Origin of the sequence: Croceitalea sp. P059, from assembly GCF_031846365.1 — a bacterium.
GTDB lineage: Bacteria > Bacteroidota > Bacteroidia > Flavobacteriales > Flavobacteriaceae > Croceitalea > Croceitalea vernalis.
In genome coordinates, this window is sequence record NZ_JAVRHW010000001.1 from 865,070 (window position 1) to 1,326,442 (window position 461,373).

412 protein-coding genes, 7 tRNA genes and 2 riboswitches (2 of these 421 only partly in view) are annotated in these 461,373 nt (G+C 34.7%); of the genes, 244 read left to right on the forward strand and 175 right to left on the reverse strand.

Annotation, left to right across the window (positions count from 1 at the left end; translation table 11 throughout):
• Positions 1-1,320 carry the 3' portion of a ribonucleoside-diphosphate reductase subunit alpha gene (locus RM542_RS03895; RefSeq protein WP_311384401.1) on the forward strand. The gene continues 471 nt to the left of window position 1, outside the view, so only the last 1,320 of its 1,791 coding nucleotides appear in the window; its start codon lies off the left edge, out of view; the stop codon is at positions 1,318-1,320.
• Positions 1,321-1,385: 65 nt separating this feature from the next.
• Here the strand turns inward: RM542_RS03895 and RM542_RS03900 are convergent, their stop codons facing one another.
• Genes RM542_RS03900 through RM542_RS03915 form a run of 4 tightly spaced genes read right to left on the reverse strand, consistent with a single transcriptional unit; the run spans position 1,386 to position 7,383 of the window.
• Positions 1,386-2,930 carry a sugar porter family MFS transporter gene (locus RM542_RS03900; protein WP_311384402.1) on the reverse strand — a complete coding sequence of 515 codons (1,545 nt, stop codon included), beginning with the start codon at positions 2,928-2,930 and terminating at the stop codon, positions 1,386-1,388.
• 10 nt (positions 2,931-2,940) lie between these two features.
• Positions 2,941-4,557, reverse strand: coding sequence for a sodium:solute symporter (locus RM542_RS03905; RefSeq protein WP_311384403.1), 1,617 nt, complete (start codon positions 4,555-4,557; stop codon positions 2,941-2,943).
• A 9-nt stretch (positions 4,558-4,566) separates the two neighbouring features.
• Entirely contained in the window at positions 4,567-5,892 is a 1,326-nt protein-coding gene (gene xylA / locus RM542_RS03910) for a xylose isomerase (protein WP_311384404.1), read from the reverse strand.
• 9 nt (positions 5,893-5,901) lie between these two features.
• Positions 5,902-7,383, reverse strand: a complete 1,482-nt coding sequence (locus tag RM542_RS03915; RefSeq protein WP_311384405.1) for an FGGY family carbohydrate kinase — start codon at positions 7,381-7,383, stop codon at positions 5,902-5,904.
• A 275-nt stretch (positions 7,384-7,658) separates the two neighbouring features.
• Here RM542_RS03915 and folE point away from each other — a divergent pair, with 275 nt between their 5' ends.
• From folE to RM542_RS03955, 8 genes are all read left to right on the forward strand, one after another.
• Positions 7,659-8,363 carry a GTP cyclohydrolase I FolE gene (gene folE, locus RM542_RS03920; RefSeq protein WP_311384406.1) on the forward strand — a complete coding sequence of 235 codons (705 nt, stop codon included), beginning with the start codon at positions 7,659-7,661 and terminating at the stop codon, positions 8,361-8,363.
• Positions 8,364-8,440: 77 nt separating this feature from the next.
• Entirely contained in the window at positions 8,441-8,905 is a 465-nt protein-coding gene (locus RM542_RS03925) for a glutathione peroxidase (protein WP_311384893.1), read from the forward strand.
• Between the two features lie 331 nt (positions 8,906-9,236).
• Positions 9,237-9,725 carry a 2Fe-2S iron-sulfur cluster-binding protein gene (locus RM542_RS03930; RefSeq protein WP_311384407.1) on the forward strand — a complete coding sequence of 163 codons (489 nt, stop codon included), beginning with the start codon at positions 9,237-9,239 and terminating at the stop codon, positions 9,723-9,725.
• 3 nt (positions 9,726-9,728) lie between these two features.
• Positions 9,729-11,879: a molybdopterin cofactor-binding domain-containing protein gene (locus RM542_RS03935; RefSeq protein WP_311384408.1), complete on the forward strand. Its 2,151-nt coding sequence runs from the start codon at positions 9,729-9,731 to the stop codon at positions 11,877-11,879.
• A gap of 14 nt (positions 11,880-11,893) precedes the next feature.
• Positions 11,894-12,526, forward strand: a complete 633-nt coding sequence (locus RM542_RS03940; protein WP_311384409.1) for a Crp/Fnr family transcriptional regulator — start codon at positions 11,894-11,896, stop codon at positions 12,524-12,526.
• A 54-nt stretch (positions 12,527-12,580) separates the two neighbouring features.
• On the forward strand, positions 12,581-14,299 hold the full coding sequence (locus RM542_RS03945) for a solute carrier family 26 protein (protein ID WP_311384410.1): 1,719 nt from the start codon (positions 12,581-12,583) through the stop codon (positions 14,297-14,299).
• A gap of 62 nt (positions 14,300-14,361) precedes the next feature.
• Positions 14,362-15,771 (forward strand): rhodanese-like domain-containing protein, encoded by a 1,410-nt coding sequence (locus tag RM542_RS03950; RefSeq protein ID WP_311384411.1) that lies wholly within the window; start codon positions 14,362-14,364, stop codon positions 15,769-15,771.
• Between the two features lie 8 nt (positions 15,772-15,779).
• On the forward strand, positions 15,780-16,160 hold the full coding sequence (locus RM542_RS03955) for a rhodanese-like domain-containing protein (protein WP_311384412.1): 381 nt from the start codon (positions 15,780-15,782) through the stop codon (positions 16,158-16,160).
• Positions 16,161-16,174: 14 nt separating this feature from the next.
• Here RM542_RS03955 and RM542_RS03960 read toward each other — a convergent pair whose 3' ends face one another.
• From RM542_RS03960 to RM542_RS03970, 3 genes are read right to left on the reverse strand one after another with little or no spacing between them, the layout of a single operon-like run.
• Entirely contained in the window at positions 16,175-17,044 is an 870-nt protein-coding gene (locus tag RM542_RS03960; RefSeq protein ID WP_311384413.1) for a sterol desaturase family protein, read from the reverse strand.
• A gap of 1 nt (position 17,045) precedes the next feature.
• Complete coding sequence (locus RM542_RS03965; RefSeq protein ID WP_311384414.1) at positions 17,046-17,504, reverse strand: monoheme cytochrome C; 459 nt, start codon at positions 17,502-17,504, stop codon at positions 17,046-17,048.
• Positions 17,505-17,507: 3 nt separating this feature from the next.
• A complete protein-coding gene (locus tag RM542_RS03970) occupies positions 17,508-18,725 on the reverse strand; it encodes a sulfite oxidase (RefSeq protein ID WP_311384415.1) in 1,218 nt (405 codons plus the stop codon).
• Positions 18,726-18,920: 195 nt separating this feature from the next.
• On the opposite strand from RM542_RS03970, the gene RM542_RS03975 reads away from it, so the two are divergent.
• The 7 genes from RM542_RS03975 (at position 18,921) to moaC (ending at position 23,920) form a co-directional block, all read left to right on the forward strand.
• The gene (locus RM542_RS03975; RefSeq protein ID WP_311384416.1) at positions 18,921-19,127 is read left to right on the forward strand and encodes a DUF2892 domain-containing protein; all 207 of its coding nucleotides are present in this window, start codon (positions 18,921-18,923) and stop codon (positions 19,125-19,127) included.
• A 65-nt stretch (positions 19,128-19,192) separates the two neighbouring features.
• Positions 19,193-19,750, forward strand: a complete 558-nt coding sequence (locus RM542_RS03980) for a YeeE/YedE thiosulfate transporter family protein (protein WP_311384417.1) — start codon at positions 19,193-19,195, stop codon at positions 19,748-19,750.
• A 4-nt stretch (positions 19,751-19,754) separates the two neighbouring features.
• Positions 19,755-20,168, forward strand: coding sequence for a DUF6691 family protein (locus RM542_RS03985; RefSeq protein ID WP_311384418.1), 414 nt, complete (start codon positions 19,755-19,757; stop codon positions 20,166-20,168).
• Positions 20,169-20,311: 143 nt separating this feature from the next.
• Entirely contained in the window at positions 20,312-20,710 is a 399-nt protein-coding gene (locus RM542_RS03990; protein WP_311384419.1) for a response regulator, read from the forward strand.
• A 156-nt stretch (positions 20,711-20,866) separates the two neighbouring features.
• Complete coding sequence (locus tag RM542_RS03995) at positions 20,867-22,909, forward strand: HAMP domain-containing sensor histidine kinase (protein ID WP_311384420.1); 2,043 nt, start codon at positions 20,867-20,869, stop codon at positions 22,907-22,909.
• 135 nt (positions 22,910-23,044) lie between these two features.
• Complete coding sequence (locus RM542_RS04000) at positions 23,045-23,485, forward strand: molybdenum cofactor biosynthesis protein MoaE (RefSeq protein WP_311384421.1); 441 nt, start codon at positions 23,045-23,047, stop codon at positions 23,483-23,485.
• A gap of 3 nt (positions 23,486-23,488) precedes the next feature.
• Positions 23,489-23,920: a cyclic pyranopterin monophosphate synthase MoaC gene (gene moaC / locus RM542_RS04005; RefSeq protein ID WP_311384422.1), complete on the forward strand. Its 432-nt coding sequence runs from the start codon at positions 23,489-23,491 to the stop codon at positions 23,918-23,920.
• Here the strand turns inward: moaC and RM542_RS04010 are convergent.
• Positions 23,910-24,851 carry an NAD-dependent epimerase/dehydratase family protein gene (locus RM542_RS04010; RefSeq protein ID WP_311384423.1) on the reverse strand — a complete coding sequence of 314 codons (942 nt, stop codon included), beginning with the start codon at positions 24,849-24,851 and terminating at the stop codon, positions 23,910-23,912. The genes moaC and RM542_RS04010 overlap by 11 nt on opposite strands.
• A gap of 65 nt (positions 24,852-24,916) precedes the next feature.
• On the opposite strand from RM542_RS04010, the gene RM542_RS04015 reads away from it, so the two are divergent.
• Complete coding sequence (locus tag RM542_RS04015) at positions 24,917-25,414, forward strand: hypothetical protein (RefSeq protein ID WP_311384424.1); 498 nt, start codon at positions 24,917-24,919, stop codon at positions 25,412-25,414.
• Positions 25,404-25,901: a nuclear transport factor 2 family protein gene (locus RM542_RS04020; protein WP_311384425.1), complete on the forward strand. Its 498-nt coding sequence runs from the start codon at positions 25,404-25,406 to the stop codon at positions 25,899-25,901. The genes RM542_RS04015 and RM542_RS04020 overlap by 11 nt, the downstream gene beginning before the upstream one ends.
• A gap of 77 nt (positions 25,902-25,978) precedes the next feature.
• Here RM542_RS04020 and RM542_RS04025 read toward each other — a convergent pair whose 3' ends face one another.
• The 4 genes from RM542_RS04025 to RM542_RS04040 all read right to left on the reverse strand — a co-directional run bounded on the left by RM542_RS04025 (position 25,979) and on the right by RM542_RS04040 (position 30,391).
• Entirely contained in the window at positions 25,979-26,677 is a 699-nt protein-coding gene (locus RM542_RS04025) for a hypothetical protein (protein ID WP_311384426.1), read from the reverse strand.
• Between the two features lie 128 nt (positions 26,678-26,805).
• Positions 26,806-27,183, reverse strand: coding sequence for a hypothetical protein (locus RM542_RS04030; protein ID WP_311384427.1), 378 nt, complete (start codon positions 27,181-27,183; stop codon positions 26,806-26,808).
• 120 nt (positions 27,184-27,303) lie between these two features.
• Complete coding sequence (locus RM542_RS04035; protein ID WP_311384428.1) at positions 27,304-28,113, reverse strand: NAD-dependent epimerase/dehydratase family protein; 810 nt, start codon at positions 28,111-28,113, stop codon at positions 27,304-27,306.
• Positions 28,106-30,391 (reverse strand): M28 family peptidase, encoded by a 2,286-nt coding sequence (locus RM542_RS04040; RefSeq protein WP_311384429.1) that lies wholly within the window; start codon positions 30,389-30,391, stop codon positions 28,106-28,108. The genes RM542_RS04035 and RM542_RS04040 overlap by 8 nt, the downstream gene beginning before the upstream one ends.
• Before the next feature lie 120 nt (positions 30,392-30,511).
• Here RM542_RS04040 and RM542_RS04045 point away from each other — a divergent pair, with 120 nt between their 5' ends.
• On the forward strand, positions 30,512-30,982 hold the full coding sequence (locus tag RM542_RS04045; protein WP_311384430.1) for a CBS domain-containing protein: 471 nt from the start codon (positions 30,512-30,514) through the stop codon (positions 30,980-30,982).
• 1 nt (position 30,983) lies between these two features.
• Here RM542_RS04045 and RM542_RS04050 read toward each other — a convergent pair whose 3' ends face one another.
• Genes RM542_RS04050 through RM542_RS04065 form a run of 4 tightly spaced genes read right to left on the reverse strand, consistent with a single transcriptional unit; the run spans position 30,984 to position 35,566 of the window.
• Entirely contained in the window at positions 30,984-31,331 is a 348-nt protein-coding gene (locus RM542_RS04050) for a hypothetical protein (RefSeq protein ID WP_311384431.1), read from the reverse strand.
• A gap of 4 nt (positions 31,332-31,335) precedes the next feature.
• Entirely contained in the window at positions 31,336-31,824 is a 489-nt protein-coding gene (locus tag RM542_RS04055; protein WP_311384432.1) for a DUF6265 family protein, read from the reverse strand.
• Between the two features lie 20 nt (positions 31,825-31,844).
• Complete coding sequence (locus RM542_RS04060) at positions 31,845-32,417, reverse strand: pentapeptide repeat-containing protein (RefSeq protein WP_311384433.1); 573 nt, start codon at positions 32,415-32,417, stop codon at positions 31,845-31,847.
• Positions 32,417-35,566: a VPS10 domain-containing protein gene (locus tag RM542_RS04065; protein WP_311384434.1), complete on the reverse strand. Its 3,150-nt coding sequence runs from the start codon at positions 35,564-35,566 to the stop codon at positions 32,417-32,419. The genes RM542_RS04060 and RM542_RS04065 overlap by 1 nt, the downstream gene beginning before the upstream one ends.
• A gap of 160 nt (positions 35,567-35,726) precedes the next feature.
• Here RM542_RS04065 and RM542_RS04070 point away from each other — a divergent pair, with 160 nt between their 5' ends.
• Together RM542_RS04070 and RM542_RS04075 are read left to right on the forward strand one after the other, a co-directional pair.
• On the forward strand, positions 35,727-36,476 hold the full coding sequence (locus RM542_RS04070; RefSeq protein WP_311384435.1) for a glucose 1-dehydrogenase: 750 nt from the start codon (positions 35,727-35,729) through the stop codon (positions 36,474-36,476).
• Positions 36,477-36,508: 32 nt separating this feature from the next.
• Positions 36,509-37,090, forward strand: coding sequence for a TetR/AcrR family transcriptional regulator (locus tag RM542_RS04075; protein WP_311384436.1), 582 nt, complete (start codon positions 36,509-36,511; stop codon positions 37,088-37,090).
• Position 37,091: 1 nt separating this feature from the next.
• On the opposite strand, the gene RM542_RS04080 is transcribed toward RM542_RS04075, so the two are convergent.
• The 7 genes from RM542_RS04080 to RM542_RS04110 all read right to left on the reverse strand — a co-directional run bounded on the left by RM542_RS04080 (position 37,092) and on the right by RM542_RS04110 (position 41,662).
• A complete protein-coding gene (locus tag RM542_RS04080; protein ID WP_311384437.1) occupies positions 37,092-37,793 on the reverse strand; it encodes an SIMPL domain-containing protein in 702 nt (233 codons plus the stop codon).
• A gap of 12 nt (positions 37,794-37,805) precedes the next feature.
• A complete protein-coding gene (locus RM542_RS04085; RefSeq protein WP_311384438.1) occupies positions 37,806-38,228 on the reverse strand; it encodes a (4Fe-4S)-binding protein in 423 nt (140 codons plus the stop codon).
• A 1-nt stretch (position 38,229) separates the two neighbouring features.
• On the reverse strand, positions 38,230-38,523 hold the full coding sequence (locus RM542_RS04090; protein WP_311384439.1) for a GNAT family N-acetyltransferase: 294 nt from the start codon (positions 38,521-38,523) through the stop codon (positions 38,230-38,232).
• 94 nt (positions 38,524-38,617) lie between these two features.
• Entirely contained in the window at positions 38,618-39,370 is a 753-nt protein-coding gene (locus RM542_RS04095) for a LytTR family DNA-binding domain-containing protein (protein ID WP_311384440.1), read from the reverse strand.
• Positions 39,351-40,433 (reverse strand): histidine kinase, encoded by a 1,083-nt coding sequence (locus RM542_RS04100; RefSeq protein WP_311384441.1) that lies wholly within the window; start codon positions 40,431-40,433, stop codon positions 39,351-39,353. The genes RM542_RS04095 and RM542_RS04100 overlap by 20 nt, the downstream gene beginning before the upstream one ends.
• A 9-nt stretch (positions 40,434-40,442) precedes the next feature.
• Positions 40,443-41,243 carry a hypothetical protein gene (locus RM542_RS04105; protein WP_311384442.1) on the reverse strand — a complete coding sequence of 267 codons (801 nt, stop codon included), beginning with the start codon at positions 41,241-41,243 and terminating at the stop codon, positions 40,443-40,445.
• Positions 41,240-41,662, reverse strand: coding sequence for an ABA4-like family protein (locus RM542_RS04110; RefSeq protein ID WP_311384443.1), 423 nt, complete (start codon positions 41,660-41,662; stop codon positions 41,240-41,242). Before RM542_RS04110 ends, RM542_RS04105 begins: the two co-directional genes overlap by 4 nt.
• Positions 41,663-41,952: 290 nt before the next feature.
• Here RM542_RS04110 and RM542_RS04115 point away from each other — a divergent pair, with 290 nt between their 5' ends.
• On the forward strand, positions 41,953-42,285 hold the full coding sequence (locus RM542_RS04115; RefSeq protein ID WP_311384444.1) for a single-stranded DNA-binding protein: 333 nt from the start codon (positions 41,953-41,955) through the stop codon (positions 42,283-42,285).
• A gap of 136 nt (positions 42,286-42,421) precedes the next feature.
• Positions 42,422-42,826, forward strand: a complete 405-nt coding sequence (locus RM542_RS04120; protein WP_311384445.1) for a hypothetical protein — start codon at positions 42,422-42,424, stop codon at positions 42,824-42,826.
• 236 nt (positions 42,827-43,062) lie between these two features.
• Here RM542_RS04120 and RM542_RS04125 read toward each other — a convergent pair whose 3' ends face one another.
• From RM542_RS04125 to RM542_RS04165, 9 genes are all read right to left on the reverse strand, one after another.
• Positions 43,063-43,584 (reverse strand): ferritin, encoded by a 522-nt coding sequence (locus RM542_RS04125; protein WP_311384446.1) that lies wholly within the window; start codon positions 43,582-43,584, stop codon positions 43,063-43,065.
• A gap of 104 nt (positions 43,585-43,688) precedes the next feature.
• A complete protein-coding gene (locus RM542_RS04130) occupies positions 43,689-44,591 on the reverse strand; it encodes a histone deacetylase (protein ID WP_311384447.1) in 903 nt (300 codons plus the stop codon).
• Positions 44,592-44,618: 27 nt separating this feature from the next.
• Entirely contained in the window at positions 44,619-45,656 is a 1,038-nt protein-coding gene (locus RM542_RS04135; protein WP_311384448.1) for a cellulase family glycosylhydrolase, read from the reverse strand.
• 37 nt (positions 45,657-45,693) lie between these two features.
• On the reverse strand, positions 45,694-47,610 hold the full coding sequence (locus RM542_RS04140; protein ID WP_311384449.1) for an ATP-binding protein: 1,917 nt from the start codon (positions 47,608-47,610) through the stop codon (positions 45,694-45,696).
• A gap of 102 nt (positions 47,611-47,712) precedes the next feature.
• Complete coding sequence (locus RM542_RS04145; RefSeq protein ID WP_311384450.1) at positions 47,713-49,866, reverse strand: Tex family protein; 2,154 nt, start codon at positions 49,864-49,866, stop codon at positions 47,713-47,715.
• A gap of 11 nt (positions 49,867-49,877) precedes the next feature.
• Entirely contained in the window at positions 49,878-51,332 is a 1,455-nt protein-coding gene (locus RM542_RS04150; protein ID WP_311384451.1) for a hypothetical protein, read from the reverse strand.
• A 3-nt stretch (positions 51,333-51,335) separates the two neighbouring features.
• Positions 51,336-53,408 carry a methionine--tRNA ligase gene (gene metG, locus RM542_RS04155; protein ID WP_311384452.1) on the reverse strand — a complete coding sequence of 691 codons (2,073 nt, stop codon included), beginning with the start codon at positions 53,406-53,408 and terminating at the stop codon, positions 51,336-51,338.
• A gap of 201 nt (positions 53,409-53,609) precedes the next feature.
• On the reverse strand, positions 53,610-55,334 hold the full coding sequence (locus RM542_RS04160) for a DUF1501 domain-containing protein (protein ID WP_311384453.1): 1,725 nt from the start codon (positions 55,332-55,334) through the stop codon (positions 53,610-53,612).
• 9 nt (positions 55,335-55,343) lie between these two features.
• A complete protein-coding gene (locus RM542_RS04165) occupies positions 55,344-56,822 on the reverse strand; it encodes a DUF1800 domain-containing protein (RefSeq protein WP_311384454.1) in 1,479 nt (492 codons plus the stop codon).
• Positions 56,823-56,987: 165 nt separating this feature from the next.
• Between RM542_RS04165 and RM542_RS04170 the strand changes: the two genes are divergently transcribed.
• The 4 genes from RM542_RS04170 (at position 56,988) to RM542_RS04185 (ending at position 61,059) form a co-directional block, all read left to right on the forward strand.
• Positions 56,988-57,347: a YraN family protein gene (locus RM542_RS04170; RefSeq protein WP_311384455.1), complete on the forward strand. Its 360-nt coding sequence runs from the start codon at positions 56,988-56,990 to the stop codon at positions 57,345-57,347.
• Positions 57,348-57,399: 52 nt separating this feature from the next.
• Positions 57,400-58,059 (forward strand): aspartate kinase, encoded by a 660-nt coding sequence (locus tag RM542_RS04175; protein WP_311384456.1) that lies wholly within the window; start codon positions 57,400-57,402, stop codon positions 58,057-58,059.
• 59 nt (positions 58,060-58,118) lie between these two features.
• Positions 58,119-60,086: a DUF3352 domain-containing protein gene (locus tag RM542_RS04180; RefSeq protein WP_311384457.1), complete on the forward strand. Its 1,968-nt coding sequence runs from the start codon at positions 58,119-58,121 to the stop codon at positions 60,084-60,086.
• A gap of 166 nt (positions 60,087-60,252) precedes the next feature.
• Positions 60,253-61,059: a helix-turn-helix transcriptional regulator gene (locus RM542_RS04185; RefSeq protein ID WP_311384458.1), complete on the forward strand. Its 807-nt coding sequence runs from the start codon at positions 60,253-60,255 to the stop codon at positions 61,057-61,059.
• Here RM542_RS04185 and RM542_RS04190 read toward each other — a convergent pair.
• A complete protein-coding gene (locus tag RM542_RS04190; protein WP_311384459.1) occupies positions 61,050-61,970 on the reverse strand; it encodes a hypothetical protein in 921 nt (306 codons plus the stop codon). The genes RM542_RS04185 and RM542_RS04190 overlap by 10 nt on opposite strands.
• Positions 61,971-62,047: 77 nt before the next feature.
• Between RM542_RS04190 and RM542_RS04195 the strand changes: the two genes are divergently transcribed.
• Positions 62,048-62,671: a flavin reductase gene (locus RM542_RS04195; RefSeq protein ID WP_311384460.1), complete on the forward strand. Its 624-nt coding sequence runs from the start codon at positions 62,048-62,050 to the stop codon at positions 62,669-62,671.
• Between the two features lie 55 nt (positions 62,672-62,726).
• Positions 62,727-63,944, forward strand: coding sequence for a serine hydrolase domain-containing protein (locus RM542_RS04200; protein WP_311384461.1), 1,218 nt, complete (start codon positions 62,727-62,729; stop codon positions 63,942-63,944).
• Here the strand turns inward: RM542_RS04200 and mfd are convergent.
• The 7 genes from mfd to RM542_RS04235 all read right to left on the reverse strand — a co-directional run bounded on the left by mfd (position 63,934) and on the right by RM542_RS04235 (position 74,509).
• Positions 63,934-67,296 carry a transcription-repair coupling factor gene (gene mfd, locus RM542_RS04205; protein WP_311384462.1) on the reverse strand — a complete coding sequence of 1,121 codons (3,363 nt, stop codon included), beginning with the start codon at positions 67,294-67,296 and terminating at the stop codon, positions 63,934-63,936. The genes RM542_RS04200 and mfd overlap by 11 nt on opposite strands.
• Before the next feature lie 55 nt (positions 67,297-67,351).
• Entirely contained in the window at positions 67,352-68,152 is an 801-nt protein-coding gene (locus RM542_RS04210) for a tryptophan-rich sensory protein (protein WP_311384463.1), read from the reverse strand.
• Positions 68,153-68,318: 166 nt separating this feature from the next.
• Positions 68,319-68,951, reverse strand: a complete 633-nt coding sequence (gene pdeM / locus RM542_RS04215) for a ligase-associated DNA damage response endonuclease PdeM (protein WP_311384464.1) — start codon at positions 68,949-68,951, stop codon at positions 68,319-68,321.
• A 9-nt stretch (positions 68,952-68,960) separates the two neighbouring features.
• Positions 68,961-69,296, reverse strand: coding sequence for a helix-turn-helix domain-containing protein (locus RM542_RS04220; RefSeq protein WP_311384465.1), 336 nt, complete (start codon positions 69,294-69,296; stop codon positions 68,961-68,963).
• Positions 69,297-69,380: 84 nt separating this feature from the next.
• A complete protein-coding gene (locus tag RM542_RS04225; protein ID WP_311384466.1) occupies positions 69,381-71,843 on the reverse strand; it encodes a ligase-associated DNA damage response DEXH box helicase in 2,463 nt (820 codons plus the stop codon).
• Positions 71,844-71,849: 6 nt separating this feature from the next.
• A complete protein-coding gene (locus RM542_RS04230; RefSeq protein ID WP_311384467.1) occupies positions 71,850-73,484 on the reverse strand; it encodes an ATP-dependent DNA ligase in 1,635 nt (544 codons plus the stop codon).
• Positions 73,481-74,509 carry a ligase-associated DNA damage response exonuclease gene (locus RM542_RS04235; RefSeq protein ID WP_311384468.1) on the reverse strand — a complete coding sequence of 343 codons (1,029 nt, stop codon included), beginning with the start codon at positions 74,507-74,509 and terminating at the stop codon, positions 73,481-73,483. Before RM542_RS04235 ends, RM542_RS04230 begins: the two co-directional genes overlap by 4 nt.
• A 66-nt stretch (positions 74,510-74,575) precedes the next feature.
• Between RM542_RS04235 and RM542_RS04240 the strand changes: the two genes are divergently transcribed.
• Positions 74,576-75,019: a TerB family tellurite resistance protein gene (locus RM542_RS04240; protein ID WP_311384469.1), complete on the forward strand. Its 444-nt coding sequence runs from the start codon at positions 74,576-74,578 to the stop codon at positions 75,017-75,019.
• Here the strand turns inward: RM542_RS04240 and fbp are convergent, their stop codons facing one another.
• Positions 75,020-76,027 carry a class 1 fructose-bisphosphatase gene (fbp, locus tag RM542_RS04245; RefSeq protein ID WP_311384470.1) on the reverse strand — a complete coding sequence of 336 codons (1,008 nt, stop codon included), beginning with the start codon at positions 76,025-76,027 and terminating at the stop codon, positions 75,020-75,022.
• Positions 76,028-76,292: 265 nt separating this feature from the next.
• Here fbp and RM542_RS04250 point away from each other — a divergent pair, with 265 nt between their 5' ends.
• The 3 genes from RM542_RS04250 (at position 76,293) to RM542_RS04260 (ending at position 79,895) form a co-directional block, all read left to right on the forward strand.
• A complete protein-coding gene (locus RM542_RS04250) occupies positions 76,293-76,781 on the forward strand; it encodes a GNAT family N-acetyltransferase (protein ID WP_311384471.1) in 489 nt (162 codons plus the stop codon).
• Complete coding sequence (locus tag RM542_RS04255) at positions 76,768-78,018, forward strand: aspartate kinase (RefSeq protein WP_311384472.1); 1,251 nt, start codon at positions 76,768-76,770, stop codon at positions 78,016-78,018. Before RM542_RS04250 ends, RM542_RS04255 begins: the two co-directional genes overlap by 14 nt.
• Before the next feature lie 62 nt (positions 78,019-78,080).
• Positions 78,081-79,895, forward strand: coding sequence for a lysophospholipid acyltransferase family protein (locus RM542_RS04260; protein ID WP_311384473.1), 1,815 nt, complete (start codon positions 78,081-78,083; stop codon positions 79,893-79,895).
• On the opposite strand, the gene RM542_RS04265 is transcribed toward RM542_RS04260, so the two are convergent.
• The 18 genes from RM542_RS04265 to RM542_RS04350 all read right to left on the reverse strand — a co-directional run bounded on the left by RM542_RS04265 (position 79,892) and on the right by RM542_RS04350 (position 93,563).
• Positions 79,892-80,503, reverse strand: a complete 612-nt coding sequence (locus RM542_RS04265) for a protein-tyrosine-phosphatase (RefSeq protein ID WP_311384474.1) — start codon at positions 80,501-80,503, stop codon at positions 79,892-79,894. The genes RM542_RS04260 and RM542_RS04265 overlap by 4 nt on opposite strands.
• Before the next feature lie 24 nt (positions 80,504-80,527).
• Positions 80,528-81,019, reverse strand: a complete 492-nt coding sequence (locus RM542_RS04270; RefSeq protein WP_311384475.1) for an N-acetyltransferase family protein — start codon at positions 81,017-81,019, stop codon at positions 80,528-80,530.
• Positions 81,020-81,026: 7 nt separating this feature from the next.
• Positions 81,027-81,599, reverse strand: coding sequence for a hypothetical protein (locus tag RM542_RS04275; RefSeq protein ID WP_311384476.1), 573 nt, complete (start codon positions 81,597-81,599; stop codon positions 81,027-81,029).
• A gap of 15 nt (positions 81,600-81,614) precedes the next feature.
• The gene (locus tag RM542_RS04280) at positions 81,615-82,103 is read right to left on the reverse strand and encodes a DUF6428 family protein (RefSeq protein ID WP_311384477.1); all 489 of its coding nucleotides are present in this window, start codon (positions 82,101-82,103) and stop codon (positions 81,615-81,617) included.
• An 11-nt stretch (positions 82,104-82,114) separates the two neighbouring features.
• Entirely contained in the window at positions 82,115-82,438 is a 324-nt protein-coding gene (locus RM542_RS04285; RefSeq protein WP_311384478.1) for a metalloregulator ArsR/SmtB family transcription factor, read from the reverse strand.
• A gap of 78 nt (positions 82,439-82,516) precedes the next feature.
• Positions 82,517-82,957, reverse strand: coding sequence for a TM2 domain-containing protein (locus RM542_RS04290; protein ID WP_311384479.1), 441 nt, complete (start codon positions 82,955-82,957; stop codon positions 82,517-82,519).
• A 52-nt stretch (positions 82,958-83,009) separates the two neighbouring features.
• The gene (locus RM542_RS04295; protein WP_311384480.1) at positions 83,010-83,396 is read right to left on the reverse strand and encodes a VOC family protein; all 387 of its coding nucleotides are present in this window, start codon (positions 83,394-83,396) and stop codon (positions 83,010-83,012) included.
• Positions 83,393-83,848 carry a DUF1801 domain-containing protein gene (locus tag RM542_RS04300; RefSeq protein WP_311384481.1) on the reverse strand — a complete coding sequence of 152 codons (456 nt, stop codon included), beginning with the start codon at positions 83,846-83,848 and terminating at the stop codon, positions 83,393-83,395. Before RM542_RS04300 ends, RM542_RS04295 begins: the two co-directional genes overlap by 4 nt.
• Positions 83,849-83,877: 29 nt before the next feature.
• Complete coding sequence (locus tag RM542_RS04305) at positions 83,878-84,816, reverse strand: 2-hydroxyacid dehydrogenase (protein WP_311384482.1); 939 nt, start codon at positions 84,814-84,816, stop codon at positions 83,878-83,880.
• A gap of 21 nt (positions 84,817-84,837) precedes the next feature.
• Complete coding sequence (locus RM542_RS04310) at positions 84,838-85,203, reverse strand: cupin domain-containing protein (protein WP_311384483.1); 366 nt, start codon at positions 85,201-85,203, stop codon at positions 84,838-84,840.
• 9 nt (positions 85,204-85,212) lie between these two features.
• Positions 85,213-86,565: a magnesium transporter gene (mgtE, locus tag RM542_RS04315; protein WP_311384484.1), complete on the reverse strand. Its 1,353-nt coding sequence runs from the start codon at positions 86,563-86,565 to the stop codon at positions 85,213-85,215.
• Complete coding sequence (gene rsmA / locus RM542_RS04320) at positions 86,552-87,424, reverse strand: 16S rRNA (adenine(1518)-N(6)/adenine(1519)-N(6))-dimethyltransferase RsmA (RefSeq protein WP_311384485.1); 873 nt, start codon at positions 87,422-87,424, stop codon at positions 86,552-86,554. The genes mgtE and rsmA overlap by 14 nt, the downstream gene beginning before the upstream one ends.
• Before the next feature lie 29 nt (positions 87,425-87,453).
• Positions 87,454-87,771: a gamma-glutamylcyclotransferase family protein gene (locus RM542_RS04325; protein ID WP_311384486.1), complete on the reverse strand. Its 318-nt coding sequence runs from the start codon at positions 87,769-87,771 to the stop codon at positions 87,454-87,456.
• Positions 87,768-88,085, reverse strand: coding sequence for a DUF4286 family protein (locus RM542_RS04330; RefSeq protein ID WP_311384487.1), 318 nt, complete (start codon positions 88,083-88,085; stop codon positions 87,768-87,770). Before RM542_RS04330 ends, RM542_RS04325 begins: the two co-directional genes overlap by 4 nt.
• Before the next feature lie 65 nt (positions 88,086-88,150).
• Positions 88,151-89,938: a tetratricopeptide repeat protein gene (locus tag RM542_RS04335; RefSeq protein WP_311384488.1), complete on the reverse strand. Its 1,788-nt coding sequence runs from the start codon at positions 89,936-89,938 to the stop codon at positions 88,151-88,153.
• Between the two features lie 56 nt (positions 89,939-89,994).
• Positions 89,995-91,266, reverse strand: a complete 1,272-nt coding sequence (gene serS / locus RM542_RS04340; RefSeq protein ID WP_311384489.1) for a serine--tRNA ligase — start codon at positions 91,264-91,266, stop codon at positions 89,995-89,997.
• Between the two features lie 60 nt (positions 91,267-91,326).
• Entirely contained in the window at positions 91,327-92,637 is a 1,311-nt protein-coding gene (locus RM542_RS04345; RefSeq protein WP_311384490.1) for an HTTM domain-containing protein, read from the reverse strand.
• A complete protein-coding gene (locus tag RM542_RS04350; protein ID WP_311384491.1) occupies positions 92,634-93,563 on the reverse strand; it encodes a bifunctional riboflavin kinase/FAD synthetase in 930 nt (309 codons plus the stop codon). The genes RM542_RS04345 and RM542_RS04350 overlap by 4 nt, the downstream gene beginning before the upstream one ends.
• Before the next feature lie 54 nt (positions 93,564-93,617).
• On the opposite strand from RM542_RS04350, the gene RM542_RS04355 reads away from it, so the two are divergent.
• Both RM542_RS04355 and RM542_RS04360 read left to right on the forward strand, forming a co-directional pair.
• Positions 93,618-97,352: a reprolysin-like metallopeptidase gene (locus RM542_RS04355; protein WP_311384492.1), complete on the forward strand. Its 3,735-nt coding sequence runs from the start codon at positions 93,618-93,620 to the stop codon at positions 97,350-97,352.
• The gene (locus RM542_RS04360) at positions 97,349-98,029 is read left to right on the forward strand and encodes a hypothetical protein (protein WP_311384493.1); all 681 of its coding nucleotides are present in this window, start codon (positions 97,349-97,351) and stop codon (positions 98,027-98,029) included. The genes RM542_RS04355 and RM542_RS04360 overlap by 4 nt, the downstream gene beginning before the upstream one ends.
• Before the next feature lie 2 nt (positions 98,030-98,031).
• On the opposite strand, the gene pth is transcribed toward RM542_RS04360, so the two are convergent.
• The 3 genes from pth to RM542_RS04375 all read right to left on the reverse strand — a co-directional run bounded on the left by pth (position 98,032) and on the right by RM542_RS04375 (position 100,406).
• Positions 98,032-98,661 (reverse strand): aminoacyl-tRNA hydrolase, encoded by a 630-nt coding sequence (gene pth / locus RM542_RS04365; RefSeq protein ID WP_311384494.1) that lies wholly within the window; start codon positions 98,659-98,661, stop codon positions 98,032-98,034.
• Between the two features lie 89 nt (positions 98,662-98,750).
• Complete coding sequence (locus RM542_RS04370) at positions 98,751-99,389, reverse strand: 50S ribosomal protein L25/general stress protein Ctc (protein WP_311384495.1); 639 nt, start codon at positions 99,387-99,389, stop codon at positions 98,751-98,753.
• 75 nt (positions 99,390-99,464) lie between these two features.
• Positions 99,465-100,406, reverse strand: a complete 942-nt coding sequence (locus tag RM542_RS04375) for a ribose-phosphate pyrophosphokinase (RefSeq protein WP_311384496.1) — start codon at positions 100,404-100,406, stop codon at positions 99,465-99,467.
• A 153-nt stretch (positions 100,407-100,559) separates the two neighbouring features.
• Between RM542_RS04375 and RM542_RS04380 the strand changes: the two genes are divergently transcribed.
• The 4 genes from RM542_RS04380 (at position 100,560) to RM542_RS04395 (ending at position 103,456) form a co-directional block, all read left to right on the forward strand.
• Positions 100,560-100,640 (forward strand) — tRNA-Leu (locus RM542_RS04380).
• Between the two features lie 210 nt (positions 100,641-100,850).
• Positions 100,851-101,042 carry a hypothetical protein gene (locus RM542_RS04385; protein WP_311384497.1) on the forward strand — a complete coding sequence of 64 codons (192 nt, stop codon included), beginning with the start codon at positions 100,851-100,853 and terminating at the stop codon, positions 101,040-101,042.
• Positions 101,043-101,045: 3 nt separating this feature from the next.
• On the forward strand, positions 101,046-102,356 hold the full coding sequence (locus tag RM542_RS04390) for an alpha/beta hydrolase (RefSeq protein WP_311384498.1): 1,311 nt from the start codon (positions 101,046-101,048) through the stop codon (positions 102,354-102,356).
• A 260-nt stretch (positions 102,357-102,616) separates the two neighbouring features.
• On the forward strand, positions 102,617-103,456 hold the full coding sequence (locus RM542_RS04395) for a hypothetical protein (protein ID WP_311384499.1): 840 nt from the start codon (positions 102,617-102,619) through the stop codon (positions 103,454-103,456).
• A gap of 248 nt (positions 103,457-103,704) precedes the next feature.
• Here RM542_RS04395 and RM542_RS04400 read toward each other — a convergent pair whose 3' ends face one another.
• From RM542_RS04400 to RM542_RS04435, 8 genes are all read right to left on the reverse strand, one after another.
• Positions 103,705-104,367: a hypothetical protein gene (locus RM542_RS04400; RefSeq protein ID WP_311384500.1), complete on the reverse strand. Its 663-nt coding sequence runs from the start codon at positions 104,365-104,367 to the stop codon at positions 103,705-103,707.
• Positions 104,368-104,420: 53 nt separating this feature from the next.
• Positions 104,421-104,957: a hypothetical protein gene (locus RM542_RS04405; protein WP_311384501.1), complete on the reverse strand. Its 537-nt coding sequence runs from the start codon at positions 104,955-104,957 to the stop codon at positions 104,421-104,423.
• A gap of 138 nt (positions 104,958-105,095) precedes the next feature.
• Positions 105,096-105,761: a hypothetical protein gene (locus RM542_RS04410; RefSeq protein WP_311384502.1), complete on the reverse strand. Its 666-nt coding sequence runs from the start codon at positions 105,759-105,761 to the stop codon at positions 105,096-105,098.
• Positions 105,762-105,922: 161 nt separating this feature from the next.
• Positions 105,923-106,399, reverse strand: coding sequence for a hypothetical protein (locus RM542_RS04415; protein WP_311384503.1), 477 nt, complete (start codon positions 106,397-106,399; stop codon positions 105,923-105,925).
• Between the two features lie 25 nt (positions 106,400-106,424).
• Positions 106,425-107,099 carry a hypothetical protein gene (locus RM542_RS04420; RefSeq protein WP_311384504.1) on the reverse strand — a complete coding sequence of 225 codons (675 nt, stop codon included), beginning with the start codon at positions 107,097-107,099 and terminating at the stop codon, positions 106,425-106,427.
• Positions 107,100-107,241: 142 nt separating this feature from the next.
• A complete protein-coding gene (locus RM542_RS04425) occupies positions 107,242-107,826 on the reverse strand; it encodes a hypothetical protein (RefSeq protein WP_311384505.1) in 585 nt (194 codons plus the stop codon).
• A gap of 140 nt (positions 107,827-107,966) precedes the next feature.
• On the reverse strand, positions 107,967-109,718 hold the full coding sequence (locus RM542_RS04430; RefSeq protein ID WP_311384506.1) for a HEPN domain-containing protein: 1,752 nt from the start codon (positions 109,716-109,718) through the stop codon (positions 107,967-107,969).
• A 354-nt stretch (positions 109,719-110,072) separates the two neighbouring features.
• Complete coding sequence (locus RM542_RS04435; protein ID WP_311384507.1) at positions 110,073-110,636, reverse strand: hypothetical protein; 564 nt, start codon at positions 110,634-110,636, stop codon at positions 110,073-110,075.
• A 333-nt stretch (positions 110,637-110,969) separates the two neighbouring features.
• On the opposite strand from RM542_RS04435, the gene RM542_RS04440 reads away from it, so the two are divergent.
• From RM542_RS04440 to RM542_RS04450, 3 genes are all read left to right on the forward strand, one after another.
• Entirely contained in the window at positions 110,970-111,137 is a 168-nt protein-coding gene (locus tag RM542_RS04440; protein ID WP_311384508.1) for a hypothetical protein, read from the forward strand.
• 65 nt (positions 111,138-111,202) lie between these two features.
• On the forward strand, positions 111,203-113,140 hold the full coding sequence (locus RM542_RS04445; RefSeq protein WP_311384509.1) for a hypothetical protein: 1,938 nt from the start codon (positions 111,203-111,205) through the stop codon (positions 113,138-113,140).
• A 10-nt stretch (positions 113,141-113,150) separates the two neighbouring features.
• A complete protein-coding gene (locus RM542_RS04450; protein ID WP_311384510.1) occupies positions 113,151-113,816 on the forward strand; it encodes a DNA-binding response regulator in 666 nt (221 codons plus the stop codon).
• A 101-nt stretch (positions 113,817-113,917) separates the two neighbouring features.
• Here RM542_RS04450 and RM542_RS04455 read toward each other — a convergent pair.
• From RM542_RS04455 to dnaE, 4 genes are all read right to left on the reverse strand, one after another.
• Positions 113,918-113,991: transfer RNA gene (locus RM542_RS04455), tRNA-Asp, on the reverse strand.
• Between the two features lie 120 nt (positions 113,992-114,111).
• The gene (locus tag RM542_RS04460) at positions 114,112-115,041 is read right to left on the reverse strand and encodes a DUF58 domain-containing protein (protein ID WP_311384511.1); all 930 of its coding nucleotides are present in this window, start codon (positions 115,039-115,041) and stop codon (positions 114,112-114,114) included.
• A 75-nt stretch (positions 115,042-115,116) separates the two neighbouring features.
• Complete coding sequence (trxA, locus tag RM542_RS04465; protein ID WP_311384512.1) at positions 115,117-115,434, reverse strand: thioredoxin; 318 nt, start codon at positions 115,432-115,434, stop codon at positions 115,117-115,119.
• 146 nt (positions 115,435-115,580) lie between these two features.
• Positions 115,581-119,966, reverse strand: coding sequence for a DNA polymerase III subunit alpha (dnaE, locus tag RM542_RS04470; protein WP_311384513.1), 4,386 nt, complete (start codon positions 119,964-119,966; stop codon positions 115,581-115,583).
• A 253-nt stretch (positions 119,967-120,219) separates the two neighbouring features.
• On the opposite strand from dnaE, the gene RM542_RS04475 reads away from it, so the two are divergent.
• The 6 genes from RM542_RS04475 (at position 120,220) to RM542_RS04500 (ending at position 126,268) form a co-directional block, all read left to right on the forward strand.
• A complete protein-coding gene (locus RM542_RS04475) occupies positions 120,220-120,870 on the forward strand; it encodes a 30S ribosomal protein S16 (protein WP_311384514.1) in 651 nt (216 codons plus the stop codon).
• Between the two features lie 11 nt (positions 120,871-120,881).
• Positions 120,882-121,409, forward strand: a complete 528-nt coding sequence (rimM, locus tag RM542_RS04480; RefSeq protein WP_311384515.1) for a ribosome maturation factor RimM — start codon at positions 120,882-120,884, stop codon at positions 121,407-121,409.
• Between the two features lie 48 nt (positions 121,410-121,457).
• The gene (locus RM542_RS04485) at positions 121,458-122,888 is read left to right on the forward strand and encodes a sulfatase (protein WP_311384516.1); all 1,431 of its coding nucleotides are present in this window, start codon (positions 121,458-121,460) and stop codon (positions 122,886-122,888) included.
• Between the two features lie 145 nt (positions 122,889-123,033).
• Complete coding sequence (locus RM542_RS04490; RefSeq protein ID WP_311384517.1) at positions 123,034-123,693, forward strand: methyltransferase; 660 nt, start codon at positions 123,034-123,036, stop codon at positions 123,691-123,693.
• Positions 123,694-123,749: 56 nt separating this feature from the next.
• Positions 123,750-124,928 (forward strand): acyl-CoA dehydrogenase family protein, encoded by a 1,179-nt coding sequence (locus tag RM542_RS04495; protein ID WP_311384518.1) that lies wholly within the window; start codon positions 123,750-123,752, stop codon positions 124,926-124,928.
• Positions 124,929-124,996: 68 nt separating this feature from the next.
• On the forward strand, positions 124,997-126,268 hold the full coding sequence (locus tag RM542_RS04500) for an aminotransferase class V-fold PLP-dependent enzyme (protein ID WP_311384519.1): 1,272 nt from the start codon (positions 124,997-124,999) through the stop codon (positions 126,266-126,268).
• 538 nt (positions 126,269-126,806) lie between these two features.
• Here RM542_RS04500 and RM542_RS04505 read toward each other — a convergent pair.
• The 3 genes from RM542_RS04505 to RM542_RS04515 all read right to left on the reverse strand — a co-directional run bounded on the left by RM542_RS04505 (position 126,807) and on the right by RM542_RS04515 (position 132,254).
• Entirely contained in the window at positions 126,807-129,836 is a 3,030-nt protein-coding gene (locus RM542_RS04505) for a DNA polymerase III subunit alpha (RefSeq protein WP_311384520.1), read from the reverse strand.
• Position 129,837: 1 nt separating this feature from the next.
• On the reverse strand, positions 129,838-131,052 hold the full coding sequence (gene dinB / locus RM542_RS04510; protein WP_311384521.1) for a DNA polymerase IV: 1,215 nt from the start codon (positions 131,050-131,052) through the stop codon (positions 129,838-129,840).
• Between the two features lie 188 nt (positions 131,053-131,240).
• The gene (locus RM542_RS04515) at positions 131,241-132,254 is read right to left on the reverse strand and encodes a formylglycine-generating enzyme family protein (RefSeq protein ID WP_311384522.1); all 1,014 of its coding nucleotides are present in this window, start codon (positions 132,252-132,254) and stop codon (positions 131,241-131,243) included.
• A 47-nt stretch (positions 132,255-132,301) separates the two neighbouring features.
• On the opposite strand from RM542_RS04515, the gene RM542_RS04520 reads away from it, so the two are divergent.
• Positions 132,302-133,636 carry a GntP family permease gene (locus RM542_RS04520; protein WP_311384523.1) on the forward strand — a complete coding sequence of 445 codons (1,335 nt, stop codon included), beginning with the start codon at positions 132,302-132,304 and terminating at the stop codon, positions 133,634-133,636.
• A gap of 92 nt (positions 133,637-133,728) precedes the next feature.
• On the forward strand, positions 133,729-134,685 hold the full coding sequence (locus RM542_RS04525; protein WP_311384524.1) for an ROK family protein: 957 nt from the start codon (positions 133,729-133,731) through the stop codon (positions 134,683-134,685).
• Between the two features lie 116 nt (positions 134,686-134,801).
• Here RM542_RS04525 and hutG read toward each other — a convergent pair whose 3' ends face one another.
• Genes hutG through hutH form a run of 4 tightly spaced genes read right to left on the reverse strand, consistent with a single transcriptional unit; the run spans position 134,802 to position 140,608 of the window.
• Positions 134,802-135,755 (reverse strand): formimidoylglutamase, encoded by a 954-nt coding sequence (gene hutG / locus RM542_RS04530; RefSeq protein ID WP_311384525.1) that lies wholly within the window; start codon positions 135,753-135,755, stop codon positions 134,802-134,804.
• A 2-nt stretch (positions 135,756-135,757) separates the two neighbouring features.
• The gene (locus tag RM542_RS04535; protein WP_311384526.1) at positions 135,758-137,776 is read right to left on the reverse strand and encodes a urocanate hydratase; all 2,019 of its coding nucleotides are present in this window, start codon (positions 137,774-137,776) and stop codon (positions 135,758-135,760) included.
• 14 nt (positions 137,777-137,790) lie between these two features.
• The gene (gene hutI, locus RM542_RS04540) at positions 137,791-139,026 is read right to left on the reverse strand and encodes an imidazolonepropionase (protein WP_311384527.1); all 1,236 of its coding nucleotides are present in this window, start codon (positions 139,024-139,026) and stop codon (positions 137,791-137,793) included.
• A gap of 1 nt (position 139,027) precedes the next feature.
• Entirely contained in the window at positions 139,028-140,608 is a 1,581-nt protein-coding gene (gene hutH, locus RM542_RS04545) for a histidine ammonia-lyase (protein WP_311384528.1), read from the reverse strand.
• Positions 140,609-140,778: 170 nt separating this feature from the next.
• On the opposite strand from hutH, the gene RM542_RS04550 reads away from it, so the two are divergent.
• Both RM542_RS04550 and RM542_RS04555 read left to right on the forward strand, forming a co-directional pair.
• Positions 140,779-141,666 carry a LysR family transcriptional regulator gene (locus RM542_RS04550; protein WP_311384529.1) on the forward strand — a complete coding sequence of 296 codons (888 nt, stop codon included), beginning with the start codon at positions 140,779-140,781 and terminating at the stop codon, positions 141,664-141,666.
• Between the two features lie 34 nt (positions 141,667-141,700).
• Positions 141,701-142,255: a nitroreductase gene (locus RM542_RS04555; protein WP_311384530.1), complete on the forward strand. Its 555-nt coding sequence runs from the start codon at positions 141,701-141,703 to the stop codon at positions 142,253-142,255.
• A gap of 52 nt (positions 142,256-142,307) precedes the next feature.
• On the opposite strand, the gene RM542_RS04560 is transcribed toward RM542_RS04555, so the two are convergent.
• Entirely contained in the window at positions 142,308-142,814 is a 507-nt protein-coding gene (locus RM542_RS04560; RefSeq protein WP_311384531.1) for a DUF456 domain-containing protein, read from the reverse strand.
• Positions 142,815-143,005: 191 nt separating this feature from the next.
• Here RM542_RS04560 and RM542_RS04565 point away from each other — a divergent pair, with 191 nt between their 5' ends.
• The 18 genes from RM542_RS04565 (at position 143,006) to RM542_RS04650 (ending at position 157,763) form a co-directional block, all read left to right on the forward strand.
• The gene (locus RM542_RS04565) at positions 143,006-143,368 is read left to right on the forward strand and encodes a BlaI/MecI/CopY family transcriptional regulator (RefSeq protein ID WP_311384532.1); all 363 of its coding nucleotides are present in this window, start codon (positions 143,006-143,008) and stop codon (positions 143,366-143,368) included.
• A complete protein-coding gene (locus RM542_RS04570) occupies positions 143,365-145,104 on the forward strand; it encodes a M56 family metallopeptidase (RefSeq protein ID WP_311384533.1) in 1,740 nt (579 codons plus the stop codon). The genes RM542_RS04565 and RM542_RS04570 overlap by 4 nt, the downstream gene beginning before the upstream one ends.
• Positions 145,104-146,261, forward strand: a complete 1,158-nt coding sequence (locus RM542_RS04575) for a tetratricopeptide repeat protein (RefSeq protein WP_311384534.1) — start codon at positions 145,104-145,106, stop codon at positions 146,259-146,261. The genes RM542_RS04570 and RM542_RS04575 overlap by 1 nt, the downstream gene beginning before the upstream one ends.
• Before the next feature lie 44 nt (positions 146,262-146,305).
• Positions 146,306-146,785, forward strand: a complete 480-nt coding sequence (locus RM542_RS04580) for a hypothetical protein (protein WP_311384535.1) — start codon at positions 146,306-146,308, stop codon at positions 146,783-146,785.
• A gap of 1 nt (position 146,786) precedes the next feature.
• Entirely contained in the window at positions 146,787-147,338 is a 552-nt protein-coding gene (gene ruvC, locus RM542_RS04585) for a crossover junction endodeoxyribonuclease RuvC (RefSeq protein ID WP_311384536.1), read from the forward strand.
• A complete protein-coding gene (gene hemW / locus RM542_RS04590; protein WP_311384537.1) occupies positions 147,338-148,471 on the forward strand; it encodes a radical SAM family heme chaperone HemW in 1,134 nt (377 codons plus the stop codon). The genes ruvC and hemW overlap by 1 nt, the downstream gene beginning before the upstream one ends.
• Entirely contained in the window at positions 148,471-149,220 is a 750-nt protein-coding gene (locus RM542_RS04595; protein ID WP_311384538.1) for a cyclase family protein, read from the forward strand. Before hemW ends, RM542_RS04595 begins: the two co-directional genes overlap by 1 nt.
• A 10-nt stretch (positions 149,221-149,230) precedes the next feature.
• Positions 149,231-149,854 (forward strand): DUF4230 domain-containing protein, encoded by a 624-nt coding sequence (locus RM542_RS04600; RefSeq protein ID WP_311384539.1) that lies wholly within the window; start codon positions 149,231-149,233, stop codon positions 149,852-149,854.
• 3 nt (positions 149,855-149,857) lie between these two features.
• Complete coding sequence (locus RM542_RS04605) at positions 149,858-150,256, forward strand: Dabb family protein (RefSeq protein ID WP_311384540.1); 399 nt, start codon at positions 149,858-149,860, stop codon at positions 150,254-150,256.
• Positions 150,257-150,625, forward strand: coding sequence for an MmcQ/YjbR family DNA-binding protein (locus RM542_RS04610; protein ID WP_311384541.1), 369 nt, complete (start codon positions 150,257-150,259; stop codon positions 150,623-150,625).
• A gap of 137 nt (positions 150,626-150,762) precedes the next feature.
• A complete protein-coding gene (locus RM542_RS04615; RefSeq protein ID WP_311384542.1) occupies positions 150,763-151,161 on the forward strand; it encodes a response regulator in 399 nt (132 codons plus the stop codon).
• A gap of 84 nt (positions 151,162-151,245) precedes the next feature.
• Positions 151,246-151,788, forward strand: coding sequence for a heme NO-binding domain-containing protein (locus tag RM542_RS04620; protein WP_311384543.1), 543 nt, complete (start codon positions 151,246-151,248; stop codon positions 151,786-151,788).
• Complete coding sequence (locus RM542_RS04625) at positions 151,742-154,141, forward strand: PAS domain S-box protein (protein ID WP_311384544.1); 2,400 nt, start codon at positions 151,742-151,744, stop codon at positions 154,139-154,141. Before RM542_RS04620 ends, RM542_RS04625 begins: the two co-directional genes overlap by 47 nt.
• 4 nt (positions 154,142-154,145) lie before the next feature.
• A complete protein-coding gene (locus tag RM542_RS04630; RefSeq protein WP_311384545.1) occupies positions 154,146-155,273 on the forward strand; it encodes an FIST N-terminal domain-containing protein in 1,128 nt (375 codons plus the stop codon).
• Positions 155,273-156,325 carry an ATP-binding protein gene (locus RM542_RS04635; protein ID WP_311384546.1) on the forward strand — a complete coding sequence of 351 codons (1,053 nt, stop codon included), beginning with the start codon at positions 155,273-155,275 and terminating at the stop codon, positions 156,323-156,325. Before RM542_RS04630 ends, RM542_RS04635 begins: the two co-directional genes overlap by 1 nt.
• The gene (locus RM542_RS04640; RefSeq protein ID WP_311384547.1) at positions 156,325-156,648 is read left to right on the forward strand and encodes an Hpt domain-containing protein; all 324 of its coding nucleotides are present in this window, start codon (positions 156,325-156,327) and stop codon (positions 156,646-156,648) included. Before RM542_RS04635 ends, RM542_RS04640 begins: the two co-directional genes overlap by 1 nt.
• Before the next feature lies 1 nt (position 156,649).
• On the forward strand, positions 156,650-157,366 hold the full coding sequence (locus RM542_RS04645; RefSeq protein WP_311384548.1) for a LytTR family DNA-binding domain-containing protein: 717 nt from the start codon (positions 156,650-156,652) through the stop codon (positions 157,364-157,366).
• A gap of 94 nt (positions 157,367-157,460) precedes the next feature.
• Positions 157,461-157,763, forward strand: coding sequence for an STAS domain-containing protein (locus RM542_RS04650; RefSeq protein ID WP_311384549.1), 303 nt, complete (start codon positions 157,461-157,463; stop codon positions 157,761-157,763).
• Positions 157,764-157,792: 29 nt separating this feature from the next.
• Here RM542_RS04650 and RM542_RS04655 read toward each other — a convergent pair whose 3' ends face one another.
• Positions 157,793-159,514 carry a T9SS type A sorting domain-containing protein gene (locus tag RM542_RS04655; protein WP_311384550.1) on the reverse strand — a complete coding sequence of 574 codons (1,722 nt, stop codon included), beginning with the start codon at positions 159,512-159,514 and terminating at the stop codon, positions 157,793-157,795.
• 438 nt (positions 159,515-159,952) lie between these two features.
• Here RM542_RS04655 and RM542_RS04660 point away from each other — a divergent pair, with 438 nt between their 5' ends.
• The 15 genes from RM542_RS04660 to RM542_RS04730 all read left to right on the forward strand — a co-directional run bounded on the left by RM542_RS04660 (position 159,953) and on the right by RM542_RS04730 (position 178,187).
• Positions 159,953-160,318, forward strand: a complete 366-nt coding sequence (locus RM542_RS04660; RefSeq protein WP_311384551.1) for a response regulator transcription factor — start codon at positions 159,953-159,955, stop codon at positions 160,316-160,318.
• A gap of 1 nt (position 160,319) precedes the next feature.
• The gene (locus RM542_RS04665) at positions 160,320-161,555 is read left to right on the forward strand and encodes a sugar transferase (protein ID WP_311384552.1); all 1,236 of its coding nucleotides are present in this window, start codon (positions 160,320-160,322) and stop codon (positions 161,553-161,555) included.
• A gap of 2 nt (positions 161,556-161,557) precedes the next feature.
• Positions 161,558-162,298, forward strand: coding sequence for a TolC family protein (locus RM542_RS04670; RefSeq protein ID WP_311384553.1), 741 nt, complete (start codon positions 161,558-161,560; stop codon positions 162,296-162,298).
• A 2-nt stretch (positions 162,299-162,300) separates the two neighbouring features.
• A complete protein-coding gene (locus RM542_RS04675) occupies positions 162,301-164,532 on the forward strand; it encodes a hypothetical protein (RefSeq protein WP_311384554.1) in 2,232 nt (743 codons plus the stop codon).
• The gene (locus RM542_RS04680; RefSeq protein WP_311384555.1) at positions 164,532-165,878 is read left to right on the forward strand and encodes an oligosaccharide flippase family protein; all 1,347 of its coding nucleotides are present in this window, start codon (positions 164,532-164,534) and stop codon (positions 165,876-165,878) included. The genes RM542_RS04675 and RM542_RS04680 overlap by 1 nt, the downstream gene beginning before the upstream one ends.
• Complete coding sequence (locus tag RM542_RS04685; protein WP_311384556.1) at positions 165,875-167,374, forward strand: O-antigen ligase family protein; 1,500 nt, start codon at positions 165,875-165,877, stop codon at positions 167,372-167,374. Before RM542_RS04680 ends, RM542_RS04685 begins: the two co-directional genes overlap by 4 nt.
• 10 nt (positions 167,375-167,384) lie before the next feature.
• Positions 167,385-168,287 (forward strand): glycosyltransferase family 2 protein, encoded by a 903-nt coding sequence (locus RM542_RS04690; RefSeq protein WP_311384557.1) that lies wholly within the window; start codon positions 167,385-167,387, stop codon positions 168,285-168,287.
• 11 nt (positions 168,288-168,298) lie between these two features.
• The gene (locus RM542_RS04695) at positions 168,299-170,266 is read left to right on the forward strand and encodes an LruC domain-containing protein (RefSeq protein ID WP_311384558.1); all 1,968 of its coding nucleotides are present in this window, start codon (positions 168,299-168,301) and stop codon (positions 170,264-170,266) included.
• A gap of 106 nt (positions 170,267-170,372) precedes the next feature.
• Positions 170,373-171,719, forward strand: coding sequence for a UDP-glucose/GDP-mannose dehydrogenase family protein (locus tag RM542_RS04700; protein WP_311384559.1), 1,347 nt, complete (start codon positions 170,373-170,375; stop codon positions 171,717-171,719).
• 21 nt (positions 171,720-171,740) lie between these two features.
• Positions 171,741-172,709 carry a UDP-glucuronic acid decarboxylase family protein gene (locus tag RM542_RS04705; protein WP_311384560.1) on the forward strand — a complete coding sequence of 323 codons (969 nt, stop codon included), beginning with the start codon at positions 171,741-171,743 and terminating at the stop codon, positions 172,707-172,709.
• 21 nt (positions 172,710-172,730) lie between these two features.
• Positions 172,731-173,939 (forward strand): glycosyltransferase family 2 protein, encoded by a 1,209-nt coding sequence (locus RM542_RS04710; protein WP_311384561.1) that lies wholly within the window; start codon positions 172,731-172,733, stop codon positions 173,937-173,939.
• Between the two features lie 10 nt (positions 173,940-173,949).
• Entirely contained in the window at positions 173,950-175,113 is a 1,164-nt protein-coding gene (locus RM542_RS04715; RefSeq protein WP_311384562.1) for a glycosyltransferase family 1 protein, read from the forward strand.
• On the forward strand, positions 175,110-176,315 hold the full coding sequence (locus tag RM542_RS04720; protein ID WP_311384563.1) for a glycosyltransferase: 1,206 nt from the start codon (positions 175,110-175,112) through the stop codon (positions 176,313-176,315). The genes RM542_RS04715 and RM542_RS04720 overlap by 4 nt, the downstream gene beginning before the upstream one ends.
• Positions 176,316-176,325: 10 nt before the next feature.
• Positions 176,326-176,964 carry an acyltransferase gene (locus RM542_RS04725; protein ID WP_311384564.1) on the forward strand — a complete coding sequence of 213 codons (639 nt, stop codon included), beginning with the start codon at positions 176,326-176,328 and terminating at the stop codon, positions 176,962-176,964.
• An 11-nt stretch (positions 176,965-176,975) separates the two neighbouring features.
• Positions 176,976-178,187 (forward strand): glycosyltransferase family 2 protein, encoded by a 1,212-nt coding sequence (locus RM542_RS04730; protein ID WP_311384565.1) that lies wholly within the window; start codon positions 176,976-176,978, stop codon positions 178,185-178,187.
• On the opposite strand, the gene RM542_RS04735 is transcribed toward RM542_RS04730, so the two are convergent.
• Positions 178,184-179,317, reverse strand: a complete 1,134-nt coding sequence (locus RM542_RS04735) for a hybrid sensor histidine kinase/response regulator (RefSeq protein ID WP_311384566.1) — start codon at positions 179,315-179,317, stop codon at positions 178,184-178,186. The genes RM542_RS04730 and RM542_RS04735 overlap by 4 nt on opposite strands.
• Before the next feature lie 210 nt (positions 179,318-179,527).
• Between RM542_RS04735 and rfbB the strand changes: the two genes are divergently transcribed.
• Genes rfbB through rfbD form a run of 4 tightly spaced genes read left to right on the forward strand, consistent with a single transcriptional unit; the run spans position 179,528 to position 182,898 of the window.
• On the forward strand, positions 179,528-180,565 hold the full coding sequence (gene rfbB / locus RM542_RS04740) for a dTDP-glucose 4,6-dehydratase (RefSeq protein WP_311384567.1): 1,038 nt from the start codon (positions 179,528-179,530) through the stop codon (positions 180,563-180,565).
• A 27-nt stretch (positions 180,566-180,592) separates the two neighbouring features.
• On the forward strand, positions 180,593-181,450 hold the full coding sequence (rfbA, locus tag RM542_RS04745; protein WP_311384568.1) for a glucose-1-phosphate thymidylyltransferase RfbA: 858 nt from the start codon (positions 180,593-180,595) through the stop codon (positions 181,448-181,450).
• 7 nt (positions 181,451-181,457) lie between these two features.
• Positions 181,458-182,006 (forward strand): dTDP-4-dehydrorhamnose 3,5-epimerase, encoded by a 549-nt coding sequence (gene rfbC / locus RM542_RS04750; protein ID WP_311384569.1) that lies wholly within the window; start codon positions 181,458-181,460, stop codon positions 182,004-182,006.
• 25 nt (positions 182,007-182,031) lie between these two features.
• On the forward strand, positions 182,032-182,898 hold the full coding sequence (gene rfbD, locus RM542_RS04755; RefSeq protein WP_311384570.1) for a dTDP-4-dehydrorhamnose reductase: 867 nt from the start codon (positions 182,032-182,034) through the stop codon (positions 182,896-182,898).
• Position 182,899: 1 nt separating this feature from the next.
• Here rfbD and RM542_RS04760 read toward each other — a convergent pair whose 3' ends face one another.
• From RM542_RS04760 to RM542_RS04770, 3 genes are all read right to left on the reverse strand, one after another.
• Entirely contained in the window at positions 182,900-184,000 is a 1,101-nt protein-coding gene (locus RM542_RS04760; protein ID WP_311384894.1) for a DUF4407 domain-containing protein, read from the reverse strand.
• Between the two features lie 182 nt (positions 184,001-184,182).
• Complete coding sequence (locus RM542_RS04765) at positions 184,183-186,438, reverse strand: M56 family metallopeptidase (RefSeq protein ID WP_311384571.1); 2,256 nt, start codon at positions 186,436-186,438, stop codon at positions 184,183-184,185.
• Between the two features lies 1 nt (position 186,439).
• The gene (locus tag RM542_RS04770; RefSeq protein WP_311384572.1) at positions 186,440-186,805 is read right to left on the reverse strand and encodes a BlaI/MecI/CopY family transcriptional regulator; all 366 of its coding nucleotides are present in this window, start codon (positions 186,803-186,805) and stop codon (positions 186,440-186,442) included.
• A 114-nt stretch (positions 186,806-186,919) separates the two neighbouring features.
• Here RM542_RS04770 and RM542_RS04775 point away from each other — a divergent pair, with 114 nt between their 5' ends.
• Positions 186,920-187,498 (forward strand): PhnA domain-containing protein, encoded by a 579-nt coding sequence (locus RM542_RS04775; protein ID WP_311384573.1) that lies wholly within the window; start codon positions 186,920-186,922, stop codon positions 187,496-187,498.
• On the opposite strand, the gene RM542_RS04780 is transcribed toward RM542_RS04775, so the two are convergent.
• Positions 187,499-188,740 (reverse strand): hypothetical protein, encoded by a 1,242-nt coding sequence (locus RM542_RS04780; protein WP_311384574.1) that lies wholly within the window; start codon positions 188,738-188,740, stop codon positions 187,499-187,501.
• 29 nt (positions 188,741-188,769) lie between these two features.
• The gene (locus RM542_RS04785) at positions 188,770-190,158 is read right to left on the reverse strand and encodes a dipeptidase (protein WP_311384575.1); all 1,389 of its coding nucleotides are present in this window, start codon (positions 190,156-190,158) and stop codon (positions 188,770-188,772) included.
• 128 nt (positions 190,159-190,286) lie between these two features.
• On the opposite strand from RM542_RS04785, the gene RM542_RS04790 reads away from it, so the two are divergent.
• Positions 190,287-190,368: transfer RNA gene (locus RM542_RS04790), tRNA-Leu, on the forward strand.
• Between the two features lie 194 nt (positions 190,369-190,562).
• On the opposite strand, the gene RM542_RS04795 is transcribed toward RM542_RS04790, so the two are convergent.
• From RM542_RS04795 to RM542_RS04805, 3 genes are all read right to left on the reverse strand, one after another.
• Positions 190,563-190,694: a hypothetical protein gene (locus tag RM542_RS04795; RefSeq protein ID WP_311384576.1), complete on the reverse strand. Its 132-nt coding sequence runs from the start codon at positions 190,692-190,694 to the stop codon at positions 190,563-190,565.
• 121 nt (positions 190,695-190,815) lie between these two features.
• The gene (locus RM542_RS04800) at positions 190,816-192,195 is read right to left on the reverse strand and encodes a sugar porter family MFS transporter (protein ID WP_311384577.1); all 1,380 of its coding nucleotides are present in this window, start codon (positions 192,193-192,195) and stop codon (positions 190,816-190,818) included.
• Between the two features lie 32 nt (positions 192,196-192,227).
• The gene (locus tag RM542_RS04805) at positions 192,228-193,418 is read right to left on the reverse strand and encodes a glycosyltransferase N-terminal domain-containing protein (protein WP_311384578.1); all 1,191 of its coding nucleotides are present in this window, start codon (positions 193,416-193,418) and stop codon (positions 192,228-192,230) included.
• Positions 193,419-193,602: 184 nt separating this feature from the next.
• Between RM542_RS04805 and RM542_RS04810 the strand changes: the two genes are divergently transcribed.
• The 4 genes from RM542_RS04810 to RM542_RS04825 all read left to right on the forward strand — a co-directional run bounded on the left by RM542_RS04810 (position 193,603) and on the right by RM542_RS04825 (position 197,554).
• Positions 193,603-194,757, forward strand: a complete 1,155-nt coding sequence (locus RM542_RS04810) for a DegT/DnrJ/EryC1/StrS family aminotransferase (protein WP_311384579.1) — start codon at positions 193,603-193,605, stop codon at positions 194,755-194,757.
• A gap of 3 nt (positions 194,758-194,760) precedes the next feature.
• On the forward strand, positions 194,761-195,801 hold the full coding sequence (gene galE, locus RM542_RS04815; RefSeq protein ID WP_311384580.1) for a UDP-glucose 4-epimerase GalE: 1,041 nt from the start codon (positions 194,761-194,763) through the stop codon (positions 195,799-195,801).
• A gap of 98 nt (positions 195,802-195,899) precedes the next feature.
• The gene (locus RM542_RS04820; protein ID WP_311384581.1) at positions 195,900-197,177 is read left to right on the forward strand and encodes an amidohydrolase family protein; all 1,278 of its coding nucleotides are present in this window, start codon (positions 195,900-195,902) and stop codon (positions 197,175-197,177) included.
• Between the two features lie 26 nt (positions 197,178-197,203).
• Positions 197,204-197,554 carry a hypothetical protein gene (locus RM542_RS04825; RefSeq protein ID WP_311384582.1) on the forward strand — a complete coding sequence of 117 codons (351 nt, stop codon included), beginning with the start codon at positions 197,204-197,206 and terminating at the stop codon, positions 197,552-197,554.
• Here RM542_RS04825 and RM542_RS04830 read toward each other — a convergent pair.
• Positions 197,551-198,078: an alpha-ketoglutarate decarboxylase gene (locus RM542_RS04830; RefSeq protein WP_311384583.1), complete on the reverse strand. Its 528-nt coding sequence runs from the start codon at positions 198,076-198,078 to the stop codon at positions 197,551-197,553. The genes RM542_RS04825 and RM542_RS04830 overlap by 4 nt on opposite strands.
• A 97-nt stretch (positions 198,079-198,175) precedes the next feature.
• Between RM542_RS04830 and RM542_RS04835 the strand changes: the two genes are divergently transcribed.
• Both RM542_RS04835 and odhB read left to right on the forward strand, forming a co-directional pair.
• Complete coding sequence (locus tag RM542_RS04835; protein WP_311384584.1) at positions 198,176-200,968, forward strand: 2-oxoglutarate dehydrogenase E1 component; 2,793 nt, start codon at positions 198,176-198,178, stop codon at positions 200,966-200,968.
• A gap of 30 nt (positions 200,969-200,998) precedes the next feature.
• Positions 200,999-202,216: a 2-oxoglutarate dehydrogenase complex dihydrolipoyllysine-residue succinyltransferase gene (odhB, locus tag RM542_RS04840; RefSeq protein ID WP_311384585.1), complete on the forward strand. Its 1,218-nt coding sequence runs from the start codon at positions 200,999-201,001 to the stop codon at positions 202,214-202,216.
• A 48-nt stretch (positions 202,217-202,264) separates the two neighbouring features.
• Here odhB and RM542_RS04845 read toward each other — a convergent pair whose 3' ends face one another.
• The gene (locus tag RM542_RS04845; protein ID WP_311384586.1) at positions 202,265-202,702 is read right to left on the reverse strand and encodes a retropepsin-like aspartic protease; all 438 of its coding nucleotides are present in this window, start codon (positions 202,700-202,702) and stop codon (positions 202,265-202,267) included.
• A 71-nt stretch (positions 202,703-202,773) separates the two neighbouring features.
• On the opposite strand from RM542_RS04845, the gene RM542_RS04850 reads away from it, so the two are divergent.
• The 10 genes from RM542_RS04850 to RM542_RS04895 all read left to right on the forward strand — a co-directional run bounded on the left by RM542_RS04850 (position 202,774) and on the right by RM542_RS04895 (position 209,277).
• Positions 202,774-203,541: a TatD family hydrolase gene (locus RM542_RS04850; protein ID WP_311384587.1), complete on the forward strand. Its 768-nt coding sequence runs from the start codon at positions 202,774-202,776 to the stop codon at positions 203,539-203,541.
• 9 nt (positions 203,542-203,550) lie between these two features.
• Complete coding sequence (locus tag RM542_RS04855) at positions 203,551-204,582, forward strand: asparaginase (RefSeq protein ID WP_311384588.1); 1,032 nt, start codon at positions 203,551-203,553, stop codon at positions 204,580-204,582.
• 67 nt (positions 204,583-204,649) lie between these two features.
• Positions 204,650-204,737 (forward strand) — tRNA-Ser (locus tag RM542_RS04860).
• Between the two features lie 78 nt (positions 204,738-204,815).
• Positions 204,816-205,544, forward strand: coding sequence for a MotA/TolQ/ExbB proton channel family protein (locus RM542_RS04865; RefSeq protein WP_311384589.1), 729 nt, complete (start codon positions 204,816-204,818; stop codon positions 205,542-205,544).
• Between the two features lie 26 nt (positions 205,545-205,570).
• Positions 205,571-206,014, forward strand: coding sequence for a hypothetical protein (locus tag RM542_RS04870; RefSeq protein ID WP_311384590.1), 444 nt, complete (start codon positions 205,571-205,573; stop codon positions 206,012-206,014).
• 11 nt (positions 206,015-206,025) lie between these two features.
• Entirely contained in the window at positions 206,026-206,631 is a 606-nt protein-coding gene (locus RM542_RS04875) for a biopolymer transporter ExbD (RefSeq protein WP_311384591.1), read from the forward strand.
• A 14-nt stretch (positions 206,632-206,645) separates the two neighbouring features.
• The gene (locus RM542_RS04880; RefSeq protein WP_311384592.1) at positions 206,646-207,128 is read left to right on the forward strand and encodes a biopolymer transporter ExbD; all 483 of its coding nucleotides are present in this window, start codon (positions 206,646-206,648) and stop codon (positions 207,126-207,128) included.
• Positions 207,129-207,413: 285 nt separating this feature from the next.
• On the forward strand, positions 207,414-208,031 hold the full coding sequence (locus RM542_RS04885) for a biopolymer transporter ExbD (protein WP_311384593.1): 618 nt from the start codon (positions 207,414-207,416) through the stop codon (positions 208,029-208,031).
• Between the two features lie 8 nt (positions 208,032-208,039).
• Positions 208,040-208,513 carry a biopolymer transporter ExbD gene (locus tag RM542_RS04890; protein ID WP_311384594.1) on the forward strand — a complete coding sequence of 158 codons (474 nt, stop codon included), beginning with the start codon at positions 208,040-208,042 and terminating at the stop codon, positions 208,511-208,513.
• Positions 208,514-208,575: 62 nt separating this feature from the next.
• Positions 208,576-209,277: a porin family protein gene (locus RM542_RS04895; RefSeq protein ID WP_311384595.1), complete on the forward strand. Its 702-nt coding sequence runs from the start codon at positions 208,576-208,578 to the stop codon at positions 209,275-209,277.
• Here RM542_RS04895 and RM542_RS04900 read toward each other — a convergent pair.
• From RM542_RS04900 to rplM, 10 genes are all read right to left on the reverse strand, one after another.
• Complete coding sequence (locus tag RM542_RS04900) at positions 209,272-209,877, reverse strand: hypothetical protein (RefSeq protein ID WP_311384596.1); 606 nt, start codon at positions 209,875-209,877, stop codon at positions 209,272-209,274. The genes RM542_RS04895 and RM542_RS04900 overlap by 6 nt on opposite strands.
• Positions 209,877-211,334, reverse strand: coding sequence for an RNA polymerase factor sigma-54 (gene rpoN, locus RM542_RS04905; protein ID WP_311384597.1), 1,458 nt, complete (start codon positions 211,332-211,334; stop codon positions 209,877-209,879). Before rpoN ends, RM542_RS04900 begins: the two co-directional genes overlap by 1 nt.
• Positions 211,335-211,373: 39 nt before the next feature.
• Positions 211,374-212,807 (reverse strand): asparagine--tRNA ligase, encoded by a 1,434-nt coding sequence (gene asnS, locus RM542_RS04910; RefSeq protein WP_311384895.1) that lies wholly within the window; start codon positions 212,805-212,807, stop codon positions 211,374-211,376.
• Between the two features lie 65 nt (positions 212,808-212,872).
• On the reverse strand, positions 212,873-215,269 hold the full coding sequence (locus tag RM542_RS04915) for an efflux RND transporter permease subunit (protein ID WP_311384598.1): 2,397 nt from the start codon (positions 215,267-215,269) through the stop codon (positions 212,873-212,875).
• Positions 215,270-215,339: 70 nt separating this feature from the next.
• Positions 215,340-215,894, reverse strand: a complete 555-nt coding sequence (frr, locus tag RM542_RS04920; protein WP_311384599.1) for a ribosome recycling factor — start codon at positions 215,892-215,894, stop codon at positions 215,340-215,342.
• Positions 215,895-215,936: 42 nt separating this feature from the next.
• On the reverse strand, positions 215,937-216,644 hold the full coding sequence (gene pyrH, locus RM542_RS04925) for a UMP kinase (protein ID WP_311384600.1): 708 nt from the start codon (positions 216,642-216,644) through the stop codon (positions 215,937-215,939).
• 126 nt (positions 216,645-216,770) lie between these two features.
• Positions 216,771-217,595, reverse strand: a complete 825-nt coding sequence (gene tsf, locus RM542_RS04930; RefSeq protein ID WP_311384601.1) for a translation elongation factor Ts — start codon at positions 217,593-217,595, stop codon at positions 216,771-216,773.
• Positions 217,596-217,665: 70 nt separating this feature from the next.
• On the reverse strand, positions 217,666-218,769 hold the full coding sequence (gene rpsB, locus RM542_RS04935; protein WP_311384602.1) for a 30S ribosomal protein S2: 1,104 nt from the start codon (positions 218,767-218,769) through the stop codon (positions 217,666-217,668).
• A gap of 245 nt (positions 218,770-219,014) precedes the next feature.
• Positions 219,015-219,401, reverse strand: a complete 387-nt coding sequence (rpsI, locus tag RM542_RS04940; RefSeq protein WP_311384603.1) for a 30S ribosomal protein S9 — start codon at positions 219,399-219,401, stop codon at positions 219,015-219,017.
• Positions 219,401-219,856, reverse strand: coding sequence for a 50S ribosomal protein L13 (gene rplM, locus RM542_RS04945; protein WP_311384604.1), 456 nt, complete (start codon positions 219,854-219,856; stop codon positions 219,401-219,403). The genes rpsI and rplM overlap by 1 nt, the downstream gene beginning before the upstream one ends.
• 226 nt (positions 219,857-220,082) lie before the next feature.
• On the opposite strand from rplM, the gene RM542_RS04950 reads away from it, so the two are divergent.
• Both RM542_RS04950 and RM542_RS04955 read left to right on the forward strand, forming a co-directional pair.
• On the forward strand, positions 220,083-222,764 hold the full coding sequence (locus RM542_RS04950; RefSeq protein WP_311384605.1) for a DUF5916 domain-containing protein: 2,682 nt from the start codon (positions 220,083-220,085) through the stop codon (positions 222,762-222,764).
• 72 nt (positions 222,765-222,836) lie between these two features.
• Positions 222,837-223,424 (forward strand): hypothetical protein, encoded by a 588-nt coding sequence (locus tag RM542_RS04955; RefSeq protein ID WP_311384606.1) that lies wholly within the window; start codon positions 222,837-222,839, stop codon positions 223,422-223,424.
• 31 nt (positions 223,425-223,455) lie between these two features.
• Here the strand turns inward: RM542_RS04955 and hisC are convergent, their stop codons facing one another.
• The 5 genes from hisC to hppD all read right to left on the reverse strand — a co-directional run bounded on the left by hisC (position 223,456) and on the right by hppD (position 229,069).
• Positions 223,456-224,553, reverse strand: a complete 1,098-nt coding sequence (hisC, locus tag RM542_RS04960; RefSeq protein WP_311384607.1) for a histidinol-phosphate transaminase — start codon at positions 224,551-224,553, stop codon at positions 223,456-223,458.
• Positions 224,553-225,455: a flavin reductase family protein gene (locus tag RM542_RS04965; RefSeq protein WP_311384608.1), complete on the reverse strand. Its 903-nt coding sequence runs from the start codon at positions 225,453-225,455 to the stop codon at positions 224,553-224,555. Before RM542_RS04965 ends, hisC begins: the two co-directional genes overlap by 1 nt.
• Positions 225,452-226,672: a fumarylacetoacetase gene (gene fahA, locus RM542_RS04970; RefSeq protein ID WP_311384609.1), complete on the reverse strand. Its 1,221-nt coding sequence runs from the start codon at positions 226,670-226,672 to the stop codon at positions 225,452-225,454. Before fahA ends, RM542_RS04965 begins: the two co-directional genes overlap by 4 nt.
• 30 nt (positions 226,673-226,702) lie before the next feature.
• A complete protein-coding gene (locus tag RM542_RS04975) occupies positions 226,703-227,860 on the reverse strand; it encodes a homogentisate 1,2-dioxygenase (protein WP_311384610.1) in 1,158 nt (385 codons plus the stop codon).
• A 75-nt stretch (positions 227,861-227,935) separates the two neighbouring features.
• Positions 227,936-229,069, reverse strand: a complete 1,134-nt coding sequence (gene hppD, locus RM542_RS04980; RefSeq protein ID WP_311384611.1) for a 4-hydroxyphenylpyruvate dioxygenase — start codon at positions 229,067-229,069, stop codon at positions 227,936-227,938.
• Between the two features lie 189 nt (positions 229,070-229,258).
• On the opposite strand from hppD, the gene RM542_RS04985 reads away from it, so the two are divergent.
• Entirely contained in the window at positions 229,259-229,714 is a 456-nt protein-coding gene (locus RM542_RS04985; RefSeq protein WP_311384612.1) for a MarR family transcriptional regulator, read from the forward strand.
• A gap of 158 nt (positions 229,715-229,872) precedes the next feature.
• Positions 229,873-230,043 (forward strand): hypothetical protein, encoded by a 171-nt coding sequence (locus RM542_RS04990; RefSeq protein WP_311384613.1) that lies wholly within the window; start codon positions 229,873-229,875, stop codon positions 230,041-230,043.
• Positions 230,044-230,078: 35 nt separating this feature from the next.
• Here RM542_RS04990 and RM542_RS04995 read toward each other — a convergent pair whose 3' ends face one another.
• The 3 genes from RM542_RS04995 to RM542_RS05005 form a co-directional block, all read right to left on the reverse strand.
• On the reverse strand, positions 230,079-230,453 hold the full coding sequence (locus RM542_RS04995; protein ID WP_311384614.1) for a hypothetical protein: 375 nt from the start codon (positions 230,451-230,453) through the stop codon (positions 230,079-230,081).
• 167 nt (positions 230,454-230,620) lie between these two features.
• Positions 230,621-233,455 carry a DNA polymerase I gene (gene polA, locus RM542_RS05000; protein WP_311384615.1) on the reverse strand — a complete coding sequence of 945 codons (2,835 nt, stop codon included), beginning with the start codon at positions 233,453-233,455 and terminating at the stop codon, positions 230,621-230,623.
• Positions 233,456-233,952: 497 nt separating this feature from the next.
• On the reverse strand, positions 233,953-234,939 hold the full coding sequence (locus RM542_RS05005) for a N(4)-(beta-N-acetylglucosaminyl)-L-asparaginase (RefSeq protein WP_311384616.1): 987 nt from the start codon (positions 234,937-234,939) through the stop codon (positions 233,953-233,955).
• Positions 234,940-235,025: 86 nt separating this feature from the next.
• Here RM542_RS05005 and RM542_RS05010 point away from each other — a divergent pair, with 86 nt between their 5' ends.
• From RM542_RS05010 to RM542_RS05020, 3 genes are all read left to right on the forward strand, one after another.
• Positions 235,026-235,748 (forward strand): copper homeostasis protein CutC, encoded by a 723-nt coding sequence (locus RM542_RS05010; protein ID WP_311384617.1) that lies wholly within the window; start codon positions 235,026-235,028, stop codon positions 235,746-235,748.
• A gap of 54 nt (positions 235,749-235,802) precedes the next feature.
• Entirely contained in the window at positions 235,803-237,038 is a 1,236-nt protein-coding gene (locus RM542_RS05015) for a metallophosphoesterase (RefSeq protein WP_311384618.1), read from the forward strand.
• 91 nt (positions 237,039-237,129) lie between these two features.
• On the forward strand, positions 237,130-237,426 hold the full coding sequence (locus RM542_RS05020; RefSeq protein WP_311384619.1) for a thioredoxin family protein: 297 nt from the start codon (positions 237,130-237,132) through the stop codon (positions 237,424-237,426).
• Between the two features lie 67 nt (positions 237,427-237,493).
• Here RM542_RS05020 and RM542_RS05025 read toward each other — a convergent pair whose 3' ends face one another.
• Complete coding sequence (locus RM542_RS05025) at positions 237,494-240,841, reverse strand: DUF2723 domain-containing protein (protein WP_311384620.1); 3,348 nt, start codon at positions 240,839-240,841, stop codon at positions 237,494-237,496.
• A 194-nt stretch (positions 240,842-241,035) separates the two neighbouring features.
• On the opposite strand from RM542_RS05025, the gene RM542_RS05030 reads away from it, so the two are divergent.
• The 4 genes from RM542_RS05030 (at position 241,036) to infB (ending at position 245,872) form a co-directional block, all read left to right on the forward strand.
• Positions 241,036-241,107: transfer RNA gene (locus tag RM542_RS05030), tRNA-Gln, on the forward strand.
• A 258-nt stretch (positions 241,108-241,365) separates the two neighbouring features.
• Positions 241,366-241,827: a ribosome assembly cofactor RimP gene (gene rimP, locus RM542_RS05035; protein ID WP_311384621.1), complete on the forward strand. Its 462-nt coding sequence runs from the start codon at positions 241,366-241,368 to the stop codon at positions 241,825-241,827.
• Positions 241,828-241,839: 12 nt separating this feature from the next.
• Positions 241,840-243,072: a transcription termination factor NusA gene (gene nusA / locus RM542_RS05040; RefSeq protein WP_311384622.1), complete on the forward strand. Its 1,233-nt coding sequence runs from the start codon at positions 241,840-241,842 to the stop codon at positions 243,070-243,072.
• A 43-nt stretch (positions 243,073-243,115) separates the two neighbouring features.
• Positions 243,116-245,872, forward strand: a complete 2,757-nt coding sequence (infB, locus tag RM542_RS05045) for a translation initiation factor IF-2 (RefSeq protein ID WP_311384623.1) — start codon at positions 243,116-243,118, stop codon at positions 245,870-245,872.
• 70 nt (positions 245,873-245,942) lie between these two features.
• On the opposite strand, the gene RM542_RS05050 is transcribed toward infB, so the two are convergent.
• The gene (locus RM542_RS05050) at positions 245,943-246,317 is read right to left on the reverse strand and encodes an SPOR domain-containing protein (protein ID WP_311384624.1); all 375 of its coding nucleotides are present in this window, start codon (positions 246,315-246,317) and stop codon (positions 245,943-245,945) included.
• Between the two features lie 324 nt (positions 246,318-246,641).
• Here RM542_RS05050 and RM542_RS05055 point away from each other — a divergent pair, with 324 nt between their 5' ends.
• The 9 genes from RM542_RS05055 to RM542_RS05095 all read left to right on the forward strand — a co-directional run bounded on the left by RM542_RS05055 (position 246,642) and on the right by RM542_RS05095 (position 259,301).
• The gene (locus tag RM542_RS05055) at positions 246,642-247,997 is read left to right on the forward strand and encodes a c-type cytochrome (protein ID WP_311384625.1); all 1,356 of its coding nucleotides are present in this window, start codon (positions 246,642-246,644) and stop codon (positions 247,995-247,997) included.
• Positions 247,998-248,026: 29 nt separating this feature from the next.
• A complete protein-coding gene (locus tag RM542_RS05060; protein ID WP_311384626.1) occupies positions 248,027-251,146 on the forward strand; it encodes a TAT-variant-translocated molybdopterin oxidoreductase in 3,120 nt (1,039 codons plus the stop codon).
• Between the two features lie 30 nt (positions 251,147-251,176).
• Positions 251,177-252,889 carry an NrfD/PsrC family molybdoenzyme membrane anchor subunit gene (gene nrfD / locus RM542_RS05065; protein ID WP_311384896.1) on the forward strand — a complete coding sequence of 571 codons (1,713 nt, stop codon included), beginning with the start codon at positions 251,177-251,179 and terminating at the stop codon, positions 252,887-252,889.
• Positions 252,890-252,891: 2 nt separating this feature from the next.
• Positions 252,892-253,419: a DUF3341 domain-containing protein gene (locus RM542_RS05070; protein WP_311384627.1), complete on the forward strand. Its 528-nt coding sequence runs from the start codon at positions 252,892-252,894 to the stop codon at positions 253,417-253,419.
• 1 nt (position 253,420) lies between these two features.
• A complete protein-coding gene (locus tag RM542_RS05075) occupies positions 253,421-253,990 on the forward strand; it encodes a cytochrome c (protein WP_311384628.1) in 570 nt (189 codons plus the stop codon).
• Positions 253,991-254,003: 13 nt separating this feature from the next.
• Positions 254,004-255,359, forward strand: a complete 1,356-nt coding sequence (locus RM542_RS05080; RefSeq protein WP_311384629.1) for a quinol:cytochrome C oxidoreductase — start codon at positions 254,004-254,006, stop codon at positions 255,357-255,359.
• Positions 255,360-255,385: 26 nt separating this feature from the next.
• Positions 255,386-256,450, forward strand: coding sequence for a cytochrome c oxidase subunit II (locus RM542_RS05085; RefSeq protein WP_311384630.1), 1,065 nt, complete (start codon positions 255,386-255,388; stop codon positions 256,448-256,450).
• A gap of 42 nt (positions 256,451-256,492) precedes the next feature.
• Positions 256,493-258,322 carry a cbb3-type cytochrome c oxidase subunit I gene (locus RM542_RS05090; RefSeq protein WP_311384631.1) on the forward strand — a complete coding sequence of 610 codons (1,830 nt, stop codon included), beginning with the start codon at positions 256,493-256,495 and terminating at the stop codon, positions 258,320-258,322.
• A 79-nt stretch (positions 258,323-258,401) separates the two neighbouring features.
• Entirely contained in the window at positions 258,402-259,301 is a 900-nt protein-coding gene (locus RM542_RS05095; protein WP_311384632.1) for a GIN domain-containing protein, read from the forward strand.
• A gap of 31 nt (positions 259,302-259,332) precedes the next feature.
• On the opposite strand, the gene RM542_RS05100 is transcribed toward RM542_RS05095, so the two are convergent.
• A complete protein-coding gene (locus tag RM542_RS05100; RefSeq protein ID WP_311384633.1) occupies positions 259,333-261,594 on the reverse strand; it encodes an acyl-CoA dehydrogenase in 2,262 nt (753 codons plus the stop codon).
• A gap of 86 nt (positions 261,595-261,680) precedes the next feature.
• On the opposite strand from RM542_RS05100, the gene ruvB reads away from it, so the two are divergent.
• Both ruvB and RM542_RS05110 read left to right on the forward strand, forming a co-directional pair.
• Positions 261,681-262,703 (forward strand): Holliday junction branch migration DNA helicase RuvB, encoded by a 1,023-nt coding sequence (gene ruvB / locus RM542_RS05105; RefSeq protein WP_311384634.1) that lies wholly within the window; start codon positions 261,681-261,683, stop codon positions 262,701-262,703.
• The gene (locus tag RM542_RS05110; protein ID WP_311384635.1) at positions 262,704-264,047 is read left to right on the forward strand and encodes a cytochrome P450; all 1,344 of its coding nucleotides are present in this window, start codon (positions 262,704-262,706) and stop codon (positions 264,045-264,047) included. It begins immediately after the preceding gene.
• Between the two features lie 26 nt (positions 264,048-264,073).
• Here the strand turns inward: RM542_RS05110 and RM542_RS05115 are convergent, their stop codons facing one another.
• Together RM542_RS05115 and RM542_RS05120 are read right to left on the reverse strand one after the other, a co-directional pair.
• Positions 264,074-265,252 (reverse strand): ABC transporter permease, encoded by a 1,179-nt coding sequence (locus RM542_RS05115; RefSeq protein ID WP_311384636.1) that lies wholly within the window; start codon positions 265,250-265,252, stop codon positions 264,074-264,076.
• A 1-nt stretch (position 265,253) separates the two neighbouring features.
• Complete coding sequence (locus RM542_RS05120; RefSeq protein WP_311384637.1) at positions 265,254-266,009, reverse strand: ATP-binding cassette domain-containing protein; 756 nt, start codon at positions 266,007-266,009, stop codon at positions 265,254-265,256.
• A 157-nt stretch (positions 266,010-266,166) separates the two neighbouring features.
• On the opposite strand from RM542_RS05120, the gene queG reads away from it, so the two are divergent.
• A complete protein-coding gene (gene queG / locus RM542_RS05125; protein ID WP_311384638.1) occupies positions 266,167-267,090 on the forward strand; it encodes a tRNA epoxyqueuosine(34) reductase QueG in 924 nt (307 codons plus the stop codon).
• On the opposite strand, the gene RM542_RS05130 is transcribed toward queG, so the two are convergent.
• Positions 267,079-268,104, reverse strand: coding sequence for a LacI family DNA-binding transcriptional regulator (locus tag RM542_RS05130; protein WP_311384639.1), 1,026 nt, complete (start codon positions 268,102-268,104; stop codon positions 267,079-267,081). The genes queG and RM542_RS05130 overlap by 12 nt on opposite strands.
• A 166-nt stretch (positions 268,105-268,270) precedes the next feature.
• Here RM542_RS05130 and gtfA point away from each other — a divergent pair, with 166 nt between their 5' ends.
• The 25 genes from gtfA (at position 268,271) to tsaB (ending at position 298,743) form a co-directional block, all read left to right on the forward strand.
• The gene (gtfA, locus tag RM542_RS05135) at positions 268,271-269,728 is read left to right on the forward strand and encodes a sucrose phosphorylase (RefSeq protein ID WP_311384640.1); all 1,458 of its coding nucleotides are present in this window, start codon (positions 268,271-268,273) and stop codon (positions 269,726-269,728) included.
• A 123-nt stretch (positions 269,729-269,851) separates the two neighbouring features.
• Entirely contained in the window at positions 269,852-271,177 is a 1,326-nt protein-coding gene (locus RM542_RS05140; RefSeq protein WP_311384641.1) for an MFS transporter, read from the forward strand.
• 88 nt (positions 271,178-271,265) lie between these two features.
• Positions 271,266-273,560 carry an NADP-dependent malic enzyme gene (locus tag RM542_RS05145; protein WP_311384642.1) on the forward strand — a complete coding sequence of 765 codons (2,295 nt, stop codon included), beginning with the start codon at positions 271,266-271,268 and terminating at the stop codon, positions 273,558-273,560.
• Positions 273,561-273,576: 16 nt separating this feature from the next.
• Positions 273,577-274,158: a Holliday junction branch migration protein RuvA gene (gene ruvA / locus RM542_RS05150; protein ID WP_311384643.1), complete on the forward strand. Its 582-nt coding sequence runs from the start codon at positions 273,577-273,579 to the stop codon at positions 274,156-274,158.
• A gap of 5 nt (positions 274,159-274,163) precedes the next feature.
• Positions 274,164-281,375 (forward strand): cell surface protein SprA, encoded by a 7,212-nt coding sequence (sprA, locus tag RM542_RS05155; protein WP_311384644.1) that lies wholly within the window; start codon positions 274,164-274,166, stop codon positions 281,373-281,375.
• Positions 281,376-281,514: 139 nt separating this feature from the next.
• Entirely contained in the window at positions 281,515-281,895 is a 381-nt protein-coding gene (gcvH, locus tag RM542_RS05160) for a glycine cleavage system protein GcvH (RefSeq protein ID WP_311384645.1), read from the forward strand.
• Positions 281,888-282,274 (forward strand): VanZ family protein, encoded by a 387-nt coding sequence (locus RM542_RS05165; protein ID WP_311384646.1) that lies wholly within the window; start codon positions 281,888-281,890, stop codon positions 282,272-282,274. Before gcvH ends, RM542_RS05165 begins: the two co-directional genes overlap by 8 nt.
• Positions 282,275-282,343: 69 nt before the next feature.
• Positions 282,344-283,048, forward strand: coding sequence for an energy transducer TonB (locus tag RM542_RS05170; protein ID WP_311384647.1), 705 nt, complete (start codon positions 282,344-282,346; stop codon positions 283,046-283,048).
• A gap of 139 nt (positions 283,049-283,187) precedes the next feature.
• The gene (cyoE, locus tag RM542_RS05175; RefSeq protein ID WP_311384648.1) at positions 283,188-284,087 is read left to right on the forward strand and encodes a heme o synthase; all 900 of its coding nucleotides are present in this window, start codon (positions 283,188-283,190) and stop codon (positions 284,085-284,087) included.
• A gap of 8 nt (positions 284,088-284,095) precedes the next feature.
• Positions 284,096-284,677: a cytochrome c oxidase subunit 3 gene (locus RM542_RS05180; RefSeq protein WP_311384649.1), complete on the forward strand. Its 582-nt coding sequence runs from the start codon at positions 284,096-284,098 to the stop codon at positions 284,675-284,677.
• A 92-nt stretch (positions 284,678-284,769) separates the two neighbouring features.
• Entirely contained in the window at positions 284,770-285,744 is a 975-nt protein-coding gene (locus tag RM542_RS05185; RefSeq protein WP_311384650.1) for a cytochrome c oxidase subunit 3, read from the forward strand.
• 51 nt (positions 285,745-285,795) lie between these two features.
• A complete protein-coding gene (locus RM542_RS05190; protein WP_311384651.1) occupies positions 285,796-286,179 on the forward strand; it encodes a cytochrome C oxidase subunit IV family protein in 384 nt (127 codons plus the stop codon).
• 96 nt (positions 286,180-286,275) lie between these two features.
• The gene (locus tag RM542_RS05195) at positions 286,276-286,908 is read left to right on the forward strand and encodes a hypothetical protein (RefSeq protein WP_311384652.1); all 633 of its coding nucleotides are present in this window, start codon (positions 286,276-286,278) and stop codon (positions 286,906-286,908) included.
• A complete protein-coding gene (locus RM542_RS05200; RefSeq protein ID WP_311384653.1) occupies positions 286,889-287,629 on the forward strand; it encodes an SCO family protein in 741 nt (246 codons plus the stop codon). Before RM542_RS05195 ends, RM542_RS05200 begins: the two co-directional genes overlap by 20 nt.
• Positions 287,630-288,160 (forward strand): DUF420 domain-containing protein, encoded by a 531-nt coding sequence (locus RM542_RS05205; RefSeq protein WP_311384654.1) that lies wholly within the window; start codon positions 287,630-287,632, stop codon positions 288,158-288,160.
• Positions 288,160-288,381 carry a hypothetical protein gene (locus RM542_RS05210; RefSeq protein WP_311384655.1) on the forward strand — a complete coding sequence of 74 codons (222 nt, stop codon included), beginning with the start codon at positions 288,160-288,162 and terminating at the stop codon, positions 288,379-288,381. The genes RM542_RS05205 and RM542_RS05210 overlap by 1 nt, the downstream gene beginning before the upstream one ends.
• A 105-nt stretch (positions 288,382-288,486) precedes the next feature.
• Positions 288,487-289,737, forward strand: a complete 1,251-nt coding sequence (locus tag RM542_RS05215) for an ABC transporter permease (RefSeq protein WP_311384656.1) — start codon at positions 288,487-288,489, stop codon at positions 289,735-289,737.
• A 17-nt stretch (positions 289,738-289,754) separates the two neighbouring features.
• Positions 289,755-291,014, forward strand: coding sequence for an ABC transporter permease (locus tag RM542_RS05220; protein ID WP_311384657.1), 1,260 nt, complete (start codon positions 289,755-289,757; stop codon positions 291,012-291,014).
• A gap of 29 nt (positions 291,015-291,043) precedes the next feature.
• Positions 291,044-292,153 carry an efflux RND transporter periplasmic adaptor subunit gene (locus RM542_RS05225; RefSeq protein WP_311384658.1) on the forward strand — a complete coding sequence of 370 codons (1,110 nt, stop codon included), beginning with the start codon at positions 291,044-291,046 and terminating at the stop codon, positions 292,151-292,153.
• Positions 292,154-292,248: 95 nt separating this feature from the next.
• Entirely contained in the window at positions 292,249-292,953 is a 705-nt protein-coding gene (locus tag RM542_RS05230; RefSeq protein WP_311384659.1) for an ABC transporter ATP-binding protein, read from the forward strand.
• Positions 292,943-294,178: an ABC transporter permease gene (locus RM542_RS05235; RefSeq protein WP_311384660.1), complete on the forward strand. Its 1,236-nt coding sequence runs from the start codon at positions 292,943-292,945 to the stop codon at positions 294,176-294,178. Before RM542_RS05230 ends, RM542_RS05235 begins: the two co-directional genes overlap by 11 nt.
• Before the next feature lies 1 nt (position 294,179).
• Positions 294,180-295,442, forward strand: coding sequence for an ABC transporter permease (locus tag RM542_RS05240; protein WP_311384661.1), 1,263 nt, complete (start codon positions 294,180-294,182; stop codon positions 295,440-295,442).
• Positions 295,443-295,485: 43 nt separating this feature from the next.
• Positions 295,486-296,628 carry an efflux RND transporter periplasmic adaptor subunit gene (locus RM542_RS05245; RefSeq protein WP_311384662.1) on the forward strand — a complete coding sequence of 381 codons (1,143 nt, stop codon included), beginning with the start codon at positions 295,486-295,488 and terminating at the stop codon, positions 296,626-296,628.
• Between the two features lie 28 nt (positions 296,629-296,656).
• Positions 296,657-297,997 (forward strand): TolC family protein, encoded by a 1,341-nt coding sequence (locus tag RM542_RS05250; protein ID WP_311384663.1) that lies wholly within the window; start codon positions 296,657-296,659, stop codon positions 297,995-297,997.
• Between the two features lie 71 nt (positions 297,998-298,068).
• Positions 298,069-298,743: a tRNA (adenosine(37)-N6)-threonylcarbamoyltransferase complex dimerization subunit type 1 TsaB gene (tsaB, locus tag RM542_RS05255; protein ID WP_311384664.1), complete on the forward strand. Its 675-nt coding sequence runs from the start codon at positions 298,069-298,071 to the stop codon at positions 298,741-298,743.
• A 2-nt stretch (positions 298,744-298,745) separates the two neighbouring features.
• Here the strand turns inward: tsaB and RM542_RS05260 are convergent, their stop codons facing one another.
• From RM542_RS05260 to RM542_RS05275, 4 genes are all read right to left on the reverse strand, one after another.
• Positions 298,746-299,570 (reverse strand): mechanosensitive ion channel domain-containing protein, encoded by an 825-nt coding sequence (locus RM542_RS05260; RefSeq protein WP_311384665.1) that lies wholly within the window; start codon positions 299,568-299,570, stop codon positions 298,746-298,748.
• An 86-nt stretch (positions 299,571-299,656) separates the two neighbouring features.
• Positions 299,657-301,684, reverse strand: coding sequence for a thioredoxin domain-containing protein (locus RM542_RS05265; RefSeq protein WP_311384666.1), 2,028 nt, complete (start codon positions 301,682-301,684; stop codon positions 299,657-299,659).
• A 138-nt stretch (positions 301,685-301,822) separates the two neighbouring features.
• A complete protein-coding gene (locus RM542_RS05270) occupies positions 301,823-302,023 on the reverse strand; it encodes a dodecin family protein (protein WP_311384667.1) in 201 nt (66 codons plus the stop codon).
• A 68-nt stretch (positions 302,024-302,091) separates the two neighbouring features.
• On the reverse strand, positions 302,092-302,988 hold the full coding sequence (locus RM542_RS05275; RefSeq protein ID WP_311384668.1) for a NifU family protein: 897 nt from the start codon (positions 302,986-302,988) through the stop codon (positions 302,092-302,094).
• Positions 302,989-303,198: 210 nt separating this feature from the next.
• Here RM542_RS05275 and RM542_RS05280 point away from each other — a divergent pair, with 210 nt between their 5' ends.
• Positions 303,199-304,194, forward strand: a complete 996-nt coding sequence (locus RM542_RS05280; protein WP_311384669.1) for a type IX secretion system membrane protein PorP/SprF — start codon at positions 303,199-303,201, stop codon at positions 304,192-304,194.
• A 47-nt stretch (positions 304,195-304,241) separates the two neighbouring features.
• Here the strand turns inward: RM542_RS05280 and RM542_RS05285 are convergent, their stop codons facing one another.
• Positions 304,242-305,420 (reverse strand): VWA domain-containing protein, encoded by a 1,179-nt coding sequence (locus tag RM542_RS05285; RefSeq protein ID WP_311384670.1) that lies wholly within the window; start codon positions 305,418-305,420, stop codon positions 304,242-304,244.
• Positions 305,421-305,626: 206 nt separating this feature from the next.
• On the opposite strand from RM542_RS05285, the gene RM542_RS05290 reads away from it, so the two are divergent.
• The 7 genes from RM542_RS05290 to RM542_RS05320 all read left to right on the forward strand — a co-directional run bounded on the left by RM542_RS05290 (position 305,627) and on the right by RM542_RS05320 (position 318,054).
• On the forward strand, positions 305,627-307,822 hold the full coding sequence (locus RM542_RS05290) for a histidine kinase (protein ID WP_311384671.1): 2,196 nt from the start codon (positions 305,627-305,629) through the stop codon (positions 307,820-307,822).
• 16 nt (positions 307,823-307,838) lie between these two features.
• Positions 307,839-308,570: a LytTR family DNA-binding domain-containing protein gene (locus RM542_RS05295; protein ID WP_311384672.1), complete on the forward strand. Its 732-nt coding sequence runs from the start codon at positions 307,839-307,841 to the stop codon at positions 308,568-308,570.
• Between the two features lie 39 nt (positions 308,571-308,609).
• Positions 308,610-309,119 carry a gamma carbonic anhydrase family protein gene (locus tag RM542_RS05300; protein ID WP_311384673.1) on the forward strand — a complete coding sequence of 170 codons (510 nt, stop codon included), beginning with the start codon at positions 308,610-308,612 and terminating at the stop codon, positions 309,117-309,119.
• Between the two features lie 80 nt (positions 309,120-309,199).
• Complete coding sequence (gene fabD / locus RM542_RS05305) at positions 309,200-310,081, forward strand: ACP S-malonyltransferase (protein ID WP_311384674.1); 882 nt, start codon at positions 309,200-309,202, stop codon at positions 310,079-310,081.
• Positions 310,082-310,200: 119 nt separating this feature from the next.
• Positions 310,201-315,108, forward strand: a complete 4,908-nt coding sequence (locus tag RM542_RS05310) for a gliding motility-associated C-terminal domain-containing protein (protein WP_311384675.1) — start codon at positions 310,201-310,203, stop codon at positions 315,106-315,108.
• A 7-nt stretch (positions 315,109-315,115) separates the two neighbouring features.
• Complete coding sequence (locus RM542_RS05315; RefSeq protein ID WP_311384676.1) at positions 315,116-316,108, forward strand: type IX secretion system membrane protein PorP/SprF; 993 nt, start codon at positions 315,116-315,118, stop codon at positions 316,106-316,108.
• An 11-nt stretch (positions 316,109-316,119) separates the two neighbouring features.
• Positions 316,120-318,054 (forward strand): OmpA family protein, encoded by a 1,935-nt coding sequence (locus RM542_RS05320; protein ID WP_311384677.1) that lies wholly within the window; start codon positions 316,120-316,122, stop codon positions 318,052-318,054.
• A gap of 4 nt (positions 318,055-318,058) precedes the next feature.
• On the opposite strand, the gene RM542_RS05325 is transcribed toward RM542_RS05320, so the two are convergent.
• Positions 318,059-319,312, reverse strand: coding sequence for a divalent metal cation transporter (locus tag RM542_RS05325; protein ID WP_311384678.1), 1,254 nt, complete (start codon positions 319,310-319,312; stop codon positions 318,059-318,061).
• A gap of 64 nt (positions 319,313-319,376) precedes the next feature.
• Between RM542_RS05325 and RM542_RS05330 the strand changes: the two genes are divergently transcribed.
• Together RM542_RS05330 and RM542_RS05335 are read left to right on the forward strand one after the other, a co-directional pair.
• Positions 319,377-320,039 carry a hypothetical protein gene (locus RM542_RS05330; protein WP_311384679.1) on the forward strand — a complete coding sequence of 221 codons (663 nt, stop codon included), beginning with the start codon at positions 319,377-319,379 and terminating at the stop codon, positions 320,037-320,039.
• Positions 320,040-320,048: 9 nt separating this feature from the next.
• Positions 320,049-321,059 carry an alpha/beta hydrolase gene (locus RM542_RS05335; RefSeq protein WP_311384680.1) on the forward strand — a complete coding sequence of 337 codons (1,011 nt, stop codon included), beginning with the start codon at positions 320,049-320,051 and terminating at the stop codon, positions 321,057-321,059.
• Between the two features lie 6 nt (positions 321,060-321,065).
• Here the strand turns inward: RM542_RS05335 and RM542_RS05340 are convergent, their stop codons facing one another.
• From RM542_RS05340 to RM542_RS05395, 12 genes are all read right to left on the reverse strand, one after another.
• Positions 321,066-322,886: a long-chain fatty acid--CoA ligase gene (locus RM542_RS05340; protein WP_311384681.1), complete on the reverse strand. Its 1,821-nt coding sequence runs from the start codon at positions 322,884-322,886 to the stop codon at positions 321,066-321,068.
• 66 nt (positions 322,887-322,952) lie between these two features.
• Positions 322,953-323,417 (reverse strand): MaoC family dehydratase, encoded by a 465-nt coding sequence (locus tag RM542_RS05345; protein WP_311384682.1) that lies wholly within the window; start codon positions 323,415-323,417, stop codon positions 322,953-322,955.
• Between the two features lie 5 nt (positions 323,418-323,422).
• The gene (gene fabG / locus RM542_RS05350; RefSeq protein WP_311384683.1) at positions 323,423-324,160 is read right to left on the reverse strand and encodes a 3-oxoacyl-ACP reductase FabG; all 738 of its coding nucleotides are present in this window, start codon (positions 324,158-324,160) and stop codon (positions 323,423-323,425) included.
• A 2-nt stretch (positions 324,161-324,162) separates the two neighbouring features.
• Positions 324,163-325,140: an NADPH:quinone oxidoreductase family protein gene (locus RM542_RS05355; RefSeq protein ID WP_311384684.1), complete on the reverse strand. Its 978-nt coding sequence runs from the start codon at positions 325,138-325,140 to the stop codon at positions 324,163-324,165.
• Positions 325,140-326,141, reverse strand: coding sequence for an NADP-dependent oxidoreductase (locus tag RM542_RS05360; RefSeq protein WP_311384685.1), 1,002 nt, complete (start codon positions 326,139-326,141; stop codon positions 325,140-325,142). The genes RM542_RS05355 and RM542_RS05360 overlap by 1 nt, the downstream gene beginning before the upstream one ends.
• A gap of 47 nt (positions 326,142-326,188) precedes the next feature.
• Entirely contained in the window at positions 326,189-326,959 is a 771-nt protein-coding gene (locus tag RM542_RS05365; protein ID WP_311384686.1) for an enoyl-CoA hydratase/isomerase family protein, read from the reverse strand.
• A 7-nt stretch (positions 326,960-326,966) separates the two neighbouring features.
• Positions 326,967-327,722 (reverse strand): SDR family NAD(P)-dependent oxidoreductase, encoded by a 756-nt coding sequence (locus tag RM542_RS05370; protein ID WP_311384687.1) that lies wholly within the window; start codon positions 327,720-327,722, stop codon positions 326,967-326,969.
• Between the two features lie 14 nt (positions 327,723-327,736).
• Complete coding sequence (locus RM542_RS05375) at positions 327,737-328,123, reverse strand: hypothetical protein (RefSeq protein ID WP_311384688.1); 387 nt, start codon at positions 328,121-328,123, stop codon at positions 327,737-327,739.
• A 5-nt stretch (positions 328,124-328,128) separates the two neighbouring features.
• On the reverse strand, positions 328,129-329,208 hold the full coding sequence (locus RM542_RS05380; RefSeq protein WP_311384689.1) for a phosphotransferase family protein: 1,080 nt from the start codon (positions 329,206-329,208) through the stop codon (positions 328,129-328,131).
• 8 nt (positions 329,209-329,216) lie between these two features.
• Positions 329,217-330,428 (reverse strand): acyl-CoA dehydrogenase family protein, encoded by a 1,212-nt coding sequence (locus RM542_RS05385; protein ID WP_311384690.1) that lies wholly within the window; start codon positions 330,426-330,428, stop codon positions 329,217-329,219.
• Positions 330,429-330,437: 9 nt separating this feature from the next.
• Positions 330,438-331,211: a glucose 1-dehydrogenase gene (locus tag RM542_RS05390; RefSeq protein ID WP_311384691.1), complete on the reverse strand. Its 774-nt coding sequence runs from the start codon at positions 331,209-331,211 to the stop codon at positions 330,438-330,440.
• An 83-nt stretch (positions 331,212-331,294) separates the two neighbouring features.
• A complete protein-coding gene (locus RM542_RS05395) occupies positions 331,295-333,106 on the reverse strand; it encodes an acyl-CoA dehydrogenase (RefSeq protein WP_311384692.1) in 1,812 nt (603 codons plus the stop codon).
• Between the two features lie 210 nt (positions 333,107-333,316).
• On the opposite strand from RM542_RS05395, the gene RM542_RS05400 reads away from it, so the two are divergent.
• Positions 333,317-334,186: a bile acid:sodium symporter family protein gene (locus RM542_RS05400; protein ID WP_311384693.1), complete on the forward strand. Its 870-nt coding sequence runs from the start codon at positions 333,317-333,319 to the stop codon at positions 334,184-334,186.
• Between the two features lie 95 nt (positions 334,187-334,281).
• Here RM542_RS05400 and RM542_RS05405 read toward each other — a convergent pair whose 3' ends face one another.
• The 4 genes from RM542_RS05405 to mutS all read right to left on the reverse strand — a co-directional run bounded on the left by RM542_RS05405 (position 334,282) and on the right by mutS (position 337,903).
• Positions 334,282-334,881, reverse strand: a complete 600-nt coding sequence (locus tag RM542_RS05405; RefSeq protein WP_311384694.1) for a Crp/Fnr family transcriptional regulator — start codon at positions 334,879-334,881, stop codon at positions 334,282-334,284.
• Positions 334,882-334,981: 100 nt separating this feature from the next.
• Positions 334,982-335,068 (reverse strand) — tRNA-Leu (locus tag RM542_RS05410).
• Between the two features lie 61 nt (positions 335,069-335,129).
• A tRNA-Gly gene (locus RM542_RS05415) sits at positions 335,130-335,202 on the reverse strand.
• A 118-nt stretch (positions 335,203-335,320) separates the two neighbouring features.
• A complete protein-coding gene (gene mutS / locus RM542_RS05420; RefSeq protein ID WP_311384897.1) occupies positions 335,321-337,903 on the reverse strand; it encodes a DNA mismatch repair protein MutS in 2,583 nt (860 codons plus the stop codon).
• Positions 337,904-338,031: 128 nt separating this feature from the next.
• Here mutS and RM542_RS05425 point away from each other — a divergent pair, with 128 nt between their 5' ends.
• Complete coding sequence (locus RM542_RS05425) at positions 338,032-338,562, forward strand: RNA methyltransferase (RefSeq protein WP_311384695.1); 531 nt, start codon at positions 338,032-338,034, stop codon at positions 338,560-338,562.
• A gap of 112 nt (positions 338,563-338,674) precedes the next feature.
• Here the strand turns inward: RM542_RS05425 and folK are convergent, their stop codons facing one another.
• Positions 338,675-339,832 (reverse strand): 2-amino-4-hydroxy-6-hydroxymethyldihydropteridine diphosphokinase, encoded by a 1,158-nt coding sequence (folK, locus tag RM542_RS05430; protein WP_311384696.1) that lies wholly within the window; start codon positions 339,830-339,832, stop codon positions 338,675-338,677.
• A 69-nt stretch (positions 339,833-339,901) separates the two neighbouring features.
• Here folK and sppA point away from each other — a divergent pair, with 69 nt between their 5' ends.
• The 5 genes from sppA (at position 339,902) to RM542_RS05455 (ending at position 346,516) form a co-directional block, all read left to right on the forward strand.
• The gene (sppA, locus tag RM542_RS05435; RefSeq protein WP_311384697.1) at positions 339,902-341,662 is read left to right on the forward strand and encodes a signal peptide peptidase SppA; all 1,761 of its coding nucleotides are present in this window, start codon (positions 339,902-339,904) and stop codon (positions 341,660-341,662) included.
• Positions 341,663-341,666: 4 nt separating this feature from the next.
• The gene (locus tag RM542_RS05440) at positions 341,667-342,374 is read left to right on the forward strand and encodes a queuosine precursor transporter (RefSeq protein ID WP_311384698.1); all 708 of its coding nucleotides are present in this window, start codon (positions 341,667-341,669) and stop codon (positions 342,372-342,374) included.
• 36 nt (positions 342,375-342,410) lie between these two features.
• Complete coding sequence (locus RM542_RS05445; RefSeq protein ID WP_311384699.1) at positions 342,411-345,101, forward strand: AsmA-like C-terminal region-containing protein; 2,691 nt, start codon at positions 342,411-342,413, stop codon at positions 345,099-345,101.
• A gap of 115 nt (positions 345,102-345,216) precedes the next feature.
• A complete protein-coding gene (locus RM542_RS05450; protein WP_311384700.1) occupies positions 345,217-345,555 on the forward strand; it encodes a metalloregulator ArsR/SmtB family transcription factor in 339 nt (112 codons plus the stop codon).
• Positions 345,556-345,637: 82 nt separating this feature from the next.
• On the forward strand, positions 345,638-346,516 hold the full coding sequence (locus tag RM542_RS05455) for a phosphatase PAP2 family protein (protein WP_311384701.1): 879 nt from the start codon (positions 345,638-345,640) through the stop codon (positions 346,514-346,516).
• Between the two features lie 29 nt (positions 346,517-346,545).
• Here RM542_RS05455 and RM542_RS05460 read toward each other — a convergent pair whose 3' ends face one another.
• A complete protein-coding gene (locus tag RM542_RS05460; protein ID WP_311384702.1) occupies positions 346,546-347,841 on the reverse strand; it encodes a serine hydrolase domain-containing protein in 1,296 nt (431 codons plus the stop codon).
• Positions 347,842-347,858: 17 nt separating this feature from the next.
• Positions 347,859-348,653, reverse strand: coding sequence for a DUF2797 domain-containing protein (locus RM542_RS05465; RefSeq protein ID WP_311384703.1), 795 nt, complete (start codon positions 348,651-348,653; stop codon positions 347,859-347,861).
• A gap of 67 nt (positions 348,654-348,720) precedes the next feature.
• On the opposite strand from RM542_RS05465, the gene RM542_RS05470 reads away from it, so the two are divergent.
• Together RM542_RS05470 and RM542_RS05475 are read left to right on the forward strand one after the other, a co-directional pair.
• Entirely contained in the window at positions 348,721-350,250 is a 1,530-nt protein-coding gene (locus RM542_RS05470; RefSeq protein ID WP_311384704.1) for a GH3 auxin-responsive promoter family protein, read from the forward strand.
• Positions 350,251-350,441: 191 nt separating this feature from the next.
• A complete protein-coding gene (locus RM542_RS05475) occupies positions 350,442-351,017 on the forward strand; it encodes a hypothetical protein (RefSeq protein WP_311384705.1) in 576 nt (191 codons plus the stop codon).
• 39 nt (positions 351,018-351,056) lie between these two features.
• Here the strand turns inward: RM542_RS05475 and clpX are convergent, their stop codons facing one another.
• From clpX to RM542_RS05510, 7 genes are all read right to left on the reverse strand, one after another.
• On the reverse strand, positions 351,057-352,292 hold the full coding sequence (clpX, locus tag RM542_RS05480) for an ATP-dependent Clp protease ATP-binding subunit ClpX (protein ID WP_311384706.1): 1,236 nt from the start codon (positions 352,290-352,292) through the stop codon (positions 351,057-351,059).
• Positions 352,293-352,394: 102 nt separating this feature from the next.
• Positions 352,395-353,072, reverse strand: coding sequence for an ATP-dependent Clp endopeptidase proteolytic subunit ClpP (gene clpP / locus RM542_RS05485; protein WP_311384707.1), 678 nt, complete (start codon positions 353,070-353,072; stop codon positions 352,395-352,397).
• An 85-nt stretch (positions 353,073-353,157) separates the two neighbouring features.
• The gene (gene tig / locus RM542_RS05490) at positions 353,158-354,480 is read right to left on the reverse strand and encodes a trigger factor (RefSeq protein ID WP_311384708.1); all 1,323 of its coding nucleotides are present in this window, start codon (positions 354,478-354,480) and stop codon (positions 353,158-353,160) included.
• A gap of 96 nt (positions 354,481-354,576) precedes the next feature.
• Positions 354,577-354,927: a phage holin family protein gene (locus RM542_RS05495; protein ID WP_311384709.1), complete on the reverse strand. Its 351-nt coding sequence runs from the start codon at positions 354,925-354,927 to the stop codon at positions 354,577-354,579.
• A 67-nt stretch (positions 354,928-354,994) separates the two neighbouring features.
• The gene (locus RM542_RS05500) at positions 354,995-356,497 is read right to left on the reverse strand and encodes an SGNH/GDSL hydrolase family protein (protein ID WP_311384710.1); all 1,503 of its coding nucleotides are present in this window, start codon (positions 356,495-356,497) and stop codon (positions 354,995-354,997) included.
• A 125-nt stretch (positions 356,498-356,622) separates the two neighbouring features.
• On the reverse strand, positions 356,623-357,390 hold the full coding sequence (locus RM542_RS05505) for an alpha/beta fold hydrolase (RefSeq protein WP_311384711.1): 768 nt from the start codon (positions 357,388-357,390) through the stop codon (positions 356,623-356,625).
• Complete coding sequence (locus RM542_RS05510; protein WP_311384712.1) at positions 357,390-358,106, reverse strand: pyridoxine 5'-phosphate synthase; 717 nt, start codon at positions 358,104-358,106, stop codon at positions 357,390-357,392. The genes RM542_RS05505 and RM542_RS05510 overlap by 1 nt, the downstream gene beginning before the upstream one ends.
• A gap of 90 nt (positions 358,107-358,196) precedes the next feature.
• Between RM542_RS05510 and RM542_RS05515 the strand changes: the two genes are divergently transcribed.
• The 8 genes from RM542_RS05515 to murI all read left to right on the forward strand — a co-directional run bounded on the left by RM542_RS05515 (position 358,197) and on the right by murI (position 366,265).
• Entirely contained in the window at positions 358,197-358,853 is a 657-nt protein-coding gene (locus RM542_RS05515) for a CBS domain-containing protein (RefSeq protein ID WP_311384713.1), read from the forward strand.
• A 2-nt stretch (positions 358,854-358,855) separates the two neighbouring features.
• On the forward strand, positions 358,856-359,737 hold the full coding sequence (locus RM542_RS05520) for an NAD kinase (RefSeq protein WP_311384714.1): 882 nt from the start codon (positions 358,856-358,858) through the stop codon (positions 359,735-359,737).
• 109 nt (positions 359,738-359,846) lie between these two features.
• Entirely contained in the window at positions 359,847-360,530 is a 684-nt protein-coding gene (locus tag RM542_RS05525) for a DUF6089 family protein (RefSeq protein WP_311384715.1), read from the forward strand.
• A 2-nt stretch (positions 360,531-360,532) separates the two neighbouring features.
• A complete protein-coding gene (locus tag RM542_RS05530) occupies positions 360,533-361,273 on the forward strand; it encodes an isoprenyl transferase (protein WP_311384716.1) in 741 nt (246 codons plus the stop codon).
• Positions 361,245-363,917, forward strand: a complete 2,673-nt coding sequence (locus RM542_RS05535; protein ID WP_311384717.1) for a POTRA domain-containing protein — start codon at positions 361,245-361,247, stop codon at positions 363,915-363,917. Before RM542_RS05530 ends, RM542_RS05535 begins: the two co-directional genes overlap by 29 nt.
• Before the next feature lie 104 nt (positions 363,918-364,021).
• The gene (locus RM542_RS05540) at positions 364,022-364,849 is read left to right on the forward strand and encodes an OmpH family outer membrane protein (protein WP_311384718.1); all 828 of its coding nucleotides are present in this window, start codon (positions 364,022-364,024) and stop codon (positions 364,847-364,849) included.
• A gap of 53 nt (positions 364,850-364,902) precedes the next feature.
• Entirely contained in the window at positions 364,903-365,412 is a 510-nt protein-coding gene (locus RM542_RS05545) for an OmpH family outer membrane protein (protein ID WP_311384719.1), read from the forward strand.
• 70 nt (positions 365,413-365,482) lie between these two features.
• Positions 365,483-366,265, forward strand: a complete 783-nt coding sequence (gene murI, locus RM542_RS05550) for a glutamate racemase (RefSeq protein WP_311384720.1) — start codon at positions 365,483-365,485, stop codon at positions 366,263-366,265.
• On the opposite strand, the gene RM542_RS05555 is transcribed toward murI, so the two are convergent.
• Both RM542_RS05555 and RM542_RS05560 read right to left on the reverse strand, forming a co-directional pair.
• Positions 366,262-366,759: a dihydrofolate reductase gene (locus RM542_RS05555; protein ID WP_311384721.1), complete on the reverse strand. Its 498-nt coding sequence runs from the start codon at positions 366,757-366,759 to the stop codon at positions 366,262-366,264. The genes murI and RM542_RS05555 overlap by 4 nt on opposite strands.
• Positions 366,756-367,142 carry a 2TM domain-containing protein gene (locus RM542_RS05560; RefSeq protein ID WP_311384722.1) on the reverse strand — a complete coding sequence of 129 codons (387 nt, stop codon included), beginning with the start codon at positions 367,140-367,142 and terminating at the stop codon, positions 366,756-366,758. Before RM542_RS05560 ends, RM542_RS05555 begins: the two co-directional genes overlap by 4 nt.
• A gap of 61 nt (positions 367,143-367,203) precedes the next feature.
• Between RM542_RS05560 and RM542_RS05565 the strand changes: the two genes are divergently transcribed.
• Positions 367,204-368,289, forward strand: coding sequence for an aminotransferase class V-fold PLP-dependent enzyme (locus RM542_RS05565; RefSeq protein WP_311384723.1), 1,086 nt, complete (start codon positions 367,204-367,206; stop codon positions 368,287-368,289).
• Between the two features lie 154 nt (positions 368,290-368,443).
• A complete protein-coding gene (locus RM542_RS05570; RefSeq protein ID WP_311384724.1) occupies positions 368,444-368,740 on the forward strand; it encodes an isoamylase early set domain-containing protein in 297 nt (98 codons plus the stop codon).
• A 25-nt stretch (positions 368,741-368,765) separates the two neighbouring features.
• Here the strand turns inward: RM542_RS05570 and RM542_RS05575 are convergent, their stop codons facing one another.
• The 5 genes from RM542_RS05575 to RM542_RS05595 all read right to left on the reverse strand — a co-directional run bounded on the left by RM542_RS05575 (position 368,766) and on the right by RM542_RS05595 (position 373,447).
• A complete protein-coding gene (locus tag RM542_RS05575; RefSeq protein ID WP_311384725.1) occupies positions 368,766-369,047 on the reverse strand; it encodes a DUF427 domain-containing protein in 282 nt (93 codons plus the stop codon).
• A 2-nt stretch (positions 369,048-369,049) separates the two neighbouring features.
• On the reverse strand, positions 369,050-370,012 hold the full coding sequence (gene egtD, locus RM542_RS05580) for an L-histidine N(alpha)-methyltransferase (RefSeq protein ID WP_311384726.1): 963 nt from the start codon (positions 370,010-370,012) through the stop codon (positions 369,050-369,052).
• A gap of 16 nt (positions 370,013-370,028) precedes the next feature.
• The gene (egtB, locus tag RM542_RS05585) at positions 370,029-371,189 is read right to left on the reverse strand and encodes an ergothioneine biosynthesis protein EgtB (RefSeq protein WP_311384727.1); all 1,161 of its coding nucleotides are present in this window, start codon (positions 371,187-371,189) and stop codon (positions 370,029-370,031) included.
• A gap of 63 nt (positions 371,190-371,252) precedes the next feature.
• Positions 371,253-372,746: a HAMP domain-containing sensor histidine kinase gene (locus tag RM542_RS05590; protein WP_311384728.1), complete on the reverse strand. Its 1,494-nt coding sequence runs from the start codon at positions 372,744-372,746 to the stop codon at positions 371,253-371,255.
• A complete protein-coding gene (locus RM542_RS05595) occupies positions 372,743-373,447 on the reverse strand; it encodes a response regulator transcription factor (protein ID WP_311384729.1) in 705 nt (234 codons plus the stop codon). The genes RM542_RS05590 and RM542_RS05595 overlap by 4 nt, the downstream gene beginning before the upstream one ends.
• Before the next feature lie 225 nt (positions 373,448-373,672).
• Between RM542_RS05595 and RM542_RS05600 the strand changes: the two genes are divergently transcribed.
• On the forward strand, positions 373,673-376,087 hold the full coding sequence (locus RM542_RS05600) for a hypothetical protein (protein ID WP_311384730.1): 2,415 nt from the start codon (positions 373,673-373,675) through the stop codon (positions 376,085-376,087).
• 70 nt (positions 376,088-376,157) lie between these two features.
• Here RM542_RS05600 and RM542_RS05605 read toward each other — a convergent pair whose 3' ends face one another.
• The 6 genes from RM542_RS05605 to RM542_RS05630 form a co-directional block, all read right to left on the reverse strand.
• The gene (locus tag RM542_RS05605; RefSeq protein WP_311384731.1) at positions 376,158-376,970 is read right to left on the reverse strand and encodes an energy transducer TonB; all 813 of its coding nucleotides are present in this window, start codon (positions 376,968-376,970) and stop codon (positions 376,158-376,160) included.
• Between the two features lie 9 nt (positions 376,971-376,979).
• Entirely contained in the window at positions 376,980-377,804 is an 825-nt protein-coding gene (locus RM542_RS05610) for a thymidylate synthase (protein WP_311384898.1), read from the reverse strand.
• Positions 377,805-377,955: 151 nt separating this feature from the next.
• Complete coding sequence (locus RM542_RS05615) at positions 377,956-379,407, reverse strand: nucleoside transporter C-terminal domain-containing protein (RefSeq protein ID WP_311384732.1); 1,452 nt, start codon at positions 379,405-379,407, stop codon at positions 377,956-377,958.
• 13 nt (positions 379,408-379,420) lie between these two features.
• Positions 379,421-380,050 (reverse strand): bifunctional nuclease domain-containing protein, encoded by a 630-nt coding sequence (locus RM542_RS05620; RefSeq protein ID WP_311384733.1) that lies wholly within the window; start codon positions 380,048-380,050, stop codon positions 379,421-379,423.
• 91 nt (positions 380,051-380,141) lie between these two features.
• Positions 380,142-381,110, reverse strand: a complete 969-nt coding sequence (locus RM542_RS05625; RefSeq protein WP_311384734.1) for an electron transfer flavoprotein subunit alpha/FixB family protein — start codon at positions 381,108-381,110, stop codon at positions 380,142-380,144.
• A gap of 4 nt (positions 381,111-381,114) precedes the next feature.
• Positions 381,115-381,861, reverse strand: a complete 747-nt coding sequence (locus RM542_RS05630; RefSeq protein WP_311384735.1) for an electron transfer flavoprotein subunit beta/FixA family protein — start codon at positions 381,859-381,861, stop codon at positions 381,115-381,117.
• Positions 381,862-382,031: 170 nt separating this feature from the next.
• Here RM542_RS05630 and RM542_RS05635 point away from each other — a divergent pair, with 170 nt between their 5' ends.
• The 4 genes from RM542_RS05635 (at position 382,032) to RM542_RS05650 (ending at position 388,773) form a co-directional block, all read left to right on the forward strand.
• The gene (locus RM542_RS05635) at positions 382,032-383,012 is read left to right on the forward strand and encodes a pyruvate dehydrogenase complex E1 component subunit beta (RefSeq protein WP_311384736.1); all 981 of its coding nucleotides are present in this window, start codon (positions 382,032-382,034) and stop codon (positions 383,010-383,012) included.
• A 155-nt stretch (positions 383,013-383,167) separates the two neighbouring features.
• Entirely contained in the window at positions 383,168-385,663 is a 2,496-nt protein-coding gene (locus RM542_RS05640) for a DUF5686 family protein (protein WP_311384737.1), read from the forward strand.
• A 70-nt stretch (positions 385,664-385,733) separates the two neighbouring features.
• Positions 385,734-386,264 carry an inorganic diphosphatase gene (locus RM542_RS05645; protein WP_311384738.1) on the forward strand — a complete coding sequence of 177 codons (531 nt, stop codon included), beginning with the start codon at positions 385,734-385,736 and terminating at the stop codon, positions 386,262-386,264.
• Between the two features lie 124 nt (positions 386,265-386,388).
• The gene (locus RM542_RS05650) at positions 386,389-388,773 is read left to right on the forward strand and encodes a sodium-translocating pyrophosphatase (protein ID WP_311384739.1); all 2,385 of its coding nucleotides are present in this window, start codon (positions 386,389-386,391) and stop codon (positions 388,771-388,773) included.
• 78 nt (positions 388,774-388,851) lie between these two features.
• On the opposite strand, the gene RM542_RS05655 is transcribed toward RM542_RS05650, so the two are convergent.
• Complete coding sequence (locus tag RM542_RS05655) at positions 388,852-389,556, reverse strand: energy transducer TonB (protein ID WP_311384740.1); 705 nt, start codon at positions 389,554-389,556, stop codon at positions 388,852-388,854.
• A gap of 148 nt (positions 389,557-389,704) precedes the next feature.
• Entirely contained in the window at positions 389,705-390,319 is a 615-nt protein-coding gene (locus RM542_RS05660) for a deoxynucleoside kinase (protein ID WP_311384741.1), read from the reverse strand.
• A 260-nt stretch (positions 390,320-390,579) separates the two neighbouring features.
• On the opposite strand from RM542_RS05660, the gene metK reads away from it, so the two are divergent.
• The 3 genes from metK (at position 390,580) to RM542_RS05675 (ending at position 394,444) form a co-directional block, all read left to right on the forward strand.
• Positions 390,580-391,833, forward strand: coding sequence for a methionine adenosyltransferase (gene metK, locus RM542_RS05665; RefSeq protein ID WP_311384742.1), 1,254 nt, complete (start codon positions 390,580-390,582; stop codon positions 391,831-391,833).
• Between the two features lie 144 nt (positions 391,834-391,977).
• Entirely contained in the window at positions 391,978-393,909 is a 1,932-nt protein-coding gene (locus RM542_RS05670) for a CocE/NonD family hydrolase (RefSeq protein ID WP_311384743.1), read from the forward strand.
• Positions 393,910-393,916: 7 nt separating this feature from the next.
• A complete protein-coding gene (locus RM542_RS05675; RefSeq protein ID WP_311384744.1) occupies positions 393,917-394,444 on the forward strand; it encodes a DUF4442 domain-containing protein in 528 nt (175 codons plus the stop codon).
• Here RM542_RS05675 and RM542_RS05680 read toward each other — a convergent pair.
• Both RM542_RS05680 and RM542_RS05685 read right to left on the reverse strand, forming a co-directional pair.
• Positions 394,441-395,907 (reverse strand): mannitol dehydrogenase family protein, encoded by a 1,467-nt coding sequence (locus RM542_RS05680; RefSeq protein ID WP_311384745.1) that lies wholly within the window; start codon positions 395,905-395,907, stop codon positions 394,441-394,443. The two genes, RM542_RS05675 and RM542_RS05680, sit on opposite strands and share 4 nt — an antisense overlap.
• A 3-nt stretch (positions 395,908-395,910) precedes the next feature.
• Positions 395,911-397,623, reverse strand: a complete 1,713-nt coding sequence (locus RM542_RS05685) for a hypothetical protein (protein ID WP_311384746.1) — start codon at positions 397,621-397,623, stop codon at positions 395,911-395,913.
• A 198-nt stretch (positions 397,624-397,821) separates the two neighbouring features.
• A riboswitch (SAM riboswitch) is annotated at positions 397,822-397,929 on the forward strand.
• 121 nt (positions 397,930-398,050) lie between these two features.
• On the opposite strand from RM542_RS05685, the gene RM542_RS05690 reads away from it, so the two are divergent.
• The 22 genes from RM542_RS05690 (at position 398,051) to RM542_RS05795 (ending at position 423,092) form a co-directional block, all read left to right on the forward strand.
• A complete protein-coding gene (locus tag RM542_RS05690) occupies positions 398,051-399,343 on the forward strand; it encodes an O-acetylhomoserine aminocarboxypropyltransferase/cysteine synthase family protein (RefSeq protein ID WP_311384747.1) in 1,293 nt (430 codons plus the stop codon).
• Between the two features lie 88 nt (positions 399,344-399,431).
• Positions 399,432-402,815 (forward strand): bifunctional aspartate kinase/homoserine dehydrogenase I, encoded by a 3,384-nt coding sequence (gene thrA, locus RM542_RS05695; RefSeq protein WP_311384748.1) that lies wholly within the window; start codon positions 399,432-399,434, stop codon positions 402,813-402,815.
• Positions 402,815-403,981 carry an aminotransferase class I/II-fold pyridoxal phosphate-dependent enzyme gene (locus tag RM542_RS05700; RefSeq protein ID WP_311384749.1) on the forward strand — a complete coding sequence of 389 codons (1,167 nt, stop codon included), beginning with the start codon at positions 402,815-402,817 and terminating at the stop codon, positions 403,979-403,981. Before thrA ends, RM542_RS05700 begins: the two co-directional genes overlap by 1 nt.
• Positions 403,982-404,003: 22 nt before the next feature.
• Positions 404,004-404,261 carry a hypothetical protein gene (locus RM542_RS05705; RefSeq protein WP_311384750.1) on the forward strand — a complete coding sequence of 86 codons (258 nt, stop codon included), beginning with the start codon at positions 404,004-404,006 and terminating at the stop codon, positions 404,259-404,261.
• 34 nt (positions 404,262-404,295) lie between these two features.
• Positions 404,296-404,706 (forward strand): Rrf2 family transcriptional regulator, encoded by a 411-nt coding sequence (locus RM542_RS05710; RefSeq protein ID WP_311384751.1) that lies wholly within the window; start codon positions 404,296-404,298, stop codon positions 404,704-404,706.
• 161 nt (positions 404,707-404,867) lie between these two features.
• On the forward strand, positions 404,868-405,134 hold the full coding sequence (locus RM542_RS05715; RefSeq protein WP_311384752.1) for a DUF2061 domain-containing protein: 267 nt from the start codon (positions 404,868-404,870) through the stop codon (positions 405,132-405,134).
• A gap of 6 nt (positions 405,135-405,140) precedes the next feature.
• Positions 405,141-405,758, forward strand: a complete 618-nt coding sequence (locus RM542_RS05720; protein WP_311384753.1) for a phosphoadenosine phosphosulfate reductase family protein — start codon at positions 405,141-405,143, stop codon at positions 405,756-405,758.
• Positions 405,759-405,854: 96 nt separating this feature from the next.
• Positions 405,855-406,793 (forward strand): sulfate adenylyltransferase subunit CysD, encoded by a 939-nt coding sequence (gene cysD / locus RM542_RS05725; protein ID WP_311384899.1) that lies wholly within the window; start codon positions 405,855-405,857, stop codon positions 406,791-406,793.
• A gap of 2 nt (positions 406,794-406,795) precedes the next feature.
• Entirely contained in the window at positions 406,796-408,043 is a 1,248-nt protein-coding gene (locus RM542_RS05730) for a GTP-binding protein (RefSeq protein WP_311384754.1), read from the forward strand.
• 119 nt (positions 408,044-408,162) lie between these two features.
• Complete coding sequence (locus RM542_RS05735; protein WP_311384755.1) at positions 408,163-410,253, forward strand: HEPN domain-containing protein; 2,091 nt, start codon at positions 408,163-408,165, stop codon at positions 410,251-410,253.
• Position 410,254: 1 nt separating this feature from the next.
• Complete coding sequence (cobA, locus tag RM542_RS05740) at positions 410,255-411,073, forward strand: uroporphyrinogen-III C-methyltransferase (RefSeq protein ID WP_311384756.1); 819 nt, start codon at positions 410,255-410,257, stop codon at positions 411,071-411,073.
• Complete coding sequence (locus RM542_RS05745) at positions 411,070-412,131, forward strand: NAD(P)/FAD-dependent oxidoreductase (protein ID WP_311384757.1); 1,062 nt, start codon at positions 411,070-411,072, stop codon at positions 412,129-412,131. The genes cobA and RM542_RS05745 overlap by 4 nt, the downstream gene beginning before the upstream one ends.
• Positions 412,132-412,276: 145 nt before the next feature.
• A riboswitch (SAM riboswitch) is annotated at positions 412,277-412,379 on the forward strand.
• 77 nt (positions 412,380-412,456) lie between these two features.
• The gene (locus tag RM542_RS05750) at positions 412,457-413,455 is read left to right on the forward strand and encodes a homocysteine S-methyltransferase family protein (RefSeq protein WP_311384758.1); all 999 of its coding nucleotides are present in this window, start codon (positions 412,457-412,459) and stop codon (positions 413,453-413,455) included.
• Complete coding sequence (locus RM542_RS05755; protein ID WP_311384759.1) at positions 413,452-413,733, forward strand: antibiotic biosynthesis monooxygenase; 282 nt, start codon at positions 413,452-413,454, stop codon at positions 413,731-413,733. Before RM542_RS05750 ends, RM542_RS05755 begins: the two co-directional genes overlap by 4 nt.
• Positions 413,733-416,483 carry a methionine synthase gene (metH, locus tag RM542_RS05760; protein ID WP_311384760.1) on the forward strand — a complete coding sequence of 917 codons (2,751 nt, stop codon included), beginning with the start codon at positions 413,733-413,735 and terminating at the stop codon, positions 416,481-416,483. The genes RM542_RS05755 and metH overlap by 1 nt, the downstream gene beginning before the upstream one ends.
• A 118-nt stretch (positions 416,484-416,601) precedes the next feature.
• Positions 416,602-417,555: a methylenetetrahydrofolate reductase [NAD(P)H] gene (gene metF, locus RM542_RS05765; RefSeq protein ID WP_311384761.1), complete on the forward strand. Its 954-nt coding sequence runs from the start codon at positions 416,602-416,604 to the stop codon at positions 417,553-417,555.
• A 71-nt stretch (positions 417,556-417,626) separates the two neighbouring features.
• Positions 417,627-417,806 (forward strand): hypothetical protein, encoded by a 180-nt coding sequence (locus tag RM542_RS05770; protein ID WP_311384762.1) that lies wholly within the window; start codon positions 417,627-417,629, stop codon positions 417,804-417,806.
• Positions 417,807-417,997: 191 nt separating this feature from the next.
• Positions 417,998-419,260: a MutS-related protein gene (locus RM542_RS05775; RefSeq protein WP_311384763.1), complete on the forward strand. Its 1,263-nt coding sequence runs from the start codon at positions 417,998-418,000 to the stop codon at positions 419,258-419,260.
• A gap of 55 nt (positions 419,261-419,315) precedes the next feature.
• Positions 419,316-420,416 carry an acyloxyacyl hydrolase gene (locus tag RM542_RS05780; protein WP_311384764.1) on the forward strand — a complete coding sequence of 367 codons (1,101 nt, stop codon included), beginning with the start codon at positions 419,316-419,318 and terminating at the stop codon, positions 420,414-420,416.
• 8 nt (positions 420,417-420,424) lie between these two features.
• Positions 420,425-421,237, forward strand: coding sequence for a head GIN domain-containing protein (locus RM542_RS05785; RefSeq protein ID WP_311384765.1), 813 nt, complete (start codon positions 420,425-420,427; stop codon positions 421,235-421,237).
• A gap of 140 nt (positions 421,238-421,377) precedes the next feature.
• A complete protein-coding gene (locus RM542_RS05790; RefSeq protein ID WP_311384766.1) occupies positions 421,378-422,415 on the forward strand; it encodes a serine hydrolase domain-containing protein in 1,038 nt (345 codons plus the stop codon).
• A gap of 17 nt (positions 422,416-422,432) precedes the next feature.
• Positions 422,433-423,092, forward strand: coding sequence for a hypothetical protein (locus RM542_RS05795; protein ID WP_311384767.1), 660 nt, complete (start codon positions 422,433-422,435; stop codon positions 423,090-423,092).
• On the opposite strand, the gene gldA is transcribed toward RM542_RS05795, so the two are convergent.
• Positions 423,089-423,982 carry a gliding motility-associated ABC transporter ATP-binding subunit GldA gene (gene gldA / locus RM542_RS05800; RefSeq protein WP_311384768.1) on the reverse strand — a complete coding sequence of 298 codons (894 nt, stop codon included), beginning with the start codon at positions 423,980-423,982 and terminating at the stop codon, positions 423,089-423,091. The genes RM542_RS05795 and gldA overlap by 4 nt on opposite strands.
• Positions 423,983-424,303: 321 nt before the next feature.
• On the opposite strand from gldA, the gene RM542_RS05805 reads away from it, so the two are divergent.
• The 4 genes from RM542_RS05805 (at position 424,304) to RM542_RS05820 (ending at position 428,311) form a co-directional block, all read left to right on the forward strand.
• Positions 424,304-425,134 (forward strand): prephenate dehydratase, encoded by an 831-nt coding sequence (locus RM542_RS05805; RefSeq protein WP_311384769.1) that lies wholly within the window; start codon positions 424,304-424,306, stop codon positions 425,132-425,134.
• Positions 425,131-426,276 (forward strand): aminotransferase class I/II-fold pyridoxal phosphate-dependent enzyme, encoded by a 1,146-nt coding sequence (locus tag RM542_RS05810; protein ID WP_311384770.1) that lies wholly within the window; start codon positions 425,131-425,133, stop codon positions 426,274-426,276. Before RM542_RS05805 ends, RM542_RS05810 begins: the two co-directional genes overlap by 4 nt.
• A 32-nt stretch (positions 426,277-426,308) precedes the next feature.
• The gene (locus tag RM542_RS05815; RefSeq protein ID WP_311384771.1) at positions 426,309-427,166 is read left to right on the forward strand and encodes a prephenate dehydrogenase; all 858 of its coding nucleotides are present in this window, start codon (positions 426,309-426,311) and stop codon (positions 427,164-427,166) included.
• A 62-nt stretch (positions 427,167-427,228) separates the two neighbouring features.
• Positions 427,229-428,311: a bifunctional 3-deoxy-7-phosphoheptulonate synthase/chorismate mutase type II gene (locus tag RM542_RS05820; RefSeq protein ID WP_311384772.1), complete on the forward strand. Its 1,083-nt coding sequence runs from the start codon at positions 427,229-427,231 to the stop codon at positions 428,309-428,311.
• A 51-nt stretch (positions 428,312-428,362) separates the two neighbouring features.
• Here the strand turns inward: RM542_RS05820 and RM542_RS05825 are convergent, their stop codons facing one another.
• On the reverse strand, positions 428,363-428,989 hold the full coding sequence (locus RM542_RS05825; protein ID WP_311384773.1) for a hypothetical protein: 627 nt from the start codon (positions 428,987-428,989) through the stop codon (positions 428,363-428,365).
• 72 nt (positions 428,990-429,061) lie between these two features.
• On the opposite strand from RM542_RS05825, the gene RM542_RS05830 reads away from it, so the two are divergent.
• Positions 429,062-429,736: a head GIN domain-containing protein gene (locus RM542_RS05830; RefSeq protein WP_311384774.1), complete on the forward strand. Its 675-nt coding sequence runs from the start codon at positions 429,062-429,064 to the stop codon at positions 429,734-429,736.
• A gap of 65 nt (positions 429,737-429,801) precedes the next feature.
• Here the strand turns inward: RM542_RS05830 and RM542_RS05835 are convergent, their stop codons facing one another.
• Positions 429,802-430,239, reverse strand: coding sequence for a hypothetical protein (locus RM542_RS05835; RefSeq protein ID WP_311384775.1), 438 nt, complete (start codon positions 430,237-430,239; stop codon positions 429,802-429,804).
• Positions 430,240-430,346: 107 nt separating this feature from the next.
• On the opposite strand from RM542_RS05835, the gene rsgA reads away from it, so the two are divergent.
• From rsgA to dnaG, 14 genes are all read left to right on the forward strand, one after another.
• Positions 430,347-431,297, forward strand: a complete 951-nt coding sequence (rsgA, locus tag RM542_RS05840; protein WP_311384776.1) for a ribosome small subunit-dependent GTPase A — start codon at positions 430,347-430,349, stop codon at positions 431,295-431,297.
• Complete coding sequence (gene dtd / locus RM542_RS05845) at positions 431,297-431,749, forward strand: D-aminoacyl-tRNA deacylase (RefSeq protein ID WP_311384777.1); 453 nt, start codon at positions 431,297-431,299, stop codon at positions 431,747-431,749. Before rsgA ends, dtd begins: the two co-directional genes overlap by 1 nt.
• Before the next feature lie 82 nt (positions 431,750-431,831).
• Positions 431,832-433,727, forward strand: coding sequence for a DUF3857 domain-containing protein (locus tag RM542_RS05850; RefSeq protein WP_311384778.1), 1,896 nt, complete (start codon positions 431,832-431,834; stop codon positions 433,725-433,727).
• Positions 433,728-433,730: 3 nt separating this feature from the next.
• Positions 433,731-435,779, forward strand: a complete 2,049-nt coding sequence (locus tag RM542_RS05855; RefSeq protein WP_311384779.1) for a DUF3857 domain-containing protein — start codon at positions 433,731-433,733, stop codon at positions 435,777-435,779.
• Positions 435,780-435,783: 4 nt separating this feature from the next.
• Positions 435,784-436,110: a nucleotide pyrophosphohydrolase gene (locus RM542_RS05860; protein ID WP_311384780.1), complete on the forward strand. Its 327-nt coding sequence runs from the start codon at positions 435,784-435,786 to the stop codon at positions 436,108-436,110.
• Positions 436,111-436,152: 42 nt separating this feature from the next.
• Positions 436,153-437,382, forward strand: a complete 1,230-nt coding sequence (locus RM542_RS05865; protein ID WP_311384781.1) for a 3-phosphoshikimate 1-carboxyvinyltransferase — start codon at positions 436,153-436,155, stop codon at positions 437,380-437,382.
• Between the two features lie 84 nt (positions 437,383-437,466).
• The gene (gene queA / locus RM542_RS05870) at positions 437,467-438,516 is read left to right on the forward strand and encodes a tRNA preQ1(34) S-adenosylmethionine ribosyltransferase-isomerase QueA (protein ID WP_311384782.1); all 1,050 of its coding nucleotides are present in this window, start codon (positions 437,467-437,469) and stop codon (positions 438,514-438,516) included.
• A gap of 125 nt (positions 438,517-438,641) precedes the next feature.
• On the forward strand, positions 438,642-439,835 hold the full coding sequence (locus tag RM542_RS05875) for a hypothetical protein (RefSeq protein WP_311384783.1): 1,194 nt from the start codon (positions 438,642-438,644) through the stop codon (positions 439,833-439,835).
• 16 nt (positions 439,836-439,851) lie between these two features.
• Entirely contained in the window at positions 439,852-440,892 is a 1,041-nt protein-coding gene (gene rlmN, locus RM542_RS05880) for a 23S rRNA (adenine(2503)-C(2))-methyltransferase RlmN (RefSeq protein WP_311384784.1), read from the forward strand.
• Positions 440,893-441,024: 132 nt separating this feature from the next.
• On the forward strand, positions 441,025-442,002 hold the full coding sequence (locus RM542_RS05885) for a polyprenyl synthetase family protein (RefSeq protein ID WP_311384785.1): 978 nt from the start codon (positions 441,025-441,027) through the stop codon (positions 442,000-442,002).
• Between the two features lie 136 nt (positions 442,003-442,138).
• Positions 442,139-442,711, forward strand: a complete 573-nt coding sequence (locus RM542_RS05890; RefSeq protein WP_311384786.1) for an RNA polymerase sigma factor — start codon at positions 442,139-442,141, stop codon at positions 442,709-442,711.
• Positions 442,712-442,721: 10 nt separating this feature from the next.
• Positions 442,722-443,459 (forward strand): hypothetical protein, encoded by a 738-nt coding sequence (locus tag RM542_RS05895; protein WP_311384787.1) that lies wholly within the window; start codon positions 442,722-442,724, stop codon positions 443,457-443,459.
• An 81-nt stretch (positions 443,460-443,540) separates the two neighbouring features.
• Positions 443,541-444,626: a hypothetical protein gene (locus RM542_RS05900; protein ID WP_311384788.1), complete on the forward strand. Its 1,086-nt coding sequence runs from the start codon at positions 443,541-443,543 to the stop codon at positions 444,624-444,626.
• Between the two features lie 391 nt (positions 444,627-445,017).
• Entirely contained in the window at positions 445,018-446,988 is a 1,971-nt protein-coding gene (gene dnaG / locus RM542_RS05910) for a DNA primase (RefSeq protein WP_311384790.1), read from the forward strand.
• Positions 446,989-447,040: 52 nt separating this feature from the next.
• On the opposite strand, the gene RM542_RS05915 is transcribed toward dnaG, so the two are convergent.
• Both RM542_RS05915 and nadE read right to left on the reverse strand, forming a co-directional pair.
• The gene (locus RM542_RS05915; RefSeq protein WP_311384791.1) at positions 447,041-447,670 is read right to left on the reverse strand and encodes a response regulator transcription factor; all 630 of its coding nucleotides are present in this window, start codon (positions 447,668-447,670) and stop codon (positions 447,041-447,043) included.
• 160 nt (positions 447,671-447,830) lie between these two features.
• Positions 447,831-448,634 (reverse strand): NAD(+) synthase, encoded by an 804-nt coding sequence (nadE, locus tag RM542_RS05920; RefSeq protein WP_311384792.1) that lies wholly within the window; start codon positions 448,632-448,634, stop codon positions 447,831-447,833.
• Positions 448,635-448,699: 65 nt separating this feature from the next.
• On the opposite strand from nadE, the gene gldB reads away from it, so the two are divergent.
• Positions 448,700-449,674 carry a gliding motility lipoprotein GldB gene (gldB, locus tag RM542_RS05925; protein ID WP_311384793.1) on the forward strand — a complete coding sequence of 325 codons (975 nt, stop codon included), beginning with the start codon at positions 448,700-448,702 and terminating at the stop codon, positions 449,672-449,674.
• Complete coding sequence (gene gldC, locus RM542_RS05930; protein WP_311384794.1) at positions 449,675-450,010, forward strand: gliding motility protein GldC; 336 nt, start codon at positions 449,675-449,677, stop codon at positions 450,008-450,010. It abuts the gene before it with no gap.
• Positions 450,011-450,039: 29 nt separating this feature from the next.
• Here gldC and RM542_RS05935 read toward each other — a convergent pair whose 3' ends face one another.
• Positions 450,040-450,459 (reverse strand): hypothetical protein, encoded by a 420-nt coding sequence (locus RM542_RS05935; protein ID WP_311384795.1) that lies wholly within the window; start codon positions 450,457-450,459, stop codon positions 450,040-450,042.
• A gap of 132 nt (positions 450,460-450,591) precedes the next feature.
• Here RM542_RS05935 and RM542_RS05940 point away from each other — a divergent pair, with 132 nt between their 5' ends.
• The gene (locus tag RM542_RS05940; protein WP_311384796.1) at positions 450,592-450,966 is read left to right on the forward strand and encodes a GTPase; all 375 of its coding nucleotides are present in this window, start codon (positions 450,592-450,594) and stop codon (positions 450,964-450,966) included.
• Here the strand turns inward: RM542_RS05940 and yihA are convergent, their stop codons facing one another.
• A complete protein-coding gene (gene yihA / locus RM542_RS05945; protein WP_311384797.1) occupies positions 450,967-451,578 on the reverse strand; it encodes a ribosome biogenesis GTP-binding protein YihA/YsxC in 612 nt (203 codons plus the stop codon). It lies immediately after the preceding gene.
• 10 nt (positions 451,579-451,588) lie between these two features.
• A complete protein-coding gene (locus RM542_RS05950) occupies positions 451,589-452,353 on the reverse strand; it encodes an alpha/beta hydrolase (RefSeq protein ID WP_311384798.1) in 765 nt (254 codons plus the stop codon).
• 273 nt (positions 452,354-452,626) lie between these two features.
• On the opposite strand from RM542_RS05950, the gene RM542_RS05955 reads away from it, so the two are divergent.
• The 8 genes in view from RM542_RS05955 to RM542_RS05990 are tightly spaced (at most 40 nt apart) and all read left to right on the forward strand, a layout consistent with a single transcriptional unit that may run on beyond the window.
• Complete coding sequence (locus RM542_RS05955; RefSeq protein ID WP_311384799.1) at positions 452,627-453,091, forward strand: division/cell wall cluster transcriptional repressor MraZ; 465 nt, start codon at positions 452,627-452,629, stop codon at positions 453,089-453,091.
• Positions 453,084-453,986, forward strand: a complete 903-nt coding sequence (gene rsmH, locus RM542_RS05960; RefSeq protein ID WP_311384800.1) for a 16S rRNA (cytosine(1402)-N(4))-methyltransferase RsmH — start codon at positions 453,084-453,086, stop codon at positions 453,984-453,986. The genes RM542_RS05955 and rsmH overlap by 8 nt, the downstream gene beginning before the upstream one ends.
• Before the next feature lie 40 nt (positions 453,987-454,026).
• On the forward strand, positions 454,027-454,344 hold the full coding sequence (locus RM542_RS05965; protein WP_311384801.1) for an FtsL-like putative cell division protein: 318 nt from the start codon (positions 454,027-454,029) through the stop codon (positions 454,342-454,344).
• A complete protein-coding gene (locus RM542_RS05970) occupies positions 454,344-456,353 on the forward strand; it encodes a penicillin-binding protein (RefSeq protein ID WP_311384802.1) in 2,010 nt (669 codons plus the stop codon). The genes RM542_RS05965 and RM542_RS05970 overlap by 1 nt, the downstream gene beginning before the upstream one ends.
• Positions 456,350-457,813: a UDP-N-acetylmuramoyl-L-alanyl-D-glutamate--2,6-diaminopimelate ligase gene (locus RM542_RS05975; RefSeq protein ID WP_311384803.1), complete on the forward strand. Its 1,464-nt coding sequence runs from the start codon at positions 456,350-456,352 to the stop codon at positions 457,811-457,813. Before RM542_RS05970 ends, RM542_RS05975 begins: the two co-directional genes overlap by 4 nt.
• Before the next feature lie 3 nt (positions 457,814-457,816).
• A complete protein-coding gene (mraY, locus tag RM542_RS05980) occupies positions 457,817-459,037 on the forward strand; it encodes a phospho-N-acetylmuramoyl-pentapeptide-transferase (RefSeq protein WP_311384804.1) in 1,221 nt (406 codons plus the stop codon).
• Between the two features lies 1 nt (position 459,038).
• Positions 459,039-460,376 carry a UDP-N-acetylmuramoyl-L-alanine--D-glutamate ligase gene (murD, locus tag RM542_RS05985; RefSeq protein WP_311384805.1) on the forward strand — a complete coding sequence of 446 codons (1,338 nt, stop codon included), beginning with the start codon at positions 459,039-459,041 and terminating at the stop codon, positions 460,374-460,376.
• Between the two features lie 4 nt (positions 460,377-460,380).
• A protein-coding gene (locus RM542_RS05990; RefSeq protein ID WP_311384806.1) for an FtsW/RodA/SpoVE family cell cycle protein crosses the window boundary here: on the forward strand, positions 460,381-461,373 show its 5' portion. It continues 210 nt past the right edge of the window; only the first 993 of its 1,203 coding nucleotides appear in the window; it begins with the start codon at positions 460,381-460,383; the stop codon falls past the right edge of the window.

Sequence of the window (461,373 nt, forward strand, 5' to 3'; positions counted from 1 at the left end):
CCAGTTAAGAATAATGGAGAAGCTTCAGGGGCTGTACATATCATGCAGCTTTTTGAATCTATGGTTGATGTGGTAAGCCAAGGTTCAGTGCGTAGAGGTCGTTTTTCACCATACTTACCTATTAGCCACCCTGATATCATGGAGTTTTTAGAAATAGGTACTGAAGGTAACCCTATTCAACAACTTACTCATGGAGTAACGGTTACCAACGATTGGATGCAAGAAATGATTGACGGTGATGTTGAAAAACGAACTGTTTGGGCTAAAGTATTGCAACGTCGAGGTGAAATGGGTTATCCATATGTTTTCTTTTCTGATAATGCTAATAATGGTGCTGCTGATGTTTATCAAGAGAAGAACCATCAAATATATGCTAGCAATTTATGTACGGAGATTATGCTGCCGTCTAATGACAATTGGTCATTTGTTTGTGTATTATCCAGTATTAATGTTTTGCATTATGACAAATGGAAGAATACCGATGCAGTAGAGACCATGGTACATTTTCTAGATGCTGTAATTACAGAATTTTTAGAAAAATTAGAAGTCTATCGTGACTCTGATAATCGTGAAGATAGACAGACCTTCTTATTTATGGAACGTGCATATAATTTTTCTAAAGCGAACCGTTCTTTAGGCTTAGGTGCCCTAGGATGGCACTCTTTATTGCAGTCTAAGATGATGGCTTTTGATAGTCAAGAAGCATTTAATTTAAACAATGAAATCTTTAAAGAAATTAAAGAACGTTCTTATAAAGCATCCGAACAATTGGCCGAACGTTTTGGAGAGCCTGAAGTACTAAAAGGTTATGGTCGTAGAAATGCTACTTTAAATGCAGTTGCGCCAACAACTTCTTCAGCATTTATTTTAGGTCAGGTTTCTCAAGGTATTGAGCCAATTTGGTCTAATGTTTATGTAAAAGATATTGCCAAGCTTAAAACAACCATCAAGAATCCATTTTTGGCTGATTTGCTAGAAGAAAAAGGCATGGATACTCCAGAAATTTGGAAGAGCATACGTGATCGCGATGGTTCTGTACAGCATCTTGAGTTTTTGACGGAAGAGGAGAAAGCTGTTTTCAAGACCTATTCCGAATTGGATCAATTAGATATTATTTATCAAGCTGCGGCAAGACAACATCATATTGATCAAGGTCAATCAGTGAATATTTTGGTGCACCCTGATACTCCTACTAAAGAAATCAATAAAATTCATGTAACTGCTTGGAAATTAGGACTTAAATCTTTGTACTATCAGCATAGTATGAATGCAGCTCAAAAATTTAAACAGAAAAAAGAATGCGCAAGTTGCGAGGCGTAATTCTTAAAAAACATAGAAGTAGAAAAAGGCATTTCAATCATTTGAAATGCCTTTTTTAATATGTTCTATTGAACAAATTCAGTTTCAAGCTGTTCTAGCGATTTTCCTTTGGTCTCAGGCAATACTTTTAGCAGTATAAAGAAACCTACGACACCAATTAATCCAAAAATTAAAAAAGTCATTGCGTTACCTAAGTTTGATAATTCCCAAGGGAATATTTGTTGAATTAACCAACTACTGATGGAGTTAACAAAGCCAATAACCCCGATAGCCAATCCTCTATACTTCGTCGGGAAAATTTCAGATAGCATCACCCACATAACGGGACCGAGTGAAAAGGCGAAGCAGGCTACGAACCCTAAAATACCAATAAGTACTAATATGGAATTCATTTCAATCGCAGCTTCCAAGATTGCTCCATCATTTTTGGCGTATACCTTAGTGCCTAGAGCTTCTTGCATTTCTCTTTTGAACTGCACATCATTATCATAAGCTTTATTCAGAAAAGGAGTTAGCTTTTCATTTATAGAAGTGTCTAAAATGTTTATCTTTTCTTCGGTTAATTTATAAGTAGCATTACTGAAGCTATAAGTACAACACAAAAGACTAATGGCAATACCTGCAATACCAACCAAAAGCAAAGGTCTGCGACCCACCTTATCGATAATTACCATAGAAATGATGGTGAAAATCACAGCGATTGTACTTAAAAGCACCCCAGAAGCGAAAGCAGCATTAGTACCAATACCTGTTTGTTTAAAGATTGAGGTTGCATAAAAGTAGATGGCGTTGATACCTGTTATTTGTTGGAGTATACCCAAAGTCAACCCTACCAAGAAAATAAACCGTAGTGCGGGCTTTAAAAGTTCTTTTAATTCAACCTTTTCTTTATTTTGATTATTCTCTATACTAGTTGCTATTGCTTTAGCTTCTTCCTCAGCTTTAGAATTACCATGCAGTTTGACTAGAATATTTTTAGCAGCGTCAACTTTGCCTTTTAAAAATAACCATCTTGGGCTATTGGGTACAAAGAACATCAATACAAAGTAGAGCAGTGCAGGTATCAACTCGAGTCCAAGCATCCAGCGCCAAACAGTTTCATCAGATAAAAAACTCTCTCCTGAAGTATTTAATTCGTTCAGGTAATAATTACATAGAAAGGCGGCAAAAAAGCCTAAAACGATATTTAGTTGTTGCATGGAAACCAATTTGCCCCGGTTTTCAGCACTTGAAATTTCAGCGATATAGGTAGGTGCTAAAATTAAGGCGGCACCAAAGGCAATTCCACCTAACATTCTTGCAATCCAAAGCATATCATAGCCCACGGCGTACGCCGATAACAACGCTGAAAGGGCATATAAAAAAGCAACCACAATTAATATTTTTTTTCTTCCAATAAAATCACTCAATCTACCAGAGATAAGCATAGCAATCATAGCGGAGAATGAAGGGGAGCTAACGACCCAACCCGTTTGAACATCATTTAAATCAAATTGCGGGCCAGCATAAGACATCACCCCTGAAATAATACCGGCATCAAATCCAAATAAAAATCCGCCTAAAGAGACGACAAAAGCTATAAACCAAGTTCTTTTTGTTGTAGTATTCATATGTTGTTTTTCATCCAGTAAAATAAATAAGTATCATTACCACTATCAAAACAAGAACAATGGAAAGAATGATATCTAAAAGTGTTAAACTGTCTTTGTTAAATTGTTTGTCTTTAGCTGTTAAAGTACCATAAGATAACCCATTAATTTTGGAATAGTCTGGTGGGTTAGTTGCAAGGCTAACCGAAATACAAATCATAACAGATAGAAGGAACATAAAAATGGCCATATGCGCAAAATTGATTGTAGCAAAAGACAAAAATATACCAGATAATTGTTCTTGATAAATTTCTGCAGTAATACGCAATGCAGCTATTACTAGACCAGAAAATAGGGTGATAATTGCGGCTTGTGAATTAACTCTTTTCCAAAGAATACCAAGTAAGAAAACAGCGGTTATTGGTGGAGCAATATATGATTGCACGCTTTGTAAGTATTGGTAAAGCACTCCGCCTCCTATTTTTTCCATAATTGGAATCCAAATTATACCAAGAACAACTACCATAGCTGTCGCTATTTTACCTACTCTTAAAAGTTTTTTTTCTTCAGTTAACGGTCGAAGTTTTTTATAAATATCAATAGTGAAAATGGTCGAGCAAGAATTAAAAACAGAGGCTAATGAACTCATTAGGGCTGCCATTAGGCCACCAGCAACTAAGCCTTTTAAACCAACTGGTAAAAGTGTTTTAACTAGAACAGGAAATACCTCATCACTTTTTTCATACGTTAAAACCCCTTGTTGCGAAAGCGCAAAAGCAATTATTCCAGGAATTAGAAAAATAAAAATAGGTAACAGCTTTAGGTACGCTCCAAAAATAGCCCCTCGGCGGCCTATTTTTATATTATTGGCAGCCAGTGTTCTTTGCACAATATATTGATCAGTACACCAATACCAAATACCTACTATGGTGCCACCAATGAGCATTCCTGTCCAAGGGAAATCAGGGTCAGTTATAGGTCTCCACATATTAAAATGTTCACTGCCGGCTACTTTTTTTAATTCTTGCCAGCCACCAACTTCCTGTAATCCCAAATAAGTTATTATTATGGAACCTGCAATTAAAATTATAGTTTGGAGGGTTTCAGTATAAATAACCGCTTTCATTCCTCCAATGATGGTATAAGCCCCTGTAAATACTACAATCCCAATAGCACCATACCAAAAGGGGATGCCTAAAAGTTCAGATACCACAATACCACCAGCGTAAATAGTAACAGATACTTTGGTAATTACATAACCTACCAATGAGAAGACAGATAAGAACCATCTAGATCGACTATCAAATCGCTTTTCAAGAAATTCCGGCATGGTAAAGGCATTGCTTCTAAAATAAAAAGGAAGAAATAACCAACCCAACAATAAGACAATCCAAGCATGTAATTCATAGTGTGCCATAGGCATGCCCGATTCTGCTCCTGTTCCTGCAAGGCCTACCACATGTTCTGAACCAATATTTGAGGCAAATATAGAAGCACCTATGACAAACCAGCCAACGTTCCTTCCTGCTAAAAAATAGTCCTCAGTATTTTTATTTTTTTGAAGTACAACCCATATGGCTACCGCTATTAAAGCTGCTAAATATGCACCTAGAACCCACCAATCTAAGCGTTCTAATATTGATTCCATTTGTTTAGCCTAGATATGTTGATTAAGAATCATTTCATACAATTCTTGTTTTCCGCTAATTTGTTCTGGCTCGCCATGAGAAGTAGCGTATGCATGTAAATCGCTGAGTGCTAGTTTCCCGTCTACAAAATCAGCGCCCTTACCAGTACTAAAGGAGCTATAACGATTATTTAGCAATTGCTCATATTTTGAATTTTTAAGAATATTGTTTGCGGCAATGAGTGCTCTTGCAAACGTATCTGCTCCGCCAATATGCGCAATAAAAATATCCTCTAAGTCAGTACTGTTACGTCTTGTTTTAGCATCAAAGTTGATACCTCCTCCTTGAAGTCCGCCTGACTTTAAAAAGACCAACATGGCCTCTGTAGTTTCCATGACATTATTAGGAAATTGGTCTGTATCCCAGCCATTTTGATAATCACCTCGATTAGCATCTATACTACCTAACATATTAGCGTTTGCAGCGACTTGTAATTCGTGCTGAAAAGTATGTTGAGCTAAGGTTGCATGATTAACCTCAATATTTAATTTAAAATCTTTTTCAAGGCCGTACTCATTTATGGTATTGATTGATGTTGCACAATCAAAATCATATTGATGTTTGGTTGGCTCCATGGGTTTTGGCTCAATAAAGAAGGTGCCTTTAAATCCCTGACTTCTAGCATAGTCCTTCGCCATATTCAAGAATCTACCAATATTATCTTGCTCCAGTTTCATATCCGTATTTAATAAAGACATGTAGCCTTCTCTACCTCCCCAGAAAACATAATTTTCGCCTCCTAATGCCATTGTGGCGTCCAAGGCAATTTTAACCTGTGCCCCAGCTCTTGCCAAAACATCAAAGTTTGGATTAGAGGCAGCTCCGTTCATATATCTCGGATTTGAAAAACAGTTTGATGTACCCCACAATAGTTTAACCCCGGAAGCTTTTTGTTTTTCTTTTAAATAGTCAACAGTTTTTAATATGCGATTTTCAGATTCGGCAAGGGAATCCGCTTCATCAACCAAGTCAAAATCATGAAAACAATAGTAATCAAACCCCATTTTTGTGATAAATTCAAAAGCAGCATCAGCTTTGTCCTTAGCTGCTTGTAAAGGGTCATTTGAAGTAGCCCAAGGAAACGACTTTGTTCCCGGTCCAAAAGGGTCGCCTCCAGTACCGCATAAGGTGTGCCAATAAGCCATGGCAAACTTAAAATGTTCACGCATGGTTTTACCAGCTATAATTTGTTCAGGATTGTAAAATTTAAATGCCATAGGATTATCGGAATCTTTACCTTCATATTTAATTCTCCCAATTCCCTTAAAGTATTCTTTTTCTCCAAGTAGTGCCATTGCTAAATATTATTTATTTAAAATTAGTTCTAGTTCTTTTTTCCAATTTTGGTAAGCCTTCTTGAACGGTTTCATATCTTGAAAAGGCATATAAGTCATGACATGGTCATTCTTCATGAAAGACGAGAATTTTTCATAACCGTCTAATGAAATCGTACATGCTCTTGCCGCACCGATTGCGCCTGTGGTATTGTAAATTTCAATCTCTTGTTGAATTAACGTTGCAATAGAATTTGCAAAAATTTTAGACCTAAATAGATTGTCATTCCCTGCTCTAATTACTTTAGCTTCAATGCCATCTGATTTCATTATTTCTATACCATAAACAAAAGAGAATGCAATCCCTTCTAAAGCCGCTCTACAAATATGTGATTTGGAATGTCGATTTAAGTTGAGGTTCAGAATTCTAGTACCGATATCTTGATTCAATAGCATACGCTCAGATCCGTTACCGAAAGGAATAACGCAAACACCATCAGATCCTATTTCTACTTCATTGGCTAATTTATTCATCTCTTCATATGAAGAGACTGAAAGATTATTGAGCAACCATCGGTATTGAATTCCTGCGCCATTAATACAAAGTAATTTGCCTATGTTTTTGAGTCTATTTTTTTTGTAATTAACATGGGCGAAATTATTTACTCGCGAACTTTCTTTAACTGAAAGATTGTTGGTTATGGCATAAACTACGCCTGAAGTTCCACCAGTAGCTGCTACTTCACCAGGTTGAAAAACATTCAACGACAAAGCATTATTAGGTTGGTCACCGGCTCTATACAATATTGGCGTCCCTTCTTTTAGACCACTAGCCAAAGCCCCTTTTTTGGATATTTCACTTTGTTTAGAGAATGTATCAACGAGATTAGGGAAAAGTTCTTTAGAAAATTGGAAGTAGTCAAGTAGCTGTTCTGAAACGGAATCTTGTTTAAAGTTCCAAAAAATTCCTTCTGATAAACCAGTAATAGTGCTATTTATAGTATCTGATAATTTAAAAGCGATATAGTCACCAGGTAACATGAACTTATAAATCTTTTCATAGTTTTCTGGTTCATGGATCTGCACCCACTTAAGTTTCGAGGCTGTAAAATTTCCAGGTGAATTAAGAAATTCATTGTCACAAATAGCAGTCCCTATTTCAGAATAAGCCTTATTGCCAATTGTAACCGCTCGGCTATCACACCAAATAATTGAATTGCGAATTGGGTTACCTAAATCATCTATTAAAACTAAACCATGCATTTGATAGGCAATACCAATACCTTTGATTTCATCTTTAGTAACCTTAAATTTCTTTTTAATTTGATGAACTCCATTACAGACATACTTCCACCAGTCCTCAGGATCTTGTTCTGCCCAGCCTTTTTTAGGAGCATGAATATCCATTTCTTTTTCAGGTTCTTGGATAACTCCTAAACATTTACCAGTTTCAATTTCAACTAGGGCAAGCTTTATTGATGAACTTCCTAAATCAATACCTAAATAATACATCGGTTGGTTTTAAAAAACATTCTTTCAAACGCCCTTTAAATTTAAGGTTATTATTATTTTAAAAAAATCATTAATATTTAATCCAACTTTTGTAGTTGGAGAAATTCCTTTTTCCTGAAAAAATTACAGATACAAGAAGTCCCTTTTTTATACATCATCAAGAAACAAAAAGTATTTAATTCTTTTTTGTTTAAACTTTAACAAAAAAGAATAAACAAAATATTTACATTTGATTACTTTAATTTAAAATCATCAAGAGGTAACAAAGCATAAAAATGGAAATAAACAATACACTGGTTAATGGAGTTTTAAAGTCAAATGATATTATTCAAGCATTGACCATAGATGAAATAGGTGATGATCATTTATATACGGGCATTGAAACACCTTTAAAAGAAGATGCCTTCAAACTTTCTAATGAGGAAAAGAAAGAACAAATAGCCAATCTCTTTGCTCAAATTATGGACGTAATGGGCTTAGACCTAACAGATGATTCTTTAAAAGGAACTCCAAAACGGGTCGCTAAAATGTATATCGATGAAATTTATTCAGGACTTAATCCTGCCAATAAACCCAAAGTGGCTCTTTTTGACAATAAATATCAATACAATCAAATGTTGGTTGAAAAGGACATCACTTTTTATTCTAATTGTGAACATCATTTTGTCCCAATCATAGGTAAAGCTCATGTCGCTTATATTTCTTCTGGTAAAGTAATTGGGTTATCCAAATTAAATCGAATGGTGCAATACTTTGCCAAAAGGCCCCAAGTCCAAGAACGACTCACAAACCAAATAGGGGTCGAATTACAAAAAGTGCTAGGCACAGAAAACGTTGCCGTCATTATCGATGCTAAACACCTTTGTGTATCTTCAAGAGGAATTAAAGATAATACCTCGGCTACTGTCACTTCTTTTTATGGAGGTGACTTCAATAATCAGGCGAAGATTCAAGAATTGTATAATTATATTAATAACTAGAATTTATTTTGAAACTTTTAGATAAGCTAAGTAATAAGGCCTTTAACAAATCCGAAGAATCAGTCGATAAATTTAAAATTTATGATGTTGATATTCTTAAATTAGATAGGACTCCTTTAGAAATAAAGAACTTAAAAGGAAAATACCTTCTTTTTGTTAATGTGGCCAGTAAATGTGGATTCACTGGTCAATACAAAGAATTAGAAAAACTATTTCGGGACAACAAGGATAACCTTATGGTAATTGGTCTACCCTGTAACCAATTTGGTGCACAAGAACCTGGAAACGAAGAGCAGATAAGTGATTTTTGCCAAAAAAACTATGGTGTTAGCTTTATAATGACCGAAAAAATTGATGTTAAAGGAATGAAAAAACATCCTTTATATCAATGGCTAACGGATAAAAAGTTGAATGGTAAAAAGAGTAGTTCTGTTAAATGGAATTTTCAAAAATATCTTGTTTCTCCCGAGGGAAGCTTAATAGATTATTACTATTCAACTACGTCTCCTCTTAGCACCAAACTAACTAAACATTTTAGATAGTACTGCGTCTTATTTGGTATAGGCCTATTATAGTTTTAAACGCACCTCCCGCTCCAATTAACTTTTTAACCTAACTGAATATTTAGTTTTCAATTTTGAGGTTTGCGAACTATTTTAAGTTAGTGTTTCAAGATTGAGATAATTTTATTGATTTGAATATTCTAGACTTGTACTATGTGAATAACCCTACGGAAAACCAAGTATACATTTTGCTAGAAGTCTTTTTAGATGAGGAATTTATAAAATCAGCACTATAAATTTTTTAAAGGTTTCTCACGAAACTCATATTTAATTAAAGTTTAAATATCTTGTAGACAATAAACATAATCTTATGAAACTCTCCTTTGTTCTAAACAATAATCCTACCACAGTAGAATTGGAAGATGAAATGACTCCTTTATTATGGGTTGTTCGGGATATCTTGAATTTGAAAGGCACAAAATTTGGATGTGGAAAAGCGGCATGTGGTGCTTGTACTTTACATCTTGGTGGAGAAGCAGTTCGTTCTTGTTCATATCCTGCAAAATTTGTGGAAGGAAAGAATGTCACTACTATTGAAGGTTTAGGTACAAAAGAAAATCCACACCCGGTACAACAAGCTTGGGTTGATGAAATTGTACCACAATGCGGGTATTGTCAATCGGGCTTTATGATGGCGACCGCAGCATTATTGAATAAAAACCCCACTCCATCTGACAAAGAAATCGACCAAAGTATTACCAATATCTGTCGCTGTGCAACCTATTATCGAATGAGAAAGGCAATTCATAAGGCTTCGGCATTAATGCCTAAAGAAGAATCAACAACGGAAAATTTGTAAGTCATGGCGAAGAAAAAAATATCAAGACGAAAGTTTTTAGTACGTGGCGGATTAGGTACAGTCGGTGTTGTTGCCGTTGGTACTTACTTGTTTAGAAACCCGATAAGAAGAAAAATATTAGAACAGGTTGATGGTGGTGAATCGCCCTATTTAGGAGCTGGAATGGAACCAATGTTATGGTTTGAGATTACATCAAATAATAAGGTCATACTTCATTCTCCTAAGGTGGAAATGGGCCAGGGCACTTTCACTGGTTTGGCTCAAATGGCTGCCGATGAACTTGAAATTCATATGGAACAGATTTCTGTTGTTCATGCAGTTTCGCTCACTGGTAATATGGACAATTTTGCAACTGGTGGTAGTAATTCTATTTCTGGTCTTTGGCTGCCATTAAGGGAGCTAGCGGCCACCATGCGAGAAATGCTCAAAACCGAAGCTTCAAAAAAATTGGGTTGGGTAAATGAAGATATGAAGGTTGAAGGAGGCGTTATTTCAGTTGGTGATAAAAAAATGACTTTTGCTGAAATTGCCAATGGAGTAACGGATTGGGAAATACCGGAAACGCCTAATTTAAAAGAATTTAAAGATTATCGGTTTATAGGTAAACCCTTACCACGTGTAGATTTAGAAGCCAAAGTTTTTGGTGATCCAATATTTGGAATGGATGCTGAAATGCCAGATATGCTATATGGCGCTGTTGTGCGACCTGATAAAATTGGGGCTGTTTTTAAAAGTGCAGATATATCAAAGGCGGAAAGTATGCCCGGTGTTATCAAAATTATTCAAGAAGATGATTTTGTGGGTGTTGTGGCAACTTCTTTTACTGCAGCTGAAAAGGCTAAAGAAGCTATTGAGGTCAATTGGGAAGTTGGCCAATCATGGCAGACCAATGATATTCGCGAAATGACCAAAGTGGGTAAGGGCGATGCTTTTTTATTGCAAAAAGAAGGAAGTGAACTCGGTGAAGAAGATGGTATTATTTCTAGAGAGTATACCAGTCCGATCGGGGCGCATGCACAACTAGAACCCAATGGTGTTTTAGCTTTTGTAGAAGATAGTAAGGCTACTTTAAAAATTTCTACTCAAGTAGTTGCTTTAACAAGAAAAGAAGTTGCCAAACGCTTAGATATTAATGAAGATGATGTTAATGTTATTCCAACATTTTTGGGTGGCGGCTTTGGTCGTAGATTACATACACCACATGCTGTTCAAGCAGCAGTGATGTCCAAAGCTGTGGGCAAACCAGTAAAATATTTCTTTTCAAGAAAAGAAGAATTTCAGCATGATTTGTTTAGACCACCTACCCATCATCAACTAAAGGCAAAACTTGATAACTCTGGCAATATTGAATATCTACAACATGACTTTTCAAGTGGTGATGTGGCCATAAATTCTGCAATGCTTCCTGGTTTTATTAGTACGGTTGTTGGTACGGATGTAGGTGCTATTCGAGGTGGTTTTTGTCACTATGGAAGTATTCCAAACCTTAGAACAGTTTCTTGGCATGTTGATTTGCCCTTTGCAACTAGTTGGTGGCGGAGTTTAGGTTTGCTTGCAAACACTTTTGCATGGGAAAGCTTTATGGATGAATTAGCCATTAAAGCAGGTAAGAACCCTATTGATTTTCGTTTGGCTCATATTCAAGATGACGATAAAGGAAAACGGTTAAAAGCCGTTATCATCGCAGCAGCTAAAAAAGCAAATTATCAAGATAAAGCATTTAACGGTAGAGCAATGGGTTTTGCTGCTTCCACTGATGCCGGTACGCCCTGTGCTCAAGTGGCAGAAGTATCTATTGAAAATGATGAGATTAAAGTTCATAAGGTCACTTGTGCTATGGACCCTGGTATTGCCGTTAATCCCGATCAAGTTCGTGCCCAATGCGAAGGAGCAATTATTATGGGAATGAGCGCTTCATTGTTTGAGAAAATGGAGGTGATTAATGGCGAATTGACACCAACTATTTATGGTCCTTACCAGATGGCTCAATTGAAACATGCGCCAAAAGAAATTGATGTTGTATTATTACAGGGTATTGAAAGGCCAGGTGCAGTTGGTGAACCACCTTTAGGCCCTATTGGGGCGGCCATTGCCAATGCTGTTTTTCGTTTGACTAATAAAAGATGCGCTAATTTACCTTTGAGTTTAACCTAAATCTTTGTAATGAAATGATGGATAAACTAATTGAAAATTTTTCAACTGTTTTTGAAAGAATACTTATTGATGAAATTGCTGAGGTTGGTACTTTAATGACCATAAAAGAAGGAGAGAAAATAATTGAAATTGGTCAATATATTAAGGGGATGCCACTTTTACTATCTGGTGCAATCAAAATTTTACGAGAAGATGAAGATGGGGATGAGTTACTTTTGTATTATTTAGAAAGAGGTGAAACCTGCAGTATGACTATGGCGTGTTGCTTGGGTGCCACTCAAAGTGAAATAAGAGCCATTGCAGAAACCGATGTAGAATTAATTATGATTCCAATTCGTAAAATGGAAGAATGGACCGCTAAATACAAAACATGGCGAAATTTTATTTTTGATAGTTACCACAATAGATTGAACGAATTGTTAGCAACAGTCGATAGTATCGCCTTCAAGAATATGGACGAACGCCTGATTGCTTTTCTAAAAGAAAAATCGAGAATAGCTAACACCAATTATATAGTGAACACACATCAAGAAATTGCGTATGATCTACATAGTTCAAGAGTAGTGATTTCGAGATTATTAAAAAAATTGGAACATTTAGGTAAAATAAAATTACATCGCAATCAAATTGAATTGCTTGATTTGTAGCTCTTGTAACAATGGATACAAAGCATCCCATAAATCAATAGTACCTTTGCTATAATGTTGAAACGGTATTTTCCAATTTTTGAGTGGTTACCCAAATACAAGAAAAAGTATTTGGCGGGTGATTTTTCGGCTGGAATTACAGTTGGAATTATGTTGATTCCTCAAGGTATGGCATATGCTTTAATTGCAGGTCTACCTCCTATTTACGGTTTATATGCTGCACTAATACCAAATCTAATTTATGTATTTACAGGTTCAAGCAGAAAATTGGCGGTTGGTCCTGTCGCCTTAGACTCATTAATTGTCGCTTCAAGTTTAGCCGCGATGAAATTGGCTAATGTTGACGAATATATTAGCATGGCCATCTTCTTGGCCCTTTTTGTTGGAGTTATTCAATTGGTCATGGGGTTTATGCGCCTAGGCTTTCTTTCTAATTTTTTATCTAGGCCAGTAGTCAGTGGATTTACAGTGGCTGCTGCTTTCGTAATAGGTATTAGCCAGTTGAAACACTTTTTTGGTTTAGAAATTAGTACAAATAAGACACTACCAACACTACAAGCTATCTTCAATAAATTAGGGCAAACAAATTTTTATGACTTAACTATAGGTATTGCCGCTATTTTAGTCATTATTGGGCTGAAGCGGGTACATAAAAAACTACCGGCTGCAATGGTTGTAGTCATACTTGGTATTATAGGTATTTATTTTTTTATGGTGAATGATACCGATGTTCATATTATAGGTCAAATACCAAAAGGACTACCAGGATTTTTACTTCCTGAATTTAATACAGAGTTATTGATAAAAGCATTTCCAACTGCAATGGCTTTAGCATTTATTGCTTTTGCAGAGGCCATGACAATAGCAAAAGCTGTTGAGGATAAAAGTCAAGAGTATCACACAAACCCTAATCAAGAATTACGGGCGCTTGGTGCATCTAATATCATAGGCTCTTTGTTTCAATCTTTTCCTTCTAATGCTGGTTTATCAAGAACTGCAGTTAATGTAGATGAGGGTGCAAAAACGGGTATAGCTTCACTAATTAGTGTAGTTGTGGTTGGTGTAACATTGCTTTATTTAACACCTTTCTTTTATTATCTACCTAAATCGGTCCTTGGTGCAATCATATTGGTAGCGGTTTATGGTCTTATTGATTTAAAGTATCCCAAACAACTATGGAACCAACGCAGAGATGAATTCTATTTATTCTTGGTTACCTTTTTAACTACGCTACTTATTGGTATTTCTCAAGGGATAATTTTCGGAGTGTTATTTTCCTTACTACTATTAGTCTATCGAATTTCAAGGCCGCATATAGCCGTATTAGGAAAAATAAAGGGAATGGAATATTTCAAAAACCTGAAGCGATTTCCAGAAGATGTTGAAATTCATGATGAGATTTTAATGATTCGTTTTGATGCGCAACTATTTTTTGCCAATGTTCATTATTTTAAAAGTCAATTAATGAAAGAAATCGGGTTAAAAAATGATCGCTTGAAATATGTGATTTTGAATGCAGAGCCAGTAAATTATATAGATAATACTGCATTAAATCAATTAGAGAAAGTAGTAGAAAGTTTGAAAGAAACAGGTATTGTATTCAAATTGGCAGGTGCTATTGGGCCTATCCGCGATATTTTACAGAGTAGTGGTTTTGTGAACGTCATAGGTAAAGATAATATGTATGTGCGCACTGCTGAAGCCTATGCTGACTGTTTAGAAAAAATGGAGCGAACAGCTTTACAAGAAAAAGTGTCTTTACAACATAGATAGTGTAACTAAAGTTGCAAGAAATTAAATCAACAATCAATAAATTTGATTTAAAATTAATGAAGATGAATATTGAACAAATATATACCGGATGCTTAGCACAAGGTGCTTACTATATAGAGAGTGAAGGTGAAGTGGCTATTATTGATCCTTTAAGAGAAGTAAAACCATATTTAGAACGAGCCGAAAGAGATAATGCCAAAATCAAGTATATTTTTGAAACCCATTTTCATGCTGATTTTGTTAGTGGTCATGTAACACTTGCCAAAAAAACTGGGGCAACCATAGTATACGGACCTAATGCAAATCCTTCTTATAAAGTTTTAGTAGCTGAAGACGAACAAGAATTTCAATTGGGTAAATTGTCTTTTAAAGTACTCCATACTCCTGGTCATACCATGGAAAGCACTACGTATTTATTGAAAGATGAATATGGTAAAGACCACGCTATTTTTAGTGGCGACACCTTGTTTTTAGGAGACGTTGGGCGACCGGATTTAGCTCAAAAAGCCGCAACGATGACTCAAGAAGATTTAGCCGGTTTGCTTTATGATAGTTTACGGACTAAAATAATGCCCTTGGCTGACGATGTTATTGTTTATCCTGCGCACGGTGCCGGTTCGGCATGTGGTAAGAATATGATGAAGGAAACCGTTGATACCCTAGGCAATCAAAAACAAATGAATTATGCCTTACGTGCAAATATGACGAAAGCTGAATTTGTTGAAGAGGTTACTGACGGACTTTTACCACCACCACAATATTTCCCGCTTAATGTAAAAATGAACAAAGAAGGATATGATGATATTCATGATGTGATTGAACGTGGTGATACCGCACTTTCGCCCAATGCTTTTGAAGCTGCAGCTAATGAAACAGGAGCAGTAATTTTAGATGTACGTCATCAAGATGATTTTGCTAAAGCACATATTCCTAGGTCAATTTTTATAGGATTAAAAGGAAGTTTTGCTCCTTGGGTTGGAGCATTGATTGCCGACGTAAAACAACCAATTTTATTAGTAGCTGAAAAGGGTAAAGAAGAAGAAGCTATTACCCGATTAAGTCGTGTTGGTTTTGATGGAACACTTGGCTTTCTTGAGGGTGGAGTTGAAGCTTGGTCGGCTACTGGTAAAGAAACAGATACCGTCAAGAGTATTTCAGCTGAGGTTTTTAAAGATACTTTAAAAAAGGAAATTCCTGTTTTTGATGTTAGAAAAGATTCAGAGTTTAGTGCTGAGCATATTGAAAATGCGAACTTGACACCTCTTGATTTTTTAAACGATCATTTAGCAGAATTCCCTGAAAAAGAAACTTTTTATGTTCATTGTGCAGGAGGGTATCGAAGTATGATAGCAGCTTCAATTTTAAAGAGTCGTGGAATTCATAATTTAGTTGATATTGCAGGTGGATTTGCAGCTATAAAAAAAGCAGGAATTCCTGTTACAGATTTTGTTTGTCCAACCACTTTAAAATAAACTTCTAAATGAAATCCTTTATTAAATTTTCATTCTTTTTTATTGTTTTCAGTTTTACATTAAGTTGCCAAACAAATTCGGAGGCCGCTGTTACCAAAGTGAACAAATCAGATATGAAAACCGATGTTATCGGAAAAAATGTTCAGTTGGTTGATGTTAGAACTAGCGAAGAATACGAAGCTGGGCATATAGATGATGCACTTAATTTTAATATTATCGATAGTAAGACTTTCGTACAGCAAATTGAAAATTTAAGTAAAGATGAACCTGTTTATTTGTACTGCAAAATGGGTGGTAGAAGCAGCAGAGCTGCGGACTTACTAAAAGAAAAAGGCTTTACTACAATCTTTGATTATTCTGGTGGCTACAATGATTGGGTAAGCGAATAATTAGTTATAAAGCTTTACTTCTTGGTGAATCCATGTAGCAATTGTCCCCAAAAACCTTGGGGCATATTTTCATCCCCATGATATCCCAGAATTATTTTTCCACTGTCTTCTGGTATATGATTTGTTTTAAAAATATAATCCCAAACACTCAGGCTTATTCCAAAATTCACTCCAAATTTACCTTTTGGCAGTAGAAATGAGTGATGGTATAAATGCATTACGGGGTTATTAAAAATATACTTTAAGGGTCCATAGGTCAGCTTAATGTTAGCATGATTTAAATGCCCAATAGCTATAGCAATAAAGTGAACGATGTAGGCTTGTTCTGGTTCAAACCCGCCTAGTAGCATTACGCCAAAAGTCTTTAGGGGTTTGTAGAGTATATTTTCCATCCAATGATAGCGCAGGTGAGCAGCAAAACCCATTTCTTTTACACTATGGTGCACTTGATGAAAACGCCACAAAAAAGAAAATTTATGCAAAGCCATATGAGTTAGCCACTGCACAAAATCTAGCAACACAAAGAAAACTACTAGTTGAGACCACAATGGCCAATCTTGAATATTAAAAAAGGCGATACTCTGTATCGTTATACCTAATTGACCAAAACTCACTTCAAGCATGTTATAGACACCTTGTATAATGATAGCGAAAACAAAGAAGTTGAAGAACATATAAAAAGCGTCTAACCAAAAATCTTTACGAAAGACAGACTGGTCTTTTCTCCAAGGGAACAGAATCTCTAAAAGCCAAACCATAAGTGAAATGGCAATGAGTCCCCAAAAATAATTGTTATACCAATTCACTTCAAAACATATTGATTTCCAGGTATAATTTAATGTACCGTTAAACCCTTTTAAAAATGCATCTAAATAAATTTCCATATCACTTTAATTCATACCATTCAGCAACTTCTATATGGGCTCTTCGGCCCTGATGTTCTGGAGCGTAATTTTTGGCTAAATAGCTTACTATTTTAGCTTCATTTTGTCCTAAATCCCATAAATTTTGCGTCTCTTGCATCCATTTAATAGTTGCTTTCCAACCTTCCTTACTCATACGGTTTTGCGTAACGAGTTTCGCCGAATGACAGCTCGTGCAATTTTGAATAACTACTTGTAAATGTTCATCATCAACAAAGCCCGTTGCAACATGAATACCATCCGTAATTAGGTCGTTATTTTCTTCAGAAATTTCAACTAAACCTTCATTTGCTTGATTTCTTAATGCTTCAGGGTTTTGCTTTAAATAAAGCAATCCACCAAAAAGGATTGCAATCAAAGCTATGAATACTCCCAAAAGAACACTCAATGATTTTATTGATCTGTCAAAGTTTTTGTTCATAAATTAAACTACTTTAACTGCAATTCGGTGGCAAGCATTGTTCAAATATCCTTTTGGATTCCAACCTGGCAGAACCATTGGCTGACTATTGTCATTTGTATCAGTGGCTTTTGCCCAAACTTCATAGTATCCTTTCTTTGGAAATGAAATTGAGGCATTAAAATGTTGCCATGCTAATCTATTGCTTGGTTGGTCAAGGGTACATAACTGCCAAGTACTGCCAAAGTCTATGGAATATTCTATTTGCTGAACTTGAAGTTCACCAGCCCAAGCATGTCCGTTTATTTTAAGTGTTTTGGAGTTCAATAAAGCCCCAGTTTTAGGGTAGGTTATCAATGATTTAACTGGCATAGACTCAATGATGCACATTGCATCGTCTTCAACTTTGCTTCCAGGGGCCACAGTTTCGCAAGGTACTCGGTACGAACTACCTCCCATTTTTGCCCCATCATGAATTTTATTACGAATACTAATCTTTTTTAACCATTTTCCTGATGCCGATGCAGGCCAGCCACCGCATACCAATCGTAAAGGAAAACCATGTGCTATAGGTATTGGTTTACCATTCATTTCAAAAGCCAATAAAGTCTCATCTTGAAGCGCTTTTGAAAGTGGCACTCCTCTTGAAATAGGTTCTTTATTGGGGTCACCACTTAAATGAGTGTCAGCAGCATGATAGCCAATATAAACCGCATCAGAATTTATACCTGTATCTTCTAAAACGTCTCGTAAGCGGACACCTGTCCAATTCGCGCAAGAAACCGCACCAATTATCCATTGATTTCCTTTTGCAGGCGGATTAAATTCGCTTCTGCCATTACCACCACATTCTAAGGTTAATTGATAGGTATAAGTTTTAAATTTTGATTTTAACTCATCAAGTGAGTAACTTTTCGCAGTTAATGCTGCTTCACCGTCTATGGTCAGTTGCCAATTGGCCTCATTAATATTCTCAGGTATTTTACCATTGTTTCTAATAAACATGAACTTGTTGGGGGTAACCTTATCATTCAAAAGATGGGCTTTCGCTTCCATATTCCAAGGCTTATCATTGAGTAATACCATTTCACTATCCTTTTGAAATAGTTTAAAAGGGTCTGGGTCTTGCAAACCTAAAGGAATATAATGTTGAGGCATTTGATGACCAAAAACAATATCTGCTCCTAAAATTCCAGAAATTGTGGCCAAAGTTAGTTTAGAAGCAAATTTTCTTCGATTCATAAATTTTAGATGAAACTTAAAATTAAGATAAAAATTACTATAGCTATGTAACTAAGGTTACAACAATTTTCTTTGAAGAACTTTAGATTTGAATATGAAATTAAAAAAGTGGCATAAACTTGTTTTGGTGTGTATTGTATGTGCGGGCCTAGTAACAGTAGTTGTGCTATTAATTGATGTTTTAAAAATTTAATTATGAAAAAAAATATGGGCGGTGTAGACCGTATTGTTCGTTTTATTGTGGCATTAGTGGTAATTACATTGTTTTATTTTAAAGTTATTGAGGGAACTTTAGCATATGTTTTACTTGCCTTGTCAGGTATTTTTGTTTTGACAAGTCTAGTCAGTTTTTGTCCTTTGTACACTATTTTCGGATTGAATACCTGTAAGGTTAAAAACTAAAAAACAAATAACATAATTCACATGAAGCGACTTACATTTGGCTTTATTTTGTAAAAATTTTAAGTATGGATAGTATTTTACAACCATGGCCATGGTATGTTTCTGGGCCATTGATTGCTCTAACAATGGCGATACTAATTTTGTTAGGCAAACGTTTTGGTATGTCTTCCAATTTAAGAACGTTATGCACAATTGCGGGTGGTGCGAAAGCAGCTGATTTTTTTAAGTTTGATTGGAAAGCCCAACGCTGGAACCTCATTGTAATGATTGGGGTTTTAATAGGGGGGTACATTGCCGCTAATTTTCTCACGATTGATGATACTGTTGCTATTAGTTCCAATACGGTAAACAAACTGAATGCACTTGGTTTCCATAGTGCCGGTAATGCCTATATGCCAACAGAGTTTTTTGCAAATGAAGCTTTTTCAAACCCAAAGACATTATTCGTTTTAATCTTGGGTGGTTTTTTAGTTGGTTTTGGTGCACGCTACGCTGGTGGTTGCACTTCTGGCCATGCTATTTCTGGTCTGAGTAATTTGCAGTTGCCATCTTTGATTGCAGTTATTGGGTTTTTTGCAGGCGGCCTTGCCATGGTTCATTTTATCTTTCCTTTAATTTTCTAGAGATATGAAGAGTTTTATTTATTTAATAGTGGGTATATTTTTTGGCATAGTCATGTTTAAATCTGAAGCCGCTTCTTGGTTCAGAATTTATGAGATGTTTCAATTTGACGCTTTTCATATGTATGGTATTATTGGTTCGGCACTCGCATTAGGCGTTCTATTTACCCAGTGGGTTAAAAGAGGAAATAAAAAATCATTCTTTGGAGAAGAAATAAAGATATCAGACAAAGAAAAATCATTTAAACGCTATGCATTTGGTGGAACCTTATTTGGTTTAGGTTGGGCTTTGGCTGGGGCATGTCCAGGACCTATGTATACCTTATTAGGTGCTGGTTTTCTTCCAATTATAGTAGTGATTATTGGTGCATTACTAGGTACTTTTGTTTACGGAGTTCTTAAGAATAAGCTCCCTCACTAGGTAATCCATCCAATATTTTAGGGGATTTTAACGTTATGCAGAGGCTTTTGACCGTAAAACGACAATTTTTGTTACGCTAATCAGAAGCTTATATTTTTGAAGTAAAGGGCTAATACCACTCAATTAGCCAAGCCAAAAAGCCTATGCAAACCACCACTTGGATAATTGATGATGACATGGTATCTCAATTTGCTACAAGGTATTGCCTACAGCAGTTTGAAACTGAACTTGCTATTGAGACTTTTTCTAATGCTGAAGATGCTCTTGACACGGCATCCTTATTGGTAAAGAATAAAGAAGCCTTACCAAGTCTTATTTTTCTTGATCTTGTTATGGATGAGATGAATGGTTGGCAATTTATAGAAGGTTTAAAAAAGATAGCTAGGTCGATTGATATTCCAGAGATATATGTGCTATCTGCTTTTGCCAATTCAAAAGATCGTGCAATTGCCAAAGAACATAAAAATGTAGCGGGTTATTTTGATAAACCGTTAAGTCGAATAAGTCTTCAAAAGGTTTTTGGGGAGAAAGCTAAGGTTTAGTTGATTCTAACACGAATTAATCAACTTAGAAATTAATTCTTGACTTTAATTTGATTAAACCCATCATTCCTTAAGGTCTGTATCCCTAGACAAAACTCTTTAAACCCTATGTGTTAAGTAAGTTTTTTCTTAATTTCATATGGATTATAAAAGGCAATGCAAAAAAGTAAAAAATATAAGAGAACTTATGGCTTTTTGGTATTTTTCTTGTTTTGCGCTTTTTTTTTCACAAATTTTCTTCTTAGTCAAAAAGGACCAATTGCAAATGATGCTTTCACCAAAATAAGTATTCAAAAAAGTCCAGAATATGTTGATTTTCTTTACAAACGAACTAGGCAGTTTGTTCGTAGTAATGCAGATAGCGCAATTCATTTAGGTAATAGAATACTAAAAATTAGCAACGAAATTGGTTATGAAATCGGCATCGCTAAAGCAAAAGAAACAATTGCCAGAACATCAATGCATAAAGCTGCTGATAGCTTGAGTTTTGCACTTGCTATAGATGCTTTCAATTATTCTAAAGAAGTTGGTGCAGATTCAGTTTTTCTTGAAACCATAAATGTTTTAGGATTTGGCAATTATAGGAACAAAAGAATTGATAAAGTTTTTGAATACAATAGCATGGGGCGCAGGTATGCTACAAAGTTTGGTAATTGGGAAAAATCATATTTGTTTACAACAAATGCTGCTTCTATCATGGCCGATTTAAATGAGTATGAGAGAGCTGTTTCTTTTTACAAATTGAGCCTTTCATTACTCAAAGAGAAACCAGATATTTTCAAATCTGCTGAGCTTAATATTGAGATAGCAAAAATGTACTATGGTAAGAATGAACTCGATAAAACAATTGAATTTCTTGAATATGCTCAAAAACAAATCAATCATATTAAAGATAAGTTTCTTCAGAATAGCGTATGGATTATTAAATCGAACGTTTTTCTTAAAAAGAACAATATTGAAGGGGCTAAAGAATTATTAGAAAAAGCTGATAATATATCTAAAGGTTCAAACGATTATCAACAATTGGTAGAGTTGAATCTGGCAGAAGCAAACCTTGAATTTAATTTAGAAAACTATGAAAATGCCTATATAATTGTAACAAATACGATACCAATAGCAGAAAGACTACATTTTTTGCGAGCACAAGAGGCCTTAATAAAATTGTCATATGACATCAAACAAAAAATGGGAGAGTTTGAGCTTGCCAATGATCTTTTAGAAACTTATCACCAATTAAGGGATTCAATTAAATATGAGAAAAATCAAAATACAACTAGAATTGCACTTGCAGAAAATAACTATCGACAACAGCAGCAGTTATTAAATCTTAAATTAGAAAAAGGGAGTGCTGTTCAGAAAGCAATTTTAATAATTGCCTTAATCGTCGTTTTATCATTACTATCAATTTTATTCTTGGTTAAGAAAAATGAAAGTAAATTGAAGCTTCTGAATCATGAATTGACAGAGACCCAAGTTCAACTTCAAAATAAAACAGAACGGTTAGATGATGCTAACACAACAAAAGTTAAACTATTTTCAATAATTGGGCATGATTTTAAAGGCCCTATTGGCGGTATAAAAAGCTTATTGGATTTATTAGTTGAGAAAGGCATCACAAAAGAGGAATTTGATAATTATTTACCATTAATGAAGACCAGAGTTGACAACGTACTTTTTTCTTTGAATAATTTATTTCTTTGGGGCGAAGCACAATTAAATGGGCGTCAAACAAAACCCATTAATTTTGATTTAATTACCAAGATTGATAATTCCATAGCCTTATTGGCATCAAGAATTGATAATAAAAAGATACAAGTCAAAAACCAAGTTGAAATAAATACCAAGGTTTGGGCTGATGAAGACCATATTGAAATTGTTCTGAGGAACCTTTTAAGCAATGCCTTAAAATTTACACCTCAAAAAGGAACTATTATTTTTGGAGCTGAAAAGACTGAGTCGAATTGGAAAATTTGGATAAAAGACAGTGGAATAGGAATGTCTAACGAAATAAAGAATAAAGTTTTTCATAGTAATGAAAGAGTAACTAATTATGGAACTGATAATGAAAAAGGCACAGGATTGGGGGTTTCTATTTGTATTGAAATGATAAAAGAAAACCAAGGGAGGATTTGGGTAGATAGTGAATTAAACAAAGGCACTACCATATATTTTACTCTGCCTCAATGTAAAGAAATATAATTTAGCTATAGGAAATTTCTTTGCTATCTTTTAAAATTCTGGACCAATTGTTAAAGCTGTTATTTTAGTATTTTTAGCGGACTAGAGAAGAAGGATGTTTTATTTCTTCATTATCTTAGTTTAAAAGAGCTATTCATGGACAAGAAAATTAAAAATGTATTTGTTGAAGGAGCCATAAGCCCCGAATTTATTGCTAATTCAATCGCTAAGCACCAATCTAAAACAACAATAGGTGCACATAATATTTTTTTGGGGCAAGTTCGTGCTGATGTCATTGATGGTAATGCAGTTGGTGCAATTGAATACACCGCTTATGAGGCTATGGCAAATCAAAAATTTCATGAAATAAGAGAAGCTACTTTTGACAAATTTGATTTAACCTGTATGCATATTTATCACAGTTTAGGGAAAGTTGCCATTGGAGAAATTTGTTTGTTTGTTTTTGTTTCCTCTCCTCATAGGAAAGAAGTTTTTGATGCTTTACACCACGTTGTAGAAGAGATTAAAAAAGAAGTCCCCGTGTTTGGTAAAGAGCTATTTGAAGATGAATCATATCAATGGAAAGTTAACTCTTAGTATATGGTAGATATCACACAAAAAAGCAACACCCATAGAACTGCCATAGCGCAGGCAATAGTTAAAGTAGGTTCGCATGAAACTATTAAGGCAATTCAAGAAAAAACCGTTCCAAAAGGGGATGTTTTTGCTATGAGCAAAGCAGCTGGTTTTTTAGGCTTAAAAAAAACTCCTGAACTTTTACCTGATTGTCATCCGCTGCCCATTGAGTATGCGGGAATTCAATATGAAATTGACGGTTTACATATTATTATCACAGTTGAAGTAAAAACATTTTATAAAACAGGGGTAGAGGTAGAGGCCATGCATGGAGCTAGTGTAGTTGCTTTAAACATGTATGATATGCTTAAACCAATTGATAAGGCTATTGAAATTCTTCAAATTAAATTGCTTAAAAAAACTGGTGGTAAGTCAGATATTGGAACTAGTTCATAAGATTTTTCAACATCTCCTTTGTAGTTTTTTCTAAATCAAATTCAGGTTTCCAATTCCAGTCTAATTTGGCTTGATTATCATCAATACTACTCGGCCAAGAATCAGCAATAGCTTGCCTAAAATCTGGGTCGTAACTCATTTCAAACTCCGGAAGATGGGCTTTGATATTAGAGGCAATTTCTTCGGGACCAAAAGTCATAGCTCCTAAATTATAAGACGAACGAATACTAAGTTCTTCTGGATTGGCCTCCATAAGAGATACCGTTGCTCTAATAGCGTCATCCATAAACATCATGGGCAGTATAGTGCCTTCAGCTAAAAAACAAGTATATTTTTTATCCTCCAACGCTTTGTGAAAGATTTCTACTGCATAATCCGTTGTTCCGCCACCAGGCAGTGTTTTCCAACTAATTAAGCCAGGATATCGTACACTACGCACATCAACATCAAATTTTTTAAAATAATACTCACACCATCTTTCTCCTGATTGTTTACTAATGCCATAGACCGTACTGGGTTCCATCAAGGTGTGTTGAGGTGTTTCTGTTTTTGGAGTATTGGGTCCAAATACTGCAATACTTGAGGGCCAAAATATTTTGTCTATCTTTTTGTCTTTAGCCAAATTGAGAACATTGAATAAAGAGTTCATATTAAGATTCCAGGCCCGCATTGGAAACTTTTCTGCTGTTGCGCTTAGCATAGCAGCCATTAAATACACCTCTTCAATTTCGTAATACATGACCACATTTTCTATGGCTTCATAGTCTGTGGCGTCTAATAATTCAAAAGGCCCCGATGCCATGAGGGCATCACTGCCTTCTCTAATATCACTAGCAATTACAGCTTCATTGCCATATTTTTCTCTAAGTGCAATGGTTAATTCGGTACCAATTTGTCCGCATGCTCCAATAATTAAAATAGACTTTTGCATTTAAAAAGAAGTTAATTTAATTGAGCCATAAAGATAGCTTATCCTAAATTGTGTAATTTCGTTTCATGCAGAAATTGTTACTTATTGGTGCTTGTTTTTTGATGCTTTATGGGTGTAAAAAGAAGGAAGGAGAACAAGATGACAATGAAGATGAACTGGTCTTTTTCTCTTTTCAAGATATGCCGAAAGAACAAGAAGTTGATCCGGACGCCAATGAAATTTTATTAAATTGGAAAGAATATCAAGATTTTCAAAGTAGCCTTAATGTCATGTATAGAGCCGCTAATAATGAAGATTTAGCCTTGGCAGTTGAAGATCTGGTAGAGAAAGAACAGGCCTTACAATCAGGAGGATATCCTGAAGTATTTCATAAGCCTCAAATAAAAAGTAGGCAACGCGTATTTAAAACTTACCTCTTAAAATTAAAAGCTAGTATTGAAGATCGTACTGATGTGAATGAACCTATGAGGCAGTTGTTAACTGCTAATAATGCCTGGAGAAATCAGTTTAATGTCATTATCAGTAATAAACTTGACACCAAATTAATATTAGATGAAAATTAGAGTAGCTTTAGTAGTCCTTATTTTTACTTCGGTTTTTGGAATGGGTCAAAAATCTGAAAAAATAAAAGTTAATGAGGTAATTGATGCATGGCATAAAGCTGCTTCCGAAGCAAATTTTGATGCTTATTTTGGATTGATGACTAAAAATGGTGCTTTTATTGGTACTGATGCTACAGAGAATTGGCAGACTCAAGAATTTAAAGACTTTTCAAAGCCCTATTTTGATAAAGGAAGTGCTTGGAGTTTTACATCCTTAGAACGAAATGTTTATCTGAATGAAAATGCAAGCTTTGCCTGGTTTGATGAGCTTTTAGATACTCAGATGAAACTATGTCGTGGTTCTGGAGTGCTTGAAAAAGTAGATGGTAATTGGAAAATTGCTCATTACGTTTTATCTATAGCAGTACCCAATAAAAATGTAAAAGAACTCATTGAAATTAAGAAAGTTTCCGATAGTCTTCTGATTGAAAAAATGAGTACAAATTAAACTGATAATATTCAGCTTTTCCAAATAAAAAAGAGGCCGTTAAGCCTCTCTTTTTTATTTTCTAAATAGTCTTCAACTTAATTTTTTGTAGCTTCTGGACTATTCTTTTTTGTTTCCAATGCTTGCTTGCTTAAACTGGCAAGATTAAAACTAGGATCTATTTTTAAAGCTTCATCCATTAATCCGATAGCTTCATCAATATTGGCTTTGTCATTATTATACACCAATAATCCTTTTAAGTGGTAAAAACCAGCTTTTAAAGATGCTTCATAAGGTTGTTGACGCTCATAAAAAGCATGTTTCATGTCCTCTTTAGCATTAGCTAGACCATATTCAATATTAGTTCCTGCACCTGTTGGGTCACCAGTTAAAATTTTAAGATCTGCTAGTTCATACGCCAAATAAGGATTTGGATTTCGTTTGAACAAAATTTCAAATTGCTCGATTGCTCTTTTTGGTTGGTTCAGGTTTTTAAGGGAAACCGCTTTTACCTGAACAGCAATATCAGAACTATTTGTATCTGTTTCGATACCAATGGTATTAAGGGCCTGCATATGTTGGCCACTATTTAAATAAACATAGGCAAGTGTATCTCTTCTTTCTTGAGAAGGTTCAATTACATTTAAATGAGTTAAAGCATTAATCACTCCATTAATATCACCTTGTAAACGCATTTCATTATAGAATGCCTTGTAATGGGTTAACATGTCACTTTTTGACTGAGCAAATAAAGAAGGTGCCGCCACCAAAATTGCTAGTAAAACTAATTTTTTCATTTTCTATTTTATTTAGAAGTGGCGCAAAACTATAAAAATTTAGCGTATCATATTGTTAAAGAAAATACTACAATACGCTAAAAAAGGTGCAAGAAGCACCTTTTTAAAGTTAAATTGTAAATGTTCGTTTAATACACTGCCACACTATGCGTACCCCTATTCGTATAATCTTGAATTAATTTTGCATAAAACGCTAAACTTTTAGTATCCGTTTCAATACAAGACTTTAAAAAATCATAGAGATTTTTAAAGAAAAGATTCATCGGTAATGTGCTTAAATTAATATTTGCTGTTCTAGGATTATAAGATGTATCATCTAAAACAATATTCATTTTTACACGATGTCTGTGATAATCAATTTTGACATCTGAAGCATTGTAATGTTTTTTAATGATAGACTCATGAAAATCTTGTGTTTTCTTAGTCATATCACCTTTAAAACTATTTCTTGAAATAATTTTTTCTATTTCCATCAAGATTCTAGTTTTTAACCTTGAATTTTCCATAACCAAACTTTTAATAGTTAGTCAAAATTATGTATTATATCGATAAGGCCTTTATTTACAGGCATTTAATTAACATAAAACTCTCTTAATTGTTGTGAAGAAACACTTTATTGTGGTGTGTTAAGAAACAATTGTTGTAAGTAATTGGTGACTTTTAACATAAAAAAGATGGCTTTTAATCGTTTTTTTGAAGATTGTCTGTTCCGTCTTAATAAATTGGGGAGCATCGAGTCCTCTTTTTTCGGCTTCCCGGGTATAATAGTCTTTTTTAGTAGGATGATAAGGATAGACGCCATTAAAAATTGAACCCCAATACGCTTCATTAAGTATAGTCTCTATCATTAAAATGCAATCATCAAGATGTATTAAATTGATAAGTTCACAACCATTTGTTAATCCAGTTCTGCCGGCCAGATGATTTATAGGATGTCTATTCGGACCAATTAAACCTCCAAAACGTATGATAGTAGTGTCAAAACGTTTGTTGGCAAGTAAAAGTTTTTCAATCTGCGCTAACTGTTTGCCTGAATTTGTAATTGGGTTTGGGTTGGTCTCTTCTGTAATGTCACCTTCTACTGCTCCATATACCGAAGTGCTGCTTACAAAAAGTACGTTATCAATCTTAGAATCTTCAACATGCCTTAAAAGCATTTCAATGCGTTTTATAAAACTCCCGTTTCCAGTTTTTCGTAACCCTGGCGGAATATTGACAATAAGCACCTCTAATTCCTGTAAAAAACTTGTGATGTTGCCTTCAACTTTTTCTTCTGTTAGTTTAATTTGATAAGGTGAGATGCCTAAATTTTCAAGCACTTTAAACTTATCCGTTGAGGTAGTTGACCCCTTTACTTGATGACCTTTTAAAACTAAACTTTGAGCCAAGGGTTGACCTAACCAACCACAACCTAAAACTCCAATTGTTTTACTCAAAAGCTATTTTTTTAATTATTAATGTTGCATCATTTAAGACAAAAGGCATCGGAATACTGCTTTTTGGACGCTGAGGTACTGAAAACTGACTATTATCCAATAAATCATTGGAAGCTTCATATAAAGTAAGTTCTAAAGCTTGGTCTTTCTGAAATTCAAGTTCGAGCTCAGTATAGTCATTATTACTGACATAATGTGTGATTAACTTACCATATCTTCGGTTTTCCAAATAAAATTCTGAAAGCTCAATACCATTAACCGATGCTTTTTCTAATTCAATGTCATTGGTAAATACTTCTAAACGATTAATGGGTCTTTTTGGAGTAATACACAACGAAATAATTCGCTTATCACCTTGAATAGTATCTGTTGTGATGATAGTTTCTGGCAGGGCCAAAGCTTTGGTTGGAGCTACGGAAGTATATGTAAAGCCGGTGCTGTATTTACTACTAATAGTTTTATTTAAAGTTTTCTCAGCTAAAGGCTCTTCATTATTTTCTAAATACTGTGAGTTCCAATCAATCAACACGTTATCGTAGGTAGCCCATTTCGCTTTATTAGTATCCGCATCATAAACATATAACAAACTACTTGGTTTTGGTCTTTCTTCATTAAATCCTGAATTGATATGAGCCCCAATACTAACCATGGCAAATAGCAAAAATGATACTACTGCAAAACGCAGTTTATGTTTGGTCAGCCCTAATAAAGGCAATAGAAAAAAGTACAAAAGGGTAACAAAAATAGTCGCTGCTACCATCATTCCTAATCCTAAACCAACCGGAAACATTTTGATAAACGGTGCAAAAATAAAAAGAGCAGGGAGGGCTAAGAACAATAATAAGAATGGATTTGGTTTCTCTTGGTTAATAGTCACCATAAATGCTGCTAAAAGACCAAATAAAGGGACAATAAAAAAGCTTGCACCTTGAATATAGACAGCTACGAGTCCACAAATTACTATCCACAATGTTATAGGAGCAACGAGCAGGTTAGGGGTGGAAGTTTTTCTAAATCTATTATAAACAAAAAAACAAACTCCAAGCGCAAATAGAGAGAAAGCTAGAATATAAGAGTGTCCATTATATGTGAATCCGTGGAGCATATCTTTAAAACCTGGATACCACCATTTTAATGCGGTCCAACTGAAATAACCAAAAGCTCCGTTAAAAGCAACCGACAAAAGCATTGGAACAAACCCTTTAAGCATAAGGTTTATTTTAAGAGATCTTTTCTTAATTCCCACTACAATTAGAGTTAGGAACAGAATAATTGTTAGGGCAAACATTGGCCATATCCAATCATATGGATAAGATACTAATTTGAAGTAAGGAAGATTGAAATACACATCATCATTCAAACTTTTCAAAGCTGTTAAATCACTTTCACTAAAATGGTTTAACAACGGAATTAAATAGCTTCCTTGATGCGCCAATGTATTACGATCAAGTCTTTCATAAGTATCAAGAGCTGTGTGGTAATCAAAATGGTCATCAATAAAAGCAAAATTAAACCCTTCAATATCGGCATCTTCTCTAAAAACAGTTAGATCCGTATCATTAGGCAGCATTTTGTAAATACTATAGGCTAAAGAATTCGCTACGGGGTAATCGGGCTTGGCCTTAGAAAATTCTTTAATTAAAGTACTATTGCCTCTATTGGTTTCAATGAGCATATAGCTCGGCCCGCCACTACCGCGAGCTTCAAAGTTTAAAACCAATCCTACATTTTTAGTCCAAGGATGTTCTTTAACGAAGAGGTCTGCACCATTCAGCCCTAACTCTTCAGAGTCAGTTATTAAAATTATTATATCATTTTTTGGAATTTTGTTCTCTGCCATAAAGGCTCTTATGCCTTCAAGAATAGTCGCTACACCACTACCAGCATCACTGGCACCAAATGACGAATGCGGACTACTATCATAATGTGATAATAAGACCAATGCTTTACCTGCTTCAGTACCCTTTATTTTAGCGATGATATTTGTCGCTTTACTTAAATTACCCCAATCTCCGGCCGTATACCCTTCTTGAGTGGTGGTTTTAAGGCCCATTTTGCTGAGCTCTCCAATGATGTAGGCTGCTGCTCTTTCATGACCTGGAAATCCAACGCCGTGTGGTTCCAGTGACAAATTTTTCACATGACTAAGTGCACGGTCCACAGAGAAGGAAGTACGTTCAATTTCTTCGCCAGCTGAATAAGTTGGCATGAGTGACTTAAAGCTCCAATACACAGCAATTATGGCAAGGAAAAGACAAACGGTTCTAGATAAGTTCATTTTTTTTGAGTTGGTACATAAATGTATAAAAATATAAGGAGTTCGCAGGTTATAGGCTCTAAAATTAAATTATTCGTAAAAATTCACTATATTAGGTAATCAACCTTCAATTTAAATACTATGGGAATCAAGAGTTTTCAAGGGGCCAGAGCAAAGGTCGATTCAAAAAAAGATTACGATGCGCCAATTTTGGTTTCTGACTATATGACTAGAAAATTGGTAAAGTTTGCACCTGACCAATCAATCCTAGAAGTTATGGAGGCCTTTGCCAAATATAAAATTTCTGGAGGACCCGTAATGGATTCCAATGGTTTTTTAGTTGGTATTATTTCTGAAGCAGATTGTATGAAGCAGATTTCCGAAAGCCGTTATTTTAATCAACCAATACTTGATAAAAGTGTGGAACGATTTATGACTAAAAACGTTGAGACCATTCCTCATGATATGAGCATATTCGATGCTGCGGGTGTTTTTGACAGACATAATCGAAGACGTTTACCCGTTATGAAAGATGATATTTTAGTTGGCCAAATAAGTAGAAAAGATATTGTCGTTGCTGCCTTAAAATTGAGTGGGCAGAATTGGAAGTAACTTATTCCCTTTTTACAATCATATAATAATCATTATCTAAAGGAAGATATCCTAAGTCATAGACAAAAAAATAGGTGCTTCCTTTTTTTGTGGTGTAGAGGTTGGTAATATATTCAAAGTCAAAACCTTTATCCATTAAACGGGTTTTGGTAGTTCTGGTTTTTCCTTCTTTGAGTTCAAAACTATCTAGAATTCTATAATTCTTACGCAGCCTATTGTTCACATTTCGAACGAGACCTTTACTGTCTTTATTCAGTTTGTTATTATGCGCGTTGCGACAATAATCTGAACAGAATTTTTTATCAGCACGTCCTTTAATTTCAGTATCACACTCCAGACATAATTTCATGGTGCTACCGTTTTTTATAATTAAAAACTACTTCATTACTAGTGCCGTCTTCATTGCCGATTAGGCCATAAATATTTATTTCGTTGGCACTTACATTTTCAAAAGTAAAGCCATCAAAATAGACTCGATTACCTTCTGCTTTAATGAATTTGAATTGCTGAACCTCATCCTTTTCTTCCCAACCATGTAAGTCCGTATCAAAATGCTTTAGCTCAAAAATTAAGCTGTTTTCTAGCTCTCTTATATGTCCTACTTCGTAAAAAGTAACTTTACCTTCAACTAAATGACGAAAAACGAACATCATGGAACCTCCAACCGCAGGACTCCAAATTTCTTCAGTTACTCCTCCGAAAGCAGTTCCATACCAGTGACCTTCCATAAAAGAAACCAAAGCAATTTTGGCTTCTGGAGATTGCTTACCATTTAATTGAAGCGTATTTTGACTTTGAGCAATAAAAAAATTAAAGAGTAAAATTGAATATAAGAGTCGCATAACTTATCCTTGGTTTAGTTCTAGACAATTACAATATCGTATTTTTTCAATAAACCAATTAATTCTTCTTTACTGAATTTGGTCTTTTTTAAAGAGTTTATTTCAGGGTTAATATTAAAATTAAAGGCATTTGAAAGATCGGCTTTATCAAGAATACTGTTTTCGAATAAGGTATTATCTAAGTTGCAATCTGTAAAATTTGATGAGGTCAAATCTGTTGAAGTAAAGTCTGCTTGACTCAAATTACAACCTGAAAAATCAGTTTTTTGTAAACTCAACTCATAGAAAATCGCTAGGGTCAAGTTACATTGCGAAAATGCTATGGTCAGAAAGGTTGTCTCAGATTTATCGAAAGATACACCAACCAATTTACAAGATTCAAACTGAACATTATTCCAAATCGTATTCGCAACATTAGTATTACTTAAGTCGCAATCTTTAAAAGTACAATCAACAAAGTTTTGATTATCTAAATAGCCATTTTGGAATTGACACCCTTCAAAAACACATTCTTCATAATCGGCTTTAGCTAATGGGTTTTGATGGAATTTTTCATTTTTAAAATGGGTGTCGGCCACAAATGGCTTATTCATTATTCTTCATTTAAAATTAAAGCTGGCAAATCTAACGATTTGAACAATTGATTATAGTCGTTCATCTCTTTGCCAACAATGGCATTTTTCTCATTCTTATAAGTTAACCAATCGGCTAATAAATCTTTAAGACGCTCTTTAGCTCCTTTGGTCACTTTCGGTTCAGCTACATCAACAAAACCTTTTAAATGTAATAAATCTGCATTCAATTGATTATTGAAATTGATGACATCCTGAAAGGTTTTTTGGTTGGGTTGGATTAGGTTCTCTTCCCACGCAGTGATTCGCTTTTCAAGCTCCTTACCTTTCTTTAGTAACTCGTCGGCGCCGTCGTTGTCATTGAGTAATTTTTGATAGTTTTTCAGTTGCATTTTTGCGGAACGCATTTGGTTAACTGCATCATGTATTTCTTTAACTGTGTTGTCAATAGTGCTTAATACCTGCTGCTGTTCTGCATAATCATCATTTGAAGCTTTGATAGATGGATTAGCCAAAACTGTTGCCGTAGTTTCAACCATCTCATCACCTAAAGTCATTCTTATGGTGTAATCACCTGGGCCGACACGTCGTCCTGCTGAATTTCCAAAAACAAAGACTTTTTCTATACTTGGTAAGGCTTCAGTTCTAAAATTCCAGGTAAATCGATTGTATCCTTTTTTGGAAGGTAACACAGATGGTTTTGAAGGTCCTCCAGGCCAAGATTTAAAACCTTTTGGTTTTTGATTGGTATAACTACGAATAACCTCTCCGTTTTGTAAAACTTCTAATTTAAGTTCTATTGAATCTAACTTTTTAGGAAGGTAGTAATCAACAGTTACACCTGATTTTGGATTTTGTCCTAAACCAGGAACGGGTTTATCTTGGCTGCCACCAAAAATTCGATAACTCGCTTTAGGTTGTACAATTTTAAGTTTTTCTGAGATATCAAAACTATTTTGAATAGCTCCTAAATCATCTAAAATCCAGAAAGAACGACCGGCAGTAGCAACCACTAAATCATTATCTTGAATAGTCAAATCATTAATAGGAACAAGAGGTAAGTTAGACTGAAATTTCTGCCAATTCTGTCCATCATTCATGGAGATATAAAGTCCAGTTTCTGTTCCAGCATATAATAAACCTTTCTTCTTTTTGTCTTCACGAACTGAACGAACAAAGGTGTGTTTGTCCGTTATGCCATTAGTTATTTTCGTCCAGGTTTCACCATAATCAGTTGTTTTAAAAACATATGGTTTTAAATCCATCGATTTATAGCGCATCACAGCAATATATGCTGTTGCTGCATCGTGTGGAGAAACTTCAATACTATTCACAATACCATTTCCAATATTTGGTGGAGTAATGTTTTGCCAATTGGCACCACCATCTTTAGTTACATGTACTAAGCCATCATCACTACCCGCATAAAGTACACCTTGCTCATGCTGAGATTCTACCAAATACATTAAAGTGTTGTAGTTTTCACCTCCGGCGGCTTCATTAGTATACGGTCCTCCGCCAGGGCCTTGTTTGTCCTTTTCATTTCTAGTCAAATCTGGACTTACAACTTCCCAGCTTTGACCACCATCTGTAGTTTTGAAAACGACATTGCCGGCATGGTATATCGTATTTCTGTCATGTGGAGAACTAATGATTGGTGCATTCCAATTATAGCGGTATTTAAAATCTTTAGGAACTTTTCCAAGTCCTAATTCAGGGTATTCCTTAATAGGCTTTCCTTCTCGTGAAGCCTTCACCCATTTTTCAATAATACCTTGATAACAACCTCCATAAACAACTGCAGGATTGTCAGGGTCAAAAGCTAAATAAGCGCTTTCGCAACCTGCAACGGAATACCAATCTTTCCAGTCAATACCGCCGTCATTAGTTCTACTCGCAATCGCAATTGCAGAATTATCTTGCTGCCCACCATACACATTATACGGAACCAGATTGTCGGTAATTACTCTGTAAAATTGAGAAGTAGCTTGGTTTTGTTGTGTACTCCAGCTTCTACCACCATTATTCGAAACATTTGCACCACCATCATTTGAATTAATCATTTTTGAATTGTCCTTGGGGTTGATCCACAAGTGATGATTGTCACCATGCGGAGTGGGTAAGGGCTTAAAAGACTTTCCTCCATCGATAGATTTAGTTACGGGGGCATTAAGTACATAAACTACATTCTCATCTTGAGGGTCGGCAAAGATTTCCATATAGTACCATGAACGTGCGATATTTATACGGTCTTTATTGACCTGCGTCCATTTTTTGCCGGCATCCATACTTTTGTATACTCCGCCTTTATCCCCTTCTGCTTCAATAACAGAAAAAACTATATTAGAATTGGCTCGAGAAACTGAAATTCCTGCCTTCCCGAATTCTTTTGGTAGTCCTTCTTTCAATTGCTTCCATGTTGTTCCTCCATCGGTCGATTTATAAATTCCCGAAGAAGCTCCTCCAGATTCCATGGTCCATGGATAACGGCGATGTTGCCACATGGCCGCATATAAAATTAATGGATTATTCATATCCATTGATAAAGAAGAAACTCCTGTAGTATCATTAACAAAAAGAACACGCTCCCAAGTAGCACCACCATTCAAAGAGCGGTAAACCCCACGTTCTTGTGAAGGACCATATTGGGCTCCTTGCGCCGAAATAAAAATGATATCGGGATTAGTAGGATGGATAATTACATCAGAAATATGTCTCGATTCGTCAAGACCTATGTGTTTCCAAGTTTTACCCGCATCTGTCGATTTGTAAACGCCATCACCCATGGAGGTCATTACACCACGAGCAGCATGTTCGCCCATACCTACAACAACAATATTCGGATTGCTTTCTGCAACGGCGATAGCACCTACAGTACCTGTATTTAGTTGTCCGTCTGAGACGTTGTTCCATGTAATGCCGTCATCCGTAGTTTTATAAATTCCACCACCAACGCTGCCCATGTAGTAGGTCATAGGTTGCCCAACTACCCCAGTAGAAGTAACGCTACGCCCGCCCCTAAAAGGGCCAATATTTCGCCATTTGAGTCCTGAATACAAAGAATCATTTAATACAATATTGGGTGTAGTGTTTTGTTTCTTTTTGCGTTGAGCAGTAGTGCTCAAAGGAATTAAAAATAAAAGCAGTAATACGAGTCGTAAAGTTTTCATGTGGTTGGAATTAGTACTTTGAAAGATACGAAAGCTGGCGGATATGATTAAAAGAATGTTAAAACTAAATTTTTATTTGGAACAATCATTCTGTTATTATTATGTTTGTATTGGAATGAACGTTCTGAAATAGAAAACTAAAAAATATAAATTTAGAATTATGAGAAGATTAGAAAACAAAGTTGCCATAATTACTGGAGCAACAAGTGGAATGGGTTTACAAACTGCTAAGCGTTATTTAAAGGAAGGTGCAAAAGTAGTTTTGACCGGTAGAAGTCAAGAAAAATTAGATGCATTAAAAGGTGAGATACAAGGTGATTATCTTTTAGTAAAGGCTGAAGCAAGCAGTGTTACCGATAGTGAAGAATTGATAAAAACTACAATTAATACTTTTGGAAAAATTGATATCCTCTTTTTAAATGCAGGGATTTTTCGAGTAGAAACTATTGACGGATTGACCGAAGAATTATTTGATGAGGTGTATAACATCAATGTTCGGGGACCTTTGTTCACCGTAAAAGCCGCATATAATGAATTAAATGAAGGTGCTAGCATTATTTTTAACACTTCGGTAACTAATGTAAAAGGTTTCGGAGGTATGTCTGCTTACGCTTCAAGTAAGGCAGCTTTACGTTCGTTGACTAGAACTTTAGCCGCAGAATTTGGCCCTAAAGGTATTCGAGTTAATGCTATTTCTCCAGGTCCAATTGATACGCCAATTTATGGTAAACATAATGTACCTCAAGAGAATATAGATGCTATGGCAGCAAGTTTTCCATCTTTAGTTAGTTTGGGTCGTTTTGGTAATGCAGATGAAGTTGCTAGTACCGCATTGTTCTTAGCATCATCAGATAGCAGTTATATTACGGGTACAGAGATTCCAGTCGATGGAGGATTTGCGCAGGTATAATTTTTACATAAATTTGGAACAAGTATTCCAGTATGCCACGTACCAAACAATTTGATGAGAAAGAAGTATTGAATAAAGCAATGGAACTCTTTTGGGAAAAAGGGTTCCATGCTACTTCAATGCAAGATTTAGTTACACAATTAGGTATTAATAGGGCGAGCCTGTATGATACATTTGGTGATAAAGAAGCTTTGTTTGAAGCTGCTTTTCAATTATACAGACAGACTAATGGTGGTGTCATTCAGGGCCTTTTTGAGACGGAGCCTTCTGTTAAAGAAGGATTTCAAAAACTATTTCAAATGGCCATTGATGAATCGGTACAGGATGGAAACAGAAAGGGTTGTTTTGTAGTGAATACCATTACGGAATTAATACCGGGGGATGAAAAAATACAAAGCCTTCTATTAGAGAATACAATAAATTACGAGAAACTATTTACGGCTTTTGTTCAAAAAGGTATTCAGAATGGAGAAATAAATGCAATTAAAAACCCAAATGAAATAGGGCTGATGCTATATGCTTTATTCAATGGTATTCGTGTATTGGCTAAGGTGGACCCAAATCCTGAAAAATTAAAAAGCATTATGAAATCAGGTCTTTCCGTGTTGGATTGAGCTAATCCATAATTTTGAATTTTACATTTACGGTACTCTCTACACGTATTTTTTCAAAACCGATATCTAAAGGTTCAGGTGAACCAGCATCTTCCATTGCCATCGCTTTCATTCGTATATTAGGTTGATTATAACGCTGGTAATAAGGTTGCGAATTATCTATAATATGAATAGCCATTCCTATTTTTTGTCCTAAAGGTTTGGTCAAGGCATCAGCTTTTAATTTTGCTTTTTTAACCGCTCTGGTTTTTAACTCTAGTTCCAATTCATTCATTTTGGAATACTCCGTTTTTTCCAAATAGGTATTTGCAATATCTAAATCTTCTAATGAGGCCATTACTTTTCCGGCAGTTAATCCATCATAAACCAACAAAGAATATTGTTTACTCTTTAGCACTTCTTTAGAACGTAAAAAGTATTTTTTATAATTGCTTGCCAGATCTTTAATCGTCAATTGTTTGTCGATATCAATTCCTAAACTCTTCAGGCTTTGCGCCATTTTGTTTTCTTGTTCTTCAACAGATTTTCTTCCTTTAGAATCTTTTTCTTGAATGGTGATGCTCAAGTATATTTTATCAGGACTAATAAGGGTATCTACTTTTGCAGATGTTTCTAAATACGGGACGTCTAAAAAGTTTTTGGATTGTGCCATAAGAGCTGAGGTAAAAACCAAGCATATAAAGATGCTATATAATTTTTTCATGGTGTTATTTTATTATCCTTTAAAATCAATTTTATTATGAGTGCCATCGCAATAGGGTTTATTTTCTGAAGCGCCACAGCGGCAAAATGCTGTTGACCGTTTTTTGTTTTCAGAGGTGCCATCGGCAAGCGTGACTTTTAGAAGTCCACTCACTAAAAGCGGACCGTTTTCGACTACGGTACATTCTGTTCCAGCTTTTTCTTCAATACTTTCTTCACCTACCATACTATATGTAAGTGCTGCTGAAGGGCATTTTTCTATTTGTGCCTTTAAGGCCTCAACAGAAGCATTTTCTGCCTTTATCCAGGGTTTGGCGTTTGGGTCATAAACTTCAGGTAATGTTTTTACACAAATTTCAGAATGGATGCATTTTTTTGGCTTCCAGATGACGGTGAGGTCACCGTTCTTGTATTCTTTTACGATTTCTTTTTCCATATTAGGCGATATTTATTCCTTTTAAGACCAATGACTTCCATTCCGGGTGCCGTTTGATGTACATGGCCACAAACGGGCACATGGGAACCAAGGTCAACTCCTTTAGTTTGATGTCTTCCAAAACTAGCTTCACCAGCTTTGAGCCGATGCCTTTTCCTTCTAATTCAATAGGGACTTCAGTATGGGTCAAATAAATTTTGTCCTGAGCTTTGATATATTCAATTCTTGGTATAAGTGAATCAATGTGCAGTTCATACTGTTTATTTGCTTGATTATCAAAAAGTGGGTGTTCCATAGACCATAATAGACTTGCCTAAAGTTAGTTTATTTTTTAAATCAATCTTTATGGTTTGAGGTGTTATCAAAGCTCCCATTGTTAATAATGGTAATTAGGTATTCAGCCATTTTTTAAAATCACTTGTTTTAGGTCTACTGACAATAAATTCTTGGTCTCGAGGATTTAAAATAGAAAGCTTGACCCGATGGTTAAAATAGGGATTTATTTTTTGAATGGCCTTTTTTGAAATTAATTGGCTGCGACTAATTTTAAAGAACTGTCTAGGATCCAATGTGCCAAATAAATGATCTAAAGATTCATCAATAATATATCTTTTGGAAGTGGTTACTCCAAAAGTGATACTCTCTTGTGAATAAAAGTATAAAAAGTCTATAATCTTAATTTGAACAAAACCATTTCCTTCTCTTACAAGTAGTCCTTCTCTTTCGGCTGACTCTTGTATACTACCGAGCAGTCGTTTCAATATGGCTGGCTCTATAGTAGTTTGTTTTTTTGACTTGTTGAACTTATATAATGCAGTTTTTAAATCGTCTTTCTGTATGGGTTTTAATAAGTAATCAACACTGTTAACCTTAAATGCCTGTATGGCATATTGGTCAAAGGCGGTAGTAAAAATAATAGGGGCATCAATATCTATTTTGTGAAAGATTTCAAAACTCAATCCATCCGCTAATTGAATATCCATAAAAATAAGTTCTGGCACTTCATATTTTTTAAACCATTCAATAGCATCTTCAACCGTGTCAATAATATGTAGTAAGGTATAGTCAAAACTACACGCCTTAAGCATGTTTTGCAATTGACTGGCTGCGCGAGGTTCATCTTCAATTATAAGTACGTTCATCATAGTTTTTTAAAACAGAAGATCTTAGTAATGGGATAGAAATACTAAAGTGGTTGTCATCATTTTTTATTTTTATCGATTTCCCGGAAATAAGATGGTACCGTTTCTCAATATTCTTTAAACCCACCTTTGTTGATGGAATCTTTGTAGATTTTGGTTGTTTCTTATTGGTTACGATTAAACGGGAGTCTTCCACTTTAACATAGATGGTTAATGGTTTTGCTTTGGAAATAACATTATGTTTTATGGCATTTTCCAATAGAAGTTGTAGACTCATAGGTACTATCATGTTGTCTAAATTGGTATCAGGAATACTCCATTCCATTTTAAGATTTTTTCCAAATCTCTCTCTTTGTATATGAATATATGATTTGGCAAATTTCAATTCTTGTGCTAATGATATAAGATTTGCGTTGCCAGATTCTAAAATAAAGCGATACACGTTTGATAGTTTGTCAACAAATTCTACAGCATCTTCCTTTGAATTTTGTTCTATTATATCACGTAAGGTATTTAAGGTATTGAACAAAAAATGGGGTTGAGCTTGATTTTTTAAAGCGTCAAGCTCGGCCTGCACAATAGCTTGCTTAGCCTGCTCTTCTTCTATAATGGTTTTTTTAAGTCGAATGTAATAGTAAATGGCCTCATAAATAGCCATTGTCATGGTGCTTATGATAATAACTGGCAAACGTACCCTATAAAAGCTCTGAGAACCGTAGTCTCTATTAAAAATGAATGATAAAATTTTATTTCCAGTAAAATCAACGAGTATTACTGTGGCAACAATAGCAAGGAATAGAAGAATAAGTCGTTTTCCTACATCTTTAAAGTGAGTGAATTGCTTTCTTAATAGAATAATCACATTTCTTATAATTAACCAATTACATATGGTGAAAAATAAAGAGATACTCCAATAGACTATTGCTTCTCCAAACGGAAAGCGTAAAAAGGACCTGTTGAAAAGATAATCGGTAATGAAACTGAGAAATATGATACCGACTACCGTAAACCAGAAATCATTAAAGCCTAAATATGTAATTCGTTTTTCCCTGTTAACGAACATTTAATTTGATTATAGTTTTAATAAAGCTATACCAATTTTTGCTTGATAGAAAGTAAATCCAATCCATCCTGCATAAATCAAACCAAAAATAGTAACGGCAATGAGTTCTTTTCGGCGGTTCAAATTCCATTTTTTTGAAACCCAAAAAGCGAATAACGGAATTATTTGTATTGCATGTATGCCAAAAAAATGTGCGATTCTCAAATCACCGCCAATAGTACTCCAATTTAACAGAGGTAAGCCGGCTCCTCCATCCGCGACACCAACATTATGAGACATTTGACTAATCATTTGACCGCCGACCCAACTACCAAATACAATGATAAGCCACCCTAATAAAATACCCCATTGAACGGTCTTGGATGTATTTAATTTTAATCGTACCGTATCGAAGATAAACAATACCATAATCAAGACATTGATTCCAATTAAAATTCCCATAGCTGAAAAAAGCATTCCATCAAATACAGAGGTAACATTATAATGGGATTGAACGCCTCGAGCAGCTTGGTAAATGATGATAGCATCCTCTAACAGAAGTGTTAGGGCGACTGTAATGGTGATGATATTTCTTTTTCGATTTGAATAGGGGTAAAGCGTGCTAAGAAAGCCTAATGTCAATATATAGATTCCACCGGATATGGAGAATTTCAAGGGTTTTATCCAGACATTAACACCCATAAGGGTTCTTTCATCAATCGCGAGGCCCAATAGACAGCCTAGCATAAATATAAAATGTAGTATTACGACCCAATAGAGTATTGGACTCGATCCTTTTACCGTTTTTAATAATTGACTTAAAGTGTTCATTTTTGATTTTGTTTGATGGTTTTGATTAGCATAAAGGCCAAAAAGCCTACTGGACCTAACATGAAAGTTCCGAATAGGCAAGGAGCCATTAATAACTGATGAATTTTTAGTTCTTTGTTTTGGTCTAACATCCACATACCAACCAATAAATCAAAAGCTAGGTAGTGTACCCATCCGGCCAATACAGCACGTTCTTCTGTAAAAAGGCCCATAACAGAAGCTAGGCTTCCAAAATCCATTCCCCCACCTATCTGCATGGCTTGAATAATATAAATGGCATATACAATTGCGAGTGCTAGCGGAATTAATTTATAATCAATTAAGAACCGTGTGACTTTCCAATTAGGAAGTAAAATCATGAGCAGCCACATGGGCATGGCGGTCATATTTGCTATCGAAAAGACTTCTGCTGTAGACATAGAGTGTTTTTTAGTGCGTTGATTAGCTGTGGTTTATTTCTATGCTCACAAATATGTGGTTGTTAAAAGGAAGATAAAACTACTTTGATCCGAACCGTCGTTAAAATGGGTTGAATTGTCTATAGTTCCCTTATACAGTTCAATCTTAATCGAACAAAAACGACTACAAACGTTTACAAACGAAAATAAATAGTTCCTAACCGAATCTTTTTTGAAGCTCGAATTAAGTTTGCCTCGTCGAATTATAGTAGTTCGGTAGTATTAACTGTTAATCCATAAAATTTAGAAAGATGAACGCATTAAAAAACAAAGTACAGTTGATTGGTAACTTAGGACAAGATCCTGAAATTGTATCCATGGAGAATGGAAACAAATTGGCAAAATTTTCAATTGCTACAAGTGAAAGTTATAAAAATGCCCAAGGTGAAAAAGTAGAGGATGTACAATGGCATAATGTAGTTGCCTGGGGTAAGACCGCTGATATTGTAGAGAATTACCTATCTAAAGGCAAGCAAGTGGCCGTCGAAGGTAAATTAACGCATCGTTCTTATGAAACCAAAGATGGGGAGAAGCGATATATTACAGAAGTTCGTTGTAATGAACTTTTAATGTTTGGTAAATAAACATTGTGTTATAGGAATAGAAAAAGAGGCTTTAAGCCTCTTTTTTTATTTCTTCTGACATATTAACAATAACTTAATATGAAAAGCGTAGCATTTAGCAACTTAATTCGTCACTTATTACGTAATTATTACAATGATGAAATATTCTTTGCATATATGTTATTTACTTGTGCTAATTCCCTTTGTAGGAACGGCACAGATAGATGATAGCCATACTACAAAACATTTTTACTCCGATTTAGCACATCGCGATGCATTGAATGAACAGCAGTTAATTTTGGTTACTGCTGATGATCATAAAGATTTTTGGAGGGATCAAAATGAATTTGAAGCTCTTTTAGCAGAAACTGACGCTGAAGGATATTTAATTTATTTGAATGCTAAAGGTTATGCTTATAGACTTCATCAAAGAGATTGTAGTTTGGCTTGTTCGCATTCTGAATATTATTTAAACAAGGCCGCTTTTTATGCCATTAATGGACAAGACGATGTAGATATGGCACTGACGGTAAAAACAAAAAAACCTCAAGTTAAAAACTGAGGCTCTGGTTAAGCAACTTTCTTTAATAAATCATAACAAGGACAACGTTTGCAGCGCTTGTTTTCTCCTTTTTTAAATTTCTTACAGCATTTAGATTTGCTTCCTTTGGGTACAAGCTCTTTAAGCTTGGCTACTTTCTTTTTTTGAATACCCTTTTTGTTTTTGCCCATTGTGAACTTTCAATGGTGCAAAAATATATTATATTTAATTAATCTAAATAAACTTAATTGTTAAAATTACTCACCCATCGTATCAGATGCGGCGCTTTCAACTGTTAACTGTTGGATGTCTCTATCAAAAAGATAAAGTCCACCTTTATCATCTCCAATCAGATTTATTTTGTCTAAAACAGTTCGAGCTAATGCCTCTTCTTCTAATTGCTCAGCAACATACCATTGTAAAAAGTTATGCGTGGCATAATCTTTTTCTTCTAAGGTTACATGAACTAACTCATTAATACTTTGCGAGACAAAAACTTCATGATCATAAAGCTTTTGAAGCATTTTTTTTAAGCTTCCAAATTCTAATGGGGGTGCATTTAGTTCTGATACTTGGGCATGTCCACCACGTTCATTAACATACTTGACTAATTTAAGCATGTGCATTCGTTCTTCATCGGAATGACCATACATAAAACCAGCCACGCCTTCTAACCCTTGAACTTCAGCCCAACAGGCCATTGATAGATAAACTTGTGATGATTCCGCCTCAATTCGAATTTGCTCATTAAGCGCTTTTTCAAGTTTTTTAGATAACATAGGTCTGGTTTTTTAACGAAGTTACAAAATCTAATAATCGCCTTTATTGGAGTTAGGCTAGGAAGTCAAATTTGGAAGTAGTTTAAATAAGTATAAGATTACTCTTAAAAGAAAATTTGTTGTGCTAAACGAAAAGTGTTGGCATGGGCTTCGACGATGGTTTTGATATCTGGAGAATACCCACCACCCATACTGCACTGCACTGGTATGTTTAAATCTTTACAGGTCTGTAAAACAAATCTATCTCGTTCAAAACAACCTTCGATAGTCATCCCTAATGTACCTAGTTTATCAGTTGCTAGAACATCTACGCCGCATAAATAGAAAATAAAATCGGGCGCTACTTTGTCCATTAACTTTGGTAAGGTTTCTTTTAGAATTTTAAGATAAGTTTCGTCATTAGTACCTTTTTCTAAAGGAATATCTAAATCAGAATTTTCTTTTTTAAAAGGATAGTTTGAAGCCCCATGCATTGAAAAAGTAAAAACTGAGGAATCATTTTGGAAAATTTCAGCGGTTCCATTGCCCTGATGTACATCTAAATCTACAATGAGAATTTTCTTAGAACGTTTTTGATTCAGTAAATATCTAGCTCCAATAGCTTGGTCGTTAAGCATGCAAAATGCCTCACCTCGGTTGGAGTAGGCATGGTGTGTTCCCCCTGCAATATTCATTGCAATTTTATTCTTTAAAGCAAATTCGCACCCTTTAATAGTGCCGTCTGCGATGATATGTTCGCGATTTACTAGCTCTTTTGAGAGTGGAAACCCAATCTTTCTTGCTGCACTGGGTTTAATTTTTAGTGCGTTAAGTTCTTCAAAATAGGAGCTATCGTGAACGGCTAGAATATGCTGTTTATTAGGAAAATCAGGTTCAAAAAAATTATCGCTTTCACAAGTGCCTTCATATATAAGCTGCTGTGGTAATAAATCATATTTAATCATCGGAAACCGATGTCCGTCAGGTAAGGGGTGTTTGTAAATGGGGTGATATGCTATTTTTAGCATGTACTTTTAGGGTAAAGTTACACCCTATTACTCGTTTAAAAAATTTTGAAAAGTACTACCCCAGTTAAAATTGTTGGTGTTATTGGGATCACCATCATCTGTTAGTAAGGCGTTTTGGTCATTAGTGTTTTTATTCCATAACCAAGCTAAAGCCCCAATATTTGTATTGTTGCAAGCGGTTAAAAAGTTTTGAGCGTAACTAAGTGGTGCCCCTTCCGTTATAACACCGACTTCACCAAAAATAATAGGTAATTGAGCGTCTTTTAAATTTTGTAAACGATTTTGTATTGAGGTAACCGTGGCGTTTTCGTGCCATTTTCCATAGGCATGTAAATCAAATAAAATAGTATCATCAAAAGCTAGAAGTTCTAGACCTTTTTCTAATAATACTTCTTCTCCTTGTCCTTGTTCATTGCCTGCTATTAAAATAATATTATCAAATTCATCAACTTGCCTCAGATTTTCAACCATGTCTTTATGGTCATTTAACCATAATTCATGTGAATAATTATTGGAATTATTAAAACTGTAAGGTTCGTTCCAAACTTGAATCCAAACATCTTCTTGTCCTTTAAAAAACTCCGCAATGAGCTGCATTTTTTCTTTATAATCATTATAAAACAATTGCTCTGAAGGATTTAAGCCTGTAAATAATTGACGTTCGCCTTGCTCGTTTACCCATCCAAAGGGGCACAGAATTACGATTCTATTTTCCAGCCTATGTTGTGCTACAATTGCTTCAAGGGAATGCAAAAAGATTCCTCGACTATCTTCAACTGCAAAGCCCGAAATGGGTTGTTCTCTTAAATTCCCAATAAATTCACGGACGATTTCAACATTCCAAGATTGCATTAAGCCACTATCGTCTACGCCAAAAGAATTAAGTGCGTTTACGCCCTTAGGCACAAAAAGAACATCGTTCTTTTTTAATAGTCCATTTTCTATTATGAAAGTTTTGGCCTGAACTATTTCTTGAGTTTCTTGATTGGTCGTTTCTTTTGAGCAAGAACTAATAATAAATAGCGTCAAAAAAATTAGCGATAAAGAGCGAAAAGTAGCTGTCATAAAAGGGGGCTATTCCCTAAATAACGAAATTTTTTTTTTAAAATTTTAATTGCGGCAGGTATTCTGAAAGTACCTTTTGAAAAGTTTGTCTTTTTATAGGTTTTGTCATTATCTCATTACAACCGGATGATAAAATATTTTCAATTTCTGATTGCATTACAAAAGCTGATTGCGCAATTATTGGTATGTTTTTGTTTTTTTTACGAATTTCTTTGGTGGCCTCAACTCCATTCATATAAGGCATTTTTATATCCATCAATACCAAATCTACTTTTTCTTTTTCAAGCAATTCTAACACTTGACTTCCGTTATAAGCATGTAACAAATTGCAGTATTCACTAAGCCACATTTCTAGTAAATAGTAATTTACTTCTTCATCCTCAGCAACGAGAATTGTAGGTTTTTCTTTAGCTTCAGAATGATGTTCACCTGGTAAATGCGGTATGTTAAAATAGAAGGTGGCACCCTCATTTAATTGAGATTCCACCCACATTTTGCCTCCAAAGAGTTTTACAAATCCATTGGCAATAGGGATGCCTAAACCAGTCCCGGTATTTATTTTATTTTTTTTGTTAGCAACTTGGCCAAATCGCTCAAAAATCAACTGCTGATCTTTTTCTGCAATTCCTCGACCGTTGTCAGTAACAAAAAACTCAATAAAATCTCCTTTTAATTCATATCCAAATGAAATTTCACCTTTATCTGTATATTTAAAAGCATTCTCTAATAAATTCGAAATAATTTGTTCTAGACGGGCAGCATCTGTCTTAATGCAACTCTCTGTGTTATCTAAAGTTTTAACGCTGGTTAACTTGATGTTCGAATCTTTTTTAATGATATCAAATTGAGCTTTCAGTGCATCAATTATTTGATTCAAACAATTGTGGCTATAGTTTAATTGTTGTTGACCAGATTCGAATTTAGAAATATCTAATATGTCTGAAATTATAGTAAGTAATCGATCACCAGAGTTTTTAATGTGTTGTAAACATTTTTGTTGATTAGATTCTGTTAAATCTTTTTCCTCAAGTAGTTCAGAACATCCTAAAATAGCATTAAGAGGGGTTCTAATTTCATGAGACATATTGGCTAAAAAGGCAGATTTTAACTGCTCACTTTTTTCCACTTTTTGATAGGCCTCTTCCAATTTAATTCTAGCCTTTTCCTTTTCCGTAATATCTCTAACAATCCAAATGAATTCGTCCTTTCTTGGAGAAAAGGAGGAGATGTCAAAAATCTTACCTGTTATTGGACAATGGTCAATAAAATTTTCAGGAACTCCAGTTACCCCAGTTCTACAAAATAGTTTTAATTTTTCACGGTCCATTTGAGGAAATGCCTCCAACATAGTTTTTCCACAAATATATTCTTTGTCAATACCCGTTTGTTCGGAATAAGCTTCGTTAATGGACAAAATTTTAAAATCACAAGGCTTGTTTTGGTCATCATAAATTATTCGACAATGCTTAAAACCATCCTGTAAGTTTTCTAATAAATCATCATTAAGCTTCGTACTTTTAGTAACCATTTCATAAGCCTTTTCCAACTCTACTTGTTGTGTGATGTCTTTGAAGAGCATCATAAACTCACCAATGGTATTAGAGTACGCGGTGGATGTATAATACCTTTTAGTTTGCTTATTATACCCAGTGGTTGTTTCGGGCTTTAAAGTTGTGGCAACTTTTCCATAAAATTCAATCCATGATTTTTCAGCATCAGGCATAATTTCCAGAATAGTTTTTCCAACGCACATTTCGGGTGTAACACCAGTATGTTTTTCAAAAGAAGGGTTAACACTCAAAAAACGATAGTCTATTGGTACACCATGATCATCATAGACAACTTGACAATGTGCCAAACCTTCCGACATCATATCGGTTAATAATTTAAAATGTTGCTGCTGACTATTTTCGGTATCTACTGCGAAATTTTCTAATTGAAATAAAGAATTCATGGGAGCCTAATTGCAATACTATTTAGTCATTCAAGGTAAGAAAAATATTTAGTTAATTTACTGTCAGAAGACTACAACTTAACATTCTAAAGTTGTATTTGATTAGTTCATCTTGCTTTTGTGTAGCTTCAATTGAATTCGTTTTCTCTTAGTGTCGATTTCAAGGACTTTGACTATCAATTGTTGATGTAAGTTGACATGGGCATTTACATCACTGACAAACCCATCTGCTAAATTAGATATGTGAATAAGACCACTTTCTTTAATTCCTAAATCAACGAAGCAACCGAAGTTGGTAATATTATTGACAATACCTGGTAAAAGTTGACCAGGTTTTAAATCTTCGATAGTGCGAATATTTTGATCAAAAGTGAACATTTTAGCTTTTTCTCGACGGTCTAGACCTGGTTTTTTAAGCTCTTCAATGATGTCATGTAAGGTTGGAAGACCAATTGTAGTATCAATATATTTTTCCAAGTTTATTTTTTGCAAAACTTCTTGATTGCCTAGTAAATCACTTGAAGAAAGTTTATGGTCTTTTGCAATTTTTTGGACAATAGAATAGCGTTCAGGGTGAACTGCTGAGTCATCAAGGGCATTATCACCATCTTTTATTCGCAAGAATCCAGCGCCTTGTTCAAAAGCTTTTCCACCTAAACGAGGTACTTTTTTTATGTTTTGTCTACTTCTAAATGCACCGTTTTCATTTCGATAAGTGACTAAATTTTCTGCTAGTTTTGGACCAATGCCTGAAACATAGCTTAGTAACGAAATACTGGCAGTATTGATATTAACTCCGACAGAATTTACACAACTTTCTACAACGGTATCTAGAGCTGTTTTTAATTGAACCTGGTCTACATCATGCTGGTATTGCCCGACACCAATAGACTTAGCATCAATTTTTACTAGTTCTGCCAATGGGTCGGCTAAACGACGCCCTATTGAAACTGCACCACGAACAGTAACATCATAGTTCGGAAATTCTTCACGCGCAATTTTTGACGCAGAATAAATTGAAGCTCCAGCCTCGCTTACCACATAAACTTCGGGTGGTTGTTTAAAGCTGATTCTTTTTATGAGACGTTCAGTTTCTCTAGATGCCGTACCATTACCAATGGCAATTGCTTCAATTTTATAAGCATCAACTAAAGAACTAATTTTTTTGATGGCACCTTTGCTATCATTTTGTGGCGCATGCGGATATATGGTTTCATTATGTTTTAAATACCCTTGAGCATCTAAACAGACTACTTTACAACCTGTTCTAAATCCAGGGTCAATTGCTAAAATTCTTTTCTCACCTAATGGAGCACCTAGCAGTAATTGCCTTAGGTTTTTAGCAAAGACCTCAATTGCGGCATTATCTGCTTTTAGCTTCGCATTTTTAAGTATTTCATTAGAAATAGAAGGGAATAAGAGTCTTTTATAAGCGTCTGCGATTGCTTGCTCAAGGTAAGGAGTTGAAGCATTATTTGATTTGATAATACGCCTTTCAATATTTTGAATTGCTCTTGCATCATCATTCTCTAATTTAACACGAATAAATCCTTCTTTTTCGCCACGTTGAATTGCCAAAAACCGATGTGATGGACAACGATTTAAGGGCTCACTAAAATCAAAATAGTCACGAAATTTTTGAGCTTTTTCATTTGCAACTTGTGGATTAGAATCTTTTTTTGATTTAATCGCCTTGGTAGCAATTAGTGCATGCCTCTCTAATTGCTTTCGAAGTTGATTTCTAATATCAGTACGTTCATTGATCCATTCCGCAATAATATGTAAGGCTCCTTCAATAGCATCTTCTTCATTTTCAACAGTGGCATTTAAATATTTTGAGGCTATAAATTCAATTTCTTCAGAACGTTGGGCCATGATGATCTTGGCGAATGGTTCTAATCCATTTTTTCGAGCAGTTTCTGCTTTTGTTTTTTTACTTTTTTTGAAGGGCAGATACAAATCTTCTAGACTTACAATATCAGAACAGTTTTCAAATTTGCTTTTAAGCTCTGTAGTTAAAACCCCTTGTTCATCAACTGCTTTTAGTATAGCTTTTTTACGTTTTTCTAGAGCCTCAAATTGTGTTTTATATTGGACTATGGCGCCTACTTGAACTTCATCTAAATTACCAGTTGCCTCCTTCCGATACCTTGAAATAAAAGGGATGGTGCAATCTTGATTTAAAAGTACAACTGTATTTTCAACGCTTTTTTGTGGGAGTTGGGTTTTTCGGTAAATAAAAGAAATCAGGTCCATATAGCTAAAATTTAAAGACCTTTAAATTTTAATAAGACATACTCTTTGGATTTTTTGTCGAGCATTCCAAAAATGAAGTAATCATCATATCTGAAAATATCTGCTGCTGAATATCTTTTAATCTCCTGCTCTTTTAGATAATCTTGAATTGTATAAAATATATTTTCTTTTTCTTTAATTGAGGTAATTTCAAAATTACTATCCAAACCGTTGTTAATATAAACAGCTTTCGTTTTAGAAGCCTTATAAAATGCAAGTGCAGCTGGATTAGCGAATAAAGTGAGAGCACCAAAACTAGCTACCACAGTAAATGGGTTTAAAAAAGCTACAGCTGCGACTACACCATCTTCTATTTCGGCAACACTACCTATTCTTACATGATAATCATCACCTTCTTTTTCGACATAAATACCTAGGTTCCCATTACCAACTTTCCTTAAAAACTGAGAAGTCTTCTCAAGTTCACGATAACTTTTAAAACGACCTCCACGTTGTCTAATAGTACCATTCGTTAAAAAAAATTCATCATCTTTCTTAACAACATACTTTTTTAATATTGATTGATTTTTGATATCAGATATTTGATAGTGTAATTCCTTCGCACTTACTTTGATTTGAAATAGTTTATCCTCATATAAAAAGGAGTTATTAAGATAATTTGGAGAACTGATAGGCTGGTTTATTTGGAATACATCAGTCTTTTCTTCTATAAAACTGTGTTTTATAATTTGTGAAAAGTCCTTATTAATATCTGATACGAGATAAAATGAATCATCATCTAGATATAATTTAATCAATGAAACCATTGAGTCTAATGAATAAGGAATCTCTTTTTTTACCAGTAAGGGCTCAGTAATTGGGTTGTTATGCATATCTAATGCCAGAGTAGACTTTAGTCTCGTCTTAAACCCTGAATTGCCATAAAAATCAGCCCCTGTTAAGTCTAAATTTTTCTTAACATATTCGCCATTGCTATTGAACTTATATAAATAAAGATAGTTTTCGCGGTAAGATGCCGAAACTAGATAAAAAGTATTATTATGAGTGAAAGAAATTATAAAAATCTCCTTTTTAAGTTTTAGGTCGATTTCAAATGAATGTTTTAGTCCTGATTCAAAATCAAATGTGATTCCTGCAAATCTACTTTTGCTATCATTCGAGAAGAAAAGGGAATATTGTTTTTGTTTAATCGTTCCTCCTAAAGGTAAACGATATTTGGTCGGAAATTTATCGTGATATAACCGACTATGGAATTCAAAGTTTTTTAAAAAAAAATATGCTGATACCTTACTATTTTTTGTAAGAAAAACTGTGAAATTTCCTGATGTATCATCGACCAATGAGAAAGAATTTTCCATAGGATATGGAGCATCTCCATAGTAGGTAGGAAATCTTACTAGCTCTTGTTGAGCATGGGAAAGAGATACTATAAAAATGACAAAAACTAGAAATACGTTGATTTTCATATTTCAACTTATTTTCTCGCCATTACTCACTGAGGTTTCATCCGGATTTACAAACACCAATTTTCCTTCGGCATTTTCAGTCATTAAAATCATACCCTCACTATCAACACCTCGCAGAGCTCTTGGCGCTAAATTGACTAAAACAGTAACCTTTTTACCAACAATTTCTTCAGGGCTAAAGCTTTCAGCAATACCTGATACAATAGTTCTAGTATCTAAACCAGTATCAACTTTTAAGACTAAAAGTTTTTTAGCTTTAGTCATTTTTTCAGCTTCTACAATTGTGCCAACACGCATATCAAGTTTTGAAAAATCATCAAATGTGATGGTGTCTTTTTGGGGTGCTACTTCCTTATTCATTTGTTCATTAGCTTTTTTGGTTGCTTCTAGTTTTGCCAGTTGCGCATCAATTTCTTTGTCTTCCACTTTACGAAATAAGAGTTCGCTTTTGTTGATTTTATGGCCTGAAGGAATCAGAATTTCTTTTTCAGAAACATTATCCCATGACATCTCGACTCCGCTCGATGTGACGGCAAGTATTAATTTTAATTTATCAGAAGTAAATGGTAAAAATGGTTCACTTAAAACTGCCAAAGCAGTGGCAATTTGAAGAGCAACATACATTACTGTTTTTGTACGGTCTTCATCAGTTTTAATAGTTTTCCAAGGTTCTTCATCGGCCAAATATTTGTTTCCTAGGCGTGCAAGATTCAACAATTCTTGGCTAGCTTCTCTAAAACGATACCGCTCTAAAGAATTCGTCAAAGTTTGAGGAAAAGCACGCATTGCCTCTAAAGTCTTCAAATCAATCTCCGAAAAATCGCTTGCAGAAGGTACCTGTCCGTCGTAATATTTATGGGTTAATACAGTGACTCGATTGATGAAGTTTCCGAAAATAGCAACGAGTTCATTATTATTTCGAGCTTGAAAATCTTTCCAGGTAAAATCGTTATCCTTAGTTTCAGGCGCATTCGCTGTTAGGGTATAACGCAATACATCTTGCATATCAGGAAAGTCTAGCAAATACTCATGTAGCCATACCGCCCAATTTTTAGAAGTGGATAATTTGTTCCCTTCTAAATTCAAAAATTCGTTAGCCGGTACATTTTCTGGTAGAATAAAATCACCATGCGCTTTTAGCATGCTTGGAAAAATAATGCAGTGAAAAACAATATTATCTTTACCAATAAAGTGAAGCATTTTGGTGCTTTCGTCTTTCCAATATGGTTCCCATTCTTTTCCTTCCCTTTTTGCCCATTCTTTGGTTGAAGATATATAACCGATGGGGGCATCAAACCAAACATAAAGTACTTTGCCTTCGCCACCTTCAACTGGAACAGGAATACCCCAATCTAAATCTCTAGTTACTGCACGCGGTTTTAAACCGTCATCAATCCATGACTTACATTGTCCATAAACATTAGGTTTCCAATCTTTTGCATGTCCTTTTATAATCCATTCTTTTAGAAAGTCTTCATACCGGTCTAATGGTAAAAACCAATGTTTGGTACTTTTTAGCGTGGGTACTGCACCTGATATAGTTGATTTTGGATTAATCAAATCTGTTGCATTAAGTGAAGAACCGCAATTTTCACATTGGTCGCCGTAGGCAGCTTCAAAACCACAATTAGGACAAGTTCCTGTTACAAAACGATCTGCTAAAAACTGATCGGCTTCAGCATCATATAATTGTTCAGTTACTTCTTCAATAAAATCATCTTGGCCATATAATTTTTTAAAAAACTCTGAAGCTGTTTCGTGATGAATTTTTGCTGATGTTCTCGAGTAATTATCAAATGAAATTCCAAAATCTTGAAAGGACTGTTTGATAATACCATGATATTTATCAATGATATCTTGAGGAGACACGCCTTCTTTTTTGGCCTTCATCGGTATGGCAAACCCGTGTTCATCGCTACCGCAAATAAAGGCAACATCTTGGCCTAATAATCTTTGATAACGAGCATAAATATCTGCAGGTACATAAACTCCGGCTAAATGTCCAATGTGAATAGGGCCATTAGTGTAGGGCAATGCAGCAGTAATAGTATATCTTGAAGGAGATACTTGAGACATGAAATCAAATTTAAGAAGCAAAAATACTGAAATACTTCAAGGCTGTGAATGTATTACGAGTATTGACACCAAATAAAGTTTAGACTATTTTAGAGAATATGGATTGTGGAAGATGGTTTAAAAAGGAAACCTCCGAATCATGCAGCCCAAATTGGGGTGGGGGGTCGCACTATCGGAGGTTCTGGAAAATAAATGTACTTTTTACATGATCATTACTGATTTACTCATTTTTTGGTCACCTACCTGTATACGGTAAATGTATTTACCTGTTGAAAGACTGCCTCTAACACGTTCTCGTATATTAATTTCGGCAGAGCCTTCTAACATCATCTCATTGAAAACAGTACCAACATTTTGTCCAAGTATATTGAACAATTGAATATCTACGTGTGCACTAAAAGGCATTTCTAAATAGATATGTGGTGCTCTTTCTGTAGGATAATAGGGTTTGTGGACCACTTCAAATGTCATTTCTTCACTGGCTACTTCACCTTCTTCTTCGCTTGGAGGAGTATCTGGTAAAGTTGGTGGCTCATCGTCGTAAGCAATATCTTCAAAATCAACACCGCTACAATTAAAGCCTAAATCTACAGGAGTATAAGGAGCACTTGAATCAAAATACAAGTGGTCTACAACCTTATCAATAGGTACACATAACCATTCGCCTAGAACGGTCGCATATAGGTTTCTAAAGTCCATGGTATACTCTAAATTACCACGACCATTTGGTGCATCAAGTGAAGGGTGATCCCCAACAAAGGCACTACCATTTAAACCTGAACCAAAGAAAAGGGTGGGGGCGGCCTTTCCATGGTCGGTTCCGTTAGAACCATTTTCAAAAATTCTTCGACCAAACTCTGAAAAGGTCATACTTAAAACCTTATCATCTTGCTCAGTAAAAGCAATATCTTCATAGAAATTATTAATAGCGATAGATAATGTTGACATCAAGCGTTCATGAGCTTGAGGTTGATTACCGTGGGTGTCAAAACCACCCATAGATATCATATACACTTTCGTTCCTAAATTTCCTTTAATCAATCGTGCTAATAAAGCCAATTGTCTAGCAAAGCCATTGTCTTGATACTCTACTTGGTTTTGACCTCGCTCATAGGCTTCATTGATTTTGCCTGCATATTCATAAGTAGTATTAGCGACACCTCTTAAAAATCTAAGTTGATCACCGTACATACAATTATCAAATGGAGCATTGGCGATATCATAAAATTGGCCTGTCTCTGCTATTTCTTCTAACTGATCAATATTATTAGTTACAAAGGCATAATTGGTTTCATCACCTTGAAAAACCAAATTTGAAATGTTACCAATTTGAACTGCAGCTGGAGCTTCCGGTGGATTAATAAGATAATCTGGATATAGGTCCTCAAAGTGTCTACCCATCCAACCAGTATTAAGGCCGGTGAATCCAGTTGAGGTTAAATCAGTATTTGCATATATATCAGAACCTGTAAAGTGGGACAAACTTTGGTTCTGATATCCCACGCCGTGAGCTGCTTTAAACTGCCCTTCACCCCAAAGAGGTTCAAGTGCATCCATATAAGTAGGGATTCCGAAGTCATCAGTCAACTTTAGAATTTTACTTTCAGGAATGTAAATATTTGGTCTTTGATTAGCATAACTGTCATACTGTTGAATAGGAATAACAGTGCTTAAACCGTCATTACCACCATTTAGACGAATCAATATCAAAATATTGTCGGTTTCGGCAGCAGCAATAGCCGAAGTTAATGGAGATGGCCCTGATGCAGATAGCATATTACTACCTAAAAACATTGATCCAGAACCAGCAATACCCAATGCTTGCAAGAAGGATCTTCTGCTCCATTGTTTGTGTTCTTGATCGTGACCTTTGTGTTCTATGCCCTTGTGAGGGTCTTTATCGTGTGTATGATGGGTGTCGCACATAGTAGTAGGTTATTTGAGTTGAAATTCTGGTTCTCTAACAAGATGTAACAATAAAAGGTAGACTTGAGATGGGGTGTCATCTAACATCATATTCCAACTACCAGTTTCATAAATATTGTTGTCTTCGTAAGGCTCTCTAAAAACAGTGATTGCCCTATCGTAATCAGGTTCAGTTAATAAACCTTTTGGCAAGAACTTATCAATAATAGCTCTTGCTACAACGTTCGGGTCGCTCTCGGAAGCTCCGGTAGCACCTGTTGCTGTAATACCAAGTTGTCTAAACTGCTCTGTATTCGCAGTAAAAAAGCGTTCTACAAAAACCTCCATAGTCAACCAACGACCAATAATATAATTGGTGTTAATCCACATTCTATCACGTTGCCATCCGGCAACATCTATCGGCGAGAATAAAGTTTGACCTATCATACCAGAGGCATCAATTGAATTGATGACTGTTCCATCGTCATAGGTGAAATTACTCTCTTTAAGAAAATTTAGATATAAGTCAAAAGGACTTTTAATAATCACTCCAATTGCCGTATCATCAAAAAAATGTTCACTTTTAAACAATTGAGCTAAGACTGGAGCTAGTTCAAAATCATTGGCAACAAATGTTGTCGCTAATCCATTTATTATAGGTTGTGCTTCATCTGCCGAAGCATCAGGATGCACAAAAAAGAAGTAGAGTTTTTGGCATATATAAAATGCAATTTCATCAGCGCGCTGTTCAAAAAGGATGTCTATTACATCATCATAACCCCAATTACCAGTTTGACCCATAATTGTTTTTGCATCAACATCATGTCGTTCTGGATCAAAAGTAATTTTAGTACAACCAACATCACCTCGATTGACATAGCCTGTAAGTGCACGGGCGGTTTCAATAATATCCTCCTCTGTATAACCATTCCCTTCTCCGAGGCTAAAAAGCTCATAAAGTTCTCGAGCATAGTTTTCGTTAGGTCGATTTCTATTGTTAAATGCACCGTCTAAATAACGTAACATTGCACTAGTTAAACCTATTTCACTAACGAAAGTTTTAAAATTACCAATTGCATTGCGCTGCAAACAATTCGCATATTCAAATAAAAAGGAATTACAATCATAAACACCATACTCCGTGACAAAATGATTGCTCCAAAAGAAGCTCATGCGGTCTCTAAGATTGTTATTTAACAAAGAGTTGCCATAAGCTGTACTTAGCTCTTCTCGTTGCGCACGACTTAATTGGCGCGCTAAATCATCATCGTCAGGGTAATTGGCATTCGTCCATTCTGACCACTCAGGTGCAGGGATAACAGGTTCGGCTATAGCTTGTGCGATTAAAGTATCAACAAGAGCGGTTGCAGATTGACCAGTAGCTTGATTAACAGTTTCTACGGAGGCACTGAAACCAAGTCTCCTATATAGATGTTCAGCTTTCGCTACATCCAAAGGAATGGTATACGGAGCCAACGTGCCCGTGTTACAATTAACAAATAATTCCATAGCAAATTTGGGATTTGAAAAGTATCATAGTTTTAAAGTTCACTATGTGCTTTTGGTAGGTGTGGTTCATTTGAGGTCGTAAATTACAATCTAAACGCGATTTAGACGGTGAACTACCAAATTTTTCGATGAAATGCATATAAATTTTTATATTTTTCATAATTAATGGGAAAACACAACGAATTTGGAAAGCTTGGCGAGCAAAAAGCAGCAGAATTTCTTACAGGCAAGGGTTATGAGATTAAGTATAAAAACTATAGATACTTAAAAGGTGAAATTGATATTATTGCCCAGAAAAAAGAAATCCTTGCTATTGTCGAAGTAAAATCTAGGAGCTCTAATTTTTTAGAAAACATTGCTGAGACTGTCAATCAAAAAAAAATCAACCTTTTGGTGGCCACGGCAGATCAATATGTAACGACTAATGACTTAAATGTGGAGGTTCGTTTTGATATCATTACAATCCTTAAAAAAAAGGGCCTATTTGAGATAGAACATTTGAAAGATGCGTTCTATTATTTTTAACTATTTGTTTTATTTATAACAATTAGTTATTTTTGTCGCAAAATAGATTAAAATGAAGACCATCTCATCTGTTGTTGAGAATTATATTAAAAAGAAGCCTTTTCTTCAAAGCGCTTTAGCTCAAGGCATTATAAATTTGACTTCACTATCTCGTATCGTTAAGCCAGAAATAGAGGAAGAATTAGGTAAAGATATCCGTAACGGAGCTATTGTGATGGCACTAAAGCGACTTTCAGATGACTTGGAGTTTCGCGCTACTCATAAAATAGTAAAGGTTCTCAAAAATATTGGTGAGATTACTGTTCGCTCTAACTTATCAGATTATACTTTTCTGTCTTCTGAAACGATTTTAGCTAATCAAGCAAAATTGCTAGAAGAGGTCAATAAAAATCAAGATATTTTCTATACTTCCAGCCGTGGGGTTAATGAAATCAATATTGTTGTAAGTAACAGTTTAGACCAAACTGTCGAAAATCTATTCGTAGGTGAGCGTTGTACTCAAAAGGCGGAGAACTTGTCTTCCGTTACAGTAAAACTTCCATCTGAGAATGTTTCAGTACCGGGTATCTATTATTTCATCTTTCAGCGTTTAGCTTGGGAGGGTATCGTATTGTACGAGGTAATTTCAACTACCAATGAGTTTACAATTTTGGTAAATGATGATCAAGTTGATGTAGCTTTTAAGACTATAAAAGATTTGAAAACACTTTAATTAAGGTTTTTTCAAACTAAAGCATCACTTTTATCGTTATTTTGATGAATGGTGCTAACATGAGGAGAAAAAAAATTCTTTTTACAGTTTTAGGTATTCTAGTCTTATACCTTTTTTACCTACTCTATATTTTTGTGCTTTCCCCAAAGACTAATTTGCAATCAATTTACTTAATTCCTGAAGACGCTGTTTTTATCATTGAATCTGAAAAGCCAGTAGAAAGTTGGAACCAGATTAGCCAAAGTGAAGCATGGAGTCATTTGCAGAACAATGGCTACTTCGCTGAGCTAACTGAAAATATTCAAAAAGTCGATACCATATTTAATGACAGACGAAAGCTTTTTGAATTTTTTGATGGACGTTCTTTATTCATATCTATTCACATGATTTCACAAAAAGATTATGGAATCTTTTATGTGCTCGATTTAAAAAGAATAGCAAAACTACGTTTGTTAAAAACCTATTTGAATACACTTTTAAACGAGGGGTATGTTTTAAGTAAACGCAACTATCACAACCAAGAAATTGTTGAGGTGTATGACCGAAGCAGTAAAGAAACCATGTATTTGGCCTTTATTAAAAACCAATTGATAGCGTCTTATACACATTCCTTGGTAGAATCTTCGATAGATCAGTATCAAGAACCTGCCTTAGGGCGAGATTTAAGTTTTCTAGAAGTCAATCAAAAAGTGGGATATGAAGATTTATTTCGCTTGTACCTGCAGTACGATTTTTTAGATGATTATTACAATCGATTTTCAAACGAACCCACAGATTGGATTAAGAATGTTAGCGAGAACTTTTTGTTTTCTGGATTTAGTTTTGATTTAGATGGTAATAGCACAATTACAGCGAATGGGTATACTAATATCAGTTTTGAAAATGAAAATTATCTTGAAGCACTTCAGAAGTCAGGTGCCTCGAAAAGAACGATTCCTCAAATAGCCCCTAAACGAACCGCGCTTTACCTTAGTTATGGTTTTGACAGTTTTGAAGAATTTTACAACAATTTTGAGGCAGTTCAAAAAGCAAATAGTTCTGAAGAGTTTGAGAGTTATCAAACGGGTATTGAAAAAGTAGAAAAATTCTTAAAAATTGATATCAAAGAAAACTTTGTAAGTTGGATAGCTGATGAGATCGCCTTACTCCAAATACAATCTGAAATTTCAAAAGGAAAAAACGACTTGGCTTTGGTTTTAAAAGCAAATGAGATTGTTGAAGCGAAGACCAATCTAGATTTTATACTGAAACAAATTAAAAAGAAAACTCCTGTCAAATTTAAAGCTGTTACCTATAAAGAACATGAGATAAATTTTTTATCCATAAAAGGTTTCTTTAAAATTTTGTTGGGTCAGCGATTCAAAGAATTTGATAAGCCTTATTTTACCATGATTGATGATTTTGTCATATTCAGCGATAATCCTAATACTTTAAAGAGTATTATCGATAGTTTCACGGATAAAGAAACCTTATCTTCTTCTGATGATTTTTTAGCCTTTGATAAAAAGTTCGAAGCAGAGAGTAGCTTATTTGCATACAGCAATATTCCTGTTCTCTATGATAATCTGTATGCGTTAGCCGATAGTAATACAAAAGGTCAATTGCGCAAAAACAAGGACTTTATTATTTGCTTTCCGCAAGTTGGGTTTCAATTAACTCCAGAAGATAATTTATTTGAAAGCACCTTAATTGTGAATTATCAAGATATAACTAAGGTAAAGGCTAATGAGCAATTTAAAGCATCAAAATCACAACCTTTAAAAACTATAGCAATTACCGATGCTATTTTTAACTTATCACCCATTTATCCTTCAGATTTAAATGCCAAGTCTTTTTCTAAATCTTATAGTTCGGGTGCATTGCGCTTTGAAGTAGAACTTAAAGATGGATTGAAACACGGACGTTATACTTCATTTTATTCCACTGGAGAAAAGAAAATCACGGGTCGTTTTCGTAAAGATAAACAAGTAGGTACCTGGCGTTACTATAATAATGAAGGTGATATGCTCTTTAAAAAACGATTTTAGATTCCTCAATTCTGTCTTTATTGGTCATCCGAAATTTAGTAGATTATCTTCTGAACCCCTAACGTTACTATAATGCCGCCTAAATGTCGGGTCAAAACCAAGCAAAATTCTTGTGCTTGTTTTATCTTGAACGTAACATTGCTTCAGAATTTAAAACTTATAAGCCATGCAACAACCACAATTAGGATTAAAGATTTCAGAATTAAGAAAACAAAAAGGGCTTACACAAGAAGAGCTTGTTGATCAATGCAATATTAATGTAAGAACACTACAGCGAATTGAAAATGGTGAGGTTTCACCTAGAAGTTATACTGTTAAGACAATTTTATCTGCCTTAGATTATGACTATGAAAGCTTACAAGAACAAAGAGAAAATAATTTAAGCCAGCTTGCCTCTATACCAGCACCTGAGGCAAAATCTATATTTACTCTTCTTACTATAGGCTGGGTGGGTGGTATTTTATTTTTTATAACTGCTATTTTTGAAGGTTTTACTGACTTTGGCCGCATTGATGATAATTTGTTCATATTTGGCCAATGGGGTCACGTAGTTATAAAGGCATTGGTAATTGTTTTTAATGGACTTGTGCTTTATGGTTTTTTAATTGCAGGTAATGTTCTAAAAAATCACTTGATGAAAATTTCTTCGATGTTAATGTTTTTAGTATTGCTAGGGTATTACGCTTTTGATATTGCATCAGTTTTTAATACCAATTTGAATATTGATATTATTTTGTTAGCGGGGGCTATTGGTTTTGGTGTTACAGGCATCATTTTTGGTATTTCTCTTTTACAATCAAGAAAGCAAGTTGGAGGTTTAGCAACTGCTTTAGGAATTCTTGAAATTATTATGGCCGGCTGTTTATTGTTAGTAATTTTAGCGCCTTTGGCCTATTTTCTTTTGATGCCGGTAATTGTCTTGGAGGTTTTGGTTTTGTATAAGATTGCCTCGCTTGTAAAAAGTCAGTTTTGATTTTTGATTTTTTCAACTTCAAAATTAAGTTCATATTTATTATGAATAGCTAAAATCGCTAAACCAAATAGTACAGCAAATACTATCAAAATTGTATTTACCAGGCCATCTACTGAAAAAGAAAGCCGTATTAGAATGGTTGAAATTACAAAACCAGAATTACGAATGACTTTATGATACTTATCTGTATAGAAAAAGGAAACCAACAAAAGCAATACATCAACTATGATTAGAACAGAGAAAAATCCGTCAAAAAAAATGTTGTTGATATTAACTAGTTCTTTTAAACTGTGACTAGTATCAGTTAATTCTAGGTAGCCCCAATTTCCAAAACTGAACAATACCATACTAAGTAATAGAGGAACCAAAATTACTGCGATAGTCTTTTTGAATTGGACAAAACGTCCAAGATGGATGTCTTTTATGTAATTGTTGGTGTTAAGTGACTTTCTGTTTCGGTTAAGTCGGTAAAACCAAAATAGTAGATAAAATAAAATCAGAGAGGCCAAAATATCATATGTAAATTGTAGGTCGCCCTTAATACTGAACCAATCACTACTCAACTTTAAGTTTGCCAAATCTTTGAACAATCGCCTAATTATTATTAAGCTTATTATTTCATACTGCTTACTAACGTATGTGGTGATAGATCTTGGTAAGTAATACACCAAAAGGTAGACTTCATATACCAAAATAAAAGAGAATGGAGTATAAACTGCGGCAATAGGACTTCCTAAAAGTGGGCTATCATGATTTAAGAATGGTACTAATTCTGCAAAAAAGATAAAAAGCAAATGCACAATAAAACTTGCAATCGCAAGAATTAAAATAATTTGCTCAATCTTTTGCTTTGCTTTTTTTGATAGAAATAATAAGTTGAGCTTTTCGAGTGTTTTTTGAAAAGTGGACATTGTTAAAGTTAGCTAATATTTGTAAGAATGCTTTATGAAGTTGATACTTTAGACAACTAAAATTTAATTAATTGAAGATGACTAAGGCTTTTACTTTTGATGAAATTATGGAACTACCGAATAGATATCGGGCCAATTTAATCAACAAAGTTTCGGGCTTTAAACCTGCAAATTTAATTGGCACGCAATCGAAAAGTGGACAGACGAATTTGGCTATTTTTAATAGTGTCATGCATATAGGTGCCAACCCGCCCTACTTGGGTTTTATTCTGCGCCCAACTACTGTTGAGCGTCATACCTATGAAAATATAAAAGAAACTGGGGTTTATACCATAAATCAAATAACTACCACTATCCACGAGAAAGCCCATCAAACCTCGGCAAAATATGAACGTGGTGTGTCGGAGTTTGATGCGGTGGGGCTAGGTGAATTTTACAATGAAGGTTTTCATGCGCCATTCGTAGCGGAAAGTCACATCAAAATCGGTCTCTCATTTCAAGAAGAACAGCTCATCAAATGCAATGATACTCGACTAATTATAGGTAAAATTGAACATTTAGTTTTACCAGAATCTGCTATTTTGGACGACGGTGATGTACAACTAGAGGATTTGGATACGGCCGCGGTTGCTGGATTATATAATTACTATAAAACTGAGCATATTGGTAAGTATGGGTATATAAAACCAAATCAATCCTAATTAATAAGTAACAAAAACCCCAAATTAGCGTCTCTTATAAAACATTACGGGTATTATGAGAATTTGTATTAGGATAGCACTTTTATTGATTACAAGCTCAACACTATTTTCTCAAGATGGAATTCAGCAAACTTTGCAGCTTTTAGATAATGATTTAGAAAAAATAAGCGAAGTAGGATTGATAAAAGGTTATGGTGTTGCTATTGTTTCTAAAGACAGTACACTCTTCGCAAAAGGATATGGTCTTTCTGATGTTGAAAGTGGTACTCCTTATACTATAAATACGCTTCAGAATATAGGTTCGGTTTCCAAAACTTTGATAGGTGTAGCGTTGCTAAAAGCCCAAGAAATGGGAAAACTTAATCTTAATGATCCTATCAATAAACACCTAGATTTTGAAGTTATAAATCCCTCTTATAAAAATGACCCAATCCTTATTTGGCACTTGGCAACTCATACGGGTACGATTAATGATACAGGTCTTTATGATAAAAAAGCGTATTACCTAATAAACAAAAATGATCTTTCTTCAGAAGCGATAAAAGGACAATCAGAAGAATTTCAAACGCTAGATAATAAAGTAACCATGAAAGAATATCTTGAAAATTTTCTTTCAACGGATGGCATCTGGTACGGTAAAAAGAATTTTGTAAAAAAGAAACCAGGCACTAAATATGAATATAGTAATGTTGGAGCTACACTCGCCGCTCAAGTATTGGAAGAAGCAACAGAAATGCCTTATGATGAGTTCACCCAACAATATATTTTAACTCCCTTACGAATGAAAAGTAGTGGCTGGTCTTTTGATACTAGAGATAAAAACCAACACTCAAAATTATATAATGACAGGAATCAAGAATTGCCAAACTATAGTCTTGTTACATACCCTGATGGAGGTTTGATAACTAATTTAATGGATTTTTCTGCCTATTTAACTGAGCTTATGAAAGGTTATTATGGCGAAGGAACCTTATTAAAAAAAGAAAGTTACACCACTATTTTTGATGAACGCTTGCCTAAAAAAACATCACCCAAAAAAGCCAATAGTTATGATGATGAGTTTAATTCCGGAATTTTTATGGGTTATACGCCAAAAGGATATCTAGGACATACAGGTTCTGATCCAGGGATGTCATCTTTTATGTTTTTTGACCCGGAACTACAAATTGGTCATATTGTAATGCTGAATACTTCATTATACGGTGATGCTGTAAATCAACAGTTGATACCTATTTTAAAAGCAGTTAGAAATTGTTTGTACTCTAAGAAATAATAGGTTCCAAAACTCCCAAAGCTTTTTCAACATTCGTAATTCCATCAAAAACCAATAACAATCGCAGTCCGTTTCTAGTTTGTTTTTCTTTTAATTGGCATTGTTTTGGGTGGCTCTGAACATACTGCAATACTTTGGTAAAAGCCGTGGTTTGATAAAAAGGAGATTGCTGGTCTGCAATGAAGTAGCCAATAAACTTATTTTTCTTTAGGATTACTTTTTCAAGACCAATACCATTGGCGGCCCATTTAATACGTACAGAGTTGAACAGATCAACAGCTTGGGTAGGAAGCTCCCCAAAACGATCTACTAGCTCTTTTTCAAATTTCTGAAGACCTTCTTCGTTTTCTACAGCATTTAGTTGGGTGTACAAGTTGAGTCTTTCTGTGATATTGTTGATATAATCATCAGGGAAAAGAAGTTCAAAATCAGTATCGAGTTGCGTTTCTTTGACAAAGATTTTTGGTTTTTCACCTTCTACTTCTTCGTAGAGTTCTTTGAACTCATTTTCTTTAAGTTCTTCAATTGCCTCTGCCAAAATCTTTTGGTAGGTTTCAAAACCAATTTCGTTGATAAATCCGCTTTGTTCACCACCCAATAAATCTCCGGCACCACGAATTTCTAGGTCTTTCATTGCGATATTAAATCCGCTACCCAGTTCGGTAAATTGTTCTAAAGCTTCAATACGTTTGCGAGCATCAGAAGTCATAACCTCGTGGGGCGGTGTAATAAAATAACAAAAGGCTTTTTTATTACTTCGACCTACACGACCACGCATTTGGTGTAAATCACTTAGGCCAAAATTATTAGCATTATGTATAAAAATAGTATTAGCATTAGTAACATCTAATCCGCTTTCTACAATGGTGGTAGAAACTAAAACGTCAAACTCTCCATTCATAAATGCGAGCATTAGGGTTTCTAGTTTTTTACCATCCATTTGGCCGTGACCAATTCCAATTTTGGCATCAGGCACCAAACGTTGAATCATACCAGCAACTTCTTTAATATTCTCTATCCTATTGTGAATAAAGAATACCTGTCCTCCCCGCTGAATCTCATATGAAACGGCATCTCGAATAGTTTCTTCATTAAAACGAATTACACGGCTTTCAATAGGATATCGGTTGGGTGGTGGTGTTGTGATGACCGATAAATCCCGTGCTGCCATCAAACTAAATTGAAGTGTTCTTGGTATAGGGGTTGCAGTTAACGTGAGCACATCAACATTCTCTTTAATAGACTTTAATTTATCTTTTACGGCTACACCAAACTTCTGTTCTTCATCAACAATGAGTAGACCTAAATCTTTAAATTTTACATTTTTATTGACCAACTGATGTGTGCCAATAATGATGTCGACCTTACCTTCGGAAAGTCTTTCTAAAGTCTCTCTTTTTTCCTTTGCAGTTCTAAAACGGTTGAGGTAATCCACTTCAACTGGCATTTCTTTTAATCGTTCTTTAAAAGTACGCGCGTGTTGAAAGGCCAATATTGTAGTAGGTACAAGTATAGCAACTTGTTTTCCATTATCAACGGCCTTAAAAGCAGCTCTTATGGCTACCTCAGTTTTTCCAAAACCTACATCACCACAAATTAACCGATCCATGGGGCGTTCACTCTCCATGTCTTTCTTTACATCAGCCGTAGATTTTTCTTGGTCTGGAGTATCTTCATAAATAAATGAAGCTTCTAATTCGTGTTGTAAGTAGCTATCCGGAGCATATTGAAAGCCTTTTTCAAGCCTTCGTTTTGCATAAATTTTGATGAGGTCAAAAGCGATTTTTTTGACTCTGCTCTTGGTTTTGTCTTTTATCTTTTTCCAAGCTCCAGATCCTAATTTGTATATTTTAGGTGGTGCTCCATCTTTACCATTAAACTTAGAAATTTTATGTAATGAATGAATACTCACATAGAGAATATCTCGTTCGCCATACATGAGTTTAATGGCTTCTTGTTTTTTGCCTTCAACATCAATTTTTTGTAATCCCCCAAACTTTCCTATACCATGGTCAATATGAGTTACATAATCTCCAATCTCAAGTTTATTGAGCTCTTTGAGTGTAATTGCTTGCTTTTTGGCATAACCATTTTTCAATTGGAATTTATGATACCGCTCAAAAATTTGGTGGTCAGTATAACAGGTTATTTTTAAATCATGGTCTAGAAAACCTTGGTATAAAGGAAATACTATGGTTTTATAGTGAACCGTAGTTTCTACTTCATCAAAAATATCATGAAAACGTTGAGCTTGTTGGTCTGTAGAACAGAAAATATAATTGGTAAAACCCGCTTTATGATTGTCATTAAGATTCTCAATAAGCAAATCAAATTTCTTATTAAAAGAAGGTTGAGGTTTTGTGTTGAAATTGAAGTTTTGAGTTGCTGTGGCATTAAATTCAATTAGAACAAATTCCTTTAATTGTTGTTTTAGTAATTCAGAATTTAAAAACAGTTCCTCTGGTTTGGCACGCTTCACCGTTTCACTTAAACTTTCGAAATTCTCATGTGCTTTTTTAAAATTGACATCTAATCGGTCATAAACCAAATCTAAATTCTTTGAAAAGATTACGGTATTAGGTGCTATATATTTTAAGAAGCTCTCGCGATTTTCGTGAATGGCTTTGTTAGCCACGTTTGGAATAACGGTTATCTTTTTTACTTTTTCTGTAGATAATTGTGTTTCAACATCAAAAGTTCGAATACTATCTACTTCATCACCAAAAAACTCAATACGGTAGGGTTCATCATGTGAAAAAGAAAAAACATCAACAATGCCACCACGCACAGAAAACTCGCCAGGCTCGGTAACAAAATCAACACGTTTAAATTGGTACTCAAAAAGCACCTCATTTAAAAAATCTAAGGATAAGGTGTCGTCTAATTTAATTTTTAGCGTGTTCTTGTCTAATTCTTTTCGAGTCACTACTTTTTCAAATAGTGCATCTGGATAAGTGACAATTACAGCTGGTTTTTTTCTTGAATTGATACGGTTTAAAACCTCTGCTCTTAATAGCACATTAGCATTATCCGTTTCCTCAATTTGGTATGGTCTACGATAACTTCCTGGGTAAAACAATACATCAGTTTCTCCTATCAGTTGCTCCAAATCATTAAGATAATAAGCAGCCTCCTCTTTGTCATTTAGTATGATTAAAAAGGGATTTTCACTAGCTTTAAATACATGAGAAACTGCAAAAGACAATGCTGACCCCGTTAATCCTTTTAAAGAGATTTTTTGGTTTGAAGACTTCTCGACTTCGCTCGAAGTGGTAGTGTTGGATATAGCATCCCGCAGTTTCCGTAGTTGTGGAGACTGTTCAAAAAGTTCTAAAATGCCGGTTTTTGTCAACCTAAAAACTTTGCTGCAAATATAAGGGCACTAAGGTTAGAGGACAACCACTTTTTTAACTTTCTGAACTTCTTTCTAATAGTTTTTGGAGTGGGTTAGTTTTTCTGTTCTTAAAAGCATGAATACATACATTGATTATGAGTATAATACTTCCAATCATAGCAGTATTGGCAATAGTTGCATAAGCGGGTTTTTGTTTAAAATAGATTGCAATTAATGCCCAAATACCAACTAATGCGAACTCCCTCATATTTCTCTTCCAAATCATAAGAAGATTGAGAATGGTTGCAGTTATAAGCATGATTATTGTCCAAGTTTCTGGAGTTAAAAAACTACCATTCCATCCAATTTTAGTTAGGTAAATAGCGACATTGGCTATTGTTGCAACTGCAATCCAACCACTATAAATACAAATGGGCCACCAAACAAAAGCTATAATTGCAATTGGTGCATCCCAGCGCTCCATATTGGTGTTCAGTATAATTTTTATTAGAGCGAATAATATTCCTAACATTAAAAGAACCGAAAGTCCTATGTAATTGTAAGAAAAAGCTACAACCCATGAAGCATTAAGAACATTAGCAAGTAAAAACCAATATCCCGTTTTTGCAATAAAATCGCTCGATTTCGCACTAAAAAAAGCCCTTCTAATTTGAAAGATTGCGTAGCATAAAAGCCCTAGATATATTAAACCCCAAATTGAGAAAGCATAGCCGGCAGGTGTAAAGAGGCTATTATATTGACCACTAACTTCACCGATTGTAGTATCATTCAATCTAAGAACCTGGGCGATGTAATTAATACCAATAACAAGAATAATTGATATTAGATTTAATAGCGCTAAACTTTTTTTCATAAAGGTGATTTTTAATGGTACTGCTATAAGTTAGTATATCCTTTGGATTTCCACGAAACTAAAATTTAATTGGCCATGAAGGCCTAATAGCTTTATCTCAAGTTAGTTGGTTAAAATAGTTATTTAAAAGCTTCAAAATATTTTTTTAGAATAAAATCCATTTAGACTATACTTTTATAATCTCATCTTCTACGATGGCATAAACTTCATCTTCTTTGGAAGGTTCCAATACATAAGTGCCCGTAAATTCACCAAAAGCTGGTAGTATTAATTGCTTTTTCTTTTTAAAAAAACAAGACAATTTTAAACGTTGTCTGCCAAAACCACGAAGTCGTACCGCAGGGTGTATGTGACCACAAAAATTGAAAAAATCATCACGTTCAGTAGGATGATGGGTTAGTAGAAATTCATCAATCTCTAATTCTTCAAAAATTTTGATTCCTATTTTTTGAAATTTTTCTGGAGCAATGATATCATGATTTCCGGCAATTAAGATGATTTCTGATGGAGTTTTCTCCACCCAATTCTCGAAAAAATGCCACTCTTTGTTTAGCGAAGAATGAAATAAATCGCCTAAAAAACAAACTTGAAAAGGTTTAAAAGCATTAATTAACTCATCAAGTAAAATAAAGTTTTTGTGTATTGCTTTTTGGGGAACAGCGGCTCCAAATTTTCTAAAATGGGCAATTTTACCAAGATGTACATCACTAATTAAAAGCATCGATTTTTCCACCCACAAAATTCCGCCTATAGGGTGCAGTATAAATTCTTGATTTCGTATTGAAATGGATTGGGTCATTTAGATGAATTAATCAGCATGATTTTCTACAACAAAATCGCCCCATTCAGCTATAGATTGTAGTAACGGAATTAAAGTTTTACCAAAATCGGTTAAGGAGTATTCGACCTTTAGTGGTGGTTTGGTTGTGTAGACTTTTCTTCTAATAACACCATCTTCTTCTAAGCTTTTCAATTGCAAACTTAGGGTGCGTTCGGTAACTGCTTTAATTTCTTTTTTAAGTTCATTATAACGTAAAGGCCCATTAATAAGATGGAATAAAATTACGGTCTTCCATTTTCCGCCAATAATACCCATTGTTATGCTAGTGCAACAGGGGTATTCTTTTCCTCTTATAACATACATAATACTTATTTTTAAACTATAGTTTATTAGGTCACTATAAAAACTATAGTGTAAAAATATATGTTTTTTGAATCTAAGACGATACTACTTGGTTAATATTTTTGTCATCCTTTTAATGCGATCTGCTAGTTTTTCGTTAGATAGTTTTTCGCGAAGCCTATCAGTAATTATTGGAAAGGAAAATGGTGTGGGATTTGTGCATTGTCGCCAAATTGTTTCTTGTTCGGCAATACGTTCTAATGCCATTCGTAAACGTCCTTCCTCTAACTGATGTTCAAAGGTTTCTGTAAATGCTTGCTGGTAGAGTAGGTTATCAGCTTCAAAATCTTTAAAAACATCAAACAGTAATTGAGAGCTACTTTGCAAATGCTTCATTTTAATGCCCTTATCAGGGTAGCCGGTAAACACCATGCCGCTAATAACCGCAATATCTCGGAATTTGCGCCGTGCCATTTCATTGCTATTCAAGCTTTTTTGTAAATCTGTAAGCATGTCTTGGGAGGTAAATAGGTTATTATCTAGTACTTCTTGAATATCAATGGGTTTATCTGATAATAGCTCAAAACCATAATCGTTATATGCCAAAGAACACGTAATAGGTGAAAGTAAACTAATGCGGTAGGCCAAAAGACTACTCATGGCCTCATGTACTCCTCGACCCTCAAAAGGATAAAAAATATGGTGATAGCCGTCTCTAGTTTTAAAAGTTTCTATCAAGAATTCATTAGGTTTTGGAACAATACTATCTTCCCGTTGTTTGGTGAACATGGGGAGTAATGATTGAATCTCTTTTGATTGTTTTGAAAATTCTAACTCCGCAGTGTAAAGTTCTTGTCTTAATAGTTCTGACATCTGAGCAGAAAAACTCAATCTTCCTCCCATCCAACTTGGTACTTTATTTGTTCGTTTGCTGGAATTCCGAACATGCGCCTGCATGCCTTTTATTCTAATAAATTCTAAATTTCTACCGGCGAATGTGAACACATCGCCGGGTGATAGCTTCGAAATGAAATACTCCTCAATTGAACCAATATATCCTCCTTTTTGATAGCGAACGGAAATGGTAGCATCACCTACGATTGTTCCTATTTGAAAACGGTGTCGCATCGCAATACCACGATTATTTACCTTAAAAAGACCATCGTCTTCCACTTCAACTTTTTGATATTCATCATAAGTTTTTAAACTTTGGCTGCCCATCACCAAAAAGTTCAATAACCATTGCCATTGTTCTCTAGAAATGCCTTGATAACAAAATGTGCTTTTGATTTCTTCATAGATTTCTTCAGAATAAAATCCATCAGAAACTGCTAAAGTGGTTAAGTATTGCAGTAGAACATCGAAACTATTGAGATAAGGAATTCTATCTTCGACAGCGGAATTTTTGACTGCTTTTTGCATTGCTGAAGCTTCAATAAGTTCCATAGCATGTGTGGGTAAAAAATGAATTACACTTTCTTTCCCTGGTTGATGACCACTGCGACCAGCGCGCTGAAGAAAACGAGCAACTCCTTTTGGCCCTCCAATTTGAATTACGGTTTCGACAGGGGCAAAATCAACTCCCAAATCTAAACTTGAAGTACAAACAACAGCTTTAAGACTTTCATTGCGAATCGCCTGTTCTACCCAGAGCCTTGTTTCTTTATTTACACTACCGTGGTGCATGGCAAACTCACCAGCATATTCTGGATGCTTTTCTAATATTTTCTGGAACCAAATTTCACATTGACTTCTGGTGTTCGTAAAAAGTAGTGTTGTCTTACTTTTATTAATGATTGGTATGACGTCTTCTAAAAGCTTTAATCCCAAATGTCCTCGCCAAGGAAAGGTTTCCATCTCTTTCGGAATAATACTCTTAACCGTGATTTTTTTGTGGAGCTTTGCTTTTATTAGTACGGAGTTTTTGTAGGCTTCTGTTTCTGGACCAAGTAATACTTGTCTTGCTTGCTCTAAATTGCCAATTGTAGCAGATATTCCCCAAATACGTAAATCTGGAGAGATAGTTTTTAGTCTTGATAAGCCAAGTTCCATTTGAACTCCACGTTTTGTTCCTAGCAGTTCATGCCATTCATCTACAACAATAGCGGAACACTCTTGAAAGACTTTATCATATCCTTTTGAGGATAATAATAATTGTAAACTTTCAGGAGTTGTAATTAATAAATCAGGCATTTTAGTTTTCTGCCTGGCTCTTTCCTTTATTGAGGTATCTCCAGTTCTAATACCCACGGTCATTTGAGTACCTAAGTCTTGAGTAATTCTCTCGGCCGATTGCTTTATTTCTTGAGACAAAGCTCGTAATGGAGTTATCCAAATAGCTTTTAATCCTTTTTTATGTTTAGTTCTATAATCAGGATTATTTTTAATGTAATTCAAAACAATAGGAAACCAAAGTGCGTAAGTTTTTCCGCTTCCGGTTGGCGCATTTAGCAAACCATGTTTGCCTTGCAAAAAAGCCGTCCAACTTTCTTTTTGAAAAGTAAAGGGTTTCCAGTCTTGTTCTAGGAACCAATTTTGGGCGATATGGAATAGCTCTTTTTTATTCACTACTTTTTATTGAGCAATCATTGCTAGAAGATCATTTAGAGTATTGGCTTCATCAATTTTTTTATCCCTTCGCCATCTCAAAATACGCGGAAAACGAGTTGCCACACCACTTTTGTGTCTTTTTGAAAGGGCGATACCTTCGAAAGCAATTTCAAAAACATGATAAGGAGTGACACTACGAACCGGACCAAAACGCTCCAATGTATTTTTCTTTATCCATGCATCAACTTCTTTAAATTCATTATCTGTTAATCCAGAATAGGCCTTTGCGAAGGTGACTAGTTCTTTTAAACCTTGTTCATTCTCTTTCCACAGGGCAAAAGTGTAATCTGTAAATAAGTTACTTCTTCGACCATGACCTCGCATGGCATATGTAAGTACAGCATCTATTGTTAAGGGTTCCACTTTCCATTTCCACCAATCTCCTTTTTTACGCCCTACTTGATATGCAGAATCTTTATGTTTTATCATCAGACCTTCACTTCGCATTTCACGAGCTTTGTTTCTTTCTTTAGCCACTTCATCCCAAGAATTGAAGTCTAACCTTGGTGATAGTAGTAATGGTATGCCATCAAAACCTTTTTTCTCGACATTATTGGAAAAGATAATTTCTGAAGCAAGCAGTTTTTCCAAAACTACTCTTCTTTGAACAAATGAATTTTGACGTATATCTTGCCCTTCCCATTCTAACAAATCATAAGCTTTTAATATCACTGGTGTTTTAGCTAGCAGTGCTTTAGATATTGTTTTGCGACCGATTCTTGTTTGGAGGTCATTAAAAGTACCTATTTGCCCATTAGAGTAGGGCAATAATTCACCATCCAATACAGTTTCGTTTGGGATAATTCCTATGAACTTTTGAAACTCTGGATATTTATCCGTCACTAATTCTTCCCCACGACTCCAAACAAAAAGCTCGTTGTTTCTTATAATAACTTGACAGCGAATACCATCCCATTTGTGCTCAACCGACCAATTTTCTATTGGACCTAAATCTTCTGGTTCTCCTTCAATAGCGTATGCTAAATAAAATGGATAAGGTTTTGATAAGTAATCACTTTCTTTTTCATTCAGTACTAAATCTTGAAATGATATTTTATCAGGATTCCAGTTACCCATCAACTTGTATGCTAATACATCTTCATCAATTTCAGTTGCTTTTGATAAAGCTCGGGTCATTAATTTTTGACTTACGCCTATTCTAAATCCACCAGTTATGAGTTTAGTAAAAACAAAACGTTCATAATAATTCAGTTGACTCCAATTTTCAAAGAGATAAGCCTTTTTTTCTATTTCAGTTTTTGGTTTTAGGGCAATCATTTCTTTTAGAAAATCTGTTAAGCTTTTTTTTGTTGACTGATTGCCAGCAGGGACAACCAAAGCAATGGTTTCAGCTAGATCACCCACTATGTGATAGCTTTCTTCAAACAACCATAGTGGAATTTTGGCTAATTCTGCTGCCCATTCTCTAAGAAAAGTAGTGTTTACAGGTCTTGGGGGTCTTCGGTGTGAAAGAATTGCAATGGTCCATACTTTATCTTGCTCATTTGATTTTGTAAAATAATCAGCTAAGGCCTTTACTTTAGTGTTGGTTTTATTCGTGCTATCTAAGGCCTTAATTAGTCGAGCAAAGTCTTTCATTCGGCTTCAATATTTGAAGATTCTGAAGTATTCATTTCAGCCAACTCACCTTCATATTGCGTTTGTTCAGTTCGTGCATCATAGCCTAATTCGCGTAGATATTTTGAAAATATTTCTGTGTAGCCATGTGTGCAGATTATTTTTTCGGCACCAGTATCTTTAATAGCTGTTAGCAAATCTGGCCAATCACAATGGTCACTCAATACAAATCCTTTATCTATTGCTCGCCTTCTACGGGCACCTCTAAAAGCCATCCAACCGCTAGCTGAAGCCGTAACAAAGGGTGTCATTTTTCGTATCCAAGTACTTCCATGGGCTGAAGGAGGTGCGATAACCATATTACCTTTGATAGCCTCTTTTTTAGTGTCTCTAGTGATCAGTTCTGTTTTAGGAAAATGAACATATTCGCGTAAAACTTCGGTCATGTTTTCAACAGCGCCGTGAGTGTAGATTTTGCCAATTGAAGGATCTAAATGTTTCAATAATCTTTGGGCCTTACCTAATGAATATCCAAAGAGAACCGAGGTTTGGCTATTTGCTCTATTTTCCGCCCACCATTCATTAATTTCATTAAATACTTCCTTTTGTGGTGTCCAAAGAAAGGCTGGTAGACCAAAAGTACATTCCGTAATAAACGTATGGCATTTAATATTTTCATACGGTGTTGAGACACTATCGTCTTCCAATTTATAGTCTCCAGTAAAAACCCAAACTTCACCTTTGTGCTCAACTCTTATTTGAGATGAGCCAATAATGTGTCCGGCAGGGTGCAGACTAAAAGTGACATTATTAATGGTAAAAGTTTCTCCCCATTCTTTACCAATAACATTGAGCTCACCAAGACGATGTTTTACAATAGGTAGGTTTCGATGATGGGTAATATACTGTTTGTGACCCCAACGACTATGGTCAGCATGACCATGAGATATAATTGCTTTATCGACCGGTTTCCAAGGGTCTAAATAAACATCTGCAGCAGCGCAATAAATGCCTTTATTCGTAAATTGAAGTAAGGGTATCTTCATAGCGAAGTGAATTTACAAATTTCTTTTGGCGATAAATGCTAAATGTTTTCTACTTAAAAATTATATTTGCGCAACAAAAGTTATCATATGCCTATTATCGATTTATACGAACACAGTGAACAACGACATAACCTTGCTCATTTTGCTACTTTGGCAAGTTTAGCAGCTGTTGATGGTGAAATTAGCCCGGAAGAGAAAGCAATTCTAGATAAGTTCGCTTTTAAATTAAATATCACTGACGAAGAGTATAAAGAGGTTATGAAAAAGGAGAATAAATATCCTATTGAAACTCCTCATAGCGGTGAGAAAAGATTAAAGAGATTGTTTGAATTTTTTCAAATGGCTTTTGCAGATCAATCTCTTGATGATGATCAAAATCGAATGATAGAGCGTTATGCTATTGGATTGGGTTATGCCCCTGAAACGGCGGAAACTCTTATCCAAAAAACTCACGATATTTTCAGAGGTAAAATTGCCTTTGAAGATTACCAGTACTTGATGGAAAAGTAATTAGTGGTACTTCTTTAAAAATTCTTGTAATTTATTCACCATATTTCTACTACCACAGAAGAAAGGAACTCTTTGGTGTAGTTCTGTGGGTTCAATATCCATAATTCTGTTTTTTCCTCCAATTGCTATGCCATTGGCTTGTTCAGCAATAAAAGCCATGGGGTTGCATTCGTAAAGTAATCGTAGTTTACCATTTTGAGCTATACTACTTTTAGGGTACATGTAAATTCCACCCTTAATCATGTTCCTATGAAAATCAGATACCAGTGAGCCAATATATCTTGACGTATATGGTCTATCACCTTCTTCTTTTTGACAATATTTTATATAGTCTTTAACACCCTGCAAAAAATGAGTGTAATTACCTTCATTAACGGAGTATATTTTACCATCTTCTGGAAATTGCATATTTGGGTGTGATAAATAAAACGTGCCAAGTGCAGGATTTAGGGTGAAGCCATTTACACCATCACCTGTAGTATACACTAACATGGTTGACGTTCCATAAACAACATACCCGGCAGCTACCTGCTGATTACCTGGTTGTAAAAAATCTTCAAGTTGCACGGGAGTACCGACCGGAGTAACACGCCTGTAGATTGAGAAGATAGTACCGACTGAGACGTTAACATCAATATTTGATGACCCATCTAATGGATCAATTAAAACAACATATTTGTTTTGATGTTTTTCATCATTACTATTGATACTAATAAAACTATCTTCTTCTTCAGAAGCTATTCCACAAACTATTTCTCTATTAGTAAGTGTTTGAATAAACTTTTCATTAGCAAAAACATCTAACTTTTGTTGGTCTTCGCCTTGAACATTAGTGTCACCAGCGGCACCAAGTACATCAACCAACCCCGCCTTATTTACTTCATGATTAACTACTTTCGCAGCTAATCTAATTGCATTGATAAGTTTGGAAAGTTCACCTGAAGAATATTGAAACGAAGATTGATTTTCAATAATAAATTCGCCAAGTGTTTGATTTCTTTTGGTCATTACAAGGGTAGTTTTATGTTGCAAATATCGTTATTAATTGAAGTACTACAACGTTTTCGTCGCCGTATTGTTGTAATAGATGTTGAAGTTATTGATTCTCAAAAAACGTTCTGTAGAAATCAATAATTCGTTAATGAACTTGGGCTAATAATGTGGTTTTAGCACCTCAATTGATGTTAAGTAACCACACAAAAATTCAATTTTTCGTTTAAAAACAAAAAAACGTATTGAAAATATATAACTAATTGTTTTATTTGTAACAGTTATGAAATATACTATTAGAGATGCCGCTAAAGGCGATATGATTAAAGTGTTCGATTTAATCAATGAATTGGCTTCATTTGAAAAAGAAAATGATGCTGTTCAAATTACTTTGGAAGAGCTGATAGCTTCCGGTTTTGGGTCGAATCCACTTTATCATTGTTTTGTTGCAGAGATTAATAAGGACATTGTTGGTATGGCTTTAGTTTATGCCCGATATTCAACATGGCAGGGCCCTGTTATTCACTTAGAAGATTTAATTGTTACCGAAAAAATGAGAGGTACCGGTTTGGGTACGGCATTATTAAAGGCCGTAGTTCAGTATGGAAGTGAAAAAGGCGTCAAGAGAATTAGTTGGGAGGTTTTAGATTGGAATGAACCAGCTATTAAATTTTACGAAAGTAAAGGGGCCAATGTTATGCGCGATTGGGATGTTGTGCAATTGAAGGAGGAAGGAATGAAAAGATTTTTAGAAACTCATGAGGATATTTAAGTTTGGAGGAGCATCAGTAAAAGATGCAAACGGAGTAAAAAATTTGGTTAAGGTTTTAAAAGAAGTTGGACATAAAGATACTCTTTTGGTAGTCTCCGCAATGGGTAAAACCACTAACGCAATGGAGAATATTGTTGATGCTTATTTTAAGGATAAACAAAATTTAGATGATGCAATTCAGGTGGTTATTGACAATCATAAAGCTATTATCAATGATTTATTTGAAGCAAGAAATCATGATATTCATAATAAGGTAAATGTTCTTATTGAAGAATTCAGAGGATTTTTAATGTGGAATAAGTCACCTAAATATGCCTTTGTATATGACCAAGTTGTTGGTTATGGTGAACTATTATCAACAACAATAGTAAGTACTTATTTGAATGAGATTGGTTTAAGTAATCATTGGCTCGATGTTCGAGAGCTTATCAAAACAGATAATAGTTATAGAGATGCTCAGGTAAATTGGGAAACTACAGCGACCAATGTTAAGCGTCATATCAACATTGGCGAACTAAATATCACTCAAGGTTTTTTAGGCAGTGACGAGAATAATTTTAGCACCACTTTAGGACGAGAGGGTTCAGATTATACAGCAGCAATATTGGCCTATTGTTTAAATGCAGATTCGGTAACAATATGGAAAGATGTTCCAGGTGTTTTAAATGCTGATCCACGCCATTTTAAAGAAACTCAATTATTACATCAAATATCATATCGCGAAGCAATAGAACTCGCTTTTTACGGTGCTTCAGTTATTCACCCTAAAACTTTACAACCATTGCAAGGGAAAGAAATTCCATTGCATGTGAAGTCATTTATTAATCCATCAGAAGATGGAACAACCGTTGGTCGCGGAACAAAAATATCTCCAGAGATTCCATGTTTTATTGTTAAGAAGGATCAGGTATTGTTAAAATTATCTTCATTGGATTTCTCTTTTATTGTTGAGGAGAATATGAGTGAAATTTTTAAACTATTTCATGATTTTCGTTTAAAAGTAGATCTGATTCAGAATTCGGCAATTAGTTTTTCCGTTTGTTTAGATAATAAGTTTGGAGGACTAAATGAACTGCTCCAAAAACTGGAACAAAAGTTTAAGGTTACATGCCATAATAATGTTTCTTTATATACTATCCGTCATTTTGATGAAAATTCAGTGGAGAAAGTATTGAATGGGTATACCGTTTTGGTGGAGCAAAGAGGAAAAGAAACAGTTCAATTGGTCGTAAAATGAAAAATTAGGTAGGTTACACTCCTTCTATTTTTCTATATTTACCCTTACCTAATAGTGTAAATATGGGGTTGGTATCGGCGAAAGAGGTTGCAAAGGTCCTAAAAGTAGAGAGGTATGGTTTTATAGGTACTTTTCTTGGATGGTTGTTGCTTAAGATTACACGTATTTCAAGCGTAAATTCTTTTTACGATTCCATCGCTCATTTACCTCCTTTAGAATATACAAATGCCATTTTAGAGCACTATGCTATCGATTTTGAGATATCTGATGAAGATTTAAAAAGATTGCCTAAAAAAGGCGCTTACGTTACCATTAGTAACCATCCGCTTGGAGCAATCGATGGTGTTATTTTGATAAAACTAATGTTAGAGAATAGGCCAGATTTTAAGATAATGGCTAATTTTCTCTTACAAAGAATGGTACCTATTGAGCCCTATATTCTACCAGTCAACCCTTTTGAAAGCCATAAAAATGTACGAAGTAGTATAGCTGCATTTAAAAAGACGTTGGCCCATTTGGCTGATGGACATCCACTAAGTGTTTTTCCGGCTGGAGAAGTTTCTACGCATAAAGAAGGAAACCTAATCGTTGATAAGCCGTGGGAAGAGGCGGCCTTAAAATTAATTCGTAAGGCTGAAGTGCCAGTAGTTCCGATTTATTTTCATGCTAAGAATAGTAGGTTGTTTTATAGATTGTCTAGATGGAACGATGTTTTTAGAACAGCTAAATTACCTTCAGAAGTTTCTACCCAAAGGCGAAGACCTATAAAAGTTAGAATAGGTCAGCCGATAAGCGTAAGCACGCAAAAAGAAGAGGAAACGTTGGTCAGCTATGGTGAACTTTTACGAAGAAAAACATACCTATTAGCAAATGCCTTCGAAAAAGAACGCTTGATTGATAAGGTACCTACCACTTTAAAAATTCCTAAACAGCCTAAGAAAATTGTCACAGCGGTTAGAACCGAAGTTATTGAAGGTGAAATTGAAAAACTTAGAGAAAAAGAGTGCCGTTTACTCCAGAGCAAAAATTATGAGGTGTTCTTAGCACAAGAAAAGGATATGCCATTTATTTTAAAAGAGATTGGGCGTCAGCGAGAAATTACCTTTAGAGCTATTGGAGAAGGAACAAATAAGTCAATCGATTTAGATGCCTTTGATTCGTATTATCATCATCTTTTTCTTTGGGATGACAAAGACAAAAAAGTAGTTGGGGCTTATCGCATGGGTCTTGGGGCTCAAATATTCAAAGACTTTGGTATTGATGGGTTTTATTTACAAGATTTATTCCGTTTTGAACCTGAACTCTATGGAATGATGTCTAGATCCATTGAAATGGGTCGTGCCTATATTACTGCAGAGTACCAACAAAAACCAATGCCTTTGTTTTTACTTTGGAAGGGTATAGTTCATACAACACTTCGTTTTCCTGAGCATAAATATTTAATAGGAGGGGTAAGTATTAGTAACCAGTTTTCAAATTTTTCTAAATCTTTGATGATTGAGTTTATGAAATCTAATTATTGGGATCCTTATGTTGCCCAGTATGTGCATCCTAAAAAAGAATTTAAGGTAAAATTGAAAGATGCTGACAAAGAGTTCATTTTTGATGAAACTCAGGCTGATTTAAATAAGTTTGATAAACTTATTGATGAAGTAGAACCTGGTAGTCTGCGATTACCTGTTTTGATAAAAAAGTACATCAAACAGAACGCTAGAATGGTAGCATTTAATGTTGACCCTCTGTTTAATAATTCGGTCGATGGTTTAATGTATATTAAAATTGCCGATTTACCGGAAAGCACTGTTAAACCTGTCATGGAAGAATTTCAAGCTGAACTAGAGCGTAAATTAGCAGAGAATACCAACAATCCGGTTTAAGACTTCAAGGCAGAAAATACGTACTTTAATTCTGTTGCAATTTGTAGGCTACGCTCCAAATATTTTTCGTCTTGTAAAGGAGTATTGTCAAACTTTTTAGGGTCTTCATAGGTAATTGGAAATCTTTCTTCGGCACCAATAACCATTGGACAAGCTTCATTTGCAGAATCACAGGTCATTATAGCTCCAAATCCATTACTTGGATTAAATGCAGCATCATATGTTTTCGAAAAACAGATTATTGGGTGGCTATTTTTGTCAAATTTAACTGCGTAAACAGGATTATCTTCTTTTGATAATTTTGTAATCTTGAAACCTTGTTTTTGGAGTGTCTCACTAACTTTAGCAAACATAGCGGTAGCTTCTGTTCCACCTGAGTAGCAGGCTACTTGGTTCACTTGATAATGTGAGGCAAGAGTTTGAGCCCAAATTTGTGATAAATGACTTCTTCTTGAGTTATGGGTGCAAATAAAATTGAGCTGAATTGCTTCTTTCTTATCTATTTTGCTTTGTAGATAGTTAATTAAAGATTGCAATAATGCTTTACGATCTATTGAAATTTTTTCAATTTGTAATGTGGTGATGGTATTTTGTATTTCTGAATACATTGTTCTATGTTGTAAAATTTTATATTAAAGCCCCACTTTTGTGCTTCTTTTTTCAAATAATAAATTGTCTTTCCAAACGCCATGTTGAGTTTTACCAACCCGTTCTCGTTTACCAATAAAACGAAAACCGACTTTTTCATGTAGTTTTATACTAGCAAGATTTTCTGGAAAAATTCCAGATTGTAAGGTCCAATACCCAGCTGCTTCGCTTTGTTCAATAAGCTGCAACATTAAAGCTTTTCCAACACCTTTGCCACGACTACCTTCTCCAATATATACACTTACTTCAGCTACTCCTCCATAAACACATCTGCTTGAAACAGGAGATAGTGCAGCCCAACCTACTACTTTATTTAGTTCTTCGGCAACAATTCTACAAGAAGCAAGATGTGATTTGTCCCAATCGCCATAATCAGGAATAGTGCTTTCAAAAGTACCAAATCCGGTGGCAATACCCTCCGCATATATCTTCGATACGGATGGCCAATCTGAAGCAAGCATAGCTCTAAATATCATTCAGGTATTAACAACAGGTTATTCTATTTCGGTAACTATCCCAAATATTTTGAGTATTCTGAAATAACAAGAAAACATGTAAAAATGCTAAAATAACGGCTCCAGGAATTGCATTTTCTGCCACAATTGTAAGTATGTTTGACGCCAAACTAGTGCTTATAGGTGCCGTAATATAATAGATAGAATTACCTTCGATACTTAATTTAATACCTATGGTCAGGGCGATAATGGCATAATGAAATCCGTTGGCGAAAAGATGAATTATATATTCCCATCTAGGTAACCCCCCCATAAAATCACGACTATCTTTTTCGGAATAGGCATCAAAGCCTAAAACAATTAAATCAACAAAGGTCAAAACCATACCAATAACAAAAAATTCTAAAGAGTTTTCTATCAATAAGGACCAAACAATTATTGGAAAGAGAATCGCTCTAACAGTATGCGTTTTATGCTCAAAATTACTTTCATTATGTTGGTAAAGTTTGTACTTCCAAAGATGGAGATAGAAACCGTCGTAAGTCGCTAGCACCATAAATAGTACTAAGAAAATACTAGTAAGAATATAAAGAATGTCCATGATAACAATTTTAAATTAACAGCATCCGCTTCCTGGTGCACATGAATTTTCTGAGTTTATTTCTGCTTCTACTGGAACACCACAGGTTTCTTTGGCCTTACAATCAGTTTTTTCAATAGCTAGTTTAAAAATTATCTTTTTGTCATTCCAAATGACATCATCAACAAAAAGCTGTGCTGTATGAAACGAAGAGTTACTATATTCCATCTTAACTTCAGCATCTCTTACCATAGGTTTAATACTATCAACTTTATTCAAAATACCTAAAGCTTTATAAGCGGTCATAAAATCGGTTTTGCCTTTCTCAGAAGGGCTTTCCCAAAGTTGAATAATAGTTTCTTTCCAAAAATCAGTATTAGCTCCACAATCAACGGCGTCAATGGTAATGTTCTTAATTTCTGTGATATGATAATTTGCAGGTACGATATGACCCGGAGCATATTCAAAAAGAAGTTCTTTGTTATTATGCTGGTTAAGTAATTCTAAAAATTCATTTGTTTTCATGTGACTATTATTTAACAACAATTACTTTTAGTTGTATTAAAAAAAATGTTCAATGTATTTTGTATGGTAGCCCAAGTTTTGAGATTAATACAGTAGCAAACCTTTTTACCTTCTATTTCACCTTTGATTAAATCAATACTCTTGAGTTCTTTTAAATGTTGTGAAATAGTGGGCTGGGCTAAACCAATTTCATCAACGATATCATTACAAATACAAGATTCTTGCTTACTGATATATTGTAAGATGGCAATGCGCGCCGGATTGGCAAGTACTTTAAAAATACTCGCCATTTGATTTTGACTATGATTAAATATTTGTGTTTTAGTAATACCCATACATATTTATATATTGCAATATTACGATGATAAAATGAAATAAAAAAGGCCAGTGATTAATTTCTGACCTTTTATTTTTTAGAACCAAGGTTTTTTGCCTACTTGGTACGTATTGTAAAACTCTTCATCTGACTTAGTTAAGTATATAATACCTTCTATTACACCTACAATCCAAGGCAGTCCAATGAACAATAATCCAATTCCAACACAAGATAAAACATAAGCCGCAATGGTCACCCCTAAAAGAATAAAGCCTTCTTTTTGATACCCTAAAATAAACTTATGTACACCAAGTGAGCCCAAAATAATAGCTAAAATACCTGCTAAAATCTTTTTATTTTCACTACCGCCTACAGCTTTGTTTAGCCCATCACTGAACTCATTTGCTGTTTTTTTAGCCTCATCAGCAAAATCACTAGCTGCTTCCTTGGCATCACCAGCTGCATCTTTGGCAGCATCTTTTGCTTTGTCAAATGCTTCTTCAGCTTTATCTCCTAAATCTTTGTTTTCTTCTGACATGATTATAATTTGTTGGTTAAATGAGCATTAAATGTAATAAATAATTCCGTTGTTACAGAAAAGCTTTATCAACAGGTTCCCAAAGCTCTAATTTGTTGCCTTCGGGATCTAAAATCCAACCAAATTTTCCATACTCATATTCTTCAACCTCACCTACAATAGTTACCCCTTCTTTTTCAAGTTCAACCAGAAGCTCTTTTAAATTTTCAACACGAAAATTCATCATAAACTGTTTTTGACTAGGCTGAAAATAGGTGGTGTCCTCATTCATTGGGCTCCATTGCGTTGAGCAATCATTTCCTTCTTTATCTTTCCACCAAAAGGTACATCCATATTGATCAGTGTTAAGGCCCAAACGTTCTTTGTACCATTGTTTAATTTGATCAGGATTTTTGGTTTTAAAGAAAAAACCACCTAAACCAGTTACTCTTTTTTTCATTTTTTAATATTTTGTTCATAGAGATTAATCCAATCAGTAGTTGTCATTTTTTGACAGAGTTCAGCAATGAGCTCATAGGGGATGTTTTCAACCTTTTTAAACCGAATACAACTTTTACCCATATCTAGTTTTGTTTTGACATACTTTGGATACTCATTAACAAACCAATCATACAGCTTTTGGTCTGCGTAAATTCCAGAATGATAAAGGGCAACAAAGTTTTTTTGAGAGGCAATATTAATAAAAGGTAAGGGCAATTTGGGGTCGCAATGGTAACCCCCAGGGTAAATAGAATGAGGTACAACGTACCCAATCATTTTATAATTAATACATTCTTTAAAGCCTTTTGGCAAATTCTTATGAACAGTTTCTCTTAATCGGGTAACTGCGAGTTTTCTTTCTTCAGGAAGTTTAGAAAGATACTCCTCAACGGAGTTAGCATCTATGGTCATAATTGCTGCTTATAGGTTACCCTATAAAGTTAGCAAAATTCAGCTTTGATTTTATCTACTATGGTTTGCGCTAGTTTTTCATGACTTTCAACAGTCCATCCCGCAACATGTGGGGTTAATAAAACGTTTTCAGCTTTCCTTAAATATTTGAATGGTTTGGGTTTGTTGATGAAAAAATCACCAAAATCAAAAGACTTTTTTTCATATTCCAACACGTCTAGCCCGGCACCCAATATTTTTTCTGATTTTAACCCCGCAACTAAATCTTTGGTGACAATACATGTGCCTCTGGCCGTATTTAATAACCAAAAAGGTTTTTGAAAAGCATCAATAAATTCAGAATTAACCATTCCAATAGTTAGTTCTGTTTGTGGAACATGCAAGCTAATGATGTCAGATTTTTGTTGTAATTCAAGAATGCCGACTTGTCTTGCATTATCATCACCGACTCCTCCAACAATGTCGTAGCAAATGATTTCAACATCAAAACCTTTTAGTTTTTGTGCAAAAGCTTTACCCATATTTCCGTAACCTATGATACCGACAGTTTTACCATCCAATTCCAAACCGCGGTTACCTTCTCTATCCCATTTACCTTTGCGAATTTCTTTATGAGCCTTATTTAAATTGTTCATTAAACTTAACAGCATTCCTAAGCTATGCTCTGCTACCGCATTTCTATTACCTTCTGGTGCTGATGCGAGAAATATATTTTTATTTCTGGCGTAGGCTAAATCTATATTTTCAAGGCCAGCCCCTACACGACCAATAAATTTTAGGTTGGTAGCCTTATCCAAGAAAGATTTATCGATAGTAAATCTGCTACGAATTATAAGTCCATCATATAAATGAATTTTGCTCTCAATATCCTCTTTTGAGGAATCAAAATCTTCATGATTTTCAAAACCAAGTTCCGTAAACTGATTTTGTAATAATTCATGATTAGGGTCAACGTGCAGTACTTTCATAAATTCAAAGATACAACACGACTATATTTTTGGATAGTGATTTTGGGTCATTTCATGTTTAACAGCACCTGTATGCGCGGTATTTTGTTTTTCAAAGAGCAAGAGATGCACTTCTTCGCCATCTTTTGTTGATGGGCAATGTTCAACACCTTTAGGAACGACGATAATTTCACCTTCTTTTACTATTTCTGTTCTATCGCGAAATTGCATATGCAAGGTGCCTTTTAAAACTTGAAAAAGCTCGTCTTCATTATCATGAGCATGCCAAACAAATTCGCCTTGGATTTTGGCTAAGATTACCTGCATATCATCTACAAGAGCTATTTGATGTGGATGCCATTGTTTTGAAAAAAGTTGGTGTTTTTCTTTAAGGTTTATCGGTTTCATACTTTTTGCTTATATCCCTAAAATCATTTTTGCAATCCAAAAGTAAATCAGAATTCCAAAAATATCATTGCTTGTTGTGATGAATGGCCCGGTCGCAATCGCTGGGTCAATACCTCTTTTATGCAGAAAGAGTGGGGTAAAGGTTCCTATAAATCCCGCAACAATGATAACCGCTATTAAAGAAACAGAAATGGCAAGGGCAGTTGTAAAACTTCCTTTCCAAATCCAAGTAAAAAGTAATAATAAGGCCGCCAAAATCACCCCGTTTAACAGTGCAAGAAGCATTTCTTTAATGAGTCGATTTCCAATACTACCTTTAATATCATCATTGGCTAAACCTTGAACAATTATAGCGCTTGATTGTACTCCAACATTACCAGCCATGGCAGCTATCAGTGGAGTAAATAAAAATAGTACAGTGTATGTACTGAACATATCTTCAAAGCCGCTCATGATAACAGCTGCAGCACCACCACCAAAAAGACCGAGAATTAACCATGGTAATCGTGCTCGAGTTAGTTCCCAAATGCTATCATCTGCTTCAACATCTTGAGAAATACCCGCGGCAAGCTGATAATCTTTATCTGCTTCTTCCTTTATAACATCAACAATATCATCAATCGTGATTCGACCAACTAAACGTCCAATTTGATCAACAACGGGTATAGCTTCTAAATCATATTTAGACATGATTTTGGCTACCTCTTCTGGTTTTTCATTCACATTTACCGAATCTACTTTAGGGATGTAAATGTCTTTTATTGGTGCTTTGGCAGAAGTAGTTAATAAGTCTTTTAAAGAAAGTCTTCCTTTTAATTTATCTTCAGTATCAACCACATAAATAGAGTGTACTCTTGTTACATTCTCCGCCTGTATCCGCATTTCTTTTACACAGGTTGTGACCGTCCAGTTCTCTTGTACTTTCACTAATTCTTTTGCCATTAATCCTCCCGCTGAATCTTCATCATATCTTAAAAGGTCAACAATATCTTTGGCGTGATCCCTATCTTCTATTTCAGAAATGACTTCTTGAACTAATTCTGTAGGAAGCTCACCAACAATATCAGCTGCATCATCAGTATCTAACTCTTCAATTTCACTAGCAATTTCTTTTGGCGAAAGATTATTAAGAATAGCTTCCCTTACATCTTCATCAAGCTCTGTAAGTATGTCAGACGTTTTTTCACTGTCGAGAAGTTTAATGAGGTAAGTAGCTTCAAGTTCATCTAACTCATTCGCAATTTCAGCAACATCGGCATAATGAAACTCTTTCATTAACAAACGCAGTTGAGCATCATTCTGATTTTCAATCAGAATTTGAATTTCACCTACAAGTTCGTTTGTGAGTTTAAACGGAGTCATTTGCAATCGTCTTAGTAATCGCTATAAAGTCATTTACAGCCATTTGTTCTGGGCGACGGTCAAATATACTGTCTTCTTTGATATTATCAGATAAATTAAAACTCTTAAGACTATTGCGAAGAGTTTTTCTTCTTTGATTGAAAGCAGTTTTTACAACTCTAGCAAATAACTTTTCATCACAATCAATTTTAAAGTCTTTTTTTCTAGTTAAGCGTAAAACTCCTGATTGTACCTTGGGAGGTGGGTCAAACACCTGCGGGTGCACTGTAAACAAATATTCCGCATTATAGAATGCTTGTACAAGTACTGATAAAATACCATAAGCCTTGCTACCTTCTTTTTCACAAATACGCTGAGCTACTTCTTTCTGAAACATGCCAGAAAACTCAGGCACTTGCTCTTTAAACTCTAACATTTTAAATACAATCTGACTTGATATATTGTAAGGAAAATTACCCGTTATGGCAAATTGTTCATTTCCATAAAGTTGTTGTAAGTCATATTTTAGAAAATCAGCTTCTAATACTTTAAACTTGTTATTTTTCTCTAAAATCTTGGGGTGTTCTAAAGGAAAGCTGTGATTTAAATAAACAATAGATTCTTCGTCGAGATCCATTGCTACCAAATCTAAATCTCGCATCAAGAGATATTTAGTTAAGACCCCTGTACCAGGACCTATTTCTATAACATTGGAATACCCATTAAGTGAAAGCGTATCAGCAATGTCTTGTGCAACTTTTTCATCTTTTAGAAAGTGTTGACCTAAGTGTTTTTTTGCTTTCACAGGAGACTCATCATGCCTTTTATTAGTTCCCTTTTGATTACGAAAATCCTTTTTGTATTTCCCTTTTTTAGGCATGAGGGTATTTTAAATTAAAGTTAATAAGATCAATCGAAGTTAGGAATGTAAACCCAGGCTTTTACTCCGGAGTTTAATACCACGGCTATTCTTGAATAGGCTAAAGATTCATAAATATCAATCTTATACAATTCTAAGTTAGAAACTTGATATAAGGTACCTTTTACAATATCATTTAGAGTGCTCGATTTCTTAATAATTGGGTATTTGCCTATGAGTTTTTTATCATATTTTTTATAGCCCTGAAGAGTATCTGAAACCCCCTTGAGTTGCCGTTCAATAATTGATAACTGAACTTCTTTTTCTTGCAAAGAACCGTATGAAAATAATTGCTGAGTTGTTTTCAAGATGTCTGTTCACTTATAATTTCTAATTCTGTTCTAAAAGCTACAAATTTATTCGGGAAACGTTGATTTCCCTTTGAACGCATCTGATTTGCGTATTCTGCGTAATAAGAATTTAAAGTTGCTTTACTGTCCGTTTGATACTGCACAGAATAGGTAGAGCCGCCCATTTCTTCTTCAATCATGACCTTGCACATTTTTGCAGTTAAAAACTTTTTGGTAGCTAACATCTCTGGGATATGCTCATTTTTCATCCAGTTTAACCAGTCATCATGTACCGAATCGTCAATATTGATGGTCACATTATATATAATCATGGGCAAAAATTCTAAACAAAACAAAGTGATTATGGGGGAGAGATAAATACCTTCAATAATACTACTTAATTTATTAAATCTCCTCGGAGTTTTCTAAAATTTTTACGCGCTTGTGGGTAAAAATAGCTGTCTTGATAATTATAAATAATTTTCTCGTAGTTTAATTGAGCTTTATCAGGCTCGTTAAAAACATTCTCATATAACTTTGCCAAGGCAAAATAAGCATCATCGGCAAGAATGTCGGTGCTATAAAATTCAATTATTTTTTGATAATTGAAACGTGCTTTTTCAAAATCGTTTTGTTCTTCAAGTAATTTTGCTTGTTTTAAGAGCGCTTCATCTTCAATTTTTTCACCTTTATGATTGCTTAAAATATCTTCTAAAGAACTAATAGCAGCTGTCGTTTTCTTTTGATATGCCAATAAATCGGCCCGGGCATATTTTTTTAACGCAGTTTGAGTAGAATCTTCTAAAGAATTATCAGAAATCAGCAGGCTTAATTGCATAGCATCATTAGCGATTAGCTGTGATGTTGAGCCTCTTAAAACTTTTAACTGGGTTAAAGCCCAATCGAAATCACCTTTATAGAAACTCGTTTGTGCAACCTTAAAACGAGCATCTTGACCTAAAACATCATTTTTAAGTTTTTTCTGAATTTGTGAAAAATAAATAAGGGCTTCATTAAAGCGCTGATCAAAAACCAAAATGTCACCTAGAGCTAATTTTATGTATGCTTCTCCAAACCGACCCAAAGGCTCTTTCAAACTTTTCTTGAGCATTTGAATAGCCGGCTCTGGGTTTTCTTTCCTAAAAGTTAAAAAGTTAGCGTAAGCAATTTGCAGTTGTAAAGTTCTGTTTTGATAGCCATACTCATCAAGTAGTTTAACAAACTGTTTTTCAATGGCAATTAATTTTTTTGGATTGGGGTTAATAAGCTCAATATCTATAAGATTTAATTGAGCGTTGAGTTTAGTTCCTGGGTTGGTCGCATTTGAAACCATAAACTCAAAAGCATCAATAGCGGTGTCAAGGTCTTTATTTTCTAATGCGATTTCACCTAAGCTTTGTAAACGATCCAAAGAGCCGTTGTTATTTCTTTTGAAAATGGCTTTTTCTTGGGCTAGAGCACTATTGAATTGATTTTGCTGCACAAATAGCCAACTCAAGAGCTCATTCCATAGTACATCAGGGTTTTTTTGTGCATTCTGAAGAAGAATTCTTCTAAGCTTAATATTGTTTTCATTGGTGGATTCTTCAGTTAAAAAGTCATCAATATTTCTAAGCACATTAGAACGAGCGGTTTTGCCCTCATAAATTAATCTGAGGTAAGACTCATACATTTTGTCAATATTACCCTGTTCGCCATAAATACGAGCTAATTGAAAATCATAATTTAATTCAGGCTTAAGGGCCATAGCTTTGGTATACGCAGCAATGGCTTCATCAAGCAAAGCATATTTTTGAAAACGATATCCTAGACCATAACCGAAATTGGGATTTTCATCAATTTTTTGAATGGCTTTTTGATAGTATTCTTGGGCTTTTTCAGGTTGTTTTTGAAGGGTGTAATTGTATCCTAGTTCAATAAAGAATGTCGGAAAAGTATAGCTTTCAGAAATTTTCTCTAGCAGAAAAATTTCAGCATCTTGATATCTTTCTAATTGCTGATAACAAGCAATTAGGCCTTCTGAATAATCGGTTCTACGGGGGTTTTTATCTACTAATTTTTCGTAATAAACAACTGCTTTTTCAAACTCACCATCGTTAAAGTATTGTTTGGCTAAAAAATCTTCTTGAGCAAAACAAGCTGTTTGTAATATGAAGTAAAAAATTAGTACTATTCGATAGCGCATTACTCAAATATAACGCAGAAAAAGGCATAAATATGTTAAGTGAATCTGAAAAAGAATTAACCAATACTATCAAACCCACAATAAGGGATCAATACTTCCGGAATTTGAATTCCTTCTTTAGTTTGATAATTCTCTAAAATTCCTGCAAGAACGCGGGGTAGTGCCAAAGAACTTCCATTTAAAGTATGTGCTAATTGGTTCTTACCATTTTCATCTTTAAATCGCAATTTTAAGCGATTGGCTTGATAAGTTTCAAAATTTGAAACTGAGCTAATTTCTAACCAACGATCTTGAGCTGTTGAGAACACTTCAAAATCATAAGTAATTGCTGCTGTGAACCCTAAATCACCGCCACATAAACGAAGAATACGATAGGGTAGTTTTAATTCTTTTAAAATAGTTTTTACATGTTCTACCATGCCATTTAGTGCTTCATATGAGTTTTTAGGGTGCTCTACACGGACAATTTCTACCTTATCAAATTGATGTAATCGATTGAGTCCACGAACATGGGCACCATAACTTCCTGCTTCACGACGAAAACAAGGCGTGTAACCAGTATACGTGATTGGAAAATCTTCCTTTTTTACAATTTCATCACGAAAAATATTGGTAACGGGCACTTCAGCTGTTGGAATAAGGTATAAATCATCTGCTTGTATATGGTACATTTGCCCTTCTTTATCGGGTAACTGCCCAGTGCCATAACCTGATGCTTCGTTGACTAAATGTGGAACTTGAATTTCTGTATAGCCGGCTTCAGTATTTTTATCTAGAAAATAGGCAATTAAAGCTCTTTGTAATCGTGCACCTTTACCCTTGTATATAGGAAAACCAGCACCTGTTACTTTAACACCCAGTTCAAAATCGATAATATCATATTTCTTCGCAAGTTCCCAGTGGGGCAGGGCACCTTCTATTAATTCTGGAATTTGACCTTCGCGGAAAACTTCTTCATTATCTTCATCAGTAGTACCAGAAGGCACAGATTCGTGCGGAATATTTGGAATTTGATAGAGCTGCTGTTGTAGTTTTTCGGCCACTTCATTAAGGTCGTCACCTAATCTTTTAGAAGCTTCTTTTAAATCCCCAGTTTTTACCTTTAATTCATTTGCTTCGGTAGCTTTACCAGATTTAAAGAGCATACCTATCTCTTTAGAAAGCTTATTTGATTCTGCAAGGGTATTGTCTAATTCGGTTTGAGTAGCTCTTCTTTTTTCATCTAAAGCAATAATCTCATCAAATAATGGCTTCGCATCAATATTTCTTTTTTTCAAAGCATTGATATAAGCATCTTTTTCTTCTCGAATCTTTTGTAACTGAAGCATAATTTCGTTTTGCTTTGGCAAATTTAATTTTTTGAAGATTAAGCAACTAAGATTTATGCTTTATTCTTGAAGTAAAATCCAATCGTTGTGCGAAAAATGTTTCCATTCGGCAGTTGCCAAGTCAACTTCTGGATCAATTAAGGGCTGTAGTTTACCTTTATTAACCTGTACTTTTGATCTTACAAAAATGCTAATGTCTTCTCCCTTTTGTTGATACTCTGTTTTTAGACGTTGAGCAAACTGCCAAGTAAAATCAGGATAACAACCGACTTTTCTTTGTTGTTTTTTTGTTAAGTAGTCTTTTAATTTAATTCTTATGGTGTCATTAGTCGTTTTATTAATAACCTGAAAGTGACTTGTCCCAGACCTACTTCTTAACATCATACGCCAACTTAGTCGATGCCCCTCTTCAGTCCAAAGAACATCACCTTTAAAAGCGTAATGCCTTAAGGGTAATAGGATTTGAATAATAAAATAGACTCCTAGAAGTATAGTTATTAGTTGTTGATGCTTTGGTGTAGTATTTTCTTCAACAGTAATTGTTGTCTTGGTTCTTAGAAAAATATTTCGAATTGTTTTTGGTTCAAAAAAGAACACGCAAAAGGCTAGAGATAAGTAAGGGAAGATTCCTATTTGGAATACAAAACTATTAAACAGATGAAAAAAGATGGATAATACAAAAGCCACTTTTCGGGTAGGTTTCCAGAGTAATGCCGGAACTACCAATAGGTCGAAGAGAATACCAAAGAAACCTACAATTTTATGAACCCATTTTTCTTGAAGTAATTCACCAATTAAAAAATAGTCTTTCTTACTTCTCATCAAAATATCGATAATGCTAAAGTCTAACCAATCACCATATAGTTTTGCAATAGATGCGTAGGTATAGACGATAAAAAGTTGAGCGATAATTATCCATCTAAAATAATTATACATGGAATTTCTTTTTAATTCCGGTTTCAAATACGCATCAACAGATAAGCTTTTATTGGCAGGAAAAAGCCCCATGATAAAAGCCAAAAGCATTAAAAGGTAGTAGTGGTTGTTGTATGAAGTCTTCTGCATGAGGTAAACACCTGACCACATGAATGCAAAAGCAAATGCACTAAAACGATATTTATAACCAATAGTAATTAGAACACCTAAAACCCCCATGACTAGAAAATAAATGTACATTCCATTACCCGGTAAGGGTTGCAGCCATTCAAAACCAATAAAATTAAAAGTGAATTTAGGTTCAACTAAAGTTCGTCTTACCCAACCTGTTGCTACAGCTCCAAAGCATTCTGCACAAACTAGGATGCCATAAAAAACTCGAAACACCAGTAACTGTGAATTATCAATTTTTTTAAATAAAAATTGTTTCATCATAGCTGCGATATGAAATCTAGTGAGGTTATTTTATCCTTTTCTAATTGCGCACTTAAGTACTCAATAGATTCAAATTTGTGTTCATCCCTTATTTTTTTGAGTAAAAAGACTTGTACTTTTTTATAGTACAAATCTTCATTTAAATCAAAAAAATGGATTTCTATACTCTTTTCTTTACCTGAAACGGTGGGGTTAAAACCAATATTCATCATCCCATAAACTGTCTTATGGTCCATAAAACTTTTAACGATATAAACCCCATTATCAGGTATTAGCTTATAGGTTTCATCTATATCTAAATTCGCAGTCGGAAAGCCAATTTGTTTTCCTAAACCTTTGCCTTTTTTAATAGCCCCTGTAAGCATATACTCATATCCTAAATAGGCATTGGCGGACTCAATATCACCTGCTAAAAGTGCTTTTCTAATCTTAGTAGAGCTTACAGAAACTTCATCAATCTCTTGAACAGGTATTTGCTCAACTTCAAAGTCAAAAGTATTACCGTAACTAATCAAATCATTGATATTGGCATTTCTGTTTCTGCCAAAACGATGGTCATACCCTATGATTACTTTTTTTACCTTGAGTTGATTCACAAGAATATCGCGTACAAATTCTAAGGCCGACAAACGAGAGAAGCTTGTTGTAAATGGATGTACTATCAAATAATCTAAGCCAATATGCTCTAATATTTGCTTTTTTTCCTCAAGGGTATTTAACAATTTGATGTCTGCATCTTTTTGTAAAACCATTCTCGGATGCGGAAAAAAGGTAAGTACCGCCGAATTCAAATCTGATTGTTTGGCATTATTTATGAGACGTTCTAATATCTTGTTATGACCAATATGAACACCATCAAAAGTGCCAATGGTGATTATGGTAGGTTTTGATGATTTGAATTCAGAAATTCCTTGGATTGTTTCCACTATGCAAAAAAATAAAAAAGGCGTACTTTTGAAAATAGGCACCCCCATTTTTGGATGAAAGCTAAATTACATCTTGTTTTATCAATAACCATATTTTTTAGCTGGTTTTACGGATTCTCGCAAAACGAATATTGGAAGCCTGTTATTTCTTCTACTCAGGCCACCGTTTCAGATACAATTAATAAAAATTTAGAATTTGAATTAAATAACACCCTTTTTAATAAAGCTCTTTTTGCGGATGCTCAAACAGTCTATTTTCCAAATATGAAAGGGAATTTAGAGTCTTTCAAGATTCAAGAAAAAGCTATTTTTCACCCTGACCTTTCCGCTAAATATCCGCATATTAAATCTTTCGTAGGGTGGAATAAGGCGCGAGATAGAAAAGTTGTATTTAGTATTTCACATCATGGCTTACAAGTCATGTTTGTCGATCATGCTAAAGGTGAATCAGTTTTTATTGAGAAAGTTTCCAAAGGAAAAAAGCCCTACAAGGTCTTTAAAAACTCCCTTCATAAATCTTCTTTTGAATGTAAAACCGAAGATTTAAGACGTGCTCAAAATAAAACTAAAAAAGGGATTTTAATTGACGATCAAACTTTAAGAACATTTAGGATTGCGGTATCAGCAACAGGTGAGTATACCGCGTATCATGGGGGCGCAACTTCAGATGCTTTAGCTGCTATTAATGCTACTTTAACAAGAATTAATGAGGTCTTTGAAACTGATTTAGGAGTACGATTAGAATTAATTGCTAATAACGATCGGGTGATTTACACCGACCCATCTACAGATCCATATACCAATAGCCTTAATGCTCAGGTTCAAAATGTTTTGACTACAAGAATCGGTGAAAATAATTATGATGTAGGTCATCTATTTCATAAAGATAATGACAATGGAAATGCCGGGTTTATTGGCTCTGTATGCGCTAATAATAGAAAAGGAAGTGCTTTTTCATCGGCCTTAGTGCCTGAAGGAGATGCTTTTGATTTAGATTATGTGGCGCATGAACTTGGGCACCAATTTGGAGCTAACCATACTTGGTCTTTTGAGTCGGAAAATACCGGGGTACAAGCTGAACCTGCTAGTGGTACAACTATTATGGGTTATGCGGGGATTGTGGATGGAAACAATGTTGCTGGCAATGGAGATGATTATTTTCATCACAACAGTATTGTACAAATAGCTAGTTTTTTGCAGACAACCTCCTGCGCAGTTACCACCTCGTTAAGCAACGAGCCACCCATAATTACACCAATTGGTAATTTTAAAATACCCAAAGGAACGCCTTTTGTACTTTCTGGTAATGCGAGTGATGCAGATAGTAATGATGTATTAACTTTTACTTGGGAGCAAGTAGATGATGGAGTTGTCACCACAACGACTTTTGGTCCTGATAATGTGGTTGGTGCAAACTTTAGATCATTACCACCATCAACAAGTTCTGATAGGTATTTTCCTCGGCTATCTCGGGTGGTCAATAACCAATTAGAGCAGTCAAATCCGGATATAAATGATGCCTGGGAAACCATATCAAATATTGAGCGCGATTTAAACTTCGCGCTTACAGTAAGAGACAATTCTTCAGAAGTTGGTCAAACAAGTTCTGACATGGTAACCGTTAGTGTTGTTAATGATGCTGGCCCTTTTGTGGTTACTTCACAAAATGCAAGTGAGGTTTATGATGCTGGTAGTATTCAAGAGGTTACATGGGAAGTAGCAAATACTAATGGTACCGAAATCAATACCACTTTGGTTGATATTTATGTATCTATAGATGGTGGATTTAATTTTCCATTCTTGGTCGCAGATGATATACCTAATAATGGTTCGGCACAAATTCAAATTCCGGGTGAAGCGACGAACAGTGCACGAATAATGGTGAAAGCTAGTGACAACGTTTTTTTTGCACTCAATACTGTTGATTTTACGATTTCTTCGTCTGCCGTAGTTTTGAATTTTGATAACTTGGTTTTTGAGGTCTGTACACCAGATAATTTACAAATTCCCTTCACCTTTGAGACTTTTAATGGCTTTGCCGAAACAGTTAGTTTTAGTGCCAATGTACCAGATGGGCTAACTTCGATTTTTTCGCCAATTCAAGCTTCAGCAAATGCCACTCCGGTAACCTTAGACATCACAAATATTGCGTCGTTAGATTCAGGCGCATACCCAATTGAAATCATTGCTACTGCACCAAGTTTTAGCAGCAGTACGAGCATTACCCTAAGTGTTTTTGAAAATAATTTTGAAACAGTGACTTTAACCTCACCCTTAAATGAAGCCACTGCAACTTTTGTAAATCCAGACTTTTCATGGATTGAAGATGAAAATGCCAAGCAATACGAAATTCAAATAGCATCTGATGATTTGTTCACAACAATTGTGGAAACTGCGGTAGTGACTTTTGCTACTTTTGAAAGTTCTAATCTAGCATCGGAAACAACTTATTTTTGGCGTGTTCGACCCATAAATGACTGTGGACAAGGAGTTTTTAGCCCGGCCTTTACTTTCACAACATCTGTTATTGATTGTAAAGCTTTTGATACTGATGAACAACCAGTTGAAATAGTAGTTGAGACTCCTTCGACCATAACTTCAAAAATTAGTTTTGTTGAAGATTTAAGGGTTTCAGACATCAATGTAAACCTTGAAGTTTCTCATACCTATTTAGAAGACCTTATCATTAGTTTAACCTCGCCATTAGGCAGTACTGTCGTATTAACTTCCAAGTCATGCGGAAGCTTAAATAATATGAATGTCATTTTTGATGATGATGGGGTACCGATTAATTGTAGCGGTAATCCTGCTTTAGAAGGGACAATAAGACCCTTGGGTTCTTTATCATCTTTTAATGGAGAGTCACTTTTAGGTGATTGGATATTAACCATTGAAGATACCGCTGCTTCTGATGGTGGTGCTCTAGAATCATTTTCACTTGATGTTTGTGTAGAAGGTTTGTTTAGACCTGATGAGGATGAAGATGGGGTATTTGATGATGGTGATGATTTATGTTTAGGTACACCAAAAGGCATAAAAGTGGACACCTCTGGTTGTCCTTTAAATGATTTCGCGCAGAACAATTTTAATATTGCGATACAGAGTGAATCATGTATTACAAATAATGATGGTAGTATTCAAATTGAAGTAGTTGACACGGCCATAAATTATACCGCAAGTTTATCAGGTAATGGGGTAGATTTAATTGTTGATTTTACAAACAATCATTCTTTTCAAGGCCTTTCTTCTGGTATTTATACCCTTTGTGTAGATGGTAGCGACGAGGCTATCACCTATAGAGCACAATGTTTTGAAGTAGTCATAGTAGAGCCTCAAATATTGGAGGTATTAACTGAAATATTACCTGATTCACAAAGTCTTCAGATTGATTTATCTGGGTCTGAGTTTTATACTGTTGAAGTCAATGGGGTAGCCGTACAGACTATTGAAAACACTATAACGGTCGATTTAATTAACGGGAATAACACCTTGAAGGTTTTTACTTCCTTGCCTTGTCAAGGCGTTTATGAAGAACAAATAATCGTTGCTGAGAAACCGATACTTTTTCCTAATCCGGTTGATGAATATGTCACCATTCAGGGTAATGGTAATGACCAAAAGGCATTCTTTGAGGTTTTTGCCCTAAACGGACAATTAATTTTTAGCAAAACTTATGAGCAAAAAGGCAAAGAATTAAACGTTAATCTCTCTTATTTGCCAAATGGACTGTATTATGCCGTATTAACTTCAAATAATGTGCGTTATACGTATAAGGTTATAAAGCGATGAAAAAGTTTTTATACTTATGGGTTTTTGTAATGGCAGTTGGCTGTAGCAATGATGACGGTCCACCTCCGCCACCAGAAGGGGCTACGCTTTTGTTTCCTTTAGAAAGTTCAGAGTGCACGACTGGAGTGAGTATAAATGAAGATTTAAGCCAGGTAACTTTTGAATGGATGCCAGCCAAAAATGTTGATTTATTTACCCTAACGGTAATTAACCTAAACACAAATACCCCACAGGCAATAACATCTGCTTCTACTTCGGTTGCCCTTTCAATTGAAAAAGGAGCTCCTTTTTCTTGGTCTGTAACCTCGTCCAATAATAAATCTGATATTTCTGCAACAAGCGATAATTGGTTGTTTTATAATGCGGGCTCGCAAACCACATATGCTCCTTTTCCAGCACAGGTGATAACGCCTAAACCTGGTTCTACCGTTTTAATGAACTCGACTAATGAAGTTGTTTTAAAATGGCTAGGAGGAGATGTTGAAGATAATATCGTACAGTATGAGGTCTTCTTTTCAGAGCAAAACCCACCAACAGAATCTTTAACCTTAACTAACGAAATAGAAGAAAGAACAGTAAGCGTTATTTCTGAGACAACGTATTATTGGAAAATTATCACGACAGATAATGAAGGCAATACCTCAGATTCTGGAGTCTTTGATTTCAAAGTATTGTAGCCCTACGTGCCATTAAATTGGTTCATGGTATTCTTAACTCCAGCAAAAATAAAGGAAAGTATAAGCGCTGTCGCTTTTTTGAGTCGCTCCGGCATTTGCTGCATTTCATCATCATTCCACTCACCTAAAACAAAATCTACCTGTCTTCCTTTTCCAAAATCTGCACCAACACCAAACCTGAAACGATTGTATGTAGCAGTTTGTAGGGTGTTTTGAATGTCTTTGAGTCCATTATGACCACCATCACTACCCTTAGTCTTTAGTCTAATTGTTCCAAAGCTGAGGTTAATATCATCGGTGATAATCAACACGTTCTCTAAAGGAATATTTTCTTTTTCCATCCAATACCGCACCGCCTTGCCACTTAAATTCATGTAGGTAGCTGGTTTTAAACATAAGATACTTTTGCCTTTATATTTAAAGCTGGCAATTGCTCCCAATTTTGCGTCTTCAAAAGTGAACTCTTGGCTTTTAGAAAGCTCATCTAACACTTTAAAGCCAATATTATGGCGTGTGTTTTCATACTTCGCTCCAATATTACCTAATCCGACGACTAAAAACTTTTTCATGATATCTGTTTCGCTCAGAATTTCACTTTTCGATTTAAAAATGGATGAGAGCCATTTTAACATGGAAGTTGAATTTCTTCAAAAATACAAAAGCATTCAAAATCAAGTCTTTCAACTTGATCATGAATGCTTCTTTTTTCAGTAAACTAAATTTATTCAGCTCCTTCTGCAGCCGGTGCTTCTGCTGGCGCATCACCACCTTCAGCTCCTTCTTCTCCTTCTTCATCTTCTTCATCTTCAATTGCATTACGAGATGCTTTAACTTGAACAACAGCTGTACTGTCTGGGTGAAGAATTGTAAAATCATCGTTTAACAAGGTTTCAACTGCAATCGTTTGACCGATTTTAAGTGTTGAAATATCAATCGTGATAAAATCAGGTAAAAGGTCTGGTAAGGCTTTAATAGAAAGTTTTCTTTTTCTAAATAATAAGCGACCACCGTTTCTTACTCCTGGTGAATTTCCTTCTAAACGAACAGGAATGTTCATTGTAACCGCTTTATCTGCAAATAATTGATAAAAATCAATATGCAAAATTTTATCAGTTACTGGGTGAAATTGAATGTCTTGTAATACAGCTTTCAATGTTTCACCACCGTCTAACTCAATTACAGCAGTATATGCGTTAGGGGTGTACACTAATTTTTTGAACGCTAGTTCATCAGCTGAAAAGTGTAATGGTTTTTCCCCTCCGTATATCACGCAAGGGACCTTTCCAGCATTACGTAGAGCTTTGGTAGAAACCTTGCCCACGCTTTCTCTTTGGGATCCTTTGATAGTAATTGACTTCATTATATAAATTAAATATTAATAATTCTTTATTTACCCGTTATTGGCGCCCCTAAATGTTAAGGGATGGGTCTGCCTTTACATTAAAAATTTTGATGATATTGAAGTATTGTGGTGCACTCGATTCATTACATCTGAAAACAAATCTGCACAGCTCAAAACTTTAACTTTATCACTCTTTACTTCACTTGGTATGGAATCGGTTATGATTAATTCTTTTAAAAGTGAGTTTTCAATTCTTTCATAAGCATTGCCAGATAACAAACCATGTGTGGTAATTGCTCTAACACTTAAAGCGCCTCTTTCCATCATTAAATCAGCCGCTCTGGTTAAGGTACCTGCGGTATCCACCATATCATCTACAAGAACTACATTTTTGCCCGTCACATCACCAATAAGCTCCATATGTGATATCACATTGGCTTTAGCACGTTGTTTGTAACAAATAACCACATCACATTCTAAGGCTTTTGAATAGGCATAGGCTCTTTTTGAACCACCCATATCAGGCGAAGCAACACATAAGTTATCTAGGCCTAATTCTTTTAAGTACGGCAAAAATAATGTGGAAGCGAATAAATGATCTACTGGTTTTTCAAAAAACCCTTGAATTTGATCTGCATGCAGATCCATGGTAATGATTCTTGTAGCCCCGGCAGCTTCTAGCATTTTTGCCACCAATTTCGCAGCAATAGGTACTCTTGGTTTATCTTTTCGGTCTTGTCTAGCCCAACCAAAGTAGGGCATAACCGCTGTTATGTGCCTTGCTGAAGCTCTTTTAGCAGCATCAATCATGAGCAACATTTCCATTAAATTTTCAGAACTCGGGTTGGTAGAACCAATAATGAAAATACGCGCACCACGAATAGACTCTTCAAATGATGGTTGAAATTCGCCATCACTATATCTTGAAAATTTTACTTTACCAAGCTCTGCACCATAAGAAGCCGCAATTTTTTCGCCCAAAGCGGTACTCTGGGTACAAGCAAAAATTTTAGGTTCTGGAACTTGATACGGCATGCTAAACTTTTATTTTTAAGCCTTTTAACTTCTTTTTGTTAAAAGAGGTGCAAATTTAAAAATTAATCTCGGTTGCTAAAGGATAATTGTATGAATTTTAGTTTTTGAAATGAAATTATTTTTTAGCTTTGCAACCCGTTCAAAATTTTTCATGCTCGAGTGGCGGAACTGGTAGACGCGCTGGATTCAAAATCCAGTTCCTTTGGAGTGTGGGTTCGATTCCCACCTCGAGTACTTTACAAATCCTCAACTATTTAAAAATAAGATAGTTGGGGATTTTTTTGGTAAAAATCTTTCCGAACTATTTAAAAATCTACAATTTTCCTTCGGGTTAAACATAAACCCAACTCGCCTAAGCTGATACCAATTAATTTAGAGCAATAGACTTGTAAGAAATAGCAAATTATTATAATAAGTGTAATTTAACCTCCCAATAAGATTACAATGAGAAAAACATTATTTATCATCGGGTTGATAATAGCCTTGATAACCATAATTTATAGTTTTTTTGGAATGGGGGACACAGGTGATTTTTTTGGTATTGAATTAAATATTTGGATATATCGCTTAATTTGGCTTGTGTTATTTGGTGTAATTCTAAAAGGATATTTGAAAGAATCTGGAAAATTGAAATAAAGGATGAAAATCAAATTTATAACATTGACCGCCATACTGGCTTTTGCATTTGGCCTGAGCGCTCAGGAAAGATTCAATAATAGCTGGACCTCAGTTTCTCAAGTTGTCAATATTGATGCCTATCTAGGTATGGAGTTTAAGTTGTCTGGTCTTCTAAAAAAGAACCCCGGTAATGAATCCGGCTTATCATCAATATGGGCAAGGGTAGATACCAAAGATGGTTCAGGTGGTTTCTTTTCGAACCCGTATAATGAATTTGAAGTGGGAAATTCTTGGAAGCATTTCAAAATTAATGGTAAAATAGACGAAACTGCCAAACATTTAGTAGTGGGAGTTTTTTGCATGAACAACGGTCTTTTTTATTTTGACGACATTCTACTAAGAATAAAAACTAAAGAAAACAAATGGAAAGAAATCCCCTTGGTAAATCCGAGTTTTGAGGAAGAAACTGATACTGGACAGGATATCTGGGGGGACTACTATAGCTCTTTGGTAAACCAGTTTTCGATTAATATCGAGAATGATAAAGAGAACCAAGAAAATAAAGTTCTTAAAATTGTCGGGACAGGCGTACCAGGTGCAAATAAAGAAATGGGCAACTATGCTGAAGTAAATGGTGTCAATATATACTATGAGATTTATGGAAAGGGAGATCCTCTTCTTCTTCTACACGGAGCGGGTCAGTCGATAGGGGATTATATCAATCAAATCGATGAATTTGCTCAAAACTTTAAGGTAATAGCAATTGATAGTAGGGGAAGGGGAAACTCATCAGACAATAAGGATACTTTAACTTATGTCAACCAAGCCAAAGATGTCAAAGGGTTGATGGATGTTTTAAAGTTGGACTCAGTAGATATAGTAGGCTGGAGTGATGGGGGAATCATCGGTATTATTCTGGCAAAAGACTATCCTGAAAGAGTTAAAAAATTGGTTGCTATGGGAGCCAATATCTTTCCTGATGGATTGCTTGATGAACGATTGGAAAGTCACAGGCAAAAACTTAAAGAAATGAAATCTAAGGGCACGGATTCCCAAAGCATCAATTATAAACTTTACAACTTGTTGTCAAACTATCCTCAAATAGATTTTCCTGATTTGAAACAAATTAAAGCACCTACTCTTGTAGTGGCGGGTGATCATGATGTTATAAAAGACGAACATACTGTCAAGATTTTCCAATCTATCCCCAATGCACATCTAGCTATACTTCCAGGGACCACACATTGGTTTCCCCAGGAAGACCCAAAATTATTTAATAAATTGGTATTGGATTTTTTGAATAAAGAATTCAGTAAACCAGACAGATATTAGTTGTCAAAAAAAGATTACATCTAAGTCTTGAAAGGCATCTTTAAATAGCTATTTTTCATTAGGCGGTATTGTTATAATATTTCTTGAATTTAACCATTATTTTAATTGGTTCTGTGAATCGATGATTCAATATTTAGTAAATTTATATTGTTATACCTAACAGTAATTCTACTGTAATCCATTCCCCCTATTTTTGACGTTATCGCGAAAATTTATCGCGCTTAATTTTATTATTAATTGAAACCTAAATTCTTATAATTATGGCAACTAACAATTTTACAAAAACGACTGCCTCAATTGCAGCATGGAATCTAGCAACATTCAACCCTCTTTCTGAGGAACGAATACAACTACAGGCAAAGGGTCTAAAATTACTTGACGCTGAGTTAATTACCCTAGTGGAAATCAAAAATGAAAATCATTTAAAAAGTCTAGCAAACCATTTGTCTGATGGCCAAGTGCATTATGATTATGTTTTTAAGGAACAAAGCCCTACCGGAGGAAACGCTAATCATGGTTCTATGCATATTGGAGTTTTATTTAAAAAAGGTGTCGAAATTAGCAATGTAGCACTATTGCAGGGCTCAGACTTAGCTAACCCAGGGTATCGGAAGGCCTTTCTTTGTGATGTAGTACTAGGTAAATTTAGCACGAAATTAATAGGAGTTCATTTAAAGTCAGGAAGAACTTTAGAGAATCAAAAAGTTAGAGATGAGCAATGTAAGGTGATAGGGGAATATATCAAAAATTTAAGGGGCGGTCCCGACCGAAATCCCGACGTTTTGTTGATGGGAGATTTCAACATGATACCTGGTCAAGACATTAGTAATTTTCATTTGCTCGGAGGAGATGATATCATGGATTTTGTTTCATCGTGGGATCTTCAAGAACGCTATTCGCATATCTTACCATCTGGTCGAGAAAACTTACTTGACGGTTTTGCAATTAGTAAAAGATATAGTACTGAATATATCAAAGGAAGTCTTCGTTTATTTCCAATGCATTGGACTATGGGAATGGGACAAGCTAAATATCGGGATGAAGTTTCTGACCACCTGCCATTTGTCGCATCATTTGATATTTCAAAAAGTAGAGACTAAAGGCTTTGGCACTATGGCTTTATTTCCGTCTTTTTGAATAGCTTCTGGCTTGTAATGAAATTTTAATCATTGACTAAAAGGTCACATCAACGATTCCATTTATGTTTTAGAATAATGATTTTTACAAGAAGTTTTGGAAGGCTTTGAACGACGGACTCCCTTTAATATTGGTTTATATTCTTGTTCCAGCATTAGTTATTATAGTATTGTATTACTTGATAAAATAAAAAATAGATAATTGGAAGAAATCAGATGAGGTTAATACCTTCTCTAAATCGATTAAATTCATCTTCTTCAACTTGATTAGCTTCTTTACAATCTACAAAATCAAAACAATAGTAGTAAGAACCGTGTTCTGCATAAACCATTTTTGTCTGTACTCTTAGTGCTTTTGATAATTCTTCATGAAGCAAGGTGTATTCCAAATCATATTCTATAATAGATACATTACCATTTGTTGACACATATTTTTTATTAATTAAATCGGAGTCTTTAATATAATTCATTCTTGCAGATGCCATTGTATCTGAATATTGTTCTAAACCCTCGAAGTTATATTCTTCATAATCCGATTTCGGTTCAGCCCAAACAGCAATACTTGGTGAATATTTGCCTATATTTTGCGGGTTATTTTGGTCATATTTAGCAATTATACATATTGGTTCGCCCGTATTTTCCCAAACATATTGCTCGATATCTTTCCATTCATCTGCTAATGATAGTTTCTTTTTTAATTCAACTAAATCTGAAACCTTAACATAGTGCCAGTTATTAGGTTTGTAAAATGCGAGACCCAAAGCACGATTAACATAGAAGTTATTATTTGTGGTTACTGCTCTTAAAGGGTCAATGGTTAATCCTGCTAAGGCTATTGATGTAACTTTTAAAAAGTTTCTTCGTCCTTGCTTCATTTAGTTTTAAAAATTTTAGTTGGTCAATTTTATTGGTTTATATCAAATTAAGCCTATTTATTATGCTGTCTTAATTTCATTAAAAAATTAGCAACTCTGCTTAGGTTGGATAGTAATAGGTAGCCTATAATTAAATTTATTCCGGCAACAAACCATCTGAAATAATCCCAATAACCAGTTAAACCAGTTGATTCTAGTGGGCTTAATCCTGTAGCAGAAACTTCTTTCTTAAAACCTAAATAACAGTAATGTAAAAACTCTGGTAAATGGTCTAACAACAAAAAACCACCAATAAAAATCAATGCTACTTTCACAATCTCTTCACTGCTCAGATTACCAAATTCTATTCTTTCGTCGTCGAAGGCTTTATCAAGTTTCAAAACATCAATAACAGTGTCTGTTTTTTTAAGTAAGAATAAAAATAACATGATCATAAAAAGAGCTGAGCCAATAATAATTAGAATGGGCCATACCGATGGTTCAAAAAATAAGTAACTGACATTGGTTGGAATAAAATTAAAAATAGTGAGAAGTAATAAGTAGAGAGAAAACAATCTAATTATAACTCTAAAAAAGTCTCTTTTTGTCATTTATATTTTATTAATAATTACTAATGAAAGTAAACTTAATTTCAATCCTAGGACTGGTGGAAGCATTGTCCTTCAAATTAAGATAATTGGTTTGTTAATCCAGGCTATTTCTTTTTACTATAAATTCTTGACAAATGGTTATTTTTCAAGTTCGTATAATTCTTTTTCGGTAAATGTTCTAAACGCAAACTTATATCCTTCATAAGCGGCAATTCCATAAAACAATAAATCCATTCCACTAAAAGTCTCAGTCATTATAGGAATTAATTGGTTGTAGTCAAACAAGGTTAAAGTTTCCAAATAACCTAAACCTTCTGAATTAGCTATAAATCCAATAATACTGAAGAAATTTCCTAAAAGACAGCTCACTAATGCAATTATACCACCTGAAATACCAAAAATTTGGTCAATTCCTTTTCCAGTAATCCTCATTGAAATGCCAACACCAGCTCCAATAGCTACTGCCATAAATCCAATTTGAAATTCAGTGATAACTGTAATAGTTCCCCATAAAAGTGCTCCAATTATTCCAACTATTATTCCGGTTATTATGGCTTTCGGAAACTCTTGTTCAGATCTAAATTTCTCTAAATTTTTATCAGATAATTTATACATTAAGTCATTATGTTCAACAGCTTCAGTATCGTCAATTTTCTCTATTACAGTTTCATCTAATTTGAAAGATTTACATTCATTTTCAAAATCGGCCATTTGTCCTGTTAAATTACATAAAAGTCCGACCTTCATATCAAGTCTTCTGTTTGTACATTTTTTGCAGAATTTTAAATGTTGCTCTCTTGTCATTTTGGTTTTTTGTTTTTAAGGTTATGCAATGGTCTCTGTTATTAATTGTTTGCATTGGTTAGCTATTAACAATACAAGTACACTTTAACTGAATATCCGCAAAGATTTTCATAAGCAGACAAGAACAAGCAATTACTAATAGCCAGTATTGTAGGTGATTTTTAAAAATTCATTGCTAATCCAATACCGTTTCCGTTAGCTATAACTTTAAATTCAGGTTTAAATTCATAGAAGGTGGTTGAATTCAGTGATGAATTATATAATTCAACAGCTTGTTTTGTTTTTTTATTTACACTTGACTGAATTGGAATTCCAATTGCTACAAGTCCGGCACCAATTCCTGCTAATGTCCAGTTTGCATCTCCACCACCAATAGCAGTTCCAATGGGCCAACCAATTAGTCCACCACCAGCAAAGCCAATAATTGAAGCTAGAGTATTGTTCGATTGTGCTTTTTTTATTAAGTCAAACGCTTGTTGATCAGATTCCATTGTTTTGACTAAACCTTTCATGGTCATCAAATTTCCATCTTGAGTGTATTTGTATCCGCCAAATACTTTTTCCATTTCAATTTTTTGGGCATTACAAAAGGTCATTGTTGCTATAGCCAAAATCAAGGTCACAATTGTTTTGTTCATTTTTTTATGGTTTAGTTGAATTAAATTAATCTACCTGCTTTATTATTTTTGTACTATCCATTAAGAACATTGCTTCGGGTATATTTTCTTGCTTAATTTCAGTGGCATAAGAAACCGACTTAAAAAGACCCTCATATTCGTGCTCATTTCTAATACATATGGACTGTGATAAATCAACAAATTGATTCCAAAAACCACTAGTATGGTTTTTATACTTTTCAGGGTTGAGTTTATATTTTGGATTAAAAAAATGCTTGCCTCGAACAACCTTGAAAAATGAGTTGGGGTCATTATTTTCGTAGTCTATAGAAACATAGTCACACATTTCACCTAAAACCTCTTTCTTTTCATTAGTAACCTTTTTTAATATTAAGAGCTTATTTTTTTCGAGGTTTAGAGGAGATTTATAAATGGTATCGGAGTTTTCATAGATTACATATGAGAAGCCCTCATCCAATCTGATGATTGTTTTCATAGCGCCAAGCTCGCCTGTTCCATTATGGACCATAATGTACTTATCTTCTTTGACGAAGGCATTAAAAGAATCTCCCATTTGGGTCTCTAGGTAGCCATCTGGTATGTTTTTATTGATTGTTTCATATTCAATAGTATAATGTATTTTTCCCTCAAAATACTCTTGCGAATAACTTAGAAATGACAATATGAAAAACGCAAGAACTAAATATTTTGTACTACTCATGAATTAAATTTTAATCTTTTATTTGAACTTATTCAACGTGTTTTTGTTTGATTAGTTGCGTGGCGCGGCCATTGGATTAGTAAAAATTTTCGCAAATAGGCGAGAACAAGCAATTACTTAAAGCCATTGTTGTAGTAAGTTTTTAGCGATCAATTTTATACTGTTTTATTTTCTTCCATGTATTTTTATTTCTTTCAAATAGTATATAAACTTTATCGAAAACATAATCTGTCGGCAATTCTTTTTCATATATGGAATAATGTACCAAAGCATAATTTTTACTAGCATTAAGGTATATGGAGAATACTAATTCAGGCCATTCGTTTGCAGTATTTATTTCTCCTATATCTTCGCCTCGTGCTTTCCGAGCTAATAATTTAAGGGATTGAAAAAATTCTTTAGAGTGTGGCTTAATATTTTCATTATCTATTTTAGAAAAATTGATTTTAATATTCTTTCTTTTTTGTCTGTAATTGTTTTGAAGAATAAGCTTAAGAATGTCATTGCCATTTTCATTAAAAATTGAATTCTCTTTAAGAAAGTAATTCGTTCCTTCTCCAGGATAAAAACCACAACAACCGAATTGATAAAAACTGTAGGTTTTTTTATCTATCGACTTCAGAAATTCATTTGCTACTTGATGGTAAAGTTCCGTATCATCAGATTGTGCATTATGAACATTGGAACATAAAACTAACAGAAAAATAGTAAGAGTATATTTATTCACAATCTGTATTAAAAATTACTAACGGTTTAATAAGAAAAGTAGCGGATTTTTAAGCACTAATTTTTCGGATTATAACTGACCATTATTTTATTATTTATCTTTTATTTAAGCCACTAAACCGCTATTTTTTATATACGTTATTAGCTACAGTACTTTTTAAACAACAGATATTTTTCAAAATTATCTTTATTGACTTTAATCGAATCATCATCCTTTAGAACTTTAATCCAGTTTTCATTGAGAGTCCTATAATGACTTACTGCCTGAGGTATGCTATCTAAAGAGCTCGAGATAATATTATCTAATATAAATTCATCCATAAAAGTATCAAAGTAGGAATGGGCATTTTCGACTAGAATATCCAAATTTCTGGTGTTTTTACCATCGTGAACTATATTGTTTCTAGTTCTATATAATCTTTTAATATGCCATTTTATTCTTTGATTATGTTTCTCTAAGAATGAAAGAATTTTTTTTGTTGAATTAAGGTTTTTATTTAAATCGTCAATTCTAAATCTTAGTAATGGAAATTCGTTTAGCTTGCTGTAAAGGGATTTTCTTTCATTCTCATAATCGCTTGAAACACAAAATGAGCAAATGGCGTTGGTGTCTGAACTCTCACCTGTAAGTTCTTTAATTTGTTCAAATTCATCTTTATTCCAGGTATAGATTGATTTAGATAATTCATTAAAAATCCTTTCAAAATATTTTAAAGAAGTGATATGTCCTAATGAATTTATAATATGTACGACAGTTGTAGTCTTTCCAGTCCCATAAAGTGTCTCATAAGTAATCCATAAATTCAGTAATCTATTTTCATTCGAGTCAGATTGAATAGCTAAACTATGTAGATTTACAGCACGATTAAATTTTAATCTTGATGCAGTTTCAACTCCGAATTTTTTAAGAAAAGATTCCAACATTTCTGCAGCAGCTTTATGTGACATGTCTTCTCCTTTTGCCATTGGTGAAGTGGTTGGTTCAATTAAGAAGTGTTTGTTATCGAAAAATATTACTGCTGTTCTATCTATAGTTGGTGGATTTTTATGATGAAAATATGAGAAGAAACTCGCTAGTACATTTAGTAATTTGATAGCCTTTAACCTTGCTGATTGAGAATCAAAAGCTATAATTTCCGTACATTTTGCAAATACTTCATTCTCATTTTTAGAAGAGATAAACTCAATAGTTTTTTGGTTACAATTTTCTAGTTCTAATTCATTTAGTATTTCAAGCTTATATTTTGAACATATTTCCTTTATTTCATTGAAGCTGTCTGATACTTTAACGTAAACAGTAAAATCCTTTTTTTCAGGTTTAAAATATTTAAAAAAATGAGTTAATCCTCTGTTCTTTTGTAAGCGACCTCCGAAAAAATAGAAATTTACTTGGTGATATATATAACTTTGATGAAAGCCAACATTTATTAATGCCGTTACAAATTGACTTGCTAAAATGTTTAAGTTGATTTTTGAACCAGAGTCGAATTCTTTTTCTATTAGTCTAAAAAGCTCAGGGATAATTTGATTCAGGGAAAGTTTGTTAGATAAAATCTCTAAATCAATCTTAAATTTAGATTTATTATTCTCAATTTTTAAAGGAAAATAGATTTGATATTTCGGTCCTAAAATGCTTTTAGTGACAATATCGGTTCTGGCTTTTAGGTTAATTTCTTCAACTATTTCTTTTAGGTTAATATCTTCGGTCAAGTCATTTTTAATCTTATTAATTCGTCTAAGTGCTTCGAATAAAAGTAAGTTAATGTTTAAAGCGTAATATTTATATGAATCTAGAGTATAATCGAATAATAATTCATTTAGTCTTTGAGCAAAAAATAATTCTAGCTCTTCTGAGCCATCGGTTTTCCAATTTTTTAAATTCCCTTTCTTCATTAAGTATTTTTAGTTCGGTATTGTAGCTAACAATGGGATATAGTTACTTGCTACTACATTGCTGCTTTTGGTGTTATTTGCCAAAACGGCAACAAATAGGTACTATTAATGCTAATTAGCAGTATACTATGCGAATACTACATGGTTGCTAGTCATTGTTTATTGTTGCTTTTTCAAGGTTTTGGCCATACCTGTTTACTTGGTTAGTTATTAAGTGCCACCAAACTGAAAAACCGCGAGGGTTTTCAGAAGTAGACGAGCACAAGCCATCGGTTCGCATGTGCTAGTTAAAAAGAATAAAGGGTTAAGGCTTACAGAAAAGCGTAATGCTAGTTAGCTAAGTTTTCTTATGTGCTACAAGAACATGAGTATACCAAAGGCCACACTTATTGAAATGGTTATTCGCCGCCGGCGAGGCTCGTTCGCTTCTAGTTTGTTTTGCTCGTTCACCAGCTTATCTCTTTTGCGTAAAAATTGCCTTAAATTGATTAACCTAACCCCACTTGGTTCATCAATATTATCAGAGGCGATTGCATCTTCTTCAACAATGGAAGCTTCTGGCCTTATATATTCTTGATAGGGCCTAGGTTTAAAATCAATTAACCAACTAATAAGCTCTATATTTTTTACATGTGTTTTTTTAACACCGCCTTTTAAAAAATTGACTACCGGTTTGAATTTGTCACCGTCAAATTTTTGAATTTCGTTAAACCTATTTTCTTCATTTTCAAATTGAAAAAAACGATGAAGAATTCGTTGGTCGTGTTTTGATTTTCTTTTTTCTAAAAGGCTTAAACAAGCTTCTCTAATTTGGCTGGGTGTTGGTTGCGCCAAATAAAAACTCATTTCTCCTCCTTGTTCGTTTTTGTACTGTTTTAAAACAGCCTCTTGATAACTTTTACTTGTCTTTAGTTCCATGGTATGGTTAGAATTTTTGGAATTGGTATGGAATTCTTAGGAACTATTAGAATTCTTGGAATCATCAAAAAAATAACAATTTACCCCGCATAAGTTTGTTCCTAAGATTGATTCACTATGCTTGGCTAACATAGTTTTTCTAGAAAAATCATTTTTACGGAAATCTGTAATGTGGCTAAATTTTGGCCAATTGGAAAGTAGCTTAAACTACCACATACGATTTTCACTTTCCAAAAAACGGAGTGCTCTAAACTCAAATTAGGATTGGTAAAAATTGAATCTGAGAGAACCTCAGACGGCCACTCCCTTGTCAAATTTTTAATAGAAAATAATATGAAAAGAATAGTTATAGCCGTAATGGCACTGGTTTTGAATACTATGTTATTCTCGTGTGATACTGATTCGGTAGCTGAATCTGATAGTCTTTATGATACTGTTGCAACGGAAGGGGATGATGGAAATACGCCTCCGCCTCCGCCACCACAAGCAGGTAGTAATTAATTGCAAAATAATTACTTACTTTAAGCTGTGCCTTTTAATGGAGGCACAGCTTTTAAACCTAACCATTGCAGAAAACTATTTTTTTCATTTTTATAGTATTTATGGTCTCTTGTAGTAATACGCAAGAGAAAGCAGTGAATGGTAATTACATTGATGATCGTTTACAACAACTGTTCGTAGCATCACAAAACTTAAAAATTACTGAAGAAGAAAGGCTTGCTGCTATAAATAAGGTCTTCTACTCTAATAAATTATCGCTTGACGAAGCCTTTTACGGCCAGGTTTTATATCAGAAAAATTGGCTTCATTTAGCCCTTGGACAATATGATAGTTTAAAACTGTGGCATCAGCACTTTATTACCAAAGTCAGCGGAAATGAAAATGACTATTATCTGGCTGAGCAATATTATTTAATGGCTTATTATTTTGATAGTTATACCAGTTATCCAGATAGTGCTTTTATAAATTATAATTTATCAAAAGGGTATTTTGAAAAATTAAGAGATAGTAATTGGATAGGTAAAAATTTACTTAATATGGCTACCATTCAAAAGGATCAAAACGATTTTTTTGGGAGTAAAGAAACCTTAACTGATGCATTGCCTTTTTTAGAAGGAACCAAAGATAGTACAGCACTTGCCGGAGCCTTTAATACTTTAGGAACCAACCATAGAAAATTATTAAATTTTAGTGATGGCATTAAGTATTATAACCAAGCCATAACAACGACTCAAAGCAAAGCGTTCAAATTAATTTATAAAAATAATCTGGGAGCGCTATATATTGATCAGCAAGAATATGACAAAGCCATTTCAATTTTAACCAGTTTAATTAAAGATTCTATTTCATTTGCAAACCAGAAAGAATACGCTCGTGTATTAGATAACTTAGCTTACGCAAAGTGGCTCAATAATAATCCTGTAAGGGTCAAAGATTTTTTAGAACCACTGCGTATTCGACAACAAAACAACTATAAACGTGGTCAAATAGCTAGCTATACACATCTAGGAGAATTTTACAGTAAAACGAATTCTAAAAAAGCGATTACTTATTTTGATTCGGTGATTCAACTTTCTAAAACTTTAAAAATACCTAGAGCCGAAAAAGATGCTTTAAAGTTTCTCATGGCTTTGCAATCTAAGAAGGTAGACCATTATGTTCGGTATCTGTTTTTACAAGATAGTTTGTATCAAAATGGTTTAAAAGTGAAGACCCAGTTTGCTAAATATAAATATGATGATAAGGTAAGTCAAGAAGAAAATTTACGTTTAGAAAAAAAGAATGCTGAAAAAGAATTGGAAGTGGTAAAACAGCGTAATCAGAAACTTGCGTTCTCAGCTATTGGTAGTTTATTGCTACTTACTATCGGATTTTTGAGTCACTACTTTGCACAACGAACAAAACGTTTAAAAGAACAAAATAAAACTGCCAAATTAGAGGCTATTTATGAAACGGAAGCTGAGCTATCTAGAAAACTTCATGACGATTTTGGGGGTAAACTAAACCACGCGATGATGTTATTGCAGAACGGTACTGATAGCGCTGATGTTCTTAATGTTGTTGATGATCTTTATAATCAAAGTAGAGATATTTCAAGAGAAATTAATGATGTTGATACTGGTCCTGCTTATAAGGATACCTTGATGGCCATGATTGGTAATTATTGCAAAAACACAAAATTAATAGCTACAGGTAGTACTGATGTTGATTGGGCTGAAATATCGCCAATAACAAAGAAAACGCTTTACAAAGTGCTTCAAGAATTAATGATTAATATGCAAAAACATAGCGAAGCTAGCTTGGTATCTTTAGCTTTTTTGCCATCTAAAAAAGTATTGAAAATCAGTTATTTAGATAATGGAATTGGAGCGTCAAAAAAGCAACTACTTTTAAAAAATGGTTTAGGCAATACAGAAAAGCGTATTCAAGCCATTGGAGGAACTATTATTTTTGATTCGAGTAGTGATAAGGGCTTTGAAGCCCTAGTAGAAATTCCGAATTAAAAGGCCTATTATGTTCAACAAAATATTGATTTCCGAAGATTTTCAAGACACTAATAAAGGCATTGTTGAAGCTTTGGAGCGCAGATTTGAGCCGGCAATTATACAAGATGAACTTTATTGTGACAAAGCTTATAACAGGTTTAAAGTCGCCTTTGAAAAAGGCGAGCCGTATTCCCTACTAATTACCGATTTAACTTTTAAAGAAAGTTATGTACCTAGAAGACTTACCTCAGGGAAAGAATTAATACAGGCTATAAGAACCATAGACCCAGAGATTAAGGTGATTGTAAATTCTATGATTGATAATCCGATAGAGATTAATTCTTTATTCTCTGAACAAAAAATAAATGGATATGTCTGTAAAGGCCGTAATAGTATTAATGATTTAATGAACGCCATACAAGAAGTTCATCAAAATAGAACCTTCGTGTCTCCGCAATTAAATTTAAATACGAATGGGAATATTTTTGAGATGGATAAATATGATATGATGATTTTAAAAGACCTTGCCGAAGGTTCGACCAAAAAAGAAATTTCTGAAAAGCTTAAAAAACAGAATATCTCGCCAAATAGTGAAAGTACCATTGATAAAAAGGTAAGTAAGCTGTTTGATGAATTTGGAGCAAAAAATACACATCACCTAATTGCAAAACTTGTGAAACAGGGTAAAATTTAAACGTTAGCATTGGTTATTTTGCCTGGCTTCTGAAATATATAAGGTATTCAACTAAAGAATATTTAAAACCAAAAAAGCTCCCAATTTCTTGAGAGCTTTTGCGGTCTGGACGGGACTCGAACCCGCGACCCCCTGCGTGACAGGCAGGTATTCTAACCAACTGAACTACCAGACCAATGATTTTATCTTAAAAGACGCTAACAACAGTCAGCTTCAAATCTTGTTCAAATTGCTTTTTGCAAAGCGAGTGCAAATATACACTCCTTTTTGGTTTCGACAAACAATTTTTTTTAATTCAAATAAATTTTTGTCGCTCGGTCATAAAAGTATTTAGTACGTTCGAAAAATTGGAACGTACATCTACTTCAACATACTTTATTTTGTATTGTGAGCATTTCAACTTTAAATCGCTTAGGTAGCTCTTCAACTTCTTTTGGTAGGCTTCTTTGATACTATCAGCATATAGGTCAATGTGCTTGCCTGTTTCCACATCAACAAATCGTTTTGGAGTATTATCATAGTCAAAAGCTAATTCATGTTTTGCATCTGTTAGATGAAAAAGAACTACCTCATGTTTGTTGTATTTTAAATGCCGTAAAGATTCAAAAAGCTCTTTTTCTTCAACTTCAGTTTGAAACATATCTGAAAACAGAAATATGAGACTTCTACGATGAATTTTTTCAGCTATCTGATGTAAATAATGATAGGTTCTAGTTTCAGTAGATGAGCTTGACGATGTCGTTACAGCATTCAATTTGCTCAATAACATTTGAAAATGGCGTTCACTACTTTTTTCATTTACGTAAAAGTCATAAGTGTCTGAGTAAATGCTTAAACCTACCGCATCGCGCTGCTTTTTAAGTAAATTCATAATAGCGCCAATGGCAAGAACGGCAAACCCTATTTTGTTCAAATTGTCTATTGCTAAATTTTTGATTTGAGGATAATACATAGACGCCGAATTATCAAGAATCATATGACAACGAAGATTGGTTTCTTCTTCGTAGCGTTTGGTGTATAATTTATCTGTACGAGCAAAAAGTTTCCAGTCTATATGTTTAGTGCTTTCACCACTATTATAAATTTTATGTTCTGCAAATTCTGAAGAAAAACCATGAAAAGGACTTTTGTGAATACCGCTAATAAAGCCTTCAACTACTTGTTTTGAAAGCAATTCAAGATCCTGAAAAAGTTGGCCCTTATTTAACTCTGATTTTATTTCCATTGCGAACCTAAGATAAAAGAAAAAGGTCTGGTTTTCACCAGACCTTTTCTAATTTTTAACTAAAATAATGATGCGCTACAATAAAGCGTCAATAGCATCAGTATAAACTTTCTTTGGCGAAACGCCAACTTGTCTATTTACGATTTCACCATTTTTGAATACTAAAACCGTAGGAATATTTCTTACGCCATATTTAGCTGCAAATTCTTGATTAGCATCTACATCAACTTTGCCGACCACAGCTTTACCATCATAGTCTGAACTTACTTCATCAATGATAGGGCCAACCATACGACAAGGACCGCACCAAGCTGCCCAAAAATCTACTACTACTGGTTTATCACTTTTTAAAACAACTTCGTCAAAAGTTGCATCTGTTATTTCTAGTGCCATGTTTATTTATATTTACTGTTATACAAAGTTAGTCAAATATCTAGCTGTTTCCTTACCATCTCAACATTCGTTTTGATTATCAGGGCATTACTAAAAACTATTATTCAAGCCTTCTTTCGGTTGCTATGGCAACTGAATTTGGTCTTTTAATTTAATTTATAATGAACCTCTTGCTCTTCAAGGGTATGCAATAACTCACTTGTAATTTGTACTTTTTGCTTTCTGCTAGATAAGTTCAATTTAATTTCTTCTTCCATTTCATAAACTATAAAATTCAATGGATGATTACCTTGATAAGACCTTAAGGTGTCTTTTAAAGTGTGTATGCGCTTTTCTTGTAAGGCTGCAATATCTAACTTGATAGTCAATTTTTTAGCATAGGCTTCCATCACTTCTTGTAGTAGCATAAAGCTATTAAACTGCATTCTAGGGTCACCTTTTTTGCCCGTTTCTCTATTAGTCCACCCTTCCTTAATGAAAATCTTTACATAAGCGAATGAATTGATCATTAAAAAATGCCTGAACTTTAAGTATTCTTCTCCAAATATTCTGAATTCAAAAGAATCGGTATAATCTTCCATGGTAAAGGCAGCCCAACCCTTTCCGTTTTTAGAAATTCGGTGCTGAACATCAGTAATAACACCGGCCACAGATAGTTCGCGATTTATGTAATTTTCTATCTCGTTTAAATGTGAAATACCAGCATTGCAAAAGGCTTTAATTTCAGTTTTAAAGTCATCCAACGGATGCCCAGAAATGTAAATACCAACAACTTCTTTTTCACGTCTGAGTTTTTCCATGGTGCCCCATTCTTCGCAGGGTGGTACGATGGGTTCAGGAATTTGTGCCTCACTAATACCACCAAACATGTCCATTTGTGACGAGTTTTTATTCTCTTGATATTTTGCGGCAGATTTAATTACTTTTTCTAAAAAAGTAACATTATCACCTTCGGTATGAAAATATTGCGCTCTATGGGTTGTTCCAAAGGAATCGAACCCTCCAGCAACGGCTAAATTTTCAAAAGCTTTTTTGTTGGCTGCCCTTAAATCTATGCGTTTGGCTAAATCAAAAACAGAATTAAAGTTGCCTTCTTCTTTTCTGTTCGCAACAATAGTCTCAACAGCTGAACGGCCTACACCTTTTATAGCACCCATACCGAAACGAACAGCACCTTCTTTATTAACGGCAAATTTGTAATATGATTCGTTGACATCTGGACCAAGAACCTCAAGTCCCATTCGTTTACATTCTTCCATAAAGAAGGTCACCTGTTTGATGTCGTTCATATTATTAGAAAGCACAGCTGCCATGTACTCCGCCGGGTAATGCGCCTTTAAATAGGCAGTTTGATACGCTATGTAAGCATAACAAGTAGAGTGACTCTTATTGAAGGCGTAAGCTGCAAAGGCTTCCCAGTCTTTCCATATTTTTTCAAGAATTTCTTCTGGATGTCCGTTGGCCATTCCACCCTCCAAAAATTGGGGTTTCATTTTTTGCAGTACGGCAAATATCTTTTTACCCATAGCCTTACGCAAGACATCAGCATCACCTTTGGAGAACCCGGCCAGTTTTTGTGATAGTAACATTACCTGCTCTTGATAAACCGTAATTCCATAGGTCTCTTTCAAATATTCTTCCATCGCTGGAAGGTCATATTTGATTTCTGCCATCCCATTTTTCCGCTGAATAAAATCGGGAATATACTCCATAGGTCCAGGCCTGTATAAGGCATTCATGGCTATAAGGTCATCAAAAACTGAAGGTTTTAAATCCTTCATGTGTTTCTGCATTCCTGGTGATTCGTATTGAAATATACCAACGGTATCTCCTCTTTGAAAAAGCTCATAGGTTTTTTCATCATCAAGCGGAAAATCATCGGGCACCAATTCAATACCATGTTTTGCCTTCACGATTTTGACAGTATCCTTTATTAGGGTTAAGGTTTTTAATCCTAAAAAATCCATCTTTAACAGGCCAGCACTCTCAACAACAGAGTTGTCAAATTGTGTGACATATAAATCGGAATCTTTCGCTGTCGCAACGGGAACAAAATTGGTGATATCATCAGGGGTGATAATTACCCCACAAGCGTGAATACCTGTATTGCGAACCGACCCTTCTAGAGTTCGGGCCATTTTTAAGGTTTGTCCTTCAAGGTCATCACCCTCAGCTATGTTTAATAACTGGTGCACTTTTTCTAAATCATCCGCACGAAATTTCTTCTTTAACTCAGCATCTGACTTTCCAAAGATTTTGCCTAGTTTAGACATGGTGGGTATCAGCTTGGCTATGCGGTCGGCATCACCCAATGGCAAATCTAGTACACGTGCGGTATCTCTAATAGATGACTTGGCTGCCATGGTGCCATAAGTGATGATTTGAGCAACTTGATTAGCACCATACTTATTGATAACATAATCCATTACACGACCACGACCTTCATCATCAAAGTCAATATCTATATCAGGCATGGAAACCCTATCAGGATTCAGAAATCGCTCAAAAAGTAAATCATATTTGAGAGGGTCAATATTCGTAATTGTTAAACAATAGGCAACTACTGATCCCGCAGCTGAACCACGACCTGGCCCCACCGAAACATCCATATTACGAGCTTCTCTGATAAAATCTTCGGTGATTAAAAAGTATCCAGGATATCCGGAATTTTTAATCGTTTCTAATTCGAAGTCAATTCTTTCTTCAATCTCTGGCGTAATCTCTTGATATCTTTTTTTGGCGCCTTCGTAGGTAATATGTCGTAGAAAGGCATTCTCTCCTCGGTTTCCTCCATCAACAGCATCTTCGGCCACTTTAAAGTCTTCAGGAATATCGAATTTTGGAAGTAGTACATCTCTTGCTAATTCAAAAGGCTCCACTTTTTTAATGAGTTCTTCAATATTTAAAATTGCTTCTGGAGCATCTTTAAATAAGGCTCTCATCTCATCTTGAGATTTGAAATAATACTCTTGATTGGGTAAACCATAACGATACCCACGTCCTCTACCTATAGGTGTGGTTTGTTTTTCACCATCCTTAACACAAAGTAAAATATCGTGAGCGTCAGCATCCTCCTTGGCACAGTAATACGTGTTATTACTGGCTATGATTTTTACTTTATGTTTTTTAGAAAATTCTAAAAGCACTTTATTTACGCGATCCTCATCTTCTTGACCATGGCGCATCAGTTCGATATATAAATCGTCACCAAACTGTTGTTTCCACCAAAGAAGTGCATCTTCGGCCTGATTCTCACCAACATTTAAAATTTTACCTGGTACTTCACCGTATAGGTTACCAGTTAGTACTATGATATCTTCTTTGTATTGTTCAATTACTTTTTTATCGATTCGCGGCACATAATAAAAACCGTCGGTATAGGCGATAGATGACATTTTAGCCAAATTGTGATAGCCGTTTTTGTTTTTGGCCAAGAGCACAATCTGATAACCGTAGTCTTTGACATTTTTATTAGTGTGGTCTTCACAAACAAAAAATTCACAACCTATAATGGGCTTTATCTCTTGCGCATTCGCTTCTTCACCTTTTTCTTTTGCTTCTTCATTTTGTGTTTGAACGGCTTTATTATGGGCTTTTACTTCTTTTACAAAGTGGAAAGCACCCATCATATTTGCATGATCGGTCAGGGCTACTGCAGGCATTTTATTTTCTGCAGCGGCTTGAACTAAAGCTTTTATATTGATAGTAGATTGTAATACCGAAAACTGAGAATGGTTGTGAAGATGTGCAAAGGGTGCGTCTTCTAGATGAGCAATATTTTCATTCAGTTCTTCTTCTGATACGCCAACTGTAGCTGTTTCCCAAAGCGCATCAGCTATTTTCTTTGAAGCTTTTTTTAGGTTGATGTGTTTTAACCCTATTAATTCAATTTCTTGAGGATTTGCTTCAGAGAAATTTTTGAAGTAATCAGGCTGAACATCAAGTTGTTCTTGGGTGTATTGTCGTTTGCGAATGAGTTCAAGAAAACAACGTGTTGTTGCCTCTACATCCGCAGTGGCATTATGTGCTTCGGCAAATGGTTTTTTAAAAAGAAACTCATGAAGCTCTGTTAGTGTAGGTAGTTTAAATTTACCCCCTCTACCACCTGGTATTTGACAAAGCTGAGCCGTGTGCTCGGTACATGTATCTATAACTGGTAACTCTTGAAGCGGATTTTCGACACCAAGCCTATAAAACTCAGCTCCCATAATATTAACGTCAAACCCCACATTCTGACCAACGGCAAATTTTGTTCGGCTCATGGCCTTATTGAATTTGTCTAAAACTTCGGCAAGTGGAATACCATTTTGTTCGGCTAAAGCGGTCGAAATACCATGAATTTGTTCGGCTTCATATGGAATATTAAATCCGTCAGGTTTTACCAAGTAATCTTGATGGTCTAACAGGTTGCCCATATCGTCATGCAATTGCCAAGCAATTTGAATACAACGTGGCCAGTTGTCTGTATCACTAATTGGTGCATTCCAACGCTTTGGAAGTCCAGTAGTTTCAGTATCAAAGATTAGGTACATATATTAAATTCTGTCAATTTGGGCTTTTACCTTGAGCAGTGTCCAAGGGCGTAAACCAATTAAAAAGTAAAGAATAAAAATACCTAAAAGAGCTATTTTGATAAAAACTAATTGTAAGTAGTTATTAACCAATAAAAAGTGCGAAATATTTATTGTAAAACTGCTATTTTAATGTATCTTTGCACCCGCTTAATAGTTAAAGCGAAAAAAAGAATTAATAACAAGGGTCGGGCACCCTACAAATTAATGTGATATGCCAGTTAAAATTAGATTACAAAGACACGGTAAAAAAGGAAAACCATTTTATTGGATTGTTGCGGCTGACGCACGTTCAAAAAGAGATGGTAAATTCTTAGAGAAATTAGGAATCTACAACCCTAATACCAACCCTGCAACGATCGAATTGAATATTGACGGTTCTGTACAATGGTTAAACAATGGTGCACAACCTACAGATACTGCGAGAGCTATACTTTCTTATAAAGGTGTTTTGTTAAAACATCATTTATTAGGTGGTGTTAGAAAAGGAGCTTTAACTGAAGAGCAAGCTGAAGAAAAATTTAACGCTTGGGTTTCTGAAAAAGAAGCTGCTGTTCAAGCCAAAAAAGATGGTTTAAGCAATGAAGAAGCTGCTGCTAAAGCTAAGGCACTAGAGGCTGAGAAAGAATTTAGTGATAAACGTGCCGCTGCTGCTTTACCAGAGGTTGAAGAGGCAGAGGAAGTTGTTGAAGAAAGCGCACCTGTAGTAGAGGAAGCTGCGGCTGAAACAACAGAAGCTGTTGAAGAGGTAAAAGAAGAAGTTGCTGAGGTTGTTGAAGAAGTTAAAGAAGAAGCACCTGCTGCTGAAGCGAAGACTGAAGAAGCTGCACCAGAGGCAACCGAAGAAGAAGCTCCAAAAGAGTAATTTTTTAAACTATGCGCAAGGAAGATTGTTTCTACCTAGGCAAAGTTGTTTCAAAATATAGTTTTAAAGGGGAGGTGTTAGCAAAAATTGATGCCGATGAACCTGATTTATACGAAAATATGGAATCAGTATTTGTTTCAATAGGAAACAATCTGGTTCCATTTTTTATTGATAGATGTCGACTTCATAAATCAGCATTACTACGTATTGATTTTGAAGAAATCAAAGACGAGGCTACTGCTAATAGAATCATAGGAGCAGAACTGTACCTTCCTCTAAGTTTACTGCCGCCGTTAACGGGTGATAAATTTTATTATCATGAAGTTATTGGTTTCACTTTACTCGATGCTGTACATGGTGATATAGGCATAATTGAAGCTATTAACGATTCTTCTTCTCAAGTGCTTTTTGAAGCAAAAAAAGGAGATAAAGAGTTGCTCATTCCCGTTACTGATGAAATTGTAACCAAGCTAGATAGAGCATCTAAAACCGTTCATGTGTCTACTCCCGAAGGTTTAGTAGATTTGTATTTATTCTAGAAATTAAAGTTTAAATACTACATTTAGGGGCAACCTTGGCCTTGATAAATGTACCGGAGTATTTTTCTTCTTGTATTTACTTTGTTGATTTCTTGCCAAAAGAGAATCAACAAAATACCGAAATCAGATAGCTTACCTAATATTGTTTTGATTTTTACTGATGACCAAGGATACCAAGATGTTGGTGTTTTCGGTTCACCAAATATTAGAACTCCACATTTAAATAAAATGGCTTCTGAGGGGCTTAAATTAACTAACTTTTATGCCGCCCAGGCAGTTTGTTCAGCCTCAAGAGCAGCAATTTTAACGGGTTGTTACCCTAATAGAATAAGTATTCATGGTGCATTGATGCCAAATGCAAAAATTGGGCTTGCCCATCAAGAAGTTACTATCGCAGAAATGCTCCAACAAAAAGGGTATGCCACCGGTATTTTTGGAAAATGGCATTTAGGCGACCATCCTGATTATATGCCTTTGAATCATGGTTTTGATGAATTTTTCGGTATTCCATATTCTAATGATATGTGGCCTAATCACCCCCAGCAGGGACCTATTTTTGATTTTGACCCGTTGCCATTATATGAAAATGAAGTCGTTATAGATACTTTGACGGATCAAAGCAATCTAACCACCCAAATAACTCAAAAGAGCGTTGAATTTATAAAGCGTAATAAGGACAAGCCATTTTTTCTGTATGTTCCGCATCCACAGCCACATGTACCCTTATTTGTTTCAGATAAATTTAAAGGTAGATCAGAACGCGGCCTTTACGGCGATGTTATAATGGAAATTGATTGGTCAGTCGGTCAAATTATGAAGACGTTAAAAGATGCTCATATCGACGATAATACCTTGGTTATTTTCACATCTGATAATGGTCCTTGGTTGGCTTATGGCAATCATTCAGGAAGTGCTAAACCATTGCGCGAAGGTAAAGGTACTGCTTGGGAAGGAGGGCAAAGAGAGCCTTTCATTGCTCATTTTCCTGGAAAAATTCCCAGCGGCACTACGCTAAAGACACCACTAATGGCTATTGATATTCTACCAACACTTGCAGAAATGGTAGGGGCTGATCTTCCGATAAACGAAATTGATGGCAAAAGTGCCTGGAGATTGTTTAAGGGTGAAACCGAAAAAAGCCCTCAAGACGTTTATTTTTTCTATTATAAAAAGAATGAACTACATGGGGTACGTTATGGAAAATGGAAACTATATTTTCCGCATAGCTATCGTACCATGAGGGGACAAGAACCGGGAAAGGACGGTCTGCCAGGGGAATATAAAATAATTGGAATAAAGGAAATTGAATTGTACGATTTAGAAAATGATATTAGTGAGACCAAAAATCTTGCATTAGAAAAACCCGAAGTAGTTGCCAAAATAAAATTATTAGCAAATGATATGCGCTCACAGCTAGGGGATGCATTATTAGAACTGGAAGGTTCAGAAACGCGGCTAGCGGGCCAGCTAAAAGAATGAAATAGTTTTAATTTAGTAACCTCAATCTGATGCGAGATTAACCTGACCATATGGTTCTAGAGACTTCGCTCTATGTAACAGTATATAAAAATTGAACAAGCCTTTTAAATTCAAACAATTTACAATCAATCAAGATAAATGTGCCATGAAAGTGGGAACCGATGGGGTCTTGCTAGGTGCTTGGGTTTCATTGGATAAGGAGCCTAACTCTATTTTAGACATAGGAGCGGGTTCTGGCCTAATTGCTTTGCAGCTTGCCCAACGTGCAATTGCGGAGACTATAGATGCGATTGAATTGGATGAAGATTCATATGAGCAATGTGTTGAAAATTTTGAAGCCTCAGCATGGGGTGACCGATTATTTTGTTACCATGCCAGTTTACACGAATTTGTTGAAGAAATGGAAGACGAATACGACTTGATTGTTTCTAATCCACCATTTTATTCAGAGGTCGTAACTAGTGGTGACATGGCAAGAGATATTGCCAGGCAAGAACTTTCATTACCATTTGATGAATTGATTAACGGGGTTTCAAAGCTGCTTTCAAAAGAAGGTGAATTTGCAACCATAATTCCTTATAAAGAAGAAGACAGATTCATAAGTTTGGCGCTAGAAATAGGTTTATTTGTCAGCCAAATAACCCGAGTAAAAGGAACGGCTACCTCGGTTATTAAAAGAAGTCTTATTCAATTTTCATTTACTCAAACCATTCCACAAGAAAAGGAATTGGTGATTGAAATAAACCGTCATGAATACACGTTGGACTATCAAGAACTTACGAAGGACTTCTACTTAAAAATGTAACATTATGCGTGTGAAATGTTACATTTGCTTAGTACCTTTGATTAAAATTATTTTGCATGAAGCCTGATTTATTTGAAGCTCCTGACTATTACAATTTAGATGATTTACTTTCTGAAGAACACTTATTGGTTCGTGATGCTGCGCGTCAATGGGTGAAGAGAGATGTTTCTCCAATTATTGAAGATTACGCCCAGCGTGCAGAATTTCCGAATCAAATTATTGGTGGCTTGGCAGAAATAGGTGCTTTCGGACCTTATATTCCCGAAGCCTATGGTGGTGCCGGTTTGGATCAAATAAGTTATGGTCTTATTATGCAAGAAATTGAACGTGGCGATAGTGGTGTTCGTTCAACAGCTTCCGTTCAGTCTTCTTTGGTGATGTATCCAATTTTCACCTATGGAACTGAAGAGCAACGAAAAAAATACTTACCCAAATTAGCATCTGGAGAATGGATGGGATGTTTTGGTTTGACGGAGCCTAACCATGGCTCTAACCCTGGTGGCATGGAAACCAAGTATAAAGATATGGGTGACCATTATTTGTTGAACGGGGCTAAGCTATGGATATCAAATTCTCCTTTTGCAGATGTTGCTGTGGTTTGGGCTAAAAATGAAGAAGGTAGAATCCATGGTCTCATTGTAGAAAGAGGAATGGAAGGTTTTTCTACTCCAGAAACACATAACAAATGGTCCTTAAGAGCTTCGGCCACAGGAGAGCTAATTTTTTCTGATGTCAAAGTTCCAAAGGAGAATTTATTACCGAACAAATCTGGTTTAGGGGCTCCATTGGGTTGTTTAGATTCTGCTCGATATGGGATTGCGTGGGGCGCAATAGGTGCTGCTATGGATTGCTATGATACTGCTTTGCGTTATGCAAAAGAGCGCATCCAATTCGGTAAGCCGATTGCGGCATTTCAATTGCAACAAAAAAAGTTAGCTGAAATGATAACCGAAATAACAAAAGCACAATTATTAGCCTTTCGTTTAGGTCAATTAAAAAATGAAGGGCGAGCAACTACTGCTCAAATTTCTATGGCAAAACGTAATAATGTTGATATGGCTATAAAAATTGCTCGTGAGGCTAGACAAATGCTTGGCGGAATGGGTATAACAGGGGAATATAGTATCATGCGCCATATGATGAATTTAGAAAGTGTTATTACCTATGAAGGAACACATGACATTCACCTCTTGATAACAGGTGCTGATATTACCGGACATCAGGCTTTTAAATAATCAATTCTTCAATTCCTCTTTTCTAATGTATTTTTATAAGGATTCAAATCCTGAAAAACCTATCGAAAATGAGTAATGATTCAAGAAGAAAGTTCTTAACCCGTTTAGGTCAAGGAAGTTTAGGTGCTATTGCCTTACCAGTCTTTGGGAGTAATTTAACTGCAGATTGGAACTCCACAGGATTAGATGCATTTGCCAACAATGAAGACTATTGGCATTTGGTTAAATCTCAATTTCAACTTCTTGAAGGATTGCATTATTTTAATAATGCTTCACTTGGAGCATCATCCACTCATATTCAACAAGCAACAAACCAGTTTAGAAATTTGCTAGATGGTTTTCCTTCGAAATATATGTGGGGCGGTTGGAGAGAAGAGAAAGAAGAAGTAAGACAAAAGGTCGCCAATCTATTTTCAGTCACTACCGAAGAGATTGCATTGATTCATAATACCACGGAAGGTATGAACCTTATTGCACGTAGTTTTGATTTACAACCCGGGGATGAAGTTATTCTAGCGAATCACGAACATTCTAGCGGTCGTATTCCGTGGGAGGTTTGGCAAGAAACTAAAGGAATTAAGATAGTACGACCAGAGTTGCCAATACTTCCTGAAAGTGTTGCCGATTTAGTTGATGTCTATGAAAAAGCTATAACATCAAAAACTAAAGTAATTTCAATGTGCCATATTGTAAATACAAATGGTATGCTACTACCTGTAAAAGAAGTTTCTAAAATGGCGCATGAAAAAGATATTTTGGTAGCTGTTGATGGAGCACAAACAGCAGGAATGTTTACCATTGATTTAAATGATTTAGGTTGTGATTATTATACGGCAAGTGCTCATAAATGGTTATTCTCACCAAAGGGTATTGGGGTGTTTTATGCAAAAAAGGATAGTCAAAAGTATTTGAAGCCTTTGATGGTAGCCAGGGGGCATACTGATAAAAGCATTCGGCGTTTAGAAAATTACAATACTAGGAACTTACCTGAAGTACTGGGGTTGGGTGCCGCTGTAGATTTTCACAATACCATTGGATCAAAGCAAATACACCAACGTACGTTTGAATTGAAACAGTACTTTCGCTCTAAAATTGAGAACGACTCAAGATTTGCAATAAAGAGTCCTGGTTTAGATGAACTTTCAGCTGCGATTCAGGTGGTTGAGATACGAGGAAAGAGTGTAAATACTGCAAAACAAGAACTTTGGGATGATTACGGTATTGACTGTAGACCTATGAGTAGCCATGGTTTAAACGCTTTAAGGCTTTCTTTCGCTATTTATATTACAAAGAGTGATATTGATTATTTAGTTAATGCACTACGTAAAATAGCCGTTTAGTTTTACTTTGATTACATAGTTCTCTTACTTCACTACATTTTAGTTGTGTTACACATCATTTCTTTTAATTGCTATTGAAGTCCTTATACATTTATCATGTAATAATTCAGAAAGTAAATTTTTTCATTTTCATATAGTGTTCTCGTAAAAGAGCCTCAGTCCTAAAAGACGAGGCTCTTTTTAGTTAAACTCATTAGGTTAAATTGTTTTTTGGATGAGATTATTTTTTGACTTTAATCTTGCAGGTAAAAGGATAGAGAGCCATTAGAATTTATGAGTGTAGTGCTTATATCATTAAAAAAACGCGCTTTACCACAAAAGCACCTTGGTTCACAACAATAATTTACAAGGCATGGGCCCTACACCTACATTTACATCATAATAATTAGCTAAATAAATTTTTTCATTTTCATATAGTGTTCTCGTAAAAGAGCTTCGGTCGAAAGACGAAGCTCTTTTTAGTTGGTAGCTATTGAACTCTTTTATACCTATTCATTTTTCTAACTTAGCTAGTTAGTGAAGGGAAGATTTGTTTAGCTTATGAATTACCTTGAATGGGAGAATCTTTTCTCGATGCTCTTGGCTTCATCAATTTTTTACTGGTTTTCATATCGGCATATCTGGGGTCTGGCACATATTTTTGTTTTTGCATTTTGATTACTTCAATACTAAGAAAACCAAATTCACTAACCACTTTGCCGTAAAATCGATAAATACCTCTTCCGTGAAAAGGATATTTAGCTGCTATTGGCGGAAAGAGTACAGTATCAAATACTTCTCCGTTTTGGTCTAAAAGTGTCGCAAAATACATGCGTTTTCCAGTATGTGTGCTTGTGTTTTTTACGGTAACTAAATACCCATAGATATCTATTTTTCTATTGAGGTATTTTGCTAGGTCTTTTTGACCATTTGTTGTTTTTGGACTTTCTTCAAGTAAATTAAAAGGACTACACAGCGGAAAACCTAAAAGTTCCCATTGTTCAAAAGCAGTCTCTAAATATGTGGTATTTAATTCAGGAATCTGGAAATTACGATGCTTAGGTGGAAATAGTTTTGGATGATCTACTCGTTTGGTTTTTGTAAGTATTAAATGTGCTTTCCAAAGTAATTTATGTTTATTAATACCTGTAAAACGAAATGCATCAATACGTATTAAAATACTTATCTGTTCTATTGAAATTAGAACGCGATCTAAAAAATCTTCTAGCGACTTAAATGTTCCGTTTTGCTTTCTTTCGTTCAAAAAACGTTCCATTACACGGTGTTCTAAATCTCGTAAATATAGCATCCCTAAATAAATGGTTGTTCCATAAATAACATTTGAAATTTGACTTTGATTAATACATGGAGGATGAATAGTTGCTCCCATCATTCGAGCGTCATGTATATAAAATTCAGGACGATAAAATCCGCCTCCATTATTAAGTACTGCAACTATATACTCTAACGGAAAATAGGCTCTGAGAAAGAGGCTTTGATAGCTTTCTACTGCATATGAAGCCGAGTGTCCTTTAGCGAAGGCATACCCAGCAAAGCTTGCTACTTGATTCCAAATTTCATCAATTAATTGTGCTGAGTATCCTTTTGTTACGCAATTACTTCTAAACTTATCTTTCACTTTTTCGAACTCGGCACGCGAACGAAATTTACCACTCATTCCACGCCGTAAAACATCTGCCTCTCCCAAATCTAATCCTGCGAAATGGTGCGCTACTTTAATTACATCTTCTTGATAGACCATGACACCATAAGTCTCAGGCATGATACTTAGCATTACTGGATGTGCTTTTTCTTCTGTTCTGCCTGGGGTTCTATGTCTAAGAATATACTCGCGCATCATACCACTTTTTGAAACACCTGGTCTAATAATAGAACTAGCAGCTACTAGGCCTAAATAATTGTCTACTTCTAATTTTTTTAGAAGCATACGCATGGCAGGTGATTCAACATAAAAACAACCCATGCATTGCGCTGTTTTAATCAGGTTATTAATTACAGGGTTTTTATAAAATTCGGAGACATTATGAATGTCAAAGTTTGCTTTTTCAGGTTGGTTTTGTTTTACAATGGCTACGGTATCTTTAATTTTTCCTAGGCCGCGTTGTGCAAGAATATCGAATTTAAAAAGCCCAACATCTTCTGCAATGACCATGTCAAAATGAACGGTAGCAAAACCTTTGGGAGGCATGAATGTTGCTGAAAAAGATTGTAAAGGCTTCTCGCTAATAAGTATTCCACTAGCATGAACGCTAACATAGTTGGGCATACCTTCAATAAGACTTCCATATTTTAGAACAAGCCTAGCCATACTATCTGCTTTTGCCGATGGAATACCTCCATCGCTCAATATATCTATCTCGTCTTTTGGTAGCCCGAACACCTTACCTAATTCACGAATAACCCCCTTTCGTTTAAAAGTTACATAAGTACCTACTAATGCCACATGATCAAATCGATTAAAAATATACTGAGTCATGTGTTCTCTATCACGCCATGAAAAATCAATATCAAAATCTGGTGGGTTGGCTCTATAAAGGTTAATAAACCGTTCAAAATATAAATCAAGATTAATCGGATCTACATCCGTTATATAAAGTATATAAGCAACAATACTATTAGCGCCACTACCTCTACCCACATAGTAGAAATCATTCTTTTTTGCATAAGAAGTAATATCCCAATTGATTAAAAAATAAGAGATAAAGCCCATTTGCTTTATAAGTGTTAGCTCCTTTTCTAGACGGTTTTTAATGACTTTTGTGATTTTTGTGTAGCGTTTAATCAAACCTTCTTTGCATAGTTTTTCAAGAAGTTTTTGATCATCTTCTTTGCTTGTAGTGTAATTTTTTAAATTTTGAGGTTTACGATTGGTTGAAAAATCAAAATGGATATTGCATTGATGAAGTAATCGTTCGGTATTTTCTAAAATGAAGGAGTATTCAGAAAAGACTTCTACAAGATTTTCAATAGGATACATTTGCTCACTTTCACTCGCTACTTCTTTTTCTTCTAGCTTGCTCAAGAGTACATTGTTATCAATTGCTCGTAGTAATCTATGGGCATTAAAATCTCGTTTATTTCTAAAAGTTACTGGTTGTTGAACAACCAGTTTATCACTGTATGTTTTTAATCTTGAAAAGGGGAGTCTACGTAAATCTTTTATAGAAATACCAATAAATTCATTGTCTAAAAATTTGTCCTTTTCATTTAAAAGGACCTTTTCAAAGGGGTATACGGTAAAAGTATTTTCAATAGTTGGTGCCTCTTGAGGTATTTTAATACCTGTATGTAGATGATGTGATAAAAATTTATTCAGCTCTTGGTATCCATCATTGTTTTTAGCAATACTTACAAAACACTGGTCAACACCATTTCTAAAATCGATACCCAAGATAGGCTTGATATTATATTTAGAGGCCTCGCGTACAAAGTTTAAACAAGCTGAGGTGTTATTTATATCGGTTAGCACCAATTGCTTTACTTGGTTTTTTTGTCCTAATTGTAATAATTCTTCTTCAGAAAATGTTCCAAAACGTAGACTGTAATATGTATGACAGTTTAGATACATATTATTGTTTTCTATGCGCCAATACTATGGGTGGTTGTCCATTAAATGGGTTCTGCATTCTGCCAATAGTTTTTGCACCAATAGCCGAAGCTCTAATAACGGCACGGTCACCAAAGCGATTACGTACTTTGTCCATAGCCATATAAAGATTAAGAGCTTCTTCAGTATCATCAAAAAGATTGATTTGATAATTGCCCGATACCAGATGGCTAAACCGAATTCCGACTAGTCGCACCAACATTCGTTTATTATAAAGTGAATCAAACAAACCCATGATTTTTGGAATTAAAATATGGTCAGCGCTTGTATAGGGAATACGCATTTGTTTTGAATAAGTATTGAAATCTGAATATCTAATTTTTACTGCAATACAGGCTGTCAATTTTTCTCCACGCCGTAACTGATACGCTAAATTTTCAGTCATTGCTATGATAATCCCTTTTAGTTTTACAACATCAATAGTATCGCGATCAAACGTACGTTCATTAGAAATAGACTTACGTTCATGAAAAGGTATTACGGGTGTATTATCTACTCCGTTTGCTCGTTTCCAAATAACCTTGCCATTAGCTCCCAGTACACGTTGCATAACATCCATCGGCATTTCTTGTATGGTTTTTACTTGACGAATACCCAGATTGCGCAAGGTTTGGTAGGTTTTATCACCTACCATAGGTATTTTTTTTACCGATAATGGTGCTAGAAAAGTCTTTTCAAAACCAAAATCTATTTTTAACTGGTTGTTGGGTTTGGCCTCATTTGTAGCCACTTTTGAAACCACCTTATTTGTTGAAAGTCCAAAAGAGATTGGAAGTCCTGTTTCTTTAGTGATTTTATGTCGAAGCTCAGAGGCGTATTTGTAGCTACCAAAAAAGCGATCCATACCTGAAAGGTCTGCGTAGAATTCATCAATACTTGATTTTTCAAAAAGAGGTACCGCTTCTTTAATGATTTCTGTAACATTATCTGAAAATTTACTGTAGGTGCCTGCGTTACCTTTAATTACTTTAGCTTCAGGGCATAGTTCTCTTGCCATTTTCATAGGCATTCCGGAATGAACACCGTACCCTCTCGTTTCGTAACTGCAAGCAGCTACAACGCCTCTGTCAGTAGTGCCACCTACCAATAACGGTACGCCTTGTAGTTCAGAGTTAATTTGTCGCTCTACGGATACAAAAAATGTATCAAGATCTAAATGTAAAATGGTCTTATTCATAGTTATCCGGATGAAACCCTGATACCTTATTCAGGGGTAGTTCAATCAACCATTTTGCCTTCAATAGGGTGTCAAAATTGGGTTTTACTAAAAAGGGATAACTAAATTATGGAATATATCCTAATAATTGGAATATATCCAATATTAGATATCAACAAAATCAAATAGTAATAGTAATAGAACTGTTTCTATTCTCTAATAACACATCGGAATCCGGTATGTTCTAGACCAGTATCAGGTGTTGAACTCATTCTAGCAGAAAGTCGATAGCCAGTACAGTAACTTTCAGCACAAAGAAAAGAACCACCACGTACTACTTTTTCTTGGCTTTTATTGAAGTATTTTTTAAAATAACCGTCTTCTCGTTTATCGCGAATTGTATAGGCGTTAGGGTAGTAAGTGTCTAGACACCATTCCCATACATTACCCGCCATATCATATAAACCATAACCGTTTTTGTGAAAAGACTTTACAGCAGCCGTTTTAGTGAAGCCATCTTCTTTACTGTTTATACTTGGAAATTCACCTTGAAAAAAATTAGCGTGTTGAATTGCTTTTGAAAATGAATTACCCCAAAAATACTTCGTGTTTTGAGTGTTACCTTTAGCCGCATATTCCCACTCGACCTCAGTAGGTAAGCTTTTTCCAGACCAATGTGCGTAAGCCATAGCGTCATACCATGAAACTTGAACGACGGGGTGGTTATCTTTACCTTTCAAAGAGCTATTTTTTCCGTATGGATTTTTCCAGTTAGCACCGAGTTCAAACTTCCACCACATAGAGGGGTTGGTTTCGTCAAATATTAGCGCCCCAGGATCATAGGTCACATCATCAATGTTAATAGGTCGTTCAGCAGTGGTAACATAACCTGTGGCATCAATAAATTCTTTAAACTCCTTATTCGTTACTTCATGAATATCCATCCAATAAACAGAAACAATTTCTTCATGAGAAGGTAACTCATCTTCACGAGCTTGATTCGTAATTCCGCCCATACTGAATTTACCACCTCTAATTTTTACCATCTGAATAGTGTCTTTTAATGGATTTTCTTTTACTGGCAGCTTTGAAATTTCTAACAAATAAGATTCATGATAGCTTAGTTTTTTTAATGGCTTAATACTATCATCGCTTTTTTCTTTTATATTACAAGAAGCTAGTAAGATGAGCATAATGCTACTATAAAATATGGTTTTTGTCATACTCAGCAGTCTAAGAATATTTAAAGAAACATAAAAGATAACTGAACATGATTATTTTTTTGCTTTTAGTTAGTGTTGCATTCATCATATTATTTACCGTAAAGTGGAAAATACATCCATTTTTAGCTTTATTGGTTGCGGCTTTGTTCTATGCTTTAGCGGCCAATATGCCCTTTGAAATGATTTTAACTTCCATTGAAGAAGGATTTGGTGGCACCTTAGGAAAAATTGGTTTAGTTATTTTACTTGGTGTAATTATAGGGGCTTTTTTAGAGAACTCGGGTGGTGCTTATAAAATGGCTGAAGTAGTACTTAAAATTATTGGTAGAAAAAGAATTCATGCCGCCATGGCGATTATTGGATACATTGTTTCAATTCCTGTTTTTTCTGATAGCGGATTTATCATCTTAAATCCATTAAATAAATCTTTATCTAAAAAGGCCGGACTTTCAATTGCTGGAACCTCAGTGGCTTTAGCCTTGGGTTTATTATTAACTCATGTTATGGTACCTCCGACACCTGGTCCAATCGCTGCTGCAGCTATATTAGAAGCTGATATTGGTTTGGTAATGTTAATAGGTATTAGCGTAAGTGCTTTGTCACTGATTATCGCAATTATTTACTCTAAAAGAATAGCAGGCAAGACATATATTGACCCTAATCCTGAATTATCTGAAGAGCAGATTACAGCAAAAATGATAGAAGCGCCTAGTGCCTTTAAATCTTTTTTACCCATTCTAATTCCTATTTTATTAATAGTGGGTAAGTCATTGTCAACTTTTTTATTGGATGATACTTACGCAGATACGTCTTGGTTCAAATTTATAGGTTTTATAGGCTCTCCTATTATTGCTTTGATTATTGGTGTACTTCTGTCATTCTTGTTGCCAAAAAAATTCGACGTTCAGTTATTATCTGATTCAGGATGGGTAGGAAAAGCGCTTTTAAGCGCCTCATCAATCATATTAATAACTGGAGCGGGAGGAATTTTCGGAAAGATCCTTCAAAACTCAGGTATTGGAGATCATCTAGCAGAAATGTTGTCCGGGGTTAGTTTGGGTATTTGGTTGCCCTTTATTCTAACTGCTGCAATTAAAACTGCACAAGGCTCTTCTACGGTAGCATTGATAACCGCTGCCTCAATAATGGCACCATTAATGGTTTCCATGGGGTTTGATACTGAAATACAAAGGGCAATGGTGGTCATTGCAATTGGTGCAGGCGCTTTGGTCGTACCTCATGCTAATGATAGCGGATTTTGGGTGGTAACACAATTAACGGGTATGGATATTAAAACAGGCTATAAACTATATACTTTAGGAGCATTAATAACAGGTCTTTTTGCAGCACTCATGGTTTTTTTAATCACTTTATTCGTTTAGAACCTGTTGAAAAATTCTCATTTTTAAGAAATGATTACTAAAAGTTTTCTTTGACAAAAACGAGCTATCTTTAAATACATAATTCTTTGTGTATGGACTTGGTAGTTGGAATCGATATTGGAGGTACCAAAACAAAAATTGGTTTGGTGGATAAACAGGGCAAGACCTATGGTAACACTTTTTTTAGAACGAAAGAGTTTCCAAATCTTGAAGCCTATTTAAGCCAAACAAAAGAAACAGTTGATGAGCTCGTTGCATCACTTGATTTTGAATCAACTATTATAGGATGTGGAATTGGTGCTCCAAATGCTTCCAGTAAAAGAGGTACTATTGAGAATGCGGCTAATCTTCTTTGGAAAGGTCAGGTTCCAATTCTTGAAAAATTTAAAGAAATAATGCCGATGCCAATGCGGATTATGAACGATGCAAGTGCAGCGGCTTTAGGAGAAATGTTATTTGGCAGTGGTCGTAATATGACAGATTTTATAGCCATAACATTGGGCACAGGTTTCGGCGCAGGCATTGTTGCGAATGGACAATTAATTGATGGTTTTGATGGATTTGCTGGAGAATTAGGTCATGTTGACATGACTATTGGTGATGGACGTTTAACAGGTTTGGGAGTACGTGGAGGTTTAGAAGCCTATGTTTCAGCAACAGGTTTAAAACGCACCATTATGTATATGTTGAGTAAGTATATGGATGATAGTCGTTTTAGAACAATAGCCTTTCGTGATTTACATGGTGAAGAAATTACTCAGGCAGCAGAAGAAGGAGATGTTATTGCCATAAGAGCATTTGATTATACTGCTAAAATGATGGCGCAAGCTTTAGCAAATTTTACTGCATTTACGCAACCAGAAGCATTTGTTTTAATGGGAGGATTGACCAATAGTGGTAAATGGATTTTAGATCCTCTGAACAAATATTTCAATGAGTTTTTATTAGACGTTTATAAAGGCAAAGTGAAAATTATAGGATCGGGAATGCCTGGAAAAACTGCTGCTATTTGTGGAGCAGCTGCATTGATTTGGGAAAAACACAAATAGCTAAATTTCTTTTATATCTTTGTATTGTTGTGTTGGGTTTCAACATTGTTGAAACCAGGTGATGCACAAATTGTGCAAACCAATGAAAGGCTTTCCTTATGGGAGGCTTTTTTTGTTTATGCAAATTCCGAATGAAGAACCTTGTGAATTAAGGATGCGGCGAGTTTTGCAGTATTATTATCAATATCATATTTCGGATTCATTTCAGCAATATCAATACTTATGAGCTTACCAGAAGCTATAATAGTTTCCAAAGATTCTAAAACAATATCAGGAGAGAAACCCATTGGAGAAGGAGCACTCACTCCAGGTGCAAATGCTGATGAAAATCCATCTAAATCAATGGTTACATATAAATAGTCCACCTTTTCCATGAAAGCGCGAATCCAGGTATTAATTTCTTTAGCGAATTGAATACGAAAGGTATTTCTATCTACATACGTAACATCTAATTCTTGTGCAGTTTCAAATAAGATTTTGTCATTAGCATCTTTGCGAATACCTAAACATAAATAGTGAAAAGGGTCATTCTCATTTGCTATTTGAAAAAATGGAGTGCCTGAATTAGCTCCTGAACTATCTTCTCTTAAGTCAAAATGAGCATCAAAATTTATGATGCCTATGTTAGGACGTTTATTTTGATTTAATAAATGTTGTTTGATACCATTAAAATGTCCGTAGGCAATATCATGCCCACCACCTATTAAAATCGGCAATACATTTTTATCTAATAATTGATTTACTGTTTTAGAGAGTTGTGATTGGGCTACCTCTAATTGGTCATCGATACAATAAATATCTCCGACATCAAATAATTTTGTTTCAATTGCCAAATGATTAGGCATTTTTGCCAAGGCTTGTCTAATTACTTTTGGACCTTCTTTAGCACCAACTCTTCCTTTATTACGATGAACGCCTTGATCACACGAATACCCAAGAATCGCAAAAGATTTTGACGAAGCAACAAATGCTGATATTGATTTGCATTCAATTTTTTCATGCAAATACAACTGGTCCTTAGATTTTCTACCAGTCCAATTTTCTTTCGATGGGGGATTATAAAGTTGCATGATTATATCAAGTTATTCAAAATATCTTCATTAACTAAATTTGGTATGGTAATTTTTAAACCAGGAGAACGTTCCATCTCTCTTTCAATGGCAAAAATGGCTTCCTCATTTCTTGCCCAACTACGTCTTGCGATACCATTATTTACGTCATAAAAAAGCATGTTCCGTAAACGTTTGTTCGCTTCGTCTGAACCATCCAGAAGTAGGCCAAAACCACCGTTGATGACTTCACCCCATCCAACACCACCGCCATTATGAATAGATACCCAAGTAGCACCTCTAAAACTATCACCAATTACATTGTGAATTGCCATATCTGCTGTGAATTTACTACCATCATATATATTACTGGTTTCTCGATATGGAGAATCCGTCCCACTAACATCATGGTGATCACGTCCAAGGACTATCGGAGCGGAAATTTCTCTACTCTGAATGGCTTTGTTAAAAGCTTCAGCAATTTTCATTCTACCTTCTGCATCAGCGTATAAAATTCGTGCTTGTGAACCTACAACTAGCTTATTGTCTTCGGCTTCTTCTATCCAAGTGATATTATCTTGCATTTGCTGTTGAATCTCTTCAGGTGAATTCTGTTTGATTTCTTTTAAAACTTTTGCTGCAATTTTATCTGATATACTGAGGTCTTCTGGTTTTCCGGATGTACAAACCCATCTAAATGGTCCAAAACCATAATCAAAACACATTGGTCCTAAAATATCTTGTACATAAGATGGATATTTAAAATCAATATTATTTTCTGCCATGACGGAGGCACCAGCTCTTGAAGCCTCAAGTAAAAATGCATTTCCGTAATCAAAGAAATATGTTCCCCTAGCTGTATGTTTATTAATTGCATTTATTTGTCTTCGAAGAGATTCTTGAACTTTTGCCTTAAATGTATCAGGTGCTATAACCATTAACTTGTTAGCCTCTTCAAATGATAAACCAACGGGGTAATATCCGCCAGCCCAAGGATTATGCAAAGAGGTTTGGTCAGAACCCAAATGAATAAAAATTTGGTTTTTATTAAACTGTTCCCATATTTCAACTACGTTGCCTATAAAGGCTATTGATACTACTTCCTTATTGGCAATGGCTTCCTTAGTTCTTTTAACCAGAATGTCTATTTGGTCAATGAGTTCGTCAACCCAACCTTGTTCGTGCCTTTTTTTTGCGGCAACCGGATTTATTTCAGCACAAATGGTGATACATTTTGCAATATTTCCTGCTTTGGGTTGTGCTCCACTCATACCGCCAAGGCCAGCGGTTAGGAAGATTTTGCCAGCGGGTGTTTCCTCTTTTTGAAGTACTTTTCTAAAAGCATTCATTACGGTGATTGTCGTCCCATGAACAATGCCTTGCGGACCAATGTACATATAAGAACCTGCCGTCATTTGGCCGTATTGTGTTACTCCTAAGGCATTAAATTTCTCCCAATCATCCGGTTTTGAATAATTAGGAATCATCATGCCATTAGTTACTACGACTCTTGGCGCTTCTTTTGAGGAAGGGAATAATCCCATGGGGTGACCTGAATAAATGTGCAGTGTTTGTTCTTCTGTCATTTCAGACAGGTATTGCATAGTTAAAAGGTACTGTGCCCAATTTTGAAATACTGCGCCATTACCACCATAAGTTATTAGCTCTTCAGGATGTTGCGCAACAGCTGGGTCTAGATTATTTTGAATCATTAACATAATACCAGCAGCCTGTTGAGATTTGGCAGGATATTCATGAATAGGTCGCGCAAACATCTGATAGTCCGGTTTAAACCGATGCATATAAATTCTACCATATGTTTTTAATTCTTTTGCAAATTCTTTCGCCAGTTCAAGATGCCATGATTTAGGAAAATAGCGCAAGGCATTTTTGATGGCTAGTTTTTTTTCTTCTGGACTTAAGATATCCTTTCTTTTTGGCGCTGGGTTCCCCCCTTTAGGGTAATCTTTACTAGTTGGTAATTCAGAAGGAATACCTTTTTTTATAAGCTCTTTAAAAGAGTTTTCTATTATTGTTTTCATTACTTTTTTAAAGTTTAACTAGGATTCACTCGAGTTCCATTCTTCCATACGCCATTTGGTTTTAATTGCCCTTGCTGATATGTGATTTCTTGATAGTTATTAGTTGGATAGCTAATAAAATCAGCTTTGTGACCTATTTCAAGTATTCCACGATCTTTTAGTTTTAAAGCTGCTGCCGCTCTAAATGTTATACCTGCTAAGACTTCAGCATTTGAAAGTTTTTGAAAGGCACCTAGGATGCAAGCTGGTGTTAGTAAATCTCCCATTGGGGCTGAACCTGGATTGTGGTCACTTGCGATAGCTACAATTGCCCCAGCATCTAATAATTTTCTAACAGGAGTAAAATCGCAACCAAGACCAATTGAAGCTCCTGGTAATGCTACTGCAATTGTTTCGCTTTGAGCAAGTAAGTCAATCTCTTTCTGAGAACTCACCTCTAAGTGGTCAGCACTAATTGCTTTGTAGTGTACAGCAATTTCACTTCCGCCAGGTGTAAATTGGTCAGCATGTACTGTGATATCAAAACCTTGTTTTTTTGCTGCTTTAAAATAAGGGGCAATTTCTAAACCTGAAAAAGCACTATCTTCAATAAAGGCATCAATTCTTTGTGTAAGATCCTCAGCTTTAAGCGCAGGAAATAGAGACTCACTGATTTCTAGAAGATATGCTTCTGCTGAATTGTTCCAATCTTTAGGCACCATATGTGCTGCCAAACAAGTGCTTATTAAATCTTGTTTTACCTGAGAATTTGCCTCTTTGATGGCACGTAGCATTTTTAACTCTTGATCTACCGATAAACCATAACCACTTTTGACTTCGAGGGTAGTTACTCCATTTTTTAAGTGACGGTTACTGCGGTGAATAATACCATCAATCAATTGTTTTTTACTAGCCATTCTTGTTTGAGTGACCGTATCCCAAATTCCACCTCCGGCTTTTGCTATTTGTAAATATGACTTTCCTGAATTGCGCATAGCATAATCATTAGCTCTAGTACCGCCGAAACAAATATGGGTATGTGCATCTATTAATCCAGGGATACATACTTGACTTTCGTTAATTACTTCTAGTTCATGATCACCTTTTTTTAATTCTTCATAAGCGCCAATAGCTATAATTTTTCCACCTGAAACAACGATTCCACCATGATTAATTACTTCAAGTTGCTCATCTTTTAGCGCTCCTCTCAAGGGTAGTTTATTAAGAGGAAGAATTTGTGTAAAAGGACCTATAAGTATCGCTTTTTTCATATTAAAAGGTTTCAAATTCTACACGATGTAGGGTTTCCCAGGTTAGGTTATTAGCATACATGGTTTTCGTTATAAGATCCGTTATCTCTCCCGATTGCAAAATTTCAATTGCTAATGCAATATCATCGGCGAAAACACGATCCTTTTCAGCAAAAGAAACCTTTGTTCGCACATGTTTGTGAATTTCATCTAATAAAACACCTGATTTTAAAGGTTTTCTGTATTCAAAGGCTTGTGCCGCTGTAAGCAGCTCAATCGCTAGAATTTTTTCAACATTGTTCAGCACTTGAAGCGCTTTACGTCCGCTAATAGATCCCATACTAACATGGTCTTCTTGACCTAAAGATGTTGGTATGCTGTCGGCGCTTGCAGGAAAGCACAGCCCTTTATTTTCGCTAGCTAAAGCCGCTGTGGTATACTGTAAAATCATGTATCCGCTATTGATGCCAGTATCATCCATTAACAATTTGGGAACGCCCTCGCTATTCCCTTCAAGAGCAAGATATATTCGTCGGTCAGATATATTGCCCAACTCAGAGGCTGCTAATGTTGCATAGTCCAATGCCATGGCTAATGGTTGACCATGAAAACTTCCACCACTAATGGTTAACTCTTCATCAATAATGACAGGATTATCCGTTACAGAATTCAATTCAATTTCTAGTAACTCTTTTAAATGTAACCAAGCATTTCGTGAAGCACCATGAACTTGCGGCATACATCTTAAAGAATATGGATCTTGAACACGCTCACAATCAATATGATCTTCTAATATTTCAGAACCTTGAAGCAATGTTCTAATTCTGCCGGCTACGTGCTGGTTTCCTTTAAAAGGTCTTAACTCATGTAATGCTGCAAAAAAGGGTTTAATAGACCCTTGTAGGCCTTCAATCATCATTGCGCCAATAATATCAGCATGTGAAAGCGCTTGTTTCAATTTTTCAACCACTTTTACAGCGTGAGCAGCAATGAATTGTGTGCCATTTATTAAGGCTAATCCTTCTTTTGGCCCTAGGGTTAATGGGGCTACATTCAATTGTTTTGATAAGTTTTTCATAGAGCATTCTTTTCCATCATACTCAACTTTTCCAAGACCAATTAATGGAAGAAATAAATGTGATAATGGCGCTAAGTCTCCCGAAGCACCGACTGAACCCTGTGAAGGAACAATAGGAATGATATCATTTTCAATATGCCATAACATACGTTCTAAGGTACTCAATGCGATGCCTGAAAAACCTTTTGCTAACGCATGTATTTTTAGAATGAGCATAAGTATTGCGACTTCTTTTTCAATAGGCTCACCCACGCCAACACTATGACTTTTCAAAATGTTAGTTTGTAAAATTTTAGTGTCTTCTCTTGAAATTTTAGTGTTGCAAAGTGGCCCAAACCCAGTATTTATTCCGTAAACGATATTGCCCTTGTCAACAATAGAGGCTACTCTTTGAGCCGATTCAAGAATCTTTAATTTAGCTTTTTTTGATATTTCACCTTTTATCTGCCCTCTAGCTAAACCTAACGCGATACTACTTGTCAGATGCTCTTCTCCATATAAAAAAGTTGTTTTAAGCTGCTCCATCTTGATGATTTGTTTAATCGATTATCGAGATTAAATATTTCGACACCCGCGTCGAATTTTTGGTTAATGTTTTTTAATATCTCCTAGGCTTAATTCAAATTGATATTCTATCAAAATTAAAACGTATTTTTAATAATTACCAATACCTATTTTATCAAGAAATAATAACCATGAGTTATCAATTAGAATTACGTCATTATAGATATTTTATGGCTGTCGCAGAGGCATTGCACTACCGAAAAGCCGCTGAAAGACTATTTATTTCTCAACCAGGTCTAAGCCGCCAAATCAAACAGATGGAAGAAATTTTAGAAACACAACTTTTTATTAGAGACAAAAAAAAGGTGCAATTAACACCCGCAGGGGATTATTTGAAAAAGGAGTTGGAAGCTGCTTTGTCGCATTTAGAGCAAACTACTAAACAAGTTAAGCTAATTGGTAAAGGTCAATTGGGTGAGATTAGAATTGGTTTTTTGGGTTCGGCAATGCAAGAAGTTATTCCCAGTATGCTTTTGCAATTGAAGGAAACATATCCTGAAATTCATACAAGTTTAGAAGAGCTATCAAATAAGGCTCAAGTGAGTGCTATTTTAAAAAATCAATTAGATATTGGTTTTGTTCGTTTATCAAGAATTCCAAGTGGATTAAGAATTAAACCAGTTTTTGAGGATACTTTTTCTTTGGTTTTACCAAAAAATCATGCTTTGAATCCATCAAATTTTAAAGGAATTGAACAGTTGTCCGAAGCTGATTTTATTCTTTTTTCTCAAGACTATAGCCCACTTTACTATGATACTGTAATCAGTATTTGTGAAGATGCTGGTTTTAAACCTCAAATATCACACAAATCAGTTCATGCTCAAACTATATTTAAATTAGTTGAAAATGGTTTAGGTATCTCTATAGTGCCAACAGCATTACAACACGGGTTTCAATTAAATGTCAAGTTTATTGAATTAGCAAAAATTAAACAAAGAGCTGTCTTATCCGTATTATGGAAAGATGACCATCATAATCTTGCCCTAAAACATTGTTTAGACTTGCTCTTTGATAGCTAATAATTTGATAATTTTGACGTCATAATCTAATGCTATGATAATTGATATAATAAAGAAAAGACGTTCTGTATTTCCAGTTCAATATAACGATAAACCTATTTCAAAAGAAATTATAGAGGCCATTCTAGAGGCGGGAAATTGGGCTCCTAATCACAAGAAAACTGAACCCTGGCGATTTAAAGTGTTGCAAGGTAATTCTAAGGACGCATTAGGTACTTTTTTAGCAAATAAATACCAAGAGGTTGTACCAAATCCTAAGAACATAAAGATTAAAAAATTACTCGATAATCCATCAAAAGCAAGTGCAATAGTGGCTATTTGTATGCAGCGTGACCCAAATGAGAGTCTCCCAGAATGGGAAGAAATAGCAGCAGTAGCTATGGCGGTTCAGAACATGTGGCTTTTGTCTACCGAATTAGGCATAGGTAGTTATTGGAGTTCTCCTGGTCTCATTAAGTACATGGATGAGTTTTTTGACTTTAAGGAGGGCGAAAAATGTTTAGGCTTCTTTTATATGGGGTATTCTAATGAAGATTTATCGGAAGGTACTCGAACTCCTATTGCAGATAAAGTGGAATGGATGGAGTAGGAGTTAATTTCAAAAATACCTTAGCTCCTAGCTTTATTTCCAAAAGAGCGACTTATTGGAATGTAAACAATGCTCCACCATGCTCAATAGCTTTCCAGATAAAAAGCCCTGCGTAAATTATTGTAATTAAGAACTTCATAAAAGTTCCAGTTAAAAAACCTAAAAAAGAACCAAAAGCAGCTTTTAGAGCTACTTTCTGATCGGTATTTTTTGACATTTCTCCAACAAAAGCACCCACAAAAGCGCCTATAATTATACCGCCCGGAATGGGTAGAAAAAGTCCTATTAATAATCCGATAATACTGCCGTACATTCCAGCTTTACTACCACCGAATTTTTTTGTTCCCATGGCAGGTATCACATAGTCCATAATAGTGATGAGTAAGGCAAAGAAAAGTGTGATTCCTAAAAACCACCAGTTTTCAGGTACAGCCTCAGTCAGATGTAATAACAATAAACCAATCCAACTAATAGGTGGGCCTGGTAATACCGGTAAAAAGCTGCCAAGTATTCCGATTAGAATGCATAAAAATCCAATAACAAGAAGTGCAATGTCCATAATTAAGTTTGACTAGATTGTTAAGATTTGATTGATGATTTTTTTTGATAGCTCAATTGAGTTCTAGTTAGTTTACTATTAGACAAATTTAGGGCGGATTTGTTACAAGGCCATATAATTTTACAACTAAAAAATTAGTTTAAACTAAAAATTTAGTTATATTTGAATCATAAAACTAAAAACTTAGTTCAATGAAACAGCTTACAAAGGCAGAAGAAGAAGTAATGCAATTACTATGGCAACTTAAAAAAGCTAATGTAGCAGCACTGATTGAAGAGCTTCCAGAACCAAAGCCAGCCTATAACACGGTTTCTACCATAATTCGTATTCTAGAGGATAAGGGTTTTGTCGGTCATGAAAAAGTTGGAAAAGGACATATTTATCACCCGATAGTACCAAAATCGGAGTATAGTAATCAGAGCATTAACAAATTAGTTGATGGTTATTTTCAAGGTTCTTTTCAAAGTATGGTATCCTTTTTTATGAAGAAAAATGATATCAATATGTCTGAGTTAGAGGCTATCATGAAACATATTAAAGAAGACGAAAAATGATAACGTATCTCCTAGAAATTTTAATTTTTCAGTTGGCCTTTCTTTTGGTTTATGACCTTTTTTTGAAAGGAGAGACTTTTTTTCAATGGAATAGGGCTTACTTACTAGTAACCTTTATCATTTCTTTGGTACTACCTTGGATCAAAATAGAAGCCCTTAAAACTACAGTGTCTTCGGAATTAGTCGCCTATCCGCAAGCCTTTTTTCAATTAGATGCTGTTACGGTAGGCCTAGGAGTTGAAAAAGCTTCTTTTTGGTCGCAATGGTTGTGGTATGAATGGATTTTTTTCGCGGGAATTGCATTGACCACCATACTTTTTGTAGTGAAATTGTATCACATAGAAGTCTTAAGACTGAAAGGCCAAAAAAAATATTACCCTCGTTTTACTAAAGTAGTAGTCACCAAGAGTAGTGTTGCCTTTTCATTTTTTAAACATGTGTTTTTAGGTGATGGAATACCTAGAGAAAAAGAACCTAATATTTTAGCACATGAACTGGTTCATATCAAACAATGGCATTCGTTGGATTTGTTGTTTTTTGAACTGTTGCGGATTGTGTTTTGGTTCAACCCCTTGGTCTATATCTATCAATCTCGAATGTCAGAACTTCACGAGTTTATTGCTGATGCTCATGTGGCCAAAACCAATAAAAAAGAACAATATCAATTATTATTAGCCGAGGTTTTTCAAACCCAGCATATCAGTTTTGTCAATCAATTTTTTAAATCATCATTAATCAAAAAACGAATTGTCATGTTAAGTAAATCAAAATCAAAAAAAGTAGTTCAGTTAAAGTACTTGTTATTGCTGCCCGCAATTATGGCAATGTTGTTGTATACTTCTTGTGAAGTGGGTGACTCCAAAGAGATTGAAGAAAATAAAATTGAAATATCCGAAGATGAATATGATGACTTTTTGAAATGGAAAAATAGTAAATCTACTAGTCATGATGCGAATCTAAATCAACGTGTAATCAGGTATAATGAATTAGTGGGAATTCGGAATAAGTTACTTAAAGATATCAATGAAAACGGCCCAGTTATCGAAAAATTAGATAAAGAGCTTGAAGCTTTGAAATTGGGAATGAGGGAATCTCTAAATTCTGCTGTGACAAATATATCAGGTATTCTTTTCTCAGAAGTTGACGAAGTGCCCATATTTCCAGGATGTGAAAATGCCACTGATAAAAGGGCATGTTTTCAAGAAAGTATGCAAAACCATATTAGAAAACACTTTAATTACCCAAAAGAAGCCCAAGAATTAGATATTCAAGGTAGGGTTAGTATTGTTTTTAAAATTACCGAGAATGGGGATGTTGATGATATCAGAATGCGGGGACCTGATAAGGTTTTAGAGGCTGAAGCTCTTCGAATCATTCAGCGATTACCTAAAATGAAGCCTGGCAAGCAAAATGGAAAAGCAGTAAGTGTGCCATTCTCTATACCCATTACTTTTAAGTTAGATAATGGACAGGATATAAATGAAAAAAAGGCCATAGCGATGGCATTGCGGACTATATTAGTAAACTCTGATGTTGACATACTTTTACCAACTCAAATTGGTCTAAATGATAATATAGAAAAGAGCATAGGTCATTATAATAAGTTGGTTAAAGAACGTGGTCGATTACTAGAATCTACCAACGAATCTAATCCAATAATTAAAAATCTTGATGAACAATTAATAGTATTAAAAATAAAAATGCAAGAACAATTAATCGGAGCTATTCAAAACTAATGAAGCACTATTTAGCCTGTTTTTTTCTACTATTTATCTTAAAAGCCGAAGCTCAGACCCCACCTGCCAACAACGTAGGTTCTGCTTCTGCTGCTGATAGTTTATACCTAATCGGCAATTATACCAAGGCTATTAATGCTTATGCAGCATTAGGCGATGAAAATTCAAGTTTGCAGATAGCTCGTTCTTATGCTGCAATGGGTAATACCCAAAAAGCCATAATGCAGTATGAAGGCTTATTGCAGAAATACCCAACTAATACCTTGGCTAAATTTGAATTGGGTAAGCTATTTGACAAGACCAAAAATTATACTGCTGCTCAAAGCGTATTTGTAGCATTAACTCAAAGTAATAGTGATAATCCTGAATTTTATTATTACTTGGGTAAATCATTACAATCAACCTCAGATTATAAGACAGGAAACAAAGCTTTAAAGAAGGCTGTACAATTAGATAGTACTCATTTAAGAAGTATTTATTTGCTGGGCAAATACTATGTTGGTGTTGAAGAACCTGCAAATGCAACACGGATTATCGAATTAGGTTTAAAAACAGCTCCGAATGACGTGGCTTTAATCAATTTAAAAGCCTTAACTAAGTTTGATATCGGTGAATATGAAAGTGCTGCTTCACTTTTTGAACGCCTGGTTGAACTTGGCGAAAAAAAGCCTTTTGTTTATAAAAAATTGGGTTACGCTCAGAGCAATATCAGAGCTTATGAAAAGGCTAAAAGTACCTATAGAAAGTTAGAAGAAATACCTAATTATGAACCTGAAGCTTATATGGGTTTGGGTCAGGTCTTTTTAATGGAACAACAATTAGATAGCGCTGAGACTTATGTTTTAAAATCAATAGAAGCCAAACAATATGTTTTTGATAATGAATATCAAAGCTTAGGGCGTATAGCTCATCTAAAGGGCGAGCTTAAAAAATCACTAGAGTACTATACCAAGGCTTGGGAAGAAAATAAGAGTAATATGTTACATTATTGGCAAGTCTCTATTATTGCGGATGAATATTACAAAGACCCCAATGTTAAAATAGGATATTATGAAAATTTAATTTCGCAATACAAAAATCTACCTCCTTTTTTAAAAGAGCGTGCTGAAAAGCGCATTCGAGAACTGAAGGAAGAAATCCATTTTGCAAAAGATTAAATTACCTCAAATGTTGTAATTTCAGCCAAATTCTTAAGGATACAATGCAAAAGTTTTTGTTCTTATTAATGGTTGTTTTTTTAACTTCTTGTGAACTTTTTCAATCGAAGGCAGTTCGTACGGAAAATAAGGTGCAAGAAGATCTTTTAGCCATAGACTGGAATGATGTAGATTCTTATCCGCTCTTTGATACTTGCGATGAGAATGCACCTAAGAGTGCTCAAAGAAGTTGCTTTCAAGAAAATATGTTTAATTATTTTTCTTCAGCTTTTAGTGATGCGCAATTTGAAGTAGATACAGATATTAACGAGACCCTTCACGTTGATTTTAAAATTGATGAGCATGGTTTTATTACCATTCTTGAGATTGAAGAAAATGTAAAAATCAATGAATTACTACCAGGGTTTAATGCAGAGATTTCAAGTCGTTTGAATGATTTAACGACTGTTGCTCCAGCATTAAAACAAGGAAACCCTGTAAGTATGAAGTTTAGACTTCCACTGGTTTTAAATACCACAAACTAAATTGGCAAACGAGAAAATCATATTAGGTATTGATCCTGGAACTACTATTATGGGTTTCGGAATAATAAAAGTGGTGAATAAAAAAATGCAGTTTGTTCAAATGAATGAATTGTTATTAAAAAAATACAATGATCCCTACACCAAATTAAAACTGATTTTTGAACGTACAATTGAACTTATAGATACCTATCATCCAGATGAAATAGCTATTGAAGCTCCTTTCTTTGGAAAGAATGTACAATCAATGCTGAAATTAGGTCGTGCTCAAGGCGTTGCTATGGCGGCTGGTTTATCAAGACAAATTCCAATAACAGAATACCTGCCTAAGAAAATTAAAATGGCTATTACTGGTAATGGAAATGCCAGTAAAGAACAAGTGGCTAAGATGCTTCAGGGTATGTTGGGATTAAAGGAATTACCAAAGAACTTGGATAGTACAGATGGTTTAGCCGCTGCCGTGTGTCATTTTTATAATGAAGGTCGGGTAGAGGTTGGTAAATCTTATTCAGGTTGGGGTGCCTTTGTAAAACAGAATCCCAAGAAGATTGGATAATGGCTGGTATTTACATTCATATTCCATTTTGCAAGCAAGCTTGCCATTATTGTGATTTTCATTTTTCAACCAATATGAAAAAGAAGTCTCAAATGGTCGAGGCGCTTTGTAATGAGATTTTCTTGCGTAAGAACGAGTTCAAAGGTGAAAATATTCGCACTATTTATTTTGGTGGTGGTACGCCCTCGGTTTTAAGTGTTTCAGAAATAGAACAATTGGTAAATTCCGTTTATGAAAATTATAGGGTTATTTCTGACCCTGAAATTACATTGGAAGCAAACCCCGATGATTTAAATAATATCGCAATATCAGAATTGAATAAAAGCCCAATTAATAGGCTAAGTATAGGAGTTCAATCTTTTTTTGAAGAAGATTTAAAACTAATGAATAGGGCTCATAACGCCCAAGAAGCTCAGAATTGTATTCTTACAGCAAGATCATATTTTGATAATATCTCTATTGATTTGATTTATGGAATTCCTGGTATGTCAGATGAACGTTGGAAAAGTAATATTGAAAAAGCCCTGTCTTTTGATGTTCCTCATATTTCAAGTTATGCGCTCACAGTAGAACCAAAAACTGCATTAAAGAAGTTTATAGAAAAAGGTATCGTTGAAGATGTCGACGATGAAGTAGCACAAAGACACTTTCAAATTTTAAATGAGACTTTAACCAATGCGGGATATTCATGTTATGAAATTTCAAATTTTGGTAAACCTGGATATTTCTCAAAAAATAATACGGCCTATTGGCAACAAAAAAGGTATATAGGTATTGGTCCATCAGCTCATTCCTATAATGGAGAACAACGTGGTTGGAATATCAATAATAATTCAAAGTATATCGAGTCTATTGAAAAAAATAAGGTTCCGATTGAGGTGGAGACCCTTTCTACTACAGACAAGTATAATGAATATGTAATGACTGGTCTTCGCACTATATGGGGAGTGTCGTTACTTAGAATAAAAGAAGATTTCGGGGTTAATTACAGGGATTACCTTATTAGCCAAGCTCAAAAGTATATAGATGAGCACTTGTTGTTTGTAGATGACGATAAACTAATGACGACCAATAAAGGGAAATTTTTAGCTGATGGAATTGCAAGTCATCTCTTTATGCTTAATTTGTCATGATGATTGCAACTATCAAATATAATTCAAGGAATTATAAAATTGATTTATCTAAACCTTTAGATATTTCAATTGCTTTGCGTGGTGATGAAACCAATGTAAATGCTTGGTATTTGGGTCACCCTAAAATAAGGCCCCATGAAGAAGATGGATTTATTGGTAAAGTTTCAGAAGGTTCGTCGGTTAACTTTAATAACATATGGTTTAACCCTCATTCACATGTGACCCATACGGAGTGTGCGGGTCATATTACTGAAGAGTTTCATTCCATAAATCAAAACTTAAAGAACTTTTTCTTTTTGGCTGAGGTCGTAACGGTAGCACCCGAAAAAAAGGATGAAGATTTAGTTATTTCAAAAAAGCAATTACAATATGCTTTAGGGAACAAAAAAAGGAAAGCTCTTGTTATAAGAACGTTGCCAAACTTGCCAAACAAAAATAGTATGCAGTATTCAAATACGAATCCGCCTTATCTTTTAGAAGATGCGATACTATTTTTAAAGACCAAAGGGATAGAACATTTGTTAATTGATTTACCTTCTGTAGATAAAGAAAGAGATGAAGGAGTACTTATTTGTCATCATACCTTTTGGAATACCAAGGGTAAAATAAGAAGTAATGCTACTATAACGGAATTTATATATGTTAATAATACTATTGAAGATGGGACTTATTTTTTAGACCTTCAGTTAGCTCCAATTGAAAACGATGCGAGCCCAAGTAGACCAGTACTTTATAAAATAATGGATTAGTTTTTACAAAATGGATAGTTTAATAGAAGCTTTTTTAGGACTCATTTTAGGAGCAATATTGATGTATTGGGTATATTCAATGTTTACTAAAAAGAAGAAGAGAGAGCTTACTGAACATCAATCTACCGTAATACTAGATAAAATCAAAAGTGTCTGCAAGTTGGTTTCAGTCGAAGGAGATTTTGCTGAAATTTATCGGTATGAAAACATCAAAGATGGTTTCATGAGCATATTAAGTAGTAAAAAGAAAGCATTAGTGGTCATTAATGCAAAAGCTCAAATAGGGTATGATTTAAAAAAGTTGCGACTAGAAGCAGATAATAATTCTAAACGAATAATATTAAAAGATTTTCCGGAACCCGAAATACTCTCAATTGAACCTGATATTCAATTTTACGATATTAAAAACGGATTGTTTAATTCTTTTTCACCTGATGATTTAACTCAACTAAATCAAAATGCAAAAGAACATATTCGAGAGAAGATTCCAGAAAGCGGATTGATAGATACGGCAAAAAAAGAAGCTCTTGAAGCGGTTTTGCTTATCGAAAAGATTGTAGAAACAATAGGCTGGAAACTTGACTATTCAGCTTTGGAAATTAGTAACAGAGAAAAACAACTCTTAGAAGAATAAATAATGAATAAATTAATTTGTACACTATTGTTTATTGGTTTGTTTTCAAACATAATTGCACAAGAAAATAAGGATATGAATAATTTTGATTCGAGCTTTGCTCATACCGTTTATTTTTGGTTTAAAGATAATACCAATGACAATGACAAAGACCACTTTGAAAAGTCTTTGAAAAAGTTTTTGTCAAATTCTGAATATGCTAAAACCAAATTTATAGGAACAGCGCCAAAAGCATCAAGAGATGTAGTTGACGGCTCATTTACATATTCATTAATTGTAACCTTTGAATCAGCAGAGGCCCAAGAAGCATATCAAAATGAGGCTGCTCATTTAGTGTTTATAGAAGAGTGCAGTCACCTCTGGGATAAAGTAATAGTTTACGATTCTAATGGTATTAACTAAATGAATGTAGAAGAGTTTCGGGACTACTGCATTGTTAAAAATGGAGTGACCGAAGAGTTCCCTTTTGATAAACATACCTTGGTATTTAAAGTTATGGGTAAAATGTTCGCACTAGTTCCTTTAGAGCGTTTGCCATCACAAGCAAATCTTAAATGTGATCCTGAAAAGTCGATTGAACTAAGAGAATCATTTGAAGGTGTCAGGCCAGGTTATCATATGAGTAAAGTACATTGGAATACACTCTATTTAGAAAGCTTAAATCCGAGCCTTATTAAAGAGTTGATAGACCACTCTTATGAATTGGTGATTTCTAAATTAACCAAAAAAGATAGGCTGCTATTGAAAAATAATCAAGAAAATAAAAACTAACCTCAATTGTAAGAATATTTTTACTAATTTCATCTATAGTTTTTTGCTATTCATCGACAGTAAATTACTTTTCATCCCCCAATACTGGTTTATTCTTACAATTTAAACCAATTTTGCAATCCTTAAAATGTGAATTTGTGAATGTACTTTTTATAGAAGATGATATGATTGAAACCATGAAAATGCAACGAGCTGTTGCTAAAATGGAATCAAAGCATGTTATTGTTGAAGCAAAAAACGGAGAAGAAGCTTTAGGCATCTTAAATGAGGGGAGTTTACCTGATATTATTCTTCTAGATTTAAATATGCCAAGGATGAGTGGCATTGAATTTTTGAATATCTTAAAAGCAGATGCACGTTTAAAATATCTACCTACAATTATTTTGACCACATCTGAAAATAGAGTTGATTTGTTAAAATGCTTTGAAATAGGGATAGCCGGTTACATCATAAAGCCCTTAAAATATGAAGATTACGAGCTTAAACTTAAGCGTGTTTTTGATTATTGGGAAATAAGTGAGTTAATCAAAGCCTAACAAAAATTGTAAATTCACAACAATATTTTTACCTGCAGTAGTCCAATTCTTACCTTTATTTTATAATGCTAGATTATTATAATTATGAAGGGAATTGTATTTACTGAATTCTTAGAAATGGTGGAATCAACTTTTGGTTTAGAAGTTGTTGATGCTATTATTGAAAGTTCGGACCTTAAATCTGAAGGTGCTTATACATCTGTTGGTACTTACGACTTTAATGAAATGGTGCAGCTATTAACTAATCTTAGTTCCATAGCTAACACATCAGCAAACGACTTGTTATTTTCATTTGGTCATTATTTATTCGGCGGTTTAATAAAAACGCATCCAGAAGTTGTAAGCAGTTATAAAAACCCAATTGGTCTTTTAAATTCTATAGAAGATCACATCCATATTCATGTAAAAAAATTATACCCCGATGCAGAATTACCTTCTTTTAAAGTTTTAGAAAGAACGGATAATTCTTTGGTTATGGTTTATAATTCTTCACGAGGATTGTATGCATTAGCACATGGATTGATGGACAAAACCTTTGAACATTTTAACAAGCAGGTACAGATTGATTTTGAATTATTAAATGAAGAAGGGACAGAAGTCAAATTTGTCATTGAACAAAATGGATAATACCGATGTTTCCATTTTACATCGCGCTTTAATTCGAGAGAAAAAAGCCCGACAAGCCGCAGAGCGACTTTTGGAAGAAAAATCAAAAGAGCTTTACGATGCTTCATTGCACCTAAAAGAGGCCAATGGTAAGCTAGAGGCAATGTTGGATAATCAAGGTTCGCGAATCGATGGAGCTTTTGTAAACATCATAGATCCTTATGTTGTAATGGACATGACTACCAAAGTCTTGAACATGAATACAAGTGCCAAGGAATTTTTAGGATATGATAATACTAAAGAAAACGTCGTTTTAGGTGATTTGGTTCATAAAGACTACTTGGAATATACTGCCGAATCTTTTAAATCTTTGTTGCATGTTGGCGTACTTAAAAATTATAATGCTAAAATAATAACTAAGAATAAAGGTGAAAAATATGTCAATATTAATGCGAGCTTAATTTACAACGAAAAAGGACAACCAATTGCTGCTCAAGGTGTAATAAGAGATATAACAAAACAAGAGGAGATTAAACAATTACTTGAAGATCAAAAAAAACAACAAGATATTATCGTTGAAAACTCTTCTTTGGGTATAGTGCTAATTGTAGACGATAAAATTGTAAAAGCGAATAAGACATTTGTTGAATTACTAGGGTATTCCACTAATGAGCTAAAAAAATTAAGTATTGATAAAATCTCCACTATTGAAGATGTGAGCCTTTATAAAGATTTACTTGAAAATACTGAACGTGGTGCATCTGATAAATTTTCAATAGTTAGAATCTTTCACAAGAAAAATGGAGAAACTATTTATGGTAAAACCTCTGTTAGCGCTGTTAGGAACGAGAATGGAGAAATCATCTATAAGGTAGCACTAATCGAAGATATTACTAATGATAAAATATCCGAAGAAAAGTTAAGAGCGTCTGAAGAGCGTTTGACTACTTTAATCAGTAACCTTCAAACTGGAATATTATTAGAAGATGAAAATCGCAAAATGGTATTGACCAATCAAATGTTTTGTAATCTTTTTAAAATACCCTTAGCACCTGAGAAACTCAAAGGTATCAACTGTGAAAAGTCATTACAGAAGTACAAACACCTTTTTGTAGATCCTGAACATACTGTAAAAAGAATAAACCATGTTTTAGAAAAGAAAGAACTAGTACTTTCTGACGAACTAGAGTTGGTAGATGGTAGAACCTTTGAACGTGATTATATTCCTTTATTTATTGATGACGTTTATAAAGGCCATTTATGGAGTTATAATGACATAACCTTCAGAAAAAACTACAGAAGAAATCTAGAAATTCAGAAAGAAAAATATGGTAGTATAATAGCTAATATGAATTTAGGATTGGTTGAGATTGATGCCGACAGTAAAATTTTATTAGTCAATAACAGGTATTCTGAGATGATTGGAATAGACATAGACCATCTAATAGGTAAAAATGTACTTGATATTATGGGCTTAGACGAACTCAATATGTCAAAGATGAAATCTCAGTTTAAAAAACGAACAAAAAATGAATCTGATTCTTATGAAGTAGAGGTAACGCTTGCAGATAATACTAAAAGGCATTGGTTGATAAGTGGTGCACCACGTTATGACGAGAATGGACAAATTTTAGGTTCAATAGGTGTTCATTTAGATATCACAAAACAAAAATTACTTGAAAATCAGAAACAAGAATTAGTAAACGAATTGGAGGCTAGTAATAAGGGCTTACAAGAATATGCGCATATTGTTTCACACGATTTAAAATCTCCTCTACGTAGTGTTAGTGCATTAGCAACATGGCTTTATGATGATTATAAAGATAAGCTTGATGAAAGTGGTAGGTATAACCTAAAAATGATGCAAGAGAAAGTAGAAGGAATGGACAATTTAATCACTGGAATTTTAAATTATTCTACGGTAAATAATGAGGCTTTAGATAATACAGAGGTTGATATTAATGAGATTATTCAAAGTATTGAAGAAATTATTTTTATACCAGATAATGTAAAAATTAAGGTTACTAATAAATTACCCATAATTCTTGCAGATAAAACCAAGATTCATCAGTTATTCCAGAACTTTTTAAGTAACGCAGTTGTCAATATTGAAAAAGAAAAGGGACTTGTTGAAATTGGTTGTAAAGAGACACCAACGCATTGGGAATTTAGCGTGAAAGATAATGGAGTTGGTATACCAAAAGAATATCACGAAAAGATTTTTCAAATATTCCAATCTATTGGAAATAATGAGCGTTCTACCGGAATTGGTCTTTCTATTGTGAAAAAGATAATCGATAGATATGAAGGTCGAGTCTGGTTAGAAAGCGAAATAGGGAAAGGAACAACATTTTACTTCACTTTAAAAAAATAAAAAGATGAAAATTAGTCAAGGAAAAAGAACAAAGAATGGAGAGTGGGTTTTAAATGATGAGATTAAACTTATAAAACCTTTAGTACTGGTTTTTGCAGACCGGTTTATTTTGGAATCGGATAAAATATATGATGAAGTTAGAGGAATATTCCCTGATGGAGAATTAGTTTTTGGTTCTACATCTGGTGAAATAATGGAAACTAGTGTTTATGAAGAGACTATAACTTTTACAGCAATTGAGTTTGAGAAAACTTCTTTTAAAATTGTAAGTGAAAATGTTTCTGATTATGTTGATATTCAGAAAATGGGTAGCGCAATTTCTGATAAGTTTGACAAAAAAGATTTAAATCATATGTTCATTGTTTCTGACGGAAGTTTTGTTAATGGAAGTGGTCTTATTGAAGGTTTAGAGTCTGACGAAAATTTTAAGGCATCTATTACAGGCGGTTTATGTGGTGATGGAGCACGATTTGAAAAAACACTCACTTCGTATAACGAGAGTCCAAAACAAGGCGAGGTAGTAGCTATTGGTTTTTATGGAGAAGCTTTAGAAGTTTCTTATGCGAATTATGGAGGTTGGACACCATTTGGACCTGAAAGAACAATTACGAAATCCGTAGGCAATGTATTATACGAGATTGACGGACAACCTGCACTTGACCTATACAAAAAATACCTAGGAGAAAAAGCCAAAGATTTACCGCAAGCAGCATTACTATATCCATTAACAGTGCAGCAAAGTGAGGATGCTGAGCCTTTAGTACGTACCATACTAAATATTGATGAAGAAGCAAATTCAATGATTTTAGCTGGTGATGTGCCTGTAAATTCCAAAGTACAATTGATGATGTCAACCATGGATGATATCGCTAATGGTGCTTCTAATGCCGCTGAACTGGCTATGAACAACCGAACTAATGAGCCAGAACTTGCTATATTAGTTAGTTGTGTTGGTAGAAAACTTGTGTTGGCACAACGTACCGAAGAAGAAATAGAAGAGGTGAAAGATGTAATTGGAAACCAAGCTATGATTACTGGCTTCTATTCATATGGTGAAATGGCTCCATTCGCAGGAAAAAACGAATGTCAGCTTCATAATCAGACGATGACCTTAACTTTAATGAGCGAATAATGCACTCACTGCTGAAACGTCAAATAAAAAAGTTTTTACCAGACGATTTAAAGAATCATCCTGGTATCGATTCATTCTTTGAATCGATTGAAAAGTCGTATTCAGATTATGACGATAAACTTAGTATGATTCAGCGCGCAACATCGTTGAGCTCAACGGAGCTTTATGAGGCCAATAAAAGATTGAATCGAGAGACGGAAAGTCAAAGAAAGGTGTTAGAGGCTTTGAGTAAGGCTGTTGCCTTTATGGAAAGTAGAACCAATGAAAGTGAAAATGGTGAATTAGGTTTTGATCCTCAAAAGTTACTAGAGAATATAGAAAATCAAACGAATAAGATTGTTGAAATGACGGCAGAAAAAGACAGCCTGCTTCGAAATCTAGAACAACAAAATGAGTCATTGAATAATTATGCTCATATGGTTTCACATGATTTAAAATCTCCAATCCGTAATATTCATTCACTAGTTAGCTGGGTTTTAGAAGATGTTGAGAAAGAACTTAAAACAGAAAATGAAGAGAGTTTTAATCTAATATTTCAAAACCTTCATAAAATGGATAGTTTAATTGATGGTATTTTAAGACACGCCACAATTGATTCTCTAGAAGAAAAGATTAAAAATGTTGATCTCAATAACTTAATACAAGAAATTGAAAGAACAATATATGTTCCGCAGAACATAAAAATTGTAATTAAAGATAAACTACCGGTATTGCAGACTGGTAAATATAGAATTGAACAGTTGTTCAAAAATCTACTAACAAATGCTGTAAATGCACTTGAATTTGAAGAAGAAGGTTTCATAGTCATTGCTGCAGAAGAAAATGAAGATAAGTGGCTTTTTAGCATTAAAGACAATGGCAAAGGAATACCAGCCCATTTACAAGCTGGAATATTTAATATGTTCAAGAAATTGGAAAATGATGCAAATGCTACCGGAATTGGATTGGCATTGGTAAAGAAAATAATCAATTATTATAAAGGAGACATTTGGCTTTCATCTGAAGAAGGCGTAGGAACAACCTTTTATTTTACTATTAAAACAAAAATATAATGGGTGAAGTACCTAATTTAAATTATATCAAAGAAATTGCCGGGGGTAATGAAGAGTTTGAAAAAAAATTCTTAGCGATAATACAGGCAGAGTTTCCTAAAGAAAAAGAAGATTATTTAAAATATCTTGCTGATAATGAGTTAGAAGAATCAGCAAAAGTTGTGCATAAGATTAAACATAAATTAGGTATTTTAGGGCTGAATAATGCATATAAACTCGCCATTAAGCATGAAGAGGGCTTAAAATATGGTGATGAAAAGTTGAATAGCGACTTTGAAGAGGTATTGAATAAGGTTGAAGAGTTTATATTAAAAATCTCATAAAGTGAATTGTATTATAATTGATGATGAATTAACTTCAAGAGCTATCGTATCAAACTTATGCGAAAATTCTACTGATTTAAATGTCCTAGCCGAATTTCCTAATGCAGTGGAAGCTTTAAAGTATTTGAATCAAAACGAAGTTGATGTGATTTTTTTGGATATTCATATGCCTTTTTTGACTGGTATTGATTTCATTCAAACCTTAAAGAATCCACCAAGAGTTGTATTTACCACATCTGATACTGATTTCGCTATTGAAGCGTACTCTTATGAGTTTATAGTTGATTATTTAGTCAAACCAATTACCGTAGATCGTTTTCAAAAGACAATTTCGAAATTAAAGAATTCCATTCCAGTAGCACCTTCCAACGATTCTGAAAATGCCGCGTCTGGAGCGTCAACCAATAATGGAGAATTATATATCAATATTGATAGACGTTTAATCAAATTAAAGTTTCAAGATATTTTAATAATTGAAGCCAAAGGTGATTATATAGAGATCAAAACAACTGATTCTTTTCATAGAGTTCATTCTACCCTTAAAAAAATTAAAGAAAAACTACCAGAATCATTGTTTATGCAAATTCATAGGTCTTACATAATCAATTTCACTAAAATAATTGATATTCAAGATAATAGCGTGTTAATTGAACGTAATGTTATTCCGATCAGTAGATCAAACAGACCAAATTTGATGAAACGCCTCAATTTATTATAATAAAAAAGTAAGATTAAGACTACAATAAAAGTAATTATATACGTTATTATTTAAGTGCTTTGCTATGGTGTAAAGCAATAAAAATTCATGACGTATGGCTTTAGAAATAAAAGAAAATAGAGGTCTTTTTGAAATTTTAGGTAGAGTAACTTCACAAAACACCAATGCCTTAAAAATATATTTTGATACGATATTAGAATCCACGGAGATTATAGTAATAAGTATTGAGAATATCACGGAGATGGACTCATCTGCAGCTCTATTTTTTGAACAACTCTATAAGGATGCAGGTAAAAATAATAAAGTAGTTTCCATAGTTGGAAAGCAAAACAATGCCATCGCAAAAGTAATGGAGATTACAAATACAGATTACATTCTAAGTTCGGATAGGACTTAAATAGTTCAGACTTTTACTAGGATATTTAATTATTGAATAATTATTTTATGAAGCTCTTGAAAGTTTTGCGCTTTTAATCTAATGATATACAAACCAGATGATAATTCTTCTACATTGAGATTGTTACCCATTGTATATTCATTCTGATAAATTATTCGCCCTTGTAAAGAAATCATTTCTAGTTGTACCTTTTCTTGTTTCTTATTAATAATCTGAAAAGAAGTTTTTACTGGGTTAGGATAAAACAGACTCGTTTCAGAAGGGGAATTATCAATTAAATTAGGTAAAACCGCACTGAGGAAATTACCGCTTGTTTGTTGAAATTCAAAAGCGCCAATATCATGACTATGACCTGAAGGCCTTGGTTGAGTAGAAATATCAAAAGTGATTCCCCAAGATGATATATCGGTACCTGAGTTCACTAGATTAGAATTTAAAGTGGCCGGACTGAAATTGTTATTTGTAACATCAACCAGTCCAAGTGTATCCATAACCCGCGTCAGTAAGTTGGTATAAATGTTAATAGCCATACTATCTCTTGTTGATTTATCATTGAAGTCAACATAGCTTTCTTGGTTTTGTTTCCAGGTATTTCCTCCTTCAAAATCGTACCCCGGGTTTACAATTAGATTATTTACAAAAAAATTGGGTACCTCGTCTTGCTTTCTGTACTTATCTTGAGGGTTAATAGGATGTATAATTTTTGAATTGTAATGTATTCCTGCATGTTCTGGTTCAATGATTGTATTATTGACTATATAATATCCTTCCATTAGGTCATCAAAATCATGTCGTTGATGAAGAAAGATGCCATGTTTTTTTGGGCCAACAAAAACATTGTTAAAGATTTTTGTGCCGCTTTGACCACTAATCAGCTGCATGCCCCAACCTTTTTCTAAATTATTGTTTTCTAAGTAATTGTTATGGACTGAGTAAATGCCTCCACCTAAACTTAAAGCAAATGATTGACCCCACCGACCATCAGTACCATAATCTTTTACGGTATTATTTCTAATTATACCATTTGCTCTTACCAGATTTAGTTGTATGGCATCCCAATCGATATCTTCAAAAATATTATTATAAACATCTACATTTTCTAACCAATGCCCATAAATAGGATCGCCACTGCAGGATCGGTTAGAGTTTAATTTATAACCGCCAGTAAAGCCTATATATAAACCTTCACCTCCTGTATTATGAACGTAATTATCATGAATATTCAAATTTTTCATTATAAAACCATTACGACGCCAAGTTTCAGGGCGACTGCATTGTGGATCTGTTTTAGCCATGATACCGGCAAAACCAGCATGTGAGACTTCAATATGATCCACTTCTATATCAGTACTTAAGTTTTGAAGATTTACACCAACGGAACCACCACCAGTATCTACAACATCAAAACCGTATTGATAAATGGAATCTCCAGTACCTGTCAAATGAATGAATTTGCTACGTTGAAAATCAATACCTGAATAATGAGATTCATCGATTATGACTTGACCACCACAGTTAATTATGGTTAGAGGAGCTGCTTCGGTTCCTTCAAAATCATAAAATCGAATACCACGGTAAGTACCACTTGGTATGCAAATTGTGTTACCAGGGGAATAAGATGTCTGGCTGGCCCAGATAATATTTAGAGAGGTTGATGATAATCCATTAAGCGTTATATCGCAATTACAGTTTTGGCTATAACTTAAATAAAATGTAATTAAAAAAATGGTGAGTAGTAGTTCCCGTTTCATAGATATGTATTTAAAACAAATGTTTAGGGAACTATGCGAATATATTAAAAAGAAAGAAAAAGACTACAATTAAAAGTATTTAATCGTATTTATTTATTTCTTAATTAGTATAAATTATTTTTTTGCTTGCTTTAATTGAGTTTATTCGTCTACAGCTTTTATCCGTTAAACTATGGTTGTTGTTATTTAAACTCTGCTTCAAAATAGTGATTTAATAAGTGTAGTTTCTTCGTTCTTTGAAATGGAAGATGAAATTGCTTTTAAATTAATACGAGTTAGAATTCTTTTAAAAGTGATTTCGTTTTTAGTCTTATATACAGGTCCAACATACGTATTCAATAAGCTTACCACGGATACTCGTGGTTTTACAACATTGAATTTATAAAAAGTAATATAAGTACTACATTTCGTTATAATAAGTACAAAAAATCTTACAAAATGAAAATCTTAGTAGTTGATGATAAACAGTCTTTAAGCGAGTTGGTAGCGCAATTTTTGGGACAATCTTACCAGGTTGATACAATGGATAACGGACTTGCAGCCATAACTTGGTTACAAGAAGGAAATATGCCTGATTTGATTATTACAGATCTAGAGATGCCAGAAATGGATGGGTTTGAATTAATTAAAAGAGTTAAAGAAACAGGGCTTTTTTCAGATATTCCAATTATCGTGCTGAGTTGCAGAGATAGTTCTGCCGATAGGGTGGAATGCTTGCGATTGGGAGCTGATGATTATATGGTAAAACCTTTTAACCCGGAAGAACTTTTAATTAGGGTTGATAAACTTTTAATTCGAAGTTAGAATGGAAGTTATAACCCAACAAAAAACACAAATACTATATATAGGTACGAATCAACGCTTAGTTGAGGAGTTTCATCGTGATTCAGATTTAGTAGAGGTATATAATGCTGAGACAGTTTCTCATGCTTTGAAATGGCTTCATAATCAAGGAGAATATCATCACGGTAAATGGCACGGTACTTCAGAAAATATAGACGCGATTTTATGCGAATTTAGTTTATCGGAAGCTGATTTACTTGAATTTAAAAGCTATGTCAATAAAACGTTTGACCCTTCTAATAAAATTCCATTCTTATTATTAGGAAATCAAATGAGTAAACAAGAAAAGCAATTGGCCATGGACAGAGGTTTTGATGACTTCTTCGTTCATCCAGTAGATTTTTCTCGTCTTCTTGAACGAGTAAATTTTCTTAAAGAGCTTAAAACGAACTTAAGAAAACAAAAAATACAAACTCATACAGAGAAAACCCAAAAATATAAAATTGGCTTTTTTAAAAGAGCCTTCGATGTATTATTAGCAGGTTCTGTTTTATTAGTAGCCGCACCATTTCTCATTTTGGTTGTTCTTGCAATTCGATTAGAATCTAAGGGTAAGGTTTATTATATCTCAAAACGTGTAGGTACGGGCTATAAAATATTCAACTTTCTCAAGCTGCGTTCAATGTACCCTGATGCTGATAAGCGTTTAAAAGAGTTTGAACATCTTAATCAATATGGTCACGAAGAGGAAACCGATGAAGTCTCGGAGACTACTTCGGCAAAAGAAGTTACGAATACAACTAATACAATGCTTATAGGTGATGATACGGAAGTTGATGAGGTATTACACAATCAAAAAAGAAAAGAAAGTGCTAAAAGTGCTTTTGTAAAATTTGATAACGATCCAAGAATCACTAAAGTAGGTCAAATTATTAGAAAGCTAAGTATTGATGAACTACCGCAGTTAATTAATGTCTTAAAAGGTGATATGTCAATTGTTGGTAATAGACCGTTACCTCTTTACGAAGCCGAAATGTTGACCACAGATGAGTGGACAGAGCGTTTTAATGGGCCTGCAGGTATTACTGGTTTATGGCAAGTTGAGGCACGTGGAAGAAGTTCAAAAATGTCAACTGAAGAAAGAAAACAACTTGATGTGAAATATGTGGAATATGCCAACAGCAAATATGCCTTCATGATAGATATGTGGATCATCTTGAGAACTTTCAAAGCTGTATTTCAAAAGGAGAATGTATAGTAATGATAAAGAAAGGAATACTAGTTTTAGCGCTTATTTTTATCGCGTTTTCTTCTCATGCCCAAACCATAAATGATTTTGTAAATCGTGGTCTTGAAGAAAATGATATATCTCAGCGACTTCCTCAGTTAGATACTTTAATAACAATTGCAAAACACAATTCTCCTAGGCTGAAATTTTTCGATTCAGATTATGAATATTGGGATGGTCAAATAGATCTAGCGAAGAAGGCTTGGTTAAATAATATTAACCTCGATGCAGGTTACAACTACGGAATTTTTGACAATCTTAGTAATGAACAAATAGCTGGTGACCCCGGTAGTCAGACGCTTTTTTCAACCGAACAAAGTAGATATGTTGTTGGTGCCTCTATCAAATTACCACTTTCTGCAGTATTTAATAGAGGGAGAGAAATTAAGAATGCCAAAGCTGAGGCTGATAAATCTAAATATCAAAAAGAATTTGCTGAATGGGAATTAGAACAACTTATTGTCCGACAGTATAATGATTTGATAAAAGCGCACCGTTTGTTCTTTATTTCAAATTCAATTGTTGAATCATACAAAGTACAATCTGTTAGAGCGGATAAAGACTTCGCAAATGGAGTGATAAATGTTACAGAATATACAAGGTTGCAGCAGATGTTGAATCAGTCCATCAGTTCTTTTGAGGCCCAACGTTCAGAATTTTTAATAGCCCTGAAATCTTTAGAAGGAACAGTGGGTATCAAAATAGAGTTTTAAGTATGAAGTTCAATCTTCTATTTTTTGTTCGATTACTATTAAGGCATATTGCCCTATTAATTTTGGTGCCAATTATTTTGGCATCATTAGTGTTTTTTCTTACCCAAGATCAGCCCAAAGTTTTCAATTCAAAGGCTCGAGTTTATACTGGTATTGCTTCTGGGTCAACAATTGAATTAGATAACACAAAACTAGACTTTAGAGCTACAAATACTGCTTACGATAACCTATTAAATCTTATTAAGGCTCGAACTACAATTGAAACGGTTGGCCTAAAATTGTTTGCACAACACATGTCATTAGATAGTGTGAACACAAAAGTAATCTCAAGAGAAAAATATGATGCCTTAATGGAAATTGTTCCGGATGAGGTTAAAAAATTAGCTGTTAAAGGTGATGTTGGTAAAACCTTCGAAAATTTTGAAAAACTAAAGAATTCTAATCATACCAATTTTATTTACGAGCTTATAAATCTGAAGCATCCAGATTATAGTATAGAAAAAATTATTGGACGTATTAGTGTTCGTAGAATATTGAGTAGTGATTTTGTGGATATTGAATTTGAATCAGAAGATCCTGCTATTTGTCAAAATACATTATTGATTTTGGCTGAAGTTTTTGTCAAATTAAATGCAGAGATAAAAGTTAACCAATCTGATGCCGTTGTAAAGTATTTTCAAGGGCAATTGAATACCTCTACCAAGCATTTACGTTCTGCTGAAGATGAGCTTCTTGATTTCAATAGAACTCATAATATCATCAACTACTATGAACAGACAAAGCATATAGCTTCAGAAAAGGAGCACTTTGAACTAGAATATCAAAAAGTTCATATCAAGCATTATGGAGCCAAAGCTGTATTAAACACTTTAGAATCTAAACTTGAGTCTCATGAAAAAAAGAGACTTTCAAGTGAGGAGATTATGACATTGAGAAATGAATTGGCCGATGTGAATTTCGAAATATCAATGAAATCTCTAGGTATTGAAACAGATTCGGTAAAGAGACTACAAAATGCTAAGGATGTCGTTGCCCTTGAAAAAAGAGGGTTAGTACTAAAGGAAAGTTTAGGAACCAGGGTGAATGATTTATACTCAACAGATTATGATGAAAAAACCTTAGCCTCAACTGATATTTTAACTGATTGGTTAGAAAACACCATACTTTTTGAAAGTACCAAAGCGCAATTAAAAGTAATGGATCAAAAGCGCCTAGAATTTGAAAAATTATATCAGGTTTTCTCCCCTTTAGGTGCTACAATGAAAAGACTTGAAAGAAAGATTGATATTGCAGAGCGCGAATATTTAAGCCTTTTACATAGTCTTGGTTTAGCCAAACTAAGACAACAAAATGTTGAATTAAAATCAAATTTAAAATTAATAGAAGTTCCTTTCTTCCCTATAAATCCAAAACCTAGTAAACGCATGATTTTGGTCATCGTAGCTGGCATGGCCGGTTTTATTCTTGTGACTTTTACTGTGCTGATTCTTGAATTTTTAGATGGTAATTTAAATACAGCTGCAAGGGCAGAAGACAAGATTGATTTGAAAGTCTCCTCCATATTTCCTGTTATCAATGAGAATAGCAAAAAAATTGATTTTGATTATTTAACCAACAAGGCAGTTAATGCGATTTCTCGAAACATTATTTTAAATCAGTTTAAGAAAGAAAAAGGCAAAATGCCTGTTGTGAACATGTTCTTTTCTACTCAAGATGAAGAGGGAAAAACATTTATATGCAAACATTTGATTACAAAACTTTGTGAGTTAGATTATAAAACACTGCATGTTACTTACGATTCTTTTGACTTAGAGTTACAAGAACCCTGTTATCAAAAACTTCAGTATCAGGTAAGTGACCAACTTTATAAAATATCTAAGGTTGAAGAGTTTGATGAAACGGGTTCTATAAAAGACTTCAGTTTTTATGACTTTATCATTCTAGAATTACCAAGTATCATTAAAAACCCGTTCCCAGTAAAATTAGCGGCAACGATGGACTTTACCTTTTTAGTTACAAGAGCAAATAGGGCGTGGGGTGAAGCAGATAAAAACGCCTTGACTTTATTTAACGAAGCGACCACTGGACCAGAACCCTCAATTATTTTGAATGGAGTTAAGGTACTCGAAATGGAAACAGTTGTGGGAGATATACCTAAGAAGCGATCAATTATTAGACGATGGATTAAGAAGGTAGTGCAATTTAGGTTCTTCACTAAAAAATCTGTTGCCTAATGATTCAAAAACTTAAAAATATTGGGAAAGAAAAGAATATCTCGTCATTATTAACGAACGTAGTTATTGCTTTTTTAGGTCTTTTGAGCTTCATGTTGTTAACTCGCCAATTGAGTAAAGAACTATTTGGAGATTGGGTTCTTTTTATAACCCTTGCAACGTTTGTTGATTTATTAAGGTTTGGTCTGACGAGAACATCAGTAGTCCGATTATTAGCAGGGGCGGATAAGAATCGTTTTAAAAACTTATTAGGATCTTCCTATAGAATAAATCTCATCCTCTTAGGATTAATTGGTTTGTTTTGTTGGACAGTTCTTGGTGTTTTGAACTTTAGTAATGTGAGCATAAACCAAGGATACCAACTATTTCTAACTTGGTATCCGGTATTAGCGTTATGCAATTTGGGCTGGAATACGGCTTCTGCTCTTTTTCAAGCGCAGCAAAATTTCAATCGTATGATGCATGTAAGGTTTGCGAACATTGGTCTTTTTGTCGTGTTTTTAATAGGTAATGGACTTTGGTTTAATCTTGGGCTTTTAGAAATTGTTTTGGTCAACCTTGCCGTTAATTTAATTTCTAGCCTTTGGTGTACTATAAAAAAGTGGGATGGTTTAGTCTTTCTAAAACATGCTGATAAAAACATAGAAAAAGAACTTATCAATTTTGGTAAATACTCTATGGGAACCTTAATAGGGTCAAGTCTTCTTAAAAGTGCCGATACGTTAATAATAGGATTAAGCCCTATTTTGGGTTCTGCCGGAATCGCAATGTACGCTATCCCTTTAAAATTAACCGATTTGTTAGGCATCCCGCTTAGAAGCTTTACAATGACTGCCTATCCCCGAATGTCTAAAAAAGCCATTGCTGGAGATTTGGATGGAGTTCGTAAAATCTTTTACGCCTATTCTGGAGCAATAACCTTATTGTTTATACCGGTGGCTATTTTTTGTTTTGTCTTTGCAGAATACTTGATATTAATTTTAGGTGGCGATGCTTATGCAGATTCTTTGCCTTTATTAACCCTCGTTTTTAGGGTGTTCACAGTATATACGTTATTACTACCTATTGACCGTTTCACGGGTGTTTTGTTGGATAGTATTAATAGGCCAAAACTGAACTTATATAAGGTCATTTTTATGACTATCGCCAATGTCTTGATAGATGTTTTAGCGGTATTTGTCTTTGAAAGCCTCGTTATGGTTGCTTTAGGTACTGTTCTTTTTACCCTTTTAGGAATTTTCTTAGGTTTTTATTTTCTACGAAAAGAGATTCAAATACAATCGAAACAAATTTTACCTGAGGGTATTTTCTTTTTCAAAAACTTAAATACTTATATCGGTCGATGAATCCATTTCATAAAACATATGGCACGGATTATTTAAAGGAACCATTGCCAATTGCAATTCTTCTTTCATTGACAATTGCCTGTGCGCATTTAACAGCAACAAAAGGATTGATTGTAGGTTTAGCTATTATCATTTTACCTATTGCTATTGTCTATTTGGGCGTATTGTTTGCAAAGCCGAAAATTGGAATAATGACCATTTTTGTACTCAATTTCACAATTTTAGGTCTTGGACGATATGTACCTATGACCTGGGGATTGCTGATTGATGGTCTTCTGTTTCTAATGTATTTAGCGCTTTTCTTTAAGGCTTTTAAAATAAAAATACCTTGGAGTAGAGCAAAATCACAACTTAGTCTTCTTGTAACTATTTGGTTTGGTTACGCTTTGTTTCAGGCTGTCAATCCGGAAGCTGCAAGTTTTGCAGCTTGGTTTTACGCTATGCGTGGCTTAGCCCTTTACCAATGGATGATTGTTCCTTTACTATTTATCATTTTTAATAAACCTAAAGACCTAAAGTTCTTTCTGATTATTTGGGGATTAATGTCCTTTTTTGGAACCTTAAAAGGTTGTCAACAGTTGTTTTTTGGTGTAGACCCTTTTGAACAAAAATGGTTGGACAATGGTGGGGCATTAACACATGTGCTTTTTGGAAAACTCCGCATATTTTCTTTTTATTCTGATGCGGGACAGTTTGGAGCCTCACAAGGTCATGCAGGAGTTGTATTCGGTGTATTGGCACTTTTTGCAAAAAGTAAGAAGTTTCGAATTTTCTGCATTGTTGTTTCGTTAGCAGGATTATATGGTATGTTAATTTCTGGAACACGAGGTGCCATTGCGGTTCCTGCTGCGGGTGGTATTATGTTTTTGATTTTAAGAAAAAACATTCCAATTCTGGTTGCCGGCGCGATTATGGGTATAGGAGTATATGTGTTTTTTGCACATACCACTATAATGAATAATAATGCACAAGTTAGAAGAATGAGAACGGCATTTGATCCTAATGATGCCTCATTACAAGTTCGTTTAGCAAATCAAAGAAAATTATCAACCTATTTAGCTTCTAGACCTTTTGGTGGTGGAATAGGCTCAACCGGTAACTGGGGACAAAGATTTACACCAAATACATTTTTAGCAAATACGGCTACTGATAGTTGGTTTGTTGCTATTTGGGCGGATACGGGTATTGTTGGTCTCTATTTACATCTCTTTATTTTATTCTTCGTATTGATAACCGGGGCTTATAATGTGATGTTTAAAATAAAGGACCCTTGGCTAAAAGGGCAAATAGCCGCATTGGTTTGCGGCATGTTCGGTATTATGGGTGCATCATATGGTAATGGTGTTTTTGGACAATTTCCTACTTGTATTTTAATGTACACAGGTATGGTATTCATGTTCATTGCTCCAAAAATGGATAAAAAAATCATTGCTGAAAAAGCTAAAAAGGTAACCGAAAGAGAATTAAAACAAATTAGAAACCTAAGTCCGGCTTAAAAACAGAATTATGAAAACAAATAACCCATTGGTTTCTATAATAACCATTAATTATAATGAGTCTAGTGTCACTTTAGATATGCTCGATTCATTAAGGAATTTGTCGTATGATAATATTGAAATTATTGTTGTTGATAATGCTTCCCCTAATGATAATCCGGATATTATAAAAGAACAGTACCCTGAGGTCAACTTAATTAAAAGTGAAGAAAATTTAGGGTTTGCAGGTGGTAATAACTTGGGAGTAAAAGTAGCTCAAGGTGAATACTTGCTTTTTATTAACAATGATACTATTGTACCAGAAAATTTCATTCAACCATTGGTTCAAACCTTGGCAAGTGATGCAACTATTGGTATGGTTAGCCCTAAAATTAAATTCCATTGGGATCCATCATTAATACAATATGCTGGCTATACTCCAATGAACCACTGGACTATCAGAAATAACAGTATTGGCTATCATCAAAAAGATAATGGTGATTACGATGAACCTACAGAGACTGAATCAATTCATGGTGCTGCAATGATGGTTCCTCGTCATGTTTTAGAAAAGGTAGGCATGATGACTGAAGTTTATTTTCTCTATTACGAAGAGCATGATTGGGCCCAAGCCATAAAACGCAAAGGTTACAAAGTATACTATCAACCAAAATCATATATTTTACATAAAGAGTCCCTTTCAACAGGAAAGTCTAGCCCTTTAAAAACGTATTACATTGCTCGTAATCGAATCGTTTATGCTAGACGTAATTTTCAGCCTGCCCATTTGTTTGTGAGTTTGTTATTTCAAACAATTATCTCCATTCCTAAGAATACAATAACCTTCATTGTAAAAAGACAGTTTAAGCATTTGAAGGCTTTTTGGCGAGCAATTTTATGGAATATAACTCATCACAAAATAGTTCATTCTTAACCACAGTCCCCATGAAAAATCAACATTTTTTTAAATTAATTTTAATATCTCTTTTCTTTTTTTCTTGTGTAAGTGAGAAAGATTTAGATCAACCTATAGTTGATGATGAGATGGTAATTACAGATGATGATGAAATTATTGATGACCCGTTATCAGTTTTAAACGTTTCAACGTCATTTGAGTATCCAACTAGTAAAAACATAAACTTGGTGTTAGATGCTCCTGAATTTTTAAAAGGAGCCACTTTTTCTATTTACTCAAAAGTTGGAACTCAAGATAGCCTATCTATTGGCAGCGGAACATTTAATGACCAAGGTCATTTTGAAAAGCAATTAACAGTGTCTTCAAGATTAGATAGTCTTTTGATATTCACAAATTATATTGGTCTTATTGATGATGTTCGTTTAAAGGTGGATTCAGAGGAAGTTGTTTTTGATTACAATCAGTTTTATGAGCGTAGTGGTACTGCCGGAAAGGGTGTTGAAAGACCGCTGCGAACTTATATTTCACAACAAGGAAAGGCCGATTATACTTTTATTGATACTTTTAATGCGCAAGGTGTACCAGATAACTTAGCATTTGCCGATGTAATTCAACAAAATTTATTAGACGATATAAATGCTTCTCTACCCGAAAATGTTCCTGGTGGAATTCCATCTTCAAATCCTGAATTTTTAGCAGGTAAAGAAACAAGTTTAATTATAACCGAAGAGGCCGATGTATGGGTAACTTTTGTTTCTGAAGGGGCAGGTTATCGCAATGTATTGGGGTATTATTCATATACTTTGGGTAATGAACCAGCAACGGTCAATGACATCGTTGAGCATCGTGTGATTTTTCCAAACGTTTCATTTTCTGGCTCAGGAGGAGGTTTGATTTCTGGTGATAGAGTTTATCTAGGAAGGTTTCCTGAAAATACGGTTATTTCATGGTTTTTAGCAGCAAATGGTTGGTTTGGTAGTGGTGTCAATGATGGTAATGGAGTTTATTACTCTAACCCAGATTTTAATCCTGAATCAACTGAAGCTACCCGTAATCATATGGTACTGCTTTATGATGAGGCACGAGAATTGACATTACTTGGATTCGAAGATTTAAGAAGAGATGTCGCAACAGATGATGATTTTAATGATGCGGTATTTTATGCTAGAGCAAATCCACCAGATGCAATTCAGGTTGGCGACTTTGCCGAAATAGAGGTAGCCAATGATGCTGATGGAGATGGCATAAACGATGAATTAGATGATTTTCCATTTGATCCAAATAAAGCATTTAATAATTTTTTACCGTCTGTGAATTCTACCGGTAAATTAGTTTATGAGGATTTATGGCCTAGTCAAGGCGATTATGATTTTAATGATTTAGCTGTCGAATATTCTTTTAATCTTATAGCTAATAGCAATAATTTGGTAACATCAATTGATGCTTCATTTACCATAGAGAATATTGGAGGGGCATTACACAATGGTTTTGCTTTCACTTTTCCAATTAACCCGAGTAATATTAGTGGTATTGAAGGTCAGGTCATTAATGGTAATTATGAAACCATTGCGGCGAATGGAACCGAGACCGGAACTAACTCTGACGAAACTGTCATAATTGTGGCAGGTGATTGTTTTGACTTATTAGGAGATACTATTAATCTCACGATAGACTTTTCAACGCCTGTAGATGCTGAAATTCTTGGTGAGGTACCTTTCAATGCTTTTTTAATTGCAAATCAAGATAGAGCTAAAGAAATACATTTACCAGATTTACCACCTACAAGTAAAGCAGATTACTTAGGGACACAAGATGATTTCAGTGACGCATCAATAGGCCGTTATTATAAGACGAGTACAAATCTGCCATGGGCTTTAAATATTTACGAAGGTTTTCAAACTCCACCAGAAAGTGTTCCTATTATTTTACAATACCCGCGGTTTGTAAACTGGGCTAATTCAGGTGGTACTCAAGATCTAGATTGGTATGCCCAATAACTCTAATTACGTATTTACAACGTTTAAATTACGTTTCACAACATAATTTTTTAATCTAGTTAATGTAAGATAATATTTACAAATAAATAACGAAAAAACTTAATAAATGAATATTGCAGTAATTGGTACAGGGTATGTTGGTTTGGTAACCGGCACTTGTTTTGCAGAAACGGGAATAAACGTTACCTGCGTTGATATTGATAAAAAGAAAGTAGATATGCTTCGTAATGGAGAAGTTCCTATTTATGAACCAGGCCTTGATGCGCTTTTAGAACGTAACATTGATAAAGGTAGAATTTCTTTCACAACAAGTTTGCAAAAGGCAATTAAAGATTGTGATGCTGTGTTTATTGCAGTTGGTACTCCTCCTGATGAAGATGGTAGTGCTGATTTAAAGTATGTACTTGGTGTTGCTCGTGAAATAGGTCAACATATGGAAGATTACAAAGTAATTATTACTAAGAGTACAGTGCCAGTTGGAACCTCTTTTAAGGTAAAAGCTGCTGTTGAAGAAGAGTTAGTAAGTAGAGGTGTACGTATACCATTTGATGTTGCATCAAATCCAGAATTTTTAAAAGAAGGAAGTGCTGTTGATGATTTCTTGAAACCAGATCGTATTGTGGTAGGTATTGAAAGTAAGCGTGCTGAGAAAGTAATGAATAGACTCTATAAGCCTTTCTTGATGAACGGTCACCCACTATTATTTATGGACATTTTCTCTTCTGAGATGACCAAATATGCAGCTAACTCTATGTTGGCTACTAAGATTAGTTTTATGAATGATATTGCCAATTTATGTGAATTAGTTGGCGCTAACGTAGACTTAGTTCGTAAGGGTATTGGTTCAGATACTAGAATTGGGAATAAGTTTATTTACCCTGGTACCGGGTATGGAGGTAGTTGTTTCCCAAAAGATGTACAAGCATTAGTTAGAACTGCAGATGAATATGGACATTCTTTAGAAGTTCTTAAAGCAGTTGAAGCTGTTAATTACAGACAAAAAACAACTTTAGTTGAAAAAATCAAAAAGCATTTTGGTGAAAATCTAAAAGGAAAACAATTTGGAATGTGGGGCTTAGCATTTAAGCCAAAAACAGATGATATGAGAGAGGCTCCTTCTTTAGTAATCATAGAACAGTTAAAAGCAATGGGCGCAAATATTCGTGCTTATGATCCTGTAGCTATGGAAGAAGCAGAACGAATATTGGGTAATTCAATTGAATATGCTAAAGATGAATATGACGTGGCTATTGACGCAGATGCACTAATTGTTGTTACGGAATGGTCTGAATTTAGAATGCCGAATTTTAGAATACTACAGAAGTTGATGAATGAGCAGACAATTTTTGATGGAAGAAACGTATACGATCCGGAAGAAATGGAAGAAATAGGTTTCAATTACTATAGCATAGGACGTGCTGCAATTAAAGCAGAAGAATCAGTAGAGGTTTAATCAATTTTTGAAAGTAAAAAGATGAAAAGAATTTTAGTTACAGGAGGTGCAGGCTTTGTTGGTTCACATTTATGTGAACGTCTTCTAAAAGAAGGAAATGAAGTTGTTTGTATGGATAATTATTTTACTGGGCGTAAGAGCAAGATTGTCCATTTAATGGATAACCCCTACTTTGAACTGATTAGGCATGATGTCACTTTGCCATATTTTATTGAAGTTGACGAGATTTATAATCTAGCTTGTCCGGCTTCACCGGTTCACTATCAACATAACCCAATAAAAACTATTAAAACTTCCGTTTTAGGTGCAATTAATATGTTAGGCCTCGCTAAACGTATTAACGCCAAGATTTTACAAGCTTCAACTAGTGAGGTTTATGGTGATCCAGAAGTACATCCACAACCAGAAAATTATTGGGGTCATGTTAATCCAATTGGTATTCGTTCTTGTTACGATGAAGGGAAAAGATGTGCCGAATCGCTCTTTGTAAATTATAATCAGTCAAATGATGTATTAGTAAAAATCATTAGAATTTTTAATACATATGGTCCAAGAATGGAGCCGGATGACGGTAGAGTAGTTTCAAATTTTATCATGCAAGCCTTACAAGGGCAAGATATTACCGTCTTTGGTGATGGTACTCAAACTAGAAGCTTTCAATATGTAAGCGATTTAGTTGATGGAATGATTAAAATGATGGATACAGAAGATGATTTCATTGGGCCAATTAATATTGGAAATCCGGGTGAATTCACTATGCTGGAATTGGCTGAAAATATTATTGATTTGACGGGTTCAAAATCAAAAATCATTCATCTGCCTTTACCTTCTGATGACCCTATGCAACGCAAGCCAGATATTACACTAGCAAAAGAAAAGCTAAGTGAATGGACGCCAAGTGTTGATTTAAGAACAGGTTTAGAAAAAACCATTAAGTACTTCGATAGTACACTTCAAGATAAATCAATTCAACAATTGGTGAACTCTTAATTTAATTTTAATCGAGTTAGAATGGATGCATTTAAGGTCATAATCAATACAATTGAAATAGTACTCATAGGTTATTTCGGATTTGCATCCATTTATATTTTTCTATTTGCTTTTGCCGGTATATTCAAGGCAAAAAAGAAAAAAGTAATTATTAATAAACAGCGAAAATTTGCTGTATTGATTCCTGGTTATAAGGAAGATAATGTTATCGTTGAGGTGGCAAGAAGAGCTTTAGAACAAAGTTATGCCGAAGAACTTTTTGATGTTGTCATTATAGCAGATTCATTTCAAGAGAACACCTTAAATAAGCTTCGTAAACTTCCCATAGAATTGGTTGAGGTATCCTTTGAAAAAAGCACTAAATCCAAGGCCTTAAATAAAGCGATGGATATAATTGGTGATCAGTACCATGTTGCTCTTGTTCTTGACGCGGATAATATTATGGAGTTTGATTTTATTGAGCGAATTAATGATGCTTTTAATAAAGGTTATAAGGTAGTTCAAGGCCACCGTATGGCGAAAAATACGAATACTGCATTCGCAATACTTGACGCTATAAGTGAAGAGGTAAATAATCATATTTTTAGAAAAGGACACAGAGTATTAGGCCTTTCATCGGCTTTAATAGGTTCAGGAATGGCTTTTGACTATCATTTTTTTAAGTCTACAATGGCTAATGTAAATGCTGTAGGAGGTTTTGATAAAGAACTGGAATTGAAACTATTAAGAGATAAAACTAAGATTGAATACTTGCATAAGGCTTTAGTTTTAGATGAAAAAGTTCAAAAATCTGAAGTGTTTTCTAACCAGCGTAAAAGATGGCTTTCAGCACAGTTTATATATTTTAGAAGATATGTACTTTCAGGTATTAAAGAGTTAATCTTTAAGGGCAATGTTGATTTTGCTGATAAAGTTTATCAAATGATTTCTCCGCCAAGAATTTTGTTATTAGGTCTTGTGTTTGTACTAACAAGTATTTACGCTTTAATAGATATCTTTTTTGAAAATGTTACAAGTTTTATTTCTTCTGAATACTGGTATATCACATTTGCAATTACTGTTTTGGCGTTCGCATTGTCGATACCAAGAAAGTTCTACAGTTTATCAACCTTGAAAGCGGTTTTGACACTACCTAAAGCATTTGTTTTGATGTTTTTATCCTTATTCAAGTTAAAAGGAGCTAATAAAAAATTCATTCATACCCAGCACGGTACCCTTAGTGGCCAGTAAAATTTATAATATGAAAATAGGAATTGAAGGACAACGGCTCTTTAGAAAAAAGAAGCACGGTATGGATATGGTAGCCTTAGAGCTCATCAAAAATCTACAAAATATTGACCAAACCAATGAATATGTCATTTTTGTAAAACCTGATGAAGACAATACTTGTATTCCGGATGCTCCAAATTTCAAGATAGTAGAATTAACTTCAAAGTTTGGTTATCCAGGTTGGGAGCAATGGGAACTTCCAAAAGCAGCATTTCGCGAAGGCTGTGATGTGTTGCATTGCACTAGTAATACAGGTCCAATATTTTGCAAAGTTCCTCTTGTAACCACACTACATGATATAATTTACTTAGAAAGCATAAGTATTTTTAAGAAAGATGGTACCTGGTATCAGAAACTTGGGAATATGTATCGTAGGTATTTTGTGCCACCTGTGATTAAAAAAAGCAAAAAAGTTATTACCGTTTCTAACTATGAAAAAAACAGAATCAATAAGTATTTTGGATTTAAAGATGATCGTTTACATGCTATATACAATGGCGTGGGTGAGCATTTTAAAAAAGTTACGGATAGCAGAGTACTTTCTTCAATAACCACCAAGTTTAACCTTCCTGAAAAGTTTTTCTTCTTTTTAGGTAATACCGACCCAAAGAAAAACACGATTGGTGCCTTGAGGGCTTTTGCAGATTTCAATTTGCAGTACCCTAATCAATACCAATTGGTGATGTTAGATTATGATGAAAACGAATTGCAAAGAATATTAGGTTCCATTGGCCATCCTGAATTAAGAAAACAAATTCATCTTTTAGGTTATGTTCCAAATGAGCAATTACCTGCGATTATAAGTCAGTGTACTATTTTCTTGTACCCTTCTTTACGTGAAAGTTTTGGAATTCCAATTTTAGAAGGCATGGCATGTGGTGTGCCAGTAATTACTTCAAATACATCATCAATGCCAGAGGTTGCGGGTGAAGGAACAGCTTTGATTATTGACCCTTTTAAACCTAAAGAAATTTCTAATGCCATGCAGACATTGGTTGAAGATCAAATGTTGGCAAAAGTTTTATCAGAAAAAGGTATTTCACGAGCGAAAGATTTTTCATGGAAGGCAATGGCAGAAAATGTTTTAGCACTTTATGAAGATGTTTATGAAGAACTAAATACGTCAATGGTATGATTAAAGGCAAAGATATTATAGTAATGGGCATTCAAGCTTGGGATATTGAAATTGGCAGTAATTGTAAGAATATTGCTGTTGAGTTTGCTAAGAATAATCGAGTACTTTACGTGAATCCACCGATGGATAGAGTCTCACAATATAGAGAACGACAAACTCAAAAAATAAAAAAACGAGTACAAATAAGAAAAGGCTTAAAAGATGATTTGATTCAATTAAATGAATCAATGTGGAATCTTTATCCAAAAACACTTACCGAGTCAGCTAACTTTTTAAACGCCAGTTGGTTGTTTGATAAATTAAATAAAATCAACGCAAAACGATTTTGTACAGATGTGGCAGATGCCATTGAAAGATTAGGTTTTAAAGACTATATCATTTTTAATGATAGCTCAATGTTTTTAGGGCAACACATTAAAGAATATCTACATCCTTCGTTTTACGTGTATTACATGCGTGATTATTTAACCAAGAATCCATATTGGCGAAAAAATGGCGTTCGTTTAGAGCCTAAGCTCATACAAAAAGCTGATTGTGTAGTTAATAACTCTACTCTCTACACCGAATATGGAAAACAATTCACAGAGCATTCTTATATGGTAGGTCAAGGTTGCGACACCTCTCTGTTTAATGATCAATTGAGGGAGATTGAGATTCCAACAGATTTAAAAGATTTTGAAGGACCAATAATCGGCTACGTAGGTTTTTTAAGTAGTAGAAGATTGAGTATTGAAATAATTGCAGATGTAGCGAAAGCTAGACCAGATTGGAATATTGTTCTTGTAGGTCCTGAAGATGATGCTTTCAACACTTCAGAATTACATGAAATTGATAATATATATTTTTTAGGAAGCAGGGATGCTTCGGAGCTGCCTAACTATATTAAAGGATTTGATATAGCTATTAATCCTCAGTTGATTAATGATGCAACTATCGGAAATTATCCTAGAAAAATAGATGAATATTTAGCCATGGGAAAACCTACAGTGGCTTCAGCAACAAAAGCAATGGAGTATTTTGCCGAGCATACCTATTTAGGTAAAACTTCGGAAGACTATGTGGAATTAATTGAAAGAGCATTAAAAGAAGATTCCTCCGAATTACAAGCTAAAAGGAAGGCTTTTGGTCTTTCGCATAGTTGGGAAAACAATGTCAACGAGATTTACAATTGTATTTTAAAAGTAACTAAACAATCTGCCTAAATTTTTAATTATGGGTATTGTCAATAAAATAAAATCGAACCCTAAGTTGAAGCAATTTGCACTGAAGTTAATTGCTCCAAAAAGAAACCCGAGACCTAGATTATGGGTAAGGTGTTTTTTAAATCCATTGAAACACAAAAAAGGTAAAGGGGCAACCATTAGAAGAAATAGTCGTATCGATGTTTTTCCGTGGAAAAGATTTGAAGTAGGAGAACTAACTACAATCGAGTCTTATTGTACCGTCAATAATGGCTCGGGTGATGTTTTATTAGGTGATAGGGTTAGAGTTGGTATTGGCAGTGTGGTTATAGGTCCTGTAAGTATGGGTCATGGTTCAGGTTTAGGTCAAAATGTTTTTGTATCTGGTTTTAATCATGGTTATGCTGACGGTTCTAAAAACTCAAGTCAACAAGCTTTAGATATTCGACCGACTATTATTGAAGATGAAGCTCATATAGGAGCTAATTCTGTTGTTTTAGCAGGGGTGACTATTGGAAGAAATTGTCAGGTTGGCGCAGGTAGTGTTGTTACAAAAGATATTCCACCATACTCAGTTGCTGTTGGTAACCCTGCTAGGGTCATCAAACAATTTAATCACAACACGGGAATATGGGAAGCTGTTAAGAAAAAAGAAGCCAGTTTGATTTAAATTATAATACTATGGAGTCGTTAAAAATCATTTTTTGGGTAGCCTTATTCATTATTTTTTATTCTTATTTAGGATATGGAATTTTATTGTTTGGTATTATCAAACTTCGACGATTATTTGGTCTAGGCAAACCATTTACTGGTAATGAAGATTATGAACCAGATGTGACACTTTTTGTAGCGGCTTATAATGAAAAAGACTATTTAGAAGAAAAAGTATCCAACTCTAAAAATTTAAACTATCCGCAAGAAAAGGTTACTCAATTATGGGTCACTGATGGTTCAGATGATGGAACTCCTGAGTTATTAAAAAAATACAAGGAGGTCTCTGTTTTGCATGAGTCAGCGCGTAATGGAAAAATTGCAGCGATGAATCGTGGAATGAAGCATGTTAAAACCCCCATTGTGATTTTTTCAGATGGTAATACAAACTTGGGTAAAGATTCTATAAAAGAAATCGTAAAACTTTTTAGGAACCCAAAGGTGGGTTGTGTTTCTGGTGAAAAACGTATTTATTCAAAAGATGCCGACAGTGCTGCTGGTGCTGGGGAAGGAATGTACTGGAAATACGAATCTCAGTTAAAAAAATGGGACGCTGAATTGTATTCCGTAGTTGGTGCGGCCGGAGAACTCTTCGCCATTAGAACTGAGTTATGGCAAGAGGTTGAAAAAGACACCTTATTAGACGATTTCATGATTTCCTTAAGAGTTGCTATGAAAGGGAATACAATTCAATATAATCCTGATGCCTATGCCATCGAAAATGCCTCTGCCAATGTTAAAGAAGAGTTGAAAAGAAAAATTAGAATATCTGCAGGAGGCATTCAATCAGTTGTTAGACTTGCTCCCTTATTGAACTTTTTTAAATATGGTACTTTATCATTTCAATACATCTCGCATCGTGTTTTACGTTGGACATTAACGCCATTATTATTGCTTTTGTTGATTCCAATAAACTTTATTTTAGCGCAAAACGAAGGTCTTTTTGAATTCGGAGTATTTAGTCTTTTGTTCTGGGCTCAAGTACTTTTTTACGCCGCTTCATTACTGGGATGGTTTTTAGAAAACAGACAGATTCGACTTAAAATTCTATTTATACCATACTATTTTTTCATTATGAACCTTTCCGTTTTCTTAGGTTTTGGTAGGTATTTAAAAGGCAATCAATCCGTTAATTGGGAAAGAGCTAAAAGAGGAGGAACTGCTTCAGAAGTGATTGCTTAAACCTCTTCTTGATATAATGGTAGGTTGAAATAGAAAACGCTTCCTTTTCCAACTTCACTCCGGATATTTAGTGAGCCTCCATTTTTTTCAATGAAATTTTGGCAGAGTATTAAACCAAGTCCTGTGCCAGGTTCTTTTTCTGTGCCAAGTTTGCTGAAATGTTCATTAGGGTTTAAAATTTTATTAATATCCTCAGGGGGTATTCCTTGACCGTTATCTTCTATTTCAATAGTTAAGTGCGAATTGTTGAATAAACCATTAACCTTGATAGTACCTTCAATAGGTGTGAATTTAATTGCATTTGAAAGTAAGTTTCTTAGAACGGTTTTAACTGTGTTCATATCAGCAAATACCCAGCTATCTTTCGGAACATTATTAATAAGTTCAATTTTCTTATGTTCACTACCTAGTTTTAACAATCTAAAAGTTTGTTCTACTAAATCTAGGACATCTAATTTTTCAGGAATGATTTGTATTTGGTCACTTTCTGATTTAGCCCAACCCAATAAGTTTTGAAGTAGGTTTAAAGCTTCATCCATTGTTTTTAAAAGTTCGTAAACTGTGCCATCTATAAAATTATCTGCTTTTGGGTCAATGATACCCCGCATTATAAAGTCCATTTTTAGCTTCGCAGCACTCAAAGGAGATCTTAAATCATGTCCGATAATAGAGAACATTCTGTCTTTTAGAATATTTGATTGTCTAAGATTTTCAGCTTGTTTTTCTATTTGGTTTTTAGCCCTAACTAATTCAACATGTGTTTGAATTCTGGCTATAAGCTCTTGCTCATTAAATGGTTTGGTTACATAATCAATACCACCAACTTCAAAACCTTTGACTTTATCTTTTATGTTTACTTTTCCTGTTAAAAAAATAACTGGAATATTACGATATTCTGAATAGGACTTTAGCTTTTGACAAAGTTCAAAACCGTCTATTCTAGGCATGATAACATCGAGTAAAATGAGATCAGGAAGTTTTTCTTCTAACAATGTGAAGAAGTAGTCGTCATCATTGGTGCCTTGATATTCAAAATCGTTACGTTCAAGTATAAACTTTAGTAGTTCAATATTTAACTGTTCGTCATCAACAGCTAGAACATAGGGTTTATCTACAGGTTGGTTGTTCATTTTAAAAGACTATGTCTTAACTAAAGTAAGAAAAACTTTTCAAGCAAAATAGGTATTGTCTTTATATTGTTTTATTCGCGTTTGGGCTTGGATTAAATGCATTAAGAATAGCATTCTACAACCTAAAACCACGCTTTCACAACAATAATTAAATCTAATTTTAAAGTAGGATTATATTTACAATATAAGTAGTAATAAACTTTATATAGTATGACACACGTTTTGGTAACCGGCGGAGCAGGTTTTATTGGTTCTAATTTTGTTCCTTATTTTTTAGAAATGAATAAAGAGGTGCATTTAGTTAATCTTGATGCTTTGACTTATGCGGGTAATTTGGAAAATTTAAAGGAATTAAAAATTGAAGAAAGATATACTTTTATTAAGGGAGATATTTGTGATAGAGGATTATTGGAAGAGCTTTTTAAAAGATTTGATTTTCAGGGAGTAATACACTTTGCAGCTGAATCTCATGTAGATAACTCAATAACCAATCCTGATGCTTTTATGCAGACCAATATCATTGGTACTTTTAACCTTATTGATATGGCAAAAAAACATTGGATGATTGGCCCTGGAATTTACAAAGAAGCCTATAAGAATTCACGTTTTCATCACGTGTCTACTGACGAAGTATATGGCACTTTAGGTGAAGAAGGGTTGTTTATGGAAACAACGCCATATGCACCTAATAGTCCTTATAGTGCTTCAAAAGCATCTTCCGATTTTATTGTCAGAAGTTACTATCATACGTTTGGTATGAATGTAGTAACAACTAACTGTTCCAACAATTATGGACCAAAACAGCATGATGAAAAGTTAATTCCGACAATCATAAGAAAGGCTTTATCTAAAGAATCTATTCCTATTTATGGTGATGGCTCTAATATTCGAGACTGGCTTTATGTGTTAGATCATTGTAAGGGGATCTTGCTAGCTTATGACAAAGGTGTATCAGGTGAAACCTATAATATAGGTGGGCGAAATGAGCGTAATAACCTATATATCGCTCAAAAGGTATGTGATTTGCTGGACCAGAAAAGTCCTCGGGAAGATAAAAAATCATATCACGATTTAATCACTTATGTTAATGATAGAGCAGGTCATGACTTCAGATATGCAATTGATGCCACAAAAATAGAAAATGATTTGGGTTGGAAAGCAGATGAAAATTTTGAAACTGGAATTGAAAAAACGATAGAATGGTATCTTAATAGATATGTTTCTAAACTCGATTCAAAATTTGTATAACAAGAAATTATAAATAAACATTATAGCATGAAAGGAATCATATTAGCAGGAGGTTCAGGAACCAGATTGCATCCTTTAACACTAGCAGTCAGTAAACAATTAATGCCTGTTTACGATAAACCTATGATTTATTATCCACTTTCTACCCTTTTAGAATCTGGAATTTGGGAAATTCTAATTATTTCTACACCACATGATTTACCTCTTTTTAAAAAATTATTAGGTGATGGAAGAAAATACGGTTGCCGTTTTGAATATGCAGTTCAAGAAGAGCCTAATGGTCTTGCTCAGGCCTTTATAATTGGAGAAAAATTTATTGGTGATGATAAAGTTGCATTAATCTTAGGTGATAATATTTTTTATGGTACTGGTTTAGAAAATCTTCTACAATCTAATAATAACCCTGAAGGTGGAATTATTTATGCTTATCATGTGAATGATCCTGAACGATATGGTGTTGTTGAGTTTGACGATAATGGCAAAGCTATTTCCATTGAAGAGAAACCACAAGATCCAAAGTCCAACTATGCAGTACCGGGTATTTATTTTTATGATAATGATGTAGTTGAAATCGCAAAAAATATGAACCCAAGTACACGTGGTGAACTTGAAATTACTGATGTGAATAAAGAGTATCTCAAAAGAGGGAACCTTCAAGTTAGTATAATGGATAGGGGAACAGCTTGGCTAGATACAGGCACCTTTGAATCTTTAATGCAAGCAGGGCAATTTGTCCAAGTAATTGAAGAACGTCAAGGTTTAAAAATTGGTGCTATTGAATCATCTGCTTATAAGATGGGTTACATAACAAAAAATCAATTTAAAAAATTAACTCAACCATTTTTAAAAAGCGGTTATAGTAAGCGTTTATTAGAAGTTATTTAATGAAATTATGAAAGTAACAGAAACTCAAATAGAGGGTTGTTTTATATTAGAACCTCAAGTTTTTGAAGATAAACGCGGGTATTTTTTTGAAAGTTTTAATCAAGAAAAATTTGAAAAAATTACTGGGGCAAAACCTTTTTTTGTTCAGGATAATCAATCATTTTCGGAAAGAGGTGTATTACGCGGTCTTCACTTTCAAAAAGGGCAATATGCACAAGCAAAATTGGTTCGCGTTTTAGAAGGTGAAGTTTTAGATGTTGCCCTAGATATTAGACCGCAATCAAAAACTTTTGGAAAAGTTGTTACAAGTCGACTTTCTGCAGCAAATAAAAAACAAATGTTTGTTCCACGAGGCTGCGCTCATGGTTTTGTAACACTAAGTGAAACAGCTACTTTTTTCTATAAATGTGATAACTTTTACAATAAAGAGTCAGAAGGTGGAGTTTTGTATAACGATCCTGATTTTAAAATTGATTGGATAATTGAAGAATCAGAACTTATTATATCTGATAAAGATAAAATACTACCTACTTTTAATGAAGTAGTTTTAGATTAATATTATAAAATACCAACTCTAAAAAATGAATATTCTTGTAACAGGGGCTTCCGGCCAATTAGGTAATACAATAAAGGCGTTATCCGAAACAACTCATGAAGAGCTTAATTTTGTTTTTAAATCTTCAAAAGAGCTTGATATTACTGATTTGGTGTCTGTGAAACAAGAACTTACTACTAACAATTATGCCTATTGTATTAATTGTGCTGCATTCACTAATGTTGACAAGGCAGAATCTGATACAGATTTAGCACGAAAAGTAAATATTTCAGGTGCCAGAAATTTAGCAATAAGCTGTAATGAAAGTACAACAGTATTAATACATATTTCGACCGACTTTGTATTTGATGGTTATTTAAATGAACCTTATAATGAAGAGGCTATTGCCAGACCAATTGGCTTTTATGGTGATACCAAATATAAAGGAGAGCGTGCTATCATTAATAATTTAAATGAACATTTTATAATAAGAACATCATGGTTGTATTCAGAATTTGGCAACAATTTTATGAAAACTATGATACGATTAGGTAATGAACGTGATGAACTTTCTGTTGTTTATGACCAGGTAGGTACGCCAACCTATGCTAAAGATTTAGCCCAAGTTATTTTGTATATCATCAAAGCCCATAGTATTGATTATGGAGTATATAATTATAGCAATGAGGGGGTTGCTAGTTGGTATGATTTTGCTAAGGCAATTTTTGACGGACAAAACATTCAAATTGAATTAAAACCAATTCGTTCGGAATCATATCCTACTCCGGCTGAAAGGCCGAAATTTAGTGTGCTTGACAAAGAAAAAATTAAGAGTACTTTTAACCTAGCAATTCCGCATTGGAAGGATAGTTTGGCAATCGCCCTTAAAGCATATTCTAAAATAGAAGCCTAGACTATAGGCCTTTTACTTGAGTTTTATGAAAAGAATCTGCTTGAAGTCTAAGTAGTTCTTCGGCTTTCTTCTTTTTATACCGGTATAGTTCTTCTTCAGATTTAATATTCTCATAAATATCTTGATTCATTACCGAATCAGTAGATAGTAATAATTTGCGTTGAGCCACTTTTTGAGTTACCCATGTTGCAACAACACTTTCACCTTCTTCAAATTTATAATCATATTCTCCTTTTGGTGCCAATAACTTAGCAATGATAGGAGCCGTTTCTATAGCTAGAAACAATAAGAAAATAAAAAATGAAGGTAACCATGGTAATTTGTTTAAAGCATTGATTCTAGCCATTAAACCATCAAAACCATCGATTATTGGTTGTGAATTAATCACAGCACCATTGTAATCTTCATTCAAGGCTACAATTTCATTTTCTAAAACGATAATTTTTGCGGCATTTGTTGCTTTTAATTTTTGTAATTCGGCTAAGTATGCATCATGTTTTTGACGCTTTTCTTCATAAACAGGACCTTTACCTAATAATCCAGTTCCAGCAGTGCCTTCTGCTTCTGTAATATAGGTATCGTATAATGCGTTAGTCTCACTTTCTTTTTGAGTAATTTCACTTTTTAAGTTGGCTATTTCTTGATTTAGTGCTTCAATGTTTGGGGTATATTGCAAAGCCAATTGCTCTTTGTTTTCTAGGGTCATTGCATTTTTTTCTTCAAGTAGCACCTGATTGATTTCTTTTTCAAAGATTTTCATTTCCAGGGGCTTAGAGATTACAATAGCAATTATAATCGCTAAAATAATTCTTGGGGCTGCTTGAAATAATTCACTTTTAATATGGTCTCTTTTTTTAATTGTAGACACAATGTACCTATCCAAATTAAAAATGAGAAGACCCCAAATGAATCCGAAAAAAATAGCGGTATATACATTATCAAAAACAGTATAAAGTGCATATCCGCTTGCTATAAAAGCCATAACGGCAGTAAAGAATACCGTTGCGCCTATACCTGCATATTTGTTGCGTTCTCCGTTGGAACAAGTTGAAAGAATATCTGTGTCAGCTCCTGAACAAAAGATAAAGAATCGTTGTAACATAATAGTGCTCGTTTTTGGTTTGATGAATTTGTTCTCAATGTCACCTTGTGGGCAGTCGAAAGGCATGTGGTTCTCGGCTTTGCTTTTAATGACAGTAGTTATTTAACGCAAGTATTTATGATTTGTTACAGAAAAAGCCTTCATTTAGAAGGCTTTAACATCAAATTATAATTTACAATAGTCTATTTGGAGTAAATTTTTACTTCAGGTGTTTTGTTTATCCAAGGTAATGTTTCTACATAATCATATTCTTTGGCAGCAATATAAACTACACCTTCTTCTGCCGAAATATGCTCATCATTATAATAAAATCGCGCTTTTTTATTTCTTAGTTCTTTAGCATAGTTTAATAAATCTTTTTGCTTATTTAAGCTACCAATTTTAATAGCTTCTTTAGAAATTCTTACCTGCGGATTCTTAGAATTACTTTTTGTGGTTGAAATATTTAGGCTTTTGTTTTTCTTTATTAGCTCAATTGCCTTATCAGAAGAAATTTTCTTTCCTTCATAATAGAAAGTAGCTCCTTTTTTAGCCATGTCGATTACAAGGTCTAATGGTGAAGGTGGTATTGGTGGAGATGGAGGAGCTGGAATAGTACTTGCTTGACCATTTATTACTCTTGGGCTTGATGGTGCAGGTGGTTTATTCATAATACTACCTCCAACAACGTCATAAGGGTCTTGCTCTTCAATCATTTCTTTTATTTTATTCGACGCTTCCTCTCTTGCATTTGGTGCATCAGGCGCAGGAGGCGGCTCTGGAAAATCTGGGAAAGGCTCTGTATCCGCCTTTTGTTTGTCAGACATTATGCTATAGATGTATTTTAATTGTTCAACATCTTTAATTAGAATTCGCATATCATTGCGATCCATCTCATTATATTTTTTAGCTAAAGCATTATATTCCTGTAGTTGTTCACGAGAAGCGCCTTTCTGCACATTAATTTTCTCTTCAGGGCCAATAACATCTACCATTGCAACACCGTATTCTTTTAAAATAGTTTCAACTTCAGCAATAATATTTTTTGGAGTATTAACCTCAACTTTGATTGAAGCACGTATCATCTCTTCTCTTTCGGTTTTTGTTAATGAAGAATTATAATCTAATAAGAACTTACCTAATTCTTGGATTGGAACAAGATATTCTTGAACTAGTAATTTCCCTTTACCATTTATGTTAATACGAATTGGATTTGCAATTTTATGAAAACCAGAAATGTTCTTTTCCGTTGAAGTGCCTTCTTTAGGGATATTAATGGTATAACCTTCAGGAAAAACTTTCATTCCTTCATTAGCCTTAGAAAAATGTGTTTTTTGAAATTCGAATTCTACTTTCTCTAAAAATACTACTGAAGTTTCACTAATGGTGGTCTGCGCAATAACGGAAGTATAATCAGTTTCTTCCCAATCTCTTGTCAACTCATCTACTTCTTGAGCAAATACAACTAATTCAACTTCTTTTCCATTTAGAAAAATTTCATCGTTTGCTATTGACAGAATAAATTCTTTGGGACTAAGGTTTTGTTGAACTATGGGAACGGAAATTTCTTTTTCGATAAACTTTGTTTCAGTAAATCCATATAGCATTAAGGCCAAAAGCGGCAGGAGTAATAAACTTCTTAATAAAATTGCTTGTTTTGATGTGTGTGTTTTCATGACTTTAAATCGTTTTTTGATTGATGAATAATTAATGGCATTTACCATATTAACTGACTGATATTTCTCTAAACTATCCTGTGATAAATAGGATAACAGCGTATTTTGATAATTACTGCGAGAAATAGTTTTCTTAATAACTGCACTATCTGCTAGAAATTCGTGATTTAGTTTAATACATTTTTTAAAGAAAAAGATTAATGGGTTGAACCATAAAATCACTTGTAAAAATTCTATAAAAATTACGTCTATACTGTGGCGTTGTTTGGCATGAATTTCTTCGTGCAGCAACACCTCTTTTGGGATAGAATTAGCTTCAAACTTTTCTTTGTTTAAAAAGATATATTTAAAAAAAGTATGCGGAGGTAGCTGCTCTAATACTAAAACTTTAATACTAAAACGTTCTTTAAGTTTGGTGTTTTTTCGAATGCGATTTAATATTTGAAAAAGATTTCTCAAAAATCGAACACCAAAAACTACAACACCTATACTATAAATAGACCAAGCGATTAAAGACCAATTTATAACGTCAATATCTCTTGCCGCAGTTTCAGTGATGATTGGATTTGAAGTTTGTACAAATGTGTTTGTATTGCTGTAAGCAGTTACTGTAGGTTCTACATACTCGATAAATACCAAACCAGGAATTACACAAGATGCAACTAATGCTAATATTAGATAGCATCTTTTGAACGTATGCATGTTTTCTTTCTCTAGAAGAAGTTTATAAAAGAGTAAAAATATGGCCATGCAAGCCGTAGATTTTAAGAGATAAATGAGCATGTTATTTTCTTTTAATTTCTTGGTCTATTAATTTTTTTAAAGCCTCCAATTCCTCCTTACTCAAGTCTGTTGATTGCGTAAAAAAGGATGCAAATTGACTTGGACTATCATTAAAAAAGTTTTTAATGAGTCCGTTTACATGATTGGAGAAATAATCTTTTTTCTTAACCAAAGGATAATATTCTCTAGAGCGTCCAAAACTTTTGTATGCAACAAAACCTTTGTCAGACATACGCTTTAATAATGTTGCCACTGTTGTTGTGGCTGGTTTAGGTTCTTCATACGCTTCTAGTAAATCTTTCATAAAAGCTTTTTTAAGCCTCCATAAAATATTCATAAGTTCTTCCTCGGTTTTAGATAACTGCATTCTCTACAAGATTAGAATTAACTCTACAAACATAGAGCAATAATTTTAATTCTACAAGTGTAGAGTAAATATTTTTCTAAATGGGTTAAGTTTGTATCCATAAAATAAGTCTAAATGGGATTGCTAGAAGACCTAATAAATAGGAGTGGTAGTAACTGTGAGTTATGTGGTGCCACTGCTAATTTTTCAACTTATGAGGTACCACCTGTATCGTCTGGTGGCTTAGATGGTAGTCTGTTGGTTTGTGATACTTGTAAAAATCAAATCGAAAATCCCGGAGCTATGGATGCCAATCATTGGCGCTGTTTAAATGATAGTATGTGGAGTGAACACAATCCAGTAAAAGTTATTGCTTGGCGAATGTTATCACGATTAAAATCAGAGGGGTGGACGCAAGATCTATTGGATATGATGTATCTAGAAGATGAAACATTAAATTGGGCTAAAGCTACCGGTGAGGGTCTTTTAGAAAGCGATAAAATTATTCATAGAGATGTGAATGGGGTGATTTTAGAAAATGGAGATAATGTGGTTTTAATCAAAGACCTCAAAGTGAAGGGTTCAAGTATGATAGCTAAACAGGGTACTCCAGTTCGCCGAATATCTTTAGACAAAGAAAATGCTGAATACATTGAAGGCAAAGTAGGGGCTCAGCAAATTGTTATCATCACTAAGTATGTAAAAAAGACTTAGCTATCGATTAAATGGGGTTTCATTAATCCAGTTAAACCTCCGTGAATAAAGTAATACGCTATCTAGATTTTTTCTTTTTAGAATAATTTCGTGCTTATTAAAGTAGATTTCACCTTTAAGCTTCAATGTTTTATCATCTAAGAAATCAAAAGTAAAATTAGGAGTTTCTTCTTCTTCTCCAGGTCCATAAAGAGCAACTTTTTTACTTATGGAATCTGGTTTAAAAGTATACCGATATGTTTTATCATCCATCATTTTTACAGTTGCCCTGTCCTTTCGGTCAATTATTAAATAACGCCAGCGGTTTTTATCTGTAGTTAATGGAGGTATAGTATCTCCTTCTTTAATGAACTCAGTAGTTTCCCAAATACCATGTAAAAATGGTTTATCTGATGTTTTACCGCGATCATTGCTCCAGCCACGAAGTAAAAAAAGCCCAATGAGGACAATAGTTAAAACCAGTTTTGTCCAAAAAATTACATTGTGATATACCTTATCTTTTATAGGATTGTAATAATCATAAGCTTCGGTTGGTTTGTTCTTAACGAAAACGTTAATGAATCTTTTACTATCTGTAAGAAAAATAAGTAAAGCTATGATTGCAAGATGGACTGAAAATATCTTTACAGGGATGTCGAACATAAAATTCATTACAGCTACATGTATCATAACTCCCATAGTAACAAAAGCTCCTAAAGTGGATGTTCTTCTTGGTATTAGAAGTAAACCGCCCGAAACTTCCATAATTCCCATAAAAAGATTGAAGCCTTTGGAATACCCCAGATAGGTCCATGCTAACCCCATTGGAGAAAAATCTCCTAAAGGTTGCATCATTCTGGTAAGCGATGGATAGGGAAATTGAAGTTGAATAATTTTTACAAAACCATAGGTAAACATGAAGAAAATGAGAAAAATTCTAAGAATTACAATAAACCAATACATAAGTTGATTGTAGCTTTTTCTCTTCCGGTCTAACAATATCCATATTAAAGAAATGAAGATTGCTAAGACTATATTTACAAAAAGCGTTATATAGGCATAAGTGTTGTCGCCACTACCAAAACCACTAACATTATAACTGTAATTAAAACCCAGAATGTTCCCAAACCATCTAAAAGGAGCCTCTAAAAAGCTACTGAAAAACATAAGAAAGATATAGAGGGTAAAGTAGGTGAAGACCAATTTAAAAATTGCTTTTCTACCTATACTCCATTCTTCTTCGTATTCTTGAGTTAGTAGCATTTTATTCTGTTCATTTTATTGGCAATACGTTAGGTTGACAATTCGGTAAAATTCTTGTAGAAATAAGGTATAGTTTCAATGCCTTTTAAGTAATTCCATATACCAAAATGCTCATTTGGTGAATGTATAGCATCACTATCTAAACCAAAGCCCATTAAAATTGTTTTACTTCCTAAAACTTGCTCAAAAAGTGCTACAATAGGAATGCTGCCTCCAGTGCGTTCTGGTATTGGAGTTTTTCCGAAAGTAGTTTCATAAGCTTTTGCTGCTGCTTTGTATCCAAGGCTGTCCATATTAGTGACATATGGTAAACCTCCGTGGTGTGGTGTAACTTTTACTTTTACTCCTTTTGGAGCTATAGATTCAAAATGTTTCGTAAAAAGCTCAGTAATTTCATCTGGGTCTTGGTGCGGTACTAAACGCATAGAAATTTTAGCGTAGGCTTTACTCGCGATAACGGTTTTAGCCCCTTCTCCAGTATACCCTCCCCAAATACCGTTAACATCAAGAGTTGGTCTTATGCTATAGCGTTCTGAAGTGGTAAATCCTTTTTCACCATAAACATCATCAATATCTAAGGCTTTTTTATACTCATCCAAATCAAATGGGGCCTTTGCCATTTCAGCCCGCTCTTCATTTGAAACTTCTTCAACTTTATCATAAAATTCAGCAACGGTAATGCGATTGTCTTCGTCGTGTAATGAAGCAATCATCTTATTCAAAACATTAATCGGGTTTGGTACGGCCCCGCCATAAATTCCTGAATGTAAATCACGATTTGGCCCTGTTACTTCAACTTCAACATAGCTTAAACCTCTTAAACCAGTGGTAATTGAAGGTACATCATTGGCAATCATTCCAGTATCAGAAATTAAAATAATGTCATTGGAAAGCTTTTCTTTATGATTCTCTAAAAAGTCAGCCAAACTATCGCTACCTACTTCCTCTTCACCTTCAATCATGACTTTAACGTTGCAGGGTAATAAGTCATTTGTTATCATAAATTCAATGGCCTTGACATGCATGTACATCTGACCTTTGTCATCACAAGATCCACGAGCAAAAATTGCTCCTTCAGGGTGTAGTTCCGTTTTTTTAATTACAGGTTCAAAAGGTGGTGATGTCCATAAATTCATTGGATCTGGTGGCTGTACATCATAATGGCCGTATACCAATATTGTTGGTAAACTAGAATCTATAATTTTCTCACCGTATACTACTGGATATCCTTTAGTCTTGCAAATTTCGGTAGTATCGCAACCAGCATCTTTTAAGGATTGCTCTACCATTTCGGCAGTTTTCAGCACGTCTTTTGAATAAGCAGGGTCTGCACTGATAGATGGTATTTTAAGTAACTCAATTAATTCATTTAGAAAACGTTCTTTATGAGTTGCGATATAATTTTTAATGGTATCCATACGGTTTTTTAAAGAGGTATAAAATTACGAAACCTCTTCCAGCAAATTCAAATTTTTGATAGGCAAATCGAAATAATCAATTTTGCTATTTCACAATACGAAAATTGAATTATATTTGCAGTCCTTTTGCGGGCGTGGTGGAATTGGTAGACACGCTAGACTTAGGATCTAGTGCCGCGAGGTGTGAGAGTTCGAGTCTCTCCGCCCGCACAAAATAAAAAGCTTCTTGGAAACAAGAAGCTTTTTTATTTAGTGGTATGTTATCCTTAATTAATGAATTTTATCAATTAGTAAATCAAATTTTAAAATTTGATTTACTAATTGATATTTGGGTAAACTTAGTTTAAAGCAATAAAAAAGCCTTTCAATTGAAAGGCTTTTTACTATTATATGCTTTGTTATTTTTATCCTATTAGTCCTATTTTGTTTAATAAGATACAAAGCGGAATTGCAATTAATATGAATATTAAAGCAAAGACCAGTACTCTTAAAAAGCCTTCTAAAAGCTTGTCTCCAAAAGATAGTTGTTCTTCCATAATTGATTAATTTGTTTCAATGTACATAAAACTGATGATAAATACCTTGAAACCTAAGTAGTTATTCGATTAAATACCTGGTTTAAGGCATGTGTGGCTGTTTTGTTTCGATGAGTGGTTGTCATTTTTTACCACTTAGTTTTTTGGCTAAATCTTCTAATGAAATACCTTTTGTTTCGGGCATTACAAACAACACCCATAACAATTGAAGTACCATCATAGCTGAAAAGAAAATAAATATGGGCCATGGATTCTCTTTGAAAATCCCGATTTCAGCATCTAGAAATGTAGGTGTTAATAAGGTGATTAAAGCAGCAAATACCCAGTGAACACCTGTGCCCCATGATTGGCCATATGCACGAACTTTATTTGGGAATATTTCAGAGATAAACACCCAAATTACTGCGCCTTGGCCAACGGCGTGAGATGCAATAAATATTAAGATAAAAATAAGTAACACAATTGAACTAGCCCCGCTATAAAAACACCAGCCAACAACAGCTAAACTAAAAATGTATCCTAATGAACCTATATACATTAACTGTTTTCGGCCTAGTTTATCAATAAGTGAAATACCAACAAATGTGAAGATGAGGTTAATCACACCGATTGAAATAGAGCTGAATAATGATTCTCCTGAACCAAGACCTGCTCGTTCTAAAATTTCAGGTGCGTAATACAGTACAAAATTAATTCCGGACAATTGATTGAATAAGGCTAAAAAGAATGCTAAGAACAAAGGTTTTTTAAATCTATTTGAAAAAAGCTTTTCTTTAGTAGTAGTTGCTGATTTTATCAAAGCATCTTTTATTTCTTTGATTCTATTTGATGCCTCTAGTCTGTCAACACCCAATAAGGATAATGCATTTAATGCTTTTTTGTCTTCGTGCCCTTTCATAAGCAACCATCTAGGGCTATTAGGTATTTTTAATACCATAAAAGTGTATATCAATGCAGGAAGCCCTTCCATGCCTAACATCCACCGCCAAGAAACATCGGCGTTAAAAAATATTCCGATAAGATAGTTTGATATGAAAGCAATTAGAATACCAAAAACAATATTAAATTGATAGGTAGCAGTCAAACGACCTCGATTACCAGCATTTGAAATTTCTGATATATATATTGGTGCAGCAACGGATGAGGCACCTACACCTAATCCTCCAATAAATCTAAATAAAGAAAAACTATAAGCTTCAGGAGCCAAAGCCGAACCTACTGCCGAAATAAAATATAATACTCCAATCCAAAATAAGGTTCTTTTTCTACCTAACTTATCTGTTGGTATACCGCCAAAGAGTGAGCCGAGAACTGTTCCCCAAAGTGCCATAGACATGATGAAGATCCCGTGAAAAGTAAAAATGGTATCGCCTAAAAACCAATTTGTGCCCCATAACTCTTTTATGGGCTGATTGGCACCACTTATGACTACGGTGTCAAAACCAAATAAGAAGCCGGCTAGAGCAGCGGTTAAAGAAATTTTTAAAATACGTTTATCCATGGAGGTTGAAATTTGCTAAAGCTAGCCAAAAATTAAAAAAGTTGAGTTATATAATTTATGACATGTTTAGTTGCTCCAATTTTATTTTTGATGTAGGAGGTATTTATTTGTCCTGTTTTTTGGCAGTATGCGGTGTCGTCAATGAGTTTAGTAATTTGCTCTCTAAATTCAATTTTGTTTGCAATACTGATAACACCTTGGAGTTTTACCAAATCTTCAGCCTCTTTAAATCCATTAAAATTTGGCCCAATGATAACAGGAATTCCAAAGACCGCTGGTTCGAGAGTATTATGAAGCCCTGTCGCAAAACCACCGCCTACATAGGCAATATCAGCATAGCTGTAAATTTTGGTTAATAGTCCAATAATGTCAATAATGATTATTTGAGCTTCTTTCAGACTAGTGGCATCCATTTCAGAATAGAGCACTATATTTTTAGTTATCGACTCTTTTAGTTTACGTATCTGGTTTGGTTTTATGTTATGAGGTGCGATAACAAACTTTATATTCTCGGTATAATTGTTAAAATAGTTAATGAGAACTTGCTCATCTTCTGGCCAAGTACTACCAGCAACGACACAGGTAGATTGACCTTTAAATTCAATCATGAAATCAAGTTGATTTTCATTTTCTGCTATATGCGAGACTCTGTCAAATCGTGTATCACCACTTAGTGTTACGTTATTAAACCCGATAGATTCGAGCAGTTTTATGGAATGGTCATCCTGCACGAAAAAATGCTGAAATTTTTTCAAAGCTTTGCGAACAAAAAAACCATAAGACTTGAAGTAAATCTGTCTATCCGAAAAAATTGCTGAAACTAAAATCGCATTTATTTTTTGATGCTCTAATTGTTTTAAATAGTTTGGCCAGATTTCATATTTAATAAAAATGGCTAGTTCAGGCTTTACTAAAGAAATAAATTTTTTAGCATTTTTTGCTGTATCCATTGGAAGATAAACGACAACATCGGCCGGAGTTTTATCCTTTTTGATTTCATACCCTGATGGAGAAAAGAAAGAAAGCACAATTTTATGGGTAGGGAAATTCTTTTTTAATTCTTCTAATAAAGGAAGTCCCTGTTCATATTCTCCCAGGGACGCAGCGTGCATCCAAATTGTTTTATTGTCTTTATCAATGTGATTTTCTAAAATCTCATAGGTTCTTTGTCTACCTTGAACAAAAAGTTTGATTTTAGGTTTAAAGCTGGCAATTAATTTCAAATGAAACCAAGCAATTTGTGTTAGTATGTTATAGATATGGTACAAAAAAAGTATTTGCGCTAAAATACATTTCTTAGTTGAAACCTGAATCAGCCCTGCTTAATTTGTTAATTTTGTAACTCTAATTTTAAGCTGAGGTATTGTGCTTTAAAGAAGTACAGAATCCAATAAAAATTCAAAATGCATGAAAAAGATTCAAATGGTTGACCTGGTTGGTCAATATGAAGAAATTAAAGGTCAAATTAATGCTTCAATGCAACAGGTTTTAGAGACTGCTGCTTTTATAAATGGACCTGAGGTACATGCTTTTCAAAAAGAGCTTGAGAATTATTTAGGAGTTAAACATGTAATTCCATGCGCTAACGGAACTGATGCCTTACAAATTTGTATGATGGGATTGGGCTTAAAGCCAGGTGACGAGGTGATTACCGCAGATTTCACTTTCGCTGCTACTGTTGAAGTAATTGCTCTTTTACAATTAACCCCTGTTTTGGTTGATGTAGAAGTTGACACTTTTAATATTGATATTAAAGCAATTGAAAAAGCCATTACCCCTAAGACCAAAGCCATAGTTCCTGTGCATTTGTTTGGACAATGTGCAAATATGGATGCAATTATGGAGATAGCTGAAAAACACAACCTATATGTAATTGAAGATAATGCCCAGGGTATTGGTGCAACACATACTTTTAAAGACGGTAAAAAGGCTAAATCTGGCACTATTGGTCATGTGGCATCTACTTCATTCTTTCCGTCAAAAAATTTAGGATGCTACGGTGATGGAGGGGCGATTTTCACCAATGATGATGATTTAGCTCATATTATTCGGGGTATTGTAAATCATGGAATGTATGAGCGCTATCACCATGATGTGGTTGGCGTTAATTCAAGACTAGATTCTTTACAGGCAACAGTATTAAGAGCTAAACTTCCTAGGCTAGATTCTTATAATGCAAAAAGAAGAGCTACGGCAAGAAAATACAATGAAGCTTTTAAAAATCAAAGGGATATAATTCTTCCTAAAACAGTGAATGGTTGTGATGGTATTTGTGAAGTATGTGATTGTCATGTATTTCACCAGTACACCTTGCGTATTTTGAGAGAAAAAAGAGACAGATTGGTACAACATTTAAATGAAAATGCCGTTCCATGTGGAGTGTATTATCCGATTCCTTTGCATTTGCAAAAGGCATATCAAGATAAGCGTTACAATGAAGCTGATTTTGAAGTCACCAATCAATTGGTAAAAGAAGTAATTTCTTTACCAATGCACACTGAACTTGATGATGAACAAATCGACTTTATTGCCAAATTAGTTATTGATTTTGTAAACCGTTAAGCAATGCGAAAAATTTTAGTTACTGGTGGTTTGGGTTTTATCGGCTCTCACACAGTAGTAGAACTTCAAAATGAAGGTTTTGAAGTAATAATTATAGATAATCTTAGTAATTCTTCAGAAAATGTAATGGATGGAATAGTTGCCATTACGGGTAAAAAGCCAATTTTTGAAAAATTTGATTTAAGAGATAAGAACAAAGTCCAAGATTTCTTTTCAAGACATTCTGATATTGAAGGAGTAATACATTTTGCCGCTTCAAAAGCTGTAGGTGAAAGTGTTGAAAATCCGCTTTTATATTATGAGAATAATATTGGAGTTTTAGTTTATATGTTGCAAGAGCTTTCTAAAAAGGGCGATGCTAATTTTATCTTTAGCTCGTCGTGCACCGTTTATGGTCAGGCAGATATTATGCCGATAACTGAAGATGCTCCTGTTAAGCCTGCGGAATCTCCGTATGGTAATACAAAACAAGTTGGAGAAGAAATTATTAAAGATACTTGTAAAGTTAATCCGCAACTAGCGGCTATTGCCTTAAGGTATTTTAACCCAATTGGAGCTCATCCAACAGTAGAAATAGGTGAATTGCCAATAGGTGTTCCTCAAAATTTACTGCCATATATTACTCAAACCGGAATCGGTTTAAGAGAGCAGTTATCCGTTTTCGGAGATGACTACCCTACAGCAGATGGTACTTGTATTAGAGATTATATTCATGTTGTTGATATTGCAAAAGCTCATGTTGCTGCACTACAAAGGCTAATAGAGGGTGAGAATCAAGAAAATTTTGAAGTCTTTAACCTTGGGACTGGAACAGGGAGTTCGGTTTTAGAGGTTATTGAGAGTTTTGAAAGAGTTACAGGTGAAAAACTAAACTATAGGATTTCTCCTCGTAGAGAAGGTGACGTTGTTCAAGCGTTTGCTGATACTACAAAAGCAAATAAAACCCTTGGATGGAAGGCCAAATCTACCTTAGATGATGCCATGAAATCTGCTTGGGACTGGGAAAAGAAGATTCGAAAATCAGAAGAAAAAGTTTCAGTTTAATTTTTTCAGATCAAATAAAATCAAAAAGGAGGGCAGTGATGTCCTCCTTTTTTTATTTATCTTTTGGTGCTTTATAATAATCACCAAATACTATTGAAATGAAAATATTAACATTATTCTCAGCCTTTTTCTTAATTACTGGACTTTTAATGGGGCAAGATACATATCTACATTGCGGAAGTGTAATGGATATAAACACTGGAAAAACAAGTGTTGAAAAAACTATTATTGTATCTGCCAATAAAATAAAGTCTATTCAATCTGGATATATAGAAGGTTCAGAGAATGATTTGATTATTGATTTGAAGAATAAGGTAGTTTTGCCAGGTTTCATTGATATGCATGTACATATGGAAGGTGAGTCTAGCCCAACTCGTTATATAGAACGCTTTACAAAAAATGATGTAGACGTTGCTTTTCAGTCAACTGTTTATGCAAAAAAAACATTGATGGCAGGATTCACTACAGTTCGTGACTTAGGTGGTTCTGGTGTTAATATTGCTTTAAGAAATGCTATAAATCGCGGTATAGTGGTAGGGCCAAGAATTTTTACAGCTGGTAAAGCAATTGGTACTACCGGTGGACATGCTGACCCAACTAATGGAATGCGAAAAGAATTAATGGGTAATCCAGGCCCGAAAGAAGGTGTTGTAAATTCACCAGAAGATGCTAAAAAAGCAGTACGCCAACGATATAAAAATGGTGCAGATGTTATTAAAATTACTGCTACTGGCGGTGTCATGAGCGTAGCAAAAAATGGGCAAAATCCTCAATTTACAGAAGAAGAAATTAAAGCAATAGTAACAACAGCTAATGATTATGGTATGCTAACAGCTGCTCATGCTCATGGTGATGAAGGTATGCAAAGAGCTATAAGAGCGGGTATAAAGACCATTGAACATGGTACCTTAATGGAAGAGCCTACAATGGATTTAATGATAAAATATAATACCTTTTTAGTACCAACTATTTCCGCGGGTAAAGCTGCCGCTGCGATGGCTGATATTCCTGGATTTCTGCCCCCTGTTGTTGCAAAAAAAGCTAAAGAAATAGGTCCGGTTAGTCAAAGAACTTTCAAAAAAGCCTATAAAAAAGGCGTGCCGATTGCCTTTGGTACTGATGCTGGAGTTTCCCCGCATGGAGATAATGGTAAAGAGTTTGGTTACATGCATAAAGCTGGAATGCCAGTGCTGGATGCCTTACAATCAGCAACATTAACCAATTCTGAATTGCTTGGAATGAAAGAAGAGCTAGGGCAGCTAAAAGAAGGTTTTATTGCTGACATTGTAGCTGTTGAGCAAAACCCACTAGATGCTGTTGAGACTTTAGAAAACGTTGTTTTTGTAATGAAGGATGGCAAGGTTTACAAACAATAAAGTTTTGTTTTTAGCGAAGACCTTTTATGATAGATTTTGAAAAAAGCCAAGAAATATTTAGGAAACTTCAAGAATTTTCGTTGCAAGAAAAACTAGTTTTACAAATCAAAAAAGATTTTAAGCGTTCCAATGTGTCTTTAGTAATACCGATTTCTTCATCTAATAAGGACATTCTACAGTTATTACAAGAGAAATTATACGTGTTGTTACTTGAAAAGTTTGATGATTATTTGAATTTATTATATGTAATTGACATATCTGAAAATAGCTTAAAAAAAGTTCAAACTAATGATATCGTTGAGGTTTCAAAAGAAGTGGCCTTTTTAGTTTTTGAAAGAGAATTTCAAAAAGTTTGGTTCAAAAACCAATATCGTTAGAAATAAAAGCGAACAAAAGGTATCCAGGGGTCTGCATAAAGACTTCTAGTTTCATCAAATAAGACATCATAACGGATTCCAATAGTGAAATTTTGCTGGGTATAGCCTATTCCAAAAAATAGCGCAGAATACCAATAATTATCTTCAATGCTAATACTATTAAAATTTTGATCAATATTAATTCGCCATTGTTCAAATTCGCCTGATAGTTGTAGATAGGGCAGAGGATTATAAAAATTGATGAAACTGGGACCATATGCCAATAATTTATCGTCACCAAACTTTGAATAGTTGAAATTGAGGCTCAAACCTGTTGCAAAATCTGAATTAACCTGATAAATACCACTTGGGGAAACTCCCAAATTAAAGCTTTGATTTCCAAAACCCAGACTGATACCGCCACCAAATTGTACATCTTTCCAAAAATCATTATTACCATTTGATTGAGAATTCAAAATAGTAGAACAACAAAAAATGAAAATTGATAAGATTTGTATTAGGAATTTGGAAAATTGTGATTTCATGATAAAGTTTTTCAATTTACCACACAATTTACGGTGGTAAATGCGATTTGTTGTATTTTTGGTTAAATTTTGTTGCACCTTTTGGTAATGCACTACAATGGATAGATATTCCTTTTTAAACGCTGCACATACCGCTTTTTTCGCGGAATTATACGAGAAATACACAAAAAGCCCTGATAGTATTGAGCCCAGTTGGCGTGCTTTTTTTCAAGGTTTTGATTTCGGACTGGAGAGTTCTCTTGAAGAACTAGATATTGATATTTTGGCAGGTGAAGGCAGTATGTTGGCCAATGGGCAACAAATAGCCATTCCCGAGTCACTTCAAAAAGAATTTCAGGTCGTTCGTTTGATTAATGGCTATCGATCAAGAGGTCATTTATTTACTCAAACCAACCCAGTTAGAGAAAGAAGACAGTATAATCCAACTTTGGAGCTGGAGAACTTTGGTTTAGCACAAAGCGATTTAGACACCAAGTTCGATGCTGGAAATATCATTGGGATTGGGCAAAGTTCTTTACGCGATATTATCAATCATTTAGAAAAAATTTATTGTGATGCGATAGGAGTCGAATACATGTATATTCGAACACCTGATCGTATTCAATGGATACAAGATTGGCTGAATAATAATGATAATCACCCGAATTTTTCAGCTGATGAAAAGAAGAATATTCTAAGAAAACTAAATGAAGCCGTTTCATTTGAAAGTTTCTTACATACGAAGTATGTTGGACAAAAAAGGTTCTCCTTAGAAGGGGGAGAATCTTTAATACCTGCCCTTGATGTTATTATTGAAAAGGCTGCAGACGCAGGGGTTAAGCAATTTGTAATGGGAATGGCTCACCGGGGTCGATTAAGTGTCTTAACTAATATTTTTGGTAAATCACCAAAAGACATTTTTAGTGAGTTCGATGGTAAAGATTACGAAGAAGCAATTTTTGATGGTGATGTAAAATATCATATGGGTTGGACCTCAATGCGCGAAACTGATTCGGGTAAAATGGTTAATATGAATATTGCACCTAATCCATCGCACCTAGAAACTGTTAATGGAATAGTAGAAGGAATTGCTCGTGCAAAACAAGATAATAGCCATCCAGAAAATGAGTCGGAGGTTTTGCCAATTTTAGTTCATGGTGATGCAGCATTTGCTGGCCAGGGCGTTGCTTATGAAATTATTCAAATGGCTAGGTTAGATGGTTATCATACCGGAGGTACCATTCATATTGTAGTGAATAATCAAATAGGTTTTACTACTAACTATCTAGATGCTAGATCGTCTACTTATTGCACTGATGTGGGCAAGGTAACACTTTCACCGGTTTTGCACGTAAATGCTGATGATGCCGAGGCTGTAGTTCATGCTGCAACGTTTGCGTTGGAATATCGGATGCGATTTAAACGTGATGTGTTTTTAGATTTACTGGGTTATCGAAAGTATGGACATAATGAAGGTGATGAGCCAAAATTCACACAACCGTTATTATATAAATCAATCTCAAAGCACTCAAACCCAAGAGATATTTATGCTCAAAAATTAATTGATCAAGGTATTATTGAAAAGGGTTACGTGAAAGAACTTGAAGTGGAATACAAAAAGAATCTGGAAGAAGATTTGATGGATTCTAGAAAAATAGAAAAGACACGTATTACCCCATTTATGAATGATGAATGGGAAGGTTTTCAGCAAAAAACTGAAGACGCGATGTTGAAGCCTATTGACACTAGTTATGATTTAAAAAAATTAGATAAGATTGCTACAGGTATCACTAAACTGCCTGAAGGCAAAAAGTTCTTGCGCAAGCTAGAGCGCTTGGTTAAAGGGCGTCATAAGATGTACTTTGAAGATAACCAATTAGACTGGGCAATGGGAGAACTATTGGCATACGGGTCACTTATTGAAGAAGGATACGATGTGAGAATGACTGGTCAAGATGTTGAACGAGGTACTTTTTCGCATCGACATGCAGTGATAAAGACTGAAATGCATGAAGAAGAAGTAATTCTATTAAATGAACTTGGAGAATTACAAAACGGTAAATTTCATATTTATAATTCCTTATTATCAGAGTACGCTGTAATGGCTTTTGACTACGGCTATGCCATGGCAAGCCCAGGTACGTTAACAATTTGGGAAGCACAATTTGGTGACTTTAGTAATGGAGCTCAAATCGTTATAGATCAGTATTTGTCATCAGCAGAAGATAAATGGAAACTGCAAAACGGTTTGGTATTATTATTACCGCATGGATACGAAGGTCAAGGTGCTGAACATTCTTCGGCAAGAATGGAACGTTATTTACAATTATGTGCTAAGGATAATATGTATGTTGCGGATGTCACCACACCAGCTAATATGTTTCATTTGTTGCGTCGTCAATTAAAAGCGGAATTTAGAAAACCATTAGTGGTTTTTACTCCCAAAAGTCTATTGCGTCACCCAAAAGTGTTATCTACCAAAGAAGAATTAGCAAACGGAAATTTTCAAGAGCTCATAGATGATGAAAATAGCAAGGTTAATAAAGTAAAAACTTTAGTTTTCTGTACTGGAAAATTTTATTACGATTTATTGGCAAAACAAGAAGATTTAGACCGTGATGATATTGCATTGGTAAGGGTGGAGCAGTTATTCCCTTTACCAGCCAAAGCAATGCGAGCTATTATTAAAAAGTATAAACATGCAGAAGAAGTGGTTTGGGCGCAAGAAGAACCGCGAAATATGGGGGCTTGGGGTCACTTATTAATGCATTTTGAAGAAGCCAAAACTTTTAGAGTAGCTTCAAGAAGGTTTTACGGAGCACCAGCTGCTGGTAGTGCAGTGCGTTCTAAAAGAAGACATGAACAAGTAATTGAATATGTCTTTGATAAAACAAAAGATAATTTTAGATAAAATTACAAACTCGAAATAAAGTTAGAAACGATGATTCTAGAAATGAAAGTCCCATCGCCGGGAGAGTCCATTACCGAAGTTGAAATAGCTGAATGGTTGGTGCAAGACGGTGATTATGTGGAGAAAGACCAAGCAATTGCTGAGGTTGATTCTGATAAGGCAACTTTAGAACTTCCTGCTGAAGAAAGTGGAACTATAACTTTAAAAGCTGAAGAAGGCGATGCTGTTGCTGTAGGCGAAGTAGTTTGTTTAATAGATACTAGTGCTAAAAAACCTGAGGGTGATGCTACTCCGGCTCCTAAAGAAGAGGTAAAAGAAGTGCCTAAAAAAGAGGCTGCTCCGAAAGCCACGGAAGTAAAAAAAGAAACGTATGCTTCTGGTACACCTTCACCAGCTGCAAAAAAGATATTAGATGAAAAAGGAATTTCTGCTTCCTCTGTTTCTGGAACAGGTCGCGATGGGCGAATAACGAAAGATGACGCTGTCAAAGCAGTGCCTTCAATGGGTACACCAACAGGGGGAAATAGAGGAGAATCTCGTTCTAAACTTTCTATGCTTCGCAGAAAAGTGGCTGAGCGTTTGGTCGCTGCCAAGAACGAGACAGCAATGTTGACCACCTTTAATGAGGCGGATATGTCAGCAATATTTGCTTTAAGAAAAGAATATAAAGAAATCTTTAAAGAAAAGTTTGGGGTTAGTTTAGGCTTCATGTCCTTCTTTACAAAAGCAGTTGTTCGAGCATTAGAAATGTATCCAGCTGTAAATTCTATGATTGATGGTAAAGAAATGCTTTCTTATGATTTTTGTGATATAAGTATTGCAGTTTCTGGCCCAAAAGGTCTTATGGTTCCAGTTATTAGAAATGCAGAAAATTTAACTTTTAGAGGAATAGAATCTGAAGTCAAACGATTGGCAATTAGAGCCCGTGAAGGTGAAATTACTGTCGATGAAATGACCGGCGGTACCTTCACTATTACTAACGGAGGTGTTTTTGGTTCTATGTTATCAACACCAATTATTAACCCACCCCAAAGCGCTATTCTAGGCATGCATAATATAATTGAACGTCCTATTGTTAAAGACGGTCAAATAGTTGCTGCTCCTATGATGTATTTGGCATTGTCCTATGATCATAGAATTATAGATGGAAAAGAATCTGTAGGTTTCTTGGTTGCAATAAAAGAGGCTTTGGAAAGTCCAATAGAGCTGTTGATGGATGGTGATGTAAAAAAGGCATTGGAGTTATAATATTTTTCAAATGTTACATTAAAAAGACCTTGTATTTGCAGGGTCTTTTTATTTTAAATACAAGTAGTTTTTACCATAATCTATAATGGCTTTTCCTTTTTTGAGGATATCCGCACCTATTATACCGTCAACCGGTAAAGCCTGGTGTGCGGTAAGTGCTTCATTTACATGAACCAAATCAAATAGAACTATTTTTTGTTTCTTCTTTTTCCAATTACCCAGCTGGACTTTATTTTTATTTGATATTAAGGTTTCCATTTCGGTCGCACCAGCACCAGCAGCCTTAATTTCTGAAGCTTCAGATATTAAATTAAAAAACGCAATCTTATCAATACCAATACATGTATTGGAAGCACCAGTATCTAAAATAAATCGTCCAGAAATACCATTGATTTTTGCAGATACTTCAAAATGATTAGTGGCTGTCAATACCAAAGGAATTCGAGTAAATTTTTTTGATTTTAGAAATATTTTTAAAGATTTCATATGTGACTTTAATATTTTTTTGAAGGTGCTGTATAGATGTAAGTTTATAAAGATAAACCTATTTTTGCGGCATGATTATAACAGATACTCATACACACTTATATAGTGAAGCTTTCAACGAGGATAGAAATGAAGTGATTTTAAAAGCAATTGATTTGGGAATTCAACGGTTTTTTATTCCTGCCATTGATTCTACTTACACACAATCAATGTATGATTTAGAAAAAAGTTTTCCAGATAATATCTTTTTGATGATGGGTTTACATCCAACCCATGTTAAAGAAAATTTTTTGGAAGAACTACAGCATGTGGAGGAGCAACTAGATGAAAGAAAATTTTATGCTATTGGAGAAATTGGAATTGATTTGTATTGGGATAAATCATTTTTAAAGCAGCAGCAAGAAGCCTTTTTGCACCAAATAAAACTAGCAAAAAAGTACAAGCTTCCTATTGTCATACATTGTAGAGAGGCATTTGATGAAATTTTTGAAATATTGGAGCAAGAAAAAGGTGATGATTTGTTCGGCATTTTTCATTGTTTCACTGGTACAATTTTACATGCGAATAAAGCTATTTCTTATAACATGAAACTTGGTATTGGTGGAGTAGCTACTTTTAAGAATGGCAAGATTGACCAGTTTTTAAATCAAGTTGATTTAAAACATATTGTTTTAGAGACAGATGCTCCCTATTTGGCACCAGTTCCTTATCGCGGCAAAAGAAATGAAAGTGCATATATTACCGAGGTTTTAAATAAACTAGAATCAATATATAATGTTGATTCTTCTGTTATAGCAGAAATTACCACTGAAAACTCAAAAGAAGTTTTTGGAATATAATCAATAGGTATGCAAAATAAAGCTAGAATTTTACTGATATATACTGGCGGTACCATAGGTATGGTCAAAGATTATGAAACCGGTGCTTTAAAAGCTTTTGATTTTGATGAGCTTATGAGTCATATTCCAGAATTGAGTCAACTTGATTGTATTATTAAAAGTATTTCTTTTGATACTCCCATTGATTCATCTAATATGAATTTAAAGTATTGGGAAGAAATAGCAGTAATTATTGAATCTAACTATACTAGTCAAGACGGATTTGTTGTTCTTCACGGTAGTGACACGATGAGTTATTCTGCATCTGCTTTAAGTTTTATGTTAGAAAATTTATCAAAACCTGTAATCTTTACAGGTTCACAATTGCCAATCGGAGATTTAAGAACTGACGCCAAGGAAAATTTAATAACATCCATACAAATAGCATCGCTTCAAATAAATGGTCGGGCGGTCATTCAAGAAGTTGGTTTATACTTTGAATACAAATTGTATCGTGGTAATAGAACAACTAAAATAAATGCGGAACATTTTGAAGCATTTGATTCTCCTAATCACCCGCCATTAGTAGAATCGGGAGTTAATTTAAAAGTGAATCATCCATATTTATTAAACCCATCAAAGAATAAATCAAAACTTAAGGCTCATAAAAAGCTAGATAATAGGGTAGCAGTATTGAAATTATTTCCTGGAATTGGAGAAAATTTGGTCAACTCCGTATTACAAACAGCTGATTTGAGAGTTTTGATTTTGGAAACTTATGGTGCAGGCAATGCTCCAACTGCCAATTGGTTCATTCAATTGTTAGAAAAAGCAATAAAAAATGGCCTTCATATAATTAATGTAACTCAGTGTTCAGGTGGCAGTGTTATAATGGGTCATTATGAGACTAGTAAAAAGCTATCGCAAATACAATTGATTGATGGTAAAGATATTACAACCGAGGCAGCGGTAACTAAAGCCATGTATCTTTTGGGAAGCACAATTTCAAGTAGCTTATTTAAGACGGTTTTTGAAACTTCATTGCGCGGAGAAATGGATTAAATTAACGTGTTAAATTTTATTAACTAATTATTTTTTTGTTAATTGGGCAGCCTAACTATTTAAAAATAGAGAGGTGGCCGAGTGGTCGAAGGCGCACGCCTGGAAAGTGTGTATACACCAAAAGTGTATCGAGGGTTCGAATCCCTTCCTCTCTGCTGTTTTTTTAAATTTGATAATTGCGAAATTTTTATATCTTTAACATTATTAACTAACTAATTTTAAGTTTGAACACGATGAAAAAAATATCCTTTACTCTGGCTACTGCCGGAATGTTTATTTTAGGTACTACTACAGCTTCAGCAGCGATGATTCAAGATGCAGAAGAGACAAGCAAAGGTTTTACCCAAGTTTTGAAAGAACAATTCATCCAAGGTGGACCAGCGTTCATGGGTATCGTATTGTTATGTTTAATTTTAGGTCTTGCAGTTGCTATCGAACGTATTATATACCTTAATATGGCTAGCACAAATTCTTCAAAATTAAAGCAACAAGTTGAAGATGCATTAGCGTCAGGTGGCGTAGAAGCAGCTAAAGAAGTTTGCAGAAATACAAAAGGTCCTGTTGCTTCAATTTTTTACCAAGGTTTAGATAGAATAGGCGAAGGTCTAGAATCTGCTGAAAAGGCCGTTGTCTCGTACGGTGGTGTTCAGATGGGTCAATTAGAGAAAAATGTGTCTTGGTTATCTTTATTTATTGCAATTGCACCAATGCTTGGTTTCATGGGTACGGTAATAGGTATGATTGCGGCATTCCAAAAAATTGCAGCAGTTGGTAACTTAAGTGCTTCACTTATTGCAGGTGATATTCAAGTAGCATTATTGACTACGGTATTTGGTTTGATAACTGCAATTATTCTTCAAATTTTTTACAACTACATTATTGCAAAAATCGATAGTATCGTAAATGATATGGAAGACTCATCAATCTCTTTGATTGATATGTTGGCTGCCCATAAAAAGTAATTGATAACATTTAAAACTATCGAATCATGAAAATATTAAAGATTGTATTAATTGTTATCGGTGTTATTGCTGCGGCGTTGAGTTTCTTCTTCATGCCATCCGGTGATGATCCAACGGCAATTGATAGTAGTTCAATAGATCTAATGTTTATACTAACATGGATTCTATTGATTGCTGCCACTGCGTTAGCATTGTTTTACGGACTTAAGAAAATGATGACTACACCTGGTGGGTTGAAAAAAGCATTATTTGCCATTGGAGGTTTAGCTGTACTTTTTATTATAGGTTATGCCCTTTCAAGTGGTGATGAAGCTCAGGCCGTTGTTGACGTTTTCGAAGGAAAAGAAATACAACCTGAAGCCAGTACTGTCAAGACAATTGGAATGATGCTTAATGTGTTTTTCGGAATGACTCTTGTAGCAGTTTTACTGATGATTTGGCCAGGTATTAAAAAATTAATTGGTAAATAAAATGAAGAACTATGCCTAGAAGAAAAGGAGCACCAGAGGTTAATGCGGGTTCTATGGCGGATATCGCCTTCTTGCTACTTATCTTTTTCTTGGTAACTACTACCATAGAAACTGATGCAGGGCTAGATAGAATGCTTCCTCCAATTGAACCGCCTGATACTGATGTTGTTATTAAGCAAAAGAATATTTTTACTGTCAACATTAATAAGAATGGACAGTTGTTAGCTGATGAGAATTTAATGGATATTAAAGACTTACGTAAGGCTGCTATGGAATTCTTAGATAATGGTGGAGATGGTTCATGTGATTATTGCAAAGGAAAAAGAGATGGTAGTTCATCTGATAATCCTTCTAAAGCAATTATATCACTTAAGAACGATAGAGAAACAAAGTATGCCACATACATCACAGTTCAGAATGAATTGGTAGGTGCATATAATGATTTGAGAAACCGAGAAGCGAATCGATTATTTAATCGTGATTTCGTAGCAATGGAATCTGAATATTTAAATCCTGAAACTCCGAGCAGTGTTCGTGAAGAGTTGAAAGATAAAGTAAAAAGAATTCAAGATTTGTTTCCTCAAAAATTGTCTGAAGCAGAAACTTCAAGTAACTAATTAAAACGAATTTAATGGGCAAGTTTGCTAAGAAAAAAGATGGTGATTTACCTGCGGTTTCAACTGCTTCTTTACCTGATATTGTTTTCATGTTATTATTCTTTTTTATGACTGTTACAGTTATGAAGGACAGTTCTATTATGGTTGAGAATACGCTACCAAATGCTACTGAAATTAAAAAGCTGGAAAAAAAGGATAGAGTGATTTATGTGTTTGCTGGAAAACCAACTCGCGAATATGAAAGTGTTTACGGTACGGAAACCAGAATTCAATTGAACGATAAGTTTGCTAGTGTTAATGAAGTAGGTTCATATATATTAGCTGAGCGTGCGAAAAAGCCGCAAGAGCTTCAAAATGTATTGACTACCGCATTGAAAGTAGATAAGGAAGCAAATATGGGTTTGATATCTGATATTAAACAAGAACTCAGAAAGGTAAATGCCTTGAAAGTGAATTATACAACATTTGAAGGAGATGCTTTTAATAACCTTCAATAAGTTAAAAACTAAATTTTAGTTAGAAAGCCTTGAATTTTTATTCAAGGCTTTTTTTATAATTATATTTTATTCTTTTGGATTTATTAGCATTCCTATTAGGGACTACATTAATTTGCTTACTCTTTTCTATTGTTAGCTTTTCATTGTTTTATTAGTAATTAATTCTTTTAGACCCAATCCCTCATTGAAGTGGGGTCCTCCCTCATTATTACTTTTTTATTTTTTTAGAAGATTGTTATTTGTGTTGTAAAGCAATAAGATAATACTAGAAAAAAATATTGAATTATGTCAATAAAAAGAGAGATACCCGAGGTGAATGCAGGTTCAATGGCTGACATTGCTTTTTTGCTACTTATTTTTTTCTTAGTCACTACAACATTGAAAACAGATGAAGGGTTCGATAGACTTCTACCTCCAAAGGAACCTGGTCCAGAAATTGAATTGAATGAAAGAAATGTATTAAGAGTAAATATTAATAGTGATAACAAGTTAATGGTTGAAGATAATGTAGTGGATATAACAAGCTTACGAGACTTGACAAAAGCTTTTATAGATAATGGAGGTATGACAATAAATGGAAATGACTATTGTGCTTACTGTAAAGGAAATAGATATAAAAGTTCTTCTGATAATCCGATTAAGGCAATTGTTTTTTTGTCTCATAAAAGAGAGACTACATATGGATTTTATATTATGATACAAAATGAATTGATTGGAGCGTATAATGAATTAAGGAATAGAGAAGCTAAAAGACTTTTCAATCAAGGTTATGTTCAAATGGAAGAAGAATATCATAATCAAAATACTCATTTAGAGAGAAAAGTTATTTTAAAAAAGCAGATAAAAAAAATCCAAGAGCTTTATCCACAAAAGATAATAGAAAACGAAGTGTTTAATAATTAAAAGGAATTATGATAAAGAATAGAAAGAATAAAAAACAACTACCATCAATTTCTACGGCATCTTTACCTGATATTGTTTTCATCTTGCTGTTTTTTTTTATGACAGTTACAACCATGAAAAACACCAACTTACTAGTGGAAAACACCTTGCCGATTGCAAATGAAACAGAAGAAATATTACAGTTAGATGAAGTAATTGAAATTCTAATTGGTAAATCTACTCAAGACGGTTTTTTTGTTGGAACTGAACCTAAAATTCAATTGGGTAGTAAATTCGGTAACATTGAGGATATAAGCGTTTACGTGTTATCAGAAGTCTCGAAAATGCCTGAAGAAATGAAGAAAGTGGCTATGGTTTCTTTGAAGGTTGATAAAACTGTAGAAATGGGCATAGTTACAGATGTTAAAAAAGAACTGCGAAAAGTCAATATGCTTAAAGTAAATTATACAACCATTCAAGGTGATATCTTTAATAATCTTTAATTGAAATTTTAATCAAAAGTATTTTATGCCATAAGCGTATTTTTTGTTTTACTTTGTGGTCTATGGGTAAAAGTTTGTTTTTCCTTATAATCTTTTTCTTCTCTGCTTTGTCAATTTTTGGGCAAGAAGCGAACTTATCCGCTGGTAATAATAGTCGTTATCTCGAAGATCAATTTTACGCAGGAATAGCCTATAATTTTTTAACTGACCTTCCTTCTGACGAAACAATTCAAAGGAATTTATCTTATAATATTCATTTTGGTTTTATTAAAGACATTCCTATAAATAGAAAAAGAAACTTTGGTTTGGGTGTAGGTATCGGTTATGATACTAACTCTTATTATAGCAATATTATCGCTACAGAAATAAATTCAGCCATTAATTATCAACTATCAGTATCAAGTGATAGTCTTAACCGAAGTAAGTTTGAAACACATAGCATCGCTTTTCCTTTAGAGTTAAGGTGGCGTACTTCAAATGCTGAAGATTATAAGTTTTGGCGTATATATGCCGGAGTTAAAGCTGAATATCTTTTTTCAAGATTGTCTGTCGCCAGATTCAATAGTCAAAATGAAAATTTAAAGTTTACTAATAATGATATTTCTCAATGGCAATATGGCCTTACTCTAAATTTTGGTTACAATACTTGGAATATTCATTTGTATTATAGTTTAGCACCTTTATTAAAGGGTTCAGCCTTGCTCGATAATCAAGCCATTAAGTTCAGACCTTTAAGAGTTGGTGTCGTTTTTTACATTTTATAACCAGTACTTCAGCATAAATAATTGCGAGCAGATACCAATTAAAATTCCAATTAATAATTCGGCTCTTGAGTGGGCATTCATAAAAAGTCTTGATGTAGCAACCAATCCTGTACAAATGGTAAAAATTGCGATAGCAAATGTAATATTAGTTTCAAAATGAATGCTTAAACCAAACAAAAATAGCAGGAGACTGCCCATACCCATAAGATGAATACTTGCCTTAATTTTTAAAAAGAGTAGCAGCAATATTGATACTGACGCAATAACGAGCCCTACAAAAAAGAAATACAGCTCATTAATATAGTTTTGAGGTATTACCTTATACAAAATCATTAGATAAAGAATAATACTGATGTACAATGGATATTTACGTTCGGCAAGAGTTGGTGCAAAAATGGAGCCTATTAAACCAAGATTTTTTAGAATAAAGAAAAAGATAATTGGTATAATAACCGTTAGAATGAAAATAGGTAGAATATTCCCGCTCTGTATTTCAAGTGAACTATATTTAGGTGTAACTAAAAAGTAGGCTACTGTGCCACCTATAGGAATAAATAAAGGGTGGAATACATAAGAGAATGATTTTAAAAGAACTTTCATCAGATTTGTTTTCTGAGTCTAGCCACAGGTATGCTTAGCTGTTCTCTATACTTTGCAACTGTTCTACGAGCAATGGGGTAGCCTTTTTCTTTTAAAATTTTTGCTAGCTTATCATCGGTAAGGGGTTTTTTCTTTTCTTCTTCACCGATAACAGTTTCAAGTATTTTTTTTATTTCTCTGGTAGAAACGTCTTCACCTTGTTCATTTTTCATAGACTCAGAAAAGAACTCTTTAATTAATTTGGTACCATAAGGGGTATCCACATATTTGCTATTAGCAACCCTAGATACTGTTGAAACATCCATATTAATTTGGTCTGCAATATCTTTGAGAATCATTGGGCGTAGCTTACGCTCATCGCCCGTTAAAAAGTATTCTTTTTGATATCTCATAATTGAGTTCATCGTAACAAATAAAGTTTGCTGCCTTTGCTTAATTGCGTCAATAAACCATTTAGCTGCATCTAATTTTTGTTTAATAAACATTACCGTGTCCTTTTGTGATTTGGACTTATCCTTTGAGTCCTTATAACCCTGAAGCATGTTGTTATAGTCTTTTGATACGTGCAATTCAGGAGCGTTTCGGCCATTTAGGGTAAGTTCTAATTCACCTTCTAAAATCTTTATAGAAAAATCAGGAACAACATGTTCAATCATTCTAGTATTACCGGAGTAAGAGCCTCCTGGTTTTGGATTTAATTTTTCTATTTCGTTAATGGCGTCCTTAAGTTCATCTTCAGTAATACTATGCTTTAAGATTAATTTCTTGTAATGTTTTTTAGTAAACTGATCAAAAGACTTTTTTAAAATTGATGTTGCTAATTCAACCGATGGACTGGTCTCTTTTCTTTGTAATTGTATGATTAGACATTCATCTAAAGTTCGGGCTGCAACACCAGGTGGATCAAGGGTCTGTACTATTTTTAGAACCTTTTCAATACGGGGTTCCTCAGTATATATATTTTGTGTAAACGCTAAATCGTCCATGATATCAGTCAATGGTCTTCTTATGTAGCCACTTTCGTCTACACTACCAACCAAAAATTCAGCAATAGCCCATTCTTCATCACTTAGATATACTGTATTTAACTGATTTATTAAGTATTGATTAAATGAGATACCTGCTGCATATGGTACACTTTTCTCATCGTCGTCTACACTATAATTATTCACCTGAGTTCGGTAATCAGGCACTTCGTCATCACTTAAATAATCATCTATATTAATATCATCGGTGGATATACTTTCAGTATCACCTAGATCGTCAAAAGTATCTTCATATGGGTCATCTAAAGTCTCATTCTCTTCTTTCCCACTTTCTAAGGCCGGGTTTTCTTCTAATTCTTGTTTTAATCGTTGTTCAAAAGCTTGGGTAGGCAGTTGAATCAACTTCATCAGCTGAATTTGCTGAGGAGACAGTTTTTGAGAAAGTTTAAATTGTAGGTGCTGCTTTAGCATATAGGTTTATTGCTTAACCTTAAAGTTAAAGAAATCAATTTAAAAAGCTGCGTTCTGAGGTGTTCTTGGAAATGGAATGACATCTCTTATATTTCCCATGCCTGTAGCAAATTGGACTAATCGCTCAAACCCAAGGCCAAATCCACTATGAACAGCTGTTCCAAACTTACGAAGATCTAAATACCACCATAGTTCTTCTTCATCAATACCTAAGTCAGCCATTTTCTGTTGTAAAACTTCTAGGCGTTCTTCACGCTGAGAACCGCCTACTATTTCACCAATGCCCGGAAAAAGGACATCCATTGCACGTACAGTTTTACCGTCTTCATTGAGCCTCATGTAAAACGCTTTGATATTTGCTGGATAATCAAAAAGAATAACAGGGCATTTAAAGTGTTTTTCAACTAAATAACGCTCATGCTCACTTTGCAAATCAGCACCCCATTCTTCTATAATATATTCAAATTTTTTCTTTTTGTTGGGTTTGGAGTTTCGTAGAATATCAATCGCCTCAGTATAAGAAACTCTTTTGAAATTGTTATCAGCTACAAACTTCAGTTTTTCAATTAATGGTAATTCACTTCTTTCTGCTTGTGGTTTGGATTTTTCTTCATCAAGTAATCTTTTCTCCAAAAATTGTAGATCATCCCCGCAGTTTTCAAGAATGTACTTTATTACCCATTTGATAAAGTCTTCGGCTAAATCCATGTTATCATTAAGATCATGAAAAGCCATTTCGGGTTCAATCATCCAGAATTCGGCTAAATGCCTCGAAGTATTTGAATTTTCAGCTCTAAAAGTGGGTCCAAAAGTATAAACTTTACCAAGTGCCATAGCGTATGCTTCTGCCTCTAGCTGCCCCGAAACCGTTAAGTTGGTTTCCTTACCAAAAAAATCTTCTTTATAATTTACATCACCATTCTCATTTAATGGAGGATTTTTAGGATCTAAAGCGGTAACTCTAAACATTTCTCCTGCTCCTTCAGCATCAGAACCTGTTATAATAGGAGCGTGAAAATAATAGAATCCATTTTTTTGAAAATAAGTATGAACTGCATAGGATAAGGCAGAACGTAAACGCATTACAGCTGAAAAAGTGTTAGTTCGCACACGCAAATGCGCCTTCTCTCTCAAGAATTCCAAAGAGTGTTTTTTAGGCTGAATAGGGTAGGTATCTGCATCAGCTGTTCCGTGGATTTGAAATTCAGAAACTTGAATTTCAACACTTTGACCGCGCCCTTGACTTTCTACTAAATTCCCTTTAATCTTGATAGCAGCTCCCGTTGAGATTGATTTTATAATAGCTTCATCGAACTTTTCAAAATCAATAACGCATTGAATGTTATTTATGGTAGAACCGTCATTTAAGGCAATAAATCTATTGCTTCTAAAAGTTTTAACCCAACCATTTACTTCAACTTCTTGATGTATTGGTGCTGTGCCCAATAATTTTTTCACGGAAATACGCTCCATTATTGTATCGTCTAAATTAAGTTTCAAAGATAGGTTTTTGTAAAAAAAATTGGGTTATCAAAACCCTATTTCCCATGGGCTTTTTCGTCATCTTTCGGTAAGATATCTATCTGAGGTTTTTTAAGCACCGTTTTGTTGGCGATACTGCGTTCTAAAGACAATAATAATGAGGGTAATAAAATTAGATTTGCAAGCATTGCAAAGAGTAATGTAGCTGAAACTAAACCACCCAACGCTTTCGTGCCACCAAAACTGGAAATGATAAAAACAGAAAAACCAAAGAATAAAACTATTGAAGTGTAGAACATACTTACTCCTGTTTCTCGAAGTGCATTATAAACAGATTTCTTGATTTGCCATTTGTTAGCCATTAATTCTTGACGATATTTAGCAAGAAAATGAATAGTATCGTCAACGGAAATACCAAAAGCAATACTGAATACAAGTATTGTAGATGGTTTTATAGGTACCCCTAAAAACCCCATTAAACCTGCCGTAATAACTAGGGGTAGTAAATTTGGCACCAAGGATATAATGATCATTCTGAACGACCTAAACAAATAAGCCATAAAAATTGAAATTAACCCAATAGCAAATGCCAGGGATAACAAAAGGTTTTTGGTTAGGTATTTTGTTCCCTTTAAAAACAATAGAGCCTTCCCTGTCATGTAAACGTTATAGCGTTCTGCTGGAAAAATCTTATCAATTGACTCAATAAGGTCTTCTTCAATTTCTTCCATTCGCGTTGTTTTCACATCGCGCATGAAGGTGGTCATTCTTGCGGTTTGCCCTGTGCTATCAACAAAACTTTCTAAAAGATTCCCGTTCTCTGAAGACTTACGAGCAACATTCATTATAAAGGTATTCTCTTGCGAAGTTGGTAATTGATAATATTTTGGAATACCATTATAAAAAGCCTGCTTAGAGTATTTTACTAAGTTTACAATCGATACTGGCTTTGATAACTCTGGTGTTTCATCAATTTCATCCGATAATTGATTGATTCTTCTTAGCGTAGCTGGTTTTAGTACACCATTTTTTTGTTTGGTATCGACAACTACCTCAACGGGCATTATGCCATCAAATTCTTCTTCAAAAAAGCGGATATCTTTAAAAAATTTGGCATCCTTGGGTAAATCTTCTATTCGACTACCAGTAATTTGAATTTGATATATTCCTATGATACTGGTAACTAAAACTAATATTGAAGTAATATAAACTGCTATTCTATGATTTCGTACCAAATGCTCCATCCAACTTACAAAACGATCTACCCACTTCTTTCTCAAGTGCTTTAAATGCTTGTCTTTTGGAATAGCCATAAAGCTATAAACAATAGGGATTATTAATAGTGATAAAAGAAAAATACTTAGAATGTTAATAGAAGCAACAATTCCGAATTCTTTTAGAAGGTCGCTATCTAGAATAATAAAAGTTGCAAAACCTAATGCCGTTGTACAATTAGTCATTAAAGTAGCGTTGCCGACTTTTGAAATTACGCGTTGTAAAGACAATGCTTGGTTGCCATGTTTTTTTACCTCTTGTTGATACTTATTAATTAAGAAAATACAATTAGGTATTCCAATTACGATAATCAAAGGGGGAATAAGAGCTGTAAGAATAGTTATTTCGTATTGAAATAACCCTAAAACACCAAATGCCCACATAACACCTATTATAACAACACACATTGAAATTAAGGTAGCTCTAAAACTTCTAAAGAAAAAGAAGAAAATAATTGAGGTAACCGCTAGAGCAGCTAGTATAAATTTTCCAATTTCACTTGTTATAATTTTATTGTTCCAAGTTTTAATATAAGGCATTCCGGAAACTCGAACATCTAAACTAGTTTCTTCTTCAAAGTTTTTTACTAATGTTTCTAGGTCATTTAGAATAAATTCATTCCGAACGGAAGTATTCAATATATCTTTATCAAGATATATTACAGTGCGAACAGTACCACTCTTTTTATTAAAAATTAAATTTTCATAAAAAGGCATGTTTTCAAATAAATGATTTTTGATTTCAGCGACCTTCTCTTTGGTATCAGGGACTGATTTTATTAGAGGTTGTAGAATAAACTCTTGTTTTTCGTTGTCTTTGACAAGTTCTTGAAGATTGTCAGTTGATACAACAAAGTCAATTTCTGGGACAGCTTGAAATTGTTTACTTAGCTTATTCCATCTATTAAAGTTATCAGGTAAAAAGAGTAAACTATCTCTAACCGCTAAGACTATAGCATTGTCTTCTTGACCGAATAAATCAACAAAGGCATTGTATTGCACTGTTTCTGGATGATCATCCGGTAAAACATTGGCTTCGGTATTTGAAAAGCGCATATGTTTCCATTGAAAACCTAGGAAAACTGTTACAGCTACAATTAAAAGGAGTATTAATATTCGGTTTCTAAGTATAATTCGAGCAAGTGCAGCCCAAAAACCTTGAAAAAGCTCTTTTAACATTTTAGTGTTCTTACCAACAAAGGTAGAAAATGATTAGTTGTGTACCTAAACAATAACCGCGTAAAACAAGTTACACTTTCATTATCTCAACTTCTTTAACATCAAAAACGGCATCAACTTTTTTAATGTATTTGTCTGTTAATTCTTGCACATCAACTTCGGCATTAGCTAAAACATCTTCAGAAATCTCTAATTTTTTAAGTTCCTTGTTTGCTTCTTGCCTAGCACTGCGAATACTCACCTTAGCATCTTCAGCTTCTGCTTTCGCTTGTTTTACCAAATCTCGACGACGTTCTTCTGTTAAGGGCGGAACGTTGATGATAATCATTTCTCCATTATTCATTGGATTAAAACCAATATTAGCGTTCATAATGGCACTTTCAATATCTTGAAGAATACTTTTCTCCCAAGGTTGCACAGATATCGTTCTTGCATCTGGCGTATTTACATTTGCAACTTGAGATAATGGAGTAGGGGATCCATAGTATTCCACTTTTACCGTAGATAACATCATCGGACTGGCTTTGCCAGCTCTAATCTTAATGAAAGCTTTTTCTAGATGCGACATCGCACCGTCCATGCCTTCTTTAGTTGTATCAAGTACAAATGTTACTTCTTCATTCATAATTGTAAAATTTCAATTTTAAAATCAACTATTATGCCAATACTAGTTATTGACTATAGTTCCAATGTTCTCTCCAGAGATCAATTTCATCAGATTTCCTCTTGTATTCATATCAAAGACAACGATTGGTAATTCATTCTCTTGACTTAGAGTAAATGCAGTTGTATCCATAACCTTAAGGCCCTTGGTTAATACATCATCAAAAGAAATACTGTCAAATTTGGTTGCGTTTTTATCTTTCTCTGGATCAGCAGAATAAATGCCATCTACTCTAGTTCCTTTTAAAATAACATCAGCTTTAACCTCAATAGCCCTTAAAACCGCCGCCGAATCCGTTGTGAAATACGGATTACCTGTTCCACCTCCAAAAATAACTACTCGCCCTTTTTCTAGATGGCGCATTGCTCTTCTTCTAATAAAAGGTTCTGCAACTTCATTAATTTTTATTGCTGATTGAACTCTAGTTTGTACTCCTGCAATTTCTAAAGCACTTTGTAAGGCCAAACTATTAATAACTGTAGCTAACATTCCCATATGGTCTCCTTGAACCCGGTCCATACCTTCGCTAGCGCCTTTTAGACCTCTAAAAATATTTCCTCCTCCTATAACAATAGCAATTTGAACTCCTTTCTCTACAACTGCTTTAATGTCTTCTGCATATTCCGTAAGCCTTTTGGCATCTATACCGTATTGCTGTTCACCCATTAAGGCTTCACCACTAAGTTTTAAAAGAATTCTTTTGTATTGCATGTGCTTTTTTTGAAGTCCGAACAAAAATAATCAAAATTATTAATGCTGATTTGAGGATTGGAATGTTTGTAAAATAAAAAAGCCTGACCAATTTGGTCAGGCTTTTTTGTGTTGTAATATCTGGTTTTAGCCTAAAGCTACTCTAGAAAAACCAGTTACTTCTAAATCAGAAGCTACAGATTTTACATATTGAGATACACTTTGTTTGCTATCTTTAATAAATGCTTGATTTACTAAAGTATTGTCTTTAAAGAAACGTTTTAATTTACCTTTAGCGATATTTTCCAACATAGCTTCCGGTTTGCCTTCTTGACGTAATTGGTCTTTAGCAATCTCAATTTCTTTATCAATTACGGATTGGTCAACACCTTCTTCATTAAGTGCTACAGGGTTCATTGCAGCAGCTTGCATAGCAACATCTTTTGCAGCAATAGCAGAACCATCAACGGCAGCCGAAAGACCAACCAATGTTGCAATTTTGTTGCCTGCATGAATGTATGACCCTACGAATGGAGCGCTTAATGTTTCAAATCCACCAATTTCAATCTTTTCACCAATAACCCCAGTTTGTTCGGTAAGTTTTTCAGCAACAGTCATTCCGTTAAACGGAGCGGCTAAAAATGCATCTTTACTATCAAAACCAAGTGCGACTTCAGCTAATTCATTAGCTAATGTTACAAAAGTGTCGTTTTTGGCAACAAAATCAGTTTCACAATTAAGGGAAATAATAATTCCATTAGAATTATCAGCGCTTACTTTAGCGATAGCAGCGCCTTCAGACGAATCTCTATCAGCTCTTTTCGCTGCAACTTTCTGACCTTTCTTACGCAGAATTTCGATTGCTTTATCAAAATCACCTTCAGCTTCGACCAAGGCTTTTTTGCAATCCATCATTCCAGCTCCGGTAGCCTTTCTTAATTTATTTACTTCAGCGGCTGTAATATTTGCCATTTGTTCTTGTATTTAAAAATTATGTAAAGTAAAACACAAAACTTGTGTTTTGTTTTATCTCAAGGTTAAATTACTCTTCTGAGTCTTCAATTCCTCCTTTAGTGTTGTCTTGCCATTCTTTTAGCTCATCCCACTTACCATCAGCAGCCATTTGTGCCTGCTTTGGCCATGAAGCTGGCTCAAGATGTGCCAATCTAGGACTAGCATCTGTTAAAATGGTTTTGATGTTGTCAGCTTCAGCTTTTGCCAAATCAACAAAGGTTGCAACGCCTGCCGCAACTAAGGCCTCAGCGGCTTTTGGTCCAATACCTTCTACTTTAGTTAAATCATCAGCCTTAGCTTTTTTAGTTGCTGTTTTCTTTGGTTTGGCTTCAGTTTTCTTTTCAACAACTTGTTCCGTTTTTTCTTTAGCTACTTTTTCAGTTTTCTCAGCTTTAGGCGCCGTTGGTGCAGCTGCCTTTTCTTTAGGTGCTTCTTTATCTGCCTTTCTTTCAGCTAAACCTTCAGCTACCGCTTCTGTTACTGAAGTCAAAATAGCTTCTATTGACTTCCCTGCATCATCATTTGATGGTATTACATAATCAATAGGTCTTGGGTCAGAGTTTGTGTCAACCATTGCAAAAATTGGAATGTTCAATTTTTGTGCTTCTTTAACCGCAATATGCTCACGCATAGTGTCGACAATAAAAATCGCACCTGGCAATCTTGTCATTTCAGAAATAGAACCTAAGTTCTTTTCAAGTTTAGCTCTTAAACGGTCAACCTGCAAACGCTCCTTTTTAGAAAGCGTTTTGAAAGTTCCATCTTTTTTCATTCTATCAATAGAGGCCATTTTCTTTACAGCTTTTCTGATAGTTACAAAGTTTGTAAGCATACCGCCAGGCCATCTTTCAGTAATGAAAGGCATATTAACATTAGCTACTTTTTCAGCAACAATGTCTTTTGCTTGTTTTTTAGTAGCGACAAAAAGAATTTTTCTTCCTGAACCAGCAATTTTTTTCAAAGCTTCATTAGCCTCTTCTAATTTTGCTACCGTTTTGTAAAGGTTGATAACGTGAATTCCGTTACGCTCCATGTAGATATAAGGAGCCATGTTAGGATTCCACTTTCGTGTAAGGTGCCCAAAGTGTACACCTGCATTCAATAAGTTTTTAACTTCAATTTTACTTGCCATCTTTTGTAAATTAGTTTACGTTCCGTTGAGATAGCAATGAGTAGGTGGTCAGTATAAATACTTCGCCCTAACCCATTTAGATGCTAAACTAAATTCCAAAAAGTTAATTGTACCCTTTGGAACAACGACAACTTTTGTTTAAAATTTAATCCTGATTAAAATATTCAATCAGGATTTTCAATGAACCTCATCCCGAATATGAATTCAGGAAAAATATAATAGATGCAATTTCTTGCAAATAATTCTTAACGTTTAGAGAATTGGAATTTCTTACGAGCTTTCTTCTGACCAAACTTTTTACGTTCAACCATTCTTGGGTCTCTAGTAAGAAGGCCTTCAGGCTTCAGTATCGTTCTATTCTCTTCATTAATTTCACACATTACTCTAGCTAAGGCTAGTCTAACTGCTTCTGCTTGGCCCGTGATACCACCGCCATATACATTGACTTTTACATCATAGTTACCATCTGTTTCAGTAAGTGTAAAGGGTTGTTTTACCTTATACTGCAGTGTAGCTGTAGTAAAATAATCTTCTAAAGACTTTTTATTTACTGTAATGTTTCCTTTTCCTTCTGAAACATAAACTCTTGCTACTGCTGTTTTTCTTCTTCCTATTTTATGAACCACTTCCATTATTTGTAGTCATTTAAATTAATAGCTTTTGGCTTTTGAGCTTCTTGCCCGTGGTCTGCACCTGCATAAACTTTAAGGTTTCTGAATAAATCAGCACCTAATCTGTTTTTAGGCAACATGCCTTTCACAGATTTTTCAATAATACGTTCAGGGTGTTTTTCTAATAAGCTGCTAGCCGAAGTAGCTCGCTGTCCACCCGGGTAACCAGTATATCTTAAATAGGTTTTATCTGCCCATTTATTACCACTCATTTGAATTTTCTCTGCATTGATTACAATGACATTATCACCACAATCTACATGGGGAGTGTAATTAGTTTTGTATTTACCTCTTAATATTTTGGCAACCTTTGAAGCCAATCTTCCCAATGTCTGTCCTTCAGCATCAACCAACATCCATTCCTTTGTAATGGTCGCTTTATTAGCTGAAATTGTTTTATAACTTAATGTATCCACCTCTTGAAATATTATCAATTTTCAATTCATTCCCGATAAACGGGGTGCAAATGTACAATTATTAGATTGAATTGCAAATGGTTATTCATTAATATTTTATGGTTTTTTTATTTTGAAAATAAGACCTCCAATGAAGAATGTTAAAAAATCCATAAAGTATTTTAAACCTGTAACGATTTAAAAAATAGCATGTCTTTAATGCACATCAATCAAAAAACGAACACGAATGAGAAGTCCAACCCTTTTTCTATGTGTATTCTTATTTTCTTATTTTATTTGCGCACAGGAAACAAGCACATCAGAAAACCAGGCCCAAGAACAAGATTCCACAGAAATAGTTCCTAAAAAGATATATGTCACTAATGATATAGGTGACGAAGAACCTCCTGCAGTAGATGGACTTTTAAATGATAGCGTTTGGAATAGGGTAGAATGGACAGGTGACTATATTGAAAATCAACCCGATGAGAACACACCGCCTAGTTATCAAACTAAATTTAAAATAGTGTATGATAGTAAGAACTTATATATAGGTGTACGTTGCTATGACGCGGAGCCCGATAAAATAATAAAAAGATTGTCTAGGCGAGATGGTTTTGAGGGAGATTGGGTAGAATTTAATATTGATAGTTATCACGACAAAAGAACAGCGTTTTCTTTTACAGTGACTGCAGCAGGGGTAAAGGGAGATGAGTTTATATCAAATAATGGAAATAACTGGGATGGTAGTTGGAATCCAATATGGTATACCAAATCAAATATTGATGATGAAGGTTGGACAGCTGAGTTACGTATACCTTTAAGTCAGCTAAAATTTAGTAGTTCTGATAACCAGGTTTGGGGATTACAATCAACAAGACGTTTTTTTAGAGCTGAAGAAAGATCTCTTTGGCAGCGCAAACCAATAGACCAGCCAGGTTGGGTGAGTGAGTTTGGAGAACTTCATGGGCTTAAGAATATTGAACCTCAAAAACAGTTAGAAATTCAACCATATACGGTTGCTAGCAGTGAAACTTATGAAGCTGAAGTCGGAAACCCATTTAGAGATGGAAGCGAGACAGATATCGCTTTCGGATTAGATGCAAAAATTGGTATTACGAATGATTTGACTTTAGATTTAACAGTGAATCCTGATTTTGGGCAAGTTGAAGCAGACCCCTCAGCGATTGCTTTAGATGGATTTCAAATATTTTTTAGGGAACAGCGTCCATTTTTTGTAGAAAACAAGAACATTTTTGATTTTAATGTTTCTCGTTCTGAAGCAGGTAATACCTTTGGTTCAGATAATGTTTTCTACTCCCGAAGAATTGGTAGGAGTCCACAAGGCTATCCAAATACAAATGAAGGAGAATTTGTTGAAATTCCAGATAATACTCAAATCATTGGAGCGGCGAAGTTTAGTGGTAAAACTGAAAATGGCTGGGCTATCGGTGTTTTGGAAAGTGTTACTGCAAAAAAATATGCAACAATTGATAATAATGGTGATAGAAGACGTGAAGTGGTTGAGCCACTGACGAATTATTTTGTTGGTCGCGCCCAAAAAGATTTTAATGATCGTAACTCATACGTCGGCGGTGTTTTTACAGCCACTAATCGTGATAATTTAACTGAAGGATTAGATTTTCTTCATAAATCAGCTTACACCGGTGGATTAGATTTTAAACACCAATGGAAAGATAGGGTTTGGTATTTAGGTGGTAATGTTATTTTAAGCCATGTTCAAGGAAGTGAAGAGGCTATTCAAAATACACAACAGTCAATTACTCGCTTATTTCAAAGGGTTGATGCTGAACATGTGGAAGTTGATGAAGATAAAACCTCATTAACTGGATCAGGTGGTAATATTCAATTAGGAAAAATTGGCGATGGCCATTGGCGTTTTGAAACAGGTGGTACTTGGCGCTCCCCAGAATTGGAGCTTAATGATATTGGTTTTCAAAGACAAGCAGATGACATTCGTCACTATACATGGGTAGGTTATCAAACATTAAAACCAGATAGTACTTTTAGACGGGTGGGTATTAATTATAACCATTGGAGCGCATGGGATTTTGCAGGAAATCAAAATGAACTTCGTTTTAATACCAATTCGTGGCAAAACTGGTCTAATAACTGGTTTTCAAATGTTGGTTTTAATTATGCACCAATCAGATATTCAAACTTTGCCTTAAGGGGTGGGCCAAGATTGCGATTAACGCCAGAAGTTTCTTTTTGGAATGGAATAGGAACTGATGGGCGTAAAAAACTAAGATTTAATCTATTTCATAATGGTCGTAAAGCATTAGATAACTCCATGAGGCGATATTATGTAGAATTTGGTTTTCGATATCAACCCATTGATGCCTTGCGCATCTCGATATTTCCTGAGTATAGTATTAATAATGATAAGCTCCAATACATTAGTAATATTGATACAGATGATGGTGTTCGATATTTGAATGGGCAAATAGAACAACGAACTTTAAGTATGTCTGTTAGACTAAATTTCAATATCAACCCGAATTTAACGGTCCAATATTGGGGGCAACCTTTTATTTCAAGAGGTCGTTATTCTAACTTTAAGCATGTTACTAATGCAACGGCTAAGAATTTTGAAGATAGATTTTTGCAATACAATGCGCAACAAGTTTCATTTTTAGATGATACATATTCCGTTGATGAGAATTTAGATGGAAATACTGATTTTAGTTTTGGGAACCCCGATTTTTCTTTTGTTCAATTTCGTTCGAACTTGGTTGTGAGGTGGGAATACATTCCGGGTTCAGAAATATTTTTGGTTTGGTCGCAAGATGTATCCCAATCAGGTAATCCGACAGATGGTTTATTGACTGGTTTGAACGATAATATTTTTGGTCAAACCCCACAGAATATATTTTTACTGAAAGCAACCTACCGTTTTGTCCTGTAAGAAGAATCTGATTCTTACACTAGACAAGTCTTTTTCTCGTTACTAATTCTATATACCTAAAAATATAAGGTTATGAAAATTAGTTTAAGTCTATTAGTTGTAATGTGTTTTTTAGTTTTTTCATGCTCTAACGATAGCGAGGGAGAGACTATGGATGACGACCAAATTGGAATGGAAGATGATGGTATGCTCGATGATGAAATGGATTCTGATGATGACGATACGGACGATGAAATGTCTGACAGTGATGAATTAGTTGGTCTTTGGGTACTAACGGAATTACGAGTTGATGAATCTGTTGATGACGATGATTTAGATTTTGCTGGCGAAATTCTGAATTTTTTAGTGGCTGCTGAATGCGATTTAATAACTTTTAATTTTAAGGATGACGGAACAGTTGATTCAGAAAGTAAGGCAAATTATATTGAAATTGGATTAGGTGCCGGCGGACTTGAAATTCCTTGTCCTGAAGATAGTGATATAGAGTCTACTTTATGGTCTTTGGAAGGTGATCAGTTAACATTTGTTAATGATATGCAGGAAGAAGAGACAATAACTATAGTTTTGGAAGATGAAAATACTTTAATTATAGCAGGTCAAGATATTGATGAGAATAATTACGTTGGAGCTGATGCTGTCTTTATCAGAAGAGCAGAATAGTAATATTCATATTAAAAAAATAAAGCTCGAGTTATACGGGCTTTATTTTTTTTAATGCTTCAATTAGGGCCTTGTTGGCTTCTTGGGTACCTATAGTAATTCTAACTTTTCCAGGTGCTCCAAATTGACTAACAGGCCTAACCATAATACCTTCTTTCATAAGCCTATCGGTAAATTTCATTTCCGTTAATGGGGGGTCAATAATGAAAAAATTACCCTGTGTGGGCCAAAATCGAATTCCTAATGAATTAAAAGATTCAGCTAAAAAGTGTCTACCTTCTTTTACTAATTCTACAGTTTTATTAATAAAAATTTGGTCTTTCAAAGCGCCAATTGCAGCTTCAATTGAAGTGCTAGGTAATAAAAATGGTTTTTGTATTTGTCTGATATAATTTGCAAGAATTGTAGTAGTGTAGCAATATCCAATTCGTTGACCAGCTAATCCATAAGTTTTGGAAAAACTATTAATCGCAATAATATTATGACCTTTTTTCACATAAGGTAATGCTGTAATATAGTCTTTAGCATCTGCAAAATGACGGTACACTTCATCGAAAACGATTATGATATTTTTTGGAATGCGATTTAAAAATTCATCTAAAACAGTTTTTGGAATATAAGTTCCTGTTGGATTATTTGGGCTAGTTAAAAAAATGACTTTGGTTTTATTGGTTATGGCGGCTAGAATTCCTTCTACATCCAAGTCATAATTCGTATTTGTAAGGGGTATGTCAATTTGTTTTGCTCCGTACCATCTAGAGAATACGGAGTAAGGTAAAAAGCAAGGATTAGAATAAATCACCTCATCACCTTCATTAATAAAAGCGCGAAGCAACATGTCAATGATTTCAGAACCGCTGTTACCACAAATAAATTGATTTACCGTTAACTCATTATTGAAATCTTGGACTAAAGCCTCACGCAACCTTATATCCGTTTGGTCCGGGTATATGTCAATAGTTTCTGCGGCTAATTTTAAAGCAGATACGGCTTTTGGTGAAGCTCCTAGAGGGTTTTCATTTGAAGAAAGTTTATATATTTTTTTGCTCGTGGCAGGAAGGTTTTTACCACCCTTATAGACTTCTTTTGGTTCTAAATGAGACTTAAAAATTGACGCAATATTTTCCATTAGTACAAATTTTCGGCAAGCAATAAAATAGCCATAGCTTTTTCAGTTTCTCCTTCTTCTAAAATGCGCTGCGCTAACCAGTGTAACTGGTTTTTATAGGTAGTTTTATCTTCTCCTACTTTTTGACTCATCATTTTGATTTCGTCATCTTGACTTATGTTTTTGATATCTTCTTCTGATGGTAAAGCTTCTAAATTTCCTAATCTTCCTAAATTATTTCCTGTGAGGGTTTTACTTTCACGAATACTTTTTGGTAAGGCATCTACACCAATACCTTTTGTTCGTATCGGTTTTGGAATTTCAAATAAAGAAGCGCCGTTAGAACGAGTATACCAACTACCACCCATTCGCCCGATCAAATCGAGCTTTTTGGTGTCTAATTCATTATCAGTGAAATAATCTTCATTTATATGAATTTGCAACACTTTGCAAAGAATCAGGTTTCCAGCACCGGGCGTATTCGCCAGTTCTATCACTTCTGTAACCTCACATTCAAAAGAAACTGGGGCTTCACCAACTCTAGGCGGCTTTACTACAGAGCTGGACACTTCAGTAAACCCTGCTTTTACAAATTCATTCACTCCTTTGTCATAAGCAGTGCTTGATAATGACATTTGCTCAACCATGTTATAATTCACAATGTTTATAACCACTTCAGCGATTTCTTTAACGTTTTGATGCGAATGTTTTAAACTATTATCGCGCCCACTGCGAGCTGGTGAAAAAACTAATACAGGTGGGTTTGAGCTAAAAACATTAAAATAACTGAATGGGCTAAGATTTACATTGCCATCTTTATCTATGGTGCTGGCAAAACAAATAGGTCTTGGTGCCACAGCGGTTAAAAGAATGTTATGCAGTTCAGGTTGTGGTAATTTTTTAGGGTCTAATGTTCTAATCATTTTGCTGGTAAAATTTTTGCTGAAACTTCTCCAAACCCAACCCTTTTGCCGTCTTTCTCGGCAAAACCCCTCATGGTAACGGTATCACCATCATTGATAAATTTTCGTTCACTACCATCTTTCATTTCTATTGGTTTTGTTCCCATCCATGCTAGTTCTAACATGGACCCGTAAGACTTTTCGTCTTTTCCAGAAATAGTACCTGAACCATATAAATCTCCAATATTAATATTGCAACCATTAATGGTGTGATGTGCTAATTGTTGAGCCATATTCCAGTACATGTATTTGAAATTAGATTGGCAAACGGTTTGTTCTTCACTACCTTCTGGCGTGATACCAACCTCTAAATTAATATCGAAGTTTTTGTCTCCTTCGTATTTTAAGTAAGGAAGAACTTCAGGATCTTGTTTTGGACCAGAAACGGAAAATGGTTCTAACGCTTCTAAGGTTACAATCCATGGTGAAATATGTGATGCGAAATTTTTGGCTAAGAAAGGGCCTAAAGGCACATATTCCCATTTTTGAATGTCACGTGCAGACCAATCGTTAAATAAAACTAACCCGAAAATATAGTCATCAGCATCCTTAGTGACTATTGATTCACCAAGATTTGTGTTTTTGCCCGTGATAAAACCCATTTCTAGTTCAAAATCAACTCTCTGTGAAGCTCCAAATACTGGTTGTTTAGAATCATTGGGTATTGTTTGTCCTTTTGGACGATGTACAGGAACTCCACTCACAACTATGGAACTTGCTCTGCCATGATAGCCAACAGGAATATGTTTCCAGTTCGGCAATAACGCATTTTCTGGGTCACGGAACATTTTTCCGACATTGGTGGCGTGTTCAATGCTTGAATAAAAATCAGTATAATCACCAATATAAACCGGCATATGCATTTGTGCCTCAGATTGTTTTACAAAAAGTTCTGGCTTACCTGCTAAAACAGAATGTTCATCTTCTATCCATAATTGAATATTACGACGAACTTTTTTAGTGATTTGTTTACCTAAAGCAATAAAGTCATTGAGGGTTTCTTTTTCTAAAACGGCAGTATTAAATTCAAAAACATCTAACTCTGCAACAGCCACTAAGTCTAATATGTGATTGCCAATAGCTACCCCGGCTCTGGGGCTTCGCTCTTGTGTTGAAAAAATCCCAAAAGGGATGTTATGTATGGAGAAATCTGAGTTTTCAGGTATATCTATAATCATTTTAAGTTGTATTTGATTATCTTGAATTAACTACTCTACCCAAGATTTGTAATATTTGCCATCATCAATTTTCATGGCATTTTCAGTTAATTGTAACGGCTTGAAAGTGTCAATCATTACTGCTAATTCTTTTGTCTCTTTTTTTCCTATACTCGCTTCGTATGTACCTGGATGAGGACCATGTGGTATACCTGCCGGGTGTAGAGAAATATGCCCAGGACTAATATCAGTTCTACTCATAAAATCACCGTCAACATAATACAACATTTCATCAGAATCAATATTACTATGATTATATGGGGCAGGAATTGATTTTGGATGGTAATCATACATTCTTGGGCAAAAAGAACAAATTACGAAAGCATTGGTTTCAAATGTCTGATGCACTGGCGGTGGTTGATGTACCCGACCGGTAATTGGTTCAAAATTATGAATGGAAAATCCATATGGATAGTTATACCCATCCCATCCTACAACGTCAAATGGATGCGAAGCATAAACTAAATGATGTAGCATACCCTGCTTCTTTATTTTCATTACAAACTCACCTTTTTCATCATGCGTTTGTAAATCTTGAGGCAGTTTATAATCTCGTTCACAAAAAGGCGAATGTTCTAATAATTGACCAAACCAATTACGATAACGTTTAGGTGTATAAATTGGATGGAAAGACTCAGCAAATAATATGCGGTTTTCCTCATTATCAAATTCAATTTGATAAATCATTCCTCTTGGAATGATTAAGTAATCACCATATTCAAAAGGAATATTACCTAAATAGGTCTTAAGCGTTCCAGTACCTTTATGTATGAAAAGCATTTCATCGGCATCTGAATTCTTATAAAAATAAGAAGTCATTGATTTTTTTGGAGCTGCTAAGCCAATATGGACATCGCCATTCACCATCATAGGCTCACGTGATTCTAGAAAATCATCTTTTGGGGCAACATCAAAACCTATTAATTTTCGTGATTTTATGTGCTTTGCTTCTGCAATTTTTGGGCTCATATCAATAGCATCACCAATCTCTTTTATTTGTGTTGGTCTATGAATATGGTATAGCAATGATGACATTCCGTCAAAACCAATGGTTCCAAATAGTTGTTCATAATAAAGAGTTCCATCTGTTTTATTAAACTGTGTATGTCTCTTTTGCGGAAAAGCTCCAAGTTTATGATATATCGGCATCTTCTTAAAGTTATGCGTTATGAGTTACGAGTTCAAAATCAGTTTAGTAATGATGAACTCATAACTTTTAACTTGTTAATGCAATGTTCCTCTTAACTGCTGCTCAAGTTCAATAGCTTCAAAGAGTGCTTTAAAGTTACCTTTTCCAAATGATTGAGCACCTTTTCTTTGAATGATTTCAAAAAACATAGTTGGTCTCGGTTCAATTGGTCTTGTGAAAATCTGAAGTAAATAGCCTTCATCATCGCGGTCAACTAAAATTCCGAGTTCTTTTAATGGTGCAATATCTTCATCAATTTTTCCCACACGATCAGTTACTGCGTCATAATAAGTATCAGGTATGGTCAAAAATTCAATACCTCTACTTTTTAAATCTCGAACGGTAGCAATTATGTCATCGGTGGCAACCGCAATATGCTGAACCCCTTCCCCTTCATAAAAATCTAAATACTCTTCAACTTGAGATTTCTTAGCACCTTCGGCAGGCTCATTTATAGGGAATTTAATTCTCCCGTTACCGTTACTCATTACTTTACTCATCAAGGCTGTATATTCGGTAGAAATATCGTTGTCATCAAAAGATAAAATATTAACAAAACCCATTACCTTTTCATAGAATTCCACCCAATAATTCATACGGTCCCAGCCTACGTTGCCAACCATATGGTCCACGTATTTTAAACCTGTTGGTTTTGGATTATAATCTGGTGTCTCCCAAGCTATGTACCCAGGTAAAAATGTACCATTGTAATTTTTTCGTTCTACAAAAATATGAACGGTTTCTCCGTAAGTGTAAATTCCTGAACGAATTACTTTCCCTTCGTCGTCTTCTTCGATTATAGGCTCCATATAAGATTTAGCACCCTTGGCAACTGCGGTTTCGTATGCATAAGTTGCATCATCTACCCAAAGTGCGACTACTTTAACTCCATCTCCGTGAGCGTCTATATGTTTGCCAATTTCAGTACCACTTTTTAATGGTGAGGTTAATACTAAACGAATTTTGTCTTGTATGACCACATAACTCTCTCGATCTTTTAAGCCTGTTTGTAAGCCTGCATAGGCGTATGATTGAAATCCAAAAGCTGTTTTATAAAAATGTGCAGCTTGTTTAGAATTACCAACATATAGCTCTAAATAATCGGTGCCGTTGATAGGCATAAAATCTTTAGCATCGTTGTGTAATTTTGGTAATGTAGTCGTTTCCATAAGGAGTAATTTTAAATCCTTTTAATTAAAATTGTTGTTGATGCAACAAAAATAACTATTTTTGGAAAACAAAATGGTTTTTACTGATTAATTTTCGCTGATATGCGAAATCATTTTGATAAAAGTGAAGCGAAGCAATAATCTTATTTTGAAGATTTTTAGTTTTCGTTTAAAATAATAACAAGAGTTATGCTTCATCAAATTGACGAAATTTCTGGAATAGGACTGCACTTAGATATGGTCTTAAGAAAAGTGCAAGATGCCTATTTACGTAAGTTTCAAGAACTACAATTAGATCTTACTATTGAACAATGGGTAATTCTTTACCGAATTTTTCAAAGCGGTGATGATGCTTCACAAACGGATATAGTCAAGTCAAACTTTCGTAATCGTGCCACGACATCGCGGGTAATTGGTGGACTCGAACGTAAAGAATGGATAAGGAAAACTCGATTTGAAGGAGATATGAAGCGATTTAAATTAGAGCTTACCTCCAAAGGTCAAAAAGTAATAACTATTGTTGAACCTCATGCACAAAATTTACGAAAACAGGCAGTTAAAGGATTAGATACTCTCGATTTTGAAACTTTTTTAAGGGTTTTAGATCGTATTGGAGATAATTATTCTCAGAATTCAATTTTATAGTATTTCGGATTTTAATTGTGGTACCTGTTTTCTTTTGCTTCTCATTTAATCAAATTTTAATTAAGGTAAAATAGCATAGAAATTGGAAAAATATGCTGTTTTTAAGCGTCGTTTGTTATTCCAATTTTGCCTCTTAAATAATTAAAGAAAATTTCAATATGAAAAAGTTAAAGCATTACCCTAGTGTTTGGCAAGCAGCACCATTTTCAATGGAAATGTTTGCACATTTTGAAAAAGAGGCAAGATTGAGAAATAAAGAGAATAGTATTGCACGTGAAAAGCGTAAAAAAGAAAACACCAATAAGGTTAAGCTTGCCCTCGGAATGTAGTATAATTCAAATGGAAATCTACAGTTTTTAAATAGTTATATTTCGAGCCATTTTTTACCTTCTTTGATTTTGGTAAACACCTTAAAGTTTAGGTTGTTGTTTAAAGCAACAGTTTCTATAAAATCTACATCGGATCTAGATTTTTTATCAAGATTTACTATGGCAACTTTAAGGTCTTTGGCTTCCTCACCAAATTGTTGACGAATAAAGATAAAAATTGAATGTTTTGGTAGTGGTCCTTTTAATTTAGAAATTACAAGTATTTTTTTTATTCTGGGAATAGAATTGTGCTCATTAATTTCTTGCCAGATCATGGCTGCGGCTTCTTTTTCTAAATCTTTTTCTCGAATTCCAGTTAAATAACAAATGGCAGATTTATGCTTAATTTCTAAATCAATGTAGTACGACATTCTGTAGAACCTGAACGGTGTTTAATGATTTCAATAATAAGCCGTTAAAAATAGTATTTCAATATGTTATAAATTCAGAGGCTGTTTATTGAAAATGTTATAGAACCTATATTCAATGAAATACAAGTAAATTAATTCTTACTTAACATTTTGATTTTTATTATTTTTTAATGAGCCTGTAGCCAATTCTCTCCAATACCAACCTCAACATCTAATGGCACCTTCATTTTAAATGCACTTTCCATTTCAGTCTTAATCAACACTTTCATTTCCTCCAATTCCGGTTTGTAACAATCAAAAACCAACTCATCATGCACCTGTAGTAGCATTTTAGTTTTATAGTTGCCTTCGGTTAGTTTATTCTGAATATTGATCATAGCAATTTTAATGATATCTGCAGCGCTTCCTTGTATTGGAGCATTAACAGCATTTCTTTCAGCAGCACCACGAACAATGGCGTTGCTACCATTAATATCTTTCAAATACCTTCTTCGACCTAATACAGTTTGTACATACCCGTTATCGCGCGCAAAATCTACCTGTTCACTCATATAACTACGTAGTTTAGGATAGGTTTGATAATACGTGTCAATTAGTTCTTTAGCCTCCGCTCTGGTTAAATCAGTTTGATTACTTAAACCAAAAGCAGATACCCCATAAATAATACCGAAATTCACCGTTTTTGCATTGCTACGTTGTTCTCGAGTAACTTCTTCAAGAGGCACATTGAATACTTTTGAAGCTGTTGAGGCATGAATATCCATTCCATTTTTAAAGGCTTCAATCATGGTATCTTCCTCACTTAAAGCTGCAATGATGCGTAGTTCAATTTGAGAGTAATCTGCAGCCAACAAAACATAATTTTCATCTCGGGGAACAAAAGCCTTTCTAACTTGACGACCTCGTTCTGTTCTTATTGGTATATTTTGAAGATTTGGGTTATTGCTACTCAAACGGCCAGTTGCAGCAACGGTTTGCATATAGTCCGTGTGTACTCTCCCTGTTTTTTCTTCAATCTGTTCCGGTAACGCATCTACATAGGTGCTTTTTAATTTTGCTAAACCGCGATAATCTAAAACATTTTGAATGATTTCATGATCTTTGGCTAAATAAGAGAGTACGTCTTCTGCTGTAGAATATTGACCAGTTTTAGTTTTTTTAGGTTTATCTACCAATTTCATCTTATCAAATAATATTTCTCCTAATTGTTTTGGAGAACCAATATTGAATTCAGTTTCTGCGGCTTTATAGATCTTTTGCTCTAAATTTTTGATATCGTTATCTAAATCGTCAGATAGTGAACCTAAAAATTCTTTGTCAAGATTAATGCCTTCATTCTCCATTGTTGCCAAAACTCGGAGCAAAGGCACTTCAATATCTTCAAAAAGTTTTTCAGTGTTTGCTTCTGCTAACTCTGGCCTAAAATGCTGAGCTAATTGCCATGTTATGTCTGCATCTTCAACCGCATATTCTGTTTGTTTTTCTATAGGAACATCTCTCATACTTAGTTGGTTCTTTCCTTTTTTACCAATAAGAGTAGTAATGGAGACCGGTGTGTAATTCAAATAGGTCTCGGCCAGAACGTCCATGTTATGTCTCATGTCTGGATTAATTAGATAATGTGCTAGCATGGTGTCAAATAATTTGCCCTTGACTTCAACACCGTGGTTTTGCATTACTTTGACATCATATTTTAGATTCTGGCCAATTTTTTCAATAGTTTCTGATTCAAAGAAAGGTCGTAATTTTTCAATTAATTTATGGACTTCTTCTTTGTCTTCAGAAAAGGGGATATAAAACCCTTTTCCTTTTTCCCAACTAAACGCAACACCAACTAATGCTGCTTCTAAAGGGTTTAAAGAGGTTGTTTCCGTATCAAAGCATACTGCCTGCTGAGACATTAGTTTATCAATAAAAAGAGTAGTGGCTAAACCAGGCTCAACCAATTGATAAAAGTGATCTATGTCTTCAATTGTATTACGACTATTGGTGTCTTTTATAGTGGATGGGGCTTCGGATGGATTGCCTCCAAAAAGAGAAAATTGCCCACTTCCTGCAGCTTGGTTTTCTTTTTTGAGTGCAGGGCTATTTTCTGTTGGAGAGGAAGTTTCAGTTTCGTCCGAGAATAGTTTTATAAATTGGTCTTTAAGTCTTCTAAATTCAAGTTCCTCAAAAATTTCTTGAACTTTTTCAGCATCTGGCTTACACATTTCATAGTCATCGGCTTTAAAAGTAACATCACAGTCTAGCTTTATCTCAGCTAATTTTCTTGAAAGACGTCCAAGTTCAGCATTAGCTTCAACTTTTTCTTTCATTTTCCCTTTCAATTGGTCGGTATTGGCCAGCAATCCCTCCATGTCTTCAAATTGTTCTAGAAACTTTTTAGCAGTTTTATCGCCAACTCCCGGAAGCCCAGGAATATTATCACTAGCATCGCCCATCATGCCTAAATAATCAATCACCTGCTCTGGTCGTTGTACTCCAAATCGCTTTTGAATTTCTGGAATTCCCCAAATTTCAATGCCATTACCCATACGAGCAGGGCGGTACATAAATATATTTTCTGAGACTAATTGACCAAAATCTTTGTCAGGGGTAACCATAAAAACTTTATAATCTTCTTTCTCTGCTTGTTTGGCTAAAGTACCTATCAAATCATCGGCCTCATAACCCGCTAATTCAACGACTGGTATCTTCATTGCTTTAAGGATGTTTTGTATATAGGGTACGGCTATTTTTATGGCATCCGGTGTTTCATCTCGATTAGCTTTGTATTCTTCAAAAAGTTCTGTTCGTTCAACACTACCTCCCTTATCAAAGGCTACAGCTAAATGATCTGGATTTTCTCGTTTAATTACATCAAATAGTGAATTCATAAAACCCATAATAGCGCTGGTATCCATGCCTTTTGAGTTTATTCTTGGGTTTTTTATTAGGGCATAATACCCACGAAATATAAGGGCATAAGCATCTAGAAGAAAGAGTCTTTTTTGGTCAGACATGATTTTTAGGTGTCAGTTAATAGTTAAAAGGCAGACAGTTTTTAAAAGTAGAAAAAACAGACAAGAAAAAAGAGACAAGAATCAATTCTTTGCACTTTTCAATAAAAACCAAATTGTATTTGTTATGAATAAACTTACAAGAAGAATAATGCAAGAATTTGATAACATAAATGGATTATAGAAAAAGATGGCTAGTATCAATAAAAATATGATATTCCCATATAATAGGCGATAAGTTTTTATCTTAAAATCACTAGAAAATTCAAGGAAAATAGCATTTAAGATACAAGCGGGAACAATAAAAACAGCCTCCATTACCATGACCATTCCCATTAAACTATTATCACCACCGAATAAAAAATTAATATAGATGTACAAGTAGCTTATAATAATACTTAGAATAATGAAAAAAAGAATGCGCATAAAATAAAAATCAGAAATTAAGATCTTAATCTTGAATTTGAGGTCGAGCTAAAGCCAAAGAAAATCCATAAAGCCTACAAATAACTGCGTGAATCCACATTCTCATGTCCTTTTTCGGAAAATACGCGATAACTAAAACCAGGATGAATACAATAACCACCGGTTTCTCCATTTTTATTTATGGCAATATAGCCTACCTGAATGTTCTCATAATCTGGGTCATTTTTTATAATCCGATTTACTGCTTCTTCGCAGGCTTCTTGAGGACTTCGTCCTTGCCGCATTAATTCAACTACTAAAAAACTACCAACCGTTTTTACGATTTCTTCACCCTGCCCCGTGGCTGTTGCCCCACCAATATCATTATCAACAAATAATCCTGAACCTATAATTGGAGAATCACCAACACGCCCGGCCATTTTATAAGCCATCCCGCTAGTGGTACAAGCCCCAGAAATATCTCCTTCTGCATCAATCGCTAACATACCAATAGTGTCATGGTTTTCAATATTAATAACGGGAGCGTATTTTGATTCCTTTTTCCATTCTAACCATTCTGTTTTTGATTTTTCGGTTAAAAGTTTTTCTTTCGGGAAGCCTTGCTCATAAGCAAACTGTTCCGCCCCTTTTCCGGCTAGCATAACATGAGGGGTTTCTTCCATCACTTTTCTGGCTACTGATATTGCGTGGGTGATATTTTGCATATAAACCACAGCACCACAATTTCCTTTTGAATCCATAATACAAGCATCTAAGGTTACATTGCCATCTCGGTCAGGACGACCACCTTTGCCGACAGATTGATTGCTCACATCTGCTTCTTCCATTTGAACACCAATCTCGACAGCATCTAGGCTATTGCCACCTTTTTTTAAAACATTCCATGCTTCAGCGGTTGAATTAGGAACGTTCCAAGTTGCAATCACTATGGGCTTTATGGAAGAGGTAACGGCTACTATGGTGTCTTTTTTTTCTTCTGTTTTACACGATGTGAGAATTGGAGTAGATAGTATTCCTGCAGTAGTAAGGCTTGAGTTTTTTAAGAATTTACGTCGTTTCATGGTTTTTTGCTTTACAGTGAATATCTCGTATTAGTCTATATCTTTGAATATTGCTTTTGTACGGGAATGACATTAAATATAATGATATGCTAGTTGAAGTTTGTTGTAATTCTTTAGAATCTGCCATTAATGCTCAGAGTGCTGGAGCAGATCGCATTGAACTTTGTTCAGAGTTAGGTGTTGGAGGCATAACGCCTTCTTCGGGATTAATTCAACAGGTTCAAAAACATATTAACATTCCAATTCATGTGCTTTTGAGGCCTCGCAGTGGTCATTTTACATACACCGATACCGAATTCGAGGTTATGCATAAAGATATTGAAGTCTGCATAGAACTAGGTGTAGATGGCATCGTGTCGGGTGCACTAAATTCAGATAACACTATTGCAATTGAAAAGACTAAGATTTTAATTTCGAAATCAAAACCTTTACACTTTACATTTCATCGTGCTTTTGATTGGATTGATGACCAAAAGAAGGCTTTGTTGCAATTAGAAGAATTAGGTATTGATACGGTATTAACTTCTGGAAAACTAGGGGCGGCTGAAGACGCAATTAACCAGCTCAAAGAGTTAAAGCGCTTGTCATCTAGAATAACGATTATGCCAGGTGGTGGAGTAAACGCAGCTAATATTAGCGCATTTAAAAAAGCGGAATTTAAAGCAATTCATTTTTCGGGCACATCATTTGTAAATCAGGTGGATACTTCTACAAAAATTACAATGAACTCTAAAAAACATTTTGCCGAGAATGAAGTAGCAGTAACAAATGAAAAAATTGTACATCAAATAGTGCAATTAATTAAATAAAACAAAAGCAAAGTACTAGAGTTTATAATCAAATATCTTCGTAAAAAATAGTCTATGGCTCGATTTCTTACTATTCTCTCAATTCTTTATATCGTCTTGGCGTTCTATGGTTTTCAAGGTTTTAAAACGATATTCAAAAGTTCTTGGATGCAAGTTCTTTATGCAGTGCTCTTCTTTTTTGCATTGATAAATTTAGTTGTTAGAGCTATAAATTATGTACCAGGTGATGGTCTTAGAGGTTCAATTTCTATAGCTGGAGGAATATTTTTCTCTTTCTTTTTATTAGCTCTCTTTTTAGGTTTTTTTTTATTGATAGAAGATATCATAAGATTACTTACTTTAGGTTACAACAAGATAGTTGGACCGTCGGAAGGCAACACTAGTTATTTTCCGTCTAGACGGAAATTTGTTAGTGTTATTGGTCTAGGTATTGCCGCATTGCCATTCGGTGCTTTGTTATATGGTATGTACAAAGGAAAGTATAATTATAAGGTACTGAAATATGAATTGGAGTTTGAGGATCTTCCAGCAGCTTTTAATGGATACCAAATCACACAAATTTCTGATGTACATAGCGGTAGTTTTGATAATCATGAAAAAGTATCTTATGGTATTGATTTAATTAATAAACAAAAAAGTGATGTCATTTTATTTACAGGAGATTTGGTAAATGATAAGGCTACGGAAATGGAGCCTTGGAAAGATTCTTTTGCTAAACTGGAAGCTAAAGACGGTGTATTCTCTGTTTTAGGAAATCATGATTATGGCGATTATACTCAATGGGAAAGTATAGAGGCCAAAGCGCAAAATTTAGTTGATTTAAAAAAGCTTCAGAAAGATATTGGATTCGATTTAATTCTTGATTCTCATCGTTATTTAGAGAGAAATGGTGAAAGAATTGCTTTGGTAGGAGTCGAAAATTGGGGTAGAGGAGGTTTTAAAAAAGCTGGAGACTTGAATAAAGCTAAGGAAGGAATAGCAAAAGATGATTTTAAAATATTAATGAGCCATGACCCTTCACATTGGGAAGACGTTGTCATTAATGATGAATATCATTTTCATTTAACTTTAAGTGGTCATACCCACGGGATGCAATTTGGGGTTGAAATACCTGGTTGGATAAAATGGAGTCCAGTAAAATGGCGTTACAAGTATTGGGCAGGTTTATATCAAGAGTTAGGGCAGTATATTAATGTTAACAGAGGTTTTGGTTTTATAGGATATCCTGGTCGTGTAGGAATTTGGCCTGAAATTTCTGTAATCACCTTAAAAAAGAAAGGTTTAACGTGAATTTAACCCAAATCAATTGTGTAAAGGCTTTGCTGAATGTATTACTTTAACATTTTTTCTTACTTTTGAGTAGTAAAATAACCTATTTGCAATGTCGAAATTTGGCGAGTTAATTGACTTAAACATTCCTGTGCTGTTAGACTTCTATGCCGACTGGAACGAACAATCTACTTCAATGCATGCTGTTCTCAGAGATGTAGCTGCTGCTCTTGGTGATAAGGGTAAAGTGATTAAGATTGATGTTGATAAAAACAAAGAACTCTCACAAGCATTGCGTATCAAAGGTTTGCCAACCCTAATGATTTATAAAAAAGGTGAAATGGTTTGGCGTCAAAGTGGTGAGCAAGATGCGAACACCTTGATCGGTATTTTAAACGAATATCTTTAGACTTAGATGATAAGTTTTAGTCATTTTAGTCCAAGTTAGCTTTCTATAGATTTTACTAGAATTGCATCTAGTTGTCAATCATTACTCCATCTTCAACAACAGGAATAGTATCGAATACGGTACTATCTAATTGCATGGTGTCTTCTATTTCAGGATTGCCATAATTTGGATCACTAAGGTATTCTTGATCCTCTTCTCCAATGAACTGAGAAAACTTGTCTATATATTCATTAAATATCAAAGTTTCTTTTTCAGCAAGCTCCCTATCTTGATTTCGAATTAAAATATCAATATTTCTTCTATAAGCTTCCATATCGGCAAGTATAGTCTCGATTTGCTCATACTGTTGGTCTCTTGAAACCCCAGCGTAATACTCCAAACGTTCTTGGTATACCTTTTTAAGTTTATTAAAAAGCTCATGTGCTTTTTGTTGCTCACCAACTTTGTAATAACCATCAACAAAGGGCTCAACAAAAGTGTAGAAACCATAATGTTCAAAAGGAATATGAGTCATTGCAGTTTCAATGATATCCTTTGCTTTATCAATCTTTTCTTCTTCAATAAGTTGTTCCATCAAACGGGCTAAATTACTTCTGTAAGAAAGGCCTTGCGAACGCGTTTGAGTGTCATGATAAATATCTGAACTAGATGAGTTGCCCCATTCCCATTTTTTAACAATATCATACATGAGTTCGGTATCAATACGGCCCATCTCAAACGGACTAGCATTTTTGGTTTTTATAGGGACCAACTTATACACTAAACCATCTAATTGTAGATAATCTTTCATCCAAATGTATTCCGCTTTATCAAAGCTACCACCTGAGAAATAAATAGGACGTTTCCAATCATTATTAGCGATAACATCTAACATCAAAATCCGGTTTTTAGGTAAGGCACTCTCAGGCAAATCTATATCGATATAATCTAATATTAAATCAGCATCTTCAGGTTTTACCACACCACTTTCTAAGACATTTTGCTTATTAACAGGAATACGAATTTTGTTAGTTGGGTAATATACAATCTCTTGAGTGCTTTTAGGATAGGCACTAATATCGCGACCTTGTTTTTCAAATAAATGTTTGAATTTAGTTTGTGGTTTATCACTACCAATCCAATTCATGAAATCTTTGATATTCCATCTACTTTCAGTTATACCCTGATAATACACCGCATCTCTTGAACCGTAACGGTATTTATCATGTGTTAATTGCGAAGGTATTGGGTCACTATCATACGCTTTTCGTTTCATTTGATCAATATACCAGTCTGTTGCGAAAAGACTGGTGTTGACCACACGCACGTCTGTACGGTGTTCCTCAATATCTTGAGCGTACCATAACGGGAAAGTGTCATTATCACCAATCGTAAAAAGAATAGAACCAGCATCTTCTTTACAAGAATCTAAATATGCTTTAGCGGTCGATTTTGCAGTATAACGCCCTGAACGATCATGATCATCCCAATTTTGAAAGGCCATTAAAAATGGAACCGCTAATAAGCAAACGATAGTTATAACCGGTGCCGCTAATTTAGGTTTGAGTAACTTTTTTACTTCTTCAAATAAACCATATACACCTAGGCCAATCCAAATAGTGAAAATGTAAAACGATCCTACTAATGAGTAATCGCGCTCACGTGGCTGAAATATATAAGGATTAGTGTAAAATTGAATCGCAATACCCGTGAACATGAAAAACACAAAAAGTACCCAAAACTGTTTGGGGTTCTTGGAGATTTGAAACAAAATTCCGATGATACCCAGTATCAGAGGTAAAAAGAAATAGGTATTTCTTGCCTTATTGTTTAATACATCACTTGGTAAGTTGTCTTGACTACCCAAAAAGACTTTGTCAACTGTTTTTATTCCGCTTAGCCAATGGCCATTTTCGTCATACCTACCTTGCATATCATTTTGTCTTCCGACAAAATTCCACATGAAGTAACGCATATACATATACCCAAACTGAAATTCGAATAAGTACTTTATATTCTGCCCAAGGCTTGGCGGTTCAATATTGATATAATCGCTAAAACTTCTTAAAAACTCAATATACTGCTCTGTATCAATTTCTCCCGCTGCGTCCAACTGTTTGAATTGATTTACAGCTTCCCTTAAATCATTGTTAGAGATATACTCCGCTTTTATTTTGAAGTCTAAACGACCGAAATAGCGCATATAATTTTCAGCATGTTGTTCGCTCCAAAGCCTTGGTAAAAAACCAACATGTTTTTTATTTGGCCCCTGCATCGCATCTTCATAGTTGTTTACTATAATATATTTACCGAGCTCCTCGTCTTTTTCATATTTAGGTTTATCATCGATATCATCACCCGGGCCGGCAAACGTATTAGAGAAATAAGCCCCATAAAAAGGACTTTCTACTCCAGGGTATTGTTCACGATTGTAATAGGCTAATAATGAACGAGCATCTTCTGGATTGTTTTCGTTTACTACAGTTTGTGAATTAGCTCGAATAGGTAACATGAGCCAAGATGAAAAACCAAGTATTAAAAACATAAAACATAATACGATTGTATTGGCATTGTAGTATTGATTCTTGCGAGTATATCTTAAGGCAAAGTAAAAGACTGCAATAAATACAAACCCCATGATTAGCGTTCCAGAATTAAACGGTAATCCTAATTGATTGATAAAAAATACTTCACTCCATCCAAAAACTTGTAAAACATAGGTCAGTGAAAATTTATAAACTATCATTAAAACCCCAACGACCAAAGCATTGGCAATTAAAAAGTTTTTGACGGTAGTACTCTTGTATTTTTTGAAATAGTATAATAGACCTATTGAAGGTATTGCCAAAAACCCCATGAATTGAATACCAAAGGTTAAGCCAACCACAAAACATATTAGAATCAGCCATTTATTACCTCTGGGGCTTTCTAAATTATCAGTCCACTTGAGTCCCATCCAAAGTAACAAAGCCATGATTAGGCTTGCCATTGCATACACTTCTGTCTCAACAGCATTAAACCAAAAACTATCTGAAAAAGTAAAAGCCAAAGCACCAACTAAGCCCGAACCAAAAATTGCTATCGCTTTGCTATTGGTTAATGCTAGTCCGTTGGTAATTAATTTTCTTGTCAAATTGGTAATTGTCCAAAAAAGAAAGAGTATTGTGAATGCGCTAGAAACTACTGAAACGGAATTTACCATTCTTGCAATTTGGGTATTATCCAAAGCGAACATTGAGAAAAATGCCCCAATCATTTGTAATAATGGGGCCCCAGGTGGGTGACCTACTTGTAGTTTGGCAGAAGTGGTAATGTATTCTCCAGCATCCCAAAAACTACCTGTGGGTTCAACGGTAATTAAATAAATAATTAGTGCAATAGAAAAAGATGACCAACCCAAAATGGTATCCCATTTTTCAAAGTTTTTTGCAAACATGTAATACGTACTTTACCGATTGGGGCGAAATTACCAAATAAAAAAGAGTTCTATAGGTAATTTTTAAAAACCTTTAACACGAATTAAGCGTACGTTTTTCTCTTAATTGTCATTAAATTTGTTTGCTGAAACAAAAGTTTGTTTTAAATTTGCACCCTCTTAATATCAAACAGTAGTTTGATTGTAGTTGGCACTGGCCCATGGTGTAATTGGCAACACTCCGGTTTTTGGTACCGTCATTCAAGGTTCGAGTCCTTGTGGGCCAACAAGTTTAAGTAAAATCCGATACCATACAAGGTGTCGGATTTTTTTTGAGTATGTTTTTGAAAGTTTGTTTTATTTAAAAGTAAAAAGCAAGCATGATAGGTGTTGAAAAACAAGATGCTATTAATGACTTTGAACAGTAATTATTTTGTTTAACCATGAATTTTGCAAACAAGAGAATTATCGTATATTTGCACCACTGAACGGATATTTGGTATTCATGAGGGGACTTTTAGTCCCCTCTTTTATTACTTAGATTTATGTTTAAGCAAAAAGTAACCGATCTTTTAAATGAAGCGTTAGACAAACGAAAAGATCTTTTTTTGATTGATTTCATGGTTGATTCTGGTAATAAAATCAGAGTTATTTTAGATGGTGACGATGGAATTAACTTAAAAGATTGTATGGAGGTTAGTCGAGCGATTGAACATAATTTAGATCGAGAGGAAGAAGATTTTTCTTTAGAGGTAACTTCTGCAGGTGCGACATCACCTTTGACTTTACCAAGACAGTATTCAAAGAATATTGGAAGAACGCTGGAGGTAAAAACTGAAACTGAAAAGCTTGAAGGAAATCTTACGGCTGCAGGAGATGAAGAGATTACGCTTGAATGGAAAACGAGAGAACCAAAACCAATAGGTAAAGGAAAGCATACGGTTCGGAAAAAACAGAACATTGCATTTTCTGATATAAAAGAGGCAAAAGTTGTATTAAAATTTTAAATGTAGACCACAATGGAAAACATGGCGCTTATTGAATCCTTTTCGGAATTTAAGGATGATAAGTTTATAGACAGAGTAACCTTAATGGCGATTTTAGAAGACGTATTTAGAAATGCGTTGAAGAAAAAATTCGGTTCTGACGAGAATTTCGATATCATTATTAACCCTGATAAGGGTGATTTAGAAATTTGGAGAAACAGAATCGTTGTTGAAGATGGAGAAGTAGAAGAGCCAAATGAAGAAATTTCTTTAACAGAAGCTAGAAAAATTGAACCTGATTTTGAAGTTGGTGAAGATGTTTCGGAAGAAGTGAAGCTAATGGATTTAGGAAGACGCGCAATTTTGGCATTACGTCAAAATTTGATTTCAAAAATCCATGAACATGATAATACCACCATATACAAGCAATTTAAAGACTTAGAAGGTGAGATTTACACTGCAGAGGTGCATCACATTCGTCACAAAGCAATTATTTTGTTAGATGATGAAGGTAATGAAATCATTATGCCTAAAGAGAAGCAGATTCCATCTGATTTCTTTAGAAAAGGAGATAACGTCCGTGGTATTATTGAAAGTGTTGACTTAAAAGGAAATAAACCTTCAATTATAATGTCAAGAACGGCACCTAAGTTTTTAGAGCAGTTGTTCTTTCAAGAAATTCCTGAGGTTTTTGATGGTTTAATTACCATTAAAAAAGCTGTTCGTATTCCAGGTGAAAAAGCTAAAGTTGCTGTTGATTCTTACGATGACCGTATAGATCCAGTTGGCGCTTGTGTAGGTATGAAAGGGTCTCGTATTCATGGTATTGTTCGTGAATTGGGTAACGAAAATATTGATGTTATCAATTGGACAGGTAATCCACAATTGATGGTGACGAGAGCTTTAAGTCCGGCTCGTGTATCTTCAGTTAAATTGAATGATGAAAAAATGACGGCACAGGTTTATTTAAAACCTGAAGAGGTGTCTAAAGCTATTGGTCGTGGAGGTCATAATATTAGATTGGCAGGTCAATTAACTGGTTATGAGATTGATGTATTCCGTGAAGGAGTTGAGGAAGATGTAGAATTAACTGAGTTCTCAGATGAAATTGATGCTTGGATCATCGAAGAGTTTAAAAAGATTGGTTTAGATACAGCTCGTAGTGTTTTAGAACAAGATGTTGCTGATTTAATAAAACGTACAGATTTAGAAGAAGAAACTGTTAAAGAAGTGGTTCGTATCCTCAAAGAAGAATTTGAAGATTAAACTATATATTAGCACATAAAATTAAAGGGATAGCAAAGTTTTTATGGCAGGAAACCCAACAATAAGATTAAATAAAGTTCTAAGAGAATTGAATATCTCTCTTGATAGAGCTGTAGACCACCTTGTGTCTCAAGGGCACGATATTGAGGCGAGGCCTACAACTAAAATCACTGATGAGGTATATCAAGTGCTGTTGGATGAATTTCAGACAGATAAAAGCAAGAAAGTTGCCTCTAAAGAAGTTGCTGAAGAAAAGCTAAAGGAGAAGGAAGAACTTAGACTTCAATTGGAGCGTGAACAAGAAGAGCGTAGATTGGCTCGTGAACGAAGACAAGCCGCTTCAGAAGTTATTAAGGGCAAGGTTGAACTTACCGGACCAAAAACGGTAGGTAAGATTGATTTAGATAAGAAGAAGCCTGTTGCTAAAGTTGAAGAAGTAAAAGAAGAAGTTCAAAAACCAGTAGAAGAGGTTAAAGTAGAGGTTCAGAAAATAGAAGAGCCCAAGGTTGAGCCCGTCAAAGAGGTGGTAGCTAAAGAAGAAGCTCCCGTAGAAAAAGAAGAGGCTAAAAAAGAAGAGACTAAGGCAGAAGAGGTGAAACCTAAAGTTGAGACTGTCGAAGAAACTACCGCTGAACCAGGTGCTATTGAGACCAAATATCAAAAGCTTTCTGGTCCAAAAATTACAGGTGATAAAATTGATTTAACCAAATTCAATAAGCCTAAAAAGAAGAAGGAGGAACCTAAAAAAGCTGATGCTTCTGCAGATCGTAAAAAACGAAGAAGAAGAATTGTTAGCGGTCCTAAACCAGGAGGTGGAAATAGACCAAGAGGTACTGGTCCGGCTGCAGGTAATAGGCGAGGTGGTAACCCAAGATCAAATGCACCTAAGGTAGAGCCTACCGAAGAGGAGGTACAAAAACAAGTACGAGAAACTCTTGAAAAACTTCAAGGTAAGAGTAACAAGGGTAAAGGTGCTAAATATCGAAGAGATAAAAGAGATCAACACCGTCAACAAACGGAAAAAGATCTTGAACAACAAGAGCTTGAAAGCAAATTATTAAAAGTAACAGAATTTGTTACGGCTAATGAGATGGCTACGATGATGAGTGTTTCCACAACTGATATTATTTCAGCTTGTATGTCTTTAGGTATGATGGTAACGATGAACCAACGTTTAGATGCCGAAACCTTAACTATTGTTGCGGAAGAATTTGGTTATGAAGTTGAGTTTGTAACTGCTGAAATTGAAGAATCAATTGAGATAGATGAGGATAGTCCTGAAGATTTAAAAGCTAGAGCACCTATTGTAACAGTAATGGGTCATGTTGATCACGGTAAAACTTCATTGTTAGATTATATTCGAGAGGAGAACGTAATAGCCGGAGAAAGCGGTGGAATTACACAGCATATTGGTGCCTATGGAGTGACACTTGAAAGTGGTCAAAAAATGACATTTTTAGATACTCCTGGTCACGAAGCTTTTACAGCGATGAGGGCTAGAGGGGCGCAAGTAACTGATATTGCTATTATAGTAATTGCTGCGGATGATGATATTATGCCGCAAACTAAAGAGGCAATAAGCCATGCTCAAGCAGCAGGTGTGCCAATTGTTTTTGCAATTAATAAAATAGATAGACCTACTGCAAATCCTGATAAGATTAAAGAAGGTCTTGCACAAATGAATTTGTTGGTTGAAGATTGGGGTGGTAAAATACAATCTCATGATATATCGGCTAAAACAGGTGATGGTGTAAAAGACCTATTAGAAAAAGTTTTGCTTGAAGCAGAACTGTTAGAGTTAAAAGCAAATCCTGATAAACTGGCAAACGGAACAGTAGTCGAAGCTTTTCTTGATAAAGGTCGAGGGTATGTTAGTACGATATTAGTGCAAGCCGGTACGCTTAAAATTGGAGACTATGTTTTAGCGGGTACCTGCAGTGGCAAAATTAAGGCCATGCAAGATGAACGGGGTAAAAATATTAAAAAGGCTGGTCCAGCTACGCCAATATCAATTCTTGGATTGGATGGAGCTCCACAAGCTGGTGATAAGTTTAATGTTCTTGATGATGAGAGAGAAGCTAAGCAGATTGCAGCAAAACGTTCTCAATTACAACGTGAGCAATCTGTTAGAACGCAAAGACATATTACACTTGATGAAATCGGAAGACGTATTGCTCTAGGTGATTTCCAAGAATTAAATATTATACTTAAAGGTGATGTTGATGGTTCCGTTGAGGCTTTAACAGATTCTTTCCAAAAGCTATCTACTGATGAGATTCAGGTAAACATTATTCATAAAGGCGTTGGCGCCATTACAGAATCTGATGTGTTGTTAGCAAGTGCTTCTGATGCAATTATTATTGGTTTTAATGTAAGACCAATGGGTAATGCCCGTGATATTGCTGATAAAGAAGAAATTGATATCAGAATGTATTCTATCATTTATGATGCTATCAATGATTTGAAGGATGCCATGGAAGGTATGCTTTCACCTGAAATGAAAGAAGAAATTACAGGTACTGCTGAAATACGTGAAACCTTTAAGATTTCTAAAATTGGAACCATTGCGGGTTGTATGGTTCAGAATGGTAAAATCTTTAGAAACTCTAACATTCGATTAATTCGTGATGGTGTAGTCATATTCACTGGTGAGTTATCATCTTTAAAACGTTTCAAAGATGATGTAAAAGAAGTTTCAAAAGGTTATGATTGTGGACTTCAGGTTAAGAACTACAATGATATTAAAATTGATGATGTTGTAGAGGCATTCCAAGAAGTAGCAGTAAAAAAGAAGCTATAAAATAATTATATTTTAAAAACAAAGAAACCCGCTATTGCGGGTTTCTTTGTTTTTGGTAACAATTTGTAAATTATTTTGCGCTATTCTCTGGTTTAAGTAACATTGCATTTGGATATTTTTTTCTTACCTCGATAAACTTTCTTTCAGCCTCTAATTTATCTCTGAATTTGCCTAAGCGCACTCTATAAGTTGGTTCTTGAAATTTTATGGTAGAATACCAGGTTGGGAAATCAATTTGAACTTGATCTAAAAGTCGTTGAGCTGACTGGTCATTGGTTTTAAAACCTACTTGAATTTGATAGTAATCAACTTTAGAATTGACGGTTTTATAAACCTTTACTAGTTGATCAATTTTAGGGTCTTGTTGAATGTTTATAGTGCCCTCTTGCGCTCCTGCTATTTGAAAACAAAACAAGGCTGCGATAATGAATACAGGGGTTCTCATAAGTGTCAATGTACTGTGTTTGTGTGAACTATGCAAAAGTAATTTTTTAAGTATTAAACAAAACTAAAATGTATTATTTAGAATTGTTATAAATTAGATATTATCAATCCCTTAACATTTTAAAAAAGCCTGCTGTGTCGTATTTTTGTCCTCAATTTCTAGCATGATATAAGAGGCTCATGTAGTCCAAAACAGAAAATATCGTGCCAAAATTCTGATAGCAAATGCGTTACCATGTTAATGCGCCAGAAATTTAAGATTTGGATAATCATTAATTCGTTTGGCAAATTACATTTGACCGCTTTAAGAAATAACAAGTAACAAATGAAAAAGGTTTTTAGCCGCGTTCAATTTTCAAAAGTATTTGGTCTTAGTTTACTTTTACTCCTAACGTTTTTATCAACATCTGTTATTGCACAAGACGAAGCTGAGCCTGCTGCTGATTTAGGTGGTGACCCAGTTGCAGGAAAACAGTTATTTAATCAAAACTGTGCTGCCTGTCATGCTTTGAATAGAAAAATGACTGGTCCTGCATTGGCAAATGTAGAACAACGTCTTTATGATGATGAAGGTTTAGAAAAAGAATGGTTGTATGCTTGGATTAAGAATAGCCCTGGCATGATTAAATCTGGTGATGCTTATGCTAATAAAATTTACGCTGAGTACAACCAAGCAGCAATGACAGCGTTTCCAACACTTTCTAATGCTGATATTGATAATATTTTAGCCTACACGGCAGCACCAGCGCCAGCTCCTGTTGTTGTGCCTCCAACTGATGGTGGTGGAAATTCTGGTAATGGAGATTCAAATGGAATCTCTAATGAAATTATTTTAGGGGCCCTTGCTTTAGTTTTTGGTTTACTTGTTGTCATGCTTATCTTGGTAAATAATACATTGAGAAGAATAGCCGAGGCCAATGGTGTTGAAGTTGTAAAGGTAAATGCTGAAAAAAGAACTCCAATTTGGAAAGCCTTTATTCAAAATCAATTTTTGGTTTTATGCGCTGTAGTGGTTCTTTTATTGAGTAGTGCATACTTCGCTTACAGCTGGATGTCTCAAATAGGTATTGACCAAGGGTATGCGCCAGTGCAACCTATTCACTATTCTCATAAAATACATGCTGGTGACAATAAAATAGAGTGTAAGTATTGTCACTCATCTGCAAGAGTTTCAAAACATTCAGGTATTCCTTCTCTAAATGTTTGTATGAATTGTCACAAATCTATTTACGATTACAAGGGTAATCCTGAAGGGCCAACTGCTGATGATTTAGCTAATGGGTATACCAATGAGTTTTATACAAAAGAAATCAAGAAACTGTATAAGGCTGTAGGTTGGGATGAAGAAAATCAAAAATACACAGGAGAGTCACAACCTGTTGAATGGGTTAGAATTCACAATTTACCTGATTTCGCGTATTTCAATCACTCACAACATGTTGAAGTAGGTAAAATTGAATGTCAGACCTGTCATGGACCGGTGGAAGAAATGGAGATTATGTATCAGTATTCACCGTTAACCATGGGTTGGTGTATTAACTGTCACAGAGAAACTGAGGTTCAGGTTTCAGATAATGGATATTATGAAAAAATTCATAATGAGCTTTCAAAGAAGTATGGTGTTGATAAGTTGACTGCGGCTCAAATGGGTGGATTGGAATGTGGTAAATGCCACTATTAATAAAAAAGAAGATATTTCACAATAAAAGTATGGCATCAAACAAAAAATATTGGAAAAGTGAAGCGGAGTTAAATCCGAACGATTCCATTGTTGAGACGCTAAGGCAGAATGAATTTACAGAGTCTATTCCTGTAGATGAGTTCTTGGGCGATAAAGAAAATTTGTCTGCTTCTTCTACTAATAGAAGAGATTTCTTAAAGTATGTGGGCTTTAGTACTGCAGCTGCATCTTTGGCAGCCTGTGAAGGTCCGGTCAAAAAGTCTATTCCTTACGTAATACAGCCAGAAAGTATTATACCTGGTGTTGCCAATTACTATGCAACGACTATTGCAGATGGTTTTGATTTTGCTAGTATTTTAGTAAAAACCCGTGAAGGACGACCTATCAAGATTGAGAACAATGATAGGGCAAAGGTAAATGGTGGTGCTAATGCTAGAGTTAACGCATCGGTTTTGTCTTTATATGATAGCACGAGACTTCAGGGTCCAACTTTTGAAGGTAATCCTATTTCTTGGGAGGATTTTGATAATAGAGTTAAAGGTGGATTAAAAGCAGCTAGTAATTCGGGTAAGCAAATTGCTTTATTAACCCAGACATATGCTAGTCCATCTACAAAAAAATTAATTGAAGCATTTTCTGAAACATACACAAATGTAAATCATGTGGTTTACGATGCTATTTCTGAAGATGCTGCATTGAACGCCTTTGAAGCGGCCTATGGTGAAAGAGCTTTGGCTGATTACGATTTTGAAAAATCAGATTTAATAGTATCGTTTGCTGCAGATTTTCTTGCCGATTGGCAAGGTGGTGGTTACGATTCTGGTTATGCTAAAGGAAGAGTGCCCGAGCATGGTAAAATGGCTAGGCATATTCAGTTTGAGGCTAATATGTCATTAACCGGAGCAAATGCCGATACAAGAGTACCCATGAAGCCATCTCAGTTAAAAGTTGCTTTGGCAAAATTATATGGTAAACTAAATGGCAGTGCTGTTGGTGGAGGTAGTTCAGAAGTTGACGCTTATGTTGATGGCGTTGCTAAAGAAATTAGAAAGGCTGGAAGTAAAGCTGTTGTTGTATGTGGTCTAAATGACCAAAACGCTCAGGCGGTTGTTTTGGCAATCAATACTTTGCTGCAGAGCGAAGCTTTTGATGCTGAAAAACCAAAATATATTAGACAAGGAAATGCTTCAAAGGTAGCTAAGTTAGTTGCTGATATGAATGCTGGTAAAGTAGGTGCTGTGTTGATTGATGGTGTTAACCCTGTTTATACCTTACCTAATTCAACTGAATTTGTGGAAGGTTTAGCTAAGGTAGGTCTTACGGTAAATTGTTCCTTCAATAATGATGAAACAGCAGAAGAATCAAAATATGTTGCTGCATCTTCTCACTATTTAGAATCATGGAATGATCTTGAGTTGAAAAAAGGTCATTTTAGTTTGATGCAACCAACCATACGTGAATTGTTTGATACAAGACAATTTCAATCCTGTTTACTATCATGGATGGGAAGTGATCAAAGTTATTACGAATTCGTAAAAGAGAATTGGTCTGCATCTGTTTTAAACGGTAGTAGCTGGGGTAAAGCATTGCAAGATGGTGTTTTTGCAGCACCAGCAATGGTAGTAAATGATGAAACTAGCGATGTTGAAACAGAAAATGAAGAAGACGAAGAACAAAATAGGGTGCCATTGGCGTCGGCTTTACGTTCTTTATCGAATTCGACAACTACAGGAATGGAGTTAACGTTATACTCCAAAGTAGGTATGGGCGATGGTCAGCAGGCAAGTAATCCTTGGTTGCAGGAATTCCCTGATCCAATTACTCGAGTATCATGGGATAACTATGTTACCGTCTCTAAAGAAGACGCGCAAGAACTTGAGTTGGTAAATGAAAATGTTGCTAATGGAGGTCTTGATGGAAGTTACGCGAATTTGACTGTTGATGGAATTTCGCTAAATAATGTTCCAGTAATCATTCAGCCTGGTCAAGCAAAAGGCACACTAGGTTTGTCTTTTGGATATGGTAAAAAAGCTGGAATGAAAGAAGAAATGCAAACAGGTGTTAATGCATTTCAATTATATAAAAATTTCAATAACGTTCAATCAGTTTCTGTTTCGAAAGCTGATGGTATGCATGAATTTGCTTGTGTGCAATTACATAATACTTTAATGGGACGTGGAGATATTATTAAAGAAACCACTCTTGAGATTTTTAATACTAAAAATCATCATGAATGGAATCCTATTCCTGAGGTTTCTTTAAATCATCAAGAAGTTCCCGTTACAGCACCGGAAGTTGATTTATGGCAAGAATTTGACCGTTCAATTGGTCATCATTTTAATATGTCAATTGATTTGAATGCATGTACCGGTTGTGGTGCTTGTGTTATTGCTTGTCATTCAGAGAACAACGTTCCTGTTGTAGGTAAAGAAGAGGTTCGTAAGTCACGTGACATGCACTGGTTGAGAATTGATAGATATTATTCTTCTGAAGAAACTTTTGAAAGTGATAATGAGAAAAAAGAGAACATGGATGGCCTTTGGGGTGATAATGGATCTCTAGGTGGTTTTGGTGAAATGGAGAGTCCTTCGGCTAACCCACAAGTTGCATTTCAACCTGTAATGTGTCAGCACTGTAATCACGCTCCGTGTGAAACAGTTTGTCCAGTGGCAGCTACAGCGCATAGCCGTCAAGGTCAAAACCATATGGCTTATAACCGTTGTGTAGGTACAAGATATTGTGCGAACAACTGTCCTTATAAGGTAAGAAGGTTCAACTGGTTCTTATATAATGGTAACGACGAGTTTGACTATAATATGAACAATGATTTGGGTAGAATGGTATTAAACCCAGATGTTAATGTTCGTTCAAGAGGTGTAATGGAAAAATGTTCAATGTGTATTCAAATGACACAAAAGACCATTTTAGATGCTAAGCGAGATGGCCGTCCTATTACAGATGGTGAATTCCAAACAGCTTGTTCATCTGCTTGTAGCAATGGAGCAATAATTTTTGGAGATATCAATGATGAAGAAAGTAAAGTAGCTGAGTTAAAAGAAGATGATAGAATGTATCACTTATTAGAGCATGTTGGCACAAAGCCAAATGTGTTCTATCATGTAAAGGTGAGAAACAACAACGAAGCATAACCAACTAATAAGCAAGAAACTAGAATATAGATTATGGCGCATTACGAAGCACCTATACGAAAACCCCTAGTACTTGGAGACAAAGGCTACCACGATGTTTCTGTGGATATTGCCCGCCCAGTAGAAGGAAAAGCCAATAAACATTGGTGGATTGTTTTTTCCATAGCATTAATTGCATTTCTTTGGGGTCTAGGTTGTATTATTTATACGGTCTCAACTGGTATCGGAGTTTGGGGATTGAATAAAACAGTTAACTGGGCTTGGGATATCACCAATTTTGTTTGGTGGGTAGGTATTGGTCACGCGGGTACTTTGATTTCTGCGGTACTTTTATTATTCCGTCAAAAATGGAGAATGGCAATTAACCGTTCTGCTGAGGCAATGACCATTTTTTCTGTAATTCAGGCTGGTCTTTTCCCAATAATTCATATGGGTAGACCTTGGTTAGCTTATTGGGTTTTGCCAATTCCTAATCAATTTGGTTCGCTTTGGGTAAACTTCAATTCTCCTCTTCTTTGGGATGTATTTGCAATTTCAACTTACTTATCAGTTTCATTAGTGTTCTGGTGGACAGGTTTATTACCTGATTTTGCAATGATTCGAGATAGAGCTGTAAAGCCATTTCAGAAAAAGATATATAGTTTACTAAGTTTCGGTTGGACAGGTCGTGCTAAAGACTGGCAACGATTTGAAGAGGTTTCACTAGTATTAGCTGGTCTGGCTACACCATTAGTACTTTCAGTTCATACGATTGTATCTTTTGACTTTGCTACCTCGGTAATACCAGGATGGCATACCACTATTTTTCCACCATACTTTGTTGCTGGAGCGATTTTCTCAGGATTTGCAATGGTAAATACGCTGTTGATTATAATGAGAAAAGTATGTAGTCTTGAAGATTATATCACTGTGCAGCATATTGAGTTAATGAACATTGTAATTATGATTACAGGCTCTATAGTTGGTTGTGCCTATATAACGGAACTCTTTGTCGCTTGGTACTCCGGTGTGGAATATGAGCAATATGCATTTTTAAATAGAGCAACTGGACCCTATTGGTGGGCATACTGGTCGATGATGACTTGTAATGTGTTCTCTCCACAGTTTATGTGGTCAAAAAAATTACGTACAAGTATCATGTTCTCATTCTTTATTTCAATTGTAGTGAACATAGGAATGTGGTTTGAACGTTTTGTAATTATAGTTACCTCTTTACATAGAGATTACTTACCATCATCATGGACAATGTTCTCACCAACTTTTGTTGATATTGGTATTTTCATTGGTACAATTGGGTTTTTCTTTGTGCTTTTTTTACTATACTCCAGAACTTTTCCAGTGATTGCTCAAGCAGAAGTAAAGTCTATACTCAAAGCATCAGGTTCTAAGTACAAGAAGTTAAGAGATGCTGGCAAACCCTTATATGAAATGCCTAAAGGTGCTGTAAAAGCAGCAACTGCTCAAAAAAGTGGTAACAAAGATGAAAAGGTTTCAGCTTTAATGGAAAAGCTTGGTTCTTTTAATGCGGATACTGACACTGCTGATGAATTACAACAAATAAAAGGAGTCGGACCTCAAATGGAGCAAGTTTTAAATCAAATTGGAATTTTCACTTTTGCTCAAGTAAGTAAAATGACTGCTCAAGAATATAATTTATTAGATTCTATAACTGAGAAATTTCCAGGTAGAGCACAGCGTGATGATTGGGCTGGTCAAGCGAAAAAATTAAACAAGAAAAACTAATTATGGCATCAAAAGTTATACATGCGGTTTACAACGACGATGACATATTGATGAATGCTGTCAAAAAAGTTCGTTCTGAGCATCACCATATCGAAGAGGTGTATACGCCTTTCCCGGTACACGGTCTTGATAAGGCAATGGGTCTTGAGGATACGAGAATAGCAATTACATCTTTTATGTACGGCTGTTTAGGCTTAACGGTGGCCATTGTAATGATGAATTTTATCATGATTGAAGATTGGCCACAAGATATTGGTGGTAAGCCAAGCTTTAGTTATTTAGAGAACATGCCTGCATTTGTTCCTATTATGTTTGAGTTAACTGTATTTTTTGCTGCTCACTTAATGGTAATAACATTTTATTTAAGAAGTAGAATGTGGCCATTTAAGAATGCTGAAAATCCAGATAAAAGAACTACGGATGATATGTTTTTAATGGAAATTGGCATTCATGATAATGAGGAAGAATTAAAGAGTTTGTTGATTGATACAGGTGCAATCGAAGTAAAAGTTACAGAAAAGGATGAATAGCATGAAGCAATTCGCGAAAATAGTTCTTGGTCTTGTTTTGTTAATAGGAGTAGCCTCTTGTTCTAACAAAAACGAACCTAATTACCAATATATGCCGAACATGTACGAACCAGTTGGGTATGAAACCTATCAAGGTGTTGATAATGGCTTGTTTCCTCAAGGAACAGAAGCTATGTTGCCAGCCGAAGGTTCTATTTCAAGAGAATGGATGCCTTATGAATATGACAATAGCCCTGAAGGTAAAGAAATGGCGCGTATACAACCGAGCCCTTTAGATTCTTTAAGCATGGAAGTAAACCTTGCAAAAGGTAAAGAATTGTATGATGTGTATTGTGCAATTTGTCACGGACCAAAAGGCAAAGGACAAGGTACTTTGGTTAAACGAGAAAAAATTCTTGGCGTTCCAAGCTATGACGACGCCGCTAGAAATATATCAGTAGGTAGTACCTATCATACTATGTATTACGGATTAAACTCCATGGGTTCATATGCTTCTCAAATGAGCAGTGAAGAAGAGCTTTGGCAAGTTGCGGAGTACGTTATGAAATTAAAAGCAGACCTAACAAAATAAGAAGACATTAAGTATGTACACGTTTTCAAATAGACTTAAAATAACATCTTACATCTTGATGGCTGTCGGATTCATCTTTCTTGCATCTGGTTTCTGGAGTGCTCCGAGCACTGTTGAGGAGGCCAAGGCAATAGTGGCAGCTTCACATGGTGATGATCACGGAGGTGACCATGCTGTTGATGCGGCTCATGGTGAAGAACATGCAACAGTAGCTGAAAGTCATGCCAATGACCATAACGAAACTGCTGAAAGTGGTCATTCGTCAAGTCATGATGAGCATTTGTTACATCAACTTCAAAACAGACCTTGGTCTGCACTTTATGTGGCAGCATTCTTTTTCTTTATGATATCTCTCGGGGTTCTTGCTTTTTATGCAATTCAAAGAGCTGCTCAAGCTGGATGGTCTCCTTTGCTCTTTAGAGTTATGGAAGGGATAACATCATACATAGTACCTGGTGGTATTATTGTCTTTGTTATTTTGGTGTTATCTACCTTACACTTTAATCATTTGTTCACATGGATGGATGCTGATGTAGTGGCTCATGATAAATTATTACAAGGAAAGCAAGGCTATTTAGACCCAACATTTTTCTTAATAAGAGCGGCAATTTTCTTAGGTGGATGGATTTTTTACCGTCAGTATTCAAGAAAGTTGTCATTAGCTCAAGACAAATCTGATGACAATTCTAATTTTAAAAAGAATTTCAGATGGTCTGCTGGGTTTTTAGTTTTTTATCTGATTTCAGAATCTATGATGTCTTGGGATTGGATAATGAGTTTAGACCCTCATTGGTTTAGTACATTATTTGGTTGGTATGTATTTGCTAGTATGTTTGTTTCGGGTATTACCGTAATTGCTTTGGTTACTATATACTTAAAATCAAAAGGTTTATTACCAGAGGTAAATGATAGTCACATTCATGATTTAGCTAAATTCATGTTTGGTATTAGTATTTTCTGGACTTATTTATGGTTTAGTCAGTTCATGTTGATTTGGTATGCTAATATTCCTGAAGAAGTAACTTATTTCGTTACACGTATTGAGGATTATAAACTTCCATTCTTTGGTATGTTAGCATTGAACTTTTTATTCCCTTTATTGGTTTTAATGAATAGTGATTATAAAAGAGTCAATTGGTTTGTTGTAATGGCGGGCTTAGTTATATTGTTTGGTCATTACATGGATGTATTTAACATGGTAATGCCAGCAACTGTCGGTGATCAGTGGTATTTAGGAGTACCTGAGATAGGTGGTATTTTGTTTTTTGCGGGACTCTTTATCTTTTGGGTCTTCACAGCATTGACTAAAGAGGAATTAACTCCGAAACGTAATCCGTTTATAGAGGAGAGTAAGCATTTCCATTACTAATAGTGATAAGAGAAAGTAGTTAAAGAATGACAACATTATTAATTTTCACAGTTCTAGTTTTAGTGGCAATTGCAGTTTGGCAAATGACCAAAATATTTGAACTTTCACAACTTAAAGCAGATTCAGCGAATTCTCAAATTGCTAATGATGCTGATAATAGAACCAATGGGTATTTGCTATTTGGTTTTCTAATTTTCATTTATGGTATCACCATATTTAGTTTTGCCAAATATTCCAAAGTGTTATTACCTGAAGCTGCTTCAGCTCATGGTGGCGAATATGATACACTCATGTGGATTTCGTTTGCCATTATCTTTTTTGTGCAAACAATAACTCAGGCATTACTGCATTATTTTGGATATAAATACCGAGGTGAAGAAGGAAAAAAAGCACTTTTCTATGCTGACAATGATAGGTTAGAGTTTATTTGGACTATCATACCTGTGATTGTATTAGCTGGTTTAATTATTTGGGGTCTATATTCATGGACCAATATTATGGACGTCAACGATGAAGATGACCCATTAATTGTTGAGTTATACGCACAACAGTTTAATTGGCAGGCGAGATATGGAGGTGAAGATAATGTTCTAGGAGATGCTAGCGTTAGATTAATTGATATTGATCGCGCAAACGTATTAGGTCTTGATGAATCGGACCCTAACGCAACGGATGATGTCATTGTAAAAGAATTACATTTACCAGTAGGGCGTAAAGTTAATTTTTACATGCGTTCTCAAGATGTATTGCATTCAGCTTATATGCCACATTTTAGAGCACAAATGAATTGTGTTCCTGGTATGATTACTGAATTTTCATTTACCCCAACGATAACAACCGAAGAAATGAGATTAAACCCTGATGTCGTTGATAAGGTTAAACGTACCAATGCGATTAGAGCAGAACAGGCTGCACAAGGTGTTCCAAACAAAGATCCTTGGGAGTTTGATTATGTGCTACTTTGTAATAAGATTTGTGGAAAATCTCACTACAACATGCAAATGAAGATTATTGTAGAGACAGAAGAGGAATATAATAAGTGGATTGCAGAGCAGGGTACCTTCGGAGCATTAATGGCTTCAATGGAATAAAAATTAGGCTAGAAAAAGAAATAAAAATAAAAATTACGGATTATGTCAGCGATTGCACACGAACACGGAGATGGTCATGGACACGATGATCATGGACATCATCATAAAGAAACTTTTGTAACTAAATACATATTTAGTCAAGATCATAAGATGATTGCTAAGCAATATCTCATTACTGGTGTATTGGTTATGGGCTTCATAGGTATTGCAATGTCATTACTTTTTAGAATGCAATTGGCGTGGCCTGGAGAATCATTTTCTGTTTTCCAAGCTTTCCTTGGTAAGTGGGCTCCTGATGGGGTAATGGATGCTGATGTGTATTTAGCATTGATTACAATGCACGGAACAATCATGGTGTTCTTTGTATTAACCGCTGGACTGAGTGGTACCTTTAGTAACTTATTAATTCCATTACAAATAGGTGCTAGAGATATGGCATCGGGCTTTTTGAACATGCTTTCTTTTTGGATGTTCTTTGTGTCAACAGTTATAATGGTTATTTCATTATTTGTTGAAGCCGGACCAGCTGCTGCTGGTTGGACGATTTATCCGCCTTTAAGTGCACTCCCGATGGCCCAACCAGGTTCTGGTATGGGGATGACTTTATGGCTAGTTTCCATGGCGATATTTATAGCATCATCATTATTGGGGTCATTAAATTATATTGTGACTGTTCTTAATCTTAGAACAAAAGGTATGTCAATGACGAGATTACCTTTAACTATTTGGGCATTTTTTGTAACCGCAGTTATTGGTGTAATTTCTTTCCCTGTGCTGCTATCAGCGGCATTATTATTGATTATGGACAGAAGCTTTGGTACTTCATTCTTCCTTTCTGATATTTTTATTCAGGGCGAAGTTTTGCACTATCAGGGTGGATCCCCAGTTTTGTATGAACACTTATTTTGGTTTTTAGGGCACCCAGAAGTTTATATCGTATTATTACCTGCATTGGGTATTACGTCTGAGGTAATGTCAACAAATGCCAGAAAGCCAATTTTTGGTTATCGTGCAATGGTTGCTTCTATACTAGCAATTGCATTTTTATCAACGATTGTTTGGGGTCACCATATGTTTATTTCAGGTATGAATCCTTTCTTGGGTTCTGTATTTACATTTACAACCTTGTTGATAGCTATTCCGTCTGCAGTGAAAGCGTTCAATTATATAACAACATTATGGAAGGGTAATTTACAGCTTAATCCAGCAATGCTCTTTTCAATTGGTCTGGTTTCAACTTTTATTACTGGAGGTTTAACTGGAATAATTTTGGGGGATAGTACCCTTGATATTAATGTTCATGACACGTATTTTGTAGTGGCTCACTTCCACTTAGTAATGGGTATCTCTGCGTTATACGGTTTATTTGCTGGAGTATACCATTGGTTCCCTAAAATGTTCCAAGGGCGCATGATGAATAAGAATTTAGGCTACATTCATTTTTGGGTAACTGCAATTTGTGCTTACGGCGTTTTCTTTCCAATGCATTTTGTAGGTATGGCAGGTGTTCCAAGAAGATATTACGAGAATACGGCTTTTCCAATGTTTGATGAATTAACAAACGTTCAAATATTAATGACTGTATTTGCTCTTATTGCAGGTGCGGCACAATTGATATTTGTATATAATTTTATCAGTAGTATTTTTTATGGTAAGAGAGGTCCTCAAAACCCATGGAAGTCAAATACACTAGAATGGACTGCTGAAATGAAACACATACATGGAAATTGGGATGGACCTATTCCTGAAGTACATCGTTGGGCATATGATTATAGTAAGACGTATGAAAATGGTGAGTATATAATTGAGGGACAAGATTATGTTCCACAGCATATTCCATTACAAGAAAACGAAGAAGAAATGCACCATTAATTTGGTGATACAGCTAAATAAAAAAGCCATCCTTTTTAAGGATGGCTTTTTTATTTGATTAATTTGGCATGGAAATTTCATGATACAGATACTATTGGATGACTTTTTTGATGAAATGGTGTCTAATCCAATGTATCATTTAAAGCCTGTAATAATGAAGAAATATGTTTTAATACTAATAGCTTGTTTACCGATAATGAGCATGTCTCAGCGCAAACCAAAAATAAAAGGGAATAGATCAGTGATAGAAGTAAGGGAAGAATTACCTCCTTTCAATGCGATTGAACTAAATGATAATCTCGATATTGAATTAAAAAAGTCTTTCGGTGAAGGCTATGAAATTATTGCTGATGATAATCTTATCGATATTTTAAAATTTCAAGTCGTTGATAGTACTTTAGTAATATCTTCTTTCTATGATGTAACAGCCAAGAAAAAGCTTGAAATCATTGTTAATTACAAGGAATTAAAAGCTATAACTCAGCGTGATGGAAAAATAGAATGTGAAGATATCATTAAGGCTGACGAATTATATATCAACGTTTTTGGACCTTCCAAGTTAAAGCTTAAAGCCGATGCGTTTGTTGCATATCTGAATTTAGAAGATAATAGTAATTCTGATTTTAGTCTTGATGTGGATTCTTTAGATATTAAAATGAAACATAGATCCGATGCAAAAATTTACGCGGTAACCGGAGCAAAACATGTTGAATTATTGAATAACGCTGCCCTTTCAATAGATGGTTCTACAGATACTTTGCAATTAAAGGCCATTAATAATACTAAGTTCAAAGGCGAAAAAATGCAATCAGGAGGCGCAAATATTGTTCTTGAGCAATCTTCGGTTGCACGTGTATTTGCTACACGTGATCTAGAGCTACAATCAAGAGGTGCTTCAAAAACCTATCTATATGGGGATCCAAGAATCAGTATTCTGGAATTTTTAGATACCTCTCAATTGATTAAAAAGAAAAATTAGAACACCGGTATTATTAAGTTAACCTTACTTTTTAATTAGCTATTGGAGCGGTCATTGAATGTTCGGGTATTCCAAAACCATCGACCAAAGTATTTATATGAGGTCTCAACTCTGTACTTAAACGTTCAACTCTTTGCCGGATCGCCTTTGATTTTGCGCCGCTTAAATACCCATGTTCCAAAAACCAGGTCGCATCCTTTCTTATTACTGATAAACCATGAAGTGCTCCAATTTGATAAAGTAAATCTTTATATGGTCCATCATCGAGTTTTGAAGTAAATTCATAAAACCATTTCATAGCTAATACCTCGCTATAGGCTTTGCCAAGAGCTAAAAGATGTGTTTGGGTTTTTAAGAATGCTTGATAGCTAGGAATCCCTTTTTTAATATAACCACGTATACGCATAGCAGCAGAATCGGTTAATCTTCTTAGTCTGAAATCAAGAGCGTGCAAATGAAATTTCGGGTTATATAAATGAGCTTTATCAACTTTATTTGAATAGGCTGGATTTATGGTTGCCAGTTTATCAGTAAACCGACCTCCTATCAATTTTAAAACACTAACAAATCCACCAGCGTTCAATTCTGATTTGAAATCAGAGAGAACTCCTTTAGCAGCAAGTTGTAATAAAACAGTATTGTCACCTTCAAAAGTTGTAAAAATATCAGTGTCGTTTTTTAAATCAGCTATTCTATTTTCTAATAAATAACCTTTGCCACCACAGGCTTCACGGCACTCTTGGATAGTTCCTGTGGCGAACCAAGTTATGATGGCTTTAAGCCCAGCTACTTGTGTTTCAATTCTGCGTTTATCTTCCGTACTATTCGCATATTCATGCATGGCTCTTTGTAAAACAGTATGATAGACATAGCTTGAGGCAACTTTTGGGATTAATCGTAGTTGATGTGATGGATAATCCATCAGTAAATCTTCTTGAACTTTAATTGAGTCATTAAATTGTCGACGTTGAAGAGCATGTTTTATAGCAATAGTTAAAGACATTTTGGCTCCTGCCAAAGCTCCTTTTGCAACGCATATTCGACCTCCAACCAAAGTCCCTAACATAGTAAAAAAACGTTTGTTAGGGTTTTTGATTTTAGATTGGTAATCACCTTGGTCATCAATTTGGCCATATTTATCTAAAAGGTTTACAACCGGCACCATGACCTGATTGAACCAAATTTTTCCATTATCAACTCCATTTAGGCCTAATTTATAACCATTATCTTCAATTCTAATACCTGGTAAAAGTTCGTGTTTTTCATTTCTTAAAGGGACCAAAATTGCGTGAACGCCCTTGTTTTTGCCACCAACTATGAGTTGGGCAAAAACTGAAGCCATCTTAGAATCTAAAGCATTCCCTATGTATTCCTTGTTGTCATTTTTTCCGGGGGTATGAATAATTAGACTTTGAGTTTCATGAACATATGTTGCAGTAGTTTTTATACCTCGAACATTACTCCCATGACCAGTCTCCGTCATTGCAAAACAACCAAGTAATTTAGTTTCGCCTGTTTCTTTTAAATAATTGTCATGATGATACTTTCTACCTAAATTTTGAATGCTACCGCCAAATAAGCCGAATTGCACTCCAAACTTTATAGCTAGACTACCATCTACAAAAATGAGTTGTTCAAAAATTGATGCGTAGCTTTCAATATTATTTTTACCACCGTATGCCTTTGGGTAAGCCAAAGCTCCCCATCCTCCCGCAGCTAATGTTTGCACCTGTTTTAAAACTATTTTTCTGGCTTTGCTTTTATCGCGAACAACATCCCATTTAAAAACTGGATTTTTAAGAAATTCTTTAAACGTATTAATTTCTTGTAAATATGGTGCATTGACTATAGCATCTATATCGCTACCAGAAAAACGGTCCGAAAAAGCTTGATGAACTACCTCTACATTAAAAAGATGATTATAATGATTTGGTTGAATACCTAGGTGAAGCTCAATATTTTGTAAGCTTTCATTTGCAGTGCAGTTTTTGCAATAAAAACTAGCAACTTTTTGCGAAAATGATTCTAAAGGATAAACTTCACTTTCAATTAATTTGGCATTGCTGTTTGTAATGAGTTGTTGCCAACTTTTGACAAGCTCATTTTTAGGTGGGCTATCTCTTTTTAACCAACTTTTTAGCTTTTGCTTATCAGAATTGGATAAGGAGTTGTCTTCTTCAATAGCAGTTTTTACTACATCTATTTCCGATGTAGATAGTAAATCATCAGACCAAATCACGTAAAAAAATGGGATGTAAGGTAAAATGGAATTACTGTAGTTTGATATATCCATGCGTTGAATTTACAATAAATTCAATGAATTTTTCAAACTCCTTTATTTGAAAATCTTATAGCGGAATTACTTTATCTTTGTTAGGTATGAATGATAATCTTGATCCCACAAACAGTAGTTTCTCTCAGGAAGAGATGGATATTGAAAGGGCTTTACGGCCTATCAGCTTTGATGATTTTACCGGGCAAGAACAAGTATTAGAAAATCTTAAGGTTTTTGTACAAGCTGCTAATCAAAGGGATGAGGCTTTAGATCATACATTATTTCATGGCCCTCCCGGATTAGGAAAGACAACTCTTGCGCATATATTAGCAAATGAGTTAGGTGTTGGTATTAAAATTACATCTGGGCCTGTCTTGGATAAACCTGGGGACCTAGCAGGTCTTTTGACAAATCTTGAAGAAAGAGACGTCTTGTTTATTGATGAAATACATCGACTTAGCCCTATAGTGGAGGAATATCTTTACTCTGCTATGGAAGACTACAAGATTGATATTATGATTGAGACTGGCCCTAATGCTAGAACGGTTCAGATTAATCTTAGTCCATTTACATTAATTGGAGCAACTACTAGGTCAGGTTTATTAACCGCACCTATGCGCGCTAGATTCGGAATACAGAGTCGGTTACAATATTATGGTACGGAATTGCTTTCAACAATAGTTGAGCGTAGCGCCGATATTTTAAAAGTGCCTATTACTAATGAGGCTGCCATTGAGATTGCTGGTCGTAGCCGAGGTACACCTCGAATTTGTAATGCTTTATTAAGACGAGTTCGTGATTTTGCTCAAATAAAGGGGAATGGAAACATTGATATGGAGATTTCAAAGTTCAGTCTAAAAGCACTGAATGTAGACGCTCATGGATTAGATGAAATGGATAATAAAATATTAACTACTATCATCGATAAGTTTAAAGGTGGACCTGTTGGTATTACTACTCTTGCAACGGCCGTATCTGAAAGTGCAGAAACAATTGAAGAAGTGTATGAGCCATTTTTAATACAACAAGGTTTTATTATGCGAACACCTAGAGGGCGTGAGGTTACTGAATTAGCTTACAAACATTTGGGTAGAATAAAAGGTGATATACAAGGGGGATTATTTTAAATGAAAAATTTACCACAGGTTTCTGTTTTTAAGGTTTTAAGAAATAGTGCTCAAATTTTAAAAAACCCACTTCCATTTCATCATAAAAATTTTGAAAAACTAGGAGATACTTTTGAGATTACTACACTAGGAGACGGAAAATTAATTTTTTCTAGAAACCCTGAAGTTGTAAAGCAGGTACTTCAAAAAAAACAAAAATCATTTTCAAAATCTAAACTTCAAACCAAGGACTTAGCCAAATATATTGGTCATGGATTGTTGACATCAGAGGGTGAACATTGGCGAACGCATCGCAGAATGATTCAACCAAAGTTTCATTTAAAAAATCTAAAGTCTCTTTTAGGGATAATCCATCAAGCTATCGAAGACGAGTTAGATGTGGTCGAACCAAATCAAGAACAAGATATTTTTGGATTAATGGGCGATGTAGCTTTTAAGGTAGTTGCAAAATCACTTTTCAATGCGCTTGATATTGATGAGCCTATGGCAAAACTTAAGGCTATCGCAGAAGAAAATCAACTGATGCTTATTAAAGAAATGCGGCAACCTTATCTAAAATGGTGGTTTAAAGTTTCTGGAAAAATTGGGGCTGCTTTAAATAAGTCAGAAATGGCAAGAGAGATTTTAAATGAACTCATAGAACAGCGAATTGCAAGTCAACAGAAGAGTACAGATTTATTGGATATGCTTTTAGAGGCAACTTATGAAGATGGAAGTAAAATGCCTCGAAACCAGTTGATTGATGAGTTGTTTATTTTGTTTACCGCTGGTTATGAAACTACTGCCAATGCATTATCGTTTACTTTATATTTTGTAGCAAAGGATAAGAACTTACAAAACCAGCTTTTTGATGAAGTTTCAAAATTAGATAGCGAAACTATAAAAATGGAAGATTTACAACGACTTTCATTAACGCAATCATCAATTAATGAGGCGATGAGATTATATCCACCAGCTTATTTTATAGATCGTGTAGCCGTGGAAGAAGTTGAAATTGCAGGGTTTCAATTTAAAAAGAATTCATTGGTATTACTGTCTTTATATGAACTGCATCGTTATAAAAATTTCTGGAATAAACCAGCAAGTTATTCGGGTTCACGTTTTAAAGATTTTGAGGATAAAAAGCATAGTGATTACTACTACCCTTTTGGTGCTGGGCCTAGAATGTGCATTGGTAATGCATTCGCGACCTATGAAATGATTATGGTAGTTGCCACGCTTATTAAAAAATATCACATTTCCACTGAAATGGAATCGGTTGAAATTAATCCGATGATTACATTAAAGCCAAAAGAAGTAAAACTTCGATTTAAAAAAAGAAAAAGCCCAAGCATTTCTGCTTAGGCCTTATCTTAAATGATTTGAATTCCCTAGCTCAAAATTGCATTTTCATCAGAGAATTTTCTATAGCTAAAATAGATAGCAGTAACAGCAAAGGCTAATAATGATAGCAACATTGCTGCATACATACCAATATTTATGGTTCCAGCCATTATTTCTTTCACACCTAATCCAATATTAAGTACAGGTATAAAAACTGTTGCCCAAGTAAATTCTATTCCAGGCATTAAGGCCATTACTAAAGGAATTATGATTAGAATAATTATTGGTGAAGCCTTACTTTGTGCTTCTTTAAATGTTGAAGCTCCAGCTACCAGTGAAATGATTAATCCAGCTAGAAAAAGTGAAAAAGGAATTAGTAGCAACAAAATCATAATGATAGATTGAGGATTCAACATCTCGGTTAGCGCCACTTTGAAAGTGTCTGGAATATCATCAATAAAATTTAAGCCAATTATCAATCCTGTTAAGTTCAATAAGGCTGGGATAAACCCTAAAAGAGACGCCACTATGGCCTTGCCCATTAGAACCGAGAATTTTGAAATTGGTAAAGAAAGTGTTGTTTCTATTGTTTTTCTTTCCTTTTCTCCAGTTACCAAATCAATTGCTGCTAATAGACAGCCCCCCCACATAGTTAAAATAAAAATGTAAGGTATAAAACCTCCAATTCTTTTACCAATGAGTTCCTTTTGTTCACCGACTTCGACGAAGTTCTGAACTAGAGGAACCATTTTCTCAGTTGGTATTTGCAAGATAGCAATACGTTGTTCTTTCAACTTTGCGCTATAATTTTCAATTAATTTAGATACTCGTCCATTAATATTGTCTTTTGTGCCATTTCTAAAAACTTGCACATTAGCAGTTGATAAACTATCCATTTGAGTTTGCCAATTTTCAGGAAAGACTAAGGCTGAGCCAATAGTTCCGTCATCTATCAATGTTTTAAAATCTTCGGTTTTTGTATAGTTTGTTATTTGATTTAAAGTGTCTTTCTCAACCAATTTCACAAAATCTGCAGGGGCATTAACAAGACCAATCTTAACTTTTTTCTGTTGGTTGCTTTCTTGAATCATTTGACTCACCTTAATCCCTCCAAACATTAAAATTGGAATTAATAGGGTAGGAAGAACAATTGAATTGATAATTGTTTTTTTATCTCTTAGAAGCTCGGTTAGCTCTTTTTTTACGATTATAAATAAATCTCTCATCTTATGCTTCGTTTACTCGGTTAATGAATTCTTGTGTTAGGTTGTCAGCTTTCATTTCCTTTTTGAAGTTGTCAAAGGAATCATTATAAATAATAGAACCTTTACTAATAATGGCAAGGTCATCACATAATAAATCAACCTCACTCATTATATGAGATGAGAAAATAACAGTTTTATTATTCTCTTTGGATTCTCTAATCAAATCAATAATACTATCTGCAGTAATAACATCTAGACCTGAAGTAGGCTCATCAAAAATCAATACCTCTGGATCATGAATAAGTGTTCTGGCTATGGAAACTTTTTGTTTCATACCCGTACTCATTTGTCCTAGTTTCTTTTTTCGAAACTCATTAATACCTAATTTTTCAAAAAGATATTCTTTACGTTCAGAGTAAGATGGTTCTGGTAATCGGTATAACTTTCCAAAGAAATCTAAAGTTTCATCAGGATTTAGTCTTTCATAAAGCCCCGTAGAACCGGTTAAAAAACCTATTCGCTTTTTAACTTCATCATTACCTTGAGATATATCAACATTGTCAACTACTGCATTACCAGAAGTTGGGTTAATTATACCAGCAATCATTCTTAGTGTAGTTGTTTTACCAGCCCCATTTGGCCCTAAAAGCGAAAAAATTCTTCCTGGTTTACATTCAAATGAAACATTGTTGACCGCGTTGACGGTAACGGTTTCTTTTTTAAAACCTTTCCCTGTTTTCGAGGTAAAAGATTTGGTAAGATTATCTATTCGTATCATGTCGTTGGTTTAATAGAATACGTTAGTTAGTATCTAAAAACAAAAAATGTTACATTTTTTGTTCTACTTGGTTTTATATTTTTTTCCTCTGAACTCTAAATTAACGAAGTTTTTCTTTTTTGATGTGTATTTTAGCTAATAGCTGTTTAATGCCAAAATGAGTTCTAAAGAGACCTATTCAAAATTGATTAAAGACGAGGCCAAACGGCTTGGTTTTTTGTCTTGCGGTTTTTCAAAAGCTGAGTTTTTAGAAGAAGAAGCTCCACGTTTAGAAAGCTGGTTAAATCAAAATATGCATGGTGAAATGTCGTACATGACTAATCATTTTGATAAACGACTAGACCCAACCAAGTTAGTTGAAGGTTCAAAATCAGTTATTTCATTATTATTGAATTACTACCCTCAAGATGAGCAAATAGAGGATACCTATAAGATTTCAAAGTATGCCTATGGTCATGATTATCATCATGTCATCAAATCTAAATTAAAAATTCTCCAAGAGTTTATCTCTGAAGAAATTGGAGAAGTCAATGGCCGAGCATTTGTTGATTCAGCCCCAGTTTTGGATAAAGCTTGGGCAGCCAAAAGCGGTTTAGGGTGGATTGGAAAGCACAGTAATTTATTAACGCAACAAGTAGGTTCTTTCTATTTTATTGCTGAGTTAATAGTGGATTTAGATTTGGAATATGATACTCCGGTAACTGACCATTGTGGCACTTGCACTGCATGTATTGATGCCTGTCCGACTCAAGCTATTGTAGAACCATATAAAGTAGATGGTAGTAAATGTATTTCTTATTTCACTATTGAACTAAAGAATGAAATTCCGAATGAATTTCAAGGTAAGTTTGATGAGTGGATGTTTGGTTGTGATGTTTGTCAAGATGTTTGTCCTTGGAATAAATTTTCTAAACCACATAGAGAACCCTTATTTAATCCCAATGCTGATTTACTTTCAATGACCAAAAAAGATTGGGAAGAAATTACTGAAGATGTTTTTAAAAAGATTTTTCAGAAGTCTGCCGTAAAAAGAACAAAGTTTTCAGGACTCCAAAGGAATGTGAAGTTTTTATCTAGCTAAAGTCGATTCTCTTACGATAAGTTCTGTAGGCATAATAACAGTTTCAAACTCGACAGGTATATTATTTTTTCGATTTTTAATCTCAGATAAAAGTAGTTTAAAAATGAGCTGCCCCATACTAAAGCTAGGTTGAGAAATTGTTGTGAGTGAGGGTGTGGTTATCGAAGATAAAAACCAATTACTAAAGCCGATAACCGAAATTTCTTCGGGTACTTTAATTCCCATTTTCTTAAGCTGAGTAATTAAACCTACTGCTACCAAATCGGTATTGACAAAAACACCATCAATACCGTTGTTCTTTTCAATCATTTTTTTTCCATTTTCTTGACCTTCTTCAAAACTCATTTTTAAACAACTATATACGTTGCTTTCTTTGAAAACAATATTATGTTCAGCTAAGGCTTTTTTGTACCCAAGAAAACGGTCGATTGAGTTTTGCGACATCATTGGCCCTCTAAAATGTGCAATATTTTTACATCCTGTATCTATAAGATGTTTTGTTGCCATGTAGCCAGCCTTTTTGTCGTCTATAATGACTTTAGAACATTCAACTAATTTTGCAATCTTGTCAAACATTACTAAGGGTAGATCTAATGATTTTACTTCATATAGATGATCATAACTAATAGTCTCATCAGCTAAGGCTAATAATATACCGTCAACCTGTTTTTCAATTAAAAATTCAATTCTTTTTTTCTCAATTTGCATTTTCTGATCTGTCTGAAGAATAATGACGACATATCCATGTTTTTCTGCTTCTTCAATAACACCTTTGACTACGCTAGAGAAAAATTGATGAACAATTTCAGGTATTACAAGCCCAATTGTTTTTGATTCTTGTGTTCTTAGATTTACAGCAAAGGCATTGGGTTTATAATTTAATCGCTTAGCCTCTTCTTTTACTCTGGCAATCGTCTCTTTGCTTACATCAGGATAAGATCTTAAAGCCTTAGAAACTGTTGTTACAGAAATATCTAAACTAATAGCAATTTGCTGTAGTGTTGTTCTGCTCATATTCTTTCAAGATAGAGAAAAAATGTCAGTACGACGGAACAAAAACGTTTTCGTTAAATATCTAAACAGAATCCAAAATCTTATAACTAATTTGTGACTTAACTTTAAGATGTTTTTTTTTTAAAATTAAAATTATAATGTTGTCCAAGTCTAAATTTTAACTTTCATGAAGAACCAAGTTCAATTAATAACCTATGTAGATAGAATTGGTTGTAATTCAATATCTGAATTAGAATACATGTTGCAAAGTAAATTAAATGGGCTTTTTGGTGGAGTTCATTTGCTGCCATTTTATTATCCAATTGATGGTAAAGATGCCGGTTTTGATCCAATAGATCATATGCAAATTGATTCTAGATTGGGAGATTGGAATGATTTAAAGAGTTTGGCTAAAACATCAGAAGTAATGGCAGACTTGATTGTGAATCATATCTCTGCAGAATCTTCGCAGTTTAAAGATTTTTTAGAGAAAGGCAGTAAATCTGAGTTTTTCGATTTAGTACTCACAAGGGATAAGGTTTTTTCCGAAGATATTAGTGAAGAAGAAATTTTAAAAATTTATAGACCAAGACCTGGTTCACCCTTTACGAAGTTTCAATTAAAAGATGGTAAAGAGCTGGCTGTATGGACCACTTTTACATCAAACCAAATTGATATTGATGTTAACTCTAACATTGGTCTTGCTTATTTAGAAAATATATTAACCGTTTTTCAGAAAGCGGGCGTTAGTATGATTCGTTTAGATGCGGCCGGTTATGCCATCAAAAAAGCTGGTACTTCTTGTTTTATGATAAAAGAGACTTTTGATTTTATTGATGACTTAACTCAAAAAGCAAAGTCAAAGGGGATAGAGGTATTGGTAGAGATTCACTCGTTTTACCAAACTCAAATTGAAATAGCAAAGAAAGTAGATTATGTTTACGATTTTGCTCTACCAGTTTTAGTACTTGATACTATTTTCAATGCAAATTCAAGCAACTTAAAAAATTGGTTGAAGATTGCCCCCAAAAATGTGATAACCGTTTTAGATACTCATGATGGAATAGGCGTAGTTGATGTAGCATCAGAAGGTAACCGCGCTGGACTAATACCTGATATAACCTTAGAAAAAATTGTAGAACAAATTCACATAAATAGTAAAGATTCAAGCAAAAAAGCTACTGGTGCTGCTGCGAGTAATTTAGACTTATACCAAGTTAATTGTACTTATTTTGAGGCTTTAGGCAAAGATGAAAATGCTTACTTAATAGCTAGAGCTATTCAGTTTTTTGTACCCGGAATTCCGCAAGTATACTACGTGGGATTATTTGCAGGTGATAATGACATGGAATTATTATCAAATACGAATGTAGGCAGAGATATCAATAGACATTATTATAGTCAGGAAGAAATAGATGCTGTGTTGAAATCAAGGTTTTTTAATGATTTTAAGAAATTGATTCTTTTTAGAAATGAGCACTCTGCATTTAATGGCCAATTTGAGGTTTTAGATACTTTAAATAATGAATTACAACTGAAATGGAAGAATGAAGATACTTGGGCCGTTCTAGCTATTAATTTATCAGAAATGAAACTAAATATTACTTTTTCTGATGAAATAGAAAAAGAAAAGGCCCTTTTTTAAAAAGTTCCTAATTTTCATAAAAGATTTTTACAATAATTTCTTTAGATTACAGGAATGTTTTCAATAAAGTTGAAATTTTTGAAACGTTATTGTGCAACTTAATACCAACAAACTTCTGAAGATATGAGCTTGATTAAAAAACCTAGTTTAAGTTTTTGGCAAATTTTTAATATGAATGTTGGATTCTTAGGAATTCAATATAGTTTCGGTTTACAACAAACCGCTATTAATCCAATATTTCTTTATCTAGGTGCTCCAGAAGAAATGTTACCCATTTTAAATATCGCAGGTCCAGTCACTGGTTTAGTAATTCAGCCTATAATTGGCGCAATGTCAGATAAAACGTGGTCACCCAAATGGGGCAGGCGTAAACCTTATTTTCTGATTGGAGCAATAATAGGAAGCATATGTTTGTTTGCTTTCCCAAGTAGTCCAGTTCTATGGTTTGCTGTAGGATTACTATGGATTCTTGATGTTGGTAACAATATGGCTATGGAACCTTATAGAGCTTTCGTAGGTGATAAACTTCCGGAGAAACAATTGAGCCTAGGGTATCAAATGCAAAGTCTTTTTGTTGGGGCCGGTATATTATTGGCTAACGGTTCCATCGTTTTGTTTCAGTACTTATTCGGCGGAGAATCCGTTGAGGTCGCTGGTGAAATTCCGCAATGGCTTTATTATTCATTCTATATCGGTGGAATGCTTTCAATAGCAACAATTCTATGGTCGGTATTTAAAACGCCCGAAATCCCTCCTTCAGATGAGGAATTGGAGAAAATAAATCATGACAAAGGACAACCTTTTGGCGTTCGTGTTGCTAAACCTTTTAAAGAAATTAGTTCTGCGATTAAGCAGATGCCTTCTTTTATGTGGAAGATTGGAGCGGTGTACCTTTTTCAATGGTATGCTTTATTTATTTATTGGCAATATATTACACCCTTGTTCAAATTGACAATGGGCTATTCAACATCTGAGGCGGCCTCGCAATCAGCACAGATGAGTTTAACTTATAATATTGTTACAATGGTTGTAGCCTTAGCTTTGGTGCCCTTAACTCTAAAATATGGAGGTAAAAAGGTTTACGCTTATAGTTTAGTTGGTACAGCATTGGCGCTTTTTGTTATTCCTTTCATCGATGATTCTTTATTAGTGTTAATACCTATGGTTTTATTCGGAATTGGTTGGGCAGCAATGATGGGTATCCCTTACACGATGGTTTCTAAAGTTGTACCTCAAGAAAGAAGAGGGGTTTACATGGGTATTCTTAATATGATGATTGTAATTCCTATGGGTATAGAGACTTTAACATTCGGTCCAATTTATAAATACTTGTTAGGCGGTAATGCTGTAAATGCTATATTGTTCGCCGGAGTATTCTTTTTGATTTCAGCAATACTTGCCACAAGACTGAATATTAGTAAATCAACTTCTGAAATTGAAGCCAAATAATAATTGATTAACAATAACATATTTAGTTTAATACACCAACTTGTGTTCCATTGAATACCCTTAAATTTACGCACTCCAATCCGAAGGTATGAGTAAAGAGAAACAACGCAGAGAGGCATTAATATATCACGCCAAACCGCAACCCGGTAAGATTAAAGTAGTTCCTACAAAGCCATATGCAACTCAAAGAGACTTGGCACTTGCCTATTCTCCTGGTGTTGCAGAACCTTGTTTGGAAATTGAAAAAAATAAGGATGATGTTTACAAGTATACAGCAAAGGGTAATGTTGTCGCCGTTATATCTAACGGAACAGCTGTTTTAGGTTTAGGTAATATTGGCCCTGAAGCTTCTAAACCTGTAATGGAAGGTAAAAGTTTACTCTTTAAAATCTTTGCGGATATAGATGGTATTGACATTGAATTGGATACTGAAGATGTAGATAAATTTGTTGAAACTGTAAAAATAATTGCACCTACTTTTGGTGGTATCAATCTCGAAGACATTAAAGCACCTGAGGCCTTCGAAATTGAACGGAGGTTAAAAGAAGAATTGGACATTCCTGTAATGCACGATGATCAACATGGTACAGCAATTATTTCAGCTGCAGCATTGTTGAATGCCTTAGAATTAATCAAAAAGAAAATTGAAGATGTAAAAATAGTAGTTAGTGGCGCTGGTGCTGCTGCTATTTCTTGCACTAGGCTTTACAAGGCTTTTGGTGCCAAAGGAGATAATATTGTAATGCTTGATAGCAAAGGTGTTATAAGAAAAGACCGAGATAATTTATCTTCTCAAAAAGCTGAATTTGCAACGAACAGAGATATTGCAACTTTAGATGATGCTATGAAAGATGCGGATGTCTTTATAGGTCTTTCTATGGCAGATATTGTTTCGCCAGCCATGCTAACATCTATGGCAAAAAACCCTATAGTTTTTGCAATGGCAAACCCAAATCCGGAAATTGAATATGATTTGGCTTGTAAAACGCGTAAAGACATAATTATGGCAACTGGTCGTTCAGACCATCCCAATCAAGTGAACAATGTTTTAGGCTTTCCTTTCATCTTTAGAGGTGCACTAGATGTTAGAGCAACTAAGATTAACGAGGCCATGAAAATGGCTGCAGTAAGAGCTTTAGCTGATTTAACAAAGGAACCTGTTCCTGAACAAGTAAATATTACTTACGATACAACGCGATTAACATTTGGTGAAGAATATATAATTCCTAAACCTTTTGATCCTCGATTGATTTCAACTATTCCTCCGGCTGTTGCAAAAGCGGCAATGGAGAGTGGAGTTGCAAAAGCACCTATTCAAGATTGGGGTAAATACGAGGAAGAACTTCTGTTGCGATCAGGTAATGACAATAAAGTGGTTCGAATGCTCCATAATAGGGCAAAGGTAAATCCAAAACGAATTGTTTTTGCCGAAGCTGAGCTTTTAGATGTGCTTAAAGCTGCTCAAATAGTTTATGATGAAGGCATTGCAATTCCAATCTTGCTCGGAAATAAAGAAACCATAACTACACTTAAAAAGGAATTAGATTTCAATGCTGATGTAGAGATTATAGATCCAAGGTCTGACGAATCCAATACCGTGCGCACAATGTATGCTGATAAGTTATGGCAAATGCGAAAGCGTAAAGGCGAAACTCGTTACAGTGCTCGGGTAAATATGGGTAAGCGCAATTATTTTGGATCAATGATGTTAGTTGAAGGTGATGCTGATGGAATGATCTCTGGTTATTCTAGAGCTTATCCAAAAGTGCTTAAACCAGTATTTGAAGTAATCGGAAGAGCACAAGGTGTTGGTAATGCATCAACTGTGAATATTATGATAACTGAAAGAGGGCCATTATTTCTCGCTGATACCTCCATAAATATTAGCCCTGACGCAGAAGAATTAGCAGAGATTGCCCAGATGACTGCAAATGTGGCTACTACTTTCGGCTTTAATCCCGTTATGGCTATGTTATCATATACTAATTTTGGATCTTCAAGTCATAAAGAAGCATCGAAGGTAAGGGAGGCTGTTCGTATTTTGCATAAAGAGAATCCTGATTTAGTAGTGGACGGTGAAATTCAAACTGACTTTGCTTTGAATCAAGAGTTATGTCATAATAACTTTCCTTTTTCGAAGTTGGCAGGTAAAAAAGTGAACACCTTTATATTCCCAAATTTGGATGCAGCGAATATTACCTATAAGTTGCTTAAAGGCTTGAATAAAGCAAGTTCAATTGGACCAATCATGGTCGGTCTTAGAAAATCTGTCCATATATTACAATTGGGAGCTAGTGTTGATGAAATGGTTAATATGGCAGCGGTTGCAGTAATTGATGCACAAGAAAGAGAAAAGCGAAAGAAGGCTAAGACTGGAAAATAAAATATAAAATTTATAAATGATTCATCATCTTAAAGGAAAGTTAGTTGAGAAGAACCCCACTTATGTTGTAATTGAATGCAATGGAGTAGGATACTTTCTAAATATTTCACTTCATACATTTTCTCAGCTAAAAGATGATGAGAATATTCAACTATTTACCCATCTTCAGGTCAAAGAAGATTCTCACACCTTATTTGGTTTTGCTCAAAAGGCGGAAAGAGAAATTTTTAGATTATTGTTATCTGTTTCCGGTATTGGTGCAAGTACAGCCAGAACAATGTTGTCATCATTAGACCCTACCCAAATTAAGGAGGCTATTGCCGGGGGCGATGTACCTAAAATACAGTCAATCAAGGGTATTGGTGCAAAAACTGCCCAAAGAGTAATTTTAGATTTAAAAGATAAGATTCTTAAAGTCTACGATATGGACGAAGTTTCCCTTCAATCAAACAATACTACAAAAGAAGAAGCGTTATCTGCTTTAGAGGTTCTTGGTTTCGTAAGAAGACAATCTGAAAAGGTTGTAGATCGGGTTCTTTCGCAAGATTCCTCGCTGAGCGTCGAGAACATTATAAAATTGGCGCTGAAAAATTTGTAACTAGTTTGAAAAGAGGGGTAAAAGCATCTCTTAAGCCTTATTGGTTTAAGGGTTTTTTCTTATTAATATTTTTTTTAGGTATTGCATCTTTGCAAGCCCAAGAAACCAATCAGCAACCTGTTGATTCGGTTAAGACAGGTTTTACTCTTGGTAAAATCTTGTTAGACAATCCAGATAGCATTGTTTCAAAATACAATTACGATTCTAAAATTGATCGCTATGTTTATACCGAAAGTGTTGGTGATTTTAATGTGAACTATCCTTTATTTCTTACTCCTGACCAATATTATGAATTGGTTAGAAAAGAGAGCATGAAATCTTACTTCAAAGAAAAGATTGATGCTTTTTCTGGTAGAAAGGAAGGAAGTGAAGAAGCGAGGAAAAATCTACTTCCAAATTTTTATGTCAACAGCAACTTTTTTGAATCTGTCTTTGGTGGTAATACTATTGAAGTAATACCTCAAGGTTCTGTCGCGATGGACTTAGGAATTATTTGGCAGAAAAATGATAATCCTGCGTTGTCTCCAAGGAATCGAACAAATTTATCTTTTGATTTTGATCAACGTATAAGTTTGAGTATGCTGGGTAAGGTTGGCGAACGATTACAAGTAACAGCTAACTATGATACTGAGGCCACTTTTGATTTTCAAAATCTAGTCAAGTTAGATTATACGCCAACCGAGGATGATATTTTACGCTCAATAGAAGTTGGTAATGTCAATATGCCGCTCAATAGTTCATTGATTACCGGCGCTCAAAGTCTATTTGGTGTAAAAACACAATTGCAATTTGGAAAAACTACAGTGACAGCAGTTTTTTCTGAACAGCGCTCACAGAATAATACGGTTGTAGCTCAGGGTGGAGGCACCTTGAATGAATTTGCGTTAACAGCCTTAGACTATGATGAAGATAAACACTTTTTTCTCGCCCAATACTTTAGAGATAATTATGATGCTGCTCTTACTAATTACCCATTTATCCAAAGTCAAGTTCAAATCACCCGATTAGAAGTATGGGTGACAAATAGAAATCAACAGACGTTAAATGTTCGAAATATAGTAGCCCTCCAAGATTTAGGTGAAGCACAATTGGGACCTGATGGGCAAGAGAAGACTAGAGTAGGTCGTGAAGGTCAAGTTCCGGCCGGTTTCTTTAATATTTTTGATATAGGTGCTTTACCTCGAAATGGAGCAAATGATTATGACCCTGCTTTAATTGATGCAGGTGGAGTGCTCAATAGCGCTATCCGAGATATTGCTACTGTTGATAATGGTTTTAATTTTTCAAATGGATATACCCCAAATCAAGGGTTCGATTATGCGATATTAGAAAATGCTAGAAAATTAGAATTAGGTAGAGATTATCAGTTTGATACTCAATTAGGATATATTTCATTAAATCAAAGATTAAGTAATGATGAGGTTTTAGGGGTTGCTTTTCAATATACTTTTAACGGTGATGTATTTCAAGTAGGTGAGTTTGCTAATGGAGGCATTGACGCTACAACCGTTTCTGGTGGTGCAAATCCTATTATAGAAAACAATACATTGATTCTAAAATTATTGAAAAGTAATATCACAAATGTCAGTGATCCTATTTGGGATTTGATGATGAAAAATATTTATTCGACAGGTGCTTTTCAATTGAGTCAAGAAGATTTTAAGTTGAATATTTTATATTCAGATCCAACCCCTAGAAACTACATTACACCTGTTAACCCAGATGTGGGTTGGCCTGAAGGTTTTGAAGACCGAATACTATTAAATATTTTTAATCTTGACCGCTTAAATGTCTATAATGATGTGCAGCCAGGCGGTGACGGATTTTTTGATTACGTCCCTGGAATCACAGTTGATACGCAAAGTGGGCGTATTATTTTTACAAAAGTTGAACCGTTTGGTAAATATTTATTTAACGAACTCGGTGGTGGTACTTATGAAGTTGAGAACGATCAAGGTTATAATGAAAATCAACAGCGTTATGTTTTTAGAAACATGTATGCTAAGACAAAAGCAGCCTCTTTACAAGATGCTGAAAAGAACCGGTTTCAATTAAAAGGTCGTTATAAATCTCAAGGAAATAATGGTATTCCTATCGGAGCATTTAATGTTCCTCGAGGTTCTGTTAGAGTTACTGCGGGTGGTAGACAATTACAAGAGGGTATTGATTATACTGTAAATTACCAAGCTGGTACTGTTCAGTTACTAGATCCTAGTTTAGAAGCCTCCAATACACCAATTAATATTTCAGTAGAAAATAATGCAGTTTTCGGACAGCAAACCAGAAGATTTACCGGAGTAAATGTTGAACATAAGATTAGCGAAAACTTTGTTATCGGAGGTACGCTTTTAAACTTAAATGAAAGACCTCTAACTCAAAAATCAAATTTTGGTGTGGAACCAGTTAATAATACTATTTATGGTTTCAATGGTAATTTTAGTACTGAGGTTCCATTTTTAACAAGGTTAGCCAATAAGTTACCAAATATTGACACCGATGTTCCTTCCAATATTTCAATACGAGGTGAAATAGCAGCTTTAACGCCTAATTCACCTAAAAACGCTGATTTTCAGGGTGAAACAACTACGTATCTAGATGATTTTGAAGGGGCTCAGGCTTTAATAGATATTCGTTCTTCTTTAGGTTGGTCTTTAGCTAGTCCACCAGTTGGTGTGCCAAATGATGAGGATGGTTTAGCAGCTGGATTTGAAAGAGCTAAATTAGCCTGGTATACTATTGATCCAATATTTTACACCAACCAACGACCAGATGGTGTTACGGATGGCGATATATCTTTAAACTCAACGCGAAGGGTTTTTATTGATGAGGTATTTCCGCAAGTTGATATTGCACAAGGACAAACTACGGTTCAAGGAACTTTAGATTTAGCGTATTATCCAACCCAAAAAGGACCTTATAATGCTAGTGATGGTTTCGGAGCCGTTCCTCAAGATAACTGGGCCGGTATAATGAGATCCTTAAGTAGTACAAATTTTGAACAGTCAAATGTTGAATTCGTTCAATTTTGGGTTTTAGACCCTTATGTTGATGGAGAGACCACTGGTGCTAATATTGGTGAATTAGTACTTAATTTAGGTAATATTTCCGAAGACATTTTACCTGATGGAAGAAAACAGTACGAAAACGGATTACCGAGTACAACCTCAACAGAAACACCAAGACCAACTATTTGGGGGCAAGTACCTTCAACACAATCTTTGGTATATGCTTTTGATGCGGATGAAAACAATAGAACACAACAAGATATTGGTTTTGATGGCTTGTCAAGCGACGAAGAACTCACTAGGAGAATAGACCCAGATGATGAGACTTCCCCATTAATTTATGCGAATAATATAGTTGAATCACCAAATGACCCTGCACTTGATGATTACCAATACTATCTGAATCGCGAAGGTGGAGTTTTAGAAAGATATTTAGATTTTAATAATCCTGAAGGTAATTCTCCAGTAGAAGTTACAAATACCAATAGGGGGTCTACAACGCTTCCTGATGTGGAAGATGTAGATCGCGATTTGACCATGAATACGGTTGATAGTTATTATGAATATCGTATTCAAATCAAACCAAATACTACCATAGATGACCAATACGTTACTGATATCCGTGAAGGACAAACCCCGACGCTACCTAACAATACCCAATTAAATCGCAGGTGGATTCAATATAAGATTCCTTTAAGCGATTTTACAGGTGCTATTGGAGGTATTACCGATTTTAGATCTGTCAGTTTCATGAGAATGTACATGACTGGGTTTACAGATGATGTTGTGCTTCGTTTTGCAACTCTTGATCTGGTCCGTGGAGATTGGAGAACTTATACGAACACATTGCAAGATCTGGATATTGATAACAATCCAGCAGATGATGGAACGGTTACTGATGTAAACACCGTAAATATTGAGGAAAATAGTGGAAGAATACCAATCCCATATGTTTTACCTCCAGGGGTTATTCGAGAACAACTCAATAATAATAACACGATTATTCGCCAAAATGAACAATCACTTTCTTTTGTGGTTGAAAATTTGGAATCTGAAGATTCCCGAGGAGTATTTAAGAATGTGAATATTGATGTTCGTCAGTATGAAAAGATTAAAATGTTCATGCATGCCGAAAAAATATTAAATACCGATTATTCAGATGATGATACTCCTTTAGTAGGTTTTTTAAGAATTGGAACAGATTTTTCGGAAAATTTTTATCAGTTAGAATTACCATTACAATTTACACCTTTTGGGTCTTCATCGGCAGAAGAAATTTGGCCTGAAGTAAATGAACTAGAGATTGTACTAGCCGATTTAAATAAAGTCAAATCGTTGGGTATAGCCAACCAAAGTTTAAACGATATCAATTATTATGAAGTTCAAGGTGGCGAAGTTGTGGCAGTTGACGAATTCTCACCTAGAACACTTGGCCAAGTAAGAATAGGTATTCGTGGTAATCCATCTTTAGGTAGTATTAGAAGTATGATGGTTGGTATTAAAAACATTGATGACCTGCCAGCTCAAGGTGAAGTTTGGTTTAATGAATTACGTTTAGCTGGTTTAGATAATAATGGCGGTTGGGCTGCTATCGCAGCACTAGACGCTAATATGGCTGATTTTGCAAATGTAACGGCAACAGGTAGCACGAGTACATCTGGTTTTGGGTCTATTGACCAGATGCCAAATGAAAGGGCTAGAGAAGATGCTATTTCTTATGATGTTGTTACGAATGTTAATGTAGGGCAGTTGTTACCAAAAAAGTGGGGAATCCAAATTCCCTTTAATTATGGAATTTCTGAAACGGTTATAACACCTGAGTTTGACCCTGTTTATGATGATTTAAAATTAGATGATAGAATTGCTGCTGCTGATACGGAACAAGAAGCTGAAACTATACTTGAGCAAGCTGAAGATTATACCAAAAGAAGAAGTATAAATTTAATTGGAGTGCGAAAAAATAGGGGAGATGAAGCTGATGCGAATTTTTATGATATTGAAAATTTCACTTTCAATTACTCTTATAATGAGACAAATCATAGAGATTTTGAAGTAGCAAATTTGAGAGATCAGAATGTGACTACTGGTTTTGTTTACAATCATAATTTTAAACCTGCACCTGTTGCTCCATTCGCCAAAAAAGATTCCTTGTTCACCAGTGAATATTGGAAGTGGTTGAAAGACTTAAACTTCAATCTTTTGCCAACCAGTGTTTCGGTTAATGCTAATTACAATCGTTCCTTTAATCAGCAACGTTTTCGTGATGTTCTAGAGCCCGGTATTGAGGCATTGGATTTGCCTTTGTTGCAACAGCGTAATTATTTGTTCAATTGGCAATATGCCTTAAACTATAGTTTGAGTAAATCGCTACGAATTAATCTTACTACTTCAAATAACAATATTGTACGTAATTATTTTAGCAATGATGTTGATAATGAAGGAAGACCTTTAATTGAAGATTCTCTTAATCTTTGGGATGGTTTCTTCGATATTGGTGAGCCTAACCGTCATGCGCAACAAATGCAATTGAATTATGAATTGCCTTTTAGTAAATTTCCATTCTTAAATTTTATTAACGCACAGTATACTTATACCAGTAATTTTGATTGGCAACGCGGCGGTGATGCATTGTTGGAGGTTGCGGGAGAAGATATTAATACCGTTCAGAACGCGAGCACTCATAATTTGACAGCAAATTTAACCATGCAGAGCTTTTATGATTATCTGGGTCTTAAAAAAAGGACTGGAAAAGAAGCTGCAGCAGCTGTACGAGCAAGACGAGATAAAGCGGGTAACACCGCTGATGGCGAAGATGAAAAACCTAAGAAGAAAACAAGTAAAGGCTTGAATACTGCTATTGATATATTGACCATGGTCAAACGTGTTAATATTAATTATAGTGAAAATCGTGGAAAAGTATTACCTGGTTATACTCAATCTATAGGCTTTTTAGGTACGGCTCGGCCTACTTTAGGTTTTGTTTTTGGTAGTCAACGTGATGTGCGTTTTGAAGCAGCTAAAAGAGGATGGTTAACTCAGTTTGATGGTTTCAATTCACAATTTTTACAGAATAATTCAAAACAACTGAGCATTACAGCTACCGCTCAACCTACTCAAGATTTAACCATTGATTTAACCGCTGACAGACAAATTTCTAATAGCCTTCAAGAAACCTTTGAGGTAATACCGGATGATATAAATGGAGGATTGCAATACAATCAATTACTGGCCAATAATTTTGGAAATTTCAGTATCTCAACAATGATGATTGGAACGGCTTTTAGAAAAAGCGATGAATTTGATTCTGCGACTTTTGAAGAATTCAAAGCCAACCGAATTACAATTGCGAATAGAATAGTGTCTGATCGTAATGCGAATGTTACTGGGGTTGATGAAGATGGTTTTCCTATTGGTTATGGAAAAACGAGTCAAGATGTTTTATTGCCTGCATTTTTTGCTGCTATAACTGGACAAGATGTAGACCGCGTTAACCTAGATGCCTTTCGTGAAATTCCGATACCTAACTGGAATATTAAGTATACCGGTTTAATGAAGAACAAGTGGTTTAAGAAAAAATTTAAACGTTTTTCTATTCAACATGGTTATCGTTCTGCATATAGTATTAATTCTTTTCAAACCAATTTAGAACGTAATCAGCTCATTAAAGACGGTTTCGCTCCTGTAAATTCTGAAACAGGAAATATTTTATCAGAAAATATCATTAATAATGTTGTCTTGAATGATGAGTTCAATCCACTAATTCGAATGGATTTTGAAATGAAAAATTCAATGAGTGTCCTGGCTGAAGTCAGAACGGATAGAACATTTTCTTTAAGTTTTGACAATAACCTACTAACTGAAATTAATGGTAAGGAATATACTGTCGGACTTGGGTATCGATTTAAAGACGTAAAATTTGTTGCAAATATTGGTGGTGAGAAAACTCGTTTAAAGGGCGATTTGAACTTAAAAGCAGATTTATCGTTACGTGATAATATCACCTTGATTCGTAATCTTGATATAGATAACAATCAAATTACAGCGGGTCAAGAATTATGGTCTATAAAGTTTACTGCGGATTATGCTTTAAGTAAAAGCTTAAATGCTTTGTTCTTTTACGACCACTCATTTTCTCAATTTAAAGTATCAACTGCCTTTCCACAAACTACGGTCAATGCAGGTTTCACTCTAAGGTATAATTTTGGTAATTAATGTTTTCTTTATTTAAAGAAAGCGCAGAGCAACTTAAAGGTCTTTTATTTAGTTGCAGATTTAATTAAAATCTCGTCCTCAATTTTTTGAAAACCTTTATTATAACGTTTACATTTGTTACTAGACAAAATAGAACAAGATGAATCTACCATCAGAATTAAAATATACAAAAGACCACGAGTGGGTAAAGATAGACGGTGATGTTGCGACCGTTGGCATAACTGATTTTGCTCAAGGTGAACTTGGTGATATTGTTTATGTAGAAGTAGAAACTATTGACGAAACTTTAGACAAAGAAGAGGTATTTGGTACCGTTGAAGCTGTAAAAACTGTTTCTGATTTGTTTCTTCCTTTAACTGGTGAACTGATTGAGTTTAACGAAGCTTTAGAAGATGAACCAGAAAAAGTAAACTCAGACCCTTATGGAGAAGGATGGATGGTGAAAATAAGATTTAGCAATCCAGCGGAAATAGAAGAATTAATGAGTGACGCTGAATACAAAGAATTGATAGGTGCTTAAAAAGCATTTATTTACAATAAGTTTTGTAAGCTGGCTGGTTTTAATAACACTTGCCAGCTTATTTTCTTTTTCAGAAGACGTGTCAAGCGGAATCAATATTCCTTATTTTGATAAAATAGTCCATTTTATTTTTCATTGTGTACTTGTCATTTTTGGTGTGTTTTCTTTTAAAGAAAATCAAAATGATGTGTTTAATTTAAAAAAGACGCTCAGTAAGTTGGTTCTTTTTTCTATTATTTATGGCATATTAATTGAGGTTTTGCAATTTGTAATGCCTTTTGATCGCGCTGCAGAAATTTGGGATGTACTTGCGAATACAATAGGTGCCTTAGCAGGTGTTTTACTCATTAAAAAGTACCTTTCACTCACTGCAAAGTAAAAATGACGCATTTTAGGTTTTTATATATCGAATTAATAATTAAATTAGCGAACATTAAAATTTAAACAAATGGAACCAAAGAAGAATCCGAAAGCTGATGTAGGCAGAAATAGTGCTCTTTACTTTGTAATTGGCCTTGCAGCAGTTATGTTGCTTGTTTATGTAGGTTTAGAGTGGAAAAAATATGATAAGGGTAATGATTATGATATTGCCTTAAATATTGAAGATCAGTTGGACGAAGAGGTTCCAATGACGGAGCAAATTAAAACTCCACCACCTCCACCGCCACCTGCTGCTCCAGAAGTTATTGAAGTCGTGGAAGACGAAGAAGAGGTTGAAGAAACTGTTATTGAATCAACTGAGACTAGCCAAGAAGAAGAGGTTATGGAAGTTGAAGATGTAGAGGTTGAAGAGATTGACGAAGATATCTCAGTTCCGTTTGCTGTAATTGAAGATGTGCCTGTTTTTCCAGGTTGTGAAGGCGCAAGTAATAAGAAGCAATGTTTTCAAGAACAAATGCAAAAACATATTCGTAAGAACTTCCGTTATCCTGAAATTGCTCAAGAAATGGGTGTGCAAGGTCGTGTAAGTGTAGTTTTTGTTATTCAGAAAGATGGAAGTATCGGAAACATTAGAATGCGTGGACCAGATAAAAACTTAGAAGCTGAGGCTTTAAGAATTATCAACAAATTACCTAAAATGACTCCAGGGAAACAACGTGGAAGAGCGGTAAAAGTTCCTTTTAGTATTCCAATTACATTTAAGTTGCAGTAAACTTTATATATAATTTTTTAAAACCCTTACCACTTTTTGGTAAGGGTTTTTTGTTTGGTTGAAGCCCTATACCTAAATAAGATAAACATATTCAATTCGTTGCAAATGAAATCATGCGACCTTATCTTTGCAAGCCATTATGAAAACAGCTGCAGGAACGATAAAACAAGCAACATGGTCAATGACCATGTCTGATTTTAAAGAACTTACTAAAGTTCGCTTAGCCGTTAGTGTCGTTTTTTCTTCTATAGCTGGTTATTTTTTAGGAGCTTATCAAGTTGATTTTGTCTCAATTCTTCTTTTAGCGTTTGGCGGATATTGCATGGTGGGCGCATCTAACGCCTACAATCAAATAATAGAAAAAGATTTAGATGCGTTGATGCAACGTACTAAGAATAGACCTCTACCAGCTGGCAGAGTGACTAGAAAGAATGCTTTGCTCATCGCTATCGTTTTAACCATCCTCGGAGTAGTCTCACTTTACTTTTTAAACCCTAAGACTGCTCTTTTTGGAGCAATTTCAATTTTTTTATACACTAGTCTGTATACCCCACTAAAAACAAAAACTCCTTTATCAGTATTTGTTGGTGCAATTCCTGGCGCCATTCCGTTTATGTTAGGTTGGGTTGCCGCAACTAATGATTTTGGAATTGAACCAGGCACCTTATTTATGATTCAATTTTTTTGGCAGTTTCCTCATTTTTGGGCACTGGGTTGGATGTTGGATGAAGATTATAAAAATGGAGGTTTTAAAATGCTTCCTACTGGTAAGAAAGATACAGGAACCGCTTTACAAATTATATTGTATACAATTTGGATGATTGTTATCTCTATAATGCCTGCATTTGGCTTTACCGGTAGATTAGAACTTTCAGTGATTGCCGCAATCATCATTTTCTTGATGGGAGTAGCAATGTTAATTTTTGCTTTTAAGTTATATGAAAAAAGAGATAATATATCTGCCAGAAAACTGATGCTGGCAAGTGTATCATATATCACTTTAATGCAGATTGTATTTGTTATAGATAAGTTTATTTGATTAATGATATGGATTTAACCCAAGGAACACCACAAGAGAAGAATAATAGAGCAAAGAAAATGATGCTATGGTTTGGTATCATTAGTTTGATTATGGGTTTTGCTGGATGGACTAGTGCTTATATTGTAAGTAGTAAGAGAAAAGATTGGCTTGATAACATTGATTTACCTCAAGCTTTCTTTGTCAGTACGCTTTTAATAATTATAAGTAGTTTGACTTACTATTTTGCCAAGAAAAGCGTCAAGGATGGTGACCAGAAAAAGGCAACATTACTTTTATGGACAACACTTGGCTTAGGAGTTGCTTTCATCGTTTTACAGTTTATTGGTTTTTCTCAAATGTTAGAAAGCGGCTATTATTTCACTGGGCCAACAAGTAATATTAAAATGTCGTACATTTTTCTAATAGCTTTTGTTCATATTTTACACGTGGTGGCGGGCTTGATTTCACTTTTGGTTGTTATTGTTCAACAGGTTAGAGGTAAGTATACTTCTGAAAATATGTTGGGCTTAGAATTAGGGGCAACATTTTGGCATTTTTTAGATTTTTTATGGGTTTATTTAATCCTATTCATGTTTTTTGTAAAATAAATACTAGAAAGATTGGTTTTCTAGAAAGAATGACTTTTTCAATACAGCAAAAGATGTATTTTTGCTAAAGTTTTATTAAAACGATTGTTTTTATGGATACAACGGTAACTACCGGTAATGAAGAAAACGTTTGGGATGGTGGCAATAGACCACTAGGAGCGAGCTACGGAAAATTAATGATGTGGTTTTTTATAGTTTCTGATGCCTTGACTTTTTCAGGCTTTCTTGCCTCTTATGGATTTTCACGATTTAAGTTTATTGAAACTTGGCCAATAGCCGATGAGGTTTTTACGCACGTGCCCTTCTTCCATGGTAACTATCCTATGATTTATGTGGCATTTATGACTTTTGTTTTGATTATGTCCTCTGTAACCATGGTTTTAGCTGTGGACGCAGGTCATAAAATGAAACAGAACGCCGTGATATGGTATATGTTTTTAACTATTATTGGTGGAGCTATTTTCGTTGGTTCTCAAGCTTGGGAATGGGCAACATTCATTAAAGGTGATTACGGAGCTTTAGAAACCAAAGGTGGTCGTGTCTTACAATTTGTAAAGGCTGATACTGGAGAAAGAGCTGCCATTACTTCGTTTGCTACAACAATTCAAGAAGATAGAGTACAAGACACACCTGATAAAGGAGTTTGGTACACATCGGAAGCTTCGTTACCAACGGTATCTTTAAATGAAGTTATAGCTGGTTTTAAGGCGAACCCTAACATTCTGATAAGAACAGAGACTATAAATGAAGAGGGAGAAAAGACTTTATTAAACAGAGAAGAATCTCTAGGTCGATTAACCGATGCAGTGAGAGTTGTTGAAGGTGCAAATCTTATTCGAAACGAATATGGGAGTAGACTTTTTGCAGACTTCTTCTTCTTTATAACAGGTTTTCACGGTTTTCACGTATTCTCAGGAGTTGTGATTAACGTAATTATATTTTTTAATGTCATACTTGGTACTTATGAAAAAAGAGGGCATTATGAAATGGTTGAAAAAGTTGGATTATACTGGCACTTTGTAGATTTAGTGTGGGTATTTGTATTTACATTCTTTTATTTGGTATAACAATAAGTTGTCTTCCCGATAACATGGGAATCTTTATAATAACGCACATACATGGCACACGAGCATAAATTAGAAATTTTCAGAGGCTTATTAAAGTTTAAGTCAAACACTCAAAAGATTTGGGGTGTTCTAATCTTTTTGACTATTGTTACCGCTGTTGAGGTAGGTTTGGGTATTGTTAAACCTGAATTTTTGATTAAAACGTCTTTTTTAGGAATGAAATTATTGAATTGGATATTCATTATTCTAACCTTAGTAAAGGCGTATTACATAGCATGGGATTTTATGCATCTTAGAGATGAAAAGAGTTCTCTGAGAAGAGCTATTGTTTGGACACCAATCTTTCTGGTTTCTTATTTGGTTTTTATATTGCTTCTAGAAGCTACATATATATATGAGGTATTTACAAATGGGTTTTTTGCCTGGAATTTTTAGATAGCCCATTGGTATTATTGATAGTATTTAAGACGGTTTTATAACCGTCTTTTTTTATTTTTACAATTGAAATAATCTTTGTTTTAAGTTAGCTCCATGAAAAAAACATTAGTCTTAGTGGTATTGTTTATTTTTCCTTTGGTGGCGTACTTATTTTTTGCCTCTGGTGTCAATAATTTTGGAAAATTGCCTGTCTTAACTCCACAAGTTGATAATGTTGTCCATTTAGACAAGTCTGTGACTTTACAAAATAAGATTACTATTTTAGGATTTTTAGGTTCAAATGTTGAAAAGCGCAAGGGTAATGCATTTAACCTAAATCAAAAAATCTACAAAAGGTTTCATGAGTTTAATGATTTTCAATTGGTTATGGTTGTACCGATTGGACAAGAGGAGGATGTAAAAAAATTAAAAACCGAGTTGGGTCAATTATCGCCAGTCGATAAATGGAACTTTGTCTTCGCAAGTCCGGATGAAATCCAATCTCTTTTTGATAGTTTAAAAACCAATACAAGTTTAGATGCTCAATTAGGAACACCTCAGGTATTTATTATTGATAAAGATAGAAACTTAAGGGGGCGTGATGATGATGAAGATTTGGGCACTAAATATGGCTTTAATACAACATCTGTAGCAGATTTGAATAATAAGATGGAAGATGATATGAAAATCATTCTTGCTGAGTACCGCTTAGCGCTAAAAAAGAACAATGCCGACAGGAGCAAATAAAAAACAGAAATACACCTACGTTTGGGTTTCAGCAATCATATTAATTTTTGGTGTCTTTGCCGTATATGAAATTACAAAGCGTTTAAAACAAGGCACGGTTGTAGAAAATGATAGACTTGGCAGTACAGTTGTTGTTTCACCTTTATCTTATATTGTTAGTAATGGGCAAAAAAGAAAAGTGCCTGATTTTTCATTTTTGAATCAAGACAGTGTTCTGGTTTCAAATAAGGATTATTTAGGTAAAGTCTATGTCGTTGATTTCTTCTTCACTACATGCCCTACTATTTGCCCGGTAATGACCTCCAATTTGGTTGAGTTGCAAAACACTTTTTCTGATACGGAATTGGGCTTTGCATCTTTTACCATTAATCCTCGATATGATACGCCTTTAGTTTTAAAGAGGTATTCAAAACGGTATGGTATTACTAATGAAAACTGGAATTTAATGACAGGTGATCAGCAAGAAATTTATAATCTAGCTCGCGAAGGGTTTTATATATTGGCTAATGAGGTAGATGACGCTCCTGGTGGTTTCGAGCACTCAGGCATGTTTGCCTTAGTAGATAAGCAGGGCTACATTCGTTCACGAACTGACAGGTTTGGTAATCCATTAATATATTATCGAGGAACAATTAAGGAACAACAGGGTGTAAACAATGAGGGTGAAGCACAACAAATAACAATTTTAAAAGAGGATATTCAAAAATTATTAGCAGAATAGATGGAAGCAGTTGCAAAGAATGAAAAGAAGATTAAAATTTGGATTACCATTTTATCAGTAGCTATACCTTTGGTAGTAGCAATTTTATTTGGTTATAAAATACCAAATGTAGAGCCTTTAACTTTTTTACCTCCAATTTACGCAGGTATAAATGGACTTACAGCTATACTGTTAATTATTGCAGTACTTGCTATTAAAAATGGTAAACAAAAATTACATCAAAATGTGATGACTACTTGTATAGTATTATCGGTACTATTTTTGGTGATGTATGTGGCCTATCATATGACTTCAGAATCGACCCCTTTTGGTGGTGAGGGTTTTATAAGATATGTTTACTTTTTTATATTATTTTCTCATATAACACTGTCTATAGCTATAATTCCTTTGGTGTTAATAACCTACAGCAAAACTTACCTTGGAGATTTTGAAGCTCATAAAAGATGGTCAAAATATACGTTTCCAATTTGGTTATATGTAGCTGTAACTGGCGTTGTAGTTTATCTAATGATTTCACCTTATTATAGCTAATGAACAAGAGCGTCACTATATTTTTGGTTTTTGCTAGTTTTTTTCTCATTGCAAATGATGTTGAAGCGCAATGTGCCATGTGCAGAGCGGCACTTGAAAGTGAATCCGATAATAGTCAAGCAGAAGGCATAAATAATGGTATCGTTTACCTTATGGCTATACCTTATGTTTTGGTTGGAGGCTTGTTTTACTTCATTTACAGAAAGCTTCGTAATAGCTAATTCAATTTTTTTTAATTTTTTTTCAAAAAACTGTAACATTTCGGGTTCCCGTTAGTCTTAATAATGTACGCTAGCGTATTTCATCAATCAATTAAATCCAACCCAATGTTTGACATCGAAAGATGGCAAGAGATATTTGATACTATTCGTAAGAATAAGTTACGCACCTTTCTAACAGGTGTATCTGTTGCCTCCGGTATTTTCATCTTAGTTATTTTATTAGGTTTTGGTCAAGGTATGCAAAATGGTATTGAGGCCGAGTTTAAAGGCGATGCTGCGACAAGTATTTGGGTTTGGCCTGGGAGAACAACAATTGAATATAAAGGTTTGAATCCCGGTCGAAGAATACAACTAAGGAATGAAAATTACGATGTCATAGCCAATCAAATGGGTGAAGGATACGAAAAAGCTTCGGTGCTTTACTTTCCGCAAAATGTCAAGGTAGTATACGATAATAATCTTCTAGTTTATAATGTGGCTGGTACAACACCAGATTTACAAACTATTGAAAACGAATACCTTTCTGAAGGTCGCTATATTAATGAAGCTGATGTTCATAACAATCGTAAAGTCGCTGTAATTAGCAATAAAATAAAGCGAGAGGTTTTTGCAGATCTGGATTCTCCATTGGGAGAGTATATCACCATCTCTGGAGCAGGTTTCAAGATTATTGGAGTTTTTGGAGAATATGGAGATGATGAAGGTGAAGAAGAAAGAATATTTATTCCCCTTTCAACTGCGCAGCTGACCTTTAATGGAGGTGATAAAATTAATAATCTTAATTATATGTTGCCTGACCAAGGGTCTATTGGCGAAACAGTAGCTAACTCTGAAAAATTTGTGACAGAAATGAAGAGTTACCTCAATGAAGTTCATGGGGTTTCACCTGAAGATGAGAGAGCTATAAGAGTTTGGAACCCTATTGAAGAGGCCAAGCGTTATTATGCCCTTACTGGGAATATCAAATTTTTCTTTTGGTTTGTTGGCGTTTGTACCATCATAGCTGGGGTTGTTGGCGTGAGTAATATTATGATGATTGTTGTGAAAGAAAGAACACGTGAAATTGGTATTAGAAAAGCCTTGGGAGCAAAACCTCTGGGTATCATAGCGATGATTTTACATGAGTCGATTTTCGTAACAGCAATTTCCGGATTTTCAGGTTTAATTTTGAGTATGGCCCTTTTAGAAATTGTTGGACCTAATATTGAAATTGACTATGTATTAAATCCATCTGTTAATTTTCAAGTAGCATTTGCAACTGTTATTGTCTTAGTGGTAGCCGGTGCTATAGCCGGTTTTTTTCCGGCATGGAGAGCAGTTAGAGTTCATACTATTGATGCCTTAAGAGATGAATAACCAAAAGAGAACTAAAGATGTTTAATAGAGATCGTTGGAAAGAAATATTAGAAGTACTAACAGCAAATTGGTTCAGAACTTTATTAACGGCTTTTGGTGTATTCTGGGGTATCTTAATTTTAATAATTCTACTATCTGCTGGTAAAGGATTAGAAAACGGAATTAAACAAGACTTTAGTGGAGTGGCTACTAACACCATGTTTATGTGGACCCAAAGTACAACTATGCCTTATGAAGGATTGCCAGAAGGAAGAAATTTTAATTTCAAGCTTAGTGATGTACAATTGATTAAGGACAATGTTCCCGATTTGAGAATAGTCTCTCCACGAAATGGGTTAAGAACAACAACAGGAGTTGATAATGTTTTTTACGGAACTGAAAGCGGTACTTACAGAGTTTTTGGTGATTATCCGGAGATAATTTATCAAAATTCTATGTATACTGCTAAAGGCAGGTTTTTGAATTATAATGATATTGTTCAAAAAAGAAAAGTAGTTGTTATAGGTGATGGTATTAGGCAAGATTTGTACGAAGAAGATGAAGACGTTTTAGGAACATACCTTAAAATTCAAGGCGTCAATTTTATGGTCGTAGGTACCTACAAAGAAAAATCAAGTAATGGTGGTGGACAGAATAGTGAGCGACAAATTTATGTGCCTTTTACAGCTTTTTCTCAAGCCTTTAATAGAGCAGATAATGTAGGATGGATGGCAATAACTGCTAAGGATGGTAAGTCAATTTCTGATTTATTGCCTGATGTGGTGAGCACTGTAAAACAAAGTAGAAAAGTACACCCAGATGATGAACGTGCTATTGGTTATTTTGATTTATATAGAGAGTTTAATAGAGTTGAAAGTTTGTTTGCAGCTATGAGGTGGATAGCAATAATCGTTGGAACTCTGGTTTTAATTTCAGGTGTTATTGGTGTCAGTAATATCATGTTAATTGTAGTAAAAGAAAGAACAAAGGAAATTGGTATTCGTAGAGCACTTGGTGAGAACCCATGGTCTATTAAGAAACAAATATTAATGGAGTCTATTTTTTTGACAATAATTTCCGGAATGACAGGAATCATATTTGGCTCGTTATTTATTTTCGGAATCAATACCTTATTAGATAGTGTAGGTCCTGTGGATATGTTTTTGAATCCTAGTGTGGGTATTGGAGTCGTAACAGCAGCGTTGACAATACTAATTATTTCAGGTCTATTAGCAGGGTTCATACCCGCTCAGAGTGCAATTAAAGTAAAACCTATTGATGCTTTAAGAACAGAATAAAATCAATCAATCAAATTATATTTTAAAACATGAAAAAGTCCGTAACCATTATTATTTTATTAATAATCATTATTGCCTTTGGAGGCTCAATGTATTACTTATATCAAAAAAATTCTGAAGATCCAGTGATCTATGAAACTGAAGAATTAGCCACTAAAACTATTGTAAAGAAAACGGTTGCAACAGGAAGTATTCTACCACTAGAAGAAGTGTTAATTAAACCAAATATTTCAGGTGTTATAGATGAGGTTTATGTCGAAGGAGGAGATTATGTAAAATCAGGTGATCTTTTGGCAAAGATAAAAGTTGTTCCAAATTTAAATGCTCTGAATGATGCGCGAAACGCCATTGATGATGCTAGAATAAATCTTGATGATCAAAAACGAAATTATGAAAGACAGCTTTCTATTTTTAATAAAGGAGTTATTTCTCAGGCAGATTTAGATCGAGCACAAGTAACCTATGATCAAGCAAAACAGGCTTATCGTGCAGCCAATAAACGCTTTGATATTGTAAATACGGGCACAACTAGCGGATTTAAAAACGCAGCTAATACTTTAATCAGGGCTACAGTAAGCGGTATGGTACTTGACGTACCTGTTGAGGTCGGTAATCAGGTAATTGAAAGTAATAACTTTAATGAAGGAACAACTATTGCGGCTATTGCTGACGTTGAGAAAATGATTTTTGAAGGAAAGGTTGATGAATCCGAAGTGGGTAAAATCGCTGAAAATTTACCTTTAGAAATAACAGTTGGTGCTATTGAAGATAAAGTATTTGATGCAGTATTAGATTATATAGCTCCAAAAGGGAAAGAAGAAAATGGCGCTATTCAATTTGAAATTAAAGGTACTTTAAAAAAGAAGGACACTACCTTTATTAGAGCTGGTTTAAGTGCAAACGCTTCCATTATACTTGCCAAAGTGGATAGTGTTTTGGCTATTAAAGAGGCATTAGTTCAATTTGATGATGATACCAAAAAACCATATGTAGAAATACAAACTGGAGAACAACAATTTGAAAGAAAGGATATTGAATTGGGTGTTAGTGATGGCATTTTTGTAGAGGTAAAATCAGGCCTCGTGAAAAGTGATAAAATAAAAATTTGGAATGGAACAAGCCCTGAAGAAGAGGGTTAGTAATCATTTAACAAAACTTTTAAATAATTCTTGTAACAAATTAACAACTTGCTAGTCCTATTAGGGATTACATTCAGATAGCTAATAAACCAATCATGATCGAAATCAAAGACCTTCATAAATCTTATAAAATGGGAAGTAATTCTCTTCACGTTTTAAAAGGAATCAATTTTTCTTGCGAATCTGGCGAATTAGTAGCCATAATGGGTTCTTCGGGATCCGGTAAATCAACATTACTGAATATTTTAGGGATGTTAGATGAAGCCGATTCTGGTGCATATACTCTTGATAATGTACCAATAAAAAACCTAACTGAGACCAAAGCTGCTCAATACAGAAACAAGTTCTTAGGCTTTGTTTTTCAGTCATTTAATTTGATTAATTACAAAAGTGCAATGGAAAATGTTGCTTTGCCTTTGTATTATCAAAAAGTGGCTCGAAAAGAAAGACAAGAAAAAGCTATTGAGTATCTAGATCGAGTAGGACTTAAAGAATGGGCAACACACTTGCCAAGTGAGTTGTCTGGTGGTCAAAAACAGCGTGTTGCTATTGCAAGAGCAATGGCAGCTGAACCTAAAGTATTATTGGCAGATGAACCTACGGGTGCACTAGACAGCACAACTTCATATGAGGTAATGGATTTAATTCAAAAAATTAATGACGAGGGTAACACTATTTTGGTAGTTACTCACGAACCAGATATTGCTGAAATGTGTAAAAGGGTCATACATTTAAAAGATGGAGTCATTGTTGAAGATAAAAAAGTAAAACAAGTAAGAGCCGCTCAGTATGTTCAGTAGAGATACTTGGAAAGAAATTTTTGAAACTATTCAAAAAAATAAGTTGAGAACCTTCTTGACAGGTTTTACGGTAGCTTTGGGTATTTTCATATTTGTGACCTTATTCGGTATGGGTAATGGGTTGAACAATACTTTTGCTAAATTTTTTGGTGATGATGCCACTAATGTGTTTTTTGTTTTTCCAGGCAGAACCACTATTCCTTTTAAAGGTTACAAGGCCAATAGAAGAATTGAATTTGAAAATCAAGATTTAGAAGACATAGAAGAGAATTTCGCTATGTTGATGGAATATATTACTCCGCGTATTCAACGAAACGCATTAGTAACATATAAAGAAGAGTCAGATAATTATAATACAAGAGCCGTTGGTCCAGCACATTTATTCGCTGAGAAGACTATTATTATGAAGGGTCGTTACATCAATAATTTGGATGTAAAAAATAGAACTAAATATGCAGTTATCGGGCGATTGGTAGAGCGTGATTTATTCTTAGGGGAAGATGCTATTGGTAAATTCATAGATGTTGGAGGCAGTGTTTTTAAAGTGATAGGTGTTTTTCAAGATGATGGTGGTGACAATGAAGAAAGAAACATTTACATTCCGTATACCACAAGACAGTTAATTGAAAAAAACACCGATAAAATTGACCAAATTATTTTGGCATTTAGACCAGAAATTGGATATGCAGGAGCTATGGCTTTTGAAAAAAAGTTAGACGCTTTTCTTAGGGATAAAAAATATATCAGTCCGGCTGATCCTAATGGTATTTTCATAAGAAATGTTGCGGATAATCTTAAACAGAATCAACAATTTGCAGGGGTACTTCAAATAATTATATCTGCTATTGCATTTGCGGTTATCATATCTGGTATTATTGGAATTAGTAATATCATGGTTTTTGTGGTAAAAGAAAGAACGAAAGAAATTGGAATCCGAAAAGCGCTAGGGGCGACACCAAGAAAAGTTACAAATTCAATTTTGTTTGAATCTATTTTTATTACAACAATTTCAGGTTTTGTAGGTATGTTGATTGGGGTTTTTGTTCTTGCTCAAATTGGAGGAAAAACCTTGGAAGACGACTACTTTATTACCAACCCATATATAGCAACTGGGACTGCAATATTTGCAACGATATTATTAATCATTTGTGGAACTATAGCGGGGTATATACCGGCGCGTAGAGCTGCTAAGATAAAACCAATTGTAGCACTAAGAGACGAATAATATGAGACAGTTATTTGACGGAAATACATGGCAAGAAATTTTTCAATCCATCTCAAAAAATAAATTGAGAACGTTTTTAACAATGATTGGAGTATTTGTAGGAATCTACATTTATATAGGACTTTCTGGCGCATCAAAAGGTTTGGATAATGGTTTTGAGCGCCAGTTTGAAACCATTGCTAAGAATAGTCTTTTTGCATGGGGTCAGTCAACGAGTATGCCGTACGCAGGTTTCAAAACAGGCCGTCAAATACAATTGAAGTTGGGTGATGTCGATGTTTTGTACAACAGAGTTCCTGAAATTGAAACAATAGCACCACGTAATGTAAAAGGTATTTTTGGTTCTAGTCCCGGTATTATAACTAGAGGATTAAAATCTGGAAATTATTCTGTTTATGGAGATTTTCCGGCATTTGCTGAAATAGCAACTAAGAAAATTTATGAAGGAGGTCGTTTTATTAATGATGCTGATATTCAACAGGCAAGAAAGGTTTGTGTGATAGGTGAAAGAACACAAAGAGAGCTTTTTGACGAAGATGAAAATCCTATTGGTGGATATATTAAGATTGATAATATCAATTTTCAAGTTGTAGGGGTTCATAAATTCACGCCAGGTGGTGGCTTTGAAAGTGATAGCGACATTTTTATCCCATTTGCCACATTTAAAAAATTGTATAATACAGGTGATAACGTTTCTTGGTTTACGATTGCAGCTTATGATGATGCTGATGTTATAAAAGTTGAAGAGGACATTAAATCCGTGCTAAAGGGAATACATAGTGTTGACCCAAAAGATGAGAGAGCTTTTGGTTCGTTTAATCTAGGTGAAATCTTCAATAAAATAATGGGCTTTTCAAACGGAATGACTTTTCTCTCCTTAATAGTAGGTATTGCTACTATTTTGGCAGGTGTCATTGGTATTGGGAATATACTATTGATTTCTGTTAAAGAAAGAACCAAAGAGCTGGGTGTACGCCGTGCATTAGGTGCCACACCTGCTGAAGTAAGAAATCAAATTATCATTGAATCCTTATTTCTAACCTTATTGGCTGGAATTATTGGAATCATTGCAGGTGCATTTACCTTAAAAATTATAGATATGTTTACTCAAGGTGCAGATTTTCCATATGCCAATCCAACAGTGCCAATTCCCTACGTTATTGGGTCATTATTACTGATGGTAATATTGGGGGTGCTTATAGGTTTAATCCCTGCACAAAGAGCGGTTAGTATCAAACCTATTGATGCATTAAGAGAAGAATAATTAGAACAAAAAACCATTTTTACATAACTAAACAATCACTAAAATGAAGAAAATTTTAAAATGGGTCGGTCTTGGAGTATTGATATTAGGAGCACTCTGGGCTGCAGTATTTTTTATGAAATCAAATAGCAAGTCTGCTATTGAATATGATACTCACAAACCATTTACCGCAAGTATAGAAAAGAAAACAGTAGCTACAGGTAAAGTAATTCCTGAAGATGAAATTGAGATTAAGCCTCAAATTTCTGGTATCATTCAAAAAATATACCTTGAAGAAGGTGTGAAAGTAAATGCTGGAGATTTAATCGCAGTTATTAAAGTGGTGCCTAATGAGCAGACTTTGAACCAAGCTCAAGGTAGAGTTCGTAATGCTGAATTGGCTTTGAATAACTCCAAAATCGAATATGATAGGAATAAAGTTTTGTATGATAAAGGTGTTGTATCCAATCAAGATTTTATTGCCTTAAAACTAGCTTATGAGCAAGCCGAGCAAGAGTTAACGAATTCTCGAAATGATTATCAAATCATTAGAAAAGGATCTTTTGGTGGCTCTTCTAGCGCTAATACAAATATTAGAGCTACTGTGAACGGTACTATTCTAGAAATTCCTGTTGAAGAAGGTGATCAAGTTATTCAAAGTAACAACTTTAATGATGGTACTACTATTGCATCTATTGCTGATTTAGGTAACATGATTTTTGAAGGTCAAGTTGATGAAGGCGAAGTTGGTAAACTTGCAGTTGGAATGCCCCTTGAAATTAGTTTAGGTGCTATTGAAGATAAAACTTTTGAAGCTAAACTGAAGTTTATAGCCCCTAAAGGAGTTGAAGAAGCTGGTGCTGTTCAATTTAAAATTGAAGGTGATGTTGTGGTTGAAGATGACTTTTTAATTCGTGCGGGTTATAGTGCCAATGCTTCGTTAATCTTGGAAAAGAAAGATAGTATTATGGTAATTTCAGAGTCATTACTTCAATTTGATAAAACAACCAATAAACCATACGTGGAGGTCGCAACAGGTGAACAACAGTTTGAGCGGAGAGATATTGAAATTGGAATTTCCGATGGTGTCAATGTTGAAATTGTATCAGGTCTTGAAGAGAATGATGAGGTCAAGCAATGGAATAAAACTGAACCAATTAAGAAGGGTGTTGAAGACGAAGAGGAAGGTGAAGAATCAGAAGAATAATCAATCAATAACGAAAATCAAAAAACGGATGAAATTAAAAATCACCATATTATTAGTGGTTTGTGCTACGTTCATCACAAATGCACAAATGAAACAGTGGACACTCGAAGAATGTGTCTTATACGCAGTAGAAAATAACTTATCTGTAAAGCAATCTGAGCTTGATTTAGAAAATGCTAAGATTGATAAATCTGATGCAATTGGTAATATTTTACCAAATTTTAATGCACAGATTAGTGGTTCTGGTAATACTGGATTATCATTTGATCCAACAAATAATCAGCCTACAACGACAACAATTTTAACATCTTCAGGAAATGCAACCGCTGCGGTGAATTTATTTGATGGTTTACGAAATTATAATCGTCTTAATCGAGCAAAAATGAATGCCTTAGCAAGTCAGTACCGACTTGAAGATCTCAAAGATGATATACGTTTGAATGTAGCTAATGCTTATTTATCTGTATTGTCTAATAAGGAAGCTCTAAAGGTTTCTAAAGCACAGTATATAGTAACAGAGCAAGATTTAAATAGAACAAAGGAATTGGTAGAATCTGGTGTTTTACCGCGAGGTGATTTGTTAGAAATAGAAGCAACTGCGGCTACCCAAGAACAACAAATAGTAAATAATGAGGCATTAGTACTTATTTCTAGAGTAAGCTTAGCGCAATTGTTGCAAATTACTGATTATGAAAATTTTGATATAGCTAATGAAACTTTTGATGTACCTCCATCTGATATTTTAGATAATTCTGCAAAAGTTATTTTTGATAAAGCATTAACCTTTAGAAATGATATTAAGTTTTCTGAAATGAGTGTGGAATTAGCTAAAAAAGATGTTGAAATTAATAAAGGTGGTTATTATCCTACTTTAAGCGCATTTTTTAATTATAATACAAGATATTCGGATCAATTTTTAGACCCTATAACTGGTGACTTAATTGGTTTTAAAGATCAGTTATGGATTAATGATGGTATTTCCTATGGTGCCCAATTAAACATTCCAATTTTTAATGGATGGAGCACAAGAAATAGCGTGAAAAGGTCTCAAATTTCATTGAAGCAAGCTGAGTTACAACTTGAACAAGATAAGTTGAACTTAGAAGCAGACATACAACAGGCTTACGTAAATGTAAATACTTTTGGTAAATCTTATGAAGCTGCGGGTAAAACTTTGGAGTCAAGTCGCTTAGCCTATGAATATTCGAAAGAACGTTATGATGCTGGATTATTGAACGCATTTGATTTTGGACAAGCTCAGGCACGTGTTGATAATGCCGAGGCTACTTTAATCAGATCCAAATACGATTATATTTTTAGAATTAAGATACTTGAATTCTTTTACGGTATTCCACTTTCTTTAGATTAATAATTACATTAAATAAATTTTGACCTGTTAAGTTTTTATACTTAACAGGTCTTTCTATATTCGCTTCAATCATGGGGACTATCTTAAATATAGAAACAGCAACAACAAACTGCTCGGTAAGTATAGGCGTAAATGGAGAATGTATTTCATTATTAGAAGAAAATACACCTAATTATTCTCATTCTGAACAACTACATGTTTTTATTAAAGAGGTTTTAAAAAAAGCTACACTAAGTTTTTCTGATTTAGATGCTATTGCGGTAAGTAAAGGACCAGGGTCGTATACAGGGCTTAGAATAGGTGTTTCCGCTGCTAAAGGGCTATGTTTTTCTCTCGATTTACCATTGATTTCAATACCAACTCTTGAAAGCATGGCGCAACAAATAGTAGTAGTAGATGATGCCGTGATAATACCCTTATTAGACGCTCGAAGAATGGAGGTTTATTCTTGCATTTTTGATCATAATTTAAAAGAGATTCGCAATACACAAGCGCAGATTATTGATGAAAGTAGTTTTTCTGATTATTTAGAAAATAAAGAGGTTCATTTAGTTGGTAATGGCTCAGAAAAGTGTAAAACCATTTTAGAATCCCCTAATATGATATTTCATACTAATAATATTCCTTCCGCTAAAGAAATGGTAAGATTATCGTATAAAAAATTCAAGGTAAACGACTTTGAGGATGTCGCTTACTTTGAACCTTATTATTTAAAAGATTTTGTTTTGCAAACCAAAAAGGCATAGTCTTATTCAGAACTATGCATAACGCGTTGGGGAAAAGGGATCTCTATCCCAGCTCCGTCAAAACGAATTTTCGATTGCTCAATAACATTAAAACGAGCTGGCCAAAATACTTCATTTGGGGCCCAAAAGCGTAAAGTCAGATTTACTGAGCTATCTCCTAGTTCGCCTACATAAACTTCTGGAGCTGGATCACTTAATATGCGTTCATCTTCTTCACAAATTTTCAGTAAAATGTCTTTGGCAGTTTTTATATTAGAACTATAACCAATACCAACGATATAATTTTCTCTGCGGATTGACTCGGCATTATAATTGATTACATTCCCATTTGAAAGCTGCCCATTAGGAATGATGGCGACTTGATTGCCAAATGTGTTTAGCTTAGTGCTAAAAATCGTTATTTCTTTTACCGCCCCATCAACACCTTGTGCAGAAATCCAATCCCCTACTTTAAAAGGCTTGAATAATAAAATCAATACTCCACCTGCAAAATTAGCTAATGACCCTTGTAAGGCTAGTCCAATAGCCAAACCTGCTGCACCAATCATTGCAACAAGAGAAGAAGTCTTGACGCCAAGTTGTGTAACAACTAAAACAAACAGTACTACTTTTAGAGCAATGCTTATAAAACTTTGTAAGAAACCTTCAAGCGTTGGGTCATAGTCTTTATGATCAAAAAACTTTTTGACCATGCGGTTTAAAAACCGAACTATCCATAAACCAACAACCAATAAAACAAGAGCAAGAATAATATTTGGCATTAGTTTCCAAAGCCAATCGATAGCATTTTCAATGTGTTGTTCTAAATTGGTAAATTCCTCTAGCATATTTTTATTAGTTTACTGACAACATAGAGCTTAAGATATTTAAAGTCAAATTGAACATCTTAAGGTTAGGTTAAAGTTCAATTAATTTAAAGTTGATTTATGGCTTGACTAGCTGAAGTTACCGGTAGTTTGCAGGTACCTTCAATACAAACATAAACCAATGTTTCACCTTCGTTATATCTACTTTTAAGAAGATCAATATCTCCTTCTTTTTGAGACCCAACAAGAATACTATTTGGAATATAATGAGATAGAATTTCTTTACCGATATTCTTGTAATCATCGCCAACTACAGCTATTTCATAAAAATTTAAATTTTCAAATAAAGCCAAGTGCATCCAATTTGAAAAGCTCTGTCCATTCTCAGTAAAATTTACCTGAATATTTTTCAGCATTTGATGAGCACGTTTTCCATAACCTTCATTTGAAAACACCTTGTGTAATTTTAAAAGATTATTAGCCATAATTGAATTGGAACCTGAAACAACATTATCATTGGTTTCAAGGGTTCGTCTGATTAATGATTCATCTTTATCAGATGTGAAGAATAGCATACCACTAATATCATCATTGAAATGCGTTAATGCGTAATCAGTTAATTCCTTAGCATGATTTAACCATTTCATATCAAAAGTGACTTCATATAGCCCAATAAATGCTTCTATGGTCGAAGCATAATCCTCTAAAAAACCATTAATATTGCTTTGGCCATTTTTATGATTTCGGTATAGACCACCTGAACTTCGAATCATTTCTTGTTCTATGAAAGAAGCATTATTTAATGCCAGTTTAAGGTAATTATCATTTTGTAAATAGCGATAGGCATCAACAAGACCTTTGAGCATTAAACCATTCCAAGAGGTTAAAATTTTATCGTCTAGTCTTGGTTTTGTTCTGTCTTGACGTGTTTCTTTTAAAATGCTCAGACTGTTTGTAATCTTTTCATTTAATTCATCAATAGAGACTTCATGTTTTTCTGCAATTTCAAAATCTGACTTATCGCGAATTAGCACATAATTTTCTTCCCATTCCCCATAAGAGTTGATATTGAAATAGTCTTTAAAGATTTCAAAATCTGATTTCAATAATCGTATAAGCTCTTCTTTAGACCAAACATAATACGCACCTTCTTGGAGCTCACCAGCCTCATTTAAACTATCGGCGTCAAGTGAAGAATAATATCCACCGCTTTTATCAGAAAGTTCTTCTTGGGCAAAAGCAATGGTCTTTTCTGTAATTGCTTTGTAAAGTGGATTCTTTGTCGCAGCATAGGCCTTAGAATAAAGACTAATCAATTGGCCATTATCATAGAGCATTTTTTCAAAGTGAGGAACATGCCACTTAGTATCAACCGAGTAACGTGAAAAACCTCCACCTACTTGATCAAATACACCACCATAAGCCATACGTGTTAGCGTGGTATTTACATATTCAAGAACTTCTTTATCATCTTGACTGGTAGCATAGTGCAGCAAAAAATCAAGATTATTAGGCATCATAAATTTTGGTGCACTTTTGTACCCACCTAAATAGGTATCAAAATAAGAACTCCAATTTTCAACTGAATGATTTATTTCTTCAAGAGTATATTGCGAAGCATCAGTTTTATTTTCTACAAGATTAATAGACTGAATGCCGCGCTCTAAATCACTCGCATATTCAATAATCTTATCAGGATTTTCTTTAAATAGTTTCGTTAGTTGATTTAATGATTTTAACCAATCTTCTTTTGGTAAATAGGTGGCACCCCAAAATGGACGCCCATCAGGTAAAGCAATAATATTTAATGGCCAACCTCCATTACCAGTCATCATTTGAAGAGCATCCATGTAGATTTGGTCAACATCAGGTCTTTCTTCGCGATCTATTTTGATGTTGATGAAGTTTTCATTCATTAATTTGGCTACTTCATCATCTTCAAAACATTCATCTTCCATTACATGACACCAATGGCATGCAGCATAACCAATACTGATAAGAATTGGCTTATTTTCATCTTTTGCCCTTGCTAAAACCTCAGGGTGCCAAGCTTCCCAATTTACTGGGTTATGGGCATGTTGTAATAAATACGGGCTAGTTTCATCAATTAAAGCATTGGTATACTTATGTGTCATTTCTTCCTTTTTAGGTGCGCAGCTATTCAAAAGAATTATTGAAATCAAAAAAATGGTAATGCTTCGTGTCATATGATATAAAGCCTTAGAAATAAAAAAAGCGCCTATAAAGGCGCTATAAATTTCTTTTGAGGATTATTATTTTACTTCAAATGTTATTTTAACATTTACTCGATAATCTGTAATTTCTCCATCCTTAACAGTAGCGCTTTGCTCATTAAGATAAACTGAGCGAATATTTTTTACTGATTTAGATGCTTGGGCAACTGCATTCGCTGCAGCATCTTCCCAACCTTTACTAGAATTTGCCAATACTTCGATAACTTTTAAAACTGCCATAGTTAGTGTTTTTTATGTTCTTCAATTTAAGAAATTCTATACAATACCTACTTAAAGAAATATAAAAATTATCCGTTGAGCGCTATTACCTCTTGTACTTTATCACCAAGCATATTTTTTAGCATGGTTTCAATGCCATTTTTAAGGGTAAATGTTGATGATGGGCAACCACTACAGGCGCCTTGTAAAATAACATTAACGGTTTTACTTTCTTCTTCATAAGATTGAAAAAGAATATTACCACCATCGCTTGCAACGGCTGGTTTAACATATTCTTCGAGAATATCTATGATTTGTTTTGAAGTGTCATCATAATCAGTTTCAGAATTTTCATTGTCGGTTGAGTTTGATTTTTTTTGTTGCAAACTTTCAGAAACAACTTCTTTACCATCAGCTAAAAAATCACGAATAGCTTCTCTCAATTCCATTGTTACCTCGTCCCATTCTGCTACATCATACTTGGTGACCGATACATAGTTGTGATCAAAAAATATTTCTTTAACAAAGGGAAAATGAAATAACTGTTTTGCTAATTCCGAGTCTTTTGCTTCGTCTATATTTTTAAATTCAAATATGGATGGTACAATTGGTTTATTGGCAACGAACTTCATAACCCCCGGATTTGGAGTTACTTCAGCGTATACAGTTACAGCAACTTTTTTACTGGTTTCCTCTTCAATCACTATAGGTTCACCATCATTTAAATAGTCTACTAATTGTTGTGCTACTTCATCCTTAACATCATTCCATTGCACAATGTCAAAACGCTCCAAGGCTATAAAATTACCTGATATATATACTGTTTTTATAAAAGGCAGATAAAATAGTTGTTGTGCTAAAGGCGAATTTTTTGCATCGTCTATATTTTTAAATTCATAGTTTTCTTTTACCAAAAAATGATTGGCCTCAAACTTTAATATAGCGGGGTTATTTGTTTCTTGTAGTGTTAAATGATATTCTTTCATGTCGATTAAGTCTTTTCTATCAAGATTTCTAGGGTGCCATTAAGCTTTTTCGCAATAAACAAAATAAAATAACGTCTACAACTTGGAACCTATTTTTTGGTAAAAATACAAAGGATATATGGGGATTAAAAGATATAATAATGTTACATTTAAATCGTTATACTAGTTGTTTGTACAACGCAGTAACTAACACTTAGCCCCAGAATCTTGATGAAAAAACTGCAGACACTATTGATTTTAAGCCTTTTTTTCGCAACTAATATGCGTGCACAAGAGGGTATTCCTGTTTATTTTGATTATTTAGCGGACAACTATTATTTAGTTTATCCATCAATGGCTGGCATCGGTCAAGGAGGTAAATTGAGATTAACCGCCAGAAAACAATGGTTTAATGTTGATGAGGCCCCAAGCCTTCAAACATTTAATGCCCATTTCAGAGTTGGAGAAAAGAGTGGAGTTGGAGGAATCTTGTTTAATGATAGCAATGGTTATCATTCTCAAACAGGCTTTAAAGGAACTTATGCTCATCATCTACAATTGAGTTCTGATTTTAGAAATTTAAATCAATTGTCTTTTGGTATGAGTGTTGGTGTCATCTTAAGTAGCTTAGATGAAACAGAATTTCGTTCGGTTATACCCGATCCGGTTATAACTGGAATAAAGAATACAAGTAGTTATTTTAATCTTGATTTAGGGGTGTCTTATAATTATCTTGAATTTTATGCACATGGTGCTATTCTTAATATACTAGGAACCGGTCGCGATTTATACACCGTCGCTGAATTTGATAATTTGAGAAGGTATTTATTATCGGCAGGCTATATATTCGGGAAAAGTGATTTTCGAGTAGAACCTTCAATTCTATTTCAACTCACAGATTTTACTCAAGAGAAAACAATTGATATGAATGCTAAGGTCTACAAGGACGTTGGTAATGCTACAGTATGGGGAGGACTTTCTTATAGAAGAAGTTTTGATGGTGCACAATTTCAACAAAACGGAACTTTTGGAGAACAGCGATTACAGCTATTTACTCCTATAGTTGGTGTAAATATTAATCGATTTATGTTTTCTTACAATTATTCGTACCAATCTGGAGATATTCGTTTTGATAATGGTGGTTTTCATCAAATTACTTTAGGTATTGATTTGGGCGAAAAACAAGAAAATAGATACGATTGTTACTGTCCTGCTGCAAATTATTAAAAAAGCCCATCGGTTAAGATGAGCTCTTCTTTAAGAGTCATAAAAATTTAGTCCCATTTATAGTTTTTTCTAGATGCTTGATTTTTTATAGCACGAATCATAGCATTTTCTAATTCTCCTTTTTCCTCAGTTTGATTTTTAGCTATATAAGCTTTTCTTTTAGTATTTAGGTCTTGAATCTCTTTTTGAATTTGTGTGCGCTCTGATTTTTTCTTTAAGATATAGTCTTTAATTTCTTTTTCAGATTTATCTTTTAATTCCTTAGGTAGTTCTTCCCTTTTTAGTTTTGAAACTTCAAATTCTTTATCATCTGAAGCATCAACTAAATCCCATTGAGAATTTTTATATAAACGAGAGCTTTTACTAATGGCCCTTTTAACCGCAACTTCTTCATTGACATCGTAGGCCATATTGTCTTGTTTTGCCTGAGTCTGTACTTTTGAAGCACCCAAAGCCCCATAAGAAACGTAGGTTTGATTGAGTTTAGAATTTAGTTTGATAATAATATCATCATACGGAGTTTCAATATGAACTACTTGACGATTATGATCAATAGCCATATACTCACCACCGGTGGTTATAGCACCGTCTTTCCATTTACTACCAACGCCTTGTTCATAGTTGCCACAGAAAATAGTATTGACAACGACATCTTTTTCTTTAGCTTGTGAGGCTGCATCACGATAGTTTAGTTTTCCTTGTGTGAAAGGCTCATTACCAGCAATGAAAATCATTTTAAGGTCATCAGCATTTTTACCCCATTCTAATTGTTCTAATGAAGTATTAATAACTTCTCCACAATATTCTTCACCACCATCAGTAGTTAAAGAAAATAATTTTTCTGAAATTTCATCCAAATCATCGCTGAATCCGATTACTTGGCGAATATATCCTTCCCTTGAAGAAAGCTTGTCATTACCATATTCATATAAGGCAATTTTTAAATCTGGTCGATTGTTATTACCACATTTAGCATAAGTAAATTCATTGACAATATCCCAAAGTTGAGATTTTGCTTGATTAATTAACCCATCCATACTATTACTAGTATCAAGTAACAAGGCAATTTTGACATATTGTTTTGCGGGTTGATCAACCTCTGGGGCGATGGCGGTTACAATTAATTTTGTCTTATCATCTTTTTTTGGTTTGATATCACATCCGTATATGGTGCCAATTCCGAGGACCATTAAACTCAGTCCAATAATATTCTTTAGATTTTTCATAAATTTTATTTTAATTACTGATGTAAACTTAGCCACGGGGTCACAGAATAAAAATCGAAAATGAGTGAATAGGTCACTTTAATGCGTTAAGAGTATAAAACTTTTAGTAAAGAGGGTAAAACGCTTTGTTTAATACCTGTTTTGAGCTAATAGTAATTTTTAAAACCGCTTTTAAACCGTTAAGTTTACTTTGATTTAAATGGACAATGCACAAAAAAAATTACATATTACTAATAGCATTTTTCTTTAGTTTAATCGCATTTCCTCAGGATATGAATGAGGGTGATAAGGTTAGAATAAAAGGTTCTGTTAAGGGTAAAGAAAATTATGAACCTATTTCTAATGTAGAAGTTTCTACCAATAGGGGAGTTTTTACAATTACCGATGGTTTAGGAGATTTTGTAATTGATACATATATAGGTGATATATTAATTTTTCAAAGCCCAGATTTTGATACTGTACGCTATCGGATTAATTCAGATGAAGATATTGTCCTACAGGTTGAGAATTACACTTCTTCGAATTATAAGGAAAGAAAGATTATCGGTAATTCTTCACCATATAAAATCGGATTAGATTCTGCTCAGTATTATAAAAAGATAAGTATTGAAAAAAGTATTGATTTTGTAGCTCAATCAATTGCCTCAATTGGGCCACGCGGTAATAAAAAAGAGCTAGCCAAGGCATTAACAATTCTAGGTCAAATATATATTTACCACAAACAATATGATTTGGCTATTACAAATATACAGGATGCATTAGTTGCTAATAAGACAAGCCCTACAACTATTCTGCTAGGTCAAGCCTTTTTGTTGAATAAGAACTATAAGGAGGCAGAAGAAACTTTTAGACCATTATTAGATGTAAAGAAGATGATACCCTTCCAAAAAATAGAACTATATGAAGGCTTAGGAGATGTTTATAAGGCGCAAGGTAACCTGGAAAAATCGCTAAGTTTTTATAGAGAGGGTTTAAAGGTTGCGGAAAAGAATCAGGTCTCACCGAAGGTTATCGATTTAAATTCAAAAGTTGCAGCTGCTTTTGCAGCTTCAGACCGTAATATTGAGGCTCAAGATTACTACGATAATTCACTTTCGCTTTCAAAAAAGCAAACACCTCAAAGGGCTATACAAGAAGGGGATAAAGTTGCTGACTTCTATAATCAAGCCAGTCGATTTAATGATGAAATAGAATTGAGAAAACAAACGTTAAAAGAATTAGAGCAGTTACCTTCAAAGGTAGTTGGTAAGCCAAAAAGTATTTTAGGTGCCGATTCCATTACATCGCAGCGTATTAATTATAAGATCGCAAAAGCTTATATATCACAGGATAAACTTACAGAAGCTATACCTTTTTTAGAGCGCAGTATTATAGAGGCCGATAAGGAAGATGATTTAGTAGTACAGAAGGACGCTACCCGAAAACTTTCAGAAGTATATCGTTATAAAGGCGATTTCGAAAAAGCTTTCGAGAACTACCAAAAGTATGGTACTATAGTTGATACTTTTTATTTTAGAAAAGAACAAGAAATATCCCGTTTAGCTAGGCTGAATAGAGATATTGCCGCAAAACAAAATCGTATTTCAAGTTTAGAACAAGAGCGACAATTATCCCAAAGTAAATACAGTTTAGCGGTAACAGAGCAACAATTGTTTGAAGAAAATAATAAGAGGCAAAAATGGCTAATTTATTCTCTTTTGTTTGGAATGTTTTTATTAGGTATAGCAGCATTCTTTTATTATCGTAGTAACAATCAACAAAAATTAGCTAATAATTTACTGGCTTTAAAATCTTTACGGACTCAAATGAATCCACATTTTATATTTAACGCCTTAAACTCGGTTAACAATTACATAGCAAAAAGTGATGAACGCAGTGCAAATAGATTTTTAAGTGAATTTTCTGTATTAATGAGAACTGTACTAGAAAACTCAGAGGAAGATTTTATACCCCTAACTAGGGAGTTGGAACTTTTAGAACTATATATAAAGTTGGAACATTCAAGATTTCCTGACAAGTTTGATTATGAAGTACAAATTGATTCTAATGTAGATGTTGCAGCTTTTGAAATTCCTCCTATGTTATTGCAACCATATATTGAAAATTCAATTTGGCACGGACTGCGCTACAAGGAAGTTAAGGGTTTTTTAAAGATTGAAGTAAGACAGCTCACGCAAAGCCTTCTTCAAATTGAAATTAAAGATAACGGAATTGGTAGAAAAAAATCAGCAGAACTAAAAACCCAAAATCAAAAGAAGCAACGTTCAAAAGGTATGGGTAATATTAAAAAACGTATTGCTATTTTGAATGATATGTATCAGAATAAAGTAGAGGTAGGTATTTCTGATTTATACGAAGATAAAACAGGTACAAAGGTGGTATTAAAATTGAAAAAAGATTAAGCGAAATATACTGACAATGAAATTGAAATCTATTATCGTAGAAGATGAGGCGAACAGCAGAGAGATTCTTCGGAATTATTTAGGTAAATACTGCAGTAATGTTGAGTTACTTGCTGAAGCGGCCACGATAAACGAAGGTTTATCCCTCATTAAAGAACACCAGCCCGATTTAGTTTTTTTAGATGTTGAAATGCCTTTTGGCAACGCTTTCGACTTATTGGACAAAATCCCTGATCGTACTTTTGAAGTTGTTTTTGTTACAGCTTACAATCAGTACGCGATGGAAGCTCTGAATAATCATGCTGCATATTATTTGATGAAACCCATAAATATTGATGAACTTATTAAGGCGGTGAATTATGTGATTGAGATAAAATCTGGTGAGAATGCTTTAGAGGGCAAGGTGTTGCAGGCAAAACTTAAAAAGGCGGAAGGGAAGATAACTCTGCCTCAACAAGATGGTTTTCAAGTTTTAGAAGTTTCCGATATTTATTTTTGCAAGGCAGATGATAATTACACCGAAATCTATTTAGAAGAAAAGAAAATATTGGTGAGTAAGACCTTAAAATATTTTGAAGAAGCCTTAAGTGAATTTCCTTTTTCACGAATACATAAATCATACTTAGTAAACGTCAATGAAATTCAGAAATACAAAAAAGGTAAAGGAGGAAGTGTTATTTTATCCAACGGAAAAGAATTATCTGTCTCAGCATCAAGAAAAGCTCAGCTTTTAGCTTATTTTAAATAGTTTAGTAATTATTAGCAACGTGAGAAATTTATAAAGTTTATGATTATATATCCTGTAAACGGAAAATCACCTCAAATAGGTAAAGACTGCTTTATTGCCGAGAATGCTACTATTGTTGGAGAAGTTGAAATGGGTGATGAATGCAGTGTTTGGTTTAATGCTGTAATTAGAGGTGATGTTCATTTTATTAAAATGGGTAACAAGGTCAATATTCAAGATGGCGCAGTAATCCATTGCACCTATAAAAAGTCGCCAACAACAATTGGAGATAATGTATCTATAGGTCATAATGCCATTGTTCACGGCTGCACAATAAAAAGTAATGTCTTGATTGGTATGGGTGCAATTGTAATGGACGATTGTGTGGTTGAGAGCAATAGTATCATAGCTGCAGGCGCAGTTGTTACAAAAGGAACGCATGTCCCTTCAGGAACAATTTTTGCAGGAATGCCAGCTAAAAAATTAAAAAATATTAGTCCTGAATTAAGCACAGGTGAAATAGACCGAATAGCCAAAAACTACGTGAAGTATAGTAGTTGGTTTAAATAGCTGTATTGAGCTAAGATGACAATAACCTAGTTTGTTGTATCATTAATTTCCTATTTTTGGCGCTCTAAAAAAGAACACTCATGAATGCATATGTTTTTCCCGGTCAAGGCGCCCAATTTGTGGGTATGGGATTAGATTTATATGAAAATTATCCAATGGCTCAAGAGTATTTTGAGCAAGCTAACGAAGTATTGGGTTTTTCAATTACAGATATCATGTTTGAAGGTAACCCTGATGACTTGAAACAGACAAAGGTAACTCAACCAGCAATTTTTTTGCATTCGGTGATTATGAGTAAGGTATTAGGTGATAAATTTGTGCCTGATATGGTTGCAGGTCATTCTTTAGGGGAGTTTTCCGCCTTAGTGGCTAATAATAGTTTGAACTTTGAAGATGGTCTTAAGTTGGTGTCACAGAGAGCTTTGGCTATGCAAAAAGCTTGTGAAATTCAAGACAGCACCATGGCTGCAGTTTTAGGATTAGATGATGACTTAGTTGAAAAAATATGTTCAGAAGTTGAAGGTATCGTTGTTCCCGCAAATTATAATTGTCCAGGGCAATTAGTCATTTCTGGTGAAATTCAAGCAATAAATATAGCATGTGAAAAATTAAAGGAGTCTGGTGCTAGAAGAGCGTTGATTTTACCTGTAGGAGGTGCTTTTCATTCGCCTTTAATGGAACCCGCTAGAGAGGAGTTGGCTGCTGCTATTGAATCTACAACATTTAATAAGCCATCTTGCCCAATATATCAAAATGTGACTACCACTGCAGTTGATGTGTCTAATGAGATAAAAGAGAATTTGATTGCTCAATTGACCTCTCCAGTAAAATGGACTCAAAGTGTTCAAAACATGGTGTCTGATGGCGCAAAAGTATTTATTGAAGTAGGACCAGGAAGAGTGCTTCAAGGTTTAGCTAGAAAAATTGATTCTTCAGTTGAAGCTAGTTCCGCTGTCGTGTAATATCGTTTTCATTTTGTCTAAATGCACTTTAACCCAATAACTTAGATTTAATCGTAAACTTAATTGGTTACTACATTTTTTATTTATCTTGCCCATCGCCCAAATAGTAAATAGGAATAATGAACTTTGCTAAAAATCTTGGTTTACAAATTGAAAGTTTCTCTGAACGAACTTTATTTTTTTGCATTAAAATATCGTTGTTCTTTACTCTAATTGGACAATCTTGTGTTTATGGTCAACAGATATCAATCAACGATCCGATATCGGTTAATGAAGGAAATACTGGTGTAGCAACGATTACTTTTATTGTATCTGTTGATGCTGCCGATTTTACGCCACCTTTTGAAGTTATTACTGCAGATTATGAGGTTTTTGGAGGTCTTGAGAATGGTACAACCGGTACGGTGACCTTTCCAGTTTTTAGTACGGATGATCAAACAATTGATGTTACCACGACCGGAGATTTTATTGTTGAAGCCGATGAAATAGTTACCATTGAATTGTCAAACCCCTCTACTAACGCAATAATTTTAGATAATACAGGAATCAGTTCTTTTCTCAATGACGATACAGCAGGTGTTTCCGTAAATACTACTACCGGCAATACAACAGAAGCAGGTGGTGTTGCAAGCTTCTTGTTTACTTTGACCAGTGAACCTGTGGCCGATGTTACTATACCATTGAGTAATCCAGAACCGGGAGAAGGAACAGTCCAAGCGAGTGTACTTTTAACTTCAACAAATTGGAATACTGGCGTAACCGTTGATGTTACTGGAGAAGACGATTTTATTGCCGACGGAGATATTACCTATATAATATCAACTCAAAATCCAACATCTGCTGATCCAATTTATGATGCTTTGGGTGGGGCTGATGTACCACAACTATCAATAACTAATGAAGATGATGACGTCGTAGAAATTCTTGTAGATACCAATATTGGTATTACCACAGAAGCAGGAGGAACTACAGATTTTGTTTTTACCCTCGGTAGTGAACCTTTGGATGATGTTAGGGTGCCCATAAATCAATATGATGCAACGGAGACAAGTGGTCCTACAGAAGTGATTATAACTCCAGCTAATTGGGAGACTGGAGTTACATTGACCATAACCGGTGAAGATGATTTATTGGTAGATGGTGATATTGATGATATAATTAATACCGGAAATCCCTCATCTACCGGAGATGCTAATTACAATGCTCTAGTTGGTGGAGATGTGTCTCAACTGACCGTTACGAATCAGGATGATGATGTTTTTGATGTTACTATTCTTGCAACCGATGATACTGCAACTGAAGTAGGAACTACTACGGGTGCTTTTACAATAAGTCTTGACCAAGTTAACAACACAGGTAATCCAATTCAGATAAATTACAGTGTATCTGGAACAGCTACCTCAATAACAGATTTTGTTGCTTTAGGAACATCTATAGAAATACCAGATGGAGATCAAACAGCAGTAATTACGGTAACTCCAATAAACGATACGGAAATTGAACCGGTTGAAACGGTTATAATAGATTTGGATACCGGTCCCGATTATACTATTGGAATTGATAATCAAGCTCTAGTAAATATTGAAAGTGAAGATTTAGATGCAATTAGTATTAATAGTGTAACTCAGGCCGAAGGAGACGCCGGCTCGGTAAACTATGTTTTTACCGTTAGTGTTGACGGTGGAGTGCCTGCTTCAAATGATATAACTTTTACTTACGATTCAGCAGATGGCACAGCTACCACGGCAGATTCAGATTATGAGGCCGAACTTGCAGAAAGTGGCGCGATTTTAACTGGGCAAGTAAGTACTTCTTTTAATATTGAAGTTAACGGTGATACGGAGGTAGAGGCTGATGAATTTTTTAGAGTCAATTTGAGCAACCCAATTAATGCAATTATAAATAATGGTCAGGGAATTGGTACTATTGAAAATGATGATCAAGATTTTATAAGTATAGGTGATGTTACTTTAAATGAAGGAGATTCAGGTATAACATCTTTTGATTTTGTCGTTAGTATAGATGGAGGTGGCAACGCAATTAATGAAATTGAATTTACCTACAGTACACAAAATGGTACTGCAGAAATTGTAGATGGAGATTACAATCAAGTGATTACAGGTTCTGGTAAAATTAATGTGGGAGATAATACTACTACCCTATCAATTACAGTAAACGGTGATCTAAAAGTTGAAGGTACGGAATCATTTGAAGTTAACTTAACCGGAGCTGTAGGTGCTGGAATAACAGGTGGTCAAGGTATAGGAACCATTTTAAATGATGATAGTGCTGCTCTTACTATTGCTGATGTATCAGGGGCTGAAAATGATGGGCCAATAACAGTTTCTGTTGTTTTAGATAACCCAGTTTCAAACGGTTTTAATGTTAGTGTTGCTACGGCTGATGATTCTGCAACCTTAGCTGATAATGACTACACTCAAATAACCAATCAGCAATTAATATTTTCTGGCGTAGCGAATGAAGTCGAAACATTCACGGTAACACCAACAGCTGATGTTATTATAGAGCCAGATGAAAATTTAGTGATAGAGCTTTTAAATTTAGCAAGTACTCCTTTTTCAATTGACATATCTGATACTGCTGAAGTTTCAATCATAAATGATGACAGCTGCGCAGCAGGTACAATAGCTCCGGTATTAAATTCTGGAGAACCTACTACATTTTGCGATGATTTTAATCAAGATTTAGACAATTATACTTTAAGTACAGCACCTCTTGATGCTGTCTTAAAATGGAGTTCGTCAAATACTAACTTAGAAGACATAAATACGCATTTAGATAACCCAGTAGTAAGTGTTCCTGGTACTTATTATGGCTTCTTTTTTGATGCTGCAAATAATTGTGTGAGCCCAGAGCTTGTCATTGAAATTTCGGCTAGTGTTACGCCATCACCCGGTACTACCACTAACGCTGCTGCTTGTAATGTTACTGGTAATGGTGGTCCAGTTTCAATTGATTTAGATGCTCAAATTACTGGATCCGACGATGGTGTTTGGACAATAGTAACGGACCCCTCAGGTGGCGCAATTTCTATTAGTGCTAGTAATCAAGTTAATTTCAATGGAAGTACTGCCGGTATATATGAATTTAGGTACACAACAACTGGTGCTAATGCTCCATGTGAAAATCAATCGAGTGATTTAACAATTACGGTGTCTGATTGTTCTATTAATTGTAATGGTGGAGATTTTGCTCCAACACTTGATAGTTCTCAACCAACAAATTTTTGTGATGTTGTCAATACAGATTTGAATGATTATGTGACTGATAGTGCACCTGCAGGAAGTGTTCTTACATGGAGTACTAGTCCTGACCCGTTACAGGTTTCAGCGCATAGAAGTAGTTTTGTGACTTCACCTGGAACATATTTTGGTTTTTTCTTTGATGATGCCGATGGAACCAATAGTATTGATTGCTCTAGTCCAACTATAGAAATTACTTTAGTATTAAACATAACGCCATCAATTGATGCTACCTCCGGGGATGTTCGTTGTGGAGCCGGTACCGTTAATTTAACGGCAGTTGGAAGTACAGGGGCTACTTTAAATTGGTATGATTCTTTGTCTAGTACCACTATTTTAGGAACGGGAAGTGATTTTACGACGCCAATCGTAACAGAAACTACTTCGTTTTTTGTTGAAGCTACCGCTAATGGTTGTTTTTCAGAAAGATTAGAGGTAATTGCTACGGTAAATATTGAACCAAACCCTGGTATGGTCGTTAGCACGACTGGCTGCAATGAAGCCGAAGAAGATGGAACAACCTTAACGGATTTAGATGATGTTTTAACGGATGCTAATCCTGGTATTTGGTCAATTTTTGATGATCCTTCAGGTCTTGTAGTTATAGATGAAGAAAATGTCGTTGATTTTGATGGTTTGCCTTCGGGTAATTACATTTTTACTTACACTACAACTGATGCGGTTGCACCTTGTGAAAATCAAGCTATTAATGTTACAATAATGGTTGTAGATTGTAATCTTGATAATGATAACGATGGATTGAATGATGATATTGAAGAAGATATAGGCACTGATCCTGATAATCCTGATACTGATGGTGATGGCATTCTAGATGGGACTGAGGTTGTTGATGGTACAGATCCTTTAGATGATTGCGACTCGCTGGGTGGAACACCATTACCAGACGGTGATTGTGATGCTGATGGGCTAACGAATGGTGAAGAAGCGGACTTAGGTACTGATCCTTTTGATGCTGATACTGATGGAGATGGTCTAACAGATGGTGAAGAGGTATTAGTTGTAGATGATCCTTCTACCACGGCTATTCCTGAAGAAGCAACAAATCCATTAGATAGTTGTGATCCTTTTTTGACGGATGATTGTAATGCAGATCCTGTTGATTTGCAGGTTCTAAAAACAGTTGATATTGCAGCACCATTAATTAATACCGACATTGTTTTTACTATTACGTTGTCTAATTTGAGTATGAATCGGGCCATTAATATAGAGGTTGATGATTTAATTTCTGACGAGTCAGGTTTTGAGTATGTGTCAAGTACTACTTCGAATGGTTTTTATGACGTATTGACGGGGGTGTGGTCCATTGATGAATTATTACCAGAACAAGAAGTAAGTTTAGAATTAACGGTAACCGTGAGAACTTTTGGTCTACTTTCAAATACTGCGACTCTGATGCGATCTACTCCTTTAGATGATAATATATCAAATAACACTTCTACAGTTCAACTAAATATTAATAGAAGTTCTTGTGTTGACTTAGGTACAATATGTAATTTGTTTACTCCAAATGGCGATGGAATTAATGATTTTTTAGTTCTGGTGGGGCATGAAAACTATCCTAATAATACCCTTTTGATTTATGATAGATATGGTAATAATGTCTATGCTAGTAGAGGTTATAATAGTACATGGGATGGTACTGGTGAGAATGGAAATCTGCCAAAGGGAACTTATTTTTATATACTCGATTTAGTAGGTGATGGAACGGAAGCAACAAAGGGTTGGATTCAAATAATACGATAGCTCAAGCATGTTATTAAAAATAAATTGTAAAATTCTTTTGTTATCAGGTGTTGCATATTTGTTAGCATCAACATTTAGTTGGGCTCAAAAAGAACCACAGTATACCCAATACATGTATAATATCGGAAGCTTTAACCCGGCATATGTTGGATCTGTCGAAACTCCCGAAATTATGGGGCTATATCGAGCACAATGGATTGATATTGAAGGCGCTCCTAGAACATTGCGTTTTGGGGCTAATGTACCATTAGGAAACGATAAAATGGGTTTAGGATTTAATGTGATAAGCGATGAACTTGGCCCTGTTTCACAAACTTATATTGATGTAGCCTATTCATACGAAGTTAATCTTTCAGACAATTCTTGGTTGTCATTTGGTATTGATGCTGGTGGTTCAACTTTGAAGATTGACTATTCGCAAGGAAACTTTCAGAATCCAAATGAACCATTATTATTTGGTCAAGAACAAAACAGCTTTTATCCAACCATAGGTGCAGGTTTGTTTATGTATTCTGATAACTGGTACCTTGGTGCATCTATACCAAATTTTTTAACCAATGGTATTTACAATGATGAAATTGCTACCATTGTTGAAGATAAAATTCAATATAATTTCATTGGAGGTTATATTTTTCAAATTGCCGAAAGATCCAAGTTTAAACCGGCCTTTTTAATTAATTACCTGCAGGGTGCAGGTGCAACAGTTAATCTTTCTGCAAATTTCTTATTTGCTGATGCTGTGACCATAGGGGCTTCTTATCGACTTAATAATGCTGTAAGTGGTTTAGCCGGCTTTCAAATTTCTCAAGGAATGTTTTTAGGTTATTCTTATGATTACAACACTAACAGTCTTGGTGAATTCAATAGCGGTTCACATGAGGTTATCTTGAAATTTTACTTGGGAAGAGGAAGTAATGATTCAGATAAAACAAGAAATAGAGAAAAGAACAAAAAATTGAAAGGAAAACCGAAACAGATTGATTCGCCTAGATTCTTTTAATCCATTTGAAAATGAAAAACACCTTAAGCTTAATTATATTCTTTTTTGTTTTTATTGGTGCGTTAGCTCAAAATAAAAAATCTAAAGCAGATAATTATTTTTTTCAGTATTCTTATTCTGAGGCTATCGAAGCCTATGAAAATGATATCTCGAAGGGTATTCTACTTTCACCAAAGCAAAATTTAAATCTAGCAGATTCATATTTTCAAGAAAGGAATTTTGAAAAGGCCTCAGAGATGTATTTACAATATTTTTCGAATGATACTATTGTAGATAATTTTCGTTTAAATAGACTCTTACGGGCTTTTTCCGAAACTTCTGAGAAAGGTAAAGTAAAAGAATTTCTTACAACTAAAGGTCTTAATCTGAACTCAGAATTACTAGAAAACGCTGAATTTAATAATGATTTGTTAGCAACAGATAGCAATATTTCGGAGTTAGACTTTCAGATATTTAATTTAGAGGCAAATAGTATTCAATCTGATTTTTCACCTAGTTTTTACGAAAATGAATTACTGTTCACAAGTGGAAGGCCAATTGGTAAAAAAACAAAATATGAACCTACAGGTGAGTCCTATTTGGATATTTTTAAAGGAGAAATTATGCCTAATGGTCAAATTGATGCTCCTATGCCATTTGATAAATTAAACAATTCAAAATATCATAAAGCGACTCCATATTTTTCTCAGAAACTTAATAGCATTTTTTATGTTCTTTCAAACACCTTAGACGGCGATTTAGAGTATGATGATAATGGGAGAAATTCTTTAGCAATTGGACTTCAAAAAATCAACGGTGGATTTAATTTTCTATGGAGAGATTTGAGTACGTCTTTTTACTACCCATTTTTTGATGCAAACACTGATAGATTGTATTTTGCAGCGAACTTAAAAGGTGGTTATGGCGGAACAGATATCTATTATGTCAATACTAACAAAGGTAATATTATGTCAGCGCCAGTAAATCTTGGGCCTAGAATTAATTCGCCAGGAAATGAAATTGCACCTTTTATTTTTGAAAATAGTTTATACTTTTCTTCTGACGTGTTTTATGGCCTTGGTGGTATGGATATCTACAAAGCAAATATTAGCATTGATGAATTAGGTATTCCACTTAATTTGGGCAGTTCCATAAATTCAGTAGATGATGATTTTGGATTTGTTATAAGGAATTATAATGATGGTTTGCTTGGCTATTTTTCATCAAACAGAAATGGAGGAAAAGGCGGTGATGATGTATATGGGTTTATGGTTGATGAAAAACCAGGTGTAAAAACATTGGTTTTAAAAGGGAGGGTTATTTCGAATAAATCAGGAATTGCCATTTCAAACGCAACTTTGGTTTTAAAGACTAAAAATGGAGACGTTTTAAAGAATATGGTTTCTGCTAATGATGGTACTTACCGCATTGAAGTGCCATGGCAAGATGATGTGTCTCTTGAAGTAACCAAAGAAAAATACTCGTCTTACAAGTACAATTATGATTCATTAAAACTGGAAGAGACTCAGTCCCAAGAATTGAATATAGAATTGGTAGCGTATGAGGATATCGTTGAAGAGAAAGAAGGACAAACAGTTATTAAACTAAACAAGTTCTATTTTCAAAGGGGTCAATATTCGGTTAATTATGAAATTGCAACAGAACTGGACAAAGTAGTTGAGGCTATCCAATTGTTCCCACAGTTACAATTGAGAATTGAAACTCATACTGATAGTAGAGGGGGCGGTGCAACAAATTTTAGACTTACACAAAGAAGATCAGATGCCATTAAAAAGTATCTATTAGAAAAAGGCGTTTCAAATTCGAATATTCTATATTCCGTTGGGTACGGTGAAGATAAAATATTAAATAACTGCACAAATGGGGTTTACTGTATTGAAATGTTACATAAAAGAAACCAAAGATCTCTTGTTGTTGTTTTGAACAATAATATTCTTTTTGACTAATAGCTTAAAAAATAATTATCGAGCAATAGTAAAGCGCAAAAGCGGAAAGAAATAGCATTCCTAAAAAAGATAGTATCTGTAGGCCTTTTGATGGGTGATACTTTTTTAATATATCTTTTCCACTGACTGTTTTTAAGTTCATCCATCCTATCAAAGGAGCCATAACAAACGAAACAAAAGTTGCTAGAGCTACTAGATTAGCCATATTCCCACCAAATGCCGAAATAACAATCCAATTAATTAAAGCTAATAAGATTACGGTTACACCGAAGGAGGATTTTTTCTGGAAAGAACTATTTTTAGGGTATAGTTTGTTTATTACATCTAAACTAACTCTTGCAACTGCATCATGTGCCGTCATGCAGGTGCTAAACATTGTAGCAAAAGCAGCAATCGCAATTAGAAAATAGGCCCAATCACCAACATGAGTCGTAAAAAGACTTACTACTTGGTCAGCGAAAATGACGGCGTTTCCACTTAGTTCAGTTCCCGTTCCATACAATGTCAGCCATCCTATAATAAGGAAAAAAACTGCTAATAAAGCAGTTAGAAAGTAACCCAGATTGAATTCAGCCAATGATTCTTTTAGAGTTGGTTTTCTGTCCATAGATTTTATCTTTTCCATGCTCCACATACTAACCCAGCCCGAAGCTTCTACGGCTGTAGGCATCCATCCTACTAATCCAATTAAAAATAGAACACCAACTTCATTAAAAATATGTAAGGGTTCAAAACCAACAACGCTAGGTACTTGGCCTTTATTAATGACTAAAAATGTAGTTACAATTAGAGCTAAAAAGAGAATTGAAATGACCAGTTTTAACGAGATTTCTAAAAAACGGTAGCGACCAACAATTAATAATAAACTAATAAAGGCGAACAAACCTGCGGCGACCGTGTTAATGTTAATGCTAGTAATTTGAAATAAATTGATAAAAAGCCCTGAGGTTACCACATAGAGTGCGGCCAAAATTGTAAAAACACTAACTAGTGTTATTAAACCATAAAGAACAAGGTATCTTTTTCCTAGATTTAAATACCCTTGAATAAGACTATTTTCTGTAATACTTGTATATCGTACACCAAATTCAAAAAAAGGATACTTTAATAGATTTGCTAATATGATGGGTATTATCATTACCCAGCCATATTGAGCTCCAGCTTTTGTGGATAGTACTAGATGCGATGTACCAATTGCCATACTCGCAAATAACAATCCGGGCCCAAGTGTTTTTAAAAATGTTCTAAGACGTTCCATATCAAATGAGGTCCTGAATTTACTACAATTTGATTCATATGAAAAATTGTATTTTTGCACCGCTATGAAAAAAATTAACTTTTACTACCTATTTTGCTTTTTATTCTTGGTCTCATGTTCCACAGATTCTATTGATTCGGAATCCATAGATGAAGAAACTAACGAAGAGATACTTCAGCAGGCTACAACGGCGATTGCGGATGCAGCTTTTGAGCAAGCTCTCATTGATTTAAACTTTGATGAAGAACTGGATGGTCAAGTCTTGAATAGTAGAATTCAAATCATACAAAACTTAATTTTGGATGAAAATGAAATTTCAGACTTAACAGGAATTGCAGGTTTTAGAGATTTAGAGAATTTGAGTGTTAGAAATAATAATCTAACCACCATCGATGTATCTTTAAATAAAAAATTAAAGTTTTTATGGTGTGAAGACAATGCTGTTAGCGAAATAGACCTTGAGGGACTAACAATTTTAGAAAAAGTTGGTGCTGATAGAAATGCACTCAGTACAATTACAGTTACTGATAACACAGCATTGCAATTACTTACTTTATCTGATAATGATTTAAGTAGTATAGATGTTTCCACTAATAATGCTTTGACAGATTTTAGTATCACTATGAACCCTTTAGATTGTATTCGAGTTAATCAAAATCAATTAGACAATATCCCAACTGATTGGAGTAAAGATGAGATGGATACTTATGCATTAGATTGTCAATAAATTGAATACATGAAGTTGATTTTTAGAATTTTTAAAGCAGTTCTAATTGCTATTGGTTTATTAGTGGTGGTTTATATGTTGGGACCTAAGGTAAATGCGCCTGATATGGACGAAACTTTGCCAGTTGTTACTTCCGATTTAACTACTTTAGAAATGGAAATTAACTCGCGAGAACTGGCTATTTCTAATATAAGGCCAGATAATCAAGCGAGAATTATTTGGTTTGATAGTATTCCCAAAAAGACGGAGTTTAGTATAGTTTACCTCCACGGCTGGTCTGCTAGTCAAGAAGAAGGTGATCCAATTCATCTTCAAACAGCAAAACGTTTTGGATGCAATCTATATTTACCAAGATTGACCGGCCATGGTTTGAGTGAAGAAGAACCAATGCTTAATTTAACCGCTGATCAACTAATTAATTCCGCAAAAGAAGCAATTGCCATTGGAAAACGATTAGGAGAAAAAGTTATTTTAATGGCTACTTCAACTGGAGGTACATTAGCATTGCATCTCGCTGGTGGAGATGAAGATATTATTGCTTTACTTCTCTATTCTCCTAATATTGAAATTTATGATCCAAGTGCCAAATTATTAACAAAGCCATGGGGTTTAGAGTTAGCTAAACTCGTAAAGGGAGCTGATTATCATGAATTTGACACTGATGTTGAGCTTAAAAACCAGTATTGGACAACAAGATATAGATTGGAAGCATTAACCCAATTACAGGTAATGATGGATTATACCATGACAGCAGAGACTTTTAATGAGGTAACCCAACCAGTGTTTTTGGGATACTTCTTTAAAAATGAAACCGTTCAAGACAATGTGGTTTCTGTGCCGGCTATGCTTAAAATGTTTGATGAATTGGGTACTGCAATGGCCCAAAAGAAGAAAGTGGCTTTTCCAGATGTTGGCGATCATGTAATGACTTCTTATGTGTCTTCAAAGGACTTAGAATCCGTTCAAAGAGAAACCAATTTATTTATGGAACAAGTACTTGGTTTGAAACCGAGCTTTTAGATAAGTCTAATCCATGTACATTTCCTCAATTTCTTTTTGAAACTTTTTTCTGATAACTCTGCGTTTTAACTTTTGAGTCGGAGTCAATTCAGCTTCAGAACCATCTTCATGAATTGGTAACCACTGTGAACTTACTAGTTTAAACTTTTTAACCTGCTCAATATGACTAAATTGAGGATTGATACTTTGAATCACCTTCTCATATTTTGCTAGTACTTCGTTAAGTTCTATCATTTCTGTCAATGTCGTCCATGATAATCCCTTATGTAAACACCAGTTTTTTAGGGCTTCTTCAGCCGGAACAATCAAGGCAGTTACAAACTTTTGTTTATCACCAACAACCATCATTTGCTCAATTAAAAAGTCCTCTTTCATTTTATTTTCTATCGGAGCTGGCGCTACATACTTACCACCGGATGTTTTGAGTAATTCTTTTTTTCTATCTGTGATTTTTAAAAATTCCCTACCTGATGAACCCTTAACCAATTTACCAACATCACCAGTACAGAACCATTTTTTACCATCTATTTCTTTAAAGACCTGGGCATTAATCTCAGGCTTTTTATAATAACCCTGCATCACGTTAGGCCCATGTGCCAGGATTTCACCTTCCTCTTCAGCATAATTACCATCAGAGTCATCAATTTTTAGAGCTACACCAGGTATAATACTTCCAACACTTCCTATTAAAGTTCCTCCTGGTTCTAAACTGTTAACCGTTAGAGTAGGAGAAGTTTCTGTAAGCCCGTAAGCTTCTCGTACATTAATACCTGCTGCGCAGAATACGCGCATTATTTTTGAAGGACAAGGTGCTGCACCAGTCACAATCATTCGAATATTTCCTCCAAGGGCGTCACGCCATTTACTAAAAATTAGCTTATCCGCGATATTCCATTTTATCTTTTTGCCAAAAGACAGTTTTTGATCTAGTTCAAAATCATTGGTCAATCCAAGTGCCCAGAAGAAAAGTTTTCGTTTTATTCCTTCTAAAGCTAAACCTTTGTTATAGATGGCTTCGTATACTTTTTCTAATAACCTTGGGACAGTTGTAAATACTACAGGTTTTACTGAAGCTAAATCTCCTTCTGGGCCGCTAAGATTATCTGTTCCACAATAATGAACCGAGCCACCCTTATAACAATATGCAAAAGAAACTGCTCTTTCGTAAATATGACAAAGCGGAAGAAAACTAATAACATTCTCTCCTTTTTTTAGCGGTAGAAATTTAGCTGTTTCTATTATTACATGCATGATATTGCCATGGGTCAACATCACTCCTTTTGGATTTCCTGTGGTACCGGAAGTATATATGATAGTCGCTAAGTCTTGTTCGGTAACATCATTTTTTATTTTTTCTATTTCATCTTTTTGTGAAGTATCAAAAATACTTGTCCAAAGAACTCCCTTAGAACCCTCATCAAAAACATAAATATTTTTTAAAGATTTGCTATTTTTTTGTGCTTCTGAAAGCTTATCAAATAGATCTAATCCACCACAAAATGCTGCTTTAACCTCTGCTTCGTTTAATATATATTCATATTCACCAGAACTTATGGTGGGGTATAGTGGAATACTGATGAGGCCAGCCATTTGAATAGCAAAATCCATAATGACCCATTCGGGCCTATTCTTATAAGAAACTATAGCAACTTTGTCACCTGATTTTAATCCGAGTTTTATAAGGCCGGAAGCAGCTTGTTCTGCCATTGATAGAACATCTTCTGAACTGTAAGATTTCCATTCACCAGTTTCTAGTCTTGTATTTAAAGATTTTTCAATAGGGTAGTTCGCTGCTTGATTATAAAGCAAATCAAATAGTCTGGTCATCGTAAGAATAGTATGTTTGGTTATCCTTTGAAGTTACGAAATATTCTATTGAAAGAATAGCCATAACTATTCGAACATGAGACTAAGGAATTCGGCGACGCAAGCCGGTTTGTCTTTTCCTTTAATTTCAACAGTACAATTCCAAGTAATTTTTAAACCATTATCTCCATACGACTCCATGTGTGATATTATACAATGTAATCGAATAGCACTATCTACAAGTAAGGGGTTCGGAAATCGGACTTTATTTAGACCATAGTTAACTCCCATTGTAGTTGACTCCACCTTTATTAAATCCATTAATAACTTTGATAATAATGAGACAGACATGAAACCATGAGCAATTGGTTTTTTAAAAGGAGAGTATTTTTTAATTTTTTCTAAATCAACATGTAACCATTGAAAATCTTGTGTTGCTTTGGCAAAATCGTTTATCATTTCTTGTGTCACCTTGAGCCAAGCTCCAGGTTCTAATTCTTTGCCGGTTAGCGTTTTAAATTCTTTAAAATCTTTAATCTCTATTTGTGACATAGCTTTTATCTTGCGGTTCCGCCATCTATTGTTAAACATATACCTGAAACAAATCGTGCTTCATCTGAAGCTAGGTATAAGTAACCATAGGCAATATCAATAGGTTGAGCCGCTGTTTTTAATGGTATACTGGCCTTAATAGCTTCTAAATGTGCTTCGGGAATTTCCGCGACCATATCAGTTAAAGTAAAACCCGGTGCTACTGCATTAGCAGTAATTCCATACTTACCCAATTCCATTGTCCAAGTTTTAGACATTGCAATTACCCCTGCTTTTGTAGCAGCATAATTAGTTTGGCCAAAGTTTCCACGTAAACCAACATTAGATGCGGCGCTTACAATACGTCCATATTTATTAGCTTTCATATATGGAGCTGCCGTCTGGGTACAAATAAAAACACCTTTTAAATTAACTTCAATAACGGCATCCCATTCTTCTATACTCATTTTTTCGAGTGTGCGATCTCGCGTAATTCCTGCGTTATTAATTAGAATATCGATACTACCATGTTTTTTATGAATGGAAGCAAAACAGTTTTCGACAGCTGTTTTATCTGTGACAGATATTTTATGGTATTCTGCAATACCATTACCTTTATTAATGTTATCGGCAACTTCGATTCCTTGATCTAGAAGGTCAATTATCATAACTTTTGCTCCTTCTTTTGCAAATAGTTTGGCAATGGCCTCACCAATTCCACGGGCACCTCCAGTTATGATAGCAACTTTATCTTTAAGTCTCATGTTTAGTTTATTTTAATAACAAGTTTTCCTTTTACTTTTCGATTCATCATAGCTTCCAGGGCCCTGGGGGCTTCCTGAAGTTCATATATTTTATCAATATGTGGCTTTAATTTTTCTTCAGCATGCCATTGCATCAGGGTCATGGTATTTTGCATATTTTCTTTTGGTTGTCCCATTGCAAATCCGCCCCAAAACACTCCGACTATAGAAGCTCCCTTTAATAGTGGTAGATTTAAAGGCAGTTTCGGAATTTGACCAGCTGCAAAACCAATAACCAAATGTCGTCCGTTCCAAGCCATTGCTCTAAAAGCAGCTTCTGAAAAGTTGCCGCCTACAGGATCGTAAATGACATCTACACCTTTCTTATTGGTTAAATCTTTGATAGAAGCTTTTAGGTCATCAGTTGTATAGTTGATTAGATGGTCAGCACCATATGCTGCGCAGAGTTTTAATTTATCGTCGGAAGAAGCAGCTGCAATTACTTGAGCCCCCATTAATTTGCCAAGTTCAACTGCAGCAAGGCCTACGCCACCCGAGGCACCTAATACTAATAAAGTTTCTCCTTTTTGCAATTTAGCTCTGTCTTTGAGGGCATGAAAGGACGTTCCATAAGCCATCATGAAAGAAGCAGCCGTAGGGAAATCCATCTGAGGTGGTTTTAGAAAGCAGGCTTTAGATGGAACAAGCACTTCTTCTGCCATTGCTCCATATGCTACAAAACCAAAAACTTCATCACCGACTTTTAAATGGGTGACACCATTACCTACGGCTTTAACTATACCAGCCAAGTCACTGCCTGGTGTAAAAGGCAACTCTGGTTTAAATTGATAAAGGCCTTGAATTATTAAGGTGTCTGTAAAATTAATACCACATGCTTTTACTTCTACTAATACTTCTTTTTCATTTGGTTTTAAAGCATCTATATCTTCAAGTATTAAAGTTGATGGTAGACCATATTTATTGCATCGAATGGCTTTCATTAGTCTTCAATTACTTTTAAAACAAGCTTGCCCATTTTATCTCCAGAGAACAAACGCTGAAAAGTTTCTGGAAAATTTTGAATACCCTCATAGATGTCTTCTCGAGTTTTTAATTTTCCCTGCGCCATCCATTGCCCTAATTGCATTGCACCTTCTTTATATCTGTTTGCATAATCAAAAACGACCATACCTTGCATAGTTGCTCTACTTACAAGAAGTGCCAAATAATTACTAGGGCCTTTAATAGCAGTTTTGTTGTTGTATTGTGATATTGCACCACATATAACAATCCGGGCATGCATTTTAAGTCTGCTTAAAGCGATATCTAATATTTCTCCTCCCACATTATCAAAATAAACATCTATTCCCTTAGGGCATTCTTCTTTAAAACGTGAGGCCACATTTTCATTCTTATAATCTATGCAGGCGTCAAAACCCAATTCATCCACTACATATGTACATTTTTCAGGACCACCTGCTATACCGACTACTTTACAACCTTTAATCTTAGCTACTTGGCCAACGACACTTCCAACGGCACCAGCGGCACCGGAAACAAGAACGGTATCGCCTTCTTTAATTTTACCAACTTCTGTAATTCCAAAATAGGCTGTCATTCCTGGCATACCCAGGGTTCCAATGTATGTTGGTAACGGCGCCATTTTAGGGTCAACAGGATAATATCCTTTACCGTCCGTAGACGTATATTGTTGTACGCCGCCAGTACCCGCAAGATACTCACCTACTTTAAATTTCGGATTTTTTGAGGCAATCACTTCGCCAACAGAACCTGCTCTCATTACCGATCCAATAGCCATTGGTTCAATATAAGATTTTGAATTGTTCATCCAGCCTCGCATTGCGGGGTCCAAGGAAATATAATGCTGTTTGATGAGGAGTTGCCCATCTTCAATTTTTGGAATAGGATTCGTTTCTAAAGTCCAAGTTGAAGCGTCCACTTCGCCGACAGGTCTTTTTACAAATAATAATTGTTTGTTCATCTAAATAGTATTTTTATTCATTCTTGTGAAGACGGTATCTGTTTTAATCATTTCTTTTTGTTTGTAAAGCTTTCTACATAAGCTTTCATTTTTGCTCTTATTTCTGGTTTCCACCATAACTCTGAAGCCTCTTTTAAAGAGTTTCCTGGTTTTAAATCCAATTTCTCCAATAAATGTTTACGTAACTTTTGTTTCGTATTGACTAAAATTTCTTGATCTGCTTTAAGATATTTTCTCATTTGCTTTTCAGCGCGTTCCAACACTTGTTCAAAGGGCACTAAATCGTCGACTAAACCTGCTTTTAATGCTTCATTTCCGTTTAATAATTTTCCTTCAAGAATATAGCGGCTTGCTAATCCATCGCCCATCCAAAAGGCATAGATTTCAGTAAGGTTTTGACTTATTTGAATGTTCACTGCAACCTCATTTAAACCAATGACGTATTTCTCTCCTTCGGCCATGTATCTATTATCACTAGTAACTGCTAAAACACATCCTCCAGCTGGGGAATGGCCTGTGATAGCAGAAATGAAAGGTTTTTTAAACTGTACTAGTTCTAGATATAAACTTCCAAAATCATTAAAGAATGCTGTGATTTGCTCTTTATTGTATTGAAATAATTCTATCAAATCTAATCCTGCAGAAAAATAGTGTGGTTGTCCAGTTAAAATGACGCCTTGTACGGTATTATTTTTTTCCAAAGAAGTAAATACCTCTCGCAATTCATTAACCATTTTATGGTTAATAGCATTAACTTTCCCACGATTCATTTGAACAATGGCATAGCCTTCTTTTTGTGTAATAATAAGATTATTCATAGTTGGATTATAATGAGGTTCCACCATCTAAGGTTATGGTTTGGCCAGTGATAAATTTTGAATTTTCCGATGCTAACCAACAAATTGCTTCCGCAATTTCATCAGCTTCACCAAATCTACCCATGGGTATAAATCGTTTTAACTTTTCATCCATGTTTGGTGCTGAGGCTAATAATTGATTCAACAATACAGAATGTGTAAATCCTGGGCAAACCGCATTGATTCGAATATTTTTTCTAGCATATTCTAATGCAGCCGATTTAGTCATCCCAACTACAGCAAATTTACTGGCGCTGTATGATAAATTATTTCCAGAAGCCTTTAAACCCGCCAATGACGCAACATTAACAATACTTCCATGACCTTGTTTTGACATTTGTTGTAATGCGGTTTTCATACAATAGAATACACCTGTTTGGTTTACGGCAATTACATTGTGCCAATCTTCATGAGTATGATCTGCGGTTTTTAATTGTTGTTTTCCGCCAATACCAGCATTATTGACCATGACATCTAATTTTCCATGTGTTTGAACAGTTGAACGAATCAATTTTTCAACTTCATCATATTGCGTTACATCAACTTTTGAAGCTGTTGCGGTTCCACCTTGTTTTACTATTTCGGAAACGGTTTTTTTAGCATTATCTAAGTTAATGTCAGCCACGATTGTAATTGCTTCATGTGCTGAAAAGAGCTTCGCAGTGGCAGCGCCAATACCGCTTCCAGAGCCTGTTACGATTACAATTTTGTTTTCTAAGTTCATTTAGTCGCTTGTATTTATGGTTTGCAATGAATCAATCTCGAGTCTATTAAGGCTTGTTTTCTTAAATGTGAAGGATAGCCTTTAGCTTGAACCATCATCAAAAACCCATTTAGTGTATTGTATTTTATAAGCAGTACTTTATCCCATAGTTCAGTGTCTAATGGACCAATTAACATGTGTTTAGGTTCTCCATAAAATAGGACTTCAGCATTTGCTTCTTTAAAAAATGGCATTGCAGCTTTCATGTATCTCTGATATGCTTCTTCGCCAGAAATTTCGGATTCAAACACTACTTTTTTAAACCTTAAAAAGTTCAACATTACCACCGGTTCTTGAGGCTCCAATTTTGAAAATGCTTTAAATTGATTTTGATTGATATCTATATATGCTGAGGTCCCCATTGTTTTTAAAATAAGTTATCAATCTGTTTTTTTTGAATTGCTTGCCAAGCTGTGTTACAACATAATACTGAAGCTTTATTCAGATGAGCGAATTTTGGGTCCGAGGTATGTCCATTCTTGAACCTATAATAAATCTGTTGGGCGATAACCGCAATTTTAAATAGTCCGTAGGCATAATAAAAGACAAGGTTATCAACGTTTCGACCACTTTTTAAAGCATACTGATGCACGATTTCTGATCGCGACGGATTGCCTTGCATTACGGTTGGAGATTGTAAGCCTTGTTTCATAAAGTCTGGGTCTGAAGCTGTCGTCCAGTACCCTAATGAAGTTCCTAAATCCATTAAAGGATCACCAAGCGTACACATTTCCCAATCTAGTATTGCTATGATTTGTTCCCAACTATCATCTTTGAAAACTACATTATCATATTTGAAATCGTTATGAATCAAAGTATGGTCATATTGCAATGGTTGATGTTCATGCATCCAAAGCATCACTTTCTCAGCAGAAGGCACATCATCTGTGGCAGCTGCTAGATATTGTTTTCCCCAATTGTTAACCTGTCGCTCTACATAGCCATTGGGTTTACCTAAATCTTCTAACCCTGCTTTTTTGTAGTCTATTTGATGAAATTCAACAAAAGTATCTAACCAAGTATTGGAAATTGTTTGAAAAGCACTTGGTTTAATTTGTTGTGTTTTGGCTTCTTTAGCGGTTAAAATAGGACCATCTAATTTACTCATTATATAAAAAGGAGCTCCAATGATATCAGTATTATCTGTGTATGCAAATGCGGTAGGTGTCTTATCAAAGATTGAGTTCAAATGATGTAAGACCTTAAATTCTCGCCCCATATCATGACCTCTTTTTGGAGCTGCAAAAGGTGGACGACGTAAAACATAGGCCTTATTTTCAAACTCCAATAGATAGGTCAGATTAGAAAAACCATTTGAAAATTGTTTAATGATTAGCTCACTATTAAGATTAGCAATCAGTTCATTCTCCAGTAAAAACTGCCTTAACTTTGCCTCGTTAAGTTCTTCTCCCTTTCGAACCGATTTGGTATAATTGGTTATGCTCATATTTTAATTTAGGAGTATTTTTTTATTACACTTTTACCCAACTGACTCATATGTACTTCATCTGGGCCATCTGCCAATCTAAGAATACGTGCCCCAGCATAAAAATGGGCAAGTGGAGTGTCAGCACTAACGCCTAAACCTCCTAAAACTTGAATAGCTCTATCAATCACTTTAAGAGCCATATTCGGAGCGATAATTTTTATCATGGCTATGATATCTTTGGCTTCTTTGTTACCTACTTTGTCCATTTTGTCCGCGGCGGAAAGCACTAATAATCTGGTTTGTTCTATTTCACAAGCTGATGCAGCGATATCTTGTCTGATACTGCTATAGGTGTCTAAGTTTCGGCCAAAGGGTTTTCTTTCTGTCACCCTTCTAGACATGATTTCTAAAGACCGCTGAGCCATGCCAATAAGACGCATGCAATGATGAATTCTACCAGGGCCTAAACGACCTTGTGCTATTTCAAATCCTTTTCCCTCACTTACCAATAAATTTCCTTTAGGTACTCTAACTTTGTTTAATACGATTTCAGCATGACCTTCGGGGGAATCGTTATAACCAAAAACACTTAGAGGTCTGACCACTTCAAGCCCTGGTGTATTCATGGGAACAATTATCATACTTTGTTGTAAGTGTCTTGGGGCATCAAAATCTGTCTTCCCCATAACTATAGCAATTTTGCAATTGGGGTCCATAGCACCTGATGACCACCATTTTCGTCCAGTAATTACATATTCATCCCCATCAGCAACTATAGCTGTTTCAATATTAGTAGCATCTGATGAGGCAACATCAGGTTCCGTCATTAAAAATGCAGAGCGAATTTCACCATTCATTAGGGGAGTTAACCATTTTTCTTTTTGGGCCTTCGTTCCGTATTTTGCCAATACCTCCATATTGCCAGTATCGGGAGGGCTACAATTAAAGACTTCAGATGACCAGGTCATTCGTCCCATAATTTCTGCTAAAGGGGCATATTCCAAATTCGTTAGTCCTCCGCTCAATTCACCATAAGCTTTAGGTAGAAACAAATTCCAAAGACCTTCTTTTTTTGCTTTTTCCTTTAAACCTTCCAATCCTTGCCATTTTTTCCAGGCATTCTCCGGATCGTGATTAAAAGCTTCTACTTCTTTTTCAATAGGGGAGATATGAGTATCAAAAAATACCTTTAGTTTCTTTTGTAGTGTAATAGATTTTTCGCTGTAGTCAAAATTCATAAGCTTAGTTTATCCTGAAATTAAGTATCCGCCATCTGCCACATAAACTCCACCGGTCATATAAGAGCTAGCGTCGGAGGCTAATAACATTACTAAACCAGCCATTTCTTCTGGTTCGGCCATTCGTTTTAAAGGTACCATTTGTTCATACCCAGCAATGAGTTTTTCATTAGACCAGAGGCTCTCACTAAACTTTGTTTTGATAAGACCCGGGCAAACCACGTTAGAACGAATACCATAACGACCCCATTCTTTAGCCTGGTTTTTAGTCATCATAATCATTGCTGATTTTGTCATGCTGTAAAGCCCTAATCTAAAACCAGGGTGTACTCCTTCTACCGAAGAAATGTTAATGATACTTCCACCACCTTGCTCTTTCATATGACTTTGAGCTAAGTTGGAAAGTAGCCACGGTGCTTTTACATTAACGTTCATGATTTTATCAAAAACAGCTTCATCTGAACCTTCTAATGGTCCATAATAAGGATTGATGGCTGCATTGTTCACCAGAATATCAATTCGACCATAATGTGCAATGGTTTTAGAGATTAAATCTTTACGCTGGTCTTCATCTCCAATATGGCAGGCTATTCCGATAGCCTCAAGTCCCATACTTTTAAAATTTTCGGCAACTTCATCAACAGCATTTTGCTTTCTGCTACTTACAACAACTTTTGCTCCATTTTCAGCCAAACCTTGAGCTATAGCTTTACCAATTCCTTTACTTGAACCCGTAATTACGGCCACTTTTCCAGTAAGATCAAATTTCTTTTTTATGCTCATATTTTTTGTTATTCGCTTTACTCTTCAAGCTGTGCGTATTTTTTACTTCGATTTATTTAAAATTTAATTTTACCATCAACCATTTACTGAAACACCTTATTATCAGAACCAATAGTCAATGATTCTTTATCCATTAAAATTTCGGCAAGTCCGCTTGTTTTAGGAAGTTCATATTTGAAAAAGAATCTCATAGAATGTAATTTGCTTTCGTAGAAAGCTGAACTGTATTCTTGATTTCCATCATTCAAAGCTTCTTGAGCTTCTTTTCCCATATCTAACCAAAGCCAGCCCAAAAGAATAGTACTGAAAAATTCCATAAATGGGGAAGCGTCAGCTAAAAAGCGCTCGTAATCACCTTTCATGGCATATGCCATTAATGATTGAATTACTTGTTGCGCCAATTCTAATTTCAAGCCCAATTTTTGAGCATTAGGTGCCAAGGATTTATAAGAAGAACATACTTTGATTGTTTTTACAATTTCTTCAGACAAAAGCTGAAGTGCTTTGCCGTTATCCATTGTTATTTTTCGACCCAATAAATCTTGCGATTGAATACCGGTGGTACCTTCATAAATAGCTGAAATTCTGATATCTCTCAAATATTGCTGAAGTATGTAGTCAGAACAAAAACCATAACCGCCTAAAACTTGAACTCCGTTATCAACACCTAGTTTACCCATTTCTGAAGGGTAGGTTTTAACTATGGGAGTTAAAATCTCAAGTAATAATCTGTATTTTTCACGCTCATTTTCATCAGAAAGTGAATTAGAAAAATCGTGATATTTAGAGGTTAACAAAACTAAACTTAATGAACCCTCTGCTATAACTTTTTGAAGTAAAAGCATTCTGCGAACATCAGGATGATTAATAATTAAGGTTTGCTCTTGTTCTGCATCTTTTTTACCATTGCTTGAGAGTTTTCTCCCTTGTGCTCTTTCATTAGCGTACTGCAAAGAGGCGTGATAGGCAGCTGTAGCAATAGCGGTCGCCCCTCTACCTACTGCAATACGAGCTCCATTCATCATCAAGAACATATATTTGAGGCCTTGGTTTGGTTCTCCAACCAACCAACCCTGACAGTTTTCTTTATCACCAAAAAATAAATGTGTGGTGCAATAGCCTTTTTGACCCATTTTTTCAAAGTCGGTAACCGTTTGAACATTGTTTGATATTAAACTACCATCTGCATTTGGTCTATTTTTTGGTACAACAAATAAAGATATTCCTTTGGTCCCTGCAGGTGCACCTTTAATTCTTGCCAGTACTAAGTGGACTATGTTTTCAGCTCCTTTGTAATCTCCACCCGAAATAAATATTTTTTGTCCGTGTATTTTATACGTGTCTCCATCTGGGGTTGCTGAGGTGATAATGTCTGATAAAGAACTACCTGCTTGGGGTTCGGTTAAACACATGGTGCCACCCCAAGTACCATCGAGCATTTTTGATACGTAAGTTTCGTTAAGCATTTTATTTCCAAAATGGGTAATTAATTCTGCTGCGCCTACGGTAAGCCCAATATAGCCTGGTAAATGGTTATTTGCTGCTTCTTGAATAAAAGTAGATGCATTATTAACTATGGCGGGTAGTTGCAAGCCACCATCATCATATGAAAAATTTCCAGCCAGCAAACCCATTTCACCCGCAGCTTTCATGTATTTATTAACCTGAGGATGTACAATGATTTCACCATCTTTAAAATGAGCAGGATTTTCATCCATCTCTTTAAAGTAGGGGTAAAGTTCTTTATCAGAAAAGTCTTTTACAGAATTTAGAAAAAGGTCAATAGATGCTACATCATGATCACTGTATTTCGTTTGGTTTAAAACTTCTTGTACATTATGAACTTGATATAATAGAAACTTAAGAGTATCTAGGTCAAAATATTGCTGTGCCATTTGAAATTTGTCTTTTTAAAAGATTGCTTCTCAAGTTAATTGTTATTCGTGTGAAATTCATTAAACCCGTTTAATAAAAGTTTTAAACGTATTTTAAGAAGGTAAAAACTTCTGTAGACTTATTAGCGAAAGGATCTAGGTAATTTAAAGGAAGATTATCGATTAAATCTCTTAATTTTAACCTTAACCAACCAAATTCCATTTACCATCATGGATAATATTTCTAATGCCATTTTAGCTTTATCGTTAATTATTATCATGTTCGGTATGGGTTTGTCACTAGGTCTACGTGACTTTGCTGCTGTTTTTACGCGACCCAAGGCCATTCTGTTAGGTCTTTTATGCCAATTAATACTATTGCCTTTAATTGGGTTTACTTTAATATCGGTCTTTACATTACAGTCTGATATTGCTATAGGTGTAATTATTCTTGCAGCCTGCCCTGGCGGACCAACCTCTAATTTGATAACACATTTGGCCAATGGTGATACGGCACTTTCAGTTTCGTTAACTGCAGCTTGTAGTTTTATTACGCTATTAACCATACCTTTTGTAATTAATTTAGGCCTACAGCATGTATTGGGTGCTGGCACCCTAATACAATTAGATATAGTACAGACCATTTTGCAAGTTTTTGTTATTGTGATAGTGCCAGTTACTTTAGGAATGATCTTAAACCACTATCGCCCTAATTTTTCTTCAAGAATGCAAAAACCATTGAAAAGAGCTTCTGGTATTTTCTTTGTGGTAGTATTATTAGCTGTAATAATCAAAGAACGTGACTTGTTGTTTTCTAGTTTAGAAGAGGCTGGACTTGTATCATTATTACTTAATATAATTACCATGGCCGTTGGATATGGCTTAGGATATCTTTTTAAACTTTCGTTAAAGCAACGTATCTCTATAACAATTGAAGGTGGAATTCAAAATGGAACTTTAGGTATCACAATTGCAACCATTTTATTAAGTAACACGGCCTATGCTGTGGCTCCTGCAGTTTATGGTGTACTCATGTTTATAACAGCCGGACTATTTATTTACTGGAGCAATTTGCAATTGAGTAGGCAAATAAAAGAATAAAGAAGTCCGAGTAGAGTAGGAAATCAGATTCTCGAAGTTAATCTATTTTTGAACTTGAACTTGAACTTGAACTTGAACTTGAACTTGAACTTAACTCATCCCTTACCCAATCTTTTTCTAAGCTTAGATAAGCCTACAGGGGTAAGCCCTAAGTAAGATGCAATTAAGTATTGTGGTACTCGCTGCAATAAATCTGGGCGTTTGTTCAAAATGCGTAAATACCGCTCTTCATTGCTGCGATTGTTTAGGCGATCTACTCTATTAAAGGTTTTAAGAAATGCTTCTTGCATAGATAGTCTTCCAAAGCGCTCTAATTGATGTGATTTTTGAAACGATTTTTCGGCAAGCTCTTTTTTGACAGCAAAAACGGTAGTATCCTCTGTGGCTTCTAAATAACAATTTGATTTGGTTTCTTTTACATAAGCAATCAGGTCTGTGAAAAAAACATCATCGGTGTAGAATTCTAGCACCTTAATTTCGCCTTCTTTTATTTTGTAAAAACTGATACACCCTTTTTCCATGTAATAAAAATGGTCAACGAGGTTGCCAGGAGAAACCAAACGCTCCCCTTTTTTTAAATGGATAATTTGATAAAAATCAAGAGCATATTTTAAAGGGGCGTCATCAACATGAGTGTATGATAAGACCTTGTTTTTTATGTTTTTAAAAATAGTTGTTTGTGTAGAGGTTTTCAAAAAAATGAGAATTAATTCATTTTAAATATAGCTAATTAGGAAGGTTTTTTAGGGTCTTTAAAACAAAAAAGCCAGCATTTTAATGCTGGCTTTCTCTTATTGGTACTCGAGGCGGGACTTGAACCCGCACGGGCTAATGCCCACAGGATTTTAAGTCCGGCGTGTCTACCAATTCCACCACTCGAGCGTGTCTGCCAAAGGCAAGACAGGACTTAAATAAAAAAACGCTGCTCTGCAGCGTTCTTTTGAGCGAAAAACGGGACTTGAACCCGCGACCTCCACCTTGGCAAGGTGATGCTCTACCAGCTGAGCTATTTTCGCATTTTAATGAACATAGCGCTTTTCTTAAGCGCGGATGCAAATTTAATATATTTCTTTAAATCTAAAAGAATTTTTCAATGAAAAGATTTACTATTTTGAAGTTATCATAAAACAATAATTAAGAACTCGCCTTCTTCTTTTTGCTTAACAAACGTTTGATTTCGTTTAATTTCATCAAGGCTTCTACTGGTGTCAGGGTATCAATGTCTAAATGCAAAATTTCTTCTTTGATTTCTTCTAATAAAGGATCATCAAGGTTGAAAAAACTTAATTGCATCTCATCTTGATTGGTTTGTAACTTATCAGTTATTTCATTACTCGAATGCGACTTTTCTAACTTCTTAAGCATTTTACTTGCTTTTTGAACTACTTGTTGTGGCATTCCAGCCATTTTTGCCACATGAATACCAAAGCTATGTTCACTACCACCAGCTACTAGTTTTCGTAAAAAAAGAACATTATCCTTAAGCTCTTTTACAGAAACATTATAGTTTTTAATACGACCAAATGTATTGGTCATTTCATTAAGTTCATGATAATGTGTAGCGAATAATGTTTTCGCTTTTGAAGGGTGTTCGTGTAAATATTCAGATATAGCCCAGGCTATTGAAATACCATCATAAGTTGATGTACCTCTTCCAATTTCATCTAACAAGACCAAACTACGTTCTGATAGGTTGTTCAAAATAGAGGCGGTTTCGTTCATTTCAACCATAAATGTTGATTCGCCCATTGAAATATTGTCACTAGCGCCAACCCGAGTAAAAATTTTATCCACCACACCAATTGATGCTGAAGTTGCTGGTACAAAACTTCCCATTTGTGCTAAAAGTACAATGAGCGCAGTTTGCCTTAAAATAGCAGATTTACCACTCATATTGGGTCCAGTAATCATAATAAATTGTTGTGTTTCACGGTTTAGTAAAACATCATTGGTAATATAACTTTCACCCAAAGGAAGTTGTTTTTCGATAACTGGATGACGGCCATCTTTTATTTCTAATGAGGTGGAATCATTCATCTCTGGTTGCACATAATGGTTGTCTTTGGCAAGTTGTGAGAAACCACATAAACAATCTAATTGGGCTATTAATTGTGCGTTTTGTTGAACTTCCTCTATATGAGCTTGCATCCAAACCAGTAATTGCTCAAACAATTGTTGTTCTAAACTGAAAATACGCTCTTCAGCTCCTAAAATTTTAGCTTCATATTCTTTTAGTTCTTCTGTAATATAACGTTCAGCATTTACTAAGGTTTGTTTGCGAATCCAGTTTTCAGGCACTTTGTCTTTATGACTATTACGCACTTCAATATAATAACCGAATACATTGTTAGAAGCTATTTTTAAAGAGGTAATTCCAGTGGCCTCCGTTTCACGTTGCAGCATTTTATCTAGGTAGTCTTTACCAGAAAATGCTAGGCCTCTGAGTTCATCCAATTCATCAGAATATCCTTGAGCAATAGCACTACCTTTTGCAATATTGATTGGAGCTTCCTCATTTAACATTTCTTTTATCTTCGAACGCAGGGAATCACAAGAAAAAAGTTGCTGACCAATAGTTTTCAAAGCGGTATTAGAACTTTCCATAGCTATTTGTTTAACTGGTACAACAGCTTCTAAAGAGTTCTTAAGTTGAATTACTTCTCGTGGATTTATTTTACCGGTTGCAACTTTTGATATGAGGCGTTCTAAATCGCCCATTTGCTTAATCCATTGTTGCAATTTTTGCAATTGTGTTTCTTCTTGTTTTAAAAAAGAAACTACTTGATGACGGTCCTGAATTTTTTCTTTATTCTTCAGAGGTAAGGCCAACCATCGTTTTAACAAACGACCACCCATTGGTGAAATAGTTTTGTCAATAACTTGAAGCAAGGTTACAGCATTCAGATTGGTTGATTGGTATAATTCTAAATTTCGAATGGTAAAACGGTCCATCCATATATATTCTTCTTCAGCAATACGATGTAAGGCATTGATGTGCTGTAATTGCCGATGTTGCGTTTCAGATAAATAATGTAAAATAGCACCTGAGGCAATAATGCCGTGCTGTAAATGCTGAACTCCAAAACCTTGTAGTGTTTTTGTCTTAAAATGATTGGTCAAACTTTCATTGGCATAGTCTTCTTGAAAAATCCAATCCTCTAGAAAAAAAGAATGTAAATGAGTTCCAAAACCTTCTAAAAACTCTTTTTTATGAGCTTTTGAAATTAGTATTTCATTAGGGCTGAAATTTTGCAGTAATTTATCAACTTGTTCTGCTGCCCCTTCAGAAGTTAAAAACTCTCCCGTTGAAATGTCTAAAAAAGATACCCCCAGTTTATTTCTACCAAAATGAACAGCAGCCAAAAAATTGTTGCTCTTCGCATTTAAAATATCATCATTTAGTGCCACGCCAGGCGTTACCAATTCCGTAACACCTCGTTTTACTATACTTTTTGTTTGTTTAGGGTCTTCTAATTGGTCACATATCGCGACTCGTAGCCCTGCTTTTACTAATTTGGGTAAATAAGTATTCAAGGAATGATGCGGGAAACCCGCAAGCTCTGTTTTATCACCACCATTATTTCTGTGAGTTAAAACAATGCCTAAAATTTCTGCAGCCCGAACGGCGTCATCACCAAAAGTTTCATAAAAATCACCAACCCTAAAAAGTAACAAAGCATCAGGATGTTTAGTCTTGATAGTATTGTATTGTTGCATTAAAGGGGTGACCTTTTTTGGTTTTGATGCTTTGCTCAAATCGAAAAGTTTAATTTTGCCTAAAATAACAACTAGCTCTTGGATCTTTAACTATTGTTGATATTTCTAAGCTAAAAGTGGATAAATATATGCGTAAGCTTGCTAATAGCGAATTAGACCGATTAGATATAGATGGTTTTAAAGAGGCTGAGAAAAGTCCTTTGATTATCATTCTTGATAATATTAGAAGCTTGAATAATATTGGTTCGGTTTTTAGAACTGCGGACGCCTTTTTAATTCAGAAGATTTATTTATGCGGTATAACTGCCAAACCACCTCATAAAGATATCCGTCGCACTGCATTGGGAGCCACTGATAGTGTCGCATGGGAATACAAGGAGAACACGCTTGAATTGGTAAACGAATTGAAAGCTAAAAAGGTTGAAGTACTTTCCATTGAACAGGCTGAAAATGCTTGTAAGTTAAATAGTTTTGAAACTGATAAGAAAAAGACCTATGCCTTAGTTTTTGGTAATGAGATAAAAGGAGTATCCCAAGATGTGGTATCTGCAAGTTCTGAAGTGATTGAAATACCGCAATTTGGAACAAAACACTCCTTAAATATTTCAGTAAGTGCTGGAGTGGTGATTTGGGATTTTTGGTCTAAGCTTAACGCTTAAAACAAAAAAACCCCTGACTTGCATCAGGGGCATAACATATAGTTTGAGTTAGTTAGTTTCCGTTTAACGGGCTGCTAATAAATAAAAACCTTTTGTTATATCCAAATATTTTCTAAAAATTATCAGAATGTAGTACTTCAATTAATTTGGATTCTATAGAGTTTAAAATGTACTCATAATCATTCCTATTGGTAACAAAGTCTAAACTATCTAAATCAATTAAGAGTGTTGTTTGTTGAGGATGACTTTTAATAAAATCTAAATATCCGCGATTGATTTTATCAAGGTATTCTGCTGTTATGCCCTGTTCGTAGTCGCGTCCGCGCTTTTTGATATTTTCTAAAAGTCGTTCAGTGCCTTGATATAAATAGATGTAGATATCAGGTTTTCTAACTTCTTTATACATAAAATTGAAAACCTTTTTATAAAGTTCAAACTCTTCTTTTTGCAAGGTGACTTTTGCAAAAATTAATGATTTGAAAATATCATAATCGCTAACCATAAAGTTCTTAAACAAGTCAAATTGAGAGGTGTCATCTGTAAATTGTTGGTAACGATCAGCCAAAAAGGACATTTCTAAAGGGAAAGCAAAACGTGATTGGTCCTCATAAAACTTCGGTAAAAACGGGTTTTCTGCAAACCTTTCTAAAACCAATTTAGCATTGTATTCCTCTGCAATCATTTTGGTTAATGTAGTTTTTCCAGCGCCGATATTTCCTTCAATTGACAAGAATTGTAGTTGACTAAAAAGGTTTTTTCTTGAATTATGTAAAGTAAAAGTAGTTTTTGTTAGGTTGCTTTCATCTTTACATTCTTGCAATAAATTTCTAGTGTCTTTTTTTAAAGTAGGATGATAAAATTGAGGGGCAATATCTGCAAGTGGTTTTAGCACAAAATTCCGCTCAGTCATTCTTGGATGAGGTATTACAAGATTTTCCGTATCAATAACCTTTTTACTGACATACAAAATATCTAAATCGATAACTCTAGAAGTGTAGGTTCCGTCTGAGCTGCGTTCTCGACCAAAATCATTTTCAATTTGAGTAATTAACTGTAATAATTTTTCTGCTGATAAATTCGTGCGCACCGAAAAACAAGCATTCAAAAAATCGGCACCTTGAAAACCAATAGCGGGGTTTTCGTAAACTGCAGATACTTTTTCAACAACCGAATCATCAGTATTTAATCTAAATATGGCCTTTTGAATATTCAAAAAACGATTGCCAAGATTACTACCGATAGAGAGGTATGTTGTATTGTCTTTGCTCATGATTATGTGAACAAAGTAAGTAAAACAAAGTGACAATAGTTATCTTTGAGGGTTTATAAAATTATTGAAATGAAGTTTCTAAGAAATCTACTGGCAGCCATTTTGGGTTGTCTTATTGCTTTCGGAATTATGTTTATGATGTTTTTCATTTTTGCAGCTTTAGTGGGTAGTTCTAATGACGGTGTCAAAATAAAATCAAATAGTATTTTAGAATTGAGTTTTTCTGAACCCATAAGTGATTATTTAGGCAAGAACTCTGATGACCCTTTTGGAGCATTGTTTGAAGAAGGGCAAGGTCTAGATGAAATATTACATGCTATTGCCATTGCCAAAAATGATAGTAAGATAAAAGGTATTAGTATGAATACTAGCTTTTTACAAGCTGGTTTCGCACAAACGCAGGAAATAAGAAGAGCTCTAGAGGATTTTAAAGCAGCTGGAAAGTTTGTGTATTCTTATTCTGATTTCTACACCCAAAAAGACTATTATCTAGCAAGTGTTGCTGATGCAATGTATTTGAACCCTCAGGGAATACTAGATTTCAAAGGCTTGGCTTCAGAGGTGCTTTATTATAAGTCATTGCAAGAAAAGTCAGGAGTGAAAATGGAGGTTATACGCCATGGAAAATATAAAAGTGCCGTTGAGCCTTTTCTTTCAGATACGATGAGCGATGAAAATCGTTCACAAATTAAGGAGTTGATAACCTCAATTTGGACCAGTATGTTGGAAGATATTTCTGAAACAAGAGAAATAGACATCAAAAGTTTAAATACTATTGCAGACACTTTGGGTGGGCGTATGCCAAAGTATGCTGTAGCTTCAGGATTAATAGATGGAACATTTTACTTTGATGAATATGAAAGTATGCTCCGCGAACAATCAGGAATAGATGCTGATGCTAAACTCAATTATGTTTCTCTAGAAGATTATTCAACTATAGCGAATACAAAATCAATACGTTCAGGAACAGATAAAATTGCTGTGATTTTTGCTCAGGGTGAAATTTTGTACGGTGAAGGTGGAAAAGACTATTTAGGTCAAGGAGTTATAAATAGGGCTTTAAAAAAAGCAAGAGACAACGATAATATAAAAGCAATTGTATTACGAGTAGATTCACCTGGTGGTAGCGCTTTGGTGTCTGATATTATTTGGAGAGAGATTGAGCTGACAAAAGAGAAGAAACCTGTTGTGGTTTCTTTCGGTAATGTGGCTGCTTCAGGTGGATATTATATTGCTGCTGGAGCAGATAAGATTTTTGCTGAACCTACTACGATAACAGGTTCTATTGGTGTTTTTGGAACAGTCCCTAACATGACCGAACTAGCAGATAATATTGGTATTAACGCAGAACAAGTGGGAACAAACGCGAATTCTGTTGATTATTCACTTTTTGAACCAATGACTGATAGTTTTAGAAATCAGATATTAGAAGGTATTGAAAATACGTATGATATCTTTTTAGAACGTGTTGCCGCTGGAAGAGGTATGACTGTTGAAGACGTTAATGAAATTGCCCAAGGTCGTGTTTGGAGTGGGGTCGATGCTAAAAGTTTGGGCTTAGTTGATGAAATTGGAAATTTAGACGATGCAATTGAAGCTGCCGCTAAAATGGTAGAGTTGGAGAATTTTGGAATTAGAAAATACCCAAAATACAAATCTGATTTTGAGCGACTGATGGATGATTTAGGTAGTGCTAAGGCCAGTATTGGAGAAGCTTTTGTAAAAGAAGAATTGGGTAACGAGCTTTACCAATCTTTGAAAGAAATTAAAGAGATGTCGAAACAAAGAGATATTCAAGCTCGAATGCCATATACCTTAAATATTAAGTAGATAAATGACGCAAAAGGACAAAAGATTTGCGTTTCAGATTTATCTTTATTTAGGCGCACTTTTCATTACATCATTAGTTGTTTCTAACTTGATTTTTCAAAAGTTTTTTTATTGGAAACCTTTTGGAGATGTTGAATTGTTTGGCGCATCTTTATTTGAAATATCTGTCGGTATTTTACCTTATCCTATTACCTTTTTAATTACAGATTTGATTTCTGAAATTTTCGGAAAGAGAAAAGCGAATCAAGTTGTCATTGCTGGTATTTTTGCTTCATTCTTCTCTCTTGTTATTGTTTATACGGCTGCAGCTGTGCCTGCAACGGATTGGTCGCCGGTAACAAACAATATGTTTTCAGATGTTTTTGGTAATACGATAGTAGCAGTTTTTGCCTCGATGATGGCATATTTATTAGCCCAATTTGTTGATATTCAGATTTATCATTTCTGGAAACGATTAACAAAAGGAAAATATTTATGGCTACGAAATAACTTTTCAACTTTTTCATCACAGTTTATTGATACCTTCACAGTGGTACTTTTATTATGTTCTTTTGGTGAAATTCCTTGGGAACTTTTCTACGGATTAGTCATTAGTGGGTTTGTCTTTAAAATATTTATTGCGCTGCTCGACACCCCTTTACTCTATTTCTTCGTATATCTATTGCGGAAAAGATTTAACCTAAAGTTAGGGGAAGAAATCATGCTTGATTGATGACTTTTTTCTAAACTAGGGTTCTAAAGTAGTAGTATGAAGAAAAAGCTTTTAAAAATAGGCGGGATAACCCTTTTGATTTTAGTTGGATTATTGATTGCGATACCTATGTTTTTAGAGGGTAAAATTACCGATATTATCAAGAATAAGGTAAACCAGAGCATTAATGCGACACTCGATTTTGAAGATGCAAATCTTAGCCTAATCAAAAGTTTTCCTGATGCCTATTTAGATTTAAAGGGCATTTCTTTAATAAACAAAGCTCCGTTTGAGGGTGATACGTTATTCACAGCCAGGGATTTAGCTTTAGAAATGTCGATTAAAGAATTATTCAAAAGTGCTGAAGAACCCATTTTCATTAAGAACATCACTCTTGACAATGCAAAACTTCACATAAAAGTAGATCAAGATGATAATGCGAATTATGATATAGCCTTAACTTCTGAGGGTCCCCAAGATGAACAGTTGGATGAGATTAGTGGCGGTTTTAATTTAGAACTTCAATATTATAGTCTAACCAATTCTGAAATCATTTATAATGATTTTTCTACAGGGATGCACCTGGTCGTTTCAGAAATGAATCACTTTGGTTCTGGTGATTTGTCTTTAGACAATTCTGAACTACAAACAAGAACAGATGCCATGGTATCTTTTGAAATGGATAGTACAACATACTTAAACAACAATACAGTTGCACTAGATGCTCTTATTGGAGTAAATCTTCAAGAAAATAAATATACTTTTTTAGAGAATAAAGCATTAATAAATCAATTGGTCTTAATATTTGATGGTTATGTAAAAGTTAATGAGGAAAATCAAGAAGTGGATATAACATTCAAAACTCCTTCTTCAGAATTTAAAAATTTCTTAGCCATTATTCCTCAAGCATATGCCAATAATATTGAAGATGTAACAACAACAGGTAATTTTGAAGTTAATGGTGAATTTAAAGGGGTAGTTGATGAGGAACATATTCCAACATTTGAAATCAAAATAAACTCTGACAACGCTTCATTTAAATATTCTGATTTACCTAAGGCCGTGAAGAATGTATTTATTGATACAGAAATCAATAATGAAACCGGAATTACTGCAGATACTTATATAAATATCAACCGGTTGTCGTTTCAAATTGATGAAGATAAATTTAACCTAAATGCTAAGGTGAAAGATGTGTTGGGTAATACAAAAGTCAATGCTCATGCAGATGGTAAAATGAATTTAGATAATATTTCAAAGGCTTACCCTTTGCCTAGTGATTTTAATTTATCAGGATTGTTAAGTGCAGATATGACTACTGTATTTGATATGGCTTCTATTGAAAATAAGCAATACGAGAACACCAAAACAAGTGGTCAATTGAGTTTAACAAATTTTAAATACAGCTCGCAAGAATTAAAGAATCCGGTTGCCATAAATAATGCATCGGTCACATTTAATGCTAAAACAGTAACATTGAATTCTTTTGACGGTAAAACAGGTCAAACTGATTTTAAAGCCAATGGAACAATTAATAATTTATTAGGTTTTCTATTTAATGACGAAAACGTAGAGGGTATTTTTAAATTACAATCGGATACTTTTAACATGAGCGATTTTATGGTGGAAGAACCCGAATTTGAAGATTCGAGTAAAAAAGAAGAAAGACCAACTGAACGCATCAAAATCCCTTCATTTTTAGATGCTACCATAGATGCTACTGCTTTAAATGTTATTTATGATAATTTAAATTTAAAAAATGTTTCGGGCCAATTGCTTATTAAAGATGAGAGAGCGACCATTCAAAACTTGAATTCAAATTTGTTCGATGGTAAACTAAACATGAATGGTTTTGTATCAACAAAAGGCCCTATTTCTACTTTTGATATGGCTTTAGAAATGGATGGTTTTAAAATAAGTGAGTCTTTCAAGGCATTAGATTTATTCAAAGTGCTCGCTCCCGTTGCAGAAGCCTTACAGGGTAAATTGAATTCTACTGTAAAACTTTCAGGAAATTTAAAAGATGATATGACCCCTAATTTGGCAACATTAACTGGAGATTTGTTAGGTGAGCTTTTGGCCACAAAGGTGACTACAAAAGATGCTCCGGTTTTGAATGCTTTAAACAATAGTTTCACTTTTATAGATTTGGACGCCCTCAACGTAAATGATTTAAAAACAGCGATATCTTTTGAAAACGGAACTGTAAAGGTGAAACCGTTTGCGGTGAACTATAAAGATGTAGCTATAAAAATTGACGGTAGTCATACGTTTGATAAGCAACTGCAATACAAGGCTGTCTTAGATGTGCCTTCAAAATACTTAGGTGAAGACGTGAATAGCTTGATTGCAAAATTAAATGATTCAAGCTTAGACGGTTTGACAATTCCGGTTACGGCTAATATTGTAGGTAATTATACCAGTCCGAATGTTACCAGCGACTTCAAGTCTGGAGTTACTGATTTGACCAAACGTTTAGTTGATATTCAAAAACAAAAGTTGCTTAACCAAGGTAAAGAAAAAGCAAAAGATCTTTTAGGTGGATTATTGGGTAGTAAAAAAGATTCTACCAAAATAGACTCAACCAAGAATTCAACTTCTGATGTTTTAGGAGGGTTTTTGGGAAATAAAAAGAAAGACTCGGTAAAAACAGATTCAACCCAAAATAATGATGCAGTTAAAGATGCAGCATCATCTATTTTAGGAGGATTGTTAGGTAAAAAGAAGAAAAAGGATACCGTGAATTAAGTGTTAACCTCATTATTAGGTTAAGTTCTTGGTCTGAAATGCTTTTGAGGTCACGGAATGCCTTCTTTATAACCTAAAGGGGACAATATTGTATCTTTACTTTAAACAAGGATGAATGCGGATAAGAGCTGAAATTTCAAATAAATACATTGTTGAAGAAGACCATAACATTGCCAAACTTGCAAACGCTTTGGCCCATCCATTACGTGTGGCGTTAGTGCGTTACCTTCTTAACAAGAACAGTGGAAAAGGAGTAGACAATATTACTTGTAATAAAGATTTAGTGGAAATGTTTGATTATTCGCAGTCAACAATATCACAGCACTTAAAAATCTTGAAAGATGCCGAATTAGTGATTACAGAGAGCAAGGATAAGTATAGTCATTATTATATCAATACGGAGCTCTTAAGTTTTTTTACAGAATCGCTTAATTCTAAAATCATTCAAGAATAGTTTAAAATTATAATTTTTTAGACTCAGTTGTTTTATTTAAATTCGTATATCGCTTATAAACGATATATTAAATTTTTTGTAAATGAAAAAAATCATATTATTCTTCGTTCTAATTCAAACTTCGCTGTGTGTTTCTCAAGAATTACATCAGCTAGAGCCCGCGTCGCATCACTATGCATCTTTAAAAGCTTTAAGTGCACTCCCAAATGAAAAAAGAGCAGAATTAGATAGTATGCGTTTTCCGGAGTCAAGCTATAATCCTGTCGCTTTGTTGTATACAATGGCATCCCCAATTTATTTAACTGATAACCAGGTTGATGGGTTAAAAAACTTACTTAAATTCCCGGCCAACAGTTCTGAACAAACTCAAGCAGAACTTAATTTTCTTTTGGAATGGCAAAAAAAGCGAACTAAAGAACAAGAGTATAGAACTTCAAAAGTTTTGGCACCAATTGGGTATTGGCCACATATTGATGTCATGAAAGACCATAAAAGTTATGAAGCTAATATTGATGATTTGCTTTTTGAAGGCCGAGAAGTAATGGGGGCGAAGGTTACACATAAAAACTACCCTGCAACAACAAAATTGCTAAAAGGAATTACTAATGACATGCGTTTAATGGAGTTTACCATAAAATATCATTTGTTGCGCCCTAGGCCATATGAATTAGAACCAAAATTAGAGCCTTTACAAATAATGGGTTCTCCCTCTTTTGCAAGTGGGCATACTTTATGGGCTTATCTGCATGCTTTTACCTGGAGCGAATTAATTCCTTCAAAACGAGCTGCTTTTTTAGCGTTGGCTTATGAAATCGGAGAATCTCGTGAGATTATGGGCATACATTATCCAAGCGACGATGAAGCATCACGTATATTGGCCCATGCTATGTTAACGAAAATGTGGTCAAATACAGATTTTGCGTCTGATTTAAAAGCCGCACAATTGGAGTGGCGACAATAGTATTTATGTTAAATGAATGGATATATTTATTATTTCAATGCACTGTAAACCAGCTTCTCGAGCTTACCATCAATTTCTTGGTTATAAGGAGACTGTAATACTTGTCTCAATTGAATTACTATTAGTTCATTTTTTGGGTCTATCCAAAAGGTTGTACTAAAAGCCCCGCCCCAGCTATATGTGCCGTCAGGTCTAGAAGATTCATCCTGAGCCACATGAAAACCAAAGCCAAAACTGCCAGAACCCCAGGGGTAGGTAATCGTATCCAATTGGTTTTTATGCATTTCTTGAGCAGTTTCGGATTTTAGAATTTCAGCAGTACCTAATGTTCCATCGTTAAGCATAGCTTGACAAAACAAAAAGTAATCTCTTGCGGTCCCTGTCATTCCGCTACCACCTGATAAATAAGTTTTGGCCCCTTCAGTTGGATAATTCGGAATATAAAAAGGACCCATGTTTTGTGGTGCTTGCATTATTTTACCATCAGGCCCGGTTAAAAATACCTTAGAAAGTTTAGGTGTAAGTGAATCATTAAAGTAGAAATCAAGCTTTTCAATACCTATAGGTTTGGTAATGTTTTCACGGATGTACTTATCTAAAGGCATTCCTGATGCCACTTCAACCACACGGCCTAGAATGTCCGTATTAAGACCGTACATCCATTGTGCGCCGGGCTCATGAACCAGTGGCAAATCACCCATTTTATCGGCAGTTTCTTCAATAGTTATAGGTAAGTGAGTGCTTAAATCTGGAATACCATGTTTGGCAAGTATAGCCCCGTTTATTGGTGGGTTCATAAATCCGTAAGGTACTCCAGCTGTTTGAGTTAACAGCTGGCGTAAGGTTGGTATACTGGTAGAAGTACTACTTGTCCATGTAGTATCTGATGAATTAAAATCTTCTAAAACTTCGGTATCCATAAACGATGGAATGTATTTTCCAACTGGGTCGTCTAGTTTTAATTTACCTGTTTCCATCAGTTGCATAGCAGCAACTGATACTATGGGTTTGGTCATTGATGCCATTCTGAATAAATGATCTTTTCTATAGGCTTCTGTTTTGGTTGAATCTGACCAACCTACTTCTGATTCATAAATAATTTTACCGTTTTTAGCAATTAAAGTAACAGCTCCCGGGTATTTCTCGGCTTCGACAAATTCCATGACCATTTCGTCAATTTGTGCTAAACTATCCAAAGACATGCCTACCTCTGCAGGTGTGGCAAATTGATATTTTTCTACTTCAATAACTTCTTTTGCTTTTTCTCGACATGAAGTAAAAAAAATAGTCATTAGTACTATGGTAAATAAGAAAATTGATTTCATATGTTTAAAGTTGATTTTTAGTTGATATTAATACCTACAAAATAACCCTCACTGCCACGAACGTTAAAAACGGTATTGTCTTCAAAAATGAGATATTGGCCTTTAATCCCCTTTAGTACTCCTTCAAAAGAAGGAGTTTTATCCAAATTCAAACTTTTTACTTTTTCAGGGTATTGTAATACTGGAAATTCTAAATTGGTTTCTGTATTTGAAGTGATAAAGTACTCCATAACTTCATCAGGAATATGGCTTTTTAGCTTTTCCCGCCATTCCACCAAGTTGACATCTTCAATATCATTTTGTAACATTTTACGCCAGTTCGTTTTATCACCGACATAGTTTTTTAAGGCTACTTCAGTAATACCGGCTAAATATCTATTAGGCACTTCAACAATTTCTATTGCTTCGTGAGCCCCTTGGTCAATCCAACGAGTAGGAACTTGAGCTTTTCTTGTAACCCCCACCTTTACATTGCTAGAATTCGCCAAATAAACAATATGAGGTTGTAACTGAACTTTTTTCTCATATTCTAAATCACGATCTTCTTTGTTTAAATGTGCAGTACTTAATTCCGGTTTCATAATCCAATCGCCAGCTGATGGACTTTCAAAAAAACAATTTTGGCAAAAACCTTGGCGATAAATTTTGCGGTCTCGACCACAGCTTAAACATTCAAATTTGATAAATTCAAGCTTAAGTTTTTTATTTAAGACTTGATTAAAGTTAATAAAGTCGTTTTTAAAAACTAAAAAATACTGAATAGGACTACCCAATTCGGTACGCATTTTTCGCAAAACACCTTCGTATAACATATTGTGTACTTTCTTAATAATGAATTTGTATTTTAGCTTATAGCCTTACGACCTAAATATACCTAAAATGGCAATACCTTTATTTAATTCTATTGCTTCTTGGCTGCTTAAAAAACGGTACCATCAAATTGAGTTGTTCTTAAAATATCCATTAGATGTTCAAAAAGAAGTTCTTACGCAATTGGTCGCTTTTGCAGATAGCACCGCAATAGGCAAGGAGTATGGCTTTGAATCTATTAAATCGTATGAAGAATTTGCACAAAGAGTCCCCATTCAAAACTATGAAACCTTAGCACCAACTATTGAACGCACACGCAAAGGAGAACAGAATATTTTTTGGCCGACACCGATTAAATGGTTTGCTAAGAGCAGTGGCACTACAAATGCCAAGAGTAAATTTATTCCAGTAAGTTCAGAAGCTCTTGAAGATTGTCACTACAAGTCAGGAAAAGATTTATTATGCCTGTATTTAAATAACAATGAGAATTCTCAACTATTTACGGGTAAAAGTCTTCGCTTGGGTGGGAGTAAAGAATTGTATGAGGATAATGGGACATTCTTCGGTGATTTATCGGCAATTCTTATTGATAATATGCCGCTCTGGGCTGAGTATAGCAGTACCCCAAGTAGTAAAGTGTCTTTAATGAGTGAGTGGGAGTCTAAGCTAGAGGCTATAATTGAAGAAAGTATTAAAGAGAATGTTACTAGTTTGGCGGGTGTACCCTCTTGGATGTTGGTACTGCTGAACAATGTTATTGAAAAAACGGGTAAGAACCATCTTTTTGAAATTTGGGAAAATCTTGAAGTCTATTTTCATGGAGGAGTGAGTTTTGCTCCGTATCGAGAGCAATACAAGAAATTGTTACCCCGGAAACGTTTTAATTACTACGAAACTTATAATGCTTCAGAAGGTTTTTTTGCTATTCAAGATAGGAATAACTCCGAAGATTTGCTATTAATGTTAGATTACGGAATTTTCTATGAGTTTATTCCCATGAACCTGTATGGTTTAGAAGAGGAGAGTGCCATTCCACTTTGGGAAGTAAAAGTTAGAGTAAACTATGCCATAATTATAACTACAAATGCAGGACTTTGGCGCTATAAAATTGGTGATACAGTTCGCTTTACATCTTTAAACCCATATAGAGTTAGAATAACAGGTAGAACAAAACATCATATTAATGCTTTTGGTGAAGAGTTAATAATTGAAAATGCAGAAGAGGCTCTAAAACAAGTATGTTTAAAGACAGGTGCAGAAATTAAAGAATATACAGCTGCTCCTATATTTATGGTGAATAATGAGAAAGGAGCTCACGAATGGATTATTGAATTCAGAAAGCACCCAGAGAATTTGGGTTACTTCACCGAAGTCTTGGATAATGCTTTAAAATCTTTAAACTCAGATTATGAGGCTAAACGTTACAATAACATTACACTTCGAATGCCTAAGGTACATATTGCTAGAGAAAATCTTTTTTACGATTGGTTAAAGACAAAAAATAAGCTTGGAGGTCAACATAAGATACCACGATTGTCAAATGAAAGGGCTTACGTTGAAGAGTTATTACAAATGTCGATTCTTTCTACACATTTATAGTTACGTTTCTAATCTTTTCAGGTTTTGAGTCTTAACTATTTTACGAAAACGTTTTCGTAAAATTTTACCACTCATCGAACAAAAACGGAAATTGGACCAATAAATATTGATTTCTGTCGTTTTAGTCTGAAGTTTGGTCTCGATAGTTCCCGAATCTTATAAAATAAATTAAACCAAACAAAATTAAAGTTATGGCAGAAAAATTACTCGTTATCTCAGACATGTGGGGAGTTAAGAAGGGTCTTTGGATTACTTCTTACTTCGGATATTTACAACAGTACTATGATATTCAATTTTATGACTGCCAACAATTAGGTAACATTGATGAGTTAGTTAATACCAAAGAAAATTTACACAGAGCATTTGTTGAAGGAGGTATTGATACTGCTGTTGCCCATCTTTTAAAGAAGGAAAAAGAGCCGTGTCATGTACTAGCATTTAGTACTGGCGGAACTATTGCATGGAAAGCAGGACTTAAAGGTTTTCCTATGAAGTCACTAACGGCTGTTTCTGCAACAAGAATTCGTTTAGAGAATGAAAGCCCTAACTGCGACATTAATTTAGTTTACGGCGAATGTGATGACTTTAAACCTGGAATGATTTGGGCTAAACAAGTAGGGGTAGACTTGAATATTACACCTAGTTTTGGACATGAACTTTATTCAGATGAAAAAATCATCGCTGAAGTTTGTAAAAACCTTTTGAAAAAGGTAATGTATAAAGAAAAGGTTGTTTCAGTAGAAAAACAATATAAAAAAGGGGCTTAATCAAGCCCCTTTGATTTTTTCCTTTGATTTTTTTGAGAGTTAAGAAACTGCTTTTAGTTTCTTAATAGTTTCGTAAGATAGCTTTTCTTCCGCGTAAGCTTTAGTTACTTTGAATTCTTTTTCATCGCTACTCGGTAAAGTGAACATGGCATCAGTAAAAACAGCTTCGCATAAAGAGCGAAGTCCTCTTGCACCAAGTTTATATTCTACAGCCTTATCAACAATATAATTTAAGGCCTGTTCGGTAATACTAAATGAAATATCATCCATACCAAACAATTTTTCATATTGCTTGATGATAGCATTTTTAGGTTCTGTAAGTATTGCTCTTAAAGTCTTCTTATCTAACGGATTCATATGTGTTAGAACAGGAAGTCTGCCAATGATTTCAGGTATTAAGCCAAAATCTTTTAAATCTTTAGGAATAATGTACTGTAAGATATTCTCATTATCAAGTTGATCCTCGGCTTTTGACGCACTATAACCAACAGCCTGCATATTCAACCTTTTGGTAATCATACGTTCAATACCATCAAAAGCTCCGCCAGCTACAAAAAGGATGTTTTCTGTATTTACTTCAATAAATTTTTGATCAGGATGTTTTCTACCTCCTTTTGGCGGTACATTCACCACAGTACCCTCAAGTAATTTTAGAAGTCCCTGTTGTACTCCTTCACCAGAAACATCTCTTGTGATTGAAGGATTATCACTCTTGCGAGCGATTTTATCAATCTCATCAATAAATACGATACCTCGCTCTGCTTTTTCAAGATTATAATCCGCGGCTTGCAATAGTCTTGTAAGTATACTTTCAACGTCTTCACCAACATAACCAGCTTCGGTTAAAACAGTTGCGTCAACTATAGCCAAAGGTACGTTCAACATTCGAGCAATAGTCTTGGCCATTAAGGTTTTACCTGTTCCGGTTTGACCAACCATGATGATATTACTCTTTTGAATTTCAATTTCATCATCTTTACTCTTAGACTGCAATAACCTCTTATAATGATTATATACAGCGACTGAAAGCACTTTTTTTGTACGTTCTTGCCCAATTATAAAAGTGTCAAGAAAATCTTTTATTTCAAGAGGTTTCTTTAAAACCAACTCAGAAGATAGGTCATTGCTCTTTGATTGCTTCGATTCTTCTGCAACAATGCTATGAGCTTGCTCAATACATCTATCACAGATGTGAGCATCTAAACCAGCTATTAAAAGATTGGTTTCTGGTTTTTTTCTACCACAAAATGAACATTCTAAATTTTCCTTTGCCATCCCAACATTTAAAGTTCTTCTTCATCTAAACGGAAAAAATCAGTTTTTGGTTTGTTTTACCTGGTGACTTTCTAGTTCCGTGTAATACTTTGTACGAAATTATTAACGCTCCCTTACTAAAATTTCGTCAATCATTCCATATTTCTTTGCTTCTTCTGCCTTCATCCAGTAATCTCTATCGCTATCTTCGTATACTTTGTCATAGGTTTGTTCTGAATGATTAGCAATAATGGTATAAAGTTCTTCTTTTAGCTTTAATATTTCTTTTGCAGTAATCTCAATATCACTTGCTTGTCCTTGGGCTCCGCCCATTGGCTGGTGAATCATAACTCTAGAGTGGGTTAAGCCACTACGCTTTCCTTTTTCACCTGCACATAAGAGTACAGCACCCATTGATGCTGCCATGCCAGTGCAAATTGTTGCTACATCAGGTTTAATGAATTGCATGGTGTCATAAATACCTAAACCAGCATAAACACTTCCTCCAGGTGAATTAATATAAATTGAGATATCCTTGTTGGCATCAGTGCTTTCTAAAAAAAGTAATTGCGCTTGAACTATATTGGCGACCTGGTCATTAATACCAGTGCCTAGAAAAATAATCCTATCCATCATTAATCTAGAGAAAACATCAAATACTGCAATGTTCATTTGACGTTCTTCAATAATATTTGGAGTCAAATTAACAGGGTACATACTACTTACAATTTTGTCGTAATACATACTGTTTATTCCTTGATGCTTTGTAGCGTAATCTTTAAATTCTTTTCCGTAATCCATAGAATTTCTCGCTTGATTTTTTAAACAAAAACGGTTCTGAAACGCGAAATTTCAGAACCGTAAATATACATATTATTTAGAACGTTTATCCGTATACCTCTTTCACAAAGTTCTCATAACTGATTTCTTTGGTTTTAAGGTTTGCTTTCTCTTTGAACAACGTCAATAGTTTTTGACTCATTAATTGCTCTGATAATCGCTTTACTTCATCTTGATTGCCCATTACTCGAGTTGCAATGTTCTCAAGCTCCTCTTCTTGTGGGTCTAAATGACCATACTGTGCCATTTGAGATTTAATAAAACCTTTTGCGAATTCTTTTAATTCATCAAACTGTACTGATAAATTATTCTCATCTAAAATCTTACTTTCAATTAACTGATAACGTAAGCCCTTTTCAGATTTTTCATACTCTTCTTTGGCTTGGTCATCAGTAAGTGGGTTTTCACCACTCACTTGAATCCACTTTCTTAAAAAGTCAGCTGGAAGTTCAAATTTTGTTTCAGTAATAAGTTTTTCAGTTATATCGTTCAAAAGCTTTTGATCAGCTTGTTGTTCAAATTGTTTTTCAGAATCCTCCTTGATTTTTTCTTTCAATTCTTTTTCTGAGCTTACTTCATCTTTACCAAAAAGTTTGTCGAATAACTCTTGATTTAGTTCGGCAGCTTCTCTTTCATTGATTTCGTCAATGGTAAATTCTACATCAATCGCTAATTTTTCAGCTTTTTCACGGTCGATACCTAGAGCAGCAGATAATAAATAATCTTCTTTAAATAACCCCTTAGTTTTTAAAGAAACTGTTTCACCGGCTTTTTTACCTATAAGCGTATCTAATGCTTTTTTGTTTTTTACTTTATCAAGCTCAAGGGTAGTTTTATGTTCAATTTCTTCTGCTTCGTTTTTGAAAGTACCGTTGACCTCATTGTTTTTCTCTACCTCAGTTTTTGAAATAATTTTACCGTATTGTTTTTGAATACGTTCAACCTGTTCATCGACCATTTTTTTGTCGGCTACTATTTTGTATTGAGTAACAGCTTTCTTGGTCTTTAATTTTACTTCAAAAGCCGGCGCTAAACCTAATTCAAATTCAAAGTCTAATTCATCAGCATCCCAATTAAAACCATCTTGTTGTTTTGGTAGTGGGTTGCCTAAAACATCTAATTTTTCTTCAGTAAGATATTTGTTCAAATTGTCTTGAAGTAATTTGTTTACTTCGTCTACCAAAACGGCTTTTCCGTATTGTTTTTTGATAAGTCCCATTGGTACTTGCCCTTTTCTAAATCCCGGAATATTGGCTTGCTTCCTATAGTCTTTTAAAATTGTGTCAACCTTTTCTTGATAGTCATCTTTTGTGATAGCTACCTTTACAACTGCATTAAGGTCATCAATCTGTTCTTTTGTAATATTCATCTATGCTTTGATTTGCTTTTCTCGAAATGGGTGGCAAAAATACTATAATTTATTTTCTACAACAAGTTTTTAATTAGTTGTAAATCAATTAAAAACTTACTTTTTTTTGTCACTTTTTAACAATGAAAATAAAATAGATTGTAGAAAAGAAAGTAAGAAACTAAATGCTAGGGCCCACCAAATGTTTGCCACTCCAAATCCTGTAATAAAATAGTCAGCTAAAAGTATTATAATTCCATTAATAAATAACAGAAAAATACCGAAGGTGACAATAGTTACGGGTAGTGTCAAGATTATTAAAATTGGTTTAACCAAAAAGTTTAATAAACTAAGTACAATAGCTACAATTATGGCAGTGATGTAAGTGTCTACAGTGATGCCTGGTAAAATATTTGATAATAGAATTACTGCTAAAGCACTTAATAGAATTCTTAAAATAAATTTCATGAGTTTGTATTTAATAGAAAAGGCATCGCAAAAACGATGCCTTTTCTATTAATTATGTCAAAAATTCTTAATCGATATAAAGGCCAGTGAAATTTATTGGATTAACACCTGGTAGATTTGAGCCATATTTGGCGTTAATAGCTTCAATATGAGCATTTGCCAAAATGGCATAACCTCTTGGGGATGGGTGAACACCATCTAAAGAAAAACCACCACCTGTTCCGAATGTTGTTGTAACAAGGCTACCATCAGATAAAGGAAATCCACTATCTCTTATGCCATTAAACAAAGTATTTGCATCTACAAAGGCGATATCATATTGTGTGGCCAATGATTCAATAACTTGATTAAAAGCGGCAAGTGCTGTATTAGCTGTAGCTTGCTCTTCAGGCGTTAAAACCCACTGGTCAGATAAAGGAACAGCAACTCCGTTTATTGAAGTTGGATCTGCTGGATTAGCGAGAGTGCCAATAAATGAACTTGAAGTTAATACAAGTAAGTCATCAGCCGTAGTTTGACGCATGTTTATAAGAGCAGGATTAAATGCTGTTAAATCAGTCAAATCTTCATCAATAATTACTGCAGCATTAGTGGCTCCTGCTGCAAAAGATATGGTTCTTTGGGCTAGTTCCTCTGCTGTGATTAAACCTAAAGCTTGAATTTGTGCTAAACCTCCGTTATAGGCGGCATAAGCACCATTTACTAATTCTGCCGTTGCCGCATCTAATGGAATTGGGTTGTAAGGTACCGTGGTTAAAAATGGGATACTAGTTACATCAGGTAAATTTGCAATAACGCCTTTTGCACCATTAGCAGTCATTGTTTGTAGAATTCCGTTAATAGAACCAGCTACAACATTTACGTCTGAAATATCGCTGCCTCCATAAGTTGAAGGGTCTAAGTTTCCAGTTTGATCTGTACCAGCGCCTCCAGAAGCTACATAGCCCAGTATATCATTATTACCAATCCAGAGCGAGAAAAAACTAGGGTTTTGAGCTGCGGCATCAGCTAAAACAGTTGTATTAGGGCTTGAAGCGAATCGTGCAAAATATGGATTTGCCGCTCCAATAGGTACTCCGGCTAAATTACCATAACCAGGTGCTAATAAGTGGTAGCTTTTTGCTCCAGGCACGCCCATGTTGTTGAACGAACCGGAAAGTACATTCGAAATTTCTGTTGAACCTTGTCCTTCAACCGCAATTGGAAGGGGTGATCCAGTTGCAAAAGAGAGAATAAGTCTATTGCCTAAAATTGGTTGTCCACCTAAGGTAGCGCCACCTAAATTATCAGCCATCAAAGGAATATTGAATGTTCCTCCTCCCGCTAAAGCAAAATTACTAGCTAACATATTAGGATAAGAATTCTCTTGACCGTCAATGAAAAGTGCATTATCTGAAAATCCTGCTGTTAATGAATTACCCAAGGAAACATAATTAGAAAAATCTGCCGAACCACTAGTGTAAACTACTGGTTCAGGGGTCATAGTCATTTCTTCAGGTACTGTGTCGTCATCAGAGCATGAAATAAATAACAGCCCTAAAAATCCTGCAAAAGAGAGGAACTTTTTCATAGAGAAAATATTTGCGTTAGTTTAAGTTATTGTTAATACAGTGTTTCCAAAACTAGCTGAAAATTACGATACATACAATAATTGGGTAAAAAAAATTATGCATGCATAATAAAATCACATAATTTTTAACGATTTAAGAATGTGATGGTCTTGTTAAAAAATTCTTTTGGGTTTTCTGCATGCAGCCAGTGACCTGCATTTGAGATGGTATCAATTGTCGCATTTGGAAAGTGTCTTTTGATAGTGTCAAAATCATTATTAAGGATGTATTCTGATCTATCACCTCTTAAAAATAAGGTCTCTCCCAAATAAGTGTCAATTGAACTAATATTCTCACCAATCTCCTCCATTTTGTTTTTAAGAACTCGGAGATTGAAACGAAAAGCAAGTTTACCTTTTTGGACCCAATACAAATTTTTTAATAAGAATTGGCGAATACCAAAGTCAGTTAAATATTGACTTAGTTCTTTATCTGCTTGAGTTCTAGTAGTAATCTCGGCGAAGTTCAATTGTAAGAGACCACAAATTATTTCTTGATGATGAGGAGGGTAATATTTAGGAGCGATATCAGCTATGATAAGCTTTTCAACTTTGCTTGGATGTGAACATGCAAATTGCATAGCAGTTTTTCCGCCCATGGAGTGCCCAATTACAATACTTTTTTCAATTTCCTTATCCTTGATGTATTGCAAGATATCTTCCGATAAGTATTCGTAGTCAAAATCTTCTGAATGAAAGCTTTTGCCATGATTGCGTTGATCAATCAAATGAACTTGAAAACCATTTGCTGAGAACTGATTTCCTAGACTTTTCCAATTGTCAGACATCCCTAAAAAACCATGAAGAATGAGTAGCGGTTTGCCAGCTCCGATTATTTTTGAATGTAAAATCATTACAATGTAAGTCTTTGTAAATACATAGGAATAACATTTTCAAGCCCCAAATAAAGTGATTCGCAAATTAACGCATGGCCAATAGAAACCTCTAAAAGATTAGGGATTTGTTCTTTGAAAAATTTGATATTCTCTAAACTTAAATCATGACCTGCATTAATACCAAGTTCAACTTTTTCAGCCATTAATGCCGCTTTTGTAAAGTTATGAATAGCACTTTTATTTCCTTGTGCGTACTGGTGGGCAAAACTTTCAGTGTAAAGCTCAATTCTATGCGCACCAGTTTCGGCAGCACCTTTCACCATTTTTATATCTGGATCAACAAATATGGATGTTCTAATTCCTTCTTTATTAAAAGTTGTAATTACATCCTTTAAAAAGTCTTTATGTTTAACAGTGTCCCATCCAGCATTTGAAGTAATAGCATCTTCCGCATCTGGCACTAAAGTCACCTGAGTAGGTTTAACCTCAAGAACCAAATCAATAAATTTTTGAATAGGATTTCCTTCAATATTAAATTCAGTGGTAACAATAGCTTTTAAATCTCTAGCATCTTGGTACTTTATATGTCTTTCGTCTGGTCTAGGATGAATAGTTATGCCTTGAGCTCCAAACGATTCAATATCTTTAGTTGCCTTTATCAAATTTGGTACGTTACCGCCTCTAGAGTTTCGTAAAGTGGCTAATTTGTTAATATTGACACTTAGTTTAGTCATAGTTTATTTTAAGCAAAGAATAACAAAAATACAAATTAGGCACGCGTTTTGCCTTATATAAATTCGTATTTTGCAACCGAAATAATAGCTATGCAGATTCAGAATCTTATTTTAAAGACATTACCAACGTTTGAAGTCTCTGAGACCTTAAAAAAGCCCTTGTTGTTTTTTGAAGAAACGACCTTTTCACACGCAGCTGTTGTAGAAAAAGGAGTCTTTATTGGTTTGCTTTCTGAAAATGATCATGACTGTTTTGAAGCGCGGAAAAAAATAGAAAGTTTACGTTATGAGCTTGAATCTTTTTTTGTTACCTCTGAAACTTCTTGGTTAGATGTTTTAGAAAAATTTTCTAGAAATGAAGCAAACATACTGCCGGTTTTGAATGACGATAGAAAAGTAGTTGGGTATTATGATTTAAATGATATCGTAGCTCTTTTTATAGGGACACCTTTTTTTACTGAACCCGGAGGTATTATAGTGGTGTCTAAAGGAATTAAAGATTATTCCTTTAGTGAGATTTCACAAATAGTAGAAAGTAATAATAACAAAATACTTGGAGCTTTTATTACAGAAAGTTTCAATGATATTGTACAGGTTACCATTAAAATAAATGCTGCGAACCTAAATGAAGTTATTCAAACTTTTAGAAGATATAATTACACTATTTTATTTGATAATAATGACGATCAATTTATGGATGATCTAAAACAGCGTTCAGATTATCTAGATAAATATTTAAACGTATAGCTATGAAGGTTGCCATTTACGGTCAATCTTTTCAAGACCATGATATTCTATGTGTTTTCGAATTAATTGAAGAGTTAGAAAAATTTTCTTCCAATATTTTTATAGAGGAAGGTTTTCTTAAATTCTTGATTCAGACAAGTGATATTAAAAGTTATGATACTTTTTCCGTTGCAATAGGTCTAGATTCTTCTTTTGACATGTTTGTGAGTTTTGGTGGTGATGGTACAATGTTGCGCGCTGTCACTTATGTCAAGGATTATGGTATTCCAATGGTCGGTGTAAACACAGGCAGGTTAGGTTTTTTATCAACTTTTAAAAAAGAAGATGTTAGAAAAGTAGTAACCGAATTTGTGGCCGGTGCCTATATTATTGAAGAGCGAAGTTTGGTAGAGATTTGTATGGATAGTGATGTGAAGCATTTTGGTGAGCTTAACTTTGCATTGAACGAAATAACGGTTAGTAGAAAAGATACTACTTCGATGATTACTGTTGAAACTTACCTTAATGACGAGTATCTTACCTCTTATTGGGCCGATGGACTCATTGTTTCCACTCCCACAGGATCTACAGGATATTCCTTAAGTTGCGGAGGACCAGTAATTGCCCCAACAACCAAATCATTGGTATTAACTCCGATTGCACCTCATAATTTGAATGCACGTCCTTTTGTTATTGCTGATGATACTAAAATTAGGCTAAGAGTGTCAGGGCGAGAAGAAACCCACATGGTTTCATTAGATTCAAGAATAGCGACGATACCGAATGGTAAGGAAATCATTATTCAAAAATCAGCGTTTACTGTTAAAATGATTGAGTATAAATCAGAGAGCTTTCTTAAAACATTGCGTAATAAATTACTTTGGGGTCAAGACAGGCGCAATTGACCATTTTTTAAACAATAAATAGGGGTAAATACTGTTTTACAATGAGAACATAATATGACGATGTTGCTTATTTAGCACATTGTAAACGTTATATTGGTAAGCTTTATTTATGAGATTATGTATTGTAGCTTTTTTGCTCACAATGTGCACTTTGAATGCTCAAACCTATGAAATTGGTTTATTTGCCGGTGGTACTAATAATATTGGTGACGTAGGTAGAACTAGCTTTATTTTACCGTCGGGCCCTGCGTATGGAGCACTTTTCAAATGGAATAAGAGTAAACGCTACGCCTTTCGTGCTAGTATCTTTAAAGGTGACTTCACAGCTGATGATACTAAAAGCAGTATGCCATCTAGAGCTCAAAGAGGTTATAAGGTAGAGAATTCAATTTTAGAATATTCTTTAGGTATTGAATTCAATTTTGTAGAATACAATTTACATAAGCTTGGTCCGGCCTTTACTCCATATCTATATACTGGTCTCACTTATTTTAGATATGATTTTAACTACATTGATGCACTACAAGTGCAGGATATTAACCAAAAAGATGGTAGTTTCGCGATTCCGATGACAGTCGGAGCCAAATATCGTTTAAGTCAAGTGTTGATCTTAGGGGCTGAAATAGGTGCTAGATATACCTTTACTGATAATTTGGATGCCAGTAACCCTGAAGGTTCTAATTTTGAACCGTTTAGATTTGGTAATATTTTTAGTGACGACTGGTACGTATTCTCAGGTATAACCTTAACATATACCTTTGGACGTAAACCATGTCAAGACTGTTTTGAGTGACAATGAATCATTTTACCGAAATTGACATAGCAAAATTACCGAGACATATTGCCATGATAATGGATGGTAATGGTCGATGGGCTAAACAGCGTGGCAAATTAAGAGTTTTTGGTCATGAACATGGTGTTGAAGCCGTGCGTTCTGCTGTTGAAAGTTGTACCAAACTAAATATAGAGTACCTTACTTTATATGCTTTTTCAACCGAAAATTGGAATAGACCTAAACTAGAAGTGCAGACTTTAATGCGAATTTTAGTTTCTTCATTGCGTAAAGAACTTAAAACTTTTAACAAAAACAACATCAGGTTAAACGCTATAGGTAATATTGATTCTTTACCAAAAAAAGCAGCTCAGGAATTGGAAGAAGTAATAAAAAAGACTTCGGAAAATACTGGTATGACGCTGACTTTAGCCTTAAGTTATGGTTCAAGGGAAGAACTAAAATTAGCCATAAAAGAGATAAGTATCAAAGTTAAAAATAATATAATTTCACCTGAAGATATTGATGAAGCCATTATAAATACTCATCTTTACACGCATGACCTGCCAGATGTAGACTTACTTATTAGAACAAGTGGGGAGCATAGAATAAGCAATTTTTTACTTTGGCAAATAGCATATGCCGAATTATATTTTATTGACGTATTTTGGCCCGATTTTAGTGAGCAACATTTGGTGGATGCAATAATCAATTACCAGAATAGAGAACGACGATTTGGAAAAACTAGCGAACAACTCAATTAAGGGGTTAAAAAGAATTACTTCATACAAACTATTACTTCTACTTTTTTTAATAAGCCAGGTAAACCTAGCACAGGAAACCTCCCTTGAATCGGGGCAAAAATATATTTTGGGTGGTATAGAAGTAACAGGTCTGCAAAGTTATAACGAGCAGACAGTTAAAACCTATACTGGTCTTAGAATAGGTCAAGAAATTACCGTACCCGGTGAAGAAATCAGTGCAGTTATTAAAAAGCTTTGGGGACTTGAATTGTTTTCTGATGTGGCAATGTATCAGACCAAGATTGAAGATGGTAAGGTGTTTTTAGAACTTAATATACTAGAACGTCCAACTTTATCAAAAGTTACTATTTATGGTATAAAAAAGAGAAAAATTCAAGCTATAATTGACGATACTGACCTTAAAAAAGGAAAGAAAATAACTGAAAGTCTTATAGCAAACACGAAAGGGTACCTAGAAAATAAGTACAAGAAACAAGGTTATTTAAATGCAAAAACTACCATTGCTACCGCCAAAGACACTTCTGGAACCAACTCAGAAAGTATGGTCATCAATGTTAAAAAAGGTGACAAAGTAAAAATTAGTGATATTGTATTTGAAGGTAATGATAAGTTAGCCGCTAAAAGACTAAAAAAAGCATTAAAAAATACAAAGCAGAAAAAATTCTATCGTTTTTGGAAAAAGTCAAAATATATAGAGGATGATTTTAGAGAAGATTTATCTGCCTTGGTAGATGCTTATGCAGAAAAGGGATATCGTGACGCCAGGGTTTTGTCCGATACGTTTGTGAAAATCAATGAAAATAATATCGCGCTTAAAATAAAGGTAGAAGAAGGTGATAAGTACTACTTTGGCGATATCAATTTTGTCGGTAATTCAGTTTATAATGACCAAATATTGACTCGGGTATTAGGTATTAGAAAAGGGGATACTTACAATGGAGTTTTGCTTAAAAAACAAATTGCTGACGATAGTAAGCCCGATGCTCAAGATTTAACTAATTTATACCAAAACAATGGTTATTTATTTTCAAGTATCAATCCAGTAGAAGTATCTGCTGTAAATGATACTATTGATTTTGAAATTAGAATAATTGAAGGTAAAGAAACCTTTTTAGATCATGTTACTGTTACTGGTAATGATAAAACCAACGATCATGTAATTTTTCGAGAGCTCAGAACGAAACCTGGTCAAAAATATAGTAAGGATAATATTATTCGAAGTATTAGAGAACTTGGTCAGCTAGGGTTTTTTGATGCGGAACAAATTGCGCCAGATGTTTTAAATCCGGACCCTAATTCTGGGACCGTTGATATCAACTATAGTTTAGTTGAGGCTGGATCCAGTCAAATAGAGTTACAAGGTGGCTATGGTGGCGGTGGCTTCATCGGTACTCTGGGCTTATCTTTTAATAATTTTTCAATTCAAAATATTTTTAAAGGAGAGTCCTACAAGCCTGTACCTATGGGTGATGGACAAACATTTGCTCTACGATTGCAAGCAAGTAGAACCTTTAGAGTTTATAGTTTAAATTTTTCTGAACCATGGTTAGGTGGTAGAAAGCCTGTAAGGTTTAATCTTTCATTTTCAAGAACACAACAGTTTGCGTCAAACTTTAGCAACCAAGGTCAAATTCAAGTAGATAAGGATAGAGGTTTTGCTATCACAGGCGTGTCTGCAGGTTTAGCAAAACGTGTGCAGTGGCCTGATGATTTCTTTACTATCTCGCATTCACTAGGGTACCAGCTTTATGAATTCAATGATTATAATATTGGACTTTTTAATTTTGGTAATGGAAGGTCTAATGCGGTTACGTATACCGTAGGTCTTTCAAGAAGTTCACAAGGTCCAAGTAGGATATTCCCTATGTCTGGTTCTAACTTTGAAATCACGGCAAAATTCACACCGCCTTATTCGCTGTTTTCTGGTAAAGACTTCAAAGCAATAAGTAATAGTATAGATGAAAAAAGTGAACGGCTTTTTGAAATTGGTCAAAACCCATCTACCATTCAAGAACAACAAGAGTTTCAAGAATTACAAGCTGATATTGAAGATTTAGAAGAAGAGCGATTTAAGTGGTTGGAATATTATAAGGTCAAATTTAAAGGAGATTGGTATACTACTTTAATAGATAAGCTTGTTTTAAGAACAAATGCTGAGTTTGGCTTTTTAGGTAATTATAACCAAGACATTGGAGATGTGCCTTTTGAACGTTTCTTTGTTGGTGGTGATGGTCTAGGTAATTTTACACTAGACGGCAGAGATGTTGTTCAACTTCGAGGTTATGAAAATAGCTCTTTAACGCCTTTTGTGACAAATGCAATTAGCGGTCAACAACAACAAGATGGTGGTGTTATTTATAATAAATTCTCAATGGAACTTCGCTATCCATTGACTCTTAAGCCATCAGCTTCCATATATGGTCTTGCTTTTTTAGAAGCAGGTAACGCTTTCAACAATTTTAACGAATATAATCCGTTTCAGTTAAAGAGATCAGCTGGAGTGGGGCTACGTATTTTTATGCCAGCTTTTGGACTTTTAGGAATTGACTTCGGTTACGGCTTCGATGAAGACCTTAGACCACAATCAATAGGTAACGGACCTAGCGGATGGCAAACCCACTTCATTATTGGTCAGCAATTTTAATCATAATTGGAATATCCTGCAGTATTTAAATAATTTAATGTATTCATTATAAGTTATTTATGTATTTTGGCACGATATTTTCTATGTAATTAGCGGAATTAAAAATGAAGACAAAAGCGCTTATAGTAATTACCATTTTATTATGTTCTCTATTCTCTTTCGCTCAGCGAGGAGTTAGAATCGGATATGTTGATATGGAATTCATTTTAGAAAATGTAGAAGAGTATCGTGAAGCAACTGATCAGCTAAACATTAAAGCTAATAAATGGAAGCAAGAAATTGAACTCAAATTGAGTACAGTTGAGCAAATGAAAAAAGATTTAATGGCCGAAAAAGTGCTTTTAACTGATGAGTTAATTGCCGAACGAGAAGAAGAGATTCAGATTTTAGAAACTGAAGTATTGAATTATCAACAAGACCGTTTTGGTCCACAGGGTGATTTGGTTTTGCAAAAGAGACTATTAATTCAGCCTATTCAGGATCAAGTTTTTGTTGAGGTGCAAAAAATCGGAAAAAATAAAAAATATGATTTTATTTTTGATAAATCAGCAGATGTCGTAATGTTGTACTCCGAAAAAAGACACGACATTAGTGACTTGATTTTAAGGGAAATAGGAAGAACGCGAAAAATAAGCAAGTCAAATAAAGATAAAAAGCTAGCAAATAAATTAAAAGACTTCCAAGAGGCTGAAGCTGAAGATAACAAAGAAATCAGTGATGCTTTAAGAGAAAGACAAGAAAAAGCAAGTACTGACAAGGAATCAAGAGCCAAGGCTGCCGCTGATAGAAAAGCCGAACAATTAAAATTACGTGAAGAACGTAAAAAGGCTTATGAAGATAGAAGAAAGAAATTGCTTGAAGAGCGTGAGGCTAAAAGAAAAGCCAAACAATCGGAACGAGAAGAGACTGTTAAGGATACAATAAATCAATAAATAAAAACTAGACACTAAAAATTTAACACTCAAAATTAAAGTTACTTAGAATTATGAAAAATGTAAAGAAGATTGTTGTTGCGATGTTACTGTTTGTAGCAGTTACAAGTTTTGTAAACGCACAAAGCAAAGTGGCACATATTAATGTCAGTGAGCTATTACAACAAATGCCAGAGATGATTGCTGCTCAAGCAGAGTTAAAGCAATTACAAGAAACCTATAGAGCAGATATACAAGGTGCTATGACTGAATTTCAGAATAAAGCCACTTTGTACCAAAATGAATCTACTGCTAAATCTAGAGAAGAGAACGAGAAAAGAGCTTTAGAGCTTCAAGAGATTCAAAAAAATATAGAAGGTGTAGAACAAGAGGCAATGAAAGATATGCAGAATAAGCAAGCACAACTTTTTGCTCCTATATCAGACCGTGCAAAAGCAGCTATTGAAAAAGTGGCAGCAGCACAAGGTTTTGATTATGTTATTGATGCCTCTCAAGGAGGAGGGTTAATCGTAGCTAGAGGTAAAGATCTTTTGCCAGAGGTAAAAGTAGAGTTAGGCTTCTAACTAAACAAGTTAAGAACAATTAAACCGCAGTTGGTAATTTTGGCCTACTGCGGTTTTTTTATATTTGAAAATGAAGAATTCTATAGGTGTTTTTGATTCTGGTCTTGGTGGCACTTCAATCTGGAAAGAAATAAAGACATTATTGCCTCAAGAAAGTACTTTGTATCTCGCTGATAGTCAAAATGCACCCTATGGAAATAAATCAAAAGATGAAATTCTTAAATTGTCTATTAAAAACACAGAGCTTTTATTAAGTAAACAATGCAAGCTAATTGTTGTTGCTTGTAATACGGCAACAACTAACGCTATTCAATATCTTAGAGAAAATTATAATGTTCCTTTTATTGGTATTGAACCAGCAATAAAACCAGCAGTATTAAAAACAAAGACAAAAAAAGTCGGAGTTTTAGCAACCAAAGGCACTTTATCTAGTGCTTTATTCCACAATACATCAAAACTATACACCGAGGGCATTGAAATCATAGAGAAGGAGGGAAAAGGTCTCGTTGAATTGATTGAGGCTGGTCAAGTTACATCTTCGAAAATGAGAACCTTGTTACAATCTTACCTGCAGCCAATGTTAGCGGCAAATATAGATTGCTTGGTATTGGGCTGTACCCATTACCCGTATTTAGTTCCATTATTAAAAGAATTACTTCCTAAGCATATTAATATTATTGATTCTGGTACTGCAGTAGCTAAACAAACAAGGAATATTCTTAAAACAAATGATTTATTAAATCAAGAAACTGATAGTTTAGTACGGCATAAGTTTTATACCAATGGAGATACCATAATTTTAAAAGACTTTTTAGGGCTTGGTCAATATGAAGTTTCTAAACTCAATTTTTAAACTGATTTTCTGACATACGTTAAATAACTAAAATCGTATTCATGTTTTGCATCCTTAGAATGGTGTTCTTCTTTAACCAGGTGCCAAATACTTAAATCTATTTCAGGAAAAAAAGTATCTGCTTCAACTTCGGTGTGCACTCTAGTCAATTCTATTCTTGTTGCATAAGTGAGGGATTGGCGATAAATTTCTCCACCTCCAATGATAAAAGATTTTTCATCATTTTTAACTAGTTCAATCGCATCCGCAATAGTATGAACCAAGGTGCAAGGGAATTTTGGACAATAGCTCTTAGATCTAGTTATTGCTATATGTTCTCTATTAGGTAGTGGTCTCGGGAAACTTTCAAGCGTTTTTCTGCCCATTATAATTTTATGACCAGTTGTTAAGGTTTTAAAACGTTTAAAATCATCAGGTAAATGCCAAGGTAAATCATTATTAATACCTAAAGCGTTATTTTCTGCCGCGGCTGCGATTATTATAATCTCACTCACTCTTTTTTTTTATTGATTTGAGAAATTGGAAAATCGGTTTCTATTTCTTTTTGTAGTTCAGCGATTCTTTCTTTTTGTTTTAATACTAATTTTTCGCGTTGTTTTCTTTCCCAATCTTTTCCCATGAATTGATGAGTAACAAACACATTAAAAGCGTGAATAATAAATAAAAAAGCCCAGGCTGTAATGGCCCAAATAAACCAATCATATTGTTCTTGAAATTTTAAAATTTTATTGATTAAAATCAAAAAAACGCTACCGATTAAAAAAATAACAAAGTGAGAAAATAGACGTTTCTTTTGTTTAACGCGGTTTTGTGCATTTTCAAGCAACTCATGTTGCTCAATAGCCACCTTGCTCTTTTCTTTATTTTTAAAAAACATCTTAATTAGTTCGTTACTATCTTTAACAACAAAGATAACAGATTGAGAAGAACACTTTAATATGGAAAAAATAAGAAAAAAATTCCCTGTACTGCAACAGTATATTTATGCCAATACCGCAGCTACTGGTCTTTTATCAGAAGATTTGTTAGAATGGCGTCAAGAGCATGATTTAGATTACCTGATAGGTGGGAGTATGATGAAGATGAACTCTAACAAATTGCACTCTCAAACTAGAAAGGTCGTCGGTGAGTTTTTTAATTGCCCTTCAGATAATGTCGCCTTAGTACCAAGTTTTACAATCGGGTTAAATATGCTTTTAGAAGGACTTGATAAAAATGAAAAAATATTACTCTTAAAAGGCGACTACCCTTCGCTTAATTGGCCTTTTGAAAGTAGAGGTTTTGATATTCAGTTTGTTGATATTACGCACGATGTCGAAGAACAAATCTTCAATAAGGTCAAAAAAGAATCAATTACTGTATTAGCATTAAGTATGGTTCAATGGTTGAATGGCGTAAAAATAGATTTGGAATTTTTAACTAAATTAAAATCGAGTTTTCCAGAACTGATGATAATAGCTGATGGAACTCAGTTTTTAGGCACTTCAAATTTTGATTTTAGTTCGTCAGCATTAGATATTATAGGGGCAAGCGCCTATAAATGGCTTTTAGCAGGTTTTGGTAATGGGCTTTTACTAATTGACGAAAAGGTTATGCACAGATTTTCTTTAGTTTCCAATGGCTATGGTTCAGGAAGAAATGTGGTTGAGCAAGGTCATAAACGAACTTTTTGTAAGCGACTGGAGCCAGGCCATTTAGACTCTTTAAACTTTGGAAGTCTTGAATTTGGTCTTAATTTTTTATCTGGAATAGGTATGAATACCGTTGATTTAAAAATGAAAGAATTAGCTACTACTGCTAAAGAAATTTTTACCGAATTAGGTCTTTTAGAAAAAAATGTCGTCAATCGAGAACAACATAGTACTATTTTTAATATTAAAGCAAGTCAAGAGGTGTTTACTAAACTAACGCAAGAAAATGTGATTTGTGCACAGCGAGGTGACGGAATCCGAATTAGTTTCCATTTTTACAATACCATAAATGAAATTAAAGCAATTGCAGAAATTCTTAAAAATGCCAACTAATTTAAATTAAAGGACAAATTCAAAGTATTTTATTGCAAAGTCAACATTACATTAAGTTTTTTTTGTCAAATTGATAAATCGTATCTAACCTATTGACTTCTAATGCTTTTATATATTGCTTTGTCATGAATTTAATCATGAAAATTAGTTAGCTATGGCAATCAAAAAGCAATACCTAAAAAGTAAACCTGTTTGTAAAGTAACTTTTACTGTACCAGCTGAAGAAGCAAAAAAAGTTGCTGTTGTTGGAGATTTCAATAACTGGAATCCAAAAGGAAGCACACTTAAAAAATTAAAAAACGGAACTTTCAAAGGAACGTTTGAACTTCCAAAAGAGAACACGTATGAGTTTCGTTATATAGTTGATAGTAACTATATTAATGAAAGTGAAGCTGATCGTTACCAATGGAATGATTACGCAGGCACTGAAAACGCGGTTTTAGAAGTTTAAAAGTAATTAAACCATTGAGGAATTTCTATTCTTCAATGGTTACCCCTTTCCAAAAAGCTACATAGCTTTTAATCGAACGAGCTAACTCACTAGTTTCTGGGTAAAACCAGGCTGCATCTTTATTTTCTTTTCCCTTCACATTTAATGTGTAATACGAGGCAACACCTTTCCAAGGACAGTTAGTTTTGGTTTCACTGCCAATAAAATATTCCTTTTTAATACTATCAGCGGGAAAATAGTGGTTGTTTTCAATAACCACAGTATCCTTACTTTCTGCAATTACCGTATTGTTCCAGATTGCTTTCATAGCTATGCTTTTTTAAAAATGTAGTTTTTATATAGGTTTTCATTATCAGCAAACTGAGCAATAATTTTTAGATTGGCTTGCTCTGATAACCATGTTACAACTTTGTCGTCATACTTTTGAGAAATTTCAGTGTGAATAGTTTCCCAAGCGTCAAAATGTAGTTGTAATTCTAATGCTTCAATAACTACTTCTTGTTTTACTTTTGATACTAAATAACTCTTAGCAGTGCCAGATTCCGGATCATAAACTTCCCAATGTGTGAAATTTTCTAGATTAAAATTACCACCCATCTCTGCATTAATACGGGTTAAGATGTTCTTATTAAAAGCCTCTGTAATTCCGGTTTTATCGTTGTACGCATCTAAAATAGTTTGTGGATTCTTCTTTTGATCAAAACCCATAAAAACCAAGTCTTCTTTGTCTAAAATGGCATGAATTTTTTGTAAAAAATCTATTGCTTGAGGATGCAAAAGATTACCAATATTAGAACCTAAAAAAAGAATTATTTTTCTTTTAGTACTATTTTCATCAATATTTTTAAGTGTTTCGAAATAGGTGCCTTGAAGCGTATTTATGACAACATTAGGCAATTCTGCATTTACCGATTTCTTTAATTGTTCCAGTGCATTTTGACTGATGTCTATTGGTCTGTAATCAAAGTCAATGTTATTTTTGGAAAGATGTTCGAGTAATATTTTAGTTTTTTTTCCATCACCCGCACCTAATTCAAAAAGGCTAAAGTCATTTCCAAATAATGAAGTGATTTTATCTTTATGTTCCGATAGAATATCAAATTCTGTATTGGTTAAATAGTATTCTGGCATAGCCATAATATCTTGAAAAAGCTTATCACCAACTTCATCATAGAAATATTTAGATGATAAAAATTTAGGAAATGCTGTCAAGCCTTCATAAACCTCTTTTTTAAATGTAGTGTTTATTAAAGGTTTTGTTTTTTCTTGCATACTTAATCTGTCGTGATTATTTGGCTAACCTTAATCCGGTAAACTGCCATCTTAAATTGGGTTGAAAAAAATTACGATAGGTATATCGTGTATGTTTATTTGACGTTGCAACTGAACCTCCGCGAAGTACTTTTTGGTTGACCATAAATTTACCGTTGTATTCTCCAAGAGCACCATCAGCCTTTTGATATTTCGGATAGGGTAAGTAAGCACTTTCTGTCCATTCCCAACGTTTACCCCATGGAAAAAACTGCTGTGCAATCTCCCATTCAAATTCAGTTGGTATTCTGCAGTTTTTCCATTGTGAAAAGGCAAAAGCTTCGAAATAAGATATATGACAAAGAGGAGCATTTAGAGCTATTCTTTGAAGACCCTGAGCAGTATAATAATACCATACATCATCAATTTGATGCCAGTACATAGGTGTTTTTATATTATTTTGATTAACCCAATCCCAACCTTCGGCATGCCAAAGTTCAAATTTTTTATAACCATTATTCTTAATAAAATCTATGTATTCGCCATTGGTAACTAACTTGTTAGAAATTTCAAAATCATGAAGATAGACTTTGTGAAAACCTAATTCATTGTCATAACAAAAACCTTCAGAATCATGGCCAATCTCGTAAATACCTTCTTTAACAGAAACCCAATCTTGTTCATGATTCTCTATAGGGTTGTCTAAAAAAGTCTCTGAGTATTTTGGTTGTAAAGGATTATTACCTAAAATATATTTGATATCTGTTAATAGCAATTCTTGATGTTGTTTTTCGTGGTGTATACCAATTTCAAGCAGGTCATTTAAATTTTTAGACTGTTCAATTTCAAATAAAGTTTTAATTGCAGCAGTTACGTAACTACGATATTCATAAACTCTTTTAACTGAGGGTCTACTCATATTACCGCGATCGGATCTCACTACTCTTTTTCCAACTGCTTCGTAATAACTGTTGAATACAAAAGAAAAATCATCATCAAAAATTTGATAGTTTTTTAAATGAGCCTTTAAGATGAATTCTTCAAAAAACCATGTGGTATGACCTAAATGCCATTTAGGGGGGCTTACATCCACAATTGGCTGCACAACATAATCTTCAATTTCAAGTGGTTTACAAATAGCTTCTGAATACTGTCGTGTTTCCAGAAAAAAGTCAAGGAGATTATCAATAGCAATCATGCAATCAATTTTACTCTAAATATAAAGAAATGTCAGCGCTCTAAAGAGCTCAGGAAGTATTTTTTATGCCATTTGATAAATTGGTAAGCTAAAGCTAAAAGAGGTTCCTTCATTAGGCCTGCTTAGTACTTTTATACTTGCATTATGTAGTTCTATTATCTTTTTTACAATAGCTAATCCAAGCCCAGCACCCTCTTTATTTCTTGCAGTTTTAGTTTGTCTATATCGTTCAAAAATAAGGGCTTGATTTTCTTTTTTAATTCCTGGACCAGAATCTTTAATGGTAATTTCTACATCTTTATTATTTGGTGTAATTATGACGGTTACTCGACCATTTTCAGGCGTAAATTTTAATGCATTATCCATTAAATTTTGTATTGCTCTTTCAACTAAAGAGATATCAGCAAATACTAAAGGAATGCCTGCTCCCATTTCTAGATTTAAATCAATATTTTTTTGATCAGCTAACACTTGATAGTTTCTATGAATATCATTGGCTAGTTCGCTAATTAAAAAGGGTTCCTTTTGTGGCTCAATCTGATTAGCTTCTAGTTTTGAATATTCAAATAATTGAGCAATTAACTTAGAAAGCCTTTCTCCGCTTGAGTTAATCGTTTTTAAGTAATCTAAACGTTCATGTTTTGATAAATCTTCGTCCTTCATTTGAAGGGTTTCTATATATCCTTGGATGATAGATAAAGGAGTACGTAAATCATGAGAGATATTAGCAATAAGCTCTCTACGCAATTTTTCAACGGATTTAATTTTATCTATATCTTCTAATATGGTTTTAGCCATATTATTGTACGTTGTTGTAACTCCGGCCAAATCACTTTTTTCAGCATTCTTAATTCTGTATTCAAGATCTCCTTGTTGAAAACGTTTCGCAGCAAAAACTAATTCTCGTAGGTTTTTAGTCAAGTACCAAACCGATAAAACACCAAGAAGGGCAGCAAAAAACAAGGTAAGTATTGAGGTTCCTAAACCAAGTTTTAGGGCATAGCTTCTAAATAAATTATCTCTTGTTGTAAGATATTCTTCCCCTGCCAGAATAATATAAATATAACCCTCGCTACTGCCTTTGCTGAATTTTGCAGCGGAAAAAACCTTTTTAGATGCCGTGTTTTTTGGATCATCACCAAGAATAAAACTCTGACCCTTATTGCCTATAAATTCTTTGATAGGAAGTAACGATATCTGTTTTTGATTTGTTTTCGGAGCATCATGGTCTAACACTACGGAATATTGTACATGTCCATCCATATCCAATAAGTACACTTCAATTGCACGATTTACCGCCATCATATCATGCATAATGTCGCCAAATAATATTTTATTTATGGCTCCGGTACTATCAATAGGGCTCGCATCAACGAATTTTTCATCAATTAAATCTTGAGCAAGGTTAGCATGTAGTCTTTGCGTTGTCTCATAAAAATATTGGTTTGAAAAGTAAATTGTTGAAATAGTATATCCCAAACCAGCCAATAAAAGAATTGCTAAGAAAGAAAATGTCAACTTTTTTACCAATCGATTAGAAAGTATGTTTGTGCTCATAATTCTTCATTGAATTTGTAACCAACTCCCCAAGTGGTTAATATAAATTTTGGATTGCCCAAATCAGGCTCTATTTTGGAACGTAAGCGGTTAATATGAGAGTTTACTGTGTGCTCATAACCTTGAAAGTCATAACCCCATATTAGATTTAATAATTTGGTGCGATCATAACTTTTGCCAGGATTTGTTGATAGAAAAACAAGTAGCTCAAACTCTTTAGGAGAAAGTTCTATTTTAATTCCATCAAGTATTACTTTTCGCATTTCAACATCCACAGATAAATTGTCAAAATGCATTACTTTTTTCTTGGAAGTACCCGCGTCTTCTTTAACTAACATTTTTTGCCTTCTGAAGATGGCTTTAACCCTCGCAATAAATTCACGAACACTGAAGGGTTTTGTAAGATAATCATCAGCACCAACTTCTAGACCCAATACCTTGTCTATCTCTTCCGAACGCGCAGTTAACATCATTATTGGAGATTGAATGTTATTTGCTCTTATTTTTTGACATACTTCTATACCATCCATTTCAGGTAGCATAACATCAAGAATTATTAAATCTGGAATAAGTTCAATTGCTTTTCTTAGACCATCGTCACCTTGGGTAACTTTAGTCACTTCGCAACCTAAATCTTTCAAATGTATTTCTAACAAATGAATGATTTCTAAGTCGTCTTCAATAATCAGTACATTTTTCATGCGATACGAAATAAAGGGTAAAATCTCACGGAAAGTTCACAGTTTTCAATTTAAAACTGCAAATCTTGATTTATAAAGTCGGAATGAAGCTGCTTTACTTGCACTTATATGTTTAAATAGTTGTTAAGTACTTGAAAATCAATTATTAATAAAAGTTGATTTTTGTGTGATACTTCTGCAACATGTTCAAACTTTCTTTGAATAAAATTTTTAAACACTATTAAAATGAACAACTTAAAAACAATTGCAGGAATTATTTCTTTGGGTATTTTACTCTTAGGATGTGAAAGAGAAACTGATGACACTAGCCCACCAGTTGTCTTAGATGCCGGGACACTTTCAGGTGGCCCATTCACATTTGCCGTAGACGGTGTACCAGATATGGTTAGTGAAATTACCTTAGACGATACTAATTTAAATGGTAGTATTCAAGGTTACGTAATTACCGATGATTCAAAGAATATTTTAGGCTTACCACCAACTCTTGAGGCTGTAGAAGGAGTAGATTTTGATGGTGCGGGCGTTGGATCATGTTACATTTACCATTTGACTTATGAAGAAGGGTTAAGTGGATTAGCCACTGGTGAGAATTTAGATGGCTTAGTTGGCGATTTTGATTTATCCAATTTTATTATTGTAAATCGTAATGCATTAAGTGCAGGAATACTATCAGGCGGACCGTTTTCGTTTACAGTGGATGGAGTGCCAGATATGGTTAGTGGTATCACTTTAGATGATTCGAGCCTTAATGGTGAGACACAGACTTACGTAATCACCGATGATGCTAAAAATATCTTAGGATTGCCACCAACTCTTGAAGCTGTTGAAGGAGTTGATTTTGATACAGCTGGTCCGGGATCGTGCTACATTTATCATTTAACTTATTCAGGTGAACTTAATGGATTAGAAGGAGGAGAAAATTTGGAAGGTCTTATGGGTAATTTTAATCTCTCTAACTTTATAATGGTTAATAGAGATGCCTTGAATGCGGGAGTATTGTCAGGTGGTCCATACGAGTTTGTGGTTGACGGTATTCCAGATATGGTTAGTGAGATAGCTTTAGATGATACAGCACTGAATGGTGACATGCAGACTTATGTTATCACAGATGATGCTAAAAATATTTTAGGAATTCCTTCAACGTTGGATGCAGTAAAAGGAGTAGATTTTGATGGAGCTGGTGTTGGTTCTTGTTATATCTATCATCTTACATATTCTACTGGTTTAGAAGGACTTGAAACCGGTGCGAATTTAGAAGGGTTGACAGGTAGTTTTGGGCTTTCTAACTTTGTTGTTGTTAATAGAAATGCACTAAATGCAGGTACTTTAGTAGGTGGTCCATATGAATTTGTAGTAGATGGAATACCAGATATGGTCATGAATATTTCATTGGATGATACTGAACTAAGTGGTGATAAACAAACTTATGTAATCACAGATGACTCTAAAAATATTTTAGGAATCCCTCCAACATTAGATGCTGTTAAAGGGGTCGATTTTGATGGAGCTGGTGCTGGGTCATGTTACATTTATCATCTAACATATTCTACTGATCTTAATGGTTTAGAAGCTGGAGGCAACCTAGAAGGGTTAACTGGTAGTTTTGGTCTTTCAAATTTTATCGTTGTAAACAGAAATCCTTTAAATGCGGGTAGTTTAGTCGGTGGGCCTTATAATTTTGTAGTCGATGGAATACCTGACATGGTAAGTAACATATCCCTGGACTCTTCTGAATTAAATGGAGATAAGCAGACGTATGTTATCACAGATGACTCTAGAAATATTTTAGGTATTCCTCCAACTCTTGAAGACGTTATGGGAGTTGATTTTGATGGAGCTGGCGAAGGGTCATGTTACATTTATCATCTAACATATTCCACGGATGTAATTGGCCTTGAGGCTGGTAATAATCTTTCAGGTCTAACGGGTGAATTTGATTTGTCCAACTTTATAATGGTCAATAGAAACGGATTGAATGCAGGAACATTAGCCGGTGGACCTTATAATTTTGTAGTAGATGGCATACCTGATATGGTAATGAATATTGTATTAGACGATTCTGAATTAAATGGTGATATGCAGACTTATGTTATCACTGATGATTCTAAAAATATTTTGGGTATTCCTCCAACCTTAGATGCCGTAAAAGGAGTTGATTTTGATGGTGCAGGTGTTGGTTCTTGTTATATCTATCACCTAACTTATTCTGCTGGTCTTAATGGTTTAGAAGCTGGTAATAATTTGGAAAGCTTAACAGGTAATTTTGGTCTTTCAAATTTTATTGTTGTTAATAGGAGAGCGGCTTTAAATGCAGGTACGTTGTCTGGTGGTCCATATGACTTTATGATTGATGGTATTCCCGATATGGTTAGTGGTGTTGTTTTAAATGATATGGAACTAACAGGAAGTAATCAAACTTATGTAATAACCGATGATGCAGGCAATATTTTAGGCCTTCCTCCAACAATAGCTGCTGTAGAAGGAGTGGATTTTGATGCTGCTGGGGTAGGTGTTTGTTATATCTGGCACTTAACGTACGAAGATGGCCTTCAAGGTTTAGAAACCGGAAAGAATGCAGCCGATTTAGAAGGCGATTTTGACCTTTCTAATTTCTTAACTGTTACACGACATGAACATTGAAAAAGAGAATTAGAATACCAGTGTTTTTTTTATGTTACTTTAAAAGCCCAAACTTTAGTTTGGGCTTTACTTATAATTTATAAGTTATAGGAATAGCGTATGGATAACTAACTGGAACTCCATTTGCTTTACCTGGAGACATGTTAGGAAGTAACTTAATTATTCTTACTACATCTTCTTCTAAAATTTTATGAGGCCCTCTTGTTCTTATTTTGGTAATTTCACCTTTTTCAGAAACAATAAATATTACTGAGACACGACCACTTAGATTACGTCTTTGGGCTTCTTTTGGATAATTAAAATTCCTTCTAATATGATTTTGTATTTTTTTTTGGAAACATTGTCTAGCTTCTGATTCGTTTAAGTTATCACAACCAGGAAACCTAGGTATTTCTTCAATTATCCCACCTTTGTATTTTTCACTATTCTGAATTAGTCTATAATTATAAGTTTTTTCTTGTGTTTTAACGACATAATTGAAATTCAAAAGATGATAAGAATTAACAGGGGCCACTTTTCTATTTTGAATTTCTTTTATCTCTAAATTTTGCAATAAGTTTTTGAATCTTCTAGCAATTTTTTTATCAATGTTCTTTCCGCTAATTGAAAAATAACTTTTCTCATTCACAATTTTTCCTTCAGCATCCAGAATTAATCTACCTCCAGTTTTTAAAGTGTCTTTTTTAGCATAATTCAAAACCTTCTTATTTTTCTCAATAAAATCATTAACTCTTTTTTCTAAAAAAGAATAAAAACAATCAGATTTATTGACAGCATTGGAACATTGTGATAAAACAATAATTTCCTGAGGAAAGTATTGTACTTCTTGACTTTGAGACAGTATTGTGATAAAAAAAACACTTATTAAAATAAAATATTTCATTTGAGATTTTTAAATTGCCACAACGCCCTTGATATGCGGATGTGGATTATAATCCATAAGGGTGAAATCATCAAAAGTAAAGTCCAAAATATCTTTAACCTCTTGATTTAATACCATTTTCGGCAACGGTCTTGGTTCTCGAGATAATTGAAGTTCAACTTGCTCCATATGGTTGTTATAAATGTGAGCATCACCAAAAGTATGCACAAAATCCCCGGCCTCATAACCGCAAACTTGAGCCATCATCATGGTAAATAAGGCATAAGATGCAATATTAAAGGGTACACCTAAGAAGATGTCTGCGCTTCGTTGGTATAATTGACAGCTCAATTTACCATCTGAGACATAAAATTGAAAGAAAGCATGGCATGGTGGCAATGCAGCCTTACCATTAGCTACATTTTCTGCAAAAGAAACTGAAGTATCAGGTAATACACTTGGGTTCCATGCAGAAACTAACATTCTTCTGCTATTAGGGTTGTTCTTTAAAGTTTGTATAACATCTTCTATTTGGTCAATTTCTTCGCTATTCCAATTGCGCCATTGATGTCCATAAACCGGTCCTAAATCCCCATTTTCATCGGCCCATTCATTCCAGATACGTACACCGTTTTCTTTTAGATAATCAATATTTGTATCACCTTTTAAAAACCAAAGCAATTCATATATTATTGATTTTAAATGTAGTTTTTTGGTAGTTACCATCGGAAAGCCTTCAGATAAATTAAATCTCATTTGGTAGCCAAAAACACTCTTAGTGCCCGTACCTGTTCGGTCTCCTTTTTGGTTTCCGTTTTCTAAAACATGTTGAAGTAAATCGTGATATTGTTTCATAAGGCCCTCTTCCATCTCTCTATTTAGAGAGATACTTAAATTATCTGCTAAAATAAAAGTAATCGTAGTAATTGAATATAAAAAACAGGTTTGGTTATAAACCAGTTATCAACCAATTTTAAGAAGTAACCTTTCCTTTTTGGATAAATCTTTACCCTAAAATCATCCCAGCAATGGTCGCGGAAAGCAAAGAAGCTAAAGAACCACCCAATACAGCTTTCATTCCAAATGCCGAAAGCGTTTTACGCTGACCTGGTGCGAGCGATCCTATACCCCCAATTTGAATTCCGATGGAAGCAAAATTTGCAAAACCACAAAGCATATAAGTTGCCATTATAACTGATTTGTTATAAGTGAAATGAGCGGAGCTTGCCATGTTTTTTAATTCGGCAAGTTGAATATAACCTATGAATTCACTAGCAGCCAATTTTATACCGAGTAATTGACCCATAAGCATTACATCTTCGTTAGCCACTCCAATGAGCCACATTAGGGGCGCGAAAACTGTTCCTAGAATAGCTTCCAATGAAAATTTGTCATAAGGAGAATTTGCAGCAATCCAAGAATTCAAGGAAGTCCAATCACCAATACCACCTAAAATGCCATTTATCATTGCAATAAAAGCTACAAATACAAGTAACATGGCACCTACATTGACAGCCAGTTTAAGTCCCTCTGTTGTTCCATTAGCGATGGCATCCAAAAGATTGGCCCCAATACGTTCTTGTGATACTTTGACATCAGTATTAATAGGTTCTGTTTGCGGGTAAAGAATTTTCGAGATAATTATTGCACCAGGGGCTGCCATTACAGATGCAGCCAACAAATGTTTCGCAAATACTAATCTTAATACAGGGTCATCACCACCTAAAAAACCTATATAAGCTGCGAGTACGGCCCCAGCAACTGTTGCCATACCACCAATCATGACTAATAAGATCTCTGACTTATTCATCTTTTCTAAATAGGCTTTAATTAATAAAGGAGCTTCTGTTTGACCTAAAAATATATTACCTGCTATAGATAAACTTTCTGCTCCGGAGATACCTAAAGATTTAGTTAACAACCAGGCCAGCCATTTAACAACCTTTTGAATTACACCTAAATAAAACAAGACAGAAGTTAATGCTGAAAAGAAAATAATTGTAGGGAGCACTTGAAAAGCAAATATGTAACCGAAGGTATCCATATCCACCACTAACCCTTCAAATAAAAATTGACTTCCTGCTCTAGTAAAATCTAGTATATTGACAAATACTTGACCAATGGCCTCGAAAATTGATTGTACAAAAGGGATTTTCAGAACACCAATTGCGATAATGACTTGAATTCCTAAACCAATACCAACAGTTTTCCAGTTGATTGCTTTTCTATTTGAACTAAATAAAAATGCTATCAGAATAAGAACCGCCATACCTAAGGCACCACGACCTAACGTGGATAAGGTAAAACCCTGATTAGGTACTAATTTTGAAGATGTTTGATTAGTAACAAAAGTTTCCACAAGTGTTTGTAATTCTTCACTTGGTGGAGCAGTTTGCGCTGAAACTTGAATTGATAACAAACAAATAATAAGAAAAATCCAAATCTTAGCAGATTTCATAAAAAGTTGGGAATTAATTTCTTTTGGATATCTCATCTCTAAGCTTAGCGGCTTTTTCGTAATCTTCATTCGCTACAGCCTTATCTAACTCTTTATGAAGTTCATCAATATTCATTTCACGATATCCATCACCAGCTCCTGATTCTATGGCAACTGTTTCACCTTCCTGCAAAATTTCATCTACTACAATACTATCACTACTATCTTCATCTTCACTTTCCTTTGAAGAAAATTTTAAGAAAATACCTGCCTTATCTAAGATAGTTTTATACGTAAATATTGGTGCATCAAAACGAAGTGCTAATGCAATTGCATCACTAGTTCGGGCATCAATAATTTCTTCAACTTTATCTCGCTCACAAATAACACTGGAGTAAAACACGCCATCTACTAGTTTATGAATAATAACTTGTTTGACAACAATATCATATCTATCAGCAAAGTTTTTAAATAAATCGTGAGTTAAAGGCCGCGGTGGTCTTATTTCCTTTTCCAATGCAATCGCTATCGACTGAGCTTCAAAAGCACCAATAACTATTGGGAGTTTGCGGTCACCTTCTACTTCATTCAAAATTAGGGCATAAGCGCCATTTTGTGTTTGGCTGTATGAAATCCCCTTAATTTTTAATCGAACTAAACTCATAAATATCCTGCTATAACATAAAAAAGCTGTTCAAATAAGTGGCAATGACAATTATTTGAACAGCCGCTTCAAAGAAGCAAATTAACAAAATTTAAGCGTTCTGTGCTTTAAATTCTTTTAATTTTTCAATGAGTTCTGGAACCACTTCAAAGGCGTCGCCAACGATACCATAGTCCGCTGCTTTAAAGAAGGGAGCTTCGGCATCATTATTTATTACAACCTTAGTTTTTGAAGAGCTAACGCCAGCCAGATGCTGAATAGCTCCAGATATTCCAATAGCAATGTAAAGATTACTCGCCACAGGTTTTCCGGTTTGGCCAACATGCTCACCATGAGGTCTCCAGCCTAAATCTGAAACTGGTTTTGAACAAGCTGTTGCAGCGCCTAATATATCTGCTAATTCTTCAACCATTCCCCAGTTTTCTGGCCCTTTTAATCCTCTACCGGCTGAAACAACGATATCAGCGTCTGCAATCGTTGCTTTACCGACAACTTTATCAATTTCTATTGATTTCGCGCCAAAATCATTTTCATTAATATTTGCAGCAAATGCCTCCACTGTGGCAGAGGTTTCATTCTCAACAATTCCGAAGGCGTTATTTGAGACTCCAATAATTTTTGTTTCTGCAATAATTTCGGTATGTGCAAAACCCTTGTTACTAAAAGCAGTTCTCTTAACCACAAATGGTGCAGTACTTTCAGGGGCTGCCACCACATTTGGAACATAACCTGCATTTAGTTTTGCAGCTAAAATTCCACCTAAAAATTTACTATCCGCACTAGAACTCAAAATGACAACTTTAGCTCCCTCTGCTGCCGCTGCTTGAGCAATAGCAGATGCGTAAGCCTTCGCATTGAAAGTTGTAAGTGAATCGTCTTTAACTTCTAGTACTTTGCTTGCTCCGTAAAGGCCTAGGCTACCATTGTTATCTGCATTGATTGAAATTGCAGTTACTGTCTCTCCCATTTGTTGGGCAATTTCAAATGCAAAAGAAACTGCTTCTTGAGCATTCTTTTTAAAATTACCTTTTTCTGATTCTGTATAAACTAGTACTGACATATCTTTAGATTACTTTAGCTTCATTATGTAATAACTCAATCAACTCAACAATATTACCAGCATCAACTAGTTTTACTGGTCCTTTAGCGGCTGGTTTTTCAAACTTAATATCTTGTGTTGGTGAAGGAGCATCGACAGGATCAATTACATTTAGAACCTTTTTACGAGACATCATGATACCGCGCATGTTTGGTATGCGTAAATCACTTTCTTCTACCAAACCTTTTTGGCCACCAATGACTAGGGGTAGTGAAGTTTCAATAGTTTCTTTTCCTCCGTCAATTTCTCTAGTTGCTTTAGCTGAACTACCGTCTACTTCTAATGAAATGCAAGTATTGACAAAGTTCATATCTAATAAAGTCGCTAAGATACCTGGTACCATGCCACCGTTATAATCAATAGATTCTCTTCCAGCAATAACTAAATCATATCCACCATTCTTTACAACTTCAGCAAGTTGTCTCGCTACAAAAAAACCATCTTTAGGTTCAGCGTTAATTCGAATGGCTTCATCAGCTCCAATCGCTAGCGCTTTTCTAATTGTAGGTTCAGTTTGAGCACCACCAACAGTGGCTACATGAACTACTGCTTGCTGTTTTTCTTTAAACCACATCGCTCTGGTTAATCCAAATTCGTCATTTGGGTTAATAACGAATTGAACACCATTGGTGTCAAATTGCGTATCGCCTTCAGTAAAGTTAATTTTTGAAGTCGTGTCAGGGACATTACTAATACAAACTAAAATCTTCATTTGTTGTTTTAATTTTGGAGCGTAAAGATAGCTATAAATTCTCAAATTTACTATGCATGCATAGTAAAATTTTGTTCTTTTTTTGATTTTTTAGCTGTAATGATTCCTTTATTATTTGCTATTTTTGCTTGCGTTTTAAATTTCAAAACCCAATTACACTTCAATAGAATATGAAGACACTACAATTTAGACAGGCTATATGTGAGGCAATGTCAGAAGAGATGAGAACTGATGATTCCATTTATTTAATGGGTGAGGAAGTAGCTGAGTACAATGGTGCTTATAAGGCATCAAAAGGCATGTTAGATGAGTTTGGTGCTGAACGTGTTATTGACACCCCAATTTCTGAGCTTGGTTTTGCTGGAGTTGGCGTTGGATCGGCCATGTTAGGTAATAGACCAATTATAGAGTTTATGACTTTTAACTTTGCCTTGGTTGGTATTGATCAAATTATCAATAATGCCGCCAAAATTAGACAAATGTCTGGCGGGCAGTTACCATGTCCAATAGTATTTAGAGGCCCAACGGCTTCTGCAGGTCAACTGGCAGCAACACATTCGCAGGCTTTTGAAAGCTGGTATGCTAATTGCCCTGGTTTAAAAGTAGTAGTGCCTTCAAACCCAGCTGATGCAAAGGGCTTATTAAAGGCCTCTATACGTGATAATGACCCAGTAATTTTTATGGAATCTGAACAAATGTATGGTGATAAAGGAGATGTGCCTGAGGGTGATTATACCATCCCTTTAGGTGTTGCCGATATTAAACGTGAAGGAAAAGATGTAACTATTGTTTCTTTTGGGAAGATTATTAAAGAAGCCTATAAAGCTGCTGATGAATTGGAAAAAGAAGGGATTAGTTGTGAAATAATCGATTTAAGAACTGTTAGACCAATGGATATTGATTCTATTGTTAATTCAGTTAAAAAGACAAATAGATTGGTAATCTTAGAAGAAGCATGGCCTTTTGGTAATGTTTCTACCGAAATTATTTATCATGTTCAAGACAAAGCATTTGATTATTTGGATGCTCCAGTGGTAAAAATAAATACGGCAGATACTCCTGCACCTTATTCACCAGTTCTTTTAGCTGAATGGTTGCCTAATAGTAGCGATGTCGTAAAGGGCGTTAAGAAAGTGTTATATAAGGACTAAATAGCAAATTGTAAGTTATATTAGCCTTGTCGATTAAAATCGGCAAGGCTTTTTTTTAAGGAATAGTTTTTGATAGAAAATTACTTTTAAAATCAAATTGACCACATTGAATTGAAAACTTTTAAGATTTTCATTTTAATACGACATATCAAAACATGAAGAAGTTCCTATTAACCCTTTTTCTTTTAGTAGTTGTTATTGTTCATTCGCAATCAAAAGTGAGTGGTATTATTCTTGATGAATATGATGCCCCAGTAGCTTTTGCGAATATTGTTTTTAAGAATTCATCAGAAGGAACAATTACCAATGATAATGGGCGATTTTACCTAGAGACTGATAGTACTTATGATACTTTAATAGTCTCTTTTATAGGGTATGATACTCAAGAGATTGTACTGGATAAAAAAGTAAATTATGATATGAAAATTATCATGGTTGAATCTACGGAACAATTAGATGAGGTTATTGTTTACACCGGTAAGCAATCTAAGAAGAATAATCCAGCGATAGACATTCTTAAAAAAATATGGGCTAAAAAAAGGGAAAACGGCGTTCGAAAGTTTAAAAGCTATGACTACGATAAGTATGAGAAAATTGAGTTTGATTTAAATACTATCGATAGTGCTTTAATAAAAAGTAAGGTTTTTAAAGGGATGGAATTTGTTTTTAATGATTTGGATACTTCTAGAATAACTGGTAAAACTTATCTCCCAATCTTTTTAAATGAAGTTTCTTCAAAAATTTATGGTAATAATGAATTTGAACTGGAGAAAGAAGAGGTTCTGGGAAATAAAAACTCGGGTTTTGGTGGCAATCAAGCTATTACTGCTTTTGTTGAAGATTTATACACTGATTATGATATATATAACAACTATTTAAAATTCTTTGATAAGAGTTTTACAAGTCCTTTATCAAAAACAGGAGTTGATACCTATAATTACGTTTTATCAGATAGTACTTATATTGATAACAAATGGTGTTACAATATCATTTACTATCCACGTAGAAAAAATGAACTTACCTTTAAAGGAGATTTTTGGGTCAATGACACCACTTTTGCCATTAAAAAAATCAATATGGAGGTTACCAAAAGTGCCAACATTAATTGGGTAAAAGAGATTTATATTGAACAAGATTTTGATGTGGTAAGTGATTCTGTATTCTTACTCAAGCGGGATTATATGTTAAGTGATTTTGCCTTCTCTAAAAAAGAGAAATCAAAAGGTGTATATGGTAAACGAACTACGGTTTATGACAATTATAATTTTAACGTAAAGCATCCAGAATCTTTCTATAAATCAGTCTCCGACCCATATGACACCCATGTTTTTCAACGCGATAGTATCTTTTGGAAGAACGCCCGTTTAGAAAGTTTAAATGAAGATGAAGCTGGGATTTTCAAGTTGTTAGATACTTTAAAAACAGTTCCAAAGTTTAATACTTTTTATAACGTAGCCAGTATTTTGGCCTCGGGTTATGTTGAAATTGACAAGTGGAATCTTGATATTGGAGACCTGTACAGCACATTTGGTTTTAATGATGCCGAAGGAATAAGAGTGAGAGCTGGCGCAAGAACATTTTTTAGTCAGAATGATCGATGGAGAATTGAAGCTTACACGGCATACGGCTTTACCGACAAAAAGTTCAAACATGGACTTTCTGGCAAGTTTATGTTAGACAGAAAGAGTAGGCTGATTTTATCTGGTGGCCATAGGCGGGATGTTGAGCAACTTGGAATAAGCCTAACGAGCACGAATGATGTGCTTGGCAGAAGTATAGCATCGTCAGCGCTAGTCTCCGTGGGTAATAACAATAGGTTGACCAGTATTAATTTAGGGGTTATTAATCTTGAAATGGAGCCTGTAAAAAACTTCAGATTCTCTTTAGGTAGTTCTTTCAGAACTTTAAGCTCAGCCCTACCAGAAGACTTTAGTTTAGATTACATAGATGAAGATTCACCTACCGGTATATCTTCAGAAATAAAGCAATTTGATATTAATACCACCATAATTTACACACCAGGTAAAAAAACTATTGGATATGGTGTGGAACGGTATGATGTTAATGAGAATTACAGTACGCTTTTATTGAATTACACCGTTGGGTTGAGTGAGTTTTTAGAAAGTGATTTTGATTATCAAAGATTACAGTTTTCATATACGCAGCCATGGCAATTAGGAGGTTTTGGCCGTTTGACTAGTACAGTGGAGTTAGGTAAAACTTTCGGTGAAGTTCCATTGGGTCTATTGAGTGTGGTACCTGGTAATCAAACTTTGTTTTCACTGTATAACACTTTTCCAAACCTCGACTTTTATGAGTTTGTAACTGATACCTATGCTACTTTGCATTTAGAACATAATTTTAATGGGCGTCTTTTCTCGAGAATTCCTTTTTTGAGAAAACTCAATCTTCGTGAAATAGTAGGATTACGAGGTGCCTGGGGTACAATTTCTGATGAGAATATTGCTTTGAGTGCACCCACAAACATTCCGTTGTTAGCACCAAGTGATGAAGTCTACTGGGAGTATTCACTAGGAATAGGGAATATTTTTAAAATCTTTAGAATTGATTTTAATTTTAGAGGAAATTATTTAGAAAATCCCGATGCTCGAGCATTTGGCGTGACCGGAACATTCGGATTTAATTTTTAGTTAATATATCGTGAGCAATTAAGGGGTATTTTAGCCGTTTATACCCAATTAAGAACTATAAATAGTTGTAATGTCAAAGAAAAAAGAAGAAGTAACTTTTGATGTTTTAATAGAGATACCAAAAGGAAGTAGAAATAAATATGAATACGATTTTACCTTAAATAAAATTCGTTTTGATAGAACATTGTTTTCATCAATGATGTATCCTGGTGACTATGGTTTTGTTCCAGAAACTTTGGCGTTAGACCATGATCCACTTGATGTTTTGGTAATGACCACAGAACCGACATATCCAATGGTAGTGATGGAGGTAAAACCAATCGGGGTTTTTCATATGACCGATGAAAAAGGCCCAGATGAAAAAATTATCTGTGTACCTGTAAATGATCCAGTTTGGAATAAAAAGGATGATATAAATGATATAAACCCTCATCGTATTAAAGAGATTGAGCATTTTTTTAAAGTCTATAAAGATTTAGAAGAAAAAAAGGTCGATACTGGTGGTTGGGGCGATGCCAAAGAGGCAATTGAAATTTATCATGAGTGCGTAAAACGCTACGATGAAAGTGAGCATAAACTAAAGCGCACATTTATGATTTAATCAATTCTTTGTATTTGATTTTAAGCATTCCGCAATTTTCGGGATGCTTTTTTTATTAGTGGCTATTTTACTACATTTGCTGGCATTAAAAATTTCTTAAAAAACTCATAATTAACTAACAACTATGGAATTAATCGTAAAGTTTTTACCTGCCTTCGGAGTTTTGGCCCTATTGTACGTTTTTATTAAAAGCGGATGGGTGTCAAAGCAAGAAATTGGTGACGCTAAAATGGCAAGAATCGCCAAAAATATTGCTGATGGTGCAATGTCTTTCTTAAAAGCCGAATACAAGATATTGAGCATCTTCGTTGTTGCTGTGGCAATTCTATTATTCTTTAAAGGAACAAGTGAAGAAGGGTCTAATGGAATGGTCGCTGTATCATTTATTGTGGGTGCTATTTGTTCAGCTTTAGCTGGCTTCATCGGAATGAAAGTTGCAACTAAAGCGAATGTTCGAACAACCAATGCTGCTAGAACTTCACTAGGTAAAGCATTAGAAGTTGCTTTTGCGGGTGGTGCTGTAATGGGTCTTGGTGTTGTAGGTCTTGGTGTTTTAGGCCTTAGCGGACTTTTTATGATATATAGTGGACAAGGTTGGGAGCTTGGTGAAGTATTGAATGTACTATCTGGTTTCTCTCTTGGAGCATCTTCAATTGCATTATTTGCTCGTGTTGGTGGTGGTATTTATACCAAAGCTGCTGATGTTGGTGCTGACCTAGTTGGTAAAGTAGAAGCTGGTATTCCTGAAGATCACCCTTTGAACCCTGCAACAATTGCAGATAACGTTGGTGACAACGTAGGTGATGTTGCTGGTATGGGAGCTGACCTTTTTGAATCTTATGTTGGGTCTATAATAGGTACTATGGTTCTTGGCGCTGCGTTTGTTGGAATGGACGTATTTAAAGCTGATGGTTTTGATGGTTTAAGTGCAGTTTACCTTCCATTGGTGCTTGCTGCTATAGGAATCATTATGTCCATAATAGGTACCTTTTTTGTAAAAGTTAAAGATGGTGGTAACCCACAAACCGCTTTAAATATTGGTGAATTTGGGTCTGCTTTCTTAATGTTAATTGCTTCTTATTTTATCATCACAAACATGTTACCAGAAAGCTGGACATTCGGTGGTGAAACATACGGAGCAATGGGTGTTTTCTGGGCAGTACTTGCTGGTTTAGTTGCTGGTCTTGCCGTAGGTAAAGTAACAGAATATTATACAGGTACAGGTACAAAACCAGTAACTTCAATTGTACGTCAGTCTGAAACAGGAGCTGCAACAAACATTATTGCTGGTTTAGGCGTAGGTATGATGTCTACTATGTTTCCTATTATTCTAATTGCTGCTGCAATTTTAGTTTCTCATCATTTTGCTGGTCTTTATGGTATTGCAATTGCTGCGGTGGGAATGTTAGCAAACACTGGTATCCAACTAGCCGTTGATGCTTACGGGCCTATTTCTGATAATGCTGGTGGTATTGCTGAAATGGCAGAATTAGAACCAGAAGTAAGAGAACGTACTGATAAATTAGATGCTGTTGGTAATACTACAGCTGCGATTGGTAAAGGTTTTGCAATTGCTTCAGCAGCCTTAACGGCGTTAGCATTATTTGCTGCTTTCATGCAAACTGCCAATGTTACTGCTATTGATGTTTCAAAACCAACTGTTATGGCTGGTTTGCTAGTAGGAGGTATGTTACCATTCGTTTTCTCTGCCCTTTCTATGAACGCGGTTGGTAGAGCTGCAATGGCAATGATTGAAGAAGTTCGTCGTCAATTTAGAGATATTCCTGAATTAAAGGCTGCGTTGGAAGTTATGAGAGATGTTGATTCAGATATGTCTAGAGCTACACCAGAACAAAGAGCAACTTTTGATGCTGCTGATGGTTTAGCGGAATATGATAAGTGTGTTGATATTTCAACCAAAGCTTCTATTAAAGAAATGGTATTACCAGGTTTATTAGCAATCGCTGTGCCTGTAGCTGTTGGATTTATTGGTGGTGCAGAAATGTTAGGTGGTCTATTGGCAGGTGTTACTACTTGTGGTGTATTAATGGCAATCTTTCAGTCTAACGCTGGTGGTGCGTGGGATAATGCAAAGAAAACTATCGAAAGTGACGGTAAAAAAGGTTCTGATGCCCACAAAGCCGCTGTTGTTGGTGATACTGTAGGTGATCCATTTAAAGATACTTCAGGTCCTTCGTTAAACATCTTATTGAAATTAATGTCGGTTGTAGCTTTAGTAATTGCACCAAGTATCGCAATTAGCGCAGATAGCATGATGGCTTATAATCAAGAAAAAGTTGCTACAGAGGTTGTTGAAAAACAAATGGAACAACAAATTCGTGTTGAAATGAGCAATGTTGAAGATGGTTCTTTCAAAGCTGTTGTTACTTCAACTGCTACTTCTAATGGAGAAGTGGTAACAGAAACAGTAAAAGAATTTACTGGAGCTACTAAAGAAGAGGTAAAAACTCAAGTAGAGGCTTATAATAAGTCTATTACGATAGAATAAGTTTGGCTAGACCTTCCGATTAATCGGAAGGTCTCCAACCAACCAAAACCTGCAAAGTTAGCTTTGCAGGTTTTTTTTTTACTGCAACTTAAAAGTTATCGGAATACTAAACGGGACTTTGACAGCTTGATCTCTTTGTTTTCCAGGCTTCATTTTTGGAAGTTTTGAAATGATTCTTGCTGCTTCACTTTCTAAAATTTGATGAGGACCTCGCATCTTTAACCCTCCAATAGTACCATCTTTTTGAACAGTGAATTGTAAGTAAACTTTTCCCTGTAAACCCATATCAATGGCATTTTCTGGGTACTTGAAGTTTTTACGAATGTGTTTTTGCATTTGTTCTTGAAAACAAGCCCTTTTATTATCCGAGCTTTCACAGCCAGGGAAAACTGGAACTTCTTCAATGGTAACCCAAGTAACCTCAGGTATGGTTTCGACTTCTTCAAAAGCAATTTGATCAACTGTAGGAACTTCAGTTGTATAATCAGGTTCAACGGCAGTTATAATAGTTTCAATAATTGTGGGGTCATCAGCCACAATTTCAATAACCTCTGGTACTTGAATTTTTGGCGGTGGCGGTGGTGTAATTAATAGGTGTGGTGGAATTTCAGGTTCCAGCTCGTCAGGTAATATTAAATCGGGACCATACATTCCTATTTCTTTATCAAATGTCTTCCATTCTAAAGCGGTATAAACAAGCCCAAGAATTAAGGCCATGCCAATTGCCAAGTATAGGCCACTTTGTTTTTCTAATTTAAGATGTTCTTTCTTTTTAGCTTCCATCGTATTAATTTTTGTAGTTATACAATGAAAGTAGCGTATCGCTAATGCTTTAAAAAACTAGAATGAGGGAATAGACGTTTTGAATGAGGGAATATATTTTAAAAACAACAAATCTTGAAACCAGGATGATGTTTATTCATTAGTTGGTTTAAAACAACCCGTGAATTTCAGCATCAATCTTGTTGATTACTTCACCTAAATCTTCAGGATTATCTACAAAGTTTAAATCGTCAACATCAATTACTAGTAGTTTTCCTTTTTCATAAGTATTTACCCAAGCCTCGTAACGTTCGTTCAAACGACTTAAATAATCAATTGAAATACTGTTTTCATACTCACGTCCACGTTTATGTATTTGATCAACCAAATTAGGAATCGAGCTACGTAAATAAATTAGCAGATCTGGTGGTTGTACCAAGCTTTCCATCAGTTCAAATAGACTCTTGTAATTCTCAAAATCTCTATTGGTCATCAGACCCATTGCATGAAGGTTAGGCGCAAAAATATGAGCGTCCTCATAAATGGTTCGATCTTGTATTACCTTTTTACCACCTTCTCTGATATTTAGAATTTGTCGGTAACGACTATTTAAAAAGTAAATCTGTAGGTTAAAGCTCCAACGCTCCATTTGTGTATAAAAGTCGTCGAGATATGGATTGTCAACAACATCTTCAAAATGGGCCTCCCATTTGTAATGTTTTGACAATAAAGTGGTTAAGGTTGTTTTTCCTGCTCCAATATTTCCGGCAACTGCAATGTGCATGGTTTGGTGTTTTTGGCTATTTAGTTTAAAAACGGGGGTCTGCAATATACGAAGTATATCCAGTTACAAGAAAAATATATGTTGAAATACATCAAGGTTTTATTTTGATTTGAAAATTTTAATTTCGATATCAAATATGTATTTTTGCCTTTCAATAATGAGGACGGATTTGACTGATTGCAACCTCTTTAAAAAATGCTAAAAAGCAGTGTAAACTTCTTTAAGCCTTTCCGTCAAATCTTCTTATAATATGATAGTTAATGGCTTATTTATTTACATCGGAGTCTGTAAGTGAAGGACATCCAGATAAAGTTTCAGACCAAATTAGTGATGCGCTTTTAGATAATTTTTTGGCTTTTGATCCAGAAAGTAAGGTCGCCTGTGAAACGCTTGTTACAACAGGTCAAGTAGTGCTAGCTGGTGAGGTCAAGAGTAATACGTATTTAGATTTACAAACCATAGCGCGTGAGGTGATTAATAAGATCGGGTATACCAAAGGAGAATACCAGTTTAGTGGAGATTCATGTGGTGTTATTTCTTTAATACATGAACAGTCACAAGATATTAACCAAGGGGTTGATAGAGCTACAAAAGAGGAACAAGGTGCAGGTGATCAAGGAATGATGTTTGGTTACGCAACTAAAGAGACAGAAAACTATATGCCTTTGGCACTAGATATCTCTCATAAAATTCTTCAGGTTTTAGCAGATTTACGCAAAGCTTCATCTGAAATTCCATACCTAAGACCAGATGCGAAAGCTCAGGTAACTATCGAGTATTCTGATGATAATGTACCACAAAGGATTGATACTATTGTTGTCTCAACACAACATGATGATTTTGATAATGATGAAAAAATGCTTAAGAAAATCAAAACTGATATTATTTCTATTTTGATTCCTCAAGTGGTGGAGCAATTCCCAACTCATGTTCAAGAACTTTTTGATGATAAAATTCAATATCATATTAACCCTACGGGAAAGTTTGTTATCGGGGGCCCGCATGGTGATACTGGATTAACAGGAAGAAAGATTATAGTGGATACCTATGGTGGAAAAGGTGCTCATGGAGGAGGAGCTTTTAGTGGTAAAGACCCAAGTAAAGTAGACCGAAGTGCTGCCTATGCAGCTCGACATGCTGCTAAAAATTTAATAGCTGCTGGAGTAGCTCATGAAATATTGGTTCAAGTTAGTTATGCCATTGGGGTTGTAGAACCCACTTCGATTTTCGTTGATACTTATGGCACAGCACAAGTAGATTTAACGGATGGTCAAATTGCAGAAAAAGTAGCTCAACTTTTTGATATGCGTCCCTTTGCTATTGAAGAAAGACTAAAACTGCGAAATCCTATTTATTTGGAAACTGCTGCTTATGGTCATATGGGTAAAAATCCTGAAATCGTCACTAAGGTTTTTGAATCACCATATAACGGTAGAATCGAAAAAGAGGTTGAGCTTTTTACATGGGAAAAATTAGACAAGGTGAGCGAAGTAAAAGCTAGTTTCGGTATTTAGAATTTAAAGTTGGCTATATTGTTCTTCTGATTCCACAAATTAAAAACGGATAATAAATATAAAAAGGAGGGCTTTATAATGCCCTCTTTTTTATTTGGGTTGCCTCATATTCCTTTGTAGCTTTATGAAATCAAATCAATCATTATGAAGTTCATATTTAAACCTGTCATTTTAGTCTTGTTAGCGCTATTTATTGTCTCGTGCAAGAAAACCACCAAAGAAGGCGTGGTAGAAATTGAGGAGAATTATGTTGCCAATAACTATGACAAGCAAGAGGTTGATATTGAAATGCGAGATGGTGCAACACTTCATACGACCATATACTCCCCTAAAGACGCCTCAAAAGAATATCCAATTCTTATGCAGCGTACGCCATATAGTTCTAGGCCATATGGAGAAATGCAATATAGAAGACAAATAGGTCCGAATGTTAACCTGATGAAAGAAGGTAATATTATCGTCTATCAAGATGTTCGTGGCCGATGGTTAAGTGAAGGGCATTACGAGAATATGCGTGCCTATATCCCTAATAAAACAGATAGTACTCAAGTAGATGAGAGCACTGATACTTATGATACCATTGATTGGTTAATAAACAATATAGAAGGTAATAATGGCAATGTTGGCGTATGGGGAATTTCATATCCAGGTATGTATGCTACCTATGCAACAATAGATGCACATCCAGCTTTAAAAGCCTCTTCACCTCAGGCATGTATTGGTGATTTCTTTTTTGATGATTTTCATCATAATGGTGCTTACTTATTAAGTTATTTTAGGGCGACCTCTTTATTTGGAACGCCTAGACCTAATGGCGACCAACCTATTGACACAGCTTGGTATACTTTACCTGAATTAAAAACCGAAGATCAATACCAATTTTTTCTAGATAAAGGACCACTGAAAAACTTGAACTCTTATTTTGAATACGGCTTAAAGGACCAACCATCGTTGGCACCAAATGAATTGACAGATGATTATTTCTGGAATGAGTTGAAAGAACATCCGAATTATGATGAATTATGGCAAAGTAAAGGATTGATTCAACACTTAGATAAATCAAAATCACATGTCGCCACCATGATTGTTGGCGGTTGGTTTGATGCTGAAGATTTGTATGGTCCTTTAGAAACGTATAAGAATATTGAAAAGAATGGAGAGGGTTATAATACGATGGTTTTTGGACCTTGGGATCACGGGCGTTGGGCAAGAAGAAGCGAACGTAATTTAGTAGGTAACTATTATTTTGGTGATTCTATTTCCACTTTTTTTCAAGATAATATTGAAACGAAGTTTTTTAATCATTTCTTAAAAGGAAAAGGGGATGCAAATAGTGGATTACCTGAGGCGTATGTGTTTGACTCTGGAAGAAAAGAATGGAAAGAATATGATTCATGGCCACCAAAAGGGGTGGAAAAACTAGCAATGTTTTTATCTGAAAATCAAGTATTATCTGCAGAGCAACAAGCCAGCACAGGTATTCAATTTGTTAGTAATGTCAAAAAGCCGGTGCCTTATTCTGAAGATATAAAATCGGTATTTACACCAAGAAAATACATGACCGATGATCAGCGTTTTGCTGCACGCCGTTCTGATGTATTGGTTTTTGAGACTGATGTTTTAGAAGATGATTTAACCCTAGCTGGTGATATTTTGGCAAAACTTAAGGTTGCTACTACAGGTGACGCAGCTGATTGGATTGTTAAGGTTATTGATGTTCATCCTACAGATACAGAAACCAATGAAGAAATGCAAGATCATTTGAAAATGAGTAACTATCATTTAATGGTTCGGAGTGAGGTTTTAAGAGGTCGTTTTAGAAATAGTTTTTCTAAGCCTGAACCATTTACACCCAATAAAAAGACTGATGTAAATATCAAATTACAAGATGTATTTCATACGTTTAAAAAAGGGCATCGACTTCAAGTTCAAGTGCAGAGCACTTGGTTTCCGCTTATTGATTTAAATCCTCAAACTTATGTTGAGAATATTTTTAAAGCGGATGAGGAAGATTTTAAAACACAGACCCATACGGTGTTTACTGATTCTAGTTTAGAATTTTCAATATTGAGATAAAACAAGAATGTCAATTTATCAGAAACTAACCGCAATCGGTAATAGGTTTGAAAGCAAGCATAAACTATTTAAATATGGTTTTAATCTTTCACCAATGTATCGAAGAAGTACTGGAAAGATTATTAAGGTAAGTAAAGACTTGTCTTTTATAAAAGTCAAGCTTTCTATTTCATATAAGAATAAAAATTATGTGAATTCAATTTTTGGTGGAAGCATGTTTTCGGCGGTTGATCCTATACCAATGGTACAACTAATTAATTTATTGGATAAAAATTATGTGGTTTGGGATAAATCTGCCCAAATAAATTTTAAAAGACCTGCCAAAGAAGACTTGTATGCGGAATTCAGTTTTACTCCCGAAGAGGTAAATCAAATTAAGGAAGATGTTGTAGAAAAAAATGAAATTGAATTGGTAAAAACTACCTTCTTAAAGAACAAAGAGGGCTCTAAAGTATTTTGTGAAGTACATAAAACTATTTACGTTGCCGATAAGGAGTTTTACAAAGAGAAAAGAAAAAAATCTAAAAAAAGCTAAACCAATTTCTGCATCTGCTTTTTTACATCACCATTGTTATATAAGTCTTTTGCCATGACTTCATAAAGGCTTGTAAATCGTTCACTTTTTGATAAATCACCAAAAATAGCCTTTTGTTGAATAAAAGTAAGCGGGGCTATTTGAGCAGAATTTTGCAATGCTACCTTTTGGCTATCAATTACTTCTAATGGCTTGTTGTTCAGGTCGGTTTGTTTGTCAGAATAATAACACCATGCCGCAATCACTAAAGTACTTAGAGCAATATTTCCATCATTGTCTAAGTTTTCCTTAATCGTCGGAATCAAAAACTTAGGAAGTTTTGCTGCGCTCTCCGAGCAAATTCGGCTTACACTATCTTTAATATTTGGGTTGGCAAAACGATCTAGTAAACTCTGTTTGTAGGCATCTAAATCAATACCTTTTACAGCATCTAACACTGGGGTCGCCTCTTGGTCCATAAATTGCTTGAGAAATGTATTAAAAAGGGGGTCATCAATACATTCATTAATGGTTTGATAGCCATGTAAGGCTCCTAGAATACCTAAGACAGAATGCCCTGCATTAAGCAAGCGGAGCTTCATTTTTTCATAAGGTTTTACATCAGGTACAAACTGTACTCCAACCTGTTCTAGTGCCGGTCGACCATTGGAAAATTTATCTTCAATAACCCATTGTATAAAGGGCTCGCAAGTAACCGGCCAATCATCTATTAAATCATGATTTTTAGCTAGAAAAGAAATGTCTTCGGCATTAGTTACAGGTGTTATTCGGTCTACCATACTGTTCGGAAATCTCACTTCTTTTTCAATCCAATCAGCTAACTCAGGATTTAACTTTTGGGTAAACGCTAATAACATCTTTTTAGTTACATCTCCATTATGTTCAATATTGTCGCATGACAAAATGGTGAAGGCTGGTAGTTTATTATCTCTTCTTTTTTTCAAGGCTGCTGCCAAAAACCCATAAACTGATTTCGGATTTTTAGGATGTTTTAATTCTTCTTGAATAATGGAATTTTCAAAATCGAATTCGCCTGTAGAAGGATTGAAATTATAGCCGCCTTCAGTTATAGTTAATGAAACAATTTTGGTGTCTTCATGGGCCAATTTATCAATAACGGATTGAGGGTCTTCAATTGCGAATTTGTAGTCAACAATAGCACCTATTATATGAGGTTCAATCGTTCCATTAGGGTGCTTTATCAATAATGAATATAGCTGGTCTTGTTTTTTTAGGATAGTACTGATATTGCGGTCTTCTTCTCGCAAACCAATACCGCAAAGACCCCAGTCATATTGGTTGGTTTTTGTTGCTAGTTCTTGTAAATAGTAAGCTTGATGTGCTCTATGAAAACCACCAACACCAATATGAACCATACCCGTTTTGAGCATACTTCTATTAAAGGATGGCTTTGAAATCTGGTTATCTATTGAAGCTAGGTTTTGTTGATTTAAGTGCTGCATGTTTTACTTTTTTGATTTTCCACGCTGTAGATTCCAGTAGGCTGTAATAAAGTAAACTACGGTGCAAATAAATGCATAAGTGTAAAAGGTTTCTCGGTTTTCGATGTAGCTAATTTCAGTAGGGCTACCAAACAAAACATTAACAGCTAAGGCCAATGTAATCCCTAAAGAGATTATGGCGATAACCTTCAGTAGTTTCGAAAGAATTGAAACATCGCGTTTCTTTTCTGGTTCTTGACTAGCCTTAAGTTCTTGAAATTTTTCAATTTGCTCCTTTTGAAGGCTATCTTTTTTGATTTCTTCCAGATATGCTTCTTTCGCTCCATATCTAGAAGCTAAAACTGTATAAATAAGTATGGTGAAAATCCAAGTTGGGATAAAGAGATAAAAGAAAGACATTACATTAAATGCATTCAAACCAAAACCAAAAACAAGACCTACTGCCCAGGAAGCAACTGCTGGAAAGCTAAAGGAAAGTTGTTTATATGAAGACCAGTATCTTGTAAAGCCAATTCTTGGAAAAATTTGATGTTCAGCAAAAACTATCGCTCCCACTGGTACAACTAATAGTCCAGCATAGGTGAGAAGGGGTAGTATTTGAGAAAAAACAAAAGGAAAACATGCAATTACCATAGTTACTAGACCAACGATAAGTGTTGTTTTTTTTCTAGAATTATTCACAAAAATAGCCTGAGCAGCTAATCCAGCTCTATAGAGATTAGTGATTGCTGTGGTCCATCCGGCAACAATTACAATAACAAAACCGGACCAGCCTAAGGCGTAATAGGCTACATCACCAGGATCAAGAGCTACAATTGATTTTCCTAAAATTACTGCTGCCCCAGCCCCCATAATTCCTGCTGCTATCCAAGCAACATAATGGCCAAACATCATTCCTGTGCTAGTAGCTAAGCCATAGCTTTTCTTTTTGGCAAAGCGTAAAAGAGCCATATCAATAAGGCCAAAATGTGTTATAGTATTTGCAGCCCATGCGAAACCAATTACTTCTATTAAACCAATACCGGGCTCACCATTACTATCAAGTCCAGTCCAAATTGACTGATTACCTAAGTTTATAAAGTCATTCCAGCCGCTAGGTAAAGTTTTATCGAGAACATCTATTGATAAAGCCGGTAGTAATACCATGGCACCACTTGTAAACATAACAAATAACCAGGGTGCACAAACTCCAGAAAAGTCTGAGACTGCATTAAAGCCGTAAATAGCAATAGAAACTACAACAATACCTACGGCTAAAACAATAAATACAAACCAAAGGTTAGTCGGATACCAATCTAGCTGGGCCGGAATATTAAAGGCAAACCTCACTGCGGTTGACGATACTGTAATCATTGCAGCAGAAATCACAGAAAAAATGATGACGTTGGCCCAATTGTAGAGCTTAGTCATGGAGTCGCCTGCTATTTTGTTTAGGTATGTATAAAGACTTAGCCTCGTGTCAACAGCTATCGGAGAGGTAATAAAGGTCCAACTAAAAACAGCTAAAATATTACCAATTAAAAGGCCTAATAAAATATCCATGGTTTTTGCACCAAGGGCGACAAAAGTCGCACCAATAACAAATTCTGTTGCTGCTACATGTTCAGCTGCATACAAGCCAGCAAAGTGCGTCCAATCATGTAATTTGTGCTTTGCAACTGGGAGTTGTTCTTCGTCTAATTGTTCTAAATTTTTAAAATCTTCAGAAGTATTCATGATCCGTTTTGTTGTTGGTTAGTAGTTAATTTCATGGTTCAAAATAGTCAGAACAATTGAGATAGCAATATTTTTAATATTTCAGATGAAAGGATATCCCACCAAATCACTAGGATTTTGTTAAATTTCTAAGTTCTATTAGGATATTAATTTTTTCCGACGTTATATTTGTACTAATAAGTTCAAACACGTATTGAATAGTTATCAAGAAAGGTGGAGGGATTAGACCCTTTGAAGCCTTAGCAACCCTTTGATCTATGCAAAGAAGGTGCTAAATTCTATCTGCATTGGCAGAATAGATAACGAAAAACTAATAGCTAGCGCTATTTTTTCTCTTTCTTATAACTTTTTGATTTTACCAGACTATCGTCGGATAGTAAGGGTTTGGCTTTTTTAATCATTTAATTAATTTTTAAAAAACAAAATCATGAGTAATCAAAAATTAGCAACTAACGCATTACATGCTGGGCATGACACAACACAAACAGGCGGAACTAGAGCGGTACCAATTTATCAGTCTACTTCTTATGTTTTTAATGATACCGATCATGCGGCGAATCTATTTTCATTAGCAGAACTTGGTTTTATTTACACTCGTTTAAATAATCCTACAAATCAAATATTACAAGAAAGGCTAGCTGCCTTAGAAGGTGGAGTTGGAGCGGTAGTATTCGCTTCTGGAACAGCAGCTATTTCCACAGGTTTATTAACACTTTTAAGAGCAGGAGATCATATTGTGGCATCAAGTAGTTTGTATGGTGGCACCTTCAATTTGCTAAGTGTTACACTACCGCGACTGGGTATTACAACTACTTTTGTTGACCCACAAGACCCAACAAATTTTGGTAAGGCTGTTCAAGAAAATACTAGGGCAATTTTTGTAGAATCCTTAGGAAATCCAAAACTGGATGTTTTAGATTTAAAAGCAATTTCTAAAGAAGCTAAAGCCGCTAAAGTTCCATTTATAGTAGATAATACTGTTGCTACGCCCGGATTATTAAATCCGATTGAACATGGTGCTAATTTGGTGATTCATTCCTTAACAAAATATATTAATGGTAATGGTACTGCATTAGGAGGAGCAATTATTGATGCTGGAACATTTGATTGGACCAATGGAAAATTCCCTGAATTTACAGAACCTTCTGCAGGATATCATGGTTTAGTATATAGTGAAGCCTTAGGTGCGGCGGCCTTTACTTTTAAGTTGATTTTGGAAGGTTTACGCGATTTTGGTGGCGCCATTAGCCCTTTTAATGCTTTTCAAATAATACAAGGTTTAGAAACTTTACCGGTCAGAATTAAACAACATAGCGAAAATGCTTTAGCATTGGCAGAATGGTTAGAAGAAAAAGAAGAAGTAGCTTGGGTGAATTATCCTGGACTTAAAAGCAGTAAATACAATGATTTAGCAAAAGAATACTTACCAAAAGGTCAGAGTGGTTTAGTAACGTTTGGTGTCAAAGGTGGATTTGATGCGGCCAAGAAACTAACAGACGCGACTAAGGTTTTCTCACTACTTGCAAACATTGGAGATACCAAATCGTTAATTATACACCCATCAAGTACAACACATCAACAACTAACTGAAGAACAGCAGAAGAGTGCTGGGGTTACCCAAGATTTGATTAGACTCTCCGTAGGTTTAGAAGATATCAATGATTTAAAAGAAGATTTAGAGCAAGCGTTTGCGGCTATTGACAAACCTGTTCTAGCTTAATATTTTACCTGTCATTTCGAGCGGTGTCGTTAACAATTTAGAAGACATTTCGACTCCGCTCAATGTCACAGTAATTTAATTATGAAACATGCTCCACAAACTTGAAATAAAGGATTTTTCTACACTAAGCGGCTACAAGCAGGACATTCAATTGTCTTTTGAATTGTTTGGTCGGCCATTACATTCAGCACCAATTGTATTGGTCAATCACGCACTAACAGGTAATTCTGGCGTAGCTGGTGAAAATGGTTGGTGGTCTGATATTATTGGGGTAGGTAAATGTATTGATACAACTACTTATACGGTTCTTGCTTTCAATATTCCGGGGAATGGGTATGATGGATTTGTCGTAGAAAATTATAAAGAATTTGTAGCGGGTGATATAGCAAGAGTTTTTTTGAATGGATTAGAACTGCTAGAAATTAACGAATTATATGCCATTATAGGTGGTTCACTAGGTGGTGGAATTGCATGGGAAATGGCCGCAATTGAACCAAGTATTACAAAAAATTTGATTCCTGTTGCATCCGATTGGAAGTCTACAGATTGGCTTATTGCAAATTGTCAAATTCAAGAGCAAATTTTAATAAACTCCAAAGAACCAGTGCATGACGCCAGAATGCACGCCATGCTTTGTTATCGTACTCCAGAATCGTTTAAAGAGCGTTTTCAACGAGGTACTAATGAAGAATTGCAAGTATTTAATGTTGAAAGTTGGCTGTTACATCATGGTAAAAAGCTCCAAGAACGATTTCAATTATCGGCTTATAAATTAATGAACCAATTATTGAAAACCATTGATATTTCAAGAAATGGGAATCAAGCTTTTGATGCAATCCAACAAAGTAATACCAACATACATATCATCGGGGTTAACTCGGACTTATTTTTTACAGCTGAGGAAAATAAGGAAACATTCAAACAATTGGCTCAAACCAATAATAACGTTACTTATGGAGAAGTAGAATCCGTACATGGTCACGATGCTTTTTTGATGGAGTTTCAACAGCTTGAAAAACTACTAAAGGGAATATTTCAGACAGAAGAAGAACAAGGTTTGAAAATTTTAAAGTTTGGAGGAAAATCCCTGAGCAATGGTGAGGGTTTAGAACGAGTACTTGAAATTATTAAACAACGTAAAAATAATAAAGAGAAAATAGCTGTAGTGCTGTCTGCTAGGCAAAAGGCTACGAATACATTAGAAGGCTTGTTGGACAAAGCTGCAAATGGCAAACTGGATTTTAAAACTTTGGAGGCTTTTGAAGATTATCAAAAATCTGTTAGTACAACCATAGATTTTACAAAAGAAATTGGCCAGTTGTCTAAACGATTAGAAGGGGTTTCACTAATCGGTGATTTTAGTTTAAAAACGAAAGATGAGGTACTTTCTATTGGAGAATTAATTTCTTGTAAATTAATTGTTTCCTTACTGAAAGAACAAGGGATTAATGCAGTACTAATTGATGCTCGTGAGCTTTTGCAGACCAATAGTGAATTTGGTAATGCCCAAATCATAGAAGGAATTTCAAAAGCAAAAGTGTTACAACGATTTTCAGAATTAAAATCGGATGAGGTTCCTATTATTACAGGTTTTATTGCTTCCAATGAAAAGGGCGAAACTACTACCTTAGGAAGAAATGGAAGTAACTATACAGCAGCTATTTTTGCAAATTATTTAGATGCGGTAGAGGTGTTAAATTACACCCATGTTGACGGAATTTTTACTGCAAATCCTGATTATGTGAATCAGGCTAAAATAATAGAAAACCTTTCCTATGCTGAGGCAAATGAATTAGCAAATTTTGGAGCAAAGATTTTACATGCAAAAACAATTATACCATTAATTGAGAAAAACATTCCGCTTCGTATTTTAAATACTTTTAATCAGAATTCTTCCGGTACTCTAATTAGTTCTAAAACCACTAAAGAGGGCATTAAATCGTTATCTGTTATTGAAGATGTGGCCTTGATTAATCTTGAAGGAAGAGGACTTTTGGGAAAAGTTGGTATTGATGCTAGGATCTTTGCAAGTTTAGGAAAGCAGCAAATTAATGTTAGTATTATATCACAAGGATCATCTGAAAGAGGTATTGGTTTAGTTGTTCTAGCTGCTGATGCGGAAGCGGCAAAGAAAGCTTTAGATGCAGAGTTTGTAATTGATTTTTTCGCTCAAGACGTCAATACGATAACCATAAAAAAAGATATTTCAGTCATTTCTATTGTGGGTCAAGATTTGAGCACTTTTCATCATCCTTATAATGCTTTAATAAAAAATGGAATTGTTCCATTATTATTTAACAATACCATTTCTGGTAAAAATATCAGTTTAGTAGTTGAAAACCAGACATTGAACAAAGCTCTCAATGTAATGCATGGGCAAATATTTGGGGTAAGTAAGAGGATTAATTTAGCAATTTTCGGACATGGTACTGTTGGTAGTACATTGATAAATCAGGTGCTACAATCCTATGAAAAAATTAAGGAACGAAAAGGTCTTGATTTAAAAATTTTCGCTGTATCTAATTCTAAGAAAGCATTATTAAATTTAAATGGAATACATGGCGATTGGAAAACTAATTTTGAAAAAGATGCGATTTCCTATGACGTCAGTGATATTATAGCATTTGCCAAGAATAATCATTTAGAAAACCTTATTGCTATAGATAATACAGCAAGCACAGATTTCGTAAATCATTATTTTGATTTAATAGCCGGCGGTTTTGATTTAGTTTCTTCAAATAAAATTGCTAATACTTTAGATTTTGATTATTATCAATTGGTGCGTGAAAACTTGGCAAAATTTCAAAAGCAATATTTATATGAAACTAATGTAGGTGCTGGTTTGCCTTTAATTGATACGATAAAATTATTACATCTTTCCGGAGAGAATATAACACGAATTAAAGGTGTCTTCTCGGGTTCTCTTAGTTATATTTTCAACACCTATTCCGAAAGCAATCAATCATTTTCACAAGTTTTAAAATCTGCAATGGAAAATGGGTATACCGAACCAGACCCAAGAGAGGATTTATCGGGTAACGATGTTGCTAGAAAATTATTGATTTTGGCCAGAGAATTAGAATTAGGGAATGAATTTTCTGATGTATCAATTGAAAGTCTAATTCCTGATGATTTAGGTGAAATTAGCCTGGAAGACTTTTTAGCGAAACCAGAAATTATTGATGAAAAGTTCAACTCAATTAAACAAAATCAAAAACCGAATCATGTTTTGCGCTACGTTGGAGATTTGCATGGTGATTTACAAAAGCAAAAAGGGATTTTAGATGTAAACTTGGTTTCAGTGCCCAAAGCAAGTGCACTTGGTCAAATTAGTGGAGCAGATTCAATAATTGAGATTTACACTGAATCTTATGGCGAAAACCCGATTGTCATTCAAGGGGCAGGGGCAGGAGCCGCGGTAACAGCCAGAGGTGTTTTTGGAGATGTATTACGAATTGCAGAGAAGTTGTAATGAATAATAGAAAATTTGAAACCGAGGCAATAAGAACTCAAACAGAAAGAACCCAATTCTTAGAGCACTCAAGCCCTTTGTATTTAACATCAAGTTTTGTATTTGAAGATGCAGAGGATATGCGGGCTTCATTTGCCGAAGAAAAACATCGAAATATATATTCTCGATACTCCAATCCAAATTCTAATGAATTTGTAGATAAGGTATGCAAAATGGAAGGTGCTGAGGCAGGTTTTGCTTTTGCATCTGGTATGGCCGCAGTTTTTTCAACCTTAGCGGCATTATTAAATAGTGGTGATCATATTTTATCTGCAGGAAATATATTTGGTTCTACACATTCACTTTTTAATAATTTTCTACCAAAATGGAAGATATCCCATAGTTATTTTCCAATAGATGATTTGGATCGTATTGAAAGTCAAATTACATCGGAAACCAAGCTTATTTACGCCGAGTCCCCCACAAATCCTGGGGTTGATATATTAGATTTAGAGGAACTGGGCAGAATTGCCAAAAAACATAACTTGTTATTGGTGATTGATAATTGTTTTGCTTCACCTTATTTACAACAACCTATTAGATTTGGAGCAGATTTAGTTATTCATTCAGGCACCAAACTAATGGATGGTCAGGGCAGGGTTTTAGCTGGAATAACTGTAGGTAGAGCAGATTTAATAGATACAATTTATCGCTTTTCAAGAATTACTGGTCCTGCACTTTCTCCTTTTAATGCCTGGGTGCTTTCCAAAAGTTTAGAAACACTTGCGATTCGCGTCGATAGGCATTGTGCTAATGCCTTGGAACTGGCGCAATTTTTAGAAGGTCATGCTCAAGTGAATTGGGTGAAATATCCCTTTTTGAAATCGCACCCAAAGTTTGAAATTGCCAAAAAGCAAATGAAAGCCGGCGGATGTGTTATAGCTTTTGAAGTTAAAGGAGGGCTGGAATCGGGTCAAAAATTCTTTAATTCGATTAAATTATTGTCTCTCTCCGCAAATTTGGGAGATTCTCGAAGTATTATCACTCATCCTGCCTCTACAACGCATAGTAAATTGACCAAAGAAGAGCGATTTGTATCGGGTATTTCGGATGGTTTGGTTCGAGTTTCAGTTGGGTTAGAGCACATTGAAGATATCATTTCAGATATAGACCAAGCACTACAATAATTTCAACTAACTTGTTGCAATTATGTTTAGTAAGCTAATAAGTTGGTTTTTTGGCGGATTGTTACTTATAGTGGGTATCCTGAACATAGTTTTTGGAAACGATGCTGATTTTGGAGTATTCCTAATGCTTTTAGCATTGTTGTATTTTCCTCCCGTGACCAACTATATCAAAAAACAATTCGGATTTCCGCTTCCTGCCTGGATAAAAATAGTTTTAGCCATTTTTTCTATTTGGGCAAATTTAGCTGTTGGAGCGATTGCTGAAGGGTTTTTGTTTTAGAGCTAACCATTAACTTTTTTCCTATCTTAGCTGTATGCTTTCTAAAAAGACAAAATACGGACTTAAAGCATTGACATTCTTGGCTTCTCAAACCGATAGAAGTCCTGTGCAAATAGCAGAAATAGCTAAAGAAAAGAATATATCTCAAAAATTTTTAGAGAGCATTTTATTGACATTGCGTCGTAATGGTTTTTTAGGTTCTAAAAAAGGTAAAGGTGGCGGTTATTATCTTATCAAAGAACCAGCAACTATTCAAATGACTGCCGTTATGAGAGTATTAGAAGGACCTATTGCTATGGTACCTTGTGTAAGTCTTAACTTTTATGAAAAATGCGCAGATTGCCCAGAAGAGGGAGAATGCTCGGTAAATAAATTGATGTTAAAAGTTCGTGATGCGAATTTAGAGGTATATAGAAACACCACACTTGAAGACTTAATCACTTAAAATTTAGTTTTTTCGATTACAAATTCACAAACAATTAGGCTTATTTTTAATAATCTACTAAAACTATAGGATTAACCAATATTTAATTCAATTTTAGTGTTTGGTAATAGAATATTCTTTTATGTTTGTAACTCCTATTAAATCTATAGGATAATAAAATTATGATTACAGATCAATTGATTTTAGGCTCACAAGAAGGAGATAAGCGTACTTATAAAAAGGACAAAAATTCTGAAAGCCCTAAAAGAAGTATAGCTAAAACAATAAGTTGGAGGGCGATCGGGACCCTAGATACTATACTTATTTCATGGATTGTTACTGGTACATTGAGTTTGGCTTTTTCTATTGGTATAATTGAATTGGTCACTAAAATGGTGCTCTATTTTTTTCATGAGCGAATATGGAATACGATTAATTGGGGTAAATAAAAAGCAATGTCAGAAGACCAATTACCAATATGGAATGCTCAGTTAAAGGGTATACCACCACAAGAAATTATAGCTTGGGCAATTCAGCACGGTATGAAGCCAGTGGTTACCACCAATTTTAGACCTTACGAGGTGGCTATTTTACATGCCGTTACCGATGTCGATGCTAATATTCCAGTAGTTTGGTGCGATACTGGTTATAATACACCACAAACCTATAAACATGCCGAGGAATTAATAGCTCGCTTAGGGTTGAACATAAAGTTATATGTGCCTAAACAGACTGCTTCACATCGTGACTCTGTTATGGGTATACCGGATATTAATGATCCAGGGCACAAACAATTTACTGAACAAGTAAAATTAGAACCATTCAAAAGAGCTATGGATGAACACCAACCAGACATTTGGTTTACCAACTTAAGACAGGGCCAAACTGCGCATCGAGATTCACTTGATATTTTAAGTTTAGGTAGTAATGGTATTTTAAAGGTGAGTCCTTTTTTCTATTGGACAGACACCCAATTAGACGTGTATTTGGCCGAACATAATTTACCCAATGAACATAAATATTTTGATCCCACTAAAGTACTTGAAAATAGAGAGTGCGGACTTCATACATAATATAATCAGAAAACGGATATTATACCTTCCTCAGATTAATCAACAAAAAAGAATGGTGAGGAAGGTGTAATCATAAAACAAATTGATTTGAACAACATTTTACAAGAAATAGAACAGCCGAAGACCAATGCTCAAGAAGGGGTTTTAACTATGAATGCTCTGGAAAGCGAAGCAATATATATTTTTAGAGAAGTGGTAGCGCAATTTGAAAGACCAGTTCTACTATTTTCAGGAGGTAAAGACTCCATTACTTTGGTTCGTTTGGCGCAAAAGGCTTTTTGGCCTGCTAAAATTCCATTTCCTTTAATGCATATTGATACTGGGCATAATTTCCCAGAGACAATTGCCTTTAGAGATAAATTAGTGGAAGAACTAGGTGTTGAACTTATCGTGCGAAATGTACAAGATGCTATTAACCAAGGTAAGGTAATAGAGGAGACCGGAAAATATGCTAGTCGAAATATGTTACAGACGACTACGCTTCTAGATGCGATAGAAGAATTTAAGTTTGATGCCTGTATTGGTGGAGCTCGAAGAGACGAAGAAAAGGCTCGAGCCAAAGAACGTGTTTTTTCTGTACGCGATGATTTTGGACAATGGGATGAGAAGAATCAAAGGCCAGAATTATTTGATTTATTAAATGGTAAAATTGACTTAGGTCAAAACGTTCGTGTTTTTCCAATCAGTAATTGGACTGAACTTGACGTATGGAGTTATATTGAAAGCGAAGAAATAGAGATTCCTTCTATTTATTTTGCGCATCAAAGAAGTGTTTTTTTAAGAGATGGTTTAATATGGTCTGCTGAAGATGAGGTAGTTTTTAGAGCAGAAGACGAAGTTGTTGAAGAACGTATAGTGCGTTTTAGAACTGTTGGTGACATGTCGTGTACGGCGGCAGTTGAATCTAATGCAGATACCATTCAAAAAGTGGTTGCAGAAATTAGAGATTCAAAAATTTCTGAACGAGGAGCACGTATTGATGATAAACGCTCAGAGGCGGCAATGGAAAAAAGAAAACAACAAGGTTATTTTTAGGTATGGACGTATTGAAAATTGCAACAGCCGGTAGTGTTGATGATGGTAAAAGTACTTTGATAGGAAGGTTACTTTACGATACAAAATCATTAACAGACGATAAGTTAGAAGCTATTAAAAAAAGTAGCGAGAAAAAAGGATATGATTATCTCGATTTTTCTTTAGCTACAGATGGTTTGGTAGCTGAACGTGAGCAAGGTATTACCATTGATGTGGCCCATATTTATTTTTCAACTCCACGAAAAAGCTACATTATAGCCGATACACCAGGGCATATAGAATACACTCGTAACATGGTTACAGGTGCATCAACATCTCAGGTTGCTTTAATTTTAATTGATGCTAGAAAAGGAGTTATAGAGCAAACCTACCGTCATTTCTTTATCAATAATTTGCTCCGAATTAAAGAGGTGATTGTTGTTGTCAATAAAATGGATTTGGTAGATTATGCTGAAGAAGTTTTTGAAGATATTAAAGCCAATTTCGAAAAACTAAATACCAATAGTACTTATGATGAGCAAAATGTAAGTTATGTTCCAGTGAGTGCTTTAAATGGAGATAATGTGGCAAATAAAAGTGAGGCCATGTCATGGTATGATGGTGAAACAGTTTTAGAACGATTAGAGAAAATAGATTCAGTCACTAGTAATGACATTGACTTTGTTCGTTTCCCCATTCAATCTGTTATTAGACCAAAAACAGAACAGTTTCATGACTTCAGGGGATTTACTGGAAAAATATATGGAGGTAGTTTAAAAATTGGAGATGAAATTACGGTTTTGCCGTCCTTAACTAAATCAAAGATTAAGGAAATTTATTTTTATGATAAAGTATTTGATAGGGCTAGTCCAGGCAGTTCAGTCACTATCACATTGGAAGATGAGGTAAATGTTACAAGAGGCGATATGCTAGTTAAAAATGACCAGCTTCCCATTGTAAATAAGGAAATAAGTGCTACTGTTTGTTGGATGGATAATAAACAATTGCGTGCAGGTAGTAAATATTTTGTTCAACACAATACTAACCGTGTTTTGTCAAAAATTTCGGCGGTTAAAAATACCATTACCACAGATTTTTCAGGAAGCAGGCCGTCTGAAGGAAAATTAGATTTAAATGAAATAGGTGAGATTGATATAAAATTGAGTAAGCCTATTTTCTATGATTCATTTGTAGCCAACAAAGCTAATGGCTCATTTATTTTAATCGATGAACAAACAAATGCCACAGCAGGCGTAGGTTTCATTAATTGAATTTGAAACCGTTAATATGAATAGGCTTACTAAACAATTTAAACCTAGTAATCCTATAGGAAAAATAAATTAATGAAACTATAAAATGACACTTTCTTTTTGAGGGGTCAAGCCTAACAATGAAAAGTTTTAGAACAGAAATAGAAAATCCAGTAGTCGAAAAAGATATTCTAGAATTAGAACATAAAATCAACGAGTTCCAAAATGGAAAATTAGATGAAGAGAAATTTAGAAGTCTTCGTTTAGCTCGCGGTGTTTATGGCCAAAGGCAACAAGGCGTTCAAATGATTCGAATAAAACTTCCTTACGGTAAAGTTTCGTCTAAACAATTGAAACGTATATGTGATGTATCTGATGAATATTCTACTGGAAGATTACATATAACAACCCGTCAAGATATACAAATTCATTATGTTGATTTAAATCGAACGCCTGAATTATGGGCAGAGCTGGAGAAAGATGAAGTTACTCTTAGGGAAGCATGTGGTAATACTGTTCGTAATGTTACCGCTAGTGAAACAGCTGGAATAGATGTGAATGAACCTTTTGATGTTTCACCATATGCTGATGCTTTATTTCGGTACTTTTTAAGAAACCCTATTAGTCAAGAAATGGGAAGAAAATTTAAAGTTTCCTTTTCTGCTTGTGACGCCGATACTGGGTTGTCTTATATGCACGACTTAGGTTTTATCGCAAAAATACAACAGGGCGTAAAAGGATTCAAGGTTATGCTTGGTGGAGGCTTAGGTTCTCAACCACGTCATGCCGATGTCTTATTTGAATTTTTGTCTTCTGATAAAATTATTCCTCTAATGGATGGAGTGATTCGAGTGTTTGACCGGTATGGAGAACGTAAAAGTCGAGCAAAAGCTAGAATGAAATTTTTACTGAAAGATTTAGGTCTTGAGGGGTTTAAAAAATTGTTAGCTGAAGAGCAAAAAGCTATTCCTCATGTTTTAGTTCCAATTGATACCTTGTCTTATCCAAAGATAAAAGTAGCCAATACCGCAATACCTAATGTAAAGATTGGTAATCAAGAAAAATTCAACCAATGGAAATCGACCAATTTAATACCTCAAAAACAAGGTGGTTTTGTAGCGATTGGAATTAAAGTGCTATTGGGAGATTTTTATACTGATAAAGCTAGAATCTTATCTGATTTGGTTGAAAATTATGCAGCAGGAGAATTCAGATTATCGCTGAGACAAAATATTTTGATTCCTTTTGTTAAAAAAGAACTTATTCCATTTTTCTATACTGAATTAGAAAAATTAGGTTTTGTAAGTGCTGGTTATAATAAAGCTTTGGACATTACCGCTTGCCCAGGAACGGATACCTGTAATTTAGGTATTGCGAGTAGCACAGGCATTGCTGTAGAATTAGAACGAATAATAAAGACTGAATATCCACAATACATTTCTAATTCAGATGTAGTCATTAAAATTAGTGGCTGTATGAATGCGTGCGGACAGCATAATATGGCCAATATTGGTTTTCAGGGTATGTCTATAAGAACTAAAGATAAATTGGTGGCACCCGCTCTTCAAGTGTTATTGGGTGGTGGTAACATTGGTAATGGAGAAGGTCGGTTTGCAGATAAAGTGGTTAAAGTACCAAGTAAAAGAGGTCCACAGGCACTTCGTTTAATTCTAGATGATTTTGATAGGAACGGGAATGGAATGTCTTATGCTGATTATTATCGCTCCAAAGGCGAACATTATTTTTATGAATTCTTAAAACCTCTAACCGCTATAGACAATCTTGCTCAAGAAGATTTTATCGATTGGGGAAATAAAGAACGTTACGAAAAGGCTATAGGCATTGGGGAATGTGCAGGTGTGGTTATTGATTTAATAGCTACACTACTTTATGAAAGTGAAGAGAAGATTAAAAGTGCATCCGAGGCTTATGAAGAGGGTAAATGGGCTGCAAGTATTTATTATTCTTATGCATCGATGATTAATTCTGCAAAAGCCTTATTAACTGCCGAAAAAACTAAGGTCAATACCCATGCGAGTATTATAAAGGATTTTGACGAAAAATTTGTAACCTCTGGGAGGTTTATAGTCGACGGGGGTTTTGAAAAATTGGTACTTCAATTAAATAAAAATGAACCTAATGAAGCTTTCGCCGAAAGCTATTTAGCAGATGCAAAAGAATATTTGATTCAAGTTGAAAAATTTAGAAAACAGGAACTTCAAGAAGTATAACATGCGATATGCTATAAATAACTCAAATAAGAATACACCTCCTTTAGGTAACTTAGAAAGGAAGGGACGTCTCACTGTTATAGGATCCGGACCAGGAGATAAAGAATTAATTACTTTAAAGGGAATTAAGGCTTTAAAAACTGCAGAAGTAGTACTCTATGATGCTTTGGTGAATAAAGAACTACTTGAATTTGCTCCTAATGCTGAATTAATTTTTGTTGGCAAAAAAAAGGGATGCTATAGCTTTCAACAAGAGCAAATAAACGAATTAATTGTTGAAAGAGGTCAATTAGGAAAACATGTTGTTCGATTAAAAGGAGGTGATCCTTATGTTTTTGGTCGTGGGGCAGAAGAAATGGAATTTGCAGCCGAACGAGGCCTAAAGGTAGATTTTGTTCCAGGGATTTCCTCATCACTTTCAGTGCCTGGTAGTCAGCATATTCCTGTGACTAAAAGAGGTTCGTCAGAAAGTTTTTGGGTAATCACAGGAACGACCAAAGAACATAAGCTTTCAAATGATATAGCCTTGGCAGCGCAATCCTCGGCTACTGTTGTTATTCTAATGGGAATGTCAAAATTACCGGAGATTATGGAATTATTCAAAGTAGCTGGTAAGGCAGAAACTCCGGTCGCCATTATTCAAGATGGCACAACAAAAAGAGAGAAAATAGGAATTGGCACTGTTGCTTCGATTGAATCCAAGGCAAGGGAGCAGCAGTTGTCCAACCCAGCAATTATAATTATAGGTGAAGTTGTAAGGCACCGAGAACAACTAATGGCATTAGCTAAAAAACAAGAATTAGAAACGAATTTGAAATGATTAAAACAGATATAGTAATTATTGGAGCAGGACCAACTGGATTATTTACAGTTTTTGAAGCTGGCTTATTAAAGCTAAAATGTCATTTAATAGATGCTTTGCCGCAACCAGGAGGTCAATGTTCTGAGATTTATCCAAAAAAACCTATTTATGATATTCCCGCATTTCCTGAAATTCTTGCTGGTGATTTAGTTTCTAATTTAATGGAACAAATAAAACCTTTTGAACCAGGTTTTACTTTGGGAGAAAGAGCAGAAACCTTAGATAAACAAGAAGATGGCTCCTATATCATTACTACAAACAAAGGAACTCAACATCAAGCTCCGGTAGTAGTAATTGCTGGCGGATTGGGTTCTTTTGAACCACGTAAACCACCAATTAATAATATCATTGATTTTGAAGACAAAGGGGTTGCATATATGGTAAAAGACCCTGAAGTATATCGTGATAAAAAGGTAGTCATTGCAGGTGGCGGTGATTCCGCCCTTGATTGGGCAATCTTCTTGGCAAATGTAGCTTCTGAGGTTGCGTTAGTCCATCGAAGAAATGAATTTCGAGGCGCGTTAGATTCCGTTGAAAAAGCTTCGGAATTAGCTAAACTTGGTAAAATAAAATTATTCACCGAAGCCGAAGTAAAAAAACTTTATGGAGATGAAAAATTAGAAGCCGTTGTTATAAAGCACAATAATCAAGAAAAAGGGGAAACCTATTTAGAGGTTGATAATTTCATACCATTATTTGGACTTTCACCAAAATTAGGACCCATTGCGAACTGGGGTTTAACTCTTGAAAAAAATGCAATAAAAGTTAATAACGCTAAAGATTACCAAACTAACATACCGGGTGTTTTTGCAATTGGTGATGTGAATACCTATGAAGGGAAACTTAAATTAATCTTATCAGGATTTCATGAAGCGGCAATTATGTGCCAATATGCATATCAACTGATTAACCCTGGTAAACGATACATTATGAAATATACCACCGTTGGAGGAGTTGAGGGATTTGATGGTTCTAAAAAAGAAGCAAAAAAAGAAGTAGTACAGAGTATTTTATAAAAAAGAGTAATTAGCTATTGACCCTCTAATTCAAAAGCTGGTTAGAGGGTTTTTATTAAGCTTAAAATTCAAAAAAAGGAAGCTATAATTTGTGTAAGAACAAACTGTGACTTTAATTTGCATCTAGTTCATTTATAAACTGAAATTGTTATCAAGAAAGGCGGAGGGATTAGACCCAATGAAGCCTTAGCAACCCTTTAACTTTAAAGAAGGTGCTACATTCTACCCAATTTGGGATTAGATAACCAAAAGAAAGCTAGTCTTACCTTTTCCTTACTTGATCTATACAATTTTATAATTACGCTATAAGCGTGAAAATTGTAACATGATTAAGGAAATACTGAATAAAAGAATATTGATTTTAGATGGCGCCATGGGCACCATGCTTCAGCGTTATAAATTTAGTGAAGAAGATTTTAGAGGTGAGCGTTTTATGGCTTGGGAACATCCGTTACAAGGCAATAACGACTTATTATCCCTAACTCAACCAAAAGCTATTGCTGCGGTCCATCGAAAGTATTTTGCAGCTGGGGCTGATATTGTGGAAACAAATACTTTTTCGGGCACTACTATTGCCATGGCCGATTATCATATGGAAGAATTGGTTTACGAGCTCAATTATGAATCTGCACGTATTGCTAAAGAAGTTGCTCAAGAGTTTACTGAAAATGAACCTCATAAACCACGATTTGTGGCTGGTAGTATTGGGCCAACCAATAAAACAGCAAGCATGTCACCAGATGTAAATGACCCTGGTTTTAGAGCGGTTTCTTTTGACGAATTACGAATTGCATATAAACAACAAGTTGAGGCTTTGCTAGATGGTGGCGCAGATATTTTGTTGGTTGAAACTATTTTCGATACTTTAAATGCTAAAGCAGCATTGTTTGCCATTGAAGAGGTGAAAGAAGAACGTAATATTGATGTGCCTATTATGGTAAGTGGCACTATTACCGATGCATCAGGTAGAACACTATCTGGTCAAACAGCTGAAGCATTTTTAATTTCAATTTCCCATATTCCAATCTTATCGGTAGGCTTTAATTGTGCTTTAGGCGCTAAACAATTAGTGCCTCACTTAGAGGTGATTTCTGCAAAATCTAATCATTTCACATCAGCACACCCTAATGCTGGATTACCAAATGCCTTTGGAGAATACGATGAAACCCCTGAACAAATGGCCGCTCAAATAAAGGAATATGTAGAGAAAGGCTTAGTTAATATTATTGGCGGTTGTTGCGGCACTACTCCAGAACATATTAGCGCGATTGCAGAGGTTGCAAAAGAATTTGAGCCTAGACCTTTAAAACTAGTAAACGTATGATTTTAGAAGTCGCTGTTTTACAGATTAAAGCCGGAATGAGTTTAGAATTTGAACTAAATTTTCAGAAGGCTAGTTTGATTATTTCTCAGATGAAGGGATATCTCAATCATCAATTGAAAAAATGTGTTGAAAAAGAAAATCAATATATCCTACTTGTTAATTGGGAAACCATTGAAGACCATGAACAAGGCTTTCGAAAATCAAAGGAATATCAAGCATGGAAGAATTTACTCCATCATTTTTATGAACCCTTTCCAGAGGTCTTACACTACAGTTGATGACAGAACAAAAATCAAAATATTTGAAGCTTTCGGGTCTAGAACCGTTAGTGATAACTTCTGAAACTAATTTTGTAAATGTTGGAGAAAGAACTAATGTCGCTGGTTCCAAGAAGTTTTTGAGACTCATTAAAGAAAATAAATTTGATGAGGCCTTAGAAGTAGCAAGACATCAGGTTGAGGGCGGTGCCCAAATCATCGATATTAATATGGATGATGGTTTAATTGATGGTAAACATGCCATGGTTAAATTTTTAAATTTAGTTATCGCCGAACCAGACATCGCCCGTGTTCCAATTATGATTGATAGTTCTAAATGGGAAATTATTGAAGCTGGTCTTCAAGTCGTTCAAGGTAAATGTGTAGTGAATTCAATTAGCCTTAAAGAAGGTGAATCAGAGTTCATTCGCCAAGCAAAATTGATAAAAAGATACGGAGCAGCTGTAATAGTTATGGCTTTTGATGAAGTTGGACAAGCGGATAACTTTGAACGAAGAATAGAAATTGCAGAACGTTCTTATCGTGTTTTAGTAGATAAAGTCAATTTTGCTCCAGAAGATATCATTTTTGACCTCAATATTTTCCCTGTAGCTACAGGTATGGATGAGCATAAATTAAATGCCCTTGATTTTATTGAGGGAACACGCTGGGTTAAAGCAAATTTGCCGCATTGCATCGTAAGTGGCGGTGTTAGTAATGTTTCCTTTTCATTTAGAGGAAATAATCCTGTTCGAGAAGCCATGCACTCTGTTTTTTTATATCATGCCATCAATGCAGGAATGAATATGGGTATTGTTAACCCTGCTATGCTCGAGGTTTATGATGATATTCCAAAAGACCTATTAGAACATGTAGAAGATGTTATTCTTAACCGTAGAGATGATGCCACAGAAAGATTGCTCGATTTTGCTGAAACAGTTGTTGGCAAGGCCAAAGAAAGTACGGTTGATTTGTCTTGGCGTGAAGAACCCTTGCAAAACCGAATAACAAGAGCTTTAGTAAAAGGTATTGATCAATATATTATTGAAGATATTGAAGAAGCACGCCAACGTGCATCAAAACCCCTTGAAGTTATTGAAGGTAATTTAATGACTGGTATGAACGTAGTTGGCGATTTATTTGGCAGCGGAAAAATGTTTTTGCCGCAAGTGGTAAAATCTGCTAGAGTAATGAAAAAAGCTGTAGCCTACTTGGAATCCTACATTGAAGAGGAAAAACTGAAAAACCCCCAGAATACTGATTCAAAAGGTGAAGGCAAGATATTAATGGCGACTGTGAAAGGAGATGTTCACGATATTGGTAAAAATATTGTGAGTGTGGTATTGGCTTGTAATAATTATGAGATTGTAGATTTAGGGGTGATGGTGCCTCCAGAAAAGATTATTAATGCCGCTATCGAGCATAATGTTGATATTATTGGATTAAGCGGACTCATAACACCCTCACTTGATGAGATGGTGTTTTTAGCCAAAGAAATGGAACGGCAGCGGTTTAAAGTACCTTTATTAATTGGTGGTGCAACAACAAGTAAAGCACATACTGCAGTAAAAATAGACCCTCAATATCATAGCGCTGTAGTCCATGTAAATGATGCGTCAAGAGCGGTTACTGTTGTGGGCGACTTACTTAAAAAGGACAGTGCTGATGCTTATAAAGAAAATTTAAAACTCGATTACGAAGTTTTTAGAGATAAGTTTTTAAAAAGAACGAAGAAAAAAGAATATAAATCTATCGAAAAGGCCAGAGTCAATAAGTTTAAAATTGATTGGACCACTGCTGAGATATTTAAACCAAAGGAACTAGGTATTCAAATTATTGAGAATTTAGAACTGGAGAAATTGGTTGATTTTATCGACTGGTCACCCTTTTTTAGAAGTTGGGATTTACATGGAAAGTACCCTCAGATATTAAAAGATGAGATTGTTGGCGAACAAGCCACCGAATTATTTGCCGATGCCAAAGTCATGCTTGATAAAATCATTACAGAGAAACAACTTAAGGCCAAAGCTATTTTTGGTTTATTTCCTGCAAATACCATCAACCATGATGATATTGAGGTTGACCCAATTTCCGTCAGTTCGAGCTGTCATCCTGAACCGGTCGAAGGAGGTGTTGAGAACAAGGAAGAAGAGAAGACCATTTTTAGAACCCTCCGTCAGCAATTAGAGCGAAGGGCTGGAGTTCCTGATTATGCTCTAGCCGACTTTATAGCACCAAAAGAAACGGGTATTCAAGATTATATAGGTTGTTTTTGTGTTACGACTGGTTTTGGTACTGCAGAGTTGGCAGCAGAATTTGAAAAAAATTTAGATGATTATAGTGCAATTATGATTAAGGCATTGGCAGATAGACTTGCAGAGGCTTTTGCTGAGTATTTGCACAAAGAAGTTCGTACCAAGCATTGGGGTTATGCCGCTAATGAAGACTTAAGTAATGAGGATTTAATTAATGAATCTTACAAAGGTATACGTCCGGCCCCAGGTTATCCGGCCTGTCCGGACCATTTGGAGAAATTAAGCATTTGGAAACTGTTGCAAGTAGAAGAAAAGATTGGAGTAAAGTTAACAGAAAGCTTGGCCATGTGGCCAGCTGCTAGTGTTAGTGGGTATTACTTTGCGAATCCTCAGGCAAAATATTTTGGTTTAGGAAAAATAAAAGAAGACCAAGTAAATGACTTTGCAGTCAGAAAAGGTATTGCATTAGAGATGGCTAAAAAATGGCTAGCACCAAATATTGCGGAAGCCCCCTAACCCCCAAAGGGGGGACACTATTAGTGTTGGATAGATTAAATAACAAATACAGAATGAAAAACAGAATACAGTTGAAAATTTCTAACTTAAAATTCCCCCTTTGGGGGCTAGGGGGCTCATGAAAGTAACAGACCATATAAAAAAGGCAAAGGGCGAAACACTATTTAGTTTTGAAATAATTCCACCGGTTAAGGGTCGGAACATCCAAGAATTATATAGCAATATTGACCCATTAATGGAGTTCAAACCTCCTTTTATTGATGTAACTACTTCACGTGAAGAGTACGTTTATATTGATAAAGATGGACTTTTAGATAAAAAACTGACCCGAATGCGACCAGGTACCGTTGGTATTTGCGCTTCTATCAAACATAAGTATGACGTTGATACCGTCCCGCATGTACTTTGTGGTGGCTTTACCAAAGAAGAAACTGAATATTTGCTTGTAGATTGCCATTATTTGGGCATTGATAATGTAATGGCGCTGCGTGGTGACGCCATGCGTGAAGAAAAGTATTTTGAGGCCACAAAAGGAGGTCATCCTTATGCGACTAGCTTGGTAAAACAAATACAAGATTTAAACTGTGGTAAATACTTGCATGAGGTTATAGAGACCGACGACTGTGCAGATTTTTGTGTTGGGGTAGCAGGTTATCCAGAAAAGCACTTAGAAGCCCCTTCTTTAACATCAGACTTAAAACGATTAAAAGAAAAGGTGGACGCTGGTGCGGATTATGTAGTTACTCAAATGTTTTTTGACAATAAAAAGTATTTTGAATTTGTTGATGCTGCCAAAAGTATGGGCATAAAAGTACCTATTATACCCGGTATTAAACCTTTGGCTGTAAAACGACATTTACAATTACTCCCGCAAGTTTTTCGCATAGATATTCCTGAGGATTTAGTTGACGCTGTGGAGCAATGTGCTACCAATAAAGAGGTTCGGCAAGTAGGGGTAGAATGGGCTATTGAACAATCTAAAGAACTCAAAGCTGCAGGCGTGCCTGTTTTGCATTATTATTCTATGGGTAAATCTGATAATATAAAGGCAATAGCTATAGAAGTTTTTTAAGAGCTTACCTGAACCCAAAAGTTGCATATATTTAGGTGTTGTACTAATTTTCCAATACATAAAAGTAATCCATGAAAGGTAAAGGAAAATCAACCAATTGGTCTAAAATAGCTGCTGGTTTTATAATTTTTCTTGGGATGTTCAGCATTTGGGATGAATATACTAGTGGGCTAGGTATTTCTCCATTTTATTTTATAATGATTCTTGGCGGGATAATATTCCTTTTAATTGGATGGAAAAAATCAAAGTAATTAATTCGAACAATCCTGAGTTGCAATTCTAAAGACAACAAAAATGATGAAAACACAACACTAGCTATAATTCTTGCTAAGCTGCTCAAGAAATCCTGCTGGAATTCCTAAACTCAATCTCTTTTCGCTAACTTTAGTATTACCGATTTAAAATCATTACTTAAGCCTTATCTTCCAAGTAAAGAATAGAAATGAATAACTTAAAAGACTTAAATATTGAGAAAGAAGTTTTGCCGTTATTCGATTATTCTCTGAATACATTTACAAAGAGTAAAATTCTTGATATTCTTAATAGCCCTTTGCAGTCTATTACTGAAATTGAACTTCGGCAAAATATCTTAAAAGGATTTGCTAACAACCAAAAAATATTAGGACAATATTCCTATACAATTCTTTATTTGAAAGAAGTTCATTCTTTTTTAACTGAAGAAAAAGTCGAAGATTTATCAAGACAAAAAATTAAGTATAAATTATTCGCTTCGAAACAAGAGAAAACAAGGTATGTCAGTAAGTTCAACCAATTAATATTGTTTTTTCATCGCCTAAATTCACAATATATAACAAGGTTAGACTTAAACCTTTTCCCAAAAGCTTACTTGTCCCAAATCAAATTAATATCAAATTTTTTCTCAAATTTTGAACTAATTAAATATGAATTAATAATTAGAGAGAGAAGATTAAAGGATAGTCATATAATTGAGCTGACCGAAAAAATAAATGAACTGAGAAGTAACGGTTCGATATTAACTTTTTGGCAAGCCTTTTTTCAATTTGAAGCATACCTTTCAATTAGTCTAGGAATAAAAAATAATCAATTTATTTATCCGAATTTCACGAAGAAGAAAATTAGGTTACTAAATTTTTATCATCCTCTTTTAGAAAACCCCGTTAAAAATAATATTGAAACTAAGAGTAATGTAATTGTGTTGAATGGTCCTAACATGTCAGGTAAATCTACTTTTCTCAAGGCAGTTGGGCTTTGTATGTATTTTGGTCATTTAGGAATTGCTATTCCAGCTACGGTTGGAGAAATTCCTTTTTGTGATTTCTTTTCAATTGAAATCAATAGAAATGATGATATTTTAAATGGTTATAGTCATTTTATGACAGAGGTAATGAATTTAAAAAAAGTTGCAGAGGAAGCATCCAAAGATAAAAGGTGTTTTGCAGTTTTTGACGAACTTTTTAGTGGTACCAATGTTGAAGATGGTTTTGAAATTTGTAAAACGACCATAAATGGGTTAAGTAAATTTGATAATTCCTATTTTTTTATTTCTACCCATATACAGGAATTAAAAAGTGTTTCAAATCCACAAATAGAAAACTATTTTATCGATTGCCAATTAATTGAAAACATACCAACATTTACCTACCAACTCAAAAAAGGATGGTCTGATATAAAAGTTGGTAGAATTCTTTTTGAAAAAGAAGGATTATATAAACTGTTGAATTAAAAAAGCCTGCCAAACTTTCAACATTAAATAGGGATTAGTTTTACTTTTGGTATAGATGAATCTAAAGTTTCTGTACTGTCTTCTTTTTTCTGCCCTTTGTTGCTTTTCTCAAGAAGCCGATAACCCAAGAAAATATGTTCTTGATTTAAGCCAATTTAATGGTTCAATACTTTTACACAACCCTGATATTTCACATTTAATAACAGAACATCCTGGGGGTTTTATTCTTGGATTTAATAGAAAACGTTACGGCAAAGAAGCTTGGGAGGGTGATTATGGGTATCCTGATACTGGGTTTACCTTTGCTTATCAAAATATGAAAAACCCAGTTTTGGGTCAGAATTTTGGTCTGTATGCACACTATAATTTTTATTTTCTAAAACGCAATGTACAGTTTAGAATAGGGCAGGGAATAGCATACACGACCAATCCCTACGATAAAAACACCAACTTTAGAAATAACGCTTACGGGTCAGATTTTTTAAGTTCTACTATGATGATGTTGAACTATCATAAAGAGAATTTGATAGCTGGTTTGGGTTTTAAAGCTGGTCTTTCCCTTATTCATTATTCCAATGCTAATTTTAGAGCTCCAAATACATCAACCAATACAGCTGCCTTAAATTTTGGTCTGACCTATGATTTAGATGGCGGTATTGTTTATGATTTTATTCCAAAACAACCTAAAAAAAAGCTAACCGAGCCTTTAAAATACAATTTGGTGCTAAGGGCAGGTATTAATGAAAGCGATGTTATTGGTTCAGGGCAGTATGGCTTTGCCATTTTCTCGGCTTATGCCGATAAAAGAATAGGTAGAAAAAGTGCCCTACAATTAGGTGCTGATGTTTTCTTTTCTAATTTTTTAAAAGAATTAATTCGCTTTCAAAGCATCTCTTTTCCTGAAATGGAAGTGGCCCCAGATACTGATTTTAAAAGGGTAGGTTTATTTGTGGGTCATGAATTATTCATTAATAAAATGAGTGTTATCACGCAATTGGGGTATTACGTGTATTACCCTTTCGATTTTGAAGGTAAGGTGTATAATAGAATAGGGTTAAAACGCTATTTTGGAGATAAAATGTTTGGTAGTGTTACCCTAAAATCTCATGCTGCTGCAGCTGAAGCGGTTGAATTTGGTATAGGAATACGATTATAGATTTATATATGTTAGATAATAGAATTTTAATCAAAAATGCCCGTCAGGTCGAGCGGAGTCGAGGCCTTTTCTACGTATTTCTATTACTGGTAAATTCTTTTTTTATTCTAGGCTGTAACTCCGAAAATGCCTCTGACTGCTTTCAAAATTCGGGAGATATAGTTCGGGTTGAAGTTGATGTAGCTGCATTTACTACAATTACAGTTTTTGAAAATTTGAACGTGGTTGTAAAACAAGGCACCACACAAAAAATAGAAATTGAAACCGGCGAATTTTTATTAAATGATATTAGTGCCATAGTGGAAGGCAGTCGTTTAATCTTACGCAATGAAAATAGCTGTAATTATGTTCGCGATTATGGGCTAACAACTATATACTTAACCGCTCCCAATATTTCAGAAATAAGAAGCAGTACTGGAGGCCTAATTTCAAGTGATGGGGTTTTAAACTATTCAGATATAAGTTTATTGTCAGAAAGTTTTAGTCAGCCAGAGACAGAAACAACAGACGGTTCGTTCAATTTAGAACTTGATTCGGAAAATATCTCTATTCTAACTAATGGTATAGCATTTTTTAAACTTCAGGGTAGTGTCGAAAATATTGATATTTTCATAGCTGCTGGTGATTCAAGGATTGAAGCGGATAGTCTAATAGCAGAAAATGTTGGTTTAAATCACCGCGGTTCTAACGATATTTTTGTGAATCCTCAACAACGAATTTCTGGTACCATTAGAGGTTATGGAGATGTTATAAGTAGTAACCGTCCGCCTGAAATTGAAGTAGAAGAACTTTTTAACGGGAGATTACTATTTAGAGATTAATTAATGTTTGCATTCCATCCTGAATGAAATGAAGATTCTTTTTTGATTCTTTAGATTTCTCACTATGTTCGAAATGACAAAATCATAATGTGAGTTCACTAGTTACATATTTAAAAAACCTTTTCACAAATACTCCAAAAGTGAAATCTTTAGAGGGTTTATTAGGTATAGATAGGAGTGAAGCTATTTTGCATAATCTTGTTGTGGAGAAAAGGGTGCCCGGTTTAGCAATAACCATCTTAAAAAATGGGGAAACGCTGCTTCAAAAAGGCTTAGGTTATTCGGATATTGAAACTAAAACTCAAGTAGATCCTAAAGAAACTATTTTTAGAACTGCTAGTATATCAAAATGCATAACTGGTCTAGCCTTTGGTAAAATGGTTGAAGAAGGCATTTTAGATTGGGATGATTCTTTTTATAAGCACGTACCTTATTTCCCTTCCAAACAATTTGATTTTACACTAAAACAATTGGCTAGTCATACCGCAGGTATTCGTGCTTATAGAGGAAAAGAATTTGCATTAAACCAACCATACACTATAAAAGAAAGTATTCAAGTATTTGAGAATGACCCCCTAGTTTTCGCACCAGGAAAAGGGTATCTGTATAATAGCTTTGATTTTGTCTTACTTTCTTTGGCAATGCAAGAAGCCAGTGGAATTCCTTTTGAAGAATATGTTAAAGAAAAGATTTTGATTTCACTTGGAATGTTAAACACCTTTCCTCCCTCAGAAAATAAAACCGATAGTTCAAGTCGAATTCAGAACCAAGCCGAATTTTACACCAAAACTCCAATCGGGTTCAAAAAGGCAATCCCTGTAAATAATTTTTATAAACTAGCAGGTGGTGGTTATTTGGCTACATGTGAAGATATTACCAAATTGGGTCAAGCTGTTTTAGAAGAGAAGTTTTTAAAACCAGAAACCTATAGCGCATTATTGAGCGCCCAAATAGTCAATAACAATTCAACCTATTATGGGTTAGGATTTCAAGTAAGTAAGGATAAAGAAAGGAGGTCTTTTGTTGGGCATGTAGGAAGTAATGTTGGAGCTTATACCAACCTATTTATTTATCCTGAAGAAGAAATGGTGGTTTCTATTTTAGTAAATTGTACAGATTCAAAAGTGCAAAAGGAGTTTGATAAGGCAATAGAAAGCATCTTAGCGCAGATGGTCTAATTTAAAAAATTGAAAATATGTTTGTAGGTCATTATGCAGCAGCATTTGCATTAAAAGGAAAAGAAAAGAATTCTTCGCTAGGTTGGTTGTTTGTGGCTGTTCAATTTGTTGACATTCTATTTTTTCCTTTCGCTCTTTGGGGCCTAGAGTCTATGGAATTTATTCCTGGTTTTACTCAAACTAATGATTTTAAAATGGAATTTCCGTTTACCCACAGTTTGCTAGGTAGTGTAGTTTGGGCTTTAATTTTTGGTGGAATATATTTTTTGATTTGGGGTCGTAAAAGATCTCTAGGTAAAAGAGTGGCAATAGTATTGGGCTTAGGAGTGCTATCGCATTGGTTTGCCGACCTATTTGTTCATACCCCTGATTTACCATTGCTTTATGAAGAACCCTATTTTGGCTTTGGTCTATGGCATAACAAGGCTGCTACTTTTATTTTAGAAGCAGTTTTATTAGCACTGGGACTTTGGTATTATCTGAAGCAAACTGTTGCTAAAACTAAACTGGGCAAATATGGAGCTTTTGGTCTTGTTCTATTTTTAATAGGAGTTAATTATTTGAACTATTATGTGTTACCAGCTAACAATGATTTAAAAGCATTGACCTTTTCTGCACTTGCTTCTTTTTTAATACTGGCAGGATTAGCCTTTTGGGTAGATAAAAAAAGGATTTAAGATGTTAACTCTATAAAGAGACTTTCTAAATTTTTATTCTTCTTACTAAGCTGAAGCGTTTTTAACTGGTTATCATGAGCAAAGTCAAAAACTGCAGGGCGCATGTCTTTTGACGTATTAAAGGTGATGTCATATACAAAACCACCAGTATTTGTAACACTTACTACGTGTGGTAATTTGTTGAGCACAACTTCCTCAACACGATAATCAAATTCTACTTCAATGATTTGTTGCTCATCTTCTCTTAAATCTTCCAATTTTTTGTCCGCAACCAATTCCCCTTTATTTATGATGATAACTCGGTCGCAAACTGCTTCTACTTCCTTCATGATATGTGTTGAAAGTAAAATGGTTTTTTCTTTACCAATTTCACGAATCAGTTTTCTTATTTCAATAAGTTGATTGGGGTCTAAACCGGTAGTTGGTTCATCTAAAATAAGTACATCCGGGTCATGTAATAGAGCCGCTGCTAGACCAACGCGTTGGCGATATCCTTTTGATAATTGTCCTATTTTTTTATGAGCTTCAGTAGTTAATCCTGTTTGTTCAATAACAACACCAATTCGCTCTTTAGCCACCTTGTAGACATCTGCATTAAAGGCCAGATATTCTTTAACGTACATTTCTGAATACAAGGGATTGTGCTCCGGCAGGTAGCCAATATTTTTTTGAACCTTACTTTTTTCATCATTCACATCAAAATTATTGACCTTGGCCTTGCCAGAATCTGCCTGGTGGTATGTTGTTAACACACGCATCATGGTCGACTTACCTGCCCCGTTAGGGCCTAAAAACCCAACAATTTCTCCTTTATTTATAGAAAAAGAAATAGCATTTAAGGCTTTTTGATTCCCAAAGGTTTTGGTAATATTTTCAACAAATATGGACATGAAATGGAATTTGATTTCAAAAATAAGATTTTCTATTCTTAATTATTCGTTTCGATATTCTTAAAAAAAATAGAATTAAGCATATTTATTTTCAGCGAATACTGAAATTCTTAAAAAAATTCTGAAAACTTGAGCACTATCTTTGATTTCTCAATGTATTGCCTAATCTTAGCCAGGAATTATAACGAAATGACAAACACGTATTTCTGGAACAGATTTTATTTCTACTTCTTTTTTAAAGGAAGTACGGGACTGTTGTAGTATACACCAAGTATAAAAAACAAATGAAGTCCCGATATAACATCGGGACTTTTTTATTGAATGAAACTTAAAGTAGCCATACAAGGAATAAAGGGGAGTAATCATCATCAGGTCGCTAAGGACTTTTTTGGAGACGACATTGATTTGGTGGAGTGTTTGTCCTTTGACAAACTTATTGAGCATTTGATAGAAGGTACAGCTGATAAAGGCGTTATGGCCATTGAAAATTCAATTGCAGGATCAATTATTCCGAATTATAATCTGATATATCACAACAATCTGCATATCATAGGTGAACATTATTTAAGTATTCATCATAATCTAATGGTAAAACCAGGCGTATCAATTGAATCATTAGTCGAGGTGCATTCTCATCCGATGGCACTATTACAATGTAAGGAGTTTTTCAAGCAATACCCTACAATTAAATTAGTAGAAGATGTTGATACAGCTGAAACTGCGAAAAGAATTCAAGAGCAAAATTTAAGAACTATTGGTGCCATTGCACCTAAAGTTGCTTCGGAATTGTATGATTTAGAAATCATCAGTCCTGAAATTCAAACCATTAAAAATAACGCCACCCGCTTTATCATTCTGAAAAAACAGAATAAGGTTTTACCAAAAAAAGAAATTAATAAAGCTTCATTGCGATTCATCACTGATCACAAAAGAGGCAGTTTGGCAACCGTTTTAAATGTTATGAGTGATTGTAATATGAATTTAACCAAGATTCAATCTTTACCAGTAATAGAAACTCCTTGGAAATATGCCTTTTTTGTTGATGTTACTTTTGATAAGTATGAAGACTTTGAAAAAGGAAAAGCCTTGTTAAAGATTATGTCTGAAGATTTAAGAATTTTAGGCGAGTATAAAAATGCGAGAAAAGGATGATAACTGCAGATAGATTAAAATCGGTTCAGGAGTATTACTTCTCTAAAAAATTAAGAGAGGTAAGAGGTTTGATAGATGATGGCAAGCCAATTATAAATATGGGTATCGGTAGTCCTGATTTGGCGCCATCTGCAAAAGTCTTACAAGTGTTGAAAGATGCTATTAGTGATGTTGGTGCGCATCAATATCAGAGCTACCAAGGCTTACCAAAACTGCGCGAAGCTATAGCGAAGTTTTATGATTTAAAGTTTGGTGTTTCTTTAAACCCAGTGAACGAGATTTTACCTTTAATGGGTTCTAAAGAGGGTATCATGCATATAAGCATGGCCTATTTGAATAAAGGAGATGAAGTGTTGATTCCGAACCCAGGCTATCCAACATATGCCGCAGTAACGAAACTGGTCGAAGCGATACCAAGGACCTATGATTTAAATGCCGAGAACGCTTGGTTTCCAGACTTAAAAGCTTTAGGTCAACAAGATTTATCTAAAGTAAAACTCATGTGGTGTAGTTATCCGCATATGCCTACAGGAGCGACCGCCTCTAAAGAACAATTAGAACAGTTGGTAAGATTTGCAACAGAACATAAGATAATATTAGTTAATGATAACCCCTACAGTTTTGTGTTGACTGAAGACCCGATTAGTTTGCTTTCTGTTAAAGGTGCTAAAGGTCATTGTTTAGAATTAAATAGTCTAAGTAAAACTTTTAACATGGCTGGCTGGAGAGTTGGAATGGTTTTAGGTAATGAAGAGAATATCAAGGCTATTTTGAAAGTGAAAAGTAATATGGATTCTGGAATGTTTTATGGGATTCAAAAAGGAGCTATTGCGGCTCTTGAAAGCGGCAAAGAGTGGTTTCAAGAATTAGATATAGTTTACCGTAGTCGAAGAAATTTGATGTACGAATTAATAGATAAAATTGGAGCAACTTATGACAAAGATGCGGTAGGTATGTTCGTTTGGGCTCGATTACCGAAAGGGTCAGTCAAAGCTGAAGATTTTGTAAACAATTTGCTTTACTCAAAAGATATTTTTATAGCACCAGGCACCATTTTTGGTAGTAATGGCGAAGGTTATATTAGATTTTCACTTTGCGTAAAAGAAGAAAAAATAAGAGAGGCAATTAAAAGATTTGAGTAATTAATTCCTTTTGGAAGGGTTATATATGGCTTATGAAAGTAGCAATAATTGGTGTTGGATTAATAGGTGGTTCTTTTGCAAAAGATGTGAAACGAATTTACCCCGCTGCTGAACTTTATGGTTTTGATGCTAATGAAGCCCATCTTAAAAAAGCCCTTGATTTAGGGTTGATTGATAAAAAAACAAACTATGATGGGCTGGCTATAATGGATATGGTATTAGTAGCGATTCCTGTTGATGTTTTAGTTAAGGAGTTACCAAAAATATTAGATGCTGCCGGAGAAGATACTGTGGTTTTTGATGCCGGTTCTACCAAAACTTTGATTTGTAAAGTGGTCGAAAACCATTCCAAAAGAAGAAATTTTCTCGCATGTCACCCAATCGCAGGGACAGAATTTTCAGGACCAGAGGCTGCTATTGAGAATTTATATGACGGCAAAACAAACATTATTTGCGAAGTAGAGAAAACAGCTTTTAAGCTGCAAGAAAAAGTTTTGCAATTGTTTCAAGCTATGGGTATGCGTATACGATATATGAATGCTGAAGCTCATGATAAACATATCGCTTATGTATCTCATTTGTCACATATAAGTTCATTTATGTTGGGAAAGACGGTTATTGAAAAAGAAAAAAATGAACGTGATATTTTTGACATGGCTGGTAGTGGATTTGAAAGTACAGTGCGGCTTGCAAAAAGTTCTCCAGCAATGTGGACACCCATTTTTGAGCAAAATAAAGATAATGTGATTGAGACCTTAGCGGAATACATTCAAAATCTAGAACATTTTAAAGAGATGATTGAAAAGAATGATTTTGAAGGGGTCTACAGTGAAATGAATAATACCAATAAAATCAAGCAAATTTTAAACGGAATACCGTTAACCAAGTAATAACAACAAACATACTAAGCTGGTTTAAGCGAAGTGGAAATAAACAGAGAATAAGAGTACCTATGGAAAATTCAAAAGAGATGAGAACATGGTTGGATGATATGGCGTTGCCTCATCCATTAGTAATTGCAGGACCATGCAGTGCAGAAACTGAAGAACAAGTATTGAAAATAGCTCATGAGCTAAAAGATACTGATGTTAATTATTACCGAGCTGGTATTTGGAAGCCGAGAACCCGTCCGGGTAATTTTGAAGGTGTAGGTGCAATTGGTCTTAAATGGCTTCAGAAAGTAAAGGAAGAAACTGGTTTAAAGACCGCTACAGAAGTAGCGAATAAGGCTCACGTTGAATTGGCCTTAGAGCATGATGTTGATTTGTTATGGATTGGTGCTCGTTCAACTGTTAGCCCTTTTATAATGCAAGATTTAGCAGATGCTTTAGAAGGCACTGATAAAATTGTTTTGGTTAAGAACCCAGTAAATCCTGATTTGGCTTTGTGGTTAGGTGGTATTGAAAGATTGCATACTGCTGGTATTAAAAAGTTAGGTGCAATACATAGAGGTTTTTCTACCTATGAGAAGACTAAATACAGAAATATTCCGGAATGGCAATTAGCTATTGAATTTCAGAATAGGTTCCCTGATTTACCATTAATAAATGACCCATCACATATTACTGGTAAGCGAGATATGATTTTTGATGTGTCTCAAACTGCATTGGATTTAAATTTTGATGGCTTAATGATTGAGACACATTTTGATCCCGATAACGCTTGGAGCGATGCAGCTCAGCAGGTAACACCGGATACTTTAGTTCAGATTATGGAAGATTTAAAAATTCGTAAAGAAGACGATAAAGAGGCTGAATACAACTCTAAATTAAGTAATCTTAGAACTCAAATAGATGTTATTGATAATCAACTTATCGAGACACTTGGGAAGAGAATGAAAGTTGCTGATGGTATTGGAGAATTAAAAAAACAGAAGAATGTCGCGGTATTACAATCAAACCGTTGGAATGCCATTTTAGGCAAAATGATATTAGAAGGTGAAAGTAAAGGATTGAGTGAAGAGTTTGTTTTAAGAATGTTTAAAGCCATCCACCAAGAATCAATAAATCACCAAGAGCGAATTTTAAAAGCCTAAAAGATTTAGATAATGTTAATTAAAAAAGCCATTTTGTAAGAAATGGCTTTTTTATTCTATTGAAAAATCAAAGAAGGCAAAATCATTAAAACTAGGATTAGTTAAAATGTCTTGATGAACAAAGCAGTATTCACCCGATTCCAATTTGTGATTTGGTTTGACAGTAAATATCCCTACTTCTGTTTCTTCAAAAGTAAAAGGTATTGCGCGTGAAGCTATTTTTGTTCTCCAACTTCCTTTTTCTTTAAAAATATAGCGACGGTCTTTCCTTACATTAAGTTTTAATAATAAAAATTCTTTTGGCGAAGATGCTCCTCGAAAGAAACGATCAAAATTATCAATTAAAAAATCTTCTCTTTTGTTTGTGGTCAAACTAAAATAAAAAAGTTGGTTCTTAACTTTTTGAGAAGAACTTGAGAATAATAAAAATGGTTTTCGCTGCTGAGGAACAATCCCAAAAGAAAGTAAAGCAGCTCCTGTCAACTCATTTTTGATTCCTCCTAATAAGGATGGATGTAGTTTTTTTGAAGACTTTGAAAAAGTTATTTCATTTTTTAATGATTCATAATTTTGGTCTAATGGATTCAAAAATTGTCCGAATGATAATAATGGGATAAAAAATAAATACAAAGAGAATAATTTCATAACAATGGTTTCTTCTAGAATATCAAGAAACATGCCACTAAAATTTACTTTAACTGTAACAAAACAACTTATGCTTCATCTCTTAAGAAACAAAAAAACACTAGAATGAAATCAATACATATTATTTGCCTGGCATTATTTACCCTTACTACCTACGCTCAAAGAACAATAGATACGGAAGTTGGAGAATTTAATGAAATCAAAGTATTTGACTTGATTGAGGTCAATTTGATACAATCAGAAGAAAATCGAATTACTATAAAAGGAAGAAATACGGAAGATATTACTTGGGCGAATAAAGATGGTATTCTGAAACTCCGTATGCAATTGGATAAAAAGTTTACGGGTGAAGATACTTTTATAGAAGTGTATTATACAAATGTGGATGTGATTGATGCCAATGAAGGTGCGCATATCACATGTAATGAATTGATAGATAAGAATAAAATTGAACTTAGAGTCCAAGAAGGTGCTAAGATTACGATAGGTATGGATGTGAATTATGCAGAGATGCGTGCCGTTACAGCTGGTATTATTGAAGCCTCTGGTTTGGCAGAAAATCAGACAATTGTATTAAATACCGGTGGAATCTTTGAAGGTCGTGATTTAAAAACTGCCGTTGCAGATGTAAAAATATCAGCTGGTGGAGAAGCAGAAGTATTCGCATCAGACAGAATTGATGTAAATGTAAAGGCCGGAGGTGATGTAACGGTTTACGGTAAACCTAAAAAGGTGAATAAGAAAACATTTGTAGGTGGTAGAGTACGTATAATTGATTAACCATCAGATGTAAAACAAAAAAAGCCACTCAGAAATGAGAGGCTTTTTTTTTGGAGAAAGAAGGGTTATTTTTTAAAGATATATCTCGTAATAAAAATACCTTGATTATCACCTTTGCCTGCACTTTCAACAGCACTTGTAACAAAAGCAAGTTCCCATCCATTGGCAACCATGTCATTAATCATTGAAGTTAATAAAGCATCATTTGCTGCGATGTTTTGAAAACGGATACCTCCAATATTAAAAAAGTTCAAAAGCTTAGTTTCTTCAAAGTTTTTTACACGAATTTCGCCTCTTTTTGATTTGTTTCTAGTATTGTCCTCGTCCGTTTGTACACTAGTATATTCTTTGTAATCTTTCTCTTCGATGGCATTCACAATTCTTGATCTTCCTAAACCATTAGGTACAATTGATTCAACACTAGTGATAACTTTGAACTGTTGAGCGTTCATTTCAAATGTTGCTAATAGAGCAACAAAGGCAATAAAAAGTACTTTTTTCATAATTGATATGTTTTTGTTGATTAAGACTTATCAATTTTAATACCAATTTTTAAGAAAAGAAAATTGTTTCTTTGTTATTGTATGAATTGTTATGAACAAACCTTTTGATGCAGGGAATCGTGTATAAATCGACCGGAAGCTGGTACACCGTTAAATCGGAGGAGGGTGATTTTTATAATTGTCGCATAAAAGGGAAGTTTAGAATTAAAGGAATTAAGAGCACCAATCCCATAGCTGTTGGTGATTTGGTAACTTTTAGTCTAGAGAAAAATGGAGATGAAGAAGTTGGAATTATCTCTGAAATTAAAGACCGTAAAAATTATATTATTCGCAAGTCGGTCAACTTATCAAAGCAAACACACATTATTGCTGCTAATCTTGACCAAGTATTTTTATTGGTTACTTTAAATAACCCCGTAACCTATACAAGTTTCATTGATCGATTTTTAGTTACCGCAGAAGCATATGCAATACCTGCAATACTGCTTTTTAATAAGTCTGATACTTACAGTAAAGAAGAAAAAGAAGAAGTTTCATCCCTAGTAAAATTGTATAGAAAAATAGGTTACCGGTGTATTGAATTGTCTGCAAAGAAAGGAGAAAATGTTCAAGAGGTAAAAACCCTAATGAAAGACAAAATTAGTATGTTTTCTGGTAATTCGGGGGTGGGTAAATCAACATTAGTCAATGTTATTGAAAAGAATTTAATGCTAAAAACAGCCGAAATTTCTGAGCAACACCTTCAAGGTCAACATACCACCACTTTTGCTGAAATGTATGATCTTTCTTTTGGAGCTAAAATTATTGATACGCCAGGTATAAGAGGTTTTGGTATTGTTGATATGGAAAATTATGAAATTGGTGATTACTTTCCAGAATTATTTGCCTTAAAAGGCTTTTGTAAGTTTAATGATTGTTTACATGTTGATGAGCCTAAATGTGCTGTTAAAGAAGCCTTGGATAATGATAAAATCGCTTGGAGCAGGTATAGAAGTTATTTGCAAATGATTTTAGGTGAAGATGAAAATTATCGTGTGGATATTTATAAAAGTGATTGATGAGAGCAGTTATACAACGAGTTTCTAGAGCGAGCGTTACCGTTGAAGAAAATGTCATTTCTCAAATTGATACGGGCTTGTTAGTTTTACTTGGAATAGAAGATGAAGATAGCCAAGAAGATATTATTTGGCTTTCAAGAAAAATAGCAAATCTTAGAATTTTTAATGATTCTGAAGGTATCATGAATCAATCTATATTAGAAGCAAATGGCGACGCTATTGTTGTTAGTCAATTTACCTTGCATGCGGCCGTTAAAAAAGGAAATAGACCCTCTTATATGAAGGCTTCAAAACCAGATATAGCCATACCGCTTTATGAGAGTTTTATAGGTCAATTGAAAACGGATTTAGGTAAAAATGTTGGAACTGGTATTTTTGGAGCTGATATGAAAGTTGACTTGTTAAATGATGGACCAGTTACAATTATCATAGATACTAAAAACAAAGAGTAAAGAAAGCTTTATCGTTTTTTCCTACTTTTTTGTAAGAATCTTGGCAGTTTTTCGTTAAGGTACTAACCAACCTAACCACTGCATGCGCTTATTTTATTTTTTACTCTTCACCACTCTTTTTTTATCTGCTCAAAATCAACAATATAGCCTTAGTTCTATTAATTCAGAATTATTAGAAGATGCCGATGCAGTTGTGCGATTAGATAAAATGATGATAACTGTTGAAGCTTATAATGCAATGGAAGTTTCTTCGAGAAGAGTAGTTACTGTATTAAATGAAAATGGTCAAAAACATGTAGATGCCTATGCGTTCTATGATGATAATAGTAAGATAAAAACTCTTTCAGCATTTGTTTATAATAGTCAAGGAAAAGAAATCAAGAAAATAAAGGAGAAAGATTTTATTGATCAAAGCGCTTCAGGTGATGGTACTTTATATTCGGATTCTCGAGTTAAGTTTTTGCGATATACTCCTGTAAGTTATCCGTATACCATAGTTTTTGAGAAAACATATACAACAGCGGATACAGCATTTTTACCGCACTGGTACTTTTTAGATGGTTATAGGGTAAGTACTGAAAAGAGTGAGTTTATTTTTGATTTAAAAACTAAAATTCCCTTAAGAAAAAAAGAACAAAATCTTGAAGATTACGCTATATCAGTTGAATCTGTTGGTAACAAATTAAAGTATACTGCTGAAAATCTAAAGGCGATTGAAGGTGAAAATTATTCTCCTGAGTTTTATGATTTTGCCCCGTCTATTAAATTGGCTTTAGAGCGTTTCCATTTAAAAGGCGTTGATGGTCAAGCCAAGAATTGGAGTGATTATGGCAAATGGATTTATAATTCACTTTTAAGGGGTCAAGCGGAATTAAATGTATCAACAATAAATGGAGTAAAATCCCTAGTTGCGGGAATAGAAGATCCTAAAAAGAAGGTTGAAAAAATTTATGAGTACGTTCAAAACAATACAAGGTATATAAGTGTTCAATTGGGTATTGGTGGTTGGATGCCTATTAGTGCTGAAGAGGTCAATCGAGTAAAGTATGGTGATTGTAAAGGATTGACTAATTATACAATGGCCCTATTGAAAGCTGTTGGTATTAATTCTTATTACACGGTTGTTTACGCTGATGCTGATCAAAGAAGTCTCGATGCTGAATTCCCTTCTTTACAAGGTAATCATGTCTTTTTAAATGTACCCTTGAATGATAAAGAGCTGTGGTTAGAATGTACAAGTCAAATAGTTCCTGCGGACTATTTGGGCACTTTTACCGATAATCGTTATGTGCTAAAAGTTACACCTGATGGTGGTGAGTTGGTTAAATCTAGGGCTTACGAAAACAAAGATAATTGGCAGCTTACCAAAGCTGATATTACAATTTCTGAGGAAAGTGGAGTTCAGGCCAATGTTGAAATTGTAAGTAGTGGAACTCAATACAATCAAAAATTTAGATTGCCTTTAAAAGATGAACAAGAAAAAGAATCTCATTATAAAGAGTATTGGGATTATGTTAATGATATCAATCTTACTAAAATTTCATTTGAAAATGATAAAGACAATATAGAACTAAAAGAAAAAGTTTCACTTTCTTCAAATAGCTACTTGTCAAAAGCTGGAGATAAGGTGCTTTTTGCTCCAAATATGCTTAACCGAAATCTTTTTGTTCCAAAACGCTACAGGAATAGAAAGCATGATGTCATCATTAAACGAGGTTATTTAGATGAAGACGAGTTTACAATAGCGCTTCCTGATGATTTTAAAGTGGAGTCTTTAATTTCTCCCGTGAATCTTAAGACTGAATTTGGTGAATACACCATAAGCATGGAGAAAATAGCCGAGAATCGATTAATTTATAAAAGGAGACTTCTCATTAAATCTGGTAAATACTCTAAAGATAGCTATGAAGATTTTAGAAATTTTAGAAAGAAAATTGCGAGATCAGATAATTCAAAAATAGTATTGATTAAAGCCTAAACCATGAAGTTAAAATTACTCATTATTGCCATTATGGTAAGTGCAATAACTATTGCACAAGACAATAAAATTAAGTTTGGTAAAGTGTCAAAAGAAGAAGTTCTTCAAAAAGAACATCATTTAGATAAGGATGCAGAAGCCGCTTTTCTGTATAAAAAAGAGCGCTTATTTTATAAATACGACGGAACAGAAGGTTTTAGAACAGTTAGGTCCGCACATTACCGAATTAAAGTTTATAAAAAATCAGGTCTGGACTGGGGCACTTTTGAGATTCCGCTATACACTTCAACCTCTGGTGAGGAAAGAATTGGTCAAGTTAAAGGATATACTTTTAATGATGAGAACGGAAAAATTAATGAAGTTAAACTTAAAAAGGATGGTGTTTTCAAAGAGAATGTAAGTAAATATCGAAACAAGGTTTCTATCAGTATGCCAAACGTAAAAGAAGGCAGTGTAATAGACTTAGAATATAGTATTACGTCTGACTTAAGTGGTTATATAGATGAGTTCCAATTTCAATATGGTATACCTGTTGACCATGTTGATATTAGTGTTGAAATTCCTGAATACTATGTTTTTAAACGTCATGGAAAAGGTTTCTTCCCAATAGATATAACACAATCTAGAAAAAACAGAAAAGTAACATTTAGATATAGAGAAGAGAAAGGTACTGCTACAAATAAGCATAAATCTCTTTTTAGCTCTGCAACGAATAGTAAGTCAACAACACAGTCTGGTGAAATTGAGTTTTTAGAAAATGTTTATAAAATAGCTTCAAACAATATTCCCGCTTTAAAAGAAGTGTCTTATACCGATAACATTGATAATTACAGAAGTGCGATAAAATTTGAATTGGCTTCTACACAGTTCCCTAACAGTCCCTATAAAAATTATAGTAAATCATGGGAAGACGTGGCCAAAACCATTTATAAATATGACGATTTTGGAAATGAACTCAAAAAACAACGCTTTTACAAAGATGACGTTGATGAAATCATGACTAAAGTTACCGAACCTTCAAAGCTAGCATCAGCTATTTTTGATCATGTTAAAAATAGGATGAACTGGAACAACTACACCGGTGTTGGTTGTGATAATGGTCTTAAGAAGGCTTATGAAGAAAAATCTGGAAATGTGGCCGATATTAACTTAATGTTGACTTCAATGTTACGTTATGCAGGGTTTAAGGCAAACCCTGTTTTGGTTAGTACAAAGTCCCATGGTATTCCCCTGTTTCCAACAACTGATGGTTTTAATTATGTTGTTGCCGCAATTGAAAATGCAGATGGCACTGTTGATTTGATGGATGCAACCGAAAAAATGGGAGCGGTCAATATCTTGCCAACCAGATCTTTAAATTGGAGTGGTCGTTTGGTTAGGGAAGATGGGTCTTCGATTGCTATTGAAATGGTAAACAAAAAGCCATCTAAAAAAGTAATCTTTATGAATGCCGAACTTGCCTCAGATGGTAGTGTTTCTGGAAAAATGCGTACACAGAATACAGGTCATATCGCTTTAGGTTACAGAAAGTCGCACAAAGATGAAACCACCGAAGATATTATGGATGCCATGGAAGATAGGTATGTAGAAATGGAGGTTGATGAATTGGAAATCAAAAATGAAAAAGAATGTGACAAACCAGTACTGGAATCTTGTTCATTTCTAAAAGAAAACCAAACTGAAATCATAAATGGTAAAATCTATTTTAAACCAGCATTATTTCTTGCAATGAATGAGAATCCATTTAAATTGGAGACAAGGGACTATCCAGTTGATTTTGTGTATCCACAATCCAAAAAAATAGTGGTCAACTATAAATTACCAGAAGGGTGTCAAGTAGAATCAATACCTGAATCAGCTTCATATGCATTACCCGATGGCCTTGGTTCATTTCAGTTTACATTCAAACAGAACGGAAATCAAATTCAATTTAGTTCAAATACGGCAATCAATAAAAGCTTAATTCCACCAAATTATTATGCATCTTTGAAAGAGTTTTACAACCAAATGGTTGTAAAACACAATGAAAAAATAGTATTGTCTAAAATCTAGACCCATGCAAATTGAAAATGCACAAAAAGCAGTTGACGAATGGATTAAGGTTCACGGAGTTCGTTATTTTAATGAACTAACTAATATGGCCCAACTTACAGAGGAAGTTGGCGAAGTAGCTAGAATTATTGCTCGTCGTTATGGTGAACAAAGCGAAAAAGAATCCGATAAGAATAAGGATTTAGGTGAAGAGTTAGCTGATGTGCTATTTGTTGTCTTATGTTTGGCCAATCAAACAGGTATTGATTTGCAACATGCTTTTGATAAAAAGTTAGATTTGAAAACAAAGCGTGATCATGACCGTCACCACAATAATGAAAAGCTCAAATAACTTATATTTGAGCTTTTATTTTTTATTTATAAATAGGTCGTATTGAAACTTCAACTTACTGCTCCACAAAGCAATTTACTTAATTCCAAAATTCAGATTACTGGTTCAAAAAGTGAAACCAATAGATTGTTATTGCTACAAGCTCTTTTTCCTAATCTAAAAATTGAAAACCTTTCCAATTCGGATGATGCACAAGTGATGCAAAAAGGTTTGGAAGTTACCAACGGAACTGTTGATATTCACCATGCCGGCACAGCTATGCGATTTTTAACCTCGTTTTTTGCTTCTCAAGAAGGTAAAGAGGTGGTATTAACTGGTTCTAAAAGAATGAAGGAAAGACCGATTAAGGTATTGGTTGATGCTTTAAAAGATTTGGGAGCTGAAATTACATATCAGGGTAATGAGGGCTATCCGCCTATAAAAATAAGGGGTAAAAAACTTGTAACTAGTACTGTTAGTTTACCAGCAAATATTAGTAGTCAATATATCTCATCATTATTGCTTACAGCACCAAGTTTAGAGAATGGCATAGTTATAAATCTAGTCGGTAAGATAACCTCTGTTCCTTATATTAAAATGACTTTAAGTCTGCTGAATAGTATAGGAATAAGAACAGAATTTGAAGGAAATCAAATAAAGGTCTACCCCAAAAATAGCGCAAAGGATGAAGTTTTAACAGTAGAATCAGACTGGAGTGCTGCAAGTTACTTTTATAGTATTGTAGCTTTAAGTGAAGTGGGTAGTGAAATTAAACTTTCGTCCTATAAGAAACATTCGTTGCAAGGCGATAGCGTCCTATCTGAAATTTATAAAGACTTTGGAGTTTCGACCACCTTTTTAAATAACACGATAAAATTGACCAAAGAAAAAGATATAAGTACTGACCATATAGAGGTAGCTCTCGAAAATGCTCCTGATATTGCACAAACAATTGCGGTGACCTGTTTTGGTCTTTCAATAGGTTGTCATTTAACGGGGCTACATACTTTACCAATTAAAGAAACAGATCGTTTGGCTGCAATGAAAACCGAACTCGAAAAAGTTGGTGGATCAGTTGCTATTACTGCCGAAAGCTTGACGCTAAAGCAAGAAAATCAAATGATACCTAATGTAGCTATTGATACGTATAATGACCATAGAATGGCTATGGCCTTTGCACCTTTAGTATTAAAAATTCCACTAAAAATGAACGATGCTGAGGTAGTATCAAAATCATACCCTGATTTTTGGAGTGATATGAAACACCTTGGAATTCAAGTAAAGGAACTTTAGGTTTGAATTAAATGTCTATTTACTTGACAACCCCTATTCGCAGATTGTATATTTGCCGTCTTTATAAAACACCGAAAAACGCTTATGAAATTATCAAATTTTAGTTTTGAACTTCCAGATGAATTATTAGCTGAGTATCCAGCAGAGAATCGTGATGAATCCAAGTTAATGGTGATTCACCGTGAAACTGGAAAGATTGAGCATAAAATGTTCAAAGACATGATTGATTATTTTGATGAAGATGATGTAATGGTGTTGAATAACACAAAAGTATTTCCAGCTCGCTTATACGGTAATAAAGAGAAGACTGGGGCAAGAATAGAAGTATTCTTATTAAGAGAATTAAATGAAGAACAACGTCTTTGGGATGTTTTGGTTGATCCGGCTCGTAAAATAAGAATTGGTAATAAACTTTATTTTGGCGAAGATGAAAGTTTGGTGGCTGAGGTTATTGATAATACAACATCTAGGGGTCGTACACTTCGTTTTTTATATGACGGTTCATATACTGATTTTAGAAGAAAATTAAGAGAGCTAGGTCAAACACCATTACCTAAGTATATCAAGCGCGATGTAACTCCGGAAGATGAGGAGCGTTACCAAACTATTTATGCAAAACACGAAGGTGCCGTTGCTGCACCAACAGCTGGGCTTCACTTTTCTAAGCATTTATTAAAGAAATTGGAGATCAAAGGAATTGATTTTGCTGAGGTCACGTTGCATGTAGGTTTAGGTACTTTTAACCCTGTTGAGGTTGAAGATTTGTCTAAACATAAAATGGATAGTGAAGAATTAGTTATCGATGAAAAAGCTACAGAGATTGTAAATAATGCCAAAGCGAATAAACGAAGAGTTTGCGCCGTTGGTACCACTGTAATGCGTGGTTTAGAGAGTGCAGTTTCATCAGATCATAAGCTGAATACTTTTGAAGGTTGGACCAATAAATTTATTTTCCCTCCATATGATTTTAGTATAGCTAACTGTATGGTGACCAACTTTCACCTGCCAAAATCTACTTTATTAATGATGATTTCTGCTTTTGTGGGTCACGATTTAATGAAAAAGGCATACAAACAAGCAATTTTAGAAGGCTATAAGTTTTATTCTTATGGTGATGCGATGTTAATCTTGTAGGAAAGAGTTTTAAACTTTCTTTTTTCTTGAATACTTAATCAAAGTATCGTTATTAATGGAATCTGTTCTTGGCAGAATAGATGAGCCTTGAGTTCCTTGATATTTTTTAATTAAATATTAGATAAATGATAAAAATTGATAAAAAGTTTTTCAAGAACCTCCTAATGCTTTTTGCAATAACTTTAAGTTTTAACAATGCAGTCGGTCAAATTTCATTCGAAAAAGCGTATTATTTTGATAATGATAAGAACAGAATTGACGGTTTTATTAAAAACATTGATTGGGAAAGCAATCCAACTGAATTTCAATTCAAAACTGATTTAGACGCTCAATTTGTTACTTTATCTATCGAATCAGTTTCTGGTTTCGAAATTGAAAATCAATTTAAATATTTTAGGTCCAAAGTTTTAATTGACAGAAGTAGTAATGCAATGAGTCAATTAGGCTATGAAAGAAATCCTAGTTTGAAAGAAGAAACTTTATTCCTTAAAATTTTGATTGAAGGGGAATATGTGTTGTATGAATATGTTGATCAAAGTTTAAGGCGATTTTTTTATGGAAAAAAAGACATGATTCCTGAACTACTGGTTTATAAGAGGTACAAGCAAAATGACAATATAATTGGCACAAACCAATTATATAAACAGCAAATAAAGAATACCATCTCTTGTGATATAATTACTCTTAAAAGACTGAATAGTTTAAATTATGAAAAAAGTTCATTAAAGAAATTTTTCAAAGAAATAAATAATTGTTTCGGTAATTCTACTGTCGTTGAATATGACAAGGAAAAAACAAAATTCAATTTTTATTTAAAGGCGGGAATAAGCACAAATTCGATACAAACAGCAATCGATCAAGTTTATGAGGTTAATGGTTTAATTGGATATAGGTTTGGGGCAGAATTGGAATTTGTTTTTCCTTTTAATAAAAATAAGTGGGCTGCAGTTATTGATCCAAATTATAGACTTGTTAGCAACGAAACTAGCACATCTAATGGGGTAGATGTTACGGTGGAATTTAGTTCATTAGAATTCCCCATTGGCTTAAGGCACTATTTTTTCCTTAATGATAAATCTAAATTATTTTTAGAAGCCTATACCAATATCGAGTTTGGTTTTAATCCTTCATTAACTGTTGGTACAGATAAGAGAAAAGGTAAAGCCGAATCTAATTTTAGTGTGGGAGGCGGCTATAATCATAAAGGAAAATTTTCTATTGGGTTAAGGGTCGAAACACCACAAGATATTCTTAGCAATTTTGTGAATATAGAGGGAAGATTTTGGAGTGCATCGCTCCTAGTTGGCTTAAAACTTTAGTAGTCTTATTTTAATTATGGAATCCGCCAAAAAAGATATTAGAGCACTTACCAAGGACCAATTGCGTGATTTCTTTGTTGCCAATGGCGATAAAGCTTTTCGAGGAAATCAGGTTTATGAATGGCTTTGGCAAAAATCTGCACATTCTTTTGAAGCTATGACTAATATTTCAAAAGAAACTCGTGAAATGTTGAAGAAAAACTTTGTAATCAACCATATAAAGGTTGATCAAATGCAACGCAGTAGTGACGGTACCATAAAAAATGCAGTTCAATTATATGATGGACTAATTGTTGAATCTGTTTTAATACCTACTGCCACGCGCACAACAGCTTGTGTTTCAAGTCAAGTAGGTTGTAGCTTAGACTGCAAATTTTGTGCAACTTCAAGGCTTAAACGCATGCGCAATTTGAATCCTGATGAAATTTATGACCAGGTGGTTGCAATTGACAATGAGAGTAGACTATATTTTGACAAACCTTTGAGTAATATAGTTTTTATGGGTATGGGAGAACCCCTTATGAATTATAAAAACGTGCTCCAATCAATTGAAAAAATAACTTCAAAAGAAGGTTTAGGAATGTCACCTAAACGCATCACTGTTTCGACATCAGGTGTGCCAAAAATGATTAAAAAAATGGCGGATGAAGAAGTGAAGTTTAATTTAGCAGTATCGTTACATTCAGCAATAGATGAAGTAAGAACTTCTATAATGCCATTCAATAAAAATTTTCCTTTAAAAGACCTGCGAGAAGCGTTGCAATATTGGTTTAGTAAAACTAAAAATAGAATTACTTATGAATATGTTGTTTGGGAGGGTATTAATGATACACAAGCAGATGTTGAAGCCTTGGTGAAGTTTTGTCGTTTTGCTCCCTCAAAGGTTAATATTATTGAGTATAATCCAATTGATGACGGTGCTTTCCAGCAAGCTTCCAATAATGCCATTGATATGTATCAAAAAACATTGGAGGCAAATAATATTACCGTAACAGTTCGCCGTTCTCGTGGTAAAGATATTGATGCGGCATGTGGGCAGCTTGCAAATAAATCATAGTTAAAAGCATTGCTATTGCTTTATAACCCCAGTTTTAGGGGCTCTACCGAAAACTTTTTATCAACCTATTCTAAGAGTTGCTTTTTACCTACTTTTGACCTACAAAACCAATCAATTTATAGTTTTCTCTAGTTGAAAGTAGCTGCGCAAATACGAGAACCAATTGAAGAAGAAATGGAACTTTTTGAAAATAAGTTCCGTGAATCTATGTCTTCAAAAGTGGCACTTTTTAACCGTATCACATACTACATTGTAAATAGAAAAGGGAAGCAAATGCGGCCCATGTTTGTTTTTTTAACGGCAAAACTTCTGAACAATGGAAAAGTAAATGAGAGAACTTATACGGGAGCTTCTATAATAGAACTTATTCATACCGCTAGTTTGGTTCATGATGATGTTGTTGATGATAGTAATAAAAGACGAGGCTTTTTCTCAATAAATGCACTTTGGAAAAATAAGATTGCTGTTTTGGTTGGTGACTTTCTATTCTCAAAAGGGCTTTTAACCGCCTTAGAATCTAAAGATTACGATTTACTACATATCATTTCAGAATCAGTCAAAGCAATGAGTGAAGGTGAGTTACTTCAAATTGAAAAAGCTCGAAGACTGGATATCACTGAAGATGTATATTACGAAATTATTCGTCAGAAAACTGCCAGATTAATAGCCTCATGTTGCAGTATGGGCGCTGCTTCTGTAATGCCAGACTCGGAAGAAGTTCAAATTTTTAGAAGATTTGGAGAACTGTGCGGAATGGCATTTCAAATTAAAGATGACCTCTTTGATTATGGGAGTGAACGTATAGGTAAACCTACTGGAATTGATATTAAAGAACAAAAAATGACTTTGCCTTTAATTCATGCATTAAATACAAGTGATAAGGATAAGAAAAGATGGATAATCAATTCTATTAAAAATCACAATAAGGATAAAAAACGTGTCAAGGAAGTCATCTCTTATGTAAAAGAACAAGGGGGTCTTGATTATGCGGTTAAGAAAATGCTTGAATTTAAAGATGAAGCTTTATCCTTGTTAAATGATTACCCCGATTCGCCTTATAAAGCTTCTTTGACTTTGATGGTGAACTACGTTGTTGAACGTAAGAAGTAATTATTTCATTCTTTTAAACTGCCTCATTTTCAATATCTTGGAATTTCACTTTATTCGACATTATTTTTTTTAGAATACCAGGCAACCATTTTAAAACTTCACTCGTCTATCTTTATAGAAGACTAATTGAGAACCATTGAAAATAATTTCAATTTATAGTAACGAAAAGCAGTTGTTAAAAAAGGCAATTGCAGGTAATCGTCAGGCACAACGAACTATTTATGAAAAGTTCGCACCTAAGATGTTAAGTGTTTGTCGTCAGTATATTAAAGATGCTCAATTTGCAGAAGATGTCATGGTTAATGGTTTTGTGAAGGTTTTTAAGAATCTGCAAACTTTTGAACATAGAGGGAGTTTTGAAGGCTGGATTCGTAAAATAATGGTTAGAGAAAGTATCTCTTATTTAAGGAAAAAACAATTTGTAGTTTTTGACGACGAGGTATTTGAGAAAAATGAGCTTATAAGTTCTGAGAACAATTCCATATTAGACATGGAGCATGTACAAGACTTGATAGACAGTTTGCCAGAAGGTTATAAAATGGTATTTGTATTGTATGCAATTGAGGGTTATAAGCATAATGAGATAGCTAAAATGTTAAAAATATCAGAGGGTACATCAAAATCTCAATTATTTAAAGCACGAAAATTGCTTCAAGAAAATTTAAAATTAAAGGGAATTTCTTCTCGAACTAGTTTCGGGGGAAATTAAAAACATAATAATGGATAAGTTAGAGAAACATATTAGAGAAAAACTCCAAGAAAGGGAAGTACAGCCCTCTAATGGTGCTTGGGATAAAATAGAGTCTCAACTTGGTGAAGTTGCGGAACCTGCGAGAAAAAATGTCTATTGGTATGCAATTGCCGCAAGTTTTATTGGAGTATTATTAATTTCAATTGTTTACTTCAATTCAGATATTGAAAATGCAGTAACCAAGCAAGTTGTCGATACCCTTGAAAAGGAACCAAGCAAACTTGAGGTTGAAAATAGTTTAGAAGAAAAGACAGAACGGAATAAAGTATTAATCGTTCAAGAAACTCCGGATATCGATATTCCTTTAAAAGAAGAGTTGAAATCCACTTTAAATATCGAAGAATCTGCGCAAAAGAACTTGGTACTAAACGATTCTAAAGAAACGAAAATTTTAGACTATAAAAAGGCCGCAATCAATGAACAGGAATTAATAGAGAATAAGTTGAATCAAGTTCTTAATGTGGTGGCAAGCTTAGAGGAACGGAATATAGAAGTCACAGATGCTGAAATTGACTCTTTGTTAATGAATGCTCAACGGGAACTGTTAACTGATAAAGTATTACGAGAAAATGGAAAAGTAGATGCTATGGCTTTACTTACTGAAGCTGAAGATGAACTTGAGAGAACCTTTAGAGGACAACTGTTTGAAAAACTAAAAGACGGCTTTTTTAAAGTTCGTACTGCGGTAGCTGACCGAAATAATTAAATATTCATCAATCAATCCAACTCATCCAAATCCCTGGTTCTAAACCAGGGATAGGGTAAGTAGGGCTTAAATTAAATTATCATGAAAAAATTAAGTACATTTTTAGTAGCCTTGTTTCTAGCATTTTTGACACAGAACGTATTAGCTCAAAACGACGGCTTTAAAACAAAAACCGCAAAACTTGAGAAGCAAAAAGCAAGAATTACAGCACAAGAAAAAGATGCGTTAAAAATTGAAATTAAAAGTATCAATGAGCAACTTGAAAGAGGTGTAATAACGGCTGAAAAAGCACAAGAAATGAAAGAAATAGCTGCGAAGAAAAGAGCTATGAATATAGAGAATAGAGTTGCTATTATTGATAATCGTATTGCTTTGTTAGAAAGAAATGATGGAGTTGTAATTTCTGATATGATGACTGATTCAGATACCTTAGTTGAAGACCAAATAAGAATAGGGGTAGATATTAATGGTAAACCTGCAGAAGAGTTTTTTTTCAGTACTAAAAATTGGAAAAGAGATTTGAAGTATGACCGACGTACTTACTCGGATTTTGTTATTGCGATAGGTTTAAATAACGCATTGATTGAAGATCAATCTTTAAGTGATTCACCTTATAAAATAGGAGGAAGTAGATTTTTCGAAATGGGTTGGCAATGGAGAACTAGGGTTTTTGAAAACTCAAATGCTCTAAGAATTAATTATGGTTTTTCTTTTCAATTTAATGGGTTGAAGCCTAAAGATAATCAGTATTTTGTTGAAAATGATGATCAAACAGAATTGCAAGAATTCCCGTTAGAATTGAATAAGTCTAAACTAAGAATGGACAATTTGGTCTTTCCGGTCCACCTTGAATTCGGCTCTTCCAGAGTGAGAGAAACTGAAAAAACCATTCGATATGATATTGATAGAAGCTTCCGTTTCGGAATTGGGGGCTATGGAGGGTTTAACATTGGCACCCGTCAAAAATTGAAATATTCTGAGAATGGAAATCGAATAAAAGAAAAATTTAAAAGAGATTACAATACGGCTGATTTAATATATGGTTTAAGCGCTTATGCGGGCGTTGGAGGAACGCAATTATACATTAAGTATGATTTAAACCCAATATTTCAAGATGCACCAATTGAGCAACGAAACATTTCTTTAGGTCTGCGATTTGATTTGTAAAGACTATAATCAATCTACCTTATGGAAGCAGAGTTATGTTTATCTAAATCCTAAATAAAGGAGATAAAAATGAAGAATTAGACAAAAGCTTTTTCCATTTCAGTTGAAAATTCTTCTTTATAATAAACACGTTTACAGTGGGAACATTCTGCATAGCGGAATGTTCCTATTTTTATTAAGAGAATCCAAAATAAATGAAAATAATTGGGTTGTGAAACGGCAGTCAAGGTATCATTTTGAGTGCAGTATAAACAAGAAACGTTATGTAATTTTTGAATGCTTCGCTTACCGCGTTTAGTTCCGAAAAAAAGAATCATTTTTAGTATTACATTTGAGTTTGTAATTTACAGAATTAATATTTTCCTATTTACGGAAACTGCAAAGAGGCTTAATGATTTCAAAAACCACCATAGATAATGTATACGAAACGGCTCGTTTAGAAGAAGTTATTGGTGATTTTGTGCAGTTAAAAAAGTCTGGTTCAAATTTTAAAGGTCTAAGTCCTTTTTCTGATGAGCGTACTCCAAGTTTTATGGTCTCGCCAGTTAAACAGATTTGGAAAGACTTTAGCAGTGGTAAAGGCGGTAACGTGGTCGCTTTTTTAATGGAGCATGAACATTTTAGTTACCCGGAAGCCATTAAATACTTAGCTAAAAAGTACAATATTGAAATAGAAGAAACTGAGCAAACTGACGAACAGAAAGAGCAAGCTAATGAACGTGAGAGTATGTATTTGGTTTCTGAATATGCGTCCAAACATTATATAGAAACGCTATGGAATTCACAATTGGGCAAGGCAATAGGCTTGAGCTATTTTAAAGAGCGTGGTTTTACTGATGAAACTATAAAAAAGTTTGCTCTAGGTTATAATCTGGACCAATGGGATGCTTTTACCAAAAGTGCTTTGGAAGATGGTTATAAACTAGAATATCTTTCAAAAACAGGTTTAACAATTGTAAAAGACCAAGCCGAAGGTGAAACTAGAAAGTTTGATAGATTTAAAGGACGAGTAATGTTCCCTATTCATTCTATGAGTGGCAGGGTGTTAGGCTTTGGTGGGCGAATTTTAAGTAATGACAAAAAGGCGGCTAAATATTTAAATTCACCAGAAAGTGATATTTACCATAAGAGCAAGGTGCTTTATGGTATTTACTATGCCAAACAAGCAATAGCTAAAGAAGACAACTGTTTTTTAGTTGAAGGCTATACTGATGTCATTCAAATGAATCAGCGAGGAATTGAGAATGTGGTAGCATCCAGCGGAACGGCATTAACTCCGGAGCAGATTAGATTAATTAATAGACTCACAAAGAATATAACTGTTCTTTTCGATGGTGATGCTGCTGGTCTTAGAGCTTCTTTACGAGGGATTGATTTAATTTTAGAGCAAGGAATGAACGTAAAGGTTTGTTCATTTCCTGAAGGAGAAGACCCTGATAGTTTTGCCAAGAATAATGCCTATGAAGATGTTGTTTTATATCTAGAAGAAAATGCAAAAGACTTTATTCAGTTCAAAACTTCTTTATTAGCTAAAGAAGCTGCAAATGACCCAATAAAGCGTGCTGATACTGTTCGCGATATTGTGAATAGTATCGCTAAAATTCCTGATAGAATTCAAAAGGAGATTTATATTCAAGAGTGTGCTAAAATCATGCAGATTTCTGAAGAGGTACTTTACAATACCTTGGCACAGATAGATAAGAAGGAAGCTTATGATTCTAATAAGAAGTTAAAACAAGAGCAAAAGGCTTTTCAAGTTGTAAAAAGTGAAACTGTTGTTGAAAAAATTGATGTTCAATTTGAACTCGAGCGTAAAATAATTGAGTTGTTGTTATTGTATGGGAGCCAAAAACAAGAATTTGAAGATTTAGTTTTAAAAGAATCAAAAGACGGTGATTTAGTTCTAGAACCCGAAACTACTGAAGCTAAGGTTTACGAAAAGATTTATCTTGACCTTCAAGAAGATGAAATTGAACTATCAAATGAAAATTTTAAGAATATTTATTATCGCCTAATTGAAAATTTGAATGCCTCAGAAGAATTTTCTGTAAAACTTTTTTTGGCAGAATTAGATACTGAAACAGTGCAGGAAGTATCTTCAATTTTAATGGAAGAGGAGCGTTATGTTTTACATGATTGGGAAAGAAAAGATATCTATCCTAAAGATAAAGATAAAGGAATAGCTCAATTAGTGAGTGAAACTATTCTGACACTTCGTTGCAACTTAATAAAAGGCAGAATCGCTAATCTTCAAAAGGATACCCAAGCTAAAACCGAGAATCAAGAAGTTTTAGAAGAAATCATGAATTACTTGCAATTAAACAAGCTATTAAATGCAAAACTAAATCGAGTGCTTTCTTAAAAAACAAAAACCCCAGGGTTTCTGGGGTTTTTAAATTTCAATTATAAAATTTCTAGTACAATTCTAAAGCTTTTGCTTGTTGCAACAAGTCAACCAAGTTGTCAACATTTAATTTACGCATCAAACGTGCTTTATAAGTACTTACAGTTTTCTCATTTAAGTTTAAACCTTCAGCAACTTCTTTGTTTCTTTTACCACTAGCTAATAGCTTAAGTACTTCAACCTCACGAGTAGATAATTTTCTAAAGAACCTTCTTGGTTTCTGTGTGCCTTCATCAAAAGCTAGACGTTGTGCTAATTCGTTAGTGATAAACATGTTTCCTTCAGCGACTTTTCGAATAGCAGAAATAATATAGTCAATGTCTGCAGTTTTTGACAAATAGCCAAAAGCGCCCGCTCTAATAGTGCTTAGAGCATAAACATCTTCAGATTGTCCACTATACATTAAAACCTTAGTATTCGGAAAATCTTGCTTAATTTTTCTTAGAGTTGCAATACCGTTGATTTCTGGAATGTCCATTTCTAGCATTACTACATCAGGGGAAACTTTCTCTAATAATTTAAAAAGTTCAGTAGTTGTTGACGCATCACCGATTACTTCGAAATCTGAAGTTGCGTTTAAAACTTGTTTAATTCCAAGTCTTACAATCGGGTGACTGTCAGCGATTAATACATTGATCATTGTGGTAGATTTTACTTTAATTTGTTTAGTTAAAATAGTGTTTAGTACATAAATGCTTACAAAATACGCAAGGCAAGTTAACTATTTACTTGGACAAATTTGTAATTTTTTTCTTAAAACCACAGAATCTTTGGGGTTTTATTCGTTTTAACTAACGTAATCAGCGTTGAGTGGTAACTTTTAGTGAATCAGGTATTTCGCAAATAGGTATAGGAATCATCTTATGCTTATTTGCAGTATTGAATCTTTTATATATCGCAAACACTTCTTTTTCTCTGTCAGAAAAGTCTTCTAATATTTTTTCATCATCATCCATCTGCATAGCCCATTCCAATTCTGGGTAACTAGCGCCAATTTGATCTTCATCTGTTCTGCTGTCTCCCCATAAGCCATCGGTTGGGGCTGCTTCAATAATTTCTTTACTAACTCCTAAAACGCGACCAATCTCCCAAACTTCAGATTTTAATAAATCGGCAATAGGGCTTAAATCAACACCACCATCACCATACTTTGTATAAAACCCAACACCAAAGTCTTCTACTTTATTACCAGTGCCTGCAACCAAATATCCTTCAATTGCTGCAAAATAGTAGAGCGTGGTCATTCGTAAACGTGCTCTAGTATTTGCCAATGACATAAATCGTTCTTCTTCATTATCCACCTCAGGTAAGGCATCAACCAAACTGTCAAAAACAGGAGTTAAGTTAACCGGCTGTCGGTTCACATTTTTAAAGTTGGTCATTAACCATTCAATATGGTTGTCGGCTCTAGACACCTGATTCTTGCCTTGATGAATAGGCATCTCAAGACATAACAAGTCTAAACCAGTTTTAGCACATAATGTTGATGTTACGGCGGAATCGATTCCACCAGATACCCCAATTACGAATCCTTTGATATTAGCATTATGAGCATAATCCGTTAACCAAGTTACAATATGATCAATGACCTTTTCTGTTTGCATAGCTGTCTTTTAAGTTCAAAAATTTACCTTTGTACTTCGTAAATTTAAACTGTCGAACCTTAAAAATGAAGTGGAACTTAAAATTCTTTCTAATTTCTTTATTAGTAGTAAGCCTTGCTGCTTGTGAAGACCAGAATAAAGTAGAAACGGAAATAGCTAAAATCCCACTTAAGATTGAACTATCTCGATTTGATCTTGAATTTGGAAAGGCAACCCCCGAAGATATTCCAGTTTTAAAGAATAGGTATCCTTATTTATTTCCTCCGCAGTATAGTGATAGCGTTTGGATTAGTAAATTATCCGATACTTTGCAATTAGAGTTACAGCAAGAAATTAAGAAGAATCTAGCAAGTTTTGTTGTTAAAGAAGAAGACATCACCACCCTTTTTAAGCATATCAAATATTACTTTCCTTCTTTTAAAGTTCCAAAAGTAGTAACAATCATATCTGATGTTCAATATGAAAATAGAATTGTTCTTGCCGATACTTTGTTACTAATTGGGCTCGACAACTATTTAGGTAGTAATCATAAATTTTATGCCGGCTTACCCAATTATGTAGCTCAGAACTTAGATGAAAAATATCTCACCTCCGATATTGCAAGTGCTTTTGCTAAAACCATTAATAGATATCCTCGAAATAGAACCTTTCTTTCAAGAATGCTTCATTATGGAAAGGAACTATATATAAAAGATAAGCTACTACCTGATATTGAAGATTTTCAGCGCATCAATTATACGCAAGACGAGATAGCATGGGCCAAAACTAATGAGCAACAAATGTGGCGGTATTTTATTGAACGGGAGTTGCTGTATAGTACAGATGCGAAGCTAGATCGAAGGTTCTTAGATTCCGCACCTTTTTCTAAATTCGGTTTAGAAGAAATTGATAACGAATCTCCAGGTCGAGTTGGTCGTTTTATAGGATGGCAAATAATTAGGGCTTTCATGGAGAAGAATCAAGAAGTTACTATAGTTGAACTTTTAGATATGCCTGCAGATGATATTTTTAAATTAGCAAACTACAAACCCAAAAAGTAAATGGCAATTGAACATACTTCAGAAATTAAATTGACTGTAGGTCTTGATGAAAACCGCGTACCCGAATCCTTAAATTGGTCGGCTCAAGATGGCGGAATTGATAATGAAGACGCGAAAGCAATGATGCTTTCGGTTTGGGATAGTAAAAACCAAGAATCTTTAAAGATTGACCTTTGGACCAAAGATATGCCTGTTGATGAAATGAAAATTTTCTTTCATCAGACCTTGGTGACCATGTCAGATACTTTTATGAAAGCAACGCAAGATGAAAAGATGACAGCAACCATGAAGGATTTTTGCGACTATTTTGCAGAAAAGCTAGAGTTGAAGTCTTAATATTCACTAAAGCAACTATTTCTTGTTTTCTACATAGGCCTGTCAAGATCCCGAAATTGCCTTTTATGCTCACTGTTTAAATTTAGGTCAATTTCTATCTTATTAGCTCGGGGTCTTTGTATGAATAAAAATATGATTAGTACACCCCCAATGGTCAAGAATAGTAAATTACCAGTTTGACTGAACCAGACAATGTTTAAAAAAGCTGGGCCTTCAATGAGTGCATATTTAATTAAAGAAGCAGTTTGATAACCCGTAAGTTTTGCTTGCAGGGTTTCATGGTTTTTTAAATTTTTAATAAATAGGTTGAACATATATTTACTTGCAAAAATACCACCCAAAGCAATTAATGGAAATACATAGATAAAAATATCATTTTGTGTACCGTTGGTTATGATCTCAGTATTCATGTAAAAAATAGTAGCAGCTAATAATGGACCAATAACCATTGCCAAATGTATAATGGATATGGTTTTTAAAAAGTTTCGAGACGTCATGGTCATTATCTAATTTTAGTATTCCTAGTGTAAATTACATTTTTATAAGACTACTTCTTTAATCATAGGTCGTATTTTTATTTAATGAAAAAGAAATTGAGGCAAAAAATTATTTTTGTGTATAATGCTAAATCAGGTACTAGGAACGCAATACTTGATAGCATGCAAAAGGTCTTTAGTCCATCTACTTATGATTGTAAGCTCTGTGAAATAACTTTTGGTATAGTTAGTGAAAATAGCACGTGGAAAAGGTTTCGACAAAATAGTGACCATAAAATGACATTTTTACATAAGGATGAATTTGCTAAAAAGTACGCAAGTAAGTTTGGTTATAAATTTGAGTTTCCGATTGCACTAATCGAAAGTGAAAAGGGATTAGAAGTATTGGTTTCAGCAAATGAGATGAATAGTCTAAAAACACCTCATGCTTTAATTAGATTAATCAAAGAACGAATTTAATTAGTGGTTTGCTTTGAAATCTAAATTGATATTAGCAATAAAATTCAATAGCTCTTCTTTTCCTGTTCGGTTCGCTGATGAGGTTACAAAATGTTTTGGTGCTTCTTCCCATGCAGTCTCGAGCAATCGTTGTAAATAAGTGTTTACATAATTTTCAATAGCTCGAGGTTTTAGTTTATCGGCCTTTGTGAAAATTATAGCAAAAGGAACGCCATTGGTACCCAACCATTCCATAAATTCCATATCAACAGGTTGAGGCTCGTGTCGGATATCAACTAAAACGAAAGCGCAAACTAACTGTTCTCGTTTTTCAAAATACTCGGTAATATACTTCTGAAAAACTTTTTTATCTTTTTTTGAAACTCTTGCGTAACCATAACCTGGTAAATCAACTAAAAACCAATTATTATTGATTTTAAAATGATTTATTAGCTGTGTTTTACCTGGTCTGCCCGAAGTTTTTGCCAAACTTTTCCGGTCAACCAACATATTAATTAAGGAAGACTTACCAACATTAGAGCGACCTATGAAAGCATATTCAGGTATTCTATCTTTTGGGCATTTAGCCACATCAGAATTGCTCATTACGAATTCTGCCGAAGTAATTTTCATAATACGGGTACTAGAAGTTACGCTTTGTTAGCCAAGTGTGAAGTATAGTATTAAACTCATCAGGATGTTCCATCATAGGTGCATGCCCACATTTTTCTATCCAAAAAAGGTCAGAATCTGGTAGTAATTCATGAAATTCTTTTGCGACATTAGGTGGTGTAACGGAGTCATTTTCACCCCAAATAATACAGGTCGGGGTATTCATAGCTGGCAAGTCTTTTGACATATTATGTCGAATAGCACTTTTAGCAATAGCTAGTGTTTTTACCAATTTCATGCGGTCATTAACCGTCTCAAAAACTTCATCAACAATTTCTTTAGTAGCTACTTCTGGGTCGTAAAAAACATCTTGTGCCTTTTTTTTAATGAACTCATAATCACCACGTTTCGGATAACCATCACCCATTGCACTTTCATAAAGACCTGAACTACCTGTTATGACCAAGGCTTTGACCAATTCAGGATACATTTTGGTATGCAATAATCCAATATGTCCACCCAAAGAGTTTCCTAAAAGGATAACATCTTTTAATTTTTTAAAAGCGATAAAATCCGCTAAAAATTTGGCGAAGTTTTTTACTGTAGTCTTGAGCATAGGCATATCGTAAATTGGTAGTTCTGGTACCAAAACTTGATATCCTTTAGGTGGGAAAAAGTTAGTCACCCCATGAAAATTGCTCAAACCGCCCATTAATCCATGTAATATAATGATTGGTTGTCCTTCACCAATCTCTATATATCTGAACTCTCCTTCCTTAATAATTTCTTCTTCCATCTAGTTAGTTGGGTCTAGCGTGCCAAATATAGGCATTTCAATTCATTCAAATTCGCGAAATCAATGTGGTAAAATGTGGAATTTTTAGTTCAGATAAACAACTGATGAGGGTGGAAATTGTGGTGAAATGTGTAATGATTGCAATTTTTGGTGGAGATTTGACGTTAAAAATATAGATTTTATTAACAATCGTGTCTTTAAGTGGAGATATGTGGAGATAAAATCTATATATTTGGATTTAATTCTTTTAAACAATTCTTGCAAATGAATTTGATGGGTCAATTTGACTGCAAAGCCGATGCTAAGGGAAGGGTAACACTACCAAATTCTCTTAAAGGTCAACTTATGCCAGTGATCAATCAAGATTTTGTAATTAAAAGAGCAGTTTTTCAAGATTGTATTGAGCTCTTTCCTAAAAGTGAATTTGATGTTTTAATGCAACAGGTTAGAGCTAAAAAGAATATTAGCAGAGATTATGATTTGTTCTTCAGAAAGTTTACCGCTGGTATTAAGCCAGATTTGAAAGTAGATTCGGAAACAGGACGTTTTCAAATACCTAAAAACTTAATCGAGTTTGCTGGCATTACTAAAGAAGTGTCTCTACACTGTGCCGATGACCGTATAGAGATTTGGGATAAAGAAAAGTATGAATCTGTATTACAAGAGAGTGATAATGCATACGGTGATGTAGCTGAAAATATTTTTGTTGTAGATAAAAAAGAGGGAATAAATGAATGAGGAGTACCACAATCCGGTACTATTGAAAGAATCGGTTGATGGTTTGAAAGTTCATGAAAATGGAGTTTATGTTGATGTCACTTTTGGCGGCGGCGGACACTCTAAAGAAATATTGAAACGATTGGGGCCTGAAGGTAAATTATTTGCCTTTGATCAAGATGAAGACGCATTGGTGAATACCATAGACGATCAGCGGTTTACTTTGATTAATGAAAATTTTAGGTTTCTCAAGCAGTTTTTAAAGTTCTATGGCATTCTTAAAGTTGATGGAATATTAGCTGATTTTGGAGTTTCATCTCATCAGTTTGATCAAGCACAGCGTGGTTTTTCGATTCGTTTTAATGCTGATTTAGACATGAGAATGAGTAGAAAAAATGAGCTTTCTGCTTTTAAAGTGGTGAATAAGTATTCAATAGAAAATCTAGCTAAGGTGCTTTTTGACTATGGAGAGTTAAGAAATGCAAACGCTATCTCAAAAAAAATAGTCGAGTCTAGATTAGAAAACCCAATCAAGACTACAGAGCAGTTAAAAACTGTCTTGAAACAATTTTTGCCAAAAATGAAAGAGAACAAAATTTTGGCCCAAATCTATCAGGCTATTCGTATTGAAGTTAATCAAGAGCTTGAAGTGCTAAAGTCGTTTTTAGAACAAACGCCTGAAGTATTAAAACAAGGTGGGCGGTTAAGTATGATTAGCTACCATTCTTTAGAGGATCGTTTTGTTAAGCGATTTATTAGAGATGGCAAATTTGAAGGTGAGGCAGAAAAAGATTTTTATGGGAACATAAATGTGCCTTTTAAAAAAGTAGGTGGTTTAATAATTCCATCATCAAATGAAATAGCGCAGAACAATAGAGCACGTTCTGCTAAGCTCCGTATAGCGGAGCGTATGTAGTTTCTGTTTTTTAATTAGAAATATCAGAAGTAAAATGAAAATGAAAAAAGGCTTATTGGATATTTTAAAAGGCAAGTTTTTGGTTAGCGGTGACGCACCTAAAAACTGGCTTTTTTTACTATTCGCTTCCTTTTTAGCTGCCATGATGATTTCAAGTAGTCACCAAGCTGATAAAAAAGTGCACGAAATAGCTGCACTAAATGAAGAAGTGAGAGCCCTACGAAGCGAGTTTGTAGAGACGCGTCGCGATTTACAACAACTCAAATTAGAATCATCCTTAAAGCATACGATTGCCTCTAAAGGTTTGAAACCGTCAGTTAGCCCTCCACAAAAGATAATAGTTAAAGAAACTCGATAGTGGCTATAAGCGAAAAAAATATCATGAATAGATTGTACCTGATTGCAGGAGGTCTTTTGGTGTTCGCAATTGCCGTGGTGGTGAAGTTGATTGATATACAAATGGTTAAGGGGGTTGAATATAAAGAACTCGCCATGGAAAAGACCGAGTTTATGTTTACTATTCAACCTAATCGTGGTAATATTTATGCAGATGATGGTAGTCTTTTGGCAGCATCAGTTGCCAAATATGAGATTCGCTTTGATGCAAATACGGTTAAGAAGGAAGATTGGGATAATAATATTGATTCGCTTTGTGATTCTTTAGGAGTGCTTTTTAATAAACCTTCTGCTTACTATAGCCAATTATTCAGAAAAGCTAGAGCGAATAAAAATGGATACAAATTAATTGCACGTAATGTTGAATACCTAGAATATGCGCGTATGCGCAAATTTCCATTATTTAGATATGGACCTAACAGAGGTGGATTCATGGAAACTCACCGTGTAGTTAGAGAATATCCTTTGGGTAAAATGGCTGCTCGTAGCATTGGGTATGAAAGAGTTGATGAAGAAGGTCATATTACAAGGGTAGGCCTCGATGGTGCTTTTGGTTCAACTTATTTAAGAGGAAATGAAGGTAAACGTTTAAAACAAAAAAGTGCTGGTGGCGAATGGAAGCCAGTAGGTTTTGATAACATTATTGAGCCTCAAGATGGGCGTGATATAGTTACCACAATTAATACAAATATTCAAGATATAGCGCATCAAGCTTTACTAAAACAGTTAGAAGATTACAAAGCCGATCATGGTACTGTTGTGGTGATGGAGACTAAAACTGGAGAGATTAAGGCAATATCCAATTTAGGTAGAACGGATGAAGGTAAATACTACGAAAAATTAAATTATGCTGTTGGAGAGTCGCACGAGCCAGGATCTACTTTTAAATTAATGTCCATGGTGGCTGCATTAGAAGATAAGGTAATCGATACCAGTTCCATTGTGGATACCGAAAAAGGAAGATGGCGAATTTATGATCGTACCGTAAAAGATTCAAAATGGGGAGGTTATGGAAAAATATCAATGGCTAAAGCATTCGCGATCTCCTCTAATACCGCTTTTGCCAAAATGATTCATGAGAATTATAAGGCGAATCCAGAAGATTATGTTAATCGCTTGATGAACATGGGGCTTCACAAAAATTTAGAACTACCTATTATGGGTGAAGGGCAACCTGTATTGCGTTATCCCGGCGATAATGGTTGGTCCGGTATTTCCTTAGCTTGGATGTCGCACGGGTATGAAGTGGCGATGACCCCCTTGCAAACATTGGCCTTTTATAATGCCATCGCCAATGATGGTGAAATGGTTAGACCACGATTTATTAAACAGGCAAGAGTTGGTAATAAAGTATTGAAGGAATTTAAAAAAGAAGTTATCAACCCTTCTATTTGTTCAAAAGAGACCATTAAAAAAGTGCAACAATTATTGAAAGATGTTGTTGAAAAGGATTATGGTACAGGAAATGGTTTGTATTCTAAAAACTTTTCCATGGCAGGTAAAACCGGTACATGTCAAAAGAATTATGTAGCCAAAGACCCAGATAAACTGGCTTATATATCATCATTTGTAGGATATTTTCCTGCGGACAACCCTCAATATTCGTGCATTGTTGTTATTCATGAGCCGGATAAGAGTGTTGGATATTATGGGGCCGACGTTTCAGGTCCGGTATTTAAGTCTTTAGCTGAGAAAATTTATATCACTTCGCCAGTAGCAGACGAGGTAGTTCCGCAAAACCATAAATCAGACCGTAGTGATCAATCCTACAAATCTTTTTATACACATGTTCAAAAACAATATCAGGTAATACCTGATTTAAAAGGAATGTCAGGTATGGATGCGGTTGCGATTTTAGAAAATCTTGGGGTTCAAGTCGAAGTTCAAGGTAATGGAAAAGTAAAACAACAATCCGTTGCTAAAGGAACCAATATTAAAGAAGTTGAAAAAATAGTCTTACAACTATCATGAAGTTATTAAAGGACATATTATATGGGGTTGGTCTTTCTGCTGTTTCAGGAGATACCAATGTTATGGTTAATAGTATGCATTTTGATTCTCGTAAAGTTGAAATGGATGATGTTTTTGTGGCTATCAAAGGTCTAGTGACTGATGGTCATAAATACATTAAAACGGCTATAGATGCTGGTGCCAAGGCAGTAGTGTGCGAGGTTATGCCAAGTATTCTTGTAAACGGTGTAACCTATTTACAAGTTGATAATGGGAATAGGGCTTTAGCCATAATGGCTTCTAATTTTTATGAAAACCCTTCTAAGAATTTAAAATTAGTTGGGGTAACAGGTACGAATGGAAAAACTACTGTTACCTCATTATTATATAGTCTTTTCAAGAAGGCAGGATACAAAGTAGGGCTAATATCTACTATCAAAATAATGGTAGACGAAGTTGAATATAAGACTACACATACAACACCAGATGCATTGACGATTAATTATCATTTATGCTTAATGAATGAAGCAGGGGTTGAATTTTGCTTTATGGAAGTTAGTTCACATGGAATTCATCAAAAAAGAGCTGAAGGTCTGAAATTTGAGGGAGCAATTTTTACCAACCTTTCTCATGATCATCTTGATTATCATAAAACGTTTGCTGAGTATCGTGACACTAAAAAGAAATTATTTGATGGTTTGCCTAAAACATCATTCGTACTTACCAATCTAGATGATAAAAATGGCATGGTAATGCTACAAAATACTAAAGCAAAAAAATATACTTATGCCTTAAAATCATTTGCAGATTATCGTGGTCAAATTTTAGAAAACCAAATCAATGGTCAATTATTAAAGATTGACGAAAATGAACTATGGTCCAAATTAATCGGTGATTTTAATGCCTATAACCTTTTAGCTATATACGCCACAGCTGAATTATTAGGCTTAGAAAAGTTAGAGATTTTAAGACTCATTAGTGAATTAGAAAATGTAGATGGAAGGTTTCAATACTTTATATCAAAAGAAAAAATTACAGCAATAGTTGATTATGCCCATACACCGGATGCATTAAAAAATGTGTTGATTACAATCAATGCGTTGAGGACTGGAAATGAAAACGTCATCACCGTAGTGGGGTGTGGTGGTGATCGTGACAAGTCTAAGCGTCCGGTTATGGGTCATATCGCTTCTGAAATGAGTAATCAAGCCATTTTTACTTCTGATAATCCAAGAACAGAGTCACCTGAAACTATTATAGAAGAAATGGAAGGCGGAGTTGAACCGCAAAATGTAAAAAAAATTCTGTCTATAGAGAATAGAAAACAAGCCATTAAAACTGCTTGCAAATTAGCGGCTGCAAATGATATTATTCTCGTAGCTGGAAAAGGTCACGAGACCTACCAAGAAACCAATGGAACTCGTGTTGATTTTGATGATTTTAAAGAAATCAAAGCAGCACTGATAAGTTTAAATAAATAGACAATGCTTTATTATCTGTTTGAATACTTAGAGCAACAATACCAACTACCTGGAGCGTCACTTTTTCAGTTTTTGACATTTCGGGCGGCTTTAGCGGTATTAATATCATTGCTTATTGCTGTAGTGTATGGTAAACGAGTGATTTTGTTCTTGCAAAAAAAGCAAATAGGAGAAAGTATTAGAGATTTAGGGTTAGATGGGCAAAAACAGAAAGCAGGTACACCAACAATGGGCGGTTTGATTATCATTATGTCGACCTTGGTTCCTGTATTATTGTTCGCTGATTTAAAGAATATTTATGTCATTTTATTGATAATTACCATGCTTTGGATGGGGGTTATTGGCTTTATAGATGACTATATTAAAATCTTTAAAAAAGATAAGAAAGGACTTAAAGGAAGATTTAAAATAATGGGTCAAGTTGTTCTTGGACTTATCGTTGGTATTGTCCTTTATTTTCACCCATTAGTAACAATGAAAGAGAAGGATAGTTCGATAATAACAGAACAATTCACTGTTGAACGTGTCATTGGTAAAGAGAAAAAATCTGTTAGAACTAATGTTCCTTTCTTTAAGAATAATGAATTGGACTATGCAGATTTTATTGCATGGGCAGGCGATGGAATGGAGAAATACGCATGGCTGATTTTTATTCCGGTTGTCATTCTTATCGTTACGGCCGTTTCTAACGGCGCAAATTTGACGGACGGGATTGATGGTTTAGCGGCTGGATCATCGGCTATAATAGTATTAACACTTGGTATTTTTGCCTGGGTTTCAGGTAATATTCAATTCTCGAATTATCTAGATATTTTTTACATACCACGGGTGGGTGAATTAGTGGTGTTTATAGCGGCTTTTGCAGGTGGTTTGGTAGGTTTTTTATGGTATAATGCGTTCCCTGCTCAAGTATTTATGGGTGATACGGGTAGTTTGACAATAGGTGGAGTAATCGCTGTTATTGCCATTATAGTTCGCAAAGAATTATTGATTCCAATTCTATGTGGAATCTTCTTTGCTGAATCCATATCAGTAATGTTACAAGTAGGTTATTTCAAGCACACTAAAAAGAAGTTTGGTGAAGGTAAGCGCATTTTTCTAATGGCACCACTACATCATCATTATCAGAAAAAATTATATCACGAAAGTAAAATTGTTACTCGCTTTTGGATTATAGGAATTCTATTGGCAGTAGTGAGTATTGTGACCTTAAAAATAAGGTAGTATGAAACGCTTAGTTATACTTGGCGGAGGAGAAAGTGGAGTAGGCACAGCCATTTTGGGAAAGCAAAAAGGATTTAATGTTTTTCTTTCTGATAAAGGAAAAATTAAAAAAAAGTATAAAGACGTTCTTAAACATTTTGAGATTGAATGGGAGGAAAGCCAGCATAGCAATTCTAAAATTCTAGATGCCGATTTGGTTATGAAAAGTCCAGGAATTCCAGATAAAGTACCTCTAGTAAAAGAAATTGTTCAGAAAGGGGTGTCAGTTATTTCAGAAATAGAATTTGCTTCGAAATATACAGATGCAACTATTTTGGGAATTACAGGAAGCAATGGAAAAACAACAACAACCATGCTAACCAATCACCTGCTAAAAGAAGGTGGTTTGAGTGTAGGTATGGCAGGCAATATTGGTGACAGTTATGCCAAAATGGTTTCTGAAAAACCTTTTGAAAATTATGTTTTAGAAATCAGCAGTTTTCAATTAGATGGTATTATTGACTTTAAGCCAAAGATTGCTATCCTAACAAATATTACACCTGATCATTTAGATAGGTATGAGTATGAATTTGAAAAGTATATAGCATCCAAGTTTCGTATTGCTATGAATCAAGATGAAAACGACTTTTTGATTTATGATGCTGATGATGAAGTTATTGCCAATTGGCTAAATGAGCACCCAGTTCAATCCAAATTAGTTCCGTTTTCTCTAAATAGAGAGCAAGAATTTGGAGCGTGGCTTAAGAATGAAACCATAATAATAAATATACAACCTAATAATACCATAGAAATGAGCACAGATTTTTTAGCCTTAGATGGCCAGCATAATGTTAAGAACACCATGGCAGCTTCATTGGCAGCTCTTTTGGTGAATGTGCGAAAAGAAAGCATTCTTAAAAGTGTAGAGTCTTTTCAAGGCGCACCTCACAGACTAGAGAAGGTATTAAAGATTAATCACGTGGAATATGTAAATGATTCCAAAGCAACAAATGTAAATGCAACTTATTATGCATTAGATGGTATTAAAAAACCTATTGTGTGGATAGTAGGTGGAGTTGATAAAGGAAATGATTATTCAGAATTAATGTCTATGGTACGTGAAAAGGTGAAAGGAATTATTTGTCTTGGTATGGACAATACTAAACTTATTGAAACTTTCGGTAATGTAGTTGAACCACTTGTCGAAACCTTTTCAATGGAAGAAGCTATAAAGGTTGCTTATAAGATTGCTGAACGGGGTGATACGGTTTTACTGTCACCGGCATGTGCAAGTTTTGATTTGTTTGAAAATTATGAGGATAGAGGTAATCAATTTAAAGCCGCGATAAAAAAATTATAAATAAATGTTAGCACTGTTTAAAAACTTAAAAGGAGATAAAGCAATTTGGGCTATTGTTGCCCTATTAGCCTTGTTTTCTTTTTTGCCAGTATATAGTGCAGCCGCGAACCATGTTTTTTCTGGCGGTAAATCGTTTATGTATCTAATGACAAAACAAGCTGCTTTATGGGTACTTGGTTTTGCAATTATTTACTCGGTCCATAAAATACCTACTCATTATTTTAAAGGTTTGTCGCTTATAGCCATGCCAGTTGTTTTGGTTTTATTAGGCTATACACTTACGGTTGAAACAGAGATTGGTGGTGCAACGGCTAATAGATGGATAAAAATACCTTTTGTTGGTGTAAACTTTCAAACATCAACTTTAGCTTCCGTAGTACTTATGATATGGGTGGCAAGGTACTTAAGCAAAATAAGAGATAAAAAAATCACTTTTAAAGAAAGCATTTTACCCCTTTGGTTGCCTATTATTCTTGTTGTTGGTCTTGTTTTACCTGAAAATTTTTCTACTGCTGCTATAATTGGCTCTATAGCTTTCTTACTCTGTTTTATGGGGGGATATCCTTTGAAGTATTTAACGGCTATTGCAGGTACAGGTATAGTTTTAATAGGTCTGTTTGTCACTGTTTTAATGACCAATCCTGAAGTTATTCCGTCATCGAGGGCGGTAACTTGGAAAAATCGAATTGAGCGTTTTTGGAATGGTAAAGAAGCTAACGATAGAGTGCTTTCTCAGCTCGATAAGTCTAAAATGGCAATTGCTGAAGGAGGTATTTTAGGTAAGGGAGCTGGTAAAAGTGTGATGAAAAATATATTACCTGAGAGCGATTCTGATTTTATTTATGCAATTGTAATAGAAGAATATGGACTTGCCGGAGGTTTGGCGCTTTTATTTTTTTATATGCTATTGCTCTTTAGAGTTGTTGTCGTAGCGAATGGAACCAAGACTGTTTTTGCCAAATTATTGGTCATAGGAGTTGGTCTTCCTATAGTTATA

Coding starts and splice junctions, on each gene's coding strand:
- RM542_RS03900 (WP_311384402.1), bottom strand. CDS start 2,930: ATGAATACTACAACAAAAAGAACTTGGTTTATAGCTTTTGTCGTCTCT.
- RM542_RS03905 (WP_311384403.1), bottom strand. CDS start 4,557: ATGGAATCAATATTAGAACGCTTAGATTGGTGGGTTCTAGGTGCATAT.
- xylA (WP_311384404.1), bottom strand. CDS start 5,892: ATGGCACTACTTGGAGAAAAAGAATACTTTAAGGGAATTGGGAGAATT.
- RM542_RS03915 (WP_311384405.1), bottom strand. CDS start 7,383: ATGTATTATTTAGGTATTGATTTAGGAAGTTCATCAATAAAGCTTGCC.
- folE (WP_311384406.1), top strand. CDS start 7,659: ATGGAAATAAACAATACACTGGTTAATGGAGTTTTAAAGTCAAATGAT.
- RM542_RS03930 (WP_311384407.1), top strand. CDS start 9,237: ATGAAACTCTCCTTTGTTCTAAACAATAATCCTACCACAGTAGAATTG.
- RM542_RS03935 (WP_311384408.1), top strand. CDS start 9,729: ATGGCGAAGAAAAAAATATCAAGACGAAAGTTTTTAGTACGTGGCGGA.
- RM542_RS03940 (WP_311384409.1), top strand. CDS start 11,894: ATGATGGATAAACTAATTGAAAATTTTTCAACTGTTTTTGAAAGAATA.
- RM542_RS03945 (WP_311384410.1), top strand. CDS start 12,581: ATGTTGAAACGGTATTTTCCAATTTTTGAGTGGTTACCCAAATACAAG.
- RM542_RS03950 (WP_311384411.1), top strand. CDS start 14,362: ATGAATATTGAACAAATATATACCGGATGCTTAGCACAAGGTGCTTAC.
- RM542_RS03955 (WP_311384412.1), top strand. CDS start 15,780: ATGAAATCCTTTATTAAATTTTCATTCTTTTTTATTGTTTTCAGTTTT.
- RM542_RS03960 (WP_311384413.1), bottom strand. CDS start 17,044: ATGGAAATTTATTTAGATGCATTTTTAAAAGGGTTTAACGGTACATTA.
- RM542_RS03965 (WP_311384414.1), bottom strand. CDS start 17,504: ATGAACAAAAACTTTGACAGATCAATAAAATCATTGAGTGTTCTTTTG.
- RM542_RS03970 (WP_311384415.1), bottom strand. CDS start 18,725: ATGAATCGAAGAAAATTTGCTTCTAAACTAACTTTGGCCACAATTTCT.
- RM542_RS03975 (WP_311384416.1), top strand. CDS start 18,921: ATGAAAAAAAATATGGGCGGTGTAGACCGTATTGTTCGTTTTATTGTG.
- RM542_RS03980 (WP_311384417.1), top strand. CDS start 19,193: ATGGATAGTATTTTACAACCATGGCCATGGTATGTTTCTGGGCCATTG.
- RM542_RS03985 (WP_311384418.1), top strand. CDS start 19,755: ATGAAGAGTTTTATTTATTTAATAGTGGGTATATTTTTTGGCATAGTC.
- RM542_RS03990 (WP_311384419.1), top strand. CDS start 20,312: ATGCAAACCACCACTTGGATAATTGATGATGACATGGTATCTCAATTT.
- RM542_RS03995 (WP_311384420.1), top strand. CDS start 20,867: ATGCAAAAAAGTAAAAAATATAAGAGAACTTATGGCTTTTTGGTATTT.
- RM542_RS04000 (WP_311384421.1), top strand. CDS start 23,045: ATGGACAAGAAAATTAAAAATGTATTTGTTGAAGGAGCCATAAGCCCC.
- moaC (WP_311384422.1), top strand. CDS start 23,489: ATGGTAGATATCACACAAAAAAGCAACACCCATAGAACTGCCATAGCG.
- RM542_RS04010 (WP_311384423.1), bottom strand. CDS start 24,851: ATGCAAAAGTCTATTTTAATTATTGGAGCATGCGGACAAATTGGTACC.
- RM542_RS04015 (WP_311384424.1), top strand. CDS start 24,917: ATGCAGAAATTGTTACTTATTGGTGCTTGTTTTTTGATGCTTTATGGG.
- RM542_RS04020 (WP_311384425.1), top strand. CDS start 25,404: ATGAAAATTAGAGTAGCTTTAGTAGTCCTTATTTTTACTTCGGTTTTT.
- RM542_RS04025 (WP_311384426.1), bottom strand. CDS start 26,677: ATGAAAAAATTAGTTTTACTAGCAATTTTGGTGGCGGCACCTTCTTTA.
- RM542_RS04030 (WP_311384427.1), bottom strand. CDS start 27,183: ATGGAAAATTCAAGGTTAAAAACTAGAATCTTGATGGAAATAGAAAAA.
- RM542_RS04040 (WP_311384429.1), bottom strand. CDS start 30,391: ATGAACTTATCTAGAACCGTTTGTCTTTTCCTTGCCATAATTGCTGTG.
- RM542_RS04045 (WP_311384430.1), top strand. CDS start 30,512: ATGGGAATCAAGAGTTTTCAAGGGGCCAGAGCAAAGGTCGATTCAAAA.
- RM542_RS04050 (WP_311384431.1), bottom strand. CDS start 31,331: ATGAAATTATGTCTGGAGTGTGATACTGAAATTAAAGGACGTGCTGAT.
- RM542_RS04055 (WP_311384432.1), bottom strand. CDS start 31,824: ATGCGACTCTTATATTCAATTTTACTCTTTAATTTTTTTATTGCTCAA.
- RM542_RS04060 (WP_311384433.1), bottom strand. CDS start 32,417: ATGAATAAGCCATTTGTGGCCGACACCCATTTTAAAAATGAAAAATTC.
- RM542_RS04065 (WP_311384434.1), bottom strand. CDS start 35,566: ATGAAAACTTTACGACTCGTATTACTGCTTTTATTTTTAATTCCTTTG.
- RM542_RS04070 (WP_311384435.1), top strand. CDS start 35,727: ATGAGAAGATTAGAAAACAAAGTTGCCATAATTACTGGAGCAACAAGT.
- RM542_RS04075 (WP_311384436.1), top strand. CDS start 36,509: ATGCCACGTACCAAACAATTTGATGAGAAAGAAGTATTGAATAAAGCA.
- RM542_RS04080 (WP_311384437.1), bottom strand. CDS start 37,793: ATGAAAAAATTATATAGCATCTTTATATGCTTGGTTTTTACCTCAGCT.
- RM542_RS04085 (WP_311384438.1), bottom strand. CDS start 38,228: ATGGAAAAAGAAATCGTAAAAGAATACAAGAACGGTGACCTCACCGTC.
- RM542_RS04090 (WP_311384439.1), bottom strand. CDS start 38,523: ATGGAACACCCACTTTTTGATAATCAAGCAAATAAACAGTATGAACTG.
- RM542_RS04095 (WP_311384440.1), bottom strand. CDS start 39,370: ATGAACGTACTTATAATTGAAGATGAACCTCGCGCAGCCAGTCAATTG.
- RM542_RS04100 (WP_311384441.1), bottom strand. CDS start 40,433: ATGTTCGTTAACAGGGAAAAACGAATTACATATTTAGGCTTTAATGAT.
- RM542_RS04105 (WP_311384442.1), bottom strand. CDS start 41,243: ATGAACACTTTAAGTCAATTATTAAAAACGGTAAAAGGATCGAGTCCA.
- RM542_RS04110 (WP_311384443.1), bottom strand. CDS start 41,662: ATGTCTACAGCAGAAGTCTTTTCGATAGCAAATATGACCGCCATGCCC.
- RM542_RS04115 (WP_311384444.1), top strand. CDS start 41,953: ATGAACGCATTAAAAAACAAAGTACAGTTGATTGGTAACTTAGGACAA.
- RM542_RS04120 (WP_311384445.1), top strand. CDS start 42,422: ATGAAATATTCTTTGCATATATGTTATTTACTTGTGCTAATTCCCTTT.
- RM542_RS04125 (WP_311384446.1), bottom strand. CDS start 43,584: ATGTTATCTAAAAAACTTGAAAAAGCGCTTAATGAGCAAATTCGAATT.
- RM542_RS04130 (WP_311384447.1), bottom strand. CDS start 44,591: ATGCTAAAAATAGCATATCACCCCATTTACAAACACCCCTTACCTGAC.
- RM542_RS04135 (WP_311384448.1), bottom strand. CDS start 45,656: ATGACAGCTACTTTTCGCTCTTTATCGCTAATTTTTTTGACGCTATTT.
- RM542_RS04140 (WP_311384449.1), bottom strand. CDS start 47,610: ATGAATTCTTTATTTCAATTAGAAAATTTCGCAGTAGATACCGAAAAT.
- RM542_RS04145 (WP_311384450.1), bottom strand. CDS start 49,866: ATGGACCTGATTTCTTTTATTTACCGAAAAACCCAACTCCCACAAAAA.
- RM542_RS04150 (WP_311384451.1), bottom strand. CDS start 51,332: ATGAAAATCAACGTATTTCTAGTTTTTGTCATTTTTATAGTATCTCTT.
- metG (WP_311384452.1), bottom strand. CDS start 53,408: ATGTCTCAAGTATCTCCTTCAAGATATACTATTACTGCTGCATTGCCC.
- RM542_RS04160 (WP_311384453.1), bottom strand. CDS start 55,334: ATGTGCGACACCCATCATACACACGATAAAGACCCTCACAAGGGCATA.
- RM542_RS04165 (WP_311384454.1), bottom strand. CDS start 56,822: ATGGAATTATTTGTTAATTGTAACACGGGCACGTTGGCTCCGTATACC.
- RM542_RS04170 (WP_311384455.1), top strand. CDS start 56,988: ATGGGAAAACACAACGAATTTGGAAAGCTTGGCGAGCAAAAAGCAGCA.
- RM542_RS04175 (WP_311384456.1), top strand. CDS start 57,400: ATGAAGACCATCTCATCTGTTGTTGAGAATTATATTAAAAAGAAGCCT.
- RM542_RS04180 (WP_311384457.1), top strand. CDS start 58,119: ATGAGGAGAAAAAAAATTCTTTTTACAGTTTTAGGTATTCTAGTCTTA.
- RM542_RS04185 (WP_311384458.1), top strand. CDS start 60,253: ATGCAACAACCACAATTAGGATTAAAGATTTCAGAATTAAGAAAACAA.
- RM542_RS04190 (WP_311384459.1), bottom strand. CDS start 61,970: ATGTCCACTTTTCAAAAAACACTCGAAAAGCTCAACTTATTATTTCTA.
- RM542_RS04195 (WP_311384460.1), top strand. CDS start 62,048: ATGACTAAGGCTTTTACTTTTGATGAAATTATGGAACTACCGAATAGA.
- RM542_RS04200 (WP_311384461.1), top strand. CDS start 62,727: ATGAGAATTTGTATTAGGATAGCACTTTTATTGATTACAAGCTCAACA.
- RM542_RS04210 (WP_311384463.1), bottom strand. CDS start 68,152: ATGAAAAAAAGTTTAGCGCTATTAAATCTAATATCAATTATTCTTGTT.
- pdeM (WP_311384464.1), bottom strand. CDS start 68,951: ATGACCCAATCCATTTCAATACGAAATCAAGAATTTATACTGCACCCT.
- RM542_RS04220 (WP_311384465.1), bottom strand. CDS start 69,296: ATGTATGTTATAAGAGGAAAAGAATACCCCTGTTGCACTAGCATAACA.
- RM542_RS04230 (WP_311384467.1), bottom strand. CDS start 73,484: ATGAAAGACTTTGCTCGACTAATTAAGGCCTTAGATAGCACGAATAAA.
- RM542_RS04235 (WP_311384468.1), bottom strand. CDS start 74,509: ATGAAGATACCCTTACTTCAATTTACGAATAAAGGCATTTATTGCGCT.
- fbp (WP_311384470.1), bottom strand. CDS start 76,027: ATGACCAAAAGAAATCAAACACTTGGCGAATTTATTATTGAAAATCAA.
- RM542_RS04250 (WP_311384471.1), top strand. CDS start 76,293: ATGAAATATACTATTAGAGATGCCGCTAAAGGCGATATGATTAAAGTG.
- RM542_RS04255 (WP_311384472.1), top strand. CDS start 76,768: ATGAGGATATTTAAGTTTGGAGGAGCATCAGTAAAAGATGCAAACGGA.
- RM542_RS04260 (WP_311384473.1), top strand. CDS start 78,081: ATGGGGTTGGTATCGGCGAAAGAGGTTGCAAAGGTCCTAAAAGTAGAG.
- RM542_RS04265 (WP_311384474.1), bottom strand. CDS start 80,503: ATGTATTCAGAAATACAAAATACCATCACCACATTACAAATTGAAAAA.
- RM542_RS04270 (WP_311384475.1), bottom strand. CDS start 81,019: ATGATATTTAGAGCTATGCTTGCTTCAGATTGGCCATCCGTATCGAAG.
- RM542_RS04275 (WP_311384476.1), bottom strand. CDS start 81,599: ATGGACATTCTTTATATTCTTACTAGTATTTTCTTAGTACTATTTATG.
- RM542_RS04280 (WP_311384477.1), bottom strand. CDS start 82,103: ATGAAAACAAATGAATTTTTAGAATTACTTAACCAGCATAATAACAAA.
- RM542_RS04285 (WP_311384478.1), bottom strand. CDS start 82,438: ATGGGTATTACTAAAACACAAATATTTAATCATAGTCAAAATCAAATG.
- RM542_RS04290 (WP_311384479.1), bottom strand. CDS start 82,957: ATGTCAGAAGAAAACAAAGATTTAGGAGATAAAGCTGAAGAAGCATTT.
- RM542_RS04295 (WP_311384480.1), bottom strand. CDS start 83,396: ATGAAAAAAAGAGTAACTGGTTTAGGTGGTTTTTTCTTTAAAACCAAA.
- RM542_RS04300 (WP_311384481.1), bottom strand. CDS start 83,848: ATGACCATAGATGCTAACTCCGTTGAGGAGTATCTTTCTAAACTTCCT.
- RM542_RS04305 (WP_311384482.1), bottom strand. CDS start 84,816: ATGAAAGTACTGCACGTTGACCCTAATCATGAATTATTACAAAATCAG.
- RM542_RS04310 (WP_311384483.1), bottom strand. CDS start 85,203: ATGAAACCGATAAACCTTAAAGAAAAACACCAACTTTTTTCAAAACAA.
- mgtE (WP_311384484.1), bottom strand. CDS start 86,565: ATGACTCCGTTTAAACTCACAAACGAACTTGTAGGTGAAATTCAAATT.
- rsmA (WP_311384485.1), bottom strand. CDS start 87,424: ATGCCTAAAAAAGGGAAATACAAAAAGGATTTTCGTAATCAAAAGGGA.
- RM542_RS04330 (WP_311384487.1), bottom strand. CDS start 88,085: ATGATTATATATAATGTGACCATCAATATTGACGATTCGGTACATGAT.
- RM542_RS04335 (WP_311384488.1), bottom strand. CDS start 89,938: ATGCGCTATCGAATAGTACTAATTTTTTACTTCATATTACAAACAGCT.
- serS (WP_311384489.1), bottom strand. CDS start 91,266: ATGCTTCAGTTACAAAAGATTCGAGAAGAAAAAGATGCTTATATCAAT.
- RM542_RS04345 (WP_311384490.1), bottom strand. CDS start 92,637: ATGATGAAACAATTTTTATTTAAAAAAATTGATAATTCACAGTTACTG.
- RM542_RS04355 (WP_311384492.1), top strand. CDS start 93,618: ATGAAAGCTAAATTACATCTTGTTTTATCAATAACCATATTTTTTAGC.
- RM542_RS04360 (WP_311384493.1), top strand. CDS start 97,349: ATGAAAAAGTTTTTATACTTATGGGTTTTTGTAATGGCAGTTGGCTGT.
- pth (WP_311384494.1), bottom strand. CDS start 98,661: ATGTTAAAATGGCTCTCATCCATTTTTAAATCGAAAAGTGAAATTCTG.
- RM542_RS04370 (WP_311384495.1), bottom strand. CDS start 99,389: ATGAAGTCAATTACTATCAAAGGATCCCAAAGAGAAAGCGTGGGCAAG.
- RM542_RS04375 (WP_311384496.1), bottom strand. CDS start 100,406: ATGCCGTATCAAGTTCCAGAACCTAAAATTTTTGCTTGTACCCAGAGT.
- RM542_RS04385 (WP_311384497.1), top strand. CDS start 100,851: ATGAGAAAAACATTATTTATCATCGGGTTGATAATAGCCTTGATAACC.
- RM542_RS04390 (WP_311384498.1), top strand. CDS start 101,046: ATGAAAATCAAATTTATAACATTGACCGCCATACTGGCTTTTGCATTT.
- RM542_RS04395 (WP_311384499.1), top strand. CDS start 102,617: ATGGCAACTAACAATTTTACAAAAACGACTGCCTCAATTGCAGCATGG.
- RM542_RS04400 (WP_311384500.1), bottom strand. CDS start 104,367: ATGAAGCAAGGACGAAGAAACTTTTTAAAAGTTACATCAATAGCCTTA.
- RM542_RS04405 (WP_311384501.1), bottom strand. CDS start 104,957: ATGACAAAAAGAGACTTTTTTAGAGTTATAATTAGATTGTTTTCTCTC.
- RM542_RS04410 (WP_311384502.1), bottom strand. CDS start 105,761: ATGACAAGAGAGCAACATTTAAAATTCTGCAAAAAATGTACAAACAGA.
- RM542_RS04415 (WP_311384503.1), bottom strand. CDS start 106,399: ATGAACAAAACAATTGTGACCTTGATTTTGGCTATAGCAACAATGACC.
- RM542_RS04420 (WP_311384504.1), bottom strand. CDS start 107,099: ATGAGTAGTACAAAATATTTAGTTCTTGCGTTTTTCATATTGTCATTT.
- RM542_RS04430 (WP_311384506.1), bottom strand. CDS start 109,718: ATGAAGAAAGGGAATTTAAAAAATTGGAAAACCGATGGCTCAGAAGAG.
- RM542_RS04435 (WP_311384507.1), bottom strand. CDS start 110,636: ATGGAACTAAAGACAAGTAAAAGTTATCAAGAGGCTGTTTTAAAACAG.
- RM542_RS04440 (WP_311384508.1), top strand. CDS start 110,970: ATGAAAAGAATAGTTATAGCCGTAATGGCACTGGTTTTGAATACTATG.
- RM542_RS04450 (WP_311384510.1), top strand. CDS start 113,151: ATGTTCAACAAAATATTGATTTCCGAAGATTTTCAAGACACTAATAAA.
- RM542_RS04460 (WP_311384511.1), bottom strand. CDS start 115,041: ATGGAAATAAAATCAGAGTTAAATAAGGGCCAACTTTTTCAGGATCTT.
- trxA (WP_311384512.1), bottom strand. CDS start 115,434: ATGGCACTAGAAATAACAGATGCAACTTTTGACGAAGTTGTTTTAAAA.
- dnaE (WP_311384513.1), bottom strand. CDS start 119,966: ATGTACCTAATCTTTGATACTGAAACTACTGGACTTCCAAAGCGTTGG.
- RM542_RS04475 (WP_311384514.1), top strand. CDS start 120,220: ATGCCAGTTAAAATTAGATTACAAAGACACGGTAAAAAAGGAAAACCA.
- rimM (WP_311384515.1), top strand. CDS start 120,882: ATGCGCAAGGAAGATTGTTTCTACCTAGGCAAAGTTGTTTCAAAATAT.
- RM542_RS04485 (WP_311384516.1), top strand. CDS start 121,458: ATGTACCGGAGTATTTTTCTTCTTGTATTTACTTTGTTGATTTCTTGC.
- RM542_RS04490 (WP_311384517.1), top strand. CDS start 123,034: ATGAAAGTGGGAACCGATGGGGTCTTGCTAGGTGCTTGGGTTTCATTG.
- RM542_RS04495 (WP_311384518.1), top strand. CDS start 123,750: ATGAAGCCTGATTTATTTGAAGCTCCTGACTATTACAATTTAGATGAT.
- RM542_RS04500 (WP_311384519.1), top strand. CDS start 124,997: ATGAGTAATGATTCAAGAAGAAAGTTCTTAACCCGTTTAGGTCAAGGA.
- RM542_RS04505 (WP_311384520.1), bottom strand. CDS start 129,836: ATGTATCTAAACTGTCATACATATTACAGTCTACGTTTTGGAACATTT.
- dinB (WP_311384521.1), bottom strand. CDS start 131,052: ATGAATAAGACCATTTTACATTTAGATCTTGATACATTTTTTGTATCC.
- RM542_RS04515 (WP_311384522.1), bottom strand. CDS start 132,254: ATGACAAAAACCATATTTTATAGTAGCATTATGCTCATCTTACTAGCT.
- RM542_RS04520 (WP_311384523.1), top strand. CDS start 132,302: ATGATTATTTTTTTGCTTTTAGTTAGTGTTGCATTCATCATATTATTT.
- RM542_RS04525 (WP_311384524.1), top strand. CDS start 133,729: ATGGACTTGGTAGTTGGAATCGATATTGGAGGTACCAAAACAAAAATT.
- hutG (WP_311384525.1), bottom strand. CDS start 135,755: ATGCAACTTTATAATCCCCCATCGAAAGAAAATTGGACTGGTAGAAAA.
- RM542_RS04535 (WP_311384526.1), bottom strand. CDS start 137,776: ATGAAAACAATAATAGAAAACTCTTTTAAAGAGCTTATAAAAAAAGGT.
- hutI (WP_311384527.1), bottom strand. CDS start 139,026: ATGAAAAAAGCGATACTTATAGGTCCTTTTACACAAATTCTTCCTCTT.
- hutH (WP_311384528.1), bottom strand. CDS start 140,608: ATGGAGCAGCTTAAAACAACTTTTTTATATGGAGAAGAGCATCTGACA.
- RM542_RS04550 (WP_311384529.1), top strand. CDS start 140,779: ATGAGTTATCAATTAGAATTACGTCATTATAGATATTTTATGGCTGTC.
- RM542_RS04555 (WP_311384530.1), top strand. CDS start 141,701: ATGATAATTGATATAATAAAGAAAAGACGTTCTGTATTTCCAGTTCAA.
- RM542_RS04560 (WP_311384531.1), bottom strand. CDS start 142,814: ATGGACATTGCACTTCTTGTTATTGGATTTTTATGCATTCTAATCGGA.
- RM542_RS04565 (WP_311384532.1), top strand. CDS start 143,006: ATGAAACAGCTTACAAAGGCAGAAGAAGAAGTAATGCAATTACTATGG.
- RM542_RS04570 (WP_311384533.1), top strand. CDS start 143,365: ATGATAACGTATCTCCTAGAAATTTTAATTTTTCAGTTGGCCTTTCTT.
- RM542_RS04575 (WP_311384534.1), top strand. CDS start 145,104: ATGAAGCACTATTTAGCCTGTTTTTTTCTACTATTTATCTTAAAAGCC.
- RM542_RS04580 (WP_311384535.1), top strand. CDS start 146,306: ATGCAAAAGTTTTTGTTCTTATTAATGGTTGTTTTTTTAACTTCTTGT.
- hemW (WP_311384537.1), top strand. CDS start 147,338: ATGGCTGGTATTTACATTCATATTCCATTTTGCAAGCAAGCTTGCCAT.
- RM542_RS04595 (WP_311384538.1), top strand. CDS start 148,471: ATGATTGCAACTATCAAATATAATTCAAGGAATTATAAAATTGATTTA.
- RM542_RS04600 (WP_311384539.1), top strand. CDS start 149,231: ATGGATAGTTTAATAGAAGCTTTTTTAGGACTCATTTTAGGAGCAATA.
- RM542_RS04605 (WP_311384540.1), top strand. CDS start 149,858: ATGAATAAATTAATTTGTACACTATTGTTTATTGGTTTGTTTTCAAAC.
- RM542_RS04610 (WP_311384541.1), top strand. CDS start 150,257: ATGAATGTAGAAGAGTTTCGGGACTACTGCATTGTTAAAAATGGAGTG.
- RM542_RS04620 (WP_311384543.1), top strand. CDS start 151,246: ATGAAGGGAATTGTATTTACTGAATTCTTAGAAATGGTGGAATCAACT.
- RM542_RS04625 (WP_311384544.1), top strand. CDS start 151,742: ATGAAGAAGGGACAGAAGTCAAATTTGTCATTGAACAAAATGGATAAT.
- RM542_RS04630 (WP_311384545.1), top strand. CDS start 154,146: ATGAAAATTAGTCAAGGAAAAAGAACAAAGAATGGAGAGTGGGTTTTA.
- RM542_RS04635 (WP_311384546.1), top strand. CDS start 155,273: ATGCACTCACTGCTGAAACGTCAAATAAAAAAGTTTTTACCAGACGAT.
- RM542_RS04640 (WP_311384547.1), top strand. CDS start 156,325: ATGGGTGAAGTACCTAATTTAAATTATATCAAAGAAATTGCCGGGGGT.
- RM542_RS04650 (WP_311384549.1), top strand. CDS start 157,461: ATGGCTTTAGAAATAAAAGAAAATAGAGGTCTTTTTGAAATTTTAGGT.
- RM542_RS04655 (WP_311384550.1), bottom strand. CDS start 159,514: ATGAAACGGGAACTACTACTCACCATTTTTTTAATTACATTTTATTTA.
- RM542_RS04660 (WP_311384551.1), top strand. CDS start 159,953: ATGAAAATCTTAGTAGTTGATGATAAACAGTCTTTAAGCGAGTTGGTA.
- RM542_RS04665 (WP_311384552.1), top strand. CDS start 160,320: ATGGAAGTTATAACCCAACAAAAAACACAAATACTATATATAGGTACG.
- RM542_RS04670 (WP_311384553.1), top strand. CDS start 161,558: ATGATAAAGAAAGGAATACTAGTTTTAGCGCTTATTTTTATCGCGTTT.
- RM542_RS04675 (WP_311384554.1), top strand. CDS start 162,301: ATGAAGTTCAATCTTCTATTTTTTGTTCGATTACTATTAAGGCATATT.
- RM542_RS04680 (WP_311384555.1), top strand. CDS start 164,532: ATGATTCAAAAACTTAAAAATATTGGGAAAGAAAAGAATATCTCGTCA.
- RM542_RS04685 (WP_311384556.1), top strand. CDS start 165,875: ATGAATCCATTTCATAAAACATATGGCACGGATTATTTAAAGGAACCA.
- RM542_RS04690 (WP_311384557.1), top strand. CDS start 167,385: ATGAAAACAAATAACCCATTGGTTTCTATAATAACCATTAATTATAAT.
- RM542_RS04695 (WP_311384558.1), top strand. CDS start 168,299: ATGAAAAATCAACATTTTTTTAAATTAATTTTAATATCTCTTTTCTTT.
- RM542_RS04700 (WP_311384559.1), top strand. CDS start 170,373: ATGAATATTGCAGTAATTGGTACAGGGTATGTTGGTTTGGTAACCGGC.
- RM542_RS04705 (WP_311384560.1), top strand. CDS start 171,741: ATGAAAAGAATTTTAGTTACAGGAGGTGCAGGCTTTGTTGGTTCACAT.
- RM542_RS04710 (WP_311384561.1), top strand. CDS start 172,731: ATGGATGCATTTAAGGTCATAATCAATACAATTGAAATAGTACTCATA.
- RM542_RS04715 (WP_311384562.1), top strand. CDS start 173,950: ATGAAAATAGGAATTGAAGGACAACGGCTCTTTAGAAAAAAGAAGCAC.
- RM542_RS04720 (WP_311384563.1), top strand. CDS start 175,110: ATGATTAAAGGCAAAGATATTATAGTAATGGGCATTCAAGCTTGGGAT.
- RM542_RS04725 (WP_311384564.1), top strand. CDS start 176,326: ATGGGTATTGTCAATAAAATAAAATCGAACCCTAAGTTGAAGCAATTT.
- RM542_RS04730 (WP_311384565.1), top strand. CDS start 176,976: ATGGAGTCGTTAAAAATCATTTTTTGGGTAGCCTTATTCATTATTTTT.
- RM542_RS04735 (WP_311384566.1), bottom strand. CDS start 179,317: ATGAACAACCAACCTGTAGATAAACCCTATGTTCTAGCTGTTGATGAC.
- rfbB (WP_311384567.1), top strand. CDS start 179,528: ATGACACACGTTTTGGTAACCGGCGGAGCAGGTTTTATTGGTTCTAAT.
- rfbA (WP_311384568.1), top strand. CDS start 180,593: ATGAAAGGAATCATATTAGCAGGAGGTTCAGGAACCAGATTGCATCCT.
- rfbC (WP_311384569.1), top strand. CDS start 181,458: ATGAAAGTAACAGAAACTCAAATAGAGGGTTGTTTTATATTAGAACCT.
- rfbD (WP_311384570.1), top strand. CDS start 182,032: ATGAATATTCTTGTAACAGGGGCTTCCGGCCAATTAGGTAATACAATA.
- RM542_RS04760 (WP_311384894.1), bottom strand. CDS start 184,000: ATGTTACAACGATTCTTTATCTTTTGTTCAGGAGCTGACACAGATATT.
- RM542_RS04765 (WP_311384571.1), bottom strand. CDS start 186,438: ATGCTCATTTATCTCTTAAAATCTACGGCTTGCATGGCCATATTTTTA.
- RM542_RS04770 (WP_311384572.1), bottom strand. CDS start 186,805: ATGCAGTTATCTAAAACCGAGGAAGAACTTATGAATATTTTATGGAGG.
- RM542_RS04775 (WP_311384573.1), top strand. CDS start 186,920: ATGGGATTGCTAGAAGACCTAATAAATAGGAGTGGTAGTAACTGTGAG.
- RM542_RS04780 (WP_311384574.1), bottom strand. CDS start 188,740: ATGCTACTAACTCAAGAATACGAAGAAGAATGGAGTATAGGTAGAAAA.
- RM542_RS04785 (WP_311384575.1), bottom strand. CDS start 190,158: ATGGATACCATTAAAAATTATATCGCAACTCATAAAGAACGTTTTCTA.
- RM542_RS04795 (WP_311384576.1), bottom strand. CDS start 190,694: ATGGAAGAACAACTATCTTTTGGAGACAAGCTTTTAGAAGGCTTTTTA.
- RM542_RS04800 (WP_311384577.1), bottom strand. CDS start 192,195: ATGGATAAACGTATTTTAAAAATTTCTTTAACCGCTGCTCTAGCCGGC.
- RM542_RS04810 (WP_311384579.1), top strand. CDS start 193,603: ATGAAAAAGATTCAAATGGTTGACCTGGTTGGTCAATATGAAGAAATT.
- galE (WP_311384580.1), top strand. CDS start 194,761: ATGCGAAAAATTTTAGTTACTGGTGGTTTGGGTTTTATCGGCTCTCAC.
- RM542_RS04820 (WP_311384581.1), top strand. CDS start 195,900: ATGAAAATATTAACATTATTCTCAGCCTTTTTCTTAATTACTGGACTT.
- RM542_RS04825 (WP_311384582.1), top strand. CDS start 197,204: ATGATAGATTTTGAAAAAAGCCAAGAAATATTTAGGAAACTTCAAGAA.
- RM542_RS04830 (WP_311384583.1), bottom strand. CDS start 198,078: ATGAAATCACAATTTTCCAAATTCCTAATACAAATCTTATCAATTTTC.
- RM542_RS04835 (WP_311384584.1), top strand. CDS start 198,176: ATGGATAGATATTCCTTTTTAAACGCTGCACATACCGCTTTTTTCGCG.
- odhB (WP_311384585.1), top strand. CDS start 200,999: ATGATTCTAGAAATGAAAGTCCCATCGCCGGGAGAGTCCATTACCGAA.
- RM542_RS04845 (WP_311384586.1), bottom strand. CDS start 202,702: ATGAAATCTTTAAAAATATTTCTAAAATCAAAAAAATTTACTCGAATT.
- RM542_RS04850 (WP_311384587.1), top strand. CDS start 202,774: ATGATTATAACAGATACTCATACACACTTATATAGTGAAGCTTTCAAC.
- RM542_RS04855 (WP_311384588.1), top strand. CDS start 203,551: ATGCAAAATAAAGCTAGAATTTTACTGATATATACTGGCGGTACCATA.
- RM542_RS04865 (WP_311384589.1), top strand. CDS start 204,816: ATGAAAAAAATATCCTTTACTCTGGCTACTGCCGGAATGTTTATTTTA.
- RM542_RS04870 (WP_311384590.1), top strand. CDS start 205,571: ATGAAAATATTAAAGATTGTATTAATTGTTATCGGTGTTATTGCTGCG.
- RM542_RS04875 (WP_311384591.1), top strand. CDS start 206,026: ATGCCTAGAAGAAAAGGAGCACCAGAGGTTAATGCGGGTTCTATGGCG.
- RM542_RS04880 (WP_311384592.1), top strand. CDS start 206,646: ATGGGCAAGTTTGCTAAGAAAAAAGATGGTGATTTACCTGCGGTTTCA.
- RM542_RS04885 (WP_311384593.1), top strand. CDS start 207,414: ATGTCAATAAAAAGAGAGATACCCGAGGTGAATGCAGGTTCAATGGCT.
- RM542_RS04890 (WP_311384594.1), top strand. CDS start 208,040: ATGATAAAGAATAGAAAGAATAAAAAACAACTACCATCAATTTCTACG.
- RM542_RS04895 (WP_311384595.1), top strand. CDS start 208,576: ATGGGTAAAAGTTTGTTTTTCCTTATAATCTTTTTCTTCTCTGCTTTG.
- RM542_RS04900 (WP_311384596.1), bottom strand. CDS start 209,877: ATGAAAGTTCTTTTAAAATCATTCTCTTATGTATTCCACCCTTTATTT.
- rpoN (WP_311384597.1), bottom strand. CDS start 211,334: ATGCTAAAGCAGCACCTACAATTTAAACTTTCTCAAAAACTGTCTCCT.
- asnS (WP_311384895.1), bottom strand. CDS start 212,807: ATGGAGCGTATTTCCGTGAAAAAATTATTGGGCACAGCACCAATACAT.
- RM542_RS04915 (WP_311384598.1), bottom strand. CDS start 215,269: ATGTTAAAAGAGCTTTTTCAAGGTTTTTGGGCTGCACTTGCTCGAATT.
- frr (WP_311384599.1), bottom strand. CDS start 215,894: ATGAATGAAGAAGTAACATTTGTACTTGATACAACTAAAGAAGGCATG.
- pyrH (WP_311384600.1), bottom strand. CDS start 216,644: ATGCAATACAAAAGAATTCTTTTAAAACTTAGTGGTGAAGCCTTAATG.
- tsf (WP_311384601.1), bottom strand. CDS start 217,595: ATGGCAAATATTACAGCCGCTGAAGTAAATAAATTAAGAAAGGCTACC.
- rpsB (WP_311384602.1), bottom strand. CDS start 218,769: ATGGCAAGTAAAATTGAAGTTAAAAACTTATTGAATGCAGGTGTACAC.
- rpsI (WP_311384603.1), bottom strand. CDS start 219,401: ATGGAAGTGGTTCATAAAATAGGAAGAAGAAAAACAGCAGTAGCAAGA.
- RM542_RS04950 (WP_311384605.1), top strand. CDS start 220,083: ATGAGAAGTCCAACCCTTTTTCTATGTGTATTCTTATTTTCTTATTTT.
- RM542_RS04955 (WP_311384606.1), top strand. CDS start 222,837: ATGAAAATTAGTTTAAGTCTATTAGTTGTAATGTGTTTTTTAGTTTTT.
- hisC (WP_311384607.1), bottom strand. CDS start 224,553: ATGGAAAATATTGCGTCAATTTTTAAGTCTCATTTAGAACCAAAAGAA.
- RM542_RS04965 (WP_311384608.1), bottom strand. CDS start 225,455: ATGATTAGAACATTAGACCCTAAAAAATTACCACAACCTGAACTGCAT.
- fahA (WP_311384609.1), bottom strand. CDS start 226,672: ATGATTATAGATATACCTGAAAACTCAGATTTCTCCATACATAACATC.
- RM542_RS04975 (WP_311384610.1), bottom strand. CDS start 227,860: ATGCCGATATATCATAAACTTGGAGCTTTTCCGCAAAAGAGACATACA.
- hppD (WP_311384611.1), bottom strand. CDS start 229,069: ATGGAAACGACTACATTACCAAAATTACACAACGATGCTAAAGATTTT.
- RM542_RS04985 (WP_311384612.1), top strand. CDS start 229,259: ATGCTTCATCAAATTGACGAAATTTCTGGAATAGGACTGCACTTAGAT.
- RM542_RS04990 (WP_311384613.1), top strand. CDS start 229,873: ATGAAAAAGTTAAAGCATTACCCTAGTGTTTGGCAAGCAGCACCATTT.
- RM542_RS04995 (WP_311384614.1), bottom strand. CDS start 230,453: ATGTCGTACTACATTGATTTAGAAATTAAGCATAAATCTGCCATTTGT.
- polA (WP_311384615.1), bottom strand. CDS start 233,455: ATGTCTGACCAAAAAAGACTCTTTCTTCTAGATGCTTATGCCCTTATA.
- RM542_RS05005 (WP_311384616.1), bottom strand. CDS start 234,939: ATGAAACGACGTAAATTCTTAAAAAACTCAAGCCTTACTACTGCAGGA.
- RM542_RS05010 (WP_311384617.1), top strand. CDS start 235,026: ATGCTAGTTGAAGTTTGTTGTAATTCTTTAGAATCTGCCATTAATGCT.
- RM542_RS05015 (WP_311384618.1), top strand. CDS start 235,803: ATGGCTCGATTTCTTACTATTCTCTCAATTCTTTATATCGTCTTGGCG.
- RM542_RS05020 (WP_311384619.1), top strand. CDS start 237,130: ATGTCGAAATTTGGCGAGTTAATTGACTTAAACATTCCTGTGCTGTTA.
- RM542_RS05025 (WP_311384620.1), bottom strand. CDS start 240,841: ATGTTTGCAAAAAACTTTGAAAAATGGGATACCATTTTGGGTTGGTCA.
- rimP (WP_311384621.1), top strand. CDS start 241,366: ATGTTTAAGCAAAAAGTAACCGATCTTTTAAATGAAGCGTTAGACAAA.
- nusA (WP_311384622.1), top strand. CDS start 241,840: ATGGAAAACATGGCGCTTATTGAATCCTTTTCGGAATTTAAGGATGAT.
- infB (WP_311384623.1), top strand. CDS start 243,116: ATGGCAGGAAACCCAACAATAAGATTAAATAAAGTTCTAAGAGAATTG.
- RM542_RS05050 (WP_311384624.1), bottom strand. CDS start 246,317: ATGAGAACCCCTGTATTCATTATCGCAGCCTTGTTTTGTTTTCAAATA.
- RM542_RS05055 (WP_311384625.1), top strand. CDS start 246,642: ATGAAAAAGGTTTTTAGCCGCGTTCAATTTTCAAAAGTATTTGGTCTT.
- RM542_RS05060 (WP_311384626.1), top strand. CDS start 248,027: ATGGCATCAAACAAAAAATATTGGAAAAGTGAAGCGGAGTTAAATCCG.
- RM542_RS05070 (WP_311384627.1), top strand. CDS start 252,892: ATGGCATCAAAAGTTATACATGCGGTTTACAACGACGATGACATATTG.
- RM542_RS05075 (WP_311384628.1), top strand. CDS start 253,421: ATGAAGCAATTCGCGAAAATAGTTCTTGGTCTTGTTTTGTTAATAGGA.
- RM542_RS05080 (WP_311384629.1), top strand. CDS start 254,004: ATGTACACGTTTTCAAATAGACTTAAAATAACATCTTACATCTTGATG.
- RM542_RS05085 (WP_311384630.1), top strand. CDS start 255,386: ATGACAACATTATTAATTTTCACAGTTCTAGTTTTAGTGGCAATTGCA.
- RM542_RS05090 (WP_311384631.1), top strand. CDS start 256,493: ATGTCAGCGATTGCACACGAACACGGAGATGGTCATGGACACGATGAT.
- RM542_RS05095 (WP_311384632.1), top strand. CDS start 258,402: ATGATACAGATACTATTGGATGACTTTTTTGATGAAATGGTGTCTAAT.
- RM542_RS05100 (WP_311384633.1), bottom strand. CDS start 261,594: ATGGATATATCAAACTACAGTAATTCCATTTTACCTTACATCCCATTT.
- ruvB (WP_311384634.1), top strand. CDS start 261,681: ATGAATGATAATCTTGATCCCACAAACAGTAGTTTCTCTCAGGAAGAG.
- RM542_RS05110 (WP_311384635.1), top strand. CDS start 262,704: ATGAAAAATTTACCACAGGTTTCTGTTTTTAAGGTTTTAAGAAATAGT.
- RM542_RS05115 (WP_311384636.1), bottom strand. CDS start 265,252: ATGAGAGATTTATTTATAATCGTAAAAAAAGAGCTAACCGAGCTTCTA.
- RM542_RS05120 (WP_311384637.1), bottom strand. CDS start 266,009: ATGATACGAATAGATAATCTTACCAAATCTTTTACCTCGAAAACAGGG.
- queG (WP_311384638.1), top strand. CDS start 266,167: ATGAGTTCTAAAGAGACCTATTCAAAATTGATTAAAGACGAGGCCAAA.
- RM542_RS05130 (WP_311384639.1), bottom strand. CDS start 268,104: ATGAGCAGAACAACACTACAGCAAATTGCTATTAGTTTAGATATTTCT.
- gtfA (WP_311384640.1), top strand. CDS start 268,271: ATGAAGAACCAAGTTCAATTAATAACCTATGTAGATAGAATTGGTTGT.
- RM542_RS05140 (WP_311384641.1), top strand. CDS start 269,852: ATGAGCTTGATTAAAAAACCTAGTTTAAGTTTTTGGCAAATTTTTAAT.
- RM542_RS05145 (WP_311384642.1), top strand. CDS start 271,266: ATGAGTAAAGAGAAACAACGCAGAGAGGCATTAATATATCACGCCAAA.
- ruvA (WP_311384643.1), top strand. CDS start 273,577: ATGATTCATCATCTTAAAGGAAAGTTAGTTGAGAAGAACCCCACTTAT.
- gcvH (WP_311384645.1), top strand. CDS start 281,515: ATGAATCTACCATCAGAATTAAAATATACAAAAGACCACGAGTGGGTA.
- RM542_RS05170 (WP_311384647.1), top strand. CDS start 282,344: ATGGAACCAAAGAAGAATCCGAAAGCTGATGTAGGCAGAAATAGTGCT.
- cyoE (WP_311384648.1), top strand. CDS start 283,188: ATGAAAACAGCTGCAGGAACGATAAAACAAGCAACATGGTCAATGACC.
- RM542_RS05180 (WP_311384649.1), top strand. CDS start 284,096: ATGGATTTAACCCAAGGAACACCACAAGAGAAGAATAATAGAGCAAAG.
- RM542_RS05185 (WP_311384650.1), top strand. CDS start 284,770: ATGGATACAACGGTAACTACCGGTAATGAAGAAAACGTTTGGGATGGT.
- RM542_RS05190 (WP_311384651.1), top strand. CDS start 285,796: ATGGCACACGAGCATAAATTAGAAATTTTCAGAGGCTTATTAAAGTTT.
- RM542_RS05195 (WP_311384652.1), top strand. CDS start 286,276: ATGAAAAAAACATTAGTCTTAGTGGTATTGTTTATTTTTCCTTTGGTG.
- RM542_RS05200 (WP_311384653.1), top strand. CDS start 286,889: ATGCCGACAGGAGCAAATAAAAAACAGAAATACACCTACGTTTGGGTT.
- RM542_RS05205 (WP_311384654.1), top strand. CDS start 287,630: ATGGAAGCAGTTGCAAAGAATGAAAAGAAGATTAAAATTTGGATTACC.
- RM542_RS05210 (WP_311384655.1), top strand. CDS start 288,160: ATGAACAAGAGCGTCACTATATTTTTGGTTTTTGCTAGTTTTTTTCTC.
- RM542_RS05215 (WP_311384656.1), top strand. CDS start 288,487: ATGTTTGACATCGAAAGATGGCAAGAGATATTTGATACTATTCGTAAG.
- RM542_RS05220 (WP_311384657.1), top strand. CDS start 289,755: ATGTTTAATAGAGATCGTTGGAAAGAAATATTAGAAGTACTAACAGCA.
- RM542_RS05225 (WP_311384658.1), top strand. CDS start 291,044: ATGAAAAAGTCCGTAACCATTATTATTTTATTAATAATCATTATTGCC.
- RM542_RS05230 (WP_311384659.1), top strand. CDS start 292,249: ATGATCGAAATCAAAGACCTTCATAAATCTTATAAAATGGGAAGTAAT.
- RM542_RS05235 (WP_311384660.1), top strand. CDS start 292,943: ATGTTCAGTAGAGATACTTGGAAAGAAATTTTTGAAACTATTCAAAAA.
- RM542_RS05240 (WP_311384661.1), top strand. CDS start 294,180: ATGAGACAGTTATTTGACGGAAATACATGGCAAGAAATTTTTCAATCC.
- RM542_RS05245 (WP_311384662.1), top strand. CDS start 295,486: ATGAAGAAAATTTTAAAATGGGTCGGTCTTGGAGTATTGATATTAGGA.
- RM542_RS05250 (WP_311384663.1), top strand. CDS start 296,657: ATGAAATTAAAAATCACCATATTATTAGTGGTTTGTGCTACGTTCATC.
- tsaB (WP_311384664.1), top strand. CDS start 298,069: ATGGGGACTATCTTAAATATAGAAACAGCAACAACAAACTGCTCGGTA.
- RM542_RS05260 (WP_311384665.1), bottom strand. CDS start 299,570: ATGCTAGAGGAATTTACCAATTTAGAACAACACATTGAAAATGCTATC.
- RM542_RS05265 (WP_311384666.1), bottom strand. CDS start 301,684: ATGACACATAAGTATACCAATGCTTTAATTGATGAAACTAGCCCGTAT.
- RM542_RS05270 (WP_311384667.1), bottom strand. CDS start 302,023: ATGGCAGTTTTAAAAGTTATCGAAGTATTGGCAAATTCTAGTAAAGGT.
- RM542_RS05275 (WP_311384668.1), bottom strand. CDS start 302,988: ATGAAAGAATATCATTTAACACTACAAGAAACAAATAACCCCGCTATA.
- RM542_RS05280 (WP_311384669.1), top strand. CDS start 303,199: ATGAAAAAACTGCAGACACTATTGATTTTAAGCCTTTTTTTCGCAACT.
- RM542_RS05285 (WP_311384670.1), bottom strand. CDS start 305,420: ATGAAAAATCTAAAGAATATTATTGGACTGAGTTTAATGGTCCTCGGA.
- RM542_RS05290 (WP_311384671.1), top strand. CDS start 305,627: ATGCACAAAAAAAATTACATATTACTAATAGCATTTTTCTTTAGTTTA.
- RM542_RS05295 (WP_311384672.1), top strand. CDS start 307,839: ATGAAATTGAAATCTATTATCGTAGAAGATGAGGCGAACAGCAGAGAG.
- RM542_RS05300 (WP_311384673.1), top strand. CDS start 308,610: ATGATTATATATCCTGTAAACGGAAAATCACCTCAAATAGGTAAAGAC.
- fabD (WP_311384674.1), top strand. CDS start 309,200: ATGAATGCATATGTTTTTCCCGGTCAAGGCGCCCAATTTGTGGGTATG.
- RM542_RS05310 (WP_311384675.1), top strand. CDS start 310,201: ATGAACTTTGCTAAAAATCTTGGTTTACAAATTGAAAGTTTCTCTGAA.
- RM542_RS05315 (WP_311384676.1), top strand. CDS start 315,116: ATGTTATTAAAAATAAATTGTAAAATTCTTTTGTTATCAGGTGTTGCA.
- RM542_RS05320 (WP_311384677.1), top strand. CDS start 316,120: ATGAAAAACACCTTAAGCTTAATTATATTCTTTTTTGTTTTTATTGGT.
- RM542_RS05325 (WP_311384678.1), bottom strand. CDS start 319,312: ATGGAACGTCTTAGAACATTTTTAAAAACACTTGGGCCCGGATTGTTA.
- RM542_RS05330 (WP_311384679.1), top strand. CDS start 319,377: ATGAAAAAAATTAACTTTTACTACCTATTTTGCTTTTTATTCTTGGTC.
- RM542_RS05335 (WP_311384680.1), top strand. CDS start 320,049: ATGAAGTTGATTTTTAGAATTTTTAAAGCAGTTCTAATTGCTATTGGT.
- RM542_RS05340 (WP_311384681.1), bottom strand. CDS start 322,886: ATGACCAGACTATTTGATTTGCTTTATAATCAAGCAGCGAACTACCCT.
- RM542_RS05345 (WP_311384682.1), bottom strand. CDS start 323,417: ATGTCACAAATAGAGATTAAAGATTTTAAAGAATTTAAAACGCTAACC.
- fabG (WP_311384683.1), bottom strand. CDS start 324,160: ATGAGACTTAAAGATAAAGTTGCTATCATAACTGGAGGTGCCCGTGGA.
- RM542_RS05355 (WP_311384684.1), bottom strand. CDS start 325,140: ATGAAAGCCATTCGATGCAATAAATATGGTCTACCATCAACTTTAATA.
- RM542_RS05360 (WP_311384685.1), bottom strand. CDS start 326,141: ATGAACAAACAATTATTATTTGTAAAAAGACCTGTCGGCGAAGTGGAC.
- RM542_RS05365 (WP_311384686.1), bottom strand. CDS start 326,959: ATGAATAATCTTATTATTACACAAAAAGAAGGCTATGCCATTGTTCAA.
- RM542_RS05370 (WP_311384687.1), bottom strand. CDS start 327,722: ATGAACTTAGAAAACAAAATTGTAATCGTAACAGGCTCTGGAAGCGGT.
- RM542_RS05375 (WP_311384688.1), bottom strand. CDS start 328,123: ATGGGGACCTCAGCATATATAGATATCAATCAAAATCAATTTAAAGCA.
- RM542_RS05380 (WP_311384689.1), bottom strand. CDS start 329,208: ATGAGCATAACCAATTATACCAAATCGGTTCGAAAGGGAGAAGAACTT.
- RM542_RS05385 (WP_311384690.1), bottom strand. CDS start 330,428: ATGAATTTTGACTACAGCGAAAAATCTATTACACTACAAAAGAAACTA.
- RM542_RS05390 (WP_311384691.1), bottom strand. CDS start 331,211: ATGAGCATAAAAAAGAAATTTGATCTTACTGGAAAAGTGGCCGTAATT.
- RM542_RS05395 (WP_311384692.1), bottom strand. CDS start 333,106: ATGGCACAGCAATATTTTGACCTAGATACTCTTAAGTTTCTATTATAT.
- RM542_RS05400 (WP_311384693.1), top strand. CDS start 333,317: ATGGATAATATTTCTAATGCCATTTTAGCTTTATCGTTAATTATTATC.
- mutS (WP_311384897.1), bottom strand. CDS start 337,903: ATGCAACAATACAATACTATCAAGACTAAACATCCTGATGCTTTGTTA.
- RM542_RS05425 (WP_311384695.1), top strand. CDS start 338,032: ATGCGTAAGCTTGCTAATAGCGAATTAGACCGATTAGATATAGATGGT.
- folK (WP_311384696.1), bottom strand. CDS start 339,832: ATGAGCAAAGACAATACAACATACCTCTCTATCGGTAGTAATCTTGGC.
- sppA (WP_311384697.1), top strand. CDS start 339,902: ATGAAGTTTCTAAGAAATCTACTGGCAGCCATTTTGGGTTGTCTTATT.
- RM542_RS05440 (WP_311384698.1), top strand. CDS start 341,667: ATGACGCAAAAGGACAAAAGATTTGCGTTTCAGATTTATCTTTATTTA.
- RM542_RS05445 (WP_311384699.1), top strand. CDS start 342,411: ATGAAGAAAAAGCTTTTAAAAATAGGCGGGATAACCCTTTTGATTTTA.
- RM542_RS05450 (WP_311384700.1), top strand. CDS start 345,217: ATGCGGATAAGAGCTGAAATTTCAAATAAATACATTGTTGAAGAAGAC.
- RM542_RS05455 (WP_311384701.1), top strand. CDS start 345,638: ATGAAAAAAATCATATTATTCTTCGTTCTAATTCAAACTTCGCTGTGT.
- RM542_RS05460 (WP_311384702.1), bottom strand. CDS start 347,841: ATGAAATCAATTTTCTTATTTACCATAGTACTAATGACTATTTTTTTT.
- RM542_RS05465 (WP_311384703.1), bottom strand. CDS start 348,653: ATGTTATACGAAGGTGTTTTGCGAAAAATGCGTACCGAATTGGGTAGT.
- RM542_RS05470 (WP_311384704.1), top strand. CDS start 348,721: ATGGCAATACCTTTATTTAATTCTATTGCTTCTTGGCTGCTTAAAAAA.
- RM542_RS05475 (WP_311384705.1), top strand. CDS start 350,442: ATGGCAGAAAAATTACTCGTTATCTCAGACATGTGGGGAGTTAAGAAG.
- clpX (WP_311384706.1), bottom strand. CDS start 352,292: ATGGCAAAGGAAAATTTAGAATGTTCATTTTGTGGTAGAAAAAAACCA.
- clpP (WP_311384707.1), bottom strand. CDS start 353,072: ATGGATTACGGAAAAGAATTTAAAGATTACGCTACAAAGCATCAAGGA.
- tig (WP_311384708.1), bottom strand. CDS start 354,480: ATGAATATTACAAAAGAACAGATTGATGACCTTAATGCAGTTGTAAAG.
- RM542_RS05495 (WP_311384709.1), bottom strand. CDS start 354,927: ATGAAATTTATTTTAAGAATTCTATTAAGTGCTTTAGCAGTAATTCTA.
- RM542_RS05500 (WP_311384710.1), bottom strand. CDS start 356,497: ATGAAAAAGTTCCTCTCTTTTGCAGGATTTTTAGGGCTGTTATTTATT.
- RM542_RS05505 (WP_311384711.1), bottom strand. CDS start 357,390: ATGATTTTACATTCAAAAATAATCGGAGCTGGCAAACCGCTACTCATT.
- RM542_RS05510 (WP_311384712.1), bottom strand. CDS start 358,106: ATGACTAAACTAAGTGTCAATATTAACAAATTAGCCACTTTACGAAAC.
- RM542_RS05515 (WP_311384713.1), top strand. CDS start 358,197: ATGCAGATTCAGAATCTTATTTTAAAGACATTACCAACGTTTGAAGTC.
- RM542_RS05520 (WP_311384714.1), top strand. CDS start 358,856: ATGAAGGTTGCCATTTACGGTCAATCTTTTCAAGACCATGATATTCTA.
- RM542_RS05525 (WP_311384715.1), top strand. CDS start 359,847: ATGAGATTATGTATTGTAGCTTTTTTGCTCACAATGTGCACTTTGAAT.
- RM542_RS05530 (WP_311384716.1), top strand. CDS start 360,533: ATGAATCATTTTACCGAAATTGACATAGCAAAATTACCGAGACATATT.
- RM542_RS05540 (WP_311384718.1), top strand. CDS start 364,022: ATGAAGACAAAAGCGCTTATAGTAATTACCATTTTATTATGTTCTCTA.
- RM542_RS05545 (WP_311384719.1), top strand. CDS start 364,903: ATGAAAAATGTAAAGAAGATTGTTGTTGCGATGTTACTGTTTGTAGCA.
- murI (WP_311384720.1), top strand. CDS start 365,483: ATGAAGAATTCTATAGGTGTTTTTGATTCTGGTCTTGGTGGCACTTCA.
- RM542_RS05560 (WP_311384722.1), bottom strand. CDS start 367,142: ATGTTTTTTAAAAATAAAGAAAAGAGCAAGGTGGCTATTGAGCAACAT.
- RM542_RS05565 (WP_311384723.1), top strand. CDS start 367,204: ATGGAAAAAATAAGAAAAAAATTCCCTGTACTGCAACAGTATATTTAT.
- RM542_RS05570 (WP_311384724.1), top strand. CDS start 368,444: ATGGCAATCAAAAAGCAATACCTAAAAAGTAAACCTGTTTGTAAAGTA.
- RM542_RS05575 (WP_311384725.1), bottom strand. CDS start 369,047: ATGAAAGCAATCTGGAACAATACGGTAATTGCAGAAAGTAAGGATACT.
- egtD (WP_311384726.1), bottom strand. CDS start 370,012: ATGCAAGAAAAAACAAAACCTTTAATAAACACTACATTTAAAAAAGAG.
- egtB (WP_311384727.1), bottom strand. CDS start 371,189: ATGATTGCTATTGATAATCTCCTTGACTTTTTTCTGGAAACACGACAG.
- RM542_RS05590 (WP_311384728.1), bottom strand. CDS start 372,746: ATGAGCACAAACATACTTTCTAATCGATTGGTAAAAAAGTTGACATTT.
- RM542_RS05595 (WP_311384729.1), bottom strand. CDS start 373,447: ATGAAAAATGTACTGATTATTGAAGACGACTTAGAAATCATTCATTTG.
- RM542_RS05600 (WP_311384730.1), top strand. CDS start 373,673: ATGAACAACTTAAAAACAATTGCAGGAATTATTTCTTTGGGTATTTTA.
- RM542_RS05605 (WP_311384731.1), bottom strand. CDS start 376,970: ATGAAATATTTTATTTTAATAAGTGTTTTTTTTATCACAATACTGTCT.
- RM542_RS05610 (WP_311384898.1), bottom strand. CDS start 377,804: ATGAAACAATATCACGATTTACTTCAACATGTTTTAGAAAACGGAAAC.
- RM542_RS05615 (WP_311384732.1), bottom strand. CDS start 379,407: ATGAAATCTGCTAAGATTTGGATTTTTCTTATTATTTGTTTGTTATCA.
- RM542_RS05620 (WP_311384733.1), bottom strand. CDS start 380,050: ATGAGTTTAGTTCGATTAAAAATTAAGGGGATTTCATACAGCCAAACA.
- RM542_RS05625 (WP_311384734.1), bottom strand. CDS start 381,110: ATGTCAGTACTAGTTTATACAGAATCAGAAAAAGGTAATTTTAAAAAG.
- RM542_RS05630 (WP_311384735.1), bottom strand. CDS start 381,861: ATGAAGATTTTAGTTTGTATTAGTAATGTCCCTGACACGACTTCAAAA.
- RM542_RS05635 (WP_311384736.1), top strand. CDS start 382,032: ATGAAGACACTACAATTTAGACAGGCTATATGTGAGGCAATGTCAGAA.
- RM542_RS05640 (WP_311384737.1), top strand. CDS start 383,168: ATGAAGAAGTTCCTATTAACCCTTTTTCTTTTAGTAGTTGTTATTGTT.
- RM542_RS05645 (WP_311384738.1), top strand. CDS start 385,734: ATGTCAAAGAAAAAAGAAGAAGTAACTTTTGATGTTTTAATAGAGATA.
- RM542_RS05650 (WP_311384739.1), top strand. CDS start 386,389: ATGGAATTAATCGTAAAGTTTTTACCTGCCTTCGGAGTTTTGGCCCTA.
- RM542_RS05655 (WP_311384740.1), bottom strand. CDS start 389,556: ATGGAAGCTAAAAAGAAAGAACATCTTAAATTAGAAAAACAAAGTGGC.
- RM542_RS05660 (WP_311384741.1), bottom strand. CDS start 390,319: ATGCACATTGCAGTTGCCGGAAATATTGGAGCAGGAAAAACAACCTTA.
- metK (WP_311384742.1), top strand. CDS start 390,580: ATGGCTTATTTATTTACATCGGAGTCTGTAAGTGAAGGACATCCAGAT.
- RM542_RS05670 (WP_311384743.1), top strand. CDS start 391,978: ATGAAGTTCATATTTAAACCTGTCATTTTAGTCTTGTTAGCGCTATTT.
- RM542_RS05675 (WP_311384744.1), top strand. CDS start 393,917: ATGTCAATTTATCAGAAACTAACCGCAATCGGTAATAGGTTTGAAAGC.
- RM542_RS05680 (WP_311384745.1), bottom strand. CDS start 395,907: ATGCAGCACTTAAATCAACAAAACCTAGCTTCAATAGATAACCAGATT.
- RM542_RS05685 (WP_311384746.1), bottom strand. CDS start 397,623: ATGAATACTTCTGAAGATTTTAAAAATTTAGAACAATTAGACGAAGAA.
- RM542_RS05690 (WP_311384747.1), top strand. CDS start 398,051: ATGAGTAATCAAAAATTAGCAACTAACGCATTACATGCTGGGCATGAC.
- thrA (WP_311384748.1), top strand. CDS start 399,432: ATGCTCCACAAACTTGAAATAAAGGATTTTTCTACACTAAGCGGCTAC.
- RM542_RS05700 (WP_311384749.1), top strand. CDS start 402,815: ATGAATAATAGAAAATTTGAAACCGAGGCAATAAGAACTCAAACAGAA.
- RM542_RS05705 (WP_311384750.1), top strand. CDS start 404,004: ATGTTTAGTAAGCTAATAAGTTGGTTTTTTGGCGGATTGTTACTTATA.
- RM542_RS05710 (WP_311384751.1), top strand. CDS start 404,296: ATGCTTTCTAAAAAGACAAAATACGGACTTAAAGCATTGACATTCTTG.
- RM542_RS05715 (WP_311384752.1), top strand. CDS start 404,868: ATGATTACAGATCAATTGATTTTAGGCTCACAAGAAGGAGATAAGCGT.
- RM542_RS05720 (WP_311384753.1), top strand. CDS start 405,141: ATGTCAGAAGACCAATTACCAATATGGAATGCTCAGTTAAAGGGTATA.
- RM542_RS05730 (WP_311384754.1), top strand. CDS start 406,796: ATGGACGTATTGAAAATTGCAACAGCCGGTAGTGTTGATGATGGTAAA.
- RM542_RS05735 (WP_311384755.1), top strand. CDS start 408,163: ATGAAAAGTTTTAGAACAGAAATAGAAAATCCAGTAGTCGAAAAAGAT.
- cobA (WP_311384756.1), top strand. CDS start 410,255: ATGCGATATGCTATAAATAACTCAAATAAGAATACACCTCCTTTAGGT.
- RM542_RS05745 (WP_311384757.1), top strand. CDS start 411,070: ATGATTAAAACAGATATAGTAATTATTGGAGCAGGACCAACTGGATTA.
- RM542_RS05750 (WP_311384758.1), top strand. CDS start 412,457: ATGATTAAGGAAATACTGAATAAAAGAATATTGATTTTAGATGGCGCC.
- RM542_RS05755 (WP_311384759.1), top strand. CDS start 413,452: ATGATTTTAGAAGTCGCTGTTTTACAGATTAAAGCCGGAATGAGTTTA.
- metH (WP_311384760.1), top strand. CDS start 413,733: ATGACAGAACAAAAATCAAAATATTTGAAGCTTTCGGGTCTAGAACCG.
- metF (WP_311384761.1), top strand. CDS start 416,602: ATGAAAGTAACAGACCATATAAAAAAGGCAAAGGGCGAAACACTATTT.
- RM542_RS05770 (WP_311384762.1), top strand. CDS start 417,627: ATGAAAGGTAAAGGAAAATCAACCAATTGGTCTAAAATAGCTGCTGGT.
- RM542_RS05775 (WP_311384763.1), top strand. CDS start 417,998: ATGAATAACTTAAAAGACTTAAATATTGAGAAAGAAGTTTTGCCGTTA.
- RM542_RS05780 (WP_311384764.1), top strand. CDS start 419,316: ATGAATCTAAAGTTTCTGTACTGTCTTCTTTTTTCTGCCCTTTGTTGC.
- RM542_RS05785 (WP_311384765.1), top strand. CDS start 420,425: ATGTTAGATAATAGAATTTTAATCAAAAATGCCCGTCAGGTCGAGCGG.
- RM542_RS05795 (WP_311384767.1), top strand. CDS start 422,433: ATGTTTGTAGGTCATTATGCAGCAGCATTTGCATTAAAAGGAAAAGAA.
- gldA (WP_311384768.1), bottom strand. CDS start 423,982: ATGTCCATATTTGTTGAAAATATTACCAAAACCTTTGGGAATCAAAAA.
- RM542_RS05805 (WP_311384769.1), top strand. CDS start 424,304: ATGAAACTTAAAGTAGCCATACAAGGAATAAAGGGGAGTAATCATCAT.
- RM542_RS05810 (WP_311384770.1), top strand. CDS start 425,131: ATGATAACTGCAGATAGATTAAAATCGGTTCAGGAGTATTACTTCTCT.
- RM542_RS05815 (WP_311384771.1), top strand. CDS start 426,309: ATGAAAGTAGCAATAATTGGTGTTGGATTAATAGGTGGTTCTTTTGCA.
- RM542_RS05820 (WP_311384772.1), top strand. CDS start 427,229: ATGGAAAATTCAAAAGAGATGAGAACATGGTTGGATGATATGGCGTTG.
- RM542_RS05825 (WP_311384773.1), bottom strand. CDS start 428,989: ATGTTTCTTGATATTCTAGAAGAAACCATTGTTATGAAATTATTCTCT.
- RM542_RS05830 (WP_311384774.1), top strand. CDS start 429,062: ATGAAATCAATACATATTATTTGCCTGGCATTATTTACCCTTACTACC.
- RM542_RS05835 (WP_311384775.1), bottom strand. CDS start 430,239: ATGAAAAAAGTACTTTTTATTGCCTTTGTTGCTCTATTAGCAACATTT.
- rsgA (WP_311384776.1), top strand. CDS start 430,347: ATGCAGGGAATCGTGTATAAATCGACCGGAAGCTGGTACACCGTTAAA.
- dtd (WP_311384777.1), top strand. CDS start 431,297: ATGAGAGCAGTTATACAACGAGTTTCTAGAGCGAGCGTTACCGTTGAA.
- RM542_RS05850 (WP_311384778.1), top strand. CDS start 431,832: ATGCGCTTATTTTATTTTTTACTCTTCACCACTCTTTTTTTATCTGCT.
- RM542_RS05855 (WP_311384779.1), top strand. CDS start 433,731: ATGAAGTTAAAATTACTCATTATTGCCATTATGGTAAGTGCAATAACT.
- RM542_RS05860 (WP_311384780.1), top strand. CDS start 435,784: ATGCAAATTGAAAATGCACAAAAAGCAGTTGACGAATGGATTAAGGTT.
- queA (WP_311384782.1), top strand. CDS start 437,467: ATGAAATTATCAAATTTTAGTTTTGAACTTCCAGATGAATTATTAGCT.
- RM542_RS05875 (WP_311384783.1), top strand. CDS start 438,642: ATGATAAAAATTGATAAAAAGTTTTTCAAGAACCTCCTAATGCTTTTT.
- rlmN (WP_311384784.1), top strand. CDS start 439,852: ATGGAATCCGCCAAAAAAGATATTAGAGCACTTACCAAGGACCAATTG.
- RM542_RS05895 (WP_311384787.1), top strand. CDS start 442,722: ATGGATAAGTTAGAGAAACATATTAGAGAAAAACTCCAAGAAAGGGAA.
- RM542_RS05900 (WP_311384788.1), top strand. CDS start 443,541: ATGAAAAAATTAAGTACATTTTTAGTAGCCTTGTTTCTAGCATTTTTG.
- dnaG (WP_311384790.1), top strand. CDS start 445,018: ATGATTTCAAAAACCACCATAGATAATGTATACGAAACGGCTCGTTTA.
- RM542_RS05915 (WP_311384791.1), bottom strand. CDS start 447,670: ATGATCAATGTATTAATCGCTGACAGTCACCCGATTGTAAGACTTGGA.
- nadE (WP_311384792.1), bottom strand. CDS start 448,634: ATGCAAACAGAAAAGGTCATTGATCATATTGTAACTTGGTTAACGGAT.
- gldB (WP_311384793.1), top strand. CDS start 448,700: ATGAAGTGGAACTTAAAATTCTTTCTAATTTCTTTATTAGTAGTAAGC.
- gldC (WP_311384794.1), top strand. CDS start 449,675: ATGGCAATTGAACATACTTCAGAAATTAAATTGACTGTAGGTCTTGAT.
- RM542_RS05935 (WP_311384795.1), bottom strand. CDS start 450,459: ATGGTTATTGGTCCATTATTAGCTGCTACTATTTTTTACATGAATACT.
- RM542_RS05940 (WP_311384796.1), top strand. CDS start 450,592: ATGAAAAAGAAATTGAGGCAAAAAATTATTTTTGTGTATAATGCTAAA.
- yihA (WP_311384797.1), bottom strand. CDS start 451,578: ATGAAAATTACTTCGGCAGAATTCGTAATGAGCAATTCTGATGTGGCT.
- RM542_RS05950 (WP_311384798.1), bottom strand. CDS start 452,353: ATGGAAGAAGAAATTATTAAGGAAGGAGAGTTCAGATATATAGAGATT.
- RM542_RS05955 (WP_311384799.1), top strand. CDS start 452,627: ATGGGTCAATTTGACTGCAAAGCCGATGCTAAGGGAAGGGTAACACTA.
- rsmH (WP_311384800.1), top strand. CDS start 453,084: ATGAATGAGGAGTACCACAATCCGGTACTATTGAAAGAATCGGTTGAT.
- RM542_RS05965 (WP_311384801.1), top strand. CDS start 454,027: ATGAAAAAAGGCTTATTGGATATTTTAAAAGGCAAGTTTTTGGTTAGC.
- RM542_RS05975 (WP_311384803.1), top strand. CDS start 456,350: ATGAAGTTATTAAAGGACATATTATATGGGGTTGGTCTTTCTGCTGTT.
- mraY (WP_311384804.1), top strand. CDS start 457,817: ATGCTTTATTATCTGTTTGAATACTTAGAGCAACAATACCAACTACCT.
- murD (WP_311384805.1), top strand. CDS start 459,039: ATGAAACGCTTAGTTATACTTGGCGGAGGAGAAAGTGGAGTAGGCACA.